This is a genomic window from Novacetimonas sp. GS1, assembly GCF_036686925.1.
GTDB classification, from domain to species: domain Bacteria; phylum Pseudomonadota; class Alphaproteobacteria; order Acetobacterales; family Acetobacteraceae; genus Novacetimonas; species Novacetimonas hansenii.
Genome location: NZ_VSZP01000001.1, coordinates 2,908,015 through 3,369,387, shown reverse-complemented (window position 1 = coordinate 3,369,387; position 461,373 = coordinate 2,908,015). Strand labels below are relative to the sequence as shown.

Genomic DNA, 461,373 nt, shown 5'->3' with positions numbered 1-461,373 from the left:
GCTCAATGGACCTGGTCGATCGGTTAAGAAGCCGCGCTCCCAGCCTTGCCTCCAGACGTGACGTCAGCTTGCTAACGGCAGAAGGTGACATGTGAAGCCGGCGTGCAGCTTCAGAAAATGATCCGGCCTCCACAACAGCCACGAACACTTCCATCTCACCCGACCGATTAACATCCCTCAACATATCTGTGCCCTGAATTCATAGCGACTGTGAATTCGTAATCTCTAGTTCATTCGTCTTTCCGGGAGCAAGTTTTACGAAGCGATCCAAAATCTCCGGAGACAGTGAACCATGAAAATTTTTCTTACAGGCGCGACCGGCTACATTGGCGGTTCCCTCGCCCGCTATCTGACCGACCTTGGCCACGAAGTCCATGGTCTCGTGCGTCAATCCGATAAGGCACAGGCTCTTCAGGACATTGGTATCTCACCCGTTCAGGGATCGCTGGATGACGCTGCTCTTCTGGCGGAACAGGCCAAAGCGGCAGACGCCGTCATTCATGCGGCGAACTCTGATCATCTGGCCTCTGTTCAGACCTTTCTTGAGGCTCTGAAAGGCAGCGGCAAGGCCTTCATCCACACATCCGGATCAAGCGTCGTTGGTGATGATGCACGCGGAGCTTATGAGCGGCCGGATATCTTCGCAGACGACACCCCTTTCGTCCCGATGGACATTCGTAAGGATCGCGTTAAGATTAATGAAATCGTTCGGATTGCCGGGGTGCGCAACGGGATCAGGGCTATCGTTTTTTGCCCGACAATGATTTACGGGGAATCCCTTGGACTGCCAGCAAAGAGTGATCAGCTTCCCAAATTATATGCTCAGTCGCGGAAAGTCGGTGCCGGCGCTTATATCGGAACAGGGCTGAACCGCTGGTCGAACGTCCATATCAGTGACCTTGCAGAACTTTATCGTCTGGCATTGGAAAAGGCACCTTCAGCGTCTTACTTCTACGCAGAGAATGGTGAAGCGTCTTTCGCCGAGATTGCGACCTCCATCAGCAATGCGCTGGGCTTCGAGGGAAAGACGCAAAGCTGGCCAGCAGAGGACGCTATTGTCGAACTGGGCGACTGGGCGCGCTTTGCCATTGGCTCCAACAGTCGGGTGCGGGCCGTCAATGCACGGCAACTGCTCGGCTGGAAGCCTCAGCACACGTCCATACAGAAATGGATCGAAACAACAGACGTAGCCTGGTGAAAGCAGGCTGATGATGTCCGCTGTCTCATCTGAACAGAGGACCTTCCGCTTACGCCTCATCCCGGACATACAAGCCCCCATTCGCCAAGCTCCTAAGCGGACAGTCCGCAATCACCATGAGCTGATGGAGTTTCCTCCCACCCGAGTGCATTCTCCGCTCGGCTGCATAAAAGCAGCCCCTTCTGAGAACGTATCATAGAACAAGACATGTCAGATGGGGTGGAAGGCCTCCTTGCGGCATTGATGTGCCATACCGGCGGTTGATAAACCTTCTGAAGGAGACCGCCCACCCCAACTGACAGCTAGCGGCGCGACCACGACTGGTGGTGGAACGACAATTGGTGGTCCAGCATAAATCCACGGCCAGACCTCCGCCGGAGCGGCACTCAGCATGGTCGCGGCGAATGCCGCGGCTAGCAACTTCCATCCGATGCTATCAGGCATTGTTCTGGTCCACTCTGAACACGCGAACGATTGAGGACGCCCAAACCTGCCTTTCTGCATTTTTGATACCTCTTGACACCATGCACGGAGTTCCCAGATTGAATTTGCCGGCCGCCGAAGGGGTCGGCAGACAGAACTATCAGTTTTGATCTTGTGTCCATGTTGCTCAAAGGAGGATATGGCTATGAGAGCCACCGTTGATTTTGCTCCCCTGTTCCGTTCGAGCGTGGGTTTTGACAGAATGCTCAATGCCCTTGATCTCGCCAGCCGGATTCCGACGGTCGATAACTGGCCGCCTTACGATATCGTCAAGACCGGTGAGGATGATTACCGGATCGACATGGCGGTTGCCGGACTTGCCGAGGCCGACCTTACGATCACACAGGAGCGCAATACTCTTGTCGTGACAGGACGAAAGGCGCCGGAGCCGCGAAGCGCCGCCGAATATCTTCATCGGGGTATTGCGGGCAGAGAATTCGAACGCCGCTTCGATCTGGCCGAGCATATGAAAGTCACCGATGCGCACTTCGAGAACGGACTTCTGTCTATTACTCTGAAACGTGAGATACCCGAAGCGATGAAGCCGCGTCGTATCGCGATTACGTCCTCTACAACACGTGCGGAGGAAGCCGTACCCCAGATCGAGGCGCGGAAAGAGGCAGCCTGATGGCGTGACGAAAACTCTCCCCCGGCCATTCATCCGGCCGGGGAAGAATCTCGAAAGGTCATGAGCATGAAGAGGATGAAAATATCTCTGTCGTGCGCTGCTCTGGGCTTGTCTCTACTGAGCCAGTCGGGCGCACATGCTGGTGATATTGTCCGGACGGCTGCAACATCGTTCAATGCGAGGGCGACTGAGGGCACGTCCACAATCCCCAAAACCGGGGCTCGCACTCATTACGAAGACGGCACGGGTGATATGCTGGTCGACAGCTTGAACGCAAGCCAGTTGGATCAGAACTACAAGGGGCCGGTCTATTATCCCGGACAACCCATTCCGCCGTTCCGGCCCATCGACACAGATCATCTGGCACCGTCAGGGCCAGAGACGCCGGAGAAGACGTCCTCATCGCACGGGACGTAGTGGGGATTGAGTAAAGGCGGCGTTATAGACCGCCTTTACCTCGATTCTTCAGGATGAAGACCGTTCAGGCTCACAGCGGGGCGCAGGATTATCTTCGAGATGCGCCTGTTCCCTGGCATCGCGCGCGACACGCGCATCCTGCTCGCGGACCAGCCAGTAGACGACGCCCAGCGCCAGAACAGCCGCCGAGAGAGCGAACAGTTCCATGGCAGTCACATCATGCATATCCAGCAGGATGAATTTGCGGGCAATCGCCAGGAGGGCGATCAGGACGATGGTCCGTACCCGGATGACGTTCTCATGCTGGGCAAGAACGACCAGCAGGGAGTGTTTGAACTCAAGCGCGATGATAACAGTAAAGATCGCGCCAAAAATCGCCTGGAAGATCGTCTGGTTGATCGGATCGATTCCGACATCGACGACCAGATGCCATACCGCGCTGATCAGATGAATCGTCGCGATGGCGGTGACCAGCATGATGAGCGCAATCAGGGTCAGAATGATCGCCTGTTCAAAACGCTCGTAGAATGTCAGGCCCCTGAACAGCTTGATGAAGCGGGACCAGTCCCTGCTCTGCCAGGAACGTTTCATGGAGAGGTCTTCCATAGCCGTTTTCCCATCTATGAATTGGGTTATAGTTCCTACGTCGTGGCCCTTCCGGCGTACATCCGGTTCAAAGCCGCTGCCAGCGTGGGAGGCGACAAGACAATGTTCGGGCAAGGTCTCGCACGCCTTTTGGCAAGGCCAATGTCAGCTGGTTTTCGAGGTCTCCCAACAACTAGCCAAGGCCTTAGCCATGTGCGTGCGGTCAGCGACAGGCAGGAGTTTTTGGACCACGGCGACGGCCGTCGCTTCCGGGTCTGGCGCGGTTCTCCAGCGAGATACCAAGTGGTAAATCAGATGGTCAGCCGCCCGACGCATGAGGCCGTTATATCCCTGGTTTTTTTCTTGGTCGCCGAGATAGTCGGCCAGCAGGACCGCCAGCTCTGTACCGATCTGAACGGTCGGAAGCGACATAATTCTGTTTGGCCTGTCCGTGTGAAGAGTCATGATGCAGTCCTCAGGCCGGGGCGTGTGTCGCTCGATGTCAGAGCCGTCGCATCCAGAGGGCTGACGCTCAAGCCCGAAACAGTGGCGGTGACGTCGACATGCACGGACCCGAACAGATGCTGGAGGGCGGCCGGAGGCGTATAGGCGCCCTTGACGGCTGCCGAGGTCCGGCCGTCCATAAGGATTGGGTCGACAAGGACCGGGCACCCGGTCTGCCGGCCCAATATCTCGATGGCGCGGGCCAGTGGCATGGATGGAATGTTCACCGGCTGCTTTTCTGTCTCGCACGACAGCACATCATGCGGCGCATGAGCCGATGCCTGCGAGGCCATTCCGACCAGCAGCATGAGGACGAGACCCACAGCGACGTGTGGTCTCTCCCTCTGCCGAAGGCGCCGAGGTTGTTTGGCCGTCTGTTCCGCTCGCTCCGTCTCTCCGGCGGAATGCGACCAAACTGGCCTCATTGTCCCCAGTGAACGGGGCACGGGGGGATGGTTATTCCAATAGTGCTGAAGCGCCTTCAGGTTGAGAAAATGGATAAAGCTCGACATCTCCCTGTTCTTGCTGCTTTTGATTTCATCTTCAGAGACGCGGGGCCTCCGATGCAAGGCCCCGCTCCACCCTCTCATTCCTGCGGTCGTTCCAGAAAAGACGGCGTTTCCGCTCGGAGAAGGCGTTTCTGATCTACCCGACGCGGTCAGTGCCTTACGCGGCGACCGAAACTGGCGGTGCGGCTCTTGCCCGCACGGGGAGACGGAACGCGAGATCAGAAGCCAGGGGATCACACCCGGCAGGGGCGACCGCGCCCGTCTGGACCAGACGTTCCAGCGTGGCGCGAAGTCTGATCCCCGGTATACCGGTATGGGCCACCAGAGACGTCAGCGTCACGCCACGTCCGTCATGACTGAGGCGACGAAGCATGGAGAGGACACGCGGAGCTAGCGGATCGTCTCCGAAAAGGGGGCGCGTTACCATGATACGCCTCCCTCAAGTCGGTTGCGCCATCTCCGGGCGGCTGTGCGCAAGGAGCGGCGATAGCGGGAATAAAGTCCTTTCAGTGTCGACATCCACATCCTCCGAAAGCAACATGGACTTCAGTTGTCTGGCTCACAGAGCCTATGCCGGACCCTATGGCGTCCGGCGAAAGCAAGATTGGAAGAGATGCTTGCCTCGTCAAGGGGTACGAAATCCAGATTGTTTTTCATGAATAATTTTATTATTTATATTTGTATTTATTTTTTGTGGTTATGTTGCGGACGGAAATTACAGGGGGCTTGTTGATATTCGTTGAACATCATGGCGATGATCGCAGAAAATCAATATATTTTCCTTCTATGATGGTGGCCCGGGGTTTTCCGGCCACCACCTGTCTTATAGAGCGCTTCCAGCGTGTCCGTTCGTCGGGACTTCCGTCAGCGTCTCGACGGCGGGGGTGAGAGCCGTCGAACCAGCCTTTTGATCTCCGAGATTGTCAACTGCTATCGGCGCGGCTAGCGCCGCACAGGCGTTGCTTCCGGTGCGTGACACATGAACGATTGGCGCCGCCTGACCGTCTGATGTGATCGTGATCGTCTGCGTACAGACGATGGGTCCACCGGTGCTGACCGCCTCGAAACGCTGCCAGGACATGCTCTGTTTCGGGAGATCATGACTAACAGCCGGAACGGCGCGCAGGGCACCGCCCAGCCGCGAGCCCAATGTCCGATCGACCGCCTCCATGAGAGCCATATTGCGTGCCATCATGCGATTAACGGCGTCGAACATGTCGATATCAGGCAATGCCGCTGTCGTCGCGATGCCCTGGACCGGGACCAGGATACCGACCTGATGTCCCCGTGCATCAACGACGCGCAACGTATCCTGAGCCTGCGCAGGCAGGGCAGCCGCGCCGCAGGCCAGTGTAGCAACAAAGACGCCAGCCTGAAACATACGAGAAAAATGCATTTTGGAATCCTCCGTGTCTGTTAAGCAGTGTCGGACGACGGCAGGAATATGGGCTGGGTAAATAGCGCCAGCAAGAGGTGGAGGAAGACTACATTGATCGTCTGATCCGGATATGAGCGTGTATAGGCGTCCACACCAGAGGGATCCGGATCGGTCCACACCGTCTCGTCGCATTCGCAGTCCGGGCTACCGACCCTTCGGCTTGCGGCCGCCACAGACGACGTCATCACCGCGCGCTCCACACCACTCCGGATCGCCGCACGCAGCACCCGTCGCCCTCTTCTCGATGGCCAGCCTATAAAGACGGGCAACGTCGAGCACATGCGCTGCAGGCCAGAAATTGCTCCCATCTCCCACATAGGCGCAGGTCCCATTTGCACGAAAAATCTCGATCAGCGGTGTGATGAGCCCCTGCTTTGCCCTCTCGTGAACCTGGGGAAGCCGCACCACCGAAGCGCGGATAGAGACGATATGCGCGATCGTGCAGTGGCAATGTCAGTAACGTTTTGGTCTGCCACGTCCTTGGCTGATTGAGTTTTCGCATGTGCAGCATGGACGGATCTCAGGTATTACGGCGACCAATTCTCCAATGTGGATGGTCGTTGTCAGGGAGTCCAGCCAGATCAGGATCGATCATCTCACGATCCGCAACCCGGCCTCGTGCAGCAGACTGTCTCGATGACCGATCCCGTTGCTCCAGTAACATCAACGACCCCGCATATTCATGATGTGACCATAACAGATCTGACTGCGATAAATGCCAAGACAGCCGGCGTTGGGTTAGGTTTGCCCGAGGCAGCGATTGAGGGGATGTCCTTGAGACATGTTCGGTTATCGGCCCAGAAAGGCCTTCAGCTTAGTCATGTTAGCGGACGTTCCTTTGGAGGCACGCTCACAGTCCAGACGCCTCCACTTCTTCAGTGTGGATCTGCTGTGCACATGGAGGGATCAGGCCTGTGCTGTCCGGATGAGAGACGCGTTCATGAATGGGTTTTTACTCGACATAATTGACCGTCTGTCGACTCAGAAAAAACAAAGCAGACAGGCGGCAGTCGCCTACATGTCGGACAATCCGAAACACAAACGAATGACCGCAAAGCGGACGATGCAGGCCCATCTTGCCTGGGTGATTTTTATTCTCTCAGGCGAGTATCAATGCCCGCCAGATTCAGTTCGATCCGAACTGGCGTTTCTTTTCCGAAGGCCTGATGAAGCGCGTGGCGAGCAACAGAGTACCATGAAATAACGCGAGCAATCCAAATGTTTCGGCATAAGCCTCTGACACGACATGAGACGGAGCGACTGTCGCAAGCCGCCACCCAAGGAATGTGGCGCACGCTGTAATCAATGTCGGCCCTCCGATCCTTTGCATGATGTTCAGCGCAGTTGTCGCCATCGGAATATCCGCGCGGGCGATCGAAGCGTATCCCGCGCTCATCGCCGGAATGCCGACGGCACCCCCGCCGCCGCCACGCAGCAACAATGCTATGCTCAGCAGGGCAACGTTCAGACCGCTATAGGCAAGCACCACCAAAATCACTGTTCCGACCAACGAGATAAGAGCCCCGCAACCGGTCAGATCGCGCGCGTCAAACCGGTCACTCAGACGCCCAATGAGCGGATAGACGCACATCATCCCCAGACCCAGGGGTGCCATGAACAGGCCCGTCCGCTCGGGCGAGACACCGCAGGAGTGGATCAGCCATATGGGTAGAAGCATCTGACCAGCGAACGATACCCCGTTCGTCAGAAACATGATGATCGCCGACACCGAAAAGGCAGGCGCACGCAGCAGGCGCAGGTCGATCAGCGCGTCATCACCCTTGCGTCGCGCGGATCGGACATACAGGACGAACAGCACGAGGGAGGCGCCTAAGGTCGCCTGTCCATAAGGCCGGGCGACATGATCCATGCCGTAAAGAAACGAGACGAGAGCGGGCGCGAGAAATCCTAGCCCTGTCAGGTCAAGTGGACGGGGGCGCTCGTCATGCCGATCGTCAGGGAGAAACAGAACGGCAAGGGCAAAAGCCGCAAGCCCGACCGGCACATTGAGAAGAAAGATCCATCGCCAGGACGCGATGGAGAGAATGGCACCGGCGACGACGGGTCCAAGAAGCGGCGCGAGCAGAACAAGTGCCGTCATCGCGCTCGCGACCCTCGGCATCTGTCGGCCCGCCACACGAGCTACCGTCATCTGAGCCATAGGGGCGAGCAGTCCGCCCGCCATGCCTTGCAGCAGACGGAATACGATCAGGGACGGCGCAGACCACGCTAGTGCGCACAGGCCTGATGTCAGCGTGAAGGCACCGAAGCACCATAAATAGACCGCTCGCCCCCCGAGGCGGCTTACGAGCCATCCATTCAGTGGCAACGTCAGGGCGAGCGCCAGCAGATAGCCGCTGACCACCCATTGAATGTGTGAAAACGGAGCGTGCAGGGTCGCGACGAGATCTGGTAGCGACACATTGACGATCGTGGCGTCCAGTTGCGCCATGAAAGATCCGACCGCCGCGACGCTCACGATTTTCCAGGTGCCCGGAGGCAGTTGATCCGGGTCTAAGGCTGGCAACGACGTTCTGGCGTTCATGAATGATCTCGCGGGAAACCGTGAGGCGCGCAGACATGAGCCATGCGTTTACGCATCCAGCGCGATCGCGTCGCTCGTCGTCACCCGGCCAAGACGGGGAAAAATCTCTTCGCAGGCAAAGCGCTGCATCTCTTCGGTGAATGTGGACATGACATCCTCGACGAGCACGACGTTATATCCGTGCTCATGCGCCGCTCTGGCGGTAGATTCCACACCCAGATTGGTGGCGATTCCACCGACCACGATGGTCGTGATCCCGCGTCGCCGCAGTTGGAGGTCAAGATCCGTGCCGTAGAAGGCACCCCACTGCCGTTTCGTGATGCGCAGATCGGTTGGTTCGGCAAGCCCGTCGACCAGTTCAATCCAGTCGGGTGCAAAACCGCCTGGCGGCGAAAAGGAGCGATCGACGACCGTATGCACCGCGTCCGCAAAGTCCAGCGCGAACGCGACGTTGACCAGAATGACCGGAGCGCCGGCAGTTCGGAAACGCGCCGTGAGTTCTTTCGATCGCTCAACAATCAAAGCACCCGGTGTCGGAGCCAGGGGAAGCCCCGTAATGCCCTTCTGGAGATCGATCAGGACAAGAGCCGTCTTGGTGGCTTGAAGCGAAATCATGGAGAAACATCCCTGTCGGCGTTAGAACCGCCATCCCGAACCATTGTCCGGAACACGCGGTAACGTTAGTAAGTTGAGTAGACACTCAAGCAGGAGAATTATTTGAGGATGGACTCAAATTCGTCAAGGGGTAAAAGAACGTCTCTTCAGCCGCTGCGTGCGGCTGGGCGTCAGCGCGTTGAGGAATTGCTGGAGGCCGCGTCTGATCTCATGGCGGAACGAGGGTACGAGGCCACGACCATGGCGGAGATCGCCGCGCGCGCCGGGGCGAAGATCGGCTCGCTCTATCGTTTCTTTCCAAACAAGGAGGCGGTCGCGGACGCTTTGGTGCAGCGGCATATCGCCGTTCTGGAAGACGAATACGCGGCACTCGCCAAACGTGCCGCCACGCTGTCGCCCGAAGCATTGGCGGACGTCCTGATCGAGTTGCTTGTCACGCTTTATCCTCGCGTGAAATCCCTGTCCGCGCTGATGGAGGCCCGGACCGACAGGATGGAGATTCGCGAACGTGCACGAGGACATGCGATAGTTGGAATTGCGGCTGCGTTGCGTGTCTGTGCACCAGGGTTGGGTGAGATGCTGGCGAAAGACATTTCTGCGGTCGTTCTGAACACTATGAAAGTGTTGCGCGGTATGCTCTCGAAGGACGCGCCCACGATGCCAGGTGCGCCTGACGAATTGCGGCGGATGCACCGTCTTTATCTCGCGGACCGGCTGGAGCCGTTTCGGCGCACTTTAGACAGTATAACGGAGGCGGAGCCATAATTTCGCGGATTGGTGCAGTATTCGCCCCACGACCTAAGAGCCTTGGCGCTGTCCCGGAGAGCGAGATGTCATGGCAGCTTATGCCTCCATGCCGGCTATACAGCCGTTAAGGTTGTTCGCCTGAAAACGGACTTTATTACAAGGTTGATTTTGGGGAACCAAAATTAATCCTTGTGTCCACAGGAATTACGCGGTCGTGTATGATACAAATACCAAGAAACCCGCATGTGATGCAAAGTCGTGTGTGCAGGCCAACTTTGCGTTACGCAGATATAAATTGAGATAGTAAGATTAAGATAATGAGTGTTCCTTACATTGCAACATCGGAAGAACGTGCTCTGCATCAAGCAATCAGTAATCTTACGTTGAAAATTGCACGTCCTCTAATTCGATATAATGACAAAAAATCCTGGCCAAAACTGCTATCAGGAGGATCGTGTTTTATCTTACGCTTTGATTGCGGGTTAATTGGCGTGACTGCGAATCATGTTGTTGAGGTATTTGAGGCAGATAGAGAAGAAAACGTAAGCAACACATGCCTGCTCAGGACTGTTCGTTTCGATCTTCTGAACAAGATTATTGACCGGAATACAGATCTCGATATTGCAACATTTTCGGTCACCGAAAATGAATTGGCTGAAAGTGAAGCGCAGGCGCTGGATTGTCGTGGCGCGAACTGGCCGCCCCCAAAGCCTCTTGAGAGCGCCCCTATCAGCTTTGGCGGCTTTCCGGAAGAATGTGCAATACCGTCACTGCCAACCAACGCTGTGTTTGCCGGATTTGTATCACTTACCTATGTGCAAGATATAACCCAGCGCGAAATTATTGCGACCTATGACTCGAACCGAGATAGTCGAGTTATAATTGATGAACGCTTACCAGATGTCGGGGCCAATCTTAGTGGTTGCAGCGGTGGTCCGGTAATTGTGCATTATGAACGCAATATGACTCATCACTATTGTCCGGTTGGTATGATAATAGTCGGAGCAAAAGGAGAGGGCACCGGCTTGATGGCAGGATGGGATATGTATCGTTTTCGTCGCATCCATTTTATTCAGCCCGACGGTTCAATCCTCATCCAGCCTAGTAACAGTTTCTGAACCAATCGGATTTTCGCGAAACGTCCGCTTTTTTTGCCCAACTCACCTGACAGCGGACTGTCCGCGTACCCCCCCGATCTGCCTGTCTGCTCAATGAATGGCAGCAGACAGCCTGTAGCCGCCTTCATCCTCGACATACAAGGCGCGATAAAGATTTCCAAAACCGGACATGTGCGCGTGGCAAGTCCGACATACTCGCGTATGCCGTCACCGTTGTTCCCGTCTGCCAGTAATTTCCGCTCATGTGCCTCACGATGCTGCGCATATTGGTAATTATACTGTAGCAAAATGAACCGACATCTCTGGACAAACACCTGAGCGAGCGCATGGTTAAGTGGTTCAACTTGATGGAATGATGCCCCGCATGCGCCGCTGATTGACGGCGCGCTTCATCACACCTCAACGCCAGTTCAGTCCTGCGCGGCACGACGATCAAATGCGGCGCGGGCCTGTTCAAGGGCGGGACGGTTCTCGCGTGCCCAACTTGCCAGGGCTGCCAGAGGTCCTGTCAGGCTTTGCCCCAATGGGGTCAGACAGTACTCAACCTTCGGCGGGACGGTAGCATAGGCTTTGCGAGCCACCAGTCCATCGCGTTCGAGCCCGCGCAGAGTGATGGTCAGCATCCGGTGCGAGATGCCGGGGATGCGGTGCTTCAACGCATTGAAACGATGGGTGCCTTCTGAGAGATGGCCACAGACCATGACCGTCCACTTGTCGCCAATGCGTGCAATCACCTCTGCTAGGCCGCGACATTCAGCTTCTACATTTTCCATTGCTACTCCTTGGGGCGACAGGAACCTGGGTGTTCTTGACGCATGAATTCATGCGTACTTGTTAGCTTATAGGAACAAATTTATCCTAAAGAACCATAAATAACCATGGAATCTGATGATGAAAATAGGTGTGAGCGGTGCCAGCGGCCAGCTCGGTAGCGCAGTTGTTCAGGCGTTGGCGGAAACGGTTGCGGCCGAAAACTTGGTGGCGATTTCGCGCACCCCCAAGACCGATCGAACCTACGCAGGTCGCTTAGGCGACTACGACCAATCCGAGACATTGGTGGCGGCCTATCAGGGCCTAGATCGCCTGTTGTTGATTCCGGGGGCTGATCTGCGGCCGGGGATTCGTTCGCGCCAGATGTTGGCGGCCGTGGATGCCGCTGCACAGGCCGAGGTCGGTCACGTCTTCCTGTTGTCGGCAACCGGGACGCAGCGTGAGGGGGAGTCCGCCGTTGGGGCGGCGTATTGGCACAGTGAGCAGGCGTTGATCAAGAGCGCGATCCCCGCATGGACGATACTGCGTATGAGCTATTTTTCCGAGACGCTGGTCGAAGAGGTGCGGATGTCTTTGACGGCAGGCGGGCTTGCGATGCTTGAGGACAGCCGCGTCAGTTTCGTTTCGCGCGGCGACGTGGCCAAAGCTGCCGCCGCCGCATTGACCAGCGAGGGCCACGAGGGCGCCATATATCAGCTGACAGGCTCTGAAGCCCTGCGTGGTGAAGCGGTCTGCAGACTGGTCGCACAGCAGATCCAGCGGCCCTTTGCCTTGAACGTTATGCCCGCCGAGGTGTTGCGAGCCGGGTTGCTCAAAACGGGTCTGCCTGACGTGGTTGCCGATGCCGTGGTATCGATGAAGGCGCGGCAGGCGCGTGGCGCCTACGACATCGTCAGCGGTGACATCGTGCGTTTGACCGGAGGCACGCCGTGTTCCCTGGCCGAAATTCTGGCGAGTATCGCCGGAGGACTGGGGCAGTCGTAGCACCGCACTTGCTGGGTGCTTTGCTGCGCCATTCGACGGAGGTCCGCGCCACCGGTGCAAGTAGGCTTGGAATTGCGGGTACATGACCACGTTGGAGGCGTAGTTCAGCAAGAGGTCAGGTCCAACTGGATGTCGGCGTTGCCAGGGCACTCGACCAGATGGCTTTCCAGGGCGATGGCGTCCGGGGCGGCTAGCAACTGTGTTTGAGCGGCCTCTCGTCACAATCACCAACGCTATCCTCAAAAGCGGAGTGCCATGGCGCATTAGCTCCGCCGCTTAAACACTGTTGCTAATTCAGACCGTCACGAGGCTCAACGAAAGTGCTATTCCTCTCACTGTCGAACCGATCGCGTGCCGTTCTGAATGCCGCAGCGTTGTCAATAATCCACCGCCAAAGAGGCATCATTCCTACGAGCAGCCCCTTTCCCAACGGAGTGAGAGTATAATCCACCCGTGGCGGGACCTCACCGTAATCATGGCGAATAATAAGACCGTCGCGTTCTAACTGACGAAGAGAACGCGTCAACATACGCTGGGTAACTCCCTCAAGCCGCCGCGCCAGCTCTGCGTGCCGCAGAGTACCAGCAACACCAAGAATATGGACAATACCGAGTGACCATCTGTTGCCGGCATGCGCAAGCACTTCTCGCTTCAACCCGCCATCGTTGTCACTGAGAGCAGCACAGGCTGCCTGCGACTGAGCCATCACGGCATCGAAGTCCAGATTATCGAACGGTATCACTCGTGTACCTTCTTCTCATTGCTACATCATGTCTTATTTTAACTTCATAATTATAAGGAATTCCTGATGCCAGAGATGAAGACCCCTGTCGCTGAAACCCTTGTCATCGGCGCCGGAGAGCTTGGGCTTGCTGTCATCACCGGCCTGCTTGAACAGAACGCGGAATGCACTCGGTCAATCAGCGTTCTTCTCAGACCATCAAGCGCAAGCACCAGAACGGATATTGCGCGACAATTAAAGCAAAAAGGCCTGCAGATCGTTTATGCTGATCTTTCGACGGAAACGGTAGAGGACCTCTCCGCCCTCTTCGCCAAGTTCAATACAATTATATGTTGTACCGGGTTTGTTGGTGGCCCCGGTACACAGCGTAAAATTACCAGTGCTGTCCTGAAGGCTGGGGTGGGCCGTTATGTGCCGTGGCAGTTTGGTGTCGATTACGATGTTGTTGGACGTGGTAGCGGGCAGCCAGTATTTGATGAGCAATCAGACGTAAGGGTCCTGCTGCGCGGTCAATCTGCGACCCAATGGATAATCATTTCGACAGGAATCTTCACCAGCTTTCTGTTTGAGCCAGCTTTCGGTTTGGTGGATCTTCAAGGCGCCAAGATTCGCGCACTCGGCAGTTGGGATAACCGTCTGACGGTGACCACTTCCGAAGATATAGGACGACTTACAGCGAGCATCCTCGCCCATAAACCGCCGATCCAGAACGAGGTGGTTTACGTTGCCGGGGATACATTCTCCTACGCTCAACTCGCCGAAAAGATGGAGCACTACCTTGGCCGCCCTGTCATTCGGGAACTGTGGGATATGGATAGGCTACGCGCAGAAGTCGCCGCACACCCTGATGACGGAATACGGAAATATCGTCTTGCGTTCGCACGCGATACTGGCGTGGCATGGGACAAGAAACAGACTTTCAACGCTTTACAGGGCATTGAAGTAACCGACGTCATGACCTGGCTAAAACGCCAGCAACGTCATGTAGCTTAAACCACTCACTGTTTGCGACATCTGAATTCCGGGAGACACAAGCTCTGCATCAATCCTAGCCATTCGCCCCTTGGTTTACTTGCAGAGCGTGGCCGGAGCATGCCGTTCTGCTAGCCTCTGATGGAAGTCAGCATGAAGTGCTGCAAGTGTAATCTGGCCAAAACGCGCGAGAAGTTGGGCCTTAACATCGGCCAGGACGCCACTCATGGCGTGGTTAACAGCTTCTTCGACAAGGCACTCAGTCTCCACACTCCGGTTCCCTATGGCGAATAATCTTGGGGCATCAAGAGCCTCGTAAATATCTCGCAGCGTTACCTGATCCAACTGGCATGAAAGCGTCCACCCGCCGCCATGTCCTTTTTCGGAGTGTACATATCCATGCTCACGCAGACCGCCCATAAGACGTCGCACAACCACGGGGTTGGTGTTAAGGGCGCGAGCCAGGGCTTCTGACGTCATGGGGCCACCTGCTTCTGCCATGTGCAGGAGTACGTGGAGCGCACAGGATAATCTGTTATCTTGTCTCATGTAACTTCATGTGTTGCTAGAGTGCGATTTCGTCAGTATATCATGAAACTCGAAAAGTGACATGAAAGTGTGTGCGAACACTCTTACTTCGAGGACATGCTGTATGAATTTGCTCGAAATTCTGACAGTCGGCGTCGTGGCGACTGCTGCATCCGATATCTGGCAACAGGCCCAGAAACCATTGACTGGAATTCCTGCAGCCAACTGGCCTGTCACCGGCCGCTGGGTCATAGGGTGGCGTGACGGCAGGATCTATGACCCAATGATTGGAAAAAGACCCTCCCTGAAAGGAGAGGCGCCTGTCGGCTGGGTATTTCATTACCTAATTGGTGCTGTTTATGCCGCACTGTACCTCAGTTTTGTGGCGGTCATAGCAAAGACAGTCCCCACATTGTTAAATGGTTTGCTCTTCGGACTTGTTACCCTTTTAGCGCCTTTTCTGTTTATGAAACCTGCTCTGGGCGGCGGTTTTTTCGGGCTTAGGGCTCCCAATCCTGGAAAAGGACTATTTCTCAGCATAAGCGCTCATGCTGTCTTTGGAATGGGACTGTATTTAGGTGAACTTTTTTACCAAGGTGTTTGACGTGCCCCCTTTTTTGTATCCACTTAAAAGGAGAGTTCCCGTTTTTTATGGCTTGGGGTTGATGGAATGACAAGGGTCTCGGGGGCATGCCCCCGAGACCCTTGTCTGGCGATCTGATCCGGTGTCCTGCCATCCAGCTGGGAATGGGGACGCACCGTATTGTAGTCTTCCCGCCAGTCAGCCAGAACCTGTCGGGCATGGCTGAGAGACGTGAACAGCGTCTCGTTGAGGCATTCATCCCTCAACCGGCCGTTGAAACTTTCGACAAAGCCGTTCTGTTGCGGTTTCCCGGGGGCGATATAGTGCCATTCAACCTTCATCTCATCCGCCCATTTCAGGATGGCATGGGATGTGAACTCCGTACCGTTGTCGCTGACAATCATGAGGGGTTTGCCATATCGTTCCACCAGGGCCGTCAGTTCCCGCGCCACACGTCCACCTGATAATGACGTGTCGGCAACCAATGCCAGGTTCTTGCGACTGAAATCGTCGATAACAGCCAGAATGCGGAACCGGCGGCCACAGATCAGGGCATCCGAGACAAAATCCAGGCTCCAGCGCTGCCCGGGTTCCTGAGGGATGGTCATGGGAGAACGCGTCCCCAGTGCCCTCTTGCGGCCGCCCCGATGGCGGACTTTCAGCCCTTCCTCCTGGTAAAGACGGAACAGCTTCTTGTGATTGGGGCTGAACCCTTCGCGTGCCAGAAGATAACCCAGGCGGCGATAGCCAAAGCGGCGTCTCTGGCTCGCCAGATCCCGCAGGCGCTGGCGCAGGGTGGCATCATCTGCCCGGGTGGAAACATACCGCGCAACACGCCTGGCAAGACCAACAAGGGCACAGGCGCGACGCTCACTCACCTCCAGAGCCTTTTGAAGGTGTAGGACCGCCTGCCGCTTTGCGACAGGCGTCACCACTTTTTTCCAACAATTTCCTTCAACGCCGCATTATCCAGCATCGCATCCGCCAGGAGACGCTTCAGACGACCGTTTTCATCTTCCAAGGCCTTCAGTCGTTTGGCCTCAGATACCTCAAGGCCACCATAGCGGGTCTTCCATTTGTAAAACGTCGCATCACTGATCCCGTGTTTGCGGCAAAGATCAGAGACCTTGAGCCCAGCCTCCTGTTCCTTCAGCACCCCTATGATCTGCTCTTCCGTAAAACGACTGCGTTTCATTCGTCCGTATCCTTCTCGATCGGACTCTACTTTAAAATGGTTACATTTTCGGGGGGCACGTCATGTTTTCTGAAACCTTATTCATAGAGTGATTACAGTTTTCTATAATTACGAGGACTGACACCTGTCACTCTGCGGAAGACCTGAGCAAAGTGACTTGGACTGTCGTATCCGATCCTCAAGGCAATCTCGATAATGGAAAGATTGGTCTTACGAAGCATTTCTGATGCTTTCTGGACGCGGCGCTGCATGAACCAACCAGAGGGGGTTTGTCCCGTGGTTGTGCGGAATAAGCGACTGAAGTGAAAACGGCTCATGCCACACAAAGCAGCGAGACAATCCAAATCAAATGGTTCAGCCAGATGTGCTTCCATATGATCAAGAACTTTACGCAGTTTCCATGTGGGCAAGAGAGTGGATCGTCGCTTTATCTTAGCCTTGGTATCAGCATACTGTCTTAAAAGATGAACTGTCAGACTTTCCAGAAGGCCATTTACAAATAAGGGATTTGCAATAACGGAAGATTGCATTTCAGCTATCAGACCACTCAAAATTCCTGATATGAAAGCATCTTCCCCGCCCGAAACATCCCACATTCGAATACGGGATGAATTCAGATTTAATGACATGGCAGCTCGATCGACAAGCTCAAGTCCAAGATAGAGATGCAACACCTCAAAACAAGTGTCTTCCTTGCCCTGCCAACGCATCAGATAGGGTGTGTCCGTCTGCGTGAGGTAAAATGTTCCTGCTCTTGCCTTGCTCTGCTGCCAAGTCCCTGTCAGTTCACGCTCTTCGACATTTGCTTCTCCGCGGATAACCCAAACAAGCAGGGGTTCTGCGACGGCAGGTACAAGAATTTCGTCTTTTTGTACCGGGCGAGTGAATATCTGGACGTCAACATCCTTCCAGACATCCCCTTTACTTTGCGCGACTTTCTTCCCGGGGAGAAGTTGCTCCAGTGTCAAACTGGCAGCACGCCGAAAAGGAAGGCGGGACAAAACCATCTGCTACACTCTCTCATTTCCATGCGCGACTATCTATAGCGCAAAATCGCAATAGTTTCAGCAAGAAGCCAAGCGAGATATCTTCTGGCATAATTTACACCTCCTTCGACAATTAAGGCCGATTGAAGGCTCGTCGTGTGGAGAAGATTATGAATATTGCAGGAAGAATTGCTCTGGTGACCGGAGCATCCAGTGGCATTGGTGCGGCAACAGCGCGCAAACTTGCAGCAGAAGGAATGACAGTCGGCCTGGCGGCACGTCGTCATGATCGCCTGGAGACGCTTGTTAGTGAAATTACCAAGGCTGGCGGTCGAGCCATTCCTCTGGTGACGGACGTTACTGATCTTGTCTCGTGTCAAGAAGCGGCAAAGAGCTTGATCGCCCAATTTGGAAGGATTGATGTTCTGGTCAACAATGCAGGCCTGATGCCCCTATCCAGCGTTGACAGCCTGAAAGTGGACGAATGGCAGCAGATGGTGGACGTCAATATATCCGGTGTTCTTAATGCAACGGCAGCCGTTCTTCCGCAGATGATCGCACAGCATTCGGGCCATATTTTCAACATGTCCTCAATTGCAGGCCGGAAAGTCTTTACGGGTCTCTCCGTTTATTGCGCCACCAAGGCTGCGGTAACAGCGTTTTCAGACGGCCTCAGAATGGAGATCGGACCAAAGCATAATATCCGCGTTACCTGCATTCAGCCGGGAGCCGTAAAATCGGAGCTTTACGACCACATTACAGATGCTGATTCCCGCAAACAGATGGATGACCTTGCAGCGTCCATGACCTTTCTCGAAGGCGAGGACATAGCAGACAGTATTCTTTTTGCTCTGAAATCACCTGCACGTATGGATGTTGCAGAATTGTTTGTTCTTCCGACTGAACAGGGATGGTGAACAGAAACTGATTGCTAACCGAGCTTAGGAGACAGACATCCTACCGTCGACAAGAGGCTTAAGGCTGGAAAGCCTCTTGAAGCTCAGTCACAAAGACCCGCAGTTTGGGTGTCATAACCGGACTTGCGTTATAAAGCAGGTGCATGGGCCTGTCCGGAACTGTCCACCTCGGCATAAGCCGGACAAGCCGTTTGCTTTTAACATCTGGAAGCAGGGCCTGCTCATAACCCAGTAGAATGCCATCGCCAGCGAGTGCTGCAGAATGCAGAACACTTGAATCATTACTGATTATCCGCCCGGAGACGGTGACAGGCCGCGTAACGCTTCCTTGAGAAAAGTGCCAGGTCGTTACAGGGCCGCCGGAATTTTCATACACGAGACACTCGTGGCGCATCAGATCTTCGGGCTGCTCTGGAAAACCGTGTTTTTCCAGATAGGTTTGAGCTGCACAGATGACCCGACGATAGGCCGTCAAAGGGCGACTGACCACTGTAAGGTCCGTCTCAAGTTCACCAATTCGGATCACAGCCTCATGACCGTCCATTGTGGGGTGAATCAGTTGGTCTGTCAGTGACAAATGGACTTGAATTTCTGGATATCTTTTCTGAAAATTGTGAACAAATGGCAGCAATACTGTTCGCCCGAAAGTGACGGGTACACTGACAGATAATGTACCGCGGGGTGTGCCAAGCGTATTGGCTGCCAGACTGTCAGCTCGTTCAGCAGCCTGCAGAACAAGCCGACATTGCTCGCAATAGAGCCGTCCTGTTTCAGTCAGACTTTGCCGACGTGTCGTTCGATGCAACAGGCGAGCACCAAGGTGATGCTCCAGAGCCTCTATATGCTTGGCCACCATCTGCGGCGACAAAGTCAGATGCTGGGAGGCCGCAGCAAAAGATCCCAATTCCACAACCTTGATAAAAATCTTCATGCTGGTTAACCGGTCAAGCATTCACCATCCTCAGTTGTGACTGATGTCTTGTATCGACAATTTATCCAGCGAAAAAGAGGAATATGCTGAAGGCTTCGAGCGATTGGCAAGTCCAGTTCTGATGGAGTCTTTCGAAATGCCTGTTTATCTTGTGCGCATGGACCACCCTGACGGCGAGGGATGGGGACAGCATGTCGCAGCACACGTATTGTATCTCAGGCGCCTTATTCAGGAAGGTAGTCTGCTGGCCTCCGGTCCGTTGAAAGGCACCCCACTGCGCTCCGGCTTTCTGATTATGAAAGGTGCCAATCGGCAGGAGATTGACGCGATGATTGCCGGTGATCCCTTTGCATCAGAAGGTTTGATTTGTGATCTGCGCATTGAAGAATGGGACCCGCTATTCGGGTGCCTGTCAAACCATGCAACTGGCAAACTCCCGCAAGAATTGAAGTCTCTTTTCCCTTCATGACAACAGCGCTGTGTCTTTTGAGAAATAAAAACGAAAAGAGGGCCTTGGGATTATGAACGATCTTCAGTGGTATACTGTAGGGGATGCCCGCATACTAAAAATACAGGATCTGACGCTAGCAGCACTCACTCCAGAACTCTTGCTTCCTGACTGGGATGATGCAACGGCACTTCAGGCTTATCCTGATCTGTCTGAAACGCTGGATGCTTCAGAAACGAAAGTCCTTTTGAGCGTTCATAGCTGGCTCATCAAGGATCGCGGTCGGAACATTCTTGTGGATACGGGGGCCGGGAATAGCAAGGCTCGACCTGCTGCTCTGTTTTTCGATCACTTGCAGACCGTGTGGCTTGAAAATCTGATGCGCGCTGGCGTCCGACCAGAAGATATCGATTTTGTTCTTCTCACCCATCTGCATGTTGATCACGTGGGGTGGAACACACGCCTGCAAAATGGCATCTGGGTTCCGACCTTCCCGAATGCCCGATATGTCTTTTCTAGAGCCGAATATGATTTTTTCAGTAATCCGGCTCATGATAGCGTCCGCAATAAAACCAGTTTCATGACACGCATTGATAGCGTTGATCCGATTATCTCGGCGGATCTTGCGGATCAGATTGACGTAGACGGATCCGAAGTTCTTGAAGGAATCTCCTTTCACCCCACACCTGGGCATACGCCCCATCACGCGTCTCTCGTGCTGAAATCAGGTATGGAGCGTGCGCTCTTCACGGGTGATGTCATGCATCACCCCATTCAGGTATGTATTCCGGAGTGGAGTGCCGTTTTTGATGCAGATCCTCAGATAGCCATCATATCGCGAAAATGGGCTTTGAATTATGCTGCCGAACACACCGCAGCAGTATTCACATCGCATTTTCCGATGACATCCGCTGGAAAAGTGATGACATACGACCAGAGAAGGGGTTGGTCTTTCCTCTAGGGCTGCCATTATGTCCGCTGTTCACCTCGTTCAATTCCATTGCGGACATTCCGCTTTCCCCCCATTGGCGACATTTTTCTGCCGGGAAAGGGGCGAGCGTGCTGGCTTGGGTGTAGCCTTCGGAGGCAGAGGGCTGCGCGGATTTTCATGACGGGTTGATAGGGTAGGAGAGAGTCTCCTGTCCGCCCGTCATGGAGTTTTTCGCCATGGCGACCGCTATTCCGAAAATTACGTTGAGTTCGTCCCGCGACATCCCGTTCAACCGGTTGGTGCTGTCCCAGTCCAACGTGCGGCGTGTGAAGTCCGGCCTGTCGATTGAGGAACTGGCCCGCGACATCGAGCGCCGCGGGCTGCTGCAGAGCCTGAATGTCCGCCCCGTTCTCGATGATACCGGGGCCGAGACCGGTACCTATGAGGTGCCTGCCGGTGGGCGTCGTTTCCGTGCTCTCGAACTGCTGGTGAAGCAGAAGAAACTCGCGAAGACGGCACCCGTGCCGTGCGTGGTCCGCGAGGCCGGATCGGCCATTCTCGCCGAGGATGATTCCCTGGCCGAGAACGTCCAGCGCGTGGCCCTGCACCCGCTGGACCAGTTCCGCGCCTTCCGTGACATGCTGGAGAAGGGCATGTCCGAGGAGGAAATCGCCGCAGCGTTTTTCGTGGCGCCCACCGTGGTCAAACAGCGTTTGCGGCTGATGACCGTGTCCGACAAACTGCTGGATATCTACGAGCAGGATGGCATGAAGCTGGAACAGCTGATGGCCTTTTCCGTCAGCGATGACCATACCCGCCAGGAACAGGTCTGGGACATCGTGTCCCAGAGCCATAACCGTGAACCTTATGTCATCCGCCGCATGCTGACAGAAAAGACCGTGCGGGCCTCGGATCGTCGCGTACGCTTTGTCGGACTGGACGCCTATCTCGCGGCCGGTGGTCCTATCATGCGCGACCTGTTCGAAGCCGATGATGGTGGCTGGCTGCAGGATCCGGCTATTCTGGATCGGCTGGTCATGGAAAAACTGCATGCAGCCGCAGAGGATATCCGCGCCGAGGGCTGGAAATGGGTCGAGACGGCCCTGTCTTTCCCATGGGGCCACACACGGCAGTTCGCGGAGATCGACGGCACGGAAATGCCGCTGACCGATGAAGAGACGGCCCGTCTCGAAGCCCTGCGTGTCGAGCAGGAAACTATCGAGGCCGAATACGCCCAGGCCGATGAATATCCCGATGAGGTGGATGCAAGACTGGGCGAGATCGAGCAGGCCATTCTTGCTCTGGAGGAACGACCTCTGGCGTTCGATCCTGCCGACATGGCGCGGGCCGGCGCCTTCGTCAGCATTGCCAGCGATGGCACGCTGCAGGTGGAGCGGGGCTTCGTGCTGCCCGAGGACATGCCGAGTGAGCCGGAAGCGACCGATGATGCGGGCAACGCCGATCAATACGATCGCCCTGCATATGATGGGCAGGAGCACGATAGCACAGGCCATGGTTATCAGGAGGGGGAAGACGGCAGCATCTCTCCGGACGTGGAACCCGAGGAAGAAGACGGGATCAAGCCACTGCCTGACCGACTTCTCACGGAACTGACAGCCTGGCGCACGCTGGCCCTTCGGGATGCTTTCGCCAGCAACCCGCACATCGCCCTGACCGAACTGCTGCACACCTTGGTGCGCGATGTTTACTGGCAGACGCCGGGCGCGGATTGCCTGGAAGCCTATGTCCGGGAAATCTCCCTGCCGGTCCATTCGCCCGACATGCCGGGCAGCGTGCCGGCGCATGCGCTGCGCCAGCGCAACGAGGGTTGGAAGCACGATCTGCCCGAGGACGAGGACGCGTTGTGGCGCTGGATCGACGGGCTGGACGATGCCAGCCGCATGGCTCTGCTGGCCCATTGCCTGTCCTTTGGGGTCAACGCGCTCTACGAGCGCATGCCCGCCTACGGCGCGGTGTCCCAGCGCAGCGTCACCGAACGTCTCAAGCGTGCAGACCGTCTGGCCGCAGCCCTCATGGCGGCCGGCACACCGCCAGTGCGCGCCCGCAAGGCGCGTTATTATGCTGATCCGCGCCTACAGGAACGCATCCTGCCGCCGCCTGCGCCTCGGTCGCCGGAGGGGGCTTCGGGCACGGATGACTGGAGTGGTAGACCCATGCCAGACCAGATGCCTCCTGAAGATGAAGACACATTGGCTGGAACGTCTTCTGACGAACCGATGGGTGCAGGACAGAAGCAGACCCGCGAGTTTGATGCAGCCCACACGCCGAAAGCTGAGAGGGAGCGGGACGCGCATGAACGAAAAGACCCGGACCTTGATCCCGATCATACCGCCATGCGGGCCAGGCGGGAATTCGAGTATCTCCAGCGAATGACGCGGCTGGCTGCCTTGGATCGGGATGACGGCATGGAGATGGAAGGCCCATGAAACGCGTGCGCAGGAAGCAGCAGATTACCGTCTATCTGGACCCCGTGCTGGCGGAGACCTTGGGGGATCTGGCCACCCGTCGTCGCCAGTCCCAGTCCATGCTGGTCGAAACGGCTCTGGCCGCCTTTCTTTCTCCAGAAGACGGGAAAGGTGAGGGCGCGCTAAACCGGCGGCTGGAACGGCTTGATCGCCGGATCGGTCACATGGAGCGAGACCTTGGGATCAACGTCGAGACACTGGCGCTTTTCATTCGCTTCTGGCTGCTTACAACACCACCGTTGCCCGAACCGGCTGCGGCCGCTGCCCGCGCCCAGACGACTGCGCGTTATGAACAGTTCATTGAGACGTTAGCCCGGCATTTGAGTGCCGGGCGCCGTCTCTATCAGGATCTACCGCCTAATCAGGAAGATGCATCTTGATTGAACGAAGTTGAATTTATGTAAAAAAATAATAGCGTAATAAATATTCTTACGCCTTTGTTGTGTCTGCTTTCGGCTCGCTTGGTGGAATAGGAACGCGCAGCGTCATGCCAGCATAAATATGGTTCGGGTCGTCAAGCTTATCCAAATTCATCTGAAATATCGTTTTGGCCATCTGGATATTTCCGAACAAAGATAGCGAGATTTCGTCGAGCTGATCTCCTTGTTTCACGACAATAATATGGAACTCTTTAGGAACCGTTGGAGGAGGGTCGGTAGCCGAACCCAACGCATCGGCTACGGCGGAAAGGGTAGACGGACGATAGTTCTGGTGCTCGGGCAAGCTGTCTGGCGCCGCTTTCCAGCGACGACGTGCAAAGATACTGACATCTCGCAAGAGAGACGGTCCTTTACGATGGGCTCGTTTCCATATGGAATCCGTTATGGATGTCTTGCATCTGGCTAGCCACCCCATTCCTTGTTCTGAAAATGGGTTCAGTGGATCAGTACAGTCGGGTTTTAAGGTGTATATTTTGGACGAGGGAGACGTATCTAGTCCTAGACTTGCTTGGCGTGCCCCGTCCCATATCCACTCTAACGTTTCGTCAGAAAGCCCCCGGAGGTCGCCACCACCACCGACAGCGCAGTGTACTCCCGGAAACCATTGCTGGAGATACGGTGCATTGGGAGCATTAGGCTCTTTTCCTGCCTGACGATTCAGGTCGTCGATGTTGTTCCACAAGGTCGGAAAGAAGTCTTCACGTGTTTCATCAATTGCTACTGCGTGCCGAGCGGACTCGACCATCGATGTGAGCGTTGTATCGTGGAATGCGAGTTTACGATCGAACTTTTGCGCGAACAGGTAACGCTTGGGAACGCCAAGTGCGCCTACAGTGTCCCACACTCCAAGATATTTAATCTTAAGTAACGGCGCATTACCAGATGTGTATCCTGGAACATTTTTGCACCGCCAGTCGTCTTCTTCGGTGCTAACACAAATATCCGGTGAGAGTTTCAGTCTCTCCTTGCAGACATCTGGCCCATCCATAAGATCATTTTGTTTGCGATTGCTGTAGATTTTTATCGCGTCATTGACCTGTGCCGCGTTGCTCCGGGAGACAATGCCTATATGGCGCAGCAGTCCCACGAAAGATCTTGCTGTATAAGCTCCTCGGGAAAAACCAAAAACATAAATTTCATCGCCAGGAGTGTAATTGAAAATGAGCTGACGATAGGCATCAGCCATATTTTGCAATAGCCCTGTGCCGAATATCCCACCGGATAGGTGGTCTAATTTACCTGTTCCGACGCCTTGAGAATAGAAGACTACTTGTGCAACGCCATCGTTGGCCAACGGCAAAACACTTTCTGCCGTCAGGACCACGTTTGTCGGATGTTGAGAATCTAATCGATCCCATGTTCCGTCAAAACAGAAGACCAGACGTGATTGGCGCTTAGGCGAATGCGGCGCTGAACTGGGACTTGGGGAGGTCAATATCCGGTCTCCTATCGCTGATAGTCGAAGAATACCTCACCGCTCGCTTTTGTCAGCTTCGAACTGCAACTCTGCAAACGTAGCTGATCTGCATGTCCAACTGGTATCATCATAATCGGGATCAAAACGACCGTTGCAGTCGATAATTTTGCGCCCCTTTACGCTCATTCGCGCAGGGTCGAAAAAACTATTGAGATCAGCTTGAGTATGCCTTTCCTAATACATCCCGCGGTTGATGGAGATTTATCCATTAGCAGAGCAGTGCGGGGGCAAAAACATGTCTCAGGTTTTTTCTCTGGCGGGCAGGCCTCGTAGCGTTGCTATGCTGCGCACGGCGATGGGACCAGCCATCGTCAGTCATCTTTCGGATCCGTCCGTTATTGAAGTCATGCTCAATCCTGACGGGCGGTTGTGGATCGACCGTCTGGCTAACGGCATGGCAGACACGGGTGAGACGATCTCGCCTGCCGATGCCGAGCGCATCGTGCGTCTGGTCGCGCATCATGTGGGTGCCGAGGTGCATGTGGGGGCACCGCGTGTGTCAGCGGAACTCCCGACTGGAGAACGCTTCGAAGGTCTATTGCCGCCAGTAGTGATGGCTCCGAGTTTTGCCATCCGCAAACCCGCGGTCGCGGTCTTTACCCTCGACAACTATGTCGAGGCCGGGATCATGACTGCAGGGCAGGCGGATTATCTGCGTGCGGCCGTCGTCGCGCGTAAGAACGTTCTTGTGGTGGGCGGCACCAGCACGGGCAAGACCACGCTGGTCAACGCCCTACTGTCCGAAGTCGCGAAAACTGGCGATCGCGTCGTGCTGATCGAGGATACGCGCGAACTGCAATGCACGGCACCCAATCTCATCGCCCTGCGGACCCGCGAAGGTGTGATCACCCTTTCTGACCTTGTCCGGTCGGGTCTCCGTCTGCGTCCTGACCGTATTCCCATCGGTGAGGTGCGTGGTGCCGAAGCACTCGATCTGGTCAAGGCGTGGGGCACCGGCCATCCCGGTGGCATCGGTACACTACATGCCGGATCGGTACTGGCGGCCCTGTATCGTCTGGAACAGTTGATCCAGGAGGCGGTGGTCACGGTCCCGCGTGCCATGATCGCCGAAACTATCGACGTCATTGCCGTGCTGTCCGGGCGCGGCACGGCCCGGCGCCTGTTCGAACTGGCCGAAATTGACGGTCTCGATCCCACGACCAGCGCCTATCGCATCCGCCCGGTCAGCCTCTCTTCTCCCGAAACATATTCTCTGCCAATGGAGAATCATCATGAAGTGGCCTTCACGTAAGCGCGCCGTCATGTGGGCTGGTGCACATCCTGACCGTCATCTGCCGGATCTTCGTGTATTCGGAACATCCATGCTGCTGTCGCTTGTTTTCGCGTCATCGGCATGGGCGTCCGGCACGGGGATGCCGTGGGAAACACCGCTTAACGAGATCCTGGAATCCGTGCAGGGGCCGGTGGCCAAGATCATCTCGGTGATCATCATCACCGTGACCGGTCTGACCCTGGCCTTTGGCGAAACATCGGGCGGGTTCCGCCGCCTGATCCAGATCGTCTTTGGACTCAGCATCGCTTTTGCGGCGTCCAGCTTCTTCCTGTCCTTCTTTTCCTTCTCGGGCGGAGCGCTGATCTGATGGCGGTTCTCTTCGATCCCGAGGCCGAGGCCGTGCCCGGCTATTTCGTGCCCGTGCATCGCTCCCTGACAGAACCGATTTTGCTGGGTGGTGCGCCACGGGCCGTGGCCATCGCCAACGGTACGCTGGCCTCCGCCATAGCCCTCGGCCTGCGGCTCTGGCTTGTCGGGGCGGTGTTCTGGTTCGTGGGGCACACCCTCGCGGTCTGGGGGGCGAAGCGCGATCCGCTGTTCATTGAGGTGGGGCGACGGCATCTCCGCTACCCCGTCTGGCTTCGCGCATAGGGAGGGTCGGGCCATGATGTCCCTTGGTGAATATCGTAGCCGCGCCGCCGTCCTGTCCGACTTCCTGCCCTGGGCCGCGCTGGTCGGGGAAGGCGTGGTTCTGAACAAGGATGGTTCTTTCCAGCGCACGGCGCGCATCCGTGGTCCCGATCTGGACAGCGCCACTCCCGCCGAACTGGTGGGTGTAGCGGGGCGGCTGAATAGCGCCCTGCGGCGTCTGGGTTCGGGCTGGGCCGTGTTTGTGGAGGCGCAGCGCACCCCGGCAACCCTCTATCCCGAGAGTGATTTCCCTGATGCCGCCAGCCAGATGGTTGATCTGGAACGCCGGGAAGCCTTCGAGGATGAAGGCGTGCATTTCGAGAGCCGGTATTTCCTGACGCTGGTCTGGCTGCCACCCGTGGAAACCTCGGGCCGTGCCGAGCGCCTGCTCTATGAAGGCATGGAGCGCGACGAGCATGATCCGCAGGGTCTGGTCAGGGGCTTTATCGACCGGACTGACCGTCTGCTGGCCCTGCTGGACGGTTTCATGCCCGAGGCCGCCTGGCTGAATGACGTCGAGACGCTTACCTACCTGCATTCCACCATCTCGACCCGCAGCCAGAGGGTACGCGTGCCGGAAATTCCGATGCACCTCGACGCCCTGCTGGTGGATCAGCCCCTAGCAGGCGGTCTGGAGCCTAAACTGGGCGATGCCTTCCTCAAAACCCTGACGATCACGGGTTTTCCCAGCCGGACCTTTCCCGGCATTCTGGATGACCTGAACCGTCTGGCCATTCCCTATCGCTGGTCCACGCGGGCGATCCTGCTCGACAAGACCGATGCGACGAAGGTGCTGACGAAGATCCGTCGCCAGTGGTTTGCCAAGCGGAAATCCATCGTCGCCATCATACGCGAGGTCATGACCAATGAAGCCTCGGTATTGGTGGACAATGACGCTGCCAACAAGGCGGCCGACGCCGATCTGGCCTTGCAGTCGCTGGGTGCCGACGATGTCGGGCAGGCCTACATCACTGCCACTGTCACGGTGTGGGACGGCTCTGCCTCGATCGCGTCAGAGAAGCTACGTCTGGTCGAGAAGATCATCCAGGGCCGCGACTTCACCTGTATGGCGGAAAGCCTCAACGCGGTGGAGGCATGGCTGGGGTCATTACCCGGCCATGTCTACGCCAACGTCCGCCAGCCGCCGGTTTCGACCCTGAATCTTGCGCACATGATTCCGCTCTCTGCTGTCTGGGCCGGCCCTGAATGGAACGGGCATTTCAACGCACCCCCATTGTTTTACGGCAGGACAGCGGGTGCGACACCGTTCCGGTTTTCCCTGCATGTTGGCGATGTCGGCCACACCCTGATCGCCGGACCGACAGGGGCGGGGAAGTCCGTGCTGCTGGCGCTGATGGTGCTGCAGTTCCGCCGCTATGCGGGCGCGCAGGTCTTCGCCTTCGATTTCGGCGGCTCGCTGCGGGCCGCGACACTGGCGATGGGCGGGGACTGGCATGATCTCGGTGGAGGCCTGACGGAGCAGGAGGGTGCAGATCATGGGGCAGGCGAACAGGGTAGCGGCGTCTCGCTTCAGCCGCTGGCCCGTATCGACGATCCGACCGAGCGGGCCTGGGCGGCGGAATGGCTGGGGCAGATCCTCGTCCGGGAAGGCGTCACCCAGACACCGGAGGTAAAATCCTATCTCTGGTCAGCCCTGAACTCCCTGGCGTCGTCGCCCGCTCATGAACGGACCCTGTCAGGCGTGGTGGCGCTGCTTCAGTCCAACGCCCTCAAGCAGGCGCTGGCTCCCTATTGCCTTGGTGGTCCTTATGGCCGTCTGCTCGACGCGGACGCTGAGCGCCTGGGCGATGCCGACGTCGTGGTGTTCGAGACCGAAGGTCTGATCGGCTCGGGGGCTGCTTCTCCCGTGCTGTCCTATCTCTTCCATCGCATCGAGGGACGATTGGACGGGCGTCCGACGCTGCTGGTCATTGATGAAGGCTGGCTGGTGCTGGATGACGGTGATTTTGCGGGCCAACTCCGGGAGTGGCTGAAAACCCTGCGTAAGAAGAACGCCTCGGTGGTGTTTGCCACCCAGAGCCTGTCTGATATCGCCAATTCCTCCATTGCTCCGGCAGTGGTGGAGAGTTGTCCCACACGGATCTTCCTGCCCAACGAGCGGGCGATTGAACCGCAGATCGCGGCCATCTACCGCGATTTCGGGCTGAACGAGCGGCAGATCGCCATCATCGCCCGTGCCGCGTCGAAGCGGGAATATTACTGCCAGACCCGGCGCGGCAACCGTCTGTTCGAACTGGGACTGGGACCGGTGGCGCTCGCCCTGTGCGCGGCATCCGGGAAGGATGATCACCGTCTGATCGATCAGGTGCTGGCGGAACATGGGCGGGACGGTTTTCTCCTGGCCTGGTTCGAGGCGCGGGGTGTCATGTGGGCGGCGGACCTCCTGCGGGAAGGAGCCGTGCCATGACGGAAAAATTTTTCCGTATCCAGGCAAGACATTTCCGTCCCGGGTATGCCGCGGCTATGGGCGCCGCTCTGTTTTTTCTCGTGCCGGTTGTGCCTGCTTCTGCCCAGTGGGCAGTCTATGACGGGGCAAACCATGTCCAGAATGTTCTCATTGCGGCCCGGACTCTCCAGCAGATCGACAATCAGATCACCTCGCTGGCCAACCAGGCCCAGATGCTGGTCAATCAGGGCCGCAATCTGGCGAGCCTGCCGCTATCGACCCTGTCCACGCTGCAATCGACGATTTCCCAGACCACGGCACTGCTCGCGCAGGCGCAGAACATCGCCTACAGCGTCCAGTCCGTCGAGCAGCAGTACCAGCAGGCCTACACATCCGTCTCGTCGGGCATGTCCGACAGCGCCCTGTTCAGCCAGGCGCAGACACGGTGGCAGAATTCCGTGGGCGGGTTTGAGGACGCCCTGAAACTGCAGGCGCGGGTGGTGGGGAACATTCCTTCCGACAATAGCGCCATGACCCAGCTTGTCTCGGCCAGCCAGAGTTCCACAGGTGCCCTGCAGGCGGCGCAGGCTGGAAACCAGCTTATGGCCCTGCAGTCCCGGCAGCTTTCGGACATTCAGGCTGAGCTTGCCGCCAACGGCCGGGCTACAGCGCTGGAGCGGGCGCGGAATGCGGCAACGGAAGCAGAGAGCGAGGCGCAATACCAGCATTTCGCGCAGCATGACGCCTACACTCCCGGCACGGTGTCCATGTTCGGCAGCAGCGGGAACTGACCGCCATGGCCATGAACGATGTCGGCGTCATCGACACCTTTCTGAACACCTTCACCACCACCATCGATACCGGTTTCGGTCTGGTGAAGGGGAGCATGATTTCGCTCGCTGGATCGCTATCCGTGCTGGATATGGCGCTGGCGGGCCTGTTCTGGGCCTGGGCGGCGGACGAGGATGTCATTCAGCGGCTGGTGAAAAAGACGCTCTATATCGGGTTCTTTTCCTTCCTGATCAGCAATTTTTCTAGCCTGTCGAAGACCGTCTTTGACAGTTTCGCCGCCCTTGGCCTGAAAGCGGGCGGGGGCACGCTGTCGTTGGACCAGTTCCTGCGGCCCGGTCGGCTGGCCCAGACCGGGTTCGATGCGGCACAGCCTCTTCTGGACTCAGTCCATAAACTGCTCGGCCCTGTCGCTTTCTTTACCAATTTCGCGCAGATTTTCGTGCTCTGCCTGTCCTGGCTGATCGTGCTGGCGGCATTCTTCATTCTCGCCGTGCAGCTCTTTGTCGCCCTGATCGAATTCAAGCTGACCACGCTGGCAGGGTTCGTGCTGATCCCGTTTGCCCTGTTTAACCGCACGGCTTTCCTTGCCGAGAAGGTGCTGGGCAATGTCGTCTCCTCGGGCGTAAAGATCATGGTGCTGGCCGTGATCAGCGGCATTGCCGCCACGCTGTTCGGCCAGTTCACCACCTCCTATGGCGATGTGCAGCCTACGGTCGGGCAGGCCCTGTCCGTGGTTATTGCCTCATTGGCCATTGTGGGCCTTGCAATTTTCGGGGGCAGCCTGGCCAACGGGCTGATCGCTGGCGCGCCCCAGCTTGGCGCGGGAGCCGCTGTCGGCACGGGCATGGCCGTCGCTGGTATGGGGGCTGCTGCCGTGGCTGGTGTCGGCGCGGCTGTTTCTGGTGGTGGGGCAGCCCTGGCCGCCACGGCAGCGGCCGCGCGGGGAGGGGCCGCCGTAGCAGGTGCCGCATCCACGGCTTACACGCTCGGGTCCGCGACCGCAGCCGGCGGGAGTGCCGGTGCCCGGATGGCTGCTGGTGTGGGCGGCATCGGTCGGGCGGCCGGGTCTGCGGCCGCAGGCGCTGTGAAGAACAAGGCCGCCAGTGCGGCCAGCGCCATGAAAGATAGTTTCTCATCGGGCGGCAAGGCGGCCTTTTCCGCGACCGGTGGCCGGACAACCGGTTCGGGTGGTGGCGCTACTGAGACGGGGGCATCGGGAGGCGGAACGGGGGCATCCTCGTCGGCATCATCCGCCAGTGAGCCACCGCGCTGGGCGCGCGGGATGAAGCGCCGGCAGGCCGCGACCCATGCCGCCGAGGCCGCCCATGTCATCCGCTCCGCCGATGGCGGGGGCGGATCTTCTTCCATTGATCTGTCGGAAAAGGAATGAGGACGATGTTCCGTCGCTCCACGGTGCGCTACGGCACGACGCCGGAGCCGGTTACCCCCTATCAGAAAGCCGCCCAGATCTGGGATGAACGCATCGGTTCCGCCCGCGTGCAGGCCCGCAACTGGCGGCTGATGGCCTTTGGTTCGTTGTTCCTGTCCGCAGGCCTTGGGGCCGGGCTGGTCTGGCAGTCTGCACGCGGCACTATCACGCCGTGGGTCGTGCAGGTAGACCGTCAGGGCGAGGCGCAGGTCGTGGCGCCTGCGACAGCCGCCTATGTGCCGACCGATCCGCAGATTGCCTGGTATCTGGCCCGGTTCATCGAGGACGTCCGCAGCCTATCCTCCGACCCCGTGGTGGTGCGGCAGGACTGGCTGCGCGCCTACGCTTTCACCACCACGTCCGGTGCTCAGGCGCTCAACGATTATGCCCGTCAGAACGATCCGTTTGCCCGCATCGGGCATGAACAGGTCGAACTGGACGTGTCGTCCGTCATCCGGGCGTCGCCCGCGAGTTTCCGGATTGCCTGGGTCGAGCGGCATTACCGCGACGGGGCTTTTGTCGGCACCGAGCGCTGGACCGCCATTGCCTCGGTCAGACTCAGCCCGCCACGTGATGCCGATCATCTGCGCAGAAATCCCTTGGGTGTTTTTGTATCCGCCATCAACTGGTCGAAGGAGCTTGGCCAATGATCTGTCGCGCTCTTCGTGTCCTGCCGCTGCTTATCCTGCCCCTGGCCGGATGCGCGCAGCATTACCATCCGCCCGTCATCCGCTACGATGACGCTGTTCAGGCCACGCGTCTGCCGGACCCACCGAAACCGGTGCAGGTGGTGGAAGTCCCGAAACCGCTTCCCTTGCCGGGGCAACTCAAGCCGTTGTCCTCACGACGTGCGGTCCATCCGCCCCCAGAAGTCGCTGACCCCACAGCGCGTGTGACGCAGGCCAATCTGGCGGCACGCATTCAACCCACGCGGGCCGGGTTCATCAACGCGGTGCAGGTTTATCCTTATTCTCCGGGTGCCCTTTATCAGGTCTATACCTCGCCGGGCGAGATCACCGACATCATGCTCCAGCAGGGAGAGAAGCTGGTCGGCACCGGGCCTGTCGCGGCTGGTGACACGGTGCGCTGGATTATCGGTGATACCGAGAGCGGGGCAGGGGTAACGAAGCGTATCCATCTCCTGGTCAAGCCGACGCGGCCGGACCTGACCACCAATCTGATCGTCAACACCGACAGGCGAACCTATCTGGCCGAACTACGCTCCACGCCGGCTACCTACATGGCATCGGTGTCGTGGAATTACCCCGAGGACGACCTGATCGCCCTGCATCGGCAGGACAATGCGGCCGATGATGCCACCCCCGTGGATGTGGGACTGGATCTGAACACGCTGAATTTCCGCTATGCCATCCAGCCGGTGAAAGGCGCCACAGCGCCCTGGCTGCCCGGTCGGGCCTTCGATGACGGCCACAAGGTCTATATCGCCTTTCCGGCCGGGATCGGGCAGGGGGAACTGCCGCCTCTGTTTGTGCTCGGGGCGGACGGTGGGCCGGAACTGGTCAATTACCGGGTGCGGCAAAACTGGATGATCGTTGACCGGCTGTTCGCTGCCGCCGAACTGCGCCTGGGCGACAAACACTCCGAGCAGCGGGTGCGCATCGTCCGCACCGATGGACGGCGGACATGACGGACGGGCAGGAAGACCGCCGGGACGAAAGAGGGGAGGGCGGCACAGAAACTACATCCCCAGCGGTCCCGCCATCGCCGCCCGATCTGCGTCTACGGGCGGAACGACCGCGTGTCGTGCGTCTGTCGCGCTATGTTGTCTGGGGTCTGGCGGGCACGGGCATGATCGGGATTGGTCTGGCGCTGGGCTACGCGCTGCAGAATTCCGCCCGGCAGGGACCAGCGTCCGCCGTGCAGGATTCTGATGCACGACCTTCGGCCGATGGGCTTGATGCCCTGCCGAAGGATTATACTGGCGTGCCCAGGCTGGGGTCGCCTTTGCCCGGTGACCTGGGAAAACCGATCCTGAAGGCACAGCAGGAAGGCAGGACCGGACCAGTTTCGGGCATGGGTGACCGGCGGGCCGAACAGGAAGTCGAGGCAGCCATCGCCAGCAAGCTGTTCGTGCAGACGCAGGACGCCGGGCGGCAGGACAGCGTGTCTGCCCCTGCATCGCTCGCAACCGGGAATAACGCTCCGTCTGCCCCTGCGGGCACAAATGACCGGCAGGCCGGCAACCGCGCCTTTCTGGCAGGACAGCCCGATCGTGTGACGGTCAGCCCGGATCGTCTGGCGCTGCCTGTTTCCCCATATGTTATTCAGGCGGGGACGGTCATCGCGGGCGCGCTCAACTCGAAAGTCAGTTCGGACCTGCCGGGGCAATTGATCGGGCATGTGACGCAGAACGTCTATGACAGTTCGACCGGACGCTACCTGCTTGTGCCTCAGGGCAGCACCCTGTTTGGCACCTATAACAGCAGCGTCTCGTTCGGGCAGCAGCGCGCGCAGGTGATCTGGACCCGTCTCATCCGTCCCGATGGCGAGAGTATCGTGCTTGACAGAATCCCGGGCGGCGATGCGATCGGCCAGACCGGGCTCAAGGATCTGGTGGACCAGCACTGGGGTCTGCTTTTCAGGGCTGCACTGGTGACGACCATGCTGAGCGTCGGCTCTGAAGCCGGGACATCATGGGGTGAGAACAACCTGCTTCAGGCGATCCGCAGCGGCGCCAGCAACGGATTTTCCATGGTGGGAAACCGCCTGATCGACCGAAGCATGGATGTGCAGCCCACGCTGACTGACCGGCCCGGCCTGCCGTTCACGCTGATCGTCAATCGCGATCTGGTTTTGAAACCCTGGCATCCGCATGAAGGAGCAGTGCCGTGACAAAACTCCGTATCAGTACCATTCCTGACAGCCGGCCGGTCAAGCTGACGATCGAACTGCCAGCGGAGATACATCGTGATCTACTGCTGTATGCTGAACTGGTCTCCGGAAACGCAGGTGAGGCGCCAGATGCCATCCCCGATGCGGCCAGGCTGGTGCCGCTCATGGTCGGGCGTTTCATGGAGACTGATCGGGCTTTCCAGAAACAGCGGCGGGGCAGAAAGCCAGCATCAGCGACGGAAGGGCTTCACATTCCATACCTACATCCACCACGGGAGCAATAACAGCTTTACAAAAGGTACCAAAAAGGTATATCACAGAGTGCGAAACAGATAAGGAGAACAGTTTTCCCGTTCCTCTAACGCCTGCACACATAAGACTGACAACAGTCTGCAAAAATATGCCCATTTAAAAATGGGAATAGCATCTTAGTTGGTTCGTTTGAATCAACGATATGTCTCTCATATACTCGAATTGTTTTCTGTATTTAATACAGGAGGCAAGGAAACATCATGAACGCTGCAAACACAATTTCTCAGGTTAATCTGAAAATTAACACCGAACTGAAGGAAAATGCATATGCCACTTTAAAAGAACTTGGAACTACGCCAAGCGACTTCTTTCGAGATATCCTCGAATACGTCGTGAGGGAAAAAAAGTTGCCGATAAAACGGCTGACGGTATCCGATGAGGATGCTGAGTTTTACGCTCTTGTCCGGGAACGATTGAAGAAGCCGGGCAAGGTTCATAGGAATATTAGCCTTGAGTCCTTACTCCGTTGATATGTTGGATGCGGCCAAAAAAGAATTGGCCGCACTTCCCAAGACCCAAAACAATCAGATTGTTAAACGTCTCATTAGATTACAAGATAATCCTCATGTTCCCAGCTTAGCCCTCAGTGGTAATTTGGCTGGATGTTATGAAATCAAGCTCAGAAGTTCTGGAATACGCGCCGTTTACCATGTTAGCGATACAGAAATGACAATACTGGTTATCGCCATAGGAAAACGAGAGCGAAAACAAGTCTTCAAAACAGCATCAGATCGATTTAACAAATAATATTAAACGGAAAACCCAGTAGTATTTACTGCTGGGTTTTTATGTATAGAACGCAAGTTGGTAATTTATCTAGTGATGCCACTTTGAGGATGCATGCGTCATAAAAACGCGGAGCATAGTCGAATTTTATATATCCTTCATGATATTGAGGAACCATTCTGCTTCAGAATTCGGTTTTTCCAATATCACCAGCGTAAGATATCCAGTTTCAACGGCTCTCGTCCTTAGATATCTTCTCGATCGCTTGACTGATCTGATGTCTCCAAGGGGGCGGTATCGTTCCAATCTCCTTCGCAACCACTGCGATCGCCGCTCGCCCGCTATCATCCTTGGCGATACGACGCAGAATCCTTTCAGTATCGCCAGCCCTAGCTGCCGCAAGTGCGATGTCGCGTGGCCTCCACTTTGATTTAAGAAAGGCCTCGGCGAGCTCTTTCCGCGCGACTTTACATCGATCCCAGTCGAGAAATTGGAATACAAACGAGAGGAAATCAGGAAGGCTCTCATGCTGAAGTGCACGGTAAACTGATGGGAAAGTGGCAGCTATGATTGGCGACGCGTGTGCGCCACGGTTATTCATCGCAAACGGCAGTAATTTCGCTGCCGCGCATAGGAAATCCCGGTTATCGATTGGCGAGGAATCCCACAGCAACCGTCCTACTGCCTCGCTTGCCTCGTACGACAGATCAAAGGTTTGCCGTCTTATTATGGCATCCGCTAACTTCTCAGGCACCTTTAGGAACGTTCCTCTTGTCGCTAGAGAAGACCTGTCGAACAGGACTAGATTGCGGCTCGCCAATGCCATCCCGACATCTGGCGCTGCGGCCAAAGCGATCGCCCGTGCCGCATCAAACTTTCCTTCTACACTATCGAGGAGTTTCGCGACGCGCATGTCACGCTCCGGACCGAAATCGAACCTGATGATATTCTCCACGGTATGTGCAGCTAAAGAGCTTTTCTGGCGACCCGAAGCTTTCGGTAGGATTTGCATCGTTAGCTGAAGCAGTATGGTCGGTTCCAGCGGCACCGTCTTGGCAATGCGTGCCAGCAATTCGGCATGCCCAGCGTTTACATCTAAGACGTCCACGATCTTCTCAAGGACACGAGGGCGGTCAATGATCAATCTAAGCTGGTTATCTGACGCGTTGCCGAGCACATCCCTGACTAGGACTTGCTTGCGCCCGTCTATACAGTCGAGTTCGTCTAGTATCCAGTCGACGTCTGCGGAAGTTGCATCAAGGAGGTCGCGTAGCATCTTGTCCGCAGCAGGAGAACGTTTGGTTGCTGCTACGATTTTTCTCACATCCAGCATGACGCCGGCGTTACGGGCTGCCTTTACGACGACAACATTGAGCGCAGCCTGCTCGAACCGGTTGGTCTCCCCAAGCCGCTTCGCTTGGGTAATCACCGTCTCTCCAGAAGAACCGGAAAGAAAAAGGCTAAGCAAGTCAGAGTGACGATTTGCAACCAGAAGTTCAAGCAAGCGACAACGAGCGTTGAAATTTTCAGACGGCCCAGCCTTCTTAATGGCAGACAGTAGCTTCGGTTCGATGCCGAAGTCTTCCCCTAAGGCTAATGCTGCGAGGTGGCGATCTGCTAGAATTAGCTTAAGAAGGCATGGTTCTGAGAGCGTTAAGAGGCCTTTTCCTACCATCTCGAATGGCTTCGCTTCCGCTAGTCCTTCTGCTATCCCACTCATAAGAAAACTGCCAACCTGTTCCATAAGTGGCGTCGTTAGAGTCATAATGGCCTCTGTAGGCTGGAGCCTCGCCAGAGAGACGATTGATGAGCGGAGCGCATGGGAAAGTGACAAGGGCCAGTTCGTCTGTCCCAGCTTGACAATAAGGACCTGTAGAAAACGCCAGCTTTGTGCAGGCGGCATAGCGAGGACCGCGTTCCTTGCTGCTGTTGCCAACACAGTCGAGAGGGATTCGACCAGAGCTTCCCGCCGTTTTGGTCGTGTGTTGGCGATGTCAAGTAAACCGAGGGCGGCATGCGGTTCGGCGTCTACCTTCCAACTCAGTTCCTCCCACAGAAGTGAGAGGCGTAGTGCGTCCTCATTGCCATGTTCATCATCGGCCATCTCCCCAAACACATCGAGCGCCATTAACGATGGTTGCGGAGACCTGAACACTTTGTCGACTATCCGCGAGGACCAGCGATGGCGGGGTTCGTTTGTTCGTGTGCCATCTACCCTGCGTCCTTTCCAATCCGAGAAGCGCGGTCGCGCATCGACAGGTGCAAAAACAAGGTCAAAGCTTTGCTTCGAGATCGTGCGAGGCGAGTTGCAGTATGTGGAGATAGCGAAGCGTTTTCGCATCGATGGCCACAAGGCCGTCATGATACGAAGGGCGATCGCCTCCGGAGATCGAGCACCGAACACGGCGATGGGTGCCGAATCTTCTAGAAATAAGGCTTCCAAAAGTTCGACCCCCGCCGTTTCCACGGGGGGGAGCGTGTCCGATGGACCGGGGTCAATCGTCATCCTTTTCGATTTGGCGGTTGGTCCGGCCTCGGTTGCTAGGGTTACTATGGCTGCTGGTTCTGAAAATGTCGCCCAGGCCGCCATTGGAACTAGTAGTGAGCGCGTCCTCACGCAGCCAGCTCTAGGTGCCTCTTTGTCCTGCCACGTTCGCGCCACCACATAGTGGGAACCGCTCGGAAGCGGATAGCACGTCAGATAAGGACAAAATCTTTCTCCAGGAGCCAAGGGCCCCGCCACGTCTGACAGTCGGTCGACAAGGTCCTGATCAATAGATGACAGCCGAATAGTCGCAGACAGGAGTTCGTGTCCATGCTGATATCCGTGAAGCTGCTGTTCGATGATCATCGTGTCCTCAGTCGCCCAGTGCCCAGGCGAGCGGGAGCGTCACGTCTTTGTCTTCGACGACCGCGCCGTCTCGAACGGTTACTGTATAGCCTTCTTCTGACAGATCTTTCCCTTTCAGCGAATTTCGGAAAGCCTTGTTCGCATCGCCGCGGAGGTTGCCACCGACGATTGACATACCAAAGGTTTCGATCTCGAGCCGGTCTGGCGCGCGAATACGCCCGGCGAACATAGGAAACTGGTCCTGTAGGTAACGCATGGGCCCGGCCCCCCTTGCCGTTGCGTCAAGCATGTCCCACGCTGTCACCACGATGGCGACGCGGGGCTTGCCTCCGTCCGGACGGTCAGTCAGCAGAAGCGACAGGTAGCGAAGAAGTTCGCAGAAGCTGACCTGCGCGGGCAGGCCGTCTTTCATAATCGCGATCTCCTCGGATTCCTCGCTAAGCTCAGGAGCGTCCTGTGCGCTGGCTTGCTCTTTGTCCGGCGTCGGGATAACCGCAGGCGCGACTTTTCCCTCGACTACGGCCTTCGGGTTTCCATTCTCGTCCTCATCGTCGCCATAGTCATCGTCGTCCGGCTCTTGGTCCTCGTCATTTTCATCATGGTCTTGAAAGTGATCGCGCGCTGTTACCCAATCCATTGGCTGGAGATTGAGTTTCGAGTGCGCGCGGACGAAGAGGATAGCGGCTGACGAAGCTTTGAGCGAATTGATCCAGTCCTGTGGTAGCTCGTATGTCTTAACGGCTCGCCGCCATAATTCTCCTGTGATGTCTGGTACGGTGAGATCCCGCTCGGGGCCTGCGCCTTCCCGGCTTCGTACCGTGACTACGAGGTCCCGTCGAGCCCCATCCTCTAAGCTGCGATCTGATCGTGGGGCAAATTTGCGGGCGAGGAGATGACGGACCGCATCGTCGACGTACTCAATGTTCTCTGGCAGTTGTTCTGCGCGAAGCCGTCCCTTCCGGGCAAGGAATGCGAGCCAGAGTCGGGCAATATAATTCGTCTTTCCAGAAGCAGGACCTCCGACAAGTATGATCGAACCGCTCATGGACGCCTCCTGAATGCCGCGATCTTCCTGTCGTCAGAGTCGGGTCTTGTCTCCGGCCAGAAGTCGGGAGGCGCCGGTCGGGCTGCAAGCGAACGACTGAATAGGCTGGCGATGCCTTGTCCAGGATTCATATCATCATTCCAGGAAAACGAAGCGATAGGAGCGACATCCACCTCGAATCCAAAGTTCCGACCGTGCTGCTGCAGACCAATTACCTCATCCTCAGGGAAGGCTGCTTTGTCCTGCCATGTTGGCACAATGAGGAGCTGCGGACGGTGGCTCCCGAGTAGATCGGCCAGTCGTTCAATGAGTAATCTTGCACGATAACGTGCGTAAGCCACACGTCCTGTATTTGCGAACTGTCGTCCATCAACCATCAGCCAAATAACGTTCGCCGACCTGAGGAACTCGAGACGCGCCGCGTCCTTGCGTCCGATTAGTGCACGCGACCACTCACCCGGTAGATCCGGCAGCAGGATGTCGAAGATACGATCGTCCGTGTCCCGGCGAAGCCGTAGATGAAGGAAGCCTGCCTCCCTGCTGTCGGTAAGGGTCGTGTGATTTGTGATGTGCTCAGGCGGATCCCCCTTCCGCCAAGAGCGCGTCGCACGGGAAATCTCTTCGAATGCCCGGAGGGTGGCGCTGTCGGCATAGGAGAAGCCCTCAAGCATCCCCTTCGAAAGGAGAAGGTAAGCGCTCACGAGCACGGCCGTCTTGCCGGCTCCCGATAGGCCGACAATCCCGACCAAACAAGTAGGTCTGCTCTCCATCATAGTATTGAGTTGCGGCAGCCCCATTGTCCGACTAGCTGGAAGCGTTTCTAACTCGTCGTTGGAAGCTTCTAAGACCGGGCCGCCCAACACTCCGGCGCTGAGGGGAGGCGAGACGTCCAACGGCTCGCCTTTATCGTCCTGCAAGGCGTCTTCTTCTGTTCCCTCATCAATGAGTGGACGATTCTCGCATTCATCCGGTGCGTTGCCAAGGACGCACTTCTTTGTGGCGTTGAAGGTGCATGTTGTGCTCTGACAGGGACCGCGCATTATCTAGCGCCGCTGACACGGCCCTCCATGGCGACGATTGCGCCTTCAAGCAATGCGCGTGCACCCCAGCCACGAGCATCGAGTTTCACGGACGATGCCGCTATGTTGCCGGTCGTCGCGAGTGCGGAAATTAGCGGAAACACGGTCAGATCAGTTGCCGCCCAACTTCCGATGTGAACTTTGCCGAGCTCTGCCCGTTCTGTCTTCAGTTCGGCCATCAATTCGGCAAGCGTCAGAGCTTCGGACTTCTCGATGCAACGGAGTATGGCGTAGCGAAGACCATCGCTTGGCAAGCGCCGAAGCATCGTAGCTCCCTCGAGGCCAGTGGCTATGGCACGGCAAAATGGCTCTTGTTCTTCAAGTGGGCAGTCGAGGAGTTCGCTGTAATCGCCCATCAACCACCAGAGGATGTCGAGTTCCTCGCGGTCAAGATCTTGATTCTCCTTCACCGCCTTGATCACCGGTTTGATAGCGCGTCGGAGAGCAGTGTTCGCTTTGCTCCCCGCCGGATCTGTTTCGGAAATCGTCAGGAGGCCGACATCAGGTATAGAGTGTCGCCGTCGTGCTTCCTTAGCAACAGCGCGGACGCGATCGCGGCAGGCCGTCATGAGGTCCTGTCGTAGTTCCTCCATCTTCCCGTGCTCGACCTGATCCTGCAGCGCGAGCGCGGACCAGAGTGAAGCAGCTATGGCGTCAGCGGCCGTCCAGCCAGAATCATCTGCTAATGGTGCACGAACCAGTTTGAGTGCGGAGACTGCGAGGCAAACCACCCCTTGCTGCTCGTTTTCTCTGAGAACGAAAGCCGCGGCGTGAGCAACGATGGCGTCCTCCACTTTGGCTGCCAGATTTGCTGCAAGTGCTTCACCGGAAAAACTTCGGGTAATGGCGGCTGCGATATTGATTGCCTGCCGGCACGGCAGGGCTGCGAGATATGCTGATAGTGCTTCGACCGCTTGATTGCGAGCCTGAACATCACCATCGGCCGGATTACCCCAGAAAATGTATGCGTACTTCGCCATGATACTCGTCATAAGGTAGCGCCACCCTTTTCTGTCTTGGCTGCATTGAGCATCTGCTCAATGTCGTCTGCCTTCCCCTGTCTTACGGCGCGTCGGAAAAGCCGCCGTTCCATGCCGTGGTCAATACGTCCCTTAAGCTGGGTGACAACGCCAAACGCGATGAAAGCGGCTCCTCTTTGAGCCTCCGAAAGCTCCTGAAAGAAACGAATCTGAAGATCACGAATATCCTGCGTTGGTTGGGGCTCGGACGGCGGTGTCGCTTCGATAGTAGCGAGTTGCTCCGAAATGAGGACAATCCCGCTTTCCTCGTTCATGTCCGTCTGTATGGTCTCTTCGCTGGACTCTTCGATGAGTTCGGGCACGGACAGTTTTGCAGGATCGATATTCGGTGGCTTCGGGGCCTTTCTGAAGAACGGGGATGCGAGAACCTGCCGCTCCGCATGCCCTTCCATGAACACGTCGTCGCGCTCGAACCGGGCCATTTCTGCATTCCAGGTCCGAGGATTTATTGTGACGGCTAGGGCGTCTTGGGCTTCATCCCACTCAAAGGTTAAAATATTATACTTGTAAGTGAAGGGGCCATTGATCTCGTCGGGCGCTGTGGCGCCGGCTGCCAACATCATCAGGTCGCATCCATCCTCTACCCTAACCACATCGAGGCTAGGGAAGTGCTCGTGACCAGATATAAAAACGCGGGCTCGACCACGCAGGAAACCGCGTGCCTTATCGGAGTCCTGAAACCAGTTCAGCGGATGGTGTGCAAGAACGACGATTTCGACACCATCTTCAGTCGGTAGTATCCGCTGCCGCGCACCAAGAATCAACTTTCCTTCGTCATCGCTGCTTGAGCAGATAAGGGCCGTGTTTAGCCTAACGAAGCGGATAGCGCGTCCTTCTGCGAGTTCCAATTTGGCGCTGGTTGATATCCCTCCGTTCAGATCGAGTTCGCATCTATAGTCGAGAGCGAAACCCTTGTAGGCATCAAAGCGGTCGTAGAGTCGGTCGCAGTCTTGCGGGCTGTCGAGATGCATATCCAACCACCGGTCGCCACCTTCCCGAATAGAATAGAGGACGCTCTCGATTGAGTTGGTGATCTTCTTACGGTCAATATCGTGGTTGCCTGGCACCAACTGCACGTCCGTCTGATCACATCCAATCGCTGAAGTCAGTTCGGCGAGCCATTTGCCAGCCATCGCGTATTGATGATCCTGAGCAGAATATGCGATGTCACCTGTCACGATCACGCCTGTCGCTTTGACACCGAGCTTGCTGATTTCGATGCCGGCATCGGCAATCAACTGCTGCTTCGCATCCGCGTTGAGAGCGTCCCTGCCGCCGTCCCGTTCCTGTCCAAAATGAATGTCCGAAAGATGAACGAAAACCGCTTTCAATCCGCCCCCTTCGGCCCGTCAAGCTCTTGGCCGTGACTACAAGAATCAAGAATATAGAATACATAGCCAATTGGCACTAGTGGCAACCACTCTCAAACAAGCTCTGGGCTTCACAGGAAAAGAGAAATTCTAGCTTCTACGGAGGAGCTACAACTCGTATACTCGACCATCCCCACATCGTTGGAGTGATCTGAACTGCCTCGGATTTATGGGAGGTTCATGGAATTCTATGAGGGGTGGAAAGAAGCAAGCGAGGCTCTTCTGTCTGGTTGTTTGAGCTAGTGATGGCGTTGTCTGTGCGTTTTTTTTTGTTATGCGTGAATAAAACATATTCACCGCATATCATGCGGATATAGCCTTGCGGTTTGCGGTGATTAAGCGCCATATTCCCCGCAAGGAGTGCAGGGAATATGGCGCGATACATTCATCAGTATGAAGACTGGCCCGGCTTCCAGTGGGACAAGGATACCATTGCCCATGAACTAGCCGCGGTGCGTCATCGGCAGGGACGCCTCTTGGGCCGTATGGAAAGCCTCGGCTTCGATTTCAGGTCGGAAGCTGTGCTCCAGACCCTGACGGAAGATGTCATCAAGTCGAGCGAGATCGAGGGTGAAAACCTCGATCGTGATCAGGTGCGTTCTTCCATTGCCCGGCGACTGGGGATGGATATTGGCGCACTGGCACCGGTGGATCGGGATGTCGAAGGCGTTGTGGAGATGATGCTGGATGCGACCCGGCATTATGCCGATCCGCTGACCGAAGATAGGCTGTTCGCCTGGCATGCGGCTTTGTTTCCCACTGGCCGAAACGGCATGTCACGCATTCTGGTCGGAGAGTGGCGCGATGACAGAACCGGCCCGATGCAGGTCGTGTCAGGCCCTGTCGGACGGGAGAAGGTTCATTATGAGGCGCCGACAGCCAGCAGGGTGCCCGCAGAGATGCAGGTCTTCCTCAACTGGTGCAATGCCGGGCAAGCGCTGGATCCTGTGCTGAAGGCAGCCATCGCACATTTGTGGTTTGTTACCATTCATCCGTTTGAGGATGGAAACGGGCGCATGGCACGGGCCATCGGTGACCTCATGCTGGCGCGTTCGGAACAGACAGAGCAGCGTTTTTACAGCCTGTCGGCCCAGATCCGTCAGGAGCGGAAGGATTATTACGCAATCCTTGAGGCTACCCAGAAGGGGGATATGGACATCACGTCCTGGCTTCACTGGTTTCTGGGGGCTCTGGATCGCGCCTTTGATCGCGCTGAGCTGGTCCTGGGAAAAGTCATTCAGAAGGGCCGGTTCTGGGACAATCTGGCCGGACAATCGATCAATGACCGGCAACGCCTCATGCTGAACCGCCTGCTGGACGGGTTTGAGGGCAAGCTGACCTCATCCAAATGGGCGAAGCTTGCAAAGACGTCACCGGATACCGCCCTGCGTGATATCAATGATCTTGTATCGCGCAATATTCTGGCCAGGGAGGCTGCAGGAGGAAGAAGCACCAGCTATGTGCTGGTTGTTCCCGAGACATGAACAGGGGTCGATGCTGACGGACAGACCCTTGATTGGGTATCATCGGCATTCAGGCCTGTGTCCTTGCGTCGGTAAGCGCGGATGAAATGCGCTGGGCGACCTGATCCGTCGAGCGTTTGACATTTTCCCGCTTCAGATGGGCGTAGCGGGAGGTAGTCTTGATGTCGCTATGACCCAACATCCGGCCGATCATTGTCAGGTCCGCTCCCATCTCCAGGGCATCCGATGCAAAGGAATGACGGAGATCATGGAGCCTGACGCCATCCAGGCCTGCCGCCTTGCGGATACGACGCCACGGCTTTTGCAGGTCAGTGAGATATTCGCCAGCCTTGCGTCCGGTGATGACATAGGGATTGTCGGGCAGGCGAGGGGTGGCCTTCAGGACATCAACCGCCGCCGTGCCCAACTGGACAGTCTTCGCTCCGGTTTTGCTGTCGGGGAGGCGCAGTTCGGCTTCATTCAGCCAGACATGCGTCCACTGGAGCGTCTGGATTTCCCGCAACCGGCACCCCGTGAGGGCAAGCAGACGGATGGCTCGTGCCGCTTCGGGCATATCTTCGGTGGCCTCGTCGAGGCTGTTGCCCAGGCGGGCATACTCTTCTCTGGTAAGGAAACGCTCACGTCTTTCCTCCCGATAGCGTTTGACGCCCCGGCATGGATTTACGCCGTCCTGACGGATGCCCCACAGATCGGCAAGGCTGAATATCTTTGACAGAACGCCCAGCGTCCGGTTGGCCTGATAGGGGATATGGCGGAAGCTGCCGTGGAATTCGACGACTTCAGCCCGTGAGAGGTCGGCCATCCGCCAGCTTCCGAATTTCGGGACAATGAACAGTTCCACCGAGCGCCTGTATTCTCCCCGTGTTCTGGGTTTCAGGTGGACATCGACATATTCGTCGAGAAAGCGCCTGGAGAAACTCGCGACAGTCATGGCCTTGCGATCATCGGACCGTTTGTCCGCCGGATTTTCTCCAGTATGGACCCGCGCGAGGATCCTGATGGCTTCATCACGGGCGAGATCTGCCGTCCACGGGCTGCCATGCTGGCCAATCGTGTAACGCCGCAGCCTCCCGCCAGAGCGGTAGTGAATGACGTAGACCTTGCGGCCCGATGGCCAGACCCGGACCGCAAAGGCCGGGATGCTGTCGTCCCACAGGAAATAATCTTTTGCTTCGGGCGTCGCCGCCGTGACGGTTTTCTTGTTGAGCCGGGCCATTCTCGCCTCCACCGCAGGAAACACATAGGAAACAGATGAGAGCGCAACCGAGCGTAGTCGGTGAACGAATGACGTATCCCGACGGGGTCATTTTTCAAGGAAAAACAAAGGGTTTTCGTGGTCCAGCGCTATTCTGTCGGCACGGGCGCTGGCCAGCGTAGGCTAAAAAATCTTTCTCATAACCTGAAGGCCGCAGGTTCAAATCCTGCCCCCGCAACCACTGATACCGACACTCCCGTGAGCATCGCTCCGGGAGTGTTTCTTTTTTTAGCCTTTCCAATGGCTTGCCGTTCGATCCAGTTCAGGATCGTCCCCAGTTCTCCATACAGCATCGCGTCGATCTCGCCCCGGTTCGGGCCGGGAGTGAGGACGACTTTCTCGATCAGTGCCCGCAGCGCCTCGGCGGCTTCCAGCCGTTCCTCGGGGCTGTTGAGGGCGTCGGTCAGGCGGCCGACCTTGCGGGCATAGACGGCCGAAGCATTTGGCAGCAGGTCCGGCACTGCGTCAGGAACGTCGGAGAGCAGTGATGCCAGTTCCGCCTTGCGCGTTTCGAGCGTGTCCATCTCTGCTTTCATGCTGGGATGGAACATGCCCTCTTTGATGGCTTCGATGATGCCCCGGATCTGTTTCTCGACCTTCACCTGTTCCACCTGCCAGACATCGGCATTGGAGCGATGCTCGCGGTTGAGCCGATTGGTCTCCTCGGCATAGGCGCGCATCGCCTCGGCCGCGATCTCGGGGGCCATCATCCGGTCCTTGAGACCGGAGAGCACCCGGCGTTCCAGATCAGAGCGGGGGATCGTCCGGCTGTTGGTGCAGGAGCCATTGGTGACGTGGGATGAGCAGGCGAAACGGTCGGAACCTCGCAGAGCGTAGGGGCCACCGCACAGGCCGCAGAACAGCAGACCCGATAGCAGGGATTTCGGGCGACGTGTGCCGTTGAGTTGGTTGCGCTTGTGATGCGCCCGCACCGCCTCGGTGACGTTGACGTATTTCTCGGCGATCTGGCTCTGACGGGTCTTGGTCGCCTGCCAGAGCGCATTATCGACGATCCGCAGATCGGGAACCTCTGTCACCACCCATTCTGATTCCGGATTCAGACGCGAGACGCGCTTGCCGGTGGACGGGTCTTTCACATAGCGCTGCCGGTTCCAGACAAGCCGACCGATATACAGTTCGTTGTTGATGATGCCCGTGCCGCGCTTCACATGGCCCCGGATGGTCGTGTCGCTCCACAACTTGCCCTCGGGGCCGGCGACGCCCTGATCGTTTAAAGTTTTGGCAATGGCGCGTGGGCCGATGCCGGCGGCGAAGTCGCGGAAGATGCGGCGGATGATCTCTGCCTGATGGGCATCGATCTCACGGTCGCCACGGATCTGTTCGCCTTTGGCGTCGAACTGGCGGACGACGCGATAGCCATAGCATAGGCCACCACCCGATTTGCCGTCCTCGACCCGACCGCGCAGCCCGCGATGGGTCTTGGCGGCCAAGTCTTTGAGGAACAGCGCGTTCATCGTCCCCTTGAGGCCGACATGCAGTTCGCTGATCTCGCCCTCGGCCAGAGTGACGATCGGTACGCCGGCGAATTTCAGGTGCTTGAACAGGGTGGCGACATCGGCCTGGTCGCGCGAGATGCGGTCCAGTGCTTCGGCGAGCACGATATCGAACCGTCCGGCCTGGGCATCCTGCAACAGGGTCTGGATGCCGGGACGCAGGATCATGCTGGCGCCGGAGATACCCGCGTCCTTATAGGCGCCGACCACTTTCCACTTCTCGCGCCTGGCGTGTTCGCGGCAGATGCGGAACTGATCGTCGATCGACGCCTCACGCTGGTGGTCAGAAGAGTAACGGGCATACAGGGCGACGCGGGTCATGGCGGTGTTTCCTGTCAGGCGACCTTGTCCATCCGGCTGGGCCGGATAAGCACCTCGGCCGAGATGCCGAGGCCGTCGTGCAACTGGCGGATCATGTCGATCGACAGGCCGCGCTTGCGGTTCAGCACATCCGCCACCCGGTTGCGCGGGCCAATCATCGGCTCCAGATCCTTGCGGCTCAGGCCCTGCTGCTCCATGCGGAAGCGGATCGCCTCGACCGGATCGGGCGGGTCGATCGGATGGTGTTTCGCCTCATAGGCGTCGATCAGTGTCGCCAGCACATCGAGGCGGTCTCCGTCCGGCGTGCCGCTCTTCGCACCCCACAGCCGGCCGACTTCGTCGAGTGCCGCGTCATAATCCGCTTCGTTGCGGATGGGTTTCAGATCAGCCGTCATGTTCCACCTCCGTCACGTCGATCCTGTCATACGCCTTGTGTGTGCCGATCCATTTGATCCAGACGATGCTCTTCTCGAAATCGACCGCCACGACCAGGCGATAGGCGTTGCCCTTGATGTTGAAGACGATCCGCTCGGCGCTGACGATGCTGGCCGTGGCATAGAGCCGCTTCACATCGGCAGTGCTCGTCCAGGCGGCCCTGCCGACTTCGGCGAACCAGGCGTCCAGCGCCGCCTTCACGGCTGGCTGGTCCTTCTGGCCTGCCAGACTGTCGACGAACTCCCTCAGCGTGCGACGGGCGATGATCCTCATTGACTGACCTTATATCACGGGACCATAATGGTCACAAGAAAAATGCACGACAGCCCGGCGAGGGGGCGTTTGCCGGGAAAATGCCGTCGGGGAGGGAAGGCTACCGCACGGGGCTGGATCGGTTCTGCCGGGACTGTTTCCGCTCCAGCGCACGGGCACGCTCGAACTGCTCGCGGGCCATCTGACGCCCGATCAGGCGGGCGAGGGAGCGGATGGCGTCATCGGACGGGCGGAATGCCTCTTCGGCCGTTTCCGCTTCACTGGCGGGGTCGAACACCTCAATCCTGATCTTGTCGGGTCTGCGTGCCATCCTGTCCACCTTCCGGGTCATGGGGCGACAGAAACGATGAAGGGCAGAACAAGGGGATTTGAGAAGACCACGCGCCGATCGATGCGGTAATCGGCGGTGATCGCGCAGAAAAGGGAGGCAGGACGGAAGTGGAAAAGGTGATCATTCTTCTGGCGATTGGATATGCCATCGGATTCTATATTCGAGATCGTCGTGCGATGGCCGACCTGGCACAGGCCGGGCAGCAGATTGCCGAGAGGAATGCCCGACTTCAGACACTGGATCGTCAGATCTCTGGACGCGATACAGAAGTTTCGTCTTTGCACCGTCGGATTGCTACGCTGGAAACACAGGCCGCCGACCAGAAGAAGGAGGCAGAGCGTCGACGGCAATATTTTCAGGACAACGACCTGTCCAACACGCAAAATCAGCTACACTTCATCAATCAGTGCAGTCTGCGGGCCGTCCGTCCCGTCAATAAAGAGGCTGTGCAGGTGCTCTACGCGCTCGACGAGTGGATCAGGACATATCAGCCCGACTGGCGTTTCGCTTTCGAGGTTTCGATGGGCGGGTTCATCAGAACGACGTACGATCCGCAAGATCCGCGTCAGAAGCAGGCTTTCAGTTCCTATAGCGGCAAGCGTGTCGATTTCCTGCTGATTGATCGCTATGGGCTGCCAGTATTGGTGATCGAATATCATGGCACAGGCCACGACCTGTCCGGCGATGCTGATGACCGCATGGCGGTGAAGCGTCTGGCCTTGCAGAAGGCCGGTATTCCGCTGCTCGAAATTCCCGAAAAGATGGCCAAACCTCAAATCATGGCTGCCATTTCCGAGGCAGCCGGGTCGGCTCTCAAGGTAAAAATAGGCTAAGGGCTCCGCCCTCGCGCCGGCAAGGGTTCGCGTCAGCGCGCTGACGCCGCCCGATGGGGTGTCCCCGATCTTCCTGCGCTGCGCTCCGTGCAGACCGGGAGAGACCCCTCCCCACCGGTCGCCCTTGCCGTTGCTACCCCGCTGCTCGCCGCGAGGCAGAGGAACAGCGGGGGCTGTTCCTCGCGGAACAAAGGGCAAAGACCATGACCGGTAACACCAACACGGCGACCGATTTCCGCAATACCATTCTCAACGGCGACAGCTTAGGGCTGATGCGACAGATGCCGCGCAATTCAGTGGATTTCATTCTGACCGATCCGCCTTATCTGGTGAACTATCAGGGACGAGACGGACGGAAGGTCCGCAATGACGACAATGCGCGCTGGCTCCGGCCTGCGGTGAATCAGATGCACCGTGTCCTAAAATGGGGCGGTCTCGCCGTCAGTTTTTACGGATGGAATAAGATCGACCTGTTTGCCGACGCCTGGAAAGCCGCCGGGTTCCGCATGGTCGGGCATATCGTGTTCCGCAAGTCCTACGCCTCATCTTCTGGTTTTCTGCGCTACGAGCATGAAAGTGCCTATCTGTTGGCGAAAGGGAACGTAAAGCGGCCCGGTCAGCCGGTGCCGGATGTGATCGACATGCCGTATTCCGGGAACAAACTGCACCCGACGCAAAAGCCGGTGGCGGCGCTGCTGGCAGGCGCGGACGAACGCCATAACATCGTGCGATCGCGTTACGAGATCGACATATCTCCAAACACAGTCTGCACAAAATCTTCCCATTGCGCATCCTGATTGTCCTGCTGCCAGAAGCAGGCACAAGAAGAAGGGTAACGCGATGCCGATATCAGATTGGCAGTCGCCGGCCGCTTACGAACACGCAAAAGACATTGCTGCTGCCGGCATGGCCTGGGAATATCTTCGACGTGACGACGAATATCGTCGCGCGTTCCAGCGAACGAAAACGCTTCGGGCTACGAAGCCAGGGAGCAGCACTGCCTTTTCCAAACGTTGGGGTTTGCGATTTCCCTGTCGATCCGGCAAAGCCTGCCGGCCGCACGCCTGTTTTCTGGATACCGGAACTCTCGCCTGACGTCATCGAATTGCGCGAGGCTCTTACTGACGCAGATAATCCGACCGTCATGCCAATTAACCTCGCGGAATTGCCGGACCTCGCCTCGCGGCTGGATGATGGTGATGCCTGGCACGGTTTCTGGCGGTCCGGCACGTCGGCTCACCAGGTCTGGGTTTCGACGCATCCGCCGAATGGGCCTGCTTCCTATGTCGTGATTCTGCCGCTTGATAAGTTTCTGGAGCTCCGCGCGGAGGCTCTGCTGCGTTTATGGCGTGCGCTGGTTGGCCGACCTGAAGGCAGATGGGCTCACGATTTCCCAAAACAGACACGGGATCGGCACATCCTAATATTGCGTGCACTTGATGGCCGAGTGGAAGGCGCGAGCTATCGCAAGCTCGCCGAAGTTCTGCTTGGGTTTCGAGGCAGAAAAGCGGATTGGGATAGCGACCCTCGCAAGAACCAGGTCCGGCGCCTCGTTGCTGATGGTCGGTATTATGTTCGCGGGGGTTATCGTGACCTTTTGTACTACCCAATCCGGCTGTATTTCGAATAAAGTTTTCACATTATGGATCTATTTTTCCAAAATGAATAGGAGAAATTTTCTCATACGGAATTGTAATGTATTCGGAGGAATAGTCATTATTTTAAATAAATTATTTTTCTTTTTCGCTGGAATTTTGTTTTTGGATGTCTGGTCCAATCATCCGTGACATTGATTTATCAGAACCTGTAATTTTTGTATTTTTTTTCATATCTTTCTCTATTTTATCAAGATTTTTCTGGCTCATTTGTGTTCGCGCTTGTTCAAACTGTTCATGCATGTGTTTGATATAATTTCGTAGAGTGTCAGGAATATCAATAATGCTATCTAGTGTAATCTCGCCTTCGTTTAGTTCTGTGGATTTTTTTATTTCACTCTCTTCCCATCCGCTACTAAAAATATAAAAATAAACAAATGGCAATTTGAATGTAGCAAAAAATCTGTGTGGTTCATCATAAAATCTAATATCTTGTCCACCAACGCTGCGCTCCAAATTATATGTATATTCAGAAGGTAATCCATAGTATGGAGGCGTTTTTATGAATGGAGTAAAATAAATTATTGTATTGCATTTTTTGTTGTTTATTTGATTTTTTAGTGAAAATAATAAAGAGTCATATGCTGCATTGTCTTCTTCGGTTCTATTGTTTTCTTTGTTGCGCATAATTAATAGAGCGCGCCAAAATATAGATAAAATTCCAACACGCATCGATTCTGTGATTATGATAGTGCTTGGTTGGCTGCGGTAATTAGCCAATTTTTTAAAAAGGTTATCTGCTACCTCTTTTTCCATTGTGGATAGTTCTCCCTCACACTTACCGCATAAGAGATAGTCTTTTGGTCCGTCTTGGAGTCTAGCATTGACATCGTCAGATCCTCTAATATAGCCAGTCTTTGATGTGGATTTCAGCCAGTCGTATACAAATTTTGGAATAAAATGAGACTTTTTTAATTCAATATTTTCAGCATCGCACAAAGCACATTTCCCTTTATGTGCCTCTTTTCCTTTGTGATTTTCCACTGAACTTTCCTCTTCATTATTCGATAATTGTTCTTAACTTTTCCATCGGCCGCTTGGAATAAATATTCATCACTTGAGTGCCGAAATCAATCTATGCTGATTGCGGCACTCTCCAGACCGCCGATCTTCCGCCACGGTTCGCCATGGCCCGCTGTTGTCACCGACAGCCGCCGAACCCAACCGGAGGCCCGATCATGCTCGATCCCAAGACGGGGTTGCCGCCTCGTTTCCTGCGCACGCTCGATGCGGCGCGATTCCTCGGCATTTCCATCCGTACACTGGAAAAACATCGCACCTACGGCACCGGCCCGACCTACCGGAAGATCGGCGGCCGCATCGTCTATGCGCTCCCAGATCTTCAGGGCTGGGTCGAGAATGGTATCCGTCGCTCCACGACCGACGAGACACCCTGCCGGGTCTTTCCAGCCCGTCCACTGACCCCGGCCGAGAAGGCGACCCTCTGAATGGCCGGCGTCATGCCGCAGCGCGGCCAGCATGCGCGCGAGAGCGAGCGGCTCCGCCTCGATCCCTTCGTGATCGCGGGTGGCGATGCCAGTCCCCGCGATCAGCGCGACCTCATGGAGCGCCCGTTCTTCTCGCTTTCCAAGGTAAAGCGGGTCGCGCCGATCCTTTATCAGGCCGGTGGCCAGCGGGTCGAGATTCACGGCTTGGCCGAGCACGGCATGGCGACGATCTGGGACGCGGATGTGCTGATCTGGGCCGCCTCGCAGATTGTCGAGGCCGAGAACGGTGGTCTCAGGACGTCCCGCTTCTTGCGCTTCACCCCCTACCAGCTTCTGACCGCCGTTGGCCGTGCCACGGGTGCACGGGACTACCGGTTGCTCAAGGCCGCATTCGCCCGGCTGCAATCGACCGTTATCCGCACCACCATCCGTAACGGCGAACATTGGCGTCGCCACCAGTTTTCCTGGATCAATGAATGGGAGGAACGGACGACCCGTGAAGGCCGTGTCGAGGGCATGGAGTGCGTCCTGCCGGACTGGTTCTATCGCGGCGTCATCGACCGGTCACTGGTCCTGACCATCGACCCGGCCTATTTCCGTCTGACCGGTGGTATCGAACGCTGGCTCTACCGCGTCGCCCGCAAACATGCCGGGCACCAGCCGCAGGGCTGGCTGTTCGAGATCGCGCATCTCCATGAAAAATCCGGCAGTCTGGCGCGTGTCTCCGATTTCGCGCTCGACCTGCGGCGCATCGTCGGCCGCCAGTCGCTTCCCGGTTATCGCCTCGCGATCCGGCGCGAGGGGAGGCGAAACCTGCTGCATATTCGTCCCGTCAACTTATCCACAGTGCCTGTGGATGTTCGTTCGACCACCCAGCGGCGAGGCAGGATTTTAAAGCCTCTGGCTGTGTCTGATCGCCTGATGATTTCGACCGTCCATTTTCCCATGCTAGCGAGCGTGGATCGCAGTTTATTACCGGCATAGCCGCCATCGGCGAAGATGTGGCGAAGCCATGGAAAGTGTTTGCGTATTGCCGCCAGGACATCGACAGCCCCGTCACGATCCTGAATGTCAGCGGCATGAACAAGGAGGAAGATCAGGAAGCCGCAGGTATCCGTCAGAATATGGCGCTTGCGACCTTTGACCTTCTTTCCAGCGTCATAACCGGAAATTCCCCCACTTTCCGTGGTTTTCACCGACTGGCTATCAATCACGCCCGCGCTCGGGGAGGCCTTACGCCCTTCGATCTCCCGCAGGTTCATGACCAGTACTGTGTTCATCGCTTCGAACAGTCCGGCATCACGCCATGCGTAAAAGTAGCGCCTGACGGTCGAGACCGGTGGAAAGCATTTCGGCAGCAGACGCCACGCACACCCACCCGAGGCGATATAGAGTATCGCGTTTACAACCTCGCGCATATCCGCCGTGCGAGGCCGTCCGCCTCGTTTCGCCGGGGGCACGAACGGCATAATCAAAGCCCACTCCGCATCCGTCATATCCGATGGATATCGCAATCCCTCCCGGCTATGTTCGTGTCGGGCAATACCAGTCCATGCCACCATTCACTCCATCTCTTCGCAAAGACGGATGAATCACAACATGCTGGTATTGTTCAAAAACTTTCGGATCAGGCTCTGAGATCGTCATCGTGCCGGCCGAGAAATCGAACTCCGACAGCGCCCCGGATTATCGCATCCATCGCGATGACGAGGATGGTCCGGAGATCGGTGCCGGCTGGAAACGCACGGGCGAGCGGGCTGGCGATTACGTTGCCCTGTTGATCGACGATCCGCTCCTGCCGCAACGGCATCCGCGAACGGGCGAGTGAACTGGTGACGCTGGAACTCGGCCTTTTCACCGAGATCGAGCAACGCCGCAAGCTGGTCGCCGAAATCGACCAGGATCGTTTTACCCGGATCGATCGGGCGATGCTCGCGGAGGCGGAGGACCGCTTTCTTTATGTGCGCCATGAACCTGATGATCTGCATGGCCAGGCGGATCGTACGCTGCGCCTGCGACGACTCCGCAAGCTCGGCGACATGGGTCTTGCCACGGAGCGCGGGCCGGGGGTGTGGGAATTGCCGACATCGCCCGAATGCTGGCGCGCGGTGGCTATCTGCCGCTCGGTGTGCCGTTGCTCAAGCCGGTCGCGGCACTATCAGGGCAATTGGTCTGCCGGATCGGCGCTGCTGTCACCGTCGATGGCATGGTGCTCGGCAAAGCATGGCGTTGTGAGGAGGCTCTCGGCATGAAGGCTGGCCTCCTTCGCCTGTCTTCATCTTGAATTACATCAGATGCCCCTTTGGGAATCCTATGATTTAAGCCATTCGTAGCGTAATCTAAAAAACGCTGCATTTCAGAAAAATGCAGCGTACAAGAATATTTTTATAATGATGCAGTATGTCCCTGCCCGATATGTCGTTTTATTCGGGCGGGGATGACGTCTTTTGCAGGGTGCGGTCGAAAAAGTGGTCCATCCACAAATATCCCTGTAACCAGTCCTGCGTGCGCAGGAATGCATGGCGTTCGCCGGGGAAGATATGATCTTCGTACGGAACGCCCTGCGCGGTCAGCATCCGCGCCAGCAGCGTCGACTGTTCGAATTCCACATTACGGTCATCATCGCCATGTACCAGCAGGACCGGCGCGCGCCAGCGCTGGATGTCCGCAATGGGAGAGGAGCGCCATTCCATGTCATGTGCATCACGGTTCTGCTGTGGTGACAGGCCGGGATGGTCGGGTTCGGTCATGTCATGGACACCATGGAAATCCACCCCGGCGGCAAAGATGTCGCTGTTACGCGCCAACGCCAGCCCCGTCAGGTATCCGCCCCAGCTTCCACCCCAGATTCCGATCCGATGGGCGTCAACATCATCACGTTTCTGCAGATAGGCCGCCGCAGCCTGCACATCGCGATATTCGCTGGCCCCCGCACGCCCGATGCCCGGTGCGTTACGGAATGCTTCGCCATAACCCGAACCACTGCGGTAATTTACCGACAGCACAACATAGCCCTGTGACGCCAGCGTCTGATTCATCAGATAGGCATTGGAATAATATCCCATCGCATTGAATGCGGGCAGCATCTGGCGCTCTGGCCCACCATGAACGAACAGCAGGGCGGGATGACGCCGGGCCGTATCGTCGGGGGGGATAAATAACTGCCCGTGCAGGTCGATACCATCGGCGCTGTGGAAACGTACGCTTTGCGGCGTGACGAATGATACACCCGACGGCAGCATTGGTGTGACGGGCGTGACGGCCTGCCCATTTTGCAGGACAACGGGGTGTGCTGTCTGCGTCACGCCGGTTGCCATGACGGCGATGTCATTACCCGCCGTGACAAGTGTGGAAATCTCATCATTTCCCGGTGTCAGCGCGATCGCGGCACCAGTGCCCGCAACCGGCCGCGACCAGGCACGCCATTGGTCAAGGTCGCCGGTATTGGAGGTGTAGAGAAGGTTTTTCCCATCCTGTGACACCTGATACGCCGAAACTTCCGCGCCATCGGGTGTCAGGCATTCCGGTGTATCCTGTCCACCCGGTCCGGCCATGGTCATCGGCAGGGCGCAGATGCGCATCCACCCGCTGCCTTCCCATGGAAACAGCAGCCTGCCATCCGCGCTCCAGTAAGGAACGGAGCCTTCCGGTGCGGCAAAGCGCGATCCCTTCCCCGCAGGTGCAGTCCAGACGGTATGTTCGTGGCCGGATGCCAGGTCATAGACATGCACGGACCAGAACCGTCCCTTGGCCGGGTCTGTCCCCAGGATCGGGTCCTGCGTGCGCATGAACGCCACCGATTTCCCATCGGGGGAGAAAACCGGCTGGCGGTCGTTCGACAGGGCTGGTGGGATGAAGGTCAGGACAGTTGACTTCGCCCCGACATCCCACAGTGCGATTACCCCGTGGGAACCGCGATCTATTTCCACCGCCACATGCCGCCCGTCCGGCGCCCAGCGCAATGCGGTGATGGACCCCGGTGTGGTAAAGGCGGCGGTGGGTACTCCCCCTGTATGTCCGACCATCAGTGTCCCGCCACGGCTGAACGCCAGGAACGCCCCGTCAGGCGAAAACGCGGGCGAATGTCCTTCCCCCATGACACTGTCCCGTCCCGAAGGCCCGATCAGGTGGACCGTTTCCTTCCCTGCGAAGGTGGCCTGCCCCGCGTTGGGGGGGGCGTCATTGGGATATTCGGGATCGCCGCCTTCGACATATGCAAGGTTGTGCCCGTCAGGGGTCAGGGTCAGTCCCCACAGGTCGGTGCCGTCATCGGTCGTGTAATGGGTGACACGACGCGGGGCCTGCCCATGATCCGATATCATGATGTTGCGCACGCCTGCGCGGCGTTCCACCCACGCAATGCGCGGGGCCTGCGCCGCACCGGCAAGCCCGTTGGCATACGGCATCGCCAGCAGGGCCGACAGACGCTTTGCCAGGGCATTGTCGCCTTGTGACGTATCATCCGGCGGCGCCGCACCTGGTGGAATGCTCCCCGGTGGGGCAGCCAGCGCAGAGGATGCCAGCAGCACGCCCCCCAGCAGGCCAAGGCCCGTACGACGCAGCAATAAGGAGATGTGAGGCATCACGGAATGGCTCCGGCAAGGGTGGTGAAGATCTGTTCCTCCACCCGTGTGAAGGAAGAATAGGCACCTGGTGTCACGGCATCCTCATCGGGGTATCCCGCGGCGGCGAACACGAACGCATCCCCGTTTGCCGTTTCATACCAGAAGCCCGAATGCAGCCCGTAGGCATCGCCAAGATGCCCGCGCAGGTCCCCATGATATCCACGATAGGGCACGCCCGGGCGTCCATTGGGGTCCGGTTGCCCCGTCAGTTGGATCATGCCCAGCCCATAACTGGCGAGGGGATAGGGGCAGGCCCCGTTATGGCCGTCATACTGCCATGTTGGCGTTTCCATCTGCCGGACGTCATGCGCCGACAGCAGGCGTCTGCCATCAAGGGTTCCGCCACCTTGCATGAAGCGCGCCAGACGGGCCAGCCCGGCCACCGATATCCGCAACCCGCCCTGTGGCGAAAATGCGGTGCCATTGGACCCGATGACATAGGCCGAAAGCTGCGCTGGCGACCATCCCTGTGGCGGTTGCGTATCCACCTGCGCCACATAACCACCCGGCAGGTCGCGATATAACGTCGCCAACCGTTCGGGATGACGCAGTTCGGCGATGTTATAGCCACCATCAATACCCAGTGGCCCCAGGACATGTGTCTGCTGGTAATGGTCGAAACGTTCGCCGCTGACACGTTCGATGATGGTGCCGATCAGGCCGTAACACAGGTTGCAATATTCGAACCACGTCCCCGGCCGATGACCCCCATCATGCGCGAAATGGTAATCTGGCCGCCCCGGCTGATGGGCCGGGCCGAACAGGTCCGCCACCTTCTGTTCCGGCGGCAGGGTATAGCGGTCCGCATCCACGATGGTGGAGGTGTGGTTGAGCAGCATCCGCACCGTGATCGGCATATCCGCGAAATCCGGGTTACGCAGCCCAAAGCCCAGATACTCCGAAGCATCCGCATCCAGCGAAACCCGCCCCTGTTCCACCAGTTCCATCAGCCCGATGGTCGTCACCACCTTGGATACCGAGGCAATGCGGAACAGGGTATCCGTACCGGCCGGAATGCTGCCTGTATCGCCAAGGCGGGCGAAACCGCTATGGTAGCTGTAGGCAACCTGCCCCTTGTGCAGCCGCATGGCCACGAGGGCCGCAAGCGGGCGTGCCTCGCCCTGCGTCATGATGGCATCCATGGCCGTGTCGATGCGCCCCGACGCGGCAGGGGTTGCGCTGGCGGCCGGACCCAGTGCGAGCGCGCATATCATGGCAAGGAGGCCGCCGCCCCTCATGGCGTGTGCGCCGGTTGCAAGATGGTGCGTCCGACCGCAGCCGCCCTGACCCGATGGGCGGAGAAGGGCAGGGGCTGCATGCGCCCCCTGAGCCAGTCCGGCATGAAATCCGCATAATGGGCCGAACGTGGATCGCCGCTCTGTCCTGGGAAATTGAGGAAGACCGAATGATCCCATTCCCCCACGTCGCATACCATCAGATAACTTGCGCCCCCCGTTGTGACATAGGGATCATGCCCGTTCGATAACGGGTTGTACCATCGTGCCATGACGGTATAGGGATCGCCCCCCGTGCCGGTCCGCGCCCCACCCAGCTGCGGGAACCGCGCGGCGATGGCAGGGACATGCGCCAGCGCGTGATCCAGCGTGATCGTATGCAGCGTCCCCCACCGCCATGCGGCCATGACGGGGCCAAGGCGGTCGCGCAGTTCCGATTTCGCACCACGCAACGCAGTCACCAGCATGTCATCACGCGTCTGGGCCGGGTTCGCCCCGAACCGGGCATCGGGCGCATGCAGCAACGTCTTTTGCACCGTCGCGTTGATGGGACCGGGCAGGAGGTCATGCAGGCGTGCCGGGATCAACAGGGTATGCAGCGCGCGTTCCAGCCGTGTCCACCAGACTTCGTAAAGTGCCGCCGCCGCACTGTCGGCATGCACATGGCCATCCCACCCGCGCAACAGCGCCGCCACGTCCATGAGATCGGGCGGCACGGCACCCAGCAGCCCGACCATATCTAGGGCAAGACGGGAAAATGTATCATGCTGCAACGCCGCACAATCCGCGATGGTGGCGCGCGGCATCTCCTCCAGCACATGTGCCACGCGGTCATGGCGGAAGCGGTCACGCCATTCGAAGCTGACACGGCGTTCCTGCGCGGGATAGCCGGGCGGCAGGTTCATTTCGTTGGATGTGGCAAACCAGCCGGATGCGGGATTGAATGTCGAAGGCAGCATCTCCAGCGGCTGCAGCCCCTTCCAGTCATAATGTCCGTCCCCCGGCACCGGCAGCAACCCGTCATGCCCGTCCACGCGCGATGGCAGGCCCCCTGCGGCCTGCCACCCGATATTGCCCGCCGTATCGGCATAGGTGAAGTTGGTGGGGCTGGTATGGACACGCAGGGCTTCGCGGAAGCTGTCCCAGTCATGGGCAAGGTTCAGGCCGATATTGACCAACAGCCCGTTGGCGCCCGGATACAGCCATGTCGCGCTGACCGCCGTGGCCCGGCGGCGCGCGGGGTCTGCGGATACGACCGGGCCCTGCGCCGCGTAACGCAGCACCACGTCGCGCCCTGCCTCGCCCCGCACCGCAATGTGTGTGGGGACGGTTTCCATCTGTTTCCATGCGCCATCATGGAAATAACGGTCGGGATGGGCCGGGTGGGTGCGCAGGATGAACAGGTCTTCCTGATCTATATGGAAGTTGGTCCGGCCAAAGGCGATCTGCGCGTTATGGCCCTGCATCACGCCGGGCATTCCCGCCGTGCCGCCACCAATGACGTCAAGTCCCGGCGCGCTGAGGTGGATGACATATCGTGGTCCCGGCACGCCAAAGCTTAAATGCGGGTCATTGGCAAGGATGGGACGTTGCGTTGCCGTGCGCGATGGGGCGATGACCCAGGCGTTGCTGCCGGAATTGGTGCGGCGGTGTTCCGTATCGCCTGCGTCGCGCACGCGTCCCAGTGGCGGGGATGCCTGAAGCACGTCAAACAGCCCGAGGTCGCCTTGCGAGATCGCATGGACATCAAGGCCGCCTGGCACACGTGGTTCATGCGCAGGTTCCAGTGGCGTGCACAGCGCGTCGTAGGACAGCCCCCCGCGTGCGGCAAGGCGGGCGCGGCGGATTTCCGCACGCGTATTGCCCGTGACCTCGGCCCGTATGCGGATCAGGTCCAGAACGTCCCATGACATCGGCATGTAGCCAAAAATCGTGAATTCGGGCGGCAGCAGGTCGGGATTGGCCCGCACCTGCGCCAGGCGCGCATTGATCCCCGCAACATATGCCCGTGCGCAGTCCTGCACCTGTGGTGAAAACCGCGCCAGTTCGGCGGCCGCATCGCCCCGGAACAGGAACAGGCGGTTGGCGGTGTCGGTATCCACGAAATCCGGGCCAAAGACCTCAGCAAGCTGACCTAGTGCCTGGCGATGGCCGAAATCCAGTTCCCACAGGCGGTCGCGCGCCACAAGGAACCCATTTGCGAAAAACGCATCGGGGATGCTGCCTGCGCGGACATGGGGTACGCCCCAATGATCCTCCAGTACCTCCACCGGGGCCGACAGCCCGTCCAGGGCCGCGACCACCATACGCTGGCGTGCGGCCCGCGCCATGGGGGAAAATGTGGCAAACCCCGCCGCTGCCCCACCCAGAAGGATCTGCCGGCGGCTGCATCCGATGTTGCGCATGCTGGTGTCCTTATGTTGCGTTGGTAAAAGGGGCTGCATCGCCGCGTACATTGCCACGGACAAGGTCGCAGACCCGCAGCGCCGATCCCACGGAAAGCGTAAAGCCAAGCGCCCCCTGTCCCACGTTAAGCAGCAGGTTGGGCGCGCGTGTGCGCGCGATGATCGGCACCCCGCTTGGCGTCGCCGGGCGCAGGCCCGCCCACGGGCGCGCGGTGTCATATGGCCCCGCCCGTGGCAGGGTTTTCGCCGCCAGGTCACGCAGGCGCGCGATACGGCGGGGATTTATGCTGTTGTCACGCGCCCCGATATCGACCATCGCCGCAATGCGCAGCGCATCGCCCAGACGGGCATAGACCACACGGTTGTCATAATCGGTGACGCTGACATCGGGCATCGTCCCGGCGGGCGAAGCCACCGTCAGGCTATATCCCTTAAGCCCGTAAAGCGGCAGGTCAAAGCCCATGGCGCGCGCCATCTGTCGCGATCCCATGCCCGCCGCCAGCACCACAAGGTCAGTCTCATGCGCCCTGCCATCGACCAGCACGTCGCATCGCCCGTTCGTGCCCTGACGCAGGCTGGCCTGTCCATGCCGCAACGTAAAGGACGGCATGGCGGCCATCGCGTCGCGCAACGACAGGCAGAAACGGTAACAGTCCGCCACTTCGTCCGCAGGGGAGAATATCCCCCCTGCAAGACTGGGTGCCAGCGCGGCAAAGGCTGGTTCCACGCGCGCGCATTCAGCAGGGGAAAGGACCTGTTCGCGTTCGGGATTGCTGATCCCGGCGGCGGCCTTGCTAAATTTGGCGGCGTTGCGATAGACCACGAGCTTGCCTGGCTGCCGCCACAGGAAATCCTTCAGCCCCTCGCCGCGCCAGCGGGTAAGTTCATCCTGACTGCGGAGTGCGAGCTGGAGCAGGATTTGGCTGTTACGGGCATTGGTGGTGCTGTTGCACGCCCGCAGGAACGCCAGCATCCAGCGCCACTGGTGCGGGTCGGCACGCAGGCGCAGCGAAATCGGTGATCCCGCCTGCAACAGCCACGACACGGATTCACGCGGCACCCCCGCATCCGCCAGCGGATGGACATAGCGATAGCTCAGTTGCCCGCCATTGGCGAAGCTGGCCTCCTGCCCCACATCGTCGCGCCGTTCAAGAAGCGTGACCGCATGCCCATCGCGCAGCAGCGCATAGGCCGTCGCCAGTCCCGTGACGCCGCCGCCAATGACCGTGATATTGCGTTGTGCCGGCATCGCGCCTGTCCCTTGCTACTCACTACCTGTTGCAAGATGGTAATGTTTTTATGAGGTTATTTCAGGTGGAAACCTAAAAACAGATACCCGCGCAGGCCAGTTTTAAAATGCAGTCCCCCTATAACTCATGGTTAAGGGATGGGGTGTGGCGGCGGGTTTGAAAAAGGGGGCGTCCCTGTTGTGCGGTATGGCGCGAAAGCCGTTCGGGGTTGTCCTGCTTGTGCCGTTTCTTTGGGCGCGCGTCTTGCGACGTCTGTTTGAAAAAATGGCTTTGTCAGAAAATTTATGGTCCGGGTGTGGGGGCTGGGGCCGCAGCTTGGCTGGCATCTCAAAGAGAGTGTTTGAAAACAAATCATTGATAAAAAACAGGAAAAGTTTTTGGGTACCGCCTTTTTTTAAAAGGCGGCGTCTTCTGAAGCTTTTTGGAAAAAGCTTCACCAAAAACTTTTGTAATTTCAGTATGTTATTGAGACTGACTTTTCAAACAATCTTCAGGAAACGCGGACCATGATATTTTTCAGGGAAGATCTGTCTGAAAATTTCGAAACATGTCGCCCCATATTCAAAGGAATTGAGGCAGAATCTCAAAATCATTCCTTATTTCATCAACGGCTTGTTTTGTTCGAAGCTTTCTCATGGCGGGGGCGGTAGGAAAAGGGCGCGCCCATCCGCAAGCCGCAGTTCATGCGGGTGAAAGGCGCGGTCCCTTTCATGATGGCTGATGCTGATGATGGTCATGTGCGGCAGCGCCGCAAGCAGCGCGGCGTGGATGCGGCGCGTATTTTCGTCATCAAGGGCGGAGGTCGCCTCGTCCATGAACAGCATGCCCGGCCGCTGCAGCAGGACACGCGCCATGGCGATACGCTGTGCCTCGCCAGGGGACAGGATCGTGTCCCATTGTGCCTCCTCGTCCAGCCGCGCGGCGCAGGCGTCAAGGTTCACGGTATGCAGGACCGCTTCATACCGGGCATCGTCATGGCTGCACGCCGCATGGGGATAGGACAGGACCGCACGCAGGCTGCCATGGGGCAGATAGGTGCGCTGCGGCAGGAACATGCAGTTCCCCCTGTCAAGGGTGATGGTGCCGTGGCCATGTTCCCACAGGCCCGCGATGGCGCGCAGCAGGGTGCTCTTGCCCGTTCCGGACGCCCCGCGCACCAGCCAGCGTTCCCCCCCCATCGACATGCAGGGCTGGAATATGCAAAAGCTGCCTGCCATCGGGATGATGCAGGACAAGGTCGCGGATATCGAGGCCGGGCGCTGGCGTGTCGATATGTGTGATGCGCGTGCAGGGCGGCAGGCTGACGGTGCGTTCGAATTCGTGCAGGCGCTGCATGACCGAGCGCAGGGTGGCAAGGTCGGTATAATTGTTCATGAACCATTGCAGGCTGCGCCGGACCTGCATGAACGCCGCGTTGATGCGTGAATATTCCCCAAAGGTCAGCGCGTGGGCCACCAGTTTCGGCAGCAGCAATACCCACAGGATGATCGACGCGGTGCCATTGAACAGGTCGCCCACGAAATTCGCCCGCCATGTATAGGTTACGACGCTGCGCCAGTTATGGGCGATCGTGCGCAGATAATGTGAAAGACGCAGGTTTTCTGCGTCCTCGCCCCGGCTGAAGGCGATCTGTTCGGAATTGCGCCGCATGTCGATCAAGGCCGCGCGCAGGTCCGCGTCGAAATGCTGTTGCCTGTAATCGGCTTCGATCAGGGGGCTTCCCATCTTTTCCATAAGGATCGACGCCCCCAGCGTTGCAAGGATGGTGCCCAGAAGAAGGTAGCCTGAAACACGAAGATGATGCCCGGACCAGCTCAGGTCGATGCTGCCGCCGATTTCCCAAAGCACAATGGAAAATGACAGCAGCGTCGTCACGGCCTGTATGCCATCAAGGGCCATGCGCAGGCTCAGTACCGTCATCTGCGACAGGTCATCGGCAATACGCTGGTCAGGGTTGTCGCCCGTCGCGGTTCCATGTTCCATCCGGTAATACGCCGTATCGGACAGGTACCGCCGCAGATAGACCCGTGTGTTCCACAGCCGCCAGCGCATCGACAGCACCTGCGTCAGGTAGGTCTGCAGGACATAGCATCCGCTGGAAAGGACACAGACTGCGATATAGGGGGGCAGCAGCCACAGGCAGGTTTCCACCCTGTAGGCGAACATGGCATCAAAGAACTGCTGGTTCCACCGGCCGAACCACACCGCCGTACGGACATAGACGAATGACAGCCCCACGATCGTGGCCAGCATCGCCAGTGGGGCCCATTTCTCGTGTGAACGCCAGTAGGGCAGCACGACCGTCCAGTCGGACAGGGAGTGGCGGGCAGGGGGATCAGTATGTCGCACGCAGGGTCGCCATGAAATTGCGGGGGGCCGCGGGGAAGTTGAACTGCCACACGCCGCTGGCCCGTTCGTAATAATAACGGTTGGTCAGGTTGTTGGCATTGAGCTGCAGGCGTAAGTGCCGGTTGATGACATAGCCGATGACGCTGTCGATGGTCATGTATCCGCCCTGCACGGTGGTGGGATATCCGCCATGCAGGTTGCTGCTGGCGTCGATCCCCGCCCCGAGGCTCAGCCCCTTCAGGCGGCCTGTGGGCAGGGTGTAATGTACCCATGACTTGAACATGTGGTGTGGCGAATACGCCCCCCCGAAATCCGCCGAGGACGGATTGGACAGCTTGGTATCAAGATAGGTATAGCCGATCGACACGCTGAGGTTCGGCAGGATCTCCCCGTCCATCTGTGCCTCCCATCCCTGTCGGCGAATGGGGCCGGTGGTGATGTAAAATCCGACATGTTCAGGGTCCGACAGCGGCTGGTTGACGCTTTCCATCCGAAACAGCGCGGTCGAGACATTGAGGCGACCGTGGAAATACTCCCCCTTGAACCCGGTTTCCACCTGGTTTCCCAATTGTGGCGCAAGCCCGCCGCCGCGATAGCGCATATCCCCCACCGATGGGGTGAAGATGCTGGCATAACTGGCGTACCACGACAGGTGCGGGGTGATCTGGTACACACTGCCCAGATAGGGCGTCAGTTGGGCATGGATGTCCGACCGCGTCGCCCACGCCCCGCGCGGCGACGGAGAGGTGTCGCGCGCATGTTCGTAAAAGCGCGAGACGCGCCCGCCAAGCACCACCGACAGGCCCCGGACGGGTTCAAGCCGCAGTTGCCCGTAAAACCCCCACTGATAGGCAGCATCATCCCTGCCTTCGGCCCCGCCAGAGGACGCGGCATAGCTGACGCTGCCTGCGGCAGGGGCCGGGATGGCGGCGGTGTTGCGGATGCTGATATTGTCATATACGCCACTGCCCGTAATGTCGGGATAGGCCACGTACTGGTCATATGAATTGTAATTGAAGCCCGCCAGCAGGTGATGCGTATGATGGAACAGGCGGAACGCACCTGTGGCATAGATATCGGCAGAGCGTGAAGAGTTCGTCCCCTTCTGCGCGGAAATGCCCTGGTCCTCATAGGTCAGCAGGCCGCTTTTCGCGCCGATGGTCGTCCAGGGTTCATTATAGAGCATGTCATAGCTCTGGTCATAAAATGTCCCGCGTGCCGTCAGCGTCCAGTTCCGTCCGATCTTTTGTGACAGTGACACGGCAGTCTGCTGTGTCATGTAGTTGCTGTAGCCCCATGGTTGGGACGGATTGGCCGACCGGCCACCATACCACAGCGTCCTGTCCGTTGTGACCGGCAGGCCGAAATAGGGCGCGGTAATGTCCTGCTGCTGTGCCGCGTGGGAGACAAGGAAGGTTGTCGTGGGCGTGATATCCCATTCCAGCGCGCCATAGGCCTGCCATTTGCGCGAATGGGAATACTGATAGAAATAGCGGTTGTCCTCAAACAGGTCCGCAGTGCGAAAGCGGAGTGTCCCCGAACGGTTGAGCGGCGTGCTCAGGTCGATGTCGGCGCGATAGTTGTCAAAGCTGCCGACGCTTGCCGCACCGCCGAGGGCGAAATCGTGTCCCGGTTTTTTTGTCACCTCGTTAACCACGCCGCCTGCGCCGCCAGCCCCCTGCAACAGCCCGGCAGAGCCGCGCAGGACCTCGATACGTTCATACATCGACAGGTCGAAGGTCGCGTTGTTGAGCGTCCCTGCCGCATTGGGCGTGCCGTCAAGCGACGTCGTAAGCTGGTAGCCGCGGGAATAGAAATTCGAATTCGCGCTTGACCCTGGCAGGACGCGGATGCCGTTCACCTGCCGCATTGCGTCCGTCATCGTCAGCATGTTGGAATCCTGCATGCGTTCTTGTGTGATGACGGAAACCGAATGCGGTACATCCTTCAGCGCAACGCCCGATTTGCCCCACAGGTCGGTTGTGGGCACCGTATAGGACCCACGGTTGGCCCTGACCTCTATGGCTTCAGGCCGGGGCAGGGTGCTGTCGGTCTGGGGTGAGGGGACGGCCCTGGTGGTGGCATGTGTGCGGGGGGCAGCTGTTGCCGTCCGGGCCGCAGTAGGCCGGGTAGGATTGGGTTGGACAGCACTGGGTTCGATAGCTCTGGGGCGGGCCACACTGGGACGGCCCGCACTGGGTTGTGCAGCACGGGTCCGAACCGGATTGGGCCGGGCTGGATTGGTCAGGGTTTGGGGGGGATGATGTGGGGTTGCATGGGCGTGATGTGCGATCATGCATCCGCACAGGAGGATTCCGGCCGGGATGACCCCGACCAGAACAATCCGGGCCGGGATGATCCCGACAGGCCCGGACGCCTTTGAAAAACGCGACATGGATTGCGATCCTGAACTGACATGAAACCAGTCAGCAGGACAGGCGTGCGATCACGTCGTGCCACATACCCTGTTGGGTGATGGGGCTGTCGCGTGGGGGAACGTGGCCTGTGGTCCTGCTGACGCCAGGGGGCATTCAGCAGGGGGGCCGCGTGAGGGGGGAACGCCCGGGGAAATTGCCGGGGGTGCACGCGGTTGTCCCGGACGGGCATGCGGGCGTGCCCACGCCATCGGCGGCAGCGGCATGAACGGCAGTGCCGCCAGTGCAATGGCGGGCAGGTGCAGCAGCGGGCACAGCGTGCATGACCCGTCATGGTCATGGCGGGATGTATCATGGTCGGGAGTGTGGTCACGACCATGGTCCGGACCATGGAGGATGGCCCGGCCGGTGAGATGGGTCATGGCCTGCGCCAGGGCGCGATGCGGGCCGTCCTCCATGACCATTGTGGCGGCGTCTTCGCATCCCATGTCCGCCATGGGGGCGATATCAATACCGGTCAGGCGTTCAATCGTGGCGCGTGGCATTTCCCCCGGCAGCGCGCGGCTCAGGACCAGCAACTGCCCCACAAAGCCCAGCAACGTGCACACAACAACCAGCCACCGGATGGTGGCCATGCCTGTCACAGGATGGGAAATGCGTGCCATGAAGCGGAAAGATATGCCTTTTTTTCACGAATGCGTGGCAATGTCGGTCACGCCGTAAGGCTTGTCAAATCGGCTGGCGGGCATATTGTGTCGAACACGTAATGGTGCGACAGTGCGCCCGAACGCATTCCCCCCTCCCGTCATGGATGGCAGGCGGTCTGGCGTCCGTGCTGCATGAACGTCCGGCCCACCCACCGGGCCGATTTACGGAAGGAAAGGTCATGTCCGGTATCTTTGCAATGTTGCGGCGTGGCGTCATGACCGCCACGGTTGGGCTGGTATGTGCCGCCGCCCCGGTGCAGGCCGCAACGCTGGCGCAGGATGTGGCAAAAACCGTATCAGGGCAGCCGGGGTCTTTCGCCGTCTATGCCGCGATGTCGGGACAGCGCCCGCAGGTCTGCCTTAACTGCACGGATTACATCAACGCCGCCAGCACCATGAAACTGTTCGTGATGGACGCGGCCTATGACATGTTTACGCGTGGCACCCTTCAGCCGCAGGAGACGATTGTGGTGCATAACCGCTTTCACTCCCTCGTAGGAACGCGGAGTTTCTCGCTGGAGCAGAAAGAGGATTCCTATGATCCGCTTTATGCGCAGATCGGCAGGCCCGTCACGGTGTCCGAACTGGTGCGTGTGATGATCCAGTACAGCAGCAACCTTGCCACCAACCTGATGGTCGAACGGATCGGCGTGCCCTATATCCATGCCGTCATGCATGCCCAGCACCTTAAGGGAGTGCGCTTTGGCCGCATGATCGAGGATTATGACGCCAATGACAAAGGCATCCGTAACGAGATGACGGCAAAGGGGCTTGGCATGTTCATGCAGAAGCTCGACCAGGGAAAGATCGTAGGGCCCGCGCAAAGTGCCGCGATGATCGACATCCTGCGTGGCCAGACATTTAACGACATGATCCCTCCTGGCCTGCCGCCCGGAACCCCTGTTGCGCACAAGACCGGATGGGTGGATGGCGTGCGCAATGACGCGGGCATTGTCTTCCTGCCTGATGGACGTCACTATATCCTTGTGATGCTGACGAAATCCCTGCCTGACGAGGCTGCGGGCATCCGGGTGCTGAATGGCATTTCCCGTCAGGTCTATGGCCATTTCGTCGCGTCACCCGCCATGGGTGCGCCAAAGGGCGGGTAACGGGGGAGCTTCTGGCGCGTCCCTGATATGCCCCGGGTGTGTCGCGCGGCGGCATTGCCTAACCAGCCAGCGTACGGGGACCGTGTAAGACATGCGACTGCGTCAGATTGAAGTTTTTTATGCGATCATGACGACGGGATCACTGCGTCGCGCGGCAGAGGTGCTGCATGTTTCGCAGCCTGCCGCAAGCAAGGTGCTGCGTTATGCCGAGCAGTCGTTGGGCTTTGCCCTGTTCGAGCGTACGGGCGGTCGCCTCGTCCCCACGCGTGAGGCGCAGATCATGCTGCCGCATGTCAACACGATCTTTGCCAAGCTGTCCGACCTCAAGCGCCTGACGGACAATCTGCGTTATGCCCGTGACGGGCATTCGATCAATATCGGCTGTGTCCCCAGCCTTGGCCTCAGCCTCGTGCCACGGGTGATCCAGCGTTACCATGCCGACCATCCCGGAACGGAATTGACGGTCGATACCCTTCACGGTACCGAAATCGTGTCGCGTATCCTAAATCATGACCTCGACCTTGGGATTGTGTTTGGCGATTATTCCTGCGACGGCGTCAGTTCCCATCACATCGCGGATGTGCCGCTGCTGCTGATTGATGGCGGGGACGGCACCGATGGCCCTGTCGTTATGGAACGGATCAACCCCGCCCGTTACATCGGGTTGAGTGAAAATGATCCCACTGCGCGCCTGCTGGATATGGCGATGGAGGAGGCGGGCCTCTGTACCGCCCCGTCGGTGCGGGTGCGCACGCATTACATGGCGGCCGAACTGGTGCGACTGGGGGCGGGGTGCGCCATCGTGGATGCCCTGACCGCGCTGCATCACCCCGGCCTGTCGAAACCGCACGAACTCTCGCCCCCCCTCTATGTGGCATGCACGGTGCTGTTTCGTGCGGATTACGCGCTTTCGCATATTTCGCGTGATATCCTGTCGCTTTTGCGTACGGAACTTGATGTTGACCTTGGGCGGCTGCGGTGCTGAGGCTTCCGCACGGAAATCCTGATATTAAAAATATGGTTTAATCATAAGAAAATTTCTGATGAAGTCCTTTTTGGTATCACCCTCGACAAGATTTTTTATTGTTCCTGGAGGGATATTTGAGAATGGCCAATATGGAAAGGCTGTTTGAAAACAAATCATTGATAAAAAATAAGAAAAGTTTTGGGGTGACGACTTTTTTTAAAAAGGCGGTGTCTTCTAAAGCTTTTTTGAAAAAGCTTCACCAAAAACTTTTATAATTTTAGTGTGTTATCGAGCCAGACTTTTCAAATAGTCTCGAATAAGGGAAGAAGATGCTTCCAATATATTCCTGTTTATGGATCTGATATATTTCAAGGTTTGTGAAGGCATGAAATCATAAAAATTCTGTATCATAAAGGTTTTTTGCAATATATCAGAGCCTGACGCAAAAAGCGGTTTGAGTAGTTTTTGGTAGGAGACAACGCTGCATTGGGATCAAATCTTATGAGGCAGATTGTCCCCAACCTCATGACCATAAATCGCGATTGAGAAAGCAAAACAACCTATCCGGCTTTTACTGTGAACATCATCGTTTCTTGAGTAACTGAAATAAATCAATTGATTTTCGGTCAGGATTTCAGTTTTTCAAAAGACCTTATATTGGACGTTTAAAAATCAGGTAATCAAACAACACTTTATGTATCAGAGACTTTTTGAAAAGTAAGTCTCAATAACATCCTGAAATTATAAAGATTTTTGGTAAAGCTTTTTCTAAAAAGCTTCGAAAGACGCCGCTTTTTTGAAATAAAGGCGGCACCAAAAAACCTTTCCTGTTTTCTATCAATGATTTGTTTTCCAACAATCTCTCGGGCATGTTTTATGCATAAGGTTCTGCACGGCGGTCTGGCGGGTATTACGTAAGGTTAAGGGCGGGCAGCATCTCGTTACACGACAGGGGGCAGGTTTCATGCTTTGCTGGCAGGTGGTGTCACATCATGTTTGTGACGACGTCCCTTTTCTTCAGCAGCGTCAGGATGGCCGGTAGTGAAAAAGTCATGTGCAGGACGGGTCGCCCGTCGCATTGTGGGAATGGGCATATTGTCACTTGCGATATTGCCGCCTGCGATTTCTGCATCGTGGGCCGCGCCCGCTGCCTTGCCGCCGGGCCTCAGCGCCGCACAGATCGACGCGGTTGTCGCGCGCGCGCGCGATGCGTTCCATGTTCCGGGTGTGGCCGTGGCGGTCGTGCATGATGGACAGGTTATTTTTGCACGGGGATATGGCCGCAGGGGAGAGGACGCGCATAGCGGTAATGTCGATACGCGCACGATGTTCGCAATCGGGTCCAATACCAAGGAATTCACCACCACTGCGCTTGCGACGCTGGTTGATGCGGGCAAGCTGAAATGGGATGACCGGGTGATCGACCATATGCCGGAATTCCGGGTGGCAGATCCCGCCATCACGCGTGATTTCCGCGTCAGCGACCTGCTGACGCATCATAGCGGCATGGGCGAGGGAGCGGGCGACCTGATGCTGTTTTCCCACAGCACCTTCACACGGCCCGAAGTGCTGGCTGCGCTGCCTTACATGCCATTTACCGCGCCATTTCGTGTGGATTACGCCTATAATAACCTGTTATATGTCGTTGCGGGTGCGCTGGTGGAGAAAATCAGTGGCACAAGCTGGGAAAATTATGTCCAGTCGCATCTGATCGACGCTGCTGGCCTGCCCGCCTGCCAGAGTACGCCGCCGGTCAGCGGGCAGATGGATGTTGCAACAGGACAGGGCGAAGATCCCGCCCTGCCTGATCGTGCCACGCTGCGTCTGCCTGCCGTGGCCCCGGCGGGAGGTATCTGGTGCAGTGTCGATGGTGTCAGCCGTTGGGTGCAGATGTTCCTCAATGGTGGGAAAACCCCGCAGGGCAGAACCATCATCAGTACTGCGCAGCGTGATGTGGTATGGGCCCCGCATGCGCTTTTGCCGCTGCCGGATACGGCACAGGCAACGCAGGGGCATTTCCGTGCCTATGGCTATGGCTGGTTTACCGAGGATTTCTTTGGAAAAAAGCGTGTATGGCACACGGGCACGATCGACGGAATGGTCAGTTATGTCTCGTTCCTGCCGGAAATGAATACCGGGATTGTGGTCCTGACCAATCATGATGACCATCATGCGACTTATGCCATACAGACGACACTGAACTCCCTTGTCGTAACAGGGAAAAGCGATGACTGGGTGCAGCATTGGAAGGATGAGGCCACAGCAAAGGAGGCAGAGGCGGCCAAGGCTGCCGCCACCGACGGGCCTGGATCACCCGCGCGGCCGTTTATCACGCTGTCTGCACAGGCGGCGCATGACTATGTCGGGCTGTACCATGATGACTGGCGTGGAAACCTGCATGTTACGCAAAAGGGTACCGAACTGCGCCTGACATTTGACAAGGCGATCGGTCTTTCGGGTGTACTGTCGGCGTTGCCGCATGACCTGTTCGTGGTGCGATGGGATAACCGCGCACAGGATGCGGAGGATGACAGCTATGTCCAGTTCCAGCGCGATATGACGGGCAAGGTCGTAGGTATGAAGATGCAGGTTATCGGCTCGGACTTCAGCTTTGACGCGCAGGACCTGCATCCACGCAAGGTTTCGGACCAGCCCTGATAATCGAACATGTCCCGGGCAATATGATGTAGGACGTAGTGTCCGGTAAAGTCCGTACCTTTTTAATAATGTATTGTTCCAGAACGTATTTCATAAAAAAAGGGGCATAGGAATTCAATTCCCATGCCCCTTTTGTCATTGGTCCGTATATTCAGGGTTTTTGCGGGGCGAAGATATTGCCCGCCGGTGTGGGGGCATGCACGTCAATCCAGCTATTGGCGACGTCAATACTGATCTGTGCCGGTTTATAGGCACTCGCGGGGGCAAGGAAGATATTGTCCACATAGGTCTGCGGATTACGGTCATAAAGCGGGAACCAACTCGACTGTACCTGGATCATGATCCGGTGCCCCGGCAGGAAGGTATGGTTCGCCACAGGCAGGTTGAATTTGTAAAGCTGCTGTGTATTGGCGGGAATGGGTTCTGGATGTTCGAGGCTCTTGCGATAGCGGCCACGCAGGATATCAGCGCTGACCATCAGCTGGTAGCCACCCATCTCGCGCTGTTCGGGCACTTCGTCAGGATAGACATCGATCAGCTTGACAACAAAGTCCCCGTCGGTGCCGGTCGTCGCGGCCGTCAGGTGGACAACAGGCTGCCCCTTGATCGTAAAGGGCTGCGTCAGCACACCAGATGTCATGGTCAGGACGTCGGGCCGGGCGGAGAAATTGCGCTGGTCCATCGTCAGCCATTTTGCCCATGGCGAACCCGTTGCCCCCTTGGTCAGCACGGGACGTGGAATATAGGTAACCGGGTGCGCGGGGTCGGACACATATTGCTGCGTGCCGGCATTGGCGCCCGCCGGGGTGAAGGCAATGCCGTGTCCGGGCTGGAAATGCAGGCTGGTGCATCCCGATGCACATTCCTGTGACGGCAGGGCATTTTCGGATTCCCACACATTCTCCCCAGTGCGGAAGGCCGTGACGCGGGCAGGAAGCGGGATGGACGCGTCCTTCAGGTAATGTGCAAGGAACGGTTCAAGGATCTTCTTGCGGAAATACAGTCCGGTATCGGCGTGAAAGTCGATATCCCCCAGCATGCCTGCCTCTTTGGCCTCTCCTCCATGGTTCCATGGCCCCATGGCAAGATAGAGGTTGGAGGCCGCCGACGGGGTCTGTCGCAACGCGTAATAGGTTGCAATCGCGCCATAAATGTCTTCCTGGTCCCACAGGCTGTGTACCAGCAATGTCGGAACCTTCAGCCCTTCCTTTTGCAGCAGCTTGTCCATGGCCTGATCCTGCCAGTAGGCATCATAGGAGGGATGCGCCAGAATCTGCTGGAAGAAGCCGATCTGCTCCATGCCGCGCGACTTGCCCACCATGCCGGCGGATACGCCATTCAGGTAAACGTCATAGGCATCATACTGACTGGCCCACCATTTCGGCATGCTCTTGCGCGTGGCGTCCTGGGTATAGATGTAGGGCAGCGATTCCTCGCGGAAGGCGCCGTTATGGAACCAGTCATCGCCCATCCAGCCATCGACCATCGGGTTCATGGGCACAGAAACCTTGAGCGCTGGATGCGGATGGAACAGTGCCGTCAGCGCGGTATAGCCATCATAGGAGATCCCGATGATCCCGACTTTCCGGTTGCTTTGCGGAAGGTTATGGATCAGCCATTCGATCGTGTCCCATGTGTCGGTTGAATAATCGACCTGTGTGCCATTCAGCGGGCCACGCATCGGACGCGCCATGACATAGTGGCCTTCGGAACCATGTTTGCCGCGCACATCCTGGATAACGCGGATATAGCCGCCATCGGCGATCACGTCGGGCATGTTGTCATACCCCTCCATGATCGAGCCCATATGGCCGCTATAGGCATATGATACCATGTGATCAGCGCTATAGGGCGTGCGCGTCAGCAGGATGGGGGCATCATGGGCCGCCCGGGGGATCAGGATGACGGTATACAGCTTCGTCCCGTCACGCATGGGGATCATCACGTCCTTACGAACGTAATCAAAGCTGGAATCCGCGACCTCGAACTTGTCCGGCATGTCGGGGGCGATGCCGCCTGGCGGCGCCTCCTGTGCCAGGGCGGTCATTGAAAAGGCAGCGAAACATCCTGACAGCAGAAATATTTTTTTCATCATCGGTCTCATGCAGCGTACAGAAAATGGGCCGGACCCGAAGGTCCGGCCCCGTCAGGCGGCGATTTTCAGAATTCCGCCGAGATGGTGCCAAAGAATTCGCGCGGTGCCGCGACGAACAGGTTGGCGTTGTCATCACCGCTGACCGATGCCGCGCCATACACGCCACCGATATAGTTCGTGTTGAACAGGTTGGTGATGCCAAACGTGGTCTTGAGGTTATGGGTGAAGCCGATCTTGCCAAAGTTATAGGCAAGGTTGAGGTTGGCCAGCCAGTATGACGGGATCTTCTCGTCATTCAGGTAGGTCATGGGGCGCGAACCGATATAGTTCACGTTGAAGTTGAACATCGCCCGCTTGTAGGTGTAGTTCAGGTTCGCCTTATACATGAACTTGGGATAGTAGACCTGGTGCTTTCCCTTGATGCTGTAGGTTGTCCCGCCATAGTTGATGGCCGTGCTCTGGTATTCGGCATTGTTCCAGCTAAAGCTGTTGGTGATTTCCAGTCCCTTGAACGGACGCACCGTGCCCTGCACGTCCGCGCCATTCATGGTTTCGCGACCCACGTTCAGGAAGGCGTTGTTGGTGTTGTTGGCTGACCCTTCGGTAATGGCCGCCAGACGGTTGTAGTAATCCGTGTGGTAGAAATCCACCGTCCCGGAGAAGTAGCGCGAGTTGTAGCGGTAGCCGACGACATAGTTCCACGTGCGTTCCGGCTTCAGCTTGCTCTTGTTCGCGTTGAACACCGTCTGTGCCGAAGTGGTGGAATTACCCAGGCCACCCCATGCAGTATCGGAATCTGTCTGTGAATAGTAATCGTAGGAACGCATGTTCTCCGCAATGTCCCAGTAAATTTCATGGTTGCGGAGGAAATGGTAGTCAAAGCTGAAATGCGGCAGGAACGCATCGGATGCCGTCATGGTGCCGCTGACGGGATGGCGGTAATAGGCGTTCCAGCCTTCGGCGACCAGCTTGTCGGTATAGTCGGCCTTTGTGCCGCCATGCGTCGTCTGCGTCATGGAGCGGAAACCAGCCAGCAGCGTCATGCCCGGCATGATGGTCCAGCGGTCCTGCAGGAAGAAGCTGAAGGTGTTGGTGTTAAAGCTGTTGTTGAACCATGTCGCGCCGGAACCGGCGGGCATGTTGGAATCGTCGTTGTGGCCGGAGGTCAGGCCGTCTTCATACAGGCGTTCATTATACACCCATTTGTTGTTTTCGTACCAGACACCGGTTTCAATATGGTTGTGGTGCGGGGCTTCGATGGCGAATTTTTGCGTAAAGCCAAGGCGGCGCATGAAGGCATGGCTGCCGATCAGCGCCTGCGGCACGCCCGATACGGTCCCGTCGGAGTTCAGCGACACCGGCCCGTAGGAAGGTGAGGTCAGGAAGTTGTTGGTGCCACCATAGATGGCGCTGTTGACGTTGCCATAAACGATGGTGTCGGACGTCACGTTCTTGAAGATATCGTAATGCAGCGACACGTTCGACAGATAGGTGCGCTGCAACTGTGACGCATCCCACGAATAATCGCCCACTTCGTCATTCGACAGGATGCCCTGCACGGATGATGGAACCTGGTCGGTGTACTGCGCATAATAGGCCCACAGCTTGGCTTTTTCGTAATCGGGTTTCAGATAGGTCGAATTGCGGCCCATCTTCTGCCACATGTTCTTCGTCATCGTCAGGTAGTTGGACTGCGTGAAATCGCCATAGCCAAAGAAGGCCGTCAGCTTGCCGCGATCACCCAGCGGCTGCACCAGCTTGGCGTCCGCCTGCAGTTCGTCCTGATATCCCTGGCCCTTCCACAGGTTGGTGTCGGTGCGTGCAAAGGATGCATAGAACTTTGTGCCCGTGGAATTGAGCACGCCGCTATCCACGCGGCCATAGGTGCGGAACGCGTTATAGCTGCCGAAGGTCTGGCTGACCTTGCCGCCCGCCTTGTCCTTGGGGTCAGACGTCACATACGTCATGGCGCCGCCAAGGTTCTGGGTCGAGAATGAATCCAGCGCACCCGCGCCCTGCGACATGGTCATGCCGCCGATATCATCCTGGATCATCGCCTGCGTGATCGAGACGCCGTTGCTGTTGGCAAAGCCCTGCGTGCCCATCGGCATGCCGTCCAGGGTCGCGCCGATCTGCATCTGCGTAAAGCCGCGTACGTAGAATGTGTTGGCATAGGTATCCAGGCCGAACGCATCGGTGGAGGTGAAGTTCGCGCCCGGCGTGGTCTGCGCCAGCACCTGCATGGGGTTCGTCCCTTCGACGAAACGATCCATGACCTGTCGTGTCACCGCGACCTCGGACCCATGGCTGCGCACGCGTGTCGCACTGACCGTCAGGCTTTCAGGCGTCTTGCTGGCAAGCTGGTGCTGCGCGGTGGCTGCGTGTGCCGTCCGGGGCGTGCCTTTGACCGCGCCCCTGGCAGCAACGCGATGCGTCGTGGCAGTCGTCGTTGTGGTCGTCGTGTCCGCAGCGGAGGCCGAAGCGCATGTTCCAACCGACGAGAACAGGGTATAACCCGTTATCGCCGTACAGAACAGGAGCCATGATTTTTTTCTCGAATACTGCATTGGTCCAGTTTTGCTGAGCATTTGTTACCTTGCCTCAGATCGGGTTGCGACATGTTCTGCGGAAGACGGCACACAATCTTGAAAAAATAATGCCAATCCATGTTTGGTAAGGTCGTTATCTGGCTGATGCCATTAGGTTCTATATCGAAACGTTTTAGGTTTATTCGTTTCCTGTCAATAACAAAAAATCATGTTCTACTTAACCTGTAGTTAAGGGGTGTGTCCGCCCCCATAATGCAGGGCAGGACTTGCTTGCCCCGGGCTTTTGCTTGGCATGGCATGATCCATGATGCCCGCCGGGCACTGGGACCTGATTTTTTACAAAGTTAAGGCCCATGATCCTGAAATTGCAGGATAATTTATATGTAATAATGGATGTTGATGAAGAAAACCGGCATGGGGAACCGTCGTGTGGTGGGGCATGCATGACGCCCCGTCAGGCATCGGTCATACGTGATGCGGAATATATAATACCCTGATTTTATCAGGATGTTCATGTATTCTGTGAACAGCCGTCGTCATAATGGGGCGGGCGTTCCAGGATTGGCTTTGATATAGATTCATGGTTCCAATCCCCCCAGAAAAGTTAATGTCCAGCAGACTATTTCAGTGGTGATGGTTTTATGTCAATTCCAAATACGCCCCGTTTTCATTAGCTGTGGGTTAAGGAGACGCACTGTGGCGGGAATGTCGCATTATTTATGGGGATATTTAATATAATTGTTTAATATCAATTGGATAAAAAATGTCACGCGTGTGTGCCCATCGGGTACGCCATGGCATAACTGCTGGTTATGTACCCATGACCAGATGGAATTGGATATTACGGCCAATCCAGTACAGTCTGGTAACAATAGCTGTCCCGGCCCTGGGGCAGGACCACATGCCTGCCTGAATCCATCGTGCGTCAGTACGGGGACGCAACCATATCGACAGGACGGGTATTGTGTAACCCAATTTTGTGGATCAGGGGTTTTCGTAAATGCTTCTTTCGGCGCGTGTGGGTCATGGCCTGCCGTGGGGCCGGATTGCAGGCATGTCACCACCAGTGATGTTTGGGGCATGAATAGTTGCGATTGATGTCGTTGTGCGCGCGTTACGTGTTCCGTCACCTGCTGGTTCTCCTGCCGGCCATGTTCGCCCTGTGCGTTACGGCGCAGGCGGCGGGACAGGATCACCATGGGGGGGAACTTCGCCTGCTGGGCAGCACTTCGGGCGGGACGCTGGACCCGCAACTGCATTACACACCGGTTTACCTGCAGATTTTTTCCGCCGTTTATGATGGGCTCCTGACCTATCGCAAGGCGGGGGGCGCGGCCGGGGACGAGGTCGTGCCGGATCTGGCCACGGCATTGCCCCAGCCAGAGGATGGGGGCAGGACGTGGACATTCTACCTGCGTCCTGGCATCCGCTTTTCCGACGGGCGGCCCGTGCGGGTACAGGATGTGCAGGCCTCTTTCCAACGCATCTTCCGCGTCGGCAGTCCCACGGCCAGCAGTTTTTATGAAAATATCGTCGGCGCGCATGACTGCCTGCGCCAGCCCCATGCCTGCACCCTGTCCGAAGGGATGGAGGTGGACCCGGCGACCGGGCGCATCACGTTCCACCTTGTCGAACCCGATGCAGAGTTCCTGACCAAGCTGGCCTATCCCCATGCCGTGATTTTGCCTGCCGACACACCTGACCATGATGTTGGTACGGTGCCTGTGGCGGGGACGGGCGCCTATCGTGTTGTCTCCTATGACCCGCAACAGTCGTTGCACCTTGCGCGCAATCCGTATTTTCACGTCTGGAGCGACGCCGCGCAGCCCGAAGGCTATGTCGATACGATAACCTACCGTTTCGGCCTGCGTGACGAGGACGAAGTCACGTCGGTGGAGGCCGGGCATGATGACTGGATGTTCGAGGTCAAGCCCCTCGACCGGCTGGGCGAACTTGGGGCGCGTTTCCCCGATCGGGTGCATATCAACCCGTCGCTGCATATCGTTTATGTGCCTCTCAATGTTCATATCGCGCCGTTTGACAATGCCATGGCACGACAGGCCGTGGCATGGGCGCTCGACCGGCATGCGGCGGCCATCTTCTATGGCGGTCCGGCTGTGGCGACCCCGATGTGCGACATGGCGCCGCCCAATGTGCTGCCGCCGGTGGGGCAATGTCCCTATACGCTGCCGGCTGTATCCGCATCCGGCATGTCCGGCTGGCCCCGGCCCGACCTGGACCGGGCGCGCGACCTTGTCATGAAAAGCGGGACGCAGGGACAGGCTGTGACCATCGTCGTGCAGACGGATTCAACACAGCGTGGGATCGGGGCATGGATGCGTGACCGGCTGCAACAGATCGGCTACAGGGCATCTGTGCGTGAGATCAGCCGGGGAGTGCAGTTTTCCTATATCCAGAACAGTGCCAACAATGTGCAGATCAGCCTGACAAGCTGGTTTGGCGATTATCCCTCGCCCTCCAACTTTGTGTATCTGCTGTTTGCCTGCTCCAGCTTTCACCCGCATTCCGACAATTCGATCAACATTCCCGGCTATTGCAATCCCGCCCTTGATGCCGTCATGCATCGGGCGTTACAGGAACCACGCGATCCCGTGCGCATGGCCCTGTGGCGTCAGGCTTCCAACATGCTTAACAGTGATGAACCCGCCGTGCCCCTTCTTGCCATCAAGGATGTAGACCTGGTTTCCGCCCGTCTGGGAAATTATGCCTACCATACCCTCTATCACATGCTCGTCGCGCGGGCGTGGGTGCGGTAATGGCACAGGATCTTCCCGCGCCGCCCGCAGGCCCATGGCGGCAGGCCATGCGCTCCATCGCGTGCAACCGTTCCGCCATGGCGGCGCTGGCGACGTTGGCGCTGGTGACGCTGGCATGCATGCTGGCGCCGCTTTACGCCCATCATGTCGCGCATACGGACCCGTTCACATCAAATGTGGCGGGCAGCATCGTGCTGGACGGGCATGAGGTGGATATTATGCAGCCCAATGACAACCCGCTGCATCTTGGCCTCAGCCCGATCGGGCCGACATGGCATGCGACCTATCTGCTGGGTGCGGACAGCCAGGGGCGCGACCTTGCGTCACGGCTGCTGTACGGGGGGCGGGATTCCCTTCTGGTCTCGTCCTGTGCGGCGGTGGTGTGCCTTGTGCTGGCGGCCATGGCGGGGATTGTCGCAGGATTTTCTGGCGGGGTCGTGGATGCGCTGCTGTCGCGTATGATGGATATCATGTGGGCGGTGCCGGTCTATCTGTTTGCGATCTCCCTTTCGATCGTCACCGTCAGCCACGGGCTGCGGGTCGGGCCGGTCACGGTGCGGGCCGACAGCCTGCTGATCCCCATCTTCATCATCGCACTTGTCTATGTGCCCTATGCCGCGCGGCCGATACGTGGGCGTGTCATGGCGTTGCGGCAGGCCGAATTCGTCACGGCCGCGCGCTGCCTTGGCGTGCCGCGCTGGCGTATTGTCGTGCGTGATATCCTGCCCAATGTCACGACCACGCTGGTGATGCTTGGCCCGCTGCTGATGGCGCTGTCGCTGCTGGCGGAAAGCGCGCTGTCGTTCCTGTCGCTTGGCGTGCAGGCGCCCGCGGCGTCATGGGGCACCATCATCCAGGATGGCGAAGGGCTGATCTATACCCGTCCCATGGTGGCGGTCGCGCCGGGCCTTGCGATCGTGGTGGTTGTGCTGGCGCTCAATATCCTGGGCGACGGGTTGCGTGATGCGCTGGATGTGCGTGACGCGGCGCGGCGTTCGTCGTGAAGGGAGCGTGGCCATGATGCTTGCCCTGCTACGTCGGCTGGGACAGACGCTTTTCGTGCTGTTCGGGATTTCCGCGCTGGTGTTCGTGGTGTTCTTCGTAACGCCGGGGGCGGACCCCACGGCGCGCATCGCCGGGCGCAATGCCTCCCCCGCCGTGATGGAGAAGGTGCGCCGGGAATATGGTTTCGACCGGCCCCTGCCGGTGCAGTACGCCACGATGATGAAAAAGCTGTTCATCACGCGCGACCTTGCGTCCTATGTCGATCGCGGTGAACTTGTGGTGCCGGAAATCCTGCGCGCGGCCCCGGTCACGGCATCGCTTGTGTGTGGGGCGGCGCTGATCTGGGTTGTGGTATCGGTCGCGATGGGAACGCTGGCGGCGGCGATGAAGGATACATGGGTGGACCGGACCCTGATGATGGCCGGGCTGGTGGGGATTTCCATGCCGGTCTTCTGGCTGGGGCAGGTGACCAACCTTGTAACGCAAAGCCGTTATCACGACACATGGCTGTTTTCATGGGTGCCGGGACTGGGATACGTGCCGTTTGGCGAAAGCCCGCTGGGCTGGTTCCGTGCGCTGGTGATTCCATGGATCGTGCTGGCGGTGATGTTCATCGGGATCTACAGCCGTGTCCTGCGCTCTGACCTTGTGGCGCTGGCGGGGGAGGATTTCATACGCACCGCACGCGCCAAGGGGCTGTCGCCGGTACGCATCCTGCTGTGGCATGGGCTGCGGACATCCATGATTACGTTCGTATCCTTGTTCGGGCTGGATTTTGCGCAGCTTGTTGGCGGTGGCGCGCTGTTGACGGAGGTTGTGTTTGGCCTGCCCGGTGTGGGGCACCTGACATATCAGGCGCTGAACAACCTCGACCTGCCGGTCATCATGGCAACCGTGATGTATTCCGCCGTCTTCGTGGTGATGGCGAATGCGGCGGTGGACCTGCTGTATGTGTTTCTTGACCCGAGGGTGCGTGATGGCCGCTGAGATATCCCGCCCCGTGCCATTGCTGGAGGTGCGCGACCTGTGTGTCAGCTTCCCTTCGGGCGGACGCATGATCCCGATTGTCGAGCATGTGTCCTTTACGCTGGGTGAGCGTGAGATCCTTGGGCTGGTGGGGGAATCCGGGTCGGGAAAATCCGTGACGGCCATGGCGATCATGGGGCTGATCGACAGTCCGGGCGTGCGTATCACCGGCTCCGCCCTGTTTCGCGGGCAGGAACTTGTGGGCCTGCCGCCTGCACGGATGCGGCGCCTGCGGGGCAAGCAGGTCGCCATGATCTTTCAGGACCCGATGACGGCGTTTACCCCCGTCTATACCATTGGCTGGCAGATTGACGAGCAGATCCGCGCGCATGAACGCGTCACACGCCGGCAGGCGCGTGCGCGCACGGTGCAACTGCTGGGGGAAATGGGGGTGCCCGATCCTGCACGCACGGCCAACCGTTATCCGCACCAGTTGTCAGGGGGGCTGCGCCAGCGTGCGATGATCGCCATGGCTCTGTCATGCAATCCTGCCCTGCTGATCGCCGATGAACCGACCACGGCGCTGGATGTGACCGTGCAGGCGCAGATCCTCGAACTTGTCCGTTCGTTGCGTGCGACACATGGGTCTTCGGTCCTGATGATTACGCATGATATGGGCGTGGTGGCGGAAACCTGTGACAGTACGCTGGTGCTGTATTCAGGACGGGTGGCGGAAACCGGGCCGACGGACCTCTTGTTCGCGCATCCGGGCCATCCTTATACGGCGGCCCTTCTGGCCTCCATCCCGCCGTTGGACGGGCCACGGCCTGAACGCCTGCCGACCATCGCGGGCGCGCCGCCTGCGCCGTTGGACCGCCCGGCGGGCTGCGCCTTTGGCCCGCGTTGTGATTATGTGCATGAAAGCTGCCGTTTTGTCCCGCCGCCCCTGATCCCGGTTGGCGCCGGGCAGGAAGCGGCCTGTGTCCTGCCGACCGAAGGCCGCCCCCTGTCGCCGCGGCATGTGGCCGCCCCCACCACGCAGGACGCCCCCGCATGAGCGCACGGTTGACCGCAATGACGCCAGATGACGCCCTCCCCCTGATGGAGGTGCGCGACCTGCGCAAGACCTATGCTCTGGCGCGTGGGCAGACGCTCAAGGCGGTGGACAGCATTTCCCTGTCGGTCATGCCGGGGGAGGTGCTGGGTCTGGTGGGGGAATCGGGATGTGGCAAGTCCACGCTGGGGCGGTGCCTGCTGCGGTTGATGGATGTGACGTCTGGGCAGATCATGTTCGAAGGGCGCGATATCACCGCCCTTGGCGAACGCGCCCTGCGTCCGCTGCGGCCGCGCATGCAGATGGTGTTCCAGGATTCCTATGCCTCGCTCAACCCCCGGCGGCGCATTGGCGACCTGCTGGCGGAACCGTTGCGGGTGCATCCCGATGCGGGGGGGCGCAGGCGTTCGGCGGCCGAAATTGCCGCGCGCCTGCATGAACTGATGGAACTCGTCAGCCTGCCGCGTGCGGCACTCAACCGCTATGCCCACGAATTCTCCGGCGGTCAGCGCCAGCGCATCAACATTGCCCGCGCGCTGACACTGTCGCCACGTCTGGTTGTGGCCGATGAACCGGTTTCGGCACTGGATGTGTCGGTGCAGGCGCAGATCGTCAACCTGTTCATGGACCTGCAGGCACGTCTGGGGCTGACCTATGTTTTCGTCGCGCATGACCTTGCCGTGGTGCGCCAGATTTCTACGCGTGTTGCGGTGATGTACCTTGGCGCGGTGGTCGAACTTGGTGCGACGGACGATGTGCTGCACCATCCGGCGCATCCCTATTCCGCTGCGTTGACCGCCGCCGTGCCGCGCCCGGTGGTGGGGGGCATGCGCGCCGTCCCGCTTGGCGGTGATATTCCCAGCCCGATCGCACGCCCGGCGGCATGCCGGTTCCATACACGCTGCCCCCATGTGCAGGAACGCTGCCGGGTGGAGGAACCCACCCTGCGCCCCATTGGCCCAGGACACGATGTTGCGTGTCATTTCCCGCTTTCACGCGGCTGACGCGCCGCGCTGCGTTCATCATGCCGTGGAAATGGGATTTGCGGATTTTGCACGAATATATGCTATTTTCGTCCCGTGCGGTCGGCATGAACCGGAAAGGACGGTATTGTGGAACTGAAATGGCTGGAAGATTTCGTATGCCTTTCACGTACCCTCAGCTTTTCGCGTGCGGCGCGTGAACGCAATGTCAGTCAGCCTGCCTTCTCCAAGCGTATCCGCCAACTCGAACAGTGGGCGGGTGCATCCCTTGTCAACAGGGTCAGCTACCCTGCGGAACTGACGGCGGAGGGCAGGCGGTTCCTGGAGGAAGCGACGGAGATCGTCTCCGCCTTCTACAGGGCGCAGCGCAGTGTCTGTCCATCATCACGGTGCGAGGTCGTGACCATCGCCGCGCTTCATACGCTGGCGCTGACGCTGATCCCGCATTATTTCGGCAGCCGTGAGAACATGCCGTCCATGGCGCGCCTGAAGGTGACGCCAGACCTTGGCGGGATCGAGGATAACCTTAACAGGCTGGTCACGGGTGGGGCGGATTTTTTCCTGACCTATGCCCATCCGCTTGTGCCGTTTCACCTTGATCCGGCGCTGTTTCCCTTCGTCTGTCTGGGGACGGAGCGTGTATTGCCTGTATGTGCGCCGGAACTGAAGGCACGGGTCAGCCACGCAATGGCCAATGCGGAAGCCGTCGATTACCTGAGCTATGGCGATGAATCATTTTTTGGCGTTGCCCTGTCAAAGCTTTTTGCAAAACATGATGCCTTTCGGCGGCGGGTCGTCTGCGAAGACACGCTGTCGGTCGGGTTGATGTCCATGGCGCGGGCGGGATGGGGGGTGGCGTGGCTGCCTGAAAGGTTGATCCGCGATGAACTCGATATGGGGCTTTTGGTATCCGTTACCGATGATCCCGCGCTGGTGTTGACGGTGGAGACACGCCTTTATCGCCATGCCAATGCGCAACGCCCGGTCTGTGACCAGGTGTGGGACGTGTTCACCTCACGCGCGAACAGGTTTGCCCCGGCCCATGGGTGATGGGGTATGTGTCGGGTTTCGTGTCATGATTTTAAAAAAATGTTTGAAATATATACAATGTTTATAAAAATATTGATAACCATGAATGGTTTCAGGATATAACGCGGGCCGGAAAAAGTCGGCGCAGTCCCTGCCGGTCAATCAGGTCCTCAAGCCATATGGCATGTTCCAGCAAGGCCTGGTCATTGCCGCGCTGTGCGCTTAACAGCACGCCGACAGGGCGGCCTTCGCGATCTTCCGCGCACGGGATGCTGATGGAGGGATGGCCGCTGATATTCGTCAAGGTGCAGTTGCGTGATGCCAGCATGGGATGTTCAGGCGTCATCGCCGCAGGGGGCAGGGCGGTCACCTGGGCCGTGGGTTCAAGCAGCAGGTCGCACGTTGACAGCACGTGATCCATTTCCACGCTGATGGCGGCCTGTTCACGGCGCGCATCCTCGATCTCACTTAAGGAAACAGAACTTTTGCGCAGCAGGCGTTCGCGCAGTGTGGGGGAAAGTGCGTCAGGATTTTTGTGTGCGGCAGCGCCCCAGACCTGCCATGTTTCGGCAAAAAGCGCGATGGTGACAGGTAATGTCCGGACATGTAGCGTCGTGGTGCAGTCCATGATGGTGACGTCTTCGTCACGCAGTGCAGACAGAAGTTGGCCCATGACGTGGAGGATGCCGACGTCACAGTTTTCAAATCCTTCCCACCGGATACCGATACGCCGCGTGCGTGGTGCGGGCGCGCTCGGGCGGGCGTCGTGTTCGATGGCGTGGAACAGGTGCCGTGCGTCGCGTGCGCTGCGTGTCAGCAGCCCGACATGGTCAAGGCTGGGCACGAGGGGCATGATGCCGGTCATGTCCCAGCGTTTTGCAGTGGGCTTGAACCCTGTGATGCCACAGCAATGCGCCGGGAAACGGATGGAACAGGCGGTATCTGTGCCCAGTGCCGCCATGGTGAGGCCCCTGCTCACGGCGGCGGCGGCCCCGCTGCTTGACCCCCCTGGGTCCAGGCGGGTGTCGAGTGGATTGCGGGTGCGTGGTCCCACCGCATTTTCGCCCGTCGTGCCCCATGCCAGTTCACACATGCTGGTCACGGCGGGAAACAGCGCCCCTGCCGCGCGCAGACGGGTGATGATCCACGCATCACGCGTCGCAATGCGCCCGGCGAACAGCCGGCTGCCACCCTGTATGGGGGTGTCGGCGATATCTATATTGTCCTTTACCGCGATATTCAGGCCATGAAGCGTCTGGCCCGCACGCTGCCGTTCAGGCAGGCGGCTGAGGGCCTGTGCTTCCTGAATGACCACTGTTTGGCGGAGATGGCGCACGGCGTGGATATCCGCGTCGCGCGCCGTCATCCGTGCAAGTGCCGCACGGATATCCCCCTTGTGGGGGTCGGCTGTCATGCCGCCATATGTCATGGACGTGGATGGGCCGCCAGCACATCCGACAGGGCCGGGAACACCATGCCGTTGCGTCCCGCAACAGGGGTTGCGGCACACAGGGCGTTGAGCACAGCTTCCTGTGTGGCTTCGGCCACCGCGCGGAACAGGATGTCGATGTGCCCTTCGTTCAGCATGGGGCGGGTGATGGTACCTTCGGTTTCGTGCAGGTGAAAACGCACACTGGGGCAGAAACCAACCGCGATATCGCCGCTGCCGTTGCCCCAGAAGGAGCCCAGTCGCCCGATACCTATACCCGCGCGGCGTATGACCCGGCGTAATTGCCGGTAATCCAGCGGCAGGTCGGTTGCGACAACCATGATGACGGACCCACGTTCGCGTTCATCGTGCAGGGTGGGCGCAGCCGGTGGTGCGATGCGGCGTCCATCCGGCAGGGTCAGGTCGCCCGGCATGCCGAAATTGGCAAGTACCAGCACGCCCAGAATGCCCTGGTGCGTTCCGGCCGCGACATGGCGCGAGGACGTGCCGATCCCGCCCTTGAACCCGAATGCCGTCATGCCGGTACCCGCCCCGACCCCACCTTGCGCGACCGTGCCGCCCTGCGCGTCGCGTATTGCCTGCAGGGCGTCGTCTGGCGTTACGGCCAGTGCCTGTATATCGTTGATGCGCCCGTCATTGCATTCAAATACCAACGGATTGACCGTTGACAGGCTGCGGCCGATTTCGGGATTGCGTCCGATGGCGTCACGGATCAGCGCCTCGGCCCCCGCACTGACGGAGAAGGTATTGGTCAGCAGGATCGGCGTTTCGATCTGGCCAAGTTCCTCGACCTGCATCATGCCGACGCTTTTGCCAAACCCGTTAAAGACATGCACCGCGCCAAGCGGACGGTCGCGGAACAGGTCGCCGTCATGGGGCAGGATACATGTGACGCCCGTCTGAATGGGGCCATTGCGGATCGTGCGGTGTCCGACGCGTACGCCGGGAACATCCGTTATGGCGTTATGCGGACCGGGTGGCAGGATACCGCACCCCAGGCGAAAGCGCCGCGCCGGGCTGTCGTATGTCGCAGGGCTGTCGTATGTCATCGTGTGGCCGGCGCGGAAAGGGAACGCATGAAGTCAAGGTAGGCGTCCTGCAGGCGTTTCGTAACCTCGCCGGTCTGCCCATCCCCCACGGCATGGCCGTCGATGCTGATGACGGGGACGATCATGTAGGTCGCGCTGGTGACGAAGACCTCTGGCGCGCGCAACAGTTCATCGCGTGTGATGATGCGTTCTTCCACCTTCATTCCGGCATCCTGCGCCAGCGTGATGATACGCGCGCGCGTGCAACCGGCCAGCAGATGGTGCGAAAGGGGGCGTGTGATCAGCGTACCCGATGCCTCCACGATGAACACGTTGGAGGACGAGCCTTCGGTAATGCCCAGTTCGTCAAAGAACAGGGTATCGTCCACGCCGTTGGCAAGCGCGCTGCGCTTGGCCATGACCTGGGGCAGCAGCATTGTGGTCTTGATATCACGGTGCAGCCAGCGGATATCGGGTTGCAACTGCACCGTGATGCCACGTGACAGGGACGGTGCGGACAGGAAATCCTGTGCCTGCGCCAGGATCATGACGGTCGGTCGCCCCTGCGGCACGGCCGTAAAGGAACGCGGGGTCGCACCGGGCGTCACCTGAAGGTAGGCAAACCCGTTCGTGATGCCATTGGCATGCGCAAGGTCATGCATGATCTGCGGTAGCTGCGCGCGTTCGGGGGGCGGCGTCATGCCGCATGCGCCAAGGGACCTGTCCAGTCGCGCAAGGTGGCTGTCCATGTCCACGAACTGCCCGTTAATGATGATGCAGACTTCGTAAATGCCCTCGCCAAACAGGAAAGCCCGGTCAAAAGGGGAAATCCGGGCTGATTCCGCAGGCTGGATTTCCCCGTTCAGATAGATCAGTGATCCCATGTCATGCTCCGGCCTAGGGCGAAAATTGATGCCGGAATATCATGAACCTGAAAGGGGAAGTCGTCGAATTGATATTTTCTTCTATCCTATTCTCAAAAGTTACTGCTTCGCCGGTCTTTATATCAAGGCAACATCAGAAAATTTCATGTTTTCCGTACATTCGTTTTCAGGACGTATTTCAATGTCGCCGCATGGACCATGCCACGATACAGGCCGCGACAATCAGCCCGGCGACGGAGAATGTCGCACACCACAGCACCACCCCCACCACCACGCCTGCCGCCAGCGCCACACCAAGGGCCAGGGCAGGTGCCACCCCACGCACAAGGCCCATGACGATGCGATATCGTGCCGACAGGCCAGGCAGGCGATAGCGTGCAGGCTGCAACGCGGCATGGCATGCCAGACACCCGACCCACAGCATGACAAGAAGGGGGATCATCCCACCGGCTCCCTATACAATCGTACCAAAGAGTACAGTGCAATCAGGCCGAACAGGGCCGCCATGCCATCAATGCCCGCATGAAGGACAGGTGACGCCCGTAATGCCGCCATCGTGCATGTGGCATCCAGCACAGGCAGTCCACACCCCAGCACCGCAACCATGACAAGCTGTTCACGCCATCCCCGCATGGGACGTGCGATGCCTGACCACAGCGTGCCATGCATCGCGCAGGCTGCCCATGTAAAAAAGAATACGGTGATTTCCGCCCCCTCCCGTCCCGGCAGGCCCGTCGGCAGCATGCGGTTGGCCCACAGAAAGGACAGGATACCCACCGGCAGGCCAACGATTGTGGCGATGGTCAATCCTTCCGCCACCCGGAATTCTGCCCGATGCCCCGAATGGCGTCGTCGTTTCATGAGGAACAGGACCAGGCCGCTTGCAATGCCTGCTGTCGCGCCAAGGCCGGACATGAAATACAGCCAGCGTAGTGATGGCGGGGCGAAACGGGCGTAATGCAGACCATGTATCAGGTGCATGGTCATGGCGATGGGGCGGCGTGTCACTGTCGTACCCAGCAGGCGTCCGTCAGGCAGGCTGAAATCGACGTGGTCACGTGTCAGGAATGGGCCGGAGGCATCGCTTGCGGAAATGCTCAGCCGGTCGGGCAGAAACAGGATGAAGCCACAATCCCGGCCGCCCAGGCGTGCGCGTGCCGTATCCAGCAACGGGCGTATATGTGTCATTACGGGCCGAAGGGGGGCAGGTTGTGCCGGGGGGGCTGTGGCCCGCGCGCGCGGTGCCGTCATGACGTGCAGGTGCGCGGGTAATATCGTGTCGGCATGCACAAGGATGCCGGTATAGGCCATCATGACGGTAAATGGCATGAACAGCACACCGGCGAGCAGGTGCGCATCCAGCCATGCCCGGATACGTGATCCCGACAGGCGCAGCATGACGATATCGGGCACCAGAGCGCGCAGGTGGATGATGAGGCCAGCCCCCACCGCAACCAGCAGTCCCAGCGCAAGGATATTGACAATACCCACCCCCACCGTTCCCCCGCCGCGCAGGCTGTAATGGAAATTATAGAAGAATTTCCCCCCCGTCGTGGCGCGCGTGGCAATCAGGGCGCCCATGCGGGGATCAAGCGTGTCGCCCACGAATTCATGTCCGTCATAATGCAGGATTTCGAGTGCGGGCGCCCGTGCGGAAGGCAGGTTCAGGAATGCAAAGACGCCACGCGCCTGTTGTTCGCGCACGCGTGCCGCCGCCGCGTCAAGTGCTGTATCGGTGGGGGGCGTGCCGGCAGGGATACGGATTTCTGGCTGCATCCATCGTGTTATTTCCGTATCGAAAACCGCAAGCGTGCCGGTGGCGCAGATACATGTCAGTACCAGCCCGCATATGAACCCCACCCAGGCATGCAGCCATCCCATCCGTGTGCGCAGGGTTTCGCGCATCGGGGTTTCGCGCATCACGCCAACACCACAAGGCACAATACCGCCACACAGCCTGTGGCACAGACCATGGTAAATCCGCGATACCTTGTCCGCATGCCGAAACAGGCCAGCACCATGGCCGGCAGGCCCGCGACGGCAATGATTTCGCCCAGGGCTGTGGCATCTGCGGGCAGGGATGGATGCCACAGCCCGGCATCCGTCACTACAAGGCGTGCAACCACATAGGACAGCACGCAGGACAGAAGAATGTTGCGGAACCTGTCGGCCCGGAGGCTGGATTGCAGTTTTGCTTTGTCGTGCTTCACGGTGGTCCCATGTTTACATGATATGAAATAAATGCGACGCATTCGCATGTGATCTTCATGCCACAAAATGCTGCCTTTTGCGAAAACCGTGTCATAACAGCCGTGTTGATGTTGCGACTTACTATCACTTGCGTATATCAGGCCTCCTACGCAAATGCTTTTATCCGAGGCCCCGATGATGTTATGTGCCCGCCTGCTCCCTGACTGCCGGAACAATGTCGCAAGGCTGGCGGCCATGATCTTTATTGGTGGCCTTGTGCCCTGCGTGCCTGCATTCGCGGCCGGTGATGACAATTCCGACACCGCGAAATCCGACGCCGCGCAAAAAGACGAAAAAATCATCGTGACGGCCAAGCGGCGTAATGAAATGGAAGTGACAACCGGTGGAAACCTTGGCGCGCTTGGGAACAAGCGGGGTCTGGATGTGCCGTTCAATGTGCGCAGCTATAACGCCAGCATGATCCTGAACCAGCAGTCACAGACACTTGGTCAGGTGCTGGAGAATGACCCGTCGGTCCGCACGACCTATGGCTATGGCAATTTTTCCGAAATGTTTGTCATCCGTGGCTTTCCGGTCAATGGTGACGATGTGGCGATTGATGGCCTGTACGGCATCACCCCCCGGCAGCTTGTCTCGCCGCAGCTTTATGACCAGGTGCAGGTGCTTAACGGGGCCAGTGCCTTTCTTAATGGTGCGGCGCCCAGCGGGTCGGCCATTGGCGGCAATATCAACCTGGAGTTCAAGCACGCGACGCAAACCCCCATTACGCGGGTGACGGGGGATTATACCAGCAATGCCCTGGGCGGTGGCAGCGTGGATTTCGGGCGGCGTTTCGGGCGTGACAAGGCGTTTGGCTTTCGCCTGAATGTGGCGGGACAGGATGGAGAGGATTCCATCGACCATGAACGCCGTCATTCCGCCGCCGTGGGGGCCGATTTCGACTGGCATGATGATAAGACGCGCATTTCGCTGGATATGAATTTCCAGAATCAGGGGGTGAATGGCGGTCGTCCGGCCATCTTCCTTGGGGCCGGGGTGACGGCGGTGCCACGGGCGGTGGCGCCATCGCATAATTTCGGGCAGCGCTGGGCCTATAACGACCTCAACTATATTTTCGGAAAGTTGAATATCGAACATGATTTTTCGAAACATATCACGGTCTATGGCGCATTCGGCGGCCTTGGTGGGAATGAGAAGGGGGATTACGCCAATCCCACCGTGACCGATGCCGCCACGGGGGCAGCCACGATCGGCAGCATGTATGTGCCCTATGTCCAGACCAACAAAAGCCTGCGTGCCGGGGTGCGCGCGCATTTCAGTACCGGGCCCGTGCGGCATGAGATCAATGCCGGTGGGTCGTCGCTGTGGGAAGAGGCCGATACCGCCTATTCCATGGCGCTGACCTCTGTTGCAACGAATATTTATCGCACCCCTGCGGTCGCGCCGCTTGCCAATACTTTCAGCGGGGGTGATGTCAACAACCCGCAGGCCATCAGCCGCACGCGGCTTTACAGCCTCTTTTTCTCTGACACGATGTCATTTTTTCATGATCGTGTCGCCCTGACGGGGGGATTTCGTTACCAGAACATGTTTATCGACGGATATGGTTATGCCGCGTCGGGGCGTGGGGCTGTGACATCGCATTATGACGAGGGGGCGATTACCCCGGTTGTGGGTCTTGTCATCCATCCCACACGCCAGATGGCGCTGTATTTCAACCGGATCGAGGGCCTGTCACAGGGGCCGACCGCGCCGTCGGACACGTTGAATCAGGGTCAGGTCTTTGCGCCTTATAAATCAACGCAGTATGAGGTGGGCGCAAAATATGAAACCCGCCGTTTCAGCGCCTCGCTTGCGGTGTACCAGATTTCGCAGCCCAATGCGTATTCAAAATCCGTCGGTACCAGCAGCCAGTCGATCTATGTCGAAGATGGGTTGCAGCGTAATCGTGGTATCGAACTCAGCATCAATGGGCAGATCCTGCCGGGCCTGCGTTTCAACGGGGGGGGCACGGTAATTGATGCGGACCTGCGTCGCACGGCTGGGGGGCTGCAGGACGGTCATACCGCGATTGGCATTCCTAATTATACCATCAACGGAAATCTGGAATATGACCTGCCGTTCCTGAAGGGGGCGACGGTCGTGGGGCGTGTCGTCAATACCGGCAAGCAGATGGTCAATACATCCAATACGCTGCATCTGCCGGTCTGGACACGTTTTGACCTTGCAGGGCGGTACACGTTCGTCGCCGACCATAAACCGCTGACACTGCGTTTTGGTGTCGATAACCTCGCCAATACCCGGTACTGGTCTTCATCTTTCAATGGCTATCTGCTCGAAGGATTGCCGCGCACGTTCAAGTTCTCCTTTACCGCAGACCTGTAAGGGGGCGTGGGATGTGTGTTTAAATTATTTCGAAAATATTTGAAAAATATATAGATTTTAAAGAATTCATCGGTCGGAAATCTGCGTGATGTACGCAGGGTGCCGGGGCGCTGGGACACTGTCCCGGGCTGCCATGCGCGTCTGGCATCATCGGGCCGGGTTGCGATACGCCATGACCGCTTTGTGCGGCATGGCGTTTTTTTTGAAAATGGCAGAATAAAACGAAGCCTCCTGAATTTTTGACTTTTATGGCGGTGTGCAGGCCGCATCGGGAGGCATGTTGCGACTTATTTCAGAATGATGACGGTTTTGCATTGCGAATCAGAATCACTTCTAGTAGTGGAAGTTTAATTAATAATTATTCGCACAACAAAGATGGCCCCCATGATCCCTCCCAGACGTTTGAGACCATTTTCTGCGGCAACCGCGACATTGGCGCTTGCATGTTCTTCGGCCGCGCATGGCGCCACGGCCGGCACGACGGCCAGTACGACGGCCAGTACGTCCGCCACGGTCATGACAGGGACATCATCCGTCCCGTCGTCAACCGCGTCGGGGGGCACGGCGGCAACCACGGCCACCAAATCGACCAAGGCGGCCGGCGGCAGCGCACCGACCGCGGCACAGCCGGATGCGGACGGGGTTTTTTCCGACCATCGTTACGACAATACGACGGTGACGGCATCCCCCATGAATGCGTTGCGCCAGTCGGTTGGCCTTAGCCGTATGCCGCATGACGCGATGCATACGCCGCAGAACATCAATGTCGTGCCGCAGATCCTGATGCAGCAGCAGAACGTCAAGTCGCTTGACGAGGCATTGAAGAACGTCCCCGGCATCACGGCATCAGTGGGCGAGGGCGAAGGCGGCATGGCGGGGGACCAGTTCCTGATCCGCGGGTTCCAGTCGCAGAATGACATCTATGAAAATGGCCTGCGTGATTTCGGGGTCTATACGCGCGACAGTTTTGATTACGACCATGTCTCCGTTATCAAGGGGCCGTCGTCGGAAGTATTCGGTAACGGCACGACGGGGGGGGCGATCAACATCGTCACCAAGGCCCCGCACCTTGGCAATGCCTATCAGGCCAATTTCTCGGGCGGAAGCGGGTCGTACTATCGCGGAACGCTGGATATCAATCAGCAGTTGACCAACAGCATCGCCTTCCGCCTGACGGGCATGGGGAATGAAAACAATGTTGTCGGGCGCGACTATATTTATTCCCACCGCTGGGGCATTGCACCTTCGATTGCCTTTGGCCTGGGCAAGAAAGTGTCGTTCATCCTTGAATATTTCCATCAGAACGACAACCGCATTCCTGATTATGGTGTGCCTGTCGTCTATAAACCCGGACAGGCCATCGGTCGTCCGGTAACAGAATATGGTGTGCGGCGTACCAACTGGTATGGCACGACCTATGATCAGGACAATACCAGCGACGACATGATCACGGGACGCCTGACGGCGCGGGTCAGCCCGATCCTGACACTTTATAACGACATGCGCGGCGGGATCTTCCATCGCTATTTCTCTGCCTCTCAGGAAGCCTGTTCCAGCATGGCGGCCGGAACCGCCGCCTATACCAACAATGTGATAAACGGAAGCGTGCCTTCTGCGACATGTAACCGGGATTTCTTTTCCGCAAATCCGTCAAGTGCGCAGGTCGCGCGTAATGGTGGTGTCGGTGGTCCCGAACCCTATCGCCAGAGCGACTGGTCAATACAGGATGTCTTTTCCGGGGTGGCGCGTTTCAAGACAGGCCGTATCCGCCATGAGGTCATCGGCGGGTTTGATATCGAATATGTCACCGATCATCGACAGAACTATGCCTATGGCAGCAACCGTACCAGCACCAGCCTGTTGAATCCGTCGATGTATGTGCCCGGCCTTGTGCTTGGGGATTGTAACCAGTATCCGAACCGCCTTGTGAATATCAGCGGTGTGGGCAAGAAATGTTATAAGGACAGTGATGCGCTTGATGTCGGCTTCTTCCTGTCCGATCAGGTGTGGCTGACGGATTACCTGTCGGTCAAGGCGGGTTTCCGCTGGGACAACTGGAACAGTCATTACAGTGCGACGGGCGGGAATACCGCGAAATATCCCGATGTCCATTATGGGCAGGACGAGACGACCATCAACCCCAGCGTCAGCGTCATGTATACGCCGCGCAGCAACCTGATGGTGTATTTCAACTGGTCGCAGTCCACGACACCGTTGAGCATGTATGTCACCAACAGTTCCGAACCGATGACCGCCAAAAGCCAGAGCGCTGCGCCCGAACGCAGTTCCCTGTATGAAATCGGGGCGAAATACAGTGCCTTTCATGACCGGATCGGCATGACGGCGGCGCTGTTCCGTCTGGACAAGAGCAATTCGATCCAGACAGACCCCAACACCGGCGATATCAGCGCAACCAGCGATCAGGAACGCAACCAGGGGCTGGAGCTTAGCATTTCTGGGACGTTGCTGCCGAACTGGATGTTCTATGGCACGTATGCGCTGTATGATCCGACAATCACCAAGGCCGGTTCTGCGACATCCAAGCAGGGGGGACAGATCCAGTATGTCCCGCATAATCAGGCAACGGCATGGACATCTTATGAAATTGCCCCGCACAAGCCATGGAACATGACGGTTGGTGGCGGCCTGACATGGCGGCAGGGTGTATGGCTGGATCAGGCCAATACGGCGCGTGCGCCGGCAACGGTGGAATTCGACGCCATGGTGTCGCATCGTTTCAATAACCACTGGCGCATGGCGATGAATGCCTACAACCTTGATAACCGCCTGAATTACGGCAGCCTGTTTTCCAACCGCGTCACGCCTTCCATCGGCCGGTCCTTCCTGTTCAATGTCTCGGCCCAGTATTGAGGTGGCTTGAAAAGCCCATATTCATGACAGGCGTTTTCGGGTGCCGCCTTTTTTCATAAAGGCGGCATTCTTCGAAGTTTTTTGGAAAATATTTGCCAAAAAACTTCTTCATGACTGTCATCGGATTGTGTAAGCCTCTTCTTGTCATGCGGCGTGGGGCGATCGGCCAGTGGGGCAGGGCGTGCGCGGATGCGGGGATAAGGTCGAATGCTGTTACATGTGCCCGGACTGCTTGATGCCGGGGAACTTGCCCACTGTCAGGCGACGCTGCGTGCGGCGCAATGGACGGACGGACGCGAAACCGCCGGGCAACAATCCGCCAAGAGCAAGAACAACCGACAGTTACCGCAGGATTCCCCCGCCTGTCGTGAACTTGGCGATATCGTGCTACGTGCGCTTGGTCGTAACGCAACATTCAACAGCGCGGTGTTGCCGTATCGCGTCAGCCCCCCGCTGTTTAACCGTTATGACGTGGGGATGTCCTTTGGCGCGCATGTCGATAATGCCATCCGGGGGATTTATGCGGGTGGCATTCACACGCGCATCCGCACGGATGTTTCAACCACCCTGTTCCTGTCCGATCCCGACGATTATGATGGCGGGGAACTGATCATGTCCGATCCGGGGGGCGAACAGGCAATAAAACTGCCCGCAGGGGATCTGGTGCTGTATTCCACGACCGTCCTGCACCGTGTGACCCCGGTTACGCGTGGGTCGCGCCTGGCGGCATTTTTCTGGTCGCAGTCGATGGTGGCTGATGAAACGCGTCGGCGCATCCTGTTCGACCTGGATGTGCAGACCATCACCTTGCGTGAACGTCTTGGCGATCATGACCCCGCCGTTCTGGGGTTGACGAACATCTATCACAACCTGATGCGGCAGTGGTGCATCCTGTAAGAGACTGTTTGAAAAGTCAGGCTCGATAACATCCTGAAATCATAAAAGTTTTTGGTGAAGCTTTTTCCAGAAAGCTTCAGAAGACGCCGCCTTTTTCGATCAAAAGGCGGCACCCAAAAACTTTTCCTGTTTTTTATCAATGAGTTGTTTTCAAACGACCTGTCATGCCGGGGCAGCGATCAGTCGAGGGCCGGGCGGCCACGTCCCTGCTTGACCTGGCCGCGCCGTGACTTGTCATCCATCCTGCGGCGACGCTGTGTGCGGGACGGGCGGGTGGCGATGCGGCGCGTGGGGACATGGGCTGCCTGACGCAGCAGGTCGCACAGGCGTTCGATCGCGTCCTCGCGGTTACGGGTCTGGCTGCGGAATTTCTGTGCGGTCAGGACGATGGTCCCGTCGCGTGTCATACGGCTACCCGCCAGCAGGCGCAGGCGGGCGCGTATGCGCGATGTCAACGCGGCACACCGCGCCATGTCAAAGCGGAGTTGTGCTGCGGTTGCGACTTTGTTGACATTCTGCCCCCCCGGCCCGGACGCATGGATATAGGTCACGACAATATCGTCGTCAGAGATAACAAGATCGGGAAGGACATGGTACGCCATGCCTGTGTATAGCATATTCCCGCCATTGTGGGGGGAGGTGTTCGCTTTGTGGATACCTTCCCCGCATGGTGGGCATTGCCCGCGGACGTGGATACGACCACCATGTACCCAACCAAAAAACATGGCGGGAGGAATACATGACCGAGGTTACGGATCGCGAGAGCGAACAGTTGCAGCAGCTTCTGGCGCAGGCGGCCGATCAGGCGGCACAGAAGAAAGTGATGCCGGTGGTCAAGATGATCGCGGCACAGCAGCTTGTCATCATGGACCTGATGCAGTTGTTGGTGGACAGTGGCACAGTGCATGCCGAAGACATCGTCGCGCGCATGCGTCACCTGATGGAACATGCCGATACCCGCGACATGGCCGCGCGCGCCCTGTTCGATCAGGTGCGTTCGCGATTTGCAACCCAGTAGCCCCTTCTTTGTATGCAAAGGTTGTGACGAATGGATGATCATCCCCCCGCCCTGCGTGCCGAGATCGCAGCCCTGAAGACCGAGCTGCTCCGCCTTAGGGAGGCGCTGGCAAATGCGCAGAAAACCATCGAGGCGCAGAGCGCGCAGTTGCGTCATGAACAGGCGCAGAAGAAACGCATGCGCTAATCCCCCCTTTCATTCCCCCTATCACGACAGGACCCCATGTCTGACGAAAAAGCAAAAGACGCCAGCGGCAATGTTGTCGTCTATCCCACGGTAAGCTGCGGCGCGGAGGCCGTGCAGGGAACCGTGGTCATTCTTGACCTGTTCATGGCCACATCCCCCGAACACCTGAAATCGGGGGACCGTCGTGTGGTCACGGCCCTGCATCCCGAACAGGCCCTGCATCTGGCACAGCAGTTGCAGGCTGCGGCGGAGACCGTCTTGAAGGCGCGTAAGGACCGTGCGGCATCCTGAACGCGCCGGACGCTGGAAACATCAGGCAGGCATGTCCTGCCATCCTTGTCCCTGACGGCTGTTTGGGAATGCCTTGTGGCAGGAACAATACTGTTGGATGATTTGCAAAAAATCCTCGTGTTTCATCATTTTTTTTTGAAAAAATGATGATGGTGACTTTTAGAGGCTGTTTGAAAGGTAAGTCCGATAAGATCGTGAAATCATAAAAGTTTTTGGTGAAGCTTTTTTTAAAAAGCTTCAGAAGACGCCGCCTTTATCGATCAAAAGGCGGCACCCAAAAACTTTTCCTGTTTTTTATCAACAGCCTGTTTTCAAACAGTCCCTGAGTGTCCGGGGGATTGCGGACCATCCGGGTGTCGTGATCCGTCCCGGAAGGTCCTCAATCCCCCGAACCGCAGGTTAAGTGCGACCTCGCGCCCCGACAGGGTTGGCACAGGAAGGGTATGCGACAGCGATTGCCGCAACCGCGCCTGGGAAACCAGATGCACGATCCCCACAGGGGCATGGGGGTAGAACAGGTTGACCAGCATGCCGCGATCCTCGTCCAGCAGCCATGGCCCGATATAGTTGTGGGCGTTGTCGAGGAAGGTCACACGAGCGTTGTCGATATAGACCGCCAGCGCGATGCTGAGCTGGTCTTGCGTGAACAGCGCGCCGCCCTGGCGGATGATGGTCTCTTGCCATTTCCGCAGCATGGGCCAGATGGCCGCATCACGGTGCAGGCACATCACCCCTGAATTCAGCAGGGGCTTTGCGCCGATCCGACGCCGGATGGCAAAGGGCAGGCGGGCCTTGCGCGCGTTTTTATAAAGGAACGAACGTACCTGCATCCAGCCCGGACATATCCACCGGATTGCGAACATGTCCGCGATCTTGGCCCCGATTTCAGGAACGATGGCCAGCGCCCCGTCACGTGCGGCGTCGAACATGTGTTCGATGGCGGTCATGTCCTGCACCCACGCATCCGCGTCGACCCACAGGATCAGGTCGAATTGTGGCAGCACACGGTCCAGCCACAGCTTGGACAGGTTGATGGCCAGGGTCGGGCGCTGTCGTATCTGCCGTGCGGGCGCGCAGGGTGGGACATAGGGGGGGCGGATCAGTACCCCAAGGTCCGAAAGGGTTTCCACCTGCCGGGACGACAATCCGGCGTCAAGGACACATAATGCCGCATCTGTCCGGCCATTGATCGACTGGATCAGTTCCATGACCAATGGGAAATAACCGCTGTCACAGCCTGTGACGATAACCTTGCGCAACCGGGCCTCCTGCCTTGGCCACCTGCCGCCGGTCGTGGCGGCATGGACCGGCGTAGCATACAGCCATAGCAACAGGGTGGGAAACGGATCGGGGGCGTGGCGCTGGCCCATAGGGGGGAACGCCGCTATGGTCTGGGTCGTGTACTGACCATATACAGGAACCGCGTCATGACCGTTCATACGGGGACATCGCTTCCCCCTGGCGAAGACGAGATCGTCGCCACCGTTGCCGCCATTACCGAAGGGGAAGGCGATCCGATCGCAAACGCCGCGAATATCGCGGCGATCCTGTTTGAGGGATTGGTGGATATCAATTGGGCCGGTTTTTATTTCCTGCGTGACGGACAGCTTGTGCTGGGGCCATTCCAGGGGCGCGTGGCCTGCACCCGCATTGCGATTGGCAAGGGGGTGTGCGGCACGGCAGCCCAGCAGCGTGCGACGGTCGTAGTGCCTGATGTCCATGCATTCGCGGGGCATATCGCATGCGATGCGGCGTCACGTTCGGAAATCGTGGTGCCGATCCTTGATGGGGATCGGCTGCTGGGCGTTATTGATATCGACAGCCCATCTCTGGCACGTTTCACGCAGACGCATGCCGCGCTGATCGAACAGGTTGCCGCATTATATGTGCGGGCATGTCGTGGACATGCCTGAAATGATGCGGGGATGAAAGGTCTTTCGGTGCCGTCGTTTTTCTGGAAATGAACTGTCCTTAGGGCAGGCGGCCAAGATGTCGTGCCAGCAGGTCATAAAAACCGTCTGCATCGACCTGTCGCATGAACATGGCATTGACTGGACGTTTCGTGGTGCCCCACCAGTCCACGACCGACATGCCCCGCGTCAGCGCATCATGCAGTGCGATTGTCACATTGACCTTCCGACCGGCAAACAGGTCGGGGGCAATCAGGCAGGCGAGTGTGCATGGATCATGCAGGGGCGCGCCCGCCCAGCCATATTTGGCGATGTCAAACTGTCCCGCCCTGTCCAGCATTGCCACGGCGGCCGCAGCGCAGCGACCCGGCAGGGCGTGCAGGCGCGCCAGGCGTTCGGGCGTGCTCAGGCATTGGTGCGTGACATCCAGTGGCAGAAGGGTCAATGCGGTGCCCGCGCGCAGGACGATGTCAGCGGCCTCGGGGTCGGCATAAAAATTGAACTCGGCCGTGGGGGTGATATTGCCACCTTCGGACCATGCGCCCCCCATGGCAATCACCCGGTGGAGGCGTTGTGCGATATCAGGCGCCTTGAGCAATGCCACCGCAAGGTTCGTCATCGGCCCCAGCATGACAAGGCTGAGGCTGTCGGGCGGGGCCGTACGTATGGCATCAATCAGGTAATCAACACCATGCTGCGTCTGGACAGGCATGGTGGGCGGCGGCAGGTCTGGCCCGTCCATGCCCGTGACGCCGTGTATATGACGGGCATTGACGCCGGTATGGCCCATGGGGCGGGCACACCCGGCGTAAACCGGGATATCCGTGCGTCCCGCCAGTTCAAGGATGCGACAGGCGTTCTGCGCGGTCTGTTCCACCGTGACATTCCCCGCAACGCTGACAAGGGCCTGTACTTCAATCTTTTCGGATGCCAGTGCCAGCATAATCGCCAGCGCGTCATCCACGCCGGGATCGGTATCTATGATGATCCTGTGTGTGGTCATGTCGCCTGCGTGTCCCGTGCTGTGCCATAAAGAGAGGCACGGTAGGGCATTACCACGCCCCAGCGCCAGTGGTTGCGTGTCCAGACCCGGGTGTAACGAGGGGGGCGGTTGTCCATGTTTCGGCCCCCATGATCCTGCCACCGGAGCCGTACCGCCCGGGCCGTGCCACTGGAAACGTGCCATTGGGATCGTATCACTGGGATCGTGCCATCAGGTGCAGAGCATCGGGCATGGACCGTCTGGAGGGTACTGCCTGATGGGGCAGGGCGATGGCTCATGTGGTCTGCCAAGAATAATCGTTGTTACAATTCGTAGAACAGATGCCGTATTCTGGCATGTGGTATTCTGTATAACCATATCTGTAAGGCGCATGACTTGACGCTGATTACATCATTTTAATATTTTTAGGACATAGTCAGAAAATGATGAAGAAAATGCTTCTCGCTGCTGCCGTCATGACCGGACTGACCGGAACGGTTGGGCATGCGGCGCTGGCGCACGATGCCCCACCTCCTCCGCCGCCGGGTGAAGGTTGCGATGCGCATGGTCCCCATCATGGACATATCCTTTCCCTGCACGGAATCACCCTGACATCGGCACAGCATAAGAAGCTGGCGGCCCTGATGCATGGCGACCACCCTGATTTCCGCGCGGACATGCAACAAGAACGCGCCCTGCACGGACAACTGCGCACTCTGTTGTCCACGCCAGGCACCGTGGATCAGGCCAGCCTGACCTCTGTGGAGCAGCAGCTTGATGCCCTGCACCAGAAGCGTGAGGCGCAGCGTTTGCAGTTCGAGGTCAAGGTCCACGATATCCTGACGCCGGAACAACTGGCGCAGATCAAGGAGCGTCAGGACAAGATCGATGCCCTGCAAGACCAGCTCCATGCCCTGATGGAACCCCCGCCGCCGCCGCAGAAATAATCCCTGTCTCTTGATCCCTGAAGGGTGAGGCGTGTCCTTGCCTGACCCATGACGATGGCGTCGGTTGTCCTGCAACCGGCGCCATTTTTGTTTGGGCCGCGCCAGACGTAACGCGCATGTCCCGTGAGGCATGGGAAAACATGGCCGTTCCTGCATGTCGCCATGTCGCGGAGGGAGCGTGGCGCCAAACTATTGTGAAAAGGACACCCGGTTTGGAATCGTGCCAGCACCTTTGGGCAGGGTGAGGGCTGCGGAGCTGAAGGCACATTGCGCAGGAGCCTTTTCCTCAGGCTCTTTCACCGATATTATTTGTTTTTCATAACATATTATCGAACGTGATATATAAAGGATAACATGTTTAAAATGCTGGCAAGCGTGAGCAGGCCAGGGGATGCGACGCAGGATATGGCAGGCGATGTGGTGGGGGGGATGTGACCGTACATGCGTGATGGCCCGGCGCATCGTCCCGGCGGGCGTCCAGCATGTGGTTCATTGATGTCAGGGGGCAGGCCGCAAGCAGTTGGCCGGGGAACGGCCCATCTTTCAGGCATCAGCCTTTTTCAAAAAGGTGACGGCCTCTGAGGCTTTCCGGCGAAATGCCGCGCCAAGATGTATAATTTCAGTCAGCTATGGCGTGTCCCGCAGGCAGGTGCCCCGGACACGCCCGTCAGGCGATTATTTCGTGGTATAGCCACCATTGACGAGGATGGTCTGCCCGGTCATCCACCATCCTTCCGACACAAGGAAGCGGACATGCGGGGTGATGTCCTCGATATCCGTCAGGCCGGTCTTGCTGAAGGGCGACAGGGCGGCGGCGGTTTTATGATAAGCCACGGCCTGTTCTGATTCCTGCCCATAAAAGAATGGCGTATCCATGGGGCCAGGGCCGATTGCGTTAACCGAAATACCGCGCGCGCCATATTCCTTGGAGGCCGCGCGGGTGAAATGTTCCACCGCTGCCTTTGACCCGGCATAGGTGGAATAAAACGGCGTATACGCCCCAAGCAGTGATGTCACGAGTGTCAGCAGCTTGCCATGGTCATTCAGGTGCAGGCCCGCTTCCTTGATGAAGAAGAAGGCCGCCTTGGTATTGACGGCGAACATTTCATCATATTCGTCCTCGCTCGTCTCGGCGATGGGCTTCTTCAGGACCTTGCCCACTGTGTTGATGGCGATGTCGGGACGACCAATGGCTGCAATGGTGTCGGAAAACAGCTTTGCTGTCGCTGCGGCGGTACTCAGGTCCGCCTGGAATGCCACTGCCTGAACGCCTGCAGCCTGCAGGTCCGCGATCGTGCTGTCGGCTTCGCTTTTGCTTGCGGCACTGTTGTAATGGATGGCGATGGCGCGCGCGCCATGGGCGGCAAGGTCACGGGCAATCAGGCCGCCCAGATTTTTTGCCCCGCCTGCGATCAGGACGGTTTTCCCCTTGATGCTGTGATCGACCATTGTTGCGATGTCCCCTCATTGCGATGTGCTTCCCCGAACGGGAAGGTGTGGAATGAGCGTATCATTTGCGATATCGAGATAAAGTTGCCTTTCCTGACAACATATGTCGTAAATCACGAACAGTCTGTCGCGATGGTGGCAGGTAGGGGGCGCATGGACCGGATCGACCTGTTTCGCGTTTTCGCCCGCGTGGTGGAGAGCGCAAGCTTTACCCGTGCGGCCGAGACACTGAATCTGCCGCGTTCCAGTGTATCCACTGCCATACAGGAACTGGAAGGACGGCTTGGCGCGCGGCTTTTGGCGCGCACGACCCGATCTGTCACACCCACGGCGGACGGTATGGCATTTTATGACCATTGCCTGCGCCTGATCGCAGATGTGGAGGAGGCGGAAAATCTGTTCCGCCATGACGGGGCCAGCCCGCGTGGCCTGCTGCGGGTCAACCTGCCGGGCCGGATCGGGCGGTTGCTGGTGGCGCCGCGCCTGCCTGAATTCCTTGGGCGGTATCCGGGGGTTGATATCGAACTTGGTGTGACTGACCGGGCCGTCAACCTTGTGGAGGACGGGATCGACTGTGTCCTGCGCGTCGGCCCGCTGCATGATTCCGGTCTGATTGCACGCCGGATGGGGGACCTTGATCTGGTCAATGTCGCCTCTCCTGCCTATCTGGCCCAACATGGGATACCGCAGGTTCCTGCTGACCTCGCCCATCATCTGGCCGTGCGTTATGCCTCCCCCTCCACCGGGCGGATCGAGGCATGGGAATGGGAGGAAGGTGGTGCGACCCACAGCCTGCCCATGTCCGGTCGTGTCACGGTTAACAGTGCGGAGGCCTCCATCGCCTGCTGCCTTGCCGGATTGGGCCTGATCCAGGTTCCGGCCTATGACGTGGCCGCCCTTGTACAGTCGGGGGCGTTGGTGGAGGTGCTGCCCCAATGGCGCGCGGCCCCGTTGCCCATGGCGCTGCTTTATCCGCACCGCAAGCATCTGTCGCGCCGGATACAGCTTTTTGCCGACTGGCTGGAAGAGGTTCTGCATATCCCCGGACAGCCATTGGCCCATCCTGCGCCGCGCACGTCTTTGCCAGCCGATGTCATGCCGGATGCCATAACCGTGTCAGCGCGCCTGCGCGCCCCTGCACCGGGTCCGTTGGCGGGAAAGGCAGGCGCCCCATCACCGTGATGGCGGCGCGCGTGATGGGGCCACGTTGCAGGTCGAAATCCTGGTCGGGGGGATAGGCCCCCACGACAAGGAAATCGTTACTCGACCCTTCGTTCCTGTGTCCCGTGCCTGCGGGCAGGACCACGACGTCACCCGCGCGCACCGTCACAAGCCGTCCCCCCGGCCCGCCAAGGCGCAGTTGCGCGGAACCCGCGATAATCCCGAGCACCTCATGCGCGGTGCTGTGGTAATGGTGGAAGTCATAGACGCCCCATCGCCAGCGTGGTGGCCATCCATTGGCGGTAAACAGTGCCTCCATCCCGACCGCCGGGTCGCCGCCGCGGATGGGCAGGGCGTTATGGTAATGCAGCACCGGCAGGTGCGCATTGTTGGGAACCCACCCATCGGGTGACAGCATGAAGGCATCCGGTGCATTGCGCATGGCGGCGGCCCCGCGCGCCGTGCGGACATGCTTGCCACACATCACCAGCCCAAGCATGCCAAGGATGGTCTGGAACTGTCGGCGTCCGGTCTGTGTCCTGTGCTGGCTCATGATCGGGGTCCTGCTCTGCCGTGCCCATCCATCTATATATCAGGACGTATGAGGGGCAGGCGGGTTGCAACCATATTTACCCCTGTATCGCCCGAGGGCATTTTACCCCGGCCGGGATTGGCTGGCAGAGTAATCGTGTCTCATTCTGTCGGGGCGAATGCCTTTCCTGTGTGGTGCTGCCGTTCCCGTTCTATGGCGGGAGGTGGATGGATATAGTGTAATAACCGATGCGATGGCGAAGTGTCAGCGCAAGGGCGGTAGGATAACGCTACATGCATGGGGGAGGCGGGTGCTTGGTCAAAATGTCCGATAATGACGCCGACCATATTGTCGGAATGGAAAAAGGAGGACCCATTGCTAATGCCTAATTGTAATTCTGTAGCATTTTGAAAATACCGTAGATAATGACATGCAGCCTTATGGTCAGATCCTATGGGACATTAATTGAAGATGTCCATTTCCTTCCTATTCTTTCCAGAATCCCGTAACAGAATCACAAAACCCCACGCATGTACAGTAAAAACGTGCTTAACCCCGCGTTCTCACGTGTCATTATTTTGTGACAGTGCTCGCTATCCACGGTGTTGTACGCATGGTGGGTTAATACTTCCCGCCGGGAGCAGCGCCCGTATAAAATTCCGTCAAAATCAGGCCGCTGCGAGAACCTTTGATAATAGCACCATCATTAAATTGTATTTGGACTGAAAGGCCTCTGGAAGAATTTACAGCATCTACACACTTTCCCTCTTCATTAATTTTACTTTTGAAAGGGGAACTTACATCGGGACCAACCCTAACTTTGTCGCCCGGCAAAAGAATTGTATTTTCGGTTAAAACGATCTCATGAATTTCCTCGGCCATCACAGAATCCTTTTCTCTTTGTCGTGGAAGACTACTCTAAGCTACTTGTGGTCCTCACTGCCAGTCCGCCCGCGACGGCAAAATCTCCAACTTGCACGCAGGAACCATTTTCCGGCCCGCTGGTGATTTACCCTTACTCTCGGTATTGCTGGGCTGTTCATCGCACTCAGCGGCAAACCTCGTTTATAATTTTACCCCAAGGAATTGTAGTCCGCAAAAGCATAAACATGGGTATTTAAATAAATGATATGTTAATTGAATCTCGTGTAGGAATTATTTTCAATCTATGAAATTAGGATGAAGGGTAAATATTTGCCAACTTATAAAAATATTGATGGTGACTCTAGCATTGTATCATATGCATATGATGCAACTTCCATCGAAGTGATTTTCGGGAAGGGTAAGCAAACAACTTACATTTATACCTATGGTAGTGCCGGTATGGATCATGTTGAGCGTATGAAAATACTTGCTGATTCAGGACGTGGTCTGAATGAGTATATCAGACGATATGTAAATTACAAATATGCTTCAAAATCATAAAATCATATAAAATATTTCAAACCCGAATGCGCAAACCAGTATGCATGTTGTGCCTGCTGGTTTGCAATGGAATGGAATTAATTATATATAATCTGGTTTTCGTGAATATATTGTTTATTGTCAGATATTGATCTCGATTAATTGCCTAATTCCATGGCGGAAATAAGTGCGTTTGCATGTATTTCCAAGGTGTCCAGACAGGGTATCGTAAGGTTCATGCTGTCAAAAATAAGTGGTAATTCCGTGCATCCTAATATAATTGCCTCTATGTCATAAGTGTGGATCATATTTTCAATAACTTTCAAAAATCCACATTTTGTTTCTTCTTTTATTATCCCATGTTCTAATTCGTGAGATATTTTATCTGCAACGAAATCTAAATCTTCTCCTTGAGGTGAAAATATTTCTATTTTTTCTTCCTGAAAGGGTTTTTTGAAAAAATCTTCTTCCATGGTGAAACGGGTTCCTAATAACCCGACTTTTTTATACCCTAATTTTTTTGCTTCTTTTTGAGTGGCTTCAATTATACTGACTAGGGCCTGTTAGACCTTAAATGACAGAACAGACTGCATATCTGTTTATGATGAGCATGATGCAGTCTGTCTTTTCCGATACCGCATGGTCCGTCTGGGAGCCTTTGATCGAGGAAGTCCGTCCGAAGGGCAAGACCCCACCAAAGAACCTTCGACGGACGATATCCGCGATTTTCTGGCGCCATCAGAACGGCGCGAAGTGGCGTGCCTTGCCATCAGAGTTTGGTCCCTGGTGGATTGCAGCACAGTTGTTCATTCGATGGTCGAAGCTCGGTGTGTGGCAGCGCCTCTTTGAAAAGGTCAAAGACAGGGATCAAGACCTTGGCATGGTCTTTCTTGATGGCACGACAATCCGTGCCCATCATAAGGCGGCTGGAGCGGCTAAAAAAGGGGGCACAGAGAACGCCGAAAGGATCGTGAGGCTCTTGGCCGCTCACGTGGAGGATTTGGCACCAAGGTCTGCGTAGCTGCGGACAGTCATGGCAGGGCACTGTCCTTCACGCTGGCACCCGGACAGGCACATGAATTACCGTGTGCCTATGCCCTGCTTGACGCTCTGCCATACCCACCAATCTATGTCGTCTGCGATCGTGGGTATGCCTCACATAAATTTCGTGAAGATCTTTGGAACCGTGGATCTCGTCCCGTCATCCCGCCAAGGAAGAATGATCCGGAAGTCGCCTGTCCCAAATGGGCTTACAGACACCGGCATCTGGTCGAAAACCTGTGGGCAAGGCTCAAGGAGTGGCGGGCTGTCGCGACCCGATACGAAAAGACAGCCGCGTCCTTCCTCTCCGTCATCCTCATCGCTGCTACAGCAGATTATATCAAGGCCTAACAGGCCCTAATGGGACAGAAGATTTCGTACGTAATGTGTCGAAAACGATATGTGGCGTGTTTCCGGTCAGTGATATGATGTTGCATCCTGCGGCCTCAAGGTTGCGAATGCCATTCATGATATAGTGGGTTAAACCATCATAGTTTTTTTCTGAGCAGAATTTAAGAACATCAAATACATTTAGGCTTTCAATATTGATGTTGGGAAAGAAGTTTTCACCTACAATTTTATTGGCGCCATATTCTATCTTTTTATAATAAATTATTGTGGACTCAGGGCCTGTTCCGCCAATCAATCCTAATTTTTTCATTTTAATATCTCCTGACAATGTAACGTTTCACGAACTCTAGAATTTTCTGCATAGATGTCAGCCTTGGATACTTTTGGATAATGGAGGCGGTTTCTGCCCTTTTCTCGATGTCCAATCGGTTGCCATTGGGCACTGCGAACCCTCTTTTAATGGGGGCATGCGCCCTGTCTTTGGTGGCTCTCGCTGAGAGACTGTTTGAACACAAGTCGTTGATAAACAATGGAAGAAGATTTTTGGTGTTGCCTTTTGATCGAAAAAGGTGGTGTATTTTCAAAGCTTTTTGAAAAAAGATTCACCAAAACTTTTACGATTTCACAATCTATCGGACTTACCTTTTCAATACGGTCTCTGAGGGCAGTTTAGGGAATGACTGTTTGATCGGAGATATTTTGCAAAAACCAGCCCCGATAGCCTATGGAAACCATAAAAGCTTAGGGGCACAATGTTTGTGCGAAAAGCATTGAAATACATTGTATTTTCAAAAAATAATTCCCAAGATTGCCCGACCGCGTCCCATATTTGCCCTGTTGCACATTCTGCCCCTGACCGATCCCCCTGACCGATCCCCCTGACGATCACCGTGGTCCGTTCCAGCGGGGCAGTGTAATGTCGGACATATGCAGCATTGTTACCATGCAGGGGAAAGCAGGCGATGACGACAGTTCCGGTCCACAGGGGCAATGCCGCGACAGGGCGGCTGGGCGTGGCGGTGGGGCAATGTACCCTGGGCACGGTCATGCTGGCGACGGGGGCGAATGGCGTGGTGGCCATCGCGATGGGCGATGGCGCGGATGCATTGGTGCATGACCTGCGTGCGCGCTTCGTGGGGGTGGAACTTGTGCTTGGCGATCCCTGCGCCAATGACTATCTGCGGCATGTGGTGGCATTTATCGACGGGGAGTCGGACGCACTCGACCTGCCTCTTGATATCGGTGGCACCGCGTTTCAAAAACGGGTGTGGGCGGCCTTGCAGGCCATCGCGCCGGGCACGACCGTAACCTATGCTGAAATCGCGCGTCGGCTGGGTACACCTTCGGCGGTGCGGGCGGTGGCGGGGGCCTGTGCTGCGAATATGCTGGCGGTGGTCATTCCCTGCCATCGTGTCGTGCGCAGTGATGGCACCTTGTCAGGCTATCGCTGGGGTGTTGCGCGCAAACAGGCACTGATTCTGCGTGAAGCCACCGGCACGGCGGCGGCCATCGCGCGGTAAGGGCCGGGAATGGCGGCGGGGGATGTGGATGCGGGGGCGCTGGTTGTCTTGCCATACTCTTTGCGGCATGAGGGGCACTGGCGTCCATTCATTCCCGTTTGTTGGTAGGTCCTGATATGTCAAACTATACCCCCGTTGGCCTCGGTAATGAGGCCGCAACCGTCAAAGCCCTGACGCATTCGGGGAATTTTCACGTTGATGAGACGCTGGGATATGTCATCCTGCATTACGCGCTTGCCCCCCATGGCGACCTGCGCGGCCGCGTCCTTGGGACCGTACCGACTGACAGGCTGGATTTCGGCCGGACGCGTTCGCCCGAACGTATCCGTGCGGCGGATATCGTGTTTGACGTCGGCGGTATCTATGACCTGCAAAAGGGACGTTATGACCACCATATGAAGGACAAGCCCCTGCGTGAGGACGGCACTCCCTATAGCGCGGCGGGCCTGTTGTGGAAGGATTATGGCATTGCCGCGATCCGCAATATCCTGAAGGCCCCAGTGGATGACGCGGCGCTGCCCATCATCTGGCAGGCGATTGACAAGTCACTGGTCCTGCCGATCGACCTTGATGATAATGGTGTGGTCAAGCTGGAGAAGCTGTCGCTGGCGGATATCGTTTCGTCCTGCCGCCCCGTCTGGGACACGGCGGAACTTTACGGTCCCGAAGAAGCTGCGATGCGTGAAAGTGTAGGCTTCGCCGATGCCGCGTGCGCGGTCGCGGGTTATCTTGTCAATACGGTCGATCGCGTCCGTGCCAGCCTGAAGGCAACGGATCGTGTGCTCGAAGCGTATGCGAATGCGCAGGACAAGCGTATTCTGGTCATGGAGACGGGTATGCCGACCGAAAAGGTGATTTTCGAGCATGACCTGCCTGTCGTCTATGTTGTCTCGCCCGCCGCGCCCGGCCGCTGGAACGTCAAGGCGGTCCCTCCCGTGCGGGGTGATTTCGGGCAGCGTGTCTCTCTGCCTGAAGCCTGGCGCGGACTTGATGGAGAGGCTCTGGCCAAGGTGTCAGGGGTGGCGGATGCAGTGTTCGCCCATCCCGCACGCTTCATCTGTGGCGCAGGCAGCAGGGAAGGGGCGCTGGAGATGGCGCGCCTTGCGCTGGAAATCGACGCCTCCCAGAACAAGGGCGCATGAGGCCAGCGCACAGACACGACACAGATACGCACCATAGGAGCTCTCGGACGCCGCCTTTTTGAAAAAAGGCGGCGTGCTTCAGGGATTTTGTAAAAGATGCCCCAGGCGTCATCGTGATGGATGCGATGGTTGCCTTATGGGGCTTTTGCGTTGCCTGCCATCTTTTGCAGGATGGTCGGTCACGATCGGCGGGGTGGTATGTTGGTGTCCGCGGCGGGATTCGAACCCACGGCCCCAGGATTCATCCCACTTCGACTTTCGCCGCCGCCATCATGCGATGGCGTTCGTGGTCTGGACTGTCCCTTCGCCATGGACCCACCATAGGGGGGTCGGTAGGCGCTGCCCATCCAGTCTCTACACCTTCCCGGCATGGGGCCGGGCTTGGCTCGGGATTGGCACGGCATTCCTGCCAGAGCGTTCCCCGAATTTGAGCAGATCCGCCACGTGGTTTCCCGTCGTGACGCCCAATTGCTACCAGGAATCCTGTGCTCTATCCTGCTGAGCTACGCGGACATACACCCATTATATCTAGCCGAGGGGCCGGGGTGGGGCAAGTATCAATATGGCCATGCCCATCGGTACAATATGCAACGCCATGCCCGCCTCCATGCTGCAACATGGCGCAGGCTGGTCAATATTTTCGAAATTCTTTGAAAGTATATTATATTTTCTGAAAATGTCCCCGCAAACATGTCGGGTCGGGGGGATGTTTTATGACGCGCCTAGCGCTGCCGCGCCATAATCCGCGCCTGTGTGGCAAGGCGTGCGATATGGCGTTTGCACAGCACGACATCTGGGCTGCCGGTCTGCTTGCAGGCCAGTTCAAGCTGTTGTGTCCATGTGGCCGCCTGCATCAGGGCATCTGCATCCCATATCGTGACGGCACGGCCAAACTGTTCCGTGCGTTTGAAAAAGACCGGTGGCCGCAGGGCGGACATGGCGTCCGCACGTCCCTGTCCCGCATCCATCGCCAGACGCACACGCCGCAGCCGGTGGATATGCGACAGCAGCGCGCGTGCCGCGCCAATCGGGTTCATGCGGTCGGTGCTCATCGCGCGTTCGATCGCAAGGTCGGCCCCCGCCCGGTCGCCCGACATTGCGGCAAAGGCCGCATCCTCAAGCGATACGCTGGCGGCATCGCCAATGCAGGCCTGAACGTCTTCATGTGTCAGACGCCCGCCCTGTCCCGCGAACAGGAAGAGTTTTTCCACCTCTGCACGGGTTGCGGCGCGGTCCGGGCTGGCGCGTTCCGCAAACCATGACAGCGCGTCGGGATCAATCTCCACCCCAAGGGCCAAGAGCATCTGGCGGATGCTGCCCTCAAGCGCGCGACCTTCTTCGGGGTAGCAGGCGATGGCGGCGCAGTTCGGTGCTTTTTCCAGCAGGGCACGTAGTTTGGAGCGGGACTCCAGCCCTGGCGCCTCCATGATGAGCAATGTGTCCGTATCGGCTGCCAGGCACTCCTTGACCGGTCCCGTCAGGCCATCACGCGCCTCGCGCACCCAAACGACGCGACGCCCCCCGACAAGTGACAGTGCAGCGCATTCTTCCGCCATGCGGTCATGCGCGTCGCGACCCAGTATGGCGACACGGAACGGATCATCCAGTTCGGGCGTAATGACCTGCGCCGCCTGTGTCGCGCGTTCACGGATCAGGCCGGTATCTTCGCCATGCAGCAATATGACACGCCATGCGCCCGGGTCGCGCAGGGTGCTGGCGATTGCGCGCGGGCTGATCTTCACTGGTTGGTACCGCTGCCACCGATGTTGACATTATCGGGGCTGTCGCTCCCGACGCTGACGGAGGTGCCTACGTCGCTTTCGTCATTCAGCTGTGAATTCGACCGCCCCGTGGCCAGTGCGGGCAGGCCGTCCGCACCGGGGCGTTGTGATGGCATCTGGTTGTTGCTGCTGGCGTTGGCGATCGAGTCGGGGTCGATGAAGCGAGGCTGGTTCTGTTCCGCGTCCGACCCGTCTGTCGCGGGCTTGGCATGGGTGCGGAACCATACCCCCACCTGCTGGGTAATCTGTTCGGCCATGTTCTTCGCCACGCGGGTGCGCACGGTCTCAAGGTTCAGCGACAGGGCGAAATACTGTTCATATGTATTGTTGACGCCGTCGATGATGTTCGCATCCCCTTCGGCCAGCAGGCGTGGGCTGGCGCTGACGGTATAAAGCTGCCAGTGGGCGAAGGCAGTGGTGCGGGTGCGCCCGCTGGTATTATCCGAATGGATGTCCACCGCCTCGTTCATCATGTAGGTGCGGATGCGCAGGCTGTAGCGGGTCGGGTTTTCAGGCCCCGCCCCGCCAAGGTCCTGTTGCAGGAACTGTCGCAACTGCTGGCCGTAACGTTCCGTGATGCGCGGCACATAAACCTGTTGCAGTTCGGCCGCCACATCCGTCACCGTGGCCTTGCCGTCAGGCCCGATATGCTTTCCTGTCGTCTGGTACATGGGCGAGAAACCGCACCCGCCCATCATGACCACAAATGCGGCCGCAAAAAGCGGCGATACGCTGCGACGACACGAAAAGCGTATCATCTATTTCGCAATCACAAGGTTGACGATCCGCCCCGGCACGTAAATGCGCTTGACGATCCGCGCGCCCTCCAGCAGGCGCGCGACATTGGGTTCGGCCTCCGCACGGGCGATGACCTCGTCCTTGGGCAGGTCGGGGGCCACCGCGATCGTGCCACGCAGCTTGCCCATGATCTGCACCGCGATCGTGACCTCGCTTGCGACAAGCAGGTCCTCCTGCGCCTTGGGCCATGTGCGTTCGACCACCGGCCTGCCTGCGGGTTCCAGCAGTGTCATCATCGCTTCGGCCTGGTGCGGGATCATCGGTGCGCACAACAGCGCCAGCGCCCCGGCCGCCTCACGCCGGGCAAAGGCGACGCCGTCTTCGTCCGCATGCTTTTCCGCATCGGCCAGCGCACTGGTCAGTTCATGCAGCCGCGCGACCGCGACATTGGGGCTGAACCCTTCGAGGGCTTCTGTCACTGCCACGATGGTGCGGTGGGTCGTGCGGCGCAGTGCGTCGGCGGGTTTGGCAACCTGCGTGGGGCAGGGGGCGTCGGTCGGGACCTGTGCCGCCACACCGCGCACGACGCGGAACAGGCGTTGCAGGAAACGCGCGGCCCCGGCCACACCGGATTCCGTCCATTCCATGTCCCGTTCCGGCGGGCTGTCCGACAGGACGAACCAGCGTGCCGTATCCGCGCCGAAACGGTCGATGATCGTGATCGGCGCCACGGTGTTGCGCTTGGATTTGGACATCTTCTCGACCCGGCCGACCGTGACCGCGTCACCGGTGTCACGGCGGCTTGCCCCCGTGCCCGTGCGTTCGACCTCATCAGGATAGAGCCAGTTGCCAGCCGCGTCGCGATAGCTTTCGTGGTTGACCATCCCTTGGGTGAACAATCCGTCGAACGGCTCATCAACATTCAGGTGCCCGGTTTCATGCATCGCGCGGGTAAAGAAACGTGCATAGAGCAGGTGCAGGATCGCATGTTCGATCCCACCGATATACTGGTCCACCGGCAACCACCCGTCCGCCGCCGCGACCACGGTGGGGTGTGGGGCGTGTGGGGCGGTAAAGCGGGCGAAATACCATGAACTGTCCACGAATGTGTCGCAGGTATCCGTCTCGCGCGTGGCGGGCGCGCCGCATCTGGGACAGGCGACATGCTTCCATGTCGGGTGATGTTCAAGCGGGTTGCCCGGACGGTCGAACGTCACGTCATCGGGCAGGACCACCGGAAGCTGCGCGTCGGGGACAGGTACCGCACCACAGGTCTGACAATGGATGATGGGGATGGGGCAGCCCCAGTAACGTTGCCGGGAAATGCCCCAGTCACGCAGGCGCCAGTTGACCACGCCACGGCCCACGCCCAACCCTTCCAGGCGGGCGATCGCCTCTTTCTTGGCGCTTGCGATGTCGAGGCCGTCAAGAAAGGCGGAATTGAACAGCGTGCCCTGTCCGTCGGTCGCCTTGTCGGTGACGGCGAAGGTCTGTGGGTCGGCATCGTGCGGCAAGATGACGGGAATGAAGGGCAGGTGGTACTTGTTGGCGAAATCAAGGTCACGCTGGTCGCCGCAGGGGCAGCCGAACACGGCGCCCGTTCCGTAATCCATCAGGACGAAATTTGCGATCCAGACCGGGAACGACCTGTCCGGCATGAAGGGATGCGACACGCGCAGGCCGGTATCGAAACCACGCTTTTCCGCGGTCTCGATGGCTTCTTCGGACGTGCCCAGGCGATGGCATTGCGCAATGAATTCACCCGCCTGCGCATTTTTCGCCGCGACCTTGGCCGCCAGCGGGTGGTCAGCCGCGATGGCGAGGAACGACATCCCGAACAGCGTATCAGGCCGTGTGGTGAACACCTCCACCGAATCAAGATCCACGTCGAATCCTGCCGGTGGCTGATGCAGGCCAAAGCGCACGCGCGCGCCCTCTGACCGGCCGATCCAGCGTTCCTGCATCGTGCGGACCCGTTCGGGCCAGCGCGGCAGGTGCGACAGCCCATCAAGCAGTTGCGGCGCGAATTTTGTGATCTTCAGGAACCATTGCGAAAGCTGTTTCTGCTCGATCAGTGCGCCTGAACGCCAGCCACGACCGTCCACAACCTGTTCATTCGCCAGTACGGTATTGTCCACCGGGTCCCAGTTGACCCAGCTTTCACGCCGTTCCACCAGGCCGGCTGCCAGCATGTCAAGGAACAGCTTCTGCTGCTTGCCGTAATATTCAGGCAGGCAGGTTGCGATCTCGCGGTCCCAGTTGAAGGAAAAGCCAAGCTGCTTGAGCGTGGTGCGCATGGCCGCGATGTTGTCCATCGTCCATTTGCCCGGATGGACCCCGCGTTCCCGCGCGGCGTTTTCCGCCGGCAGGCCGAATGCATCCCATCCCATCGGATGCAGCACGCTGAACCCCTGCGCACGCTTGTAACGCGCAACCACATCGCCCAGCGTATAATTGCGGACATGGCCCATGTGCAACTGCCCCGAAGGGTAGGGAAACATTTCCAGCACATAATATTTCGGCCGGTCGGCGGGGGGCACGTCAGGCACGTCGAAGACGCCGCTCTGTTTCCATCGCGCCTGCCACAGCGGCTCGGCGGTGGCGAAGTCATAGGCAGGGACGGCGGCGGTATCGGCGGGGGGCTTGGAATCGGTCATCTTGGTCATCTGGTCCGGGCGCGAGGAGTTAGTTCTTGTGGCCGTTATCGGCACGCAGTTGGCGCGCACGGGTCAGGATCTTGGAGGTGATGTCGGACACCGTATTGGCGGCGACGGGGGTATCGGTCCACTGACCGTCCTGCAGCACCTGGCGGAACACCGAAACGCGTACGGCGTCAGAGCGCAGGTCGCTCGACAGGATGAAGCAGGTGATCTTGAACCGTTCGTTCTGCGTGGCGGGTGGCGTGTACCAGTCCGTCAGGATGACCCCCCCGATCGCATCGGCGGAAGCGAACGGCATGAACGACAGGGTATCGATCGCCCCACGCCACAGATAGGCGTTGACGCCGCTTTTTTCCAGTTGGTCATTACCCCCCGTCGCCCCGCGGTCTTCCTTCAGGAGCTTGTTCTGGGGCCGGGCGAGGCCGGTGCTGTCATGCGGGCCTGTCGAACACGCGCCAAGCAGCGTGCCAAGCATCAGGACCGGCAACCCCATGCGCATGGCGCGGCGGGAGGGGGGGCGAAGGGCGGAAGTTGGCGGACGAAGGGTCATGATGCCTCTATGGACGCCGGGGATTGGCCCCGCATGTGGTATTTCGGCCCCGTGTGCCGCGCATCCCGTCACGATATGTCCGGATGAACGGCCACGGTCCTGCCTGTATCGATATGCGTCCTTCATATCCCGCCGCGCCGGTCCCGCCAAGTCACGCGGCGACTTTCTGTGCCACCATCGTGACGACGTGCCCGGTGGTGCATGGGTGTGGGCCATGGCGCCGGGGCGTCGATGGTAGTACTTATGGCATCGACAGACGCCCCGTGCATGGGGCGGCAGGACCTGCGTACGGGCAGGGGAGGGCCACGGGCGCAGGCCCGGAAACGTGTGGCGGCGCAGGGCTAAGGCGACCAAAGTGCGGCGACCAGGGCAAGGCAGTCAGGGTAAGGCGATCAGGGTTAAGGCAGCCAGGGTGCAGCGAGGCAGGAGGTGTGGAAGAGCAGTGCGACATATATCGAGGGGACTGCAGGCCATCCATACCCAGATCCGCGCCGCGCCGCGCACGATGGCGGTCGCCGTGGCGGCGGCGATGGTGCCCGTATTTGTTCCCGCGCCGGGGCCTGCACCGTCCGCATGGGCGGCGGCTGCGCCTTCCTCATCGGCCCAGACGCGGGCGGCGGATATGGTCGCGCGCATGCGGCCCGAAGAAAAACTGTCGGTCCTGCGTGCCTTTCCCGCCCCGCTTGGTGGTGCCATGGCGGGCGAGGGCACGGGACTGCTGACATGGCCGGGTGTGCCGCGCCTTGGCCTGCCCGCCTTGCGGATGGGCAGCTTTTCGGACCCGCATCCCACTGATCCCGCCATGCCGCACCTGCCTTTCCTTGCCCTTGCCGCGAGTTGGGACCCGGTGCTGGCCCATCGCGCGGGCATGGTGCGGGCGCGTGACGAATGGGGGCGTGGCCGGGCGATGGTGCGTGTCGGTGGTGTGGACCTGCTGCCATCCGGGCGGTTGCAGGCAGGCGAGGACCCGATGCTTGCGGGAACAATGGCGGGGATGGTGGCTTCGGGCCTGATGGTGGGGCATGTGGTGCCGGTCTTCGCCTCGCTCCGTGCGGAGGAACAGGGACGCGGTGACGGGGTTGTCGCCCTTCCCGCGACGCTGCCTGTCCCGGCGGATCAGTATATGGGCACCAGCCTGATGGGCCTGTCCATCGCACTGGGTACGGCGCATGGGGGGGCGATCGCATGTGGCGGCATGCATGTGTGCGGCGCGCTGTCCGGCCTGTCGGGCATCATGCGTGAACAGTGGCATTTTGGCGGCATGCTCATGGCGATGCCCGGTGCGCTGTCGGGGGCGGACGCCAGCCCTGTCGCCGCCGTGGCGGATGGCGTGGACATGGAACAGTCACCAGGGGTGGAGGACGGGGTGTATGCCGCCCCCCTGCGCCGCGCGGTTGCGACGGGCGCGGTCCAGCCCCCCCGCATTGACCAGATGGCACAGCATGTCCTGACGTCGCTGTATGGTACCGGCATCCTTGACCATCCGCCGCCATTCACCCGTGACAGGAAATCCCCCCCGGGATCTGGCCCGATGTCGGTGGACGGACTGATGGCCGAGGTCGGGGCGGAGGGGATGGTCCTGTTGCAGAACGAAAACCAGGTCCTGCCCCTTGATGACCGCAGCGGGCAGGTGCTGCTGCTGGCGACACAGGCGTTGCAGGGACCGCTTGTGGCCCTTGCGGCGGCATTGCAGCATGACGGGGTGAAGGTCAGTCAGGCCGTCGTCAACCCCGACGGCACGCCCCCGCCACAGGCCGCGCAGGCGGCGCGTATCGTGATGCTGACGGATCGTGATGCGGACAATGCGTTCATCACCGCACTTGCGGACCTTGGCGGGCATGTCGTGACCATCATGATGTCCGACAGCCCTGACCGCGCGATGCCGTGGCTGGATGTGGTGGACAGTGTGATACAGGCGTGGTCATGGCATGGGGAATATGCCGCTCCGCTTGCGGCGATGCTGACGGGGACGCGTGAATTCTCGGGCCGCCTGCCCATGACCTTTACTGGCGGGCTGTATCCCCCCGGCATGGCCTATGCCGATTACAATGCGTTCGAACGCGCCCATATCGCCCCGCTGTTTCCGTTCGGCTATGGCCTGTCGGTCGCGGGCGGCGTGTCGTATGGCGATGTCCATGTCAGCCGCGAGGACGCGACCCATCTGAGTGCGACCTTCACAGTGACCGATACGTCCGACCATCCGATCCGTGCGGTGGCGCAACTGTACCTGACCCCGCCGGTGGAGGCTGGCGGCGTCAAGCGCCTGGTGGGGTGGCGCAGTATTGCGCTGACACCCGGCCATGCAACCCGCGTCGCCATCCCGGTGGACCCGCACCTGCTGGGGCAATGGGATACAGGCGCGGGCGGCTGGGTGGTTCCCGCGGGGACCTATACGTTCGCGGTGGGGGCGTCGTCGGTCATGCTGACACATCAGGCCAGCGTGCGCATGCCCGCGCTGCATGTGTCCGCAACGCTTGAAAACCTGCCAGTCCCTACATCCCAGGGCGAATGACAATGCACAGCAGCCCCTGGCTTTTCAGGCTGGAACACGCCTTGCCCGCCGCCGCTTCCGACAATCCGGCCAGTCGCGCGCGATAGACCTGTGTGCCGCGTGCACTGGTGACGGGGATCACCATGCTGCGTGCGCCCTGCAACGCGGTGAAGTCCCCCTGTCGCGCCATGGTGGTGGCGAAACGTGCTTGCCCCTCGGTGGAGAATGCGCCGACCTGCACGCTCCATGCGCCATAATTGACGCCCGTACCTGATATGGCCGTTACCGTCATGGCGGTGCAGCGTGCCGAAGGGTCATAGGCCGCATCGGGATCGCGCGCGCAGGCCGTTGACGCCGGTGCCGCATGCGATGTCGGTGCGGGCGGATTGAGGGTTGCGTACTGCAAGACGGCATGCTGGTTGCGTCCGCCAAGTGCCACGGGTGTGCGCGTGACAGGCTGTCCCGGCCCGGCATAGATCGCAAGAGGGCCGCTCAGCGCCACGGAGTTGCCAAGGTTGGGCGTAATGATGCGCAGATAGCGTACGGTCTGGCTGGGCAATGGACGCCCTTCCTCCAGATAGTCATTCAGCCGTTCGATCCCTGCATTATACGCCGCAAGGAAGCCCGGTGCGCCATACAGGCCATACAGTGTGCGGATATAGGCGGTCCCCGCAAGGATGTTGTTGCGCGGTTCGTAAGGGTCCGAACCAAGGTGGTTGCGCTTTTGCATGTCACTATAGGTTGGGGCCATCAACTGCATCAGCCCCATCGCGCCACTGGCAGAGGTGATGGGATGGCCGTCCATATATTCATGGCCACCCGATTCCTTCTGGATCACGGCACGGATCCATGGCTGTGGCACAGAAAAACGGTTCGATGCCTCCTCGATATACGGCTTCCACGGGTCATCGGCTGGTCCGGGCGCGCGGTAGGCCCCGCTGGCGGGGTAATAGCGTGAATAGCGTGACGTCCCCCCCCGCGGGGTGGCGGCGCAGCCCGCCAGGACCAGTGCGGCGCATCCCATCAACGCGGTCGCGCGCAGGGCAGGGGAAATGACGCGGGGGCGGATGGCGGCGGAAGAAGTCAGATCAGGCACAACGCAGCCAGTTCGCGACGCATGTCATCGGGCAGGGTGTCTCCATCAAGGTCGAAATGGCCAAGGTCGGCCGGTGCGTCGGCCGCACGCAGGTATCGCCATCCCTGAAAGGGGCGCATGCTGCGCGGGACGACTGGCACGATCAACGGGTCGAGCGTGATCAGCGCGCAGGCCACCCCGTCATCGCGTGTGTCGGGGCGGATGCCGGTGATGCGCTGGCGGCACATGACCATCCCCGCGATCACGCGGTAAAGCGACCCGCCTTCCAGTATCTCTGGCGCGCGGCGGGGGAACATGCGCGTACGCAGCCATGGCTGCCCGGCGGGTGTGGTGCCATCAAGCCCGTCGCGGGGCACAGGGGGTTCGACCTGCTGGCGCAGGGCGAGTTCAGGCAGGCTACCGACCCCCACCGCCAGCTTGACCATATGCAGCATCTTGGCCTTCCCCGTTCCTAATGGCGTGCCGGGGCGGGGGGCAGGTCGCTCTGCGCCTCCTGTGCGAAGATGGCGCGGAACCGCGTGGCGTCCACGCTGCGCACGATATGGACGCGGCGTACGCCCTGCTGTTTCGGGGCAAGCTGTTCGGGCCAGACATGGGCGTGCCCGTAATCAGGGCCGTGCGCCAGGTCGATATCCATGAACGCGTCCACCGATGACGTCACCAGTGACGGGTCGGCGGCGATGGCAGCCGTCAGTTCGTCCCACATCGGCAGCGGTTCGTAATATTTCGCAAGATACTGCGTCATCGGCGTGACCTTGCGCGTCACCTGCGCAAGGTAGTCGCGTGTCATCATCAGGTCGTTCGACACGCTGCCCACCGCGGTTACCGACGCCCATGGTGCGGTCAGGACGATATGCGCGGCCTCCGGGTCAAAGATCATGTTGAAGTCGGAGGCAAAGTCCGCATTCCCCGTCACCGACATCATGCTGGTGTCAAGCATGCCGCCCATGAATACCAGTTGTTTTGCCGTCGCGGCAAAGGTCGGGTCCAGGCGGATGGCCAGCGCAAGGTTCGTCAGCGGACCCGCCGCGACGATGGTGATCTGGTGCGGATGGGCATGGACCTGTTCGATCAGGAACTGCGCCGCGTTCTGCGTCACGGGTTGCAGGTGGGGCATGCCCTCCTTCAGCGTGGGCAGGGCAGGCTGCGTGTCGGGAACATGTTCGATGCTGCCCAGTCCGCCCCACGCCCCCTTCCACGGGATTGTGCCGAACTGGTGTTCGTGTTCACGCAGAGCCGCGACAGTGTTGAGCAGGGGATAGACCGCGCCATCGGCCACCGGCACGTCGGTGCGGTGGATGATTTCCAGAAACCGGCGAAGATGGGCCGATTCCGCATTTTCCCAGTCATCGCCACTGACGACGGTAAAGCCGAGTACGCGCACATGTGGGTTGAACAGCAGCGGGATGATGGATTGCTGGTCCGACCCGCCGGGGCCGAGGAAATCGTTATCTTCGATCACCAGTTCGGGGTCGGGCGCGGTCTGGGATGCCGCCTGGGATACTGCCTGCGTGGCGGCATGGGCCAGACCCGGCAGGACAGCGCCAAGCGTCGCCCCGGCGACAAGTGCGCAGGTCCTGAACATGGCGGGAAATGACGGGCGTGACATGGATGCACGGGACACAGCGGGGTTCCTTCCCTGACCTTTGGCGCGCAGTCTAGCCGGTTTATGGCCGAGTTCCATACCACCTGTTCCTTGGAAACCCTGTGCGCAGGTAAATCTGGCGATAGACTGGAATTATAAAAATTCTGGCGAAAATCTTCGAATAACCTTGAAATATGTGACCTGTTCGGGAACATAAGGTGCCCCCCGGAAACATTCGTTATTTTTATGCGGCCTTTTATGGGGATGCCGTCATTATGCGCTGAGGCATGATGTTCTGCCGGGCAATGCCCTTTGCCGGATTTTTACACCACCAGCGCGGCCAGCAGGCTTTCCAGCCGCAACCTCCCTTCCGCAGTGGCCCGCAGGCGTGCCCCGCCTGCATCCCATCGAAGGTAGTCTTCCTCCAGCGCGGCTTGCAGGATGCCCGGATCGGTCGCGTCGCCCAGACTCATCTCCGTGCGCCGCGCAAAGCGCCCTGCGGCGATCCCCTCGTCAAGGCGTAATCCCATCAGCAGCATTTCGCGTGCCTTTTCACGTGGTGACAGCGCGTCTTCATGTGTTGTGCCGGTGCCGGTCCGTTCCACCCGTTCGGCCCACGGTTCTGGTGCGCGGTGGCGGCGGGTGGCATAGGTGACGCCATCGCGTGTCACGCGCCCGTGCGCCCCCGGCCCGATACCCAGATAGTCGCCATAACGCCAGTAAGTCAGGTTGTGGCGGCTTTCGGCCCCCGGACGGGCATAGTTGGAGACCTCGTAGCCCAGCAACCCGTGGCGTGCTGCCACGCGGGCCGTTTCCTCATACAGCCGGGCTGCGAGGTCGTCATCGGGCAGGTGAAAGCGGTTCTGTCGATACAGGCTCTCAAAACGCGTGCCCGGTTCGATCGTCAACTGATAGAGCGAGAGATGGTCTGATGCGAGGTCGAGTGCGGCATCCAGTTCGCCCCGCCATGAGGCCAGCGACTGTTCCGGCCGGGCATAGATCAGGTCGAACGAGATCCGGCCAAATAATGCGCGCGCCTGTTCCAGTGCCGCGATCGCCTGTGGCACGGTGTGTTCACGGCCCAGAAAACGCAGGGCTTCCGGGTCAAGGCTTTGCAATCCCACTGAAATGCGGTTGACCCCCCCGTCGCGAAAGGCACGCAGGCGGGCCGTCTCCACACTGGTGGGATTGGCCTCCAGCGTGATTTCGATATCGGGGGACAGGCGGAACAGGTGGCCCGCATCCCCGATCAGGGCGGCCACCGTCGCAGGTTCCATCAGCGATGGCGTCCCCCCGCCAAAGAATATGGACCCCAGCACAGGACGCGTGTCGCGCGCCGTCCCGATGCGCGCGGCCTCATGCGCCAGTTCACGACGCAGGGCATTGCCAAAACGCGCCTGTGGAATGACGTCGCGCACATGGCTGTTGAAATCACAGTACGGGCATTTCGACAGGCAGAAAGGCCAGTGCACATACAGCGCCAGCGCCTCCCCCCCGTTCGGTGCGGCGACGGTGGGGGGGGGCGTCAGATGGCAAGGCGGACGCCAAGTTCAACCACGCGGTCAGGCGGGATGCGGAAGAATTCGGTGGCGGGTGTGGCATTGCGCGCCATCAGCAGGAACAGCGACATGCGCCAGCGCGACATCTTCGGCACGGAGGAACGGACCAGCAATTCACGGCTGGTGAAATAAGATGCCTGCAATGCATCGAATTCCAGTCCGCTGGCCTTCAGGTCCTCCAGCGCGCGGGGCAGGTTGGGCGTTTCCATGAAGCCATAGCGCAGGATGATGCGGTACATATCGGGCGCGAGTTCCTGCAACGCGACACGGTGCCCGCGATCCGCTTCCGGCTGGTCAAGGGTCTGGACCGTGACGAACAGGACATGGTCATGCAGCACCTTGTTGTGCTTGAGGTTGTGCAACAGGCATGCGGGCACGAAATCCGGCGTTGCGGTCATGTATACCGCCGTTCCTGGCACGCGGATGATGCGTGACTGCGGCAGCCGCGCCAGGAAGGAGTTCATGGGCATGCTGTCCTGCTTCTGCCGGTTCATGATCAGCAGGCGGCCCTTTTTCCACGTCGTCATCATCAGCGTCAGCACAATGCCCAGCATCACCGGCACCCAGCCACCTTGCGGGATCTTCAGCGCGTTGGAGGCGAAAAAGGTGGTGTCGATGACAAAGAAACCGCCGAACGTCGTGATCGCGGCCAGGCGTGACCAGTGATACAGGCGGCGGAACACCACCATCGCCAGGACGCAGGTACACATGAACGTACCCGTCACCGCGATGCCATAGGCCGAGGCCAGCGCGTCAGAACTGCGGAAGCTTAGCACCAGTAACAGCGCACCGGTCATCAGGAAGCGGTTGAACTCCGGCAGGTAGATCTGGCCCTCTTCCTCCGCATTGGTGTGGGTGATGCGCATGCGCGGCAGGTAGCCAAGCTGGATGATCTGCCGGCATAGCGAAAACCCGCCTGAAATCCCCGCCTGGCTTGCGATGACCGTCGCGCAGGTGGACAGGATGACCATCGGCACCTGCAACCAGTGCGGGCCCAGCAGGAAGAACGGGTTGGCCAGCGTGGTGGGGTGCGCGATGATCAGCGCCCCCTGACCGAGATAGTTGAGGGCGAGGCACGGCAGCACACAGAACAGCCAGGCATAGCGGATGGGCTGGCGGCCGAAATGGCCCATGTCGGCATACAGCGCCTCCGCCCCTGTGACCGACAGCACGACGGACCCAAGTGCGATGAACGACAGCCATCCGTGATAGATGATGAACTGCACCGCATAGGTGGGCGATACCGCCAGCAGGATGGTGGGATGCTGCACGATCTGCGTCAGGCCAAGGATGCCCAGCAGGCTGAACCATACCAGCATGATCGGGCCGAATATGGTCCCCACCTTGCCCGTGCCATAGGACTGCACCGAAAACAGCCCCACCAGCACCAGCAGTGCGATGGGAATGACCAGTTCACGTGCGGCGGGGAAACTGACCTCCAGCCCTTCCACCGCCGACAGCACCGAAATGGCGGGGGTAATCATGCCATCGCCGAAGAACAGGCACGCGCCGCCGATTCCCACCATGCCGAGCGCCACACGCAGGCGGTTGGTGGTGGCGACACGCTGGGCCATCGACATGAGCGAGATGATGCCGCCTTCGCCATTATGGTCGGCACGCATGATCAGGATGACATATTTCACCGTCACGATCAGCAGCAGCGACCAGATGATGAGGCTGAGTACGCCAAGGATCTCCCACGGTTCGATCCTGTGGTGCTGTGACACGACCATGATGGTCGAACGCAGGGCATAGATCGGGCTGGTGCCGATATCGCCGAACACGACGCCCAGCACCCCGAGCAGGGCGGCAAAGCCCACGGGGTTGGCGGCATGTTCATGCTGGTCCGCGCCGTATTCCGTCACCTTCGACGGGACGGGGGTGGATGCCTTGCCGTCCGGTGCCTTGCCATCCGCAGCTTGGGCGCCATGGGCTGGCGTCGTCGATGTTCCGGGGGCATCAGGCCCCGTGGCTTGCGTCATGTCGTGACGGCTCCGCGGCAGTGAATGTCAAGAAATACGGGCAGCATCATGCCCGGTACTTTCGCATACCCACAAGCGGGTAGGGCATCAAGGTCCGTATCCGTGCAGGTGCCATGCCGGTTTTCAGGTGGGACGGGTCGGACGGGGGCCGAAAATGGCGCTGCCGACGCGCACATGGGTCGCGCCGGCGGCGATGGCCTGTTCGAAATCGGCCGACATGCCCATCGAAATCACCCCCAGCCCGTGCCGCCCCGCCATGGTGGCGAGCGTGCGGAAATGTGGCGTGGGGTCCTGATCCACCGGGGGAATGCACATCAGCCCCGCCACCGCATCGCCAAAGCGCGCGATGGCGGCGGTGATGAAGGCATCAGCCTCTTCCACCGCCACGCCGGATTTCTGGGTCTCGTCCCCGGTATTGACCTGCACCAGCAATCGCGGCAGGCGACCCACCCGGTCGGCCGCGCGCGCGATGGCATCGCACAGGGTCGCGCGGTCAAGGCTTTCGATCATGTCCGCAATGCGCACGGCGTCATATGCCTTGTTCGTTTGCAGGCCGCCGATGATGTTCAGCCTCAGGTCCGGCCATTGCGCGCGCAGGGACGGGAATTTATCCGCCGCTTCCTGCACGCGGTTTTCACCGAATGTCATCTGCCCCGCGCGCAGGGCGGCGACCACGCGCGCACGCGGGTGGAACTTGGACACCGCAACCAGCGTGATGTCCGACGGATCACGCCCGGCGCGGCGGGCCGCGTTGGCAATGCGCGCACGCACCGTCGCAAGCGCCGTGGCGATGTCATGATCTGCGGATATGTCCTGCGCCGTGTCCGCCGGCATGGGTGTGTCGTGCATGCTGTGTCCCCCCTGGTTCGTGGAAATCCGGATGCGGTGGCCTTTTCCCGGCATGACGCGGGGACGGTCATGGCCCGTCCGTGCGATATCATGGTGGCGGGCCGCTGTCATTGGGACGGGGATGGGACGGGCATCGGTATCGGGGCGAGGGCGTCTGGCATGGGGATGGTAAAAATCATGTGCGCCGGGGGTGGCGGTGCGGGCGTGGGCGTGTCATGTGCGGGACACGTGGGGTCCGGCCACGCATGTGGCGCCGGGGTTCGCGTGGTTTGATGAGTTCCAAAGCAGGTATAGACAATGAAACAGACGTCCGCACCCCGTTCGTCCGGACGCCGCGCCACAGGCCGTGGCGCGCAGGCAGCCCCGGCCGACCCGACGCGCGATATCGCCTTTGACATCGTCACCGGCGTGATCGAGCACCGGCGTATGCTTGAAACCTCCATGGAAAATTCGCCCGTCGCGCGACAGGCGGAACCGCGCGACCGCGCCGCCGCCCATCGCCTGGGGGCGTCGGTCCTGCGTCATATGGGCACCGCGACGGAGGTGCTCTCGCCCTTCTTGAAAAAGGAGCCGCCCGAACCCGTGCGCGCGGTGCTGCTGATCGGGGTGGCGCAACTGCTGTTCCTTGGCACGCCGGTGCATGCGGCGGTGGCGACGTCGGTGGCGCTGGCGCGCAGGCGCGGACTTGCCCCGTTTGCGGGGCTGGTGAATGCCGTACTGCGCCGGATTGCGCAAAAGGGCGATGGCTGCCTTGACGGACTCGACCAGGAACGCCTCGACGTGCCGCCATGGCTGTGGGCGTCATGGGGGCGCATGGCCCGTCCCATCGCGGCGGCACTGGGGACGGAGCCACCGCTCGACCTGTCGATGCGTCCTGGCTGCCTGCCGCCACCGGGGGGCGAACTTCTGCCCAACGGCACCGTGCGCTTTGCGGCCGGAACGCGTGTCACCGAATTGCCCGGCTTTGCCGAAGGCGCGTTCTGGGTGCAGGATGCCGCGGCAAGCCTGCCTGCACGCCTGCTGGATGCGAAGGCGGGGGAACGGGTGGCGGATCTGTGCGCCGCGCCCGGCGGCAAGACCGCGCAACTCGCCCTTGCCGGGGCGGATGTCACCGCCGTCGAACGTGACCCCCGACGGCTGGAGCGTCTGGGCGCCAACCTTGCGCGGTTGCAACTGGGCGATGTGGTCAAGGTCGTGCAGGCCGATGCAACGCAATGGCGGCCCGATGCGCCCCTCGATGCGGTGCTGCTGGATGCGCCATGTTCGGCCACCGGCACGGTGCGGCGTCATCCCGATGCACTGTGGATCAAGCGCCCGCGCGACCTTGCGGCACTTGCGGCGGGGCAGCAGGCCCTGCTGAAGGCGGCAGGCGACATGCTGCGTCCGGGTGGGCGGCTGGTTTACGCGGTATGTTCCCTCCAGCCGGAGGAAGGCCCCGCCTGTGCCCGTGCGGCCGAGGAAATGGGGCTGATCGCCGATCCCTTCACGCCGGAGGAACTGGCGTTCCTGCCGCAGGCCCGCACGCCCGAAGGGTGGGTGCGCACGCATCCCGGCATGTGGGCCGAACAGGGGGGGATGGACGGATTCTTCGCCGCGCGCTTCCGCAAGGGGTGAGTGGGGCGGGGATGTCGTAAAACTATGGCCTGCCTGCGATATTCCTGATACAAAAGGAACATGGCAGCTCTATCTTCTCCCCTCATCGCGCCGAGTGTGCTTTCGGCTGATTTTTCCCGCATGGCGGACGAAGTCGCCGCTGTCGAGAAGGCGGGGGCCGACTGGCTCCATCTGGATGTGATGGATGGCCATTTCGTCCCGAACCTGTCGATGGGGCCGCAGCTTGTCCAGGCATTGCGGCCCGGGTCGCGCCTGGCGTTCGATGTGCATCTGATGGTTGCCCCCGTCGATTCGTATATCGAGACCTTCGCCAGGGCGGGTGCCGATCATATCCATATCCATGTGGAGGCGGGTCCGCACACGCACCGTTCCTTGCAACATGTGCGCGACCATGGCGTGAAGCCAGGCATCGCGATCTGCCCCGCCACCCCGCCCGAAGCGGTGGGGGAGGTGCTGGACCTTGTGGACATGATCCTGGTCATGACGGTCAATCCAGGCTTTGGTGGCCAGAAGTTCCTGACAAGCCAGTTGGCCAAGATCCGTACCCTGCGTGAAATGGCCGACGCAACGGGGCGTGACATCCGCATTGGTGTGGATGGCGGGATCACTCCCGAAACCGCCATGCTTGCGACACAGGCGGGCGCGGATGTCCTGATTGCCGGGACCTCGGTTTACGGGCAGGCGGATTACGCGCAGGCCATCAATGCCCTGCGCACAGGCGAGGCGCCCCGCCGGGCGTGAGGGGACCTTTCACCATCGTCCGGGGCATCACCGGTCGGGACACGAGGCGCACATGGTCGTAAGGCGACTGGCGCAGGGCGCACGCCTGTCGATGGCACGCCTGCCCTTGCTGGTGGGCAAGGGGCGGGTGCCGGTCGCGCCTGTCCATAATATCCGTGACCTGTGGCCCGGTGATGCCGCAACGGGTGCGATGCTCATCAAGGGCATGATGACGCAGGAGGGATATACCCATCCCATCGGGCCGGGGATGTGGGACAATCCCGATTTTGAACCAACCTTCCGCGAAGGGCTGCACAGTTTCCGCTGGCTGCGCGATTTGCGCGCGATGGGCACGGATGCGGCCCGGCTGCGTGCGCGTGCGCTGGTGGATGACTGGCTCCTGAATCCGCCAATCCACCCGATGGTGCGTGACTGTACCGTGGCGGGCGCACGTGTCGCGGCATGGCTGGGGCATTATGATTTCTTCGCCGCCTCCGCCAGCGACATGTTCCGTCAACGCCTGATGGCCCGGCTTCTGGTGGAAGGACGGACCATTGCCGCCCTTCTGCCGCCCGAATGCCATGACTGGCAATCGCTGACGGCGCTGAAGGGGTTGCTGGCGGTTGCGGTGGCCATGCCGGAATATACTGGTTTCCTCAGCCGTTACCGCCGCTATATCGACGCAGAGGTGGAACGCCAGATCCTGCCCGATGGCTGGCACATCCAGCGCAGCCCGGAGGTGCAGTTGCGGGCCTTGCGTGAACTGGCGGAAATGCGCGCGATGATGCAGGCGGCACAGCATGCGCTGCCGCATTCTGTGGCGCTGGCGCTTGACAAGATGAGCCCCGTGCTGCGTGCCATGCGTCATGGGGATGGGTGCCTCGCCCTGTTCAACGGCAGCCATGAACGCAGCTCCACCCTGATTGAAATGGTGCTGTCGCAGGCTACGCGCACGCGGGTGGTGGCCAATGCCATGCCCGATGGCGGGTTTGTGCGCGCGCAGTCGGGGCGTTCGCTCCTGCTGGTGGATGCGGGGGCGCCCGCGCCGACGGGATATGACCACAATGCCCATGCGGGCACGTTGTCGCTGGAATTTTCGTGTATGCGACAGCGCCTGGTCGTCAATTGTGGCGGCGGATTCCTGCCGGAATGGAAAAAGGCGCTGCGCCAGACGGCCGCCCATTCCACGGTGGAGGTGGAGGGGCTGTCCTCCTCTGATTTCCATGAGGATGGCACGGTCGCCCGCCGTCCCGCCCATGTGGAGGTCGATCATGCAACGCGGGAGGGCGCGCATTGGCTGAGCCTGTCGCATGACGGATATTATCCCACGGCTGGCGCGACCTATGCACGGCGGTTGTACCTTGGCAGCAATGGTGACTGCCTGCGGGGCGAGGAAACCATAGAGGGCGAGCGTGATCTGGCGTTTGTCCTGCGTTTCCACCTGCATCCTTCGGTCTGTGTGCAGCCGGGGACGCAGGCCGACACTGTCATGCTGGAGGCGGGGGAGCAGACATGGAACTTCCGCGCCACGGGCGGGGAGGTCGTGGTGGAGGAGAGCGTCTATTCCGGCGGTCTGCGTCCTGTGCCTTCGACACAGATCGTCGTGCGGGTCGCCCCCAATGCCGCCCGCCCGCCCGCGACGGGCGAGGGCACGCCACAGGTTCCCGCCGGGGTGGAGGATGCGATACCCGCAGGCCCCGGACCGGCGGTGGAAACTGCACCCGGCAGAAAGCGCAGGGTGATCCGCTGGGCGCTGGAACGTGACAGGGGACCGGGCGGGGAATGAGGATACTCGAGATCACGAATGTTGATTTCGCGCTGTATCATTTCCTGTATCCCCTGATGCGTCGGCTGCGGGCCGATGGGCATGATGTCGTGGGTGTCTGTGCCGATGGCCCCTTGCTGTCGGCGGTGCGCGCCGATGGGTTCCGGGTGGAGGCCGTGGCGATGGCGCGGTCCTTTTCCCCCGTGGCGCAGATGCGCGCATTATGGGCGCTGGTGCGCCTGATCCGGCGCGAACGTCCCGATATCGTGCATGCGCACATGCCGATCAGCGGCCTTCTGGCCCGTCTGGCGGCATGGCTGTGTGGTGTGCCGTGCGTGGCCTATACCTGCCATGGTTTTTTGTTCAACCAGCCGGGGCCGTGGGTACGGCGTCGGCTGGCGCTGGTTCTGGAATGGCTGGCCGGGCGCGTGACCAATACGTATCTGACCGTTTCGTACGAGGAGGCGCGTGACGCGCGGCGGCTTGGCATTCACCCATGCGCCACGGCCATCGGCAACGGGCGTGATGGTGCGCTCTTTCGCCCCGACCCGCTGGTGCGGTGCAGGTTACGCGCGGACCTTGGCGTGGGGGCGGGGGATGTCGTCGTCCTCGCGGTGTCGCGGTTGGTGCGGCACAAGGGATATCCCGAACTGCTTGCGGCGATGCGTGATGTTCCCGATGCGGTCCTGTGGGTCGTGGGGGCGCGTCTGCCCACCGATCACGGGCCGGACATGGCGGACCTTATCATGGCGGCACAGGCGGAACTTGGCCCCCGATTGCGTTGTCTTGGGTATCGCGCCGATGTGGCGGACCTTATGGCGGCGGCGGATATCTTTGTCCTGCCCAGCCATTTTGAGGGGCTGCCCATGACGGTGATCGAGGCGATGCTGTCGGGCCTGCCGGTTGTCGGCAGCGATATTCGTGGCATTCGCGAACAGATCGTCACGGGGCGGACCGGATACCTTGTCCCCCCCGCGGATGCGGGTGCCCTTGCGGCTGCGCTGGGGCGGCTGGTGCGGTCCGCCGGTCTGCGCCGCATCATGGGCATGGCAGGGCGCGCACGGGCGTTGCAACTGTTTTCACAAGATGCCGTGCTGGCGCGGACCTGCGCCCTGCTGGTGCAGGGCGCGCGGCGGCGTCAGGGTTGTGACAGTTGGCCGCCCATTTCCTGAATCATGGTTTCGGTTTCCTGCGGGTGTGCATTGATCAGCTTCACGTTCGCAGGGTTCAGCGCGGGCGCGCCCTTGGGCGCCTGCTGGTGCATCAGGGCGGTCGTCATGCCAAAGGTCGTGATGCCCATGACAAAGTCCGACGCGCTAAGCCCGTGTTCGCGCAGGATCGGCATCAGGCGTTCCATCTGCGCCGTGCGTTCGATCGTCTGTGACAGCGACAGGTTGCCGCTTTCGGGGGGGGTAACATTCCGTGCCTTGATCTCCTTGATGGTGGGGATCATGACCGTGAAGAAATTGTTTGGCAGGCGGTACTGCGCGGCCGCGGTGATGTCATGCATCATCATCGCCTGCTGTTCGGATGTCGGCTGCTGTCCCGCCGGGGCCTGCTGTGCCATCGCAGGCAGCACAGGCAACGACAGCGACAGGGCAGCGACAAGGAAATATGTGCGAAAAGTCATGGCTGGCTGGTCCATTCGCCCTGTTTCATCAAGGATTCACGCGTGCCGTCATGGGTGATGGCGTCCACGTCGATCTGGTTCGACCCGATCATCCAGTCAATATGGATGAAGCTGGAATTTGCGCCACGTTCAGACAGTTGCGCAGCATCAAGGGTGTCGGTGTCGAGCATGCATTTGGTATAGGACTGTCCCAGCGCGATATGGCTGGCGGCATTTTCATCGAACAACGTGTTGCGAAACAGGATGCCGCTGCTGGAAATCGGTGATGAGGCAGGCACCAACGCCACCTCGCCCAGGCGGCGTGCGCCTTCGTCGGTGTCAAGAATGCGTGTCAGGACCTCCTGACCCGTGCGTGCGCTGGCTTCGACAATGCGGCCATCTTGGAAACGCACCGCGATATCGTCAATCAGCGTCCCCTGGTGGAACAGGGGCTTTGTCGCGCGCACCGTGCCATCGACGCGACGGGCATGGGGGGTGGTAAACACTTCCTCGGTCGGGATGTTGGGGTTGCAGGTGATGCCATTGCGTGCGGGTTCCGACCCGCCTGCCCATGCGTGCCCATCGGCAAGCCCTACCGTCAGGTCCGTATCCGGCCCCCGGAAATGCAGTGCCGCAAAACGGCGGTCATTCAGCCATGAGGCACGCCGGTGCAGGGTTTCGTTATGCCGCGCCCATTCTGCCACCGGGTCGGCGGTCGTTACGCGCGACGCGGTAAAGATGGCATCCCACAGGCGGGCAAGCGCCTGTTCGGGGGGCAGGTCGGGGAACACCTGCTGTGCCCATGTGGGGGTGGCGCAGGCAACAATGTTCCAGTTGATGGCAAAATTGGTGATCAGTTCCATGGCGGGCCGCCCCGCCAGTGATGACGCGCGTGACGCACGGGCGACGCGGTCGTGGTTTTCCCCCGACAGCAGCGTGGGATTGCCCCCCGTGATTGCCATGCGGGCCGCCCCTTCGCGATAGGCCTCCGCCATGCCGTCCTGCAGCCACTTTGCCGCCGTGTCGAACGTGTCGTCGGGTGCATGGCGGAAACGCGCCAGCGTGGTTTCATCGTCGCTGTAGAACGTGCTGACCAGTGATGCCCCCGCGCGATAGGCATGTTCGGTAATGCGCCGCACCAGCGGCACCGCGTCGAGCGGCGCGGTAATCAGCAGTTGCTGGCCATGGGCGATATTCAGCCCGACCCGGACCGCAACCTCGCCAAGCCGGTCGAGGAGTTCTGCGTGGTTGGAAGCTGGGGCCATGCGTGCATTCATCCTGTTTATGGCGATAGGGATGGCGGGCCGCGCTGTGCCCGCCCTGTCACGAGGTGTCTGTCACGATACGATAGACGATAGTCCACGGTTGCGTAAAATCATACCGTAACCTGTTGGGGAAAAGCGAAGGTGATGCAAATGGCGGGGATACCTGATGGTCGCGGAAATGCCGTCAGGCTGTGTGAGGTCGCCGCCGTGCGTGAACGCCCGCAACGTGTCGTCACGCAGGGGCGTGCGCTTGTGGTTTGGAGCACGCAGGACGGGCGGGTATGCGTGTTCGATGATCGCTGCCCGCATGGCAATGCGCGCCTGTCCACTGGTTATGTCCAGTATGACCGGCTTGTCTGCCCGCTGCATATGTGGACCTTTGGCATACGCGGCGACGTGGATGCGCCCGGTGGGCGGATTGAGGCGGCAAACCCCATGCCGCGTCCCTATGACGCATGGGTGGAGGGGGAAGATGTCTGGGCTGACGTACGTCCCGCCATGGGAAAGTCTGCAAATTAACGCATTGAGAAGTAGTAAAAATTTTGGTGAATCTTTTTCGCAAGCTCTGAAAGACGCAGCCTTTTTCGCTTCAGGGGTGGCGCTCAAAAACTTTCATTCACTACGGCATGCCGTCAGTTAAGCCCTGAAAGCTTGAGCAGAGTGTTTGAAAACAGCTCATTGACAAAAAAGAAAAGTTTTGGGTGCCGCCTTTTGATCGAAAAAGGCGGCGTCTTCTGAAGCTTTTTGGAAAAAGCTTCACCAAAAACCTTTATAATTTCAGGATGTTATCGAGCCTGATTGTTTAAACAGTCTCTGGGCTGAGGGGGTGTATTTTCTGTCGCTCTATATGGACTGTTTTTCCGGCTTTGGAGGAGAACAATCGATGCGGCGCTATGGCTTACGTTGGCGAGCAGTGAGAGCGGATAACTGATGACACGCCGTAGAATCCGGGTCTTCGCGTAGCAGCCATCCCCGGATTACCGCGAGGATATAATCGCACTGCGCCTGTTCCAGGGCGCGCCCCTTCGCAAAGCCATGCCATTTCTCTATGCAGCCGCGACAGCAGGTGCCGGTTGCATGCTGTGCGACGAAAACCGGATGCCCCCGCCATGGGGTCTGCCGCCCGTCCTTATGCGGGTGGGCGGGGGCGAGGCGTGTCGCAATGAACTCAGCCGCATGTTCGCATACATTGTGCAGCCCCTGCCGGTGCAGATAGGCCCGATCCCTTGTGTCGAGATGAAAACGTGTGCGAAAGCGCGAGCGCGACAGTCGCGCCCACAGATCCTCTGCGACATCAGGTAGTGTGGTGGACAGGGCCGTATCAGGCTGTGTCGTATCAGGGTGGGTCGTATCACATTGGGCCGTGCCTGCTGGCGTCTCCCGTGATGGCGGCGGTGGCGCGAACAGGTCCGCCTGTCCCGCCGGTGGGGCCGCCGCCTGCCTGCGACGCGAGGGCGCGCGCACCGTCATGACCGGGGCGTGCTTCAGGCCGGGCGCACCAGAATGTGCTTCTTCTTGCCGGATGACAGCTTGATAACCCCGTCATGCAGGTCGCCTTCGCCGATCATGCGTCCCTCATCCGTCACCACCTCGTCATTAAGGCGTGCGCCACCCCCACGGATCAGGCGGCGTGCCTCCCCATTGCTGGCGACAAGGCCACTGTCGGCAAACAGGCGGAATGCCGGGATACCTTCATGCAGGGTGGCGGCGGCGATGCTGATGGAGGGCAGGGCATCCGCGCTCAGCGCACCTTCCTCAAACGTGCGGCGGGCGGCCTCGGCGGCCTGTTCGGCTGCCGCGCGGCCATGGCACAGGGCGGTGGCCTCGGTTGCCAGGACCTTCTTCGCCTCGTTGATGCCCGCACCGGGCAGGGCGGCCAGACGGTCGCATTCCTCAACCGGCAGGTCGGTAAACAGGCGCAGGAAACGCCCCACATCGGCATCTTCGGTATTGCGCCAGAACTGCCAGTATTCAAAGACCGGCAGGCGTGCCGCCGACAGCCAGACCGCGCCGCGCGCGGACTTGCCCATCTTGGTCCCCGAACTGGTGGTCAGCAGCGGCGTGGTCAGGCCGAACACCTGTTGCTGGTTCATGCGCCGCACCAGGTCGATGCCCGATACGATGTTCCCCCACTGGTCCGATCCGCCCATCTGCAATGTGACGCCATGGCGGGCGTTGAGTTCGCGGAAATCATAGGATTGCAATATGGAGTAATTGAACTCCAGAAAGGTCAGGCCCTGTTCGCGTTCCAGCCGGCTGCGTACCGAATCGAACGACAGCATCCGGTTGATCGAGAAATGGACACCCACATCACGCAGCAGGTCGATATAGGACAGCCGGTCCAGCCAGTCGGCGTTATTCGCCAGGATCGCGCCGGACTTGTCTTTCGCGCTGGACTTGTCATCGAATGACAGGAACTGCCGAAGGCATCCCTCAATCCCGCGCAGGTTCTGTGCAATCGTCTCGGCCGTCATCAACTGGCGTGCTTCCTCGCGGAAGGAGGGATCGCCGATCTTCGCCGTGCCCCCGCCCACCAGCGCGACAGGCCGGTGGCCGTGTTTTTGCAGCAGACGCAGCATCATGATCTGGATCAGGCTGCCGACATGCAGGCTGTCCGCCGTGGGATCAAACCCGATATAGCCCGAAACCGGCCTCGCCTGCATGGCGGCGTCGAGCGCCTCCATATCGGTGCACTGGAAGATGAAGCCACGTGCCTCGGCCTCGCGGAGGAATTCGCTTTTGGGCATGGTCTCTACTGTATCTGCGGGTTGTCACGGGTCCACCCTGGGGTGGCGATGCGACAAGGGGTCTAGCATGATCGCGCCATGCGAAGAAACCATCCGCCAACCAATGCGTTGGCGGGACCGGGCCTCTGTCCGGTCACGTAACCGGACAGTCAGAAGCGCGGGAGGAGACATGGCGCGACAACATGCCGGCCGGCCCTGTGACAGGAGGGTGTGCGACGGGGTGCAATACCATAGGGCACGATATGACCCCGCACCCTGCGACAGCGGGCGCTGCGCGACGGCGGCGTCGCGTATGCCCGGTATCGTGTCGTCAGGCGTCGCCCGTGCGTCAGTCGGCGGCGAGGGCCAGCGCGCGGCGGTTCATCACAGTGCTGACATGGTCTTCAAGCGCAGCGGCGACTTCATCCGCGTGGGAGGCGAAGATGTGGTCCGCGCCCTTGAAGATGCGGTAGTCCACCTCGACACCCTTTTGGGTGTTGAGCTTGTCCACCAGTTTATGCACGGCGGGTTCGGGCACCAGTTCGTCGGCATCGCCCGCGATCATCAGGCCACCGCATGGACAGGGGGCGAGGAAGCCGAAATCATAATGGTTGGCGGGGGGCGCCACGCTGATCCAGCCGGTGATTTCGGGGCGGCGCATCAACAGTTGCATGCCCACGAACGCACCAAAGGAATATCCCGCGATCCACAGGCCGCGTGCATTGGGGTTGACCATCTGCATCCAGTCGAGTGCGGCGGCCGCGTCCGAAATTTCCCCGATGCCACCGTCATAGCGCCCCTGGGAACGCCCGACCCCGCGCGAGTTGTAGCGCATGACCGAAAAGCCCATCTTTTCGAATTCGCGATACATCGCATAGGTGATGCGGTTGTTCATGGTGCCGCCATGCAGCGGGTGCGGATGAAGAACCAGTGCAAGCGGCGCGTTCGGCTCGCTTGAGTGATGGTAGCGTCCTTCCAGGCGGCCGTCAGGGCCGGCGAACATGACCTCAGGCATATATATCCCGCATATGGTTGCCCGGCTGCCTGATGGCATGGCGGCGGGGCGGTTGTCATTGTTGCCTGTCCGATGGCGATGCCCCGCACCGGACTGGCGACTGATCAAGTGGCCCGGCGGCAGCAATGCTGGCCCCGGTGGCGCCGTAGCGACCCGATGGCGGCCATGTTGCGGCGCCGGTAAACCCAAAACATATGTCTGCACCCCACGGCCCCGGATGCCGTGATGCCCGGATACCGGGACTGAGTGTGCGCGGACCGGACATATACCGATTGGGCCTGATAATGCTGACGTGGCCTAGGGATTAAAAATGTTAGTTTGTCGGGTAAGCGTTGCGTCTGTGGCAGGCATGTCGGGGTATGGCGTTGCGTGTGCCGGCCTGTCCTTATGCTGCCTCATGGTCTGCGCTCCGCCATGTGTTGCTGCGTGATGGGGCGGGGGCTTGCCGTTGCCCGGCTCCCGCCGGGCCTCATCACACGTGTGGGATGCGCAGCTTATAGCGAGGCCAATTCACAAATTGCCACATAAATCGTAAACATGGGCCACGAAGTAATGCCGTGGTATTGGCGGGCACAGAAGGATCGGGGATTGAAATGAACGGTGCCGGCGGGGATTTTTTCTATCTGGACGCCAATGCGTCGGAGCCACTTCGCCCCGAGGCGCTCGATGCGATGACGGCGGCGGCGATGGTGTGTGGCAACCCCGCGTCGGTCCATCGGTCAGGTCGCGCCGCGCGTGCCGTCATGGAGTCCGCGCGGGAAGAAATTGCCGCCACGTTCGGTGTGACGGCGGAAAACTGTGTCATGACATCCGGCGGGACGGAGGCCAATGTCCTGGCGGTTGATGCGTTGGGGCGCGGGCGGCGCATCCTGTATGGCGCAAGCGAACATGACGCCGTGCGCATGGCCGCGCAGGCGCATGGCGGGCAGGCCATTCCCATCGACGCGCAGGGTGTGATCCGCCTCGACACGCTGGCGGCCCTGCTGGCACAGCCGGGGGAGGCGCTGGTCTGCGTGATGCTGGCCAATAACGAGACGGGTGTGATCCAGCCGATTGCCGAGGTCGCGCGCCTGTGTCGCGCACATGGCGCGCGTCTGCATGTCGATGCGGTGCAGGCGGCCGGACGCATGGCGGTGGACCTGCGCGTGCTTGGCGCGGATAGCGTGGCGGTGTCGGGGCATAAATTCGGCGGGCCGAAGGGCACCGGCGCGCTCTTGCTGGCGGGGGCGGGGTTCGTCGCCCTGTCGCCCATGCTGGCGGGTGGGGGGCAGGAACAGGGGCGGCGCGGTGGTACGCCCGCGCTGCCGGCTATCGCCGGTATGGCCGCCGCCCTGTCGGCCGCGACGCGTGACCTGGCCGATCCCACGCATCGGGCGCGCCTTGCGCGGTTGCGCGACGACATTGACCGTGTGGCGCGTGACTGTGGCGCGGTGGTCTGTTCGGCGGATGCGCCACGACTGGCGCACACCACCTGCCTTGTCCTGCCACACCGGCGTGCGCAGACGCAGTTGATCGCACTCGACATGGCGGGGTTTTGCGTCTCCGCCGGGGCGGCATGTTCGTCGGGAAAGGTCGCGCGTTCGCATGTGCTGGTCGCGATGGGGCTACTGGATCAGGCGGAATGTGCGATTCGCGTCTCCCTGCCATGGTCGGTGACAGATGCGCAGGTGGGGGCGTTCATGGCCGCATATGCCGACATGGTCGCCCGCCTGCCCCTGCGCGCGGCGGTTTGACGTGGACAACGTGAGGGCGCGCTTTACAATGGCGCGGTGACGACAGGGTTCCGGCTGCTGCCTTTTTGTGAAAAAAAGCGATGCTCTTTGAAGGTTTTTGAAAAAGCTTCATCAGGAACGTCCTTGCGCCAGCCCGGCATGGTGCCGTGCGGGAACATTGTCCTGGCATGGTGGGGATCGACCCACACGTGGCGGAGTTATGTGGCGGAGTTATGATGACAATGCTGGATATGGCACGTCCGGGCGCCCAGACGCCAGATGGGGAAATCTACCTCGATTATCAGGCGACGACGCCGTGCGATCCGCGCGTGGTCGATGAAATGCTGCCATGGTTCACCACGCATTTCGCCAATCCCCACAGTGTGGATCACGCGGCGGGGCGGCGAGTGCATGACGCCGTGGAAATCGCCCGCGCCCGTGTCGCCGCCCTGCTGGGTGCGCAGGCGCGTGAGGTTGTGTTCACGTCCGGTGCAACGGAGGCCAACAACCTTGCCATCAAGGGGGCGGTGCGTCACCTGCTGTCCACCGGCACGGCGCGACGGCGGGTCATCACGGTGGCCACGGAACATAAATGCGTGCTGGAATCCGTCCGTGATCTCCGGGCCGAAGGGTGCGAACCCGTTATCGTGCCGGTCGGGGCGGACGGGCGGCTGGACCCCGATGTGCTGCACCGTGCGCTGGAGGTGCCGACCCTGCTGGTCAGCATCATGATGGCGAACAATGAAACCGGCGTGATGCATGACATGGCCGGGCTTGCCCCGCTGGTGCGCCGTGCGGGTGCGCTGCTGCACAGCGACCTTGCACAGGCGGTGGGCAAGGTCGCGGTGGATGTGCGCGCGCTGGACCTCGACCTTGCCTCGGTTTCCGCGCACAAGATGTACGGGCCAAAGGGGGTGGGCGCGCTGTTCGTACGGCGCAGGCCGCGCGTGCGGCTGGCCGCGCTGTTTTCGGGCGGGGGGCAGGAACGCGGCCTGCGCTCGGGGACGCTGCCCGCGCCGCTGCTGATCGGTTTCGGGGCGGCGTGCGACATCGCGATGCGTGAAATGGCCGGTGATGCCGCGCGCGGGCGGATGCTGCGTGACCATCTGCTGCACCTGCTGCGTGCCGGATGTCCGGGGGTGGAGGTCAATGGTGACATGGAACATCGCCTGCCGACCAACCTGAACCTGCGTTTCGCAGACGCGACGGCCCTTGATATCATGGCGCGTGCGCCCGAACTGTGTGTGTCCACGGGGTCGGCCTGTTCCTCGGCCGAGGTGGTGCCGTCTTATGTGCTGACGGCAATGGGGCTGGATGCGGCGCAGGCGGCGCGAAGCTTGCGTCTGGCGGTCGGACGCTATACCTCACGCGCCGATATGGATCGTGCGGCGCAGATCCTGTGCCGTGCCGCGGCCGGGGGCGCATAGCGCGGGGATAGGAATGGCCCGGCATGGATGTCCGGGCGTGGAACTGTGTTCAGGATGGAATGATGGCGCATATTGTTTTTGTCGAACGTGATGGCACCCGGCGCGAGGTCGCGGCCCCGCTTGGGCTGTCGGTGCTGGAAATCGCGCACAAGAACGGGGTGGACCTTGAGGGTGCGTGCGAAGGGTCGCTGGCCTGTGCGACGTGCCATGTGGTTGTCGATCCGCAGTGGGCGGAAAAGCTGACGCCCCCGACCGAGGATGAGGAAGACATGCTCGACCTTGCCTTCGGGTTGGAAAAGACATCGCGCCTTGGCTGCCAGATCGTCATGACCGAGGCGCTGGACGGGCTTGTGGTGCGCCTGCCGCGTGCATCCTGAACGCGGATGTCCCGGGCGGGGCATGTGCCGGATGCGCGCGTGCCGGACGGGCATGTTCGTGGCGGGTGGCCCGATAATTCCTTTGACGCCGGGCCTGTGCCTTCGATAGGCAGGATGGCCCGGTTGTCCTCAATTCGTGTGAAAGTATAACGGACCCATGCGTATCCTGGTCGCCATGTCCGGTGGGGTGGACAGTTCGGTTGTCGCCGCCCGTCTTGTCGAAGAAGGGCATGAGGTGGTGGGGGCGACCCTGCAACTGTATGATTCGCGCGAAAGCGCGCGCAAGGGCGCGTGCTGTGCGGGACGTGACATCCATGATGCACGTCGCGTGGCCGATCGCCTTGGCATCGCGCATTACGTCATCGACGCCGAACGGCGCTTCCGCGACAGCGTGATCGAGACATTCGCCGACGCCTATGCCGAAGGGGAAACGCCAGTCCCCTGTGTCGCCTGTAACCAGGGGGTGAAATTCACCGACCTTCTGGGCATGGCGCGTGACCTTGGCGTCGATGCGATGGCCACCGGCCATTACGTCCGCCGCATCGAGGGGCCGCAGGGTGTGGAACTGCACCGTCCGGTGGATGCCGGGCGTGACCAGTCATGGTTCCTGTTTGCCACCACGTTGCAGCAGCTTGGCTTCCTGCGTTTCCCGCTTGGCGATATGCCGGACAAGGACGCCGTGCGGGCAGAGGCCGAACGTTTCGGTCTGGCGGTGGCGGGCAAGCCCGACAGCCAGGACCTGTGTTTCATTCCCGATGGTTCCTATGCCAGGCTGGTGGAGAAACTGCGCCCGCAGACCAGTGGCGCGGGGGAGATCGTGGACCTTTCCGGCAATGTCGTGGGCACGCATGAAGGGGTTGCGCGGTATACCGTGGGGCAGAGCCGCCGCCTGGGTGATGCGACAATGCAGGGGGGCGAACGCCAGATGGTGGTGGGGATCGAACCCGGCCGCAGGCGTGTGGTGATCGGCCCGCGCACGCAGGGTGTGACGCGCGAACTGCGGTTGCGGAACATGAACTGGCTGGTGGAACCGCCTGCTCAGGGCCTGCGCTGCAGTGTGCAGATCCGCGCGCGTGAGGCGGTGCGCCCCGCCACGGTCCGCCGCACGGAAGACGGGGCATCGGTCCTCCTTGACGAGGCGGCGGTGCCCGCACCGGGACAGGCCTGTGTGATGTATGACGGGACACGGGTGCTGGGCGGTGGGTTCATCCGCCGGCACGACAGCGCCGCCTGAAGGCCACGAAAGGACGAAGACATGGCAGAGGGAAGATTGGTCATCGGGACGCGGCGTTACTCCTCCTGGTCCTTGCGCGGCTGGCTTGCCGTCAGGCTGGCAGCGCTGGATGTGGAGGAGGTGGTGATCCCGCTTTCCAACGATGGCAACACGTCGGCCATCAGGACCATTTCCCCCAATGGCAAGGTGCCTTATCTGGAACATCGGGGAAGTGCGGTGTGGGAAAGCATCGCGATCTGTGAATATTGTGCCGATCAGGCGCCAGCCCTCTGGCCGGTCGCGCCGCGTGCGCGCGCCTTTGCACGCTCCATCGCGGCAGAGATGCATGCCGGTTTCCGTGCGGTGCGCGCGGCGATGCCGATGAATGTCGGGCGTCATGCCCGTCCGCTGGCGGGCGGCACGAATGACGACATCGATGCGGACATCGCGCGTATCGACGCTATCTGGACCGAGGCACGGCTGGATTTCGGGCAGGGCGGCGCGTTCCTGTTCGGTGCTGATTTTACACTGGCTGATGCGATGTATGCGCCCATCGTCTCGCGCTTCCTGTCCTATGGCGTGACCCCTTCGCCGGAATCAGTGGCCTATATGAACGCGGTGCGTGCGCATCCGCTGGTGGATCAGTGGTACCAGGCCGCGCTGGCGGAGCCGAAGGAATGGCGCAACGCCAGGTTCGAGGACATCCCCTGAGGGGTCGTATCGCCCGGTGTGGGGTAAACCCGGTGCGGAGTGAGTGATGCGTGTCGTGACAGTACTGCCCCGGCGGGAGGGATATTCCCCCGACGCGGTGGGCGCCATCGGGTTGCAGGTCACGGCCATGGCCGGGACGGATGATGTGGTCGTGGGCATGCCCATTACGGGCACACCGCTGTCTGGTGGCCGGTTCGTGCCGGCGGTGATGGGGTGGTGGCCACCGGGGACGGCGCTGTGGCGTTATGCATGCGCGGTGGCGCGTGCGATCCGTCGCACCATACCCGCACCTGAGCTGATCGAGGTGCATAACCGTCCCGACATGGCCCTGTTCCTGGCGCGCCGGTTCCCCGGCGTTCCCATCCTGCTGGTGCTGCATAACGATCCGCAGGGCATGCGTTTTGCCCGCACGCCCGCGCAACGGCGTGCATTGGTGGGGCGGGTGCGTATCGCCGCCGTATCACACTGGCTGCGTGCGCGCTTCCTCGACGGCCTGCCTGACGATTGCGGCGCGCGCGTCGTGTTTTCCCCCAATGGCACCGCCGTGCCCGCAACCTGTACGCCGGCCGCCGCGCGTGAAGCGGTGGTGATGTTCGCAGGGCGTGTGGTCGCGGACAAGGGGGCGGACCTGTTCGTGCAGGCATGGGCCAGCATCCGCGCGGCCCATCCCGGCTGGCGCGCGGTGATGTATGGCGCGGACCGTTTTTTTGCGCAGGCGCCTGAAACCCCCTTCATCGCAGCACTGCGGCCGCAGGCAAAGGCGGCAGGGGTGAAGATGTTGGGATACCGCCCCCATGCCGATGTATTGGCGGCGATGGGACGGGCGGCGATCGTGGTCATGCCCGGACGCTGGCCTGAACCCTTTGGCCTCAGCGCGCTGGAGGCAATGGCGGCGGGGGCGGCGCTGGTGTCCGCGCCGTATGGGGCGCTGTCGCGGGTGGTGGGCGATGGCGGCCTGCTGGTGCCGCCAATGCCGGTGGAGGGGCTGGCCGCCGCCCTGTCGGGCCTGATGGGTGCGCCCGCCGCGCGCGCGGCCCTGTCGGCGCGGGGACGCGAACAGGCGCGCCGGTTCGACCTGCCCCATGCCCGTGCCATCCGGCACGAGGTCCGCGCCGCCTGTATCGGCGCAGGGGTGTGATGTGGGCGCATGTTCGGGGCGCATGACCATCGCGCATGTCGGCAGCATGGGGGCTGGGTATGTGACAGGCGCACCAGTATGCCTATATGCAGGAAACGTAATTCGAGAGTGATGGAGTAACACCATGTCGGACGCCACGCAGGCATCGCTGGATACGGACAGGCTTGTGCCGGTCACGGTCCTGACCGGATTTCTGGGCGCGGGAAAGACGACGCTGCTCAATCACATCCTGACCGCCGAACATGGCCGCAAATATGCGGTTGTGGTTAATGAATTCGGCGAACTGGGTGTGGATAACGACCTTGTCGTGGATGCGGACGAGGAAGTGTTCGAAATGAATAACGGGTGCATCTGCTGCACCGTGCGGGGTGACCTGATCCGTATCCTTGGCAACCTGATGAAGCGGCGCGGCAGGTTCGACGGCATCATCGTGGAGACGACCGGCCTGGCCGATCCCGCCCCCGTTGCGCAGACCTTCTTTGTCGATGAGGATGTGCGCGGCAAGACGCGCCTTGATGCGGTTGTGACCGTTGTGGATGCCTATAACGTGCTTCAGACCCTTGAGGACAGCACAGAGGCGGTGAACCAGATCGCCTTTGCTGATGTGATCATCCTCAACAAGACCGACCTTGTGGACGAAGTGGCGCTGGCCAGCATCGAATCGCGTATCCGTGCGATCAACGGCGTGGCGCGCCTGCATCGTGCGCAGCGCGGCGATGTCGCGCTGAGCGATGTGCTCGATCAGGGCGGGTTCGACCTGCAACGCGCATTGCAGCAGGCCCCGCATTTCCTGGAAGAGACCGAACACCATCATGAGGAGGACGTAACGTCGATGTCCTTCGTGGTTGAGGAACCGCTTGACGCGGCAAAGTTCCAGGCATGGATCGGCGCGCTGTTGCAAGAACAGGGCGCGGACATCCTGCGCGCCAAGGGCATCCTGAATTACAGGGGCGAGCCCCAGCGTTTTGCGTTTCAGGCGGTGCATATGATGGCTGATGGCGGCTTCATCGGCCCGTGGAAAGCGGACGAGACCCCGCAATCGCGCCTTGTGTTCATCGGGCGCAACCTTAACCGCCCGCAACTGCGTCGTGGTTTTGAAAGCTGCCGTGCGAGATGAGTGAGCAGATGAACACGACCATGCCCGAAACCCTTCTGCAACGGCGTGGCGCCACCCGCACATTGCAGGCCCATGTGACCGGCTGCGTCATTTCGCGTGACAGCCAGCAGGTCGCCTTCGTCACGGGGGAGGGGGATATCGTCCTCGCCCCGCGTGCGGATTGGGGGCAGGCCGATGCGTGGCAGGTGATGACCATCCATGATGGTGCGATCCTGTCGGTCGCGCCCGATGCGGGGCCGGGTGGGTTCCTGACGGGGGGGGACGACAACGCCCTGCGCCGCGTGGCCGCCGATGGGTCCGTCAGTGACCTGGTCAAGGGCCGCCGCTGGATTGAACATGTCACGACCTGGACCAACCCCAGGGATGCGACGAAGGGCGGCGTGATCGCCTTTGCCGCGGGCAAGAATGTGGAACTGCGTGATGCGTCGGGGGCGAATACGCTCAAGACGCTGGAACATCCCTCCACCGTCAGCGGCATTGCGTTCGACGCCAAGGGCAAACGTATCGCCGCGTCGCATTACAATGGTGCGACGATGTGGTTCGTGCAGGCCAGGGTGGACACGCCGCGGCTGCTGGAATGGAAGGGCAGCCATATCGGCATCGCCATCCATCCAGAGGGCGAGGCGCTGGTGACGTCGATGCAGGAATCCGAACTGCATGGCTGGCGGCTGTCGGACGGGCACAACATGCGCATGAGCGGCTACCCCTCCAAGGTGCAGTCGATGGCCTTTACCCGCAATGGAAAATGGCTCGTCACCAGTGGCGCGGATGTCGTGGTGATGTGGCCGTTCTTTGGCGGTGGGCCGATGGGCAAGGCGCCCGCGGAACTTGGCGGGGTGCCGGGCGTACCCTGTACCCGTGTTGCAACCCATCCCGTCCATGACATCGTGGCGGCGGGTTTTGCCGACGGCACGGTGCTGATTGCCGACAGTGCGGCGCAAAAGATCCTGCCGGTCTGCACGGCGGGGGGCGGGCCGGTATCCGCCCTGACCTTCAGCGAGGATGGCTGCGCCCTTGCTTTCGGGACAGAGGAAGGACGCATCGCCATCGTGGACCTGTCCGCGCGTTGAGCACGGGATCGCACGCGGGCGGCATGTCCGGGTTGGATGTGCCCCCTGTGCGCGTCCTGCATATCATGGCGGGGCGGGGAAATGGCGGGGCGGAACTTTATTCCACCGATGTGATCCTCAGCCTGCAGCATGCGGGACTGTCACAATGCGTGGTGATGCGCCCGGATGCGCCGCGGGCTGCGGAACTGCGCGCGGCGGGGGTGGATGTCATCACCGATCCCCTGAATGTGCCCTTTGCGATGATGCAACGCCGGCGCGTGGGGCGTGAAATCGCGCGCTATCGGCCGGATATCGTGCATTGCTGGCTGCGCCGTGCGGCCGAACTGACGCCGCCCAATACGGGGCGGTTGGCGCAGGTCATTGGCTGGTTCGGTAATTACAAGGATCTGCGCGCGTTTTCGCACTGCCGCTGGTTCGTGGGCTGCACACCTGACATGGCGGATTCGATGCAGGCGCGCGGGGTTGCTGCCGATCATGTCGCCTATATCCCGACCTTCCCCTCGGTGGAGGACGCTGCCCCGGTATCGCGGCGGTCCCTGAAGACGCCCGATGATGCCCGCGTGCTGCTGACGCTGTCGCGCCTGCATGAGGCAAAGGGGCTGGAGACGTTGTTGCGCGCATTGCGTGACCTGCCGGACTGTTACCTGTGGATGGCAGGCGACGGGCCGCTGCGTGATGCGCTGGGGGATCTGGCTGCGACGCTGGGGGTGGCGTCGCGTGTGCGTTTCCTTGGCTGGCGGACGGACCGTGGCGCGTTGCTTGCTGCGGCGGAGGTCTGTGTGCTGCCGTCACGTTATGAACCGTTCGGGACGGTCATCCTTGATGCATGGTCGGCGCGCGCGCCGCTTGTCGCCTGTGCCAGCGCCGGGCCGCGCGCGCATGTCCGCGATGGGGAAAATGGCATGCTGGTGCCGATTGACGACGTACCCGCCCTGACGCATGCCCTGCGCGCCGTACTGGATGATCCGGCACTGCGTGCGCGGATCGTGGCGGGGGGATATGCGCAGTACCGTGCCCGTTACACGCGTGAGGCGGTGACGCAACAATGGCTGGATTATTACCGCCGCATCTGCGTGCCGGGATGACGTCATGAAACCAGTGTGACGTCATGAAATCTGGTTTCTGTATTTTTAAAACACTATGTCTTTCAAAGATTTTCTAGAAATCATTGCCAGGAGCATCTGGCCTTTACCGCGTGGGGGCTGCCTGTTCTGGCGCAACCGGTGCCGGAGGGGCGGGCGGTTGCTGCTTTGCCACGCCGCCGAGGAATGATTCCGCCAGCGCACTGTATAGCGAATGGTGGCAGATCATGCGTGAGACGCCATAGGCAAGGAATGCGGTAGCCAGCAGGGCCAGCGTGACTTCCTGATTGTCGCACATTTCCATGACGATGACCGACGCCGTCAATGGTGACTGTACCACGGCGGAAAAATATCCCACCATCCCCAGCAGGACGACCGCACCCGGCGTGGTGTGGGGCAGGAACTGTGCCACCCATCCACCAAACCCCGCCCCGATCGCCAATGATGGCGCGAACAGCCCACCCGGAATGCCGGAGCAGTAGGAAATGATGGTGGCGATGAATTTCAGGATGAAGAACGATGCGGGGTAATGTGCCTGTCCATCAATGATGGCATGCGCCTGATAATATCCCGTGCCGTAGGTGATGCCGTCCGATGCGATGCCAAGGATCGCCAGCATCAGGCCGCATGTGGCGGCGAACGCCACGGGATGGCTTTTGGCAAAGCGTCCCAGCGCACCCGGAAGGCCCGCCGTCGCACGGATCAGGATGGCGGAAAACACGCCACCGCCCACGCCGCCAAGGATGCCGCAGGTCAGCACCGCGATCCAGCTGATGCCGATGGGCACGCTGACGTCGGTATGGCCGAAATAGGTATAGTTGCCGACCAGCGCGATGGCGGTGACACCAGACAGGATCACACCCGTCAGCATGGTGCCACTGGTGCGCTGTTCGAAAGAATGGCTCAATTCCTCAATGGCAAAGACGATCCCGGCAAGCGGCGTGTTGAAGGCCGCAGCCACGCCCGATGCCCCCCCCGCCAGGATCAGGCCCCGCCGCATGCTGACGGTGGACAGGTTCAGCCAGCGCCCGCAGGTATGCATGATGGCCGCCCCCACCTGCACCGTTGGTCCCTCACGCCCGATCGACGCCCCGGCCAGAAGGCCCAGCGTCGTCAGTGCGATCTTGCCAAACGCGATCCGCAACGTCAGCAACCGGTCCACCACCGCGAAGTTCGTCAGGTTCAGTGTTGCGATGGTCTGCGGGATGCCGCTGCCCTGTGCGCCACGGAACCATGTCCGCGTCAGCCATGATGACAGGGCAAGCCCACCTGGCGTGACAATCAGCATGACCCACGGGTTCCATGCGATCAGGTGCGTGCGGATGGCCGCCGCCCTGTCCGCCGCAAGGGCAAAGACGACCGCCACGATTCCCACGGCGATGGCCGCCGTCCAGCAGGCAAGCTTGCGCCGCCACTGTTCCGTGGTGATCCGTGCGGAACGCCGCAGGTGACGCCTGCGGGCCGGGGTAAGGTCAGGTTTCATAGCCGGACAGGGCTTTCAGTAATGACGTGGAACCGGAACCGGTATCTGCTGTGCAAAGATGGAGATAACGTTATCAGACGGGCGTACCGTTCCAGGGTGCGCCGTGCTGATGGTGCGTTGTGGCGCGCAGGGGCCGTTCGGGGTGGGGTGACATCGTGCATGACCGCCACAATGACCCCAAACCCGTGTGTTGGTACAGGGTTGCCGGATCATGTCGCCGTGCCACTGCATGGCTGCCATCCCCGTTGCAACAGTCATCAGGGCAGGACAATGATGCCGTTATGCTTGGCCTTGCGTTCGGGTTCAACATGAATATTGATCAGCGCACTGCCAAGTTCCCGGCGTAATGCCTCCTCGATACGGTCACAGATCTGATGGGCGGCCTCCACACTCATGTCGCCAGCAACGACGAGGTGAAATTCGATGAAGGTCATCGCGCCGACGATACGCGCGCGGATGTCATGCGCCTCGATCGCGCCCGTGGCGTTGATGGAGATGATCCGGCGGATCTGCGTCAGCGTGGCCGGTTCGGGTGCCGCGTCCATCAGGCCGGAGATGGAGGTGCGCATCATGTCCCACCCGGTGCGCAGCACATTAAGCGCGATCAGCCCGGCAAGGATGCTGTCCAGCCTGTCCCATCCCGTCAGAGGGATCAGCACAAAGCCCGCCACCAGCGCGGCTGACGCCCATACGTCGGACAGCACATGCTGTGCCCCCGCGATCAGGGTGGGCGACTGGTGGCGTCGCCCTGCCGCCATCATGACCGCCCCCCATACGAGGTTGAGAATACCCGCCCCGCCATTGAAGATTACGCCGATCATGGAATTGGTCGGCAGGTGGGGGTCGAACCATCCCTTCCATGCCTCATGCCCGATGGTTATGGCGGTCATGACCACCAGTACCCCTTCGGCCACGGCGGACAGGTATTCGGCCTTGTAATGGCCATAGGTGTGGTTTTCGTCCGGCGGCAGGCTTGCGACATGCAGCGCCCACAGCCCCGCCACGGCGGCAACGACATTGATGATCGTCTCCAGCGTGTCGGAATACAGCGCGACACTGCCGGTTGCGCGCCACGCCATGTATTTCATCGCCAGCGCAAGGATGCTGACCGCCAGCGTCACCCAGGCGATCAGGTTGCGTGATGCCCCAGAACTGGAACCAGAACCGGAACCGGGGGCGGTGGTCGGCATCGCCGTGTCTGGGGATGTGCTGATCATACGCTATGCGCCGCCGCAAGCATGCACAGCGTTGCATCATGGCGGGTTTCCATCTGCAACGTGGGATGGACGATCCTGAAGCGCGCCTTGAGTTCGCGGGCGATATCATGCAGCGTACGGCTGTTCATCGCGGGGGCATGTTCATCGCGGACAAGATGAACCGTAAGCGCGGTTTCAGTCGTGCTGATGGGCCAGATATGCAGGTCATGCAGGTCCACGATATCAGGCAGGGTGCGCAGATACTCTTCCACCTGCATGCGATCAACCGAACGTGGCACCCGGTCGAGCGCCATATCCAGCGAATCCCGCAGCAGCGACCACGTCCCCGCCACGATGGAGATGGAGACCAGCAGGCTGACCACCGGGTCCATCCACAGCCATCCCGTCATGACGATGATGCCGCCCGACACCACCACCGCCAGCGACATCAGCGCATCGGATGCCATATGAAGGAACGCGCCCCGCAGGTTCAGGTCCCCTTTGCCCCCGCTGGCGAACAGCATTGCCGTCACCCCGTTGACGGCAATGCCGATGGCGGCGACGACCATGACCGTCATGCCCGCAACCGGATGCGGATGGGCAAGGCGCAGCACGGATTCCCAGATGATCCCCCCCGTCACCAGCAGGAGGGCGACCGCATTGCCCAGCGCCGCAAGGATGGAGGAGCGGCGCAGGCCATAAGTGAAATTGGCGGTGGGGGAACGCCGTGACAGGATTTCCGCCAGCCATGCGGCCCCAAGCGCCAGGACATCGGACAGGTTATGCCCCGCATCGGCAAGCAGCGCGAGCGCATGCGACGCGACGCCCCATGTGGCCTCTGCGATGACGTAAATCAGGTTCAGCGCGATCCCGAAGGCAAAGGCCCTGCCATACGAGGCCGGGGCATGGGCGTGGTGATGGCCGAACGCGCCGTGGGCATGGTCATGGCCCGCATGTCCATCCTCCTCATCATGGTCATGGCTGTGCCCATGACCGTCATCATGATGGGGGGAATGATCATGCCCATGACCATGACAGGATTCGTCGTGATGCTCGTCGCCCATTGGCGCGCTCTTTCCTCGGTCTGTGTCCCGGCGATGCTGCGCCATGGAACGCGAACTTTCAGCGGCTGGGGACATGCGGCGCGCATGGGGCACCCGCATTAATGCGACATGCCGCCCTCGCCCCATCCGGGTCGGCATGATATGGCAGGCGCGCCGCACACGGGCAATGGGTGATTGCAGATCACATGCCCATTCATGTCATACCCCCTGCCGGAGCATCATCGTGTCGATGGACCCTTTCCCGATGATCAGACTTACCGAACTGCGCCTTCCCCTTGGTCATGACCGCGCGGCGCTGGAACAGGCCATTGTGGAACGCCTGGATATCGCCCCTGATGCGCTGGAGGGGTTCGAGATATTCCGTCGTGGCCATGATGCGCGCAGGCGGGGGCGGGTGGTGATGGTCTATACCATCGACTGCCGGGTGCGTGACGCGGATGTGGTGCTGGCGGCGCATGCGCAGGACCGCAATGTGGTTGTGGCGCCCGACACCCGCTACCGCATGTGCATTGATGATGGCGCACGCCTTGCCACGCGCCTGGGTTACAGCCGTCCGGTCGTGGTCGGTGCGGGGCCATGCGGGCTGATGGCGGCACTGGTTCTGGCGCAGATGGGGTTGCGGCCCATCATTGTCGAACGTGGCAAGGTGGTGCGCGAACGCACCGTCGATACGTTTGCGTTGTGGCGCAAATCCGTCCTCAATCCCGAAAGCAACGTGCAGTTCGGCGAAGGCGGGGCAGGGACGTTTTCCGACGGCAAGCTTTACAGCCAGGTCAGCGATCCACGCCATTATGGCCGCAAGGTGCTGGAAGAGTTCGTGCGCGCTGGCGCGCCGGAGGAAATCCTCTATATCTCCCACCCGCATGTCGGCACGTTCCGCCTTGTCTCCATGGTGGAACATATCCGCGCCCAGATCGAGGCGCTTGGCGGGGAATACCGCTTTGACGCGCATGTGGATGAACTGCTGATCGACGTGGCGGCGGATGGCGCGCGCCACGTCACGGGGGTGCGGCTGGGGGATGGGCAGGTCATTGCGGCCACGCATGTCATCCTTGCCATCGGGCACAGCGCACGCGACACGTTCGCCCGCCTGCACGCCAGCGGGGTGGAAATGGTGGCAAAGCCCTTTTCTATCGGCGTGCGTATCGAACACCCGCAATCAGTCATTGATGTCGCGCGATATGGCACCCGCACGCCGGACCCGGTGGTCGGGGCGGCGGATTACCGGCTGGTGCATCATGCGTCCAATGGGCGCGCGGTCTATTCCTTCTGCATGTGCCCCGGCGGCACGGTCGTCGCCGCCACGTCGGAGGAAGGACAGGTCGTGACCAATGGCATGAGCCAGTATTCCCGCGCCGAACGCAATGCAAATGCCGGAATTGTGGTGGGTGTCACACCGGATGTGGATTATCCCGGCGGCCCTCTGGCCGGGATTGCGTTCCAGCGTCACTGGGAACGTCAGGCGTTCCTGGCAGGGGGTGGGCGTTATTTCGCCCCGGCGCAGACGGTGGGCGATTTTCTGGCCGGCCGCGCCTCCACCTCGCTTGGCGATGTCGTGCCGTCCTATCGCCCCGGCGTCACGCCAACCGACCTTGCCGCCTGCCTGCCGGATTTCGTGGTCGCCGCCCTGCGTGAGGCGTTGCCGGCCTTTGAACGTAAGCTGGAGGGATTTGCCATGGCCGACGCCGTCATGACGGGGGTGGAGACACGGACTTCCTCCCCCTTGCGTATCCTGCGGGGTGTGGATGGGCAAAGCGTCAATACCGGCGGCCTTTATCCGGCGGGTGAGGGGGCGGGGTATGCGGGCGGTATCCTGTCGGCGGGGATTGATGGCATCCGCATGGCAGAGGCCGTTGCCCTATCGCTGGCGGGACGCCCGGTGGACGGATTGGTGCGCAAGGGGATGGTACAGGCGTCCGAAGCGCGCTAAGGCAGGATTTTCATAAAATCCTGCCTGACTCAGCGCTTTGTTCGCAGGCTGTCGGGTTGGGAGATTAAATGGACATCATTCATAACTTATGAAAATGTATTTCTGTTTTTTGTTGAAAAATTCTGTTATTTTCATAATTTAAGGAATATTTTTTTGTGTAAACTCCCGATCCAGCAGTCTCCAACAGCCTGTCGGATCGGCTCCGGGTTTTGACCAAAAGTGCAATATGGATGTCCCTATGGGGGCAAATTGATCGTTCGCCCAGGATCGGGATAATCAAAGTTGTCAGGTATCGCTTTTTCCAAGAATCCTGTGATGGTATTTGGACCTTTTGAAAACCACCCCACCAAAGACATTGTTGCTGTTCATGGTGTGTTTAAAAGACTGTTTGAAAAGTCAGTCTTGATAACATTCTGAAATTATAAAAGGTTTTTGGTGAAGCTTTTTCCAAAAAGCTTCAGAAGACGCCGCCTTTTTAAAAAAAGGCGGCACCCAAAAACTTTTATTATTTTTTATCAATGAGTTATTTTCAAATCATCTCTAAGGCAGGTAGACCCTTGTGCTTCTGCTCTACAGGAACGAAATCGGGTCGATATCCACATCCACGCGCGCCCCGCGTTCGGGTTTCACACGTGACAGCCATTCGCGCATGATCGGCTGGACCGGGATGTTGCGCCGCGCGCGCAGCAACAGGCGTTGCCGGTGACGTCCGCGCAGGATGGCAAGTGGCGCGGGTGCGGGGCCAAGCACCTGCACACCATCAAGGCGCGGGGCCGCATGCCCCAGTGCGCGGGCGGTCATGTCGGCGGCTTCGGGGGTGTCAGCACTTACGATCAGGGCGACAAGGCGGCCGAAGGGGGGCCAGAAACCGGGGCGGCGCTGTTCGGCTTCCTGCTCCATGAAGCTTGTGAAATCGCCCGAAACCAGCGCTTCCATCACCGGATGGTCGGGCACATAGCTTTGCAACAGGACATGTCCCGCTGCCTCTGCACGGCCTGCGCGCCCGGCCACCTGGTGCAGCAGTTGCACCGTGCGTTCGGCCGCGCGCAGGTCGCCACCGCCAAGGCCAAGGTCCGCATCGACGATCCCCACCACCGTCAGGTGCGGGAAATGCCACCCCTTGGCGACGATCTGCGTGCCGATCACCAGGTCGATTTCGCGACGGGCGATGCGTTCGACCGCGTCTGCGGTGGCCGCAGGACCGTGGAGTGTATCGCTGGCCATCACCAGGATACGGGCGTCGGGAAAGGTCGCGCGCGCTTCTTCTGTAATGCGTTCGACGCCGGGGCCTATGGGGGTCAGGCTGTCTTCGGCGTTGCATGACGGGCATGCGGGCGGCATCTGTTCGTTATGCCCGCAGTGATGGCATGTCAGGATATGACGCGCGCGATGTTCCACCAGCCATGCAGTGCAGTTCGGGCACTGCATCCGGTGCCCGCAGGTGCGGCACAGTGTCAGCGGCGCATAGCCACGGCGGTTGAGGAACAGCATTGCCTGTTCCTGCCGCCCGATCGCATCCCTGATCGCGCCGGTCAGCACGGGGGATAAAAACAGTCCGCGTTCGGGCGGGTCGGCACGCATGTCGAGTGTCCGCACCTGTGGCATGGATGCATTGCCATGCCGCGCGCCCAGACGCAGGTGGCGGTACCGTCCCGCGCCGACATTGGCCAGTGTCTCCAGGCTGGGCGTCGCGGAAACCAGCACGATGGGGGCCGCGTCCATGCGTGCGCGCACCACCGCCATGTCCCGTGCGTTATAGGTGACGCCCTCTTCCTGCTTGAAGGAGGTTTCGTGCTCCTCATCCACAATGATAAGGCCAAGGCGTGCGAACGGCAGGAACAGGGCCGAACGCGCGCCCACCACCACCCGTGCCGCGCCATCGGCGACCGAACGCCACGTCACGCGCCGCAACCTCGTGCCAAGGTCGGAATGCCACAATGCGGGCTGTGTGCCAAAACGCCGCGCGAAACGTCCCGTCCATTGTGATGACAGCGCAATTTCAGGCAGCAGGACCAGCGCCTGCAATCCTTTTTCAAGGCATGCGGCAATGGCCTCCATATAGATTTCGGTTTTGCCCGATCCTGTCACCCCTTCAAGCAGCGTGATCGAGAACCGGTCCTCCGCCACCGTGTCGCGCAGGGCGCGCGCGACGTCGGCCTGCTTCCCCTCCAGCACGGGGGGGGCGTGGGTGGGGTCGGGCATGCCAAAGGCGGGGGGTGTCGGCAATGCCACTTCACGCAGGCAACCCGCCTGTGCAAGGCCACGCACGACGCTGGCCCCGACACCCGCCCGGTTTGCCAGTTCGGTTGTGGATAGTGGCATCCCGAGACGCGCGATCTCAAGAACCCTGTGCCGTGCGGGGGTCAGGCGCAGGTCAGGGGGGGGGCGTGTCCGTGACCGCCCATCCGGCGGCTGGACGCGGGGCGGCGGCCATGGCATTGGCCCGTAACGCCATGGCCAGCACCATGCCCGGCGGTGATAGCGTATAGGCCGCGACCCAGTCGATGAACTGGCGCAGGGCGGCCGGTAGGGGGGGCAGGTCCAGCCGTGCGCTGACGGCGCGCAGGCGGCCGGTGGCGACGGTGGGCATGGGCGGCGGCATGAATTCAGGGGGCAGGCGCAGATGTGTGTCCCACACCACGCCGGTTTCGGTGCGTCGGCCCAGGGGGACTGTCACGATATCCCCGGGATGCAGTGTGCCCGCCGGGGGCATGCGGTAATCCAGCGCACCAGCGAATGGCAGCGGCAGCATGACGCGCACCCGTTGTGGCGCGTTCTGTGCCCCGTCTCGTGCCCCATCCCGTGTCCTGTCGCGTGCCCCGTCATGGGGCGTGTCACGGGGCGTGTCATGGGCAGGATCAGGACGCGCATCGGCGGAGGCGGCAGGCGAGTCCGGTTGCGACTCCAGCAGGTCGGGCATGTGGTTACGACGCGGCATGAATGTTTTCTAGCGTCGTGGCGGGCGGATGTCTTGCCTGCTGTTGCATGGGGGGGCACATGGGATCATGAACGCGGTGTACAGCCAGACATAACAGGCTGGGCATAAAAGACCGGGCATAAAGGGGACGACGCGCCATGATGGCCATGCAGGCATGCGCATGTTTTCTGGACTGGATGGCCGATGAACGCCGTGCCTCCCCCCGCACGACCGAGGCCTATCGCGGGGACCTGCACCGCTTCCTCGATTTCCTTGGCGGCCATCTGGGCGGGGAGGTTGATGTCGCGGCACTTGATGCACTCAGCCTTGCGGACCTGCGGGCATGGCTGGCGTTTGAACATGATCAGGCGTTGCGCCCGCGACCGGGCCATCGTGTCACGACCCGCGACCGCGCGGCCCGAACGCGGGCGCGACGGGTTTCGGCCCTGCGTTCGTTCTTTCGCTACCTTGCGCGGCATCATGGGGTGGACAACCCCGCGCCTGCGCTGCTGGCGGCCCCGCGTGTAAAGAAAACACTGCCCCGTCCCCTGAGCCATGAAGACGCGCTGGAGGTGCCGCAGGGCGTGGGCGAAATCGCGCATACCCCCATGGCCCGCATGCGCGACGGTGCGCTGTTCCTGCTGCTATATGGCTGTGGTTTGCGTATTTCAGAGGCACTGTCGCTTGATGTGGCGGATCTTGACCGCGCCATGGCGCTTGGTGGGGGCGCGGACGAAGGTGTGCTGCGGATCATGGGCAAGGGGGGCAAGGAACGTATGGTGCCCCTTCTGCCGGTCGTGGGCCGCGCCCTGCGTGAATGGCGACGCCATCATCCCGCGCCGGTTGCCGGGGCGCCACTGTTCCCCGGTGTGCGCGGTGGCCGACTGCAGGCAGCCGTGGCGCAGCGCGCGATGCGGACGTGGCGGCATATGGCGGGCCTGCCGGACCATGCAACCCCGCACGCGCTGCGTCATTCATTTGCAACGCACCTGATGGAAGGGGGGGCGGACCTGCGTGTGATTCAGGAATTGCTGGGCCATGCCAGCCTGTCCACGACACAGCGTTATACCCTGGCCGATGAATCGCGCCTGCTTGACGTATGGACACGCGCGCACCCGCGCGCCGGGGCATGAGGGGGCTGTCGCAGCATGATGGCCCGTTGGTATCCCCCGGCGTGGCGTTTCATATGCCCGTCAGGCGGTATCGGGTGTGATCGGGTGGCCCCGTTGCGGCCCGGATGGGGGATGGGGAAATAATGGGGCACAGCCCTGTCCGCGAAAGCCCTGTCCGCAAAAGCCTTGTCCGTGCGCAGATGAGGGATAAGGATATCCCAGCAGGAAACCGGAGTTTTTGATTGTCATGAACCAGCTTCCCAGACAGCCCTATCCCCCGATCGAACCCTATGACCACGGATATCTTGATACCGGGGATGGGCATCGGGTTTATTGGGAATTGTGCGGCAATCCCGATGGCATACCCGTCGTGTTCCTCCATGGGGGACCGGGGGGGGGATGTTCCGCGTTGCAACGGCGGATGTTCGATCCCGCGCGCTATCGCATCTTGCTGTTCGATCAGCGTGGGTGTGGCCGTTCGAAACCGCATGCCGCGCTGGATAACAACACGACATGGCATCTGGTGGGCGATATCGAACGCCTGCGTGAAATGACGGGTGCGCCCGCATGGATGGTATTCGGCGGGTCGTGGGGATCGACGTTGGCGCTGGCCTATGCGCAGACGCATCCCGACCGGGTCAGTGCGCTTGTGCTGCGTGGGATCTTTACCCTGCGGCGGGCTGAACTGCTGTGGTATTATCAGGAAGGCGCGTCATGGCTGTTTCCCGACAGGTGGGAACGGTTCATCGCCCCCATCCCGCCTGACGAACGCGATGACCTGATCGCGGCCTATCGCAGGCGTCTGACCGGCCCGGAAGGGGAGGAACGTGACCGTGCCGCCCTGGCGTGGAGCCTGTGGGAGGGGGAGACGCTGACGCTTTTGCCGGTGCCTGACATCGCGGCGCAGCATGCTGACATCCGCTATGCCCTCGCATTTTCACGTATCGAGAATCATTATTTTGTCCATGGCGGCTGGCTGGAGGAGGGGCAGTTGATTCGCGATGTCGGGTTGATCCGCCATATTCCCACTGTGATCGTGCAGGGCCGCTATGACGTGGCCACGCCCATGCGCACGGCATGGGATCTGCACCGTGCATGGCCGGAGGCGACGTTCCGGCTGGTTGATGCGGCGGGGCACGCCATGTCGGAAGAGGGGATCATGGCCGCCCTGCTGGATGCGACGGATTCGTTTGCCGACCGGCTGTAACGATGGCCATCCCCCGCCATTTCCGTCCGGTATGTGGTGTCGTGGCCGGCCTGGCCGTGCTGCTCGCCTGCGTGCAGGTGCTGCCCGTCCGTCATGCCCATGCACAGGATGCGGCGCGACTGTGTTCGCGCCGTCATGTCGCGCAGGTGCCGTTGCGTAATGATGGCGGGTATCTGTCGATTGTGGCGCAGGTGGCCGGGCGTGACCTCAGCCTGCTGGTGGATACAGGGTCCGATGGTGGGTTGCTGACACCGGAAATGGTGCATCGCCTGCGCCTTGCCCTCGACCCGGATCAGCAGACGGTGGTCCATGGGACAGGTGGCACCGCACATGCCACGCCCAATGCCATCGTGCCGGACCTGCGCATTGGCGGGATTGATTTTGGCGTCATGTCCGCCCCGGTGGGTATCCTGCCGGGACAGCCGATGATTACGCCCCCTGTGGGGGGGCTGCTTGGCGGGGATATCCTGTCGCGCTTTGACCTCGACATGGATGTCCCCAATGGGCAGCTTGGCCTGTGGGAGGTGCATGCGGCCTCGCTGGCCTGCGCACAGCCCCCGGCCTGGGCGGGATGGTATGATACCCTGCCGCTGCAACGTCAGGAAAACCGGTTCATGCTGAATGTGCGTATCAACGGGCAACCGGTGATGGCGCTGCTCGACAGTGGTGCGCGCTCCCGTATCGTCTCGCCCCATGTGGCGGCCCGCCTTGGCGTGCCCGCACAACAGCTTGAGACCGATCCCGGCGGGATTACCAGCGGGATTGACGGGCATGAGGATGTCTATCACTGGCATCGCTTCAGCAGCCTGCAGATCGGTCATGAACTGGAACGCAATACCGTCATGACGGTGGCCCCCCTGCGTGAAGGGCTGGAGATGCTGCTTGGATCGGACTGGTTTGCGACGCACCGGGTCTGGATTTCATATGCGACGGGACAGGCGTTTGTCAGGCCCGCGCTGCATACGCCCGTACCTGCCCGTCTGGCGTCTGATCCCGTCATGATGCCGGTGGCGCCACGTCATGCGCCCCATCCCGCATCCGGCACGCGGCCATAGGGGCGGCACCCTGGTACGAAGCCTCATATGGCTGGTGGAGATTTTTAAAAACCTCCGAAATACCAGATATCCCCAAAAGACTGTTTGAAAGGGTAAGTCCGATAAGATCGGAAAATGATGAAAGTTTCTGGTGAAGATTTTTTCAAAAATCTTCAGAAGGCACCGCCTTATTTCAAGAAAGGTGGCACCGAAAAACTTTTATCATTCAGTGGGATGCCGGCTCTGATTTTTTAAACCGCGTCCCTGGCGCCTCTGTGCAGGCCCCTTGTGTGATGTGGCGACTGGCAGCCCCCGTTCCCCGGGGACGGGAAACGGGGGCGTGTGTCGATCAGCCCTTCAGGTGGGCATTGCACACGCTGTAATACCCGCCACCGCGTTCGATCCAGCGCAGGCCGCCATTGGCATTGGTCGATTTGTTCGCGTTGTACTGGTCAAGGCAGGTATGCAGGCGGGCCTTGCCTGCCGTTTCCTTGGCGTATTTGGCTGAAACCGCGCTGGGCAGGGTGGCGTTCGTCGCGACCGGGGCGGTGGCTGCGGGCGTTGCCTGTGCTGTCGTCGCGGGCTTGGGGGCTTCGGCAGGGGCCGTGGTGGCTGCGGCGGGGGTGGCCGGTGCCGCGGTCGTGGCCGGGGTGGCGGCGTCGTCGCACTGTGCGGTCTTGAACGCCTTATAGGTCTGCCCGTTCAGGGTGCCGGCGGTGCGGGCGGCCACGAATTTCTGGTGGCAGGCCTTTGACGTCTCGCGGGCATGGCCGGTGGCGGGGGAGAGCGCCATTGCAGCAGGCAGGCCCAGGGCCATGGCTGCGGTCAGGTAGGTGCGGCAGGAAAGAATCATGAAAAAACAGTCCTCCGATATGATGCGCCAAGGCGATGATGAAACCAGGGCGATGATGAAAACGGTGGGTGATACGGCCGCGCCGGGCAGGCGCTATAGCGCGCTGTCGCCAGTTTCACGGGTGCGGATGCGTACCACGCTTTCAAGGGGGGTAATGAAAATCTTGCCGTCGCCGATCTTGCCGGTATGGGCGGCCTGCACGATGGTTTCGATGGTCTGTTCCACAAGGTCATCGGGCACCGCGACCTCGATCTTGATCTTGGGCAGGAAGCTGACATGGTATTCCGCGCCGCGATAGATTTCGGTCTGGCCTTTCTGGCGCCCGAATCCTTTGACCTCCGATACCGTAAGACCCTGGATTCCCAACGGGGTCAGGGCCTCGCGCACGTCGTCGAGCTTGAAAGGCTTGATGATGGCTGTAACAAGCTTCATCGCACCGTATCTCCATTCCTGTCGTTGCGGACGGGGGCCGTATTATATCGGGGGCCAGTATATCGTTCGTGCATCCGGTCCTATCCTATATCGCGAGTGTGCGCATCGTGTCATCCGATTACGTCACCTGTCGGTGCGTGTCGTTTGGACAGAGGGTGCGTTGCATGCCATATCTGCGGGGCACAGCGCGTGAACACCCCGGCAGGGTCCGGGGTTCCCCCACGGTGGCCACGATCAGGATACAGGAAAACCATGAGCGAACACATGACAGCCCCCCCGTCCCCCCCGGCGGCCGCGATGGAGGTGGATGTCTGCATCGTGGGGGCTGGCCCCGTGGGCGCGACCCTTGCGTGTCGCCTCGCGGTGGAGGGGATGCGCGTGGTCATCATCGACCGTGCGGCCCTGCCGCCGATGGAACATCCCGCCTTTGACGGTCGTGCCTATGCCATTGCGGCGGGGTCGCGCCGCCTGCTGGAGGCGGCGGGCGTGTGGCGGAACCTGCCGATGCCATCATGCGACATTCGCGAAATTCGCGTGACCGATGGCCGGCCGGGGCAGCGACCTTCACCATTATTCCTTGAATTCGGGCGTGAGGACGCGTCCGAGCCATTCGGGTCCATGATCGAGGCGCGTGCCCTGCGTGTCGCGCTGAACGCCACGTTGCACGCGACGCCGGGGGTAAGTGTCCTTGCCCCGGACGAGGCCACGGTCGTGCGCAAGGCCGATGGCGCGGTCATCACCACGCGCAGTGGACGCACGATTTCCGCCCGCCTTGTGGTTGCGGCCGAGGGACGGCGCAGTCCGCTGCGCACGCAGGCGGGGATCGTGGTGACGCGCCTGCCGTATCACCAGTGCGGGATCGTGTGTGCTGTGGCCCATGAACGCCCGCACGAAGGTCGTGCGCTGGAACATTTCCTGCCTGCCGGTCCCTTTGCGCAATTGCCCATGGCCGGGACGGCGGAACATCCCAACCTGTCCGCGCTGGTCTGGACGGATGGGGAAAAACTGGCCCATCGGCTTGCCGAACTGCCTGCTGATGCCTTCACCCATGAAATCCACCGGCGCATGGGCGACTGGCTGGGGGCGGTGACGCCGGTGGGACGGCGCTGGGTCTATCCGCTGTCGGCACAGTATGCGCAGCGTTATATCGATACGCGCCTCGTGCTTGTGGGGGATTCGGCGCATGGGATCCATCCCATTGCGGGGCAGGGGCTCAATCTTGGCTTTCGCGACGTGATTGCGCTGTCGGATATTCTGGCGGGCGTGCATGCGCGTGGCGGCGATGTGGGCGATCCGTCCGTCCTGCGGGATTATCAGGCGCGCTGCCGTCCGGCCAATATGCTGATGCTGGCGGCGACGGACGTGCTGGAACGGCTGTTTGGCAATGATAATCCCGTGCTGCGCCTGGCGCGGGATGTCGGGCTGGCGGGGGTGAACCGCATTACCCCGCTGCGCCGGGCATTCGCACGCCATGCCATGGGCCTGTAAGGGGCGTGGTGGCACCATGCCCACCAGGTGCGCTATGATTGCGCGATGATGATGTCCTTTCGCCTTTTCTGAACGGATGCTCCGACATGTCTGAACGTCAGCCTTCTGCCCCTTCGATGACCGAACAGCGTCGGCCGCCGGTCCTGCCGCCCACGCTGTCAGGTATTGATGTCGATGCCCTGTGGCATGAAATCGTGGAGCCGGCCTGCGGGTGCTGCGACCCGCTGGTGAAGGGGCTGCTTGCCACCGGGATACGCAACCACGCCACCTTTGGCGCGGCGCTGGCGGCGTTGATCGGGCGCAAGCTGGGCGATCGGGCGGTGGCGGATGATGCGTTGTCCGAACTGGTGACGGAAGTGTTTGAGGCAGACCCTGATATCGTTGCGGCGGCGGCGGCGGACCTTGTCGCGATTCGCGAACGTGACCCCGCGACCGGCAATTATGCGACGCCCTTCCTGTTCTTTAAGGGATATCATGCGGTGCAGAGCCATCGCGTCGCGCACTGGCTGTGGAACAACGGGCGTGAATATCTTGCGCTGCATCTGCAAAGCCGGTGTTCGGAACTGTTCGCGGTGGATATCCACCCTGCCGCGCGGCTGGGGCGGCGTATCCTGTTCGATCATGGTACGGGCATCGTCATTGGCGAAACCTCGGTGCTGGAGGACGATGTGTCCCTGTTGCAGGGGGTGACGCTGGGGGGAACCGGTAAGAATGTGGGGGACCGCCACCCCAAGGTGCGCCGTGGTGTCCTGATCGGGGCGGGGGCCAAGATTCTGGGCAATATCGAAATTGGCGAAGGGGCAAAGATCGGCGCGGGGTCGATCGTGCTGGAATCCGTCGCCCCCTATACCACCGTTGTCGGCAATCCCGCGCGTTCGGTTGGTACACGGCATTCGTCGCTTCCTGCCTTTACCATGGACCAGATGCTGCCGCCGCTTGACTATATCATCTGATGGCTGGACCCGGTGTGCCTGGTGGTGGCGATGATGGGGGGGACGGGGCAGGGGTCATTGTGATCGGCGGTGGCCCGGCGGGGCTGGCCGCGGCGGAAGTCCTGTCGGCGGCGCGATGTCGTGTGCGTGTGCTTGAACAATGTCCCACCGTGGGGCGCAAATTCATGATGGCCGGGCGTGGCGGCCTGAACCTGACGCATTCCGAACCGATGGCGCGGTTTATGGCGCGCTATGGCGCGGCGCGGCCCCACCTTGCCGAAGCCCTTGCGGCTTTTGGTCCCGATGACATGTGCGACTGGGCGCGGGAATTGGGACAGCCCTGTTATGTCGGCAGCAGTGGCCGGATCTTTCCCGTGGCGATGAAGGCATCGCCCCTGCTGCGGGCGTGGGTTGCACGGCTGGAGGGGGCGGGGGTGCGGATCATGACGCGGCATCGCTGGCTGGGCTGGGACGCGGCGGGGCAGGTCCGTGTGGCGGGGCCGGATGGGGCGGAGGTTGCATTGCGCGCCGATGCGCTGGTGCTGGCGACAGGCGGGGCAAGCTGGGCGCGGCTGGGTGCCAATGGGGCATGGAGTGATATCGTGGCATCGCGTGGCGTGGCGGTCGCGCCATTCCGGCCCGCCAATTGTGGTTTTCGCATCGGCTGGTCCGATCTGATGCGCGCACGTTTCGAAGGTGCGCCGCTGCATGGGATTGCCATGCGGATCGGCGAAACCCATGCACGGGGGGAGGCCGTTGTCACCCGAAACGGGATCGAGGGGGGCGTCGTCTATGCCCTGTCCGCGCCCATCCGCGATGCACTTGCGCGCCAGCAGGGGCAGGTGCGCATCCATATCGACCTGCGCCCCGACATGGATATCGCACAGGTGACGCAGCGCCTTGCCCGCGTGCGGGGACGGGAAAGCGTGTCGAACCTGCTGCGCAAGGGGGTGCGCCTGTCGCCCGTCATGCTCGCGCTGCTGCGTGAGGGCGGGGGCGTCAACCTGCCGCGCGAACCACGGGCGCTGGCGATGCTGCTCAAGGATGTGCCGCTGGTGGTGGAGGGGACGGACGCTATCGACCGCGCGATTTCGGTGGCGGGTGGCGTGCGCTGGGACGATGTGGATACGCGCCTGATGCTGCGCAAGCTGCCCGGTGTGTTTGTCGCAGGCGAAATGGTGGACTGGGAGGCACCGACCGGTGGCTACCTGTTGCAGGCCTGTGTTGCGATGGGGCGTTGGGCTGCGGCCGGTGCGGTGCAATGGTTGCGCGACACCCCCAAGGGGCTGTATCCGTCAGCCCCATGACGGTAGCGATCACGATTGGGGAACGACGGGGGGCCACCGCAGGGGACGCCCCCGTCACGATGGACCTTGCGGAACTGCTGTCCACGCGCCTGCTGGTGCAGGGCAATTCGGGGTCGGGCAAGTCACACCTGCTGCGTCGGCTGCTGGAACAGTCCGCCCGCCTGGTGCAGCAGGCGATCATTGACCCCGAAGGCGATTTCGTAAGCCTGGCAGAGCATTATGGCCATCTGGTCATCGACGCCGCCGAACATACCGAGGCCGCGTTGCATGCGGCGGGCGAGCGCATGCGCGTGCATCGTGCCTCTGTCGTGCTGAATCTGGAAGGCGTGGACGCAGAGGTGCAGATGCGTCGTGCCGCGGCCTTTCTGGGGGGCATGTTCGAAGTGCCGCGCGAATACTGGTATCCTGTGGTTGTCGTGGTCGATGAGGCGCAGATGTTCGCCCCCGCCGCCGCGGGCGAGGTTTCGGACGAGGCGCGGCGGGCATCGCTGGGTGCGATGACCAACCTGATGTGCCGTGGGCGCAAGCGTGGGCTGGCGGGTATCATCGCGACGCAGCGCCTGGCGAAGCTGGCGAAGAATGTCGCGGCCGAAGCCTCCAACTTCCTGATGGGGCGTACCTTTCTCGATATCGACATGATGCGTGCGGCCGACCTGCTGGGCATGGAGCGCAGGCAGGCCGAAAGCTTCCGTGATCTGGAACGCGGCTGTTTCGTTGCCCTCGGCCCCGCCATCAGCCGTCGCCCCCTTGCCGTGCGGATTGGCGCGGTGGAAACCGAAAGCCGTTCCGCCGGGCCTGCGCTGATGCCGTTCGAGCCCACCGCCCCGGCGGAAGAAATCCGCGAACTGATCCTGACACCCGTTCCCGAACGTGAACTGCCTGCGCGTGCGCCGCGTCCTGCCACCCCGCCGCCCGATATTCTGGCCCAGCTTGCGGCGCATGCCGATGTCGCCCGTGCCGAGGCAGAGGTCGAGGTCGAAGCCCCGCCCGATATCGATCCCGTGGAGCAGAAACAGCGTTTCGCCGCGATTCTTGCTGATATCTTGCAAGATGAGGAGGCCGGATTCCGGCCGGTCCATGTGCTGTATCAGGATTTCCTTGTCCGTTGCCGGATCGAGGGGATGGGGCGGCAGGCGTTGGACATGCCGCGTTTTCGCCGCGCACTGGCCACCGCACGCGCCGGTGTCGACGCCCGCATGGCACAGACGGATGTGTGGAAGCAGGCTGAACAGATGGCCTCGGCCCTGCCTGAGGACGTGCAGGGGATTTTCCTGCTGATTGCCCGCAGCGCGCTGGAAAAACTGCCCTGCCCATCGGATGCAACGATCGCGCGTGCCTATGGCACCCACTCGCTGGGTCGGGCGCGGCGGCAGTTGACCTATCTGGAGGAACAGAACGTCATCGTCCTGCGCATGGATGGAATGGGCCGCCGCAGTGCTGTCATCGTCGGCCTTGGCTGGGAAACCGCCCCGGCATTGCCTGATGCACCTGCGTAAGGGGGGAAAGGCACTCATCCCGAAAAGCTTCGGGGACTGTCGTTGCACAAAGCGTCAAAAGGCGGTCTTCGGTTGAAAAAATAACACCCAGGGACTTTTCTGGGGGATGGCAAAAGTGTGTTCGCAGCCAGTCTGGAATGCGCATCGGGATGAAGTGGGAAACATATGCGACGTCGTGATTTCATGGCATGCGGATCGGCTTTCATACTGTCGCCAGTCCATGCCCATGCCGATGCGGCGGTTCCTGCTGTCCTGTCCGGTTATGAACGTGCCACGGGCGGCCATGTCGGGGTTTATGCACATAATATCGTAACCGGGCGGAAACTGCTGTGGCGGGCAGACGAACGTTTTGTCATGTGCAGTACGTTCAAGGCGTCGCTTGTCGCATGTGTGCTGTCGCATGTGGATCAGGGGCGTGATGGGCTGGACCGTGTCATTCCCCTGACCGGCGCAGATATTCAGGACTGGTATGCCCCGGTGGCAAAGGCCGCGCTGGCGCAGGGACATGCGGGTATGTCCGTGGAAGACATGTGCAAAGGCGCGGTGGAGCAGAGCGATAATAGCTGCGCCACGCTCCTGCTGTCGCGTATTGGTGGGCCGCCTGCATTGACGGCGTTCTGGCGGGCGAGGGGCGATGGGACGACGCGGCTTGATGACCCGGAACCCTTCCTGAATCGCACGCCTGCCGGTGGGGTGCGTGATACGACGACCCCTGCCGCAATGGCGGGGATCATGCAGGGGCTTGTACTGGGGGCGGTGCTGTCGCCGTCGTCGCGTGCGCTTCTGACGCGTTGGCTGATCGGGTGTCAGACCGGGAAGAACCGCCTGCGTGCGGGATTGCCTGCGAACTGGGTGGTGGGGGACAAGACCGGGAACAATGCCCGTGATGCGGCAGGCGACATTGCGGTGGCATGGCCCCATCCCGATATGCCCATCGTCATGTGCGTCTATACGCGGGGTGGGACACCCACAGAACCGCAGTTCGCCAATGTCTTTGCCGGTGTGGGGCGGCTTGTGGCGCGGACCCTGACGACAGGCTGAAAACTGTCGGCATGTCGGGGGGGGATTGCCAAAAACATCAAAAGGATGTTGCCGTGTTGAACCCGGGCGGCATCCGGGAATGTTTTCCGTTTTTGTAATCAGGTCCCTGTTTTCGGGCAGGTGGGTTGGATCGCAGCCTCTTGCTGGGTACCTTCTGGTGCCGTCATGTTCCTTGTCGTCCAGCGTTCGCGGGTCAGGCGATAGAGGACCTGCCGGCGCAACGGGTGTCCCAACGCGATGCGCGGATGATAAAAATCATCCTGTGGGTCACGCATCATTCCCAGCTTTTCCATGACGTGACGCGAACGTTGGTTATCTGGCGCTGTGTTTGCGACGATTTCCGGCAGTTGCAGCGTTTCAAACCCGAAACGCAGGCAGAGGGCTGCGGCCTCTGGTGCGTAACCCCGGCCCCAGAAAGGGTGCGCCACGCGCCAGCCAATTTCCACCGCCGGGGTAAACGGGGCATCATATCCCACCCGGTGCAGTCCAACCGTGCCCACGAATGTACCGTCCGTACGATCTTCCACGGCCCAGAAACAAAAGCCATGTTCGTGTTGGTGCGCGCGCTGGGTGTCGATCCATGTCGTATAGGCGGCCTGTCGTGTCATGGGCAGCATGTATTCCATGACTGCGGGATCTGCCGACATGTCCGCAAAGGCGGCCCGGTGCCTGTCTTCCCACGTGCGCAGGATCAGCCGTCGCGAATGAAGCTCCACGGTTTTGTTCTTTCTTGGAAGCTGTTTGAAAAGTCAGGCTCAATAACATACTGAAATTATAAAAGTTTTTGGTGAAGCTTTTTCTAAAAAGCTTCAGAAGACTGCTACCTTTTTGAAATAAGGGGCACCCAAAAACCTTTCTTATTTTTATCAATGATTTGTTTTCAAACAATCTCTTATGTCGCGTTCCTCAGGAACCGACCCAGCCTGTCCGGCAAGGGCAAGGGCAAGGGCAAGGGGTGGGAAGTGTCCAGATGTCGCATTGGCCAAAAAGGCGATATCCCGCAGGGGGCTATGGGCAAGCCTCGCCACAGGACCAAAGGAATGTGATTCCAGGCTGTGTCTGGGCTGCTGTTTTTTAAGATGTCCCTGAAACAATAAACCCTGCCCCCATATCTGGGGGCAGGGTCTGTTGCATCACTCATGCCCTGGAAAGGCAGCGTGGATCAGCGTTTCCACCAACCCGTACGCCGCTTTGGGGCGGGGGCGGCTTCGGCATCCACCGGTTCCGCCGGTGTGGCCTCAGGCGCGGGGGCGGTTTCCACTTTCTTGCGGCGGGTCCGTGTTGCCTTGCGGGCCGGGGCCTTTTCTTCCGCTGTGGGCGCGGCCTCCGTCGTCGGGGTGGCGGCGGGTTCGGCCTCCACCTCCACCTCCACCTTCTTGCGACGCGTGACGCGACGGGCCTTGGGCTTTTCCTCGGCCTTTTCCTCGGCCTTTTCCTCCACAACCGGGGCTGTGGCCTCAGTAACCTCCGCCGCGTCGTCCTTTACGGCCTTGGCCGTGCTGGTGCGACGGCGTGCGGGGGCCTTGGCGGCCGCAGTGCGGGTCGTGGCCGTGCGCCGACGGCGGGGCTTTTCCTCTGCTACCGGTTCGTCGGCCTTTTCCACTTCCGGCGCAACCGTCACGGGCGGGGCTTCCACCGGTTCGACGGCCTCGTCCTTTTTGGCGCGGCTGCGCGTGGTGGTCGTGGTCGTGGCCTTGCGCGTTGTCGTGCGACGGCGGCGCGGCTTCACCTCGGCAGCCTCTTCGGCCACGGGCTCAGGCTGTGCCTCGGTTTCGGCGACAGGTTCCGGCACCTCGGCTGCCGCATTATCCGCCTGCGCGGGTGCCACCGTTGTCACGGGCGCTTCGGTCTCTGCTTCGACGCTGGGTTCCACGCTCATGCCCGTTCCCGTCGTCGTGATGGGACGGTTCGTACGACGGGTGCGCCGACGTGGCGTACGGCGTGGCTTCTTCTCCTCCGTGACGGGGTCTTCCACCGTTTCATCCTCGACCACCACGACCGGGGCTTCCGGTTCGATGACAGGTGCCGAAGCGGGGAGGGTGGTCGTCTGTTCGATCACGTCAAAGATGTCGATGATCGCATCGCCAAACGGATCGGCAGGCGTCGGGCCTTTATACCCGATCTCGACCACCGGTTCGGGCAGGGCGGTGATTTCGGTTTCGGCCGTTTCCACACCCTGCTGCTCGGCTTCGCGGTTGGTGCCGCCACGACGGCGACGACGGCGACGACGGCGGCGATGGTCCGTCCCCGATGCCGCATCCTCGTCCACAACAGGGCTGGCATCCGTGGGGGTGGGGGCGCCTTCTTCCGTGGTTGCGGGCGGTTCGCTGTGGATCGGGATTTCACGCACGCCCGTCGCATCGGCGCGCGGGGCTTCCGGCTCGGCCGTGATGGCCGGGGTGGGGGCGGGTTCAAACTGTGCGGTCTGCGCCCGGGTGCGTTCGATGCGCGATTCCGCCGCATGCAGTGTGGAATCGGCGGCGAACGTCACATGCATCTTGTGACGTTCCTCAATCTCATGCAGCCATGCGCGCTTGTTATTGAGGATATAGAGCGCGATTTCCGGGGCGACATGTACCGCGATTTCTGCCGCGCGACGCTGCATTCCCTCGTCCTCGATCGCGCGCAGGACATGCAGGGCAGAGCTTTCGACCCCACGGATGATGCCCGTTCCCTCGCAATGCGGGCAGGGCATGAAGGTCGATTCCGCGATGGATGGGCGCAGTCTCTGGCGCGACATTTCCAGCAGGCCGAAATGCGAGATATGGCCAACCTGAATGCGTGCGCGGTCATTGCGCAGCGCTTCCTTCAGGCGACGTTCCACCATGCCATTATGCTTGCGGCTTTCCATGTCGATGAAATCGATCACGATCAGGCCCGCAAGGTCACGCAGGCGCAACTGCCGCGCCACTTCGTCCGCTGCTTCGAGGTTCGTGCGCAGGGCCGTTTCCTCGATATTGCGTTCTTTCGTCGCCCGGCCGGAGTTCACGTCGATTGCGACAAGTGCTTCGGTCTGGTTGATGACGAGATAGCCGCCCGAACGCAACTGTACCGATGGCGACAGCATGGAATCCAGCAGCCCCTCCACCCGGTAGTGGGAGAACAGCGTCTGTCCGTGATCCTGCCACAGACGTACCTTCTGCGCGTTCTGGGGCATGAGCATGCGCATGAACTCACGCGCGGATTTCCACCCGGCCTCGCCATCGATCATGATCTCACCCACTTCGCGGGTATAGATGTCGCGGATTGCGCGCTTGATCAGGCTTGCTTCCTCATAAATCAGGGCCGGGGCCACGGATTTAAGGGTGTGTTCGCGGATGTCATCCCACAGGCGCAGCAGGTATTCGCAGTCGCGCATGATTTCCGCGCGCGGACGCTGTGCGCCGGCGGTGCGTACGATCATCGCCATGCCATGGGGGATCTGAAGTTCGGAGATGATGTCACGCAGGCGGCGGCGGTCGGCCACCGACGTGATCTTGCGCGATACCCCGCCGCCACGCAGCGAATTGGGCATCAGCACGCAGTAACGCCCCGCAAGCGAGACATATGTCGTCAGCGCGGCGCCCTTGTTGCCACGTTCTTCCTTGACCACCTGAACCAGCAGGATCTGGCGGCGGCGGATGACTTCCTGGATCTTGTAATTGCGCAAGAAGCGCGCGATGCGGCGCTGGGCCTCGGGCTCGTCACCGGTGTCGTTTTCACCACCCACGGTTTCGGGCTCCGCCTCGTCGGCGTCACCTTCGCGGGGGGGCGCGTCGTCCGTGGCGTCGTCGTCGCCTTCGGCCTTTTCGTCATCCTCGCGCGCGTTGCGGGCTTCTTCGGCGCGGCGCTCTTCTTCCTGAAGCGCCAGCAGCTTTTCACGGTCGGCAACAGGGATCTGGTAATAGTCGGGGTGAATTTCGCTGAAGGCGAGGAAGCCGTGGCGGTTGCCGCCGTAATCGACAAAGGCGGCCTGCAGGCTGGGTTCGACCCTGATTACCTTGGCAAGGTAGATATTGCCCTTGAGCTGCTTTTTCGCCGATGCTTCGACATCGTAGTCTTCAAGCCTGTTACCATCCATCACGACCACGCGGGTTTCTTCCGCGTGGGTCGTGTCGATCAGCATGCGTTTGGTCATTAAAACGGGAACTCCGGTATGTCCGGTTCGTGCGTCCGGCCCGCGCGGTGCCCCAGGGAATGCCCGGGAGGCGGCGGGAACGGGAATGGGAACGGACAGCAACATCAATGAAAGGGTGACCCCATCCGGTCGTGACCCCATGGTGGTCGTCACGCGCGACGGCGACGGCATGCGTGGCATCGTGGCCCGGCGTGGCGCCGTGCCATGACATGCATGTTCCTGTCGCGTCGGCGGATATGTCCACCGTGGCCATCACTCCATCCTCGGTCATCTTGGGGAAGGCCCGGTCCTGCCATGGCGGGAGGGAGCCTTCGTGAAAAAAATATCGACGGGTCCGTGTCACCTGGCCTCCTGTCGATCGGGAGCGTCGGTGCGGTGGCCTTCTGTCGCGCGCATGATCCGCTGGAGCGGCATTTCCGTGACATGGATTCGGTCCGGAAAAGGCTTGCGGGCGCGCGCCTGCTGGCTGCCGGATGGATTTGCGCCGTCGAACAGCGTGTCAGGGCACGGGCAAGTTCCCGTCGGCCTGACGTTCGGACGTCGCACGCCCACCACTGTCAGGCACCATGGCGCAACCGCGCGCTTCCTGCAAGCCTTGGGAATGTTTATCCCGCTGACGCGGGCGCGTCGTGGTGATATCGTGGCCTGATCCTGACACCAGACCCGTCCGATGAAGGCCGTATCGCAGCATGCGCACCGTATCTTCCGCCGATATGCACGCCCGCGACATTCCCGCCGCGCACACCGTGGGGAAACCCGTCGTCACGACTGCGGCAACCACAGGGCCCGCCATTACGGCGCCTGTCGCGATGCCCGCTGGCGGGGCATGCGCAAATGGCGGGTTGGGGACAGGTCCGCTATCGGTGCGCGCGGCGGTGCGCCGGCGGGCGTTGCTGGCGGGTATCGCCATGGCCGTCATCGCCCCCCGCCGTGCGATGTGCGCCACCACGCATCATCCGGCTGCCCATAATCCCGTATTTCATGCTCCATCCCACGTCCCCGGCCATACCGCGGCATCCAATGTCGCCGGGGGCGGGGGGCTGCATCGTCCGGCCATCGTGGGACGGGCGCAGCCGCCGCGTCCGCTGATCATGCTCGACCCCGGCCATGGTGGAAAGGACCCGGGGGCGATCGGCGTTTCGGGCACCTATGAAAAACACGTGGCGGAGGCCGCCGCCGCGGAGCTGGAGCGCCAGCTTGTCAGCAGCGGGCGTTACCGCGTGGCGATGACGCGCGCCGATGACCGCTTTATCCCGTTGGAAGGGCGTGTGGACCTTGCGCATGCGCACAAGGCGTCCCTGTTCATTTCCATGCATGCCGATGCGCTGCATGACCGCCTTGTGCGTGGGGCCAGCGTCTATACCCTGTCGTCGCATGCATCCGATGCACAGGCGGCGGCGATCGCGCGATCGGAAAACAGTGCGGACCGGTTTGGCGGCCCGCAGGTGCATGCGACCTCGCCCGAGGTGCAGGAAATCCTCGCCAGCCTTGTAACCGAGGAAACCCGCCATGGCGCGGCACACATGGCCAGCAGCATCGTGTCCTCCTTCCGCCCGCGCATCAGCCTGCTGACGCATCCGGCGCGGCATGCCTCCTTCGTGGTGCTGAAATCGGCGGATATTCCGTCGGTTCTGGTGGAAATGGGGTTCATGTCCAACCATCTCGACGAAGCTGCGCTGCGGCAGTCGGCGCACCGGATGGTCGTGGCGGGCGCCATGGTGCAGGCGATCGACCGGTATTTCGCCTCTGCCTCCATGGTGACACGGGTTACGGGATAAAGCGGCAGAGGGCGCATTATGTGTTGCAATCGGGCATTTGCGCTGTATTGTGCCCGCCATGGCAACGAACTGGCACATTCAGGCAGGTCTGACCGGCGCGCACGCGCCAGTGTCCCTGCGTGCCCGCGACCACGCCGGACTTTTTCGTCTTCTACGACTTATCCGCCCCTGAGCGATCAGGGCCGGCATGTTCCGGTGCGCTCAGGGGAAAGTCGGGCCGCGTCCCGCGGTCATCATGAAACGAAATGACGCATTCCCGCCCGGCATGGCCCGGTGTGGAATGCCGGTCCCACATCCGGATATGTCCGAGGTATTTCAATGACCATCAACCATCCGTCCTTTGGGCGCATCGACGAAAACCGTGTCATCATTTTCGACACGACCCTGCGTGACGGGGAACAGTCGCCCGGTTTTTCCATGAACATGGCTGAAAAGCTGCGGATGGCCGAGGCGCTGGGCGATCTGGGCGTCGATGTGATCGAGGCGGGCTTTCCCGTCGCGTCAAAGGGCGATTTCGACAGCGTGGCGCAGATCGCGCGCACCGTGAAGACAGCGGTTGTCTGCGCGCTGGCCCGCAGTGGCGGCAAGAATGACATCGCAAGCGCGGGCGAGGCGATCCGCGAGGCGAAACGCGGGCGCATCCACAACTTCATCTCTACTTCCCCGCTGCACATGAAATACAAGCTGCGCATGGAGCCGGAGACCGTGCTGGAGGTCATCAAGGCAGGCAACATGGCCGCGCGCCAGTTCACCGATGACGTCGAATGGTCGGCGGAGGACGGGTCACGCACCGATCCCGACTTCCTGTGCCGTTGTGTGGAGGCGGCGATCAAGGCCGGGGCCACGACGATCAACATTCCCGACACTGTGGGATATTCCACGCCGGAAGACATGGCGCGCATCTTTGCCGATCTGCGCGCGCGCGTGCCGGGGGCGGACGGGGTCATTTTCTCCACCCACAATCATAACGATCTCGGCCTTGGGGTGGCGAACACGGTCGCGGCCCTGCGCGCGGGCGCGCGGCAGATCGAATGCACGATCAACGGCATTGGCGAACGCGCGGGCAATGCCGCGCTGGAGGAAATCGTCATGGTCCTGCGCACGCGCCATGACGTCCTGCCCTATACCACCGGTATCCAGACCGAAAAACTGCTGAAGATGTCGCGCATGCTGTCCACCATCACCGGGTTCGATGTGCAGCCGAACAAGGCGATCGTCGGGCGCAATGCCTTCGCCCATGAAAGTGGCATCCATCAGGACGGTATCCTCAAGAACGCCGCAACCTATGAGATCATGACGCCCGAAAGCGTTGGCTGGACGCGTTCGTCACTGGTGCTGGGCAAGCATTCGGGGCGCGCGGCCTTCCGCGACAAGCTGAAGGCGATGGGGTACGACGCGCTGGATGAGGCGCAGTTCAATGATGCGTTCAACCGTTTCAAGGATCTGGCCGACCGCAAGAAGGTCATTTATGACGAGGACCTGGTCGCGCTGGTCGATGACGAAGTCCGCGATCATGCCCGCATCCGCTTTGTCGCGCTGGACATATCCGCGGGGTCGCGCCGCCCGGCGCAGGCCGAACTGACGCTGGAGGTCGATGGCAAGGAAGAACATGCGACCGTCGCGGGGCAGGGGCCGGTCGATGCGGCGTTCAATGCCATTCGTGCCATCGTCGCCCATGATGCGACGCTGCAACTCTATTCCGTTGGCGCGGTGACGGAGGGCAGCGACGCGCAGGCCCGCACCACCGTGCGGCTGGAGGAAGGTGGCAAGATGGTGGACGGGCAGGGGGCGGATGCCGATACCCTGGTGTCGGCCGTGCGCGCCTATGTCCATGCGCTGAACAAGCTGCTGGTCAAGCGTGACCGTGCGGAGCCTGCCGAACTGACGGCCTGATTGGGCGGTTTCCCCTGATTTCGAGATTTTGCAAAACGACAGACGGTCCCCGGTGTCCGCATTTTCCCGAACGGGCGGGGCCTGTCGAAGCCGCCCGGTGAAAATCGTTTTCCTGTAGATAAAACAAAGGGCTTTGCCGCAATGGCAAAGCCCTTTTTCATATTCCACGCGGAAGGGGGGAGGCTTACTGCTGGTAATATCCGCCCTGTTGCGAATATCCGCTCTGGGGATAGGCCGATCCCTGCGGATAGGCCCCGGGGGGATAGGTTTCCTGCTGCGGATATCCTTCCTGCGGATAGCCCTGCGAATAGGACGGCGTGGCGTAGCCGTAACCGGATGGACGTGCCCCGGGGCAGTTCTGGGGCGAGTATCCGGGGGGCAGCACGGTCCCGTTGGGACAGATATAGCTTGGCGGCCCGCCAGAGGAACGGGGCCTGCGCGGGGTGGTCGCGGCACCCACGGCCGCGCCGCCCCCCGCCCCGGCCAGCGCACCGATCGCGGCACCTTCGCCCCCACCGGCCAGCGCGCCGATCGCCGCGCCGCCCCCTGCGCCGATCAGCCCACCGGCCAGCGCACGCTGACCGGGATCATAATTGTCGGTGCATGCGGCCATCGTCATGCAGGATATGGCAAGGGTCGCGATGGCAAGGGGCCGATGCAGTAAATCGTGAAGGGTCATTCTCTTCAATCTCTTGGGCAGGGGCGGCGGAACTGCCGCATCCGGCAGGTTGTCATATTGTAGTGTGCGTCGCACAGGATAAGGATGTCTTGCGTGATAAAATTTGGGCATTTTGTAACAAAGCGCCTTGGCGTCCAGAAATTAACGAATTAAAACCATGTCTCCTCTTGCTCCCATCCGTCAGCACCGGTAAGTCCTCGACCTGATCCAGATTTTTCGACAGGCGACAGGCGCGTCATGGCCGTGTCGCCGGGTTGAAGCTGTGGAATGGGTCATGGCTGGTTTGTTGTCGGGAGTTTTGGATGTTTGCTCGTGTGCTGGGTCTGCTGTCCGCTGATATGGCGATTGACCTCGGCACGGCCAATACACTGGTTTATGTCAAGGGGCGCGGCGTCGTCCTGAATGAACCTTCGGTCGTTGCCCTGGCCGAGGTACGGGGCAAGAAACAGGTTCTGGCCGTTGGGGAGGAAGCCAAGCTGATGGTTGGCCGTACCCCTGGCAATATTACGGCCATCCGCCCGCTGCGCGATGGCGTCATCGCCGATTTTGAAGTTGCGGAAGAAATGATCAAGCATTTCATTCGCAAGGTACATAATCGACGCATGTTTGCCAGCCCGCTGATTATCGTATGCGTCCCGTCGGGGTCAACCGCGGTGGAACGCCGCGCGATTCAGGAAAGCGCCGAAAGCGCGGGCGCGCGCAAGGTCTTTTTGATCGAGGAACCGATGGCCGCCGCGATCGGTGCGGGCCTGCCTGTGACCGAACCATCGGGCAGCATGATCGTCGATATCGGCGGCGGCACGACCGAGGTTGCGGTCATCTCGCTCGGGGGGATCGTCTATGCCCGCTCCGTCCGGGTGGGCGGCGACAAGATGGACGAGGCGATCATCTCCTACATCCGGCGCAACCATAACCTGCTGATCGGTGAAAGTTCGGCAGAGCAGATCAAGATCGGCCTTGGGTCCGCCATTCCCCCCGATGACCCGGATGATGCCGGGCCGTGGCGGGAGGTCAAGGGGCGTGACCTGATCAATGGCGTACCGCGCGAAGTCGTGGTGTCGCAGGCGCAGATCGCCGAAAGCCTGGCCGAACCGGTCAGCCAGATCCTTGATGCGGTGACAACGGCGCTGGAAAACACGCCGCCCGAACTGGCCGCTGATATCGTGGACAAGGGCATTGTCCTGACGGGTGGCGGCGCGCTGCTATATCGTCTTGACGAGGTGCTGCGCCGTGCGACGGGCCTGCCGGTGACGGTGGCCGAAGACGCGCTGTCATGTGTTGCGATGGGCACCGGCCGCGCGCTTGAGGAAATGAAGCGGTTGCGCAATGTGCTGACAAGCATGTACTGACGATGACCTGCGCCACGCCGCCGATGGTGTGCGGTGGCAGGGCACAAGATGAAATGAGGGGAAAGCAGGACGATGGGGGGCCGGCTTTCAGGCACGTTCGATAGGTCCGGCCAATGCGTGGGCAGGGGGGCGACAGGATCATGGTGATGCCGGTTTCCATCCAGTCCCGTCAGGCGATGGGCAAGCTTGTCCTGCCATTCCTTATCCTTGTCGCCTGTGGTGTCATCCTGCTTGGCAAGGCGGACCGCCCCCTGATCGAACATATGCGCATGCAGGTGGCCGACATGCTGGCCCCGGCCTATGGGCTTGTGGCATGGCCACAGGCCCGCCTGCGTGAGCTGTCGGGCAATCTGCAGGACATCCGCAATCTGGAGGCGGAAAATATCCGTCTGCGCACCGAAAATGCCAATTTGCAGCACTGGTACGATGTGGCTGCCGCGCTGGCGGATGAAAATGCGACGCTGAAGGCCAACCTGCACTGGATTCCTGACGAGGCCCCGTCCTATGTCACCGGGCGTGTGGTGCGTGACACCAGCGGGCTGTATGCGCGCGCGGTGCTGCTGTCCATCAATCCAGATACCAATGTGCGCAAGGACGGTATCGCCCTTGATGGCGCGGGCCTTGCGGGGCGTGTGACGGAAGTGGGCAAGCGTTCGGCGCGCGTGCTGCTGATTACTGATTCCTCCAGCCGCCTGCCCGTCACGCTGGAATCCAGCCATGCGGCGGCGATCATGGCGGGGGATAATTCAGGCACCCCGAAAATCATCTATTACCCGCAGGACAATATGCCGGTGGAAGGGGAACGCGTCGTGACCAACGGCGAAATTGAATCCCTGCCTGCCGGCCTTCCGGTCGGGCATGTCCATTACCTGCGTCCGGGCACACCGGTGGTGATCCCCGCCGCCGGTCTGGAACACCTCGATATCCTGCGGATATTCAACTATGCCGATGCGGTGGTGCCGCCTGATGCGCCGGGGCGCATACCGTTGCCCACCCTTGGGCGGACCATGACCCTTCCGCCACAGTTCCAGCCAAAGCGGGGATGAAGGGGTGCATGTATGAAACCGCTTTCCCCACCATCGCTGAAGCCGGAAATCCAGCCACGTTCCGGGTTGGCCCATGGCACGGACCTGTTGATGCGGCATTGCCTGCCGTGCCTGTTCGTGCTGCTGGTGACGCTGGTGCTGTCGGCGCCGCTCAATATCCCGGCGCAGGCGGAACTGATGCCTGCCATCGTGCAGGTGTCGGTTTTCCTGTGGTCGGTGTTCCGCCCGTCGCTGATGCCATCGGTGGCGGTGTTCGGGCTGGGGATGTGCGTCGATCTGCTGAGTTTCGAGCCACCGGGCGTCATGCTGCTTATCATGCTGGTGGTGCATGGGGTGGGGCTGTCGGGGCGTTACGTCCTGGCGCGGCTGAACGTCTTTGTGTTGTGGCTGGTGTTTGGCATTGTCATGGTGTTCGCGACCGCGCTTCAATGGGTATTATGCTCGGCCCTTGCGCTGCATCTTGTGGAAACGCTGCCGTTCATGTTCGAATGCATCTTGGCATTTGGCAGCTTTCCGGTGCTTTATGTCATATTCGTCTGGACTTACCACTTTATCGTCAACGACGCGAATCGCGCCTGAACAGGGCTATGGATCAGACGTCTTCCGATCTGCCCGGATGGGTGAATGAAGTTTCGCACTAAGAAAACAGGTACGCGATTGATGACCCGCCCGGAGGAAGGCAAGAATCCTTCCCGGGGTGTTTTCACGCGTCGCGCATTGCTGCTGATGGCGGCGCAGGGGGCGGTGCTGGGCACGCTGGCGCAACGCCTGTATGGCCTGCAGGTTCGTGATGGCAGCCATTATGCACGGCTGGCGGAAAACAATCGGTTAAGCAAACGCTTTTTTGCGCCGCCGCGTGGGCGCATCACGGATCGTTTCGGCATTGCTGTCGCGGCGAACAAGGTGAACTGGCGCGCGCTGTTGCTGGCGGAAGAGACGAATGACCTGCCCGGCACGCTGGAGCGTTTTTCCCAGCTTGTCCCGCTGGAGCCCCGCGACACCGCGCGGATCGAGCGTGAATTGCGGCATAAGCGACGCTTCATCCCCATCATGCTGCGCGATTTCCTGTCATGGGATGACATGGCGCGGCTGGAACTCAACATGCCTTCGCTGCCGGGCGTGCTGATTGATGTGGGCACCACGCGCGTCTATCCCTTTGGCCCGCTTCTGGCGCATGTGGTGGGGTATGTGGCTCCGCCGTCGGAAAAGGACGTGGCGGGGGATGCCGAACTTGCGCTGCCGGGCATGCGCGTCGGGCGTTCAGGGATCGAGCAGACACAGGACCAGGGCCTGCGCGGGCAGGTCGGTTCGGTGGAGATGGAGGTCAATGCCGTTGGCCGCATCATGGCCGAACTGGACCGTGACGAGGGGAGGCCGGGGAACGAGATCACCTTGACCCTCGACAGCGGGCTGCAACAGCAGGTGCTGGGCCGGATCGCGGATCAGTCCGCAAGCGCGGTGGTCATGGACTGCCGCAATGGCGAAGTGCTGGCCATGGTCAGCAATCCCTCCTTTGACCCGTCCCTGTTCGATAGTGGCGTCAGCCAGGCGCAGTGGGTCGAATGGACGAACAACAGCCAGACCCCCCTGATTAACAAGGCGGTGTCGGGCCTGTATCCGCCCGGTTCCACGTTCAAGCCTGCGGTGGCGATGGCGGCGCTGCGTGCGGGCACGCTGTCGCCAACCGACCGGATCAACTGCCCTGGCTATATTGATGTCGGCGGTACGCGTTTTCACTGCTGGTCGCGCTATGGGCATGGGTCACTGACGCTGAAACAGGGGCTCAAATTCTCCTGCGACGTGTTTTTCTATGAGGTTGCGCGCCGCACGGGCATGGACCCGATTGCGATGACATCGCATCAGTTCGGGCTTGGTGCGCCACTCGACATTGAATTGCCGCATGTGCGTCAGGGGCTGATCCCGACCCCGCAATGGCGGCGCGCGCATGGCCATCACTGGAACGGGGGCGACACCATCGTCAGCGGCATCGGGCAGGGCTTCATGCAGGTCACGCCACTCCAGCTTGCCACCTATGCCTCGCGCATTGCCAGTGGACGCGACGTGCAGCCGCATCTGGTGCGCGCGGTTGGCGGCAGGCTTGGCGATATGGCGGGGCTGGACCATGCCGGGCCGATGGCGAACATGCCCGATCATTTCCTAAACGCGATCCGCGAGGGCATGTATGCCGTCGTGAATGAGGAAAGCGGCACCGCGCCCAAGGCGCGTCTGGCCATTCCGGGCGTACAGATGGCGGGTAAAACGGGTTCGGCGCAGGTGCGCCGTGTTTCGCGCGCCATGCGTGAAAGCGGTCATTTCAATTCCGCCAACCTGCCGTGGGAATATCGCCCCCATGCCCTGTTCATCTGCTTTGCCCCCTATGACGCACCGCGTTATGCGGCGGCGGTGGTGGTGGAACATGGCAATGCAGGGGCGGAGGTCGCGGCCCCGCTGGCGCGTGACATCATGACCGATACGCTGATGCGCGATCCGGTCAACCACAAGGAATCGCCGGGCCAGGAAGTGGCGCAGGCGGACGTGGATCAGGGATAACGGTCGCGCCATTGGCGTGGGGCGGCCCATCGCATACGTTATCGCGACGGCCATGGCTGCCGTCGGGGGACTGACATGAACTTCCAAAAACGCCTGCTGCGGGCGGAACCCAATTTCCAGATCCTTGCCAAGCTGTGGCAGGTCAACTGGATTTATGTCGTGCTGATCTGCCTGCTGGCGGCGGTGGGGTATGGGGCGTTGTACTCCGCGGGTGGCGGGACATCACGCCCGTTTGCCGAACCGCAGACGATCCGTTTCTGCTTCGGGCTGGTGATGATGCTGGGGGTCGCGTTGATGAGCCCGGCGGTGCTGGTCCGTCTGGCATGGCCGCTTTATGGCGTATCGCTGCTGCTGCTTGTTGCGGTGCTGCGTATGGGGCATGTGGGCAAGGGGGCGGAGCGATGGTTGATGATCGGGGGATTGCAGGTCCAGCCCTCGGAACTGGCGAAGATTGCGCTGGTGCTGGTGCTGGCAAGCTGGTTTCACAAGATCAGTTACCGTGACATTGGCAATCCGCTTTATCTGTTACCGCCCGCGCTGCTTGTGCTGGTGCCGGTGGGGCTGGTGCTGAAGGAGCCAAATCTTGGCACCGCGGTCATTATCGCCACCGTGGGGGCCAGCCTGTTCTTTGCCGCAGGGATGCGCCTGTGGCAGATCGCGTTGCTGGCCGCGCCGCTGCCGTTCCTGACCAGGATTGCCTACAGCCACCTTCATGATTACCAGAAGGCGCGGGTCATCACCTTCCTGCATCCTGAGAATGACCCGCTGGGGGCGGGTTACAACATTATCCAGTCGAAGATCGCGCTGGGGTCGGGGGGGATGTGGGGGCAGGGATACCTGCATGGCACACAGGGGCAGCTTAACTTCCTGCCTGAAAAACAGACCGACTTCATCTTCACCATGATTGCGGAGGAATGGGGGTATGTCGGTGGGGCGGCGGTGATCGGGCTGCTGCTGGTGATGATCCTGGGCGGAATGCTGATCGCGATCCGCAGCCGCAACCAGTTCGGGCGGCTGCTCGGGCTGGGGATCAGCATGAACTTTTTTCTTTATTGCGCGGTTAACCTGTCCATGGTGATGGGGGCAATCCCGGTGGGGGGCGTGCCCCTGCCGCTGATTTCCTATGGCGGGTCGGCCATGCTGATGGTGATGTTTGGGTTCGGGCTGCTGCTGTCTGCGTGGGTGCATCGCAATTCCACCTTTGGCGAAACGACGGATGGGGATGCATGAGCGGCATCCTGCCCCCGTCTGCCGCCACCTGCCGGTCCTATCGCCTCAGTACCTATCATGCCGCCTCCCTGCCGGTTGTCCGGGTGGGACAACGTCCCGACGATGCGGGCCTGCCCCGGCGGGGGACCGTCGTGATGCTGAGTGCGTGCAATCCGGGTGGGCGTCGGCGGACGGATGGATGGAATACCCGCATGATGGCGCGCCTGGCCCATGATTTGCGCCATGTGCCCCATTACCCCGGCGAAGGGCGGCTGGGCCGATGGTCCGAACCGCTCTATGCGGTGAAAATGGGCCTTGCCCCGGCATTGCGCCTTGCCCGGCGATATCGGCAGAATGCGGTGGTGGTGGTGCGGCGTGGGCAGGCGGCGCGTCTTGTATATCTGGCGTAGTGACGCCCGGAGAGTGTTGGAAAACAACTCCTTGATAAAAAACAAGAAAAGTTTTCGGGTGCCGCTTTTTTTCAAAAATGCGGCGTCTCCTGAAGCTTTTTGGAAAAAGCTTCACCAAAAACCCTTTATCATTTCAGGATGTTATCGAGCCTGACTTTTCAAACAGCCTCTCTGTCTTCCGGTGCGCGATGTCGCCGCATGCAGGGACCATCCGGGCTCTGCCCATCCCCTGCATCCCGCATCGTTGAGGAGGTTATGGTTTCCAGAGGCTTGTGACCTTTGGTGGGGTGCGGGGGCAGAGCCGCAGAGAAAGACGCCCCCGTGGTTATAGTCACGGGGGCGTGGGATCAGCCTTCGATCTGGCTGAAATCTGCGATCAGTACGGTCATGCGGCGCAGTTCCGACAGCAGGCGCAGGCGGTTGCGACGGATGGCGGCGTCTTCGGCGTTGACGGTGACGCCCTCGAAAAACCGGTCTAGCACGGGGCGCAGGTGGGCGACATCGCGCATGGCGTCGGCGAAACGTTCCTCGCTGATGGCGCTTTCCACGGCGGGGATCGTGTGGGCCAGCGCATCGGCAAGGGCGCGTTCCTCGTCCTGTGCATACAGGGCGGGGTCGGGCGCGCCTTCGTGGGGGCCATCCTTGCGGTCCTCGATACGTAGGATGTTGGCTGCGCGCTTTGTCGCGGCCAGCAGGTTGCGCCCATCCTCCGTCGCCAGCATGTCGGCCAATGCATCGCTGCGTGCCAGCAGGCGTGTGATGTCGGTATCGGTATTGCCCACCGACACGGCGGCCAGGATATCGTGGCGCGCGCCCTCGTTACGCAACTGCACACGCAGGCGTTCGGCCACGAATTGTGGCAGCAGGTCGAGGTCCGGCGCCAGCCGCAGGTTTTCAGGCAGGCCATGGGCGGCCATGACGAAAATTTCCGCAAGGTCGAGGCGCAGGTGGTTTTCGCGGATGATGCGAATCAGCCCAAGGGCCGCGCGGCGCAGGGCGTACGGATCGCCGGAGCCACCGGGTTTTTCCCCCGCCGCGAAGAATGCGACAAGGCTGTCGATCTTGTCCGCCAGTGCTACGGCAATGGATACGGGGGCGTGGGGGACGCCGTCATGCTGCCCGCGCGGCATGTAATGTGCGCCAATCGCATCGGCAACCGCGCTGTCCTCCCCATCATGGCGGGCGTAATAGGCGCCCATCGTGCCCTGAAGTTCGGGGAATTCGCCCACCATGCCGGTGGTCAGGTCCGCCTTGCACAACAGGGCGGCGCGTTCGGCCTGTTTCGTGTCCGCGCCCACCATGGGGGCGATCAGCCCGGCAAGGCGCACGATACGCCGCACCCGTTCCCCCTGACTGCCAAGGGCGGCATGAAAGACGATGCGGTCCAGTTGCGCCACCCGGCTGTCCAGCGTGTGGGTGCGATCCAGATCCCAGAAATGCCGGGCATCGGCAAAGCGCGCGCGCAGCACGCGTTCATTGCCCGCGATTGTCAGCGCGCCACCGTCCGATGGTTCCATGTTCGCGACGAAGGCAAAGCGCGGGGCGGCGGAGCCATCGGCATTGCGCAGCGCGAAATAGCGCTGGTTGACGCGCATCGACACCTGCATCACCTCGGGCGGGAGGGTCATGAATGCGTCGTCGATCTGTCCCAGGAACGGCACCGGCCATTCCGTCAGGCCCGCGACCTCGTCAATCAGGGCGGGGTCAGAGACAACACCCAACCCCTCCTCGGCGGCAAGGCGCGCGACGCCTTCGGCGATGGTGGTACGGCGGGCGACGGCGCAGGGTTCGACCTGGCGTGCGCGCAGGCCCGACAGCCAGTCCTGCGTTCCGGTCACGGCAAACGCGCCCGGCGCGGTAAAACGGTGCCCTTCGGTCAGGTTGGCAGCCACCAGCCCATGCCCGTTATCGTCCCCTTCGGCCAGGGTGAAGGGCACGACCTGCCCATCAAGCACGCATGCAATCCGGCGCAGCGGACGCACCCATGTAAAGCTGCTGCCGACACCCCAGCGCATCGACTTGGGCCACGGGAAACGGCGCAACAGTGCAGGGATGGTGACGGCGATGTGGGCTGCGGCCTGTACGGCGGGCACATCACGCCGCAGGACCCAGAACCCGTTTTCCAGCACCAGCGCATCACGTTCGACCCCATGTTTGCGCATGAAACCGGCCAGTGCCTTGTCCGGTGCGCTTTCACGTGGGCCGCGTTCGTCCACGGTGCTGCCCGGCACGGTCGCGTCAACCTCCAGCGAGATTGCGATGCGGCGTGGCCCTGCAAAGGTGCGGGCATCGCGCGGGTCAAGCGGGGACAGCGCCTCCGTCAGCAGGCGTTGCAGATCCTCTGCCGCGCGTTGCTGCATGCGGGCGGGGATTTCTTCGGAAAAGAGTTCAAGCAGAAGTTCGGGCATGATCTTGTTATCCTTCGCCCGCCAGCCACGCTTCGCAGCATCGCTTCGCCAGCGTGCGCACGCGACCGATATAGGAGGCGCGTTCGCTGACGCTGATGACGCCACGCGCATCGAGGAGGTTGAACAGATGGCTGGCCTTCAGGCACTGGTCATAGGCGGGCTGGGCAAGGCCCTGTTCGGCAAGGGAAGTGGATTCGCGTTCCGCATCGACGAAATGGCGGTGCAGCATCTCCACATCCGCGACCTCGAAATTATGGCGTGAATAATCGCGCTCCGCGCGCAGGAACACGTCGCCATAGGTCAGGCCCTGCCCGTTGAAGTCGAGGTCATAGACGTTCTCGATCCCCTGTACGTACATCGCCAGGCGCTCAAGCCCATAGGTCAGTTCCGTGGAGGGCATGACGGTGGGAATGCCGCCGACCTGCTGGAAATAGGTGAACTGCGTCACCTCCATCCCGTCGCACCAGACCTCCCAGCCCAGCCCCCATGCCCCGATGGTGGGGTTTTCCCAGTCATCTTCCACAAAACGGATGTCATGTTCCATCGGGTCGATCCCGATGGCGCGATAACTGTCAAGCAGCAGCTTCTGGCTGTCTTCGGGCGTGGGCTTCAGCAGGACCTGATACTGGTAATAATGCTGAAGCCGGTTGGGATTTTCCCCGTACCGGCCGTCTGACGGGCGGCGGCAGGGTTGTACGTATGCCGCCTTCCACGGGCGTGGGCCAAGCGCGCGCAGCGTGGTGTGCGGCGACAGGGTGCCGGCCCCCACTTCCGTATCATAGGGCTGGAGAATGGCGCAGCCCTGTTCGGACCAGAACTGGTGCAGTTTCAGGATAAGCCCCTGGAACGACAGGGGGCGCGTACGGGATGATCGGGGCACGGGGGCCGGGTCCATGAACAGGATGCTCCGTTGAACGGGGTCGGGTCTGCACCATCTGGCGCAATTGCTGCGAACAGCATACCGTCATGTCGCCCCGACCGGAAGGCGGGGCATGCCGTGTGGCTGTCTGTTGCCTGCATGGCGCGGGGTCTTGCGCATTGTCGCGTCGCGCGCCACATGATTGATGGCTGGATCAGTATCCTTGTGTGGAGCAGGATGGAATTACGATGAATATTCAGGAACGCGATCTGATCGCACAGTTCTTCGCCCGCGTTGGCGGCGCGACCACCGGCAGCGTACCGCAGACGGCGTCCGCGCTGCCGCCGATCGATCCGCAGGCCGACCAGTATATCGGGGAGATGTTCCAGAAATACCCCGAGGCCCGCTATCGCATCACCCAGATGGCCGTGGTGCAGGAAGCGGCCCTGGCGGAGGCGCAGAACCGCATCCGGCAGTTGCAGTGGGAAGTGCAGCAGGCGCAACAGCAGCTTGCCGCGGCACAGCAGACCCAGCCACAGGCGGCACAGCCCGCACGTCCGGGCGGGTTCTTCAGCGGCATGTTCGGTGGTGGCGGCGCGCAGCAGTCCGCACCGCGCCCGGCCGCCGCTCCGCCGCCGGGCTGGGGTGGGGGCGCCGCCCCTGCCGCCCCGCCGCAGCCGGTCTATCCGCCGGGGATGCAGCCTGGCATGTTCCCGCAGCGTGGTTCGGGTTTCCTTGGGTCCGCCCTGACGACGGCGGCAGGTGTCGCTGGCGGCATGATGGTGGGTAACGCCCTGACGGGCCTGTTCAGTGGCCATCATGACAGTGATGCCGGCTTTGGCGCGGGTGGGGTGCCCGGTGGTGGTGAAACCATCATCAACAACAATTATGGCGATTCCGGCGCGGGTGGCGCATCCGCTGATCCGTTCGCGGGCAGTGGCACGACCGCCGATCAGGGCTTTGACGCCGGTGGCGACAATGCAGGCGGGTTCGATGATGGCGGCGGTTTTGATGCGGGCGACGACAACAGCTTCTGACGCAACCATCCCAACATGACGATGAAAAGGCCATCCAGGTGCGATGGCCTTTTTTATGATGCTATCCCCATCTGGCGCCACAGATGGAAAATCCCGGCCAGACATGCCGTGGCATCGTATTATTATGGGCCTTGTTATTATGCGCCTTGCCGGGAGGTGGTTCGATGATGCAGGGCATCTTGTTCAATACGGAGGAACCGCCGGGCCGCAGGGATGCCCCCGCACAGGCGCTGTCCCCCGGTGCATGGCTGTTGCCCGGCCTTGTCCACGACCGGGCAGGCGTACTCCTGTCGATCATCAGCGATATCGTACGCCGTGCGCCGTTACGGCATATGGCGACGCCCGGTGGGGGCCGCATGTCGGTGGGCATGAGCGGGTGTGGCGCGCGTGTCTGGGTCAGTGATGCGGCGGGATACCGTTATGAAACGCATGATCCCCGGACGGGACGGCCGTGGCCGCCTATGCCTGCCCTGTTGCGTGACCTTGCGGGGGAATGCGCGCAAAAGGCGGGATATGCACGGTTCGTGCCGGATTCTGGCCTGATCAACCGTTATGGCCCGGGTGACCGGATGGGGCTGCATCAGGATCGTGATGAACGGTGTGACGCGCCCATCGTCTCCATCTCGCTCGGCGTGGCGGCGGTGTTCCTGTGGGGCGGGCCAACACGTGCGGCCCCTGTGCGCCGCATCGTGGTGCGCCATGGGGATGTCGTGGTGTGGGGCGGGGCGTCACGCCTGACATGGCACGGGATCGCGCCACTGCCCCTGGCGCATCATCCGCTGTGTGGGGATGTGCGCTATAACCTGACATTCCGCCTGACCACCTGACCGCCTGACGACGCGGGGTGCGTGCCCGCCCTGTCAGGCGATCGGCTTGCTAAAGTGATGGGGGATCAGACCGTAAGTGCCGCAGCCGCGCGGGCACGGGTGGTGATTTCGGTTGCATCCGGGGTGCCCGACGGTACCAGCCATGACCCGCCCACGCACAGTACTGACGGCAACGCCAGCCAGTTTGCCGCCGTGTCCTGACGGATCCCCCCTGTGGGACAGAAACGGACCTGTCCAAACGGGGCCGACAACGCCTTGAGCGCTGCAATCCCGCCTGACGCCTCGGCAGGAAAGAATTTGAAGCGTGTCAGGCCAAGGTCAAGCCCGCGCATGATGTCGCCTGCATTGGCGATGCCCGGCAGCAGCGGTACGTCCGCGTCCCGCGCCGCATGCGCCAGCGGCTTGGTCAGGCCGGGGCTGACGATAAAGCGTGCGCCTGCCCGCACGCTGGCATCGAGGTCGGCCTTGTTCAGCACCGTGCCCGCACCGACGACCGCGCCTTCGACCTTTGCCATTTCCGCGATGACGTCAAGCGCGCGCTCCGTACGCAGCGTAACCTCCAGCGTGCGCAGCCCCCCCGCGACAAGGGCCTCGGCCACGGGACGGGCATGAGCAGGGTCATGGATGACAAGCACCGGAATGACCGGGGACAGTGTCATGATGTCTTCGATGGTAGCCACGATGGTGTTTCCTTGGTTTTCTCTGGTCCCGGCGGGGCGGGGATGACGGTATCTTATGCCCGGCCTTACGTCCGGGTCCTGTGTGCGGATTTTACGACAGCCCTTCGGCTTCGGCCATATGGTCCATCGCGGCAAGAATGGCCGAGGCCCCGCGTTCGGGGCTGTCCACACCGTCACGCATCAGCGCGAACAGTTCGCGTCCCGTGCCGAAACCACCCCTTGGTCCGGTGGCGGGCGTACGCTGTTCCCATTGCGCCGCATCCATCATCACGTCGATGCGCCCGGATCGCGCGCATACCCGCACCATGTCCCCATCGCGCAGGCGCGACAGCGGGCCGCCGGCATGGGCCTCTGGGCCGATATGGATGGCGGCGGGTACCTTGCCACTGGCCCCGGACATGCGGCCATCGGTCATCAGCGCGACCTTGTGGCCGCGATCCTGAAGGACGCTGAGTGTCGGTGTCAGGCGGTGCAGTTCGGGCATGCCGTTGGCAGCCGGTCCCTGAAAGCGCACGACGACGATCACGTCACGATCAAGTTCGCCTGCCTTGAACGCGTCGATAACGTCCTGCTGGTCTTCGAATATCCGGGCCGGGGCCTCAATCGTCCAGCGTTCTGGCGCCACGGCGCTCGTCTTGTAAATGCCGCGCCCGAGGTTCCCCTGCATCAGGCGCATGCCGCCATCCTTGCGGAACGGGTTGGCTGGTGCGCGCAGGACCGTGTCGTCGCGTGATGGCCCGGCTTCTTCCCATACCAGTCTGTCGTCGCGCATATGCGGTGCGGTGCGGTAACGGGTGAAGCCACCTTCGGTGACGGTCAGGATATCGGGATGCAGCAGCCCGGCATCAAGCAGGGAGCCAATGAGGCTGGACATGCCGCCTACCTGATGAAAGCCGTTCACGTCGGTCGATCCGTTGGGATAGACACGCGTCAGTTGCGGCACCACGGCGGACAGGCGGTCGAGGTCTTCCCAGTCGATGATGATGCCCGCTGCGCGCGCCATCGCCGGGATGTGGATGGCAAGGTTTGTGGACCCGCCCGTCGCCAGCAGGCCAACGGCGGCGTTGACGATGGCGCGTTCGTCAACGCAATGGCCCAGCGGGCGGTAATCGTTGCCGTTCGGCCCGATCTGCGTCAGCCGGTGGATGGCCGCGCGCGTCAGTTCCTGACGCAGTTTCGTGTTGGGCGGCACGAAGGAGGAGCCGGGCAGGTGCAGGCCCATGACCTCCATCAGCATCTGGTTGGTGTTGGCCGTGCCATAGAACGTGCAGGTGCCCGGCGCGTGGTAGGACGCTGCCTCTGCATCCATCAGGCGTTCGCGATCCACCTTGCCTTCGGCATAAAGCTGGCGGACACGCTGCTTTTCGCTGTTGGAAATGCCCGAAGGCATCGGCCCCGACGGGATCAGGATGGTGGGCAGGTGCCCAAAGCGCAGTGCCCCCATCAGCAGGCCCGGTACGATCTTGTCACAGATGCCAAGCATCGCGACGCCTTCGTACATCCCATGGCTCAGCCCGACCGCGGTGGACATCGCGATCACGTCACGGCTGAACAGCGACAGTTCCATCCCCGGCTGACCCTGTGTCACGCCGTCGCACATCGCGGGCGTGGCCCCGGCCACCTGTGCCGTGGCCCCGACCTCACGGGCGAACAGCTTGATCTGGTCCGGGTACCGCCCATAGGGCTGATGCGCGGAAAGCATGTCGTTATAGGATGTGATGATACCGATATTCATCGCGCGCTGCGCCCTGATACCGGCTTTGTCCTCTCCTGCCGCGGCAAAGGCGTGGGCAAGGTTGCCGCAGGCCAGGTGCGGGCGCGATATGCCGGCGTCCTTTTCCCGTGCGATCAGGTCAAGGTAATGGCGACGCGATCGTGCGGAACGTTCGATCACGCGATCGGTTACGGCAGTCAGGACAGGATTCAGGCTCATCAGTTCTCACAGAATGTCATGTGGCCGCAGATTGCTGTTGCAATCCCGATGATACATTTTCTGTTGCGTCCGGTCGCAAAGGAACAGGGCGGAACGCGGTATTTCGGCCGGATTGATATCGTCATGGCATGGCGATATATCAGAATGAAGTTATATATGACATAATATTAACAAAAACAAGACATAAAATTATAATTAATGTCTCGTTTTGGTATTTTAATTATTTATGCGTGCTGTTCGTCACCAGATTTACAAAATTCCGTTCCCGATCCGGGTTATGGGGGCGGCACCATATCCAACCAATCGCCGCATGGGTGCAACGCTGTGGCAGCGCGATATTTGCATGGGGGATTCATGAAATGATCATGGGGCATGAAAACAGGTGGTGCCGGGCATGGATGCTGGCGGTTGGGCTGGTCCTTGTGGTGCAGGTGTTGTCGCCCGGGGTTCTGCGGGCCGCCCCACAGGAACCGTCACCGCCACAGTTTACCTACCATCATATGTGGACCGATGCACAGGGTGTCAGCCATATCGCGACCTGTCCGCTGACACGGTTCGTGTTGAAGAGCATGTCCCCACCCGCAGGCCCGCAATGGCAGGACCGGCAGCCAGACGGCCGTGCGACGGTGCTGATGACGGTGCAGCCCCCACATTGGGACGGGACATGGCATGAAGATCCGAAGGTGCAGTGGATTGTGCCCCTGCATGGGCGTTGGTTTGTGCAGGCGATGGATGGCGCGCGTGTCGAAATGGGGCCGGGGGACGTCCTGCTGGGCGAGGATCAGAATACCCGCCCGTTTCGCACCGGGCCGATGCAGGGGCGCAGGGGACATCTGGGGGGCAATGTTGGCGACGGTGCGGTGGACCTGATGGTCGTGCAGATGGATATATCCCCAACCATCGGGCAACCCTGTCATTTTCACTGATAAACAGGTGATAAACAGGTGTTTCGGCATTCTGGGATGACAATGAACAGCAAGCCCCGGGGAGGCGTTTTCAAAAGCTGCAAAAGACATCGCCCCTTTGGGAAAAGGCAGATCCCAGAGATTTTATGATTTTTATGTCAGATGGTTATGTGGAACTGACCATTCCAGCCCCTGTCCCGGAATGGTGTCAGGGCACAGGCGTAATCACAGACGTGGCCCCGATATATCGTATCGGATATATGCGTGGTGCCTGAAATAGGGGGCAGCAGGGCAAGGAAAAAAGCGTGCCCGGGAAAATATTGGGAAAATGATGGTGAGCCGGGTGGGATTCGAACCCACGACCATTCGATTAAAAGTCGAATGCTCTACCGACTGAGCTACCGGCTCACGATAAGGGGATCTGGCCTGCCGTAACAGGGGTCAGGTCATGGACGACCCGACGCGCCTTGACGTCCCTTTACTGCTCAAGCGGGGGTGTAGGCGGCCTGATGCGGACTGTCAAGGAGAAGATGAAAATATACCCGCGAACTAAATCGCTGATATTAAGGGGAGTTGTTGTCCGTTACGCCACGAATTGATGATCGTGACCCTGCGGGATTGTTTCAGGACACCCTGCGGCGCACGGTAATGGCAAACGGGAATACCGGGGTGGGGTCTGGGGATCGGGGTGCTTTTTTTACCGGAAAGTTGTCTTTTCAGGACGTTCTGGCCAAAAGCTACCCTGAAAACTTCTTTATGATTTCAATATGTTCCCTGACGCGCCTTTCGGCGGTGCCCGTGTTGGGGACCATGATGACATGGCCCCCATGTGCGGCTTGCGTGTGCCGCACCGGTGTCTGGGTTCAGGCCGCCGCGTCGTCGGCAGGACGCATCTTGATGATGCGGTCGGGCTCCTGCACCATGCCGCTATGTCCCGCGCCACGCTTGATCTGGTCGATATGGTCCATGCCTTCGATCACCTGGCCGACGATCGTGTACTGGCCATCAAGGTGGGGGGAAGGTTCGAACATGATGAAGAACTGGCTGTTGGCGCTGTCGGGGTTCATGGTGCGGGCCATGCCGAGCGTGCCGCGTTCGAACTTTGCCTTGTTGGTGAATTCAGCCTTCAGGTCCGGCAGCTTGCTGCCCGACGTGCCGGTGCCGGTCGGGTCGCCGCCCTGTGCCATGAACCCATGGATGACGCGGTGGAACGGTGTGTTGTCATAAAACCCTTCGGCCGACAGCGTGCGGATGCGTTCCGCCGCCAGGGGCGCGAGGTCGGGACGCAGGCGGATGACCACGCGCCCGGTCTTGAGGTCCATGTTGATAAGGTCGGCCTTGTTCGTGTCAGACATGACGGTCCGTTTCCTGTCGCTTGTGATTGAAAAAAACTGGCGGGCGTCCCATGCGCGCAGGGGACGCGCAGCCAAGGGCTGCTTTCAGCGGCCCTGCAGGCGCGCCAGAACGCACTGACGGGTGGAAGGGGAGACAAAGTCCGTAATGTCCCCCTCCAGCCGCGCGATCTCCTTGACCAGGCGGGAGGAGATATACTGGTTCCCCTGTCGCGCCATAAGGAAAACGGTCTCGATATCCGGGGCCAGATGCGTGTTCATTGCTGACATCTGGTTCTCGTAATCGAAATCCGCAACCGCCCGCAGGCCACGAAATATCGCATGTGCCCCATGCGCATGGGCGGCGTTGACCAGCAACCCTTCGAATCCCACCACCTCGATCACGGTCGAAGGGGGCAGGCCAAGGGCCGCGATATCGGTGCGCAGGCACGCAATCCGCTCTTGCAGTGAAAGCAGGGGCTGCTTGGTCGTGTCCTTTGCCACCCCGATCACCAGACGCCCCACCAGACGGGACGCCCGCGCGATGATATCGAGGTGGCCATTCGTCACCGGGTCAAAGGTGCCGGGGTAAAAGCCGGCGCGCACACGCGCGTCAGTCATCGTGGCCGTCCGTTGCGGCACCGGTTTCGCCGGTCGCGTTTTCATCCGTGCCTGCCGCGTCGGTCTCATCATCTTCGCCATCATCCATGACAGGGAAGACGCTGGTGACTTCTTCGGTATCGTTCAGGCGGAACAGGGTCACGCCGCTGGCCTGTCGGGACATGATGCGGATCTGGTCCACCGGCAGGCGGATCAGGCGGCCCGCATCGGTGACAAGCATGACATCCGTTCCCGCGAGTACCGGCAGGGTCGCAACCACCGCGTTGCCACGCCGCGCGGTGGGAAAGGACATGTTGTTGATACCCAGCCCGCCGCGTCCGCTGACACGGTAGTCATAGGCGGAGGAACGACGGCCAAACCCGGCATTGCTGACGATCAGGAGGATTTCCTCCGCCCCTTCCATTTCCATCACGCGTTCGGGGGGCAGGGCGAGGTCGGTGGCCGTTTCCTCGTCATCGCTGGCGATCTCGGGGGGGGGGCGGTGTCTTCGCCGTTCTGGGCGGCATTTTCGGCGCGGCGGCGTGCGTTGGCAATCCGCAGATAGGCGGACCGTTCCTCCACCGTGGCGTCAACATGGTTCAGCACGCACAGGCTGTTGACCTCGTCCCCTTCGGCAAGGCGGATGCCGCGCACGCCCGAACTGCCGCGCCCGGCGAACACGCGCAGGGTATCGTCCGTGATCTGGAACCGGATGCAGCGCGCATTGCGCGTGCCAAGGAAGACGTCCTGTCCTTCGCGGCAGGTGGCGACGCCGATCAGCCTGTCGCCGTCATCCAGCTTCATGGCGATCAGCCCGGAGGAGCGGATATTGCGGAAATCGCTCAGCCTGTTGCGCCGCACGTTCCCTGATGATGTGGCAAAGACAAGGTGCAGGTTCTCCCACAGATCCTCGTCCTGCGGCAGAGGAAGCACGGCAGTGATCGAATCCTCGCCAAGGTCGGGCAAAAGGTTGACCAGTGCGCGTCCCTTGGCCGTGGGGCTGGCTTCGGGCAGGCGCCAGACCTTTTCACGATAGGCCTTACCGCCGGAGGAGAAGAACAGCACCCATTGATGCGTATGGGCATTGAACGAACGGATGATGATGTCATCGCCCCGCCGTCCCGCCGCCGTGCGCCCGCGCCCGCCACGGTTCTGCGCGCGAAAGACGTCAAGCGGCGTGCGTTTGATGAAACCGTCACGCGTGATGGTCACGACCATCTGCCCCGGTTCAATCAGGCTTTCATCCGTCTGGTCGCCTGCGTAATCGGCGATGTCTGTGGCACGCGGCGTTGCGATTTCGGCGCGCACCGTCGCCAGTTCGTTGCGCATGACCTCCATGCGGCGCGGACGGCTGGCGATGATTTCCAGCAGTTCGTTGATGCGTGTCGCGACTTCGGACAGTTCCTGCTGGATCTTGTCACGTTCCAGTCCGGTCAGGCGCTGCAGGCGCAGTTCCAGGATGCCGCGTGCCTGTGCCTCCGTCAGGTGGACGCGCTGGTCCACCACCACATTGCCCTCATCATGGATCAGCGCAAGCAGCGGGGCGATGTCACCCGCGTCCCATGCGCGTTCCATCAGGGCGGCGCGCGCGGTGGCGGCGTCCGGGGCCGCACGGATCAGTGCGATGACCGCGTCGATATTGGCCACCGCGATGACCAGCCCGACCAGCAGGTGCCCACGGTCGCGCGCCTTGTTCAGGTCAAAGCGTGCGCGGCGCAGGATGACTTCCTCGCGAAAGCGGATGAAGGCCTGCAATACGTCCTTCAGGCCCATCAGGCGCGGCTGCCCGCCATCGAGGGCGAGCATGTTGACCCCGAATGAAGTCTGCAACTGCGTAAAGCGGTACAACTGGTTCAGCACCACCTCGGGCGTCGCGTCACGCTTGATCTCGATGACGATGCGCATGCCCGAACGGTCGCTTTCGTCGCGGATGTCGGAAATGCCCTCCACCTGCTTGTTACGGACCAGTTCGGCAATGCGTTCCTGCAAGGTGGCCTTGTTCACCTGATACGGGATTTCGGTGACGATGATGGCCTTGCGGTCACGGCGGATTTCCTCGACCTCGGCACGGGCGCGGATGATGACGGACCCGCGTCCCGTTTCGAACGCACTGCGGATGCCCGCGCGGCCCAGGATCGTCCCGCCGGTGGGAAAATCGGGGCCGGGGACGTACTGCAAAATGTCGTCGAGCGTCATGTCGGGACGTTCGATCATCGCCAGCGTGGCGTCGATGATCTCGCCGGGGTTATGCGGCGGGATGTTGGTGGCCATGCCGACCGCGATGCCCGATGCACCGTTGACCAGCAGGTTGGGGAACGCGGCGGGCAGGATCTGGGGTTCCTGCTCGCTCTCGTCATAATTGGGCTGAAAATCGACGGTGTCGCGGTCGATATCGTCAAGCAGGAAAGAGGCTGCCCGCGCCAGGCGTGCCTCGGTATAACGCATGGCGGCGGGGGAATCGCCATCGACCGACCCGAAATTGCCCTGCCCGTCGATCAGCTTGACCCGCATCGACCATGACTGCGCCATGCGCACCATGGCGTCATAGATGGAGGAGTCGCCATGGGGGTGGTATTTACCCATGACGTCACCGACCGCACGGGCCGATTTGCGGTACGGCTTGTCATGGGTAAAGCCGCTTTCGCGCATGGAATACAGGATGCGTCGATGCACCGGTTTCAGTCCGTCGCGCACATCAGGCAGCGCGCGGCTGACGATGACGGACATGGCATACGCCAGATAGGAGGAGCGCATCTCCTCCTCAATGGTCACCGGCAGCATGTCGGAGGGCGGAGTCTGTTCGGGAATTTCGGTCAAGGCAGTTCCGTCATGGCTGGTTTTCGCACGCGTTCGGGGGAAAGCGGGCGGGGGCGGGCATCAGGACTCGCATCGCGCATGGCGTGCGGGTTTGTTGCCCTCCAATAGCAGAATTGCGCCCATGCGCGAAGCATGTCGCGCATGGGAACGTACGGGCGGGGGCGCGGGCGTGCAAGTGCCTATCCCGCATCGCATTGCGTATGCGCCTGTTCCCCTGATGTCGCAGCACGCGCCGCCCCCGTGCGGTCGCATGCGCATCAGGCGAAAGAGAGATAGCATGGCGGCACGCCGTCGGTCAGTCAGACGCCATTATCCGCCCGCCATAATGTCAGGCCCTCGTCATGCATCCGCCCTGCCGCGACGCGCATGACCACGGCCCGGCCATGGCGTGTCCCAACCGTCATGGCCGTGGCCTCGTCGTTGGAAAGATGGACATGCCGCCTGCGTCCGGGCAGCAGCCCGTCACGGAAAATCGATTCCAGGCTGGTGCGTGCCGTGCCATGCCACAGGACCGCAGGCGGGATGGCGGGGGGTAGCGCCAGGTCCACCGCGATGGAATGGCCCTGTGCCGCGCGGATCCGTGTGCCGTCGGGCGACAGGGTAAAGCGCTGCTTGTCATTGTCGCGCACCACGCGTTGCAGGCTCGGCAGGTCGAATGTCTGGCCATGCCTGCGGGCTTGACGGATCAGGATGGTGGTTTCCACCCACCCCTGCGGGTCGAGGCTGATAGCGATCCGCTCCGGTGCGTGACGCAGTACAAGGCTGAGGAATTTGCTGATTTCGCGATCGGTCAGGGGCCGTCGCGTGCGGGGGGCGTCCGTCTTCATGGGGCCTGTTCCGTTCTTTGCGGCTCCGCTCTCTTGTGCTGTGCCCGGCGATACGGGCCACCTGTGAAAAAGGGCGCATTTGCGCGCCCTCCTTCAGTCGTGGATTTTGAATATATATTTTTGAATATATATTTTCAGGCAGCCTTCGCGGCCTGTCAGACGCGGCGCACTCAGAACGGGATTTCATCGTCAAGGTCGCTGCCGCCCGACGGCGCGTCCCATCCGCCGCCGCCACCTGCGGGTGGCGTGGAACGGGGGGCCTGCGCCGGGCGGGGCGCACCACCGCCATACCCGCCACCCCCACCGGGGCCGCCGCCATACCCGCCGCCTTCGCCACCCTCACCGCCGCGATTGCTGTCGAGCAGGACGAGTTCGCCACGGAAACGGTCGATCACCACCTCGGTGGTGTAACGCTCCATCCCCGACTGGTCCGTCCATTTACGGGTCTGCAACGTCCCTTCAAGGTAGACCTTGCGCCCTTTGCGCAGGAAACGTTCGGCCACATCGCCAATGCGTTCGTTGAAGATGACAACGCGGTGCCATTCCGTACGCTCGCGCCGTTCGCCAGAGGCGCGGTCGTTCCATGTCTCGCTGGTTGCCAGGGTCAGGGATACGATTTTTGCGCCGTTCTGGCTGTTGCGGATCTCCGGGTCCTTGCCCAGATTACCTACGAGGATGACCTTGTTGACGCTACCCGCCATTTGATGTCCTGCTTGCTGTTCGGGTTCGCGGGCGGCTGCCTTGCATCCCGGTATCGGGGGCAGGGGCCGGTCCGTCGGAAACCGCCATGTCCGCCGCTGGGCGGTCCGGCCGGTCGTGATCCCCCATCCTAGAACAGATTGGGCCGGAACGGCAAAGCCCTGCTTTGGCGATATGCTGCGTCTTCCCCGATGCAGTGGTGGAAAGGCAATCGGGAAAAAATCGGCGACTTCCCTCACGGCCCCTTGCCCTATGAGTGGGATGGGGACAGAACAACATGGCAACATCACATTCGGTCCCCACGCGGCGTCGGTGGGGCAGGAGGATAATATGGACGATTCTTCTCCCGCACGGGCGGGGGCCGGTGTGCAGCACGTAACCGGCCCGGCGATTCGGGTGCGGGGCGCACGCGCGCACAACCTCAAGGGCATTGATGTCGATATCCCGCGCGACGCGCTGACGGTCATGACGGGCCTGTCGGGGTCGGGGAAATCGTCGCTGGCGTTCGACACCATCTATGCCGAAGGGCAGCGCCGCTATGTGGAAAGCCTTTCGGCCTATGCGCGGCAGTTCCTGGAATTGATGGGCAAGCCGGATGTGGATTCGATCGAAGGCCTGTCCCCCGCCATTTCCATCGAGCAGAAGACCACGTCGAAAAACCCGCGTTCCACCGTGGGTACGGTTACGGAAATCCATGACTACATGCGTCTTTTGTGGGCGCGCGCGGGTGTGCCCTATTCCCCCGCCACCGGCCTGCCGATCGAGGCGCAGACCATCAGCCAGATGGTCGATCGTGTGATGGCCATGCCGGAGGGGACGCGTCTGATGCTGCTTGCCCCGGTTCTGCGTGACCGCAAGGGCGAATGTCGCAAGGAACTGGCCGACCTGCAGCGCAAGGGCTTTACCCGGGTGAAGGTGGACGGGACGCTGTATGAAATCGCCGATGTGCCGGACCTGAACCGCCGCCTGCGCCATACGGTGGAGGCAGTGGTGGACCGCATCGTCGTGCGCGAAGGGCTGGAATCACGCCTTGCCGACAGTTTCGAAACCGCGTTGTCGCTGTCCGATGGACTTGTCTATGCCGAGGAGGTGCGGCGCGCGACGGATGAATCCGATGACACACCCACGGAGCGCACCGTTTTTTCCTCGCGCTTTGCCTGTCCCGTCAGCGGTTTTACGCTGGAGGAGATCGAACCACGGCTGTTTTCCTTCAATGCACCGCAGGGTGCCTGCCCCGCCTGTGACGGAATCGGGCTGGAGACGTTCTTTGACCCCCACCTCGTGGTCCCGGACGAGGGGCTGTCGCTTGCCGGTGGGGCCATTGCGCCCTGGCGCAACAGCCAAAGCCCGTATTACCAGCAGACGCTGGCTGGTGTGGCCGCACATTATGGTGTCAGCATGGATACGCCCTGGCGCGACCTGCCGCAGGAGGTGCGCGACGTCATCCTTGATGGCGGGCGTGATCCCATCGCCTTCACCTACCGTGATGACCGCCGCAGCTATACCCTGACCAAGCCGTTCGAGGGCGTTGTCACCAACCTGCGCCGCCGCATGGCGGAAACCGACAGCGTCTGGGTGCGCGAGGAGCTTTCGCGTTATCAGTCTGAAAAGCCGTGTCATGTCTGCCATGGTGCGCGCCTTCGGCCGGAGGCGCTGTCGGTGAAGGTGGCGGGCCTGAACATCGCGCAGGCGTCCGACATGCCCATCCGCCGCGCGCTGGAATGGTTTGCCACCGTGGAGGAAACGTTAAGCCCGCAGCGCGCGGAAATCGCGCGGCGCATCCTGCGTGAAATCCTTGACCGGTTGCGGTTCCTTGATGATGTGGGGCTGGATTACCTGACGCTGTCGCGCGGGTCGGCCACGCTGTCGGGGGGGGGAAAGCCAGCGCATCCGCCTTGCCAGCCAGATCGGCTCGGGCCTGACGGGGGTGCTGTATGTCCTTGACGAACCGTCTATCGGGCTGCACCAGCGCGACAATGAACGCCTGCTGGGCACGCTGGAACGGCTCAAGCGGCTGGGCAATACGCTGATTGTCGTCGAACATGACGAAGATGCGATCCGTGCCGCGGACTGGTTGATCGACATGGGGCCGGGTGCTGGCGTCAATGGCGGGAATGTCGTTGCGTGCGGCACACCGCAGCAGGTCGCCGCCAATCCCGACAGCCTGACGGGGGCGTATCTGTCGGGGCGTAAACGTATCGAGGTCCCGGCACAGCGCCGTCCCATCGACCCGGCGCGTGAACTCGTCCTGCGTGGGGCGTGCGGCAACAACCTCAAGGATGTGACCGCGCGCTTCCCGCTGGGCACGTTCACCTGCGTCACGGGGGTTTCGGGCGGGGGCAAGTCCACACTGGTGATCGACACGCTGTACAAGGCCCTGTCGCGCCGCCTGATGGGATCGGGACAGAACCCCGCCCCGTATCGGGACATCGACGGGATCGAACAGCTCGACAAGATCATCGACATCGACCAGTCCCCCATCGGGCGGACCCCGCGTTCCAATCCCGCGACCTATACCGACCTGTTCACCCCGATTCGCGACTGGTTCGCCGAACTGCCCGAAAGCAAGGCGCGGGGTTACAAGGCGGGACGTTTTTCCTTCAACGTGAAGGGCGGGCGGTGCGAGGCGTGCCAGGGGGATGGCGTGCTGAAGATCGAGATGCACTTCCTGCCCGACGTGTTCGTCACCTGCGATACGTGCAAGGGCGCGCGCTATAATCGCGAAACGCTGGAGGTGAAGTTCCGTGGCCAGTCGATCGCCGATGTGCTGGCGATGTCGGTGGACGAGGCGCTGCCTTTCTTTTCCGCCGTGCCGCGCATCCGCGACCGCCTTGCCATCCTGCAGAAGGTGGGGCTGGGTTATGTTGCGCTGGGGCAGCAGGCGACGACCCTTTCAGGGGGGGAGGCGCAGCGTGTGAAGCTGTCGAAGGAACTGGCGCGGCGTGCGACGGGACGCACGCTCTACATCCTTGATGAACCGACGACCGGCCTGCATACCGAGGATGTGCGAAAGCTGCTTGAGGTGCTGCATGCGCTTGTGGCGCAGGGCAATACGGTGGTGGTGATCGAACATAACCTGGAGGTGATCAAGACCGCCGACTGGGTGATCGACATGGGGCCGGAAGGGGGCGACGGCGGTGGCCGTATCGTGGCCGAGGGCACGCCGGAGGACATTGCCGCGACTTCCGCAAGCCATACCGGCCGGTTCCTGCGTCCGCTCCTGCGTGGGGCAGGCGCCAAGGTGGCGAAGGCGGCACTTGCGCAGCAGCCGGGCGATGCGCCTGCAAAGCAGAGTCCCGGGCGCAAGGGCGTGAAAAAAACTCCCGCCACGTCGAAAACGCGCACTGTGGCGGCCAAGGTCACGCCAAAGGCGAAAAAAGGCGGAAAAAAGCCGATGAAGGGCGGATAGAACCCGCCATGGCGGGACGCGGTTGCACGCGTGATGGGAAAAAACAAAAAATATTGTGCCCATCATGCGGAAAATGCTTGCGTTCCGCCCGGCAGAAGCCCTATCAGCGGCGCTCTTGGCCCAAGGGGGCAATGTCTGCCCAACAGGCTGTCTACTGGTTTGGGGGTACGTGATGAACGCACTTGCTCAACTGGGGATGGTCTCGGAACTCCCGAGCGATAACCAGATCTCTTCAGCGCCGTTTTCGTCCGACGACGACCGGAAAGATTACTTCGTCGAAAAAGACGGGATGAAGTTTGCGGGAACGCATCTTCTTGTCGATCTTTGGGATGCGCACAATCTTGACAATCCGGAACAGATTGACCGCACCCTGTGTGAAGCCGCAGTGACGGCCGGGGCGACAATCCTGCACAGTCACTTCCATCATTTCACGCCCAATGGTGGCGTGTCGGGTGTGGTCGTGCTGGCGGAAAGCCACATCTCCATCCATACGTGGCCGGAGCGTAACTTCGCCGCCGTGGATATCTTCATGTGCGGCGCATGCGACCCGCACCTTGCGATTCCGGTCATGCAGCGCCTGTTTCAGGCCGGCCGGATCGAGGTCGATGAACAGCGTCGCGGCCGCGTCGCGCTGTAATGCGTGCGTATGGGAACACGTCATGTGTTCCCATGCCGTGGCGTGTTTTTCCCGCTCATAACCGATACTTCCCGCATGGGAAAGAATGGCAGGCCGGACCCTTGTGTCCGGCCCGCTTTCGCATGGATATTTTTCAAGGAGTACCGTGATGTCCGACATCTGGATCAGCGAAACCCTCTATGGTGGCTGGCGGCAGCAGTTTCGTGTCAACAAGATGCTGGCCCAGACCAAGAGCGCGTTCCAGGACATCGCGGTGTTCGAGAACGAGGATTATGGCCGTGTCCTGATGCTCGATGGTGTTGTGCAGATCACCGGGCGTGATGAGTTCGTGTATCAGGAAATGCTGACACATGTGCCGCTGCTTGCGCATGGGGCGGCGCGCAATGTCCTGATTATCGGGGCGGGGGACGGCGGTGTCCTGCGTCGTGTGCTGCAACATGGCACCGTCGAACGCGCGGTCATGGTGGAAATCGACGGGGAGGTCATTTCTCTGTCCAAACAATTCCTGCCCGACATCGCAGGGGATGCATGGAACGATCCGCGTGCCGAGGTGATCGTGGGCGATGGCATCGAATATGTTGCCACCGCGCCCGATGCCTCCTTTGACGCGATCATCGTCGACAGCACGGACCCGATTGGCGTGGGCGAAGTCCTGTTTACCGATTCGTTCTATCGTCATTGCGCGCGAATCCTGACGGATAACGGTCTGATCGTGAACCAGTGCGGCGTGCCCTTCATGCAGGCCGATGAACTGCGTGACACCAGCGCGCGCCGTGCGCAGTTCTTCCGCCATGTCTCGGCCTATGTCGCGGCGGTTCCGACCTATGTCGGCGGGTTTATGACACTGGGCATCGCGGCCAAGGGGGATGCACCGGGCACGCAGGACGTCGCGACGATCCGTGAACGTGCGCGCAAGGCAGGCATTGGGGAGTGCCAGTACTGGACGCCCGAAATGCACGTCGCCTCCTTCGTGTTGCCGCCCTACATCGCGCGGAACCTGCCTGGTTATACCCCCAGGGGCTGACCCCGTACGGGTGGGATGTCGCACGTCCCGCTCTTTGGCCTGACCTTACATAAATGGCTGTTTGAAAATGACAGCGTGGTCGGGAATGACAGACGTTCCTGAATGTCGCCTTATGATTTTAAAGGCGACATCTTTGGGTGATTTTTAAAAAAGCTGCGCCCAACACTTTTGTTGTTCCGGCAAACCGCAGGTTCCACCGTTTCAGGCATCCCTTTTGGTCAGGTTCCAAAGGGGGGGCATGTTTGAAAATAGCGGCACCCGGAACCCCTTATCAGACGCTGTTTGATAAAGTCAGACTCAATAACATCCTGAAATTATAAAGATTTTTGGTGAAGCTTTTTCTAAAAAGCTTCAAAAGACGCTGCCTTTCTGAAAAAAGGCAGCACCCAAAAACGTTTCTTATTTTGTATCAATGAGTTGTTTTCAAACGCTCTCTTATTTGGGCGCTGGTATGTTGCGTACTGTCTTGCGCACACTTACGAGGCGTATCTTCAGCGTGTCCACCGCATTGCTGAACGCCTTGAAATGTGGCGTCGCCTGATGGGCGTCGAACGCCGCGGGGCTGTCATAGACCTCGTGCAGGATCACCGTATCCGGTTCATCCGGCGTGGTCAGCACGTCAAAGCATGAACATCCCGCCTCATCCGTGACCGACCGGATGCTGTCCTCGATGCAGGCTGCGAGGAAGGGCGCGCGCGTGGCGGCCGTGGTTTCGAATTCCGCGATGATGATCAGGGGCGTGTCGGTCATGTCTGGCATCCTTGTCACAAGGGAATCAGATGCCCCGCACCGGTGCATGCCAGCGTGGGCGCATGGACGCGGGACATCAGGCGTTTTCATGGATTGACTTGTGTTCGGGTGTCATGTCAAGCAGTCGGGTATCGATACGGGAGAGACCGGCCATGTGCCGGCGCCGAAGGAGCAACCGCCCCGGAAACTCTCAGGCAAAAGGACCGGTCGATGATAACTTCTGGAAAGAGGCGCCCGGTTCCGGTGCGCCCGCCGACGGGATAGCGATCTCAGGCACAGGTGACAGAAGGGGCAGGTGATATCCATTACGGAGTCGCAGGAGCCCTTTTCATGTCCACGCCTTCGGCACAGATCATAACGATTTCGCAATTTCCTGCATCCCCCCGCACATGTCCCGCCTGTGCGCGCCATGATGCCGTGATCCGTACCCTGCCGGCATCCATGCCGTCGCGGGGCGTGGGTCATGGCGCGTGCGCTGTCGGGTCATATCGCAATGACGAGGTAGTCTTCGCATGACCGAGGGTCTTTTGCGCACGCCGCTGCACGCGCTGCATCTTGAACTGGGGGGGGCGCATGGTGCCCTTCGCCGGGTATGACATGCCGGTCCAGTATGAGGCCGGTGTCATGGCCGAACACCTGCATACCCGCGCGGCAGGCAGCATCTTTGACGTCTCGCACATGGGACAGGTGCGCGTGCGCCCGCGTTCGGGCGTCATGGCGGATGCGGCGCTTGCGCTTGAACGTCTGGTTCCTGCCGATATCCTCGCCCTGCGCCCCGGACGGCAGCGTTATGCGCTGCTGATGCGCGAAGATGGCGGCATCAGCGATGACCTGATGATCGCCAACATGGGGACATGGTTCCTGCTGGTGGTCAATGCGGCGTGCAAGGATGCGGATTTTGCCCTGATACAGGCGGGAATTGCCGATGTATGCGAGGTGGAGTTCCTGTCGGATCGCGCGCTGATCGCGGCGCAGGGGCCTGCGGCGGTTGCGGCGATGGCCGAACTGGCCCCCGCGACGGCGGCCATGCGGTTCATGGACGTGATCGAAACCGATATCGCGGGCGTTGCCTGCATCGTCTCGCGCTCGGGCTATACCGGGGAGGACGGGTTCGAGATCGGCATGCCTGCCGGACAGGCGGAAGATGTTGCCCGTGCGCTGCTGGCCTGTACGGATATCGCGGCGGCCGGGCTGGGCGCGCGGGACAGCCTGCGGCTGGAGGCCGGGTTGTGCCTGTATGGGTCGGATATCGACACCACGACGTCGCCGGTCGAAGGCGCGCTGGAATGGTCGATCCAGAAAAGCCGCCGCCCCGGTGGCGTGCGCGCCGGTGGCTATCCCGGTGCTGATATCGTGGCAAAGCATCTCTCCGAAGGGGCCGCGCGCCGTCGCGTCGGCCTGCGGGGGGAGGGGCGTGCCCCGATCCGTGGCGGTGCGCCGTTGTTCAGTGATGCCGAAGGCACGCACCAGGTCGGGCATGTGACATCGGGCGCGTTCGGCCCCAGCGTCCCCGGACCGGTTTCGATGGGATATGTCGATACGGCATCGGCGGCCATCGGCACGCCGCTGTTCGCGGGTGTGCGGGGGCGTGTCCTGCCGGTTCATGTCGTGGCGCTGCCGTTCGTGGCGCCGACCTTCCGGCGCTAGGTCCCGGTTTTCCACCCCGGTTATTTTCAACCCCCAACATTACGGAAGAATGGGCGGATCATGAGCATCTATTACACCAAGGAACATGAGTGGCTGCGCATCGAGGGTGACGAAGTCGTCGTCGGCATCACGCAGCACGCGGCAGATGAGCTGGGCGAACTGGTCTTTGTCGAAGGCAAGGATGCAGGCACCGACGTTGCGCAGGGCGACAGTGTCGCGGTTGTGGAATCGGTGAAGGCCGCCTCCGACATCTATGCCCCGGTTGGTGGCACGGTCACATCCTTCAACGACGCGTTGTCCGATGATCCGTCGCTGATCAACCGCGAGCCGGAGGCCGGCGGCTGGATCGTGCGCATGAAGATGGCTGACAGGTCGCAGCTTGACGGCCTGCTGGATGCCGCGGCCTATGCCGCGCTGCTGGCCTGACATTCCTGCTGCCTGTGACCTGACGGAGTTCCCGATCATGACGTCTTCCACCGATAATTCCCCCCTGTGGCAGGGTACGGGCAGCGATCCTGACGCGTTTTGTGCGCGTCATGTTGGCCCCGACGCCCACGATGTGCGCGACATGCTTGATGTCGTGGGGGCCGAAAGCCTTGAGGACCTGATGGCGCAGACCGTCCCCGGCGATATCCGCCTGAAGGGGGAAATGGGTCTGGGTGCCGGCATGTCCGAAACGCAGGCCCTTGAACGCCTGCGCCAGATCGCGGGCCGCAACAAGGTGATGACGTCCCTGATCGGGCAGGGATATTACAATACGTTCCTGCCGGGTGTGATCCAGCGCAACGTGCTGGAAAGCCCGGCCTGGTACACGGCCTATACCCCGTACCAGCCTGAAATCAGCCAGGGCCGGCTGGAGGCGCTGCTGAACTTTCAGACGCTTGTGACCGAACTGACCGGGCTGGACGTGGCCAATGCCTCCCTTCTGGATGAGGCGACGGCGGCGGCGGAAGCGATGGCCATGGCCCGTCGCGTCGCACGCAGCAAGGCAATGTCGTTCTTTGTCGATGCGGACTGTCACCCGCAGGTGATTTCCGTCCTGCGGACCCGTGCCGAACCGATGGGCTGGACGCTGGTGGTGGGCGATCCGGCGCATGACCTGCACGCGGACGAGGTGTTTGGCGCATTGTTCCAGTATCCGGGGTCGTCCGGGCAGGTGCGTGATCCGCGTGCCGCGATCGCGGCCCTGCATGCGGCTGGTGCGATCGCGGCGATGACGGCGGACCCGATGGCGCTTCTGCTGCTTGAAAGTCCGGGCGCGCTGGGGGCTGATATCGCGGTCGGTTCGATGCAGCGTTACGGCATGCCGATGGGCGCGGGTGGCCCGCATGCGGCATATATGGCGGTGCGTGATGCGTTCAAGCGCAACATGCCCGGTCGCCTTGTCGGCGTATCGATCGATTCGCGGGGCGAGCCTGCCTATCGTCTCGCGTTGCAGACGCGCGAACAGCACATTCGCCGTGAAAAGGCGACGTCGAACATCTGTACCGCGCAGGTGCTGCCTGCCGTCGTATCGTCGATGTATGCGCTGTATCATGGGCCGGACGGGCTGCATGCCATCGCCACGCGTATTCATCGCCTGTGTGTCGTGGCGGCGGCGGGTCTGCGCGCGCTGGGCGAGGATGTGCGCACGGATGCGTTCTTTGACACGCTGACCATCGCGACGGGTGAACGCACGGCGGACATCGTCAATCGTGCGGTGGCGGCGGGAATGAACCTGCGCCGGGTTGATGCGCATACCCTTGGCTTCAGCCTTGACGAAACCACGACACCCGAAGTGGTGCGTGCGATCTGGACCTGCTTTGCCGGTGATGCGGCCCGCGTGGCCGCGATGGAAGGGACGCTTGACGCCCCGGCCACCGCAATCCCACAGACGCTGGCGCGTACGGGCGCGTTGCTGACGCAGGCGGTCTTCAGTGCCTATCGCTCTGAAACTGACATGCTGCGTTACCTGCGCCGCCTGGCGGACAAGGATCTGGCGCTGGACCGTTCGATGATCCCGCTGGGGTCATGCACGATGAAGCTGAACGCGACGGCGGAGATGATGCCGATCACGTGGCCCGAATTCTGTGACATCCATCCCTTTGCCCCGGCGGACCAGATGGAGGGGTATGCCGAACTGTTCGCGGAACTGCAGCAGATGCTGTGCCGCATCAGCGGGTATGACGCCGTCTCGCTCCAGCCCAATTCGGGTGCGCAGGGCGAATATGCCGGGCTGCTGGCGATCCGTGCCTATCACCGCGCACGCGGCGAGGCCGGGCGTGACGTGTGCCTGATCCCGGCATCCGCCCATGGCACCAACCCGGCTTCGGCGCAGATGGCGGGGATGAAGGTTGTCGTCGTCAAATGCGATGAACATGGCAACGTGGACATGGATGACCTGAAGGCCCGCATCGCGCAACATGCGCAGCAGCTTGCCGCGATCATGATTACCTACCCCTCCACCCATGGCGTGTTTGAACAAAGCGTGCGCGAACTGTGCGATCTGGTCCATGCGGCGGGTGGGCAGGTTTACCTGGATGGCGCGAACATGAATGCGCAGGTCGGGTTGTCACGGCCGGGGTCATATGGGTCGGACGTCAGCCATTTCAACCTGCACAAGACGTTCTGCATCCCGCATGGCGGTGGTGGGCCGGGCATGGGGCCGATCGGGGTTGGTGCGCATCTGGCGCCTTTCCTGCCCGGTCGCCCCGAACTGGGCGAAGCCAATGCCGTGTGCGCGGCCCCATTCGGTTCAGCCGACGTGTTGCCGATTTCATGGACCTATATGAAAATGATGGGGGATGCGGGCCTGCGTCGCGCGACCGAGGTTGCAATCCTGAATTCCAATTACATTGCGGCGCGGCTGTCGGATTATTACCCGGTGCTGTATCGCGGGGTGAACGGGCGGGTGGCGCATGAATGCATCATTGACCTGCGTCCCGTGCGCGATACGGCCGGGGTCACGGTCGATGATATCGCCAAGCGTCTGGTCGATCATGGCTTTCACGCCCCGACCGTCAGCTTCCCCGTCGCGGGCACCTTCATGATCGAGCCGACGGAGTCCGAGGGCCTGCGAGAGCTTGACCGTTTCTGTGAGGCGATGATCGCCATCCATGAAGAAATCGGCGAGGTCATGGACGGCAGGATCAAGGTGGAGGACAGCCCCCTGCGCCATGCGCCGCATACCGTGCGTGACGTGACCGACCCGGAATGGGACCGTGCATATGACCGTGCGCGCGGGTGCCTGCCCGGTGCGGTGCAGGCAGGAAGCAAATACTGGTCGCCGGTCAACCGGCTGGACAATGCGTATGGGGATCGTAACCTCGTCTGCTCATGCCCTGACCTTTCGACCTATGCCGAGGACTGATCCAGGGATGCGCTGGCGCATCTGAGGGTATTTCGAAAAGCCGCCCTTTACCGGGGCGGCTTTTTTTCTGGAAATCCGTCTGTGCGATACCCATGAAAAGCGTTCAGGGGCTGTTGGAGCGACTGTTTTAAAATACTCCATCAAGAGGGAACGCGAACATTTCAGGCGTTATCCTGTTTTTTTTGCAAAATCAGGCTCAATAATATCCTGAAATTATGAAAGTTTTTGGTGAAGCTTTTTCTAAAAAGCTTCAAAAGACGTCGCCTTTTTGAAAAAAGGCGACACCCAAAAACTTTTCTAATTTTTATCAATGGTTTGTTTTTAAACGGAATATCATAATTTTTTGCAGTATATATATCTTAAAAACCCTTAAAAATATAACTAATTAAGAAAATAATGCGATATTAAGGGATATTTTTCTTTTAATAATTTTGAAAAATCATGCATCATGAGCTTTTATTTTTTCAGAAATATGTTCATTTTGTATTTATAATAATTTCTATACTAACAAAATTGCCTTGGAATGCCCATTTTACGTCTGTGTTCGCGGTCTTATGCCATGTGGAGCGATCGCCTCTGGCCGGGGATGTATCCGATGGGATATATCGGGATCATCAGGTTACAGGGGGCGGGCATGCGGTATCCACGGACATGGGGCATGGGTGTGATCGGCGCGATGATGCTGTCGGCATCTTTCGTTATGGCGCCCATCGGGCATGCGGCAGGGGATGGCATCACCCATGGTGTGGCCGACATGACGGGGCAGGTGCAGCAGGTGCCTGCGCGGCCCGGACATATCGCGGATCTTTGGTTTGCGCATAACGAACTGACCATCATGCTCGGCGCGGCGGACAGGATTGCGGTTACGGTGGACCGGCCCGATACCCGGCCGTGGATGTTCCTTGTCGCGCCTGCACTCTATCATGCCATCGGGGTCAATGGCCCGGCGGTCAACGCCGAAAGCCTGCTGAAGGCCGGGGTGGATGTCGCCTTTGTCCCCAACGGTTCGGCCACGGCGGCGGCCCTGCGTGCGGTGGGGATTCCGGTGCTGGTGGCCGGGTTCACCGATGCCGCAAGCCTGCGTCGCTCGCTGGAGATGACAGCACAGGTGATCGGCACACGGCAGGCGCAGGAGGTAACGCGCGCCTATGAAACATTGCTTGACGGGGTGGTCCACGATACCCGCGCGCGCACCGACGCATTGGCCCCGGATGCACGGCCGCGCGTGGTGCATATCCAGTCCCTGCATCCGCTGCGTGTGGACGGGGCGCATACGATCATTGACGAATGGCTGTCGATCGCGGGGGCGCGGAATGCGGCGGACGGGGTGGATGGCAATATGAAGCCCATTTCGGTCGAGCAGTTGGCCGCATGGAATCCTGATGTCATCATCCTTGGCCCTGATGCCGGGACCTTTGACCCGATGGCTGATGGCGGCGTGTGGCGCAATATCACCGCCGTGCGCACGGGACATGTGATCCATAACCCGGCGGGCGTGTTCCCGTGGGACCGGTACGGCAGCGAATTCCCGTTGCAGGTCGCATGGGCGGCGCAGGTGCTGCATCCTGACCTGTTCCCGGCCACCGACATGGTGGAACGGACCTGTGCGTTCTATCGCACCTTCTTTCATTACGACCTTGATGTCACGCAGGCGCGGCGGATACTGGCCGGGCTGCCCCCTGCCGGGGCGACGAAGGGCGGGGGGGCCTCCCCCCGTTGATCCTGCGTATGATGGGGCGTTCTGCCGGATGGCTGGTGTTCGGCGGACTTGTGCTATGCCTCCTTGTCTCTGCCTGCCTTGGGCGTTACGCGATTGCGCCGGGTGTGATCGCCCGTTTTGTGGTGACGGCCATGGGCGGGCAGGCATTGCCGCAGGCGCAATATGACATGGTGCATGCGATCCTGATGGGCGCGCGCCTGCCGCGGATCGGGGCGGCGGTGTGCGTGGGGGCTGCTTTGTCGGTCTCTGGCGCGACATATCAGGCGGTATTCCGTAACCCGCTGGTTTCCCCCGGCCTGCTGGGCGTGCTGGCGGGGGCGGGGTTTGGCGCCGCGCTGGGGATTGTCAATGGCATGGGCACGACGGGCGTACAGGCGCTGTCGTTTGCGGGCGGTATCCTTGCCGTATCGTTCGGGGTGGGGGTCGCGCGCATGTTCGATGCGGCCTCCCTGCTGATGCTGGTATTTGGCGGGTTGATCAGTTCCGCCCTGTTCACCGCGCTGATGTCCATGCTGAAATATGTTGCCGACCCGCAGCAGCAGTTGCCCGACATCGTGTTCTGGCTGCTGGGCAGCCTGACGCAGGTTGATGTGCTGCGGCTGGAGGTCATGGCGGTCCCGGTCTTGCTGGGGATTGTGGTTCTGTCGGCCTGCGGGCGGATGCTTGATGCATTGGCAATGGGCGATGAAGAGGCGCGTACCCTTGGCGTGCCGGTTACGGCATTGCGTTATGGCACGATCGGTATTGCAACAGGGCTTTCGGCGCTGACGGTGTCGGCGGTGGGAATGATTGGCTGGATCGGGCTGATCATCCCGCACGTGGCGCGCCTGCTGGCGGGGCCGTGCAATGCGCGTGTCATTCCGCTGAGCGCCGGGCTGGGCGCGATTTTCCTGCTGGTATGTGATGACCTCGCACGATGTCTGTCGGCCGAGGAAATCCCCGTCGGGCTGCTGACGGACCTTCTTGGCGTCGTGGTGTTCATTTCCGTGCTGCGCCTGTTGCGGCGGGGGGGGCGGTTATGAAGGGGACGGTGCTGGATGTGCGTCGTGTCGGGCTGCGCCGTAATGGGCGATGTGTGCTGGATGACGTATCACTGTCGATCGTGGCGGGGCGGATGACCGGGCTTCTGGGGCCGAACGGGGCGGGGAAAAGCACGTTGCTGCGTGTGCTGCTGGGGGTGTTGCGGCCGGATGCGGGGCAGGTCCTGCTGGATGGGCGCGACCTGTCGCAATGGCACCGGCGCGAGGTCGCGCACCGGATCGCCTATGTCCCGCAGGGGCATATATCGCTGTTTCCCTATACCGTGCGTGACGTGGTGGCGCTGGGGCGGGTGTCCTATACACCCTTTGCGCGGAAGGTCGGGGCAGAGGACGCGGCCATCGTGGCGGATGCGCTGGTGCGGCTGTCGATCAGCCACCTGGCGGCACGGTCCTATACCGACCTGTCAGGCGGCGAACGCCAGGCCGTGCTGATCGCGCGTGCGCTGGCGCAGGGGGGGCGGATACTGGTGTTGGATGAACCAGAAACCGGCCTTGATTATGGGCAGCAGCAGCGGCTGTATGCATTGCTGCGCGAACTGGCGGATGATGGATATGCAATTGTTGCGACAACACATGACCCCGTGCGGGCCGCTGTTGCGTTTGACCATGCACTCCTGTTGCGGTGCGGGCGGGTGATGCGTGACGGCCCGGCCGCACAGGTGCTGGATGCGCAGGGGATCGCACGGCTGTATGCGCGCGGACCTGATGACGAATGCACAGGGGCAGCATCACCAGAAGAAATATCATGACCTTACAAAAGACTTGCAGGACGTTGCCTTGGCAGGCTGTTTGCAAAGTCAGGATCTATAACATGCTGAAATTATAAAGTTTTTTGGTGAAGCTTTTTCTAAAAAGCTTCAGAAGACGCCGCCTTTTTGGAAAAAGGCGGCACCCAGAAACTTTTCTTGTCTTCAAACAATCTTTCTTATGACCTGAAACAGGCAACGCCTTTTGGGGCATTCTGAAAAAAAAGCTGATGTCACGGCCCCGGCTGTTTGCAGACAGCCTTTGGATGTTTTCGAAATCGTCCTAACGGGTGGGTGTGGCCGGGACATTATCGACGCGGATCGCCTTGCCCGTGCTGTCGTAATAGACGATGGCCCCGCCATGGCGTTCGGCATAGCCATCGGGCGTGCCATGCTGCGTCCAGAACAGCAGCCGGTTGACGTCGGGCTGTTCCTTTACCTTGTCACCGGGGGGGATGAAGCGGTACTGGCTGTAATCCATATGCAGGCGTGGCAGCGGCGGGTGACGCGAAAGCTGGTGCATGGACTGGTGGCGTTTGAAATCGGCCTCGTCCTCATCTTCCTGCGCCATGGCGGGAATGGATGACAGAAGAAGCGGGAGAAGCCCAAGGGCCACGCATCCGGCAATCCTCCAGTGTCGTTGCTTTACCGGCATATGCGTCGCGCCCTTTCGCCTTATCCACACAGGAGGGGGCAACATCCCCCTTTTTCGATGCGGGTGCAAGGCGCAGGCGTCATGGCCTGTGTGGTGGCGATCCGCAGGGGATTACTGGAATGGCAGATAGCGGAAATCAAAGAAGATCTCGCTCATGCTCGTGGTGGGGGCCCCCCCGATTCCGCCCCATGTATGCACGCGCGAATAGGCAAGCTGCGTGCCTGCCTGCACGGTGCCATACTTGCCCTTGATGAAGCGGTACCATGCCCCGATCGTGAATTCCTCCACCGATTTTATGCTTGCGGTGCAGGCTGACGACCCTTCGGTCCAGCACCCGCTATTGTCGGAGAGCGGGTTGCCATAGCCATAGGCGGTGCCATCGGAATCGAAATATCCGCGTCCCGAACGCTGCATCCCGAAATAGCCATAGACGTCGACCAGGCGGTTGGGATGGGCGATCACGCCCGCCGTCGCCTGCGCGCTGCTAAGCAGGTCGGGCGCGCCATTGGCCTTCAGCGTGGCATCAGGCAGCAGGACGGAGCCATAACGCCCGATCCCCTTGCCCGCCAGTCCGGCCAGCCGTATTTCGAGCGTGTGCGGGATGACCGGCAGGATCATCGACCCGCCGCCGCCCCATGCGATGGCGGTATGGTTCTGTCCCTCGCCACCGATGACCGAACGGTCATGCGGGAAATGGACGATACCTTCCATTTCATAATGGCCCCATGACGGGTCGCCTGCGATCTTTGCGATGATGTCGGGGGCGATTTCGTTGGAATAGTTCGTGCTGGATCCCGTCAGCCCGACGCCGTTCGATCCCACCTTGGCATAGTTGCCGCTGCCGGGGAGGGCATATTCGCCATTGTCGCTATAGGCTGAAAAACCGGTGGTGTCATAGATCGTGGCCGGGTTTTCGATCGACAGACCCGCCCACAGCCGGTGTTCGAGGAAATCCTTGACCAGGCGCACCTGCCACTGCCGCGTCCATGTCTGCCCCGCAAGGATGGAGGATTCGATGGTTTCGGGCAGGCTTTCCTGTCGCGGTATGATGCCGACGCGATCCGGGGTCAGCATCGTCCATGCCTGTCCGATCAGGAAGTGCCAGTTGGTCTTGGCATCATCCAGCGTCAGGTACGCCTGACGCAGGCGCGGGACGTAGGAATTGCTTTCATAAGGATTGGTTGTTTCCGCACTGGCGCCAAAGTCGCTTTCTACAAATCCCGCCACCGTCACGTGCGTGCCCAGCGGCGCGCGCGCCATGAGGGAGAAGCGGGTATAGCGCGCATCGCCGTTGAAATTGTCGGTGTGGAAGTTCGAACTGTTGCGGAAGGGAATGTTTGCCCACGAATTGAAGATGCCCGAGGCAACATGGCGGTTTTCCTCCAACGCGGCGGCGTCGAAGAAACCACCAAGGATGATGGATACCGCCCCGGCATGGAAGACCTTGCTGCCCAGTGCACCGGCAGACTGCGCGCCGACGGTTTCACGGGTATGGGGGCCGACATTGTTGTTGGCCATATGGGAAATCAGATCCTCGTCACGATGGGCGACGACGGATTCGAATGTCGGGGTGTCAAGGAACGACCCGTTCGGATTGTCGGAATGCCCCCCGATATGCGGCGCGCCCATGCCCGGCGGTGTGCGTTCACCCATGGCGGTGATACGCCCCTCATGCGGGGTCCAGCCACCGCGCACATGCCCTGCGCTGCCCGATACCTGCAGGGAATGTTCCCCCGTGCCCGTGCCGGTACCGGCATGGGCGCGATGCTGTGCGATCTGCTTGCGCATCATCGTCAGGTCGCGTTGCAGTTCCATCTGCTGTTGCTGGATGCGTTCCATCTGTCGCTCCATGATATCGAGCGATTCCGGGTCATCATCGGCCCATGTGGCGGATACGGGCACCATGACAGAGCACAGCAGCAGGGCGGCCGACAGACGGTGCCAGCCAGCGCGACGGGGGGGGAAATTCCGCATATATTACCAGTGGGCCTCGGACTACGGGTCAAGACTATTCTGTGTCAAAACATTTCCCAGCGTCGGCGTAAATGATAATTTCTTTTAAGAAGGATATTTTTACCTTCTGCAATATTCGGCCCATGCCACGTGGGGCCGTCATGCCGCGCCTTCGTCCCGGCGCGCCGTCACGCCATAGACCGTGTCGTGCCAGACGGCATCGTTGGGCGGTGGGGTGACGCTGCCGGTATCGGTATGGGCAAAGCCTGCGCGCTGCATCACGATACGCACCAGACGCTGGCGTTCCTCCGTTTCAATCGCCTGCCATAATGCCACGGCTTTTTGCGGTACAAAACCATTGCCGTAGGTAACGAGTACCAGCCCCCCGGGTTGCAGCACACGGGCAATTTCACGAAACAGCGCGACAGGATGGCGCAGGTAGGGCACGACATCGCACAGGCACACGGCGTCAAGCGATTCATCGGCCAGGGGCAGTTCGGTCGTGTCATTGAGGTCCTGCACGATCCGTTGTGTCAGGCGCCCGTTGGCGTCAAGTGCCGGGGCATCCACCCCGATGCCGATCACGGCGTCAAAGGCGACATTATCTGGCAGGTGGCTGTCACTTCCGGCCATCAGGTCAAGGATGCGTCCCCCTTCGGGCAGCATGGTGCGGTACAACGCCGTGACGGCCGTGCATGCCCCGGGGTCCAGCATCGGGCCGGAGGGACGTGCGGACCAGAAAACGGTGTCGGAGTCGTGCGACGCGCTGAGGAAGGCGCCAGGATGAAAGCCGTGCAGATCGTTCATGAATGTGCCAGATGCGACGGGGTGGGACGAAACGGCCGGTCGCCTGCACGTTTCGCCATGCGCGAAAAGACGCCACGGCATGTTGAGAATGCCGCCGGTTGCCGCCATTTACGACAGATTGAACCAAAGGAGAAACCGCAGACATGGCCCGAATGATCCATTCCATGATCCGCGTGCGTGACGCAGCCGCCAGCGAGGCGTTCTATGACCTTGCCTTTGGCCTGCGGCCAGTGGACCGGCTTGTGTTCGATACGTTCACGCTTATCTACCTTGCGAATGCGGAGCAGACGTTTGAACTCGAACTGACGCTTAACCATGATCGTGACCATCCGTATGACCTTGGTGACGGATATGGCCATCTTGCGGTGTCGGTTGCGGATGTGGACGCGGAACATGCGCGCCTGTCCGCCGCCGGGCTGTCGCCGCAACCGGTGAAGGACATGTCATGCGGGGCACGGTTCGTGGGGCGGTTTTTCTTTATTACCGATCCTGATGGATACCGGATCGAGGTTCTGCAACGTGGCGCGCCGGGGCGTTTCCTGTAAAAACGCGTCAGCGGGCGACTCGCACAGGGGCGGGCATTTCGCGGCCGGGACGATGTTGGCGTATATAGGGCACAGATGAAGACCAGCTTTTACAAGATGCATGGCCTGGGGAACGATTTCGTCATCATGGACGAACGTGCCAGCCGCCTTGACCTGACGCACGCGCGCATCGCCGCCCTGTCGGATCGTCAGCGCGGCATTGGCTGTGACCAGTTCGTGGTGCTGCGCCCCGCCTGCCGTGATGGTGCGGATGTGTTCGTACGCTTTTTTAATGCCGATGGCACGGAATCCGGGGCGTGTGGCAATGCCTCGCGCTGTGTCGCGGCCCTGATCGGGGATGAACGCGGGACGATGGCCCCCGTGTTGCAGACGCGCGCGGGCCTGTTGCCAACCCGGATTGCCGGTGATGGCGTCATTACCGTCGATATGGGCCCCCCCGCGCTGGACTGGCGCGATATCCCCCTCGTGCGGGAGGTCGATACCCTGCATCTGCCATTGTGGGGGGACCCGGCCGCGGCATCTATGGGCAACCCGCATGCCACCGTGTTCCTTGATGTGGGGGATACGACCGACCCGCGCGTGCGTGGGCCGGCAATGGAATGCGACCCGCTGTTTCCCGAACGGGCCAATATCGGCTTTGCGCAGGTGCGCGCGCGCGATGACATGCGGCTGCGGGTATGGGAACGTGGCGCGGGCCTGACACTGGCATGTGGGTCCGGTGCGTGTGCCGCCGTGGTCAATGCCGTGCGGCGTGGGCTGGTCGGGCGTACATGCGTTGTGGAAATGGATGGCGGCGTGCTGTCGGTGACGTGGCGTGAAAGCGATGGCCATGTCCTGATGAGTGGTCCCGCCGTGATGAGTTTCGAAGGCACTGTGGCGCTGGATACCTATCCCCGATGAAAAAGCCTGAAATCCTGACATTTGGCTGTCGGCTCAATACCTACGAAAGCGAGGTGATGCGCACCCATGCCGCCGGGCTGGACAATGTCGTGATCGTCAACACCTGCGCGGTCACGGCGGAGGCCGAGCGCCAGGCCCGTCAGGCGGTGCGTCGCGCCCATCGTGACCGTCCCGACGCGCGCATCGTCGTGACGGGGTGTGCGGCACAGATCGACCCTGACCGCTGGGCTGCGCTGCCTGGTGTCACACGGGTGCTGGGCAATCGCGAAAAACTGGCCGCCGAAAGCTGGAGTGAAGCCGCGTTGTCGCAGGGCAATGCGGTATCCGACATCATGGCCGCCCGTGAAAGCGCGCCGCATCTGGTGACGGAGTTCGCAGGCCGCACCCGCGCCTTTGTGGAGGTGCAGCAGGGGTGTGACCACCGCTGCACCTTCTGCATCATTCCCTTCGGCCGGGGGCCGTCACGTTCCGTTCCCGTCGGCGTGGTGGTTGAACAGGTGCGCGCGCTTGTCGCCTCGGGCTATCGCGAGGTGGTGATGACCGGGGTGGATATCACATCATGGGGTGGGGACCTGCCGGGACAGCCCTCGCTGGGGCAGTTGTGCCGCAGGCTGCTGGCCCTGGTGCCCGAACTGGAACGGTTGCGCCTGTCGTCGGTCGACCCGGTGGAGATTGATGACGGGTTGTGGCAACTGCTGGAACATGAACCCCGCTTCATGCCCTATCTGCATCTGTCGTTGCAGGCAGGGTCGGACATGATCCTCAAGCGCATGAAGCGGCGTCACCTGACGCATGATGTCGCCGCCGTCATCGCGCGCGCGCGCGGATTGCGGCCCGATATCGGGATCGGCGCGGATGTGATCGCCGGTTTCCCGACCGAAGACGAAGCGCTGTTCAACGAAACACTGGATTTCATCGCAGGACAGGCGCTGCCTTACCTGCATGTCTTCCCCTATAGCGAGCGGCCCGGAACGCCCGCGGCCCGGATGCCCGCCATTCCCATGGCACAGCGGCGCGAGCGCGCCGCGCGCCTGCGTGCGGTGGGGGCGCAGGCGGCACGTACCTATCACGCGGGATTGCTGGGGCGGCCGTTGCGGGTGCTGATGGAGACGCAGACATCCGGGCATTCCGAGGAATTCGCCCCGGTGCGGCTGGCGGATGGTGTTGCGCCGTCGCAGGCGGGACGGATCGAGACGGTGCGGCCTGTGGCTTTTGACGATAACGGACTGGTGGCGGAATTACCCTGACATGGCTCTTGGCTTTTTCTCACGACTCAAGGCGGGGCTGTCGCGCTCCACACAGAAACTCAGCGGTGGGCTCAGCGCGGTTTTCACCCGACGCAAGCTTGATGATCAGGCGCTGGAGGATCTGGAAGACCTGCTGATCTCTGCCGATCTAGGGCCAAATGTCGCGGCGAAGGTGATCGATTCCTTCCGTTCCTCCAAATTCGGCAAGGAAGTGACGGACGAGGAAGTCCGCACCGCACTGGCGGAAGAAATCGCGAAGATCCTTGACCCTGTCGCCATCCCGTTCGAACCCGATCCCGCGCACAAGCCGCATGTCGTGCTGGTGGTGGGGGTCAACGGCACGGGCAAGACCACGACGATCGGCAAGATGGCCCGTTATTATGGCGAGCAGGGCAAGAAGGTCATGATGGTCGCGGGCGATACGTTCCGTGCCGCCGCCGTGGAACAGTTGCAGGTCTGGGGCGAGCGTGTGGGCGCGCCGGTCATTGCTGGCCCCCCCAATGCCGATGCCGCCGGTCTTGCGTTCGAGGCGCTGAAGAAAGGCAAGGCGGAAGGTGCGGACCTGCTGCTGGTTGATACTGCGGGGCGCCTGCATAACAAGGGCGCGCTGATGGAGGAACTGGCGAAGATCATCCGCGTGATGCGCAAGTTCGATGAAACCGCCCCCCACTCCGTCTTTCTGGTGCTGGATGCCACCACGGGCCAGAATGCGATGGAACAGGTGCGGGTGTTCAAGGAACTGGTGAACGTCACAGGACTGGTGGTGACGAAGCTGGACGGTTCTGCGCGCGGGGGGATTGTCGTGGCGCTGGCCGATGCGTTCGGCCTGCCGGTCCATATGGTCGGTGTGGGCGAACAGGCAGAGGATCTGCGCCCCTTCTCCGCGCAGGCCTTTGCGCAGGGGCTGGTGGGTGACGATATCAAGGTGATCGACCGCGAAACCCCGGCGGACAATGGGGAAAACAAGGAAGGCGCATCACCCGAGGCAGGGCAGTAAAAGGCGTTTTAAAACAATACATTGATAAGTAATGATAAAAACCCTGGTATGTTGCCTTTCCCCAAAGGGGAATGCCGTTCAGGGCTTTTATCATTCAGCAGACTGCTGGCCCTGTCTTTAGCTGCCCCTGTCTTTACAGGCAGCCTTGGAAGAAGTTTCAGGCGAAGATTTTTCCTGAAAAGCTGCGCAGCAAGGCGCATGCCTGAAAATCGCGCCTCCAGAAACTTTGAGACTGTTTGAAAAGTCAGGATCGATAAAACTCTGAAATTATAAAGGTTTTTGGTGAAGCTTTTTCTAAAAAGCTTCAGAAGAGGCCGCCTTTTTGAAAAAAAGGCAGCACCCAAAAATTTTTCTTGTTTTTTATCAATGACTTGTTTTCAAACAATCTCTTTGTCTTTCCCCCACTACGCGTTATGAAAAAAGGGGATCATCCTGCAAAGGATGATCCCCCGTTCCCGTCAGGGCGGTCGTGAAACGACCCTTCAGATCGGCAATGCGCGTTCGAACACGGATTCCAGCGCCATGATGCCCGGCAGGGTCTTGCCCTCCAGCCATTCAAGGAATGCGCCGCCCGCGGTGGAGATATAGGAAATATCCTTCGTTACACCCGCATGGCGCAGGGCGGAGACGGTATCCCCCCCACCGGCGATGCTTTTCAGCCTGCCTTCCTGCGTCAGGCGACCAACTTCCTGCGCCACTGCGTTCGTGCCTGCGTCAAACGGCGCGATTTCGAACGCGCCCAGCGGGCCGTTCCATACCAGCGTTTTCAGCGTCGCGATCTTTGCGCACAGGTCGCGGACGGTCTGCGGACCGACATCAAGGATCATCGCATCGTCGGGAATGGCGTCGATCCCGACAACGCGCGTGGGCACGTTGGCCTTGAATTCAGTCGCGGTTACGGCATCGACCGGCAAGACGACCTCGCACCCTTTTTCCTTGGCCTTCGCCAGGATGGCGCGCGCGGTGTCGTGCATTTCCCCTTCCTGCAGGGAACGCCCGACCTTCACGCCCTGCGCCGCAAGGAACGTATTGGCCATCGCCCCGCCGATAATCAGCACCTGTACCTTTTCAAGCAGGTTGCCGATCAGGTCGAGCTTGGTGGAGATTTTCGCCCCGCCAATGATCGCCCCCACTGGACGTTCGGGATTTTCCAGCGCGATGTTCAGCGCGTTCAATTCCGTCTCCATCAGGCGTCCGGCAAAGGACGGCAGGTGACGGGCCACCCCCTCGGTGGAGGCATGGGCGCGGTGGGCGGCGGAGAACGCGTCATTGACATAGAAATCCGCCAGTGACGCCAGCGATTTGGCAAGGTCTGGGTCGTTGGCTTCCTCGCCAGCATGGAAACGGGTGTTTTCCAGGACCACCACGTCGCCATCCTGCATCGCATCGACGGCGGCCTGCGCCACCGGGCCGATACAGTCATCGGCAAAGGTCACGGGACGGCCCAGCGCATCGCCCAGCGCATCTGCGATCGGGGCAAGCGACATTTCAGGCACGCGCTTGCCCTTGGGGCGGTCGAAATGGCTGACCACAATGACGCGCGCGCCCTTCTGCGCCAGTTCCTGTATGGTCGGCAGCAGGCGCAGCAGGCGGGTGGCGTCGGTAATCTGCCCGCCATTCACCGGAACGTTCAGGTCTGCGCGCAGAAGAACCTTCTTGCCCGCGGGTTGAAGCTGATCCAGCGTCTTGAACGCGACCGTCGCCATTACAGGCTGCCGAACAGGGCGGCTGTGTCGGACATACGGTTGGAGAAGCCCCATTCGTTGTCATACCAGCTGCAGATGCGCACCAGCCTGCCGCCGTCGATGACCGCCGTCTGTGTCGCATCAAAGGTGGAGGATGCAACCGAATGGTTGAAATCCGAACTTACCAGCGGTGCTGTGTTGTAATCGAGGATGCCCTTGAGCGGCGCCTCGCCCGCGGCCTTGCGCACCGCCTCGTTCACTTCCTCGACGGAGGACGGTGCGCGCTGTGGCACGAAATCAAGCGAGACGAGAGAGACGTTGGGCGTCGGCACGCGGATGGCGGTCCCGTCAAGACGTCCCTTCAGGTGCGGCAGCACGAGGCCCACGGCACGGGCTGCCCCGGTGGAGGTCGGGATCATGTTCAGCGCGGCGCCACGCGCGCGGCGCGGGTCCTTGTGCAGGGTATCCACCGTGCGCTGGTCGCCGGTATAGGAATGGATTGTCACCATGTAGCCGCATTCGATGCCGAATGCATCGTCCAGCACCTTGGCCACCGGGGCCAGGCAGTTGGTCGTGCATGATGCGTTGGAAATGACGGTCATGTCGGATGTCAGTACATCCTGGTTGACGCCATAGACGATCGTTGCATCGACGCCCGACGCAGGGGCGGAGACGATGACCTTGCGCGCGCCTGCCTTGATCAGTTGCGCGGCACTTTCCTTGTCGGTGAAGCGACCGGTGCATTCCAGCGCCACATCCACGCCCGTGAACCCGACCTTGGTCGGGTCCGCCTCGGCAGAGACATGGATCGGGGCATAGGTACGGCCATTGGCCGTGATGATGATGCTGTTGCCTTCGACACGGACTTCGGCCGGGAAGCGGCCATGCACGCTGTCATAGGACAGGAGGTGGGCATTTGCCTCGACACTGCCGAGGTCGTTGATGGCGACAGGGACGACATCCGTGCGTCCGCTTTCGATAATCCCGCGCAGGACGAGGCGACCTATGCGACCGAAACCGTTGATCGCGACTTTGACAGCCATTTCTTATTCTCCGTTAAGGTCAGTTCTGTAGTGCAGCGCTTCGGGATGACGTGTCCGGAAAAGGCAGATCCCCGTCATCATGCCGCCGGTTGCCGATGGTCCCGGCAGGGCCGTTGCCGTGTGCGTGGAGGACCTCCAGCGCGCGGGCGACGATATGTTCGGGTTCGATGGTCACGTTACGCACCTGCCGTGTGCCGGCGGTGACGTTTTCACCAAAACCATCAATCCCGATGAATGTTCCTTCCTGTCCCAGCCAGCGTTCCCACCCGAACCCGGATGCGGCCTCCACGCCAATCCGGGGTGCCGTTCCCAGCACCTGTTCACGATAGGATATTTTTTGCGCCGCGAACAGTTCCCAGCATGGCAACGACACCAGGGCCGCGCCAATTCCCTGTTCACATAACAGCAGTTGCGCCGCGCGGGCGGTCGCGACCTCCTGTCCCGTGGCGATCAGCGTGACCTGCCGGGGAAGGGTGGGGGAATCGGCGACCACATATCCACCCCGCGCACACAGGTTCGTCAGTGGGTGCGCATTGGGCATGGAGGCGTCAGCGGCCATGTCGCTGGCCGGGATGAACGGGCACAGCGTCAGCAGGCTTGGGCCGTTGGTCCGTTCAAGGGCGAGTTCCATGCACTCCATCGTCTCGCGCCGGGTGGCGGGGCGGAATACCGCGACGTTTGGCATGGCGCGCAGGCTGGCGAGCTGTTCCACCGGCAGCCAGGCCGGCCCGTCCTCTTCGGGCGACAGGCCCCCATCGGTCAGGAAATAGATGACCTGGCGTTTCATCATGGCGGCAAAGCGCAGGGCGGGACGCATGCGGTCCACGGCGACGAAGGTTGCCGCCCCGCATGGCAGGAACCCGCCATGCAACGCGATCCCGTTCAGCAGTGCGGCCATGCCATGCACCTGTGTGTCGCACCGTGTCGGCAGGGCGGCGGGGCCATGGCCCGTCGTCGCACCGGATGCCAGCCCCAGGCGTGAACGCAGGCACAGTACCTCAGGCAGCAGTTCGCGCAGGATATCAAGGCCACGCCGGGCATAGCTGGTGGTGGGGAGTGCGGGATGGGACACGCGATGCCGCCCCGTGCCCTGCCATGACCGCCGCCAGTCGGTACGCCACAGGGCCGGGCGTTCGCCCGAGATGAGGCGTTCGAAATCTATGCGCTGCCGGTCCTTGGCCAGCCTGCGCAGCCATGACCGGCGCGCGGTGGCGCCACGCCGCGCCGCCGACGCCCACAGGCCGGGATCATCGACGAAAGGTTCCGCCGTTTCCGCATCGGGCGCGGGGGACAGGCATGCGATCAGGCAGGGGCGGTGCGTGCGGATGGAGGATGCGATGGCGGCGGCGATCTGTTCGGGCTGATCGGCTGCGACCTTGCGTACGGACCATCCCGACGCGGCATAGCGGGGCAGGGCGGCTTCGGCCTGTACGCGTTCATGTTCCGACAGGCCAACCAGCACCGTGATGCGATCCAGCCCCATCTGCCCCGCCAGTACCGCCGCCTCCAGCGCCACACCGGTGGACAGTTCGGACCAGCAGCTGACGGCCCATATGCGGTGATTGACCAGCGTACGGCCAAAACGCGCGGCCATGTGCTGTTCCGCCATGGCCATGCCGATGGCGGCACCCAGTCCCTGCCCGCTGGGGCCGAATCCCATGGCGGTTGCGGGGTGGGGGGTATCGTCCATGCGGATCGCCGCCTGTCCCGACAGTGTGACCAGCGCATCGACAAGCGTACGGTAACGGACGGATGACACCACGAAACGGTCACGGTCGAACCATGTGGGACAGGCGGGGTCGAACCTCAGATACCGGCTCCACAGCACGGCGCAGGCATTGGCCATTGCGCAGGCATGGATGACATGGTGGCTGTCGGGTTCGTTTGTGCGGATGATCTGCCGGATGGAGGCTGCGATCCGGCCCGTCTGGTCCAGCGGCGCATCGTCCCCCACCGCCGGGGGCGGGGATTGCGGCATGTTCTGGACGGGGTCGGGAGGAGGGGGCTGTTCCATGCCGTCTGGCCTGATCCACCTGTTGGTTCATGGGGAAGGCGAATGGGCCGCAGGCGGGGGCGGCGTTGTGCCATGCGGGCTCAATGTCCGGGTGATGCCGTATCGGGGCATCGTGAGTGTTCCACGACTACAGGATGAAGCTTCCTGATCGCAAGTCCCGTGAATGCATGCATGGTCACAGGCGTTTGATGGTCTTGGTGCAGCCGGCGTGCCGGTTATGGCCCTGCCCGCGGCATCCGCTGCGGCAGGGCAGGCATGGCGTGCGGTGTCACGATGCGTGCGGAAATGCAGGCCGGGCGACAGGTGGGGAGGGTGGGGAAGGTTTTTTCGCGGTGCGGGGGGCATGGATTTGGTGAAGCCGGCAGGCATCGGGGATTTTGGGTATTTTCATCCGTTGGGTCTTCGTGGCGGTGGGATTTGTGGCGGCGCGCGTAACGCGGGATTTGCAGGGCGATATTTTTCTCCCCTTGCCCCGCGACGTGGATGCTGTATCGCTTGGCGGTCATGCCTGTATCATGCCGCACCGCACTGCCCGTCTGTGTTGTCCTTGCCTCCAGCATGTTCTGGCTTGGGGGGTGTACTCTGGTGGGGCAAAAGACGTTCAACCGCCATGCCGGGGATCCGCCGCGCGTGGTGATCCCGCCGCCGCCGCCGGTGGAGGTCCGCCACGTTCCGCCATTGCTGGAAATCCGGGCAGGCACACCGCCACAGCAGTGGCAGCCCGACCTGAAGACAGCCGTGGCCGAGGCGCTGGCGCGGAAACCCAACGTCCTGTTTACCATCGTCACCGCCATTCCCGATGCCCTGTCCCCTGATGAGCAGGCCTCATTGCTGTCGCGCCTTGTCGCGACCGATGCGCAATCTGTCGCGGCAGAGGTCGTCCATGATGGTGCCGCCCCCGCGCAGATGGAGATGACAGGCATGACAGATCCGGGCGTTGATGCCCCCATGATCCGCCTTTATGTCCGCTAGGACGCGCCGGAAAGTGGATGTTTTTTAAATTTACAAGACCGCCCTGCCATAGTGACCCGGCGGCCGAACGCTTATAAGACAGGATGGAGAGGGAAATACTCCTGCCTTGGGGCGTCGTTGCGTGACATCGCCGTCCCACGCCGTGGGACGCCCGGCCAGATCCGCCGTACATGGCGTGGTGTGGCTGCGTCCGGCGCTGGAATGACGGTTCGGTGCGGGTATGGAGCGAGGTTCGCATGGAAAGGAAGATCAGTGTCCAGTAATCATCCGGACGGCCATCCGTTTTACCGGTACTGCCGCACCGCACTGGTGGATATCCGTACGCAGGGCCGGTATCGCCAGTTCACCCCCCTGGCGCGCGAAGCGGACCGGTATCCCGTGTATGAGCAGGAAAAGGCCCCCGCCACGCCCGCGACCCCCGCGTGCGATCATGACCGCGAGGTCGTGGTGTGGTCATCGAACGATTACCTGGGCATGGGGGTGGAACCCGTTGTGATGGACGCCGCCATTACCGCGATCCGCGAACATGGCGCGGGGGCAGGCGGCACGCGCAACATCGCAGGCACCAGCCCCTTTCACACAGCACTTGAACACGAACTGGCCGACCTGCATGGCAAGGAAGCCGGACTGCTGTTTGTGTCGGGCTACGTCTCCAACCAGGCAAGCCTTCAGACCATCTTGACCAGCATGCCGGGTTGGATCTGTTTTTCCGATCGCCTGAACCATGCTTCGATGATCGCGGGCATCAAGGGCGCGCGCGGTTCGACCACCGTCATCTTTGAACATAACGACCTTGAGGACCTGGAAGCCAGGTTGGCCGCGGCCCCCCCCGAGGCGCCAAAGCTGATCGCGTTCGAAAGCGTCTATTCCATGGATGGCGACATTTCCGACATTGCCGGGATCTGTGCGCTGGCGCGGAAATACAATGCCATGACCTATCTGGACGAGGTCCATGCGGTTGGCCTTTATGGCGCGCAGGGCGGCGGCATTTCTGAACGCGATGGTGTGGCGGACCAGGTGGACATTATCGAAGGCACCCTTGCCAAAGGGTTCGGCGTCCATGGGGGCTATATCACCGCGTCGAGCGACGTTGTCGAATATCTGCGCCTTGCTGCATCCGGCTTTATCTTTACCACCGCGTTGCCACCTGCCGTGGTTGCCGCCGCGCTGACCAGCGTGCGGCAGGTGCGCAAGGATGCATGGCGTCGTGAAAGGATGTTCGAACGGGTCAACGCCTTCCGCGCGCGCCTGCGTAAGGCCGGGATCCCCTTTACCATGACACCCAGCCATATCGTCCCCATTCCCGTGGGTGATGCGCAGCGCTGTCGTGACCTCAGTGACCGGTTGCTTGATGAATACGGGCTGTATGCCACGCCCATCAATTATCCTACTGTTCCACGCGGGACCGAACGGCTTCGTCTGACGCCCGGGCCATTCCACACGGACGAGATGATGGACCAGATGGTCGAGGCACTGTCACGTTTGATGCGGATCAACGCACCGGTGGAGACCACGCAGAAGGTGGCTGAGCCGGTGAAGTGATGGCTTGGGGAGGAAAGGGACATGTCGCCTTTCCTCCCTGAAGATAAGCAGAGTGCCTGAAAACAGATCATCGATAAAAACAGGAAAAGTTTTTGGGTGCTGCCTTTTGATCGAAAAAGGCGGCGTCTTCTGAAGCTTTTTGGAAAAAAGCTTCACCAAAAACCTTTATGATTTCAGGATGTTATTTGTCCTGACTTTTTGAACAGCCTCTAAAAACTCTGGTGTGCGGTCGTTCCCGGAAAAGGGGGCGCCAGAAACTTCTATTGTTTTTATCCGCAGGGTGTTCTCAGGCTGTTTCTATCCCTTTTCCGCCGCGCGCCAGCGCATCGCGCAACGCGATCCCGGCGGAAGGCCATGTGCCTCTTCTTGCGCCAGTAATTCCGCAAGCCAGAGGGCGGGGGATGTCAGTTCCTCGAACCCCATCGCGCGATAGAACGGCGCATTCCACGCGACATCATGAAAAGTCGTCAGTGTCAGGCCGCCCGGCATGTGCGTTTGCTGTACCCTGAGCATCGCGGCATGCAGCAGCGCGCGTCCCATGCCCTGTCCCTGCATGTCCTGACGGACCGAAAATTCAAGGATATGCAGGCAGTCATGCCGTATGCCTGCGCTTAGAAAACCGGCAATCGCGCCATCGGTGTCTTCTGCAACCCAGCATGTGCCTGCCGCGATGCAGGGCAAATGTGCCTCTGCTGGCATGACATCCCCCGTTGCCAGCCATGCCAGCGCTGGAATGCTGGCGAAGCGTTGCGCGGCCGAACGTTCCGTTGCGGGCAGGGCCGCTGCATCTGTGGGGCGGCCCGCGCGAATGACCGGGCCGCCCTGTGGGATCGTGGGGTCAGCGGGTATGGGCGATGGCTTTCTTGAGTTCATCATAATCCACCGCGCCGGGAATGATCTGACGGGCGTTGAAAACAAAGGTTGGCGTTCCATCCAGACCAATGCCGTGGGCAAGTTCCATGTTCGCCTGCAATACGGCGGTGACTTTCTCGCCGTTCATTTCCTTGGCGATCTGGTCGGCATCAAGTCCGCACTGTTTCGCCAGCGCGCGCATGCGATCAACGGTAGGATGTTCCGAATCCGTCATGATCGCGTGCTGCATCTTGAAATACGCGGCCTGTCCGCCCTGCTGGAATGCGGCAACCAGGGCCTGTGATGCAATCAGGCTGCCCTGTCCCAGGACAGGAACGACTTTTTCAATGATGCGGACACTTTTGTCTTCCGCCACGATCCGGTCCAGATCGGCCAGCACCTTGCGGCAGTAGGGGCAGCGCGGGTCATAGAATTCAACCACGGTTGTCGTGGCCTGCGCATTGCCAAGGATCGCGTCCGACGCCACCGGGTTGAGCAGTTGCGCGCGATGCGTGGCCAACGCCCCCTGCGCCGAGGCCTGAGCCTGGTTGGCGGCATTCTGCCGCAGTGCGGTGATCGCATCGGTCAGGATGGACGGATCGGTCTTCAGCGCATCGCGCACGATTTCCACGATCGCCTTGCGCTGTGCCGGGGTGAAGGTGTCGCTGGCGCTTTGTGCGGATGCCACGGTCGGGACATACAGCCCCCCCGTCAGGAGGGCCGCTGCCATGGTGGCGGGCAACAGGCGGCGCAATCGGTAGGTGCGGCGAGAAAAGGGCACGGGCGGCCTCCGTCAATCGGGTCAGGATGGGGTATGTAAAGGATGCAGGAGGGTAAGGAAAGAAGTCGGCATGTTAAACATGCGCCATGTGTGATGGCATATGACGGGGATGCCCGAATCGCGCAACATGGCATGGCACGGTAAAATCCATGGCGGCAACCGGTATCGTGGCAGCGATGGGCGGGAGACAAGTCATGGTCTATGCAAGAGTATAAACGATATCATCAAAACAGACGTGTCATCTGTCATATCATTGGGTGTCGCAATCTCTTTTGGCTATGCCGGCGTCGGGCAATACCAGACCTTGTCATTTTTTACTTCATTCATGATTTTTAAGAATGGAGGAAATGCGATGGACTGGTATTGCTTGGAATTTTTAGGATAAACCCTTATTAAGCAACAATTTTTTTAAATCATCCCGATATGTTGTCTTTGGCAATCGGAAGTATAGCGTTTTGTGTTCTCATGAGTGCGGCGTGATCATCATGACGGCAATAAGCGAGCCCACTCCATGCAATAAAAATATTTTGGTCGTTAATTGAAGGGAAATATCCACGAGCAAGTAATTTAAGGTGGACCGTGCCATCCTTCAAAACTGGTGCGGTAAAGCGATAAAATGTTGCATGTTCTGTTAATGGTGTAATTTGACCCTCGACCCCAGTATCAATAATAACAAATGGATTGGCAGCATGATAGGATGCCCTGTGCAAACGCAGGAAAACGTCCACTTTTTCGCCTTCCGCAAATTTGGTACGGAATGCAATTTCTGATCGACGTGCAGAACTCCAGCAACCCCAACTTGTGGGAGGGTGCCAATTAACGATTCGTGCTGCACGGAAAGTGACAATAGGTTTATTTTCTACCGCATGTATAAGAATATCGTGGTCCCCACCTTCGATAAGCCGCTCTGGTGGAATATACACAAAAGAATTTTCTGCATTTAATTTGTGTGATGTGGCTTCTTTGATAATCGCATTATAAAATTCAGAACAAAAATCACTCCATCTCTTGGGATGAAAATTTTGTCTGATCTCGTTTTGCCATTGTTCCAGATCTGGACGATCAATAATAGTTTTCCGAATGAGGTGATAGGCACCTTCTACATCAAACGGATTGATATAACGAACGAAATCTCCTCCAACTTCCGGCATGGATGTCGTATTGGATGCAATGCACGGTTTGCCATAGACAAGGCTTTCTCCTATGGGTAAACCAAAACCTTCAGCAAAACTAGGATATACTGTAAACATGCAGTGTTTATATAGATATTCCATCTCTACATCAGAAATTCCATTAAATATAAACAGCCAGTCATCAATATAACCTTTTTCTTCAATGTATGCACGAAGCTCTTCAATTTGCCATCCCCACTTCCCAATAAAAACAAGAAGTGGTGCATCGTCTCCCATATCTGCGCGCAGTTTTTCCCATATAGATATTAAAAGTTTATGATTTTTTCTTATTTCTATTGTTGAAACAAATAATACATAATCATTTTCAGAAACAAAATTAATTTTTTCGTTATTTATAAGGTGGTTTTCTGTTGTTGTCTTGAGTTCTGTGGGAAGCGGGATGGCTTTTACAGAAGTATTTGCAAGTTTGGTATCTTTAATATATGTACGTACATCGGATGCAACATATTCAGAATTAGTAAAAATAAAATCACTCAATTCAGCGACGTCACTCATCTGAATCGTGAACTTGTTTGTTGCAGCCTGTTCAACGTAATCTGGCTCACGAATTTGAAGCAGATCATGGATGAATGGGCAAAAAATTATTCCCTTCTGTTTTAAGCGCATTACGGCATCATAATTTGGTAAAAGCCAGAAAGCACCTGCCATGCACAGAACATCTCCTGCTGCGGGCCAGACTTGATTACATCCCTCGTATACTTTCTTCACACTTTCCAAGATGCTCTTATGATCGCAATATACAGAATCATACTGATTGATCAGTTCAATCATGTCTTCTGTTTTAACAGCCAGAATACGATCCTCTTCATATTTAGGCGCAATCGGTACCACGCGCCACCCAAGTGCGGTAAAGTTGCGGAGATATAAAACCAGATTAGCTATAACCCGCTGTATACCGCTCATGCTGGTATTGTGTTTGGCATAAATTAGAAAGTCGGAAACATCCAGCCAGATGGTCCGAAGAACTTGCTCCTGTTCAGGGAGAGGTATATGTGCAATCGCGGATGCACCGCCATATTCTATTTCATTTTTAGCATCATGATTGTTGCTATCAAGATTATAAGCCTTTTGATAGGCATAGGCTGCGGCAGCAGATTTTTTCAACAGTTTGAAAAGATGGCCCCGTTGTAAATAAAGGTCTGAATTATTTCCATTTATATTTTCGGCATCATTGTATGCAGCTAAGGCTTCTTCATAGCGGCCAGCGTCTTTCAAACAATTTCCTAGCTGAACAATATGTTTAAATGTTCTTGTATTGCGACCGGCATTAGATAAGAGTTCCAGATAGATATCTGCGGCTTTAGACCAGTTGCCAGCTTTTTTCTCAAGCCGTGCTGCTCGTATAAGTTCAGCATTCCTGCCGCCAAAAGGATTCTTCACGTTAGTTACCTCAAAAGCACATGTTTGGAAGCGATATTACGTAATGGCATTTACCGTGTCGATAGCACTGAGAAGCTGGTCGAAGGGTTTTTTTGGCGTTAAAAGTATATTTATGTGAAGCACAAATATTAATACGCGATTTTTGATTTATATAATTAATTATAACATATTATTATAATTTTGTGAAATTTTCTATAGTTATACGCACATTGTGTTTATTTTTTTGTATTTTGTAATAATTGGGGTGGTGTAATCAAAATCAAAGCATGGTGGGTTGCCATCTTTAATTTTCTTGCCTGTCCCTGAGTTATGTTCTTCCTACCAGCATTCGCGTAGGCCAGAAGTAAAGCCTTCCCCATCTGTTTTGTGTCCATGGGGGTGGGGGGCGATATTCCATGAAACTGGCTGCCCGATGCCTTGGGCCTGCCGTCATGCCCAAGGCTTGCAATCATGCAAAAGCCTGCTTGCCCCATGCGCGCAAGACCGCTAATGGCGGAATGCCGGTGTGCCGATGCCTTGGGGGTGGGGCTTCCGCGGTTATGGTCGAATGGAGAAGAAGACGCGTGCCAGAGCATTCCACGAATTCCTTTGCGCGCAGGTCCGCCCGGATCGCGTTTTCGGCAATGCTCGCGGTTTCCGTCGCCGGATGCGGCCATTCCTCGCCCATGCATCTTGTCACCCACATGTTTGGTCCGTCGCCCGGCGCACTGATCGGTACCGTGGCCGCCGATGAACCACAGGCCGTCATGGTCGGGCGTGATATCCTGTCGCGCGGTGGCAATGCGGCGGATGCGGCGGCGGCAATGGGCATGGCGCTGGCGGTGACGCTGCCATCACGGGCGTCGATGGGGTCGGGTGGGGCCTGCCTTGCCTATCGCCCTGGCGATACCGAAGGGGGCCGCGCCTTCATCTTTACCCCGCGCGCGGGCACGGTCGATGGCATTCCCGGCGCGCCCCATGCCGACCGCCCGGCGGCTGTGCCGATGCTGGCGCGTGGTATGTATCTGATGCATCTGCAATATGGCACCACGTCCTTTGCGGCCATCCTGCCTGATGCCATGTCGCTGGCGGTCAATGGCGTCAATGTCAGCCATCAGTTGGCAAGCGATCTTGCCACCGTGCAGGGGCCGCTGCTGGCGGACCCGGGGATGCGCGCGATCTTCAGCCGGACCGATGGCACGGCCCTTGTCGAAGGGGACGCGCTGGTGCAGACGCACTTGTCGGGTGTGCTGGACCAGATCCGCGGCATGGGCGTGGGCGACCTGTATAATGGTGCGCTGGCGCAATCCTTTACCGCAGGCAGTCAGGCGGCTGGCGGCGGGTTGCAGACTAGCGACCTGCGTGCGGCCATTCCTTCCGAACGCCTGCCCTTACGGGTCAATGCCGCAGGGGGGCTGACGGTTGCGTTCCTGCCGCCGCCCGCCGATGGTGGCCTCGGCAGTGCCGTTGCCTTCCGCGCGCTGCTTGCGGGGCAGGGCAACCCTGAATCCCTGTCGCAGGGGGCCGTCGCCGCATGGCGTGCGCGGGGTGGCGATACGCAGGGCAAGCAGACCAATGATGACCTGACGGCGCGGGCGCAGGCCGTCCTTGATTCCGGGACACCAGGCAGCGGCAGCCTGCCGTCACTTCCGGCCTCGACCTCCTTTGCCGTGGTGGACCATGCGGGAATGGCGGTGGCATGCAGCCTGACGATGAACAACCTGTTCGGCACGGGGCGTATTGCGGGGAATACGGGTATCGTGCTTGCGGCATCACCCGCGCGCGTGCCCGCGCCCCTGCTGTCGGCTGCGATCGCCAATGATGGCCATGCCTTCCGCGCGGCTGTGGCCGGATCGGGACAGAACGACGCCGCCGCTGCCGTGGCGGAGGAAATGAAGCTGGTCCTGTCGGGTCAGGCCCCGGCATCGCGCGCCGTCACGGCCGAAGGACGCGTCAACGCGATTGCGTGCCCCCGTGGCCTGCCCGGTGACGGCACGTCATGCGTTGCGGGGTCGGACCCGCGTGAAACCGGCCTTGCGGTTGGCCCGCGGTAATGCGGTGCCGCCCGCTTTGTAAGGGAGCGGGAGAAATGCTGCGGCAAATGACAGGGGCAAGGTTGTAAATGATCTTGTTTTGTTCCATATTGGGAACTGCATCGCAGCTTCCATGTGAAGACACCCCGGACACGCCCATCCTGTCCGGCAGGTCCTGTCCCGATTCACTGACAGGAACATGGAATGCGCGAAACACAGCTTCGTCGAAAAGGTAAGCAGGCCATGGCACAGGCTCCGGGTATTGACAAAGGCAAGGCTCTTGAAGGCGCGCTGAGCCAGATTGAACGCGCGTTTGGCAAGGGGTCGATCATGCGCATGGGCGAGCGGCCCAAGACGGAGGTCGATGTGATCTCCACCGGTTCGCTCGGCCTTGATATCGGCCTTGGCATTGGTGGCCTGCCGCGTGGACGCATCGTGGAAATCTATGGCCCCGAAAGTTCGGGCAAGACGACAATGGCCCTGCATGCCATTGCCGAAGCACAGAAAAAGGGCGGCACCTGCGCCTTTATCGATGCGGAACATGCGCTTGATCCCGGCTATGCGCGCAAGCTTGGGGTGGATGTGGACAGCCTTCTCATCAGTCAGCCCGACGCGGGGGAGCAGGCGCTTGAAATTGCCGATACGCTGGTGCGTTCGGGGGCGATTGACGTGCTGGTGATCGACAGCGTCGCGGCCCTTGTCCCGCGTGCGGAACTTGAGGGCGAGATGGGCGACAGCCATGTCGGCCTGCATGCGCGCCTGATGAGTCAGGCGCTGCGCAAGCTGACGGGATCGGTGTCGCGGTCCAACACCATGATGATCTTCCTGAACCAGATCCGCCTGAAGATCGGGGTCATGTTCGGCAGCCCGGAAACGACGACGGGCGGCAATGCGCTGAAATTTTATGCGTCGGTGCGTATGGACATCCGCCGGATCGGTTCGATCAAGGACAAGGACGAGGTCGTGGGCAACCAGACCCGTGTGAAGGTGGTCAAGAACAAGATGGCCCCCCCGTTCCGGCAGGTGGAATTCGACATCATGTATGGCGAAGGCATCAGCAAGATGGGCGAGCTGATCGACCTTGGGGTCAAGGCCGGCATTGTGGAGAAGTCCGGGGCATGGTTCTCCTGCGATAGCCAGCGCATCGGCCAGGGGCGTGAGAATGCCAAGCAGTTCCTGCGCGACCATCCTGAAATGGCGGCGGATATCGAACGCCGCGTGCGTGAACAGGCGGGCGTGGTGGCCGAAGCCATGCTGGTCGGTCCCGACGACGACGCAGAATGATACAATCATCCGTCACGACGGGCCGTGCCGCCGCCATGGTGTGATGGCGGGGGTATGAATGGCACGGGTGTGACGGCAGGATATGCAATAATCGGTCTTTGTGTCGTGGTGCGGGATGATACTGTGCGGGCATGAAACCGCGTCTTGTCATGTTTGGGGTGTTGCTGTGCCTGTCATCGTGTGCCGATACGATGCATGGGGACCGCAATGACCCGGTGGATGTTGATGAGGCGATGCCCCCGATTGGCGGGCATCGCGCCAACGGTACTACGGTGCCCGGCCCGGCGCATGCCTCTGCCGCCGGGCATGTGCATCGCCTGCCGCGCGTTGATCCCGAACCTGATCCCCCGATGGAGGCGTATCATCCCATGCCCGATGCGGCGGCGATGCAGATGATTTCCTCCGGTTATGATCCGTCGCAGGCGGGGGACGATGATGATTCCCAAAATCAGGAAGACCCCAAGCACTTTGTCGTGCCTGATACCCAGGTCAGTTATGGCAAGCCGCATGGCGGCAACGCGAACTGACCCATCATTTTATAAGAGCGTGTTTGAAAACAGCTCATTGATAAAAAATAAGAAAAGTTTTTGGGTGCCGCTTTTTTTTCAAAAATGCGGCGTCCTTCGAAGCTTTTTAGAAAAAGCTTCACCAAAAACCTTTATAATTTCAGTATGTTATCGTGGCTGGTTTTTCAAACAGTCTCTGACACCATAATCGCACGGATATCATTGACGTTCGTAAGTGTCGGGCCGGTCCGTACAAGGTCGCCCGTGGCGTCGAACAGGCTGTAGCTGTCATGGCGGCGCAGGAATTCACGCGGGTCCAGCGCCCGTGCGCGGGCGCGTGACAATGTATCGGGCGTGACGATCGCCCCTGCCGCATCCTCGGTCCCGTCGATGCCATCACTATCCCCTGCGATGGCCCAGATCCCGTCATGTTCCTGCAATGCAAGGGCAAGGGACAACAGGAACTCTGTATTGCGTCCGCCGCGTCCGGGTGGCCCGTCGCCTGCGCGGAGGCTGACCGTCATTTCCCCACCCGACAGCAGTACGGCAGGCCCCGCCACCGGTACACCGTGATGGCGGGCGGACTGTGCAATGCCTGCCATGACGATTGCAGCGTCCCGGCTTTCCCCCTCCAGCGCATCGCCGAGGATCAGCGGGGTCAGGCCGAGTGTGCGTGCCTCCTGCGCTGCGGCCTCAAGCGCCATCATGGGGGTGGCGATCAGGACGAAGCGGTTATCCGGGTTGGCCGCTTCCTGCCCGTAGGGTGGCAAGGGCCGCATGAGGGCGGCCAGGATTTGTGGCGTGACCGTAATGTCACGGCGACGCAGCACCGCCAGCGCATCGGCAGGGGTCGTCGGGTCGGGCACGGTCGGGCCACTGGCAATGGTCAGCGGATCATCCCCCGGCACGTCGCTGATGGCCAGGGTCAGCACGCGTGCAGGCGCACATGCGCGGGCCAGGCGCCCGCCCTTGATGTCCGACAGGTGGCGACGCACCAGGTTCATGTCCCCGATATCCGCCCCACAATGCAGCAGTTCTTGGTTGAGCGCACGCATGTCCGCAAGTGTCAGGCCCGGCGCGGGCAGTTCCATCAGGGCCGACCCACCCCCCGATATCAGGGCAATGACAAGGTCATCAGGCCCAAGGCCACGAACTTCGTGCAATATGGCGCGGGCGGCATCCTCGCTCCGGCTGTCGGGCACGGGATGGGCGGCTTCCATCACACGTATGCGCGACGTGGTGGCGACGTGCCCGTCACGTGTCACAACAACCCCGCGCAGGGGAACATCCGGCCATGCCTGTTCCAGGGCGACCGCCATGGCCGCCGCCGCCTTGCCTGTGCCGACCACGACACACTGTCCCTTTGGCGGGGAGGGCAGGTGGCGTGCCAGCACGCGTGCGGGTTGCGCACTGTGGATGGCGGCATCGAATATCCGCCGCAATGCCGCACGTATGTTCTTATCGTGCCATGCGCCCGGCATGTCAGGCATCGGCAGGGTGGAATATGTGGGTGTCATCAGGCGATCCATCGTCACGGAAAGGGGCAGGCATGGCAGGTAACCACGGCAGGTAACGCAGCGCAAAACGCCACGCCATTGGCGGAGGAAGGGGGTGGTACCTGCTCTTCATGAAAGGCAGGGCGCGCCATCGGGCAAGGGGGCCATGCGTGTCACAATTGTCACGACTGTATCAGGTGGGGGCGGTCGCGGGCGTGTCGTGGCCCTGCACACGCGAAATTGGGGGCGGTTGCTCTGGATCGGGGAAGGGTAAGATGTTACGCCGCCCGGCGTGGATCGTGACATCCGTGTCCAGATCGACCATCAGGAGGAGAGCGGCCCTTGGAGAGTGGAAAGGGTAACAGTCCCGTCACGCCACAGGTCGCGTCATATGGCGCGATCCGGCCATACATGATTTTCCCCCGCCCCGAATGGGCGGCCCTGCGCGCCAATGTCCCGCAATCCCTGAACGAGGCGGAGGTCGCGTCCCTGCGCGGCCATAACGAACCGGTTTCGCTGGAGGATATTGCCGAGGTTTACCTGCCGCTTTCGCGCCTGCTCAACCTGCACGTGCTGGCCAGCCGCAGCCTTAATAATATGGTCAAGAGCGCCTTCCTTGGCGTGCCGCGCCGGACCGTACCCTTCATCATCGGCATTGCGGGCAGTGTAGGCGTGGGCAAGAGTACGTTCGCCCGCCTGTTGCAGGCGGTGCTGTCGCGCTGGCCCGACCATCCCAACGTATCGCTGGTCACGACGGATGGGTTTTTGTTGCCCAAATGCGTGCTGCAGGAACGCGACCTGATGGCGCGCAAGGGATTTCCCGAAAGCTATGACCTGCGGCAGATGATTTCCTTCCTCGCCGCGCTCAAGGCGGGGGAACGCAACCTGGACGTGCCCATCTACTCGCACGAGGCATATGACATCATCCCCGACCGTTACCAGGTGGTGGACCAGCCGGATATCCTGATCTTCGAGGGGCTGAACGTGCTTCAGACCGCCTCTGAACAGCCATTCATGGCGTCGGATTTCTTTGATTTCTCGATCTATCTCGACGCGGATACGCACGATATCGAACGGTGGTACGTGGAACGTTTCCGGATGCTCCAGCAGACGGCCTTTCGCAAGCCGACGTCCTATTTCCACCATTACCGCGACCTGAGCCCGGCAGAGGCGGAAAATGTCGCGCGTGATATCTGGCGGCGCATCAACCTGCCCAACCTTGAAGAAAACATCCTGCCCACGCGTGAACGCGCGCGCCTGATCCTGCGCAAGGGACCAAGCCACAGCGTCAGCACGGTATGGATGCGCCAGATCTGAAGGCGGCATTTCTGGCGCCTGACGCGTTTTCCGGTTCCTGCGGGCCTCCGGCAATGGGCGCATGGCAAAACAGGGGGCCAGAGGCCCCCTGTCATGATCGCGTGGCGTGCCGCCGCCTCAGTAATTGAGGTAGATGGTCTTGGTATCGACATAAGCTTCGAGGCCGTACTGCCCGTCCTCCCCGCCGATGCCGCTGTCGCCATAGCCGTGATGGAATCCCTGCGCGGCCTCGCCCCCCTCGCGGTTGACATAGATCTCGCCGAAATTCAGTTCGTTGCTCATGCGCATGACTTTCTTGAGGTCCTGCGTGAACATATAGGCCGACAGGCCATAGCGTGACTTGTTGGCCATCATCAGGGCTTCGTCGAAATCCTCCACCTTGATAAGCGAAAGGACCGGGCCGAACACCTCGTTCTGCGTGATATCCATTTCATTCGTAACATTGGTCAGCAGCGTGGGGGCATAGAAGTTGCCCGCGTCGTAGATACCGCCCGTCAGCGCCTTGCCGCCGATCTCGACCTTTGCGCCCTGTGCGATGGCGCGCTGGACCATCGCATCGACCTTTTCCAGTTCGGCCTTGCTGATTTTCGGCCCCATGGTTGTGTCCGCATCCAGCGGGTTGCCGACCTTGATCTGTGCGATTTTCTTGCGCAGGAGGTCCAGGAACTGGTCATACACCGCCTGATGGACATAGGTGCGTTCGTTGGCGGTACAGACCTGCCCGCAGTTCATGAAGCGTGCGGAAACTGCGGCGGTTGCCGCGGCCTCGATATCCGCGTCGTCCATGACGATGAACGGGGCCTTGCCACCAAGTTCGAGGCGCACTTCCTTCAGCCCTTCCGACGCGGCGGCCATGATCTTGCGTCCCGCAGGCGTGCTGCCGGTCATGGTAATCAGCTTGGTGATCGGGTTTGTGACCAGTTGATTGCCCACCGTCACGCCACCACCGGTGACGACGTTGAACACGCCCTTGGGGAAGCCTGCCTCCACCGACAGTTCGGCCAGGGCTAGTGTCGAAAGCGGGGTCAGTTCATGCGGTTTGATGACAAAGGTGTTGCCCGCCGCAAGGGCCGGCCCCAGCTTGCGCGCCGTCAGGGCCAGGGGGAAGTTCCATGCCGAGATCCCGGCAATAACACCATGGGGGATCTTCTCGATCAGAATCTTTTCGCCCGGTCGGCTGCCGGGGATGATGTTACCCTCCAGCCTGCGGGCATTTTCCGCGGCAAAGCGGATCAGTTGGATGGCAAAATTGACCTCCACCTTTGCTTCGCGGATGGGCTTGCCATTTTCGCTGGTGATGAGGCGCGCCAGCCTGTCTTCGTCGCGGCGGATCAATTCGATCAGCTTGTACAGATAATCCGCGCGGTCGGTCGCGATCAGGCGGCTCCATGTGCCAAAGGCTTCCTGCGCGCCCTGCAGGGCACGATCGACATCGTCCTTGCTGGCGATGCCGACACTGGCCAGTACGTCGCCGGTTGCCGGATTGCGGATGGTGTCGCGTTCCTCGGTCGTGGCGGGAATCCATTCGCCACCAATGAACAGGTCGTAATTTCTGACGTCTGCCATGTCAGGGTCTCCAGTATGGTCATAATTATGGTCAGTTGCGGATCAGCATAAGGTTAGGCCACCTTCGTAAAAATGGCACAAACCCTGCCTGCCTGCCTGCCTGCCTGCCTGCCGCGCGGCGGTGGACGGGACGTGCGATGGCGACCGGCCATGTCGGGACATGGCCGGGTCATGCGGGCGCCGCGGAAAAAAGGGGGGGGGAATGCGCGACTGCGTATCAGGGCAGGAAGGGTTTGCCTTCGTGCGCGACCAGAAGGTCATGCATGTCGGTGGCGTGTTCTTCCTCTTCGGCCAGGATCTTTTCAAGCATGATGCGCGTGGTGGGGTCATGATCGGCGAAATAACGGATCAGTTCGCGGTAATGCTCAATCACGAGGCGTTCGGCCACAAGGTTCTGCCGCACCATTTCAACAAGGTTGCCGCCCGCGCCATATTCGCTGGCCGATCGGGTGGCCAGTCCTTCGGGCGACAGGTTGGGCACGCCGCCAAGCTGGTCAATGCGTTCGGCGGCCCACATCATGTGCGCGCGTTCTTCCTTGGCATGGGTTGCGAATTCGGCGGCGATGCTTTCGCTGGTGATGCCTTCGACGGCAATGGAATGCATGGTATAGCGCAAGACGCAGACCAGTTCCGTCGCAACCACCGTCTGCAACAGGTCGATGGCTGTTTTGACATTCCCTTGATAGGCAGGGGTCAGCGCCCCCTGTTCAATGGATTTCTGTGCACGTGCGCGCAGGGTCTGCACGTCGGTAAGGAATGTGTTTTCAGTGGCTTTTGCCATTCTGATGCTCCTTTCGGGTCATGAACGGGCACGGTGTCAATGCGAACGAGGTGCCTTTTGCGTCCGTTGCGGAGTGTGTCCGTCATAACGGCAGGGGGGCGGAACGGTTGCATGCGAAACTCCGGGGTGTATCCCCACGATGGGAAGGCATGAAGGCATGACAGGCTCGGATGGCATGATGTCGCATGTTGTGACGGAACTGATCGCGGTGCTGACGGCCGTGCGCGATGGCGTGCCACAGGTGATGACGATTGATGATGGCCGCCTGTTGCCCTCCGGCCCGCTTGAAAGCGGACATCGTTCCTTGCAGGCTGGTGTGCGGTCATGGGTGGAGCAGCAGACCGGCCACCCCATCGGCCATGTGGAGCAACTCTATACCTTTGCCGATCATGATCGCGTCCTGCATCCCGAACAGGGGCGCAGCATCTCCATTTCCTACCTCGCCCTGACCCGCAGCCACGCGCGGGAGACGGGGTGGCGGGACTGGTATGATTATTTCCCGTGGGAGGACCGTACCAGCGATACGATGCAGGCGGTGACGGACCTGATCGAACGTCGCCTGTGCGCGTGGGTTGCGGGCATGGCGGATATCGAAACCCGGATGCGGCAGTGGCAGCGGTGCATGGCGCTGTTTGCGATTGGCGATACGGGCGGGTGGGACGATGAGCTTGTGCTGCAACGTTATGAACTGCTGTATGAGGCGACATTGGTGGCGGAGGCGGGATGCCCCCCCCCGCAGGCGATTCCCGGTCGGTACATGCACCGCGATCACCGGCGCATTCTGGCGACCGCGATGGCGCGCCTGCGTGCAAGGATACGTTACCGCCCCGTCGTTTTCGAACTGATGCCCGAGGAGTTTACCTTGCTGCAATTACAGCGCGCGGTCGAAAGTCTGGCGGGATGCCACGTGCACAAACAGAATTTTCGCCGCCTGGTGACACAGCAGCAACTTATTGAGGAAACAGGCCGGATTGACGAAAAGACCGGTGGCAGGCCCGCCCGCCTGTTCCGTTTCTGTGGCGAGGTGCGGCGCGCGCGGCAGTTCGCGGGCAGCAAGCTGCCGATCGTGCATTCGGGGTGATCCCCCCGCCCGGTGGGCGCGGATGTGGGCGGGATCACGAAAATCCTGATTGACACAGGCAGGGTTTCACGTTGGAAGTGTCCGGCCGGATCATCGTGCCTCACTTATACTCAATTTGAGTATAAAAGAAACTGGGGCCACCGGCGAGGAGGGCAATCATGAATCAACTGGGTCCCCGGCACGCGGCTGACCGGCTTTATGACCGCGTGCGCCACCTGGTTCCTGAGATGGAATGGGCGACGTTCCTTGACGACATCCGCGCGATTGAGGCGCTCAAGCAGCAGCGCAACGCGATCATCCTTGCGCATAATTACCAGACGCCGGAAATCTTTCACTGCGTTGCCGATATCCGTGGCGACAGCCTTGCCCTTGCACGCGAAGCGCAGGAGGCCAGTGCCGATGTCATCGTCATGGCGGGCGTGCATTTCATGGCCGAGACGGCAAAGATGCTCAATCCCGACAGCACCGTGCTGATCCCCGACATGCATGCGGGGTGTTCGCTGGCGGATTCCATCACGGCGGCCGATGTGCGCCTGTTGCGGGAACGCCATCCGGGGGTGCCGGTGGTCACTTATGTCAACACCTCGGCAGAGGTGAAGGCTGAAAGCGACATCTGCTGCACATCGGGCAATGCGAAGCGCGTGGTCGAAAGCCTTGGCACGGATCAGGTCATCATGATCCCCGATGAATTCCTTGCCCGCAATATCGAGGCGGAAACCGGGATCAAGATGATTACATGGCCCGGCCATTGCGAGGTGCATGAGCGGTTCACCCCGCAGGAAATCACCCGCATGCGTGATGAAAATCCCGGCGTGGTCGTGCTGACGCATCCCGAATGCCCGCCAGAAGTCGTTGCGGTATCTGACTTTTCCGGTTCCACCGCGATGATGAGCGATTATGTGCAGGCCCATGATGGTGGCAAGGTGCTGCTGGTGACCGAATGTTCCATGAGCGACAACCTCGCTTTGCTGCATCCGAAGATTGATTTTGTCCGTCCGTGCAACATGTGTCCGCACATGAAACGCATCACCCTGTCGGGCCTGCGTCACGCGCTGGAGACCATGACGCATGAGGTGACGATCGATCCCACGCTTGCGGCGCGCGGCCGGCGTGCTGTTGAACGCATGCTGGCGATATGACGGGCGCTGCTGCCCTGTCTGCCGTGGGCCTGAGTAATCTGTCTCCGGCCTCCCTGGTGGGGCAGCCTGTCATCGTCGGTGGTGGGTTGGCCGGGGTGATGACGGCGCTGATGCTGGAACAGCCCTGTGTGTTGCTGTCATCCGGGCCGCTGGCCGCCATGCGCCCGGCTCTGGCGTCGAGCATGCTGGCGCAAGGGGGGGTCGCCGCCGCGGTTGGGGGGGGACGACACGCCTGCATTGCATGCGGCCGATACGCTGGCGGCCGGGGTGGGCCTGTGTGATCCCGCGATTGTGGCGCGTGTGACGGCCGATGGGCCGGACGCCATTGCGCGTCTTGCGGCATTCGGGGTGCATTTCGATCGTGCGGCGGATGATGGTGCGTTGGTGCTGGGGCTGGAGGCCGCGCATTGCCGCCACCGGATCGTGCATGCCCGTGGTGATGCATCCGGCGCCGCGATCATGGAGGCGCTGGTGGCGCGCGTGCGCGCCACGCCACGCATTACGGTTGTTGAACATGCCCCGGTCCATACGCTTCTGACGCAGGATGGGGCGGTGACGGGGGTGCGTGTCAACGTGGCGGGACGTGACATCGCATGGCCCACGTCTGCCGTGGTGCTGGCGACGGGGGGGGATCGGTGGCCTGTTTGGCGATACGACGAACCCGCTGGGCGCATGCGGGCAGGGACTTGCACTGGCGGCGCGGGCAGGCGCGGTTCTTGGTAATATGGAGTTTGTGCAGTTCCATCCCACCGCGCTGGCCGCGCGGCATGTGACAGGGCCCATGCCGTTAATCAGCGAGGCCGTGCGTGGCGAAGGCGCGGTGCTGGTGGATGAAAATGGCGATCGCTTTACCGAGGAACTGGCCGCGCGCGACATCGTATCCCGTGCGGTGTGGCGGCATATGCGGGCAGGCCACCATGTCTTCCTTGATGCGCGACAGGTGCTTGGTGCGCGGTTCGCCACCCGTTTTCCCGCCATTGACGCGCTGTGTCGTGCGCAGGGCATCGACCCCGCCCGGCAGCCGATCCCGGTGCGTCCGGCCGCCCATTACCATATGGGCGGGATTATGGTGGATGGTCATGGGCGTACCGGCGTTCCCGGTCTGTGGGCCTGTGGGGAGGTCGCCTGTACCGGCCTGCACGGGGCCAACCGCCTTGCCAGTAATTCCCTGCTGGAAGCCGTGTCATTCGGTACATGGGTTGCCCATGACCTGTCCGCCCTGCCGTTGACCCGCACCGCCGCGCCATCGGAACAGGGGATTGCGGCACCAATGGCGCCATCACCGTCCGATGCCCGGCGCCGCGCCATGGCGCGTGGCGCGGGTGTGGTTCGTACGCATGATGAATTGCATGAAACCGTGCGCCTGTTCGCCCCACGGCTGGAACATGATGATGCGGCCCTTGTGTCCGCGATGGTGGCCCTTGCGGCATTACAGCGCGAGGAAAGCCGTGGTGGGCATTTCCGTGCCGACTTCCCCCATGCCGCTGCCGGGGCCACGTCGTCGCGCCTGACGCTGGACATGGTGCGTGCCGCCATTATCCCGATCGTGGCACGGGACGCGCAGATGACTTTCCCCCCTGATAACGGAGTGATCGCATGACCCATTCCCCGTCAATCCGACCCTTGCCCGACCTTATGCTTGAACCTCTGGTGCGTGCTGGCCTCATGGAGGATCTGGGCCGTGGGGGCGACCTGACCACGGATGTTACGCTGGGGGCCGGGGACGTGCAGGCGCATGCGGTGCTGTCGGCACGGCAGGCGGGGGTGGTCGCGGGGCTGGATATGGCACGGCTGTCCTTTTGCCTGATGGACCCGCGCATCGAATTCACCGTCGCAGCCCCCGATGGCACCCATGTCACCCCCGGACAGGTCATCGCCAGTGTGCGCGGCCCGGCGCGTGGCATCCTGTCGGGGGAACGGGTCGCCCTGAATTTCGTATCACACCTGTGTGGCATCGCCACCGCGACGGCACAGGTGGTCGCGGCCGTGGAACCTTATGGCACCAGGGTCAGTTGTACGCGCAAGACCCTGCCGGGCATGCGCGCGATCCAGAAATATGCCGTGCGGGCCGGTGGGGGCGCCAACCATCGTTTCGGCCTGGATGACGCCATCCTGATAAAGGACAACCACCTTGCGATTGCGGGGGGAATTCGTCCCGCCCTGACGCGCGCACGCGCGGCGGCGGGGCATCTGGTCAGTATAGAGCTGGAAGTCGATACGCTGGAACAATTGGCCGAGGGGCTGGAGGTTGGGGGGGTCGATGTCTTCTTGCTCGACAACATGACACCGGACCAGTTGCGTCAGGCGGTCGCCATGATTGACCACCGTGCCGTGGCCGAGGCATCAGGCGGTGTGACACCGCAAAACGCGGCAACGGTCGCCGCAACGGGGGTTGACCTGATTTCCATGGGATGGCTGACCCACAGCGTCAGGGCAATGGATATCGGGCTGGATTATCAACCATAGGATGTGGCCGTGTGTCATTTTAATTAAATATGCATAAAATATGCAACTGACACATAGTACAAGTTGCCATCTGCCGGGAGATCATTATTTATACGGATTAATAAGATATATTTGTTTGAAGGATAAGAAACCGGTATGGTGGCGGATATCACGGAGCAGAGCAACAAGCCCCCCCGACGTGTACTCAGCGTTGATGCCTATGAACATGTCCGGCGGGGCCTTATCCGCAGCCGCTATCGTGCGGGTGAACGTCTTGTCCTGCGCCCGCTTGCCGCCGAACTGGGCCTGAGCCCGACCCCCGTGCGCGAGGCGCTGCTACGGCTGGTGTCTGAACATGCGCTGGAACTCAATGACCGTAACACGGCGGTCGTGCCCGCCATGACGCGCCGCAATTTCGCGGAAATCCATGCCCTGCGTTCCGACCTGGAGGTCAGGTTGGCAGAGGCTGCGGCCATGAAGGCCAGTGCGCACGGGATTGAAACCCTTGCCATGCTGCATCGTCAGTTCGTCGATGCGCTGGCTGTTCGTGATGATGGGGCGGTTGCCGCCCTGAACGCGGATTTCCATACCACGGTCGCAACACTGGCCGACCTGCCCCTGACGGCGAATATCCTGCGTAACCTGTGGGTGCGGATTGGCCCGCTTTATGCCCTGTCGCGGCCGATGCCCAGCCTGCGCAGCATGGGGGAGGTTCATCCCCATGCCGCATTGATCGATGCGCTGCGTACACGTGACCCGCAGGCCGCACGCGATGCGATTACGCGTGATTTCAATAATGCGCGCATATGGATCGAACCACTGCTGGCGTAAGCGGCGCCGGGATGGTCGTCACAGGGCCGCCGCCATGGACAGCCCTGTGAAACAGGTCGTGATGAAAAATAAGGTCTCCATCACGCTGCCGGTTTCTTGCGTAGCTTTATCGCACTTCGCGAAGTTTCTTTTTTTCGAGGGCTGGCACCTCGATATCTATTTCCAGCATTGAAACCGATGTCCCGCGATCCACCTTGATCTGGACCTTGTCCTGATCGACGGGGATATGCCTTTTGATGACCTCCAGGATCTCGCTGTGGAGCGTATTGAGCAGTTCGGATTCCTGCCCGTCCGTCCCGGCGCGTTCATGCGCCAGAAGGATCTGCAGGCGGTCGCGCGCGACGGGCGCGGAACTGCGGGAACGACCGAAAAGAGTATCAAGCAGGCCCATGATCAGGATCTTCCCTTGAACAGCCACCCGAACAGGCCGCTACGTTCAGTGGGTACGGTGACATCGATCTTTTCGCCTTCCAGCCGGCGCGCCGCCTCGAAATAGGCGCGGGCGGGCGGGCTTTGCGGGCTGGAAATCGTGACGGGCGAACCAAGGTTCGACGCGCGCAGGACTTCCTCGCTTTCGGGGATGATCCCCAGAAGCGGGATCGACAGGATTTCAAGCACGTCTTCGGTGCGCAGCATTTCCCCACGCGCCGCGCGTCCGGGGTCATAACGCGTCACCAGCAGGTATTTTTCGACCTTGCCGCCGGACTTGGCCTTTGCCGTCGTGCTGTCAAGCATGCCGATGATGCGGTCACTGTCACGCACGGAGGACACTTCGGGATTGGTGACGACGACGGCGTAATCCGCATGGTACATTGCCAGTTGCGCGCCGCGTTCGATACCTGCCGGGCTGTCGCAGATGATCCAGTCGAACTTTTCACGCAGTTCACCGATCACCTTGTCCACGCCCTCGGCCGTCAGGGCATCCTTGTCGCGGGTCTGCGATGCGGGCAGGATAGACAGGGTTTCGACGCGTTTGTCACGGATCAGGGCCTGCGACAGTTTTGCTTCGCCCTGAATGACATTGATCAGGTCGTACACGACCCGGCGTTCCGCGCCCATGACCAGATCGAGATTGCGCAGCCCGACATCAAAATCGACCACGACCACGTTCTGCCCCGTCTGTGCCAGCGCCGCGCCCAGTGCCGCGGTGGACGTTGTCTTGCCGACCCCGCCCTTTCCGGAGGTGACGACCAGCACTTTCGCCATTCTAGTTTTTCCTTGTCCTGTTATTTCTGCTCGCGGTCGGGAAGGGTATAGGCCGCAACGGTTGAAATATGGTTGTTAAGTAGTAAGGGCGCGGCAGGGTGGGATGCAACCGCTGCAACGATGAAAACTGTATCTGGAATTCATCTTCTGGGGGAAGGCGCCATCCGCAGGCTGAGTGGCTGCACCACGATTGTGTCATTATTAAGCATGGCCTGTGAGGGCGTTCCTGAAAACTGGGGGTCCATATCCTCGGCGGTCATATAATACCCATCAATCGCCAGAAGTTCCGCGCGCATGTCATGGGCAAAGATGCGGGCTTCGGGCTGTCCGTTCATTCCCGCGATCGCGCGCCCGCGCAGGGCGCCGTAAACATGGATGGACCCTGCGGCGGTAACTTCCGCCCCCGACCCGACGGACCCGATGATGATGATGTCACCATCGGGGTTTACGATCGTCTGTCCCGAACGGATGGGCTGTTCCACGATCAGGGATGATCCCTGTATGCGTTCGGGCACGGGAACATGGTCGTCGGGAATGTCCACTGCCCCCGACGCGCGCCCGCCCTCCAGCCCGGCCGGCCATTGCCAGTGGGCGATGGCGGGGGTGGTGGGGTCAGCCCCCTCGATCGCGATGATGCGGATGCCGCGTTCAAGCAGCGCTGGATACAGCTTGCCAAGGCCCGGTTCATCCGCCCCAAGCAGCGACAGGTCGAGGATGACCGGCTTGCTGGCGAAAAAGGCTGCGGAACGCGCGATCTGCGCATCAAGCCCGGCCATCCAGTCGGACAGGCCGGGTTCGGGTGACAGCACCAGTGCGAGGAAGGAGCGGCCACGGGCACGTATTTTCGGAAGGGAACGCAATTCGTCGGACAAGTGGTTACAGCCTTCGTCTGCCTGGGATTCGTCTGTCTGCGGCCCGACGGGTTATCATGGGCACGCTGCCAATGTGCCAGAAAAAAACGTCCCACGCCACGGCCCGTGGCCGGTGGATGCGCCCCCGGTCACGATCATGGCGCGGCCGCGTGCGATGCAATGCGGTTTTGTTGACATGAAGGCTTGGCGAAGGGTGGTGCGATGCAATAAAGCGGATGCATGCGTATCCTGTATCATCTTCCCCTTTCACCCTATTCCCGCAAGGTGCGCCTTGCACTGGGAGAAAAGCGGCTGCCATTCGAACTGAAGGTGGAACGGGTATGGGAACGTCGCCCCGATTACCTTGCGCTGAACCCCGCGGGCGGGGTGCCGATGCTGGTGGAGGAAACGGGGCTTGCGATTCCCGATTCGTGGGTGATCTGCGAATATCTCGAAGAGGCCTATCCCGATACCCCTCTTCTGGGCCGCACCCTTGCCGAACGGGTGGAGGTGCGGCGGCTCGTCGTCTGGTTTGACGAGAAATTCGGCAACGAAGTGACGCGCAACCTGCTCAATGAAAAGGTGATGAAGCGCATATCCGGTCGCGGCAATCCTGATGGCGGTGCGTTGCGGGCAGGATATGCCAACATCCGCTTTCACCTGTCCTATATCGACTGGCTGGCGGAAACGCGGCAATGGATGGCGGGCAATACGCTGTCGCTTGCGGATTTTGCGGCTGCGGCCCATCTGTCATGCCTTGATTTCATCGACGATGTCGCCTGGGACACCGCGCCTGCGGCCAAGGACTGGTACGCCCGTATCAAAAGCAGGCCGTGCTTTCGCACATTGCTGCAGGATCGCGTCAGTGGAATGACACCGCCCGCCCATTATGCCGACCTTGATTTCTGAGCGCGCCCGTCATGGCCGGTGCCGATGTGCTTGATGCCGTAATCCTGGGGGCGGGGGCCGCCGGGATGATGGCCGCCGCGACGGCGGGACAGGCGGGATGCCGTGTCGTGGTCGTGGACCATGCGGCACAGCCAGGGCGCAAGATCCTGATTTCAGGGGGCGGGCGCTGTAATTTCACCCATCTTGAGTCCGGCCCGGGGATGTTCCTGTCGGCCAATCCGCATTTCGCCAAATCCGCGCTGGCACGTTATACGCCGCGTGATTTCCTTGACCTGCTCGCCCGGCATCGCATTGCGTGGCATGCCAAGGCACCGGGCCAGCTTTTCTGCGATCGTTCAGCAGGCGAGATCGTGGAGATGCTGGTGCGTGAATGCCGGCAGGGTCATGTGGAAATGGCGCTTTCGAATCGTATTATCGCGGTGCGCCGCGATGCCGATGGATGTTTCGTGGTGGAAACGGACCGCATGGCCCTGCGGGCCCGTGCGGTGGTTCTTGCGACGGGGGGGGCTGTCGATTCCCAAGCTGGGTGCGACGGGCCTGTCGCACGATCTGGCGCGGCGGTTCGGGCTGAAGATCGTGGAGCCCGCACCCGCGCTTGTGCCGCTGACATTCGGTGCGGGCGACCGGGAATGGATGGTCGAACTGGCGGGTGTGTCGATGGAGGTCGCAACACGCTGTCATGCCGGGGCGGGGCGACGCGCCCGTGACATCGTGTTCCGGGACGGGATGCTGTTTACGCATCGTGGCCTGTCTGGTCCTGCGATCTTGCAGGCGTCGTCCTACTGGTCGGCGGGGATGGCGCTTGATATTGACTGCCTGCCTGGCCGTGATGCGGTGCGCTGCCTGCGTGACCTGAAGCGGGGGCGCCCCCGCATGGGGGGGGCTGCCATGTTGGCGACCCTGCTGCCGCAGCGCCTGGCGCATATGTTGGCGACGCGCCACCTGCCTGATGGCCCGGTGGGCGAAATGCCCGACAGCGTGCTGGACGCGCTGGGTGCGATGCTGTCGTCGTGGCGGCTGATGCCCAACGGAAGCGAAGGTTACGTCAAGGCCGAGGTCACGCGCGGCGGTATTGATACGGACGGCCTGTCATCGCAGACGATGGAGGCACGCGACGTGCCCGGCCTGTTTGCCGTGGGCGAGGCCGTGGACGTGACGGGATGGCTGGGTGGCCATAACTTCCAGTGGGCATGGTCGAGTGGCCATGCGGCGGGGCGGGCGCTGGCGGAGCGGCGGGGCTGATGCTGTTCAGCACGCAGGGCTTTTTGCTGCTGTTCCTGCCGGTTGTGCTGATGCTGTATTACCTGTGCGCACCCGTGCGCCGGGTGCGGCAGGGCGTGATGATCGCGGCGTCGGTGGTGTTCTATGGCCTGTGGGACTGGCGGTTCGTGCCGTTCCTTGTGGGGCTGACGCTGCTCAACTGGGGGCTGGCATGCCTGTGGGGGCGCACGCGCGACCGGGCATGGCTGCTTGGCGGGATCGTGTTCAACCTGTGTGTTCTGGTGTTCTTCAAGGATGCCAACTGGCTGGCCGGTGTGCTGGCGGCCGCGCGGGGGCAGGTACATAATCCGTGGGACATTGTCCTGCCTCTGGGGCTGTCATTTTTCGTGTTCCAGAAAATATCCTATCTCGTGGACCTGATGCGTGGGCGCGCACCGGTTTATGGGGTGGTGGACTTTCTTGAATTCGTGACGTTTTTTCCGCAACTGATCGCCGGGCCGATCGTGCGGCATAACGAGATTGTGCCACAGTTTGCCCAATCCCCGCGTAATGGCGCAATGTGGGAAAACCTGTCGCGCGGGGCGATGCTGCTGCTGATCGGACTGGCGAAGAAGGCGGGGCTGGCGGATACACTGGCAAGCCTGTGTGATCCCGTCTTTGCCCTTGTGGCGCAGGGGCATATACCGACACCGGGACAGGCATGGCTGGCGGCGCTGGCTTATACTTTGCAGATCTATTTCGATTTTTCGGGATATTCCGACATGGCGATCGGTATGGCGCTGATGTTCGGGCTGCGCCTGCCATTTAATTTTGACGCCCCGTACCGTTCGGTATCCATCCGCGATTTCTGGCGACGGTGGCATATGACTCTGTCGCGGTTCCTGCGCGATTACCTGTATATCCCGATGGGTGGCAACCGGTGTGGGACCGTACGGCAGGGATGCAACCTTGGGGCGACGATGCTGCTGGCCGGTGCGTGGCATGGCGCGGGCTGGACCTACCTTGCGTGGGGGGGGCTGCATGGCGGGGCGCTGGCGGTCGCGCACTGGTGGGGGCGGGGCGGCAATCGCATGCCCGCGCTGGCGGGATGGGCGCTGACGATGCTGTTCATCATGCTGTCATGGGTGATATTCCGTGCCCCCGACATGGGGGCGGCGCGCATGATGCTGCTGGCGATGGCGGGTGGCGGGCATGACCATGCCGCGACCGGGCATCATGGCGTTGTGTTGGTCATGGCGCTGGTGGTTGCGTTGGTGGGGCCATCGTCACAGCACGCGATCCTGCGCGACATGCCGCCTGCGCCATGGATTGCGGTGGCGGGGGGGATTGCCTTCGTCCTGCTCATCCTGCTGATCGGCGGGCGCATTCCTGACCCGTTCATCTATTTCCAGTTCTGATGGCCGCTGTTTGAAAGCAAGTCATTGATAAAAAATAAGAAAAGTTTTTGGGTGCCGCCTTTTTTAAATAAGGCGGCGTCTTCTGAAGCTTTTTGGAAAAAGCTTCACCAAAAACCTTTATAATTTCAGGATGTTATCAAACCTGACTTTTCAAACAGTCTCTAGAGAGTGCCTGTTCCCGGAAAACGTCGTCTTCCGAAGCCTCTGGGACAAGGCTTTCCCCAATGGATGTTCATGGTTTTCGGATGTCCCCGGCCCATGACCTTTGTCGGGCATGCAGGGTGTATTGCGCCGTCTGTGTTCCTATATGTCATGGTGATGCGCCGCGATGTCACGTGGCGTCCTTATTTCATGGAAACAAGACAGGCCTCATGCCCGATCCTACCCAAGACCTGTTCGGGAACATGCCGGATATGGCGCGTCCACAGGCCACACCCGCCGGGCGCGGGGAAGAAGGCGCATCACGGCACCGCCCGCTTGCGGATCGCCTGCGGCCCGAAACACTGGATCAGGTCGTGGGGCAGGACCACCTGCTTGGCCCCGAAGGCACGCTGAGCCTGATGCTGCGTCACCACAGTCTGGCCAGCCTGATCCTGTGGGGCGGGCCAGGGGTGGGCAAGACGACCATCGCGCGCCTGCTTGCCCATGCGGCGGGTTTACGCTTTGTGCAGATTTCGGCGGTATTTTCCGGGGTGGCGGACCTTAAGCGCGCGTTCGAGGAGGCCCGCCGCCGCGCGGCCAATGGTGAAGGAACGCTGCTGTTCGTGGACGAAATCCATCGCTTCAACCGCGCGCAGCAGGACGGCTTCCTGCCGGTGGTGGAGGACGGGACGGTGGTGCTGGTTGGCGCCACGACAGAAAATCCGTCCTTTGCGCTGAATGGCGCGCTGCTGTCGCGCTGTCAGGTGCTGGTGCTGCGTCGGCTTGATGATGCGGCACTTGAACAGTTGCTGTGCCGGGCGGAAGGCGAAACGGGGCGCGCCCTGCCGCTGACGGCGCCTGCGCGTGCGACATTGCGCGCCATGGCCGATGGCGATGGGCGTTACCTGCTGAACATGGTTGAACAGATACTGGCGCAGCCGGGTGACATGGTGTTCGACCCGCAATCCCTGTCACGCCTGCTCGCCAGACGTGCGGCATTGTATGACAAGGACCGGGAGGAACATTACAACCTGATTTCCGCGCTGCATAAGTCCATGCGCGGGTCTGACCCGGATGCGGCGTTGTACTGGTTCGCCCGGATGCTCGAAGGGGGGGAGGACCCGCGCTACATCGCCCGTCGCCTGACCCGTTTCGCGGCAGAGGATGTCGGTATGGCCGACCCGCAGGCCCTGCCGCTCGCGGTTGCGGCGTGGGAGACGTATGAACGCATGGGCTCGCCCGAAGGTGAACTGGCACTTGCGCAGCTTGTGGTGCATCTGGCGACCGCGCCGAAATCGAACGCGGTCTATGTCGCCTATGGCAAGGCGCGTCAGGCCGCGCGCGCCACCGGCAGCCTGATGCCGCCCGCCCATATCCTCAATGCCCCGACCAGACTGATGAAGGAGATCGGCTATGGCAGGGGGTATGAATATGACCATGATCAGGCGGAGGGGATCTCGGGGCAGAATTACTTTCCTGACGGCATGCGTCGGCCACAATTCTATCGTCCGACGGGGCGTGGATATGAACGTGAAGTCGCGCGACGTCTGGACAGTTGGGGCAGAGTGCGCGAAAGCCGTGGGTCATGAGTGTCGTGACCCTTACCGTCAGTGATGACGAAGCCGATATCCGCCTTGACCGCTGGTTCCGGCGGCATTACCCGCACCTGACGCAGGGGGCGTTGCAAAAGCTGTGCCGCACGGGGCAGATCCGTGTGGATGGCGGTCGTGTGACCACATCGACCCGCCTTGCCCCCGGTCAGGCGGTGCGTGTGCCCCCCATTCCGCAGGCCAGCCGTCCCGCTCCCGTGACGCACCGGACGCTTGACGATCGCCAGGTGCGCGAAATCCGCAAGATGGTCATCTACAGTGATGATCAGGTGATCGTCCTGAACAAGCCCGCAGGCATTGCGGTGCAGGGCGGGCCGGGCATCACCCATCATATTGACGGGCTGCTTGACGGATTGCGTGAACAGCCTGACGACCCGCGCCCGCGCCTTGTCCATCGCATCGACCGTGACACGTCGGGGCTGCTGTTGCTGGCGCGCACGCCCGGGGTCGCGGCAAAGCTTGCCGCGTCCTTTCGCAGCCGCGACGTGCGCAAGGTGTACTGGGCGGTGACGGTGGGCCGTCCCACGCCTGCATCGGGTATCGTGGATCAGCCGCTGACCCGCCTTGGCGCGGGGGCGGGGGCGATCATGGTTGTTGCGGGACGGCGCGACAAGGACGCAGTACATGCGTTGTCGGAATATGAAGTGCTGGACGCGGCGGGACGGAAACTGTCATGGCTGGCGCTGTCGCCGCTGACGGGGCGCACCCATCAGCTTCGTGTGCATTGCGAAGCGCTGGGTACCCCGATCCTCGGCGATCCGAAATATGGCGATGATCGTGCCCATGTCGAAGGTTTCCCCGATCAGTTGCACCTGCATGCCCGTATGCTGGACCTGCCGCATCCGGCGGGTGGGCGGCTGGTGGTGTCGGCAGATCTGCCTGCGCACATGAAGGAGACGTTCCGCCAGCTTGGCTTTACGGCGCCTGCGGCCCCCGCGCCACAGCGCGCATGACGCCGCGGCGGTAATCTCATCGCCGCGATCACGCAACGGGATTGAGCGAATATGGCAAACAGCGCGAATTTACGGCGTGGCCTGCTGGTGTCCGCCGCCGCGATTATCGTGGTGGCGGGCGGGGGCGCTCTGGCGCTACGCGGCATCCTTGACCCGCAGGCCCTGCGGGCGCGTGCCATCGCCGCGATCGAACGGCAGACCGGGCGTGAGGTGACGCTTGGCGCGATGGAGGTGCATGTCTTCCCCGCCGCCATTTCCGTGCATGACATTGCCCTTGCGGACATGAAGGGGGGCGACGGCACGCCGATGTTCAGCGCACGTGCCATGGATGCCAGTGTCGGGCTGATGGCGTTGCTGCATCATCGGATACAGCTTGACAACATCACGCTGGACCATCCCGTGCTGCATCTGCGGCGTGATGCGGATGGGCAGGCCAACTGGCGAATGACCCCCAACAGGGCACAGGCGGCTGACGCCACACCGGCCCCGGTGCGGCCTGTGGCCCCGGCGGCGGGCAACCCGTGGTCGGTGCAACTCGGCAGCCTTCGTGTCAGTGATGCGACCGTGGGGTGGGATGACCGCCTGTCGGGCATGAAGACGCAACTGGCGCTGGGTCATGTCCGGGTTGATGGTCTGAATGGCGCGCGACCGACATTCGATGTGGCAGGCACGCGCGATGGGGCGGCCTTTACCCTGTCGGGGCATACAGGGGCGATTTCCCTGACACATGTGGGGCAGGATGCGAAATGGCCGGTCCATTTCGAACTGGCCTTTGCCGATCATCAACAGCCCGCCGGTCATCTGATGGTCGATGGCACCGTGGCCGACCCGGACCGGGCCAGGGGATATGACCTGAAGCTTGACGGGACCCTTTCGCGGCTGGTGGACCTTGCGCCATGGGTTGGGGGGTATGACCTGCCTGACGCCCGCGATGTTGCGCTGTCATTGCGTATTGTCGATGGCAGCACGCCCGCCGATACGAACATCGTCCCGCTGGTGCAGTCATTGCATCTGCGCACGGGGGCGTTCGATGCGGGGCATTACCTGACCGGGCTGCGGGTTGGCAGCCTGTCGGTCGATGCCGCCGGACCAAAAGAGACGCTGGCCGTCGCGGGGGCCGGCAACTGGAATGGGCAGGATCTGAAACTCGCGGCGTCCTTCGGGTCGCTGGAACAGGCGGAACATGCCGTCCTGACGCACCTGTCGGACTCGTTGCCGATGTCTGTGGACCTGTCGGGGGCGGCGGGGTCGCTGCGGGTCGCGGGGATGCTGGGTGGTTCGCGCGCGGTGGTGAATGTCACGGCATCGGCCGGGCATCTCGCGCTGCCCAATGGCGCAGCACTCGATCACCTGGAGGCGACGACCCACCTTGTCAGCGAGGGGAATGGCGCACGTTTCGCCCTGTCTGACCTCAATATCCGCAGCACCCAGCTTGCGTTGACCGGGACGCTGGATATGAGCGTCCATGGCGGCCATGGTGGCGTCCCGCTGGTCAGTGGCGCGGTCGAGGCAAGCTGGCTTGACCTTGATGCCCTGCGCGGGGGGAATGCCACGGCAAAGGCCGCGCCCGCCACATCGGGCGGCAAACCGGGGGATGACCGCATCGCCTTTGAACGCCTGCGTGACATGGACATGGATGTGCGTTTCAATGTGACGCAGATGGAACTTGCGGGTGATGTCTATCGTCAGGCGCTGATGCATGTTGCCCTGCGTGAAGGACGGCTGGGCATCGACCCCTTGCAGGCCACGGGCACGGGGCGCAGGGTTTCGGGGCGCCTGTCGGTGGATGCATCGGGGGACATGCCGGTCGTGTCGGGCACCATAGGCACGCTGGTGCTGCCCGCGACATGGATCGAGCAGCACGCGGGCATGCCCATGGCGGTGCAGGGGGCATTCCAGCTTGTGGGGGAGGCGACGGCACGGGGGCATACGGCAACCGAACTGCGCAATACGCTGGACGGGCATATGGGGGCCTCCCTCGTCAATGGCACGATCGACGGCGCGGCGCTGGGTTCGCTGCTGGGGCAGGCGGCGCGGGGCCTGACGGGATCGGGGTCGATCCCGCTGCGTTGCTTCGGGATGCATATGGCGATGGCGAATGGGCGGGCGAATGTCGATACGCTTGGCCTTCAGACCTCCGTACTCAGCATGACGGGGCAGGGCAGTGTGGGTCTGGCATCCTATGCGCTGGATCTGCGTCTTGTGCCGCAGGTGATGATTGGCGGGACGGGGGCATCGGTGCCGGTGCGTGTGGGCGGCACGTTGTCCGCGCCCCGTCCGCGCATGGATGCGGGGGCGGACGGGCGCTATGCCATTGGCCTGCTGCTGGGGGATTCATCGGGCAAAAGCACCGTGCCTGACCTGTGCCCCGCGACGCTGAAGGCCGCACGTGAGGGGCAGGCAGGCCCCGAACCCACCGGTGCCGCGCCCCAGCCGACCGGTAATGTGGGCAGTCTGGTGCGCGCGAACCCCAAGGCGGCGCAGAAAATCGACAAGGCGAAAAACCTGCTCAAAGGACTGGGACTGATACATTGACCGATATGACGCAGGATAGCCCGGCCCCGCCGGGGGGGACGGCCGCGCGCAGGCGTTTTTGGGACACCGCAACCGTGGCCCCGCAGGCGGGGGGGGATCAGGCGGGGGGATATACCGTACATCTTGATGGCAGGCCGGTGCGCCTGCCGGGGCGGACATTGCTGGTGGTGCATGCGGATGCGCTGGCCCATGCCCTTGCCGGGGAGTGGGAGCGTGCAGGGGGGGGCGCCAAAGGGGGGCTTTTTACACCGGAGGACCTGCCCCTGACCCGGATCGCGGGCACGATGATCGAACGCATCGCCCCCGACCGGGAGGCTACGGTGACGGCATTGCTGCAATATGCCAACGGGGAACTGCTGTGTTATCGCGCGACGCATCCGGCCACGTTATGTGAACGTCAGGCAGCACAGTGGGCGCCGTGGCTCGACTGGCTGCGGGAGCGGTACGGCATCACGCTGTGCACGACCGAAGGGGTCATGCCCATCACCCAGACGCCAGGGACGCTGGCGGCATTGGGGGATATCCTGCGTGGGTATGACGATGCGACGCTTGCCGCGCTTGGCGTCATGGTGCCCGCGATGAAGAGTCTCGTGCTCGGGATCGCGGTGGTGACGGGGGCGTGCGATGCCGCGCGTGCGGCACAGGTCGCGACACTTGATGAACGCACGCAGATGGAAATCTGGGGCAGTGATGCACAGCAGGAGGCCATGCTGGCAACGTTGGGGCGCGAAGTGGCCGAGGCATCCACTTTCCTCGAACTGGCCCGCAAGGGGTGACGGATAAAAGCTGTTGGTAAAGAGAGTGTTTGAAAACACGCCGTTGATAAAAAACAGGAAAAGTTTTTGGGTGCCTTCTGTCGATCGAAAAGGCGGCGTCTTCTGAAGCTTTTTAGAAAAAAGCTTCACCAAACATCTTTATGATTTCAGGATGTTATCGATCCTGACTTTTCAAACAGTCTTAACGCTTTTCCCAAAAAACATGAAAAAGCGCCGCCTTTCAGGGTGAAAGGCGGCGCCAGACAACTGTTGTGACCTTGATTGGTGGCTTCGTGGGCGTCAGGGCACCAGCACGCTGATGGCGGCGGTGCAGGCAATGCCTTCTTCACGCCCGGTAAAGCCAAGGCGTTCGGACGTCGTCGCCTTGACGGAGATCCGGTCCACCCCGACCTGTAGCAGCTCGGCCAGCCGTTCGCGCATCGCCTGCGCATGCGGCCCGATCTTGGGCCGTTCACAGATCAGCGTCAGGTCGGCATTGATCAGCATGCCGCCGCGCGCGCGGATGCGTTCGCCCGCATGGATCAGGAAGCGTGAGCTGTCGGCATCCTTCCATTCATTCTGGCTGGGTGGGAAGTGGCGACCGATATCCCCTTCGGCCAGCGCGCCATAGATCGCATCGCACAGGGCATGGATGCCGACATCCGCATCCGAATGCCCCGCCAGCCCGCGCGTATGGGGCACGGTGATGCCGCACAGGATCAGGGGACGCCCCTCGGCAAAGGCATGCACGTCATATCCCAGCCCCGTGCGTGGCAGCAGGGTCGGGCCGATCAGGCGTTCCAGGCGCACCAGATCCTCCTTGTAGGTCAGTTTGATATTGTCTTCGGACCCTGCGACGATGGCCACATGATGGCCCGCGGCCTCCAGCAGTGCCGCGTCATCGGTCGCATCCGACGCCGCCGCCCCGCGATGCAGATCACGCAGCAGGTTGAAACGGAATCCCTGTGGTGTCTGTGCGCGATAAAGGTCGGTGCGCGGCACGGTGTCGGTGATGATGCCGTCCCGCGCGCGCTTGATCGTATCGGCAACCGGCACGCCGGGAATGGCGCCTGCATGGGCGGACAGCGCGTCGATGACCGCGCGCGTGACATCGGCGGGGACATAGGGGCGTGCGCCATCATGGATCAGCACGAGGTCCGGCCTTTCCCCCACCGGCAGGCGGTCCAGCGCCTCGAGTCCGGCGCGCACGCTTTCCTGTCGTGTCTCCCCGCCGGGGACGCATTCCAGGATGGCGCACCCGTTCGGGGTGGCGTCACCCGTGGCGGACAGGCCCGACAGCGCATCGTCAAGCGACGCGCGCTCGCCCACGGGCTGGAGGATCTGGACATGCGGGATCAGGGCATCCGCGGCATGGCGGATGACGGGCCTGCCGCCGAGCGTCAGATACTGCTTGGCGACGGGGGACGCGGTCTGGGCGCTGAAACGGCGGCCCTGACCTGCGGCAAGGAGGATGGCTGCAACACGCATGGTCGGCAGGAATGCGGCCATGTTGCGCCGACGTCAAGCATCATGGCCGCCAATTTCGTTCCCCGGACGCATTATCATCAATTGCGTGATGGAAACGGAAAAGGTATTCTGCCTAAATCATAAGCATTGTGGTGTGTGGACGGCGGGGTATGTCCCGGGCGGTGACGGCTGGCGTCGCGTCTGGTGCGCGTAAATGGCGTGCGGGTGGGCAGGCCGCCGGGGAAAGCGGATTTTTGATGTCATCTGAACTGTTGTCGCCGATTGATCTGGGAAATGGCATCGTCCTTGACGTGCCGGTGATCCTGGCCCCGATGTCCGGTGTGACCGACCTGCCGTTCCGGCGTCTGGCGCGGCGTCTGGGCGCGGGGCTGGTGGTATCGGAAATGATCGCGTCATGGGCGATGGTGCGCGAAAACAGCAACACCCTGCGCATGGCGGAGGTCGCGGGCGATGGTCTCAATGCCGTGCAGTTGGCCGGGTGCGACCCCGATGCGATGGCGCAGGCCGCACGCATTGCGGTGGATCGCGGCGCGAACCTGATCGACATCAATTTCGGCTGTCCGGTCAAGAAGGTGGCCGTGGGGCAGCAGGCGGGCTCGGCCCTGATGCGGGACGAGGCGCTGGCCGCGCGGCTGCTCGCCACCGTCGTGCGCGCGGTGGACGTGCCCGTCACGCTCAAGATGCGTATGGGCTGGGATCATGACAGCCTCAATGCGCCCACGCTGGCACGCATCGCGCAGGAGGCGGGCATCCGCATGGTGACGGTCCATGGCCGCACCCGACAGCAGTTTTATAACGGCACTGCGGACTGGCGTTTCGTGCGCCGGGTGAAGGAGGCGATCGACCTGCCGGTGATCGTCAATGGTGATATCCTGACGGTGGGTGATGCACGCGAGGCCCTGGCGCAGTCGGGTGCTGACGGGGTGATGATCGGGCGTGGCTGTTATGGCCGCCCGTGGTTCCCGGCACAGGTGGGGGCGGCGCTGACGCGCGGTATCATCGTCGATGAACCCGATCTGGCGACGGAAAAGGGTATCGTCCTGGAACATTACACCATGATGGTGGAACATTTCGGCGCGCATCCCGGCCTGCGTCTGGCGCGCAAGCATGTGTCGTGGTACTCCGCCGGCCTGCCGGATTCGGCCGGGTTCCGGGCTGCGGTCAACCGTGTCGATACGGTTGATGCCGCATTGTCGATGATCGGGGAATTCTATGACCGCCAGATCGCGGCCGGGCATGTGCGTGGTCCACGCCCGTCCACCACCGGCGCGGAGTGCGGCCCCGGGCCAAGCGCACGCGCGGCATGACGGGGCAGGCGAGCCCATCTGTCTGTACGCCCGCAACCGTTACCGGCGCAGGCCGCATCGTCCTTGATGCGTTGCCACTGCCGGTCATGGTGGTGGGGGATGGCATGATGATCCATTACGTCAACGCCGCCGCCGAACCGTTCCTGGGCATGTCGCGCACCCATCTGGTGCAGATGCGCCTTACAGATATCATCCCCTCCGACCATCCTGTCTTCTTGCTGATCGAGCAGGTGCGCGACCATGGGCAGACCGTGGTGGAACACGAAGTCACGCTGGAGGGGCCGCGCCTGCACCGCGAGGGCGTGACCGTGCAGGGCGCCTCGTTGATGGAGGAGCCGGGGTCGGTCGTCCTTACGTTCCACGATTCCTCGGCCGCGCGTGTGCTGGATCGGCAACTGACCTTTCGTTCCGCCGCCCGCAGTGTGGCGGGAATGGCCGCAATCCTTGCGCATGAGGTCAAGAACCCGCTGTCGGGCATCCGTGGCGCGGCGCAGCTTCTGGAAAGTTCGGTGGGGGAGGCGGACCGCGAACTTGCGGTCCTGATCCAGGACGAGGTCAACCGCATCCGCGATCTTGTTGACCGTATGGACATGTTCAGCGACAAGCCGATCGAACGCCGTCCCGTCAATATCCACCGTGTCCTTGAACATGTCCGCCGCCTTGCACAGCAGGGATTTGCCGCCGACATCCGCTTTGAGGAGGTTTATGACCCCTCGCTTCCGCCGGTGTGGGGCAATCGCGACCAATTGGTGCAGGTGCTGCTCAACCTCGTGAAGAATGCGGCAGAGGCGCTGCATGGCCCGGATGCGCGGCCCGATGCGCAGATCACGCTGAGCACAAGCTATCGTCCCGGTATCTGGGTTTCCACGGTGGGGGGCAAGCGCAGGGTGCAGCTGCCGCTGCTGGTATCGGTGCGGGACAACGGACCGGGTATTCCAGAAAATATCCGCCCCCACCTGTTCGAGCCCTTCCTGACCACCAAGACCAGTGGCAGTGGGCTGGGCCTGGCGCTGGCGGGCAAGATCGTGGGTGACCATGGTGGCGTCATCGAGGTTGAAAGCCGCCCGGGCCAGACGGATGTGCTGCTGCACCTGCCGGTGGTGGCCGAAGACCGCGACATGCCGTAAGGGGCGGTGTCGTTTTTCCTGACCTGTTACGAACATCCGCCCGTGATATCCGCCCATGCCCGGCGGCCCCTGCATCCGGGCGATCAAGAAGCTGAAAGATTGTAAAGCCGTCATGTCGCTGCCGACCATCCTTGTTGCCGATGATGACCGTTCGATACGCACCGTGCTCAGTCAGGCATTGGGGCGTGCCGGATATCAGGTCCGGGCCACGGCCCATGCCTCCACCTTGTGGCAGTGGGTGGAGGAAGGTGAAGGCGACCTTGTCATTACCGATGTCGTGATGCCCGACCTCAACGGCCTCGACCTGATCCCGCGCATCCGCCGTATCCGGCCCGACCTGCGTGTCGTGGTCATGAGCGCGCAGTCAACACTGACGACGGCGGTACAGGCGACGCAGCGCGGGGCGTTCGAATACCTGCCCAAGCCGTTCGATCTGAAGGAAGTCCTGGCGGTGGTTGCGCGCGCGCTGGCCGCACCCGCCAGCGTCGTGCCCGCGGCCGCCACGGCCCAGCCGGAGGAGCAGATGCCCCTGATCGGGCGGTCGGTGGTGATGCAGGATATCTATCGCATCATCGCGCGGCTGACGACGTCGGACCTGACGGTCATGATCTCGGGCGAGAGCGGGACGGGCAAGGAACTGGTGGCGCGTGCGCTGCATGAATATGGCCGCCGCCGCGCCGGGCCGTTCGTTGCGATCAACATGGCCGCCGTTCCGCGCGACCTGATTGAAAGCGAGCTGTTCGGCCATGAACGCGGCGCATTCCCCGGTGCGACCAGCCGTGTCGCCGGGCGTTTTGAACAGGCCGCCGGCGGCACGCTGTTCCTTGATGAAATCGGCGACATGCCGCCCGAGGCGCAGACGCGGCTGTTACGCGTGTTGCAGGATGGGGAGTTCACGACGGTGGGCGGTGTGCAGCCGGTGCAGGCCAATGTGCGCATCATCGCCGCCACCCATCGCGACCTGCGCCAGGCGATCCGCGCCGGTACTTTCCGCGAGGACCTGTACTATCGCCTTAACGTCGTGCCGATGCGCCTGCCGCCGCTGCGTGAACGGGTGGAGGATATTCCCCTGCTGGCGCGGCATTTCCTCAATGCCTGTCAGGAGGAGGGGACCCCTGCAAAGATGCTGGATGACGCGGCCATGGCACCGTTGCAGGCCTATCGCTGGCCGGGGAATGTGCGCGAACTTGAAAACCTGATGCGCAGGCTCAGCGCGCTGTATCCGCAAGAAACGCTTGGCGCGGATCTGGTGGAGCATGAGCTGGAGGAAGCGCAGGCCATGTCCACCCCGGCGACAGAGGTTGCCGCGCGTGATAACGAAACGCTGTCGGATGCGGTGGGGCGGCATATCCGCCATTTCCTCGATACCGGGCAGGACGGGATGCCGCTGCATGACATTTATGACAAGGTGATCGCAGAGGTTGAACGTCCGCTCATCACCATGACGCTGTCGGCCACACGCGGCAACCAGATCAAGGCGGCGGCGATGCTGGGCCTGAATCGCAATACGTTGCGCAAGAAGATACGTGACCTTGATATCCCCGTCGTGCGTGGTGGTGGCTGACCCATGGCGCGAACGGGTGGCGACCTCAACGGCGCGCATGGTCTGGTGCGACGAGGGCTGGACCTGCTGGTGCGGCGCAATGTCTCGCTCCTGCTGGTGCTGCTGGCGCTGTGCCTGGGGGTGGCGACGTTTGTCGTGCTGTCGGGGGGGATGTCGCTTGCGCGCCATCCACAGATCGAGGCGCTGATCTTCATCCTTAATTTCCTCGTCCTGCTCCTGCTGGCGACTGCGCTGACGGAACAGGTGGGGCGGATGCTGGCCGAACGGCGCAGCGGGCTGGCGGGGGCGCGGCTGCATGTGCGGCTGATGACGCTGTTCGGGATTGTCGCGGTCGCGCCGACCATTGTCGTGGGCGTGTTCGCGGCCATCTTCTTCCATTATGGCATCCAGATCTGGTTCAGCGACCGCGTCAATACCGCCCTGAACGAAGCGCTTGAGGCGTCGCGCGGCTATCTGCAGGAACATAACGCCAATATCCGTACCGAGGCGTTTTCGCTGGCGAACTACCTTGTCAGCGCGCAAAGCGGGCTGATGGGCAACGGTACCGACCTGATGCGCGATCCCGACTCGCTGGGGCAGATACTGGATTCGCAGGCGACGTTGCGCGGCCTGAACATGGCCGTCATCTATGACCCGTTCACGAACACCGTGGTCGCATCAGGTGGCCTGATGGGGCATTCCGGATACCGGCAGGACCTGCCGCCGCCCGCCGCCACCCTGATGGCGCGGACCAATGACATCGCCATCCTTGACTCCCCCGATGAAAAGACGGTGCGCGCCGTCATTTCTCTGGGCGATACACCGCCGCTTATGCTGATGATCTCCCGCCCCGTTGACCCCGACATCCTGGGGCATATGCGCAAGACCGAAGGTGTGGTCAGCGATTACCAGCGCCTTAATCGCAACCGTGCGAAGATCCAGTTTACCTTTGTCCTGATCTTCGCGCTTGTCGCGATTCTGGTGCTGGGGGCGGCGATCCTGATCGGGCTGGTGCTGGCGACACAGATCGTGCGTCCCCTCAGCCTGCTGATCCTTGCTTCCGAACGGGTCAGCCGGGGCGACCTTGCCTCCCACGTGCCCGAAGGCGATGGCGATGATGAGGTCTCCAGCCTGTCACGTGCATTCAACCGCATGACCGACCAGCTTTCGACCCAGCGTACCGAACTGATGAACGCCTCCACCCAGATCAACGAACGTCGCCGCTTTACCGAAGCTGTGCTGTCCGGGGTGTCGGCAGGGGTGATCGGCCTCGATTCCCATCAGGTCATCGAACTGCCCAATCGTGCGGCCAGCGTGCTGTTGCACCGCGACCTCAATGACGCGGTGGGCGCGCGGCTGGTGGATGTGGTGCCGGAATTCGCCCCCCTGCTGGAACTGGTGGCCAAGGGGGTGAACCGCGAACTGACGGACGAGGTGCATGTGGTCGCGGGCACGCGGTCCTGCACGTTGCTGGTGCGGATCGGCGCGGAAATGCAGGGGAGTGTGACCGGCGACGTGGCGGATGGCTATGTCGTGACGTTCGATGACATCACCGCCCTGCAGGTGGCGCAGCGCAAGGCGGCGTGGGCGGACGTTGCGCGTCGCATCGCGCATGAAATCAAGAATCCCCTGACGCCCATACAGCTTGCGGCGGAGCGGCTGAAGCGGCGGTTCCTGCGCGAAATCGCATCTGATCCGGACACATTTTCGCAATGCGTGGACACGATCGTGCGACATGTGGGGGATATCGGGCGCATGGTGGATGAATTTTCCGCGTTCGCGCGCATGCCGCAACCGGTGATGCGCGACGAGGATTTTTCGCGCATCGTCCGTGAAACCCTGATCCTGCAACGCAGCGCACATCCTGAAATCCGTTATGTGGTCAACCTGCCCGATCGTGGGCCAAAGGTCGAATGCGACCGCCGCCTGATCGGGCAGGCGCTGACAAACCTTTTGCAGAATGCCGCCGACGCCATTGCCATGCGTCCCAAAGAAGGGGATGCTGTGCAGGAGGGTGAGGGTATTGCCGGGACGATCCGCCTCGACCTGTCATGCGGGCAGGGGGTCGTGCGCCTTGCTGTCACGGATGACGGGATCGGGTTGCCGGTGGAAGACCGCACCCGACTGACGGAGCCCTATGTGACGCACAAGCCCAAAGGAACGGGGCTGGGTCTTGCAATCGTCAAGAAGATTCTGGAAGACCATGGGGGCAGTGTAGGTCTAGAAGATTGTCCCGAAGGTAGGGGAGCTGTTTCGACGTTGATTTTGCCGATAAAGGACGACCATGGGACATGAAATCCTGATCGTCGATGACGAGCCTGACATAAGGCTGCTTATCGAGGGAATCCTGAGCGACGAGGGATACGAGACACGGCTGGCAGGGGATGCCGATTCCGCCATCAGCGCCTTTCGCGAACGCCGTCCGTCGCTTGTTATTCTTGATGTATGGCTGCAGGGATCACGCCTTGACGGGCTTGGCATCCTGAATGTCTTCCACAAGGAAGAACCCTCCGTGCCGGTTGTCATGATCTCTGGTCATGGCACGATCGAGACCGCGGTGGCGGCGCTTCAGCACGGGGCGTACGATTTTATCGAAAAACCCTTTCAGTCCGATCGCCTGCTTGTGGTGGTCCGCCGTGCGCTGGAGGCGTCGCGTCTTGCGCGTGAAAACGCTGAACTGCGCCTGCGTGCAGGGTCGGAGGCGATGCTTGACGGGCGCAGTGCCGCAATCGTCGCGGTGCGCAACCAGATCGACCGTGTGGCGCCCACCGGGTCGCGCGTGCTGATTTCCGGGGCCGCGGGCGCGGGCAAGGAAGTGGCCGCGCGCATGATCCATGCCAGTTCGCGCCGTGCCGAAGGGCCGTTCATTGTCCTGAACTGCGCAACGCTTGCCCCCGGTCGGTTTGAGGAGGAATTGTTCGGTATCGAAGGAACCGACGATGGGGCGGGGCGTCGTACCGGCGTGCTGGAACGTGCCCATGGTGGGACGCTGGTGCTGGACGAGGTCTCTGACATGCCGCTGGAGACACAGGGCAAGATCGTGCGCGCCCTGCAGGACCAGACGTTCGAACGCCTGGGCGGGTCACGCCGGGTGAAGGTGGACGTACGTGTCCTGGCGACGACGAATCGTGACCTTCAGGCCGAGATTTCGGCCGGTCGTTTCCGCGAGGATCTGTACTACCGCCTTGCCGTCGTGCCGTTGCGTGTGCCGGGCCTGCGTGAACGGCGCGAGGATATTCCCGACCTTGCGCGGCTGTTCCTGCGCCGGGCGGCGGAAAATGCGGGCCTGCCGCTGCGTGAACTGTCGGGAGATGCGATTGCGGCCCTGCAGAATTACGAATGGCCGGGCAATGTGCGTGAACTGCGCAACCTGATGGAACGCCTGCTGATCATGATGCCGGGCACCGGGACGGACCCGATCCGCGCGGACATGCTGCCGTCCGGCGTGGGGGAAGGTGCGCCGGCATTGTTGAAATTCGATTCCGACGAGGATGTGATGGGCCTGCCCCTGCGTGAGGCGCGTGACCTGTTCGAAACCCAGTACCTGCAGGCCCAGCTCTTGCGCTTTGGTGGAAACATCAGCCGTACTGCTGGGTTTGTCGGCATGGAACGCAGTGCCCTGCATCGGAAGCTCAAGCAGCTTGGCGTGACATCGGAAGATCGCAACCCGGCCTGAGATTTTGCCCGATGAACGCATGCCTGCTAAACAATGAACCGTGATACGGACGGTGGCAACGCCGTAGCATGGACATGGGGGCACCCATGTTCTGTGAACCGCCCAACAGCAACAAAGTAAGGCCCAGCCGTGGCAAAAGACCCTTCGCAGAACGTTCAGGATGTCTTCTTGAACCATGTCCGTCGATCCAAGACCCCTGTTACGATTTTCCTTGTGAATGGCGTAAAGCTGCAGGGAATCATCACGTGGTTCGACAATTTTTCCGTCCTGTTGCGCCGTGATGGGCATACGCAGCTTGTATACAAGCACGCGATCAGCACGGTGATGCCTGCAACCCCCGTCACCCTGTTCGAACCGCCCGCCGCAGAAGGTGAGGATGTTGCGCCCATGGCCGGTAGTGGCGAATTCCTGTGACATCGGCCCCTGGACCGGTCATGACGCGCGCGGCCGTCATCCTGCCATGGGAACGTCCCGACAGGCAGGATGAAAGCCGCGCCGCCGAAGCCCGCCTCGAAGAGGCCGTGGGGCTTGCCGCTTCCATCGGGCTTGTCATCATCTGCAAGGCGGTCCTGCTGTTGCGTGCGCGCCGTCCTGCCACCCTGCTGGGTAGTGGACAGGTCGAGTCGCTGCATGCGACGGTCCGGGCGGACAACATTACCGTCGTTATTATCGATTCCCGCCTGACCCCGGTGCAGCAGCGTAACCTTGAACGCGCGCTGGGGTGCAAGGTCATCGACCGTACGGCCCTGATCCTCGACATCTTTGGCGAACGCGCCGCGACAAAAGAAGGCTCGCTTCAGGTCGAGCTTGCGCATCTTGAATATCAGCGCAGCCGCCTTGTGCGCACATGGACCCATCTGGAACGCCAGCGCGGTGGCTTCGGCTTCCTCGGCGGTCCCGGCGAAACACAGATCGAGGCCGATCGCCGCATGATCGGCGACCGTATCGTCCGCCTGAAGCGTGAACTGGAACAGGTGCGCCGCACGCGTGGCCTGCACCGGCAGGCGCGCAGGCGGGTGCCGTTCCCCGTGGTGGCGCTGGTGGGGTATACCAATGCGGGAAAATCGACGCTGTTCAACGCCCTGACCGGGGCCAGCGTCTATGCGCAGGACCAGCTTTTTGCGACACTTGATCCCACGATGCGCGGCATCCGCCTGCCATCTGGGCGCCAGATCATCCTGTCGGACACCGTGGGGTTCATCAGCGACCTGCCAACCGAACTGATCGCCGCCTTCCGCGCGACGCTGGAGGAGGTGGCGGAGGCCGACATCATCCTGCATGTCCGTGATGCCTCCCACCCCGAAACGTCGGCACAGCGTGCCGATGTGGTCGAGGTGCTCGAAGGCATGGCCCATAGCGGGACGATCGAACCCGACTGGCAATCACGCGTGATCGAGGTGCTGAACAAGGCCGACCTGATGGGCGGGCGCGACGCAGTGGGCGCGCGTCCCGGCGCGATCGTCATTTCCGCCATTACCGGGGATGGCCTGCCTGACCTGTTGGCGGCGATTGATGAACGCCTGACCCATGCGATGGAACTGGTGCGTTATCGCGTGCCCCTGTCCGATGGTGCGGCGATGGCGTGGCTGTATGAACATGGCGAGGTGGTCGAACGTACCGACCATGAGGACGGGGTGGACATGCATGTGCGCCTGTCACCTGCCAACCGCGCCCGTTTCGAAATGCAGCACGCCACCGGTATTACCTGCCTGGACAGTTGAGGGACCGTTCCAGGTCAAGGGATTGATAACAGGGAATAATCCTTCCGGTATCACCGTCGAAGCTTGTGCATGGCGGTCGTGGCGGGATGTGTTTCATGTTTTCCTTTTCCGTGCTGATGACCGTTGTGTGACTGGCATGGGGGTGGCGTCGTGGTGATGACGGGGCCAAGACTGTCACGCACATCATGGGTGGAAGCACGGAGGAGCGGGGCAATGACGGACCGGATTGGTATCGCGGATATGGAAGTGATCCTCGGCCTGATGCGCGATGCGGCGCGCGACGAGGTCATGTCGCGTTTCCGGCGGTTGGGGCATGCGGACATCCGTGCCAAGACATCCGCGCTGGATGTCGTGACCGCTGCGGACGAAGCCGCTGAACACGTCATTACCCGTGCCCTGCATGACCTGTATCCCGATGCCCTGATCGTGGGGGAAGAGGCGGTGGCCACCCGGCCCACGCTTTTGTCGGGGCTGGGGGATGCGGAACTTGCCTTTGTGATCGACCCGATTGATGGCACCGCCAATTATGCCGCCGGTGTCCCGTTATTTGGCATCATGGTGTCTGCTGTTGCACGGGGGGAGGTCGTTGGTGGCGTGATCCTTGATCCCGTGTGCGATATCGCGGCGGTTGCCGCGCGGGGGCATGGGGCGTGGCTGCATGACCGCGATGGCGGGCGGCAGGTGATGCGTGTGGCGCCCGCCGTTCCCCCGGCACAGATGTCAGGCAATGCGTCATGGCGCTATCTTGCGCCGGAGCAGCGCGACGCGGTCGCGCGCAACCTGCCGCGTGTCATGGGGTCATGGGATTTCCGTTGCGCCGCACATGAATATCTGATGCTGGTCGATGGGAAATGCCATTTCCTGCTGTTCAACCGCACCATGCCATGGGACCATCTGGCGGGGTGGCTGATCCATCGGGAAGCGGGTGGGTATGCCGCGCATTTCGATGGGTCCGCCTATCGCGTGACGGACCGTGATGGGGGGCTGCTTTACGCCCCGGACCGCGCAAGCTGGCATGCCCTGCGCGACCTGTTGTTCAGTGCGGCGGATTGAAACCGTCCTCCCGAAAGCATGGCCGTAAACGCTTTATCCGATTTTTCCCTGGAAAGATGATCGCAAAGAACATAAGAGACTGTCTGAAGCGTCAGGCTCGATAACATACTGAAATCATAAAGGTTTTTGGTGAAGCTTTTTCTAAAAAGCTTCAGAAGACGCCGCCTTTTTGGAAAAAAGGCAGCACCCAAAAACTTTTCTTTTTTATCAACGGCTTGTTGTCAAACAGTCTCTTAAGGCTTTACGGGCGGCTCCGAAAAAACTTGCCATTTGAAATAACGGGCGAAGATCCGGGGAGGGGGCTGCATGCCGCGTCAGGGCCGTCTTTTCCTTTCGCGCGCTTGGATCATGTCTCCCCACGTTCGCGGCGTTTGACCACCTGCCATCCTTCTTCCATCACGCTGACATCCACATCACGCAGCGCCAGCCCACGGTGTGCGAGGTCGTGTTCCATTTCAGTAAAGCGCCGGGTGAATTTGGCGTTGGCATGGCGCAGGCAGGCTTCGGGATCGAGGTCAAGCTTGCGCGCCAGTGTGGCGAGCGTGAACAGCACATCGCCCAGTTCATCCTGTATCCGCGCCTTGTCCCCGCTTTCGAGTTCGGCCTTCAGTTCGGCCACTTCCTCGTCCACCTTGCCCATGACGCCCGCCACATTGTCCCAGTCAAAGCCGACACGTGCCGCGCGTGCCGACAGCTTGCGCGCGCGCAGCAGGGCGGGCAGGCCGACCGGCACGTCATCAAGTGTGCCCCGCCGTGCGCGTGCGGCGCGTTCGCGTTCCTTGCCGTCCTCCCACTGGCCCTGCGCCAGTGTCGCATCGCCAAAGACATGGGGATGGCGGCGTACCATCTTGTCGCCAATCATGCGTGCGACGGTGGCGAAATCGAATCGCCCGGCCTCTGCCCCCATCTGTGCATGATAGACAACCTGCAACAGCAGGTCGCCAAGTTCGTCAGGCAACCCGTCCCAGTCCTGCCGCGCGATGGTATCGGCCACTTCATAGGCTTCCTCGATCGCATAGGGGGCGATGGTCGCGAAATCCTGTTCCCGGTCCCACGGGCACCCCGTCACCGGGTCGCGCAGGCGCGCCATGATGTGCAGCAGCCGGCCAAGCGCCCGTTGCGCGTCTGTGGCCTCGACATCTGGGGCCTCGTCGGCGGTGGCGGCGGGCATAGGGGTGTCAGGCATCGGGGGCTCCTGTTGTGGTTGCGGCGGCGGGTGATGATTGTATAGTCCGCCAGTCCACGCAATGTCGGACGGATCTTGCCGGGAAACAGGGATCATGAACACGTACGCACGGCCATCGGTATTCATTGACGGGGAAGCAGGCACGACAGGTCTGGGAATCCGCGCCCGGCTTGAGGCGTTGCCGGTGGATGTGCGCTCCATTGACGCGGCGCGACGCAAGGACCCTGACGCCCGACGGGACATGATGTCGGCGGTTGACCTGGTGGTGCTGTGCCTGCCGGATGCGGCAGCGCGTGACGCGGTGGCGATGGTGGACGGGCTTGTCACGGCAGGCCATCGCGCGCCACGCGTGCTGGACGCCAGCACGGCGTTTCGCACCGCACCGGGCTGGGTCTATGGCTTTCCCGAAATGCAGGCGCAACAGGCGCAGGCGATCCGCACGGCCACACACGTCGCCAATCCGGGCTGTTATCCCACCGGTATCATCGGCCTGCTGCATCCGCTGGTTGCGGCGGGGCTGGTGCCTGCGGATTATCCCGTCACCGTCAATGCGGTCAGTGGCTATAGCGGTGGCGGGCGCACGATGATCGAGGCGCATGAGCGCGATGGCGGCCCGGCCTTCGAACTTTATGGCCTGTCATTGCAGCACAAGCACCTGCCGGAGGCGCAGATTTATTCCGGCCTGTCGCGCGTGCCGGTATTCGTGCCGTCGGTCGGGCATTTCGCGCAGGGCATGATTGTGTCGATCCCACTGCACCTTGACCTGCTGGGGCATGGCGTGCGGGGGGCGGACCTGCATGCGGCGCTGGTGGCGCATTATCGCGGTTCCGACCGTATCAGCGTGCCCGACGCCTGCACCAGCCTGTGTGCCGACACTCTGGCAGGGACCGACCGGATGGAGCTGCGCGTGCATGTGAATGAGGAGCAGCGCCAGGCAGTGCTGACGGCGCGGCTGGACAATCTGGGCAAGGGGGCGTCCGGTGCCGCGATCCAGAATATTGCCCTGATGCTGGGGCTGGAGAGTCCGTCCGGGATGTGATATGTGCGCAACGCGGCCCGCTGTGGTGTGCGATGAATTGCCACCGGCCCTGTTGTACTGTTAAGCAGGCCTGCATGCGAGAGTGACGGAACGGTAGACGTAGTCGACTCAAAATCGACCGCCGCAAGGCATGGGGGTTCGAATCCCCCCTCTCGTACCAGTTGGCGCATCATGTCGTGATGTGCCGTCCCTTTTGCCCGTGTTGCGAACAGGACGATGTTCTCCTTGCCCGAAATCCAGATCGAAAAGCCGTCGGCACGGCCCCGCAATCCGTGCTTTTCTTCCGGCCCCTGCGCCAAGCGGCCGGGATGGTCCGTGGCGGCGCTGTCCTCGGCGCTGGTGGGGCGTTCGCATCGTTCAAAAGAGGGGCGGGCGCGTCTGGATGAGGTCATCACCCGTTCCCGCGACATCCTTGGCATGCCGGCCGACTGGCGTCTGGGGATCGTGCCGGCGTCCGATACGGGCGCCGTGGAAATGGTGTTATGGTCGTTGTTGGGTACGCGCCCGGTCGATGTGCTGGCGTTCGAAAGTTTTTCGGCCACATGGGCCAATGATATCATAGCCCAGCTCCAGCTTCCTGATGCCCGCGTTCTGCGCGCCGGGTATGGCGAGGTACCTGACCTTGCGGATGTGGACTGGTCGCGCGACGTGGTGCTTACATGGAATGGCACCACATCGGGGGCGCGTTTTGCGGATGGCGACGCCATTCCCGCCGATCGCGGTGGGCTGGTGATCTGTGATGCGACATCCGCCGCGTTTGCGATGGACCTGCCGTGGGACAAGCTCGATGTCGTGACATGGTCATGGCAGAAGGTGCTGGGGGGCGAAGCCGCGCACGGGATGCTTGCCCTGTCGCCACGTGCGGTCGAACGCCTCGTATCGCAGCCCGCGCCGCGCCCGCTGCCCAAGATTTTCCGCCTGACGAACAAGAATGGCCTTATCGAAGGCATTTTCCACGGTGATACGATCAATACACCCTCCATGCTGTGTGTCGAAGATGCGCTCGACGGGCTGCGCTGGGCAGAGCAGGTGGGTGGCCTGGCGGGGCTGATCGCGCGCAGCCGCGCCAATCTTGCGGTGATTGCGCAATGGGAGGCACGCAGCGACTGGGCGTCCTTCCTTGCCGCGTCGCCGCGCCATCGCTCCAGCACGGCCATCTGCCTGCGTATCGTCGCCCCGTGGTTTACGGCCCTCGATCATGAAACGCAGACGAAGGCGGCGCGTGAAATTGTCGCCCTGCTGGCGGCCGAGGGTGTTGCGATGGATGTCGGCAGTTATCGCGATGCACCGCCGGGCCTGCGTCTGTGGGGTGGGGCGACGGTGGAGGCATCAGACCTTGCCGCTGTTGTGCCGTGGCTTGACTGGGCGCATGCACAGGTCCGCGCGACCTATATCTGATCCTTTTGCCCCCTGTGTGACGTTGCACGTGTGTGACGTCTCGCTTGTGTGGTGCTGTCCTGTGTGGCGCTTGGCCGCCACGTCCTGTCGCCTGATGCGCACACGCCAAGAATATAGGCCCGAACCATGACGGATGACCCGCCCCTCAATCCCGCGCTGCTGCCTTCCGGATTCGTCGATGTGCTGCCCCCCGCCGCAGAGGCGGAGGCCATCGGGCTTGAAGCCCTGATGCGGGTTTTTTCCACCCATGGGTATGACCGGGTGTCGCCGCCGCTGCTTGAATTCGAGGAAACGTTGCTGACGGGATCAGGGGCGGCTGTCGCAGAACAGACATTTCGCCTGATGGACCCCGATACGCGGCGCATGATGGCGTTGCGTCCCGACATGACACCACAGATCGCGCGCATCGCGGCGACCCGCCTTGCGCATGAGGAACGGCCCCTGCGCCTGTCCTATGCCGGGGCGTGCGTGATGATGGGCAGTCCCGCGCGGGAGACGGATCGCCAGATCCTGCAGGCGGGGATCGAACTGATTGGTCCCGATACGCCTGTGGCGGATGCGGAAATTGTGGCGCTGGGCGCTGAGGCGTTGCAGGTGCTCGGTGTGCCGCATGTCTCCTTTGACCTGACGATGCCGCCGCTGACGACCACGCTGCTGGCGACGGAGTCCTTTGGCCCCGCCGCCCGTTCCGCCCTGTTACGCGCGCTGGACCGCAAGGATGCCGCCGCCGTGGCGCGTCATGGTGGTGCGCTGGCGCCGGTGTTGACGGAATTGCTGCATGCGGCGGGACCGGCGCATCGCGCGCTGGATGTTCTGGCGCGTGTCGATCTGCCGCCTGCCGCGCGGGCGCAGAGCGACCGCCTTGCGGCCACGGTCGCGGCAATAGAAAACCGGGTGCCGGGCGTGCGGCTGACGGTCGATCCGGTGGAATTCCGCGGTTGGCAATATCACACCGGCGTCTGTGTCAGTGTTTATGCGCTGGGACGGCAGGAAGAGCTTGGTCGGGGCGGGCGTTATCGTTCGAATGACGATGAACCCGCCTGCGGCCTGACGCTGCGTCCTGATGTGATCCTGCGTGTCGCCCCCCCGCGTGCGCGGCGCATGCGGGTGTTCGTGCCGTGGGGGATGGACCCACGGGTGGCGCAGGCATTGCGTGCGCAGGGATATGCAACGGTTGCGGCCCTGGGGGATATCGCCGATCCGGCGGCGGAGGCATACCGGCTTGGCTGCGCCTTCGTCGCGGTTGGTGGAAAGCTGGAGCCGGTGCAGGTCACGGATCAGCCGGGCTGAGTTTTTTCTTTCATCATTAATGGATTTCCTTCCGGTCGCGCCTGACGATGCGCATCCGGATCGTCAGAGAAGCAGAGCGAGGAGCAGTACATGTCCAACGTCACCGTTATCGGCACCCAGTGGGGTGACGAGGGCAAGGGAAAGATCGTTGACTGGCTCGCCAGTCGCGCGGACATTGTCGTGCGGTTCCAGGGGGGCCATAATGCCGGGCATACGCTGGTGGTGGGGGATCAGACCTACAAGCTGTCGCTGCTGCCCTCCGGGCTGGTGCGTGGCAAGACCGGCGTGATCGGCAATGGTGTCGTCGTCGATCCCGAAGCATTGCTCAAGGAAATCGACCGCGTTACGGCGCAGGGCCTGAAGGTCACGCCTGATACGCTGAAGATCGCGGAAAATGCGCCTCTGATCCTGCCGGTGCATGGTGCGCTTGACCGTGCGCGTGAGGCCGCGCGCGGTGAGCGTAAGATCGGCACCACCGGCCGTGGCATCGGCCCCGCATATGAGGACAAGGTGGCGCGTCGCGCAATCCGTCTGTGTGACCTGGCGGAGCCGGAAACCCTGGACTGGAAGCTTGACGAACTGCTGTTGCATCATAACACGCTGCTGCGTGGGCTGGGGGCTGCGACCTTTACCAAGGAAGAGCTGATGGCGTTCCTGACCGGTATCGCGCCGCGCGTGCTGCCGTTCATGGCCCCCGTGTGGGATCTGCTTGACGACAGCCGCCGTGCCGGGTCGCGTATCCTGTTTGAAGGCGCGCAGGCGGTCATGCTTGATGTTGACCACGGCACCTATCCATATGTCACCAGTTCCAACACCGTTGCGGCCAATGCAGGCACCGGCAGTGGCGTCAGCCCGACGAGCATCGGTTTCGTGCTGGGGATTGCCAAGGCCTATACCACCCGTGTGGGCGAGGGACCGTTCCCGAGCGAACTGCATGATGAAATGGGCCGTACGCTGGGTCAGCGCGGACATGAATTCGGTACCGTGACCGGTCGTCCCCGCCGTTGCGGCTGGTTCGATGCCGTGCTGGTGCGCCGTGCCGTGCGTGTCGGCGGCGTAAACGGGCTGGCATTGACGAAGCTTGACGTGCTTGATGGCCTTAAGGAAATCAGCATCTGTGTCGGCTATGAACTCGATGGTGTGAAAACCACGCATTTCCCGTCCGCCCCGGGCGCGCAGTCGCGTATCCGTCCGGTGTTCGAGACGATGGAAGGCTGGGAAGGCACCACGCATGGCGCGCGTTCATGGGCAGACCTGCCCGCGCAGGCGATCAAGTATGTCCGCAGGATCGAGGAACTGGTGGAGGCGCCCGTCACCTTGCTGTCCACCAGCCCGGAACGTGACGACACAATCCTGATGCGTGACCCGTTCGAGGATTGAGCAAGCAGGATAAAAGCTTGCAGATACCGCCTTTGCCAAAAGGCGGTATCCGGGCTGCGTGTTGAAGGCACCTGCCGCCAAGACCTTTGCGTATAAGAGAGTGTTTGAAAATAACTCATTGATAAAAAAGAACAGTTTTTGGGTGTCGCCTTCTGATTGAAAAAGGCGGCGTCTTCTGAAGCTTTTTGGGAAAAAGCTTCACCAAAAACTTTTATGATTTCAGGATGTTATCGCGCCTGACGTTTTAAACAGTCTCTAATAACCTGTGTATAATAAAACGGCCCGGAAGATCGCTCTTCCGGGCCGTTTTTCATTATCCCGCCAGCATTATTCAGCCCTTGTGGGCTTTTTCATGTTCCTCACGCCGGGCTGTCACTTCGGCTTTCATCGCGTTCTGCACCTTTTCAAAGGCGCGGACTTCGATCTGGCGCACCCGCTCGCGCGAGATGTTGTAGACATGCGACAGGTCTTCGAGTGTCGCCGGGTCATCCTTCAGGCGGCGTTCCGTCAGGATATGGCGTTCACGTTCATTCAGGGACTGCATCGCATTTGCCAGCAGCGCCTTGCGCCCGGAATATTCCTCGTTTTCGGCAAGGGTCTGTTCCTGGTTGTCGTGGTCATCCACCAGCCAGTCCTGCCATTCCCCTTCGCTATCGGTGCGCAGGGGGGCGTTCAGGCTGTGATCCGGTGCGGACAGGCGCCGGTTCATGTTGACGACATCCTGTTCCGGGACACCCAGCGACTTTGCGATCTTGTCCACCTGTTCAGGTTGCAGGTCGCCATCGTCGATGGCCTGCATCTGCCCCTTCAGGCGACGCAGGTTGAAGAACAGCTTTTTCTGCGCCGCAGTGGTACCGATTTTCACCAGCGACCAACTGTGCAGGATATATTCTTGAATTGCGGCGCGGATCCACCACATGGCATATGTCGCCAGGCGAAAGCCACGTTCGGGGTCGAAACGGCGCACGGCCTGCATCATGCCGATATTGCCTTCGCTGATCAGTTCCCCCACCGGCAGGCCATAACCGCGATAGCCCATCGCGATCTTCGCCACGAGGCGCAGGTGGGACGTGACCAGTTTATGTGCTGCTTCCGTGTCGCCCTTTTCCTTCCACAGGCGCGACAGTTTCAGCTCTTCCTCTGGGGAGAGCATCGGAAATTTGCGGATATCCCGAAGATATTTGGACAGGTTGTTTTCGGGGCCGGATAGAATTGCGGAAGAAGAGGCCATCAGAATCGGACTCCTGTGTCCGGATAAACAAGCTGGCGGGTCAGTCTGTAACGAGCAGGCGACCAACGGGTTGCAGCCGTTTTCCGAGAGACGCACGACTGGACTTGTTGTCGTCCCCACAGGACATCCCCGGAATGGGCGATATCGTGCGGGACGTCCAGTTAGCCTGGGGGCGTCGGCCCCGGCGAACATCCTCAAGCGATACTGTCCATTCCCCCGTGCGTCAAGGAAACGCGCATTAAACCGCCTTAATATCAGCCAATCGCGGCAAGCAGGTCCTGGAAATCGCGGGGGGGCGGCGTCTCGAACAGAAGATGCGCGCCCGTGCGGGGATGGACGAAACCAAGGCGTGCGGCATGCAGCGCCTGGCGCGGAAAGTCGAGCGCCGTGGCCCGGGCATCGGCAGGCAGCCCACGCGCGGCGGCCGGGATGCGGCGCAGATAGGTCGGGTCCCCCACCAGGGCATGTCCCGCATGGGCGAAATGCACCCGGATCTGGTGCGTGCGCCCGGTCGCAAGCTTGCATTCCACATGGCTGAGGCTGCCGTGAAAGGTATCGAGCGTGCGGTAATGTGTCAGGGCATGCTTGCCCCCGCCATTACTGATGACGGCCATACGCTTGCGCTCGCGCCGGTCGCGTCCGATCGCCCCATCGAATGACCCGGTGGTGGGCGCGAGGACACCCCAGCATACCGCCTGATAGGCACGTTCGATGTCACGGCTGGCAAAGGCGGCGGACAGCGCATGATGCGCCAGTTCCGTCTTGGCCGCCACCATCACGCCTGATGTGTCCTTGTCCAGCCGATGCACGATGCCCGGACGGCGTTCCCCGCCAATGCCTGTCAGGCTGTCGCCACAATGACCCAGCAACGCATTGACCAGTGTTCCGTCCTCATTGCCCGGTGCGGGATGCACAACCAGTCCGGCGGGTTTGTCGAGGACGATCAGGTCGCGATCCTCAAACAGGACATCAAGCGCGATATCCTGTCCCTGCGGCGTTGCCGGGGCGGCGGCCGGCACGCGCAGTTCATATCGCATGCCCGCCCGCACCGGATCGGCCGGATCGCGCAGTACCACACCATCGCGCAGCAGGTGTCCGGCCTCCATCAGCGCCTTGATGCGCGAACGTGACAGCGTGCCAATCGTGTCGGCCATAAAGCGGTCGGTGCGTTGCCCTGCATCCCCGACGGTGGCAATGACGGGTTCAGGCTGGATGTCTTGGGTCATGGGCGTCCATTAATGGAAAAACTCGCGTTCGGAAACGGAAAGCACACGATGGAAAAACAGGGATCGCGCGCATTGCTTGCCGCGGTGATCGGCATGGGGATTGTGCTGGCGGTGGGATCGCTGGTTCTGGTGGGGGTTCTGGTGCATCGGATATCGCATCCCCGCGCCACCGCCCCGGCCACCATTCCGGCCCCCGCCGCAGTCACTGCGCCTGTGACAACCACCATGGCCGTGCTGCCGCAGGATCTGGGGCGGCTGGTGCTGGATGAACCGGCAGGCACGCATGTCACCTCCATTGCACGGCAGGCGGACATGGCGTTGGCGGTGGCGTTGACGGGTGGGGGCGCGGATCGTGTCATCATCTGGGATCTTGCGCATAATCGCATTATCGGGCGGTTGCAGGTTTCGCCCTGACAACACATCGGGGAAATGATCCGGTGTGAAAGAAAAATCACACAGATCGCATTTTGGGGGATTCGTCCGCTTGTGTCGGCTGACGCAATCCTCTAGAAGCGCCTTCGGCCTTGTCCCGTTCGTCTAGAGGCCTAGGACACCGCCCTCTCACGGCGGCAACACGGGTTCGAATCCCGTACGGGACGCCACTGTTTCTGCAATGGTTTTTGTGGAATTCGGTGTAATGTCTGAAAATAAACTGTCCCGGCCTTGCCAGAAATATCTGGTCATTGCCCTGGCGACACTCTCTGGCCTGTCCCTGCTCTTCATAAATAATGCCGTGCGCTGCCCTGTGGTCGTATAAGGCCGGAAATACGGGGCATGGCGCCATGAATCCGTATTCGGTTGGCATTGGCATGACCCATGTATCCGAAGGTACGAATGCTGCTTCGGATGTGGTGAGGACTGGCCCTGCCAGATGCGCCAGCCCGGATGTTGTGACAACATTACAGATTTGTCATAATATATGTGATAATATAATAAATCTTATATATAAATATAGCAGGGGCTTTTTTTTGTAGGATATGGAATATTATTGTTTTTTAAGTTCCAAGGCGGAATGCGGCCACCCATGACGCCGTATGGCGATGTCCCGCCTTCATTTCGGAAGATGCGAACAGATTAGATGCGTTTGACCCTGCATACCGATTATGCCCTCCGGGTTCTGCTTTACGTTGCGTTGCGTCCAGAGACGCGCGTGTCGATACGTGAGGTGGCGCAGGCCAACAGGGTGTCGGAAACCCATATGGTCAAGGTTGTCCACAAGCTTGGGCGTGCCGGGCTGATTCGCACGGTCCGTGGCCGTGGCGGCGGGATAGAGCTGGGTCAGGCCGCCGAGGATATCCGCATCGGCGCCGTCGTGCGCCTGACAGAAGAGGAGCGGCAACTGGTCTCGTGCATGCGGCCCAAGGCCGAGGCCGAGGATTGTGTGCTGAGCGGGTTCTGCCAGTTCTATTTCGTTTTGGGCACTGCGCTTGATGCATTCATGGAAGTGCTGGACCGCTGGACGCTTGCGGATATCCTCAAGATGTCCGCGCGTGACGACATGATGCGTCGCCTGTTCATCGTTGACGAAGCTGCCCTGAACGATCAGCTTCCGCAATCGGGCGGTGCGGGATAATCTGCGCTTTACTTGCTTCTTTTCGTGGTCCGGGGCTGTTATTCTCACTTCTGTCGCGTAAAGATGTAAATATAATGCAGAATTCCCATGCAATCATTTGCGGTTTGGGAAGTGTCATTGATCTATGTCAACCCGGATTGAAATTTTAAATATCTTTCGGGTTTCCAATTCCCTTTGAACGTAAGAAGATTATTACACCTGCTTAAGCTTTCGGGTGTGGTGGCGTCTGGTTTGATCAGGTGGTGCCTGTCCTGGCAAGGGAAGGTTCCCGGTGTGGGTTCCGGCATGGTGCCGGGATGTCGATGTTGGGGCTTGTGATAAAATTACAACTGCCCCCAGGTCGTATCGTGGCACGGGCTTTGCCATTGTTTGCCAAGGGCGGGGTGATGATTATGATCGGGACGCGGCGCGGACTATATCCCAAGTAAATTTACGGTCGGGGATATGTTTCGGGAATTGCGCCGCATCTGGTTCCGGTTTGTGTCGTATCGTGCTTTGAGTTCGCGTCTTTGGGGATATGTAAGATCTGATGCAGTTGATTTCCATGATGACTGAAGAAAACAATTCTCCGACCGCAAGCGGGGTCGGGCGACGTTCCTTTATGTCGGTCATGGCGGCGATGGGAGGGGCGCAGGTGCTTTCATCCACCGGTGCGTTCGCAGACACCGCCCCCGATGCGGTCGCGCAGCAATGGGCCATCTTCCGCGCCAAGTATCTTCGTCCCAGCGGACGTGTCGTGGATACGGGCAATGGTGGCGAATCCCATAGTGAGGGGCAGGGCTATGGCATGCTCTTTGCCGCGTCGGCGGGGGACCTTGCGTCGTTCCAGTCGATGTGGATGTGGGCGCGCACCAACCTGCAGCATACCAATGACAAGCTGTTTTCCTGGCGGTTCCTCAAGGGGCATCAGCCCCCGGTGCCCGACAAGAACAATGCCACAGATGGCGACCTGCTGATCGCGCTTGCGCTTGGTCGTGCGGGCAAGCGTTTCCAGCGTCCCGATTACATTCAGGACGCCATGGCCATTTATGGCGATGTGCTGAACCTGATGACGATGAAGGCGGGACCGTATGTCGTCCTCATGCCCGGTGCTGTCGGCTTTACCAAGAAGGACAGCGTGATCCTCAACCTGTCCTATTACGTGATGCCCTCGCTGCTGCAGGCGTTCGACCTTACGGCCGACCCGCGCTGGCGTCAGGTGATGGAAGACGGGATTCGCCTTGTTTCCGCCGGGCGTTTCGGGCAGTGGCGCCTGCCCCCCGACTGGCTGGCGGTGAATCGCGCCACCGGTGCGCTGTCGATCGCATCGGGATGGCCGCCGCGCTTTTCCTATGATGCGATTCGGGTGCCGCTTTATTTTTATTGGGCGCATATGCTGGCGCCGAACGTGTTGGCTGATTTCACCCGATTCTGGAATAATTTCGGGGCTAATGCCCTGCCAGGATGGGTTGATCTGACAACAGGGGCGCGTTCGCCGTACAACGCCCCGCCTGGATATCTTGCTGTTGCCGAATGCACGGGGCTTGATTCTGCCGGGGAACTCCCGACACTGGATCATGCGCCCGATTATTATTCCGCAGCGTTGACGCTGCTCGTTTACATCGCGCGGGCGGAGGAGACTATAAAGTGAGTGCTTCAGGGTCTGATGAGGTGGCTGGGGGAGGGCAGGCTGGAAGTCCGCAGGATTTTCAGCGGGTCCTGCGTTCTTTTGGTGTCGAAGGTGGGCAGTATTCCTACCGGCCGTTTGTTGACCGTTCCTTTGATGTGACAGGCGTGCCCGAGGCTGTTGAAAGGCACTTCGATCAGGCGGAGCATGACACGGCGGTTGAGGAGCAGGTCACTCCCGCGCCACAAATCGCGGTCGCACCGCCACCGCCGCCAGTCGTTCCTGACCCGCCCGCCATCGTGACGGAAACCGCGCCCCCGCCGCCTGTCGTGGTCAGCGCGCCGGTCACGTATGAACCCCCGGCTGCCGCCGTGCCGGCAGAGCCCCCCGTTCAGGAAGCCCCGGTGCAGGCGGCGCCGGTTCCACCCGCGCCTGTGCCCCCGATTGCGGAGCAGGCTCCTCCCGCGGCGCCGGACCCGGCATCCGTGCCGTATGCGAACGTCGCGGCAGCACCCGTTCCACCTGATCCCGTACCGGTTACGCCTGCGCCGCAGGCGCGCGTGACGGGGCCGAACACCCGTATGGTGGAACCCTTTTCCCGCCCGCAGGTCCGTACGGTGCAGGAGGGGGCAACCCCGTCACGTGTACCTTCGCGTTCAATGAACGCTTTCCCCCGCACATCAGCATCGTCCATAAGTGAGCGTCCGGTGGACAGGGGTGTTGCCGATGAATGGAGTCCTGTTCCGAAGGCACGCCTCAGCCCGCGGGAGCGTCCGCGTCCCGGCGATCTGAGCTTTTTCTTTCAGGGGATGCGCGACACCCGTGATGAAAAGAAGTTCTTTCCCGTGGCGTCCACGCGATCAGTTCGTTCTAATGTTTCCAGGATGACCAGCATGACCAAGACAGACACGAATTCCTCTCAGGCTTCTCGTCCCGGCAGCCCCGTCGCCTCGCCTGATGGGTCGCCCACAATGGCCGAAGTGTTCATGACGCTGGGTGGTCGTGCGACGGAACTCCTCAGCCCCCGTCCTTCGCTGCGGGAGGCGCTGTTGCGTCGTCGTGAAAACGAAGAAGAATCCTAAGGCCCTATATTCAGGCGACCGCCTGTCCCTGTGTCCTGCCTGGTGAAATGGCGGGGGCAGGGGCGGACACGCTGCACTGGCTCGGCGATCTATTCCGTCTTTGGCCTGGGTGATGTTTCCGCAGCCCAGGCGGGCCCGCTTTGCCCCGATGTGACCGCAGATGGTCGGGGTCAGGTTTTTTTGACGTAATTTTTCTGTTTTACAGCATTTCGGACGAGTTGTTTATGCCAGAGGTTCGGTCGTCAACGCAGTCAGAGTCAGGAATGTCACAGTGGATGGGGAAAATTCTTTCCATTCGCGGTGCTGGGCTGATTATTGGTGTTTTTGGCCTGTGTGCGCTGATTGCGGCTACGTCCGTGACCCTGCCGCCAGAACAGCAGTTGATTGTGGCATTTGTATGTGTCGTGATCTTTTTTATTGTCGGTCATAAGCCCAGCCGTCGGTCCCAGATTTTCCTTGAAGTGCTGTCAGGGCTGGTTTCGCTGCGCTATCTGACATGGCGCCTGACGGAAACGCTTTCATTCGATACATGGTTGCAGGGTCTGCTTGGGACAATGCTTCTGGTGGCGGAACTTTACGCCCTGATGATGCTGTTCCTCAGCTATTTCCAGACGATCGCGCCACTGCATCGTGCGCCTCTGCCGCTGCCGCCGAACCCTGACGAATGGCCCACGGTCGATATCTTCGTCCCGACCTATAACGAAGAACTGAGCATTGTCCGCCTGACGGTGCTGGGATCACTGGGGATTGACTGGCCACCGGAAAAGGTGCGGGTTCATATCCTTGATGACGGCCGCCGTCCTGAATTCGCCGCCTTTGCCGCTGAATGTGGCGCGAATTATATCGCCCGCCCGACGAACGAACATGCAAAGGCCGGTAATCTTAACTATGCCATTGGTCATACCGATGGTGATTACATCCTGATCTTTGACTGCGACCACGTCCCGACCCGCGCCTTCCTGCAGTTGACAATGGGCTGGATGGTCGAAGACCCGAAGATCGCGCTGATGCAGACCCCGCATCACTTCTATTCCCCCGACCCGTTCCAGCGGAACCTGTCGGCTGGTTATCGCACCCCGCCCGAAGGCAACCTGTTTTATGGCGTGGTGCAGGATGGCAACGATTTCTGGGATGCGACCTTCTTTTGCGGGTCATGTGCAATCCTGCGTCGCACGGCGATTGAGCAGATCGGCGGCTTTGCAACCCAGACCGTGACCGAAGACGCGCATACCGCACTCAAGATGCAGCGTCTGGGCTGGTCCACGGCCTATCTGCGCATCCCGCTTGCCGGTGGTCTCGCAACGGAACGCCTGATCCTGCATATCGGACAGCGCGTGCGCTGGGCGCGTGGGATGCTGCAGATCTTCCGCATCGACAATCCTCTGTTCGGGCGTGGCCTGTCATGGGGGCAGCGGCTTTGTTACCTGTCGGCCATGACGTCGTTCCTGTTCGCTGTCCCGCGCGTCATCTTCCTGAGCTCCCCGCTGGCGTTCCTGTTCTTTGGGCAGAACATCATTGCCGCGTCGCCGCTCGCGCTGCTGGCCTATGCCATTCCGCACATGTTCCACGCCGTCGGCACGGCGTCGAAGATCAACAAGGGCTGGCGCTACTCCTTCTGGAGTGAGGTCTATGAAACCACCATGGCGCTGTTCCTGGTGCGCGTGACGATTGTCACCCTGCTCAGCCCTTCACGTGGGAAGTTCAACGTGACGGACAAGGGCGGGTTGCTTGAAAAAGGTTATTTCGACCTTGGCGCCGTCTACCCGAACATCATCCTTGGCCTGATCATGTTCGGCGGTCTGGCGCGTGGTGTCTATGAACTGTCTTTCGGCCATCTCGACCAGATCGCCGAACGTGCCTACCTGCTGAACTCCGCCTGGGCGATGCTCAGCCTCATCATCATCCTTGCGGCCATCGCCGTGGGGCGTGAAACACAGCAGAAACGCAACAGCCATCGCATCCCCGCAACCATCCCGGTGGAAGTGGCGAATGCCGATGGGTCCATCATCGTGACGGGCGTGACCGAGGACCTGTCCATGGGTGGGGCCGCGGTGAAGATGTCATGGCCTGCGAAGCTGTCGGGGCCGACGCCGGTTTATATCCGTACTGTCCTTGACGGGGAGGAACTGATCCTGCCCGCCAGGATCATCCGTGCTGGCAACGGGCGGGGGATCTTCATCTGGACGATTGATAACCTGCAGCAGGAATTCTCGGTTATCCGCCTGGTGTTCGGCCGTGCCGACGCATGGGTTGACTGGGGCAATTACAAGGCCGACCGCCCGCTGCTCAGCCTCATGGACATGGTTCTCAGCGTCAAGGGCCTGTTCCGTTCAAGTGGCGATATCGTCCATCGCAGTTCCCCAACCAAGCCTTCGGCTGGCAATGCCCTGTCTGACGATACGAACAACCCGTCACGCAAGGAGCGTGTGCTGAAGGGAACCGTGAAAATGGTTTCGCTTCTGGCGCTGCTGACATTTGCCTCCTCGGCACAGGCAGCGTCAGCGCCCAGGGCCGTCGCGGCGAAGGCCCCGGCCCATCAGCCCGAAGCCTCTGACCTGCCGCCGTTGCCCGCGCTTCTGCCCGCCACCAACGGCGCGGCGCAGGCGGGTTCGGGCGATGCCGGCGCCAATGGACCCGGCAGCCCCACGGGCCAGCCCCTGGCGGCCGACAGTGCCGATGCGCTGGTGGAAAATGCGGAAAATACGTCCGATACGGCGACTGTCCATAATTATACCCTCAAGGATCTTGGCGCCGCAGGGTCCATCACGATGCGTGGCCTTGCCCCGTTGCAGGGGATCGAGTTCGGGATTCCCTCTGACCAGCTTGTGACGTCCGCGCGCCTTGTGCTGTCGGGTTCGATGTCGCCCAACCTGCGTCCGGAAACCAATTCGGTCACAATGACGCTGAACGAGCAGTATATCGGCACGTTGCGTCCCGACCCGGCGCACCCGACATTCGGCCCCATGTCGTTCGAGATCAACCCGATCTTCTTCGTCAGCGGAAACCGTCTGAACTTCAACTTCGCCTCCGGGTCGAAGGGATGTTCGGACATCACGAACGATACGCTGTGGGCCACGATCTCGCAGAACTCGCAGCTTCAGATCACGACAATCGCGCTGCCGCCGCGCCGCCTGCTGTCACGTCTGCCGCAGCCCTTCTATGACAAGAACGTGCGCCAGCATGTTACGGTCCCGATGGTGCTGGCGCAGACCTATGACCCGCAGATACTCAAGTCCGCGGGGATTCTCGCTTCGTGGTTTGGCAAGCAGACGGACTTCCTCGGCGTGACGTTCCCGGTGTCGTCCACCATCCCACAGAGTGGCAACGCCATCCTGATCGGCGTGGCCGATGAACTGCCGACCAGCCTCGGGCGGCCGCAGGTCAATGGCCCTGCGGTTCTTGAACTGCCGAACCCGTCGGATGCAAACGCCACGATCCTGGTGGTGACGGGGCGTGACCGTGATGAGGTCATTACCGCGAGCAAGGGCATTGCCTTCGCGTCTGCTCCCCTGCCGACCGACAGCCATATGGATGTCGCGCCGGTCGATATCGCCCCGCGCAAGCCCAATGACGCGCCATCTTTTATCGCGATGGACCATCCGGTGCGCTTTGGCGACCTTGTAACGGCCAGCAAGCTGCAGGGAACCGGCTTTACGTCCGGTGTGCTGTCGGTTCCGTTCCGCATTCCGCCCGATCTTTATACGTGGCGTAACCGCCCGTACAAGATGCAGGTACGTTTCCGTTCCCCCGCGGGGGAGGCGAAGGATGTCGAGAAGTCACGTCTCGATGTCGGGATCAACGAGGTTTACCTGCATTCCTATCCGCTGCGCGAAACGCATGGCCTGGTTGGCGCGGTTTTGCAGGGTGTCGGCCTTGCCCGCCCTGCAAGCGGCATGCAGGTGCATGATCTCGACGTACCGCCGTGGACCGTGTTCGGGCAGGATCAGTTGAACTTCTACTTTGACGCGATGCCCCTTGCGCGCGGAATCTGTCAAAGTGGCGCGGCAAACAATGCGTTCCATCTTGGACTTGACCCGGATTCCACCATTGATTTTTCCCGTGCCCATCACATCGCCCAGATGCCCAACCTTGCCTATATGGCGACGGTCGGTTTTCCTTTCACCACCTATGCCGATCTGTCGCAGACGGCGGTTGTTCTGCCTGAACACCCGAATGCCGCGACTGTTGGCGCCTATCTTGACCTGATGGGGTTCATGGGCGCGGCGACGTGGTATCCGGTTGCGGGCGTGGACATTGTGTCGGCCGATCATGTCAGTGACGTTGCGGACCGTAACCTGCTGGTGATTTCGACGCTGGCGACAAGTGGCGAGATCGCGCCGCTGCTGTCACGTTCATCCTACGAAGTGGCGGATGGTCATTTGCGCACGGTGTCGCATGCGTCCGCGCTGGATAACGCGATCAAGGCGGTCGACGATCCGCTGACGGCTTTCCGCGACCGTGACAGCAAGCCGCAGGATGTCGATACCCCCCTGACGGGTGGTGTCGGCGCGATGATCGAGGCGGAATCCCCCCTGACGGCGGGCCGCACCGTTCTGGCGCTGCTGTCGTCTGACGGTGCGGGGCTGAACAACCTCCTTCAGATGTTGGGGGAGCGCAAGAAGCAGGCGAATATCCAGGGGGACCTGGTTGTTGCCCATGGCGAGGACCTGTCTTCGTACCGCACTTCGCCGGTCTATACGATCGGCACCCTGCCGCTCTGGCTGTGGCCGGACTGGTATATGCACAACAGACCGGTTCGTGTGCTGCTTGTCGGCCTGTTGGGATGTATTCTGATCGTCAGTGTTCTTGCACGGGCTCTGGCGCGGCATGCGACCCGGCGTTTCAAGCAGCTTGAGGATGAGAGGCGCAAGTCGTGACCCATAAACGATATGCTTCGTCCCTGTCCGCCGGTCTTCTCGCAACGACCTGCGTCGCAGGTCTGTTGCTGCAGGCGAACGGCGCACGGGCACAGCAGGCGGCAGAGGCGCAGGCCCCGGCCAGCAGCACCACCATGATGCAGGCAGCTACCGTTGCCCCCGCCCAGAGTGGGCAGGCCGCGGTGGTGCAGCGGCTGGTGCAGCAGGCCCGTTTCTGGATGCAGCAGCACCAGTATGAAAATGCGCGCCAGTCCCTGCAGAGTGCTGCGCGACTTGCACCGGATTCCGTTGATCTGCTGGAGGCCGAGGGCGAATATCAGTCGCATATCGGCAATCGTGATGCCGCCCTTGATACGCAGCGTCGCCTGCATCAGGCCGCACCTGGCAGCACGTATGAAAGCCAGTTGAACGACCTGCTGCATGAACAGGCGATTTCCCAGCCGGACCTTGCGCATGCGCGCTCGCTTGCCGCATCCGGGCACAGCGATCAGGCGGTGGAAGCGTACCAGCACCTGTTCAACGGTTCGACGCCCACGCCTTCGCTCGCGGTTGAATATTACCAGACGCTGGCTGGCGTCTCGGGGCAGGCCGGTACGGCACAGGATGGGCTGATCCGTCTGGTCAAGGCCAATCCTTCCGATTTCCGGGCGCAACTGGCGCTTGCACAGGTCCTGACCTATCAGCCCGGCACCCGGATGGAGGGGCTGCAGCGGCTTCAGGCGCTCCAGAAATACCAGTCTTCCGCCCCGGTGGAGGCTGCGACGGCGGAAAAATCATATCGCCAGACGCTGTCATGGTTACCGGTTACACCCGAAACACTGCCGTTGATGCAGAAATGGCTGGATGCACATCCATCCGACAGCGCATTGCGGACCCATATGGCAGAACCGGCAGGCGGGCCGCCGGATAAAGGCGCGCTGGCGCGGCAGGACGGGTTCAAGGCGTTGAACGCCGGACGTCTGTCCGCAGCCCAGGCCGCGTTCCAGAGCGCACTGAACCTGAATGCCAAGGACGGCGATGCCCTGGGCGGCCTTGGCCTTGTCGCCATGCGCGCGGGCCATAACGAGGAAGCGCATCGTTACCTCGAAGATGCGATCGCGGCTGATCCCAAGAATGCGGCGCACTGGCGTCCGGCACTGGCTGGCATGGCCGTGGGCGAGGAATATGGCAGCGTCCGTCGCCTGATCGCCAGTGGACAGACACAGGAAGCCGAACAGCGCCTGATGACGCTGGCGCGTCAGCCCGGACAGTCCGAGGGCGCGACCCTTATGCTGGCGGATTTGCAGCGCAGCACGGGCCAGACCGGCGAGGCCGAGCGCAATTACCGGGCGATCCTGGCGCGCAATGGTGACAATCCCATCGCACTGATGGGACTGGCCCGTGTGCTGATGGGGGAAGGCCAGGAGAACGAAGCGAACGCCCTGCTGTCGCGCCTTGGTGGTCGCTATAGCGATCAGGTGCAGCAGATCGAGGTTTCGGGCATCATGGCCGAAGCCGCCCGCACGTCGGATTCAGCGCAGAAGGTCAGCCTTCTGCGGCAGGCCATGACCAAGGCCCCGGATGACCCGTGGTTGCGCATCAACCTTGCCAATGCGCTGCAACAGCAAGGTGACAGCGCGGAAGCGGCCAATGTCATGCGTCCGCTTTTGACCAGCCCGCGTACGCCGGCCGATTATCAGGCGGCGATCCTGTATGCGTCCGGCAATGGCAATGATACGCTGGCGCGCCGTTTGCTTGCGGGACTGTCGCCGGATGATTATTCCCCGGCCATCCGCACCATTGCCGATGAAATGGCGATCAAGGCCGATCTGGCCAGCCGCCTTTCGATGGTTTCGAATCCCACGCCGCTTGTGCGCGAGGCTCTGGCCGCGCCGGACCCGACGGGCGCGCGTGGTGTGGCGGTGGCCGACCTGTTCCGGCAGCGTGGTGACATGCTGCATGCGCATATGGCGCTGCGCATCGCCTCCACGCGCAATATTGACCTGACGACCGAACAGCGGCTGGCCTATGCCACCGAATATATGAAGATCAGCAATCCCGTTGCCGCAGCGCGCCTGCTTGCACCGTTGGGCGATGGCAGCGGGACCGCAACCGGTTCCGCGATGTCGCCGGATCAGCGGCAGACGCTGATGCAGTTGCGCATGGGCATTTCGGTGGCACAGTCGGACCTGCTGAACCAGCGTGGCGATCAGGCGGCGGCGTATGATCACCTTGCGCCCGCGTTGCAGGCCGATCCAGAGGCGACATCCCCCAAGCTTGCGTTGGCGCGACTGTATAACGGGCGTGGCAAGTATGGGCACGCGCTGGACATCGACCTTGCTGTTCTTCGGCATAATCCGCAGGACCTTGATGCGCGGCAGGCCGCCGTGCAGGCCGCGGCGAATGACGGCAAGGACAATCTGGCCATGCAACTGGCGCAAGATGGGGTCCAGCAGTCGCCGATGGATGCGCGAAGCTGGCTTGGCATGGCGGTGGCGGATCGCGCTGTGGGCCATGGCGACCGGACGCTTGCTGACCTGCGCCGGGCGTATGAATTGCGCCTGCAGCAGCTCAAGATCAGTCGGGGTGATGCCATCGGCGGTGATGAAACGCAGGCGACCGCGCCGCCGACGGCCAATCCGTTCCGTCGCGATGCATACGGGCATGCGCTGTCGCTGGGTGCGCCCCCGGGGGAGAACGGGTACAGCACGGCAGGAAGCGTGCCCGAGATTTCGGACCAGATGCTGTCCTCCATCAACGGGCAGATCCATACCCTGTCCGAAGACATGGCGCCGTCTGTTGATGCCGGCCTTGGCTTCCGTGTCCGTTCCGGCACCCCGGGCATGGGCGCGTTGACCGAGGCATCCGTGCCGATCGTCGGGCGCATCCCGCTGCAGGCTGGTACTTCGGCGCTGACATTCACGGCCACGCCAACCTTCCTGACGTCGGGGCACCTGCCGCAGACCGGGTATGATATACCGCGTTTCGGCACCAATCTGTTCGCGCTGGAACGGAACCTGCAGAACCAGAACAACAGCGCGGAACATCGCATCAATACCGATACGATCGGGCGCGAGGCAGGTGTGGCGCCTGATGTCCGCTTTGCCAATAACTGGGTCAGTGCCGATGTCGGTGCTTCGCCTCTGGGCTTTACGCTGCCGAACGTGATCGGTGGTGTTGAATTCGCCCCGCGTGTCGGGCCTGTGACCTTCCGTGTCAGTGGGGAACGCCGTTCCATTACCAACAGCGTCCTGTCCTATGGCGGGATGACCGATGCCCTGACCGGCAAGAAGTGGGGCGGTGTTGTCACCAACCACTTCCATGGACAGGTCGAGGCCACACTGGGCAATACCATTGTGTATGGTGGTGGTGGTTATGCCATCCAGACCGGCCATCATGTCCAGAGCAATACCGAAGTGGAAGGCGGGCTGGGGGCGAATACCCTGGTTTATCGCAACCGCAAGCACGAAGTGCGTGTCGGTGTGAACCTGACCTATTTCGGCTATAAGCATAACGAGGACTTCTATACTTACGGGCAGGGTGGCTACTTTTCGCCGCAGTCCTATTTTGCGGCAACGGTGCCCGTCCGGTATTCCGGGCATAGTGGCCTGTTTGACTGGGATGTCACCGGGTCCATCGGGTATCAGTTGTTTCATGAACACAGTTCGGCCTTCTTCCCGACCAATCCTGTGTATCAGGCCCTTGCGAACGGGCTGGCGGGTGTATCTACTGCTGAACTATCCTTGGAATCGGCCAGGTATCCCGGCGATGATGTCGGTAGCCTTGTTGGTGGTTTCGATGGCAGGGTGGGTTATCGCGTCAGCCATTCGCTGCGCCTTGATCTGTCCGGTCGTTTCCAGAAGGCTGGAAACTGGGATGAGGGCGGCGCCATGATCTCGGCTCACTATCTTATTATGGACCAGTAATGACAATTTTTGAGAAAAAACCGGATTTCACCCTGTTTCTTCAGACCCTGTCATGGGAAATTGATGATCAGGTCGGGATCGAGGTCAGGAACGAGCTCCTGCGTGAGGTCGGACGGGGCATGGGCACGCGCATCATGCCGCCGCCGTGCCAGACCGTGGACAAGCTGCAGATCGAACTGAACGCGCTTCTGGCCCTGATCGGCTGGGGCACCGTGACGCTCGAACTCCTCAGCGAGGACCAGTCCCTGCGCATCGTGCATGAAAACCTGCCGCAGGTTGGCAGCGCGGGCGAACCTTCGGGCACGTGGCTGGCTCCGGTGCTGGAGGGGCTGTATGGCCGCTGGGTGACGTCGCAGGCGGGTGCGTTTGGTGATTATGTCGTTACACGCGATGTGGACGCCGAGGATCTGAATGCTGTTCCGCGTCAGACCATCATCATGTACATGCGCGTGCGCAGTTCCGCGACCTGAGGCAGGACAACGGCGGTCTGGTCCGCCGCTGTGTTTTCAGGCAGGTCGCCGTCGGCGATGCCGGATGATGCGATGGCGTCCGGCACGACGGCAGGCAGCCGGGCATGGTGGCCCGGCCATTCCGTTTCGGGGTGGTCGGGCTTTTTGCTGTCTGGCGGGATGTGGGGGCTGCCCGCATGGGCTGGAAACACCCCAATATAGTGTTTGAGAATGGAAGGTTTTAAGCGATTTTTTTGAACACAAGTCATTGATAAAAGACGAAAAAATCTTCGATCGTTATCTTGTGTGTCTTGAAAATACGATCGCTTGCTTGGATCAGGATTCACAAAAACATTTATTTTTAGTGGGTTGCCGGTTCTGATGTTGAAGAGACTGTTTGAAAAGTCAGGATCGATAATGTACTGAAATTATAAAGGTTTTTGGTGAAGCTTTTTCTAAAAAGCTTCGGAAGGCACCGCCTTTTTTAAAAAAGGCGGCATCCAAAAACTTTTCTTCTATTTATCAATGATCTGTTTTCAAATAGAGATGGTTATTCTGCAAAAAATATTGTTTCCCAAAGGTCATTCCTGCTTGATGATCTGACAATCAGCATATGGTTCTGGTGAATATTTTTTCAGAATCCTCGAAAGACGTTATTTTTTCTGACAACGGCGCCAAAAGTTTTTATGTTTATCAACAGGTTGTTTTGTGTGTGGTGCCTTTTGGCATCATGTGCGGCCTGTCATCAGGTTTTCTTGGCCGACATTGCGATATGTCATGCCGTTCTGGCGGGATGGGGTTCATCCTTAGGGCGAAATGGGGGTGGCATGCCGATTGGTGACGTCAGCTTCTTCTGGTTGTGGCCATGTATGAGGAGGATGATCGACGCATGATGATGTCTCGTAAACTGATGTTGCTGTCTGCCGTGGCGTTTGGCGGGATCGTTGCTCTGTCGCCCGGCGCGCAGGCCCGCGAGGGACAGGATGCCCCGGCCACCATGGCCACCACGGCGGACAGCCGGGCGCGCGATCTGCTGTCGCACATGACGCTTCAGGACAAGCTGTCGATGGTTTTCACCATTGATGGGGGGGGCACGATGGGCAATGCGCCGATCCCGCCTGGCGGCCTGGGGTCGGCGGCATATCTGAAGACGCCGGCCGGGCTGCCGCCGTTACAGATCAGTGATGCGGGCCTTGGCCTGCGTAACCCGTCGCATGTGCGCCCGCACGGACAGGCGGTCGGCCTGCCGTCCGGCCTTGCAACGGCCAGCACATGGGACCCGGACATGGCGCGGCAGGGTGGGGCGATGATCGGCGGCGAGGCCTGGCGGCAGGGGTTCAATGTGCTGCTGGCCGGTGGCGCCGACCTGACGCGTGACCCGCGCGGGGGACGCAATTTCGAATATGCGGGCGAGGACCCTTTGCTGACGGGGCGGGTGGTTGGGGCCACCATCGCCGGTATCCAGTCGCAACATGTGATTTCGACGTTGAAGCATTTCGCGATGAACGATCTTGAGACATCGCGCATGACCATGAGTGCGGATATCGATACTGCGGCGATGCGCGAAAGCGACCTTTTGGGATTTGAAATTGCGATGGAGGTCGGGCATCCCGGGTCGGTGATGTGTTCGTACAACCGCGTCAACGACATCTATGCCTGCGAAAATCCCTATCTGCTGACAAAGGTGCTGAAGCAGGACTGGAAATATCCCGGCTTTGTCATGTCCGACTGGGGGGCGACCCATTCATCCGCCCGATCCGCCCTGGCGGGGCTGGATCAGGAATCATCGGGTGACGATGCCGATGCCCGCCCCTTTTTCCGCGAGATCCTGGCGCGTGATGTCAAGGAGGGGCGCGTCCCCACCAGCCGGGTGGATGACATGGCGCAGCGTATTGTCCGCTCCATGTATGATGTGGGGCTGGTGGACCATCCGCCGGTCATGCAGCCGCTGGACGTCGTGACCGATACCCTTACCGCGCAGCGTGATGAGGAAGAAGGCGCGGTGCTGCTGAAGAACAGTGGAAACCTGCTGCCGCTGTCGCCCACGGCGCATGTCGCCGTGATTGGCGGGCATGCCGATGTGGGCGTGATTTCGGGTGGGGGGTCCAGCCAGGTCGATCCGATCGGCGCGCCCGCGATTGGCGTGGTCAAGGGACCGGGCAAGAAGGACTGGCCCGGCGACCCGGTATATTTCCCGTCTTCGCCATATCGCATGATGCAGGCGGAAGCACCGTCGGCGCGCCTGACCTATACCTCTGGCGCGGACATCGCGCGCGCGGCGGATGCGGCGCGCAGGGCGGATGTTGCGGTCGTGTTCGTGACGCAGTTTTCCTATGAAGGCATGGATACCGCCAATGCCATGACGCTGGATGGCAATCAGGACGCGTTGGTGGCGGCGGTCGCGCGCGCCAATCCGCGTACGGTTGTCGTGATGGAAACGGGCAACCCGGTCATGATGCCCTGGCTGGACAATGTCGGTGCGGTGATGGAGGCATGGTATCCCGGTTCGGGCGGTGGCGCCGCGATTGCACGCCTGCTGTATGGCAAGGTGGCCCCGTCGGGTCGTCTGCCGATGACATTCCCCGCATCGCCCGTCCAATTGGCCCACCCTGATATTGCAGGTGTCACGGCCAACAGTGTGTTTGAAATGCAGTTCCATACCGATCAGGAACTTGTCTATGACGAAGGCAGCGAGGTTGGCTATCGCTGGTTCGACCATACGCATGCGACGCCGCTCTTTGCGTTTGGCCATGGCCTGACCTACACCACTTTTGCCCATGATGGCCTGCGTGTCGCGCATCATGGGGACGATGTCGTCGCCACCTTTACGGTGCGCAATACCGGCACGCGCGTGGGGGTGGATGTGCCGCAGCTTTATGTCCGCCTGCCCGATGGCGGGGGGCGTCGCCTTGCAGGATGGCAGCGTGTGACGCTTGCGCCGGGTGAAAGCCGTGAACTGTCGGTGGTGCTGGAACCACGCGTGCTGGCGCATTTCGATGAGAAGCATGACCGCTGGAACGTGCCATCGGGGGAATATCGCATCTGGCTGGGGTCGTCTGCCGTGGATGAGTCGCAGCAGGTGACGTTCCACCTTGCCGGCCGGAACATGGCCCCCTGAGTATGGCGTGGGTGGGTGCCCCGAAAACTGGCCGGCATCGCGGTCGCTTGTGTAGTGCCTCGGTGTCGGTCATGGTCCTGCTTACGGCGCTGATGTCGGGAGGGGAGGGCATGGCCATGGCGTCCGGCTGGCCTGATACGCCCATGGTACGGATGCGCATGCAGGCTGAAATCCGTACCCTGCAGGTGGCATTGCTGACGCAGCCAAGTGCGACTGTCACGCTGGAGGATTGGTGCGCCCGCCATGGCATGGCCGCGCCCGCGCGTGTGCTGGCGCGGCGTCTGCCTGTGGCACCGGCCAGCATACCGGCGCAGGTGCGCGCCGACCTTGGCGTGGGTGTGGATGAACCGGTTCGCCATCGTCGCGTTGCGCTGTCGTGCGGTGCGCATGTGCTTTCTCTGGCTGACAACTGGTATGTGCCCGCGCGCCTGACCCCGGCGATGAATGCACGGCTGGATCAGACGGATATGCCGTTCGGCCATGTGGTTGCTGAACTTGGTTTTACGCGGCGCACGCTGGAATCCTCATTGCTATGGTCGCCTCTGCCCACAGGGTGGGAAGCGCACGCCATCCCCCCTGCATCATCGGGCATGATCGCGGTGCCGGCTGAGGTCCTGCGCAATCGCGCGGTCCTGTCACGTCATGATGGCGCTGCATTCAGCGAGGTTGTGGAGACCTATACAGGCGCGATCATGGAATTCACGCCACCATTATAGGTAGCTGTTTGAAAATAAATCATTGATAAAAATAACAAAAGTTTTTGAGTGCCGCCTTTCGATCGAAAAAGGCGGCGTCTTTTGAAGCTTTTTGGAAAAAGCTTCACCAAAAACCTTTATAATTTCAGGATGCTATTGGGTCTGACTTTTTAATAAGTCTCTAAGTTATGTTATGTTTTTATTATAAATTATATTGAAATTACTTCACTTTTTTTTGGGATAAAGTGGCGAATATTTACTCTATTTTTCCTGATGGGTCGTTTGCAAACGGCATTTTAACGCAGCCATCAATGTAAAAAGCCGGAAGGCAGAAAGAACCTGACGCGGCTTTTTCCCTGAACATTTTGACAGGGGGCAGCGCGGACACCACCTTGTCGCCTGTCGCGGGGTCGGGCACGGTGGCGCATTGCCTGTCGTACGGCAGGCCCGTACCCAGCCAGGCAAATGAGGTGCCCCATGACCGAAAAATCCCCCACGGATCGCAGCGCGCTGGACCTGCGTGACCCGGGGCTGGGTGCGGCGAGGGTCCGTGCCGCCCTGTCGCTTGCCCCCCATCCCGAAGGTGGCAGTTACCGTGAAATCTGGCGCGAGACACGCGCCGATGGTGGGCGTGGCAGTGTCAGCACGATCGAATTCCTGCTGGAGCAAGGGGAGCGTTCGCACTGGCATCGTGTCGATGCGGCGGAAATCTGGTGTTGGCAGGCGGGCGGCCCGTTATGTCTGCGTATTGTGGGCGCGGGGCAGGCCGAACAGGCCATAACCCTTGGCCCGTGTCCCGATGCGGGCGAGGTGTTGCAGGCCGTGGTACCCGCCGGGGCATGGCAGGCCGCCCAGGGCATGGGGAAATGGTCGCTTGTGGCGTGCATCGTTGCGCCCGCCTTCCTGTTCGATACATTCGAACTGGCCCCGCCCGGCTGGTCCCCGGCAGGCACGCAGGAACAGACCCAGACAGAAATACCGACAGGTCTGGCGTGATGGAGGACAGGCCCATGACCCACGAACCGCAATGGCTGTCACTTGCACGCGAATTGCAGGCCATCGCGCAAAGCGGTCTTGCCTATGCCGATGGCAGCCCATTTGACCGGGAACGTTACGAGGTCGTGCGTGACGTCGCCGTGCGCATGATGGCGATGGGCAGCGACGAACCCGCCCCGCGGATTGCGGACCTGTTCGCGGCCCAGCGCGGTTATGCAACGCCAAAGGCGACGGTACGCGCGGCGGTGTTCGATGCGTGCGGCCGTATCCTGCTGGTGCGTGAGGTGCTGGACCACGGGCGGTGGACCCTGCCGGGCGGATGGGCTGACGTGAACCTCTCGCCTGCGGAAAACACGGTCAAGGAGGTGTACGAGGAAAGCGGCTATATCGTGCGCGCCACCCGGTTGGCGGCGGTATGGGACCGTGCGCGGCAGGCGCACCCGCCGGGACCGTTTTCGTGTTACACGTTATGTTTCCTGTGCGAACTGCTGGGGGGGGTGCCCACTATCAGTGCGGAAACATCGGAAATCGGATGGTTCGCGCGCGATGAAATCCCTGCGGACCTCTCCCTGGGCCGCGTACTGCATGCGCAGGTCGATGCGATGTTCGATTATGCCGCCAACCCGGCCCTGCCGACCTATTACGACTGATCCCGCCCGCCATACGGGTCACACTCTGTAATGCGCTGGGCATAGGCCATTGAAATCGGGCATGAAGATTTCCATATCGTAACCCATGACAGTTCGGCCGACTACTGAAGCTGGAGAACAGGTAAAAAGATGACAGAACAGACAGCCGCGCCCGCCGCCGGGGGCGAACAGCATGAATTCAGCGCCGAGGTCGGGCGTCTTCTCGACCTTGTGGTGCATGCCCTTTATTCCGAACGGGAAATCTTCCTGCGCGAACTGGTGGCCAATGCCGCCGATGCGACGGACAAGCGCCGGTTCGAGGCCCTGACCGATGGTGCGCGCGCCCTGCCGGATGATGCGAAGATCCGCATCAATCCCGACAAGGAGGCACGCCTGCTGACCATTACCGATGATGGCGCGGGCATGGACAAGGACGAACTGGCGCGCAACCTCGGCACCATCGCGCGGTCGGGCACCCGTGCATTTGGCGAGGAACTGCAAAAGGCCAAGCCTGAGGAAAAGCCCAGCCTGATCGGGCAGTTCGGTGTTGGCTTCTATGCCGCGTTCATGGTGGCGGACCGTGTGGACGTGATCTCGCGCCGCGCCGGCAGTGACGAGGCCTGGTGCTGGTCCTCCACGGGCAAGGGGAACTATACCATTTCCCCCGCAACGCGGGAGAAGGCAGGCACGGACATCATCTTGCATATCAAGGAAGATGCCGACGACTTCCTTGATTCGTGGCAGCTTGAGACGATTGTGCGCAAATGGGCGGACCATATTTCGTGGCCCATCAGCATCGTCAAGGAAGGCGAGGAAACCACCGCCAACAAGGGTACCGCCCTGTGGCGCAAGGGCCGTGGCGAAATCGACGAAGAACAGCTTAACGAGTTCTATCGTCATGTCAGCCACAACTTCGACACGCCATGGGCGACGTTGCACTGGCATGCCGAAGGAACGCTGGAATTTTCCGCCCTGCTGTTCATCCCCGGCAGCAAGCCGTTCGAATTCGGCGAACCCGTGCGTGAAAGCCAGATCCGCCTGCATGTGCGGCGCATGTTCATCACGGACGAAGCCGGGCTGCTGCCGCCATGGCTGCGTTTTGTAACCGGCGTTGTCGATACGGAGGATCTGCCGCTCAACGTCTCGCGCGAGATGTTGCAGGCGACGCCGGTGCTGGCGCGTATCCGCAAGGCCGTGACCAATCGCGTGATTTCCGAACTGAAGACCCGCGCCAAGGACGAGGCGGATTTCGACAGGTTCTGGGATAATTTCGGCCCGACCTTCAAGGAAGGCATCTGGGACGATGCCGAGCATCGCACCGAACTGGCGACCATCGCGCGTTTCCGTTCCAGCACGCAGGATGGCTGGACCACGCTGGATGCGTATCTGGAGCGTAAAAAGCCGGAGCAGGAGGCGATCTACTACCTGACGGGGGATCGCGCGGAAATGCTGTCATCCTCACCGCAGCTCGAAGGGTTCCGCGCGCACGGGATCGAGGTGCTGTTGCTGTCGGATGCGGTGGATTCCTTCTGGCCCGACCGGCTGGGTGTCTACAAGGATACGCCGCTGCGTAACATCAGCCAGTTCCACGCCGACCTTGAGAAGTTTGGCGCGGCGGAGGAAACGGCCGAGGAAAAGAGCGACCTTGAGTCCGTCCTGCCTGCGTTGAAGGAAGCGTTGGGCGATGCGGTGTCCGATGTGAAGGCGACGAATCGGCTGGTGGACAGTGCGGTCGTGCTGGGTGCCGCCGAAAATGGCCCGGATCTGCAGATGATCCGCCTGATGCGGCGCAGCGGGCAGGAAACGCCCGATACGGCGCCCGTATTGCAGGTCAACCCGCGCCATGTGCTGATCCATGAACTGGCGCAGCGCGTGAAGGCCGGGGAGTCGATTGAGGATCTTGCCCTGATTCTGATGGACATGGCCCGCATCCAGGATGGTGAAAGCCCGAAAGACCCGACCCGCTTTGCCCAGCGTCTGACGGCTCTGCTGTCGAAGGTGGCCGTAAAGGCTGGCTGACGCGCCACCCGGCCCGTCATGGTGCGATATCCCGTCATGCCGTCATGCATGGCGGGATATTTTTTTGCCCGTCGCACCATGCGGGGGCGGGATGGTTCGCGTATGGTGCGGTGATAGCGATACACACGCCCCGCAGATGTATTCGTTTGCGAAAGACAGCGTTCTTTTGATGCTTTTCGTAAAAAGCTTCCCCAAAAACGTCTTCGGCATCATACAATGGCCGAGGAAGTTTCCCGGCGGGCACTGTCATGGCAGGCACTGTATGGCAGGCAATGTCTGGCGGGGTACGCTTTGAAAATGTCGCTGATATTTTCGCATGACGCATGTTAACCGGTGCGCGGGTGATGGCTGACTGCGTGATGATGGCCCGTTGGTATGATCGGGGCTTGAATACATGTCGCGCGGATGCTTCCTTGCACGCCCCTGATGAATGGTAAGTTCCTGATTTTGACAACGGCAAACGACGCATGAAAATCAACGATGTCTCGTATCGCAGCGTTTGGGTTGACCCCGATGACGGGTGGTCGGTGCGGATATTTGACCAGACCCGGCTTCCATGGGCGCTGGACATCCTGCGCCTGACGCAATGTGGGCAGGTCGCCCATGCCATACGCACCATGCAGGTGCGTGGCGCGCCGCTGATTGGCGCGGTTGCGGCCTATGGGCTGGCGCTGGCGTTGCGGGTGGATGCCTCCGATACCGCAATGGAACGTGATGCCGCGATGCTGGCCGCGACACGTCCCACGGCGGTCAACCTGGGGTGGGCCATCGGGCGGATGCTGACGCGGCTGCGTCTGCTTGCTCCTGCCGACCGTGTGGCCGCCGCCTATGACGAGGCGGGGCGCATCTGTGATGAGGACGTGATCCAGAACGAGGCCATAGGCCGGCTGGGCCTTGAACTGATCGAGGAACTCCATCGCGCGCGGGGCAATGCCGCAGGACCGGTCAATATCCTGACCCATTGCAATGCCGGATGGATCGCAACCGTGGACTGGGGCACTGCGCTGGCCCCGATCTATATGGCGCATGACCGGGGTATTGATGTGCATGTGTGGGTGGATGAAACCCGCCCGCGCAACCAGGGTGCATCGCTGACGGCATGGGAACTGGGCAGTCATGGCGTGCCGCACACGGTCATCGCGGATAACGCGGGCGGCCACCTGATGCAGCATGGCAAGGTGGACCTGGTGATCGTGGGCACCGACCGTGTGACACGTAACGGTGATGTCGCCAACAAGATCGGCACCTATCTCAAGGCACTGGCGGCAGCGGATAATGGCGTGCCGTTCTGGGTCGCGCTGCCTTCCACCACCATCGACTGGAGCATTTCGGACGGCGTGCGTGAAATCCCCATCGAGGAGCGTGCAAGTGCCGAAGTCACCCATATCTCCGGCCTGACGGGGGCGGGGCAGGTCGAAACGGTGCAGTTGACGCCACAGGGCAGCGGTGCGGCAAATCCCGCATTCGATGTGACGCCAGCACGCCTTGTGACGGGGTTGATTACCGAACGTGGGCGTTGCAGCGCCACGGCGGATGGGTTGTGTGACCTGTTCCCCGAATATGTATAAGTGAAAAAAAAACGCCCGTGCGGCGTTACAGGGGTGTCCGAACTTGACAGCGCGGGGCAGATTGGCTTTGTCGCGCCTGCGGGAACGGACGGCTGTAACGGCCGCCCGGCACCCCTGAAACAGGTTGGACAGGACGAGATCATGCATCCCTATCGTACCCATAGCTGTGCGGCCCTGCGGGCCAGCGACGCCGGGCAGACGGCCCGCCTTTCCGGATGGGTACACAGCAAGCGAGATCACGGCGGCCTGCTGTTCATTGATCTGCGCGACCATTTCGGCCTGACCCAGATCGTGATCCCGGCGGGATCGCCTGTGCTGGAACTTGCGGAAAAGATCCGCGTCGAAAGCGTCCTGACCATTACGGGCGAAGTTGTCCTGCGGGACGCCGCGACGAAAAACCCGAACCTGCCGACAGGGGATATCGAGGTCCGCGCCCAGCAGATTGATGTGCAGTCGGCGGCCGATGTGCTGCCGTTCCAGGTCGCAGGGCAGGAAAACTACCCCGAGGACCTGCGCCTGACCTATCGCTATATCGACCTGCGCCGGGAAAAGGTCCATCGCAACATCATGCTGCGCGCGCAGGTGATCGCAAGCCTGCGTCGGCGGATGACCGACCTGGGGTTCGTTGAATTCCAGACGCCCATCCTGACGGCGTCCTCGCCCGAAGGCGCGCGCGACTTCCTTGTTCCCGCGCGCATGCATCCGGGCAAGTTCTATGCTCTGCCGCAGGCCCCGCAACAGTTCAAGCAGTTGGCGATGGTCGCGGGCTTCGACCGTTATTTCCAGATCGCGCCGTGCTTCCGCGACGAAGCCGCGCGCGCCGACCGTTCACCGGGCGAATTCTACCAGCTTGACTTCGAAATGGCGTTCGCGACGCAGGAAGATGTGTTCGCGACGCTGGAGCCGGTGATGGAAGGGGTGTTTCGTGAATTCGGCGGCGGGCGTATCGTCAGCAAGGCCCCGTTCGAGCGCATTCCCTATGCCACCGCCATGGAAGTCTATGGCAGCGACAAGCCCGACCTGCGCAACCCGCTGAAGATTTCCGATGTCACGGACTCTTTTGCAGAATCCGGATTCGGCCTGTTCGCCCGTATCGTCGCCGATGGCGGTCAGGTGCGCGCCATCCCCGCCCCCGGCGCAGGGGAAAAGCCGCGTGCGTTTTTTGACAAGCTCAATGCCTGGGCACGTGAAGTCGGTGCCGGTGGCCTTGGCTATATCATCTTCGCCGAAGATGGCGGCAAAGGGCCGATCGCCAAGAACCTTGAGCCCGAACGTATCGCCGCCATCCGTGACAAGACGGGCCTGAAGGCAGGCGACGCGGTCTTCTTTGCCGCGGGCAAGGGGGATGAGGTCGCCAGGTTCTCCGGCCTGGTGCGCACGCGCATTGCGACTGAACTTGACCTGATCGAGGAAAATGCCTTCCGTTTCTGCTGGATCACGGACTTCCCGATGTTCGAGCGAAACGAGGATACGGGACAGATCGACTTCTCCCATAATCCGTTCTCCATGCCGCAGGGCGGGATGGAAGCACTGGAAAAGCAGGACCCGCTGACGATCAAGGCCTACCAGTACGATATCGTATGTAATGGTATCGAGCTGTCGTCGGGTGCGATCCGCAACCATCGTCCTGATGTGATGATCCGTGCGTTCGAGATCGCGGGCTATCCCGAAAGCGAGGTCGAGGCCCGTTTTGGCGGCATGCTCAACGCCTTCCGCTATGGCGCGCCGCCGCATGGCGGGTCCGCGCCGGGTGTGGACCGTATCGTCATGCTTCTGGCTGATGAACCCAATATCCGCGAGGTCATTCTCTTCCCGCTGAATCAGCAGGGTGAGGATCTGATGATGGGCGCGCCCGCCCCGGTGGAGAGCGCACGCCTGAAAGAACTGTCTCTGGCGCTGGACCTGCCCAAGCCAAAGCCGGTAGTCGTGAAAACCTCCGAAACCCCAAAGAAAGACTGACGGCATGCATCGTGCCATCCGGGCCTGCGTCATGAACGCGCCACGCTGGCGGGGCGTGTGCATGGGTGCGGCCCGGATGGTGACGGCAGGAATGGCGATGGGGCTGGTTCTGGGGCTGATGCCCCCGGCCAGGGGGGCGGAAACCCCGACACCACTGACGCCACATCGCGCGGTATATGACCTGACGCTGCAATCCGTCAGTGGTGGTCAGATCGTCTCTGCAAGTGGCAGCATGACCTATGTGCTGTCCGATGCATGTTCCGCATGGTCCACGCAGCAGGAACTTAACCTGCAGACTGCATCGCGCAGTGGCGTGCAGACGGAAATCCGTACCGATTACGCCGTGCTGGAGGACAAGGACGGTGGCCACATGGTCTTTCGCACCCATCAATACGGCAGTGGCGTGACGGAACAGAAGATCAGTGGCGAGGCGACGATGACAGCCACCGGTGGTCAGGTGCGTTATACCCAACCGGGCGTAAGCGTCGTCCCCCTTGCGGCGGGTACGCTGTTTCCTGTGGCGCATACCCGCGCGATCATCGCCGCCGGACGCGCGGGACAGGCCACCATCGAACCTGTCCTGTTCGATGGCACCACGGAAAAAGGGGCCATCGACACCTTCATTGTCCTGATGGGGTGGAAGCCACCGCCAGCACAGACGGATATCCCCGCGCTGGCACATCTGGGGTCGGTTGCGACGCATGTGGCCTATTACGACCATGCGACGCACGACATGCCGCCGGATTTCGATATCGGCATGCGATATTTTGAAAATGGCGTATCGGACCGGCTGGACATGAATTTCGGGGAATTCCGTATGCGCGGCACGTTGCGCACCTTTACCCCGCTGCCTGCGCCGCGTCATTGCTCCGTCATGGTGACGCCGCATTCGCCATAAAGGACAGGCAGGGGTGGGCTTTGTCCCCACCCCTTGCCCAAAGATATTAGAGAGTGTCTGAGAACAACTCATTGATGAAAAAAAGAAAAGTTTTCGGGTGCCGCCGTTCGATCGAAAAAGGCGGCGTCTTCTGAAGCTTTTTGGAAAAAGCTTCACCAAAAACTTTTATGATTCCAGGATGTTATCGAGCCTGACTTTTCAAACAGTCTCTTATCTGTCCTTATGAAAATAATCCATTGATAAGGAATGATAAAAGTTACCGGGTATTGCCGTTTTCCAATCAGGCAACGCCCTTTAACGCGTTCTGGCAAACACATTGCCAGAAACTTTTATTATTCAGCCTGTGACGTGACCTGCATGTTCCAACAGTTGCTTCAGCAGATCACGATGCATGGGGCGGCCGCCCTGCGTTCTGCATCCCGCAGGAGCCGGGGTGCCCGGCTCTTGCATGTGTGCGACGCCCCCGCATATCCGGGAATATTTCTTTGAATATTTCTTTTTTGAATATTTCTTTCAGGCCACCGCGTCGCGCAGTGTGACAATCAGCGGGACATGGTCGGAAGGCTGCGTCATGTTCCGTTCTTCCCGGTCGGGGATGGCGCTCAGCAGCCGTTCGGCCACGCGGGGCGACAGCAGGGCATGGTCGATGCGTAACCCGCTGTCACGCTGCCATGCGCCTGCCTGATAATCCCAGAACGTATAAAAACGTCCCACCGGATGCAGCGCGCGCAACGCATCGGTCAGCCCCAGCCACAACAGCGTGCGAAAGGCCGCGCGCGATGCCGGGCGCACCAGTGCATCATCGGGGGGCAATGCGCCGGGGGCGAGGTCTTCGTCCGTCGGGCAGACATTGTAATCCCCCGTCAGCACGAAATCCGTGCCCGCATGCAGCAGGTCACGTGCATGTTGCGCCAGTGCCGCCATGAAGGCCAGTTTGTTGTCATAGCCCGCTTTCCCGCCCGAATTGCCGTTGGGCAGATAAAGGTTGCCAAATGTCAGTGCCTCTGTCCGGATTTCGACATAGCGCGCCTGTGGTGGTTCGCATTCCCATCCCGGCAGGGCACGGTGCGTCACCGTGAACGGCACGCGCGACAGGATGGCGACGCCGTTATAGCTTTTCTGCCCGACGACCACGCTTTCATATCCGGCCTTGCGAAACGCATCGGCGGGGAACTGGTCCTCGATGCATTTGATTTCCTGCAGGCCAATCAGGTCGGGCTGTTCACGTTCCAGCCATTGTAGGACATGGTCGTGGCGCTGGCGGATGGAATTGACGTTCCAGGTGGCGAATTTCATTGCGCGTCAGTCAACCGAGAAACTGGTGCCACATCCGCATGACGAGGTCGCCTGCGGATTGCGGATGGTGAAGTGCGCGCCCATCAGGCTATCCTTGAAATCAAGTTCCCCGCCCTCAAGCAGGTCGAGGCTGGCAGGATCGACGATCACATGTGTCTTCCCCGCCGGGATGACGATGTCGTCGGGGGCGATGGCGGTTTCCAGCGCGAATTTGTACTGGAACCCGTTGCACCCGCCCGCCAGAACGGAAACCCGCAGGCCCGGCGGCGTGGCGGAGGCTTCGCCCTGTTCGTCGATGATTTCGCGCAGGCGCCTGATTGCACCGTCAGAGACGCGGAAACTGGCGGGGGTGGGGTGGTCGGTGGTCTTGTCCATCGGGTATCACCATCGTGTGACGGAACCCGCGAACGTGGCGGCATGGTAGCCATCGCGTCCGGGGCAGGTTATCGGACAAAGGACGGATGCGCGGCCATCGCGCCCGGCCTTCATGCGGGATAGAGGTATATATGAGTGTCGCCCCCTATGCTGTCCAGATCGCGACCGCGCGCGGCCGCCTTCACAAGGAGGCCGAAGCCCCCACGCGCACGCCATGGCAGCGCGATCGGGACCGCATCGTCCATTCCGCCGCCTTCCGTACCTTGCAATACAAGACGCAGGTATTCCTGAATCACGAAGGCGATTTTTTCCGTACCCGCCTGACACATTCGCTGGAGGTGGCGCAGATTGCGCGTTCCATCGCACGCAGGCTGCACCTTGACGAAGACCTGACCGAAGGGCTGGCACTGGCGCATGATGTCGGTCACACCCCCTTTGGCCATGCGGGGGAGGAGGCATTGTCGGCGGCGATGCAGCCATGGGGCGGGTTCGATCATAATACGCAGTCCCTGCGATTGGTGACGATGCTGGAGCGGCATTATTTTGCTTTTGACGGGCTGAACCTGACATGGGAACTGCTGGAGGGGTTGGCCAAGCATAACGGGCCGGTGGATCATCCCACGGCCTATGTCGCCGATTATGCCGCCCGCCATGGGCTGGAACTTGGCAGTTTTGCTTCGGCGGAGGCACAGGTCGCGGCGCAGTCGGACGATATCGCCTATCACGCCCATGACCTTGATGACGGGCTGCGCGCGGGTCTGCTGCACCTGCCCGACCTGGAGGATTTGCCCGTGGTGGGCGATGCCCTGGCCCAGGCACGGCTGGTGCAGCGCGAGGTCGGGGCCGAACGGTGCGGGGCGAATGACCCACGCCTGCGGCACGAGACGATCCGCCGGGTCATCAACGTGCTGGCCACCGACCTTACGGCACAGACACAGCGTAATCTGGAACGCCTGTCGCCCACCTGTGCCGATGACATCCGCCATGCGCCCTATCCCGTGGTGGCATATAGCGAGGCGATGCGCGTGGCGAATCTGGAAATCCGCAAGTTCCTGTATGCCCGGCTGTATCGCCACTGGCGGGTAAACCGCATGACGCGCAAGGCGCGGCTGACGGTCGAATCGATTTTCACCATCCTGTCGGAAAACATGACGCTGCTGCCCGATGGCTGGCGCGAAGATGCGCTGGCGGCGCGTGATGCCAAAAAGATGGCCGATGCGCACCGGGTCGTGGCGGATTATATAGCCGGGATGACCGACCGTCTGGCGATGGAGGAATATCGGCGGTTGACGGACCTGTCCTCGCCGGGGTGAAACAGCATGGCATCATGCCATGCCCCGTTTCGGGATATGGCCTGTGTGCCGCGTTATGTTTTCCGGGCCTGTGGCTCCGGGTGTCAATTTTGGGAAACCGCACCACATGTCTGACAGTCTGTTCGTCCGCTATCTTTCGCATGTGCGCGAGGCACTGGGCCAGGTCGTGCCCGATCTGCCCCCCGCCATCGTGGCGCGGGTGGAGGTCACGCCCACGCGCGATCCATCGCATGGCGACCTTGCGACGAATGCGGCGCTGCTGGTGGCGAAGGTCGCGCGACGCAAACCCGCCGACATCGCGGCGGACCTGGCCCGTGTGCTCGAATCCGTGCCCGGTATCACCGCGGCGCAGGCGGCAGGGCCGGGATTTGTGAACCTGAAGCTTGCCCCGGCGGTCCTGCAGGAGGTCGCGGCACAGGTGCTGCGTGCCGGCGACTCCTATGGTGATGGCCATGTGGGTGACGGTGTGAAGGTCAATGTCGAATATGTCTCCGCCAATCCCACGGGGCCGATGCATGTCGGGCACTGCCGTGGCGCGGTGGTGGGGGACGCGCTGGCGAACCTGCTGTCGAAGGCGGGATATGGCGTGACCAAGGAATATTACATCAACGATGCCGGGGCGCAGGTTACGGCGCTGGCATGGGCTGCATACTGGCGTTACCTGCAGGCGATCGGCACCACGTTGACGCAGGATGAATTCGCAGCCCTCGTGCCCGGCGGCATCCAGTATGGCGGCGATTACCTCGTGCCCGTGGGCGAGGAACTGGCCGCCCGACATGGCACGTCGCTGGCGGCCGATGGTGGTCGGCCCGCACCGGTGGATGTCTGGATGCAGACCGTGCGGACCGAAACGGTGGCGCGCATGATGGCCATGATCCGCGAGGACCTCGAAGCACTGGGCGTGCATCACGACGTCTTCACAAGCGAGGCGAAGATCCTTGCGGATGGGGAAACCAACCGTGCCATCGACCGCCTGACGGCCAAGGGCCTGATTTATGAAGGTGTGCTGGAACCGCCCAAGGGCAAGCTGCCCGAGGATTGGGAAGCACGACCGCAGACGCTGTTCCGCTCCACCGAATTCGGTGATGACGTGGACCGTCCGCTGCGTAAGTCCGACGGGTCGAACACCTATTTCGCCAATGATATCGGCTATCACGCGGACAAGATCGCGCGCGGGGCCGATGTGCTGATTGACGTGTGGGGCGCGGACCATGGGGGCTATGTCACGCGCATGAAGGCCGCCGTCGCGGCGCTGGGGCAGGATGGGAAGCCTGAACTTGACGTCCTGCTGTGCCAGATCGTGCGCATTGTGCGTGACGGGCAACCGGTGCGCATGTCCAAACGTGCGGGCACATTCGTCACCCTGCGTGACCTGATTGACGAGGTTGGGCGCGATGCCGTGCGCTTTACGATGCTGACGCGCAAGGCCGATGCGCAGATGGAATTCGACCTTGACCAGGTTGTGGCGCAAAGCCGCGACAACCCGGTCTTTTACGTGCAGTACGCCCATGCGCGCTGCTGCTCCGTGCTGCGTGGCGCGGCCGAACTGGCACAGGCGGGCAGGCTTGCGGGCGATCTGTCGGCGGAGGCGCTGGCCGCGCTTGATCTGTCGGGGCTGTCGTCGGATGCGGAACTGGCGCTGCTGGGGCGCATGGCACAGTGGCCGCGCGTGGTCGAAAGTGCGGCCATCGCGCATGAACCGCATCGCATCGCCTTTTACCTGCAGGAACTGGCGGCGGATTTCCATGCGTTGTGGAACCGTGGGCGTGATGACGCCACCCTGCGTTTCCTGCATGAGGATGACGCCCAACTGACGCGTACGAAACTGGCACTGGTGGAAGCCACGGCGCGTGTGATCCGTTCGGGTCTGCGCGTCCTTGGTGTCGAGCCGGTCAAGGAGATGCGATGAGTTCAGCAGACCCCACCGATCGTAACCCGCACGAGGATCGGATCAACCGCGAGCGTGAGCGCATGAGCCCCGATTACGGGGACGAGGATGACGCCCCGCGCGCGCCAATGGAACCGCCCGAATCCGGGGCGGACCGCCGTGGCGGGCGTGGGCGTGGGATCATGTCCACCGTAAGCGGGCTGCTGGGTTCGGGGTTGTTGGGTGGCAACGACCCGATGACGCGCAAACTGCTGTTCGGGGCAGCGGGCCTTGGGGGGCTGCTGATCGTGTTCGTGGGCGGGTGGTCATTGTTTGGCCATCACCAGAACGGCATTCCCGTGATTGGTCCGCCGCCGGGTGCGTTGCGTGTCAAACCGGCGGACCCGGGCGGGATGCAGGTGCTGGGCGCTGATGGTCCAGGCGTGGGGGATGGTGGCGGCGACGGCGCGCATATGGCCCCCGGCCCGGAACAGCCGCGCCCCGACGCCATGGCCCGCCAGTATGGGCAGACGGAGGCACCGGCAACCCCCGCCCCGGCACAGGCAGGCGCCGCCGCGCCGGGCGTGCAGGCCACGCCGCTGGCTTCGGCGCAGACGGAGGAGGGGGCGGCGCCATCCACCGCTGCGAGCATCCCTGCTGCTGCCACCCCTGCTGCTGCTACCCCTGCCGTTGCACCCCCGCAGCCCGCGCCGGTGTCCGCACCGCAGGCGACGGAGGAGGCGGACGGGGCGTCGGATGAAGATGACCATGCCCCCGCTGCCGCGCCGTCCGGCGCGCATCATGGTGCCGTTTCGCATGCGGCGGGCGGGCAGTATGGCGTGCAGCTCGCGGCACTCGACAGCGAGGCGGCAGCCCGGAAAAGCTGGGGACGGCTGCAAAGCCAGTATGCCTCCCTGTTTGGCGATCGCCAGCCCGCCATTGTCCGCGCCGAGCATAACGGGACTGTGTTCTATCGCCTGCGTGTCAAGGGATTCGCCTCCACCGCGCAGGCTTCTGCCTTCTGCCAGCAGGTCAAGGCGCACGGACTGGCCTGTAACCCGGTCCGGTTCTGAGCCTGCGGCATGATCGTTTTTCATGCCGGTCGCCGGGAATGCCCCCATGTCCGCTGAGGACGTGGGGGACCGGGGGGATATGGAGGATGCGGCCACGGCGGAGGGGCATGCGCCGGTCGTGATGTCCCCGGTCCTGCACCTTGACGGGTTCGACGGGCCGATGGACCTGCTGCTGGAGCTGGCGCGTGCGCAGAAGGTTGACCTGTCGCGCATTTCCATCCTCCAGCTTGTGGAGCAGTACCTTGCCGTAGTCGATTCCGTGCGTGACCTGCGGCTGGAACTTGCGGCCGACTGGCTGGTCATGGCGGCGTGGCTGGCGTGGCTGAAATCACGCCTGCTGCTGCCCGCGCATGACGAGGATGCCTTGGATGCGGAGGAGGCGGCAGGCGCATTGCAGGCGCGGCTGGTGGAACTCGAACGGATCGGTCTGCTGGCGCGCTGGCTTGGGGCGCGGCCCTGCCTCGGGCATGACGTGTTTGAACGTGGGGAGGCCGAAGACCTTGTGGAGGTCGACCGCTCCGGCCTTGCGGTGGATATCGCCCAACTGATGCGTGGTTACATGACGGCCATGCGGCGGCATGCGCGCAAGCGTGCCTATCGCCCGCGGCAGTTCCATTTCTGGACGGTGCAGGATGCGTTGCGCCGCCTGCGTGACCTTCTGGGCGCGGACATGGTGCCTGACTGGTGCGGCCTGGATGCGTTCCTGCCCACCGCGCGTGAGGCGGGGCGGATGGACGCACCGCAGGAGGACGAACGCCGTGCGCAGCAGCGTGCGGCGGTGGCGGGCACGCTGCTTGCTACGCTGGAGATGGCCAAGAGCGGGATCATAGAATTACGCCAGAACGAGGAATTCGGCCGCATTGAACTGCGCCGTAACCCGCAGGCCGAAATACTGGAGACAGGAGTGCAGACGGCATGACGACAATCCCGCCCGATGAGGACCCTGCCGCACCCCGGTTGCCACTGTCCGGTGGGTCCGCCATGGATGTGCCATCGCGGGATCGCGCATCCCATGGGGATGACGGGCGCGAAGGCGGGGACAGCCCGGCTGTGGCGGCGGGGATGGTGGTGTCGGACATGTCCGTACGTCTGGTGGAGGCACTGATTTTCGCACGCGCCGAACCGGTCAGTGAACGCGCCATTGCGGAACTGCTGGAAACGCAGGGCGATATCCCTGCCGGTGTGGACGATCTTGCCGCCTATACCCGTGCGACGCTTGATGCGTTGCTGGCGCTGTATGAGGGGCGCGGCGTCATGCCGGTGGCGGTCGCGGGCGGGTGGCAGTTCCGCACCGCGGCCGACCTTGCGCCACGCCTGACGCGGGTTCTGCGCCGTCCGCGCAGGCTGGCCCGCTCCACCATGGAAACGCTGGCGATCATCGCCTATCACCAGCCCTGCACCCGCGCTGAGATCGAGGGGATACGTGGCGTGTCGCTGAGCCAGCAGGTGCTTGATACCCTGCTGGAGGCCGAACTGGTCATGCCGCTGGGGCGCAAGGAGGTGCCGGGGCGGCCGATCCTGTGGGGGACATCGTCCGGGTTCTTGCGGCATTTCGGGTTGCGTGACCTGCGTGACCTGCCGCGCCGGGAGGAACTGCTGGTGGATGTGCCCGACCTGCCATCGTCTGGTGCCATCGACGAGGGGCAGGGGAGCGCCGATATCTTTGGGCAGCCGGATGCGGTGGGGGCGTTGCCCGACGACATGCAGCCGGAGCAGCCCGGTGCGGCCGGGGATATAACAGGGGATACAACAGGGGGTGTGGCAGGGGATGCGGCGCATGCGGAGGCCGTGTCCGATGATGCGGTTTGCGCCCCGCCCGATGCGTGATAGGTCTGCGGACAGGTTTATGCACGCAGTGCGACGGGTTGGTGGGATGCTGGTCCCGGCAGGTGGTTTTACTGCCTGCGCGGCAGGAGAGGGCAGGGTGTCATGTTCGATTTCGCGTGGTCTGAATTTGCCCTGATCGGGGCGGTGGGCCTGTTGCTGATCGGGCCGAAGGACATGCCGGTGGCCATCCGCACGGTAACGGGCCTGATCAAGAAGGCGCGCAAGATGGCGGCCGAATTCCAGACCCATGTCGATGAAATGGTGCGCGAGGCCGACCTGACGGAGGCACGTGACCAGCTTGGCCGCCTGCGCAGGATGAATGTGCGTGACCAGATCATGCGCGCGGTCGATGGTGATGGCAGTTTGCGCCGCGCGCTTGATGACCGGCCACTCGACGCCGGGACGGCGTTGTCCGCCCCCACCATCACCCCGCCGCCGACAGGTGGGGATGCGACATATCCGCCGATGGACGAGGTTGCGATGCCATCGCGTTATCGCGCGCCAACAGCGGTGCCGGGCATCGCGTCATTGCATGATGATCCCGTCACATGGCCCGTAATGGCCGGTCCGCCCGCGCCGGATTTCGTGCCGCCACAGGTCGCGCGCCGGATTGCCGATGAACGCGCGCGCCTGCACCCGCCCGCGTTCCTGCCGCCGGTGCGCGTGATCCATGCGGGCCACCGCGTCGCCCCGGCGCGCGCGGCCGATACGACCAGTTCCTGAATGTCTGGCCCATGCCGGGGGATACGACGCTGAACGACGATAAGCTTGATGACCAGCCCATGCCACTGCTTGAGCACCTTGTGGAACTCAGGCGACGCCTGTTGTGGTCGGTCGCGACCTTCGCGGTCTGTTTCGCGGTCTGTTATTATTATTCGACCCAGCTTTACATGTTCCTCGCGCGGCCGCTTGCGGACATCATGCGCCAGCAGGGCGAACAGCCGCACCTGATCTATACCGCGCTGGCGGAAGCGTTCTTTACCTATATGAAGGTGGCGTTCTTTGGCGCGGCCTGCCTGTCCTTTCCCATGATCGCCATACAGGCATGGATCTTCATCGCGCCGGGCCTGTATCGCAGTGAAAAGCGCGCCTTTGCGCCGTTTCTGGTCGCGACCCCGGTGATGTTCGCGCTGGGTGCGTCGCTGGCATATTATTTCGTCTTTCCCGCCGCGTGGAAATTCTTCCTCTCGTTCCAGAATGCGGGCGGCCATGGGGCGGATGGCATCGCCATCCAGTTGCAGGCCAAGGTGTCGGAATATCTGTCGCTGGTGATGAAGCTGATTCTGGCGTTCGGCACCGCCTTCGAACTGCCGGTCGTACTGACGCTGCTGGCGCGGGTGGGGCTGGTGACGGCGGACGGGCTGGCGCGGGTGCGGCGTTATGCCTATGTCGGGGCATTCGTGATTGCCGCCGTCCTGACGCCGCCCGACGTGATTACCCAGACCGGTCTGGCGGTGCCGATGATCGGGCTTTATGAAATTTCCATCGTCTGCGCGCGCATGGTCGCCCCCCGTCGCGTGGACGAGACCGAGGAGGATTCCTGATGCATGACCTGCGCGCCCTTCGCGCCGACCCCGACGCGTTCGACGCCGACCTGACCCGGCGGGGCGAAGCCCCCGTTGCGCACGTTCTGCTTGAACTGGATCGCGACCGCCGTGCCGCCGAAACCGCGTTGCAGGAATGTCAGGCCCAGCGCAAGACCCTGTCGAAGGAAGTTGGCGCCCTGCGCCGCACCGGGGCCGACAGTTCGGCGGTGGAGGCGAAATCCGCCGCCCTGCGCGACCGGATGGAGGAACTGTCCACGCAGGTGGCCGATCTGGATACGAAACTGCGCGGGACGTTGGAATGCCTGCCCAACCGCCTTGATGCGGGTGTGCCCGATGGCCGGGACGAAAGCGCCAATGTCGTGTGTCACACCTGGGGCACCGTGCGGGAGATGGGCTTTCCCGCAAAGGAGCATTTCGAACTTGGCGAGGCGCTGGGCCTGATGGATTTCGAAACCGCCTCACGCCTGTCGGGCGCGCGGTTCGTGGTCCTGCGTGGTGCGCTGGCGCGGATGGAGCGCGCGTTGGGACAGTTCATGCTGGACCTGCATACACGTGAAAACGGGTATGACGAGACTGCCGTCCCCGTGCTGGTGAATGACGAGGCGATGTATGGCACTGACAAGCTGCCGAAATTCGCGGACCAGTCCTTTCGCACGACCGATGGCCGCTGGCTGGTGCCCACGGCGGAAGTGCCGCTGACGGCCTCGGTCGCGGGGGAAATCCTGTCCGCCGATACACTGCCGCGTCGCATGGTCGCCCTGTCCTCATGCTTTCGTAGCGAGGCCGGGGCGGCAGGGCGCGATACGCGCGGCATGCTGCGTCAGCACCAGTTCCAGAAGGTGGAAATGGTGTCCATTACCGCACCCGAAGACAGCGAGGCGGAACATGAACGCATGACCCGCTGTGCGGAAATGGTGCTTGAACGTCTGGGCGTGCCCTATCGCCGGATGCTGCTATGTGCGGGGGATACCGGTTTCGGCGCGGCCCGTACCTTTGACCTTGAAGCATGGCTGCCGGGGCAGAAGGCGTGGCGTGAAATCTCGTCATGTTCGACCACCCGTGATTTTCAGGCACGCCGCATGAATGCCCGTTACCGCGCGGCGGACGGGAAACCCGCTTTTGTCCATACGCTCAATGGTTCGGGGCTGGCGGTCGGGCGCACCCTGATTGCGGTGATGGAAAACGGACAGAATGAAGATGGCTCCATCACGGTGCCGGAGGTGCTGCGGCCCTATATGGGGGGGACGGACATCATCAGGGCTGGCGTGAAATAAGCTGTGTGATGGGGCAGTGATCCGCAGGAGGCTGCCCCTGTCCCCCCCGATGGTTGTGCCCTTGTGTAAGGGGGGTAAAAATTTTGTCCCGATACCCCATGGGAATGATGCGAGTTCTTGACAGAGATTTTTTAAAAAAGCTTTGCAAATCAGCATATTTTCAAAAGATAAAAGTTAATGCCTGAAGATGTCCCGTTTCGTCTCAATGGGCTGTTTTCAGGCAGGGTCTTATGAGCGACTGTGTAAAAAGTCAGCCTCGATAACATACTGAAATTATAAAAGTTTTTGGTGAAGCTTTTTCTAAAAAGCTTCGAAAGACGCTGCCTTTTTGAGAAAAGACAGCACCCAAGAATTTTTCCTGTTTTTTATCAACAGCTTGTTTTCAAACAGTCTCTGAACGGATCACGGTGCAGGGAGCGCACGCCCTGCGCTATGTCTCATATGTTGATGGCGCCGCCTGTGGGCGCTTATTTCCTGCGCCGTGGCCTGCCACGTGGGCGCTCGTCGGCGCGGGGGCTGCGATCCGTGCGGTCGTGGTGACGGCGACGGGGGGGCATCTGCGGCAGTTCGGCGCGTGTGCGCGTACTTTGCTGACGCAAGACCTCCTCGATCCAGTCATTAAGGCGCGTGGTCGCGATTTCCGCATTCTCCCGGTCGGGATAGGCATCGGGAAAGCGTAGCGCCAGCCACCGCCATGCCACCAGCCGTTTGTGGCGTTTTTCCGCGCGTTCCAGTTCGCTGCGTTCCGCCCGTTCGGCAGGTGGCAGGCGGCCGGTGCCCGGTGGCGGCACGGCATGGCCCGCCGCGTGGTCCGCAGCCCATCCCACCAGGCGCTGTATGCCATTGTCGCGGTCATCGACCGGGCACATCGCATAAACCCAGCGTTGCGCCAGCGTCAGCCCCTCCACCCCTTCGAGGGCTGTTGCGATGGCGAAGGCCTGTTCCATATTGGCCAGCCGGTAATTCGGGTCATCGCGGCGCAGGACGGCGCGGCGGATGCGTACCAGCACGCCGAACAGGCTGTCGGAACCGATTTCGGCGGCGACCGCCTGCACGATATCCGCGTCGGGCTGCACCTGTGGCCGCAGGTCGTCAAGCTGGGCCGGTGGGGCGGCCAGCATGGCATGAATGAAGGACGGGCTGCCGACCCCCTCCAGCACCGAGACGATGCCCTTTTCATGCTTGCCAAATCGTCCGGCACGGCCGCCGATCTGCTTGACTTCCTGCGCATTGAGATCGCGCGTCTGCGTGCCGTCGAACTTGCGCAGCGCGGCAAAGACCACGCGGCGGATGGTCAGGTTCAGCCCCATGCCGATCGCATCTGTCGCGATCAGGATGTCGGCCTCCCCCCGGTTGAAGCGCTGGGCTTCCGCACGGCGCACTTCGGGGCTGAGCGCGCCATAGACCACGGCCACGCGCCTGCCATGCGCAAGCAGCAGCGCACGCAGGTCCAGGACCTCGCGCCGGGAAAAAGCAATCAGCGCGTCATGGGGTTGCAGGTCCTGGATACGCACCGGCATGTCGGCGGCGACAAGCGGGCTTTTGCGTTCCAGATGCACTTCGTCCACCGGGTCGCCACACAGTTCGGCAATGCGCCGGACCATGGGGATGCAATCCGGTGCGCCAAGGATGAACAGGTGCCGTGCCGGTGCCCCCATGATGGCCGCTGTCCATGCCGCCCCACGGTCTGGATCGGTCAGCATCTGTGCCTCGTCGATGATGGCGACATCGACGGGATTGTTCAGCGGACACATTTCCACCGTGGCGGCAAGGTGGCGGCTGCCGGGGACGTCGATCCGTTCCTCGCCAGTGGCGAGCGAGGTAGGCACGCCGCGCGCGGTCAGGGATTCGCGGAATTCATGCGCCAGCAACCGTAATGGCGCGAGTGCCAGCCCGCTTTCCGCACGTGCGAGTGCATCAAGCGCGGTATGTGACTTGCCGCTGTTGGTCGGGCCTGTCACCAGCGTGATGCGGCGTTTCAGCGCACGTGCGGTGGTGAAATGCGCGGCATAGCGGTCAAGGGCGGCAACCTGCGCGATCACGGCATTGCCCACGCGCCGGTCGCCCAGGTCGGGGGCCAGCGGCGTGGGGGTGCCGCGTTCGGTATGGTCATGCCGCCATGCCTGCACCTGCGGGCGCAGGGCGATCAGTTCGGCGGGATCGAACTCCCACCGTTCCTGCCCATCCCTTTGTGGCACGCGACGTGCGACCGGCAGGCGCTTTTCCGCAATCCAGCGCAGCGCCTCACGGTGGGAGCAGCGCAGCAGGCCGGGCACCTCGGCAAAGGGGACAAGCTGCGTCTCCCACTCCCGCAGGCGCTGGACTTCCTCCTTGCGGCGGGTGCGGGCGGTCTGTTCGATTTCCTCGCGCCGGTTGCGGGTGCGGGTGTCGGCGTCCTCCACCTCACGCGCGAAGGCGTCGGCATCAGGCAGGTCGAAGGCGTCCGCCGCCGCAAGTGCGAGCGTGCGCAGTTCCGCCGCCGCCAGAATACGCCCCGTGCCATCGAACAGGTCGGTGCGCACGTTGTCCACCGCCGCGCGCGCGCTGTCGCCCTGATCGCGCAGGCGCGCGCGCAGCACCGGGCGCAGCGCGGCCAGCAGGCGGGCGTCGTCGGGTTCGGGGTCGTCAAGTGTGCTGGCCGCGCTTTCGGCATCGGCGCGTGTGACCCAGACCTGCCCCGCGCGGCGGGTCATGTCCATCAGGCGCGATCCCCACGGCTTGCGCCGCAATGTACACAGCGCCGTGCGGAACGTGTCCGCGTCGATATGTTCCGCCCCCGGTTGCAGCAGGCGCGCGATGATGCGCTCCAGCTTCTGGCGTTCGCGGGTTTCCACATTCAGGCCGGTGGCCGCGATGGCCGCGTCCATGGCGATCAGGGCAGGCGCCGCACGGGCGGGAAGATCAGATGTCATGCCTGCCTATGTGCGTCATCCGGGGGCGCACGACAATGTCCCGTACACGGCGAAGGGCACTCAATTCGCGCCCCGGCCCGCGTCGGGTGGGGCGAAAACCGTCCATTGCATGACGGCGGTTGGGTCGCATCAGACGCAATTCTGCTTCCTTCGCGGCGATTTATGCAGGTTTATGCTGGAACACAACGCGTCAGAAGCCTAAACATTCCCGCCTTGGAAAAATTGTCGCCGGACGCATATGACAGGGGAACCTGTCGCGCGTCCGCGTCAGTCGGGAGAATAATGACCTTATGTCGGATACGTTGATCACGCCCGCCGCTGATGCTGTCCCGTCCGGACTGGCGCCGGTGGAGGGGCAGCCGGGTGTTTATCACCTTGCCCCGCCGGTCAAGGAATATGGCCACCTGAACGCGGAAACGGTGTTGACGGTCCATCACTGGACCGATCGCCTGTTTTCCTTCACCACGACGCGTGACCCCGCCCTGCGTTTTGAAAACGGGCAGTTCGCGATGATCGGGATCGAGGTTGAGGGAAAGCCGCTGTTGCGTGCCTACAGCATCGCCAGCGCGAATTATGAGGACAACCTCGAATTCCTGTCCATTGCCGTGCCCGATGGCCCGCTGACCTCGCGCCTGCGTCATGTGAAGGTGGGGGACAAGGTCCTGATCGGGCGCAAGCCGGTGGGGACGCTGTTGCTGGATAACCTGCGTCCGGGCCGCAACCTGTATTTCCTGTCCACGGGCACGGGCCTTGCCCCGTTCATGAGCCTTATCAAGGACCCGGAATGCTATGAGCGGTATGAGCATGTGATCCTGAGCCATACGGTCCGTGTCTCGGGCGAGCTGGCCTATTCCAACCATATCCGCCACGAACTGCCGCAGCACGAGTTCCTTGGCGAGGATGTGTCGGGCAAGCTGCTGTATTACCCCGCCGTCACGCGTGAGCCGTTCGCCGTGACCGATCGCATCACCAAGCTGGTCGAGACGGGCAAGATCTTCACGGATCTCAATATCCCCGAACTGGACCCCGAACATGACCGCGTCATGATCTGCGGTTCGCCGGAGATGCTGGCGGATACGGAGAAAATGCTTCAGGAACGCGGCTTTGACGAGGGTAATAACTCCCGCCCTGGCGCCTATGTCGTTGAAAAGGCATTTGCTGAACGTTGATTGAACGCAGGCCGCGACCTTCCTGCCCGTCGCATGCGATCTGGGGGCGGGAATGGTCGTGGTTATGGCCGGGCATCCTGTGATGCCATGGTGCTCTTCGGTGCTCTCCGGCGGCGCGGGCGGGCGCGTGTTGTGTAGCCCGGCCGTAAAACCCGGCCATGGCTGGGGCTGTGTTAAAAAAACGTCCCGGATGAAAAACATGTTTTCGGATCTGGTCCCGGCCCTGAAAACCGGTGGCGTCTTTCGAGGGTTTTCCGGGAAAAATTTCACCAAAGACTTTCCTGATGATGACAGGATGTTTCCGGGGGCTTTCCCCCGGATCGGTCTTTTCAGGTAACGGGATGCGGCGGTTTCCATGGCGTATGATTTTGATCTGTTTGTGATTGGCGCGGGGTCCGGTGGGGTGCGGTGCGCGCGTATCGCCGCATCCCATGGGGCGCGTGTCGGCGTGGCCGAAAGCAGCCATTGGGGTGGCACCTGCGTCAATCTTGGCTGCGTGCCAAAGAAGCTGATGGTGCAGGCCAGCACATATGGTGCGGATGTGCGCGACAGCCACGGATTCGGCTGGAATACGCAGCCGGGACATCATGACTGGGCCGCGCTGATCGCCGCCAAGGACCGTGAGATCTCGCGCCTGAATGGCATTTATGTCTCCATGCTGGAAAATGCCGGTGTGCGGTTGTTTACCGGCCATGCCCGGCTGGAGGATGCGCATACCCTTTCCATCGGCCCGTCCACGCTTGATCCCGATGCCGCCCCGCGTCGCATTACGGCACGACGGATCGTGATCGCGGTAGGATCAACGCCGTTCGTCCCCGATCTTCCCGGCATTGAACATGCCATCACCTCCGATCAGGCCTTTCACCTGCCACGCCGCCCGGAACGGGTCTGCATTGTCGGTGGGGGGTATATCGGGGTAGAATTCGCGGGGATCTTTGCGGGGCTGGGGTCCACCGTTGACCTTGTCTACCGCCCGCACCAGCCATTGCGCGGGTTCGATGCCGACCTGCGCGCCGCCCTGCACGAGGCCATCGACCTGCGTGGCATCAGGCAGCATCGCGGCACCACCCCCACCGCGATTGAACGCCGTGCGGATGGCGGTTTTGTCGTCACCCTCAACCATGGCGACCCGATCGAGACGGACTGCGTCTTTTTCGCCACCGGACGGCGGCCCAAGGTCGCGCAGCTCGGGCTGGAAGAGGTCGGGGTCAGGACGGTATCGGGCGGCCGGATCGTGGTGGATCGTCACAGCCAGACCTCGGTGGAGGGGATCTATGCCATTGGCGATGTGACCAACCGTCTGAACCTGACGCCGGTTGCGATCGCGGAAGGTCACATCCTTGCGGATCACCTGTTTGCCGACAGCGTGCGTGAATGGTCATTCGCCACGACGCCCAAGGCCGTATTCTTTAGCCCGCCCGCCTCCAGCGTCGGCCTGTCGGAGGAGGAGGCCGCCCGGAATGGCGCGGTGGACATCTATCTCAGCCGTTTTCGCCCCATGCGCAACACCCTGGGCGGCAGCCCGCAGCGCACGGTGATGAAGCTGGTGGTGGATCAGGCCAGCCAGAAGGTCGTGGGGGCGCACATGCTGGGTGATGACGCGCCGGAAATCATGCAGGGACTCGCGATTGCGGTGACGGCCGGGCTGACCAAACAGGACTGGGACCGCACGATCGGCATTCATCCGACCTCGGCCGAGGAATTCGTGACCATGCGCACCCGCACGCGCGAGACGCCGCATACCCCGGCATAGCCGACATCCGTCCGGCCCTTGTGACCTGACGGATGTGCAAAAGGGCAGTTAGCGTGGCGCGACCCAGCCATTGCCGGTGGAATCACCAAGCTGCCCGTCGCCGTTGATGCCGCTGGCCTGATAGGACGAGCCAAAGCGCGACAGGTCGGTCCCGGTGACGGAATCACGATGGACATGTTCGGCATGGTCGGGGTCGGGACCATGGTTCAGTTCCATCGACGGCGCATCCTGATAACCGGGGGGCAGGTGGCCGCGTTGACCATGGACGGTCATGCGGTCGTTGCTGTTGTCCGAACCGGAATCCTGGTCCGATGATCCGGGGGCGGCGTTGGCGCTGACACTGACCAGGCACAGCCCCGCGGCAAGTGCTGTCATGAGTTTTCCACGCGACATGAGCATGGTTCGGTTTCCTTCCGCTTTCGGCCATTACAATGCCAATTCCCGCCACGCGGCGTAAGTCACGTGGCAGCAGGCCATCCATGTTGATGTGTCATATGGAACGAACCGGGCGATAATGCGACCGTCAATGATGCATTGACCCGCATGATGTGGCGATCGGGCAACGCCATGCGGGACATATAATAACAGCGAATATGCCTCCGGCATAAAGCGAATATGCCTCCGGCATAACAAGATGCTTTGCCAGCGGGGGTTTTTTAGACATAAAGGCAACCCCCTGTGGGCAGGCAGGCGGATGGCAGATCCGCGCCCAGGGGTGAATATCGTTTTGACCAGAGGACACAGGACACGACCCATGAGTGCGACGCACATGAAAAACAGCACCGCGCGGCAGAACTGGACGCCCGGAAGCTGGCGGTCGTTTCCCATCAGGCAGGTGCCGACCTATCCCGATCCCGCGGCGGTGGAGGCGGTGGAAGAGCGGCTGCGCCGTTACCCGCCGCTGGTGTTCGCAGGTGAAGCGCGCCGCCTGAAATCCCATCTGGCACAGGCCGCGCGGGGGGAGGCGTTCGTCCTGCAGGGTGGGGCCTGTGCCGAAAGTTTCAGCGAATTCACCGCCGACATCGTGCGCGACACCTTCCGCGTGCTGTTGCAGATGGCGGTCGTGCTGACATTCGGCGCCAAGGTCCCGGTCATCAAGCTGGGCCGCATGGCCGGACAGTATGCAAAGCCGCGTTCGTCGGACACCGAAACACGTGATGGCGTGACGTTGCCGTCCTATCGCGGGGACAATATCAACGGCGCGGCGTTCACTGCCGAATCGCGCATTCCCGATCCGTTGCGCATGGAAACCGGATATTTCCAGTCAGCGGGCACGATGAACCTGCTGCGCGCGTTCGCGGGTGGCGGCTATGCCAACCTGCATGAGGTGCATCGCTGGAACCTCGGTTTCGTCGAACGTTCAGCCATGGCGCAGCGTTACGGGCAGCTTGCCGAACGTATTGGCGAAACACTGGACTTCATGGCGGCGTGCGGCCTGACGACCGCGTCGACCCCCCAGCTTGACGAGACGGAGTTTTATACCTCCCACGAGGCGCTGCTGCTGGGGTATGAGCAAGCGATGACACGTATCGATTCGACATCGGGGGAATGGTACGACTGCTCTGCGCATTTCGTATGGATCGGTGACCGCACACGCCAGCCCGATGGCGCGCATGTGGAATTCCTGCGTGGCGTACGCAACCCGATCGGCATCAAGGTCGGCCCCACCACGGGCATCGAGGATCTGGAGCAGTTGCTCGATATCCTCAACCCCACGGACGAGGCGGGGCGCATCTCGCTCATCTCGCGCATGGGGGCGACAAAGGTGCGCGACCACCTGCCGCAGCTTCTGCGCAAGGTGCAGGCGACGGGACGGACGGTCACATGGCTGTGCGATCCGATGCACGGCAATACCAGTTCGACGACGAATGGGGTAAAGACCCGCTCGTTCGACGCCATCTTGGCGGAAGTAAAGGGCTTTTTCGACGTGTTCGAGGCCGAGGGCGGTTTCCCCGGCGGCGTGCATTTCGAAATGACCGGCCAGAACGTGACGGAGTGCATCGGCGGCGCGCAATGCCTGACCGAGGATGACCTTGGCGAGCGGTACGAGACATTCTGCGACCCGCGTCTAAACGCCGAGCAGTCGTTGGAAATGGCGTTCCGCCTTGCGGAGGAACTCAAGACCCGCCTGCACCGCGTGCCCGCCGGGGAAAAGTAAAGCCCCGCCACAATGGCGGCATTGACGGAGGAAACATGTCCAGTCCCGACCATGACGCGTCTTCACCCGGGGAGGGCCACGGGGATGGCGGCCTGCCGGGCGGGACATGTGCTTCCCCTCTTTACGGGGTGCCGGATGGTGCGGCCATAACGGCGCGCACCGATGCCTATTTCAACCGCACCCGTGAAATCGTCTCCCATTTCGGGGACTGCACCGTTACCTATGCGCTGTTCCTGCGCCGGCCCGTCGTCTCCGCCCCGCGGCTGATGACCGACTGGCTGATGCAGGCTGCCCGTGCGCGCGGGAGTGCGGTCACGTGTGACGTGATATTCCCCGAAGGGACATGGGTGGGCGCGGGGGAACCCCTGGCCTATGTCACGGGGTCGTTCGCCCACCTTGCGGATCTTGAAACCCTGCTGCTGCAACAGTTGGGGCCGGTCTGTGTGGCCGCGCACAATGCGTACCAGATGGCGCTGGCACTGCCGAACGTGCGCTTCATGGCGATGGAGGCGCGGCACTGCGCGGGGTATGAGATGCAGGTACAGATGGCCTATGGCGCGTCTGTCGGCAGCAGGGCGGCGCAGGCCGAAGGTGCGCTGGGTTTCATCGGCGGGGCCAATGACGCCACCGCGCCCTATTTCGACACGGCCTTCGGCCTTGGTACGATGCCGCATGCGCTGATCGGCTATGCCGGGTCCACCCTGCGCGCGGCGGAGATGTTCCATACCGTCTATCCCGATTCGGACCTTGTGGTGCTGGTGGATTATTTCGGTCGGGAACTGACGGATGCGCTGGAGGTCTGTCGCCGGTTTCCAGACCTTGCGGCGGCGGGACGGCTGAGTGTGCGTCTGGACACCCATGGTGGCCGTTTTCTGGAGGGGCTGGACCCGCAGGGATCGTATGCCGCGCTGGAACGCAATACGCCGGGGACGATCCGGCGTTACCGGTCGGACAAGGAGCTGCGCTATCTCGTCGGCACCGGGGTATCGGCCGCCGCGATCTGGCGCATGCGCGAGGTGCTGGACGCTGCGGGCTTCCCACATGTGCGCATCGTCGCATCTTCGGGCTTCAGCGTGGAAAAATGCCTCAGCATGGCGGATGCACACGCACCGGTGGATGTGATCGGCACGGGGTCGTTCATCCCCGATCGTTGGTCCGAAACCTATGCCACGGCCGATATCGTCGCCTATGACGGGGAACCGCGCGTAAAGGTCGGGCGGGAATTCCTGCTGCGTCATGCGCGCGGGCGCGATACGGTGCGCCATTCCTGACCGGCGGGGCGGGGCATTCATGCCCCGGTTCGCCGTTGATTCCAACGAAAGGCCTGATCGTGTCGGAAAACCTATTTGCTCCCGAAGGGGGCTGGCGTGTGCGTATCATCGACCTGTCCGGTGGTGCGGAGGATAATATCGTGGAGGAAGTGGACGGTTTCCCCGACCTGATCCACGCCAATGCCTTTGCCCGTGCCTATGTCCGTGACAGCATCGAACGCTGCCGCAGCGCGGGCCTGTCGCCCAAAGAAGTGCTGCAGGCATGGTTTGCCTATGGCGAGGACGCGGAGGTGCTGGAAGCCGGTGAAAATGGCTGGCGTTCGGCCAATGAACTCGACGATTTTGCCGCTCATCGTGCATCCGCCATGGAACGCGACTGGCGTGCGCTTGACCCCCGCCGGGCGGAAGAGGACGACGACGCGGATTAAGCCCTTTCGCCATATGGCGCGTCCTGGGTGTGATGGTGCATCTGGTGACTGGTTTTTCCCACGCGATCACCGCATAAAGGGCGCATGAAACTCCGTTTTGCGCCCAGTCCGACCGGACTGATCCATGTTGGCAACGCCCGGCAGGCCATCGCCAACGCCCTGTATGCCCGCCATTATGGTGGGCGGTTCCTTCTGCGTATCGATGATACCGACGTGGCACGTTCCAAGGAGGAATATGTCACGGCATTGCAGGCGGACCTGCAATGGCTGGGCATCGAATGGGATGAATTCGTGCGGCAGTCGGACCGGCTGGACCGTTACGCGCTGGCGATTGAACATCTCAAGGCCACCGGGCGGCTGTATCCGTGTTTCGAGAGCGAGCAGGAACTTGCCTCCAAGCGTGAGGCACGGATTCGCGCGCGAAAGCCGCCGATCTATGACCGTGCGATGCTCAAACTGACACCGCAGCAGCGCGCGCAGGCCGAAGCCAATGGGAAGGTGCCGTACTGGCGCTTTCGCCTGTCGGACCGCATGGTGCGCTGGGATGATATGGTGATGGGCGAAAGCCGGGTGAAGCTGCCGTCGATTTCCGATCCCGTGCTGGTCCGCGCGGACGGGACGGTGCTGTATACGCTGGCTTCCGTCGTGGATGATATCGAAACCGGCATCACCCATGTGGTGCGGGGGGAAGACCACGTCACCAATACCGGCGTGCAGATTGATATTGCCGTGGCCCTGGGGGTTGCGGCGGACCATTTCCGCTTTGCCCACCTGCCTTTGCTGCTTGACGAAGGTGGGGGCAAGCTGTCGAAGCGTTTCGATGGCCTGTCGCTGCGTTCCCTGCGTCAGGACGGGATCGAGCCCTCGGCCGTTGTCTCCTACCTTGCCCGGCTGGGCAGTGCGGATGACCCGGAACCGATGTCCTTCGCCGATCAGGCGGCAGGTTATGACCTGTCGCGCGTTTCACGTTCCGCCGCGCGGTTCGACATGCGCCAGCTTCTGGGGCTGAACCGCCGCATCATGCACGCCATGCCGTTCGAGGAGGTGCGCCCACGCCTGCCCGAAGGTGCGACGGATGCCTTCTGGCTGGCGGTGCGGGGCAATGTGGACATGATTGGCGAACTGCGCCACTGGTGGGATGTGGTGGCCGGGTCCATCGTCCCCCCCGTCATGGAGGCGCAGGAGCGTGACTACCTGCTAAAGGCCGTGGAGCTGCTGCCTGCGGAGCCATGGGATGAACAGACATGGAAGACATGGACCACTGCCCTGAAAGAGGTAACGGGCCGTATGGGCAAGGCCCTGTTCCATCCGTTGCGTCTTGCCCTGACGGGGGAAGAAAAGGGGCCGGAGATGCGCGACCTGCTGCCGTTGATGGGATATGACCGCGTGGCCGGACGCCTGCGGATCGCGGCGCGATAGCCAGAAAGCACGGCACCGCCCCGCCACCCCGGGGTTTGGCAAGGGACATTGCCCTTTGCCAAACCTGATGGCGGGGGATCAGGCCATGAAATTTGATGAGGTGTTCTGAGACCTTTGGAGGACACCGCCTTTTTTGAAGACAAGGCGGCCGCCGGAAGCTTTTGTTACTTCCCAATCCTCTGTTTCAGGATCCCGGATTACTGCTGCCGCGCCTTGCGTCCGCGCGCCAGTTCCGTCACCACCCCATGCAGCGTGCGCAGTTCCTGTTCGGTCACTTCGCCCCGTTCGAAGAAATGCCGCAGGTTGCGTACCATGCCGGGGCGCTTCTGCTCATTTCGCAGGAACCCGCATTCGTCAAGATCACCGATCAGGTGACGCATGAAATTATCCAGTTCCCCCTTGGTCGCGACATGGGTTTCGTTGGTCATCAGCTCACGTGGCGGGGTATCGTCCTGCGTCATCCACCATTCATAGGCCATGATCATCACCGCCTGCGCCAGGTTCAGCGACATGAACGCGGGATTGAGCGGATAGCGGATCAGCGCATCGGCGCGGGCCATGTCCTCGTTATCAAGGCCCGCGCGTTCCGGCCCGAACAGCAGTCCCGTGCGCAGCCCCCGGCGCGAGATCGCGCGCAGTTCGGCGGCGCCACCCCGTGCGGTCATCACCGGCTTGACGATATGGCGCGGGCGCGGACAGGTGGCAAAGACATGGTGCAGGTCGGCCACCGCGTCACCAACCGTGTCAAACACGGTCGCGGATTCAAGGATACGGTCCGCGCCAGAGGCCGCGCGCCAGGCCCGTTCCTGCGGCCATCCGTCACGTGGCGCGACAAGACGCATGTGGAACAGCCCGCCATTTGCCATGGCGCGTGCGGTCGTACCGATATTTTCGGCCATCTGCGGGCGGACCAGGATGATAACCGGGCTGTTGCCAATGGGGCCGATATCCGCCCCGCCGTCACGTCCGGTCATGCTGTCCTCCATGTCGTGCCGCCGGGCCCGTCTTCCAATGCGATGCCCTGTTGCGCCAGTTCGTCGCGGATGGCGTCGGCGCGGGCGAAATCGCGTGCCTTGCGTGCCGCCAGCCGTTCGTCGATCAGGGCCTGGATCTTTGCCGTGTCAAGCTGCGCATCGCCGCGGAACCATGTGTCGGGCGTACTGCCCAGCAACCCGATCAGCCGTCCGGCCGCCCGCAGGTCGCGCGCGGCCTGCGCATCACCCGCCAGCGCCCGGTCCGCCATGGCATGCATTTCGGCAATGGCCGCAGGTGTATTAAGATCCTCGCACAGCGCACGTACGAAAACATCCGGCGGTGGGGTTGTCCCGGCTGCGTCCCCATCGTTCAGCATTGCCAGCGCACGATAGAACCGGTCGAGCGTCTGGCGTGCATCGTCCAGCCCGTCGCGTGTGAAGTTCAGCACCGAACGGTACTGCGCCCGCAGCAACAGCAGGCGCAGCGCCTCTGCCGGGGTGTCGCGCAGTACATCGCGCACGGTCAGGAAGTTGCCGAGGGACTTCGACATCTTTTCCCCATCCACCAGCAGCATCGCATTATGCACCCAGTGGTTGGCAAAACGCCCGTGCGGATGGCAGCACATGCTTTGCGCGCGTTCGTTTTCATGATGGGGGAACAAAAGGTCCGACCCACCACCATGGATATCGAAACTTTCGCCAAGGTAATGATACGACATGGCGGAACATTCAATGTGCCAGCCCGGACGACCCCGGCCCCATGGGCTGTCCCATCCCGGTGTATCCACGTCAGAGGGTTTCCACAGCACGAAATCACCCGGCGCGCGCTTGTAATCCGCGACGTCCACCCGCGCGCCCGCCATCAGGTCATCGGCGCTGCGGCCCGACAGCCCGCCATAATCGGGATAATCCGCCACAGAAAACAGGACATGGCCTTCGGCTTCATACGCGTGGCCATTGTCGATCAGTTCGCTGATCATGCGCTGCATCTGTTCGATATGGTGGGTGGCGCGCGGTTCAATGTCGGGTGGCAGGATGGAGACCGCCGCAAGGTCCTGATGGAAATCGTGGATGGTCCGCGCCGTCAGGGCCGTAATGGGTTCGTTGTTTTCGCGCGCGCGCGCATTGATCTTGTCATCCACGTCCGTGATGTTGCGGACATAGGTGACGTGCGGATACAGGTGGCGCAACAGGCGCACCAGCACGTCCGCCGTGACCATCGCGCGCAGGTTGCCGATATGCGCAAGGTCATAGACGGTCGGCCCGCAGTAATAGACACGGACATTTTCAGGGTCGAGCGGCGTGAACGCAACCGTCTTGCGGCTTTTGCTGTCATGCAGGCTCAGGCGGGGCATTGTGTCGGACATGATGCGCCTAGATGCGCCAGACAACGGGCCTGACGCAATACTCTTGTGGGGTGGAAAACAAAGCGGCGGTGGGCGGGCCGTCAGCCGATTTCCTGGCCGATCTGCTTGATGTCGTGAAAGGCGAGTTCGGGTTGCCCTTCCGCCGTGCGCCGCATCATGAACGCCGAAGAGGCAAGGAAGACCGGATCGCCGTCGATATCATCGGCCATGGCGCTGCGGTTGACGCTACAGAACGTCTCCAGCCGTTCGCGTGGGCCGGTGACCCAGCGAGCCAGGTTATAGGGTGTCGATTCGAAACCGATCGACACGCCATATTCCCCCTTCAGCCGCGCCTGAAGCACATCAAGCTGTAGCGTGCCGACCACGCCGACAATCGGGGGGGAGCCGTCCTGCGGCCGGAAAAGCTGCACCACGCCTTCTTCGGCCAGTTCCGTCAGGGCCTGGCGCAGTTTCTTGGCCTTCATCGCATCGTCAAGACGGACACGACGCAGGATTTCCGGTGCGAAATAGGGCACGCCGGTGAACCGCAGGTCCTCGCCCTCGGTCAGGGTGTCGCCAATGCGCAGGGTGCCGTGGTTGGGAATGCCCACCACGTCACCGGCAAAGGCTTCCTCCGCCAACTGGCGGTCGCGGGCGAAAAAGAACTGTGGTGTGTGCAGGGCGAACTGTTTGCCGATACGGACATGCTTGAGCCGCATGCCACGTTGCAGGCGCCCCGAACAGATGCGCGCAAACGCCATGCGGTCGCGATGGTTGGGGTCCATGTTCGCCTGGATCTTGAACACCAGCGCGGTCATCGCCTCTTCATCCGCATGGACGCTGCGGGTTTCGGTTGCCTGGTCGCGCGGCGGCGGCCCGAACGAGGCCAGCGCGTCAAGCAGGTCGGTCACGCCGATTTCCTTTATCGCACTGCCGAAGAATACGGGCGTCAGGTGGCCGGCGTTGAAGCTTTCGAGGTCGAATTCCGGCAAGGCCGCCTGGGCAAGTTCAAGTTCCTCGGCCAACTGGAGCATGCGTGGGTCCGACGGGTCGAGTGTGCTGGTGGTGTGCAGTTCACGGCGGTAGATGTCATAGGTGCCGACGAATTTCGCAGCCCGCCCCACCGGCCAGGTCGCGGGCGAGGTATCAAGCGCCAGCGAGGACGAAATCTCGTCCAGCAGGGCGAACGGGTCCTGTGCCTCGCGGTCCATCTTGTTGATGAAGGTGACAATGGGAATGTCACGCAGGCGGCAGATCTCGAACAGCTTGCGCGTGCGCGCCTCGATCCCCTTGGCCGCGTCGATCACCATTACCGCCGCGTCAACTGCCGTCAGCGTGCGGTAGGTATCTTCGGAGAAGTCTTCATGGCCCGGCGTGTCGAGCAGGTTGAAGATGCAGTCGCCATATTCGAATGTCATGACCGAGGTCACGACCGAAATGCCGCGATCGCGTTCGATTCCCATCCAGTCCGAACGTGTGCGCCGGCGTTCGCCCTTGGCCCGCACGTTTCCCGCCATCTGGATCGCGCCACCCGCGCGCAGGATGCGTTCGGTCAGCGTGGTCTTGCCCGCGTCGGGATGCGAAATGATGGCGAATGTCCGGCGGCGTGCGATTTCGTGCGCGATGGAGCCGGGTGCGGCAGGCGGGACGGGATCGGCGGCGGCATTCATGTGCATATACCTTCGTGCGTCGCACCATGCGACGGCACGACAGGGGCGCGCACCGCGGGGGCGCGAACGGCAGGCCACGGAAAACCGGGGCAGGCGATGACGGACCAGTATGACAGGGCCCAGTATGACAGAACCCAGTATACAGGGCCCAGTATGACAAGGCCTACAAACACGGACGCCGGACGTGGAGGCAATGCCCCACGCCCGGCGCCATGACAGCCCGGTTCCGGGTGTGGATCAGCGAGAGTAGAATTCGATGACCAGGTTCGGTTCCATCTGGACCGGATACGGGACATCCGACAGCTTCGCCGTGCGGGTGAAGGTGCCCTTCATCTGGCGATGATCGACTTCCATGTATTCCGGCACTTCGCGTTCGCCGCTCTGCGCTGCGTCAAGCACGATCGCCAGTTGCTTGGACTTTTCACGCACTTCGATCACGTCGCCATCACGCACCAGATAGGACGGGATGTTGACCTTGCGACCGTTGACCGTGATGTGGCCATGGCTGATGAACTGACGTGCCGCGAACGGGGTGATCGCGAACTTCATGCGGTAGACCACCGCATCCAGACGACGTTCCAGCAGGTCGATCAGGTTTTCAGACGTATCACCCTTGCGACGGACGGCTTCGTCATAATACTTGCGGAACTGCTTTTCGCCGATGTTGCCGTAATAGCCCTTGAGCTTCTGCTTCGCCATCAGCTGGATGGAGAAGTCGGACGGCTTCTGCTTGCGGCGCTGGCCGTGCTGGCCGGGGCCGTATTCGCGCTTGTTGACCGGGGACTTTGCACGGCCCCACAGGTTGACGCCAAGGCGACGGTTAATCTTGTACTTGCTCTCAAGGCGCTTGCTCATTGCGCGCTCTCTTTCTTCATCTGCATGGCGGGCGACCGGCATCGCGCCGGATCTGCCATGCCATGGTGTGGCACCGGTAGGTCCTGTTCCCCATGAACAGGACGGGCGCGTTCCGCATTAACCGGTGCCGGGGGAGCAATAACCCCTGAATGGCCAAGGCACCGGCCGGTCCGTCCACGTTCCCGGCAGTCGGGCGCGTATAGGGGTACGGCGTGGTGATGTCAATTCCCGCGCGGGGCGGATGGTGTAAAAGCCGGTATCATCATGGCCGGGTTGCCTGTTATGTATCAGGCTTTCCGCCCATTGGGCGACCGATCCGCATGATGCGTTCAGGAATTTGAGGGATTTTCACGATGGACACGCCATTTACACAGCGCTGGAGCCTGTTTTGCGGCCTTGGGGTGGTGCTGGTTCTGCTTGGGTTCGTGGCGTGGGTTGACGCCATCACGGTCACGATGGCCAGTACGATCCTGCTGGGGCTGCTGCTGTTCCTTGGGGGGACGGTACAGCTTGTGCATGCTTTTGTCGTGCGGGACTGGGGCGGGCGGCTGATGTCGATTCTCGGCGGTGCGCTCTATATCCTTGGCGGCACGCTGATGATGGAGGAACCTGCCACCGGTTCCATGGTCATTACCATTTTCCTGTCGGCCTGTCTGGTGGTGTCGGGCATCGGACGCATCATCATGGCAATCCAGCAGCGTGGGCTGAGCGGATGGTGGATGATCCTGATGGGGGGCGTCATCAGCCTTCTGGTGGGGGTGGTGCTCTATCTCATGCTACCGTGGTCGGGGCTGTGGCTGATTGGTACGTTCATTGCCGTCGAACTGATTGCCGCGGGCATCGGCTGGGTGCAGTTCGGGCTGGCGCTGCGGCAGGCGGCTTATCTGCCGCCCGGACAGGGTATGTAACGGGCAAGGTATGTATAACGCACAGGGTATGTAACGTGCGGGATCTGTAACCGTATCGCGACACGCCATTTCCGCGCACTGTTTTATATTCCGAAGGAAAAAGCATCACCGGCAGATCCCGACATGGGGCCAGCACGTTATCGTGGCGCCCGCCTGCCGTTTTCCTGTCGCCCTGTGATGTACAGCCCCGCCGGGTGATCCGGCGGGGCTTTTTTCATGGGGCATATGCGGTGGGTCATAACTTTATCGCAATGGAATATGGACACGATACCGGCCGGACCCTACGTTGGGGTGGTCCGCATGACTGGCGACATGAGGTGGGTTGACCACCGGGAAGTGTGGATATGGTTCCGCGCCGCTCGCCTGGGCATTCTCCTGTCATGATCGGAGCATGTGCATGTCTGCGACATCCGGCCCCACAATGCCCCGCCTTGTAGGGATTGGCCTGCTGGCGGCCGCGCTGTTTTCCATTACGTTCGTCATGAACCGTGCCATGAGCCTGGGCGGTGGCCACTGGGTATGGAGTGCGTCGCTGCGTTATGTCGATATGGCGGTGCTGCTGGCCTTGTGGCTCCTGCTGCGGCGTGGTCCTGCCTATCTGGGGGCGGTCCTACGCCTTTTTCGCGCACGCTTGGGGTTCTGGCTTCTGGCGGGCGGGATCGGGTTTGGCGTTTTCTATGCCTGCTGCTGCTTTGCCGCCGACCATGCGCCGGGATGGATCGTCGCCGCAACGTGGCAGTTGACGATCCTTGCCACCCCGTTCGTGCTGCGTGCATTTGGCGCACGTGTCCCGTTGCATGGCCTGCTGTTCCTGGGCCTGATCTTCCTCGGGGTCGTGATCCTGAACCTGCAACGTGTCTCCACCGGGGTGGGGCTGGCGCAGGTCCTCGCTGGTGTTGTGCCCGTCATGGTGGCGGCAATTGCCTATCCCGTGGGGAACCAGTTGCTTAACCGGGCAAGGCATGCGCGGGACAGCGCGGCCGTGCTGTTATGTGACCCGGTGGCGTCTGTCCTGCTGCTGACGTTGGGGGCGTTGCCGGTTTTCATGGTGCTGATCGTCGCCTTCCGGCCGCCGCCACCGGGAATGGGGCAGGTGGGGGCGACTGCCGTGATCGCGCTGGTCGCAGGATGCCTTGCGACGACATTGTTCCTTTATGCCCGCAACCTGTCGAACGATGCCCTGCGCATCGCGGCGGTGGATGCGACGCAGGCTGCGGAGGTGGGGTTTGCCCTTGTGGGGGAGATGTTCATGCTTGGCATGCCCCCGCCCGACCTGCTGGCCTGGGCGGGCCTGTTGGCCGTGATGGGCGGGCTGATCGGCTTTACGTTACAGGGCAGGAACTGACGGGGCAGGCGGGGGGATGGCGGCGGCCTATCCGTTGCGGCTGGCGTCGGGCTGTGTCGCGGCGGGCAGGTTCAGGATTTCGCGCAGGTGCGCTGCTGTGGTCGCGGCCTCGAACGCAGGGCCGCCGGGCTGGAACTCCCGCGCGGTGGTCAGCGGGCCGACGATCACCGGGTCCATTCCCGCATCCCAGATCAGTCCCTGCACCGTTTCCAGCGCCGCGCGGGAATCGCCCGCCAGCGGGATGCCCAGACGTGGCGGCCTGCGCCATGCCTGGGCGGCGATGGTGGTCATGTCCTCGGAATTGAGGCCGCGGACAACCGCACTGTTGGGAAACAGGTCGCGCGTGGTAATGCCCGCGCCCTGCTGCATCGCCAGCCGTGCGATGCCCCCGTCACGCCAGGAATAGGGGTTGGTGGCGTCGAGGATGACCTTATCCTCGGTATTGCGTCCCAATGTCTGCGCCAGTTGCGGCAGCGCGCCATAGGGCACAGCCAGCACGATGACATCGCCAAACAGCGCCGAATCCGCGGGTGTCCCGGCCCTGGCAAGGGGAAACATTTTTCGTGCAAGGCGCTTTGGCGCGTCCATTCCCCGGGCGGAAAACATGACCTGATGGCCTGCATGCGTCCATAAACGACCCAGCGTTTCCCCCACATGACCTGATCCGATCATCCCGATCCGCATTGGGGCCGTGGCGTGGCCCCGCCGGGCGCGGGCGAGTGGGGATAGCAGTGTCGCGATCCCGGCAAGCGTTCCAAGGGCCATGCGGCGGGTCAGCGGGGAAGAAGACATAAGGAACGGGTACCTGGTCCTGTTAGAAGAAATGCAAATGCCGGTGGAGGGTGCGCAGCCCCGCTCCGCATGGGGTGACGCGCATGGCGCCGGCAGAGTATGCGATGGCCGCGATACCTTTGAAACGAAAAAATCATGTCCCCCGGCCCAGCGGGTGAGGCGATGCCGGGGGATGCTGTTGGTGCTTTGGCGCGGGTCCGCTATATTGCGTCATCTATTTCATGTGTCATGGCCCGCAGGAGAGACGCAGATGCCCGACGCCGACAGTCATGCGGATCATCCCCTGTCCGCCAGCCCACAGTCCGTTGCTGCGGATATCGCGCACGAACAGGCGGTTTCAACGGATGTTCCCGATCCCCGACCCGTGCCGGGCACACAGCCCCTGGCCCCAGAAACCCGTGACGCGGCAGGCGATGCCGCCGATGCCGCCGCCGTCGCGACAGGGGGCGCTACGGCCACTGCCGCTGTGCTGCCCGGGATCATGCCGTTCAAGGAACTGCTGCAACTGATGGGGGCGGTTATCTTTGTCATGGTGTTGCTGGCGATTGGCTGGGCCGCTGCACATGCGTCCGGGGTCTGGCCCGAATAAGTGGGTATCTGGAAATAATGGATATGGGAAATACATGACCATGTCCTGCGTCATCCCCCTGGTCGGCGGATGACGTTGCGCGTTGCTTTTGCAGGGGCGGGGAATGCCGCCTTTATTCAAACGTCAGCGCCTTTTGAAGCAAGGCGCTGGTCAGGAACTGTTGTTGTTTCCAAGAGAGTATTTGGAAACAAACCATTGATGAAAAACAGGAAAAGTTTTTGGGTGTCGCCTTTTTTTAAAAAGGCGACGTCTTCTGAAGCTTTTTGGAAAAAGCTTCACCAAAAACCTTTATAATTTCAGTGTGTTATTAAGTATGGCTTTTCAAGAAGTCCTTTGAATCAAAGACGGCGACCTTTCCCGCCATGTGAGGCAAGCTTCAGCCTGTCGGGGCGTGTGCGTCCAGCAGGGCCTGCAATGCCGCCATATCCGCTGGGGCAAGAGCCTGTGCATTTGCAACATTTGTGCTGACCTGCCGTGCGCTTGTGGCGCCGGCGATGACCGATCCCACGACATCATGTGACAGCAGCCAGCCAAAGGCGAGTGCGGGCAGGTCCAGTTCGCGCTCCGCGCCAAAGGTCTTCAGCCGTTCCAGCAACGTCCAGTTCGAATCCGTCAGGTAACGTTCATGCAGATAGGTCCACGCCGCCAGACGACTGCCTGCGGGCGGCGGTGCGTTGCGTTTGTATTTTCCCGTCAGGACGCCACTGGCCAATGGGAAATAGGGCAGAAGCCCCAGCCCGAAATGCCGCATGGCTGGAATAAGGTCATGTTCGGCCCTGCGTGAGAGCAGCGAGAATTCGTCCTGACAACTGATGAATCCGCCCATTCCCGCCGCGCGGGCTGTATGCTGCGCATCGGCCACCTGCCATGCGGGCAGGTTGGAACAGCCCGCGTACAGGATTTTCCCCGCCCGTGTCAGGTCATCCAGCGCGCGCAGTGTTTCGTCGATCGGGGTGGTGGGATCGGGCATATGAAGCTGGTAAAGGTCGATATAATCCGTGCGCAGGCGACGCAGGCTGTCTTCCACCGCGCGGCGGATATACCGGCGCGACGCTCCTTGCAGATGCCCATCGGTATCCATGGGCATGCCGAATTTCGTCGCCAGTACGATGTCGCGGCGGCGTGGGCCAAGAATTGCGCCCAGTGCCTCCTCCGATGCGCCCGCATGGGCATCACGGCGGCCATAGACATCGGCCACGTCAAACAGCGTGATCCCGCATTCCAACGCCTGATGGACGACCGCGCGCGACGTGTCGAGGTCAATACGTCCGCCAAGGTTGTTGCATCCCAGCCCGATGGCAGAAACCTGTAGGCCCGAATGGCCCAGATGACGCATCTGCATGGTTTGTCCTTCCTTCGGGTGATGATTGATAAAGACGCCCGGATGCCACCAGTTACCTGAATGGGACGGTATTTTTTCAGGTCTTTGCAACTGCGGCAGCGGATATTTTATTTCCAAGTGGTTTTCCGGCACGGGCCATTATGGCATGTCCAGCCCGATGGAAACCGGGCAATGATCCGACAGGCGTGATTGCAATGTCGGGTCATGTTCGCGATATGTCATGACGCGCAGGCTGTCGGGGTGCAGCCATTGCCGCGCCTGATCGCCAAGCACGATATGGTCGATGAAGTAGTTTCCACCCCAACATGGGCTTGCCAGTCCCACAGTTGGCGCCACCAGCGGACCATTTTCACCCAACATGGCCAACATGGCGTCGCCGGGGCCAAGCATATGGTTGAAATCGCCCATAATGGCGAAAGGTTCACCTTCATCCTGGCGTTCCATGATCCAGTCCGTCAGGGCGGCGACCTGCCGATACAGGGTGCGGCAGGCGGGACGCCGGTCATCTGGCGCACCATCGCGGCATCCGGCCTTCAGATGGATTACCAGCACACGCAGGCTGGCGCGTCCATCGCCCACCGTGACGTCCAGCCCGCTGCGCAGATGGCGGGGCGCGTCGGGGGGATAGACGTCAATGGCGCGCACATCAGGATGGCGCGTCACGATCAGGCCGCCCCGCACGGCCAGCGCGGTTTTCTGTACCACCCCATCGCCAGAGATGAGGATGCGGTAATCAGGCGCGGGAAACAGACGTGCGGCGAGTTCGGGCGTATCCACTTCTTCCAGTGCTGCGATGTCAGGATGCAGGCGCGCGGCATAGCGGGCCAGCCGCACGATGTCCGCCATGTCACGTGGACGCACGTCATCGGGCAAGGCGCGGTCCCCCGCCGGACGGGTGGTCAGCCAGTCGAGGTTCCATGTGGACAGCCGCAAGGGCATGGCATGGGCCATCATTGGCATATGGCCCCCCGTGATCAGGACCATCAGTAAAAACACGAACGGGCGCGGCAGGCGGGACATGCCCGACCTTACCGCGCCCGTGACCGCAACGCAGGGGTTAATGGGAGAAAAGGATCAGGCCGATTGCGCCTGTGCCGCAGCCGTAGAGGCACGCAGCGTCTCGATCGCGTCATGCACGCTGACGAAATGGCGCGAGGTTTCGTCAAGGATCACGACTTCGCCGCTGGGAATGTCATAGAACCAGCCCTGCAACGTCAGTGTATTGCGCGCAAGGCCCGCCGCCACCGCCGGATGCGTACGCAGGTGCGAGATCTGTAAAAGCACATTCTGTTCCGCAAGGCTGCGCACGGAGGCCGGGCCAGCGTCGGAGACCTCCAGCACGGCGCGGGCGGCTTCGGCGTTACGCAGCCACGAGGCAACGGTCGGCATCTTCGCCAGCTTTGACGGGTCGGGGTCCAGCAGCGCCTTCATCGCGCCGCAATCCGAATGCCCGCAAACGATGATGTGCGAGACCTTGAGCGCGAGAACCGCATATTCGATGGCCGATGACACACCACCCAGCATCTCCCCATAGGCGGGGACGATGTTGCCGATATTGCGCAGGACGAACAGTTCGCCGGGCTTGGTCTGTGTAATCAGGCTTGGGTTCACGCGGCTGTCGGCGCAGGCGATGAACAGGGTGCCGGGTGCCTGCTGGTCTGCAAGGCTGGCGAACAGGTCGCGGTTCTTCGGAAAGACCTCGGTATTGAAACGTTCCACGCCATGCAGAAGGTCAATCAGGGTTTCACGGGCATTCGTATCGGTCATGTCGGCACTCCTGTCACGTTATGTCCGGAACGGTAACACTCAATCATGAACAGGGTCCTGATATGAAGTGTTATTCTTATTTCCTATACATTTTAATGCATGAAGTAAACAGATGTTCCCAGTGGAAGTGATTTAGAAATACTATGTAAATGTAATTAAAAAATGTTCATCTTTATAGAGGGTATCGTTAATAAATATGGGTACCAATGGTTATATTATACTGAAACAGGTGCCTGCGGATCGGGACGTTACAAAAAAGGCGGAGCCATTGGCCCCGCCCTTCATGGTAATAACGACGTAATAACGCCCTGGGGGCAGGATTTCAGCCCTGAAGCATCTGGGGCAGCGCCGCGCGGATCGCATCAAGTGCTGCCTGCGCCTTGCTGATGTCCGGGCCGCCGGCCTGCGCCATGTCCCGCCGGCCACCGCCGCCCTTGCCGCCCATTGCCGCGCTTGCGATCCGTACCAGCGCCACGGCATCCACCTGTTCCGCACGATCGGTGGTGACGGCGACAACAATGCTGCCTTTGCCATCGGCGGTGGAGACAAGCGCTACCACGCCAGAACCGATTTCCTTGCGCAGGGAATCCGCCAGCGGCTTGAGCTCCTTGGGCGGCAGGTCGCCTACGTTGCGTGCGACAAAGCTGGTTCCGGCCACGTCCTCGACCTTGGGCGTGCCGTCACCACCGGCGGCAAGCTTGCGTTGCAGGTCGGACAACTGGCGTTCCATGACCCTGCGTTCCTCCAGCAGCGCGGCAAGGCGTTCGGGGGCTTCCGCCGGGGTGACGCGCATCATCGCCGCCATCTGGAACAGGCGCTGTTCCGTGGTGACGGCCGCTGTTTCCGCCGCCTTGCCGGTCACGGCTTCGATACGGCGCACACCGGAGGAGACGCCATTTTCCGCCGTGATACGGAACAGGCCGATATCGCCCGTGCGCCGCACATGCGTGCCACCGCACAGTTCGATCGACCAGGCCGCGCGCCCGTCTTCTGGTCCGCCCATCGACACCACACGGACTTCGTCACCATATTTTTCACCAAACAGGGCCATCGCCCCCTGTTCGATCGCCTCATCGGGTGTCATGTGACGGGTCGTGACCTCGGTGTTCTCGCGGATGCGGGCGTTCACCTCGGCCTCGATATCCGCCAGTTCCTCTGGCGTGATCGGGCGCGGCTGGCTGACGTCAAAGCGCAGACGGTCCGGGGCGTTCAGGCTGCCTTTTTGCGTCACATGTGCGCCAAGGCGACGGCGCAGCGCCTCGTGCAGCAGGTGTGTGGCGGAATGGTGCGCGCGGATCGCGCTGCGCCGTTCGTGGTCCACACGGGCGGTGACGGCATCACCGGGATGGACTGTCCCGTCGATCACGGTGCCGGTATGCACCAGCAGATCGCCCAGTTTTTTCTGCGTATCGGTTATGGCGATTTTCAGGCCCTTGGCCGTGATCGTGCCGGTATCGCCCACCTGGCCGCCGCTTTCGCCATAAAATGGCGTCTGGTTCAGCAGGATTTCCACCTTTGTGCCCGGGCCTGCGGCATCGACGCTGGCGCCATCGACAATGACGGCCTGTATTTCGGCATCAGAGATTTCGGTCGTATAACCAAGGAATTCAGAGGCGCCGAATTTATCGCGGGCCTCGAACCAGATGGTTTCTGTGGCGCTGTCGCCTGATCCGCTCCATGCCGCGCGGGCGCGCTGGCGCTGGACTTCCATGGCCTCGTCAAAACCTGCGACATCCACCCCATGATGGCTGTTGCGCAGCGCATCCTGTGTCAGGTCGAGCGGGAAGCCGAACGTATCATACAGCTTGAACGCCACCGCGCCCGGCAGTGGCGCACCCGCGGCAAGATTGGCGGTTTCGTCCTCCAGCAGCGCAAGGCCGCGTTCGAGCATCGCCTTGAAACGCTCTTCTTCCCCGCGCATCGTCTCTTCGATCAGGGCACGTGCCTGCACCAGTTCGGGATAGGCGCCGCCCATCTGGCGTATCAGGGCGGGCACAAGTTTATAGAAGGTGGGTTCGGTCGTGCCCATCATATGCAGATGACGCATGGCGCGGCGCATGATGCGGCGCAGGACATAGCCGCGCCCGTCCTTGGACGGCAGGACACCATCAGCAATCAGGAAGGAAGTGGAACGCAGATGGTCGGCCACCACGCGGTGGCTGGCATTGAAGGGCCCATCCGGGTCCTGTCCCGTAACCTCGGCAGAGGCAAGGATCAGCGCGCGGAAGGTGTCGATGTCATAATTGTCGCGCTTGCCCTGCAGGATCGCGGCAAAGCGTTCCAGGCCCAGCCCGGTGTCGATCGACGGGCGGGGCAGGGGGGGAGCGCACGCCGGGCGGGTTTTCGAAATACTGCATGAACACGAGGTTCCATATTTCGGTAAACCGGTCCCCGTCCTCATCGGGTGATCCCGGTGGTCCACCGGCCACTTCCGGCCCATGGTCATAAAAGATTTCCGAACATGGTCCGCATGGCCCCGTATCGCCCATGCGCCAGAAATTGTCGGTGGTCGGGATGCGGATGATGCGGCTGTCGGGCAGGCCCGCGATCTTGCGCCACAGGGCGGCGGCTTCCTCGTCTTCGGAATAGACGGTGGTCAGCAGCCGGTCCTTTGACAGGCCGAACGTGCCTGTCACCAGTTTCCATGCCAGTTCGATGGCTTCGGCCTTGAAATAATCGCCGAAGGAGAAATTACCCATCATCTCGAAGAAAGTATGGTGGCGTGCGGTATAGCCGACATTGTCGAGGTCGTTATGCTTTCCGCCCGCGCGCACGACCTTCTGCGCCGTGGTGGCGCGGCAGTAGGGGCGGGTTTCCTGGCCGGTAAAGACATTCTTGAACTGGACCATGCCTGCATTGGTGAACAGCAACGTCGGATCGTTGTTGGGAACCAGTGACGAGGATGGAACGATCTGGTGTCCGTTCGCGGCGAAATAGTCCAAAAAGGTGGCGCGAATGTCATTTGTTGTTGGCATGGCGGAAAACAGACGATCCTGTGGTGAAAGAAATTGCGGTCTTGGTTCCCTTCACCTAGCGCACGCGTAACGCCACAGGAAGGGTATACATGACCCGGCCCGCCACATGATGTCGTGTGCCGAAACCGGGCGCGTAATGTAGCCGCGTATGAAGACGAGGAAAATGGACATGACATGGGATGCGCAACGTGACTGGCCCCTGCTGGAATCTGGACTGGCGGGGCGGTTGCGCCGGGATTGCATGGAGGAATGGGAACGCTTCATCCACCATCCTTTTGTCAGGGGGCTGGCCGATGGGACATTGCCGGAAAATGCGTTCCGGAACTTCCTGATTCAGGATTACCTCTATCTGGTCCAGTATACCCGTGCCTGTGCGCTGTCGGTTCATAAATCGACAACGGTGGAGGACATGCGCGCTGCTGCTGCTCTGGTATCGGGCATCCTGGATACGGAACTGCCGCTGCATGTGAACTATTGCAAGGGATGGGGCATTGACGAGGACATGTTGCGTTGCGCGCCGGAATCCCTCGAACTTCTGGCCTATAGCCGCTTTATCCTTGATCGTGCGCAGACGGGGGATCTGCTGGACCTGCTGGTGACACTGGCGCCATGCATGATCGGATATGGGGAAATAGGTGCGCGCCTGCATGCCGATCCTGCGACCCGGCGCGACGGCAATCCCTACTGGTCCTGGATCGCGTTATATGGCGGTCAGGAATTCACTGATCTGGTAGAGGGGGGAATCCATCGTCTGAATAGGGTGGGCGCGCAATATGGCGCCGATGCCCGCTATCACATGCTCCGGGCGGAGTTCAACACGGCAGTTCGCCTGGAGGCCGCCTTTTGGGAGGCTGGACAAGGCGTTGGTGCATAATAATACATTGATAAATAATGGAAAAACTTGGAATCGTTGCCTTGTTTCTTAAAGTCGGTCTTTTCCAAGGCTTCCCTGCAAAAACGTCATCAAAACTTTTATTATTTTAGTGGGAAAAGTAAGAGGCTGTTTGAAAAGTCAGGCTCAATAATATCCTGAAATCATAAAGGTTTTTGGTGAAGCTTTTTCCCGGGCCTGTTTGGAATTAAGTTTTCTAAAGGATCCAGATGTGTTTCAAAGATCCTATGGATCGCTTGATACTGACGGATGCCCAATGGGCGAAGATGTGCCTTGGCAAGAAAACGGATCGCGGACGTAGCGGGAAGGATAACCGCCTCTTTATCGAGGCGGTCTTATGGATTGCGCGGACCGGCAGCCCATGGCGGGACCTTCCGATATATTTCGGGCATTGGAACTCGGTTTACTCGCGCTACAGCGACTGGACGAAAGCCGGAGTTTTCCAGAAAATTTTTGAGGCCGTCTCTGACGATGCCGACATGGAATATGCGATGATTGACGGTACGGTGGTTCGGGTTCATCGCCACGGCCAGGGCGCAAAAGGGGGACCCGAAGCCAGGCGATAGGACGCAGTGTGACGGGATGGTCGACCAGGATCATCGCCATGACCGACGCCCTGGGCAATCTGGTCCGCTTCACGCTGATCCCCGGCCAGCATTACGACACGGTCGGGGTTGCGCCCCTTCTGGAACCGGCGGATTTCAAGGCGCTTCTTGCCGACAGGGCGTTTGATGCCCACTGGATCGTGGACGCCCTACACGCGCAAGGCGCCTGTGTAGTCATTCCCCAGCGGAAGAACCGCCTCGACAGGCGCCCGTTCGATGCCGCCCTGTTCAAGCGCATCGCCATGCGAAGTGAAAAGACAGATAAATCCTTTGCAGCCATGATCTATCTCACAGCCGCTATCATCAATTCACGATAATTCCCAACGCGCCCTGATAAAAAAGAAAAGTTTTTTGGGTGCTGCCTTTTTTCAAAAAGGCAGCGTCTTTCGAAGCTTTTTAGAAAAAGCTTCACCAAAAACCTTTATGATTTCAGTATGTTATCGAGGATGACTTTTCAAACAGTCTCTAAGAACAAAGAACTCTCCAAGGGGTCGCATCAGGAACTCGTAAAGGAATCCGTCAGGCGGGGGTATGCAGTTCCCTGCCAAGTTCGCGCAGGCCGCTGGCCGGAAAGGTAGCCTGCGGCTGCCCCGGCACATCGACGCGGAAGGTAAACAGCCCCCCCGTCTGCGGCTGTGTGGCCAGCACGTCGTCCGACAGCCCCTTGCGCGCCGTCGTAACGAACACCGTGCGGTAATCCGCCCCACCAAAAGCAATCTTGGTGACATTACGCGCGGGGACAATAACTGGCGGCAGGCCCTGTCCATCGGGCAGGAAACGCGCAATCCGGCCGCCCCCCCAAACCCCGACCCACAGGCATCCGGCGCTGTCCACGACCACGCCATCGGGATACCCATCCGTCAGGCGGGCAAAAACACGGCGATTCGACAACATGCCATCATCGGACAGGTCAAAGGCATAAATGGATTGCTGCTGCGAATCGTTATGATACAGCGTCCGCCCATCGGGGGAGAGCGCGGGACCATTCGTCACCACATACCCCTCGTCCTGCCGCACGATCCGCAGGCTGCCATCAGCCTGGCGCGTGACGGAATACAGGGCGCCAGATGGGGAAGTTTCCCCGTCATCCATGGTGCCAAACCACAGGCGGCCGCGCGGGTCCACATATCCGTCATTGATCCGGTTTCCCGGCTGTTCAGGTTCCACCACCGCCTGTGCGCTGAAATGTCCGGTCCGGGGATCGAACACATGCAGGCCGTCCTGTAACCCGCACATGAAGGTGCCATCCGCGACGGGCACAAGGAAACCCGGACGATGCGGCGCCTTCCACGAGGCCTGCGCCCCGGTGGCGGGGACATGGCGATGGATGGCCGACCCGACGATATCCACGAAATAGAGCGCCTGCTCAGCCTCTGCCCAGACCGGGCCTTCACCAAGCTGCGCCTTGAGATCCCATGCGCATTGCGGTGTCATCGTGTCCATGCTGCTTCCTTTGCGGATATATCGGATGGGTGGGACTCTATCGCAAAATGCCATGATGCGTGCATCCCCCCATCTGGCCCATGCCCCCTTCCACGCGGTCATGGCCAAGACTTTTGGCGCGATATCCTGTAGCCTGCGTGTTGATTGATCCCTTCGCCCCCAACCCGATGGATAACGACGCCATGAACCCGACCGCCTGCATTCTGGTTATCGGTAACGAGATCCTGTCCGGACGGACGCAGGATGTGAATGTGCAATATATTGCCCACCGCCTGACGCAACTGGGCATCAGCCTGCGGGAGGTACGGATCATTCCCGATATCCGCCCCGTGATTGTCAATGTCGTGACCGAAGCGCGCGCGGCCTATGACCATGTCTTTACCACGGGCGGGATCGGCCCGACGCATGATGACATCACCTCATCTTGCGTGGCCGACGCATTCGGCGTGCCATGGGCCCCCCACCCCGAAACGTTCGCCCTGTTGGAAAAACATTTCGCACCGGGTGATTTCAACGCCGCACGCCAGCGTATGGCCACCCTGCCGGAAGGGGCGACCCCCATTCGCAATCCCATCTCCATCGCACCGGGCTTCACCATGGGGAACGTGCATGTCATGGCGGGGGTGCCCCGCATCATGCGCGCCATGTTCGAGGAAATCGCCCCGACCCTGCGTCACGGCACGCCGGTCACATCACGCAGTTGGCATGCATTCGGCCTGTATGAAGGGGCATTGGCGGCGAATCTGGAAAACATCCAGAATGCCCATCCCGATATTGATATCGGTTCTTACCCGTTCCACGACCATGACGGGCATGGCGGCGTGGCCTTGGTGTGCAAGGGACTGGACATGGACGAAGTCACGCAGGTCGCCCGCGATATCGAAGCCATGATCCGGGAAATGGGTTTCACACCGCTGGAAGGTGAACCCGCGCACAAGGCATGAAGCCCCCGGCTCCAATGCCTTCACGCCTTCACGCCTTGTGTAGAAACGGATTTTGGGGCGTTTTAAGAGACTGTTTGAAAATTCAGGCTCAATAACATCCTGAAATCATAAAGGTTTTTGATGAAGCTTTTCAGGAAAAGCTTCAGAAGACGCCGCCTTTTTGAAAAAGGCGGCCCCCAGAAACTTTTCTTATTTTCTCAATGATGTGTTTTCAAACAATCTCTGAAAAGCGCCACCAAAAACCTTTATGATTTCAGGTGGCGGCGAAGGGACACGCGCGCAGGCATGATCTCAGGCGACCTTGTCGCGCCCCATCGCAAGGAATTTTTCCCGCCGCTGTGCCTTGAGCAACGTGGCATCCTTTTTCATCAGCCCCGGCAGTTCCGCCGCAATGGCATCACCCACCGCACGGATCGTCGCCTTGGGGTCACGCTGCGCCCCGCCAAGTGGTTCGGGAATGATCCGGTCGATCAGCTCAAGATGCAGGAGATCCTGCGCCGTCAGCTTCAGCGCCCCGGCGGCCGTGCTGGCCTGCTTGGGGTCACGCCACAGGATGGAGGCACAGGCCTCTGGCGAAATGACGGAATAGATCGCATGTTCCAGCATCATGACCCGATCCCCGGCGCCAAGTGCGATCGCCCCGCCGGAGCCCCCTTCGCCGATCACGGTCGCAATGACCGGAACCGGCGCGGACAGGCAGGTGTCGATCGACCGTGCGATGGCCTCCGCCTGTCCGCGTGCCTCCGCATCAATGCCGGGCCATGCGCCGGATGTGTCGATAAAGGTCAGGACCGGCAGGCCAAACTGCCCCGCAAGCTTTATCAGGCGCTGCGCCTTGCGATAGCCCTCGGGCCGCGCCATGCCGAAATTATGCTGAAGGCGGGTCTCGATCTCGGCCCCGCGTTCCGTGCCGATCACGACGACAGGCTGTCCATTGAAACGGCCAAGCCCACCGATAATCGCCTTGTCCTCGCCAAACTGGCGGTCACCCGCTAGCGGCGTGAATTCGCCGATCAACCCGGCGATGTAATCGACCGTATGGGGACGCTGCGCATGGCGGGCGACCTGCACCTTCTGCCATGGGGTCAGCTTGGCATAGGCCGCACGCAATTCGCGGTCGGCCTTTTCCGTCAGGCGCGCGATCTCATCGGCAATATTAATGCCGTCAGGACCGGACATCTTGCGAAGTTCGTCAATCTTGTTTTCAAGCTCGGCGACGGGCTTTTCGAAATCTAGAAACTGGCGCATGGCCTGCCGATAGCACAGGCCGGGGCGCAGCCAAACAGATTCTGCACCGATCATCGCGCGTTTTTCCTGCCCCGCGTATTTTTTACCGCTGGCGGCGGCGCCATGCGGGCCTCCCCACATCAGGCGGGGGCATGTTCCGACAACGGATGATGATGGCGCAGTGCCTCTTGCAGCCGTTCGGTCAGGACATGGGTATAAATCTGTGTGGTGGTAATGTCGGCATGGCCCAGCAACACCTGCAACGCCCGCAGGTCCGCCCCGTGCGAAAGCAGATGCGTCGCAAAGGAATGGCGCAGCACATGCGGCGACAGGCGCTGCGGGTCCAGCCCGGCCTTCAGCGCGACATCATGCAAGATGCGGTCGAATCCCTGCCGCGTCATGGCACGCAGCGGGTTGCGGCCGGGAAACAGGAACATACTGCGCAACGGGCGGTCCATGCGCATCAGCTCATCGGCCGCGTCGCGCGCGCGCGACGACAGGGGCACCATGCGTTCGCGCCCCCCTTTCCCCCGCACAAGTAGCATTCCCGTCGTGCGTTCCAACGCCGCACGCGGCAGGGACAGCAGTTCCGAAATACGCAACCCCGAGGCATACAGGATTTCAAGCGCGGTACGCGCGACCAGCATACGCCGAACCTCATGCGCGCCGGCATCGGCACGCGCGACACACGCCGCCAGCAGGGCGTCCACATCCCCTTCGGACAGGAACCGCGGCAGCGTGGCGCCCAGGCGCGGGGCCTCCAGCATACTGGCGGGATTGTCGGGGCGGCGCCCCTCACGCACAAGGAAGAGGTAATATTGCCGCAGGCATGACAGCCGCCGCGCCTGGGTCCGCGCCGAAAGCCCGGCCTGCGCCAGACCCGAAAGATATGCACCAAGCTGCCGCGCCGATGCCTGCGGTAACGACGCGCCCTCCACCGCCAGTGCGGTGCCGAGGTCGTCAAGATCGCGGCGATAGGCCTTCAGCGTATTAAGCGCGGCCCCACGTTCGGCGGCCAGCATTTCCAGGAACGCATCGACGCCATCCGCACTCATTGCGCGGGCATGGGCGCGGGCGTGGGCTTGACCAGCGGCATGACCGGCAGAGGTGCGGGCGGGGCCATCGCCATGGGCGGCGGCGCGGCAGGGGCCGCTGCCATCGACAGGTCGCGATGCACGTCCTGCTGTACCAGCGCGGGCGGGAACATACCCAGCGATACGAACCCGCCGACCATGCAGAGCAGCACGACCGCGAACACAGCGACAATAATACGGCCCATGACAGTTTCCCCCATGCAAAGGATGCGCAAGATACCAAGGTGACGCCCCGAAAAGCCATCCATGACCACGCATTGGCGGCGTGCGGTCTTCCCCGCTATCCGTTTTTTCCCGCTCTATGTTAGGTTGGGCGTCATGTCACGCCCGATTTCATCCGATACGCCCCCGACGGCGCACCCCGCGTCCACGCATAACGACGCCACGCCCCTGTTCATCCCCCTCGACCTTGATGCGCTTGGCCATGGCCGACATGCCATCCCCAGCATGCCACAGGGACGCAGCATCGTGCTCGTAGGGCTCATGGGGGCGGGAAAGACCACCATCGGGCGCCTGCTCGCCGCGCGGCTGAACCTGGAATTCGTGGATTCGGACGAGGAAATCGAACGCGCGGCAGGCTGTTCCATCGCCGATCTGTTCCAGAAATATGGCGAGGCGGAATTCCGCCGGGGCGAACACATGGTCCTGCGCCGCCTGCTGTCGGGACCGCCGGTCGTGCTGGCGACGGGCGGGGGCGCCTTCATGGACCCGCGCACCCGCGCGTGCATGCGTGAAAATGCAACGTCGGTCTGGCTGCGCTGCCCGTTGCCGGTCCTGCTGCAACGTGTGCAGGACCGCACCCATCGCCCGTTATTGAACGTCGACTCGCCCGCGACGGTCCTGTCGGACCTTATGCGCAAGCGCCATCCCGTTTATGCCGAAGCAGACATTATCGTCGATTGTGGAGATGACAACGTGGAGCACAGTGCCGACCGGGTCCTGGGGGCCATCAACACCGCACGCCGCCCCCTGCTGGTGCCGGTAAAGCTGGAACGTGCCAGTTATGACGTGCTGATCGGGACGGACCTGATCCGTCGCGCGGGTGCGCACCTGTCCGCGCTGCTGCCGCAGAAACGGGTCATGATCGTCACCGACGCGAATGTTGCGGCCCTTCACCTTCCGGCCCTGCACGCGGGGCTGGAGGAAACCGGCATCCAGCACGAGACCATTACCGTGCCGCCGGGCGAAGGGTCAAAGACGCTGTCCGAATACGGGCGCGTCACCAATGCCCTGCTGGAGGCCGGGGTCGAACGCGGCACCACCGTCATCGCCCTGGGGGGTGGGGTCGTGGGGGACCTGACGGGATTCGCCGCCGCGACCACCCTGCGTGGCCTGCCATTCGTGCAGATCCCGACCACCTTGCTGTCGCAGGTCGATTCGTCCGTGGGGGGCAAGACCGGGATCAACACGCCCTTTGGCAAAAACCTGCTTGGTGCGTTTCACCAGCCTCTTTCCGTCCTGGTGGACACGACGGCGCTGACCACGTTGCCCGCGCGCGAAATCCGCGCCGGATATGCCGAAATCCTGAAATCGGGCCTGCTGGGCGATGCCGACCTGTTCGAATGGTGCGACCGGCACGCTCAGGCAGTACTGGAGGGCGACCCGGCCATGCAGGCAGAAGCCATCCGCCGGGCCTGCGCCTTCAAGGCCACCGTCGTCGCCGATGATGAACGTGAGGAACGCAAGACCAACGGGCGCGCGCTGCTTAACCTTGGGCATACGTTTGGCCATGCGCTGGAGGCGGAGCTTGGTTATGACGGACGGCTGTTGCATGGGGAGGGGGTCTCGATCGGGCTGCGTCTTGCATTCATGCTGTCTGTGCGGCTGGGATATTGCGCGCAGGCCGACCTTGAACGCGTAAGCGCACATCTGGACCGCCTGGGCATGCCCGCACGCATCAGTGATACGGGGGAGGCATTTTCCGCCGCCACCCTGATCCGCCATATGCAGCGTGACAAGAAAATGCGCGACGGGCGGCTGTCCTTTGTTCTTGTCCGCGGCATTGGCAAGGCATTCACCTGCCGCGATGTGCCCGATGACGCGGTGGCCGACGTACTGCGCGCGGATGGCTGCCGCCCCTGATCGTAATCACTATCCCATGTCCCGTCCCGGCGGGCGGGGCGTGATGTTTATGCAACAACCGGCCGGATGATGGGGGCCACACGCCATCATCCGGTGCGTATTTACCTTATCTCAACCTGTCTCCCTCAAAACGAAGCCGCCAAGGGTCGTAACGGGAGATCTGGAAAGAAATATTCCCGCACTATTCCCCCTGGCGTCGCAAGAGAAAAGCATAAGCTTTATTCGCTCAACATTGTATCGCCCTTGGTGGAACTGCCCCCTGTATCCACAAGCACAGGCGTACGATCAGGTTTAAGGACGGGAATATGCGTCTGCGTACGGCGTTACTGGCAACGACCCTGATGGCCGCCGCCCCGGCGGCGTCAATGGCCACGACAATCACCGGCCCCTATGTCGGGATCGGGGGGGGGTATGACCTCACCCAGGTCCAGCACGGCCACGGGGTTGACCGCGACGGTGGTCCCAACCATCAGGAAAACGAGGTCGGGACACGCGACCGCCTGCGCCATGGCAATGGCTGGACCGGCTTTGGCGGGGTGGGCTGGGGCTTTGGCAACGGGCTGCGCGTGGAAATCGAGGGGGATTACAACTGGTCGCAGATCAACCGTGAAACGATCGGCGGCGGGGCGAATACCTTTGTCGGCCGCACCCACGGTTCCGACCGGTCCTATGGCGGGTTCCTTAATGTCCTGTATGACATCGACCTGAAGCGCCTGTTCAACATCGACGTTCCCGTCACGCCATTCGTCGGTGTCGGTGCGGGCTATCTGTGGCAGGATGTCAGCACCTCGACCGGCTACAACATCAGTGGCGTCAGCGCGAACGTCCGCCACATGGGCGGCAACCAGGGCTTTGCCTATCAGGGCATCGTCGGCGCGGCCTATGATATCCCCGGTGTCCCGGGCCTGCAGATGACCACCGAATACCGCATGATCGGTCAGCCGCAGTCCTTTACCATGGGCAACGCAGGCAGCCAGACCAGCATCGGCAGCCCGTGGAACGCGGAACGCAATGGCTATGTCCATTTCGATCACCGCTTCAACCACCAGTTCATCGTTGGCGTGCGCTATGCATTCAACCATGCGCCGCCGCCGCCGCCGCCGGCCCCCACCGTGGCCCCGCCCGCACCGACCGCGGCACGCACCTATCTTGTCTTCTTTGACTGGGACGGCGCAGCCCTTACCGGTCGTGCGCGTGAAATCGTGGCCGAAGCCGCACAGGCATCCACACACGTCCAGACCACCCGCATCGAGGTCAATGGCTATACCGATAACTCGGCAGCGCAGCCCGGTCCCCGTGGGCAGCAGTACAACATGGGCCTGTCCCTGCGTCGCGCCAACAGCGTGAAGGCCGAGCTGATCCGTGACGGCGTGCCTGCCAACGCCATCGACATCCAGGGCTATGGCGAAGCGCACCCGCTGGTTCCGACCGGACCCGACACGCGTGAGCCCCAGAATCGCCGCGTCGAAATCATCCTGCACTGATATCGCGACGATTATTGATAAAGGGGGAAAGGGGCGCTTCGGCGCCCCTTTTTCATGGCGATACCGATTCCTGCCGCCGCAATAGATAACCGGCGGTAAAATAAGGCAGAAACATCACATACTGTTCCTCATACATTCCCATCCAGGGTCAGGATGAAATTTATAAGATTTCAGAGACATTTCGCGATATCTCCTTTTTAACAAAAGAAAAAATAAAATCATACCTCACAGTATCTTTAGGATTTTGTGCTTTTTTTGCCACACTCATCCCGATACGGTGAAACGTCCCTTCTCATCCCCCCCGAGAAAGGCTATCTCACACTCAGAAAAGATTAACGGATGATGTGTCTGTGCATCCTGCTCAGTTGGGACGCGCCTCATCCCTTTGAGACTCCATGAAGTTCTGACACTTCATTTTTTAAGGACGAGAATATGCGTCTTCGCACGGCGTTACTGGCAACGACCCTGATGGCTGCTGCTCCGGCGGCTTCGATGGCCACGACGATCACCGGTCCGTATGTTGATATCGGGGGTGGCTACAACCTCACCCAGACCCAGCACGGCCACTTTGCCGATACTGATGGCGGCACGGAACCGGGCCGTGAAAAGGTCGGGCACCGTCACGGCTGGACCGGCTTCGGCGCGGTTGGCTGGGGCTTCGGTAACGGCCTGCGCGCCGAGGTCGAGGGCGATTACAACTGGTCCGAAATCTACAGCAAGAGCCGTGGCGACAAGGGCTCCGACCGCTCCTATGGCGGTTTCGTCAACGTGCTGTATGACATCGACCTGAAGCGTCTGTTCAGCATCGACGTCCCCGTCACGCCGTTCGTCGGTGTCGGCGCGGGCTATCTGTGGCAGGGCGTGCATGACGCCACCATCGGCGGCAACAACCCCGGCGGCGCACGCAGCATGAGCGGCACCAAGGGCGGCTTCGCCTACCAGGGTATCGTCGGTGCGGCCTATGACATCCCCGGCGTCCCGGGCCTGCAGATGACCACCGAATACCGCATGATCGGTCAGCCGCAGTCCTTCACCATGGGCAACTTCACGGCGGGTGACGGTCACGCAAGCTTCGACCATCGCTTCAACCACCAGTTCATCGTCGGTGTCCGCTACGCGTTCAACAACGCGCCGCCGCCGCCGCCGCCGGCCCCCACCGTGGCCCCGCCCGCACCGACCGCGGCACGCACCTACCTCGTCTTCTTTGACTGGGATGGCGCAGCCCTTACCGGTCGTGCGCGTGAAATCGTGGCCGAAGCCGCACAGGCATCCACACACGTCCAGACCACCCGCATCGAGGTCAATGGCTATACCGATAACTCGGCAGCCCATCCCGGCCCGCGCGGCGAGAAGTACAACATGGGCCTGTCCATGCGTCGCGCAGACAGCGTGAAGGCTGAACTGATCCGTGACGGCGTGCCTGCCAACGCCATCGACATCCATGGCTATGGCGAAGCGCACCCGCTGGTCCCGACCGGACCCGACACGCGTGAGCCCCAGAACCGCCGCGTCGAAATCATCCTGCACTGATCCTCAGATCAGACAGACTGATTCCATGCGAAAGGGAGTGCCTCGGCACTCCCTTTTTGCTTGTACAGGCATCATGATGACCAACCAAGTTGCGTAGGCATGCGGAAAAGAACGGATTGCGCTGCGACACATGACAGCGGTCGCGCGCCCATTTTTCAATTCCTGCGTTTCGGGATTGTCGGGGCGCTGGGCCTTGGATGGGACACAGCCGCCGTCTACGCGCTGCGTCCGCTTGTGGGGCTGGGCTGTGCCGCCATCATTGCGTATTTTGTCGCTGCATCCTCAAACTGGTGGTGTAACCGGCTGTGGACCTTTCGCAACCGGGGTAACAGACACCATTTCCTGCATCAGTGGGCACGATTCATGGCGGGAAACACGGTGGGGTTCTGCCTGAACCGGGGCTGTGTTTTCGTGCTGTTCCACCTGTCGGCAACCTGTCGACTCTATCCCGTGCTTGCGCTGGCCGCAGGGGCGCTCAGCGGCATGACCGCCAATTTTCACATCAGCCGCAAACATGTCTTCCAACATGCCCGCCCAGACATGACGCCACCTGTGGCAAGCGGGACATCATCGGGTGACAGGCCCGCCACCATGGAGCCAAATGGAGTCCGCCATCTCCTTGGTGAAAAAGACAAGTCGCCATAGAATCCGGTGCTAGCCATTGTGTTATTATGGCCACGCACGAAGAAAACCCATCCGTCATCCCGTGCAACATTCGGGAAACAAAGCAAAAATTCTTTAAATTATCCTTTATTATCAATTCATTATAATATAGTATGTATACACATTATAAGTGTAATATCAGCCCTGCCAAACTGATGGGTTTCTAAAACGAAACCGATAGCGGTATAGGATGTTACGCAAGAAGCTGATTAGCGACCGCACGCATCCCGGCGGCACGATTATAAAGAACGAGTCTTAAGGAAGGACGAAAATATGCGTCTTCGCACGGCGTTACTGGCAACGACCCTGATGGCTGCTGCTCCGGCGGCTTCGATGGCCACGACGATCACCGGTCCGTATGTTGATATCGGGGGTGGCTACAACCTCACCCAGACCCAGCACGGCCACTTTGCCGACACTGATGGCGGCACGGAACCGGGCCGTGAAAAGGTCGGGCACCGTCACGGCTGGACCGGCTTCGGCGCGGTTGGCTGGGGCTTCGGTAACGGCCTGCGCGCCGAGGTCGAGGGCGATTACAACTGGTCCGAAATCTACAGCAAGAGCCGTGGCGACAAGGGCTCCGACCGCTCCTATGGCGGTTTCGTCAACGTGCTGTATGACATCGACCTGAAGCGTCTGTTCAGCATCGACGTCCCCGTCACGCCGTTCGTCGGTGTCGGCGCGGGCTATCTGTGGCAGGGCGTGCATGACGCCACCATCGGCGGCAACAACCCCGGCGGCGCACGCAGCATGAGCGGCACCAAGGGCGGCTTCGCCTACCAGGGTATCGTCGGTGCGGCCTATGACATCCCCGGCGTCCCGGGCCTGCAGATGACCACCGAATACCGCATGATCGGTCAGCCGCAGTCCTTCACCATGGGCAACTTCACGGCGGGTGACGGTCACGCAAGCTTCGACCATCGCTTCAACCACCAGTTCATCGTCGGTGTCCGCTACGCGTTCAACAACGCGCCGCCGCCGCCGCCGCCGGCCCCCACCGTGGCCCCGCCCGCACCGACCGCGGCACGCACCTACCTCGTCTTCTTTGACTGGGACGGCGCAGCCCTTACCGGTCGTGCGCGTGAAATCGTGGCCGAAGCCGCACAGGCATCCACACACGTTCAGACCACCCGCATCGAGGTCAATGGCTATACCGATAACTCGGCAGCCCATCCCGGCCCGCGCGGCGAGAAGTACAACATGGGCCTGTCCATGCGTCGCGCAGACAGCGTGAAGGCTGAACTGATCCGTGACGGCGTGCCCGCAAACGCCATCGACATCCACGGCTATGGCGAAGCGCACCCGCTGGTCCCGACCGGACCCGACACGCGTGAGCCCCAGAACCGCCGCGTCGAAATCATCCTGCACTGATCCTCAGATCAAGACAGACTGATTCCATGCGAAAGGGAGTGCCTCGGCACTCCCTTTTTGCTTGTACAAAGACCTGGCAAAGATCAAAAAGCAAAGAATACGAAGCCATCTGGGTCCTTTAGAAAACTTAATTCCAAACAGATCCTGAAAAGCTTCGAAAGACGCTGCCTTTTTTAAAAAAAGGCAGCACCCAAAAAACTTTTCTTATTTTTTATCAACGGCTTGTTTTCAAACAGTCTCTCAGATGCCTCACAGCCGCAGGGTGGATCAGACAAGATCGCGCAGCAGCGGGACCAGCGGCTTGTCCGCATCGGGCATGGCATATTCATGCAGGCGGTTGGCCGCAACCCATTCCAGGGTCTGCCCCTCCCGCGGGGTGGGAGTGTTTTTCCACCGGTGACAGACATAAAGCGGCATCAGAAGGTGGAAATGCCCGTAATCGTGGGAAACAAAGGTAAATGGCGCCAGGCAGGAGCGGGCGACATCGATGCCCAGCTCCTCGTCAAGTTCGCGGATCAACGCGACCTCTGGTGTTTCACCCGGCTCTACCTTGCCGCCGGGGAATTCCCACAGGCCAGCCATGGATTTCCCCTCTGGCCGTCGCGCCAGCAGGATACGCCCGTCCGTATCGACCAGGGCGACAGCCGCGACCAGTACGCTTTTCTTCCGTCGCGTCTGGTTGTCCTCCCCGGTGTCGGGCGACGTGCCGGTACCCGACAGGTCGGCATGGCGTGCCTCAAAGCACAGGACGGGATATTCCCCCCCGCGGGAGACGAATTCCTGATGGCCTGTCCCGATTTCGCGAAAGCCGATGCGACGCAGCACGGCGATGGAGGGATGGTTGTCATATGCCACCGCCGCCGTCAGCCGTTCAACCGGCAGGTTGGCCATGGCCCACCGTGCCAGCCGTCCTGCCGTGGTGGACGCCACCTTGCGGTTCCAGTGCGTGCGCGCCACCCAATAGCCCAGGGTGCCCGAACGGTTGGCGTGGTCGATCCTGAGCCCGAGACAGCCGATCAGTTCGTCCGGGTTTGCCGCCTGCGGGCAGGTGATGGCGAAGTGATAGGCCGTGCCGTCGCGTGACTGTGCGATGGTGGAGGCGATCCATTCATCCGTCAGTTCCCGTGAATAGGGAAACGGCACGCGGCTGAGCATGCGCACCACGCTCCAGTCATTGATCAGGCGATGCATGACCGGTGCATCGGCGGCCTTGACCTCACGCAGGAGGTAGTCCCCCGCCTCCAGCGCCGTGCCTGCAAATCGTGACTGTTCGCCGGCTGTCATCTGCTGGCCTGTGGCGCGGCGGGCGCGGGGGTGTCATCCTCGGCCGGCAGCCCGCATTCAGCCAGAAGCGCGCGCAGGTTGCAGATCACGGGAAAGATTTCCTGATTGCGATCGCCGCCCTGTTCGTTCCATGCCTCCTGCTCCATCTCCACGATTTCGCGGTCCTCGCGGAAGATCCGTTCGGTAAAGGCGGTCAGGAACGGCCATGCAAGGTCAAGCAGCCCCGGTATGCCCGGACGCTTGATCGACAACAGGCCAAAGACGCGGTTGGTCAACTGTTGCGCATCCTGCGGGACATAGGAAATCCACAGGTCCATGACCGGGTCGTTGTCGCCCGTGCGAATCGACAGCGTCTGGTGGGGATAGACGGTGCGGATCGTCATGACGTCGCGATGTGCGTACTTGTCGCTGTTGTCGCGCTTCTGCCCGAAAATCAGTGCCTCGCCAATCGGCTGCTTGCCGCCCGTGCGCGCAAAGCTGTAACGCGCCTCCACCATGTTTGCGGTGCGTTCCTGCCCCAGGAAGCGGGGCTTCATCTCGCCCATCTGCTTCATGTGCATGAACTGGTGGTTCATATCCATCAGGTTTTCATGCATGAAGCTGTAGTGGCATTTGATGGTACGGCCAAAGCGGCGTGTCTTGTAGGCCGGGTTCGCGACCTGCGCCAGTTGCGGCAGGGCCTGGTCCTGCGCTTTTTCCGGGTCGCCGGGGAAGATGAAGATCAGCCCGTCCTGTTCACGGCACGGATAGGTGCGCACCCCGTTCGGCAGCTTGCCCTTGCCGAGATAGGGAACGTCGATGCAGCGTCCCGACCGGCCATAGGCCCAGCCGTGATAGCAGCATTGCACCGAGTCTCCCTTGACGGTGCCCTTGCTCAGGGGCACCTGACGGTGGGCGCAGCGATCCTCCAGCGCAAAGACGCTCCCCCCCTCGCGTGGGCGCACCAGCGCGATGGGCAGGCCCGCGTAACGTGTTCCGATTGTCTTGCCCGGACGCAGTTCGCGCGACCATGCAACGGGGTACCAGTTGTCAGGATGCGCATGGATGCGACGCAGGTCGCGTCGGCCTGTGGTCAGGGGCGGCATGCTGTCTGACGATAGCAATTTGTCCATTGTCTCTCTTGATTTTGAAGATGGCCGTGGCAATCGGACATGCCAGGAATCCCAGGTGGCGTTGCTCTGTCAACCGATACGGTCAGGTATATCCATCACGGTATATAAGGATGTTTTTCACGGGAAGCATAAATGGTTCCGCACACTCATACTTTGTCACATATCCTCCTGTCCCGTGATGGGGGTGCGACCTTGTGTTGGCATGGGGCGGTGGGGACCGTCCCGGCGCACCATCATGGCGCGTGGTCGCGGGGCGGTCCATGTGCTGGATCATTCTTGGGTGGAAAGTTCCGCCGTCAGGTCCTCGATGAACTGGAACGCGACACGGCCCGACCGGCCACCGCGCGACAGTGACCATGCATTGGCGCGGCGCACCAGATCGACATCGTCGATCGGCAGGTGACGTTCGCGCGCATATCCACGCACCATGTCCATGAACGTATCCTGCGCGCAGTTGTGAAAACCGATCCACAGTCCGAACCGGTCGGAAAGTGAGACCTTCTCCTCTGTCGCTTCGGCGGTGTTGATGGCGGTTGAACTTTCGTTCTCGATCATCTCGCGCGGCATCAGGTGGCGGCGGTTCGATGTGGCATAGAACAGGACGTTGGCCGGACGTCCCGCGATACCACCGTCCAGCACGGATTTCAGCGCCTTGTAATCCGCATCTTCGCGTTCGAATGACAGGTCATCGCAAAAGACGATGAACCGCCGCGAACTCTCCCGCAGCAGGGCAAGCAGTTCGGGCAGGGTGGACAGGTCCTCGCGCTGGATTTCCACCAGCGCCACGCGACCTGCGCCCCGGGGGGCGGGTTTTCCATCCACCATGTTGGCCTGTGCGTGCGCCGCCTTGACCAGTGATGATTTGCCCATGCCGCGCGCGCCCCACAGCATGGCGTTGTTGGCGGGCAGTCCCTGCGCGAAATGCCGCGTATTTTCCAGCAGCATGTTGCGCTGGCGTTCCACCCCGCGCAGCAGGCCGATATCGACATGCGCCACATGCGCCACGGGAGACAGGCGCCCCAGCGCGGGATGCCAGATGAAGGCATCGGCAGTTTCGAGGCCGCCAAGGCTGGGCGCCGGTGGCGAGAGGCGCTCCAGCGCGGAGGCGATCCGTTCAAGGAGGGGAAGCAGGTTGGAATCCATCGTCGATCCTGGGTCTTGGACAAGGGGCGACAGCATATGCTGACTGGTATCCGGAGCGCGTCGGACCATATGCAATGGCGAAGTGACGCCTTGACGGGAAACAGGCGAAAACTATGGTCCGCATCGCAACCCTGCAACCCGTTCCAACCTGTATCATGCCGGAAAGCTGCCCATGCGCTCTCTTTTTGACAATTTCCTGACGACCCCAGCCTATGCCCAATCGGCCGGAGGCGGTGGATTCAGCGCCGAAGGGCTGATGTCCATCCTGCCTTATGTCGCGATGTTCGGTATTTTCTATTTTCTGCTGATCCGCCCGCAGCAGGTCAAGCAGAAGCAGTTGCGCAGCCAGCTTTCCGCCCTGCGTCGGGGCGACCGGGTGCTGACGGCAGGCGGGATCATCGCCGTTGTCCAGAAAGTGAGCGAGGGTTCGAACGAGGTCGAGGTCGAACTTGCCCCCAACGTGCGTGTGACGGTCCTGCGCGATACCATCAGCACCGTCATCACCAGTGTCGCAACCCCAGCCAACGACGCGACCCCGGCCAAGAAGGATTGAGGGGAGGAGTAAGACCCCCCCTTGATGCACTGTAAAAAGTTCTGATGTTGCCGTTTGCGGAAAGGCAACATCCTGGTGAGGACTGGTCTGAAACAGATCCTCACCAGAAAAATGTCATTCCAGCCGATCATGCTGTGTGCAGCAGGCCTGTTGCGGTCAATCTCGCTGTGGGCCGACCGGGACCAATCAGGCGCGGGCGCGCAGCAGGATCGCGCCAAAACCGATGAAAATGCCCCCGGTGATCCGGTTGAATGCCCGCTTCAGTGTCGGGCGCTCCAGATAGGCCGCCATCTTGCGGCCCCCCAGTGCATAGATCATGTACCATGCCGTCTCGATCGTGGCGAATGTCGCGACAAGGATGGAAAACTGGCCCAGGCGCGGGGCGGCGGGATTGATGAACTGTGGGAAGAATGCAGCCGCGAACAGCAACAGCTTGGGATTGCTGATCGCCACAAGGAACCCGCCGCGAAACAGGGCGAACGTGGTTGTGCCCGCAGGGTCGGGTGTTGCGGCGGATATGGCGTCCGATGTCATGTCCGCCATGGCCTGCCCGTCTCCTTGCCCGTCCCCTTGTGGCGGCGGTGTGCCCGCATCCGCCCGCCATGCCTTGATCCCGAGGAAAACAAGGTAACATGCCCCGGCCACACGCAGGACGCCAAACAGCTTGGGCGATGCGGCGAGTGCCGCGCTGAGGCCCGCGGCGGAGGCGCCAAGTGCCACAAGCAGCGCAAGCAGGCACCCCGCCATGGCGGCAGTGGTGCGCCGAACCCCGAAATGGACGCTGCGTGTCAGCACATGCAGCATGTTGGGGCCGGGAATGGCGCACAGGAGGAAGACGGCGACGGAAAACAGCCACCATGAATGAAGGGTCATCTCGCGGTCCTGCGGCTCGTGCCATGGAGAAGGCACGTCAGTGGGTCAAAGGTCGTCGGAAAACAAGCCATTGCTAAAAAACAGAAGGTTCCGACCGTCACTTTTTTCAAAAGGTGATGTCTTCTGTAAAGCCCTTTGGCAATGTCTTGGCATAAACCTTTATGGAAGCGGCGGGATGGCGGGCCATAGGGGGCACATGCCATCTGGCAAGACGAAAAAACCCGGCCGCATGCACGGCCGGGTTTCCTGGGGGTGGCCCGGGGGCCATCCCGGCAATTGGCGTGATGCCTTACGCGGCCTTGAGCTGCGCTTCGGCGAATTCATAATTCGCCAGCTTGTCGAGGTAGTTGACGATATAGTCAGGGCGACGGTTGCGGAAGTCGAGGTAGTAGGAGTGTTCCCACACGTCGAGGCCAAGCAGCACCTTGCCCTGGCCTTCGGCCAGCGGGTTGGAGCCATTGGCCGTCTTCGTCACCGCAAGCTTGCCGTCGGGGCCAAGCACCAGCCAGGCCCAGCCCGACCCGAACTGTGACGCGGCGGCGGCCTTGAAATCGGCCTTGAACTTTTCGATGCTGCCGAAATCCTCAACCAGCTTCTTGGATACGGAATCGGGAATCGCGCCACCCGTGGGCGACAGGTTCTGCCAGAACAGGATGTGGTTCCAATGCTGTCCCGCATTGTTGAACACGGGGGCCTGTGCCGGATCACCCTTTACCGCCAGGATGATTTCCTCCAGCGACTTGCCCTGCAGCGCGGGCTTGGATTCGACAAAGCCGTTCAGCGCCGTCACATAGGCCTGATGATGCTTGTCATGGTGCAGTTCAAGCGTTTCCTGGCACATGCCGCGCGCGGCAAGGGCATTGTAAGCGAAGGGGAGGGAGGGCAATTCGAAAGCCATGAACATTCTCCTGGCGATTGCAAAAGGCGGTATCGCACCGCTACCCCTAAACAGCTATGGGCGCGCGGCGGGTGCGTCAAGTCACACGCCTCGGCGCGGGCGTATCGTAACGCATGGACCCCTAACGTCATGACCCCGACCCGGGATGCAGAACATTCCACCGATGGCCTGTCTGAATGTGGCGCGATTGCGCGACGTTTCGACCCGGACCGTTTCCTGTGCGCGCTGTTTGTGCCCGCCCCCGCGCGGGAGGCGGCGATGACGCTGGTTGCCTTTAATCACGAGTGTGTTCGCGCGCTTTCGACTCCTGTCTCCTGGGCGGTGGCGGGGCCGATCGCGGGGATGATCCGCCTGCAATGGTGGCGTGACGTCATTGACGGGGGCGACCCGCAACGCCACCCGGTGGCCATTGCCCTGGTGGACCTGCTGGCATGTGGCGCGGTGCGGGCGGATACCGTGCGTGGCATTGTCGATGCGCGTGAATGTGAACTCGACGGGTTGCCTGACTGGCCCGCGTGGCGCGCCAATATGCGCGCGGGGGCCGGTGGGGTGCAGCGTGCAATGGCGGAGGTGCTGGACCCTCGCGACGATGTGGCGTGCGATGCGGTGGCGGAACTGGGTGCGGTTTATGGCGCGGGCGCACTGGCGCGGCATCTGGGGGCGGTGCTGCGTTCGGGACGGTGCCCGCTGCCGGATGTGGCGCTTGACGCCGTGGGGCTGGAACGTGATGGCCTGCGCGATGGGGCGGCCACCGCCGGACAGAGGGCGGCGCTGCATGCCCTGCTGCGTGCCGAAGGGGCGGCATTCCATGCCCGCGCCCTGACGATTGCGCCACGCCTGCCGCGCACGGTCCTGCCTGCCGCCCTGCCGGCCGTGCTGGGGCGGCGTGACCTGCGGGCGGATGGAGGAGATGACGGTGGCGCGCGCGGCATTGGCGACCGGCTGGCGGTCATGGTCGCGATGGCGCGCGGGCGGGTGTGAGCGTGCAGAAGGTTTGGGGTGGACGCTGCATAAGGGGCCACCTCATTTTAGTTTGAAAACACATCCTTGATAGAAAACAGGAACAGTTTCTGGACGCCGCCTTTTTTCAGAAAGGCGGCGTCTTCTGAAGCTTTTTGGAAAAAGCTTCATCAAAAACATTTATGGTTTCAGGATGTTATCAAGCCTGACTTTTCAAACAGCTTCTGGCTGGTGCTAAAGATGTTTACGGTGTTGCGTCGTTGGCGACCATGGTTTCCATGATGGCGAACAGGGCGGAATAATCCTTGTCCGCATACCGGCGCCGCGTCAGGCTCAGCGATTGTGTCGCCGCCGCCGTCGCGGGCATCGGGGCCATCTGACGCGCCGCATCCGTCAGCAGCAGGCGCATGTCCTTCTGCATCAGGCGTGTGGGAAACTGCGGGCTGAAATCCCCCGCTTTCGCGGCTTTCAGCTTGCGCTTGTGATGTGGGGAGATGACCGGCACGGCATCAAGCGCGTCAAACAGCATGTCGCGTTCCAGGCCGCTGGCCAGCCCATAGGCCACGCCTTCGGCCACGACTGACAGGGTCGCCCCCATGATGCCGTTGATGACCAGTTTCAGCTTTGACCCGCTGCCTGATGGCCCGGCATGGATCGTCAGCCGCCCGATGGCGTCAAAGATGGGCTGCGCCCGCGCGACGTCAGCCGCATCCCCCCCGACAAGGATGACAAGATTGGCGGATTCGGCCTCTGGCGTGCTGCCTGCCACGGGCGCGTCGAGTACGGTAATCCCGCCTGCCGCCGCCTGCGCTGCCAGCGCGATGGAGGTTTCTGGGGCGACCGAACTGGTATTGATCAGCAGGCCGCCAGCCTTCATGCCCGCAAGCACGCCGTCGGGGCCGGACATGGATTGTTCCAGCGCTTCGTCATCGGGAACGCAGGCGATGACGATGTTGGCATCGGCGGCCAGCGCGCGTGGGGTGGGCAGGAATGTCACGTCGCCATCGCCGCCCCTGCCCGAGGGGGTATAGGCCACGATGCGGTATCCCGCCTTGCGCAGGTTCGCGCCCATGCGGCTGGCCATGGCGCCAAAGCCGATAAAGCCGATCAGAAGGGACATGGAAAGAACTCCTGACTTGTTCATCCAGGATAGGGAAGCCCGCGATGCGGGCCGTGTTGGCGGCAGCTTGCCCAATGGGCGCGGGGATGTCACGCGGCGGGCGATGACCTGGCCCCCGCGGTCGCGCAAAGATGATGCGCAGGCCCCCCCTGTGTCTGTGGCAAGGAGGGGAGGTTACTGAAGTGTCCGACCTGCTGGGAAAATCCATGACGACGTCCGCCACGACGCCTGCCCCCATATCTGCCGCCATATCTGCTTCTGTGCCAGCATCCTCTGGGTCTGCATCCGCGTCCGGCCTGCATTTCTTTGACCGCCTGGCCGCCACGTTGCGCGGTGTGGCGCCAATGCCGGTGGGAATTGTCTATCCCTGCAGTGCCATCGCGCTGCGTGCCGCGTGCGAACTGTTGCGGCGTGATCTTGCGAAACCTGTCCTGATCGGGCCTGTCGGGCGGATTCGCGCCATCGCACGCGAAGAATCCCTCGATATTTCGGCCTGCCGCCTTGTCGATGCCGCCGATGATACGCAGGCCGCGCAGGCTGGCGTCCGCATGGCCCGTGAGGGGGAGGTTGCGATCCTGATGAAGGGCGCGCTGCATTCACGTGTTTACCTGCATGAAATCGGCCACCATGACAGCGGCCTGCGTACCGAACGGTGGATGAGCCATGCCTACATCCTGGACCTGCCGGGTGTGGGGCGGCCGCTGTTCGTCAGCGATGGCGCGGTCAACATTGCGCCTGACCTCGACGTGCGGCGCGATATCGTGCGCAATGCGATCGACCTTGCGCACATACTGGGCATTGCCTGCCCGCGCGTGGCGCTGCTGTCGGCGGTGGAGACGGTCAATCCCGGCCTGCAATCCACGCTGGATGCGGCCATCATCTGTAAAATGGCGGACAGGGGACAGATCACCGGCGGCATCGTGGACGGGCCGCTTGCACTCGATAACGCCCTGAGTGCCGAGGCCGCGCGGTGCAAGGGCGTGCGTTCGCCCATCGGGGGGCAGGCCGACATCCTGATCGTGCCGGATCTGGAGGCAGGCAATATCCTGGCAAAGCAGATGACCTTCCTCGGTGGTGCGCAGGCGGCGGGTATCGTGATCGGCGCGCGTGTGCCCGTGGTCCTGACCAGCCGGGCGGATTCCCTGTCCACGCGCCTGCTGTCATGCATGGTGGCCGTGGCGATGGTGCGCGCGGGGTACCGCATTGCACGCCCCGGTGCGGACGGTGCATGAATGCGATGGGTGGAATGCAGATATGCGCCGCGATCCTTTTCCCTCGCACAAAGATGATGCGCCACAATGACGTCGCCAATGGCATGAGGAATGACAGTCGCTGTCAGGCCTGCCCCTGCCCGGTGCGCCTGTCCCATGTCATCATGGGGCGGGGGCGGATATGGGTGGGGCGGGACGGACGGTATTTTCCGCGCGCCGGACATGGCGGGACGCGGGAACACGAAATCCGGCGTGGCATGGCCGTCAGGGATGCCCCCTGCGGGCCGGTCCCACGCCCCCGGCCGGCTGCCCGGGGCGCACGATCGCAGCCACGACACCACTGTCCGACGCCGAAGCGGAGAATATCATGACCTCTCAGCCTACTCCTGCCGATTCCACCTATGATGTCGTCCTTGTCGGCGGCGGTATCATGAGCGCGACGCTCGGCGTGATGCTCAAGCAACTGGAACCAAACCTGTCGATCGCTCTGTTCGGGCGCCTTGATGATGTCGCGCTGGAAAGCTCCAACGGCTGGAACAATGCCGGCACCGGCCATTCCGCGCTGTGCGAACTCAACTACACCCCGATGGGTGCGGGGGGCGAGGTCGATATTTCCAAGGCCGTCAACGTCAACGAGGCCTTTCAGGTTTCACGGCAATTCTGGTCCTATCTGGCCGAATCCGGGCTGATCGCCTCGCCACGCGACTTCCTCAACCCCATTGCGCATATGAGCTTCGTCTGGGGGGCGGAAAATGTTGATTTCCTCCAGCGGCGTTATAACGCGCTGAAGGATCATCCGCTGTTTGCCGGCATGTCCTATTCCACCGACACGGCACAACTGTCGCAGTGGATGCCGCTGGTCATGGACGGGCGGGCAGGGGGCACGCCGCTTGCGGCCACGCATCACCCGGCGGGAACGGATGTCAATTTCGGGGCGCTGACGCACCGGCTGGTGGATATCCTGTCAGGTGGTCCGGGCTTTGACCTCAATCTGGGGCATGAGGTCACGGGCCTGCGTCAGTCCGGGTCGGGATGGACCGTTTCCGTGCGGGGCATGCATGATGGTACGTCACGCGATGTCGCCGCGCGGTTCGTGTTCGTCGGCGCGGGCGGTGGCGCGCTGCCGCTGTTGCAGAAAAGCGGCATCCCCGAGGCGCGTGGCATCGGCGGCTTCCCGGTCAGCGGACAGTTCCTGCGTTGCACCAACCCCGAAATCATCGCCCGTCACCATGCCAAGGTCTATGGCAAGGCATCGGTCGGCGCGCCGCCGATGTCGGTCCCCCACCTCGATACCCGCGTGATCGACGGGCAGGAAGGGCTGCTGTTCGGTCCGTATGCCGGATTCTCCACCAAGTTCCTCAAGCAGGGGTCATGGCTGGATCTGCCGCGTTCGATCCGCATGGATAATATCGGTGCGATGATGGCGGTGGCCCGCGACAACATGCCGCTGACGAAATACCTGATCCAGCAGGTGATGCAGTCGAACGAGGACCGGATGAAGGCCCTGCGTGATTTCGTGCCTGGCGCACGCAGCAGCGACTGGGAACTGATTACCGCAGGCCAGCGCGTGCAGGTCATCAAGAAGGACGCGGCCAAGGGCGGCGTGCTGCAGTTCGGGACAGAGGTTGTGACCGGGGCGAATGGCACGATTGCGGGGCTGCTTGGTGCATCACCGGGGGCATCGACGGCGGCACCGATCATGCTGTCGGTTATCCAGCGCTGCTTTGCCGATCGCCTGCCGCAGTGGGAAGAGCGCCTGCGCAAGATGATCCCATCCTATGGCAGGCGCCTGTCCGATGATGCCGCGCTGTGTGCGCGCACACGTGACTGGACACGCCAGACGCTGCAACTCGACGGCTGACTATATGGGATGGCATTTCCTGTGCCCGTCAGGCACCAGCGGGCGGGCGCGAGGATGTGTCAGGCAGGCGTGACACGCATGGGCGTGACATACGGGGGGCAGGAAAGGCAGGGCACGAAAGGCCGCCGGTAAAAAATCTGGCACAGCTTTTCACACCGCGCCCAGGGACGCCACCGCTGTGAAAGCGGGGCGTCCTGATTAATGTCATCGCTTTTATCGGACCATTTTCAGGTGGTCCCTCATTCGTCTTCGGGCAGGTCGCTCAGATGATCGGCCGGATGACGCACCGGTGGCACCGGGTTCGGACGGCTGGTGCGGTTTTCGATCTGCCGGCGGGTGAAGTGCGATGCGATATCGGCCAGTTCGATGAACTGGTCCGCCTGGCGGCGCAGTTCATCGCCAATCAGCGGCGGCGACGTCTTTATGGATGCGATGACGGTCGTGCGTACGCCCTGACGCTGCACCGCTTCGAGCAGGCGGCGGAAATCGGCATCCCCGCTGAACAGGACGGCATGGTCGATCCTGGGCGCCATTTCGAGCATGTCCACCGCAAGTTCGATGTCCATGTTGCCCTTTACGCGGCGGCGGCCCGTATGGTCGGTATATTCGCGCGCCGTCTTCGTCACCAGGAAATAGCCGTTATAGACAAGCCAGTCAGTCAGCGGCTTGAGCGGGGAATATTCCTCCGTCTCCAGGACGGCGGAGTAGTAGTACGCCCGCAAGACGTTGGATTTCGACCGGAAAAATGACAGCAGCTTGCGGTAATCCACCTCAAAGCCGAGATTGCGTGACGCTGAATACAGGCTGGTTCCATCAATAAAAAGACAAAGCCGTTCCTGAGGCTGAAAGAACATTAGTGAGTGTCCCTGAAAGAGGTAGCTTCATATGCCCGGCTGACGATTGAAATACCATTGGCTGTGCGCGTGGTGTGTCCGTCAGGAGGGAAGGGTAGGTTGCGGGTAATGCCCGGCATGACATTGTCCATACCGATGTAGTCATAAAGTTTGAGATAACAAATCATCCACTCATGTTATTATTCATGCATGGATACGCACGATACGGTGCCGGGTTCCGGCGGGCATTCAGCAGACATCCTCGTGGCGGTAGGGGCGAACCTGCCCCGCCACACGGGGGAAGGGCCATTACAGACATGCCACTGGGCTGTGGCGGAAATAGGGCGCATTGATACAATTCGTGTCGAGGCGGTTTCCCATTGGTATGAAAGCGCGCCGGTCCCGCCATCGGGGCAGCCCCCCTATGTCAACGGAATGGTGCGACTGGGTGGCGATATCACGCCCCAGGCCCTTTTGTCTGCCCTGCAGGCGATCGAGGCGCGGGCGGGACGGGTGCGCACCATCGCCAACGCCGCGCGGCCTCTTGACCTTGACATCATCGCGATGGGGGATCTTGTGCGTGCCGCCCCCGATCCCATCGTGCCGCATCCGCGTGCCTGCCTGCGCGCCTTTGTGCTGCGCCCCCTGCGTGATGTGGCCCCCCACTGGCGCGATCCCGTCAGCGGGGAAGGGATAGAGGCCCTGCTGGCCCGCGTGGCGGACCAGGCGATCACCCGCCTGCCGGGCTGAGCGCGCAACGGCGTACTTGCGTTGTGGGGCGGGGGGGGAGTATTCCATCTTGTTCCACCGATATATTTTTCATAGAGAAACCGGAGTCTGGCCTGATGGCACGCGTCACTGTCGAGGACTGCGTTGAGCGGGTTCCCAACCGTTTTGAACTGGTGTTGCTGGCGGCCCAACGTGCCCGCGCCCTGTCCCGCGGCGAAGAACTGACGATTGATCGCGACAACGACAAGAATCCCGTCGTCGCCCTGCGCGAGATTGCGGACCAGACAATCAGTCTGGACCAGGTCAAGAGCGACCTGCTGCGTTCGCTGGCCCGCGCGCCCGAGCCCGAGCCCGCAGATGAGGAAGTCGTCGATCTGATCCCGACCGAACAGAACATCTTCGGTCTGCAGGATGTCTCTGCGGAGGAAGAATCGCGCCATACGGCTGGCATGACGGCAGAAGAACTCGAAGCCACCATCGAGGCCGAACTTGGCGGCCGGGGTTCGCGATAGCATTTTTGACGAGAGGGGACGGATGTGACGGATCGGGTCGGCTCTGAAACGACAGCTTCCCTCACGTCCCCTGCCGTGCCCACCTTGCCGCAGGCCCCGGCCATCGGGGATGGTGGGCATGTTCCCGCCAGCGTGGCGGATGCCGACACCGCCGCCGCAACGCCGCGCGTCCCGGCGCGGGTCATTTCCTGCGACGGGCTGATCCGGCGCATCCAGTCCTATGATCCCGGTGCCGACCTCGACCTGATCCGCCGCGCGTTCGATGTGGCGTACAAGGCGCATGAGGGGCAGGACCGTGATAACGGCGATCCCTATATCACCCATCCGCTTGCGGTGGCGAACATCCTTGCCGGGTTCCGCCTTGATACGGCATCCATCGCAACCGCGCTGTTGCATGACACCATCGAGGATACAGGCGTCACCCAGGCGCAGTTGCGCACGCAGTTTGGTGCGACCATCGCGGAACTTGTCGATGGCGTGACCAAGCTGACGCGGCTGGAGCTTCAGTCCGACCGCACCAAGCAGGCTGAGAATTTCCGCAAGCTGGTCCTTGCGATGTCCAAGGACATCCGCGTCCTGATCGTCAAGCTTGCGGACCGTCTGCACAATATGCGCACGTTGCATTACGTGCAGCGCCTTGACCGTCGCCAGCGCATCGCGCGTGAAACGATGGAGATCTATGCACCGCTTGCCGATCGTATCGGCATGGAAAAGGTGAAGGTCGAACTGCAGAACCTTTCCTTTGCGGAGCTTGAGCCAGAGGCGATGGCCACGATCCGCGCGCGCCTGAACTATCTGCGCGGGCAGGGTGCGGACGTGATCGAGGAAATCCGCCACGAACTCCAGAACCTGTGCGCCGAGGCCGGGTTGAAGGGGGTGGAGGTCACGGGGCGTGAAAAGACGCCCTATTCCATCTGGGAAAAGATGCAGCGCCGCAACGTCGCGTTCGAGCAGCTGTCGGACATCATGGCGTTTCGCATCATCGTCCCCTCGCGTGAGGGGTGCTACGTCACGCTTGGCGCGGTGCATGCGGCCTATCCCGTCATTTCGGGGCGGTTCAAGGATTACATCTCCACCCCCAAGGTCAACGGTTATCAGAGCCTGCATACCGGGGTGACGCTGCGCCATCCGCGCAACCAGAAGATCGAGGTGCAGATCCGTACGGCCGAAATGCACGACGTCGCCGAAAATGGTGTCGCCTCGCACTGGCTGTACAAGCAGGGGGGCGACGGGAAGGTCGATGACGCAGCGCACGTCGTCTCCGGCCTGCGCTGGGTGCAGGATCTGCTTGATATCCTTGAGGATTCGGCCGCGCCGGATGAATTCCTCGAAAATACCAAGCTCGAACTCTATCAGGATCAGGTCTTCTGCTTCACGCCGAAGGGACGGCTGATTTCCCTGCCGCGTGGCGCAACCCCGATCGACTTCGCCTATGCCGTGCACAGCCAGGTGGGGGACAGTTGTGTCGGCGCGCGCATCAATGGCCGCCTGATGCCCCTGCGCCATGAATTGCAAAATGGCGATCAGGTGGAAATCATGACAGCGCGCGGCGGTACGCCCTCGCCGTCGTGGGAACGCTTTGTCGTCACGGGCAAGGCCCGCGCGCGCATCCGCCGCCATGTCGCGCTGCAACAGCGCGAATCGCACCTCGACAGCGGGCGGGTGGCGCTGGCGAAATCCTTCCGGCAGGAGGGGGTGGACGGGTCTGAAAAAGTATTGGAATCACTGCTCAAGGATCTGCGCCTGTCTTCTGTGGCGGACCTGTTCGTGGCGGTGGGGAATGGCAACCTTTCCGCGCGTGAGGTCGTGCAGGCGGCGTATCCCGACCTGCGTCGCGCACCGCGCGCGCCGCGTATGGTGCCCGGCCTGTCGATGCGCGCCGCCGAAAGTACGACCGCATTTTCGGCGGCCCGGCGCAAGAATGCGGCCGGCATGGCGCTGGCGGGCGTGGGGGCAGGGATGGCGGTGCATTTCGCCGGTTGCTGCCATCCGCTGCCGGGTGATCGCATCGTGGGCATCGTCTCCACCGGCAAGGGGATCACGGTCCATGCACAGGGATGCCAGACGCTGGAGACGTTCGCGGCCACGCCCGAACGCTTCATGGACCTGAACTGGGATTATGACCTGATCGCGCGCAACGCTGCGGGCACACATGTCGGGCGGCTCAGCGTGGTAACGGCCAATGAACCTTCGGTCCTGGCGACGCTGACGAATATCGCAACCAAGCATGATGGCGTGATGGTCAACCTGCGCATCGTCAACCGGCAGCTTGAATTCATGGAAATCCTTGCAGATATCGAGGTACGCGACCTGCGGCACCTGTCTGCCATCATGGCGGCCCTGCGGGCGGAAACCGGCGTGGTTCAGGTGGAACGCGCCAAGGGATGAGGCGCATGACGCCATGATGATCGGGATCGGGTCGGACCTGTGTGACATCCGCCGCATTGAAAATGTGCTGGCGCGTCATGGCGCACGGTTCGAGGAACGGGTCTTTACCCCCCGTGAACGCGCGGCGGCGAACCGCCGTTCGGGGGCGGCCCGGCTTGGCACCTTTGCCAAGCGTTGGGCGGCGAAGGAAGCATGCGCCAAGGCACTGGGCACCGGATTCGCCCGTGGCGTGTTCCATCGTGACCTGGGTGTCGAAAACCTGGTTGGCGGGCAGCCGGTCATGGTGCTGTCGGGTGGGGCGTGTGTGCGACTTGATGAAATTGTGCCGGCCGGGTGTACGCCACGCATCATGGTGACGATGACGGATGAATACCCCTATGCCTTTGCCCAGGTCATCATCGTGGCGGATGGCGTGGCGCATCCCTGATCGGTTCACGCATGGCCGCCCGTGCTTGACACGGCATGGCCCCGTGGGCTTGATCGCCAGAATTATGCGACCGTGCCTTTCGCCCGGCCGGTCGCGCACGAAGCCGGATTTATGAAGATCATGTCGAGCGATGACCCCCAGACGCCAACTGTCCTGACGACCTCCCCTTCCACGGGGGCGCGCGGCATGCTGGAACTCCTGCGTACTGTCGTGGTCGCGGGTGCGATTGCGATTTTTGTCCGCACCGCACTGTTCGAACCCTTCAACATTCCGTCCGGTTCGATGATCCCGACATTGCAGGTGGGGGATTATGTGTGGGTCGCCAAATACAGCTATGGCTATTCGCACTTCTCCCTGCCGCTGTCGCCCAACCTGTTCAGTGGACGCATATTCGGCAGCGAACCGCATCGCGGGGATGTGGCAGTCTTCCGCTTCACCAAGGATACGTCCATCGACTATATCAAGCGTGTGGTCGGTCTGCCTGGCGATCGCATCCAGATGCGCGAGGGACAGCTTTACCTGAACGGTGAACTCGTGCCCCGTACGTCGGAAGGCGAGTATGTCGCGGTGGACGAACATCACACCCGTATGGAGGGCGAACGCTATCGCGAGGACCTGCCCGGCAGCGGTGGCCGTCCCGCCGTGTCGCATGACATCCTCAAGCTGACGGATGAGGGGGACAAGAACGACACCCCGGAATATGTCGTGCCGCCGGGTTATTTCTTTGTCATGGGTGACAACCGCGACGACAGCGCCGACAGCCGTTTCATGGGGGACGCGCCGCAGGATCTTGGCTTTGTGCCGATGGAAAACCTGGTGGGGCAGGCCAAGTGGATATTCCTGTCGGTGGATGCGCAGTATCCGACATGGGAATTCTGGAAATGGCCCACGGAAATTCGTTGGGGACGCCTGTTTTCGGGGGTTCACTGATCATGGATGCGCCCGCGACCCCCACGGCCGAGTTTGAACGGATCGAGGCGTATGTCGGTTATTGCTTTCGCAACGCCGCCCTTCTGCATGAGGCGCTGACCCATCGGTCCGCAGCACATCAGCGCAGCAGCGCGATCGGGCGACGCACACGCCAGTCGGTGGCGCGGCGGGGCGCAGGGTCCAATGAACGGCTGGAATTCATTGGCGACCGCGTGCTTGGCCTATTGATGGCGGAATGGCTGCTGGAGCGTTTTCCAGATGAGCAGGAAGGCGCGCTTGGGCCCCGGCATGCGCACCTTGTCTCGCGCGCGGTGCTGGCGCATATCGCAGAGGACATGGCCCTGCCATCCGCCCTTGACGTGGCGGAGCACGAGGCCCGCGCCGGGGTGCGTCAGATGGCCAACGTGCTCGCCGATGCGGTGGAGGCGATTCTGGGCGCGATCTATCTTGATGGTGGGCTGGAACCTGCCCGCGCCTTTGTGCGTCGGGCATGGAACAATGCCATCGTGGCGCAGGCCCGCCCCCCCAAGGACCCCAAGACCGCATTGCAGGAATGGGTGCTGGCGCGGGGATTGCCACTGCCGGTGTATAAGGTGGTGTCCACCGATGGTCCGTCGCATGCGCCCCGGTTCGTGATTTCGGTGGAGGCATCGGGACGGCGGGGCGAAGGTATCGCAGGCAGCAAGCGTGCCGCCGAAAGCGAGGCCGCGGCCCGGCTGCTCAGTCAGTTTGACTGACGTGGGCGCGCGCCCTGCGCGGGGCGGACACGAATATGGAACACTCGGGACGGCTGTTGCAGCCGTGGGAATGATAAATGCCGGAACATGAAGACATGACGACCCGCTGTGGTTTCGTCGCCATCGTGGGCGCGCCCAATGCGGGCAAGTCCACGTTGCTGAACCGCATGGCGGGGACCAAGCTGTCGATCGTCAGCCCAAAGGCGCAGACGACGCGTTTCCGGGTTCTGGGTATCCTGATGCGCAACCATGCGCAGATGCTGCTGGTGGATACGCCGGGTATTTTCCGTCCGCGCCGCATGCTGGACCGTGCGATGGTCGCCGCCGCCTGGACCGGGGCGGAGGATGCGGACATCACGCTGCTGATCATTGATGCGCGTGCCGGCCTGACGGAGGCAGTGCGCGAAATCGTCAGCCAACTGGCGCAGCGCAACCGCCGGGTGTGGCTGGTGCTGAACAAGACCGACCTGATGCGGCGTGATGCGCTGCTGCCGCTGACGGCGGAGCTGTCGGGCCTGCTGACGGTGGAACATGTGTTCATGATCAGCGCGCGTTCGGGGCAGGGGGTCGATGACCTGATGGACCGGATGGCGGCCGAGCTGCCGGTGGGGCCATACCTGTATCCGGAAGATGACCTGACCGATCTGCCCGACCGTCTGCTGGCCGCCGAACTGGTGCGCGAGCAGATCTTCTTGCAAACGCATGAGGAGGTTCCCTATGCCGCCACGGCGGAGACGGAAAGCTTTCAGGAGCGCCCGGACGGTTCGGTGCGGATCGAGGTGACGATCTATGTGGCCCGCGCCTCGCACAAGGCGATCCTGATCGGGGAGGGCGGGTCGCGGATTCGCAATATCGGCGAACGTGCGCGCAAGGAGCTTTCGCGCCTGCTGGAACGGCCGTGCCATCTGTTCCTGAACGTGAAAGAACGTTCAGGATGGGATGAGGAGCGCGCCCGCCTGCGCGCCATCGGTTTGGACGACGCCTGACATCTGACCCCTGCGGGTGCCGTGGGCCGGTCCACCATCGCAGATCGGTGATGGGGGGATGCCACACGAAACGCAGGGGGCGCGCCCTGATTGGCGCATTATCGGCATCGTGTGCTTGTGAGGGGGGCGAACCCCCTATATGACATGTGCGGCGTGGGCGCTGCCGTCACTGGCGGGCGGTTGCCTGCGGCCTGTGTCTTATTTTCTGTTGTGTTCGAGGGCCAATGACCAATCCGCTAACAGATCATGCCCCAGACAATGCCCCCGGTTACAGCCGGGTCCTGCTGAAGGTTTCGGGCGAGGCCCTGATGGGTAACGGATCCTATGGGATCGACCCCGCAACCGTTGATGGTATCGCCGCCGATATCGCGGCAGTCGCGCGCACTGGCGTGGAGGTGTGTCTGGTTATCGGGGGTGGCAACATCTTTCGCGGCGTCGCCGCCGCCGCGCGGGGCATGGACCGCGCGCAGGGCGATTACGCGGGTATGCTGGCCACCGTCATCAATGCGCTGCTGATGCAGAATTCGCTGGAACGCCAGGGGATCGCAACCCGCGTCATGAGTGCGATCCAGATGTCCTCCATCGCGGAACCCTATATCCGGCGTCGCGCGGTGCGCCATATGGAAAAGGGGCGCGTGGTGATCTTTGCCGCCGGGACGGGCAACCCGTTCTTCACCACCGATACGGGGGCTGCCCTGCGTGCGGCGGAAATGGAATGCAGTGCGCTGTTCAAGGGCACGCAGGTCGATGGCGTATATTCCGCCGACCCGCGCAAGGTGGCCGATGCGCGGCGTTACGATACGCTGACCTATCGCGATGTGCTGGCCAATGACCTCAATGTCATGGATGCTGCCGCCATCAGCCTTGCGCGTGAAAACAAGCTGCCGATCGTGGTGTTCAATATCCATGAAAAGGATGCGTTTTCGCGCGTTATGCGGGGCGAGGGACGCTTTACCACGATCGTGGCCTCGGACTGAGGCGCACACCCCGCACAAGAGAAGTCGCATGGCGGTCGAACGCGACCGTTAGAGGAATGTTGGGAGGGCCAAGGTGTCTGTCGATCAGAAAAGTTTGCTGGCGGATGTAACCCGCCGCATGGATGGGGCGATTGAAAGCCTGCGTCGCGATTTTGCCGGTCTGCGTTCAGGCCGTGCAAGTCCGGCGCTGCTGGAGCCCGTGCGTGTGGAAGCCTATGGCGGCGAAGTGCCGCTGACGCAGGTTGGCTCCATCGCCGTGCCCGAAGCGCGGATGCTGACGGTGCAGGTTTGGGACCGTTCGCTTGTCGGTGCGGTGGAACGTGCGATCCGTGACAGCGGGCTGGGCCTGAACCCCGCCGCCGATGGGCAGACCGTGCGTGTGCCCATTCCCCAGTTGACCGAGGAACGGCGCAACGAACTGGCGCGCGCGGCAGGCAAATATGCCGAAAACGCAAAGATCGCGGTGCGTGGTGTGCGTCGTGATGGCATGGAACAGACGCGCGGACAGGAAAAGAAGGGCGAAATCAGCCAGGATGACGTCAAGGTCTGGTCCGATGCGATCCAGAAGCTGACGGACCAGTATGTGAAGCGTGTTGACGAACTGCTCGCGGAAAAAGAACGCGAGATCAAGCAGGTCTGACTTCCGTATGTACCCAGTTGCCGGGGAACGGCGCGCAGGAAGTGTGCCTGTCCATGTGGCGATCATCATGGATGGCAACGGGCGGTGGGCGGCCTCGCGCGGGTTGCCGCTGCTTGCCGGCCACCGGGCCGGGGCGGAGGCGGTGCAGCGTTGTATCCGCGCCGCCGTCGCGTCTGGCGTGAAATGGCTGACGCTTTATGCATTTTCCTCGGAAAACTGGCGGCGCACCCCGCAGGAGGTGGCCGACCTGACCAGCCTCTTGCGGTATTACCTGCGTTACAAGGTGGCGGAGCTTGCGGCGAAGGGTGTGCGCATCCGCATTATCGGCGACCTGTCGCGCTTTGCCCCCGATGTGCGGGCCGAGGCAAGGCGCGCCGAACTGGAAACCGCCTCCAACACGGTCCTGACGGTCGTGCTTGCGCTGTCCTATGGCGGGCGTGCCGACATCATGCAGGCTGCGCTGCGGATGGCAAAGGCCGTGCAGGACGGCACGCTGGCGCCGGGACAGATTGACGAGGATATCTTTGGCGGCTTCCTGATGACGGCGGACATGCCCGATCCCGACATCGTGGTGCGCACCAGTGGTGAAAGCCGCCTGTCCAATTTCCTGTTATGGCAGTCGGCCTATGCCGAACTGATATTCATAGAGACGCTGTGGCCAGATTTTGATGCCGGGCATTTTGATGCCGTGCTCCAGATCTATTCCCGGCGCGAAAGGCGCTTCGGTGCAAGACCGGTCTGATCCCCCCAATCCCATCGTGATCCCGTTTCCTTCGGCCCCGACGCCGCCGGGTGGTGGGTCCGGGCGCGGGTGGAAGGATCTGCGCGCGCGCGTCCTGTCCGCGCTGGTGATCGTGCCGCTTGCCGCGCTGTGTGTGTGGGCGGGGGGTGTCGCCTATGCCGTGATGATCGTGCTTGCGATGGTGGGCATGGCGTCGGAATGGGGGCGGATGTTCGCCCTGTCCGCACGCAGTTGGCGTGGCGTGCTCTATCTCATCTGGCCTCTGGCCTGCGCTGCGGCGGCGCTGGGGGGACAGTGGGGGGGGGGCGTTCATGGTCATGGGCGCGGCCTTTGTCTTTGGCCCGGCCCTGTGGGCGGGGCAGGTGGCGATTGGCTGCGCGGGGGTGTCCCTTTTGTGGCTGCGTTTCATGACGCATCCGGGCGCGGGTGTCGTCCTGTTCGTCGTTGCGTGCGTCGCGCTGAGTGATACGGGGGCTTACCTGACGGGACGGGCCATTGGCGGGCCGAAGCTTGCGCCGCGTATTTCCCCGGCCAAGACATGGTCGGGGTCGTGTGGCGGGCTGCTGGCCGCGGTTGCCGGCGGGGCCGTGATTGCCTCCGTGCTGCCTGATGCGCTGGCGGGGGCGGGTGTGCGTGGCGCCATGATGGGGGCTGTCATGGCGGTTGCGGCACAGGCGGGCGACCTTGGGGAAAGCGCGCTTAAGCGTGCGCGCGGCGTCAAGGATTCCGGGGCGATCATCCCGGGGCATGGCGGGTTTCTGGATCGTTTTGATGGATTGCTGGTGGCCGCACCACTGGCTGCATTGATTTCGCTGGGGGCAGCGGCAGGCGCTGCTTTCTGGTATGTCGGCCTGCGCTGAAGGCGCGCGGTCACGATGAAAAAAATTGGGGAAATCGGTAGGATGAAGACAGTTTCCGTTCTGGGCAGTACCGGCAGCATTGGCTGCTCCACTGTGGATCTGCTGTTGCAGGCGCCGGAGCGGTTCCGCGTCGTGGCCCTTGTCGGGGGGCGCAATGTCACGTTGCTGGCTGAACAGGCGCGTGCGCTTGGTGCCGAATATGCCGTGATCGCCGATGAAACCCTGGTTGGGGAACTGGAAACCCTGCTGTCGGGGACGTCCACACAGGTATCGGGTGGGCGCGAGGCGGTGATCCGTGCGGCAGGCGTGCCGGTGGACTGGACCATGGCGGCGATCACCGGTGCCATTGGGCTGGAACCCGCGCTGGCGGCGGTGCGCAATGGCGGATGTGTCGCGCTGGCGAACAAGGAAGCGCTGGTCTGCGCGGGCGACGTCATGCTGCGTGCGGTGCATCAGGCGGGGGCGACGCTGCTTCCGGTCGATTCGGAGCATAATGCGATTTTCCAGTCCATGGCCGACCGGCAGGTGGACCAGGTGGAAAAGATCGTGCTGACGGCATCGGGCGGCCCGTTCCGCCGCGCCAGTATTGAGGAGATGGAGAAGGCCCCGCTGGAAGCCGCGCTGAAGCATCCGACATGGAGCATGGGGGCCAAGATCACCATCGATTCCGCGACGATGTTCAACAAGGGGCTTGAACTGATCGAGGCGGCGCGCCTGTTCGACATGACGGAGGACCGGATCGGCGTTATCGTCCACCCGCAATCCGTGGTTCACAGCATGGTCCAGTACACCGATGGCAGTATCATCGCGCAGCTTGGTTCCGCCGACATGCGCATCCCCATTGCGCATACGCTGGCCTGGCCAAAGCGCATGGCGACGAATTCGCCGCGCCTTGACCTTGCCGCCATGTCACGTCTGGATTTCGAGGAACCTGACGAAGTGCGTTTTCCCGCATTGCGTCTGGCGCGGGAATCGCTCCGGGCGGGGGGCGCGGCCTCTGCGATCCTGTCTGGCGCCAATGAAATTGCCGTGGAGGCCTTTCTTAATCGTAAAATCGGCTTCCGGGATATTGCGCGGGTTGTCGAGGATGTGATGCAATCACTTGGAAACCAGAGCGCGGACACGCTGGAGCAGGTCCTGCACTGGGATGAAGAGGCGCGACGCCTCGCCCGCGCCCGCATAACGGCACGGGCCGCATAAGACGACAGGGTTAAAGGGGACGGCCGCGCGTGATCATCAGGGGAACTCATAATCATCATGCATGATCTGTTGCGGACCGTCCTTGCATTCGCCCTGGTTCTGGGTGTGCTGGTTTTCATCCACGAACTTGGCCATTACCTCGCCGCGCGCTGGCGTGGGGTGCATGTGGAGGTTTTCTCCATCGGTTTTGGCAAGCCGCTGCTGCGCTGGCACGACAGTGTCGGCACGGAATGGCGGCTGTGTCCCGTCCCGCTGGGCGGATATGTCAAGCCGCACGGGTTCGAGGGACCGGAAGACGCCACCCCTGAACAGATCGCGGCATGGCAGCCGGGCCGTACGTTCCATGACAAGCCCGTGCTGTCGCGGGCGATTGTTATCATTGCGGGGCCTGTTTTCAATTTCCTGCTGGCGATCATTCTCTTTACCGGCCTGTTCGCCTTTGCAGGGCAGCCGCATATCCGCAATGTCGTTGCCGATGTAATGCCCGGCAGTGCCGCGGCAAGCGCGGGGATCGCGCCGCATGATGTCATTGTGCGGCTGGGGGATCACCCGATTTCCGACGTGGCCGACCTGCAGGCCCGCGTCGCGGCCGAACCGGGCGCACAGACCGATGTGGTCGTGCAACGCGACGGGCATGACGTGACGATCCCGCTGACGGTGGGCAGTGTTGCCGATGCAAAGGGGCAGCCCCCCCATGGGCAGCTTGGTGTTTCCTTTCTGGCGGAAGTGGGCGCGCCGCAGTCCTTGCCGCGCGCCTTCGTCTCCGCCGTGAAGGAGACGTGGAATGTGTCTGTCCAGACCCTTGCCGGGCTGTGGCAGATGTTGACGGGGCAGCACAGCACCAAGGATCTGGGCGGGCCGTTACGGATTGCGCAGATGTCGGGGCAGGTGGCGCAGTACGGACTGTCAAGCCTTGTGTCATTCATGGCGCTGCTGTCGATCAATCTTGGCCTGATCAATCTGTTTCCCATACCGATTCTCGATGGTGGGCGGCTGATGTTCTATATTCTTGAGGGGATAATGGGCCGTCCCGTTTCGCGCCGGGTGCAACAGATCAGTTTCCAGGCGGGGTTCGCCCTGATCGCCAGCCTGTTTTTATTTTCTACATTTAACGATCTTTCGCATTTCGGCTTGTTTCAATGGCTGGCATCGCATGTCGGATAACGTAAGAATGACGGCATGAGACAAGTGCTTGCGCGAGAGGGGCTATATCGGATACGTCCGCCCATGCGGATAATGCATGACAGCACGGAGATGACATCTCCGCATGGCTGGCAGTGTGGTCAATCCGCCTACCGAATGGTGAGGAATGCCGATTTTGTCGAGTAAACGTTCAGCGCTGCTTGCATCCGTTTGTGTTGTGCCGCTGTTCTGGACGGCAGGCGCCCACGCGCAGGACGCTGGACAGGAAGGCGGTGCGCCGTCCGATGCCCCCCCGTCAGGTGGCATGGCCCCGACGCCGGGCATGACCCCGGAACAGCCGCAGGTGGAGGCCATCAAGCCGCCGCCTCTGGCCGATCCGATCGAGGCCGTGGACATCAAGGGCAATGACCGGATCGAAACGAACACCATCCTGTCCTATATGGTGGTGCAGCCCGGCGACCGGTTTGATCAGGATCTGCTCGACCGTTCGCTCAAGACGCTTTATGCCACCGGCCTGTTCAAGGACGTGACCATGCAGCGTTCGGGCAACATGCTGGTGGTGCATGTCGTCGAAAACCCGATCGTCAACCGCATCATTTTCGAAGGCAACCACAGCGCCAAGGACGAAGACCTGACGAAGGTCATCTCCCTGCGGCCGCGCGCGGTGTTTTCCACCAAGACGATCGCTGCCGACCGGCAGAAGATCCTTGGTGTCTATGCGGAAAAGGCGCGCTATGCCGCGACCGTCACGCCACAGGTCATCCGCCTTGCACATAACCGCGTCGATGTGATCTTTCGCATCAACGAGGCGCAGAAGACACTTATCCGCAAGGTGACGTTCGTGGGGAACCGTACCTTCAGCAGCACGCGCCTTGCCGGTGTCGTGTCGTCGAAGGAAACGGCGTGGTATCGCTTTTTCTCATCAAGTGACCAGTACAATCCCGAACGTATCAAGTATGACGCGGAACTGCTGCACCGGTTTTATCTGAAAAACGGGTTTGTCGATTTTCAGATCAAGAACGCGACGGGCGAACTCTCCCCCGATCACAAGGCGTTCTACATCACCTATACGATGGAAGAAGGGCCGCGTTACCGCCTGAACAAGATGGATATCCGCTCTTCCCTGCGTCATGTCAGTGCGGAGTCCCTGCATAAATACATCTCCCTGTTCCACAACCAGTGGTATGACGGCAGCGCCATCCAGCATAATGCGACATCCATGCAGGAAATCCTGCAGGCGAAGGGATATCCCTTTGCGATGGTGCATCCCGAAATTGCGCGTAACCCGGAAAAACGCACGGTCAACCTGCTGTTCGATGTGAGCGAGGGGCCACGTATGTATGTCGAGCGCATCGACATCAACGGCAACACCATCACGCAGGACAAGGTTATCCGCCGCCAGCTGCCGATGTCCGAAGGCGATCCGTACACCCCCATGGACCGCAAATATTCCAAGGCGGTGCTGGAGGATCTTGGCTTCTTCAAGACCGTGTCGATCGACCAGACGCCCGGGTCTTCACCTGACAAGGTCAATATCTCGGCCGATGTGGTGGAAAAGCCGACGGGCGAATTCTCGCTCGGTGGCGGGTATTCGTCGGATGCGGGCGTGCTGGGCAATCTCGGCCTGAAGCAGCATAACCTGCTTGGCACAGGTATCGACGCCGGTTTCTCCGGCACGGCGGCCTATTACGAAGATCAGGCCGACATTTCTGTGACGGACCCGTATTTCCTCAATCGCAACCTGGTGGCCGGGATCGACATCTTCGGTATCCAGAACCGTTACATGACGTACCAGAACTACTCCGAAGGCCGGTACGGCATGACGCTGCGTATGGGGTATTCCTATAATAACCACCTGTCGCAGTCGTGGAGCTATACGCTTACCGATCGAAATGTTGGCGATACATGGTCGGATTCGTCTTGGTACGTGCTGGATCAGTCCGGCTGGTCGCTCCTGTCACAGTTGAGCACCACGCTGACCTATGACACCCGTGACCGCCGTTCGCAGCCCCATAGCGGCTATGTCATCCGTGTTGGTGGCGATTTCGCGGGTATTGGCGGCAATGAACGCTATGTCCGTGGCAAGATCGACGCCGCCTATTATATTCCCCTCGACAGCCTGATGGGGAACCATGACTGGACGGTGGACCTGCGCGCTGGCGCGGGCGACATCGCCAACTGGGGTGGCGGACGCAGTGATATCATCGATAACTTCTATCTTGGTGGTAACACGCTGCGCGGCTTCCTTGACGGTGGCGCGGGGCCGCGTTCGATGGGGATTTCGGCGCGGACCATCGACGGTGTGAAATACCCGATGCATTCGCAAGAAGATTTCCTTGGCGGGCGTTTCATGTACACCGCTTCGGCCACGATCCATTTCCCCATGCCATTTGCGGCGGATATGGGGATCAAGGGACGGTATTTCGTCGATGCCGGTGGGCTTGATGGCCTGCGCGTGCGCGAACGCTATACCTCGCCCAGCGATGGTTACAAATATACCCCGGTATATGGCGATACATTGACGCCGCGCGTCAGTACCGGCGTGGGCTTTTCATGGAAAAGTCCGTTTGGTCTGATTAACATTGATCTTGGTGTGCCGATCATCAAGCAGAAGCATGACCGAACACAGTTGCTCCGCTTTGGCTTCGGCCAACAATTCTGAGGTGATAATGTTGCGTAATTCCGGCGTTCGTTTATTTGCCGCGGCTGTCGCACTGGGATGTGGCAGCCTGGTCGGATCTGTTGCCCATGCGCAGAACAATTCCGGCTGGTTCGTCCCCAAGGCATCCCAGCAGCAGCCGGAGCATGCCGCAGCGCATGCGGCCCAGCCCGCGCCGCAGCCCGTCCCCCTGCCGGCCCCCCCGGCCGATAGCGAGGAAGCCCAGTCCCAGACGCCGCCGGTCCTGCCGTTGCCGCAGATCCCCAATTCGCCGGACCTGCCCAAGGGGGCACCGCCGCCCGCACCGATCATCGGTGTCATCAGCGTGCCTGACGTGATGCGCCTGTCCACTGCGGCGCAGCAGGCGGAACGCGTATTGGGCGCGCGGCGTGACGAACTTGCCCGTGATGCGCAAAAGGAACAGGCGTCGTGGCGTGATGAGCAGCAGAAGCTGCAGGGTCAGGCGCGGACCATGTCATCCGACCAGATCCAGGCAAGCGAACGCAAGTTGCAGGAGCGCGTGATCGCGGCGCAGAAGAACTTCCGCAACCGCAACCGCATCATCCAGGAAGCCGCCCAGGTCTCCCTTGGGCAGATTGAACGCGAATTGGTGCAGATCATCCGCCAGGTTGCCGCCAGCCGCAGCATGAACCTTGTCCTGCACCGTGAACAGGTGGCGTTGAGTCAGGATAACCTTGACATCACCCAGCAGGTCGCGACGCAGCTGAACTCGATCCTGCCGAGCGTCTTTATCCCGGCGGCGAATGTCGATCCTGAAGTGCTGGCGAAATCGGGCACGATGCCGACAACCGCCGATGCGGAACAGGGTGGCGCCTCCGCCCCGGCAGCAGCGGCAACCGCCGTCGCACCCAAGGCGAAGCACTAAGGGCTTGGTCGGGTCCATGCACGTGCGGGAGGAAAGCGGGCCGGGCGATACGCGGTTTTTTGTATCGGATGGCCCGTTTGACGCCACGGAACTTGCGCGCTGCGCTGGTGCGGAGCTTCAGGGGGCGGGGGCAGCGATTGCCGACGCACCACACTTCACCGGCATAGCCCCCCTGCAGTCGGCAGGGCCGACGCAGGTCAGCTTTCTGGACAACCGGCGCTATCTCCCCCTGCTGGAGCAGACGGGCGCGGGTGCGGTGATCGTGGCGCCTGCTTTTGTTGACAAGGTGCCGTCCCATGCCGTGGCGCTGGTGTCGCGTACGCCCTATCTTGCATGGGCGCGTGTGGCCTCGCGTTTCTATCCCGCGCCACCGGTTGATCCGGGGATTCATCCCACCGCGGTCATCGGCGAGGGCGCGCAGGTCGATCCATCAGCGTCGATCGGGGCATTTTCAGTCATCGGTGCGCGCGCACGTATTGGCGCGGGTGTGACGCTTGGCACGCATGTCATGGTCGGCGATGGCGTGGAAATCGGTGCACGCAGCCGCATCGGCAGCCATGTTTGCCTGTCGCATGCGCTGCTTGGGGAACGTGTCACCTTGCTGCCGGGTGTCCGCATCGGTCAGGAAGGCTTCGGCTTTGCCACCGGTCCTGACGGGTTTGAGACCGTGCCCCAGCTTGGTCGGGTGATCCTTGAGGACGGGGTCGAGGTCGGTGCGAACTCCACCATCGACCGTGGGTCGATTCGCGATACCCTGATCGGGGCGGGGTCGCGCCTCGACAATCTGGTGCAGATCGGCCATAATGCGCGTCTGGGACGGTGCTGTATCGTTGTGTCCCAGGCCGGTATTTCGGGTTCGACGGAACTTGGCGATTTTGTCACGGTCGCGGCGCAGGCCGGGCTGATCGGGCATATCAAGATTGGCACGAAGGCACGGATCGGCGCACAATGTGGCGTCATGTCCGATGTCGAGGCCGGGGCCGATGTCATCGGAAGCCCGGCGATGCCGTTCAGGGAGTTTTTCCGAAACGTGGCGTTCCTGCGTCGTCTGGCGAAAAAACCGACGCAGGATGGGGGCAGCGACAAGGCCGGCTAGGCGACGGTGCCGAAGGCTGTAAAAACATTCAACCGGCATGGGGCGGCCTGTCCAGTCAGATCGCAGGCGTTCCCGTGCCGCAGAGATGGTTGGACGACGTGGATAAAGAAGTAGAGGCATTACCGACAGAGCAGGCGCCGCAGAGTGTCGAGGCAATCGACATCATGCGCATCATGGAGGCGATTCCCCATCGTTATCCTTTCCTGCTGATTGACAGGATGGTTGATATCGTCCGCGGTCAGTCGGCGGTCGGCATCAAGAACGTGTCCGTGAACGAACCGCATTTCCAGGGGCATTTCCCTGCGCGGCCGGTCATGCCGGGCGTCCTCATCATCGAGGCGATGGCGCAGACGGCGGCGACGCTTGTCGTGCTGACGCTGGGTGAGGCGTTCGAGGGGAAGCTGGTCTATTTCATGACCATAGACGGCGCGAAATTCCGTCGCCCCGTTGGCCCTGGCGATCAGTTGCGGATTTCCGTTGAAAAAGAGCGCAGCCGCGCGAATGTCTGGAAATTCAAGGGGATTGCGCGCGTAGACGGTGTCTCGGTGGCCGAGGCGACGTTCAGCGCGATGATCATGGGCTAGGCCAGGCCCGGCGAACGGAAAACGATCGGCCCGTAACGGCAGGCACCGTAACCGGGAACCGGTATCTGGATCATGGCTTTTTTTCCGGTGGCTGAGCGCCGGAAAGCCGTCGAAATGGAGGCTGTTCTGGCACACAGCGCATCTACCGGCACGACAACGGATGTGGAACCTCTGGGGGCTGCTGTTATCCATCCCTCATCCATCGTTGCCGCTGGCGCCCGAATTGGTCGCGGCGTGTCAATTGGCCCATGGTGCACGGTCGGTCCCGATGTGGTGATTGATGACGGTGCCCGGCTGATTTCCCATGTGGTGATTGACGGCCATACGCATATCGGCGCGAATGTCGTCTGCTATCCCTTCACCACGGTGGGGATGGAACCGCAGGACCTGAAATATCGCGGTGAACCCACACGCTGTGTCGTGGGGGCGGGCACCATCATCCGTGAAAATGTCACCATTCACCGGGGGACGGCCACGGGTGTGGGTGTCACCACCATCGGGGGAGGGTGCCTTATCATGGCGAACTCCCACGTGGCGCATGACTGCACGTTGGGACGGGGTGTCATTATCGTCAATAACGTGGTGATGGGGGGGCATGTCGTCATTGGCGACAATGCCCGCATCATGGGGTCGGCCGCCCTGCATCAGTTCGTGCGTATCGGGCACGCCGCCCTTGTCGGTGGTGTGTGCGGGGTGGAGGCGGACGTCATTCCCTATGGCAGCGTGCTGGGCAACCGGGCGCGGCTTGTGGGGCTGCACTGGATATGGCTGCGGCGCAATGGTGTCGCGCCTGATGATATCCGGCGCATGCGCCAGGCCTTCCGCGCGCTGTATCCCAAGGCCGCACATGCCAGTGGCGCTGTGTTCCAGACGCGTCTGGAACAGGTGCGTGGACAGTATGGTGATGATGCCCGCGTGTCCGAAATTCTGGATTTCATTGCGGCCCCCAGCCATCGCGGACTGGTGCGCGTGCAGAGAAGTCCGGGCGAAATGATCGAGACCGATGGCGCCTGATCCCCTGATGGATCAGGTTACGTCTGCTTCTGCGTCTTCCCCCGCCTGTGTCGGCATCCTTGCCGGGGGCGGCCCACTGCCGGCGCAGGTTGCGCGTTCTGTTGTTGCGGCGGGCGGCAGCGTCTTTATCATCGGGTTCGAGGGGTTTGCCGACCCCGATGTCATCGCCCCATGGCCGCACCGGTTCATCCGGCTTGCCGCGGCGGGCGAAATCCTTTCCACCCTGCGTCTGCATGGATGTCGTGAACTGGTCCTGATCGGGCCGGTGCGGCGTCCTTCCTTTGCGACATTGCGCCCTGATGCGGTGGGCGCACGGATACTGGCGCGGATCGGTCGTGCCCTGTTTTCTGGTGATGACGGGTTGCTTGGCGCGATTGTCCGGGTGCTGGGGGAGGAAGGATTCGTTATCCGGGGCGCGCATGAATATCTGCATGCATCCATCGGGCGGCGTGGCGTGATGGGGATGGTGCGCCCCGATCACGTCGCAATGTCCGATATCGGGCGTGGGCGGCGCGTGGTGCAGGCCATGGGCGCGCTGGATATTGGACAGGGCTGTGTGGTGCAGGACGGGCTTGTCCTTGCGGTCGAGGCGATCGAGGGTACGGACGAGATGCTTGAACGTGTCGGACGATACCATCAGGATGGTCGTCCCGGCGGGGTGTTGATCAAGATGGTCAAACCAGGACAGGAACGGCGTGCCGACCTGCCCACCATCGGCCCCGAAACGGTGCGCCGCGCGGCAGGTGCGGGATTGCGTGGCATCGCGTTCGAGGCCGGGGCCACACTGCTGACGGACCCGCTTGAATGTGTGACGCGGGCGGATGCGGCTGGTCTTTTCCTTGTCGGGATTACGGCCGAGGGGACGATGGAATCCGTTTTGTAAAAGACCGCCCTGAACATGACATCCTGATAAGAACTTTTATAATTTCAGTATGTTGTTGGGTGCGGTTTGTTAGCGGTCGATAAAATAAGGAGTGCAAACATCATGGGCAGTTACCTGCATACAATGGTTCGCGTCCGTAATCTGGAGGCCAGCCTTGATTTCTACGGGTTGCTTGGGATGCGTGAATTGCGTCGGCGTGAGGTGCCCGAAGGGAAATACACGCTTGTTTTCATCGGGTATGCTGACAATGCGGCAGGGCAGGCGGAAATCGAACTGACCTATAACTGGGGTCAGGACGATGGATATGACGTCGGTACCGGATTCGGCCATTTCGCCGTGGGTGTGGCGGATGTCGCCGCCATGGTTGAAAAAGTCCGCGCAGGTGGTGGCAAGGTCACGCGTGAGGCGGGGCCGGTGAAATTCGGCACCACCGTCATCGCCTTTGTCGAAGACCCTGATGGCTATAAGATCGAGCTGATCCAGCGCCCTTGATCCTTCACCCGGGGGGGATGTGCATCCCTTCGGCCTTTTTGTCATCAGCCCGTACCATCGGTCATTCCCGGGCGGGCAGGCAGGTGCGCCGCATGAGGTCGAGCCTGCCGACCGTGGCTTCTATCGCCTGTATGATGACCTCAGCGCCCGCGCGCACCTGTGCGTCGGGATGGGCCGACAGCAGGTCAGCCTTGATCAGGGCAGGCGACAGGATGCCCCTGATGTCATGCAGGTGCGTGCATATGCCGGCCACGTCCGTAACGTCGGGAGAAGGGGCGGGAGTATGGGGCATGGGGGCTCCGTAATTCTGGGGCGGTGGTTGGGGTGTCTCATGCGCGGCATGTAACGCGGGTTGCGCATTGACGCTGGGAATAACGGGCAGTATAAGGCCCGCCTTGGGGATGTGCAGGAAAATTGCCTGCGCCCCGATATTCATCCGTAACCTGTTACAGTCAATCTGGGAGTGCTGTCGTGAAGCGCACGTATCAACCCTCGAAGCTGGTCCGCAAGCGCCGTCACGGCTTTCGTTCCCGCATGGAAACCGTCGGTGGCCGCAAGGTGATTGCGAACCGTCGCACCAAGGGCCGTAAGCGTCTTTCCGCTTAATTGCCCTGGTCTTACGTTCCGGGACACTTTGTCCCGGAATGACACTTTGCATTAACAGGGGCTGCTGAACGTGGCCGACCGGTCGATCCGTCTCAAGAAACGTGCTGAATTCCTGAAGGTCGCGGCAAAAGGCCGCAAGGCCCCGGTGTCTGGCATGGTTTTGCAGGCGTTGCATCGCGATGATGCCGATTCGGCCCGTCATGGGTTCACCGTGACGAAAAAGGTCGGGAATTCGGTGGTCCGCAGTCGTGTGCGCAGGCGCCTGCGCGAGGTTGTCCGCCAGGTCGGGCGGGAACTGCCGCTTTGTGGCGTGGATCTTGTGGTTATTGGCCGTAGCGCCACAATCAATCGTAAATTTTCCTCGCTGCTGGCTGATTATCGCAAGGCATTGAAGAAAGCCGGGGTCGTGGGGGACGCGTGAACATTCCTTCCCCCGTCCCGGTTTCACGGGGGCCGGTCGTGACGGTAATGCGCGCGATGATCCGTGCCTACCAACTGGTGATCCGGCCCGTGATCGGCGCGAACTGCCGCTTTACCCCATCATGCAGCCATTATGCCCGTGATGCCCTTGCACGCCATGGTGCGTGGCGTGGTGGTCTCATGTCGCTGTGGCGTATCATGCGCTGCAATCCCTGGAATGCGGGGGGATATGACCCGGTGCCCACCACGCACCATGATGGTCGCTCCTGCTGCTGCATCCATAAACCTGAATAACGAGAGTCTGGCTGGTCGCTGATGGATATCAAGCGTTTAATGGTTGCAGTGGCGATGTCTGCCATGGTTCTGCTCGGTTTCCAGTATCTGGTGCCGCACCCGGATCATAAGGCGGCCACGCAGCCTGCACTTGGTGCCGGGCAGGAGACACCTGCCGCGGCGCCGGGGGCGGATGCGGGCAATGGCGCGACGGATGCAAAAGATGATCCGCGCCTTGCGATCAATACCGGTCGTGTCGGTGGGTCGATCAACCTGCGGGGCGCGCGCCTGGATGACCTCGTGCTCAAGGATTATCACGAGACCGTCAAACCCGGCAGCCCGCTGGTGCGTATCCTTGATCCCCGCCAGGACCCGCAGTCGAACCTTGTGGAGGTCGGCTGGCTCAATATCGCAGGTGGGCAGGTGCGCGTGCCCGACGCCACCACGGTATGGAGCGCGGATCAGGCCAGCCTGACGCAGGACCAGCCTGTTACCCTGCGCTGGGACAATGGGCAGGGACAGGTGTTCGAACTCGTGGTCGCGATTGACCAGAACTACATGTTCTCCGTCACGCAGAAGGTCCACAATCAGGCGGCAGGGCCTGTGTCGCTATATCCCTATTCGCGTGTTGATCGTGCCTATACCCCGGTGGAGACCGGCGGATACCTGGTGCATGAAGGCCCGATTTCCGTCATTGACGGGCGTCTGGACGAAAGCTCCTATAAATCGGTGCGTAATGGCACGATACCGCCGGGCAATACGTCGTGGAACAAGCCGGGTACGGGCGGCTGGAGCGGGATTACCGACAAATACTGGCTGACCGCCGTCATTCCGCAGCAGGATTCGTTAGTGACCGGCAGCTATGGCTATGTGCCGGAAGCCGGGCATGAAGGTGTCTATCAGGTCGGCTTTACCGCCCGGACGCCCGAAGTCATTGCGCCGGGTGGCGATGGTGTGACCGAAACCCATGTCTTTGCCGGTGCCAAGGAAGTGCCGCTACTGGAGAAGTATGAAGCCAGCCTGCATATTCCGTCCTTCTGGAAGGCCGTGGATTTTGGCTGGTTCGCGTTCCTGACGCATCCGATCTTCACTGTGCTGGACTGGTTGAATACGCTGCTGGGCAATTTCGGCCTTGCGCTGATGGCCTTCACGCTGGTGGTCAAGGGACTGTTCTTCCCGCTGGCGACCAAGCAGTTCCGGTCGATGGGCAAGATGCGCCAGCTCCAGCCCAAGATCAAAGCCCTGCGGGAGCGGTATAAAGACGACCAGATGGCGCTTAATCAGCATATGATTGCGCTGTATAAGGAAGAAAAGGTCAATCCCGCCAGCGGCTGCCTGCCGATGCTGTTGCAGATCCCGGTGTTCTGGTGCCTGTACAAGGTGCTGTTTGTCACGATCGAGATGCGGCATGCCCCGTTCTTTGGCTGGATCCATGACCTTTCGGCGGCGGACCCGACCAATATCTTCACCCTGTTCGGGCTGATCCCATGGGATCCGACGCATATATCCACCTTCTTCCAGCTTGGGCTGTGGCCGATTGCCTTTGGCCTGACCATGTTCGCGCAACAGAAGATCAATCCCGCACCCGCGGCTGATCCGGCGCAGCAGAAGATGTTCCAACTGATGCCGATCCTGTTCACCTTCTTCATGGCGCGGCAGCCGTCGGGACTTGTGATCTATTACTGCTGGAACAACCTGCTGACGATGGCGCAGCAGGCCGTGATCCAGCGTCGTGTGAATGCAGAGGCCAAGGCCCCTGTGGTGATCCGGCCGGAGAAGGAGAAGCCTTCGCTGTTCGCAAAGCTTCTGCAGTCGATCCTTGAGCGTCAGGCCAAGGCGGTGGACAGCGCGGGCAAGGCCAGCCCGGCCAAAGCCGGCAATGCGAAGACCGCGACCGCCAAGAGCCAGTCCGGTGGCAAGGGCCAGCAGATTGAGGGCACCGTGATCCGGGAGGTCCCGAATACGTCCGATGCAGGTGCCGATGCGCCCACAAAGGGACCGGGGCAGGACACGCCGCACGATGACGCCGACGTGCCGGGCCAGGGGGAAGACACGGCTGGCAGGGCCAAGGGCCGGCGCGGGAACAAAAACCATAACAGCAAGAAGCGCCGCGACGAGCAGAAGGCTGCCCGGCGTAATCCTTCGCCGAATGCATCCGGTGGGAATGACAAAAGCGGGGGCGATACAGGCGGCAATGGTTGATTTCACCCCCAAGACCCCCACCCCAGAGGAAATCGAGCGCGCCCGCGAGGCCGGGCGTCTGCTGTTCGCAGGCGAATGCCAGTTCGTGTTTGGTGCGCAAAAGCTTGGGCAACTGCCCGACCCGTTATTGCCGGAAATCGCGTTTGCCGGGCGTTCCAATGTTGGAAAGTCCAGTCTGGTCAACGCCCTGACGGGGCGGCGGACACTGGCCCGTGCCTCGTCAGAGCCGGGGCGGACCAAGCAGCTCAATTTCTTCGAACTTGCCGGGCGGCTGACGCTGGTGGACATGCCCGGTTATGGTTTTGCCAAGGCGGCGAAGGCGGTCAAGGAAGACTGGCAGGGGATGATGTTCTCGTTCCTGCGCGGGCGCCCGACCCTCAAGCGTGTTGTGCTGCTGCTGGATTCGCGGGTGGAGATCAAGGAAAGTGACCGCGAGATCATGAAGCTGCTGGATCGTGCGGCGGTCACGTTCCAGATCGTGCTGACCAAGTGCGACATTCCCAAGCCCCCCGTACTGGCGGCGAAGCTGCGTGAGACGCGCGAAATCGCAGCCAGCCATGCCGCAGCCTATCCGCTTGTCCTTGTGACGAGCAGCGCGAATGGCGAGGGTATCGTGGAACTGCGCGCGGAACTTGCACAGCTTGCATACCCGCCCCCCGCGCGGGCATGAAGGGCTTGGCTGTGATAAGGGTCATGGCCACACAGTGTTTGATGGATTGAGGCACGATCGGATGACGTTAACAGGACCGGGCAGTCAGGATGCCCGCGAACGGGCAGATGTTCTGGCGCGGGCGTTGCCGTACCTGCGACGCTATGCCGGGGATACGCTTGTCGTGAAATATGGCGGCAGCGCGATGGTCGATACCTCGTTGTCGGACGCGTTCGGTCATGATGTCGCCCTGCTCAAGCAGGTGGGGATCAATCCGGTCATTGTCCATGGCGGTGGTCCGCAGATCAGTGCAATGCTCAAGCGGTTGCAGATTGAATCGACCTTCATCGACGGGCTGCGCGTGACCGACGCCGCGATGATCGACGTGATCGAAATGGTGCTGGCGGGCAAGGTGAACAAGCAGGTCGCCGGCCTGATCAACCGTGCCGGTGCGCTGGCGGTCGGGATTTCGGGCATGGATGGCGGGTTGATTTCCGCGCGTCGCCTGGAACGTCGCGCGCGTGAAAACGGGGTGGAGACGGATCGCCTGCTCGATCTTGGCTTTGTGGGGGAACCCACACGCATTGACTCGCGTGTCATCTATGCCCTGTCCGGCTCTGGCCTGATACCCGTCATCGCCCCTGTGGGCAGTGGCGAGAACGGGGAGACCTATAACATCAACGCCGACACGGCCGCAGGCGCCATTGCGGGCGCGGTCAATGCCAGCCGCCTGCTGATGTTGACGGATGTGCCGGGTGTGCTTGATGAAAATGGCAACCTTATCCCCGAACTGACGGCAGAAGATGCGCGTCGCGGTATCGCCAGCGGCATGATTTCAGGCGGAATGATCCCGAAGGTCGAAACCTGCCTTGCCGCGGTGAAGGCCGGGGCAAAGGCTGCCGTGATCCTTGATGGTCGCGTGCCGCATGCCTGCCTGCTCGAACTGTTTACCGAAGCGGGACTGGGGACGCTGATACGCGGTGAATAAGGCGGCGGGCGTGCCGTCCTGATGGTGTGGGGGATGCGTTGACGGGGATGCGTTGACATGGGCGTCCATCCCCCGCATGGTCCGCGATCACCTCATTTCATGCCGTCGCCCCCAGATAAAACCGCGATGGCGATGTTGTCCGGAACAGGATTTGGAATTCATGACTGATACGACCCTCCAGAGCCAGATCGAGGCCCTGTGGGAACGGCGCGATACGCTGTCCCCGCGTTCCGGCGAGGCGGATCGCGCGCCCGTCGAGGCCGCGTTGTCCGAACTTGATGCCGGTCGTCTGCGGGTCGCGACACCGGGTGCTGAGGGTTGGGTGGTCAATGAATGGCTGAAGAAGGCGGTCCTGCTGTCTTTCCGCCTTAATGACAATCGCCTTGCCCCCAATGGCTGTGCCGGTGCGCCTGCCTTCGACAAGGTGCCGCTGAAGTTCGCGGGCTGGGACGAGGGGGCCTTCACGCAGGCCGGGTTCCGCGCCGTGCCGGGTGCGATCGTGCGTCGTTCGGCCTTTGTCGCGCCGGGCGTGGTCCTGATGCCCAGCTTCGTCAACGCAGGGGCCTATGTAGACAGCGGCACGATGGTCGATACGTGGGTCACGATCGGCAGTTGCGCGCAGATTGGCAAGAACTGTCACATCAGCGGCGGCGTGGGGATCGGTGGCGTGCTGGAACCGTTGCAGGCCGCACCGGTCATCATCGAGGACGGCTGCTTCATCGGTGCGCGTTCCGAGGTGGCCGAAGGCGTGGTGGTCGAACGTGGCAGCGTGCTGTCGATGGGTGTCTTCCTTGGCGCCTCCACCAAGATCGTGGACCGCACGACGGGTGAGGTCTTCATGGGCCGTGTCCCGGCCTATTCCGTCGTGGTGCCCGGCACACTGCCGCCGCGTCAGGCGACTTCGGCCGATGGAAAGCCGCTGCCGTCGCTTGATTGCGCCGTGATCGTCAAGCGGGTGGATGAACGCACCCGTTCGAAGACATCCATCAACGACCTGCTGCGCGGCTGAGGGCATGACCGGGGCACCCAGCGGCAGGGCAACCCAAGGGACGCAGGATCGTCATGGGGCGCAGGAGGATGTCGGGGGTGTCGTCACGCTTGCACGCGCACTGCTCCGCTGTCCGTCGGTTACGCCTGATGACGGGTGTGCGATCGATGTCCTGGCCACGGTATTGCGGGATATGGGCTTTGCGGTTACGTCGCTGCCGTTCGGGGAAGGGGATACATATACCCCCAACCTGTTCGCCCGGTTGGGCACGGGGCATCCGCATGTCTGTTTCGCGGGGCATACCGATGTCGTCCCGGTGGGCGATGCGGCATGGCGCAGCGACCCGTTCGGTGCGCAGATTCATGATGGCCTTCTGTATGGGCGTGGGGCATGTGACATGAAGGGCGGGATCGCCGCCTTTGTCGCCGCCATACGCTGCTACCTTGCACGGCATGGTGGCACGATACCCGGTTCAGTCAGCCTGCTGATTACGGGGGACGAGGAAGGCCCCGCCACCAATGGCACCGTGCGTGTGCTGGAATGGATGGCGGTGAACGGACAGATCCCCGATTTCTGTCTGGTGGGGGAACCGACGAACCCGCAGCAGATGGGCGAGGTGATCAAGATCGGGCGTCGTGGCAGCCTGAACGCCACGATTACGGTCACGGGTGTACAGGGGCATGTCGCCTATCCCCACCGTGCGGACAATCCGGTTCACCGGCTGCTGGCGCTGCTGCATGAACTGACCGTGGCGCCGCTGGATACCGGCAGCGAATGGTTCGAGCCCTCCAGCCTGCAGGTCACCAGTGTCGATGTGGGCAATGCCGCAACGAACGTCATTCCCGCGACGGCGTGTGCGCGGTTCAATATCCGTTTCAACGACCTTCATACGGGGGCGGACCTGTCGGGATGGATACGTACCGTGTGCGCGCGCCATGCGCCGGGGGCGGATGTGCAGATACGCATCAGTGGCGAATCGTTCCTGACGCAGCCGACAGCCGGTGTGGATGCCCTGCGTGATGCGGTGACGGCAGTGACAGGTCAGATGCCCCGTCTGGATACCGGGGGCGGCACGTCTGATGCCCGGTTCATCAGCCAATATTGCCCGGTTGCGGAATTCGGCCTGGTGGGGGCCAGCATGCACAAGGTGGACGAACATGTGCCGGTCGCGGACCTGACGCAACTGGCACGGATTTATGACAGGTTTGTGGAAAGGCTGATGGCCTGATGGCGGATGACGGCATGACCCCCAGGTCCGGGCCGACCGGGTTTGGCAATATCCTGCGTGGGATGCTGCTGCTGGGACGCGGGCGGGTCGCAGGGCTCGCATATTTTGGCAATACGCGTGATGCGGTCCTGACGGCGCTTGCACCACGTATTGCATTGTGGCTGGTGGGGGGGCTGTTGACGATGCTGCATGCCCCCGACGCCACGAGTGTCACGCGCTGGCTGTTTTCATTGTGCATGATCCTGTTGCCTGCGGTCCTGACCCATGCTCTGGCGCAACGTTGGCAACGCGGCGGGCTGTGGTACCGCTATATTGCGGCGGCATGGTGGACCGACTGGCTGTCACCGTTTGTCATGCTTGCGGTGGCGCTGCTGATTGCGCTTGGTTCCCCGGCATTGCTGGAGACGTTTTATGGGGGCCTGATTATCAATGGCGTCGGGTTTGCCTACAGCCTGTGGATGACCTGGTTCATCGCACGCATCGGGCTGGGACTGGGGGGGGGACGTGCGATGCTGCTGCTCGGCGCTGTCCTGCTCAGCCTGGCGGTGATGGCGGAAATCACGGCATTGCTGCCCCCGCATTATGTGCCCTGGCATGATTTCATGGCGCTTCCCGGTGCCACCTCCACCGCCAAACACTGATTAAGGTATAAGGCGACGCCCTTTGGGGAAATGCGTCGCCCAAAACTTTTTCATGCAGTCTGGGGGCTTACAGCGTGGCGTCAGTTATCTGCTCCCACTGGTCGTCACGTAAGCCATAGCGCCGCATCGATTGTTCTCCTCCAAAGCCGGAAAAACAGTCAGTACAGAGTGACAGAAAGTACAGCTCCTGGCTCAGAGACTGTTTTAAAAGTCAGGCGTGATAACCTACTGGAATGATAAAGGTTTTTGGTGAAGCTTTTTCCAAAAAGCTTCGAAAAACGCCGCCTTTTTGAAAAAAGGTGGCACCCAAAAACTTTTCTTGTTTTTTTATCAATGATTTGTTTTCAAACGGTCTCTCAGGGCTTAACTGACGACACGCCGTCGCCCTCTGGGGCCTTGTCATCGGGTGTGCGGCGTTATTTCGCGAACGGGTCTTCGGGGTAGGCCACGCCGGTCAGGTACAGCCCTTCCGCCGGGGCCGTTGGGCCACCGGCGCGGCGATCACACGCCGCCAGCGCCTGTCCCACCCGTTCGACCGACCAGCTTCCTTCGCCCACCATCTTGAGGGTTCCGGTCATGTTGCGCACCTGATGATGCAGGAAGGCGCGGGCTTCTGTCACAATGACGATCTCCTCCCCCTCCCGATGGATATCCAGCCTGTCGAGTGTGCGGACCGGGCTTTTCGCCTGACAGGCAGAGGCACGGAACGTGGTGAAATCATGCCGTCCAATCAGGAATTGCGCGGCCTGGCGCATCAGGTCCACATCCAGCGGCTGGCGTACGTGCCACACACGTCCTTCGTCCAGTGTGGGGCGGGCGCTGCGGTTGATGATGCGATAGCGGTAGGATCGCAGGATGGCGGAGAAACGGGCGCTCCAGTTCGGGAGGACGGGACGCGCGATCAGGATGGCCACACGGTGCGGCTTCATGTGGTAATTCAGTGCGTCGCGCACTGCGGTGCTGCTTAATGGAATGTCATCGGGGAAATCCAGATGCGCGACCTGCCCGGTGGCATGTACGCCGGAATCGGTGCGTCCGGCGGTGATGCTGATGACGGGACGGCCACCGGTCAGGCGCGTGGCAGCTGCCTCCAGCACGCCCTGGACGGAGGTCAGGCCCGATGCCTGACGTTGCCAGCCAACAAAGTCACGCCCGTCATATTCGATCCTGACCGCCCAGCGACGTATGTTTTTCGGTGCTTTGGCACGGGGGGGGACAAATCCGGGTGGCAGTCCCCCCCATGCGGGGGGTGTGGTTTCATCGTTCATGGCTGGGGCGGGTCGAAACGGGTGCCTGCAGGCACAGCCTGTCCACGCAGGAAGGCGTCGGCCTCCATCATGCCGCGTCCGGGGCGTTGCAGGCGTGTGATCCGCAGGGTCGTGCCATTCCCGCAGGCAACCAGCAGGCGGTCGTCCACGATCGTGCCCGGCGCCGCTGTGGTGGGGGTGGGGTCCATCGCAACGGCCCCGACCTTGATCGTCTCCCCCGCCAGCAGGGTGAAGGTACCGGGCCATGGCGTCATGGCGCGCACCTGCCGGTCCAGCATATCCGCAGGCCTGTCCCACCGCAGGCGCCCGTCCTCGCGCGTCAGGCGCGCGGCATAGGTCACGCCCTCTTCCGGCTGCGGACGGGGGGGCGGGATAGTAAGCAGGGTCTCGACCACAAGGCGTGCGCCCATGGCGGCAAGGTCGTCATGCAGGCTGGTTGCCGTGGTACGCGGGGTAAGGGCGACGCGGCCTTCGCACAGCATCGCACCGGTATCCAGCCCCGCATCCATCTGCATGATGGTCACGCCACTTTCACGGTCTCCCGCCAGGATTGCCGCCTGTATCGGGGCCGCCCCGCGCCAGCGTGGCAGCAGGCTGGCATGGATGTTGAGGCATCCATGCGCGGGCGAATCAAGCATGGCGACCGGCAGGATCAGCCCATAGGCCGCGACCACTGCCGCATCGAGTCGCAGTGCGGTGAAATGATCGTGTTCCGCCGTATCGCGACGCAGCGACAGGGGCGTGCGCACTGCGATCCCCAATTCCTGCGCCGCGACATGCACGGGCGACGGGCGTTCCTTCTTGCCCCGGCCGGCGGGGCGGGGGGGCTGTGTATAGACCACGACAATTTCATGTCCGGCGGCGTGCAGGGCCTGCAGGGCCGGTACGGCAAAGTCGGGGGTTCCCATGAAGGCAAGGCGCATGATGTCGTTCCATCGGGGGAAAGCGCGCCGGGTGATGCCGCGGGGGCAGGCCCATGGGCGCGGGAAGGTCGCACGGCGGGCGCGCCACGCGCCACGTCACCGGGCGTGTGGCCGTCGCAGGGGCAAGTCGCAGGGGCAATCAGTGCCTGAGCCGCTGTTCCTTGGCCAGGCGGCGCATGATCATGTTGCGTTTGAGCGCGGAGAGGTGATCGACGAACAGGATCCCCTCCAGATGGTCGATCTCGTGCTGGATGCAGGTGGCAAGCAGGCCGTCCACCTCGATCTCGTGGCGTTTGCCCTCCAGATCCTGATACCGCACGCGCACGCTTTCGGGGCGGGCCACCTCTGCATACTGGTTGGGAAGCGACAGGCACCCCTCTTCACGCACGGACATGGTTTCGGTTTCGGCGATGATGTCGGGATTAATCAGCACCATCGGGTTGCGTGCCTCGTCCTTGTCGGCAACATCCACAAGGGCAAAGCGCAGGCCAAGGCCAACCTGCGGCGCGGCAAGGCCGATGCCGGGGGCCTTGTACATCGCGGCGAACATGCGCGGTATGGCTTCGCGCAGTTGTGCGGTGTCCTCAGGACGGACAAGGCGCGTTTTCTGACGGAGGATCGCCTGCGGGGCGACAAGGATCGGCATCGGCGTGGCCGCTGCAATGACATCTTGATCTATCATGTTCGCGATTTAGCGATCCTGCGCCCCGGATGCCAGAGGTTCCATGCGCCATGGGGCGTGTTTTTACCATGTATGCCCATTTTCATGCCCGTGCTTTTGTTCCCGGCTGTGGCGCCCGGGGGACAGTTCCCTTGCACGCCGGCGCGGATGTCCCATATCGTGGGACAGGGTGGATGCCGTGACGGGTCCATCCCTTGTTATCGTCTCGCTCTGGAATTGAGGAGGCCTGAGTGTCGGGAAGAGTGTTCGGATCCCCCATGTTTCTTGGTTTTGATCATCTGGAACAGATGCTGGAACGTGCATCCAAGAATGCGTCGGACGGGTATCCGCCATACAACATAGAACAGGTCAGCCCCACGACCCTGCGTATTACGCTGGCGGTGGCGGGGTTCATGATGGATGATCTGCATATCACCCAGGAAGACAACCAGCTGGTGATCCGCGGACGCCAGGGGGATGACGGGCAGGGGCGCGTGTTCCTGCACCGTGGCATTGCCGCACGGCAGTTCCAGAAGGCCTTTGTCATGGCCGAGGGGATCGAGATCGGCGGCGCATGGATGGATAATGGCCTGTTGCACATAGAACTGCACCGGCCCCAACCCGAAGTGCGGGTGCGCAAGATCGAGATCGCGAAAGGTCCGTCAATCCGTGATCGCGGTGCGCCGGTCGTTGATGTCCCCGGCATGCGCAAGCAGCATGTCGTGCGGGTGATTGATGATGAATGAGGGGGGAAGGCCGTCCACCCATGTTATCATGTAAATGCGAATGGCGTCCCCAGGGGCGTTTTCGCGGCTGCTGGAGGGCATGCAATTGAGGACAACACTCCGTAACGGTCGGATCGTGCCATGCGAAACGGGCAACAGCCTGCCGATGGATGTGCATACGCTGAGCGATAGCCAGATGCGTGCGCTGGGAATGGAATATGTGGCGTACATAAAGGAAGTCGTCGTGGATGGGGAGGAAGCGTTCGCCATCCATGCCGCGGACGGTACGCCCATGGCCCTGACGCCGGATCGCGACATGGCGATTACCGCCGTGCTGGAACATGAAATGGTGCCCGCACTGGTTCACTGAACCTGTCGCCCGCATCGCCTGATGGCCGCCCCGTTTTTCGATGGGGCGGCCTTTTTCATTGGCTATGCGCGGCCCGAAGGGTCAAGCCAGCCGATATTGCCGTCGTCGCGGCGGTAAATGATATTGATCTCGTCGCTGCTGCTATTGCGGAACATCATCAGTTTCACATCCGCAAGGTCGAGTCGCATGACCGCTTCACTGACACTCAGCGTTGCGATGTCGGTCGGGCGCTCGGCGATGATGGTGGCATACGGACCTGCCCCACCCAACGCAGGGTCCGTATCCTCGTCCACGCCATCGGTGGAGGCCGCCTGACGCCCATCCTCACGCGCGGGGATGTCCCCCCCCGGACGCAGGACATAGCTGCGCCCCATTTCCGTCGGGACGGTGCGCGACCGCAGGTGCCCGTGGTTGGTTGCCTTGCGGTGATAGCGGCGCAGGCGCTTGGCGATATGTTCGGCGGCGTCATCAAACGCGCCATGGGCGTCCGCGGCCTCGCCCTCGCCACGCAGTGTCAGTCCACGCGATGCATGGAGGTTGATGTCGCAGGTAAAGAATGAACGCGCACGGCTGAAGGTGACGCGGGCTTCCATCGCCTGTCCAAAGTATTTTTCCGAAATGCGGTCCAGATGATCGGTTACGCGGTATTTCAGGGCGTCAGACAGGTCGATCTGCTTGCCAGCAACGCTGATGTGCATAAGGGACCACTCCTTGTTATTGCCAAGGAAGCCACGTGCAGAGACGGAAACAGGCGATGGGCCATTATCGTATCAGGTCTGGAAATCCCCGCTCCGTATGCACGGCCTGCCCTGGCGTCAGGTTCACTCTGTTGCACCAGTTCCGACCCTCGCTGTGGTGAAGGCCGGAAACTCCATTGGACATATTTGGGGTGGCGCTGTCCATTCCTTCTTTGCATGCAAGGCGGCATGTTTTTCGATGCAACCTGTGTCCTGTGCTCAGATGGCTGGAATCAGAGGGTAAATTTTTCCCCAAGATAAACACGGCGGACGTCCTCGTTGGCGACGATTTCCTCTGGCCTGCCCTCGGTCAGGACCTGTCCGCTATGCATGATATAGGCACGGTCGATCACTTCGAGCGTCTCGCGCACGTTATGGTCGGTAATCAGCACGCCGATGCCCCGATCCTTGAGATGGGCGACAAGGTCGCGGATCTCGCCCACTGCGATGGGGTCGATCCCCGCAAGCGGTTCGTCAAGGAGGATGTAATGCGGCTGGCTGGCGAGTGCGCGCGCGATCTCCAGACGTCGGCGTTCCCCGCCCGACAGCGCAAGCGAGGGAGAGTGGCGCAGTCGTGTGATCCCGAATTCACCAAGCAGCCCGTCCAGCATCGTCTGCCGCCGGTCCGCGTCGGGTTCGACGATTTCCAGCGCGGCCATGATGTTCTGTTCCACATTCAGGCCGCGAAAAATGCTCGATTCCTGCGGCAGGTAGCCAATTCCCATGCGTGCGCGGCGATACATCGGAAGCTGCGTGATATCCGCGCCATCAAGTGTGATGGTGCCGATATCGGGACGCACCAGCCCTACAATCATGTAAAAGCTGGTGGTCTTGCCCGCGCCATTGGGGCCGAGCAGGCCCACCGCCTCGCCCCGCTGCACCTGAAGCGAGACGTCACGCACGACCGAACGCTTGCGATAGCTCTTGCCGATGCCACTGGCGATCAGGCCCCCGCCAGGTATCGTGTCGGGTGTGCCGGATGCGCCGGGTGCCGGGACGGGGGTGGCGGATGCGGACAGGGCAGCGTCGGACATATTCATTTCGTGGTTCCCTTGTTGCCGGTTCCGGCCTGGTTGGGCACGACAAGCCCGCTGACGCGCGATCCCGGCGTGTCCGTCAGGGTGGCGATACCCGTGCGCATGTTCACGATCGCGGCGGCGCCGCTGATCTGGTTCAACCCGCGAGAGATGTGGACATTGCCCACGATCCGCGCGATTGCGCTGTCGGGGACATAAACGCCCCGATCGCCGGTGACGGCCTCGCTTTGTGTGCGGATCAGGATATGGCCAAAGGCATCAACACGGTCGATTGCGCCCGCGCCGCCTGCGTCATGGCCGGCCTGCGTGTGCGGTGGGCGGGCCGTCTTTGGCCGGTCATAGCCCACCAGAATATCGGCGCGCATCTGCCTGCCGTCATTGGTGGTCAATGTGGCGTCGCCCCGGCTGACGGACATATGGTCGCGTGAATGGTATTCCACCGTGTCACGTGCCGTCAGGATATCCTGCGGGGTGGTCATCTTCATGTTCTTGCCGGTCATGACCAGTACGGCCTGGTCCATGTCATACACCGCCCTGTCGCCCCATGCCTGGTCGGTGTTGGTAAAGATATGGACATGTCCCACCGCTTCAAGGCGATAGACCTCGCTCCCGCCATTGCCGGGGGAGGAGTCGCCGGGGGCAGGGCCATTGTCATGACCCATGGCATGGGATGCAGGCCGGTCAGGGGGCGGCAGATCCTCTGGCAGCGTATCGGAATGGGTCACAAGGCTGGTATCGACATCAGGGTCGCCACCCGCCGCCTTGGGTGTTCCTGATGTCGCGGGTGTCACTGCCGGGGGCGTGGTGACAGGTGCGCCGCCCGGCTGCGTGGCAGGTGTAGGAACGGCTGATGGGCTGTTCACGGGGGGGGCAGCGGAAACCGCCGTCGTCTGCCGGGGCTGCGCCGGGGCAGGGGCCTTGCCCGGTGATGTCGGATGCGCCCTGTCCGCCGGGTGCGTCGCCCGGATTGAGGCATCGGGGGGCGGGGCATCGGTGGCGGGGTCCTGCACCGCAGAAGATGACGGGTCGGCCTGCTGCGTGATCGGGGGCGATGATTGCGGGGATGCCGCGGATATGGCGGCGGGGCTGGCCCCGGATGCATTCCCGGACGCATTCCCTGATACATGTCCGGGCGCAGTCGCCGATATGGGGGCGGGCTTGGGGGCCTGTGCCGTGTGCGCGCCGGGCGTTTTCTTGCGATAATAGGCGATCAGGCGATCCGCGCGCACCGTGACATTCCCGCGCACGGCCTGTGCCCGGTCATAGGCCGTGACGGTCTGGGTATTCTGGTCCCAGTCGAACCCGCCCGCCGCCGTGATGCTGACCTGTCCGCCCTGCGACATATCCAGCCCCTGTGCAAGGGCCGGGGTGGTGCAGGCCGTGGCGAATGTCGCACCAGCAAGCAGCACGGAGGCGAGGGCATGCCCGCGCATCAGTGTTTTCCTCCGGCCGGTGACGTGACGGGGGTTTTGACGGTGGTTTTGATTGGGGGGGGGATGGGGGGTTCCGGTGGAATCCTGTGTGCCGGGGCCGTCTGCCGGGCCGCCATGCGTGGTGTTGAGAAGCAGGCGCCCCGGGCCACGGAACTGCATGATGCCATCGCGGATCAGCAGCATCGCCCCTTGCGTGTCAAGGACGCCGAACGGGCCTTCGGAATGGATCCAGCTATCGGACACGATGACGCCGTGTTTCATGTCAATATCCGCAGTAGGGCTGTACATGGTGGTTCCGTCGCTACGATAAAGCATTACGTCCTGTGTCAGGTCCAGAAGCTGGCTATGCTGGATATAGACGCCATTGCGCGCCGTGACATAGACCCAGTTGTTCGGTCCCAGCAGGGTATCGGCCTGCGGGGTGGTCAGGTCGATGCGTTCGGGGGAGATCTGGCGCGCCTCGCTTGCCGTCACCATGAAGGGATGGCCATGGTCGTCCACCCCGCGATAGGTGGCATTGAGCATGCTGCCACTCTTGACGCGTACATGCGACATCTGCGCCATCGTGCCACGATGCATGATGACCGCGCGTTCCACGGCGGGCCACGCCGCGATCGACCCCAGCAGCACCAGCGCGGTCAGCGGCAGCGCCCATTTGGCCGAACGCATGATCGCACGTCGCCGTGCAAGGTCGTTTGCGTTGGGCAAAAGCCGCTGCCGGATGGAGCGGGTATCGAAAATGCTGCGCTGCCGGGCGATATCTTCCGCCGAACGGGCGTAATCCTCGCGCTGTATGCCGCCCCCGGACATGTCCCCGTCGCGCGCAGCCGTGTCATCGGACGGCCGTGCCGACAGATCGTGGGCTGGATCGTGGGGGGGATCTTCGGGCGGCCTGTCGTTCATGCCACCCCGGCACGCAGCAGGTCATGGATATGCAGGATGCCGATCGGGTGGCGTTCAGCGTCCAGCACGAACAGGCTGGTGATCGGCCGTGGGCGGTCATTCATGATCCGCAGCGCATCCACCGCCAGTACATCGGGGCGGATCGTCTGCGGATTCGTGTTCATGATGTCTGCGGCGCGGGTGCCGTCAATGTCCTGTTCCAGCGCGCGGCGCAGGTCGCCATCGGTAATCAGCCCCACCAGCGTGCCGTCATCGCGGACCACACCCATGCAGCCAAAGGCCTTGTGCGTCATTTCCATGATGACCTGACGCAGCGGCAGATCGGCGGAGCCGAGCGGCATGCTCGGCCCGACATGCATCAGCGCGCGCACGTCACGCAACTGCGCGCCCAGGCGGCCGCCGGGATGGAAGATCCCGAAATCATCCGCGCCAAAGCCGCGCTGTGTCAGCAGTACGATCGCCAGTGCATCGCCCAGCGCGAGCTGCATGGTCGAACTGGTGGTGGGCGCCAGACCCATGGGGCAGGCCTCGGGCGTCTGGGGCAGGACCAGTGCGATGTCCGCCGCCCGCGCCAGGGTCGAATCGGCACGCGCGGTCATCGCGATCAGCAGCAGCCCGAACCGCCGCGCGTGCGAGACGATATCCGCCAGTTCCGATGTCTCCCCCGAATTGGACAGTGCAAGGATCGCATCCCCCGGCTGGAGCATGCCCAGGTCCCCGTGCGAGGCCTCGGCAGGGTGGACGAAAATCGACGGTGTCCCGGTGGAGGCCAGGGTGGACTGGATCTTGCGCCCGATATGCCCCGATTTGCCAATGCCCGTCACCACGACCCGCCGCGCGGGCATCGACAGGGCCTTTACCGTGCGGATGAACGCCAGCCCGAGGTCGGATGCCCCCACGCCCTCATGCGCCGGGCCAAGCGCCTGGCGCAGCGCATCCATCATGCGCGCCAGACCGTCGCACTCGGTCTGCAGGACCTTGCATGCCGATTCGATCATATCGGTCTGGTCCGTGCTGACGGAACCATGGTTCGGATGGGGCTGGAGGCTGTCGGTCATGCCTGTTGTTTTCTGTATTGCCGTCAATGGCGCCCCGCGCGCATCGGGGCTGGTGGGGGAATGGTGCGGGTTTCAGGCCGCCCGGTGGGCGAACAGGTCCGGGTCCTCGTAACCAAGGATGTCGAGCCGTGCGCGCGTGGGCATGAAGTCATAGCACGCCTGTGCCAGTTCGCGCCGCCCCTCACGCACCAGCAGCGCCTCCAGCCGCGCCCACAGCGCATGGAGGTACAGCACGTCCGATGCGGCATAGGTCATCTGTTCAGGGGTCAGGTCCGGTGCGCCCCAATCGGAACTCTGCTGCTGCTTGCTGAGTTCCACCCCAAGCAGTTCGCGGCACAGGTGGGCCAGCCCATGACGTTCGGTATAGGTCCGCACAAGCTTTGACGCGATCTTGGTACAGATGCACGGCGCGACCGTGATGCCGAAAGTATATTGCAAGATGGCAACGTCAAACCGCGCGAAATGCATCAGCTTCGTCACGGACGGGTCCGTCAGCACCGCAACCAGGTTCGGGAAATCCGCTGCCGTGGCCCCCGCCGGAACCTGTACCAGGTGGGCATGCCCGTCACCATCCGACAGTTGTACAAGGCACAGCCGGTCGCGGTGGGGATTGAGGCCCATCGTTTCCGTATCGACGGCAACCGCACCCGAAAAAACCACATCATGGGGCAGGTCGCCACGATGGAAATGGATGGTGTCGGGAACGGTGGTCTGTGGCATCGGGGGTCGTGCTCCGTAACGGTGTCTGTCCGTGGCATGCAGCGTGGAGCGGCAGGCGGTATTTCCGGCGGTGCGGGACAGCAAGGCCCGGACCCAGGGCACGCCGCGCCACCGTTGGCCTCCAGCCGGCATTATGCCGACAGGGTTAACATTGTCGCGGTTTACACGAAATTTGTATCGGGAACAGGGGGGATTGATGCGAACGTCCAACTATTTGGGACTTTGGACGGCCCATGGCCATCGGATTGCATCGGGAGGGAAATCCCTACCGGGTATGTCCCGGTAGGATTTATCCTGATTTTTCTTTGGAAAAATCCTGGTGCCCAGAAGAAGACTCGAACTTCCACGACCTTGCGGCCACAGGTACCTGAAACCTGCGCGTCTACCAATTCCGCCATCTGGGCTCAGAGGCTCCCCGTTGCCGGGGTGGTGTGAGGCGGTTTCTAGTCCGGGTTGTCGCGGTGGTCAACAGGGGTTTGCGTATTTTTTTGAATTTGATGGTGTTTTTTGAAACAGGGCGCGGAAAACCGCCCTTTTTCCCATGTGGGCATGGACATGTGGGAATGACGTGCATGCGTGGCGACGCTGGCCCATGATGGTGGTTCCACCATCGCTGCATCGGGGGGATGGGCGTTCAGGTCAGGAAGGGGTGTCGGATGGATATTCGCAAGGTCGCAACGGTATTTGGCGGGACGGGCTTCGTGGGGCGGTATGTGGTCGCGCGGCTGGCGCGGGATGGCTATGTCGTGCGCGTCGCCTCCCGCCGTCCGGACCGGGCGGCGGGGATGCGCCTGTTTGGCGATGTGGGGCAGGTCGTCCCGCTCTATGCTTCCGTGCTTGAGGAACGTTCCAGCGTTGCTGCAATCGAAGGCAGCGACCTTGTCGTCAATCTTGTCGGGATACTGGCGCCTGGGCGGCATGCCGGTTTCACGGCAGTGCATGTTGATGCGGCCGCCCGTGTGGCGCGGCTGTGTGCATCGGCCGGTGTGGGGGCGCTTGTGCATATGTCGGCCATCGGCGCGGACCCCGATGGCATCTCTGACTATGGCCGCAGCAAGGGGCAGGGCGAGGTCGAGGTGCAGCGCCATATGGCGGAGGCGGTGATCGTGCGCCCGTCCATCATTTTCGGGGCGGAGGATCATTTTACCAACATGTTCGCCGCCATGGCGCGCTACCTGCCTGTCATGCCGGTCTATGGCGGGATGACGCGATTCCAGCCCGTCCATGTGGCAGACGTGGCAGAGGCGATCCGCCGCATCGCGCGTGGCCTCGGCCGGGGTGCGGGCGTGGTGGAGGGAAGTTCCGCAGAAGATATTTTTGCAGGGAGTATTTTCGAACTTGGTGGCCCGCGTGTGTGGCGCATGCAGGACATGGTGCGCTGGATCATGCGCGCGGCAGGGCATCCCCGTCGTGTCTTCGCCGTGCCGCCCTGGCTGGCGCGGATACAGGCCTCATGCCTTGAACACCTGCCGGGCAGGATGCTGACACGCGATCAGTTGTCCATGCTCTATGTCGATAATGTGGTGGCGCCGGGGATGCGTGGCCTTGCGCATCTGGGGATTTCGCCGCTTTCGCTGGAAATTGCCGCACCACAATATCTTGCCCGTTTTCGTTCGGCCTGACCCTGGGGTGGCTTTTGTGGCCCATGCGGCGAGATTTTGCCGATTTTTCGCAAAAAGGTCAGTAATGCTGTCTTTTATTTGCGCCGTGGCTTGCGTAGGTGTGGCTCAACCCGGGCGCGCAGGGGTGCGCCCGCATGTTTTCAGACCCAAGGGGCAGGCCAATGGCAGAGCGCATGCTGAAATTCGTCTCCGTGGCGCAGGAGCAGCCTGAAAAGCGGCCTGCGGACTCACGGCGTAAGGATTTCAATGAAATCTATGACGAACTGCCGCGCCAGCAGGCCGAAACACAGGCGTCACGCTGTTCACAGTGTGGGGTGCCGTTTTGTTCCGTACACTGTCCCCTGGGCAATAATATTCCCGACTGGCTGATGATGACGGCGGCCGGACGGCTGGAGGAAGCCTATGAAGTTTCCTCCGCCACCAACAACTTCCCCGAGATCTGTGGCCGCATCTGCCCGCAGGACCGCCTGTGCGAAGGTAACTGCGTGATCGAGCCGGGATTCGAAAGTGTTACCATCGGCGCGGTGGAACGCTTCATCACCGATACCGCGTTCGAACAGGGATGGGTCCAGCCCGTGCGTCCCGTGACCGAACGCACGCAGACGGTGGGCATTGTCGGGGCCGGTCCGGGTGGCCTGGCCGCGGCCGTGCAACTGCGTGAACTCGGCTTTCAGGTCCATGTCTATGACCGTTACGACCGTATCGGCGGGCTGATGATGTATGGCATCCCCGGTTTCAAGCTGGAGAAGGACATTGTCCTGCGCCGCCATCGCCTGCTTGAGGATTCTGGCGTCACCTTCCACCTTGGCGTGGGCATTGGCGATGTGGACGGGGATGGCACGATCGCATTTTCCACCCTGCGTGACCGCCATGACGCGGTGCTGATCGCCACGGGCGTGTACAAGTCGCGTGATATCGGTGGCCCCGGCGCGGGGCTTGGCGGGATCGTGCGCGCGCTTGATTACCTCACGGCGTCGAACCGTGTCTCCCTCGGTGACAGCGTGGCGGATTATGACAGTGGTGCGCTGAACGCCGCGGGCAAATCGGTGGTTGTGATCGGGGGGGGCGACACGGCGATGGATTGCGTGCGCACCGCCATCCGCCAGGGCGCGCGTTCGGTCAAATGCCTGTATCGCCGCGATCGCGCCAATATGCCCGGCTCCGTGCGGGAGGTGAAGAACGCGGAGGAAGAAGGGGTGGAGTTCGTCTGGCTCGCAGGGCCGGAGGCCTTCCTTGGCGATGCGCATGTGACCGGCGTGCGCGCCGTGCGCATGAAGCTTGGCCTGCCCGATGCCAGCGGCCGACAGTCGGTGGAACCGGTGGAAGGCAGCGCCTTTACGCTGGAGGCCGATCTTGTGGTCAAGGCGCTTGGCTTTGACCCCGAACCGCTGCCGACCCTGTGGGGGCAGCCCGACCTTGAGGTTTCGCGCTGGGGCACACTTATGGTGGACCGCCACAGCTTTATGACCAGCCTGCCCGGCGTGTTCGCCGCCGGTGATATCGTGCGCGGGGCCAGCCTTGTGGTGTGGGCCATCCGCGATGGACGCGACGCGGCGGCGCAGATGCACCGCTGGCTTGAGACCGCAGCGGCCGTGCGCGCCGAAGCGGCGGAGTGATGACAATGGACCAGCACACAGCACAGAACACGGCCCAGACCGAGGATTTCGTGCGCGAATGGCGCGACAATGCCGAGGCGATTTCCGGCCTGTATGACCCGGCGCAGGAACATGATGCCTGTGGTGTCGGCATGGTTGCCGCCCTTGATGGCAAACCGCGGCGCGACGTGGTGGAGGCCGGGATCGCGGCGCTTAAGGCGGTGTGGCACCGTGGCGCGGTCGATGCCGATGGCAAGACCGGTGACGGGGCGGGTATCCATGTGGAAATTCCGCAGGATTTCTTTGCCGATGCCATCCATATCGGCGGCGACGCCAGCGTGGACAGCCAGATCGCGGTGGGCATGATCTTCCTGCCCAAGACGGACATCGCGGCCCAGGAACGCTGCCGCCAGATCATCGAGAGCGAGATCCTTGCCTTCGGATATGCGATCTATGGCTGGCGTCAGGTGCCGATCAATACCGATTGCATCGGGGACAAGGCGAACGCCACCCGCCCCGAAATCGAACAGATCCTGATCCGCAATACGCCCGGCACGCAGGAGGATGCGTTCGAGCGTGACCTGTATGTCATCCGTCGCCGGATCGAAAAAAGCGCAATCGCCAATCAGGTGGACCTGTATGTGTGTTCCCTGTCGTGCCGGTCGCTGATCTACAAGGGTATGTTCCTTGCCGAGCACCTGACGGAGTTCTATCCCGACCTGCTCGACCCGCGTTTCGTCAGCCGCTTTGCGATCTATCACCAGCGTTATTCCACCAATACCTTCCCGACATGGAAGCTGGCGCAGCCGTTCCGCCGCCTGGCCCATAATGGGGAGATCAATACGATTTCCGGCAACGTCAACTGGATGAAAAGCCACGAGACGCGGTTGGCCGATCCTGTGCTTGACCCGTATATGGACGATCTCAAGCCCGTGGTGCAGGCGCAGGGGTCGGATACGGCGTGCCTTGATAACGTCTTTGAACTGCTGACCTTTGCCGGGCGCGATGCGCCGATGGCGCGCTGCCTGATGGTGCCTGCCAGCGTTGGCGGCAATTCCGCCATGCCGCAGCGGCACAAGGACATGTATTCCTACTGCAATGCGGTGATGGAGCCGTGGGACGGGCCGGCGGCGCTGTGTGCGACCGACGGGCGGTGGATGCTCGCCGGGCTTGACCGCAGTGGCCTGCGCCCCCTTCGCTATACCGTCACGTCAGGTGGTCTGCTGATCGTGGGGTCCGAAACCGGGATGGTCAAGGTGCCCGAGGCCGACATCGTCAGCCGTGGCCGCCTTGGGCCGGGGCAGTCGCTGGCCCTCGACCTTAAGGAAGCGAAGCTTTACAATAACGACCAACTGCTCGACCTGCTGTCCGCACGGCAGGATTTTACCGGGTGGGTAAAGCGCACGCGCGACATTTCGTGCCTTGTGCGCACCAATAGCGGGGAAATCAGCCTCTATCAGGGCGAAAACCTGCGCCGTCGCCAGCTTGCGGTCGGCACCACACTTGAAGAGCTGGAGGTGATCCTCCAGCCGATGGTTGAAAACGCGGGCGAGGCCATCGGCTCGATGGGCGATGACACGCCACTTGCGGTTCTGTCCACGCGCTATCGCGGGTTGGCGCATTATTTCCGACAGGCCTTCAGCCAGGTCACGAACCCGCCCATCGACAGCCTGCGTGAAACGCGGGTGATGAGCCTTGCGACGCGCCTGGGCAACCTTGGCAACATTCTTGAGGAAAGCGAGACGCAGTGCGACCTGCTCCAGCTTCCCAGTCCGGTCCTGACCACGGGTGAGTTCAAGGCGCTGCGGGAGTTCTGTGGCGAAAATGCCTGCGTCATCGACTGCACCTTTCCTGCGGCCGATGGGGAATCCGGCCTGCGTGAGGCCATCGCACGCATCCGCACGGAGGCCGAGGACCATGTCCGCCGTGGCTGCACCCATGTCTTCCTGACGGACGAACACCAGTCGGCCGAACGCGCCTATATCCCCATGATCCTTGCGACGGCGGCGGTGCATACGCACCTTGTGCGGCAGTCGCTGCGGACGTTCACCTCCCTTAACGTGCGTTCGGCGGGGGCGCTGGATGTCCACGCCATCGCGGTGACGATCGGGGTGGGGGCAACCACCGTCAATCCCTATCTGGCGCAGGAAAGCATTGCCGACCGCCACCGGCGCGGCCTGTTTGGCGACCTGTCCTTTGGGGACGCGGTGGAGCGTTACCGCAAGGCCGTCAATAAGGGCCTGCTGAAAATCATGTCCAAGATGGGCATTTCCGTCGTCTCTGCCTATCGCGGCGGTTATAATTTCGAGGCGATCGGGCTGTCACGCGCGCTGACGGCGGAATTCTTCCCCGGCATGCCCTCGCGCATCTCGGGCATCGGCCTGCTGGGCATTGCCCGCAATGTGCTGAGTTTCCATGAAAAGGCATGGGATCGCCAGATCGAATCCCTGCCGGTTGGTGGCCGCTACAAGCTGCGTCGCACTGGCGAGGTACATGCCTTTGACGGCACGTTGATCCACATGCTGCAAACGGCGGTGGCAACCGACAGCTTCACCATCTATCAGCGTTATGCCGATGCGGTGCGTCGCCAGCCGCCGGTTGCGCTGCGTGATCTGCTGGATTTCCGTGGGGGGCGTACGCCCATCGCGGTGGAATCGGTCGAAAGCATCACCGAACTGCGCAAGCGCCTGATTGCGCCGGGTATCTCGCTTGGCGCACTCAGCCCCGAAGCGCACGAAACCCTGTCGATCGCGATGAACCGCATCGGCGCGAAATCGGATTCGGGTGAAGGCGGCGAAGATCCTGCCCGTGCGAAACCGCGCGCCAATGGGGACAATGCGTCCTCCGCGATCAAGCAGATCGCCTCGGGTCGTTTTGGTGTGACCGCGCAGTACCTCAATGACTGCCGCGAAATCGAGATCAAGATGGCGCAGGGCGCGAAACCGGGCGAGGGCGGGCAGCTTCCCGGCTTCAAGGTGACGGGCCTGATCGCGAAGCTGCGTCATGCGACGCCGGGGGTGACGCTGATTTCCCCCCCGCCGCACCATGACATCTATTCCATCGAGGATCTGGCGCAGCTCATATACGATCTCAAGCAGATCAACCCCGAGGCCACGGTGACTGTGAAGCTGGTCGCGCGTTCTGGCATCGGCACGATTGCCGCCGGCGTGGCAAAGGCGAAGGCGGATGCGATCCTGATTTCAGGCCATTCCGGCGGCACGGGCGCCAGCCCGCAATCTTCGGTCAAATATGCAGGCATGCCCTGGGAACTGGGCCTTGCGGAGGCGCATCAGGTGCTGATGCTCAACCGCCTGCGTCACCGGGTAAAGCTGCGCACCGATGGCGGGCTGAAGACCGGGCGTGACGTGGTGATCGCGGCCATGCTGGGGGCGGAGGAATTCGGCATCGGCACCGCAAGCCTTGTCGCCATGGGCTGCATCATGGTGCGCCAGTGCCATTCCAACACCTGTCCCGTGGGCGTGTGTACGCAAGACGATGATCTGCGCAAGAAGTTCGAAGGCACACCGGAGAAGGTCATCAACCTGTTCTCCTTCATTGCCGAGGACGTGCGCAACATCCTTGCCTCGCTGGGCTTTGCGACGCTGAATGAGGTGATCGGCCGCACTGACCTGCTGCATCAGGTGCTGCGTGGCGCGGATTATCTTGATGATCTTGACCTTAATTCCCTGCTTGCGCAGGCGGATCCAGGGCCGCATGCGCGTTATTGCACGCGTGAAGGGCGCAACGAGGTGCCCGAGACGCTGGATGCGCAGATGATTGCGGATGCCCGCCCCCTGTTTGACCATGGGGAGAAGATGCAGCTGCAGTACAACGTGCAGAACACCCATCGTGCGATCGGCACACGCATTTCCTCGTTGATCGTGCGGCAGTTCGGCATGGACAAGCTGGTGCCTGGCCACCTGACGGTGCGCCTGCGTGGTTCGGCGGGGCAGTCGCTGGGGGCGTTCGCGGTGCAGGGGCTGAAGCTTGAGGTGCTGGGTGATGCCAACGATTATGTTGGCAAGGGCCTGTCGGGGGCGACGATCATCGTGCGGCAGTCACCTTCGTCGAACCTTGTGTCCAACGAAAACGCCATTATCGGCAATACCGTGCTGTATGGCGCCACGGCGGGTGCGCTATATGCGGCGGGACAGGCGGGCGAACGCTTTGCCGTGCGTAATTCCGGTGCGATCGGCGTGGTGGAGGGCTGTGGCTCCAACGGGTGTGAATACATGACCGGTGGCCTCGTGGTGATCCTGGGCGAGATCGGGGACAATTTCGGCGCGGGCTTTACCGGCGGCATGGCCTTTATCTATGACGCAAGCGGCACGTTCGAGGAACGGGTGAACCCCGATACCCTGACATGGACGCGGGTGAATGACCCGAAATGGGAAGCCACCCTGCGTGAGCAGGTGGAAACCCATGCACGTGAAACCAGCAGCCGCTATGCCGAACTTCTGTTGCATAACTGGGACAAGGTTCTGCCGCGTTTCTGGCATGTCGTACCGCGCGAATATGCCAAGGTGATTGGCTTTGCCCCTGCCGAACTGCCGCGCAGCGCCTGATACGCGCGTTACGCGACATTGGGAAACATGATGACAGGGCCGGGGATTTTCTTCCCGGCCCTGTCTGCTTTTGCGGCCTGCTTTTGCGACCTGTTTTCGCGGAATGTGGCATCAGGGGGTCGCACTGGCGGGGCAGAGGGACTAGATTCCCCGGTAATGGAACTCAGGGTCTGCGTGACGGTGTTGCGCGGGCCTGTTGCGATGACGGGTAATGGTCCGATGTCCGATCTGTATTTTTCCCATGCCTTCCCGCGCGGCGTGCGTGTGTCCTCCCCCGCCGAAGGGGGCGGGAGTGTCGCGTCCCCACATGATGGGGCCCTGCCGCGATGGGACCTGCGCGACCTGTATGACAGCCCCGAATCGCCACGCCTGCAGACGGACCTTGAACAGGCGGAAGAAGACGCCCGCGCATTCGCCGATGCGTGGCGTGGGCGTCTGGCGCAGGCTGACGGCGCGGCGGTGGCGTCGGCCATCGTTGAATATCAGCGGATTGACGAGGTGCTGGGCCGGGCCGCGTCCTATGCGCAGTTGCTGTTCGCCGCCAATTCTGCGGATGCGAAGATCGCGCGCTTCAGCCAGTCGGTGAATGAACGGCTGACGGCCATTTCCACGCACCTGCTGTTCTTTACGCTGGAAATGAACCGCATCCCCGATGATGTGATGGCGCGGCAGATGGCCGATCCCGCGCTGGCGCACTGGGCGCCGTTCATCCGCGACCTGCGCGTGTTCCGCCCGTATCAGCTCTCCGACGAGGTTGAATCCGTCCTGCATGAGAAATCCGTCACCGGGGCTGCCGCGTGGAACCGTCTGTTTGACGAGACGATGGCCAGCCTGCGTGTGCCGCTGGCGGGGGAGGAACTTACCCTTGGCGCGGCGCTTGATCGCATGTCCTCGCCCGATCGCATGGCGCGTGCGGATGCGGCCAGGGCGGTGGGGGCGACGTTGCAGGAACGTATCCGCCTGTTTTCGCTGGTGACGAACACGCTGGCGAAGGACAAGGCCATTACCGATACGCTGCGCCATTATCCGCGCCCGACCTCGGCGCGTAACTGTGCGAACATGGTGGAAGACGGTGTCGTCGATGCGCTGGTACAGGCCGTGACCGCGTCCTATCCACGCCTGTCGCACCGCTATTATGCGCTCAAGTCGAAATGGCTGGGGGTGGAAAAGCTTCAGTACTGGGATCGTAACGCCCCGCTGACGACGCAGGATGAACCGCTGATCCCATGGGCGGATGCGACCGCGCAGGTGCTTGGCGCGTATGAAGGGTTCGACCCGCGCATGGGGGAAATCGGCCGCCGGTTCTTTGACAATGCATGGATCGACGCGCCGCCGGTGCCGGGCAAGGCATCCGGCGCGTTCGCGCACCCGACCGTGCCGTCAGCGCATCCCTATCTCCTGCTGAATTATCGCGGACGCACGCGTGATGTGATGACGCTGGCGCATGAACTGGGTCATGGGGTGCATCAGGTGCTGGCTGGCGCGCAGGGATACCTGATGTCGGGCACGCCGCTGACGCTGGCGGAAACGGCCAGCGTGTTTGGCGAAATGCTGACCTTCCGCGCGCTGCTGGATGCGCAGGCCGATCCCGCGCGCCGTCGCCTGATGCTTGCGGCGAAGGTGGAGGACATGCTCAACACCGTCGTGCGCCAGGTTGCGTTCTACCGCTTTGAAACGCTGGTGCATGAGGAGCGGCGCTCAGGCGAACTGCTGCCTGAACGCATTGGCGAAATCTGGCGCGAGACGCAGGCCGAAAGCCTTGGCCCGGCCTTTGAATTCGCGCCCGATTACGATGTTTACTGGACATATGTGCCGCATTTCATCCATTCGCCATTCTACGTCTATGCCTATGCGTTTGGTGACTGTCTTGTGAACGCGCTGTATGATGTCTTTCAGTCCGGGCATCCGGGTTTTCAGGACAAGTATCTGGATATGTTGCGCGCGGGCGGGACAAAACGGCATCGCGAATTGCTGGCGCCGTTCGGGCTGGATGCGGCGGACCCCGGTTTCTGGAACCGGGGGCTGGATGTGATCGCCGGATTTATTGATGAACTGGAGCGTATCTGACGTGGCGGAAGAACGGGATCTCGATAACAGCGGGCTGTTTGGCGAATTTCGCCGCATGGTCCGTACCTCCGGCACGATGGGGGGAATCGCGGCCCGGATTGCCGGGCACAAGATGGGCTTCCGCTCTGACAAGGTGATGCATGCGGGGGATCTGAAGACCGCGCTTGGCGGTCTGAAGGGGCCGCTGATGAAGGGCGCGCAGCTTTTGTCCACCATCCCCGGCGCCCTGCCGGAGGAATATGCAACCGAACTGGCGCAGTTGCAGGCCAATGCCCCGGCGATGGGGTGGAATTTCGTGCGCCGGCGTATGGCCAGTGAACTTGGCCCCAACTGGGAACGTAATTTCCGCACCTTCGGGCGCGAGGCGTCCGCCGCCGCCAGCCTGGGGCAGGTGCATCATGCGGTGCTGCCCGATGGTCGCGTCGTGGCGTGCAAGCTGCAATATCCTGACATGAAGGCCACGGTCGAATCCGACCTGCGGCAGTTCCGCATGGCGGTTGGCCTGTTTTATCGCATCGACAGCACCATCCAGCAGGATGACGTGCTGGAGGAGCTTGAGGCGCGGCTTTACGAAGAGCTTGATTACACGCGTGAGGCGGCGAACATGCGGCTGTATCGCCTCATGCTGGCGGGATCACCCGATGTGACGGTTCCCGCCCCGATCGAGCCATTATGCACCCAGCGGCTGCTGACGATGCAATGGGTGGACGGGCGCGGCATTCAAAAGGTGCTCGATACCAATCCCGACCAGGAACAGCGCAACATGATGGCGCGTTCGCTGTTTCATGCATGGTATATCCCACTCTATCGTTATGGTGTCATCCATGGCGATCCGCACATGGGCAATTTCACCGTGCGCGACGATTATGGCATCAACCTGCTGGATTTCGGGGCGATCCGCATCTTCCCGCCTTCTTTTGTGCAGGGGATCATCGACCTGTACCGTGCGCTGGAAACCAATGACGAGGAACTGGCCTATCATGCCTATCAGGGCTGGGGCTTTGCCAACATGTCGCGTGAGACGATGCGTGTACTCAATGAATGGGCACGCTTCATCTATGAACCGCTGATGCAGGACCGTGTCCGCGCCATTCAGGAGGATAACGACCCGCAATATGGTCGTGCCGTGGCGGAAAAGGTCTATGCCGGCCTGAAACGTACCGGCGGCGTGCGCCCGCCACGTCCGTTCGTGCTGGTGGACCGTTCGGCCATCGGGCTGGGCAGTGTGTTCCTGCGGCTTCGGGCGCGGCTGAACTGGTATCGCCTGTTCCAGGAAATGATCGAGGATTTCGACAGCGCGAAGCTGGCGCAGCGACAGGCCGCCGTCGTGGCCGAGGCGCGTGTACCCCCGCCGCTGGGTGATTGAGATGCCGCGTGATTGATGGTGGCCGACTTTAAGGGCGACTGTCCGATGGCGATCGTTCGATGGTGATCGTTTGGGGGCGACTGTCCGGGGGCGCGGGTTGAGGGCGGTCGGCTGATGGTGGCGCGGGCGCCGCGATGGGGTGGGGGGCAATATTTTGGCGCCCGCCCTTGCGTCCGGCGTCATTGCCCCCCACTGTCATCACATCATGGCAGCAGCACCGCGCAAGAAAAAACGCATAACCGACCGGGTTGAACCCCCGGTCACGTTCCAGCCCGAACAGCAACCCGCCAAGCCCAAGACCCGGCTGTTCAAGATCAATTCCCCTTATGAACCGGCGGGCGACCAGCCCACGGCGATCAGCGAACTTGTCGCCGGGATCGAGGGGGGGGAGCGCGATCAGGTCCTGCTTGGCGTTACGGGATCTGGCAAGACCTTCACCATGGCCAAGGTGATCGAGGCAACGCAGAAGCCCACCCTTGTCCTTGCGCCGAACAAGACGCTGGCGGCCCAGCTTTATGCGGAGATGAAGGAATTCTTCCCCGATAACGCGGTCGAATATTTCGTCAGCTACTACGATTATTACCAGCCCGAAGCGTATGTCCCACGCTCCGACACCTATATTGAAAAAGACAGCCAGATCAACGAACAGATCGACCGCATGCGCCATGCCGCGACGCAGGCACTGCTGGAACGTAATGACGTCATCATCGTGGCCTCGGTCTCGTGCATTTATGGTATCGGCTCGGTCGAGACCTATTCGCGTATGGTCGTGCGGCTGGAAAGCGGGGGCTCGATTGATCGCGACCAGCTTGTCAAGGCGCTGGTGGAACTGCAGTACCGTCGCAATGATGCGGGGTTCCAGCGCGGCACCTTTCGTGTGCGCGGCGAAAGCGTGGACATCTTTCCCGTCCAGAACGAGGACCGGGCCTGGCGTGTCACCCTGTTTGGCGACGAGATTGACGAGATCATTGAGTTCGATCCCCTGACAGGGGACAAGACCGCCGATCTGCAGGAAATCAGCATCTATGCCAACAGCCATTACGTTACGCCGCGCCCGACGCTCAATCAGGCGGTGACGGGGATCAAGGCGGAACTGCGCACGCAGCTTGAACACCTGACGAAGGAAGGCAAGCTGCTGGAGGCCGAACGGTTGCAGCAGCGCACGACCTTCGATCTGGAAATGATCGAGACGACCGGCGTGTGCAAGGGGATCGAGAATTATTCACGCTACCTGTCAGGCCGCAAGCCGGGGGAGCCGCCACCAACCCTGTTCGAATACCTGCCTGAGGATGCGTTGCTGATCGTGGATGAAAGCCACGTGACCGTGCCGCAGATTGGTGGGATGGAGCGTGGGGACTATGCGCGCAAATCCGTGCTGGCGGAGTTCGGTTTCCGCCTGCCGTCATGCCTTGATAACCGTCCGTTGAAATTCGGGGAATGGGATGCCTTCCGCCCGCAGAGCATCTTCGTCAGCGCGACGCCGGGGCCGTGGGAGATGCAGCGAACGGGCGGGGTGTTCGCCGAACAGGTGATCCGCCCGACGGGCCTGATCGACCCGGTGACGGACATGCGTCCCGTTACCCATCAGGTGGATGACCTGCTGGCGGAATGTCGCAAGGCCATTGGCGATGGTGGCCGCGTGCTGGTGACGACCCTGACAAAACGCATGGCCGAAGACCTGACCGAATATATGAACGAGGCCGGGATCAAGGTGCGTTACCTGCATTCCGACGTTGATACGCTGGAACGGATCGAGATCATCCGCGACCTGCGCCTTGGGGCGTTTGACGTGCTGATCGGCATCAACCTGCTGCGTGAAGGGCTGGATATCCCCGAATGTTCGCTTGTCGCCATTCTTGATGCGGATAAGGAAGGGTTCCTGCGTTCGCGTACCTCGCTGATCCAGACGATCGGTCGTGCGGCGCGTAACGTGGACGGGCGCGTGCTGCTATATGCGGACAAGATGACCGACAGCCTTGCCTACGCCATCGAGGAAACGGCACGGCGGCGTGAAAAGCAGAGCCTGTGGAACGAGGAACGCGGCATTACACCGCGTTCGGTGCGCAAGCATATCGGCGAGGTCCTGTCCTCTGTCTTCGAGCAGGATTACGTGACCGTGTCCCCCACGCCCGAAGGGGATATCAAGGACATGGTGGGCAAGGACCTGAAAGGGGCGATTGCCGACCTTGAAAAACGCATGCGCACGGCGTCCGCCGATCTGGAATTCGAGACCGCGGCGCGACTGCGTGACGAGATCCGCAGGCTTGAGGCGCTGGAACTGGGGCTTGAGCCCCCACCCGTCGCACAGTCGATGGCCGGGCGCGCGGGCAGCAATGCGCGTGCCGATGCACGACGCAGCCGCACGCCCCAACCGCTGGGGCCGGGTGGGGGTGGGTACGATCCCGACGCCCGGCGTGGCGGTGGGGGACGGCGCAAGGGACGCTGATCCGGGCTGCCTGATCGCGGGCATGGCTTTGCTTATGCGATAAAAACGGGCAGGATCGTTCCGCATGGCAGCATGAGGGGAACGGGGATGATCGAACTGAAGGCGGGCGAGGCGCGTCTGGGTCTCCTGCCCGACGTGGGTGGGGCGATCGCCTATTGGCGGCGCGGCGCCATGTCGTTCCTGCATCCCGTGGCGGACCCGCACCTTGTGGCGCAGCGTGGGCGGGCGGTGGGGGGATATCCCCTCGTGCCATTTTCAAACCGCATCGCCCATGGGCATTTCAGTTTCGAAGGGCAGGAGTACCAGCTTGCGCCTAATTTCATGGGCGAAGACAATGTCCTGCATGGCAATGGCTGGGAACGGCGCTGGCGGCTCGACCTGCTGGCCGATGACAGCGCGACGCTCGAACTCGATCATGAACCACCTGGCGATCCGGCCACGCAATGGCCGTTCGCCTATCGCGCGCTTCTGCGTTTTGACCTGCGCGAAGGTGGCCTGTCGATCGGCATGATGATCGAAAACACCGATACGCGCGACCAGCCGGTGGGCCTTGGCTTTCATCCTTATTTCCCACGCCATAACGGGGTGCGGCTGGGTTTTTCGGCGCAGTCCGTGTGGACCAGCGACGACCGCAACCTGCCTTCTTTGCGTGTTTCGGCGCAGGGCGACTGGTCGTTTGAGAAGATGCGTGACGTGGGGGATTGCGCGATCGACAACTGCTATGCCGGATGGACGCGCAGCGCGTTCCTGCGCTGGCCCCGGCTGGGCCTGTCCCTGACGCTGGAGGCAAGCGACATCTTCGGCCACCTTGTCCTTTTTACCCCGCCGGGTCAGCCCTTCATCGCGGTTGAACCTGCCTCCAACATGAATGACGCCTTCAACCGCCATGGCGTTGCCGATTGCGGGATGCATGTCCTGCGCCCCGGGGAGAAGCTGGAAGGGCATGTCCGCATGACCGTTGCCACATGCTGACGCGTGCATCGGCTGACGCGGCGCGTGGGGGGGAGCTTGCGCGCTATATCTCGCCTAAGGGGATGGAGGTGCTGCGCCATGAACTCAATACCCTTTTGCGTGACGAACGGCCCCGTATCGTGGAAATCGTGTCGTGGGCGGCGGGCAATGGCGACCGGTCCGAAAATGGGGATTACCTGTATGGCAAGAAGCGCCTGAGGGAGATCGACCGCCGGGTGCGTTTCCTGACGAAGCGTATTGAAAAGGCGATCATCGTGGACCCCGCGCAGCAGCTGCGGCGTGGGCAGGTCTTTTTCGGTGCGACCGTCACCTATGCCACCGAACGTGACGAAACGCGTGTCGTCACCATCATGGGGGTGGACGAAGCCGATACGGTGCGCGGTGAAATCAGCCTGATTTCCCCCGTTGCGCGGGCATTGATGCGTGCGCGGGTGGGGGATGAGGTACGGTTGATGACGCCGCGTGGCGATGAAATGCTGGAGGTCATGGCCATTTCCTATCCGCCCGCCACGGGGATGGGGGCATGAAAAAAGGGCCGCTGGCGCTGGTTGTGCCGCTGCTTACACATTATGACGTTTTTCAAGAACGTTGTTTCGTATTATTACACGGCCGGAGTATCCGCCCCGTGTCCCGTCCGGAGGTCCAGCAATGTCGCGCCCATTGAAGATAGGGGTCCAGATGGACCCGCTTGGTGCCATCGATATCAAGGGTGATTCGACCTTCGCGCTGATGCTGGAGGCCGAGGCCCGGGGTTATGAGCTTTATGTCTATCAGGTCGAGACCATGACCCTGAGCGAGGGGCGCATCTCCCCGCGGGGCGCGCGTCTCGAACGTCTTGCCGCACGGGCACGGCGCGTGCATGTGCAGCGCGTCGCGGGCGCGCATGCCACCTATGGCGAGGAACATGTCCTCGACCTTGGGGGGATGGATGTGATCCTGATGCGTCAGGACCCGCCCTTTGACATGGCCTATATCACCGCCACCCATATGCTTGAACATATCCATGGTGTCGGGCCGGGGCGCGCGCTGGTGGTCAATGATCCCGCATCGGTGCGCAACGCCCCGGAAAAACTGCTGGTCACGCATTATCCCGACCTGATGCCCCCCACTCTGGTGACATGGGATGTGCGCGCCATCCGCGATTTCCGTGCGCGGTGGCGCGATATCATCGTAAAGCCGCTGTTCGGGAATGGTGGCGCCGGGGTGTTTCGCATCCGCGAGGACGACCCCAACCTCAATTCCCTGCTGGAGATGCATTTCGCCCGTTCGCGCGAACCGCTGATGATCCAGCGTTATGAACCTGCGGTAAGGCAGGGCGACAAGCGTATCATCCTGGCGGACGGACAGCCGATCGGCGCGATTGACCGTGTTCCCGCCGAAGGGGAGGCGCGTTCGAACATGCATGTCGGCGGCAGGGCGGTGAAAGCCACCCTGACACCACGCGACCATGAGATCTGCGCGGCGATTGGTCCGCTGTTGCGTGAACAGGGACTGATTTTCGTCGGGATTGATGTGATTGGCGAATGGTTGACGGAAATCAATGTGACCTCGCCCACGGGATTGCAGGAAATCGACCGTTTTGATGGCGTCAATACGGCGTCCATGCTGTGGGACTGCATTCTTGCCCGTCTTGACGGTCAGGGCTGACGGGCTGACGGGACAGGGGGAATGCGGATGGGGCCGTATCGGCTGGCGTATGAAAATGCTATGCCGTTGCGCGCCATCGCCGTGACGTATGCCATCTGGCGTAATTGCACAGGGAATATTCCGGGCGGTGTCCCGGAATACATAATGGGAATCTAATGCAGCAGAACGGGACAGGTTTGATTATGCCAGACGCGCAACGGCAGGGCCGGACCCTGAAGACGGTTTGCATCAAAGGGGCAGGTACCATCTGATGAGTGACGTTCTGCGTGATGCCACCACTGAAAAGGTGGTCGAGATTCCCTCTCCGCGTTCCGCCCTTGATGCCGATGCGGTCAAGGTGGCCTATCGCCGGTGGGCTGCGGTGTATGATGCCCTGTTCGGTGGTGTGTCGGCCCTGGCGCGCAAGCGTGCGGTGGAGGCGGTGAACGCCCTGCCCGGTCAGAAGGTGCTGGAGGTCGGGGTCGGCACCGGCCTTGCGCTGCCATATTACCGCCGGGACAAGCAGATAACCGGCATCGACCTGTCGGAGGATATGCTTGAACGTGCGCGTGGGCGTGTGAGCAAGCTGCACCTGTCGAATGTCAATGCGCTGCTGGAAATGGATGCGGAGGAGACGAAATTCCCCGATGCATCGTTCGATATCGCTGTGGCGATGTTCGTTGCCTCTGTCGTGCCGCATCCGCGTCGCCTGCTGAGTGAGCTCAAGCGCGTCGTCAAGCCGGGTGGGCATATCCTGTTCGTCAACCATTTCCTGGCCACCGGTGGCGTCCGCCTTGCGGTGGAACGTGGGATGGCGCGGGCTTCGCGTTCGCTGGGGTGGCACCCGGACTTTGCGATTGAAGGACTGCTTCCCCCTGAGGATCTGGCGCGCGCGGTCATCCGGCCGGTTCCGCCTGCGGGGCTGTTCACGCTTGTCACGCTCGACCGTCTGGATGACGCCAGCGAATCCCTGGTGGCCTGATGCCGCCAATCCGGGCATGTCCATGCGCAGCCCTGTCCTGACGACAGGGCTGTAATGACATTCTCGCGACTGACATGGCCCCTCACGGGGTCGTTTTTACAGATATGTCGGGATATATTGCCGCCAGCAATGCTATGTCAGGACTGTGGCGCAATCCCCGCGTCACAAGGGGAGTAGATACATATGCCGACAATCGGTCAGGATCGGATCGATGGCGCAGGCGCCGGTTTGCCCATGGGGGACGCCGGGTTGCGGGCGGGTTCGGGCGGTCATCGCAATGTCGGAACCCTGTATCTGTCCCTGGCGGTTGTGGCGGGGATCGTGGGTGGCATGCTTGCCATCGCGTTGCAGGCCGGATTGCTGCCGCATGGCGTGCTGGCGCGCTGGGGTGGCGGTGACGCTGCGGGGATGTGGGAACGCATTGCCACGCGCCATGGCATGATGATGGTCTTTTTCTGCGCCCTGCCTGCCCTGTTCGGTGGATTTGGCAATTGGTTCGTGCCCTTGCTGACCGGGGCGCGGGACATGGCGTTTCCCCGCCTCAATACCCTTTGCTGGCTTGCCGTTGCGGGCAGTTTTGTACTGGCGCTGCTTGGCCTGTCCGTCGTGACTGCGCCCGCCATGTCCATCGCAGCGCTGCTGTTGTGGTGCGTGGGCATGCTGGGGGCTGCCATCAATATGGTTGCCTCCGTCCTGAACATGCGCGCGCCGGACATGCGCTTGCGTGACATGCCGGTATTCGTGTGGGCGCAGGTGCTGACGGCGATGATGCTGGTGATGGTGGTGCCGGTACTGGCGGGTGCGCTGACGCGCATTGTGCTGGATGGTGGCGACGTGTTCGCGCATCTGGATACCGTGCTGCGTGCCTTTGCCGGACCGGAAATGGCGCTGCTCCTGCTGCCGTCCATCGGGATCGTCAGTCAGGTGATGGAAACATTCTGTGGTGTGCCCCTGCTTGGGCGCATGCAGGTGATCGCAGCCCTGGTGGTCATGTCCGTGGGTGGGGGCGCCGTCTGGACGCATGATCTGTTCAACGGGGGGCTGGGCACATCGGATGGCTATCATGCCGCCGCGGAACTTCTGGTGATCCTTGCACCGGTTGTGATGGTCCTTGGGGCATGGGGGGCAACCGCGTTGACGGGGCATGTACGTCCCAGCCTGCCGATGGGGTGGGCCGTAGGCTGCGCTGTGCTGCTGGTTGCGGGGGGCGTGATGTCGCTGCTGCCCGGTGGTATGGGTGATGTGCATGCGGCCACCGTATTCGCCGCCGTGTTCGCAACCTTTGCCGGTTTCTATTACTGGGTGGGCAAGATGAGTGGCCGTGTCGTCCCGCGCATGGCCGGGCTGGTGCATCTTGTCCTGACGGTGACGGGCACCGCCATGTCGTTGTCTGTGCATCAGGGTGCGCCCGCCATTGCCGGGGCGGTTCTGATGGGGGCGTCCATCCTTGTCTTCGCCGGGGTGGTCGTTGTGACCTGTATGCGCGGACGTGGGCATATCGCCGCCAATTACTGGGGCATGGGCGCGCGGACGCTGGAATGGACGCTGCCGTCGCCTGTGGGCATGGATCGGGGGAACCGGGCATGAGTGGCTCTGTCGCATCGGCGGAAGGAAATGCCGCCTATCCGGTTGCGGTCGTGGGGACGCAGGCGCGTGACTGGTTCGTATTGCTCAAACCCCGTGTCATTTCCCTGGTGGTCTTTACCGGGGCGGCGGGTCTGGCCATGGCGCCGGGGCACCTGAACCCCATTATCTCAGCCATCAGCATCCTGTGCATCTGCATGGCATCCGGGGCGGCCGGTGCGATTAATATGTGGTACGATCGCGATATCGACGCGGTCATGAAACGCACGGCCACACGGCCCATTCCCGATGGCCGCATGCGCCCGGACGAGGTCCTTGGCTTTGGCATTGGCCTGTCGGTGGCGTCGGTCATCCTGATGTGGCTGGCGACGAATGCACTGGCTGCTGGTATCCTTGCGTTCTCGATCTTCTTTTATGCCGTCGTCTATACGATGTGGCTGAAACGTTCCACGCCACAGAATATCGTCATTGGTGGCGCGGCCGGGGCATTCCCGCCCATGATCGGCTGGGCCGCTGCGACGGGGTCGCTGACGGTGCTGCCGATTGTCATGTTCGGCATCATCTTCTTGTGGACGCCGCCGCATTTCTGGTCGCTGTCGCTATATGCATGCAAGGATTACGGGCGGGCCGGCATTCCGATGCTGCCGGTTGTAAAGGGCGCGCGGCATACGCGCTGGCAGATCCTGTGGTACACGATCATCCTTATGGCGGTGACGCTTGTGCCATCGGCGATGCATCTTGCGGGATGGCTTTATACCGTTACGGCCACTGTTCTTGGGGCGGGGTTCATCTATCGCGCCATTGGCGTCCTGCGTGATCGGCAGGATGCACAGGGGGTAAGCGAGAGCGGTGATCTGCCCGCGCGTAAGGCATTCCGGTATTCGCTGGCTTATCTGTTCCTGCTGTTTTGCGGTATGCTGGCGGATCATTTCCTCATCATGCACTGATGCCGATCATGCGGTTGTCGTGCCGCCTGCTCTCTGACAAGGGATATTGTAATGTCATCGGATAATGCCCCAGTGGTACGGACCCCGGCCGAGGAATATGCCCGTCGGCATAAGGGCCGTATCTATGGCGTGGCCCTGACGCTTGGGGCGCTGGCCATGATCCTGTATGTCCTGAGCATCGTCAGGATCTGAGAAGCTGTTTGAAAAGTCAGGCTCAATAACATCCTGAAATCATAAAGGTTTTTGGCGCAGCTTTTTCCAGAAGGCTTCAGCAGACGCAGTCTTTTTCGATCAAAAGGCGGCACCCGAAAACTTTTCCTGTTTTTTATCAAGGATTTGTTTTTAAACACTCTCTGAACGGATCAGGGACTGTTCACTGAAGAATAAAAGTTTTTTGTGAGGCGTTTTTGAACGCCTCCCGGCGGCATGATATTCTCAAAAAACAAGATAACGCCTGCAACCTTTTCTCATTTATTGTCAATGGGTGGCTTTCACGCAGGGGCTGTCTTTGGGAAGCTGTTGCATCAGGCTCATCAAAGATTTTTATACTTCAATATGTGCTGGTCCCGCTTGTCCAAAGACGCGCTGGCAACCTTTGATGATATGTTTTTCCCAGATGGCCAGTGGGTGGGAATGACACCTGTTTCGTCTGGCGATGTGTGGACCCTGCTCCGCCGTTCATATCTGTCCCTTCGCAGGGCATAACACAAAAAAGGGTGGCCCGGACCATTTGTCCCGGACCACCCTTCTGTCATGTTTCGTGGGAACGTAAGGTTAACGGGCTACCTGCTGGATGGCGGAGACAAGCCATGTCCCGCCACGCGAACTCCGTTCGAATGTCCACAGTTCGGTCACGACGGTGCGTTCGGTCGAACTGCCGTCAATGACGTGGCCCGTCATGTCGGTGGTCATGTCAATCAGGGAATACCGCATGGCCACAGTGGCGTAATCCATGCCATTTTCCTGCCAGCTTTCCGTCAGGTCGCCATTTTCAAAGCGGACGTCCGACACAACATTGCGCGCGCCACGGCTGGCGAGGTCGGTAAGCTGGTGGCTGAAGTAACTGACCATCTCTGGCGTGGCCATGTGTTGCAGGGCGCCAAGATTCTGCTGGCTCCATGCGGCCTGCACGTTGACCAGCGCCTGCTGGAAGGCCTGGTAATCCGCGGCTGTCAGCGCGACCTGTGGTGCGGGTGCATTGTTCATCGGTTGCGCGGATGACACGTTGCCCCCTCTCAGCCCCGGCAGGCCGGAGGGCATGCCCCCCTGTCCCGTAAAGCGGCGGATCAGCCACCGTACCACGAAGAAGACAAGCAGGAGCTGGATCAGCAGGCCAAGGATGCCGCTGCCGCCCATACCACCGCCGCCGAACATACCATGCCCGAAGACCATGCCGAACAGGCCCGCGCCAAGCAGCCCCCCGGCAAAGCCGCTGAGGAAGGGGTGGCGGGGACGTCCCATCATGGCGGCCGCACCCGCGCCATACGGCATGCGTGTCGCCATCCCATAGGGGGCCGACGGGCTGCTGCGTGGCGTCATGGTCTGCTGGAACGGGGTTGCGCCATAGGGCGCCGTGGCCGTGCGGGGCGGCGCGCTATAGGTACGCGACCCCCGGCTGCCCATCGACATGCCACCCCCGGCACGCGCATCGGCGGCCACCGGGTGAACAATCAGGGGCAGGGCCGCAAGGGCGGCGCTCAGGCTCAGGATGATGCGTTTACGTGGCATCTGTCGCGAAAGGGTCTGTTTCATCTGCGTCAGGGTATCTTGTATCCTGCGTTAAGGCGATCCCGACGACTGCCGACAGGATCGTTGCCTCTTACGATATGGGTATTTATCCGTCGATAAACAGGGGGCGACGGGCATTGGACATTGTTTGATAAAATGACTTTTATAATGCCCTGATTTTTCAAAGGTTTTTTAAACCCTCAAGGGAAAGCCCGGCAAGACGCTGTCCTGCCGGGTAAAAGGCAATGCCCGAAAACCGTTGCGATGTCTTATGAAAGTGTTTGAAAACAACTGATTGATAAAAAATAAGAAAAGTTTTTGCGTGCCGCCTTTCGATCGAAAAAGGCTGCGTCTTTCGAAGCTTTTTAGAAAAAGCTTCACCAAAAACCTTTATAATTTCAGTCTTTTATCAACAGGGTGTTTCAAACAGTTTTATGCCGTGGCACCTGTCGTCGAATTCATGCCCCTGCAATCATCATGTCATCAATCCGCACGGTTGGCGCATTGGTGGTGCGGCGGAAATCAAGGTCATTGGCAACCTGCATGCGGGCAAACATGTCCACAAGGTTGCCCGCAACCGTCAGTTCCGCCACAGGTTCGGCAAGTTGCCCGTTGCGGATCATGAAGCCCGAGGCCCCACGGCTGTAATCACCGGTAATGCCATTGATGGCAGAACCCATCAGTTCGGTGATGTAGATACCTTCGCCGATGTCCGCCATCAGATCATGTGGTGTGACCCGTCCGGGCTGCATATGCATGTTCCCCAGCGAGGGAGAGGGCGGTGAGGATGCCCCCCGGCCCGCACAGCCATTGGAGGTTAGCCCCAGTTGCCGCGCACTGCGGGCGTCAAGCGCCCATGTCTGCAAGACACCATTTTCGACGATCGTCAGGGGCTTTGTCCTGACGCCTTCTCCGTCGAACGGATGTGCGCCCAGCCCCCGGATACGCAGGGGATCGTCGATAATGGTGATGTCTGTCCCCATGATCTGCTGTCCCATCCGGTCCTTCAGGAACGAAGTGCCGCGCGCGATGGCGATACCATTCACCGCGCCCGACAGATGGCCCAGCAGGCTGGTGGAGATGCGCGGGTCCAGCACGATGGGCATCCGCCCGGTGCGCGGTCGTACGGGGTTGAGGCGGGCGACCGCGCGTTCACCCGCATGCCGCCCGATGGTGGCCGCATCCTCAAGGTCCGACAGGTGTACCGCCGAATGATAGTCATAATCACGCTGCATCCCCGTTCCCTGTCCCGCCACCACACTGGCGGAGATGGAATGGCTGCTGCGTGAGTATCCGCCCGAAAACCCGGCCGAGGTCATCATGACGATGTCCATGCGGCCCGCGCTGGCGGAGGCGCCGTTGGTGTTGCTGACACCCGTAATGGCAAGGGCTGCGGCCTCGGCCGTGCGGGCGCGTTCGATCAGGGCGGTGGTGGGTGGTTCCGTCATGTCCAGAAGGTCAAGGCCCGCCGCATCGACATGGCCATGCACCGCCTGGTCGCACAACCCGGCAAAGCGATCTTCCGGCACGACGCGTGCCATCGCCAGCGCCTGTGCCACCAAGGGGGCGAAACGGGCGGGATCAAGGCTGGTGGCCGACACGATGGCCGATCGCTGCCCTACGAATACGCGCAGGCCAAGGTCACATGTCTCGGAGCGTTCAAGGTCTTCCGCCTTGCCGTTACGCACCTGCGCCCCGTGGGCGATCCGGGTCATGTAAACCGCGTCGGCCGCATCGGCGCCAGCGGCGCGCGCCGTGTCAAGCAGGGTTGCAATCAGGTCAAGCGGTTCCGGTGTCATCGTGCAAGGATCTCCGCAACAGTGGCGACAGGGGGCATGTGCCTGACCGGGCCAAGTGATGTCAGCGTGGGCGTACCGTGAAAGACCCGGGCCGCCACGCGCTGGACATCGGCGATGGTGACGGCGTCGATACGCTGCACCGTTTCATGGATCGGCACCAGACGGTCAAAGATCTGCAACTGCCGTGCAAGCTGTTCGCAGCGGCTGCCGGTGCTTTCCAGTGACATCAGCAATGATGATTTCAGTTGCGCGCGGGCACGGTCAAGTTCGTTCTGCGCGACCTGTCCCTGTACCTTGCGCAGTTCCTCCAGCGTGACGGGAATCAGGTCCGCCACCTGGGATTCGCCGGTGCCTGCGTAAATCCCGAACAGCCCACCCTGACGGAAGGGGGCGTTGAAGGAATAGACCGAATAGACCAGGCCACGCTTTTCACGGATTTCCTGGAACAGGCGCGATGACATGCCCCCACCAAGCAGCGTGGACAGCAGCAGGGTCGGGTAATAATCCGGATCGCCATAGCCGACAGAGGGAAAGCCGAGCACGATATGTGCCTGGTCCAGTTCACGCCGCTGTGCGAATTCGCCACCGATATAGGTTACGCCCGGACATGGCGGGATGTCTGTCTGCGGCAGGTCGCGGAAATGCTTTTCCACCATTTCCACCACGGCATCGTGATGCAGGTTGCCCGCCGCCGCAATGATGGTGTTGCGTGCGGTATAGTGCGTGCGCATATAGGTCATCAGCGTTTCGCGCGTCATTTCGCGAATGCCGCCTTCGGTGCCCAGCGTGGGACGGCCCATGGGCTGGTTGGGGAAGGCAGTTTCCTGGAAATGGTCGAACACGATGTCATCGGGCGTGTCGTTGGCCTGCCCGATTTCCTGCAAGATCACGCCACGTTCGCGTTCCAGTTCGTCAGGGGCAAAGCTGCTGTGTGTCAGGATGTCGCCGATGATGTCCACACCAAGCGGCAGGTCTTCCTTCAGCAGCTTGACGTAATAGGCGGTGTGTTCGCGCGCGGTATAGGCGTTGATATGGCCGCCGACATTCTCGATCTCTTCCGCGATGCCCGCCGCCGTGCGTGTCGCCGTGCCTTTGAACGCCATATGTTCGAGGAAGTGGGACACCCCGTTCTCGCGCGCGTCCTCGTGACAGGTGCCAGCGGCGACATACGCCCCGAAGGAGGCGGTTTCAACACGCTCCATCCGTTCGGTGACAACGGTCAGCCCGGAAGGCAGGCGGGTAACATTGATGAGGTCAGTCATTCGGATCCTGAAGGCCCGGCCGGGATCACTGAGCGGCAGGGCCATAGTTTGAGAAATCAGGGAAGAGGCAGGAGGCGCCAGCCGCGTCAGCTATTTTTCAGGACTGCGGCGCGGACCTTGTCCTCAATGGTTCCAAGGTCCGCAGGCACCACCTCGTAACGCTCCGGCCGGTCGAACAGGTCCGACAACGCATCCGGCAGGGCCGGGCGGATGCCGATCGCCTTTTCCATTGCGTCGGGGAATTTGGCGGGATGGGCGGTCGCCATTGCCACCATGGGGATTCCCGGTTCGCGAAAGGCGCGTCCGGCGGCAATGCCGATGGCGGTGTGCGGGTCGGCCATATACTGGCTTTGCGCATGCAGGCGCCGGATTTCGGCCACCGTCGCATCGTCATCAAGCGCCATGCCATGGAACAGCGCATTGGCCTTGTCCCATACCGGCGTGGGCACATGCATGCGACCGGTCTTGCGGAATTCCGTCACGATGCGCGCGCATGCGCTGGCGTCGCGGTCGAGCAGTTCGAACAGGAGGCGTTCGAAATTCGACGAGACCTGGATATCCATCGACGGTGACAGGCTGGGTACCACGCCATGGATGGACATGTCGTTTTCGTTGAGGAAGCGCGACAGGATGTCGTTGCGGTTCGACCCCACACACAGCGCGCGGATGGGAAGGCCCATCTGGCGCGCGACCCACGCGGCCAGCACGTTGCCGAAATTGCCGGTGGGCACGGCGAACGCCACCTCCCGGTCCGGTGCGCCAAGTGCAAGCGCGGAATAGACGTAATAGGGCACCTGGGCGGCGATTCGTGCCCAGTTGATGGAATTGACCGCCGACAGGTGCATGTCGGTGCGGAACGTGGTGTCGGCGAACATCGCCTTGACCATGTCCTGGCAATCGTCAAACGTGCCCTGTACCGCAAGGTTGGTGACGTTGGGCTCCAGCACCGTTGTCATCTGGCGGCGCTGCACGTCGGATGTGCGCCCTTCGGGGTGCAGGATCACCACACGCAGGCGTTCGCGCCCGCGACATGCCGCAATCGCGGCAGACCCTGTATCGCCCGACGTGGCCCCCACGATCGTCACATGTTCATTGCGCTGCGTCAGGACATGGTCGAACAGGCGGCCCAGCAACTGCATCGCCATGTCCTTGAACGCCAGCGTCGGGCCATGGAACAGTTCCTGCACGAACAGCCCGTCTTCCACCTGCGTCAACGGCACGATGGCGGCATGGTCGAAATGGGCATAGGCATCGCGGCACAGTTGCCCCAGCACGTCCGGCGGGATCGACCCGGCGGTGAATGGCGCCATCACGCGCGCGGCAAGTTCGGGGTAGGGCAGGCCGCGCAGGTCCCGCCATTGCCGGGGGGAGAATTCCGGCCAGCTTTCCGGCAGGTAAAGTCCACCGTCTTCGGCCAGACCAGCCAGGAGCACGGACGAGAAATCGCGGACAGGGGCTTGTCCCCGGGTAGAAATATAGCGCATGGGTCCGATCATAATGCCATCTCCCCACCGCGCGAAGGGGCGCAGTGGGACTCGATGATCCTATCCTGAACGATTTTGGGAAAGGTGTGTCAGAATTTCGCCTCGGGCAGGGCCGCGACATTGATGCGATAGACATGGACCGGCCATGACACCTGCATCTGCCCGCCATTCAGTGCGGGTGTGCGGTCAAGCTGCGCCGCAGGGACATACATCATCCCGTCGGGCGTGACATACGATCCTGCGGGCCAGTGCAGGCGCGGGTCGGTCACGATGCGTTGATAGATACGCTTGGGCGTCAGGCGGAAGATGCTGCTGGTGGAGACGTCATTCAGATACAGCGTCCCGTCCGCACCCACGGCGATCCCGCCATAGGGGGGGGATTTGTACCACAGGGTGGGGCTGTCTTCCAATTCGATGGGCGTGACCTTCGGATCAATCAGCACATCCGTGCCCAGCTTGTAGATCGGGCCGCTGAGCGGTTCGAAATACAGCCATTTCCCATCCGGGCTGATGGCCATCTGGCTGATATTGATGATGGCGGTATGGCCTGATGCGTTCTTCATCACACGCGCGTCTGGGCCGAGGATCGGCCGTCCCGCCGTCAGGGCGGGGTTATGTTCCATCAGCCGGCGCTGCCCATGGCCATCAAGGTCGGCCACGATCAGTGCGGGCACCCCTTCATCCCCGATATAGGCATGGCCATTGCCCACCCGCATCGTGGACAGGTGGCTGTCCGGGCGCAGGCTGGCCGCGTCCACATCCCATGTCGCCGTAACCTGCGCCGTGCGGGTGTCGATGCGCATGACCTTGGGCTGCGCGCGCGTCCCGTCGGCGGCGATCCCGCTATCGAGTACCCATAACGTCCCGTCCGCCTGTAACTGAAGGTCCGCAGGGGCAACCAGGCGTTGCGCCGCCGGTGTGGCGGGGTCGTTCGATGCCGCGTCGGGATAGGGGGCGGGGTGTTGCCCGGGGGCGAAGATGACAAGGCCGCCCTGCTTTATCCCGGTCCATGCCGGGGCCTGTGCGATGAACCGGCCATCGGGCAGGACGACGACCCGGTCCCACGTCGCGGTGGCGGAGGTCGCGACATCATCCATCGGTGCGGACGGGTTCAGCGGCGGCGCAGGTTTGGCCGCATGCGCCTGGCGTGCGTCAAACGGGGCGTTCATCAGGGCCAGCGCCCCGACAAGGGCGCAGGCGACACCCGCATGGCGGGTGCGATGCGGGCGGGACGGGGCGGAATCGTGACTGGACATTGTCCGCATGTCGCCATGAACCGCCCACGAAGGCAAGGGGCCGTGGGGGATGGCGGGTATCCGCGCGCCTATTGCCCGCAATACCGGTGCCGAAGATGCCGCAGATACGCATCAGGCCCCGGCGGCGCCCCCGTGGCGTCGCGCACGATGTCGCGCATCGCGGCACTGCTGGCGCGATGATGGACATGGGTGCGCAGCCATGTCAGCAGCGTGGAGAAATCACCCCGCGCGATATCTTCCATCAATGTCGGGCACGCCTTCTGCGCCGCCTCGCGCAATTGGGCGGCGATCATCGCGCCAAGCGTGTAGGTGGGGAAATATCCCCACGATCCCGATGGCCAGTGGATGTCCTGCAGGCAGCCCAGCCGGTCTTCGGTCACGCGCAGGCCCAACAGGTCGTAAAGACGTGCGTTAAAGGCCCCCGGAAGGTCACGCAGCGTCATCTGCCCGTTGATGAGTGCGGTTTCCATCTCATAACGCACAAGGATATGGGCGGGATAGGTGACCTCGTCCGCATCCACGCGGATGAACCCTGGACGCACGCGCGTAACCTGCCGGTGCAGCGTATCTGCGGACCATTCGGCGGAGTGCACGTCCCCGCCAAGCGCGGTTGCAATGACGGGGGCTGCCCATGTCATGAACTCGGCCGAGCGGCAGACCTGCATTTCCATCAGCAGCGACTGGCTTTCATGCAGGCTCATCCCGCGTGCCGCGCCGACGGGTTGTGAATGCCATGCACGTGGCAGGCCCTGTTCATACAGCGCGTGACCGCTTTCATGTACGACGCCCATCAGGGCATTGAGGAAATCGCCTTCCTCGTACCGTGTGGTAATGCGCACGTCGTCTTCCGCCCCGCCGCAGAAGGGGTGCAGGCTGACATCCAGCCGCCCGCGTGCCATGTCGAACCCCACGGTCCGCATGATCTCCTGCCCCAGTGCGGCCTGCGCGGCGGTTGCGAATGGCCCGCGCGGCAGGGCCGGCGCGGGGTGCGCGCGCTGATGGTCAAGCGCATCGGCGATCAGGCCCGGAAGCTGTGTGGACAGGCGGCGGAACACAGGATCGATATCCGCCTGCCGTGTGCCGGGGTCATATTGGTCCAGCAGCGCGTCATAGGGCGAAAGCCCAAGGGCCTCTGCCTTGGCATGGGCGATTTCACGCGTGCGCGCCAATACGTCCTCCAGATAGGGCAGAAGGCTGGCGAAATCGCTGTCGCGGCGTGCCGTGCGCCACGCCATCTCGCACCGGGATGCCGCGCGGGACGCGGCCTCCACCAGGTCCGGGGGCACGGCCATGGCGTGGGCGTGCAGCCTGCGCATCTCCTGCAGGTTCGCCGCCTGCCACGCATCCCCCGGTTCTGGCGCCGCCGCCAGCAGGTCCGCCATGTCCGGGGTGGTCATGATGCCATGATGCAGGACCGATAGTGTCGCGATGCTTTCGGCCCGGCTGTCGGCGGCGCCCGATGGCATCATCGTGTCCTTGTCCCACCCGAGGATGCCCAGCGCATTGGCGATATGTCCCATCCGCGCAAAGCGGCGGACCAGCGTGTCATATGCATCATGTGCGGCAGGTGTGGGCGTGTCGGCCACGGGGTCGTGCATGGAGGAATTCCCGGCGTAAAGGAGTCGTTATCAATTGCGCCCTAGCGTGGCGGCCTTGGGCGCAACACGCAAGCAGGGACGGTGCCACCCATGCCGGAAAAGGCAGGCGACGTAATCGAACAGGGGCTGCGCCTGCTGGCGCAGGGGCAGGCGGCGGCGGCAGGCGGGCATTTCCGCCAGATCCTGCGCCGCGATGGCAGCCATGCCGGTGCGTTGCACGGGATGGCCTGTGTCGTGCGTGCCTGCGGGCGTGACGACCTTGCCATCGGGTTGGCCGGGCGCGCGATCGAGATCGAGGGGGCGTCCCATTATTATGTGACACTGGCGCAGGCATTGATGGCGCGTGGGCATGTGGTGCAGGCCCGCGCGGCGGTAAATGTCGCCATCCTGAAATCCCCGCGCGATCCCGTGGCGCGCGCGGCGCAGGCCCGCATTGCCGAGGAATCGCACGATTTCACCACGGCGGAGACGGCATATGCGCAGGCCATCGCCTGTGGTGGCGTTGACGCATGGCGGCCCCGGGCGGACATGGCGCGCTTCTTGTGGCGCCGGAACCGTCGTGCCGATGCGCTGTCCTGGATGCGCAAGGCCTTTTGCCTTGCCCCGGAGGGGGACAGGCAGCTTTTTCACGAACTGGTGGAAATGCTGCTGGGCTGCGGCCACCTGCCAGAAGCACGGGCCAGTCTGGAGGCATGGTTGCAACATCTGCCCGATGACGCGATGGCGGCGGGCAACCTTGGCGCGGTCCTGTTCGCGCAGCGCGAGTTCGCGGCCGCCCTGCCATGGCTGCGGCAATGTGTGCAGGTCCTGCCCCATGCGGATGTATGGAACAATCTGGGCCTGACCTTCATGGCGCTAGGCGACGTTGCGCGGGCGCGTCGCGCGCTGGAACAGGCGCATGACCTGCGTCGTGACGACGGCCGGATTGCCGCCAACCTTGCCACCGTCCTGGCGGAGCAGGGGGAAGACGCCCCCGCCGCCGCCCTGTGCCGTGCGGTGATGGCAGATAAGCACGCCGATGCGCAGACCCGGGCACAGGCGCGCTTCAACCTTGGCACACTCATGCTGGGGCAGGGGCGGATGGCCGAAGGCTGGGCATTGTGGGAGGCGCGGCATGCGCTCCTGCCCGCCGATACGACGCATTATCCCGTCCTGCCCCGCTGCACGCGCGCGATGCTGGCTGATGGCGCGGGGACAACAGGGGACAGGATCGTTGTCCATGCCATGCAGGGAATGGGCGATACGATCCAGTTCCTGCGTTATGTCCCCATGCTGGCGCGGCGGCGGCGTGTGGTGCTGGTGCTGCCCCCCGCGCTGCATCGGCTGGCGGCCAGCCTGCGTGACAGGACAGGGGCTTCTGTTGCGCGGCGCATGGAAATTATCGCGCCAAATGATGAATATCCACGCGGTGTCGTGGCGCGATGCGACCTGTTCAGCCTGCCTTACCTGTTGGGGCTGGATGCGCTTCCGCGTCCGATGGGGGCATATGTCGGCCCGGTGGCCATGCCCCGCGCGATGGGGGGGATACGGGTTGGCCTGTGCTGGGCAGGGAATGCGCAGTACCGTTTCGACCGGCTCCGTTCCGTCGGGGCGCAGCGGATGGCGATGCTGGCGGGGGTGCGGGACGTGACGTTCGTCAGCCTTCAGCAGGGGGCAGGGGGTGCCGACCTGCCATTCCCGATGGAGGTGCCGTCACTGGGCGATGTGATGGATACGGCGTGGGTGATCGCCACGCTGGATCTGGTGATCTGCGTGGATACGATGGTGGCGCACCTTGCCGGGGCGATGGGGCGCCCGGTCTGGCTGCTTAACCGTCATGGGGGGGACTGGCGCTGGTCCGCCGCCCTTGGTGGGGGGGATGGTGATGCATCGTCACGGCCGCACGGAAGCTGCTGGTATCCGCACCTTCGGCAGTTTCGTCCCGCACACGCGCTACCGCCGCCCCATGCGTGGGACGGGGTCATCGAACAGGTGCGCGATGCGCTGCATGACTGGCGCGCGGCGCGGCGGGATGTCAGGGGCTGTCTGGACTGATCGTGAGGTTCTCTGACCTTCCGTCAGATCGTGACGGTATCCAGGGCGGAGGTCAGGCGGGTGGCGTTGGCCTCTGCCTTTTGCAGTCCGGCCAACAGGGTCTGGCGAATGGTCTCCAGACGCGCCTTGTCCGTGATCTTCAGGCCGAACAGGTCCTTGACATAAAACACGTCAACCGCCCGCACGCCATAGGTCGTGATATGGGCCGAGGCGATCTGCAGCTTCTGGTCGCTGATGGTTGCCGTAATGTCATGAAGCAGGCCGGGCCGGTCGCGCCCGTTGATTTCGACCACCGTGCAGGCATTGGACGCGCGGTTGTCGATCACGACGCGCGGCGGCACATGGATGGCGCGCATGCGCCGCCCGCTGCCGCGCCGCCCGCAGCTTGCGATTTCCTTGCTGATATTGAGCTGTCCTGACAGGGCCTGCTCCACCAGCATCGACAGGCGGGCCAACTGCTGCGGTTCCTCAAAGGCCGCGCCATCGGCATCCTGAACCCATAATGTATCGAGCGCCATGCCGTTGGTCATCGTATGGATGCGCGCATCGACAATGGATGCGCCCGCAATGGCGACAGCCCCGGCGATGCGTGAAAACAGGCCCGGATGGTCGGCGGCATAAATCGTCACCTCGGTCACGCCACGCGCCGGAATCGGTTGGGATTCAACCGTCAGCGGGGAATGCCTGGCCTCGGATTCGGTAATCAGGCGGATATGGCGGCGATGGGTGTCACGGTCGAATGACAGCCAGTAACTGCCGTAACCCAGCCCCATGAAATGGGCGATCTCCCCTTCGGGCAGGCCATCTTCGGCCAGCCACTGCGCCGTTGCGGCCTTGGCGCGGGCGACGCGGACATCGCGTTCCGTCGTGGCCATGCTCCCTTCAAGGACTTCGGCCACGCGCATGTAAAGTTCATTCAGCAGCGTCGCCTTCCACGCGTTCCATACACGCGGCCCGACCGCGCGCATGTCCACGATCGTCAGCAGCAGCAAAAGGCGCAGGCGTTCGGGCGACTGGATGATGTCGGCAAGGTCGAGGATCGTCTTGGGATCGTCAATGTCGCGCTGGAACGCCGTATGGCTGAGCAACAGGTGATGCAGCACCAGCCACGACACGGTCTCCGTCTCTTCGCTGTCCATGCCCAGTTCGGGGCAGACATGCAGCGCGATTTCCGATCCGATTTCCGAATGGTCCCCGCCCCGTCCCTTTGCGATGTCATGCAGCAGGACCGCGACATACAGCGCCCGGCGCGAATGCAGGTTGCGCGCCAGTTCATAGGCCAGCGGGATTTCGTCCGCCATCGACCCGTGTTCCACGCGCTCCAGAATACGCAGCGCGTCGATGATGTGCTCATCCACGGTAAAGACATGATAGGTGTCGAACTGCATCTGCCCCACGACCCGCGACCAGTCGGGCAGCAGCCGCCCCATCAGGCCGGTTTCGTTGAGGATATGCAGCCAGTAGGCATTCCCTTTGCGCCGTCCCTCGTCCATCTGGTGAAAACTGGGGGCGTCATCGCCCTGTACGGCCGCAGGCGGGGTGCCGGCGGCGCCATGGCGGGCGCGCTCTGGCGGGGTGCCGCACATCAGGTCGAGGAAGATGGAAGACGCCTCCGCATTGCCACGCAGGGTGGCGGCATGGCGTTCCCAGCGGATCATCTGCTGCATCGCCAGGGGATGGATCGGCAGCTTGCGCTTTTTCGCCCATGCCAGCAGGCGCATCATCTGGATTGGTTCATGTTCGAACGATGTGCCGCGTTCAGGCAGGATGCGTCCGTCCATCACGGTAAACCCGGCATCACGCATCTGCGTATCGGCCTGTGGTGCATTGGCGATGGGGCCAAGCGCCTGGCGCAGGACGGCAGGTTCAAGCACAAGCGTCAGGCGCATGACCTCGCGCACCGTCAGGAAGTAGTGGCGCATGAAACGCTCCACCCCCACCTGTCGGCCATGACGGGTATAACCCATGCGCCCGCCGACCACCGGTTGCACGTCAAAGGTCAGGCGTTCTTCCGCCCGGCCGGAGACATAGTGCAGGTGAAAGCGCACGCGCCACAGGAAATCCCATGACCGGCGGGCGCGCTTGGCCTCTTGTTCCGTCAGCAGGCCGAGTGCGCTGAAACCGGGGGCCAGCAGGTCGGAGACATGGCGCGTGCCGAAAGTATAGCGGCACATCCAGTACAGCGTCTGCAGGTCACGCAGGCCGCCGCGCCCTTCCTTGACATTGGGTTCGACAAGATAGGGGCTGTCGCCGAAACGGTGGTGGCGGGCGGCCCGTTCACGCCGCTTGTCGGTGATGAAACATGCGGCCCCCGCCGTGACGCAGGCGACGATGTAGCGTGCCTCGAACATTGCGAACAGGGTGGCGTCCCCCGCCAGAAGCCGTGCGTCGAGTAAGGTGGTGCGCACGGTGGTATCGGCCTCGGCCTCCGTGATGCACTCATCAATCGTGCGCGTCGCATGCCCGACCTTCAGCCCAAGATCCCACAGGAAATACAGGATGTATTCGACAACGCCGCGCACCTCGTCCGACGGTTCGTCCGGGGTCAGGAACAGCAGGTCGATATCACTGAACGGCGCCAGCAGCCCACGCCCGTAACCGCCCGTTGCGGTAATGGCGAAGCTGACGTCGCCCGCCACCTGCGACTCGGCACGGATGCTGTGGGTCGCGAATTCGCACAACGTGCGGATCATGCCATCGGTATAGCTGGCCAGCAGCTTGCCCGCGTCCGCGCCGCCCAGGCGATGCGCCTCGAATTCCTCGCGCACATGGGACTGAAAGCGCGCAAGGTGCCTGCGGAACAGGCTGATCGCCTCCTCCCGCGGGAGTTCCGGGGCATAGGGTGCGTTCAGTCCCAGCGCGTCGCGCAGGGCAATGGTCATGTCCTCGACAGTGGAGGCGGCGTGGGCAGGGCTCGGCATCGCGGTCTGGTCGGCGTCCTTTGGGGCGAATGGGCCGGACAAGTGTGCCGGTCTTTGCAGTTACGGGTCCAGATGTTCCTTACTGGAATGTAGGAGTTTTTTTAACCGGTAAAGGGCGTCGAGCGCCGCGCGCGGGGTCAGTTCGTCGGGATCGAGGCCGATGACCATCTCGATCACTTTTTCCGGCAGTGCGGGTGTGGCCTCCGCAACCGGGGGCGGCGTGTCGATCCGTTCGAACAGGGGCAGGGCCGGGGCGGCGGCATGGCGTTCCTTCTCCAGCCCCGCCAGCAGCCGTCCGGCGCGGCGCACCACGGGTTCGGGCACCCCGGCAAGGCGCGCGACATGCACGCCCCAACTGCGCCGGGCGGTGCCGGGGACGACCTCGTGCTGGAAAATCACCTCGCCCTTCCATTCACGCACGCTCATGGTGTGTGGCGACAGGCGCGGCAGGCTTTCGGCAAGTTCGGACAGTTCGTGGAAGTGGGTTGCGAATATGGCCCGGCACCGCAGCGTCGAATGCATGGCTTCGAGCACGGCCCACGCGATCGCCAGACCGTCAAGCGTTGCCGTCCCGCGCCCGATTTCGTCCACCACCACCATGGATCGTGGTCCCGCCTGGTTGAGGATGGCCGCCGTTTCCGTCATTTCCACCATGAAGGTGGACCGCCCGCGCGCAAGGTCGTCCGCCGCCCCCACGCGGGAAAACAGGCGGTCCACGATGCCGATGCGCGCGGCCTTTGCACAGACCGGCAGTCCCGCCTGCGCCACGATCACCGCCAGTGCCGTCTGCCGCAGGAAGGTGGACTTGCCCGCCATGTTCGGGCCCGTCAGCAGCATGACGCGCCGGTCGGGCGACAGGTCGCACGAATTGGGGGTGAAGCGGGCATCACGCGGCAATGCCGCCTCCACAACCGGGTGGCGGCAGTCGGTCAGGTCGAACGTGGTGTCATCGCTGATGGCGGCGCGGCACCATGTCCCCCCACCGGCCAGTTCGGCGCACGACTGTATGATGTCCAGCACCGCAAGGGCGGAGGCGATGTCAGGAAGGGCAGGTTCGTCGAGGATGGTGCGTACCAGTTCGGCAAACAGCGTGCGTTCGCGTGCCGCCGCGCGTTCCGCGGCCTCGATGATGCGTTGGTCAAGGCTGACGAGGCGGTCGGTTGAAAACCGCGCGGCGCTTGCCGTGCCCTGCCTCAGGATCAGGTCCTCGCGGTCCTTCAGCCGTGCAGAGGCGGCGGAGGGAACCTCGATCACATAGCCAAGCTGCGCATGGTGACGGATCTTGAGGTTGGAGATGCCAAAGGCGTCGGCATATTCCTGCTGAAGTGCGGCAATGATCCGGCGGCTGCCATCGCGCAGTTCACGTTCGCCATCAAGTTCGCCATCATATCCCGTGGCGATGACGCCCCCATCCTCCAGCCGTGCGGGCAGGGTATCGGACAGGGCGCGCGCCAGCAGGGCCTCAAGCTCCGTCGCCTTGTCAAGATGTGCCGTGGCGCGTGTGACAAGCGATGGGGCCTGCGGGCTTTCGCGCACGATGCGCGCGACGTGGCGCGCCGTGGACAGGGCGGCGCGGATGGCGGCGGCATCGCGCGGCTGTCCCCGGCCCAGCGACAGGCGGCCCAGCGCCCGCGCCACGTCCGGCGCGGGGCGCAGCGCATCGCGCAGGGACTGGCGCACCTGTGGCTTGTCCAGCAGCCATGCCCATGCGTCCTGCCGGGTCGTGATACGCCGCGCATCCGTCAGCGGGGCCGCGATCCATTCCCCCAGCAGCCGGCTTCCCGCCGCCGTGACCGTGCGATCGACCGCGGCGAACAGGGTGTGCGTGTTGTCCCCATCGCGGGTGCGCAGAAGGTCAAGGCTGGCGCGTGTCGCGGGATCAAGGCCGAGGACTTCGCTGCTGTCATGGGGGTGCGGGCGCGACAGGCGCGGCAGTTGCCCTGCCTGGCTGCGGCGGATGTAGTCGATGGCGGTCGCGCCGGCCATCGCTTCGCCATCGGAAAATGTGCCGAATGCGTCAAGGCTTGCCGCGCCAAAGGTCTCGGCCATGCGGCGGCGGGCGGCGGCGGCATTCATGGGGATGACAGGGGGCGCGCGGCGGGCGGCGAAATCGCCAAGCGCGATGTCGTCGGCGCACAGGATTTCCGCCGGGTCAAGGCGGCCAAGCAGGTCCTGCAACCCGTCCGCTGGCAGGTTCGCCGTTTCAAACAGGCCGGTGGAAATGTCGATCCATGCGACCCCCAGTCGCCCGGTGCCGCGTTCCGCCACGATACAGGCCAGCAGATTCTGCCGTCCCGCCTCCAGCAGTTCATCTTCCGTCAGGGTGCCCGGTGTCACCAGTCGCACGACCTCGCGACGCAGGGGGCCTTTTGCCGCGGCGCGTCCCTTGCGTGGGGCCTCTGTCTGTTCGGCGACCGACACGCGAAATCCCCGGCGGATCAACCGCGCAAGATAGGCGGGGGCGGCATGTACCGGCACGCCGCACATCGCGATGGGCATGCCCGCATGCGTGCCGCGCGCCGTCAGGGAGATGTCGAGCGCCGCCGCCGCCGCCTCGGCATCGGCGAAGAACAGTTCATAAAAATCGCCCATCCTGAAGAAGAGCAGGGCTTCGGGATGCTCCGCCTTCAGGGCGAACCATTGCGCCATGGCGGGGGTGGCGCCTTCGGGGGTGGGGATGGTCATGTCATGGATGTGTAAAGAGGACATCCCCGATTTTCCAGACCCCGAATCCCGACAGATGTGAAAGAGGGGTGTGAAAGGCGGCGCGGCGTCAGTCCGCGCGCGCTCTGGCACGCAGGCCCATCCTGCGCAGGACGGCCGATGTGATGCGCCCGCCATCCATGATGCCCGTCAGGTGCAGCCCGATGCCATAGGTCGCGCCCGCCACCATCATCACCGCGCCCAGCATCAGGGTTCGCCCGGTGCGGGTCATGTCCATCATGTGTCCCGCGGGCGTACACTGGCACAGGAACATCACCACCACCCCCATCAGGGCGGTGCATGCGGTCATGCGCGACAGGCGTGACACCAGGCTTTCCGTCAGCAGCATCGCCCTGTTACGCAGCAGGACACCCCCCAGTACGACCACGTTGACGATGGCGGCAATGCTGCTGGCAAGGGGTGGGCCGACATGGGCCAGCGGATGCATGAAGGCCAGGTTCAGCACGAGGTTGAGCGCAAGCGTGCCCATCCCGATGATAACCGGGGTGCGGGTGTCGCCACGGGCGAAAAATCCGGGAGAAAGCACCTTGACCATCACGAAGGCAGGCAGCCCCAGCGCATAGGCGCGCAGCGACTGTGCCGACATCATGGCGTCATGGGCGGAAAATGACCCATGACCGAACAGCGTCATCATCACAGGTTCCGCAACCAGGATCAGCCCCAGCGTCGCAGGCAGCGTCAGGACAAGCGCATATTCGATCGCGCGGTTATGGATGGCGTGCGCGTCCTGTATTTCGCCACGGGCAAGGTGGCGCGTCAGAACCGGCAGCAGTGTCGTGCCTGCCGCCGCCCCAAGCACACCAAGGGGAAGCTGGTTCACGCGGTCGGCGAAATACATCAGCGACACGCTGCCCGCAGGCAGCAATGTGGCGATGATGGTGTCGATCATCAGGTTGATCTGTGTGATGCCACTGCCCACCAGGCCCACGGCCATGCGTCCCAGAAGCTGTCGGATGCGCGGTGTGACGCACGGCACGACCGGGTGCAGCGTCATGCCCGCGCGGTGAAGTGCGAACAGCAGGATCGCGAACTGGATCACACCTGACGCCGTCACCCCCCATGCAGCGGCGTTCGCAACTCCCCCGACATAAGGTGGCAGCAGCACTATGGCGGCGATTCCCACGACGTTGAAGCTGACATATGCCGCCGCCGCCACACCGAAATGGTGCATGCCGTTCAGCACGCCCGACACCAGCGCCGCCCCGCAGATCAGCACGAGGTAGGGAAATGTGATGCGGCTTAACGATATGGCCAGTGTGTCACGCACCCCGTCATGGGCAAAGCCCGGTGCAAGCAGCCGCAGCACGCCGGGCATGAAAATCTCGCCCACAACCGTCAGCAGCGTCAGCCACGCGATAAGCACGCTCAACGTTTCATTGGCGAAGCGGCGCGCGGGTCCTGTCCCTTCCTGTGCCAGAAGGGAGGAGAAGAGGGGCACGAAAGCAGCGTTCAGCGCGCCTTCGCCAAACAGGCGGCGGAACATGTTGGGCAGGCGGAAGGCGATCTGATAGGCATCCTGAACCGGCCCGACCCCCATCAGCGCCGCAAGAAGCTGGTCACGCACAAGGCCGAGCACGCGGCTGAGCATGGTCCAGCCGCCAACCGTCAGAAACCCCCTGAGCACGCGTCCCCCGTCGGTGGCCGCATTGCGATGGTCGCGTGCGATGGTGGCATCAGTGGTCCATGACCGCGCGTTCGACCGCCATGCGTACACGACGGGATTCGGGGGGGGTAATGGACATGAACCAGTTGACCAGCGTGCCATCGCGGCCAATCAGGTATTTATAGAAATTCCACCGTGGCCGCGCCAGGAACCCGCCCTGCTGCGCCAGCCAGCGGAACAGCGGGGTCGCCTGTGGGCCGCGTACATGGCATTTCGCCGCAAGCGGAAAGGTAACGTGATAATTGCGTTCGCAAAATGCGCCGATTTCCTGCGCGTTGCCGGGTTCCTGTGCGCCGAAATCATTGGACGGCACACCCAGCACCGTCAGGTCATGGCTGCGCCATGTCGTCCACAATCCCTGCAATCCCTCGTACTGGGGGGTAAAGCCGCATTTGGATGCCGTGTTGACAATCAGGATCGGCTTGCCGCGCAGGGAGGAAAGGTCGATCGGCTCTCCGCTCAGGGCGGGTAACGTGAAGTCATACGCACAGGTCATGGGAATTGCTCGGGCTTGGGATAGGGTGGCGGTGTCGCCAGCGGTCTTGGGGGATAGGCGAATATTCGCCCGGTGCAGTCAAGACCCCCACCGCGTCAAGGGCGGGGGTTTTGTGTAAAACCCCGGTAACATTGCCACTGATATTGTCACGCATCGCGCGCGGCAGATCGCACGCGGCAGCCTGCCGGGGCGTCATGTGGGGATGCCGAACTCCTGCCCCACCGGGCGGTTCATCAGCCGGGTGCGCGCGGCATGCAGGTCGATCGCCCCTGATAGGACAAGGGCCACGGTTTCGATGACCGGGACGGACACGCCCCGCCCCCGCGCAAGGTCAAGCAGTGCGGGCGCCGTGGTCACGCCTTCCACGACTCCACCCCCCTGTGCCAGGGCCTGTTCCAGCGTTTCCCCCCGCCCCAGTGCCAGCCCAAGCGTGTAATTGCGTGATGCCGCCCCCGTGCAGGTCAGGAGAAGGTCGCCGATTCCCGCCAGCCCCGACAGGGTTTCCGCCTGTCCACCCAGCGCATGCGACAGGCGGCCAAGTTCGGCGAGGCTGCGGGTAATCAGGGCGGCGCGTGCATTTTCGCCAAGGCCCGCGCCGATCGTCGCGCCCGCCGCAATGGCGATGACGTTCTTGGCGGCGCCACCAACCTGCACCCCGGTGGGATCGTTGCTGGCATACAGGCGGAAGGATGGGGTCGTCAGCAGGTCGGCAAGCGTGCGGGCCTGTGTTGCACTGGCGCAGGCCAGGACGGCGGCAGCGGGCAGGCCATGGGCGATTTCATGGGCAAAATTCGGGCCGGACAGTACGCCATGTGCGACCGTGGGGTGGATCTGGGCCATGATTGCGCATGGCAGCATGTCGGTCGAAAGCTCGACGCCCTTGCAACATGCGATCATCGGCGCGATCGGGGGCACGCGCGTGCAGACCGCGCGCAGATGTTGCGTCGGCACGGCAAGGAGGATCGCATCGGCATGTGTCGGCATGTCCGCCGACAGGGTGATGCGTTCGGGCAGCACGGCGTCAGGCAGGCGCGGCAGGGTGCGTCGTGGCGACAATGTTTCGGGCTGGCGCGCCCACAGATGCACATGCGCACCGGCCCGTGCCGCCTGTATCGCAAGGGCGATGCCCCATGCCCCCGCGCCGATGACGGCGATATGCGCGCTGTTCATGTCCATCCGCTTCTCTCCTGCCTGTCACTGGTGCCTGCCATCTGGCATGCGCCTGAACGGGCGGCCGGTGCAAGGGGAAGGATACAGGGGGACAGGCAGGCACGCGACAGCATGCACGCAAGACAAGGTCGGGCGATGTGGGGGATCAGGCGATGCGGGTTATGGCGCCCGTCATCTTATGGGGCGCCATGATGCCCGCGATGATCGGGGCACTGAGGCACTGAGGCACTGGGGCACTGGGGCACGTGGGCACCGGGGCGGCGTGTCGCGCAATCAGACCGCCGCCGCAGGTGCGAAACGCGCCGCCATGTCCGACAGGGGCCAGCGCGGGCGCGGGCGCAGGGCGATGTCATCGGGAATGGGCAGGCCGCCTGCTGTGGCCGTGCGCATGGTCTCGATCGCGGCCCATGCCACCATGACCGCGTTATCCGTGCATAACCGCAGCGGCGGGGCGGTGAACGGCAGGCCCCGTGCCTGCGCGATGGTGGTCAGGCGCGCGCGCAGGACGGTGTTGGCCGCCACCCCGCCCGCCGCCACCAGCCCGCGCGCGTCAGGCATCATGTCCAGCGCATGCCCGATTCGGTCGGCCACGATATCGCTGACCGCGTGCTGGAAACTCGCCGCGAGGCCCGCTGCCACCTCATGCGGTAATGCCGCGCGGTCATAGGGGGCAAGTTTCTGCGCCACTGCTGTCTTCAGGCCGGAAAATGAAAAATCGCATCCGGCCCGTCCCATTAACGGGCGCGGCAGGGCAAAGGCGGAGGGATCACCCTGTTGCGCCAGGGCCTCGACCGCCGGGCCACCGGGCCAGCCAAGGCCGAGCATCTTCGCCACCTTGTCAAACGCCTCGCCCGCCGCATCGTCGATCGTGCCGCCAAGCCTGCGGTAATGGCCGACACCCTCCACCGCGATGCACTGGCAATGCCCGCCGGATACCAGCAGCAGGAGGAAGGGGAACGGCGCGCCACCGGGCGTGATCCCCGGCAGGCGGGCCGTAAGGGCATGGGCCTCGATATGGTTGACGGCGATGAATGGCCGCCCCAGCGCGAGGGCGAGGCCCTTGGCGAAGTTGGCGCCCACGATCAGCCCCCCGATCAGGCCGGGGCCACAGCTTGCGGCGACCGCGCCGACATCGCCCGGCTGCATCCCCGCATCGTGCAGCACCCCGCGCACCAGCGCAGGCAGCGCGCCCAGGTGCGCGCGCGCCGCGATTTCGGGCACGACCCCGCCGAATGGCACATGTCCGGATTGCGTTAATGTCGCCTCTGCCATGACGCGGCCGTCGGCCGATACGATGGCGCAGGCCGTGTCATCACAGGAAGATTCAATCGCCAGCACGGGTGATGGCAGGTCGGGTGCGGGTACGGGGCGCAGGCTCATCGTGCAAAATACAGTCCGTTTGGGGCGAATGTCATCTTTCCTTTATCGTGAGGGGGTAATAGACACGCGATATGGATTTCGCAAAGTCTTCCGCCCCTGTTCCATCGTCCGCGTTGCAGAAAGTCGCGGCCGAGGCCGCTGCACGACAGCGAAAGGACACTCCCCGCGCCGAACCGCACCGGCGGCAACTGCCGCTGAAGGTGGGAACGCGTGCGTCCCCGCTCGCGCTTGTGCAGACGCGCGCCTTCCTGACGGTGCTGACGCGTTTCTGTCCGGTCCTGCGTGACATGGGCGCGTTCCAGGAACACCAGATCAGCACCACGGGTGACCAGGTGCTGAACCGCAAGCTGGCGGAAATCGGTGGCAAGGGCCTGTTTGCCAAGGAAATCCACGAAGCGTTGCTGGACGGGCGGATTGATTTCGCGGTCCACAGCCTCAAGGATCTGGAGACGGCGTTGCCGCCGGGGCTGGTCCTGGCCTGCACCCTGCGGCGCGAGGATGCGCGCGATGTCCTGATCCTTGGTCCTGATTGTCCCACGCCGGACCCGATGGACCCGTATTCCGCCCTGGCGCCGGGTGCGCTGGTGGGATGTGCGTCCGTGCGGCGGCAGGCGCAGATGCTGCATGTCCGCCCCGACCTGCGCTTTGGCCTGCTGCGTGGCAATGTGCAGACGCGCCTTGACAAGCTGGCGGCCCGGCAGTGCGAGGCGACGTTGCTGGCGCTGGCGGGATTGCGCCGGCTGGGGATGGAGGATCGTGCGGACGTCATCCTTGACCCCACGGTCATGGTGCCTGCCGCGGGGCAGGGGATCGTGGGCGTCACGGTGCGCGAAAGTGATGTCGAACTGCGAGAACTCCTCGCCGCGATCGAGGATTACGAGGCCCGCGCCGTCGCCACCGCCGAACGTGCCCTGCTGGCTGAACTTGACGGGTCGTGTCGCACCCCCATTGGTGGGTATGCCCGCCTGATCCCGGTGGTGGCCGGTGGCGCGCCCGAACTGCACCTGACCGGACTGGTCGCGCGGGAAGATGGATCTTTCCTGCTCAAGCGTTCCATCAGCGGCGCGCCGTCCGACGCCGCGCGCCTTGGCCATGCGCTGGGACGCAGCCTGCGGGCCGACAGCCCGTCGGATATCTTTGTCGAATAACGGCAGTATCTCACAGGGCGGGCGGGCGGGCGTGCTGGTGACACGGCCGCCCCCGGGCCTTGCGGAAACCATTGCTACACTTGCCGCGCGGGGCTGGCGACCGGTCGCCGCCCCGATGCTGGATATCGTTACCTGTCCGCTGGCGTCATATGGCGCGTCGCCGCCACAGGCGGTGGTCGTAACCAGCAGCCAGGCGGTGGCCGCCATCGCGCGGCCCGACCTTGTGGGCATTCCCTGTTATGCCGTCGGTGCCGCGACGGCCCGTCGCGCGCGTGCCGCCGGTTTTGCCCATGTGCGGATTGCGCCCGAAGGTACGGCGCAGGGGCTGGGCCGGATGCTGTCGGCCCAGATCATGCCATTGGCGGGGGCGCTCCTGCTTGCGGTGGGGCAGGGATATGCCATGGACCTTGCGCGTGACCTGCGTGACGTGGGCTTTCGGGTACGGCGGCGTACGGTCTATCGCGTGACACGGCGCAGGCAGCTTGACAGGCCGGGACATGAGATGCTGATGGCGGGGCAGGCCGCGGCCGTGCTGTTCTTCTCCCCCCGCACGGCGCAGGCATTCATGGCGGCATTGACGCCCGCGCAGCGTCTGGCGCTTGCGCATGTGCGCGCCATCGTCATTTCCGAACGTACCGCGCGGGTGCTTGATGCGGCGCTGTGGCGATCGGTGGAGGTTGCCCCCACCCCCGACAGTATCGGCATGCTGTCCCGTCTTGGCGCCGGGCCTTTGCCCGTGGGGCCTTTTTCCGACATGCCCTGAGAGGCTGTTTGGGAAGGCTGTTTGGGACAGCCAAAATTTATGGATGCCCCCTGTCGTTGCAGGCAGGCTGTGCCATAAGTCTTTGTAAATAATTGAAGATAATCAGATATCTGGCTGTCTTGTCGGCTGCCTCTGTCAAAAAAAGGCCCGATGGACATTGCCACCGGGCCCTTGATTTCCTTCAGTCCCGACCGGGCATGCCGGTGTCAGGCGTGGCCGGCGGCCTGTGCGAAGGAAGAGTTGCGCTTGCGCTGCCACAGTTCCACAAAGTCGATCGGTTGCAGCACGACCGGCGGGAAGCCGCTTTCGCGCGTGACATCGCACAGGATGTTGCGCACGAACGGGAATATCAGGCGCGGCACCTCGATCATCAGGATCTGTTCCAGGATGTTTTCAGGTGCGCCCGTCACCGTTGTCACCGCGCAATATACCAGTTCGCCCACGAAGACCGGACGCTCGGCCGCAGGTGCGTCGGCGGTGGCTACCGGCGGCAGCTTGGCCATGATCTTGGTGGTCATCGACACTTCGTAAACCGGCTGTTCGGGGTGGAGCTGCGCGGTCGTTACGTCGATTTCGATGTTCATGCTGGGGTTTTCAGCCTGCAACTGCTGAAAGATCATGGGGCCACCCGGGACCTCGAACGACAGATCCTTGACGTATTGCAGGTTGATGCTCATCGAAATCTGGGGGGCGGACTGTCCCTCCGGCTGTTCGTTGGTGTCCTGCGGAAGGGTGGAGGGCTTGTCGGTCATGTGGCTGTGTATTCCCTGAAAACGGAAAGGGTGAGGAAATAGGGTGTTCCCAGCCGGTAGCATGCCTCCGCGCGTTCGCCAACTGTATCGCCGCGCCAGGCAATTGCCGCGATATGTGCATTAAACGCCTCTGTCGCATTGTCTTGGCAGCGGGCGTTGCCTATGTTTGGCGAAGGATTTTTTAACGGGTCGGGGTTCTCCCGCTCGCGGGTATGGACAGGCGGCATGGATTTTTTATTTGGGCATTTCCCCCTTGACCTGGTGTTCCTGGGGCTGGTCGCCGTGTTTCTGGTGCTGCGCCTGCGGGGCATCCTGGGCAAGCGTGTCGGCGCCGAACCCGCCGCGCGTACGATGCAGCCCACGTCGACACCGGCCCCTGTGATCGAGGGGAAGCCCGAACCCGTGGCCCCCGCGACGACCTATGACATCCCGACCCCTGACACCCGCGTGGGACAGATGCTGTCCGCGATCGCCGCGCGCCAGCAGGGCTTTACCCCCGACGGTTTCATCCGCCAGGTGGAGGACGCCTTTCGCCAGATCGTGCAGGCCTATGCCGTGGGGGATATCGAAACCCTGCGCCAGCACCTGACCGAAAGCACCTTCACCGCGTTCGAGGCTGCGATCGTATCGCGCCAGCAGGCCCATGAAACCATGCGCAGCGAAATCCGTGACATCACGGACATGGCGATCATTGATGCGGAACTGTCGCCCGATGTCAGCGTGCCTTATGCCCGGATCGAGGTGCGCATCGTGTCCGATCAGGTCAGCGTCACGCTGGATCAGAACGGACAGCCCGTATCGGGCGTGGACGCCGTGACCGAGTTTTCGGACCTGTGGACGTTCGAACGGATTCTTGGCGCGGCGACCCCGGGCGCGCAATGGCGTCTTGGCGCCAGCCGCAGCGCCTGATCCCGATCCCTTTTTCCAACTACCAGCCTGAGACTGTGCCTGAGTGATCATGAAGCGTGTACCTGTCCTTGCGTCGGCACTGCTGCTGTGCGCGTGCCATAACCTTGCCCCGCAGGTGGGGCCTCAGACGGCGGCCCGGCATGCGGATGACAGATACCCTTCCAAGACACGGGCCATTTCCTTTTCAAAGGTCGCGGGCTGGGACAGCGACGATACGGCGCAGGCGCTTTCGGTCTTTGTGGCGGAATGCCACAAGCTTGGTTCCCTGCCCGCCGAAAGCGCCCTTGGCGATGGCGCGGGCGGGGCGGGTACCCGCGTGGGGGACTGGCTTGCGGCCTGTGACGCCGCGCGCCGGGTCGCGCCGGACAATGCCGCCGCCGCGCGGGATTTCTTCCAGGCATGGTTCCAGCCCTATCGTATCGGGACGCCTGACCGGCAGGGAACGCTGTTCACCGGGTATTATGAACCTGAAATCCGTGGGTCGCTGAAACGTGGCGGGATCTACCAGACCCCGGTCTATCGCCGTCCGCCCGACCTGCAGCGCACGCGTGATGCGCAGGGGCACATGCACACAGGCCGCAGGGAGGGGACGAAATTCGTGCCCTATGCCACCCGTGCGCAGATTGATGGCGGCGCGCTTGCACATCACAAGCTGGAACTGCTCTGGGTGGCGGATCCGGTTGACCTGTTTTTCATGCAGGTTCAGGGCGCGGGTCGCGTGCGCCTGCCCAACGAACAGGTCGTGCGCCTGAGTTTCGACGGCCATAATGGGCAGCCTTATGTCCCATTGGGCCAGGTGATGGTGCAAAAAGGATATCTTGAGGCAGGCCATGTGAGCCTGACGGCGATTCGCGACTGGCTGGAGACACATCCCGCGCAGGCCCGCAGCGTGATGGAGGCGAACCCCAATTATGTCTTCTTCACCGAACTGCCTTCCGACAGTACTGATGTGGGCACGCCCGGCGCATTGGGCGTGCCGCTGACGCCGGGACGTTCCCTGGCGGTGGACCGCCATGCCATCCCGCTTGGCGCGCCGGTTTGGATCAATACGGCCGTCAATGCCGCGGGACATGTGGAAACGTGGAAACGGCTGGGCTTTGCGCAGGACCTGAGCCGTGATGTCAAGGGAACGGGGCGTGTGGACCTGTATCTTGGCTGGGGGCCAGAGGCGGCGCAGGATGCCGCGGCCCAGCATTCCGTCGGTCAGCTGATCGTGCTGTTGCCCCGCAAGGCCGCAAAAGAGGCCGTAAGGGACGCCGCATCCGGGGACGGTGCGTCCTGAACGGTGGTTGCCTGGTGTGCGAACGCCACGGGATGACCTGAAATAGATTATTGATAAATAACGCTAAAAGTTCCTGTTGGCTGCCTTCTTGGAAAAGCGGCGTCGTTTGAAATCCTAATAAGGTTTCGGCAATAAGATTTCGACAGGGACTTTCACGATTTCAGGATGTTGCGGTTGCCTTTTCAAACAGTCTCCAGGGGGTAGAGAGCCATGGCCGGGCGGTCCACCACCACGGCGGCGGGTCCGCAGGGGCCAGTGTCGCCCCGTACCGTACGTTATCGCGAGGGGCCGCATCAACTGGTGCGTGGCGACTGCCTGAAGGTCCTGCGCCGGATGCCTGCGGACAGTGTCGATGTCGTGGTGACATCGCCGCCGTACAATATCGGCCTGCGTTACAGCACCTATAACGATACCTTGGACGAGCAGGGCTATCTTGACTGGATGGTGGCCATTTCGCGCCAGGTCCGGCGCGTGATGAAGCCCGACGGGTCGTTCTTCCTCAACATTGCCGGGTCTTCGGCGCAACCATGGCTGCCGTTCGAACTGATGGTAAGGCTGCGCGCGTTGTTTGCGTTGCAGAACCACATAAGCTGGGTGAAGTCGATTTCAATCGGGGCGGAGACGTTCGGCCATTTCAAGCCGGTCAACAGCCATCGCTATCTTCACCGTAACCACGAACACCTGTTTCATCTGACCCGTTCGGGGCATGTGAACCTGCAACGGCTGGATGTTGGTGTCCCGTATATGGACAAATCGAACATTGTGCGGCGCGGGCATCGGCAGGACCGGCGCTGTCGGGGGGATACATGGTTCGTCCCGTATGAAACGGTACAGGGCAAGGCGCAGAAATATAACCATCCCGGCACGTTCCCCGTCAGCCTGCCGCAGATGTGCATTCGCCTGCATGGTCGGCCGGATGCGGTCGTGCTTGATCCGTTCATGGGCACCGGCACCACCATTGTCGCCGCCCTGCGTGAAGGGGCGCGGGGAATCGGGATCGACCTCGACAGCGGATATGTCGAGATCGCGCGCGAACGCGTGCGCGCGGCCCTGAAGGAAAGCGGGGCGGGAGAGTGATGCCCCGTTATTGATTTTTTCACTTGTTTTCATTGAAACGATTATTTTGACAAATGCTCCACCGATACGTCAGAACACGCCTGAACACAGACGGGGGAATAAAGGGACATGTCGGTAAGGAAGGCGATTCTGGGGATCGTGGCCGTCGGGGGCATCGCATATGGTGGTACTGTCGCCTATCTGACCCATTTCGATCATGAAACGGCGCCCGCGCCCGCCGGGGCCAATGTCGATGCGGTTTCGGCCACGGCGCTGAATGTCCTGCGCGAGGCACGGTGTGATTACTGCCATGCGGCCAAGGTGGAACTGCCGTTCTATTTCAAGGTGCCGGTGGCCAACCAGTTGATGAACCGTGATCGTGATCAGGGGCTGCGTCATTTCCGCGTTGAACCCGTGATCGAGGCGTTGCAGACCGGCAAGGTGCCAGGTGAGGAAGCCATGGCCCGCATCGAGGAAGTGGTGCGCCAGAACCGCATGCCGCCCTCGCTTTACCTGCTGATGCACTGGCATGCCCATATGTCCACCGAACAGCGTGATGCCGTACTGGCATGGATTGCGCAGGAACGGCGCGAACATTATGCGACATCGGGGGTTGCCGCGCGCTTTGCCGCCGAACCGGTGCAGCCTGTGCCTGCCGCCCTGCCGGTGGATGCGAACAAGGTGGCGTTGGGGCAACGGCTGTTCTTTGAAAAGAAGCTGTCGGAAAATGGCGAACTGAACTGCGCCAGTTGCCACAGCCTGCAACATGCGGGCATGGATGGCCTTGTGACCGCGACGGGCATCTTTGGCCAGAAGGGGCCGATCAATGATCCGACGGTGTTCAATGCAGCATTGAACCAGAGCCAGTTCTGGAATGGGCGGGCCGCGACGTTGGCGGATCAGGCGGCCGGACCTGTGATGAACCCGTTGGAAATGGGATCACATGACTGGGGTGCCGTGGCCGATCGCCTGCGGGCCGATCCGACTTATGTTGCGGATTTCCAGACCGCATTTGGCAGTGCGGACATCAATCAGGATACGATTACCGCTGCCATTGCTGAATTCGAAAAGACACTGCTGACACCCGACAGCCGCTTTGACCAGTATCTGAAGGGGGATGACACTGCGCTGAATACGCAGGAAAAGCATGGCTACGAACTGTTCAAGACTGTTGGCTGCTCTGGCTGTCATACCGGTGCGTCCATGGGTGGGCAGGCGTTCGAGGTCATGGGGCTGGAAGGTGATTACTTCGCCGCGCGTGGCGGGGCCGTGACCGATGCGGACAAGGGGCGCTTTACCGTGACGCACCAGCCGCAGGATATGGAACGTTTCAAGGTGCCGAACCTGCGCAATGTGGCCCTGACGGCACCATATTTCCATGATGGCAGCATCAAGACGCTTGATGGCGCGGTGCGCGAAATGGCGCGTTACCAGACGCCCGACCATGATATTTCCGATCAGGACGTGGCCGATATCGTTGCGTTCCTCAATACTTTGACCGGCAAATACCAGGGGCAGACCCTGACTTTGGGGCAATAAGGGACACGCCCTTGCGGGCATTGTTCACAGTGTTTTTGGACCCCGCCGCATCATGTGGCGGGGTTTTTTGATGCCGGTATGACAGTATGCCATGATAAGGGAAGGCGACAGAGCGACAAAGAGACCGGGCGGCCGGGCGACAGGGTGATGTTTCGTTACGCGTCATCAACTGCCGGGGAAACGGGATCAGCGGGCGCGGGAGGAAGGTCAAGGTGCGGCGGCGTCGGATACTCAATCAGGATGAGCAGGCGCTATGGGCGGCCTTTACGCACGATATCTCCCCCTTGCGCACGGCCCGTGCCCCGGCACGTGTCCTGTCACGCACACCGCAATCGCCCCCATCCGCGCCGGACGGGGGCTTGCCTGCGCCAGAGTCCGCGACGCCGGCGCAGGGTGTACGACGCCTTAATGCCCCTGAACTGCATCATCGGCCCGCCCATGGCCGGGCGGATCATGACCGTATGCTTGAAATCGGGGTCAGGCGTCCCGGCCTGGATGATACAAGCTGGCGTGGGCTGGTCAGTGGGCGGTTGCGGCCGCAACGGCGGCTGGACCTGCATGGACAGATCGCACAGACGGCGTTCTATCGGCTGCATACCTTCTTGTTGCAGGCGCGTGCTGACAACGTACGGTGCGTTGAAATCATTACCGGGTTGGGCAGTGGCGCCAATGGCGGCATCCTGCGGCGCGAACTGCCATTATGGCTGGGGCGGGCCGACCTGCGGCGTTTCATCCTTGCGGTGGTGCATCCACATGCGGCCAATCAGGGGGCGGTGCGCATCCTGCTGCGCCGACAGCAACGTCCCTAGGGCAGGGTGCGATTCTGGGAATGATGCGGGTTTTTGGCGGAATTTTTTAAAAAGCGCCGAAAATATCCTGTTGTTTTAAAGGCAGGGCAACACGCATGAACTTCTGTCGTTCCTTGGGAAGACGGTTTGGGAACAACCTATGGAATAATAAAAATTCCGGGGCGGTATCTTGCTGCCAAAAAACGACGCCTTGCAAAGTGTATCGGGAAAAGCTTGGCCAGAAAATTTTAGGCTTCCAGTCGGTTGCTGGACCTCCCGTCTTCAACCGTCCGTTAAAGAACGTCGCCCGGATTTGTATGTCTGCGGATGGTTTCTATCCCATCCGCCAGTCTGGCAGGTGGGTCGAAAGCCACCGGCGCAGCGCCATGATGGAGGTCACGTCCCCCGCCATCTGCCGCAATGGGCCGGTGCAGGCCGTCGCATCAAGCAGTTTGCGTCCCGTGCTGCTGGCCATTGTGCGGATGTCCGTGCTGTCGATGGCGAGGTCGCAGGCATGGCGCCATTCCGCAACCAGCGTCGGGGGCGTCAGCATTGGCAGGACAAGCCCGATATCAAGTGCCGCCGCCGCGGACAGCGCCGTCCATGCCCCATATAACAGTGATGACAGCGCCGAATGGTTTTCACGCAGCAGTACGTCATGCATGAAGGGCACGCGCTGCCCCCCGATTTCCAGCGGGACGCTGTCGGTCAGGGAAAACAGCGCAGGATAACCGTCATGCGACAGCGCCTCGATCGCCGTGCGTGTTTCGGCAGAACCCTGCGGGTCGAGGATCTGTATCACATCGACCTGGTTGTCACGCAATGCTGCGATCGCGTCTGTCACACTGGCCAGGCCGGGCACGGGAATGGGGCGCAGGCCGAACATCGTCATGCCCAGAACGGTCGGCAGTTCAATGCCCGTCAGGGTGGAAACCGCGATGCGCACCGGGCGGTCGCGCATGAAATTTTCGATGTTGCGGTGAAGCTGCGCATGCCCGATCACCACAGGTGACAGTAGGCTGAAGAACAGGGGCAGCCAGCGCGAATAATCGAAATGGATGCGTGCCTCGCCCGATAATGCGGCGACAAGTGCCGCCCCTGGCACCGCAAGCGCCGTGGTCCCGTCGGGGGTGGTCTGGGTATCAAACAGGTTGGCGGCTGTGACGCCGTCCTGGCCCACGGTCATGCGCGTTGAAATCACCTGACCATGACCAAAACCGCGTTCGAGTTCCGGGGCAAGAAGCCCCCCCCACCGTCCGGCCGTGCTGCCCTTGTCCCCCCCGATCAGTAATTGGGGATTGGTGACGGATTGCGCCTGCACCGGCAGGCGCTTGGGGGGGAGTTCCGAAGCCCCCGCCCGTCCCGCCAGCACCGCCGCCCCAAGGGGCAGGGCCGCCAGCAGGAGATCCCGGCGCCGCATCACATGCCCGCCCGGCGGTCTGCGCCGGGCGGGGCATGGGGAGGATGGGTCATCAGGGGGGGCTGGGGACAAGTTGTGGCTACTCCGCATGTCGGGATGGTGGAACCGGGATGCTGGCCGCGGATTACGGCAGTCGTGCGGCCAATTTAGGGCCAGCGTACCTCCGGGGGAAGGCTCATCAGGATGGCTTCGGTATTCCCGCCGGTTTTCAGGCCGAACAGGGTGCCGCGGTCATGCAGCAGGTTGAACTCCACATAACGGCCGCGCCGGACAAGCTGTGCCTCACGCTGATCGGGGGTCCAGGGTTCCATCATGCGGCCACGCACGATGTCGGGATAGGTTTCAAGGAAGCCAAGCCCCACGTCGCGGGTAAAGGCGAAATCGGCATTGGCATCGCCACTGTGCAGGCGGTCATAGAATATTCCGCCAAGCCCGCGTGCCTCGTCCCGATGGGGCAGGTAGAAGTATTTGTCGCACCAGTCGCGAAAGCGCGGGTAATATTCCGGGTCATGGCGTTCGCATGCCGTGCGGAACCCGTCATGGAAACGCGCGGCGTCGGCAATGGCCTCGGCGCTTTTGGGGAACATCGGCGTGATGTCGCCACCGCCGCCGAACCACCCTTCGGTGGTGACGATCATGCGGGTGTTGAAATGCGCGGCGGGGACCAGCGGGCTGCACATATGCGCAACAAGGCTGATGCCGGTCGCAAAGAAGCGCGGATCTTCGGCGGCGCCGGGAATGGTGTGGCGGAATTCGGGGCTGAAGGTGCCCGACACGGTGGAAACATTGACCCCCACCTTTTCAAACACCCGCCCGCGCATCAGGCTGATGACGCCACCACCACCGGGGGAACCATCCTCGTTCGCGCCACGGTTCCATGACGTGCGTTCGAAACGTCCCGGTGCGGTCCGCGCGCCCAGGGTGGGGGCATTGTCGCGGGCGGCGTCATCCTCGATCTGTTCAAAGGCGGCGCAGATACGGTCGCGCAGGTTTTCGAACCATGTGCGGGCCGCCTCTTTCATGGCGTCGTGGGCAAGGGGCGGGCGGGCATTGGTCATTTGTATCATTCTTCAGGTCTGGTCCGTGATTGGGTATGGGTGCCTGTTTGTCCTTTCGATTGCAAGACAGGTCGTGCCGCCGCTAGGAAAAGGCAACAATGGCGGCTATGTTCGGCACCGGATGCACGCACGGGGCCTTGCCCGGTGCCGACATGGATATGACCGGACCAAGATGCTGCCTTTTCCCGCCTGTGACGAAGCCTGACGCCAGATGATACGTGCCGCGCCATTCCCGCCACGCATCGTGCCACGCACGATGCGGCGTGCCGCGATCTGTCTTTCCCTGCTGTCTGTTGCTGCCGGGGCCGCCGGAGCCATCGGGCCAGCCAGTCAGGCACATGCGCAGTCCGCAAATCCTGTCCCCTCCCATGCGTGGAGCTTCAGCGGCCCGCTGGGCACTTTCGACATGGCGGCGGTGCAGCGTGGATATGCGGTGTATGACCATGTCTGTTCCGCATGCCACGGCATGACGGCGCTGACCTATGGCGATCTTGGCGGCATGGACCTGACGGAGGAGCAGGTCGCCCGCATCGCCCATGCCCACCGCGTGCCCACGGGGGGGGATGCGGCGGGCAAGCCGGTGACACGGCCCGCGACCGCCGATGACCATCTGCGCTCGCCCTATGCCACGCCCGCGCTTGCGGCGGCGGCCAACCATGGTGCCCGCCCCCCCGATCAGTCACGGCTGGAGGTTGTCTATCCCGGCGGGGCCAGCCGCATGCGCGCGTTGCTGCTGGGGTATGGGCAGGCGCCCCCCGCCGGCATGCAGGTCCCGGCCGGAAGTTTTTACAACCCCTATGCCGCCAATGGCATGATCGCCATGCCGCCGCCCCTGCATGATGGCGGCGTGACCTATGCCGACGGCACAGCCCCCACCACGGCGCAGCAGGCCGATGATGTCGTCACCTTTCTGACATGGGCGGCCCGTCCCCATCTGGAGGAACGTCACCGCACGGGTGTGCGTGTCGTCGTATTCCTGCTGGTCCTGCTTGTGCTTACCTTTTGCCTGAAACGGAGAATATGGTCCGATGTCCACTGAACCCGCCCACCCGTCTGATGTGATCGAGCCTGTCATCGGCCTGATCGGAGGCTCCGGCCTGTATGACATCGAAGGGCTTGAAGACAAGGAATGGCGTACGGTCGAAACACCGTGGGGCAAGCCGTCGGACCAGTTGCTGTTCGGCAGGCTTGATGGCGTGCGCTGCGTGTTCCTGCCGCGCCATGGTCGTGGTCACCCGTTGCCGCCGACGCGCCTGAATTACCGTGCCAATATCGACGCGCTGAAGCGTTCGGGGGTGACCGATATCGTGTCGCTGTCCGCCGTGGGGTCACTGAAGGAAGAGCTGCCGCCGGGGCATTTCGTGGTCATTGACCAGTTCATCGACCGCTCTTTCGCGCGTGAAAAGACGTTTTTCGACACAGGCTGCGTTGCCCATGTCGGCATGGCCGACCCGCTATGTCCGCGTATCGGTGACGTGCTGGAGGGGCAATGCCGGGCGCTGGGTCTGGATGTCACGCGCGGTGGCACATATCTGGTGATGGAGGGGCCGCAGTTTTCCACCCGTGCCGAAAGCAACCTGTACCGGTCCTGGGGATGCTCGGTCGTGGGCATGACCAACATGCCCGAAGCCAAGCTCGCCCGTGAAGCGGAGATCTGTTACGCCACCGTTGCCATGGTAACGGATTACGACTGCTGGCATGACGACCATGACAGTGTGACCGTCGATGCGGTGGTCAAGGTGATGCAGGAAAACTCCAGCCGGGCGCGTGCGCTGGTGCGTGCGGTCATCCCGCAGTTGGGCAAGCCGCGTGGCCCGTGCCATGCCGGGTGCGACCGTGCGTTGGAACATGCCATCATCACCGCACCCGACCGTCGCGATCCTGCCCTGCTGGCAAAGCTTGATGCAGTTGCGGGACGCGTGCTCGCACGGGGCTGAGGCAGGTCCTGCCCGTCCCGTGCGGTCTATTGCCGCAGGGGACGGGACTTTTGGACGTCTTGGACGTGATGTGGGTAGAGTATTGCGACAGGGGCAACAGGAGGGCGGGCAACAGGAAGTTTCGGGAGAGCACCTGAAAAAGCCGTCCCGGAGTTCTTGGCGGTCTGTTTGCAAGGCGTCGCCTGCTTAACAACAAGGCAACGACTCAAGAGATTGTCTGAAAACACATCATTGATAAAAAACAGGAAAAGTTTTTGGGTGCCGCCTTTTTTTTAAAAGGCGGCGTCTTCTGAAGCTTTTTAGAAAAAGCTTCGCCAAAAAAATTTATAATTTCAGTAGGTTATCAAGTATAGCTTTCAAGCAGTCTCTCAAAAAATCTCTTTTCCACTTCCTTAAATCAAGGGGGCTGCCAAGCCGTAGTCGCGGCATCCCGGTCGCATGCCCCCCGCAGGGTATTGCGCCTACAGCCAGTGTTCAAAGAAGCTGAGGGTGCGTTGCATCGCCAGCGTGGCCGCCGTTTCGTTGTAGCTGCTGCGGTCGGTGCAGCCGAACCCGTGGTCCGCACCTTCATAGACAAAAATCTCGATATCTTCGTGCGCTGCGCGGATCGCGTCGATGTCCCCGGCAGGGATATGGGCATCATCTGCCCCGAAATGCAGTTGCACGGGACAGTTTGGAACCCGTGCGCGTTCCGCCGCGATACCGCCTCCATACCATCCCACCGCCGCGGCGAATGTGGTGGTGCGGCATGCCGCCTCCCATGCCAGTGTGCCGCCCCAGCAGAACCCCATGACGCCCTTCTTTTCCGTTGTCAGCGCATCGGCGGCGGCAGCAAGGTCAAGCAGCGTGCCCGCAAGCGGTACCCGCGCCCGCAGCGCCAGCCCTTCCTTCATCCCCTCGGCGGAATAGGGCAGGATGGCGTCGCGCTGCGCACGATCGAAGATCGCGGGGGCAATGACCTGATATCCTTTGGTCGCCAGTTCATCGCAGACCGCGCGGATATACGGGGTGATGCCAAAGATCTCCTGCACCACGACGACGGCGCGCGCCGCATCTGGCCGCCCCGCGCGATAGGCGGACAGTGTGTGCCCGTCCGTGGCGGTAAGGGTGATGATCGATCCCATATATGTCTCCCCCATAATTGATTGGTCATGCGCGATGGAACGGCCCCATGCGGCCATGGTGAATGCAGGACCTATATCACATCCATGCCTTTGCCTGACACCGGCAGTGCCGGGGGTGTGATGGCGGTGTATCCGGGACTCGGGCCGGGGCGCGGTGGCGCAGGGGACGCATGCAGTCCGTGCGGGCCAGAGACAACGATGTGCAGGAGGGTAGGTATTTTCGTAATTTATTGATATATAATGATATATTTTTGGATTTCCTGCCTTTTCCTGGTAATCCCCGCAGGCGTTGGGGAAAGTTGGCCAGGAATCTTGGTGCTTCCCTTGACACCTAAAAGAGGTCTTCCTATCTGCTCTTTAGCACTCTCATGAGGGGAGTGCTAACGCGATGCGGCCTGGCGCGCGCGCCAAACCGGTGGCGTTGCTTAATTCAAGGGCGTTACCTTTTTTAGATTATGGAGCGATCCATCCAATGACGAAATTTCGTCCCCTGCATGACCGCGTGGTTGTCCGTCGCCTCAAGGGTGAGGAAAAGACAGCCGGTGGGATCATCATCCCCGAGACCGCCAAGGAAAAGCCGATGGAAGGCGAGGTTATCTCGGTCGGAGCGGGCGCCCGCAACGAACAGGGCCAGATTGTCGCCCTGGACGTCAAGGCTGGTGACCGCGTGCTGTTCGGCAAATGGTCCGGCACCGAAGTCACGATCGACGGCGAAGAGCTGCTGATCATGAAGGAAAGCGACATCATGGGCGTTGTTGCCTGAGCGTCGTACGCCTGAACCTGATCCGATTACATAACCTTTCCTGACTGGAGAAACTGAAATGGCTGCCAAGGACGTAAAGTTCGGCGATGAAGCACGTCGGCGCATGCTGCGTGGCGTGGATATCCTGGCCGATGCGGTCAAGGTAACACTGGGTCCGAAGGGACGTAACGTCGTCCTCGACAAGAGCTTTGGCGCACCGCGCATCACCAAGGACGGTGTTTCGGTCGCCAAGGAAATCGAACTGGCTGACAAGTTCGAGAACATGGGCGCGCAGATGGTGCGCGAAGTCGCCAGCAAGACCAACGACATTGCCGGTGACGGCACGACCACCGCGACCGTCCTGGCGCAGGCGATCGTGCGCGAAGGCGCCAAGGCTGTTGCCGCCGGCATGAACCCGATGGACCTCAAGCGCGGTATCGACAAGGCCGTCGGCGCGGTTGTCGAGGAACTGAAGAAGAACACCAAGAAGATCACGACGCCTGCCGAAACGGCGCAGGTCGGCACGATTTCCGCCAATGGCGAAAAGGAAATCGGCGAAATGATCTCGCAGGCCATGCAGAAGGTCGGCAGCGAGGGCGTGATCACCGTCGAGGAAGCGAAGGGCCTGCACACCGAACTCGACGTTGTCGAGGGCATGCAGTTCGATCGCGGCTACATCTCCCCGTATTTCGTGACGAACGCGGAGAAGATGACCGTCGATCTGGACAGCCCCTATATCCTGATCCACGAAAAGAAGCTGTCGTCGCTGCAGCCGATGCTGCCGCTGCTTGAGGCCGTGGTGCAGTCGGGCCGTCCGCTGCTGATCATCGCCGAAGACGTCGATGGCGAGGCGCTGGCGACCCTGGTGGTCAACAAGCTGCGTGGCGGCCTGAAGATTGCTGCGGTGAAGGCACCGGGCTTTGGTGATCGCCGCAAGGCGATGCTTGAGGATATCGCGATCCTGACCGGTGGCCAGGTCATCAGCGAAGACCTGGGCATCAAGCTCGAAAGCGTCACGCTGAACATGCTGGGCACCGCCAAGAAGGTGCATATCGACAAGGAAAACACCACGATCGTCGAGGGTGCGGGCGAAGGCGAGGCCATCAAGGGCCGTTGCAGCCAGATCCGTGCGCAGATCGAGGAAACCACGTCCGATTACGACCGTGAAAAGCTGCAGGAACGCCTGGCGAAGCTGGCCGGTGGTGTTGCCGTGATCCGCGTCGGTGGTTCGACCGAGGTCGAGGTGAAGGAACGCAAGGATCGCGTCGATGACGCGCTGCATGCGACCCGCGCTGCGGTTGAAGAAGGCATCGTTCCCGGTGGTGGTACGGCGCTGGCGCGTGCGTCCACGACGCTGGCTCACCTGCATTTCCACAACGAGGACCAGCGCGTCGGTGCGGACATCATCCGCAAGGCCCTGCAGGCCCCGCTGCGCCAGATCGCCCACAATGCAGGCGAAGACGGTGCGGTCATCGCTGGCAAGGTGCTGGAAAACGAAACCTATGCATATGGTTTCGATGCGCAGGAAGGTACCTACAAGGACCTCGTCGCGGCTGGCATCATCGACCCGATGAAGGTCGTTCGTACCGCCCTGCAGGATGCAGCGTCGGTTGCGGGCCTGCTGATCACCACCGAAGCGATGGTGGCGGAGCGTCCGGAAAAGAAGGCCCCCGCGATGCCGGAAGGCGGAATGGGCGGCATGGGTGGCATGGGCGGCATGGATTTCTGATCCATTCCACCCCGGGAAAGGGGGCAGGGCGGTTTCCGGCCGGGATCGCCCGCCCCGTTTCCCAGACCCTGCGGAAACGCGAAAGAGGGGGAAGGCGGCATGTCCGCCTTCCCCCTTTTTTTATGTCCGGGGGCATTTTTTTTAGAGATGCGATTTGACAAGGGGCAGCTATTCATGCTGCCCCTATAGACAGCACGAACGACGTGAAATCCGACTGGGTGTTTTTTCCGGATGCCCTGTTTTTTTCATGACCGTAAAGGCGAGAGCCCGAATTCCCGGTATTGGGACCGGCAAAGAGGCGCAGGAGAGTATATCGGCTATGGCAACCGGAAAAGTTAAGTGGTTCAACGCGACCAAGGGTTTTGGATTCATTATGCCTGACGATGGTGGCAAGGACGTGTTCGTGCACATCACCGCAGTGCAGGCGGCAGGCCTGCGTGGCCTCGATGAGAATCAGGCTGTCAGCTACGACATCACGATGGAACGCGGCAAGGCAGCGGCAAGCAACCTCAAGCCGCTGTAAGCCTTCGCGGGCTTGCCGAAGGATCACGGCGCTGGCGGGGTGTCTGACGTCCCGTCACCGGTTTGAAGGAACCGTGTGATCTCTCGCGCCGCATGGGCCAGTCCCATGCGGTGGACCGCGACCCCTGGCGGGAACGCGGAAAGAAGGCGCGACGGGGTGCGCCGGTCCAGCAGGACAAAGACCCCACGATCCGTTTCGCTACGGATCAGGCGACCAAAGGCCTGACGCAGGCGCAGGCGCGCGATGCGGTCATCATATCGCGATGGCGCCCCACCCGACAGATGGATGCGTCGTTCACGATGCAGGATATCGGGACGCGGCCATGGCACGCGTTCAAAGACAACCAGACGCAGGGCCTGTCCGGGCACATCCACGCCGTCACGCATGGCGTCGGTCCCCAGCAGGCATGAATTGTGTTCGCTGCGGAAAATATCCACCAGCGTCGCGTTATCCATCGGGTCCACATGTTGCGCATAAAGCGGCAACCCCGCCATTTCCAGCGGCCCAGCCAGGCGCGCATGAACGTCGCGCAATCGTGATATTGCCGTGAATAGCCCCAGCCCCCCACCCCCCGAAGCCTCGAACAGGGTGCGGTATGCCCCCGCCAGCGAGGCCGGATCGTCATGGGCCACATCGGTGATGATGAAGGCGCGGCTCTGTGCCCGGTAATCGAACGGACTGGCCAGTGAGGCGCGCAGCGCGGGCATGGGCAGGTGTGCCGCCCCCGAACGCGCTTCCGCCGCCTCCCACGCGCGTTCGGCCTCTTCGTGGTTCGTGGTGTCGTTTTCATCACGCAGGGTGGCCGATGTCACCAGCAGCCCATGCGCTGGGGCGGCCAGCACGGCGGAAAAGGGAATGGTGGGGTCCAGCCAGTGGCGATAAAGCCCCACGTCACGCTCGCCAGGTTTTTGGCCTTCACGTCGGTCAAGGCGGATGAAGTCGATATATTGCGGCACCTGTCCCGGTTCGGTGGCATGTTCCGTGCCCACCGCCCCCAGCATCGCGGCCCAGCCATCAAGCCGTGCCAGCGCGCGTTTGCGGATGGCGCGGATTGCGGCCTCGATCCGTTCGCGTGACCCGCTGTCCAGCGTATCCGAATCATCCTCCAGCCGCTCCCCAAGTCGGCTGACCAGCGTGCGCAGGGGGGTAATCAGCCGTTCAAGCGCCCGTGCCAGCGTGCGCGCGGCCTCAACAAGGGGTTCGGGCACGGGATGAAGGTCACATTCCACCGCGCCACGCCGGGGGGAGGCTGGGCCGCCATGCGTGCGTGCCAGCGCCTGCCTGCGCAATAGCAGCAGCAGGGCTTCGGTCGGGTTCGACAGGACCGGTTCTTTAATCCTTTCGGGCATGGCGGCCTGCGGTGGCAGGGCCGGTGATTCGGGTAGGGGATCGTCGTCAGGCGGCTGCGTATCGGACTCGGCCAGGCGGGCGGACCAGCCGGGGGCGGGCAGGGCATGGGCGGCCATCAGGGCGGCATCAAGCGGGGTCTCAAGCTGCGGCATGCCGACCACGAGGTCATCGAGCCGCCGCTTCAGCCCGCGCGCACGTGATCGCGCCCCTTCGGCGCCCAGCAGCCAACGGCGCAGTTCGGCGGCCTCCAGCCCGGACAGTTCGGTGGAAAACGCGCTGTCAGCGGCATCCATCAGGTGGTGCCCCTCGTCAAAGACATAACGCGTGGGGATATTGTCCTCGTTGCTGGTGCCGGCCCCGTCGAGGGCATGCCATGCCGCCTGTGACATGACGAGGGCATGGTTTGCGATCACCAGGTCGGCCGTGCGAGCGCGGCGGATGGAATGTTCGACAAAGCAGCGCTGGTAATGCGGGCATGCGCCGTGGATGCACTCCCCCCGCCGGTCCGCGATCCCCGCCAGCAGGCCACGCCCGAACAGGTCGCCAAACCATCCGGGCAGGTCGCCACCCGCGATGTCGCCATCCGCGCTTTGCATTGCCCAGCGCGCGATCAGGCACAGTCCGATCATCGCCCCTGCCGCCTTGGGGCCGCGCGACAGGGCGATATTGACCGATTCTTCCATGTTGAGGAGGCACAGGTAATTTTCCCGTCCCTTGCGGATCACGACATGTTCGCGGCGCACGGCGGGTTCGGGATACAGCCGCGCCAGTTCGGATTCGATCTGGCGTTGCAGGTGGCGCGTATAGGTGCTGATCCACACCGCCGCGTCGTTGCGTCTGGCCCATACGCTTGATGGCGCGATATAGCCCAGCGTCTTGCCCGTGCCGGTCCCTGCCTCTGCCAGGACCATGTGCGGTGCGCCGCGCTGCGCACGCGGGGCAAAGGCGGCGGTGGCGACATCGGCGAAATCGGCCTGTCCCGCACGGGTTCGCGCATCGGGGCCAAGGATTTCGCCCAGTCGTGCGCGGGCCTCCGCCGGGGTGACGGGATGGGGGCCGGGTGGCGGCCGTGGGGCTGTATCCTCCCACTTTGGCAGGGTGCGCCATACCCGGATGGCGTCATTGGGCTGGAGCGGTTCGGGGGGAAAGGTCGCGCCGACATGCAGGGCGTGGCACACGCTGTCGCCCCAGGCCCATCCCATCTGGCGCATCTTGAACGCCAGTGCGGCCATCATCGGGCCATGGGGGCCATCATGTTGGCGTGCGATGCGTTCGAGCAGTTCGGCCGCCATGTCCATCAGCAGGTCTGCCTCTGCCCCCTCGACCTGGGCGCGCGGGAAATCGAGGGCACGTGCCAGCCCGCGCACCGTGGGCGGGACCGTTCGTGCAGGCATGGCGAAGGCGAACAGTTCCAGCAGGTCCAGCCATGGTGTGGGCTGTCCCGGGGGCGGCAGGTCGAGCCTGCGCGCGGTGGCGGGGGCATGGATGACCACCGGGGCGGGCCAATGCCGGAGTTCGCGCCGCACGTCCTCATGCGACAGCGACAAGATCTCGCCGTCGGGTGTCAGGACGGAACAGGTGTCGTGTCGGACAATCAGGGCAGGCGCGGTATCCGGCAGAGACGGGATGGCTGTCATGATCGTGAACATATAGGGCACATGCGTGCGGATGTCGCCTGTTGCGTGTAACGGAAGTTATCTTTGGCACGGATTATGGTGTAAGGTGACGATTGACCCGCCCTTCCGCAATTCATAGCTTTCGGCCCCATGTCAGAACAGTATCGCATTCCCTCCTCTCCGCTGCCCAAGGCATGGCCTTTCGAGGAAGCCGCAAAACTTGCGTCCCATGTCGGTGACAGACCCGTCAGCGCCGATCGCCCCGTCCTGCTGGAAACGGGCTACGGGCCGTCGGGGCTGCCGCATATCGGCACGTTTGGCGAGGTCGCGCGCACATCGTGGGTTCGCCAGGCCTTTACCGCCATCACCGGAAAGCCGACGCGCCTGCTGGCGTTTTCCGATGATATGGATGCCCTGCGCAAGGTGCCCGACAACGTCCCCAATCAGGACATGCTGCGTCAGTTCATCGGCAAGCCGCTGTCGCGTGTGCCCGATCCGTTCGGGACGCATGAATCCTTTGCGGCCCATAATAATGCACGGCTTCAGGCCTTCCTCGACAGTTTTGGTTTCGATTACGAATTCGCCTCCTCCAC

The 461,373-nt window shown here is 61.4% G+C and carries 389 protein-coding genes, 4 tRNA genes, 15 pseudogenes and 2 riboswitches (2 of these 410 cut by a window edge); of the genes and pseudogenes, 245 read left to right on the top strand and 163 right to left on the bottom strand.

What is annotated here, in order from left to right; genetic code table 11:
• Positions 1 to 142: the 5' portion of a LysR family transcriptional regulator gene (locus tag FYB92_RS14820; RefSeq protein ID WP_332828898.1), read on the bottom strand. Its footprint begins 743 nt before the window's first position; 142 of the gene's 885 nt are visible here — the first part of the coding sequence; its start codon is at positions 140 to 142; its stop codon lies beyond the left edge, outside the window.
• A gap of 150 nt (positions 143 to 292) precedes the next feature.
• Between FYB92_RS14820 and FYB92_RS14815 the strand changes: the two genes are divergently transcribed.
• Positions 293 to 1,198 (top strand): NAD-dependent epimerase/dehydratase family protein, encoded by a 906-nt coding sequence (locus tag FYB92_RS14815; RefSeq protein WP_126621094.1) that lies wholly within the window; start codon positions 293 to 295, stop codon positions 1,196 to 1,198.
• A gap of 628 nt (positions 1,199 to 1,826) precedes the next feature.
• Entirely contained in the window at positions 1,827 to 2,309 is a 483-nt protein-coding gene (locus tag FYB92_RS14810; RefSeq protein ID WP_141262426.1) for an Hsp20 family protein, read from the top strand.
• 465 nt (positions 2,310 to 2,774) lie between these two features.
• On the opposite strand, the gene FYB92_RS14805 is transcribed toward FYB92_RS14810, so the two are convergent.
• From FYB92_RS14805 to FYB92_RS14770, 8 genes are all read right to left on the bottom strand, one after another.
• Complete coding sequence (locus tag FYB92_RS14805; RefSeq protein WP_256889977.1) at positions 2,775 to 3,332, bottom strand: phosphate-starvation-inducible PsiE family protein; 558 nt, start codon at positions 3,330 to 3,332, stop codon at positions 2,775 to 2,777.
• 144 nt (positions 3,333 to 3,476) lie between these two features.
• A complete protein-coding gene (locus tag FYB92_RS14800) occupies positions 3,477 to 3,743 on the bottom strand; it encodes a hypothetical protein (protein WP_244896452.1) in 267 nt (88 codons plus the stop codon).
• Between the two features lie 29 nt (positions 3,744 to 3,772).
• A complete protein-coding gene (locus tag FYB92_RS14795; RefSeq protein WP_332828897.1) occupies positions 3,773 to 4,138 on the bottom strand; it encodes a hypothetical protein in 366 nt (121 codons plus the stop codon).
• Positions 4,139 to 4,481: 343 nt separating this feature from the next.
• Complete coding sequence (locus FYB92_RS14790) at positions 4,482 to 4,751, bottom strand: hypothetical protein (RefSeq protein WP_141262431.1); 270 nt, start codon at positions 4,749 to 4,751, stop codon at positions 4,482 to 4,484.
• Positions 4,752 to 5,147: 396 nt separating this feature from the next.
• Positions 5,148 to 5,720 carry a hypothetical protein gene (locus FYB92_RS14785; RefSeq protein ID WP_332828896.1) on the bottom strand — a complete coding sequence of 191 codons (573 nt, stop codon included), beginning with the start codon at positions 5,718 to 5,720 and terminating at the stop codon, positions 5,148 to 5,150.
• A 186-nt stretch (positions 5,721 to 5,906) separates the two neighbouring features.
• Positions 5,907 to 6,182, bottom strand: coding sequence for a hypothetical protein (locus FYB92_RS14780; RefSeq protein WP_331000123.1), 276 nt, complete (start codon positions 6,180 to 6,182; stop codon positions 5,907 to 5,909).
• 706 nt (positions 6,183 to 6,888) lie between these two features.
• A complete protein-coding gene (locus FYB92_RS14775) occupies positions 6,889 to 8,307 on the bottom strand; it encodes a DHA2 family efflux MFS transporter permease subunit (protein WP_141262433.1) in 1,419 nt (472 codons plus the stop codon).
• Positions 8,308 to 8,355: 48 nt separating this feature from the next.
• Positions 8,356 to 8,922, bottom strand: a complete 567-nt coding sequence (locus FYB92_RS14770) for a hydrolase (protein WP_141262434.1) — start codon at positions 8,920 to 8,922, stop codon at positions 8,356 to 8,358.
• A 108-nt stretch (positions 8,923 to 9,030) separates the two neighbouring features.
• Here FYB92_RS14770 and FYB92_RS14765 point away from each other — a divergent pair, with 108 nt between their 5' ends.
• Positions 9,031 to 9,687 (top strand): TetR/AcrR family transcriptional regulator, encoded by a 657-nt coding sequence (locus FYB92_RS14765; RefSeq protein ID WP_141262435.1) that lies wholly within the window; start codon positions 9,031 to 9,033, stop codon positions 9,685 to 9,687.
• Positions 9,688 to 9,986: 299 nt separating this feature from the next.
• Positions 9,987 to 10,787: a hypothetical protein gene (locus tag FYB92_RS14760; protein WP_058988286.1), complete on the top strand. Its 801-nt coding sequence runs from the start codon at positions 9,987 to 9,989 to the stop codon at positions 10,785 to 10,787.
• A 410-nt stretch (positions 10,788 to 11,197) separates the two neighbouring features.
• On the opposite strand, the gene FYB92_RS14755 is transcribed toward FYB92_RS14760, so the two are convergent.
• A complete protein-coding gene (locus FYB92_RS14755) occupies positions 11,198 to 11,560 on the bottom strand; it encodes a helix-turn-helix domain-containing protein (protein WP_007284623.1) in 363 nt (120 codons plus the stop codon).
• 115 nt (positions 11,561 to 11,675) lie between these two features.
• Between FYB92_RS14755 and FYB92_RS14750 the strand changes: the two genes are divergently transcribed.
• Positions 11,676 to 12,542: an NAD(P)H-binding protein gene (locus tag FYB92_RS14750; RefSeq protein ID WP_061470493.1), complete on the top strand. Its 867-nt coding sequence runs from the start codon at positions 11,676 to 11,678 to the stop codon at positions 12,540 to 12,542.
• Between the two features lie 289 nt (positions 12,543 to 12,831).
• Here the strand turns inward: FYB92_RS14750 and FYB92_RS14745 are convergent, their stop codons facing one another.
• Complete coding sequence (locus FYB92_RS14745) at positions 12,832 to 13,248, bottom strand: helix-turn-helix domain-containing protein (protein WP_227001091.1); 417 nt, start codon at positions 13,246 to 13,248, stop codon at positions 12,832 to 12,834.
• A gap of 102 nt (positions 13,249 to 13,350) precedes the next feature.
• Here FYB92_RS14745 and FYB92_RS14740 point away from each other — a divergent pair, with 102 nt between their 5' ends.
• Complete coding sequence (locus FYB92_RS14740) at positions 13,351 to 14,277, top strand: aromatic alcohol reductase (protein ID WP_141262436.1); 927 nt, start codon at positions 13,351 to 13,353, stop codon at positions 14,275 to 14,277.
• 75 nt (positions 14,278 to 14,352) lie between these two features.
• Here the strand turns inward: FYB92_RS14740 and FYB92_RS14735 are convergent, their stop codons facing one another.
• Complete coding sequence (locus tag FYB92_RS14735; protein WP_082782260.1) at positions 14,353 to 14,805, bottom strand: Rrf2 family transcriptional regulator; 453 nt, start codon at positions 14,803 to 14,805, stop codon at positions 14,353 to 14,355.
• A 103-nt stretch (positions 14,806 to 14,908) separates the two neighbouring features.
• On the opposite strand from FYB92_RS14735, the gene FYB92_RS14730 reads away from it, so the two are divergent.
• Entirely contained in the window at positions 14,909 to 15,388 is a 480-nt protein-coding gene (locus FYB92_RS14730) for a DUF2938 family protein (RefSeq protein WP_332828895.1), read from the top strand.
• A gap of 23 nt (positions 15,389 to 15,411) precedes the next feature.
• Here FYB92_RS14730 and FYB92_RS14725 read toward each other — a convergent pair.
• Positions 15,412 to 16,562 (bottom strand): IS3 family transposase gene (locus FYB92_RS14725; protein WP_237915129.1). Its coding sequence is split into 2 segments (ribosomal slippage): positions 15,412 to 16,304 and positions 16,304 to 16,562, totalling 1,152 coding nucleotides; the frame shifts between segments, so codons are not numbered across the junction.
• A gap of 92 nt (positions 16,563 to 16,654) precedes the next feature.
• On the bottom strand, positions 16,655 to 17,569 hold the full coding sequence (locus FYB92_RS14720) for an AraC family transcriptional regulator (protein WP_332828894.1): 915 nt from the start codon (positions 17,567 to 17,569) through the stop codon (positions 16,655 to 16,657).
• A 149-nt stretch (positions 17,570 to 17,718) separates the two neighbouring features.
• On the opposite strand from FYB92_RS14720, the gene FYB92_RS14715 reads away from it, so the two are divergent.
• The gene (locus FYB92_RS14715) at positions 17,719 to 18,465 is read left to right on the top strand and encodes an SDR family oxidoreductase (protein WP_141262439.1); all 747 of its coding nucleotides are present in this window, start codon (positions 17,719 to 17,721) and stop codon (positions 18,463 to 18,465) included.
• A 58-nt stretch (positions 18,466 to 18,523) separates the two neighbouring features.
• Here the strand turns inward: FYB92_RS14715 and FYB92_RS14710 are convergent, their stop codons facing one another.
• On the bottom strand, positions 18,524 to 19,417 hold the full coding sequence (locus FYB92_RS14710; RefSeq protein ID WP_141262438.1) for a LysR family transcriptional regulator: 894 nt from the start codon (positions 19,415 to 19,417) through the stop codon (positions 18,524 to 18,526).
• 100 nt (positions 19,418 to 19,517) lie between these two features.
• Between FYB92_RS14710 and FYB92_RS14705 the strand changes: the two genes are divergently transcribed.
• The 4 genes from FYB92_RS14705 (at position 19,518) to FYB92_RS14690 (ending at position 23,641) form a co-directional block, all read left to right on the top strand.
• Positions 19,518 to 19,865, top strand: a complete 348-nt coding sequence (locus FYB92_RS14705) for a YciI family protein (protein WP_035375192.1) — start codon at positions 19,518 to 19,520, stop codon at positions 19,863 to 19,865.
• A 52-nt stretch (positions 19,866 to 19,917) separates the two neighbouring features.
• A complete protein-coding gene (locus tag FYB92_RS14700; RefSeq protein ID WP_332828893.1) occupies positions 19,918 to 20,805 on the top strand; it encodes an MBL fold metallo-hydrolase in 888 nt (295 codons plus the stop codon).
• Positions 20,806 to 21,011: 206 nt separating this feature from the next.
• Complete coding sequence (locus FYB92_RS14695; RefSeq protein WP_332828892.1) at positions 21,012 to 23,222, top strand: ParB N-terminal domain-containing protein; 2,211 nt, start codon at positions 21,012 to 21,014, stop codon at positions 23,220 to 23,222.
• A complete protein-coding gene (locus FYB92_RS14690) occupies positions 23,219 to 23,641 on the top strand; it encodes a CopG family transcriptional regulator (RefSeq protein ID WP_332828891.1) in 423 nt (140 codons plus the stop codon). The genes FYB92_RS14695 and FYB92_RS14690 overlap by 4 nt, the downstream gene beginning before the upstream one ends.
• 49 nt (positions 23,642 to 23,690) lie before the next feature.
• Here FYB92_RS14690 and FYB92_RS14685 read toward each other — a convergent pair whose 3' ends face one another.
• The gene (locus FYB92_RS14685) at positions 23,691 to 25,136 is read right to left on the bottom strand and encodes a phospholipase effector Tle1 domain-containing protein (RefSeq protein WP_332828890.1); all 1,446 of its coding nucleotides are present in this window, start codon (positions 25,134 to 25,136) and stop codon (positions 23,691 to 23,693) included.
• A 322-nt stretch (positions 25,137 to 25,458) separates the two neighbouring features.
• Between FYB92_RS14685 and trbB the strand changes: the two are divergent.
• The 12 genes and pseudogenes from trbB to FYB92_RS14625 all read left to right on the top strand — a co-directional run bounded on the left by trbB (position 25,459) and on the right by FYB92_RS14625 (position 35,642).
• Positions 25,459 to 26,414, top strand: a pseudogene (gene trbB / locus FYB92_RS14680) (P-type conjugative transfer ATPase TrbB).
• A 26-nt stretch (positions 26,415 to 26,440) separates the two neighbouring features.
• The gene (locus FYB92_RS14675; protein WP_408902405.1) at positions 26,441 to 26,779 is read left to right on the top strand and encodes a TrbC/VirB2 family protein; all 339 of its coding nucleotides are present in this window, start codon (positions 26,441 to 26,443) and stop codon (positions 26,777 to 26,779) included.
• Complete coding sequence (locus FYB92_RS14670; protein ID WP_332828888.1) at positions 26,779 to 27,063, top strand: VirB3 family type IV secretion system protein; 285 nt, start codon at positions 26,779 to 26,781, stop codon at positions 27,061 to 27,063. The genes FYB92_RS14675 and FYB92_RS14670 overlap by 1 nt, the downstream gene beginning before the upstream one ends.
• A gap of 13 nt (positions 27,064 to 27,076) precedes the next feature.
• Positions 27,077 to 29,530 (top strand): conjugal transfer protein TrbE, encoded by a 2,454-nt coding sequence (gene trbE / locus FYB92_RS14665; RefSeq protein WP_332828887.1) that lies wholly within the window; start codon positions 27,077 to 27,079, stop codon positions 29,528 to 29,530.
• Positions 29,527 to 30,300: a P-type conjugative transfer protein TrbJ gene (trbJ, locus tag FYB92_RS14660; RefSeq protein WP_332828886.1), complete on the top strand. Its 774-nt coding sequence runs from the start codon at positions 29,527 to 29,529 to the stop codon at positions 30,298 to 30,300. Before trbE ends, trbJ begins: the two co-directional genes overlap by 4 nt.
• Positions 30,301 to 30,305: 5 nt before the next feature.
• Positions 30,306 to 31,691 carry a P-type conjugative transfer protein TrbL gene (gene trbL, locus FYB92_RS14655; RefSeq protein WP_332828885.1) on the top strand — a complete coding sequence of 462 codons (1,386 nt, stop codon included), beginning with the start codon at positions 30,306 to 30,308 and terminating at the stop codon, positions 31,689 to 31,691.
• Positions 31,692 to 31,696: 5 nt separating this feature from the next.
• On the top strand, positions 31,697 to 32,380 hold the full coding sequence (gene trbF / locus FYB92_RS14650) for a conjugal transfer protein TrbF (RefSeq protein ID WP_332828884.1): 684 nt from the start codon (positions 31,697 to 31,699) through the stop codon (positions 32,378 to 32,380).
• On the top strand, positions 32,377 to 33,378 hold the full coding sequence (gene trbG / locus FYB92_RS14645) for a P-type conjugative transfer protein TrbG (protein ID WP_332828883.1): 1,002 nt from the start codon (positions 32,377 to 32,379) through the stop codon (positions 33,376 to 33,378). The genes trbF and trbG overlap by 4 nt, the downstream gene beginning before the upstream one ends.
• Positions 33,375 to 34,583 (top strand): TrbI/VirB10 family protein, encoded by a 1,209-nt coding sequence (locus FYB92_RS14640; RefSeq protein WP_332828882.1) that lies wholly within the window; start codon positions 33,375 to 33,377, stop codon positions 34,581 to 34,583. Before trbG ends, FYB92_RS14640 begins: the two co-directional genes overlap by 4 nt.
• Positions 34,580 to 34,867 (top strand): DUF2274 domain-containing protein, encoded by a 288-nt coding sequence (locus tag FYB92_RS14635; protein ID WP_332828881.1) that lies wholly within the window; start codon positions 34,580 to 34,582, stop codon positions 34,865 to 34,867. Before FYB92_RS14640 ends, FYB92_RS14635 begins: the two co-directional genes overlap by 4 nt.
• Positions 34,868 to 35,095: 228 nt before the next feature.
• Entirely contained in the window at positions 35,096 to 35,365 is a 270-nt protein-coding gene (locus FYB92_RS14630) for a type II toxin-antitoxin system RelB/DinJ family antitoxin (protein ID WP_332828880.1), read from the top strand.
• A complete protein-coding gene (locus FYB92_RS14625) occupies positions 35,346 to 35,642 on the top strand; it encodes a type II toxin-antitoxin system RelE/ParE family toxin (RefSeq protein ID WP_332828879.1) in 297 nt (98 codons plus the stop codon). Before FYB92_RS14630 ends, FYB92_RS14625 begins: the two co-directional genes overlap by 20 nt.
• Positions 35,643 to 35,850: 208 nt before the next feature.
• Here FYB92_RS14625 and FYB92_RS14620 read toward each other — a convergent pair whose 3' ends face one another.
• The 6 genes and pseudogenes from FYB92_RS14620 to FYB92_RS14600 all read right to left on the bottom strand — a co-directional run bounded on the left by FYB92_RS14620 (position 35,851) and on the right by FYB92_RS14600 (position 42,967).
• Positions 35,851 to 38,127 (bottom strand): hypothetical protein, encoded by a 2,277-nt coding sequence (locus FYB92_RS14620; RefSeq protein WP_332828878.1) that lies wholly within the window; start codon positions 38,125 to 38,127, stop codon positions 35,851 to 35,853.
• Positions 38,128 to 38,178: 51 nt separating this feature from the next.
• A pseudogene (locus FYB92_RS15515) lies at positions 38,179 to 38,472 on the bottom strand (hypothetical protein); the annotation flags it as partial.
• 7 nt (positions 38,473 to 38,479) lie between these two features.
• A complete protein-coding gene (locus FYB92_RS14615) occupies positions 38,480 to 39,517 on the bottom strand; it encodes a hypothetical protein (protein WP_332828877.1) in 1,038 nt (345 codons plus the stop codon).
• Entirely contained in the window at positions 39,514 to 40,557 is a 1,044-nt protein-coding gene (locus FYB92_RS14610; RefSeq protein WP_332828876.1) for a TRAFAC clade GTPase domain-containing protein, read from the bottom strand. Before FYB92_RS14610 ends, FYB92_RS14615 begins: the two co-directional genes overlap by 4 nt.
• Positions 40,557 to 41,588: a GTPase-associated system all-helical protein GASH gene (locus tag FYB92_RS14605; protein ID WP_332828875.1), complete on the bottom strand. Its 1,032-nt coding sequence runs from the start codon at positions 41,586 to 41,588 to the stop codon at positions 40,557 to 40,559. The genes FYB92_RS14610 and FYB92_RS14605 overlap by 1 nt, the downstream gene beginning before the upstream one ends.
• On the bottom strand, positions 41,585 to 42,967 hold the full coding sequence (locus tag FYB92_RS14600) for a metallophosphoesterase (protein WP_332828874.1): 1,383 nt from the start codon (positions 42,965 to 42,967) through the stop codon (positions 41,585 to 41,587). Before FYB92_RS14600 ends, FYB92_RS14605 begins: the two co-directional genes overlap by 4 nt.
• A 410-nt stretch (positions 42,968 to 43,377) precedes the next feature.
• Here FYB92_RS14600 and FYB92_RS14595 point away from each other — a divergent pair, with 410 nt between their 5' ends.
• Complete coding sequence (locus tag FYB92_RS14595; protein WP_332828873.1) at positions 43,378 to 44,490, top strand: Fic family protein; 1,113 nt, start codon at positions 43,378 to 43,380, stop codon at positions 44,488 to 44,490.
• 49 nt (positions 44,491 to 44,539) lie between these two features.
• Here FYB92_RS14595 and FYB92_RS14590 read toward each other — a convergent pair whose 3' ends face one another.
• The 5 genes from FYB92_RS14590 to FYB92_RS14570 all read right to left on the bottom strand — a co-directional run bounded on the left by FYB92_RS14590 (position 44,540) and on the right by FYB92_RS14570 (position 48,598).
• On the bottom strand, positions 44,540 to 45,706 hold the full coding sequence (locus tag FYB92_RS14590; RefSeq protein ID WP_332828872.1) for a site-specific integrase: 1,167 nt from the start codon (positions 45,704 to 45,706) through the stop codon (positions 44,540 to 44,542).
• A 176-nt stretch (positions 45,707 to 45,882) separates the two neighbouring features.
• Positions 45,883 to 47,580, bottom strand: coding sequence for a recombinase family protein (locus tag FYB92_RS14585; RefSeq protein ID WP_332828871.1), 1,698 nt, complete (start codon positions 47,578 to 47,580; stop codon positions 45,883 to 45,885).
• A 14-nt stretch (positions 47,581 to 47,594) separates the two neighbouring features.
• Positions 47,595 to 47,975: a helix-turn-helix domain-containing protein gene (locus FYB92_RS14580; RefSeq protein WP_332828870.1), complete on the bottom strand. Its 381-nt coding sequence runs from the start codon at positions 47,973 to 47,975 to the stop codon at positions 47,595 to 47,597.
• Positions 47,965 to 48,288, bottom strand: coding sequence for a type II toxin-antitoxin system HigB family toxin (locus FYB92_RS14575; protein ID WP_048851140.1), 324 nt, complete (start codon positions 48,286 to 48,288; stop codon positions 47,965 to 47,967). Before FYB92_RS14575 ends, FYB92_RS14580 begins: the two co-directional genes overlap by 11 nt.
• Positions 48,289 to 48,388: 100 nt before the next feature.
• Entirely contained in the window at positions 48,389 to 48,598 is a 210-nt protein-coding gene (locus tag FYB92_RS14570) for a hypothetical protein (RefSeq protein ID WP_332828869.1), read from the bottom strand.
• Positions 48,599 to 48,726: 128 nt separating this feature from the next.
• Between FYB92_RS14570 and FYB92_RS14565 the strand changes: the two genes are divergently transcribed.
• The 4 genes from FYB92_RS14565 (at position 48,727) to FYB92_RS14555 (ending at position 51,082) form a co-directional block, all read left to right on the top strand.
• Positions 48,727 to 49,452, top strand: coding sequence for a DUF2726 domain-containing protein (locus FYB92_RS14565; RefSeq protein ID WP_332828868.1), 726 nt, complete (start codon positions 48,727 to 48,729; stop codon positions 49,450 to 49,452).
• Positions 49,453 to 49,655: 203 nt separating this feature from the next.
• On the top strand, positions 49,656 to 50,249 hold the full coding sequence (locus FYB92_RS14560) for a DNA methyltransferase (RefSeq protein ID WP_332828867.1): 594 nt from the start codon (positions 49,656 to 49,658) through the stop codon (positions 50,247 to 50,249).
• A 43-nt stretch (positions 50,250 to 50,292) separates the two neighbouring features.
• On the top strand, positions 50,293 to 50,547 hold the full coding sequence (locus FYB92_RS15510; protein WP_075632038.1) for a transcriptional regulator domain-containing protein: 255 nt from the start codon (positions 50,293 to 50,295) through the stop codon (positions 50,545 to 50,547).
• A 10-nt stretch (positions 50,548 to 50,557) separates the two neighbouring features.
• Positions 50,558 to 51,082, top strand: coding sequence for a DUF2285 domain-containing protein (locus FYB92_RS14555; protein WP_408887731.1), 525 nt, complete (start codon positions 50,558 to 50,560; stop codon positions 51,080 to 51,082).
• A 100-nt stretch (positions 51,083 to 51,182) separates the two neighbouring features.
• On the opposite strand, the gene FYB92_RS14550 is transcribed toward FYB92_RS14555, so the two are convergent.
• Positions 51,183 to 52,091: a hypothetical protein gene (locus FYB92_RS14550; RefSeq protein ID WP_332828866.1), complete on the bottom strand. Its 909-nt coding sequence runs from the start codon at positions 52,089 to 52,091 to the stop codon at positions 51,183 to 51,185.
• A gap of 194 nt (positions 52,092 to 52,285) precedes the next feature.
• Here FYB92_RS14550 and FYB92_RS14545 point away from each other — a divergent pair, with 194 nt between their 5' ends.
• The gene (locus FYB92_RS14545) at positions 52,286 to 52,555 is read left to right on the top strand and encodes a DNA-binding protein (protein ID WP_332828865.1); all 270 of its coding nucleotides are present in this window, start codon (positions 52,286 to 52,288) and stop codon (positions 52,553 to 52,555) included.
• Positions 52,556 to 53,413 (top strand): annotated as a pseudogene (locus FYB92_RS14540) (replication initiator protein A); the annotation flags it as partial. It lies immediately after the preceding gene.
• On the opposite strand, the pseudogene FYB92_RS14535 reads toward FYB92_RS14540, so the two are convergent.
• Positions 53,413 to 54,117: pseudogene (locus FYB92_RS14535) on the bottom strand (IS5-like element IS1031C family transposase); the annotation flags it as partial. The pseudogenes FYB92_RS14540 and FYB92_RS14535 sit on opposite strands and share 1 nt — an antisense overlap.
• A gap of 74 nt (positions 54,118 to 54,191) precedes the next feature.
• Here FYB92_RS14535 and FYB92_RS14530 point away from each other — a divergent pair.
• Positions 54,192 to 54,359 (top strand): annotated as a pseudogene (locus tag FYB92_RS14530) (DUF736 domain-containing protein); the annotation flags it as partial.
• 279 nt (positions 54,360 to 54,638) lie between these two features.
• Positions 54,639 to 54,779, top strand: a pseudogene (locus FYB92_RS14525) (conjugal transfer protein TraF); the annotation flags it as partial.
• Between the two features lie 199 nt (positions 54,780 to 54,978).
• Here the strand turns inward: FYB92_RS14525 and FYB92_RS14520 are convergent.
• From FYB92_RS14520 to FYB92_RS14505, 4 genes are read right to left on the bottom strand one after another with little or no spacing between them, the layout of a single operon-like run.
• Positions 54,979 to 57,138 (bottom strand): alpha/beta fold hydrolase, encoded by a 2,160-nt coding sequence (locus FYB92_RS14520; protein WP_332828864.1) that lies wholly within the window; start codon positions 57,136 to 57,138, stop codon positions 54,979 to 54,981.
• Positions 57,138 to 58,418: a serine hydrolase domain-containing protein gene (locus FYB92_RS14515; RefSeq protein ID WP_332828863.1), complete on the bottom strand. Its 1,281-nt coding sequence runs from the start codon at positions 58,416 to 58,418 to the stop codon at positions 57,138 to 57,140. The genes FYB92_RS14520 and FYB92_RS14515 overlap by 1 nt, the downstream gene beginning before the upstream one ends.
• Positions 58,415 to 60,820 (bottom strand): penicillin acylase family protein, encoded by a 2,406-nt coding sequence (locus FYB92_RS14510; RefSeq protein WP_332828862.1) that lies wholly within the window; start codon positions 60,818 to 60,820, stop codon positions 58,415 to 58,417. Before FYB92_RS14510 ends, FYB92_RS14515 begins: the two co-directional genes overlap by 4 nt.
• A 10-nt stretch (positions 60,821 to 60,830) precedes the next feature.
• The gene (locus FYB92_RS14505; protein WP_332828861.1) at positions 60,831 to 62,069 is read right to left on the bottom strand and encodes an FAD-dependent oxidoreductase; all 1,239 of its coding nucleotides are present in this window, start codon (positions 62,067 to 62,069) and stop codon (positions 60,831 to 60,833) included.
• A 127-nt stretch (positions 62,070 to 62,196) separates the two neighbouring features.
• On the opposite strand from FYB92_RS14505, the gene FYB92_RS14500 reads away from it, so the two are divergent.
• Complete coding sequence (locus FYB92_RS14500) at positions 62,197 to 62,580, top strand: hypothetical protein (protein WP_332828860.1); 384 nt, start codon at positions 62,197 to 62,199, stop codon at positions 62,578 to 62,580.
• A gap of 122 nt (positions 62,581 to 62,702) precedes the next feature.
• On the opposite strand, the gene FYB92_RS14495 is transcribed toward FYB92_RS14500, so the two are convergent.
• From FYB92_RS14495 to FYB92_RS14480, 4 genes are read right to left on the bottom strand one after another with little or no spacing between them, the layout of a single operon-like run.
• Positions 62,703 to 63,227 (bottom strand): ATP-binding cassette domain-containing protein, encoded by a 525-nt coding sequence (locus FYB92_RS14495; RefSeq protein ID WP_332828859.1) that lies wholly within the window; start codon positions 63,225 to 63,227, stop codon positions 62,703 to 62,705.
• The gene (locus tag FYB92_RS14490) at positions 63,139 to 64,419 is read right to left on the bottom strand and encodes an SbmA/BacA-like family transporter (protein WP_332828858.1); all 1,281 of its coding nucleotides are present in this window, start codon (positions 64,417 to 64,419) and stop codon (positions 63,139 to 63,141) included. The genes FYB92_RS14495 and FYB92_RS14490 overlap by 89 nt, the downstream gene beginning before the upstream one ends.
• Complete coding sequence (locus tag FYB92_RS14485) at positions 64,406 to 66,814, bottom strand: TonB-dependent siderophore receptor (protein ID WP_332828857.1); 2,409 nt, start codon at positions 66,812 to 66,814, stop codon at positions 64,406 to 64,408. Before FYB92_RS14485 ends, FYB92_RS14490 begins: the two co-directional genes overlap by 14 nt.
• 51 nt (positions 66,815 to 66,865) lie before the next feature.
• On the bottom strand, positions 66,866 to 67,459 hold the full coding sequence (locus FYB92_RS14480) for a DUF2946 family protein (protein ID WP_225578679.1): 594 nt from the start codon (positions 67,457 to 67,459) through the stop codon (positions 66,866 to 66,868).
• A 221-nt stretch (positions 67,460 to 67,680) separates the two neighbouring features.
• Between FYB92_RS14480 and FYB92_RS14475 the strand changes: the two genes are divergently transcribed.
• The 3 genes from FYB92_RS14475 (at position 67,681) to FYB92_RS14465 (ending at position 72,235) form a co-directional block, all read left to right on the top strand.
• A complete protein-coding gene (locus FYB92_RS14475; protein WP_225578678.1) occupies positions 67,681 to 68,610 on the top strand; it encodes a serine hydrolase in 930 nt (309 codons plus the stop codon).
• A gap of 91 nt (positions 68,611 to 68,701) precedes the next feature.
• Positions 68,702 to 69,595, top strand: a complete 894-nt coding sequence (locus FYB92_RS14470; RefSeq protein ID WP_003617765.1) for a LysR family transcriptional regulator — start codon at positions 68,702 to 68,704, stop codon at positions 69,593 to 69,595.
• Between the two features lie 1,023 nt (positions 69,596 to 70,618).
• On the top strand, positions 70,619 to 72,235 hold the full coding sequence (locus FYB92_RS14465; RefSeq protein ID WP_332828856.1) for a serine hydrolase: 1,617 nt from the start codon (positions 70,619 to 70,621) through the stop codon (positions 72,233 to 72,235).
• A 151-nt stretch (positions 72,236 to 72,386) separates the two neighbouring features.
• Here FYB92_RS14465 and FYB92_RS14460 read toward each other — a convergent pair whose 3' ends face one another.
• A complete protein-coding gene (locus FYB92_RS14460; RefSeq protein WP_225578677.1) occupies positions 72,387 to 74,282 on the bottom strand; it encodes a CocE/NonD family hydrolase in 1,896 nt (631 codons plus the stop codon).
• 113 nt (positions 74,283 to 74,395) lie between these two features.
• Positions 74,396 to 76,897, bottom strand: coding sequence for a TonB-dependent receptor domain-containing protein (locus tag FYB92_RS14455; RefSeq protein ID WP_003617771.1), 2,502 nt, complete (start codon positions 76,895 to 76,897; stop codon positions 74,396 to 74,398).
• A 1,079-nt stretch (positions 76,898 to 77,976) separates the two neighbouring features.
• Here FYB92_RS14455 and FYB92_RS14450 point away from each other — a divergent pair.
• From FYB92_RS14450 to FYB92_RS14425, 6 genes are all read left to right on the top strand, one after another.
• Positions 77,977 to 79,656 carry an ABC transporter substrate-binding protein gene (locus tag FYB92_RS14450; protein WP_075595900.1) on the top strand — a complete coding sequence of 560 codons (1,680 nt, stop codon included), beginning with the start codon at positions 77,977 to 77,979 and terminating at the stop codon, positions 79,654 to 79,656.
• Entirely contained in the window at positions 79,656 to 80,660 is a 1,005-nt protein-coding gene (locus FYB92_RS14445; RefSeq protein ID WP_332828855.1) for an ABC transporter permease, read from the top strand. The genes FYB92_RS14450 and FYB92_RS14445 overlap by 1 nt, the downstream gene beginning before the upstream one ends.
• 13 nt (positions 80,661 to 80,673) lie before the next feature.
• On the top strand, positions 80,674 to 81,648 hold the full coding sequence (locus FYB92_RS14440; protein ID WP_003617775.1) for an ABC transporter permease: 975 nt from the start codon (positions 80,674 to 80,676) through the stop codon (positions 81,646 to 81,648).
• A complete protein-coding gene (locus FYB92_RS14435; protein WP_075624510.1) occupies positions 81,638 to 82,684 on the top strand; it encodes an ABC transporter ATP-binding protein in 1,047 nt (348 codons plus the stop codon). Before FYB92_RS14440 ends, FYB92_RS14435 begins: the two co-directional genes overlap by 11 nt.
• The gene (locus tag FYB92_RS14430; protein ID WP_408902377.1) at positions 82,681 to 83,685 is read left to right on the top strand and encodes an ABC transporter ATP-binding protein; all 1,005 of its coding nucleotides are present in this window, start codon (positions 82,681 to 82,683) and stop codon (positions 83,683 to 83,685) included. The genes FYB92_RS14435 and FYB92_RS14430 overlap by 4 nt, the downstream gene beginning before the upstream one ends.
• 108 nt (positions 83,686 to 83,793) lie before the next feature.
• Positions 83,794 to 84,714, top strand: coding sequence for a LysR family transcriptional regulator (locus FYB92_RS14425; RefSeq protein WP_003617779.1), 921 nt, complete (start codon positions 83,794 to 83,796; stop codon positions 84,712 to 84,714).
• Between the two features lie 91 nt (positions 84,715 to 84,805).
• On the opposite strand, the gene FYB92_RS14420 is transcribed toward FYB92_RS14425, so the two are convergent.
• The 6 genes from FYB92_RS14420 to FYB92_RS14395 all read right to left on the bottom strand — a co-directional run bounded on the left by FYB92_RS14420 (position 84,806) and on the right by FYB92_RS14395 (position 90,265).
• Positions 84,806 to 86,107, bottom strand: a complete 1,302-nt coding sequence (locus FYB92_RS14420; protein WP_332828854.1) for an amidase — start codon at positions 86,105 to 86,107, stop codon at positions 84,806 to 84,808.
• Between the two features lie 11 nt (positions 86,108 to 86,118).
• Complete coding sequence (locus FYB92_RS14415; RefSeq protein ID WP_062808573.1) at positions 86,119 to 87,192, bottom strand: P1 family peptidase; 1,074 nt, start codon at positions 87,190 to 87,192, stop codon at positions 86,119 to 86,121.
• Complete coding sequence (locus FYB92_RS14410) at positions 87,189 to 88,055, bottom strand: aminotransferase class IV (RefSeq protein ID WP_332828853.1); 867 nt, start codon at positions 88,053 to 88,055, stop codon at positions 87,189 to 87,191. The genes FYB92_RS14415 and FYB92_RS14410 overlap by 4 nt, the downstream gene beginning before the upstream one ends.
• 178 nt (positions 88,056 to 88,233) lie before the next feature.
• Positions 88,234 to 88,497, bottom strand: coding sequence for a hypothetical protein (locus FYB92_RS14405; protein WP_075595906.1), 264 nt, complete (start codon positions 88,495 to 88,497; stop codon positions 88,234 to 88,236).
• On the bottom strand, positions 88,494 to 89,975 hold the full coding sequence (locus FYB92_RS14400; RefSeq protein WP_247066854.1) for a PepSY domain-containing protein: 1,482 nt from the start codon (positions 89,973 to 89,975) through the stop codon (positions 88,494 to 88,496). Before FYB92_RS14400 ends, FYB92_RS14405 begins: the two co-directional genes overlap by 4 nt.
• Positions 89,975 to 90,265: a hypothetical protein gene (locus FYB92_RS14395; RefSeq protein WP_139312496.1), complete on the bottom strand. Its 291-nt coding sequence runs from the start codon at positions 90,263 to 90,265 to the stop codon at positions 89,975 to 89,977. Before FYB92_RS14395 ends, FYB92_RS14400 begins: the two co-directional genes overlap by 1 nt.
• 154 nt (positions 90,266 to 90,419) lie before the next feature.
• On the opposite strand from FYB92_RS14395, the gene FYB92_RS14390 reads away from it, so the two are divergent.
• From FYB92_RS14390 to FYB92_RS14380, 3 genes are all read left to right on the top strand, one after another.
• Complete coding sequence (locus tag FYB92_RS14390; RefSeq protein WP_332828852.1) at positions 90,420 to 92,651, top strand: TonB-dependent receptor; 2,232 nt, start codon at positions 90,420 to 90,422, stop codon at positions 92,649 to 92,651.
• Between the two features lie 375 nt (positions 92,652 to 93,026).
• Positions 93,027 to 95,522 (top strand): TonB-dependent siderophore receptor, encoded by a 2,496-nt coding sequence (locus tag FYB92_RS14385; protein WP_247066824.1) that lies wholly within the window; start codon positions 93,027 to 93,029, stop codon positions 95,520 to 95,522.
• A gap of 207 nt (positions 95,523 to 95,729) precedes the next feature.
• Positions 95,730 to 96,419 (top strand): Fe2+-dependent dioxygenase, encoded by a 690-nt coding sequence (locus FYB92_RS14380; RefSeq protein ID WP_003617791.1) that lies wholly within the window; start codon positions 95,730 to 95,732, stop codon positions 96,417 to 96,419.
• Positions 96,420 to 96,598: 179 nt separating this feature from the next.
• On the opposite strand, the gene arfB is transcribed toward FYB92_RS14380, so the two are convergent.
• On the bottom strand, positions 96,599 to 97,036 hold the full coding sequence (arfB, locus tag FYB92_RS14375; protein WP_408887685.1) for an alternative ribosome rescue aminoacyl-tRNA hydrolase ArfB: 438 nt from the start codon (positions 97,034 to 97,036) through the stop codon (positions 96,599 to 96,601).
• A gap of 122 nt (positions 97,037 to 97,158) precedes the next feature.
• On the opposite strand from arfB, the gene FYB92_RS14370 reads away from it, so the two are divergent.
• The 3 genes from FYB92_RS14370 to FYB92_RS14360 are packed head-to-tail and all read left to right on the top strand — an operon-like array spanning position 97,159 to position 97,914.
• Complete coding sequence (locus FYB92_RS14370) at positions 97,159 to 97,437, top strand: hypothetical protein (RefSeq protein ID WP_040511442.1); 279 nt, start codon at positions 97,159 to 97,161, stop codon at positions 97,435 to 97,437.
• 30 nt (positions 97,438 to 97,467) lie between these two features.
• Complete coding sequence (locus FYB92_RS14365) at positions 97,468 to 97,623, top strand: hypothetical protein (RefSeq protein ID WP_003617794.1); 156 nt, start codon at positions 97,468 to 97,470, stop codon at positions 97,621 to 97,623.
• Positions 97,624 to 97,659: 36 nt separating this feature from the next.
• A complete protein-coding gene (locus FYB92_RS14360) occupies positions 97,660 to 97,914 on the top strand; it encodes a hypothetical protein (protein WP_003617795.1) in 255 nt (84 codons plus the stop codon).
• Between the two features lie 311 nt (positions 97,915 to 98,225).
• On the opposite strand, the gene FYB92_RS14355 is transcribed toward FYB92_RS14360, so the two are convergent.
• Positions 98,226 to 99,353 carry a glycosyl transferase gene (locus FYB92_RS14355; RefSeq protein ID WP_332828851.1) on the bottom strand — a complete coding sequence of 376 codons (1,128 nt, stop codon included), beginning with the start codon at positions 99,351 to 99,353 and terminating at the stop codon, positions 98,226 to 98,228.
• Between FYB92_RS14355 and FYB92_RS14350 the strand changes: the two genes are divergently transcribed.
• Complete coding sequence (locus FYB92_RS14350) at positions 99,342 to 99,827, top strand: GAF domain-containing protein (RefSeq protein WP_003617797.1); 486 nt, start codon at positions 99,342 to 99,344, stop codon at positions 99,825 to 99,827. The genes FYB92_RS14355 and FYB92_RS14350 overlap by 12 nt on opposite strands.
• A 58-nt stretch (positions 99,828 to 99,885) precedes the next feature.
• Here FYB92_RS14350 and FYB92_RS14345 read toward each other — a convergent pair whose 3' ends face one another.
• A complete protein-coding gene (locus tag FYB92_RS14345) occupies positions 99,886 to 100,827 on the bottom strand; it encodes a nucleoside hydrolase (protein WP_332828850.1) in 942 nt (313 codons plus the stop codon).
• A 434-nt stretch (positions 100,828 to 101,261) separates the two neighbouring features.
• Between FYB92_RS14345 and FYB92_RS14340 the strand changes: the two genes are divergently transcribed.
• The gene (locus FYB92_RS14340; protein ID WP_332828849.1) at positions 101,262 to 101,753 is read left to right on the top strand and encodes a Spy/CpxP family protein refolding chaperone; all 492 of its coding nucleotides are present in this window, start codon (positions 101,262 to 101,264) and stop codon (positions 101,751 to 101,753) included.
• 675 nt (positions 101,754 to 102,428) lie between these two features.
• Here the strand turns inward: FYB92_RS14340 and FYB92_RS14335 are convergent.
• Entirely contained in the window at positions 102,429 to 103,202 is a 774-nt protein-coding gene (locus FYB92_RS14335; protein WP_003617801.1) for an SDR family oxidoreductase, read from the bottom strand.
• A 153-nt stretch (positions 103,203 to 103,355) separates the two neighbouring features.
• Here FYB92_RS14335 and FYB92_RS14330 point away from each other — a divergent pair, with 153 nt between their 5' ends.
• A complete protein-coding gene (locus FYB92_RS14330) occupies positions 103,356 to 104,384 on the top strand; it encodes a LysR family transcriptional regulator (RefSeq protein WP_332828848.1) in 1,029 nt (342 codons plus the stop codon).
• On the opposite strand, the gene FYB92_RS14325 is transcribed toward FYB92_RS14330, so the two are convergent.
• Both FYB92_RS14325 and FYB92_RS14320 read right to left on the bottom strand, forming a co-directional pair.
• Positions 104,296 to 104,916 (bottom strand): cupin, encoded by a 621-nt coding sequence (locus tag FYB92_RS14325; RefSeq protein ID WP_332828847.1) that lies wholly within the window; start codon positions 104,914 to 104,916, stop codon positions 104,296 to 104,298. The genes FYB92_RS14330 and FYB92_RS14325 overlap by 89 nt on opposite strands.
• Positions 104,917 to 105,516: 600 nt before the next feature.
• Positions 105,517 to 105,777: a hypothetical protein gene (locus FYB92_RS14320; RefSeq protein WP_003617804.1), complete on the bottom strand. Its 261-nt coding sequence runs from the start codon at positions 105,775 to 105,777 to the stop codon at positions 105,517 to 105,519.
• Between the two features lie 297 nt (positions 105,778 to 106,074).
• Between FYB92_RS14320 and FYB92_RS14315 the strand changes: the two genes are divergently transcribed.
• A complete protein-coding gene (locus FYB92_RS14315; RefSeq protein ID WP_332828846.1) occupies positions 106,075 to 106,320 on the top strand; it encodes a hypothetical protein in 246 nt (81 codons plus the stop codon).
• A 137-nt stretch (positions 106,321 to 106,457) separates the two neighbouring features.
• Here the strand turns inward: FYB92_RS14315 and FYB92_RS14310 are convergent, their stop codons facing one another.
• On the bottom strand, positions 106,458 to 106,844 hold the full coding sequence (locus FYB92_RS14310) for an aspartate/glutamate racemase family protein (protein WP_332829031.1): 387 nt from the start codon (positions 106,842 to 106,844) through the stop codon (positions 106,458 to 106,460).
• 68 nt (positions 106,845 to 106,912) lie between these two features.
• On the opposite strand from FYB92_RS14310, the gene FYB92_RS14305 reads away from it, so the two are divergent.
• Positions 106,913 to 107,691, top strand: a protein-coding gene (locus tag FYB92_RS14305; protein ID WP_332829030.1) for an IS5 family transposase whose coding sequence is annotated in 2 segments (ribosomal slippage) — positions 106,913 to 107,252 and positions 107,252 to 107,691 — 780 coding nt in all. Because the reading frame shifts where the segments join, the coding sequence is not laid out codon by codon here.
• Here FYB92_RS14305 and FYB92_RS14300 read toward each other — a convergent pair.
• Positions 107,681 to 108,001: an aspartate/glutamate racemase family protein gene (locus FYB92_RS14300; protein WP_332828845.1), complete on the bottom strand. Its 321-nt coding sequence runs from the start codon at positions 107,999 to 108,001 to the stop codon at positions 107,681 to 107,683. The two genes, FYB92_RS14305 and FYB92_RS14300, sit on opposite strands and share 11 nt — an antisense overlap.
• Before the next feature lie 652 nt (positions 108,002 to 108,653).
• On the opposite strand from FYB92_RS14300, the gene FYB92_RS14295 reads away from it, so the two are divergent.
• Together FYB92_RS14295 and FYB92_RS14290 are read left to right on the top strand one after the other, a co-directional pair.
• Complete coding sequence (locus FYB92_RS14295; RefSeq protein WP_192264932.1) at positions 108,654 to 109,211, top strand: methylated-DNA--[protein]-cysteine S-methyltransferase; 558 nt, start codon at positions 108,654 to 108,656, stop codon at positions 109,209 to 109,211.
• Positions 109,212 to 109,327: 116 nt separating this feature from the next.
• On the top strand, positions 109,328 to 110,353 hold the full coding sequence (locus FYB92_RS14290; RefSeq protein WP_332828844.1) for an MYG1 family protein: 1,026 nt from the start codon (positions 109,328 to 109,330) through the stop codon (positions 110,351 to 110,353).
• A gap of 722 nt (positions 110,354 to 111,075) precedes the next feature.
• Here the strand turns inward: FYB92_RS14290 and holA are convergent.
• The 4 genes from holA to FYB92_RS14270 are packed head-to-tail and all read right to left on the bottom strand — an operon-like array spanning position 111,076 to position 116,082.
• Complete coding sequence (holA, locus tag FYB92_RS14285; RefSeq protein ID WP_075595915.1) at positions 111,076 to 112,095, bottom strand: DNA polymerase III subunit delta; 1,020 nt, start codon at positions 112,093 to 112,095, stop codon at positions 111,076 to 111,078.
• Positions 112,092 to 112,892 (bottom strand): hypothetical protein, encoded by an 801-nt coding sequence (locus tag FYB92_RS14280; protein WP_332828843.1) that lies wholly within the window; start codon positions 112,890 to 112,892, stop codon positions 112,092 to 112,094. Before FYB92_RS14280 ends, holA begins: the two co-directional genes overlap by 4 nt.
• Positions 112,893 to 115,529: a leucine--tRNA ligase gene (gene leuS, locus FYB92_RS14275; protein ID WP_332828842.1), complete on the bottom strand. Its 2,637-nt coding sequence runs from the start codon at positions 115,527 to 115,529 to the stop codon at positions 112,893 to 112,895.
• 28 nt (positions 115,530 to 115,557) lie between these two features.
• Positions 115,558 to 116,082 carry a DUF3576 domain-containing protein gene (locus FYB92_RS14270; RefSeq protein ID WP_040511456.1) on the bottom strand — a complete coding sequence of 175 codons (525 nt, stop codon included), beginning with the start codon at positions 116,080 to 116,082 and terminating at the stop codon, positions 115,558 to 115,560.
• Positions 116,083 to 116,524: 442 nt separating this feature from the next.
• Between FYB92_RS14270 and FYB92_RS14265 the strand changes: the two genes are divergently transcribed.
• Positions 116,525 to 118,594 carry a glycoside hydrolase family 3 C-terminal domain-containing protein gene (locus tag FYB92_RS14265; protein WP_332828841.1) on the top strand — a complete coding sequence of 690 codons (2,070 nt, stop codon included), beginning with the start codon at positions 116,525 to 116,527 and terminating at the stop codon, positions 118,592 to 118,594.
• Here FYB92_RS14265 and FYB92_RS14260 read toward each other — a convergent pair.
• The 6 genes from FYB92_RS14260 to FYB92_RS14235 form a co-directional block, all read right to left on the bottom strand.
• Entirely contained in the window at positions 118,575 to 119,669 is a 1,095-nt protein-coding gene (locus FYB92_RS14260) for a transglycosylase SLT domain-containing protein (RefSeq protein ID WP_408887684.1), read from the bottom strand. The two genes, FYB92_RS14265 and FYB92_RS14260, sit on opposite strands and share 20 nt — an antisense overlap.
• Positions 119,657 to 120,103, bottom strand: a complete 447-nt coding sequence (locus tag FYB92_RS14255) for a DUF1489 family protein (protein ID WP_003617814.1) — start codon at positions 120,101 to 120,103, stop codon at positions 119,657 to 119,659. Before FYB92_RS14255 ends, FYB92_RS14260 begins: the two co-directional genes overlap by 13 nt.
• A 17-nt stretch (positions 120,104 to 120,120) precedes the next feature.
• A complete protein-coding gene (locus tag FYB92_RS14250) occupies positions 120,121 to 121,254 on the bottom strand; it encodes a nucleoside hydrolase (protein ID WP_408902404.1) in 1,134 nt (377 codons plus the stop codon).
• Between the two features lie 323 nt (positions 121,255 to 121,577).
• A complete protein-coding gene (hemW, locus tag FYB92_RS14245) occupies positions 121,578 to 122,732 on the bottom strand; it encodes a radical SAM family heme chaperone HemW (protein ID WP_332829029.1) in 1,155 nt (384 codons plus the stop codon).
• Positions 122,733 to 122,779: 47 nt separating this feature from the next.
• Positions 122,780 to 124,795, bottom strand: coding sequence for a potassium transporter Kup (locus FYB92_RS14240; RefSeq protein ID WP_332828839.1), 2,016 nt, complete (start codon positions 124,793 to 124,795; stop codon positions 122,780 to 122,782).
• A 123-nt stretch (positions 124,796 to 124,918) separates the two neighbouring features.
• On the bottom strand, positions 124,919 to 125,629 hold the full coding sequence (locus tag FYB92_RS14235) for a YggS family pyridoxal phosphate-dependent enzyme (protein WP_075624527.1): 711 nt from the start codon (positions 125,627 to 125,629) through the stop codon (positions 124,919 to 124,921).
• A 51-nt stretch (positions 125,630 to 125,680) separates the two neighbouring features.
• On the opposite strand from FYB92_RS14235, the gene FYB92_RS14230 reads away from it, so the two are divergent.
• From FYB92_RS14230 to FYB92_RS14210, 5 genes are read left to right on the top strand one after another with little or no spacing between them, the layout of a single operon-like run.
• Positions 125,681 to 125,917 (top strand): hypothetical protein, encoded by a 237-nt coding sequence (locus FYB92_RS14230; RefSeq protein ID WP_281650161.1) that lies wholly within the window; start codon positions 125,681 to 125,683, stop codon positions 125,915 to 125,917.
• A 24-nt stretch (positions 125,918 to 125,941) separates the two neighbouring features.
• A complete protein-coding gene (locus tag FYB92_RS14225) occupies positions 125,942 to 127,258 on the top strand; it encodes an RsmB/NOP family class I SAM-dependent RNA methyltransferase (protein WP_003617819.1) in 1,317 nt (438 codons plus the stop codon).
• 60 nt (positions 127,259 to 127,318) lie between these two features.
• A complete protein-coding gene (rpe, locus tag FYB92_RS14220; RefSeq protein ID WP_332828838.1) occupies positions 127,319 to 127,999 on the top strand; it encodes a ribulose-phosphate 3-epimerase in 681 nt (226 codons plus the stop codon).
• A 52-nt stretch (positions 128,000 to 128,051) separates the two neighbouring features.
• A complete protein-coding gene (locus FYB92_RS14215) occupies positions 128,052 to 129,764 on the top strand; it encodes a heparinase II/III family protein (protein WP_332828837.1) in 1,713 nt (570 codons plus the stop codon).
• Complete coding sequence (locus FYB92_RS14210; RefSeq protein WP_062808590.1) at positions 129,761 to 130,915, top strand: glycosyltransferase family 4 protein; 1,155 nt, start codon at positions 129,761 to 129,763, stop codon at positions 130,913 to 130,915. The genes FYB92_RS14215 and FYB92_RS14210 overlap by 4 nt, the downstream gene beginning before the upstream one ends.
• On the opposite strand, the gene FYB92_RS14205 is transcribed toward FYB92_RS14210, so the two are convergent.
• Positions 130,882 to 131,373: a hypothetical protein gene (locus FYB92_RS14205; protein WP_040511466.1), complete on the bottom strand. Its 492-nt coding sequence runs from the start codon at positions 131,371 to 131,373 to the stop codon at positions 130,882 to 130,884. The genes FYB92_RS14210 and FYB92_RS14205 overlap by 34 nt on opposite strands.
• Positions 131,370 to 132,617: an aminopeptidase gene (locus FYB92_RS14200; RefSeq protein ID WP_281650157.1), complete on the bottom strand. Its 1,248-nt coding sequence runs from the start codon at positions 132,615 to 132,617 to the stop codon at positions 131,370 to 131,372. The genes FYB92_RS14205 and FYB92_RS14200 overlap by 4 nt, the downstream gene beginning before the upstream one ends.
• A gap of 150 nt (positions 132,618 to 132,767) precedes the next feature.
• Here FYB92_RS14200 and FYB92_RS14195 point away from each other — a divergent pair, with 150 nt between their 5' ends.
• On the top strand, positions 132,768 to 133,136 hold the full coding sequence (locus FYB92_RS14195) for a Rieske (2Fe-2S) protein (RefSeq protein ID WP_332828836.1): 369 nt from the start codon (positions 132,768 to 132,770) through the stop codon (positions 133,134 to 133,136).
• A 372-nt stretch (positions 133,137 to 133,508) separates the two neighbouring features.
• Here the strand turns inward: FYB92_RS14195 and FYB92_RS14190 are convergent, their stop codons facing one another.
• From FYB92_RS14190 to FYB92_RS14180, 3 genes are all read right to left on the bottom strand, one after another.
• Positions 133,509 to 134,087 carry a DUF4186 domain-containing protein gene (locus tag FYB92_RS14190; RefSeq protein ID WP_408902375.1) on the bottom strand — a complete coding sequence of 193 codons (579 nt, stop codon included), beginning with the start codon at positions 134,085 to 134,087 and terminating at the stop codon, positions 133,509 to 133,511.
• A gap of 14 nt (positions 134,088 to 134,101) precedes the next feature.
• Positions 134,102 to 135,364 carry a tyrosine--tRNA ligase gene (gene tyrS, locus FYB92_RS14185; RefSeq protein WP_332828835.1) on the bottom strand — a complete coding sequence of 421 codons (1,263 nt, stop codon included), beginning with the start codon at positions 135,362 to 135,364 and terminating at the stop codon, positions 134,102 to 134,104.
• 328 nt (positions 135,365 to 135,692) lie between these two features.
• Positions 135,693 to 136,358 carry an alpha/beta hydrolase gene (locus FYB92_RS14180; protein WP_003617827.1) on the bottom strand — a complete coding sequence of 222 codons (666 nt, stop codon included), beginning with the start codon at positions 136,356 to 136,358 and terminating at the stop codon, positions 135,693 to 135,695.
• A 593-nt stretch (positions 136,359 to 136,951) separates the two neighbouring features.
• Between FYB92_RS14180 and FYB92_RS14175 the strand changes: the two genes are divergently transcribed.
• The gene (locus tag FYB92_RS14175) at positions 136,952 to 138,091 is read left to right on the top strand and encodes an aminotransferase class V-fold PLP-dependent enzyme (protein WP_332828834.1); all 1,140 of its coding nucleotides are present in this window, start codon (positions 136,952 to 136,954) and stop codon (positions 138,089 to 138,091) included.
• A 23-nt stretch (positions 138,092 to 138,114) separates the two neighbouring features.
• Here FYB92_RS14175 and FYB92_RS14170 read toward each other — a convergent pair whose 3' ends face one another.
• Positions 138,115 to 138,249, bottom strand: coding sequence for a hypothetical protein (locus FYB92_RS14170; protein ID WP_003617829.1), 135 nt, complete (start codon positions 138,247 to 138,249; stop codon positions 138,115 to 138,117).
• Positions 138,250 to 138,312: 63 nt separating this feature from the next.
• Here FYB92_RS14170 and FYB92_RS14165 point away from each other — a divergent pair, with 63 nt between their 5' ends.
• The 8 genes from FYB92_RS14165 (at position 138,313) to FYB92_RS14130 (ending at position 146,208) form a co-directional block, all read left to right on the top strand.
• Positions 138,313 to 139,497, top strand: a complete 1,185-nt coding sequence (locus FYB92_RS14165; protein ID WP_003617830.1) for a cysteine desulfurase family protein — start codon at positions 138,313 to 138,315, stop codon at positions 139,495 to 139,497.
• A gap of 62 nt (positions 139,498 to 139,559) precedes the next feature.
• Entirely contained in the window at positions 139,560 to 139,874 is a 315-nt protein-coding gene (locus FYB92_RS14160) for a ferredoxin family 2Fe-2S iron-sulfur cluster binding protein (protein ID WP_040511472.1), read from the top strand.
• 157 nt (positions 139,875 to 140,031) lie between these two features.
• Positions 140,032 to 141,108 (top strand): tRNA 2-thiouridine(34) synthase MnmA, encoded by a 1,077-nt coding sequence (gene mnmA / locus FYB92_RS14155; RefSeq protein WP_003617832.1) that lies wholly within the window; start codon positions 140,032 to 140,034, stop codon positions 141,106 to 141,108.
• Between the two features lie 21 nt (positions 141,109 to 141,129).
• The gene (locus tag FYB92_RS14150) at positions 141,130 to 141,798 is read left to right on the top strand and encodes a glutathione S-transferase family protein (protein ID WP_003617833.1); all 669 of its coding nucleotides are present in this window, start codon (positions 141,130 to 141,132) and stop codon (positions 141,796 to 141,798) included.
• Between the two features lie 46 nt (positions 141,799 to 141,844).
• Positions 141,845 to 142,936 (top strand): glycosyltransferase family 4 protein, encoded by a 1,092-nt coding sequence (locus FYB92_RS14145; protein ID WP_332828833.1) that lies wholly within the window; start codon positions 141,845 to 141,847, stop codon positions 142,934 to 142,936.
• Between the two features lie 124 nt (positions 142,937 to 143,060).
• A complete protein-coding gene (locus FYB92_RS14140) occupies positions 143,061 to 144,053 on the top strand; it encodes a GTP-binding protein (RefSeq protein ID WP_192264905.1) in 993 nt (330 codons plus the stop codon).
• 8 nt (positions 144,054 to 144,061) lie between these two features.
• A complete protein-coding gene (locus FYB92_RS14135) occupies positions 144,062 to 145,123 on the top strand; it encodes a WD40 repeat domain-containing protein (protein ID WP_408887683.1) in 1,062 nt (353 codons plus the stop codon).
• A gap of 47 nt (positions 145,124 to 145,170) precedes the next feature.
• Positions 145,171 to 146,208, top strand: coding sequence for a glycosyltransferase (locus tag FYB92_RS14130; protein WP_408902403.1), 1,038 nt, complete (start codon positions 145,171 to 145,173; stop codon positions 146,206 to 146,208).
• A 103-nt stretch (positions 146,209 to 146,311) separates the two neighbouring features.
• On the opposite strand, the gene FYB92_RS14125 is transcribed toward FYB92_RS14130, so the two are convergent.
• From FYB92_RS14125 to FYB92_RS14115, 3 genes are all read right to left on the bottom strand, one after another.
• Positions 146,312 to 147,688, bottom strand: a complete 1,377-nt coding sequence (locus tag FYB92_RS14125; protein ID WP_003617838.1) for a chloride channel protein — start codon at positions 147,686 to 147,688, stop codon at positions 146,312 to 146,314.
• Positions 147,689 to 147,945: 257 nt separating this feature from the next.
• Positions 147,946 to 148,878, bottom strand: a complete 933-nt coding sequence (locus FYB92_RS14120) for a cation diffusion facilitator family transporter (RefSeq protein WP_332829026.1) — start codon at positions 148,876 to 148,878, stop codon at positions 147,946 to 147,948.
• 23 nt (positions 148,879 to 148,901) lie between these two features.
• A complete protein-coding gene (locus tag FYB92_RS14115; protein WP_003617841.1) occupies positions 148,902 to 149,948 on the bottom strand; it encodes a cation diffusion facilitator family transporter in 1,047 nt (348 codons plus the stop codon).
• Positions 149,949 to 150,192: 244 nt separating this feature from the next.
• Between FYB92_RS14115 and FYB92_RS14110 the strand changes: the two genes are divergently transcribed.
• The gene (locus FYB92_RS14110; RefSeq protein WP_332828832.1) at positions 150,193 to 151,878 is read left to right on the top strand and encodes an FAD-dependent protein; all 1,686 of its coding nucleotides are present in this window, start codon (positions 150,193 to 150,195) and stop codon (positions 151,876 to 151,878) included.
• Positions 151,879 to 152,448: 570 nt separating this feature from the next.
• On the opposite strand, the pseudogene FYB92_RS14105 reads toward FYB92_RS14110, so the two are convergent.
• A pseudogene (locus FYB92_RS14105) lies at positions 152,449 to 154,630 on the bottom strand (primosomal protein N').
• A 323-nt stretch (positions 154,631 to 154,953) separates the two neighbouring features.
• Between FYB92_RS14105 and FYB92_RS14100 the strand changes: the two are divergent.
• The 3 genes from FYB92_RS14100 to FYB92_RS14090 all read left to right on the top strand — a co-directional run bounded on the left by FYB92_RS14100 (position 154,954) and on the right by FYB92_RS14090 (position 158,169).
• Positions 154,954 to 155,928: a tyrosine recombinase XerC gene (locus FYB92_RS14100; RefSeq protein ID WP_003617844.1), complete on the top strand. Its 975-nt coding sequence runs from the start codon at positions 154,954 to 154,956 to the stop codon at positions 155,926 to 155,928.
• Positions 155,929 to 156,154: 226 nt separating this feature from the next.
• Positions 156,155 to 157,114 carry a prolyl aminopeptidase gene (pip, locus tag FYB92_RS14095; protein ID WP_192264899.1) on the top strand — a complete coding sequence of 320 codons (960 nt, stop codon included), beginning with the start codon at positions 156,155 to 156,157 and terminating at the stop codon, positions 157,112 to 157,114.
• A gap of 2 nt (positions 157,115 to 157,116) precedes the next feature.
• On the top strand, positions 157,117 to 158,169 hold the full coding sequence (locus FYB92_RS14090; RefSeq protein WP_075624487.1) for a retroviral-like aspartic protease family protein: 1,053 nt from the start codon (positions 157,117 to 157,119) through the stop codon (positions 158,167 to 158,169).
• 328 nt (positions 158,170 to 158,497) lie between these two features.
• On the opposite strand, the gene FYB92_RS14085 is transcribed toward FYB92_RS14090, so the two are convergent.
• A complete protein-coding gene (locus FYB92_RS14085) occupies positions 158,498 to 159,001 on the bottom strand; it encodes a hypothetical protein (RefSeq protein ID WP_332828831.1) in 504 nt (167 codons plus the stop codon).
• Between the two features lie 93 nt (positions 159,002 to 159,094).
• Positions 159,095 to 159,433, bottom strand: a complete 339-nt coding sequence (locus tag FYB92_RS14080) for a P-II family nitrogen regulator (protein WP_003617852.1) — start codon at positions 159,431 to 159,433, stop codon at positions 159,095 to 159,097.
• Between the two features lie 252 nt (positions 159,434 to 159,685).
• Here FYB92_RS14080 and FYB92_RS14075 point away from each other — a divergent pair, with 252 nt between their 5' ends.
• The 5 genes from FYB92_RS14075 to bla all read left to right on the top strand — a co-directional run bounded on the left by FYB92_RS14075 (position 159,686) and on the right by bla (position 165,697).
• Entirely contained in the window at positions 159,686 to 160,921 is a 1,236-nt protein-coding gene (locus FYB92_RS14075) for a UbiH/UbiF/VisC/COQ6 family ubiquinone biosynthesis hydroxylase (protein ID WP_175575119.1), read from the top strand.
• An 86-nt stretch (positions 160,922 to 161,007) separates the two neighbouring features.
• The gene (gene cysE / locus FYB92_RS14070; RefSeq protein WP_062809785.1) at positions 161,008 to 161,874 is read left to right on the top strand and encodes a serine O-acetyltransferase; all 867 of its coding nucleotides are present in this window, start codon (positions 161,008 to 161,010) and stop codon (positions 161,872 to 161,874) included.
• Complete coding sequence (locus tag FYB92_RS14065; protein WP_332828830.1) at positions 161,874 to 163,160, top strand: TIGR03862 family flavoprotein; 1,287 nt, start codon at positions 161,874 to 161,876, stop codon at positions 163,158 to 163,160. Before cysE ends, FYB92_RS14065 begins: the two co-directional genes overlap by 1 nt.
• A complete protein-coding gene (locus FYB92_RS14060; protein WP_332828829.1) occupies positions 163,157 to 164,656 on the top strand; it encodes an ATP-binding protein in 1,500 nt (499 codons plus the stop codon). The genes FYB92_RS14065 and FYB92_RS14060 overlap by 4 nt, the downstream gene beginning before the upstream one ends.
• 165 nt (positions 164,657 to 164,821) lie before the next feature.
• Positions 164,822 to 165,697, top strand: coding sequence for a class A beta-lactamase (gene bla / locus FYB92_RS14055; protein WP_332828828.1), 876 nt, complete (start codon positions 164,822 to 164,824; stop codon positions 165,695 to 165,697).
• 98 nt (positions 165,698 to 165,795) lie between these two features.
• Here the strand turns inward: bla and FYB92_RS14050 are convergent, their stop codons facing one another.
• Both FYB92_RS14050 and FYB92_RS14045 read right to left on the bottom strand, forming a co-directional pair.
• Positions 165,796 to 166,413 (bottom strand): GNAT family N-acetyltransferase, encoded by a 618-nt coding sequence (locus FYB92_RS14050; RefSeq protein ID WP_281650146.1) that lies wholly within the window; start codon positions 166,411 to 166,413, stop codon positions 165,796 to 165,798.
• Between the two features lie 446 nt (positions 166,414 to 166,859).
• Positions 166,860 to 169,814 (bottom strand): ribonuclease E/G, encoded by a 2,955-nt coding sequence (locus tag FYB92_RS14045; protein ID WP_332828827.1) that lies wholly within the window; start codon positions 169,812 to 169,814, stop codon positions 166,860 to 166,862.
• Between the two features lie 85 nt (positions 169,815 to 169,899).
• Between FYB92_RS14045 and FYB92_RS14040 the strand changes: the two genes are divergently transcribed.
• From FYB92_RS14040 to FYB92_RS14025, 4 genes are all read left to right on the top strand, one after another.
• Positions 169,900 to 170,022, top strand: coding sequence for a hypothetical protein (locus FYB92_RS14040; protein ID WP_003617860.1), 123 nt, complete (start codon positions 169,900 to 169,902; stop codon positions 170,020 to 170,022).
• 86 nt (positions 170,023 to 170,108) lie between these two features.
• The gene (locus FYB92_RS14035; RefSeq protein ID WP_332828826.1) at positions 170,109 to 170,450 is read left to right on the top strand and encodes a hypothetical protein; all 342 of its coding nucleotides are present in this window, start codon (positions 170,109 to 170,111) and stop codon (positions 170,448 to 170,450) included.
• Between the two features lie 272 nt (positions 170,451 to 170,722).
• Positions 170,723 to 171,592 (top strand): N-acetylmuramoyl-L-alanine amidase, encoded by an 870-nt coding sequence (locus FYB92_RS14030; RefSeq protein WP_332829025.1) that lies wholly within the window; start codon positions 170,723 to 170,725, stop codon positions 171,590 to 171,592.
• 318 nt (positions 171,593 to 171,910) lie between these two features.
• Positions 171,911 to 173,485 (top strand): 2-isopropylmalate synthase, encoded by a 1,575-nt coding sequence (locus tag FYB92_RS14025; RefSeq protein ID WP_003617864.1) that lies wholly within the window; start codon positions 171,911 to 171,913, stop codon positions 173,483 to 173,485.
• 184 nt (positions 173,486 to 173,669) lie between these two features.
• Here the strand turns inward: FYB92_RS14025 and FYB92_RS14020 are convergent, their stop codons facing one another.
• Complete coding sequence (locus FYB92_RS14020; RefSeq protein WP_003617865.1) at positions 173,670 to 174,164, bottom strand: hypothetical protein; 495 nt, start codon at positions 174,162 to 174,164, stop codon at positions 173,670 to 173,672.
• A gap of 302 nt (positions 174,165 to 174,466) precedes the next feature.
• Here FYB92_RS14020 and FYB92_RS14015 point away from each other — a divergent pair, with 302 nt between their 5' ends.
• The 6 genes from FYB92_RS14015 (at position 174,467) to FYB92_RS13990 (ending at position 180,728) form a co-directional block, all read left to right on the top strand.
• The gene (locus FYB92_RS14015) at positions 174,467 to 175,513 is read left to right on the top strand and encodes a rod shape-determining protein (protein ID WP_003617867.1); all 1,047 of its coding nucleotides are present in this window, start codon (positions 174,467 to 174,469) and stop codon (positions 175,511 to 175,513) included.
• 146 nt (positions 175,514 to 175,659) lie between these two features.
• Positions 175,660 to 176,559, top strand: coding sequence for a rod shape-determining protein MreC (gene mreC, locus FYB92_RS14010; RefSeq protein WP_040511490.1), 900 nt, complete (start codon positions 175,660 to 175,662; stop codon positions 176,557 to 176,559).
• Between the two features lie 12 nt (positions 176,560 to 176,571).
• Positions 176,572 to 177,138 carry a hypothetical protein gene (locus FYB92_RS14005; RefSeq protein WP_003617871.1) on the top strand — a complete coding sequence of 189 codons (567 nt, stop codon included), beginning with the start codon at positions 176,572 to 176,574 and terminating at the stop codon, positions 177,136 to 177,138.
• Between the two features lie 45 nt (positions 177,139 to 177,183).
• Positions 177,184 to 179,109 (top strand): penicillin-binding protein 2, encoded by a 1,926-nt coding sequence (mrdA, locus tag FYB92_RS14000; protein ID WP_332828825.1) that lies wholly within the window; start codon positions 177,184 to 177,186, stop codon positions 179,107 to 179,109.
• 75 nt (positions 179,110 to 179,184) lie between these two features.
• On the top strand, positions 179,185 to 180,339 hold the full coding sequence (rodA, locus tag FYB92_RS13995; protein ID WP_048859137.1) for a rod shape-determining protein RodA: 1,155 nt from the start codon (positions 179,185 to 179,187) through the stop codon (positions 180,337 to 180,339).
• Positions 180,336 to 180,728: a DUF3293 domain-containing protein gene (locus FYB92_RS13990; RefSeq protein ID WP_075595931.1), complete on the top strand. Its 393-nt coding sequence runs from the start codon at positions 180,336 to 180,338 to the stop codon at positions 180,726 to 180,728. The genes rodA and FYB92_RS13990 overlap by 4 nt, the downstream gene beginning before the upstream one ends.
• Positions 180,729 to 181,075: 347 nt before the next feature.
• Here FYB92_RS13990 and glyS read toward each other — a convergent pair whose 3' ends face one another.
• On the bottom strand, positions 181,076 to 183,136 hold the full coding sequence (gene glyS / locus FYB92_RS13985; RefSeq protein ID WP_332828824.1) for a glycine--tRNA ligase subunit beta: 2,061 nt from the start codon (positions 183,134 to 183,136) through the stop codon (positions 181,076 to 181,078).
• Between the two features lie 7 nt (positions 183,137 to 183,143).
• A complete protein-coding gene (locus FYB92_RS13980; RefSeq protein ID WP_003617875.1) occupies positions 183,144 to 184,031 on the bottom strand; it encodes a glycine--tRNA ligase subunit alpha in 888 nt (295 codons plus the stop codon).
• Positions 184,032 to 184,243: 212 nt separating this feature from the next.
• Here FYB92_RS13980 and FYB92_RS13975 point away from each other — a divergent pair, with 212 nt between their 5' ends.
• Together FYB92_RS13975 and alkB are read left to right on the top strand one after the other, a co-directional pair.
• Positions 184,244 to 185,032 (top strand): DUF2076 domain-containing protein, encoded by a 789-nt coding sequence (locus tag FYB92_RS13975; protein WP_003617876.1) that lies wholly within the window; start codon positions 184,244 to 184,246, stop codon positions 185,030 to 185,032.
• Positions 185,033 to 185,196: 164 nt separating this feature from the next.
• Positions 185,197 to 185,859 (top strand): DNA oxidative demethylase AlkB, encoded by a 663-nt coding sequence (gene alkB / locus FYB92_RS13970; protein ID WP_332828823.1) that lies wholly within the window; start codon positions 185,197 to 185,199, stop codon positions 185,857 to 185,859.
• Between the two features lie 65 nt (positions 185,860 to 185,924).
• On the opposite strand, the gene eda is transcribed toward alkB, so the two are convergent.
• Together eda and edd are read right to left on the bottom strand one after the other, a co-directional pair.
• A complete protein-coding gene (gene eda / locus FYB92_RS13965) occupies positions 185,925 to 186,539 on the bottom strand; it encodes a bifunctional 4-hydroxy-2-oxoglutarate aldolase/2-dehydro-3-deoxy-phosphogluconate aldolase (protein ID WP_062808611.1) in 615 nt (204 codons plus the stop codon).
• A 91-nt stretch (positions 186,540 to 186,630) separates the two neighbouring features.
• Complete coding sequence (gene edd / locus FYB92_RS13960; protein WP_075595934.1) at positions 186,631 to 188,472, bottom strand: phosphogluconate dehydratase; 1,842 nt, start codon at positions 188,470 to 188,472, stop codon at positions 186,631 to 186,633.
• A 359-nt stretch (positions 188,473 to 188,831) separates the two neighbouring features.
• Between edd and FYB92_RS13955 the strand changes: the two genes are divergently transcribed.
• On the top strand, positions 188,832 to 189,398 hold the full coding sequence (locus FYB92_RS13955; RefSeq protein WP_332828822.1) for a cupin domain-containing protein: 567 nt from the start codon (positions 188,832 to 188,834) through the stop codon (positions 189,396 to 189,398).
• Between the two features lie 311 nt (positions 189,399 to 189,709).
• Here FYB92_RS13955 and FYB92_RS13950 read toward each other — a convergent pair.
• The 6 genes and pseudogenes from FYB92_RS13950 to ssb all read right to left on the bottom strand — a co-directional run bounded on the left by FYB92_RS13950 (position 189,710) and on the right by ssb (position 195,653).
• Positions 189,710 to 189,785, bottom strand: a tRNA-Lys gene (locus tag FYB92_RS13950).
• Between the two features lie 455 nt (positions 189,786 to 190,240).
• The gene (locus FYB92_RS13945; RefSeq protein WP_003617886.1) at positions 190,241 to 190,732 is read right to left on the bottom strand and encodes a peptidylprolyl isomerase; all 492 of its coding nucleotides are present in this window, start codon (positions 190,730 to 190,732) and stop codon (positions 190,241 to 190,243) included.
• 84 nt (positions 190,733 to 190,816) lie between these two features.
• A complete protein-coding gene (gene coaD, locus FYB92_RS13940; RefSeq protein WP_040510454.1) occupies positions 190,817 to 191,329 on the bottom strand; it encodes a pantetheine-phosphate adenylyltransferase in 513 nt (170 codons plus the stop codon).
• Positions 191,322 to 194,089: pseudogene (gyrA, locus tag FYB92_RS13935) on the bottom strand (DNA gyrase subunit A). Before gyrA ends, coaD begins: the two are co-directional and overlap by 8 nt.
• A gap of 335 nt (positions 194,090 to 194,424) precedes the next feature.
• Positions 194,425 to 194,952, bottom strand: a complete 528-nt coding sequence (locus FYB92_RS13930) for an RNA 2'-phosphotransferase (RefSeq protein WP_332828821.1) — start codon at positions 194,950 to 194,952, stop codon at positions 194,425 to 194,427.
• A gap of 170 nt (positions 194,953 to 195,122) precedes the next feature.
• Positions 195,123 to 195,653 carry a single-stranded DNA-binding protein gene (gene ssb / locus FYB92_RS13925; protein ID WP_003617890.1) on the bottom strand — a complete coding sequence of 177 codons (531 nt, stop codon included), beginning with the start codon at positions 195,651 to 195,653 and terminating at the stop codon, positions 195,123 to 195,125.
• A 328-nt stretch (positions 195,654 to 195,981) separates the two neighbouring features.
• Here ssb and uvrA point away from each other — a divergent pair.
• The 3 genes and pseudogenes from uvrA to speE all read left to right on the top strand — a co-directional run bounded on the left by uvrA (position 195,982) and on the right by speE (position 200,721).
• A pseudogene (gene uvrA / locus FYB92_RS13920) lies at positions 195,982 to 199,060 on the top strand (excinuclease ABC subunit UvrA).
• Positions 199,061 to 199,232: 172 nt separating this feature from the next.
• Positions 199,233 to 199,697: an adenosylmethionine decarboxylase gene (speD, locus tag FYB92_RS13915; protein ID WP_040510456.1), complete on the top strand. Its 465-nt coding sequence runs from the start codon at positions 199,233 to 199,235 to the stop codon at positions 199,695 to 199,697.
• Positions 199,698 to 199,845: 148 nt separating this feature from the next.
• Positions 199,846 to 200,721 (top strand): polyamine aminopropyltransferase, encoded by an 876-nt coding sequence (speE, locus tag FYB92_RS13910; RefSeq protein ID WP_040511500.1) that lies wholly within the window; start codon positions 199,846 to 199,848, stop codon positions 200,719 to 200,721.
• A 435-nt stretch (positions 200,722 to 201,156) separates the two neighbouring features.
• Here the strand turns inward: speE and FYB92_RS13905 are convergent, their stop codons facing one another.
• A complete protein-coding gene (locus tag FYB92_RS13905; protein ID WP_075624248.1) occupies positions 201,157 to 201,471 on the bottom strand; it encodes a putative quinol monooxygenase in 315 nt (104 codons plus the stop codon).
• Positions 201,472 to 201,597: 126 nt separating this feature from the next.
• Positions 201,598 to 201,687, top strand: a riboswitch (glycine riboswitch).
• Positions 201,688 to 201,801: 114 nt separating this feature from the next.
• Here FYB92_RS13905 and FYB92_RS13900 point away from each other — a divergent pair.
• From FYB92_RS13900 to FYB92_RS13870, 7 genes and pseudogenes are all read left to right on the top strand, one after another.
• A complete protein-coding gene (locus tag FYB92_RS13900) occupies positions 201,802 to 201,987 on the top strand; it encodes a hypothetical protein (protein WP_075632040.1) in 186 nt (61 codons plus the stop codon).
• Positions 201,984 to 203,118: pseudogene (gcvT, locus tag FYB92_RS13895) on the top strand (glycine cleavage system aminomethyltransferase GcvT). Before FYB92_RS13900 ends, gcvT begins: the two are co-directional and overlap by 4 nt.
• Positions 203,119 to 203,178: 60 nt before the next feature.
• The gene (gene gcvH, locus FYB92_RS13890; RefSeq protein WP_003617900.1) at positions 203,179 to 203,544 is read left to right on the top strand and encodes a glycine cleavage system protein GcvH; all 366 of its coding nucleotides are present in this window, start codon (positions 203,179 to 203,181) and stop codon (positions 203,542 to 203,544) included.
• Between the two features lie 37 nt (positions 203,545 to 203,581).
• Positions 203,582 to 206,467, top strand: a complete 2,886-nt coding sequence (gene gcvP / locus FYB92_RS13885; protein ID WP_332828820.1) for an aminomethyl-transferring glycine dehydrogenase — start codon at positions 203,582 to 203,584, stop codon at positions 206,465 to 206,467.
• A gap of 595 nt (positions 206,468 to 207,062) precedes the next feature.
• Positions 207,063 to 208,187: an ABC transporter substrate-binding protein gene (locus FYB92_RS13880; RefSeq protein WP_239016020.1), complete on the top strand. Its 1,125-nt coding sequence runs from the start codon at positions 207,063 to 207,065 to the stop codon at positions 208,185 to 208,187.
• 2 nt (positions 208,188 to 208,189) lie between these two features.
• Positions 208,190 to 209,209, top strand: a complete 1,020-nt coding sequence (locus tag FYB92_RS13875; RefSeq protein WP_408902402.1) for a FecCD family ABC transporter permease — start codon at positions 208,190 to 208,192, stop codon at positions 209,207 to 209,209.
• Positions 209,206 to 209,976, top strand: a complete 771-nt coding sequence (locus FYB92_RS13870) for an ABC transporter ATP-binding protein (RefSeq protein ID WP_075595940.1) — start codon at positions 209,206 to 209,208, stop codon at positions 209,974 to 209,976. Before FYB92_RS13875 ends, FYB92_RS13870 begins: the two co-directional genes overlap by 4 nt.
• Positions 209,977 to 210,256: 280 nt before the next feature.
• Here the strand turns inward: FYB92_RS13870 and FYB92_RS13865 are convergent, their stop codons facing one another.
• From FYB92_RS13865 to FYB92_RS13855, 3 genes are all read right to left on the bottom strand, one after another.
• Positions 210,257 to 210,589 carry a hypothetical protein gene (locus tag FYB92_RS13865; protein WP_003617905.1) on the bottom strand — a complete coding sequence of 111 codons (333 nt, stop codon included), beginning with the start codon at positions 210,587 to 210,589 and terminating at the stop codon, positions 210,257 to 210,259.
• Between the two features lie 150 nt (positions 210,590 to 210,739).
• On the bottom strand, positions 210,740 to 212,602 hold the full coding sequence (locus FYB92_RS13860) for a hypothetical protein (RefSeq protein ID WP_075624238.1): 1,863 nt from the start codon (positions 212,600 to 212,602) through the stop codon (positions 210,740 to 210,742).
• 138 nt (positions 212,603 to 212,740) lie between these two features.
• Positions 212,741 to 213,388, bottom strand: coding sequence for a class I SAM-dependent methyltransferase (locus tag FYB92_RS13855; protein ID WP_040511512.1), 648 nt, complete (start codon positions 213,386 to 213,388; stop codon positions 212,741 to 212,743).
• A 143-nt stretch (positions 213,389 to 213,531) separates the two neighbouring features.
• Here FYB92_RS13855 and FYB92_RS13850 point away from each other — a divergent pair, with 143 nt between their 5' ends.
• From FYB92_RS13850 to ftsY, 4 genes are all read left to right on the top strand, one after another.
• Positions 213,532 to 213,933: a VOC family protein gene (locus FYB92_RS13850; protein ID WP_062808617.1), complete on the top strand. Its 402-nt coding sequence runs from the start codon at positions 213,532 to 213,534 to the stop codon at positions 213,931 to 213,933.
• Positions 213,934 to 214,008: 75 nt separating this feature from the next.
• On the top strand, positions 214,009 to 214,833 hold the full coding sequence (dapF, locus tag FYB92_RS13845) for a diaminopimelate epimerase (RefSeq protein WP_332828819.1): 825 nt from the start codon (positions 214,009 to 214,011) through the stop codon (positions 214,831 to 214,833).
• Complete coding sequence (mtaB, locus tag FYB92_RS13840; protein ID WP_003617910.1) at positions 214,830 to 216,080, top strand: tRNA (N(6)-L-threonylcarbamoyladenosine(37)-C(2))-methylthiotransferase MtaB; 1,251 nt, start codon at positions 214,830 to 214,832, stop codon at positions 216,078 to 216,080. The genes dapF and mtaB overlap by 4 nt, the downstream gene beginning before the upstream one ends.
• A 1-nt stretch (position 216,081) precedes the next feature.
• Positions 216,082 to 217,077, top strand: coding sequence for a signal recognition particle-docking protein FtsY (gene ftsY / locus FYB92_RS13835; RefSeq protein ID WP_332828818.1), 996 nt, complete (start codon positions 216,082 to 216,084; stop codon positions 217,075 to 217,077).
• 8 nt (positions 217,078 to 217,085) lie between these two features.
• Here ftsY and FYB92_RS13830 read toward each other — a convergent pair whose 3' ends face one another.
• The 4 genes from FYB92_RS13830 to FYB92_RS13815 form a co-directional block, all read right to left on the bottom strand.
• Positions 217,086 to 217,421, bottom strand: a complete 336-nt coding sequence (locus FYB92_RS13830; RefSeq protein ID WP_332828817.1) for a hypothetical protein — start codon at positions 217,419 to 217,421, stop codon at positions 217,086 to 217,088.
• A gap of 138 nt (positions 217,422 to 217,559) precedes the next feature.
• Entirely contained in the window at positions 217,560 to 218,783 is a 1,224-nt protein-coding gene (locus tag FYB92_RS13825) for a phosphoglycerate kinase (RefSeq protein WP_281650132.1), read from the bottom strand.
• Positions 218,783 to 219,805: a type I glyceraldehyde-3-phosphate dehydrogenase gene (gene gap, locus FYB92_RS13820; protein ID WP_003617913.1), complete on the bottom strand. Its 1,023-nt coding sequence runs from the start codon at positions 219,803 to 219,805 to the stop codon at positions 218,783 to 218,785. The genes FYB92_RS13825 and gap overlap by 1 nt, the downstream gene beginning before the upstream one ends.
• A gap of 19 nt (positions 219,806 to 219,824) precedes the next feature.
• Positions 219,825 to 221,819: a transketolase-like TK C-terminal-containing protein gene (locus tag FYB92_RS13815; protein WP_003617915.1), complete on the bottom strand. Its 1,995-nt coding sequence runs from the start codon at positions 221,817 to 221,819 to the stop codon at positions 219,825 to 219,827.
• 504 nt (positions 221,820 to 222,323) lie between these two features.
• On the opposite strand from FYB92_RS13815, the gene FYB92_RS13810 reads away from it, so the two are divergent.
• Both FYB92_RS13810 and hemA read left to right on the top strand, forming a co-directional pair.
• Complete coding sequence (locus FYB92_RS13810; protein WP_225578858.1) at positions 222,324 to 222,791, top strand: hypothetical protein; 468 nt, start codon at positions 222,324 to 222,326, stop codon at positions 222,789 to 222,791.
• 252 nt (positions 222,792 to 223,043) lie between these two features.
• Positions 223,044 to 224,333 carry a 5-aminolevulinate synthase gene (hemA, locus tag FYB92_RS13805; RefSeq protein WP_003617918.1) on the top strand — a complete coding sequence of 430 codons (1,290 nt, stop codon included), beginning with the start codon at positions 223,044 to 223,046 and terminating at the stop codon, positions 224,331 to 224,333.
• Positions 224,334 to 224,630: 297 nt separating this feature from the next.
• Here the strand turns inward: hemA and FYB92_RS13800 are convergent, their stop codons facing one another.
• Both FYB92_RS13800 and FYB92_RS13795 read right to left on the bottom strand, forming a co-directional pair.
• Positions 224,631 to 225,209, bottom strand: coding sequence for a GNAT family N-acetyltransferase (locus FYB92_RS13800; protein ID WP_332828816.1), 579 nt, complete (start codon positions 225,207 to 225,209; stop codon positions 224,631 to 224,633).
• Positions 225,172 to 225,966 carry a DsbA family protein gene (locus tag FYB92_RS13795; protein ID WP_062808623.1) on the bottom strand — a complete coding sequence of 265 codons (795 nt, stop codon included), beginning with the start codon at positions 225,964 to 225,966 and terminating at the stop codon, positions 225,172 to 225,174. Before FYB92_RS13795 ends, FYB92_RS13800 begins: the two co-directional genes overlap by 38 nt.
• A 109-nt stretch (positions 225,967 to 226,075) precedes the next feature.
• On the opposite strand from FYB92_RS13795, the gene FYB92_RS13790 reads away from it, so the two are divergent.
• Complete coding sequence (locus tag FYB92_RS13790) at positions 226,076 to 226,351, top strand: hypothetical protein (RefSeq protein WP_332828815.1); 276 nt, start codon at positions 226,076 to 226,078, stop codon at positions 226,349 to 226,351.
• Between the two features lie 28 nt (positions 226,352 to 226,379).
• Here the strand turns inward: FYB92_RS13790 and FYB92_RS13785 are convergent, their stop codons facing one another.
• Together FYB92_RS13785 and FYB92_RS13780 are read right to left on the bottom strand one after the other, a co-directional pair.
• Positions 226,380 to 228,539 carry a glycosyltransferase gene (locus FYB92_RS13785; protein WP_332828814.1) on the bottom strand — a complete coding sequence of 720 codons (2,160 nt, stop codon included), beginning with the start codon at positions 228,537 to 228,539 and terminating at the stop codon, positions 226,380 to 226,382.
• 215 nt (positions 228,540 to 228,754) lie between these two features.
• The gene (locus FYB92_RS13780; RefSeq protein ID WP_332828813.1) at positions 228,755 to 229,114 is read right to left on the bottom strand and encodes a hypothetical protein; all 360 of its coding nucleotides are present in this window, start codon (positions 229,112 to 229,114) and stop codon (positions 228,755 to 228,757) included.
• Between the two features lie 48 nt (positions 229,115 to 229,162).
• Between FYB92_RS13780 and FYB92_RS13775 the strand changes: the two genes are divergently transcribed.
• The 3 genes from FYB92_RS13775 (at position 229,163) to FYB92_RS13765 (ending at position 232,362) form a co-directional block, all read left to right on the top strand.
• Complete coding sequence (locus tag FYB92_RS13775) at positions 229,163 to 230,572, top strand: gamma-glutamyltransferase (protein ID WP_040511527.1); 1,410 nt, start codon at positions 229,163 to 229,165, stop codon at positions 230,570 to 230,572.
• Between the two features lie 222 nt (positions 230,573 to 230,794).
• Positions 230,795 to 231,835: a recombinase RecA gene (recA, locus tag FYB92_RS13770; RefSeq protein WP_040511528.1), complete on the top strand. Its 1,041-nt coding sequence runs from the start codon at positions 230,795 to 230,797 to the stop codon at positions 231,833 to 231,835.
• A gap of 131 nt (positions 231,836 to 231,966) precedes the next feature.
• Positions 231,967 to 232,362, top strand: coding sequence for a hypothetical protein (locus tag FYB92_RS13765; protein ID WP_225578670.1), 396 nt, complete (start codon positions 231,967 to 231,969; stop codon positions 232,360 to 232,362).
• Between the two features lie 164 nt (positions 232,363 to 232,526).
• Here the strand turns inward: FYB92_RS13765 and FYB92_RS13760 are convergent, their stop codons facing one another.
• Positions 232,527 to 233,858: a glycerate kinase gene (locus FYB92_RS13760; RefSeq protein WP_408902374.1), complete on the bottom strand. Its 1,332-nt coding sequence runs from the start codon at positions 233,856 to 233,858 to the stop codon at positions 232,527 to 232,529.
• Positions 233,859 to 234,030: 172 nt separating this feature from the next.
• Positions 234,031 to 234,162 carry a hypothetical protein gene (locus tag FYB92_RS13755; protein ID WP_264986171.1) on the bottom strand — a complete coding sequence of 44 codons (132 nt, stop codon included), beginning with the start codon at positions 234,160 to 234,162 and terminating at the stop codon, positions 234,031 to 234,033.
• Positions 234,163 to 234,248: 86 nt separating this feature from the next.
• Here FYB92_RS13755 and coaA point away from each other — a divergent pair, with 86 nt between their 5' ends.
• Positions 234,249 to 235,154 carry a type I pantothenate kinase gene (gene coaA / locus FYB92_RS13750; RefSeq protein ID WP_040511530.1) on the top strand — a complete coding sequence of 302 codons (906 nt, stop codon included), beginning with the start codon at positions 234,249 to 234,251 and terminating at the stop codon, positions 235,152 to 235,154.
• Between the two features lie 117 nt (positions 235,155 to 235,271).
• On the opposite strand, the gene aldA is transcribed toward coaA, so the two are convergent.
• Together aldA and FYB92_RS13740 are read right to left on the bottom strand one after the other, a co-directional pair.
• Complete coding sequence (gene aldA / locus FYB92_RS13745) at positions 235,272 to 236,720, bottom strand: aldehyde dehydrogenase (RefSeq protein ID WP_003617932.1); 1,449 nt, start codon at positions 236,718 to 236,720, stop codon at positions 235,272 to 235,274.
• Between the two features lie 217 nt (positions 236,721 to 236,937).
• Positions 236,938 to 237,501 (bottom strand): bacterioferritin, encoded by a 564-nt coding sequence (locus FYB92_RS13740; RefSeq protein ID WP_003617933.1) that lies wholly within the window; start codon positions 237,499 to 237,501, stop codon positions 236,938 to 236,940.
• Positions 237,502 to 237,658: 157 nt separating this feature from the next.
• On the opposite strand from FYB92_RS13740, the gene FYB92_RS13735 reads away from it, so the two are divergent.
• The 5 genes and pseudogenes from FYB92_RS13735 to FYB92_RS13705 all read left to right on the top strand — a co-directional run bounded on the left by FYB92_RS13735 (position 237,659) and on the right by FYB92_RS13705 (position 242,997).
• Positions 237,659 to 238,582 carry an NrtR DNA-binding winged helix domain-containing protein gene (locus tag FYB92_RS13735; RefSeq protein WP_225578857.1) on the top strand — a complete coding sequence of 308 codons (924 nt, stop codon included), beginning with the start codon at positions 237,659 to 237,661 and terminating at the stop codon, positions 238,580 to 238,582.
• A gap of 158 nt (positions 238,583 to 238,740) precedes the next feature.
• Positions 238,741 to 239,721 (top strand): quinolinate synthase NadA, encoded by a 981-nt coding sequence (gene nadA, locus FYB92_RS13730; protein WP_332828812.1) that lies wholly within the window; start codon positions 238,741 to 238,743, stop codon positions 239,719 to 239,721.
• Positions 239,718 to 241,321: pseudogene (locus FYB92_RS15505) on the top strand (L-aspartate oxidase). The gene nadA and the pseudogene FYB92_RS15505 overlap by 4 nt, the downstream one beginning before the upstream one ends.
• Positions 241,318 to 242,187 carry a carboxylating nicotinate-nucleotide diphosphorylase gene (gene nadC, locus FYB92_RS13710; RefSeq protein WP_003617937.1) on the top strand — a complete coding sequence of 290 codons (870 nt, stop codon included), beginning with the start codon at positions 241,318 to 241,320 and terminating at the stop codon, positions 242,185 to 242,187. The pseudogene FYB92_RS15505 and the gene nadC overlap by 4 nt, the downstream one beginning before the upstream one ends.
• A 135-nt stretch (positions 242,188 to 242,322) precedes the next feature.
• Complete coding sequence (locus tag FYB92_RS13705; protein ID WP_003617938.1) at positions 242,323 to 242,997, top strand: GntR family transcriptional regulator; 675 nt, start codon at positions 242,323 to 242,325, stop codon at positions 242,995 to 242,997.
• A 106-nt stretch (positions 242,998 to 243,103) separates the two neighbouring features.
• On the opposite strand, the gene minE is transcribed toward FYB92_RS13705, so the two are convergent.
• From minE to minC, 3 genes are all read right to left on the bottom strand, one after another.
• On the bottom strand, positions 243,104 to 243,388 hold the full coding sequence (gene minE / locus FYB92_RS13700; protein ID WP_003617939.1) for a cell division topological specificity factor MinE: 285 nt from the start codon (positions 243,386 to 243,388) through the stop codon (positions 243,104 to 243,106).
• A gap of 2 nt (positions 243,389 to 243,390) precedes the next feature.
• Positions 243,391 to 244,203: a septum site-determining protein MinD gene (gene minD / locus FYB92_RS13695; protein ID WP_003617940.1), complete on the bottom strand. Its 813-nt coding sequence runs from the start codon at positions 244,201 to 244,203 to the stop codon at positions 243,391 to 243,393.
• A gap of 140 nt (positions 244,204 to 244,343) precedes the next feature.
• Positions 244,344 to 245,075 (bottom strand): septum site-determining protein MinC, encoded by a 732-nt coding sequence (minC, locus tag FYB92_RS13690; protein WP_003617942.1) that lies wholly within the window; start codon positions 245,073 to 245,075, stop codon positions 244,344 to 244,346.
• A 219-nt stretch (positions 245,076 to 245,294) separates the two neighbouring features.
• Here minC and FYB92_RS13685 point away from each other — a divergent pair, with 219 nt between their 5' ends.
• The 7 genes and pseudogenes from FYB92_RS13685 to FYB92_RS13655 all read left to right on the top strand — a co-directional run bounded on the left by FYB92_RS13685 (position 245,295) and on the right by FYB92_RS13655 (position 254,596).
• Positions 245,295 to 245,963, top strand: coding sequence for a glutathione S-transferase family protein (locus tag FYB92_RS13685; RefSeq protein ID WP_003617943.1), 669 nt, complete (start codon positions 245,295 to 245,297; stop codon positions 245,961 to 245,963).
• A gap of 11 nt (positions 245,964 to 245,974) precedes the next feature.
• Positions 245,975 to 247,205 (top strand): annotated as a pseudogene (locus tag FYB92_RS13680) (NAD(P)/FAD-dependent oxidoreductase).
• Entirely contained in the window at positions 247,154 to 248,581 is a 1,428-nt protein-coding gene (locus FYB92_RS13675) for an MBOAT family protein (RefSeq protein WP_332828809.1), read from the top strand. The pseudogene FYB92_RS13680 and the gene FYB92_RS13675 overlap by 52 nt, the downstream one beginning before the upstream one ends.
• A 371-nt stretch (positions 248,582 to 248,952) precedes the next feature.
• Positions 248,953 to 250,311, top strand: a complete 1,359-nt coding sequence (locus tag FYB92_RS13670) for a replication-associated recombination protein A (RefSeq protein WP_408902373.1) — start codon at positions 248,953 to 248,955, stop codon at positions 250,309 to 250,311.
• A complete protein-coding gene (locus FYB92_RS13665; RefSeq protein ID WP_003617948.1) occupies positions 250,308 to 251,285 on the top strand; it encodes an RluA family pseudouridine synthase in 978 nt (325 codons plus the stop codon). Before FYB92_RS13670 ends, FYB92_RS13665 begins: the two co-directional genes overlap by 4 nt.
• 51 nt (positions 251,286 to 251,336) lie before the next feature.
• Entirely contained in the window at positions 251,337 to 253,820 is a 2,484-nt protein-coding gene (locus tag FYB92_RS13660) for an AsmA family protein (protein ID WP_332828808.1), read from the top strand.
• Positions 253,821 to 253,825: 5 nt separating this feature from the next.
• Positions 253,826 to 254,596, top strand: coding sequence for an ATP12 family chaperone protein (locus FYB92_RS13655; RefSeq protein ID WP_040511541.1), 771 nt, complete (start codon positions 253,826 to 253,828; stop codon positions 254,594 to 254,596).
• A 279-nt stretch (positions 254,597 to 254,875) separates the two neighbouring features.
• Here FYB92_RS13655 and ispF read toward each other — a convergent pair whose 3' ends face one another.
• Complete coding sequence (gene ispF, locus FYB92_RS13650) at positions 254,876 to 256,063, bottom strand: 2-C-methyl-D-erythritol 2,4-cyclodiphosphate synthase (protein WP_332829021.1); 1,188 nt, start codon at positions 256,061 to 256,063, stop codon at positions 254,876 to 254,878.
• Positions 256,064 to 256,299: 236 nt separating this feature from the next.
• Here ispF and dusB point away from each other — a divergent pair, with 236 nt between their 5' ends.
• From dusB to FYB92_RS13610, 8 genes are all read left to right on the top strand, one after another.
• Positions 256,300 to 257,370, top strand: a complete 1,071-nt coding sequence (dusB, locus tag FYB92_RS13645; RefSeq protein ID WP_062808631.1) for a tRNA dihydrouridine synthase DusB — start codon at positions 256,300 to 256,302, stop codon at positions 257,368 to 257,370.
• Positions 257,367 to 258,497, top strand: coding sequence for a nitrogen regulation protein NR(II) (locus tag FYB92_RS13640; RefSeq protein ID WP_081378586.1), 1,131 nt, complete (start codon positions 257,367 to 257,369; stop codon positions 258,495 to 258,497). Before dusB ends, FYB92_RS13640 begins: the two co-directional genes overlap by 4 nt.
• A gap of 112 nt (positions 258,498 to 258,609) precedes the next feature.
• Positions 258,610 to 260,061, top strand: a complete 1,452-nt coding sequence (ntrC, locus tag FYB92_RS13635) for a nitrogen regulation protein NR(I) (protein WP_040511547.1) — start codon at positions 258,610 to 258,612, stop codon at positions 260,059 to 260,061.
• Between the two features lie 3 nt (positions 260,062 to 260,064).
• Entirely contained in the window at positions 260,065 to 262,335 is a 2,271-nt protein-coding gene (locus FYB92_RS13630) for a PAS domain-containing sensor histidine kinase (protein WP_003617956.1), read from the top strand.
• On the top strand, positions 262,325 to 263,716 hold the full coding sequence (locus tag FYB92_RS13625; RefSeq protein WP_003617957.1) for a sigma-54 dependent transcriptional regulator: 1,392 nt from the start codon (positions 262,325 to 262,327) through the stop codon (positions 263,714 to 263,716). Before FYB92_RS13630 ends, FYB92_RS13625 begins: the two co-directional genes overlap by 11 nt.
• A 129-nt stretch (positions 263,717 to 263,845) precedes the next feature.
• Entirely contained in the window at positions 263,846 to 264,130 is a 285-nt protein-coding gene (gene hfq, locus FYB92_RS13620; protein WP_040510463.1) for an RNA chaperone Hfq, read from the top strand.
• Positions 264,131 to 264,150: 20 nt separating this feature from the next.
• Complete coding sequence (gene hflX, locus FYB92_RS13615) at positions 264,151 to 265,437, top strand: GTPase HflX (protein ID WP_174805745.1); 1,287 nt, start codon at positions 264,151 to 264,153, stop codon at positions 265,435 to 265,437.
• Between the two features lie 213 nt (positions 265,438 to 265,650).
• A complete protein-coding gene (locus tag FYB92_RS13610; protein WP_075595952.1) occupies positions 265,651 to 266,490 on the top strand; it encodes an inositol monophosphatase family protein in 840 nt (279 codons plus the stop codon).
• 346 nt (positions 266,491 to 266,836) lie between these two features.
• Here FYB92_RS13610 and mazG read toward each other — a convergent pair whose 3' ends face one another.
• Entirely contained in the window at positions 266,837 to 267,676 is an 840-nt protein-coding gene (gene mazG, locus FYB92_RS13605) for a nucleoside triphosphate pyrophosphohydrolase (protein WP_408902191.1), read from the bottom strand.
• A gap of 94 nt (positions 267,677 to 267,770) precedes the next feature.
• Here mazG and argC point away from each other — a divergent pair, with 94 nt between their 5' ends.
• From argC to FYB92_RS13580, 5 genes are all read left to right on the top strand, one after another.
• Positions 267,771 to 268,715, top strand: coding sequence for an N-acetyl-gamma-glutamyl-phosphate reductase (gene argC, locus FYB92_RS13600; RefSeq protein ID WP_003617964.1), 945 nt, complete (start codon positions 267,771 to 267,773; stop codon positions 268,713 to 268,715).
• A gap of 76 nt (positions 268,716 to 268,791) precedes the next feature.
• Positions 268,792 to 268,875: transfer RNA gene (locus FYB92_RS13595), tRNA-Leu, on the top strand.
• Positions 268,876 to 268,931: 56 nt separating this feature from the next.
• A complete protein-coding gene (locus tag FYB92_RS13590; protein ID WP_075631496.1) occupies positions 268,932 to 270,113 on the top strand; it encodes a phosphoserine transaminase in 1,182 nt (393 codons plus the stop codon).
• Positions 270,114 to 270,239: 126 nt separating this feature from the next.
• The gene (locus FYB92_RS13585) at positions 270,240 to 271,403 is read left to right on the top strand and encodes an ATP phosphoribosyltransferase regulatory subunit (RefSeq protein ID WP_003617966.1); all 1,164 of its coding nucleotides are present in this window, start codon (positions 270,240 to 270,242) and stop codon (positions 271,401 to 271,403) included.
• Positions 271,404 to 271,493: 90 nt separating this feature from the next.
• Positions 271,494 to 272,783, top strand: a complete 1,290-nt coding sequence (locus tag FYB92_RS13580; RefSeq protein WP_003617967.1) for an adenylosuccinate synthase — start codon at positions 271,494 to 271,496, stop codon at positions 272,781 to 272,783.
• Positions 272,784 to 273,114: 331 nt separating this feature from the next.
• On the opposite strand, the gene rpoH is transcribed toward FYB92_RS13580, so the two are convergent.
• Both rpoH and FYB92_RS13570 read right to left on the bottom strand, forming a co-directional pair.
• Complete coding sequence (rpoH, locus tag FYB92_RS13575) at positions 273,115 to 274,014, bottom strand: RNA polymerase sigma factor RpoH (RefSeq protein ID WP_003617968.1); 900 nt, start codon at positions 274,012 to 274,014, stop codon at positions 273,115 to 273,117.
• Positions 274,015 to 274,268: 254 nt separating this feature from the next.
• Positions 274,269 to 275,240, bottom strand: a complete 972-nt coding sequence (locus tag FYB92_RS13570) for an RluA family pseudouridine synthase (RefSeq protein ID WP_062808634.1) — start codon at positions 275,238 to 275,240, stop codon at positions 274,269 to 274,271.
• A 48-nt stretch (positions 275,241 to 275,288) separates the two neighbouring features.
• Between FYB92_RS13570 and FYB92_RS13565 the strand changes: the two genes are divergently transcribed.
• From FYB92_RS13565 to FYB92_RS13530, 8 genes are all read left to right on the top strand, one after another.
• Complete coding sequence (locus FYB92_RS13565) at positions 275,289 to 275,654, top strand: hypothetical protein (RefSeq protein WP_040511556.1); 366 nt, start codon at positions 275,289 to 275,291, stop codon at positions 275,652 to 275,654.
• Positions 275,655 to 275,766: 112 nt separating this feature from the next.
• Positions 275,767 to 275,842 (top strand) — tRNA-Glu (locus FYB92_RS13560).
• Positions 275,843 to 276,318: 476 nt separating this feature from the next.
• Positions 276,319 to 276,813 (top strand): Rrf2 family transcriptional regulator, encoded by a 495-nt coding sequence (locus FYB92_RS13555; protein WP_062808635.1) that lies wholly within the window; start codon positions 276,319 to 276,321, stop codon positions 276,811 to 276,813.
• A 544-nt stretch (positions 276,814 to 277,357) separates the two neighbouring features.
• Complete coding sequence (locus FYB92_RS13550; protein ID WP_062809804.1) at positions 277,358 to 278,443, top strand: glycosyl hydrolase family 8; 1,086 nt, start codon at positions 277,358 to 277,360, stop codon at positions 278,441 to 278,443.
• The gene (locus tag FYB92_RS13545) at positions 278,440 to 279,501 is read left to right on the top strand and encodes a hypothetical protein (protein WP_332828807.1); all 1,062 of its coding nucleotides are present in this window, start codon (positions 278,440 to 278,442) and stop codon (positions 279,499 to 279,501) included. Before FYB92_RS13550 ends, FYB92_RS13545 begins: the two co-directional genes overlap by 4 nt.
• Before the next feature lie 275 nt (positions 279,502 to 279,776).
• Positions 279,777 to 284,378, top strand: coding sequence for a UDP-forming cellulose synthase catalytic subunit (gene bcsA / locus FYB92_RS13540; protein WP_332828806.1), 4,602 nt, complete (start codon positions 279,777 to 279,779; stop codon positions 284,376 to 284,378).
• Entirely contained in the window at positions 284,375 to 288,283 is a 3,909-nt protein-coding gene (locus tag FYB92_RS13535; RefSeq protein ID WP_064478851.1) for a cellulose biosynthesis protein BcsC, read from the top strand. The genes bcsA and FYB92_RS13535 overlap by 4 nt, the downstream gene beginning before the upstream one ends.
• On the top strand, positions 288,283 to 288,753 hold the full coding sequence (locus FYB92_RS13530) for a cellulose synthase operon protein D (RefSeq protein ID WP_003617981.1): 471 nt from the start codon (positions 288,283 to 288,285) through the stop codon (positions 288,751 to 288,753). The genes FYB92_RS13535 and FYB92_RS13530 overlap by 1 nt, the downstream gene beginning before the upstream one ends.
• Here FYB92_RS13530 and FYB92_RS13525 read toward each other — a convergent pair.
• Positions 288,708 to 288,944 carry a hypothetical protein gene (locus tag FYB92_RS13525; protein ID WP_332828805.1) on the bottom strand — a complete coding sequence of 79 codons (237 nt, stop codon included), beginning with the start codon at positions 288,942 to 288,944 and terminating at the stop codon, positions 288,708 to 288,710. The two genes, FYB92_RS13530 and FYB92_RS13525, sit on opposite strands and share 46 nt — an antisense overlap.
• Before the next feature lie 677 nt (positions 288,945 to 289,621).
• On the opposite strand from FYB92_RS13525, the gene FYB92_RS13520 reads away from it, so the two are divergent.
• From FYB92_RS13520 to FYB92_RS13485, 8 genes are all read left to right on the top strand, one after another.
• Positions 289,622 to 291,850: a beta-glucosidase gene (locus FYB92_RS13520; RefSeq protein WP_192264843.1), complete on the top strand. Its 2,229-nt coding sequence runs from the start codon at positions 289,622 to 289,624 to the stop codon at positions 291,848 to 291,850.
• A 47-nt stretch (positions 291,851 to 291,897) separates the two neighbouring features.
• The gene (locus tag FYB92_RS13515) at positions 291,898 to 292,566 is read left to right on the top strand and encodes a hypothetical protein (RefSeq protein WP_332828804.1); all 669 of its coding nucleotides are present in this window, start codon (positions 291,898 to 291,900) and stop codon (positions 292,564 to 292,566) included.
• 456 nt (positions 292,567 to 293,022) lie between these two features.
• Positions 293,023 to 293,541, top strand: coding sequence for a cupin domain-containing protein (locus FYB92_RS13510; protein ID WP_332828803.1), 519 nt, complete (start codon positions 293,023 to 293,025; stop codon positions 293,539 to 293,541).
• A gap of 14 nt (positions 293,542 to 293,555) precedes the next feature.
• Positions 293,556 to 294,191, top strand: coding sequence for an NUDIX hydrolase (locus tag FYB92_RS13505; protein WP_192264841.1), 636 nt, complete (start codon positions 293,556 to 293,558; stop codon positions 294,189 to 294,191).
• A gap of 129 nt (positions 294,192 to 294,320) precedes the next feature.
• On the top strand, positions 294,321 to 296,189 hold the full coding sequence (gene htpG / locus FYB92_RS13500; protein WP_062808639.1) for a molecular chaperone HtpG: 1,869 nt from the start codon (positions 294,321 to 294,323) through the stop codon (positions 296,187 to 296,189).
• A gap of 467 nt (positions 296,190 to 296,656) precedes the next feature.
• Positions 296,657 to 297,757 carry an S-methyl-5-thioribose-1-phosphate isomerase gene (gene mtnA / locus FYB92_RS13495; protein WP_003617988.1) on the top strand — a complete coding sequence of 367 codons (1,101 nt, stop codon included), beginning with the start codon at positions 296,657 to 296,659 and terminating at the stop codon, positions 297,755 to 297,757.
• Positions 297,758 to 297,898: 141 nt separating this feature from the next.
• Positions 297,899 to 299,716, top strand: a complete 1,818-nt coding sequence (gene aspS, locus FYB92_RS13490; RefSeq protein ID WP_040511565.1) for an aspartate--tRNA ligase — start codon at positions 297,899 to 297,901, stop codon at positions 299,714 to 299,716.
• Positions 299,717 to 299,720: 4 nt separating this feature from the next.
• On the top strand, positions 299,721 to 300,614 hold the full coding sequence (locus FYB92_RS13485) for a cell envelope integrity EipB family protein (RefSeq protein ID WP_062808640.1): 894 nt from the start codon (positions 299,721 to 299,723) through the stop codon (positions 300,612 to 300,614).
• 513 nt (positions 300,615 to 301,127) lie between these two features.
• Here FYB92_RS13485 and FYB92_RS13480 read toward each other — a convergent pair.
• Together FYB92_RS13480 and FYB92_RS13475 are read right to left on the bottom strand one after the other, a co-directional pair.
• Positions 301,128 to 301,910, bottom strand: coding sequence for an exodeoxyribonuclease III (locus FYB92_RS13480; protein WP_003617991.1), 783 nt, complete (start codon positions 301,908 to 301,910; stop codon positions 301,128 to 301,130).
• A gap of 6 nt (positions 301,911 to 301,916) precedes the next feature.
• Positions 301,917 to 302,285, bottom strand: a complete 369-nt coding sequence (locus FYB92_RS13475; protein WP_075595961.1) for an iron-sulfur cluster assembly accessory protein — start codon at positions 302,283 to 302,285, stop codon at positions 301,917 to 301,919.
• A gap of 131 nt (positions 302,286 to 302,416) precedes the next feature.
• Here FYB92_RS13475 and FYB92_RS13470 point away from each other — a divergent pair, with 131 nt between their 5' ends.
• The 8 genes from FYB92_RS13470 (at position 302,417) to serS (ending at position 311,186) form a co-directional block, all read left to right on the top strand.
• Positions 302,417 to 303,598: a deoxyguanosinetriphosphate triphosphohydrolase gene (locus FYB92_RS13470; protein ID WP_062808643.1), complete on the top strand. Its 1,182-nt coding sequence runs from the start codon at positions 302,417 to 302,419 to the stop codon at positions 303,596 to 303,598.
• A gap of 106 nt (positions 303,599 to 303,704) precedes the next feature.
• Complete coding sequence (gene argS / locus FYB92_RS13465) at positions 303,705 to 305,507, top strand: arginine--tRNA ligase (RefSeq protein ID WP_075596013.1); 1,803 nt, start codon at positions 303,705 to 303,707, stop codon at positions 305,505 to 305,507.
• Positions 305,504 to 306,538 (top strand): SPOR domain-containing protein, encoded by a 1,035-nt coding sequence (locus FYB92_RS13460; protein WP_332828802.1) that lies wholly within the window; start codon positions 305,504 to 305,506, stop codon positions 306,536 to 306,538. The genes argS and FYB92_RS13460 overlap by 4 nt, the downstream gene beginning before the upstream one ends.
• 79 nt (positions 306,539 to 306,617) lie before the next feature.
• Positions 306,618 to 307,457, top strand: a complete 840-nt coding sequence (locus tag FYB92_RS13455; RefSeq protein WP_048859157.1) for a ScpA family protein — start codon at positions 306,618 to 306,620, stop codon at positions 307,455 to 307,457.
• Between the two features lie 143 nt (positions 307,458 to 307,600).
• A complete protein-coding gene (gene scpB / locus FYB92_RS13450) occupies positions 307,601 to 308,365 on the top strand; it encodes an SMC-Scp complex subunit ScpB (RefSeq protein WP_192266537.1) in 765 nt (254 codons plus the stop codon).
• A 102-nt stretch (positions 308,366 to 308,467) separates the two neighbouring features.
• Positions 308,468 to 309,088: a Sec-independent protein translocase protein TatB gene (gene tatB / locus FYB92_RS13445; RefSeq protein WP_003617999.1), complete on the top strand. Its 621-nt coding sequence runs from the start codon at positions 308,468 to 308,470 to the stop codon at positions 309,086 to 309,088.
• An 11-nt stretch (positions 309,089 to 309,099) separates the two neighbouring features.
• Positions 309,100 to 309,909 carry a twin-arginine translocase subunit TatC gene (gene tatC / locus FYB92_RS13440; RefSeq protein ID WP_003618000.1) on the top strand — a complete coding sequence of 270 codons (810 nt, stop codon included), beginning with the start codon at positions 309,100 to 309,102 and terminating at the stop codon, positions 309,907 to 309,909.
• The gene (gene serS, locus FYB92_RS13435) at positions 309,909 to 311,186 is read left to right on the top strand and encodes a serine--tRNA ligase (protein WP_062808646.1); all 1,278 of its coding nucleotides are present in this window, start codon (positions 309,909 to 309,911) and stop codon (positions 311,184 to 311,186) included. Before tatC ends, serS begins: the two co-directional genes overlap by 1 nt.
• Positions 311,187 to 311,653: 467 nt before the next feature.
• Here serS and FYB92_RS13430 read toward each other — a convergent pair whose 3' ends face one another.
• Complete coding sequence (locus FYB92_RS13430; RefSeq protein ID WP_332828801.1) at positions 311,654 to 314,098, bottom strand: helicase-related protein; 2,445 nt, start codon at positions 314,096 to 314,098, stop codon at positions 311,654 to 311,656.
• A 290-nt stretch (positions 314,099 to 314,388) separates the two neighbouring features.
• Between FYB92_RS13430 and FYB92_RS13425 the strand changes: the two genes are divergently transcribed.
• From FYB92_RS13425 to gorA, 3 genes are all read left to right on the top strand, one after another.
• Complete coding sequence (locus FYB92_RS13425; RefSeq protein ID WP_003618006.1) at positions 314,389 to 315,267, top strand: ferredoxin--NADP reductase; 879 nt, start codon at positions 314,389 to 314,391, stop codon at positions 315,265 to 315,267.
• A 64-nt stretch (positions 315,268 to 315,331) separates the two neighbouring features.
• Positions 315,332 to 315,604: a hypothetical protein gene (locus FYB92_RS13420; RefSeq protein ID WP_332828800.1), complete on the top strand. Its 273-nt coding sequence runs from the start codon at positions 315,332 to 315,334 to the stop codon at positions 315,602 to 315,604.
• 18 nt (positions 315,605 to 315,622) lie between these two features.
• Positions 315,623 to 317,020 (top strand): glutathione-disulfide reductase, encoded by a 1,398-nt coding sequence (gene gorA, locus FYB92_RS13415; protein WP_332828799.1) that lies wholly within the window; start codon positions 315,623 to 315,625, stop codon positions 317,018 to 317,020.
• Between the two features lie 48 nt (positions 317,021 to 317,068).
• Here the strand turns inward: gorA and FYB92_RS13410 are convergent, their stop codons facing one another.
• Positions 317,069 to 317,419 carry a hypothetical protein gene (locus tag FYB92_RS13410; protein ID WP_003618011.1) on the bottom strand — a complete coding sequence of 117 codons (351 nt, stop codon included), beginning with the start codon at positions 317,417 to 317,419 and terminating at the stop codon, positions 317,069 to 317,071.
• Between the two features lie 355 nt (positions 317,420 to 317,774).
• On the opposite strand from FYB92_RS13410, the gene FYB92_RS13405 reads away from it, so the two are divergent.
• The 4 genes from FYB92_RS13405 to gltX all read left to right on the top strand — a co-directional run bounded on the left by FYB92_RS13405 (position 317,775) and on the right by gltX (position 322,296).
• Positions 317,775 to 319,178, top strand: coding sequence for a class II 3-deoxy-7-phosphoheptulonate synthase (locus tag FYB92_RS13405; RefSeq protein WP_062808650.1), 1,404 nt, complete (start codon positions 317,775 to 317,777; stop codon positions 319,176 to 319,178).
• Between the two features lie 35 nt (positions 319,179 to 319,213).
• Positions 319,214 to 320,449, top strand: coding sequence for a nicotinate phosphoribosyltransferase (locus FYB92_RS13400; RefSeq protein WP_332828798.1), 1,236 nt, complete (start codon positions 319,214 to 319,216; stop codon positions 320,447 to 320,449).
• Positions 320,450 to 320,508: 59 nt separating this feature from the next.
• Positions 320,509 to 320,877, top strand: coding sequence for a hypothetical protein (locus tag FYB92_RS13395; RefSeq protein WP_040511575.1), 369 nt, complete (start codon positions 320,509 to 320,511; stop codon positions 320,875 to 320,877).
• Between the two features lie 84 nt (positions 320,878 to 320,961).
• A complete protein-coding gene (gene gltX / locus FYB92_RS13390; RefSeq protein ID WP_332828797.1) occupies positions 320,962 to 322,296 on the top strand; it encodes a glutamate--tRNA ligase in 1,335 nt (444 codons plus the stop codon).
• Between the two features lie 197 nt (positions 322,297 to 322,493).
• Here gltX and FYB92_RS13385 read toward each other — a convergent pair whose 3' ends face one another.
• The 4 genes from FYB92_RS13385 to rpsD form a co-directional block, all read right to left on the bottom strand.
• Positions 322,494 to 323,270, bottom strand: coding sequence for an RNA methyltransferase (locus FYB92_RS13385; protein WP_003618018.1), 777 nt, complete (start codon positions 323,268 to 323,270; stop codon positions 322,494 to 322,496).
• A complete protein-coding gene (cysS, locus tag FYB92_RS13380; RefSeq protein WP_062808651.1) occupies positions 323,267 to 324,637 on the bottom strand; it encodes a cysteine--tRNA ligase in 1,371 nt (456 codons plus the stop codon). The genes FYB92_RS13385 and cysS overlap by 4 nt, the downstream gene beginning before the upstream one ends.
• An 80-nt stretch (positions 324,638 to 324,717) precedes the next feature.
• Positions 324,718 to 326,286, bottom strand: a complete 1,569-nt coding sequence (locus FYB92_RS13375; protein ID WP_408902372.1) for a peptide chain release factor 3 — start codon at positions 326,284 to 326,286, stop codon at positions 324,718 to 324,720.
• 237 nt (positions 326,287 to 326,523) lie between these two features.
• Positions 326,524 to 327,141 (bottom strand): 30S ribosomal protein S4, encoded by a 618-nt coding sequence (gene rpsD / locus FYB92_RS13370; protein ID WP_003618022.1) that lies wholly within the window; start codon positions 327,139 to 327,141, stop codon positions 326,524 to 326,526.
• 353 nt (positions 327,142 to 327,494) lie between these two features.
• Between rpsD and FYB92_RS13365 the strand changes: the two genes are divergently transcribed.
• Together FYB92_RS13365 and FYB92_RS13360 are read left to right on the top strand one after the other, a co-directional pair.
• Positions 327,495 to 328,049, top strand: coding sequence for an HdeD family acid-resistance protein (locus FYB92_RS13365; RefSeq protein WP_003618023.1), 555 nt, complete (start codon positions 327,495 to 327,497; stop codon positions 328,047 to 328,049).
• A gap of 290 nt (positions 328,050 to 328,339) precedes the next feature.
• Positions 328,340 to 328,425, top strand: a riboswitch (ZMP/ZTP riboswitch).
• A gap of 15 nt (positions 328,426 to 328,440) precedes the next feature.
• The gene (locus FYB92_RS13360) at positions 328,441 to 329,394 is read left to right on the top strand and encodes a multidrug resistance efflux transporter family protein (protein WP_081378637.1); all 954 of its coding nucleotides are present in this window, start codon (positions 328,441 to 328,443) and stop codon (positions 329,392 to 329,394) included.
• A gap of 27 nt (positions 329,395 to 329,421) precedes the next feature.
• On the opposite strand, the gene FYB92_RS13355 is transcribed toward FYB92_RS13360, so the two are convergent.
• On the bottom strand, positions 329,422 to 330,186 hold the full coding sequence (locus tag FYB92_RS13355) for an NADPH-dependent F420 reductase (RefSeq protein WP_075595965.1): 765 nt from the start codon (positions 330,184 to 330,186) through the stop codon (positions 329,422 to 329,424).
• A gap of 250 nt (positions 330,187 to 330,436) precedes the next feature.
• On the opposite strand from FYB92_RS13355, the gene FYB92_RS13350 reads away from it, so the two are divergent.
• Both FYB92_RS13350 and FYB92_RS13345 read left to right on the top strand, forming a co-directional pair.
• On the top strand, positions 330,437 to 330,775 hold the full coding sequence (locus tag FYB92_RS13350) for a hypothetical protein (RefSeq protein ID WP_075632481.1): 339 nt from the start codon (positions 330,437 to 330,439) through the stop codon (positions 330,773 to 330,775).
• 69 nt (positions 330,776 to 330,844) lie between these two features.
• A complete protein-coding gene (locus FYB92_RS13345; RefSeq protein ID WP_167613931.1) occupies positions 330,845 to 331,069 on the top strand; it encodes a hypothetical protein in 225 nt (74 codons plus the stop codon).
• Positions 331,070 to 331,151: 82 nt separating this feature from the next.
• Here FYB92_RS13345 and FYB92_RS13340 read toward each other — a convergent pair whose 3' ends face one another.
• The 4 genes and pseudogenes from FYB92_RS13340 to alaS form a co-directional block, all read right to left on the bottom strand.
• Positions 331,152 to 332,117, bottom strand: coding sequence for an aldo/keto reductase (locus FYB92_RS13340; RefSeq protein WP_332828794.1), 966 nt, complete (start codon positions 332,115 to 332,117; stop codon positions 331,152 to 331,154).
• 138 nt (positions 332,118 to 332,255) lie between these two features.
• On the bottom strand, positions 332,256 to 333,137 hold the full coding sequence (locus FYB92_RS13335; RefSeq protein ID WP_003618029.1) for an endonuclease/exonuclease/phosphatase family protein: 882 nt from the start codon (positions 333,135 to 333,137) through the stop codon (positions 332,256 to 332,258).
• A gap of 54 nt (positions 333,138 to 333,191) precedes the next feature.
• Positions 333,192 to 333,884, bottom strand: a complete 693-nt coding sequence (locus FYB92_RS13330) for a carbonic anhydrase (protein WP_003618032.1) — start codon at positions 333,882 to 333,884, stop codon at positions 333,192 to 333,194.
• Between the two features lie 322 nt (positions 333,885 to 334,206).
• Positions 334,207 to 336,859: pseudogene (alaS, locus tag FYB92_RS13325) on the bottom strand (alanine--tRNA ligase).
• A gap of 169 nt (positions 336,860 to 337,028) precedes the next feature.
• Between alaS and tenA the strand changes: the two are divergent.
• Both tenA and FYB92_RS13315 read left to right on the top strand, forming a co-directional pair.
• Positions 337,029 to 337,733 carry a thiaminase II gene (gene tenA / locus FYB92_RS13320; protein ID WP_075632490.1) on the top strand — a complete coding sequence of 235 codons (705 nt, stop codon included), beginning with the start codon at positions 337,029 to 337,031 and terminating at the stop codon, positions 337,731 to 337,733.
• A 245-nt stretch (positions 337,734 to 337,978) separates the two neighbouring features.
• Positions 337,979 to 338,673 (top strand): IS5 family transposase gene (locus tag FYB92_RS13315; RefSeq protein ID WP_332829020.1). Its coding sequence is split into 2 segments (ribosomal slippage): positions 337,979 to 338,300 and positions 338,300 to 338,673, totalling 696 coding nucleotides; the frame shifts between segments, so codons are not numbered across the junction.
• Positions 338,674 to 338,875: 202 nt separating this feature from the next.
• On the opposite strand, the gene FYB92_RS13310 is transcribed toward FYB92_RS13315, so the two are convergent.
• The gene (locus tag FYB92_RS13310) at positions 338,876 to 339,799 is read right to left on the bottom strand and encodes an SMP-30/gluconolactonase/LRE family protein (RefSeq protein WP_003618035.1); all 924 of its coding nucleotides are present in this window, start codon (positions 339,797 to 339,799) and stop codon (positions 338,876 to 338,878) included.
• A gap of 167 nt (positions 339,800 to 339,966) precedes the next feature.
• Between FYB92_RS13310 and FYB92_RS13305 the strand changes: the two genes are divergently transcribed.
• Positions 339,967 to 340,743, top strand: a complete 777-nt coding sequence (locus FYB92_RS13305; protein WP_408887755.1) for a competence/damage-inducible protein A — start codon at positions 339,967 to 339,969, stop codon at positions 340,741 to 340,743.
• A gap of 291 nt (positions 340,744 to 341,034) precedes the next feature.
• Here FYB92_RS13305 and FYB92_RS13300 read toward each other — a convergent pair whose 3' ends face one another.
• The 3 genes from FYB92_RS13300 to FYB92_RS13290 form a co-directional block, all read right to left on the bottom strand.
• Entirely contained in the window at positions 341,035 to 341,991 is a 957-nt protein-coding gene (locus FYB92_RS13300; protein WP_040511582.1) for an acetyl-CoA carboxylase carboxyltransferase subunit alpha, read from the bottom strand.
• Between the two features lie 119 nt (positions 341,992 to 342,110).
• Positions 342,111 to 343,025: a tyrosine recombinase gene (locus FYB92_RS13295; RefSeq protein ID WP_003618038.1), complete on the bottom strand. Its 915-nt coding sequence runs from the start codon at positions 343,023 to 343,025 to the stop codon at positions 342,111 to 342,113.
• Positions 343,022 to 343,249, bottom strand: coding sequence for a hypothetical protein (locus FYB92_RS13290; protein WP_050772131.1), 228 nt, complete (start codon positions 343,247 to 343,249; stop codon positions 343,022 to 343,024). Before FYB92_RS13290 ends, FYB92_RS13295 begins: the two co-directional genes overlap by 4 nt.
• A gap of 133 nt (positions 343,250 to 343,382) precedes the next feature.
• Here FYB92_RS13290 and aroB point away from each other — a divergent pair, with 133 nt between their 5' ends.
• The 5 genes from aroB (at position 343,383) to FYB92_RS13265 (ending at position 350,194) form a co-directional block, all read left to right on the top strand.
• Complete coding sequence (aroB, locus tag FYB92_RS13285; protein WP_332829019.1) at positions 343,383 to 345,146, top strand: 3-dehydroquinate synthase; 1,764 nt, start codon at positions 343,383 to 343,385, stop codon at positions 345,144 to 345,146.
• A gap of 305 nt (positions 345,147 to 345,451) precedes the next feature.
• Positions 345,452 to 346,630, top strand: a complete 1,179-nt coding sequence (locus tag FYB92_RS13280; RefSeq protein WP_062808661.1) for an OmpA family protein — start codon at positions 345,452 to 345,454, stop codon at positions 346,628 to 346,630.
• 432 nt (positions 346,631 to 347,062) lie between these two features.
• Positions 347,063 to 348,160 carry an OmpA family protein gene (locus tag FYB92_RS13275; RefSeq protein WP_062808662.1) on the top strand — a complete coding sequence of 366 codons (1,098 nt, stop codon included), beginning with the start codon at positions 347,063 to 347,065 and terminating at the stop codon, positions 348,158 to 348,160.
• Between the two features lie 99 nt (positions 348,161 to 348,259).
• Positions 348,260 to 348,805, top strand: coding sequence for a GtrA family protein (locus tag FYB92_RS13270; protein WP_247066583.1), 546 nt, complete (start codon positions 348,260 to 348,262; stop codon positions 348,803 to 348,805).
• A gap of 291 nt (positions 348,806 to 349,096) precedes the next feature.
• Positions 349,097 to 350,194 carry an OmpA family protein gene (locus tag FYB92_RS13265; protein ID WP_062808662.1) on the top strand — a complete coding sequence of 366 codons (1,098 nt, stop codon included), beginning with the start codon at positions 349,097 to 349,099 and terminating at the stop codon, positions 350,192 to 350,194.
• A 267-nt stretch (positions 350,195 to 350,461) separates the two neighbouring features.
• On the opposite strand, the gene mutT is transcribed toward FYB92_RS13265, so the two are convergent.
• The 3 genes from mutT to FYB92_RS13250 form a co-directional block, all read right to left on the bottom strand.
• On the bottom strand, positions 350,462 to 351,478 hold the full coding sequence (gene mutT / locus FYB92_RS13260; protein ID WP_281432666.1) for an 8-oxo-dGTP diphosphatase MutT: 1,017 nt from the start codon (positions 351,476 to 351,478) through the stop codon (positions 350,462 to 350,464).
• Positions 351,475 to 352,590, bottom strand: coding sequence for an aromatic ring-hydroxylating dioxygenase subunit alpha (locus FYB92_RS13255; protein ID WP_003618045.1), 1,116 nt, complete (start codon positions 352,588 to 352,590; stop codon positions 351,475 to 351,477). The genes mutT and FYB92_RS13255 overlap by 4 nt, the downstream gene beginning before the upstream one ends.
• A 270-nt stretch (positions 352,591 to 352,860) precedes the next feature.
• Positions 352,861 to 353,733 (bottom strand): ATP-binding protein, encoded by an 873-nt coding sequence (locus FYB92_RS13250; RefSeq protein WP_247066581.1) that lies wholly within the window; start codon positions 353,731 to 353,733, stop codon positions 352,861 to 352,863.
• A 172-nt stretch (positions 353,734 to 353,905) separates the two neighbouring features.
• Between FYB92_RS13250 and yajC the strand changes: the two genes are divergently transcribed.
• Positions 353,906 to 354,286, top strand: a complete 381-nt coding sequence (gene yajC, locus FYB92_RS13245) for a preprotein translocase subunit YajC (RefSeq protein WP_003618048.1) — start codon at positions 353,906 to 353,908, stop codon at positions 354,284 to 354,286.
• Positions 354,287 to 354,472: 186 nt separating this feature from the next.
• Here the strand turns inward: yajC and FYB92_RS13240 are convergent, their stop codons facing one another.
• Both FYB92_RS13240 and FYB92_RS13235 read right to left on the bottom strand, forming a co-directional pair.
• The gene (locus FYB92_RS13240; RefSeq protein WP_062808665.1) at positions 354,473 to 355,159 is read right to left on the bottom strand and encodes a LysE family translocator; all 687 of its coding nucleotides are present in this window, start codon (positions 355,157 to 355,159) and stop codon (positions 354,473 to 354,475) included.
• Between the two features lie 289 nt (positions 355,160 to 355,448).
• On the bottom strand, positions 355,449 to 356,057 hold the full coding sequence (locus tag FYB92_RS13235; protein ID WP_040511584.1) for a superoxide dismutase: 609 nt from the start codon (positions 356,055 to 356,057) through the stop codon (positions 355,449 to 355,451).
• A 129-nt stretch (positions 356,058 to 356,186) separates the two neighbouring features.
• Between FYB92_RS13235 and FYB92_RS13230 the strand changes: the two genes are divergently transcribed.
• Positions 356,187 to 357,038, top strand: coding sequence for a squalene/phytoene synthase family protein (locus tag FYB92_RS13230; RefSeq protein ID WP_247066579.1), 852 nt, complete (start codon positions 356,187 to 356,189; stop codon positions 357,036 to 357,038).
• Between the two features lie 223 nt (positions 357,039 to 357,261).
• Here the strand turns inward: FYB92_RS13230 and FYB92_RS13225 are convergent, their stop codons facing one another.
• Positions 357,262 to 358,137, bottom strand: a complete 876-nt coding sequence (locus FYB92_RS13225) for an NAD(P)-dependent oxidoreductase (protein WP_247066577.1) — start codon at positions 358,135 to 358,137, stop codon at positions 357,262 to 357,264.
• A 182-nt stretch (positions 358,138 to 358,319) separates the two neighbouring features.
• Between FYB92_RS13225 and FYB92_RS13220 the strand changes: the two genes are divergently transcribed.
• Together FYB92_RS13220 and FYB92_RS13215 are read left to right on the top strand one after the other, a co-directional pair.
• Positions 358,320 to 359,369 (top strand): bifunctional enoyl-CoA hydratase/phosphate acetyltransferase, encoded by a 1,050-nt coding sequence (locus FYB92_RS13220; RefSeq protein ID WP_231105663.1) that lies wholly within the window; start codon positions 358,320 to 358,322, stop codon positions 359,367 to 359,369.
• 346 nt (positions 359,370 to 359,715) lie between these two features.
• Positions 359,716 to 361,209, top strand: coding sequence for a malate:quinone oxidoreductase (locus FYB92_RS13215; RefSeq protein ID WP_040511587.1), 1,494 nt, complete (start codon positions 359,716 to 359,718; stop codon positions 361,207 to 361,209).
• A gap of 239 nt (positions 361,210 to 361,448) precedes the next feature.
• Here FYB92_RS13215 and FYB92_RS13210 read toward each other — a convergent pair whose 3' ends face one another.
• On the bottom strand, positions 361,449 to 362,063 hold the full coding sequence (locus FYB92_RS13210; RefSeq protein ID WP_048859344.1) for an NYN domain-containing protein: 615 nt from the start codon (positions 362,061 to 362,063) through the stop codon (positions 361,449 to 361,451).
• A gap of 189 nt (positions 362,064 to 362,252) precedes the next feature.
• On the opposite strand from FYB92_RS13210, the gene folK reads away from it, so the two are divergent.
• From folK to gloA, 20 genes and pseudogenes are all read left to right on the top strand, one after another.
• Positions 362,253 to 362,792: a 2-amino-4-hydroxy-6-hydroxymethyldihydropteridine diphosphokinase gene (gene folK / locus FYB92_RS13205; RefSeq protein ID WP_003618061.1), complete on the top strand. Its 540-nt coding sequence runs from the start codon at positions 362,253 to 362,255 to the stop codon at positions 362,790 to 362,792.
• Positions 362,793 to 362,887: 95 nt separating this feature from the next.
• A complete protein-coding gene (rpoZ, locus tag FYB92_RS13200; RefSeq protein WP_003618062.1) occupies positions 362,888 to 363,283 on the top strand; it encodes a DNA-directed RNA polymerase subunit omega in 396 nt (131 codons plus the stop codon).
• Positions 363,284 to 363,415: 132 nt separating this feature from the next.
• Positions 363,416 to 365,671, top strand: a complete 2,256-nt coding sequence (locus tag FYB92_RS13195; RefSeq protein ID WP_081378514.1) for a bifunctional (p)ppGpp synthetase/guanosine-3',5'-bis(diphosphate) 3'-pyrophosphohydrolase — start codon at positions 363,416 to 363,418, stop codon at positions 365,669 to 365,671.
• Between the two features lie 13 nt (positions 365,672 to 365,684).
• Positions 365,685 to 366,098 (top strand): holo-ACP synthase, encoded by a 414-nt coding sequence (gene acpS / locus FYB92_RS13190; protein WP_003618064.1) that lies wholly within the window; start codon positions 365,685 to 365,687, stop codon positions 366,096 to 366,098.
• Between the two features lie 186 nt (positions 366,099 to 366,284).
• A complete protein-coding gene (gene lepB / locus FYB92_RS13185) occupies positions 366,285 to 367,028 on the top strand; it encodes a signal peptidase I (protein WP_048859349.1) in 744 nt (247 codons plus the stop codon).
• Between the two features lie 2 nt (positions 367,029 to 367,030).
• Positions 367,031 to 367,765 (top strand): ribonuclease III, encoded by a 735-nt coding sequence (gene rnc, locus FYB92_RS13180; RefSeq protein ID WP_062808667.1) that lies wholly within the window; start codon positions 367,031 to 367,033, stop codon positions 367,763 to 367,765.
• Between the two features lie 95 nt (positions 367,766 to 367,860).
• The gene (era, locus tag FYB92_RS13175; protein ID WP_174805762.1) at positions 367,861 to 368,751 is read left to right on the top strand and encodes a GTPase Era; all 891 of its coding nucleotides are present in this window, start codon (positions 367,861 to 367,863) and stop codon (positions 368,749 to 368,751) included.
• 224 nt (positions 368,752 to 368,975) lie between these two features.
• A complete protein-coding gene (gene pyrH, locus FYB92_RS13170) occupies positions 368,976 to 369,728 on the top strand; it encodes a UMP kinase (RefSeq protein ID WP_003618070.1) in 753 nt (250 codons plus the stop codon).
• A 73-nt stretch (positions 369,729 to 369,801) separates the two neighbouring features.
• Positions 369,802 to 370,368 carry a ribosome recycling factor gene (gene frr, locus FYB92_RS13165; RefSeq protein WP_003618071.1) on the top strand — a complete coding sequence of 189 codons (567 nt, stop codon included), beginning with the start codon at positions 369,802 to 369,804 and terminating at the stop codon, positions 370,366 to 370,368.
• Positions 370,369 to 370,375: 7 nt separating this feature from the next.
• Positions 370,376 to 371,110 (top strand): polyprenyl diphosphate synthase, encoded by a 735-nt coding sequence (uppS, locus tag FYB92_RS13160; protein ID WP_332828793.1) that lies wholly within the window; start codon positions 370,376 to 370,378, stop codon positions 371,108 to 371,110.
• Positions 371,052 to 371,970: pseudogene (locus FYB92_RS13155) on the top strand (phosphatidate cytidylyltransferase). The gene uppS and the pseudogene FYB92_RS13155 overlap by 59 nt, the downstream one beginning before the upstream one ends.
• 42 nt (positions 371,971 to 372,012) lie before the next feature.
• On the top strand, positions 372,013 to 373,170 hold the full coding sequence (gene dxr / locus FYB92_RS13150) for a 1-deoxy-D-xylulose-5-phosphate reductoisomerase (protein ID WP_003618073.1): 1,158 nt from the start codon (positions 372,013 to 372,015) through the stop codon (positions 373,168 to 373,170).
• Between the two features lie 57 nt (positions 373,171 to 373,227).
• Complete coding sequence (gene rseP / locus FYB92_RS13145; RefSeq protein WP_192264804.1) at positions 373,228 to 374,334, top strand: RIP metalloprotease RseP; 1,107 nt, start codon at positions 373,228 to 373,230, stop codon at positions 374,332 to 374,334.
• Positions 374,335 to 374,479: 145 nt separating this feature from the next.
• Entirely contained in the window at positions 374,480 to 376,975 is a 2,496-nt protein-coding gene (bamA, locus tag FYB92_RS13140; protein WP_062808670.1) for an outer membrane protein assembly factor BamA, read from the top strand.
• A 7-nt stretch (positions 376,976 to 376,982) separates the two neighbouring features.
• On the top strand, positions 376,983 to 377,858 hold the full coding sequence (locus FYB92_RS13135; RefSeq protein WP_040511591.1) for an OmpH family outer membrane protein: 876 nt from the start codon (positions 376,983 to 376,985) through the stop codon (positions 377,856 to 377,858).
• A gap of 16 nt (positions 377,859 to 377,874) precedes the next feature.
• Positions 377,875 to 378,954: a UDP-3-O-(3-hydroxymyristoyl)glucosamine N-acyltransferase gene (lpxD, locus tag FYB92_RS13130; protein WP_075624029.1), complete on the top strand. Its 1,080-nt coding sequence runs from the start codon at positions 377,875 to 377,877 to the stop codon at positions 378,952 to 378,954.
• Between the two features lie 98 nt (positions 378,955 to 379,052).
• Complete coding sequence (gene fabZ / locus FYB92_RS13125) at positions 379,053 to 379,538, top strand: 3-hydroxyacyl-ACP dehydratase FabZ (RefSeq protein ID WP_040510475.1); 486 nt, start codon at positions 379,053 to 379,055, stop codon at positions 379,536 to 379,538.
• Between the two features lie 72 nt (positions 379,539 to 379,610).
• Entirely contained in the window at positions 379,611 to 380,552 is a 942-nt protein-coding gene (gene lpxA, locus FYB92_RS13120; RefSeq protein WP_003618081.1) for an acyl-ACP--UDP-N-acetylglucosamine O-acyltransferase, read from the top strand.
• Positions 380,542 to 381,435, top strand: a complete 894-nt coding sequence (locus FYB92_RS13115; protein WP_003618083.1) for an LpxI family protein — start codon at positions 380,542 to 380,544, stop codon at positions 381,433 to 381,435. Before lpxA ends, FYB92_RS13115 begins: the two co-directional genes overlap by 11 nt.
• A gap of 102 nt (positions 381,436 to 381,537) precedes the next feature.
• Positions 381,538 to 381,927 (top strand): lactoylglutathione lyase, encoded by a 390-nt coding sequence (gloA, locus tag FYB92_RS13110; RefSeq protein WP_003618084.1) that lies wholly within the window; start codon positions 381,538 to 381,540, stop codon positions 381,925 to 381,927.
• Positions 381,928 to 381,988: 61 nt separating this feature from the next.
• Here the strand turns inward: gloA and FYB92_RS13105 are convergent, their stop codons facing one another.
• Complete coding sequence (locus FYB92_RS13105; RefSeq protein WP_048859347.1) at positions 381,989 to 382,219, bottom strand: hypothetical protein; 231 nt, start codon at positions 382,217 to 382,219, stop codon at positions 381,989 to 381,991.
• Between the two features lie 179 nt (positions 382,220 to 382,398).
• Here FYB92_RS13105 and rpmH point away from each other — a divergent pair, with 179 nt between their 5' ends.
• The 9 genes and pseudogenes from rpmH to FYB92_RS13060 all read left to right on the top strand — a co-directional run bounded on the left by rpmH (position 382,399) and on the right by FYB92_RS13060 (position 389,922).
• The gene (rpmH, locus tag FYB92_RS13100) at positions 382,399 to 382,533 is read left to right on the top strand and encodes a 50S ribosomal protein L34 (protein WP_003618086.1); all 135 of its coding nucleotides are present in this window, start codon (positions 382,399 to 382,401) and stop codon (positions 382,531 to 382,533) included.
• Positions 382,534 to 382,603: 70 nt separating this feature from the next.
• Entirely contained in the window at positions 382,604 to 382,954 is a 351-nt protein-coding gene (gene rnpA / locus FYB92_RS13095) for a ribonuclease P protein component (protein ID WP_003618087.1), read from the top strand.
• 47 nt (positions 382,955 to 383,001) lie between these two features.
• Positions 383,002 to 383,247 carry a membrane protein insertion efficiency factor YidD gene (gene yidD / locus FYB92_RS13090; RefSeq protein ID WP_003618088.1) on the top strand — a complete coding sequence of 82 codons (246 nt, stop codon included), beginning with the start codon at positions 383,002 to 383,004 and terminating at the stop codon, positions 383,245 to 383,247.
• A gap of 21 nt (positions 383,248 to 383,268) precedes the next feature.
• Positions 383,269 to 385,011: pseudogene (gene yidC / locus FYB92_RS13085) on the top strand (membrane protein insertase YidC); the annotation flags it as partial.
• 409 nt (positions 385,012 to 385,420) lie between these two features.
• Entirely contained in the window at positions 385,421 to 386,098 is a 678-nt protein-coding gene (gene yihA / locus FYB92_RS13080) for a ribosome biogenesis GTP-binding protein YihA/YsxC (RefSeq protein ID WP_040510476.1), read from the top strand.
• Between the two features lie 61 nt (positions 386,099 to 386,159).
• Positions 386,160 to 387,065: an acetylglutamate kinase gene (argB, locus tag FYB92_RS13075; RefSeq protein ID WP_075631601.1), complete on the top strand. Its 906-nt coding sequence runs from the start codon at positions 386,160 to 386,162 to the stop codon at positions 387,063 to 387,065.
• Positions 387,066 to 387,225: 160 nt separating this feature from the next.
• Positions 387,226 to 388,074, top strand: a complete 849-nt coding sequence (dapD, locus tag FYB92_RS13070) for a 2,3,4,5-tetrahydropyridine-2,6-dicarboxylate N-succinyltransferase (protein WP_003618096.1) — start codon at positions 387,226 to 387,228, stop codon at positions 388,072 to 388,074.
• A 4-nt stretch (positions 388,075 to 388,078) separates the two neighbouring features.
• A complete protein-coding gene (dapE, locus tag FYB92_RS13065) occupies positions 388,079 to 389,281 on the top strand; it encodes a succinyl-diaminopimelate desuccinylase (RefSeq protein WP_332828792.1) in 1,203 nt (400 codons plus the stop codon).
• A 14-nt stretch (positions 389,282 to 389,295) separates the two neighbouring features.
• On the top strand, positions 389,296 to 389,922 hold the full coding sequence (locus FYB92_RS13060) for a hypothetical protein (protein WP_040511600.1): 627 nt from the start codon (positions 389,296 to 389,298) through the stop codon (positions 389,920 to 389,922).
• 416 nt (positions 389,923 to 390,338) lie between these two features.
• On the opposite strand, the gene truA is transcribed toward FYB92_RS13060, so the two are convergent.
• The 3 genes from truA to def form a co-directional block, all read right to left on the bottom strand.
• A complete protein-coding gene (gene truA / locus FYB92_RS13055; protein ID WP_003618104.1) occupies positions 390,339 to 391,190 on the bottom strand; it encodes a tRNA pseudouridine(38-40) synthase TruA in 852 nt (283 codons plus the stop codon).
• Entirely contained in the window at positions 391,187 to 392,113 is a 927-nt protein-coding gene (gene fmt, locus FYB92_RS13050; protein ID WP_332828791.1) for a methionyl-tRNA formyltransferase, read from the bottom strand. The genes truA and fmt overlap by 4 nt, the downstream gene beginning before the upstream one ends.
• A gap of 139 nt (positions 392,114 to 392,252) precedes the next feature.
• A complete protein-coding gene (gene def / locus FYB92_RS13045; RefSeq protein ID WP_003618107.1) occupies positions 392,253 to 392,795 on the bottom strand; it encodes a peptide deformylase in 543 nt (180 codons plus the stop codon).
• 257 nt (positions 392,796 to 393,052) lie between these two features.
• On the opposite strand from def, the gene FYB92_RS13040 reads away from it, so the two are divergent.
• Positions 393,053 to 393,520, top strand: coding sequence for an Hsp20 family protein (locus tag FYB92_RS13040; RefSeq protein ID WP_175575082.1), 468 nt, complete (start codon positions 393,053 to 393,055; stop codon positions 393,518 to 393,520).
• Positions 393,521 to 393,599: 79 nt separating this feature from the next.
• Positions 393,600 to 393,869, top strand: coding sequence for a DUF1150 family protein (locus FYB92_RS13035; protein WP_048859390.1), 270 nt, complete (start codon positions 393,600 to 393,602; stop codon positions 393,867 to 393,869).
• 62 nt (positions 393,870 to 393,931) lie between these two features.
• Here the strand turns inward: FYB92_RS13035 and hpf are convergent, their stop codons facing one another.
• From hpf to FYB92_RS13000, 6 genes are all read right to left on the bottom strand, one after another.
• Complete coding sequence (hpf, locus tag FYB92_RS13030; RefSeq protein WP_075595010.1) at positions 393,932 to 394,567, bottom strand: ribosome hibernation-promoting factor, HPF/YfiA family; 636 nt, start codon at positions 394,565 to 394,567, stop codon at positions 393,932 to 393,934.
• 272 nt (positions 394,568 to 394,839) lie between these two features.
• Positions 394,840 to 395,646 carry an LPS export ABC transporter ATP-binding protein gene (lptB, locus tag FYB92_RS13025; protein ID WP_003618115.1) on the bottom strand — a complete coding sequence of 269 codons (807 nt, stop codon included), beginning with the start codon at positions 395,644 to 395,646 and terminating at the stop codon, positions 394,840 to 394,842.
• Positions 395,643 to 397,979 (bottom strand): LPS export ABC transporter periplasmic protein LptC, encoded by a 2,337-nt coding sequence (gene lptC, locus FYB92_RS15500; protein WP_408902371.1) that lies wholly within the window; start codon positions 397,977 to 397,979, stop codon positions 395,643 to 395,645. Before lptC ends, lptB begins: the two co-directional genes overlap by 4 nt.
• Complete coding sequence (locus FYB92_RS13010; RefSeq protein WP_062808678.1) at positions 397,976 to 399,037, bottom strand: SIS domain-containing protein; 1,062 nt, start codon at positions 399,035 to 399,037, stop codon at positions 397,976 to 397,978. The genes lptC and FYB92_RS13010 overlap by 4 nt, the downstream gene beginning before the upstream one ends.
• A 72-nt stretch (positions 399,038 to 399,109) precedes the next feature.
• Positions 399,110 to 399,757 carry a ribonuclease D gene (locus FYB92_RS13005; protein WP_075631606.1) on the bottom strand — a complete coding sequence of 216 codons (648 nt, stop codon included), beginning with the start codon at positions 399,755 to 399,757 and terminating at the stop codon, positions 399,110 to 399,112.
• Between the two features lie 317 nt (positions 399,758 to 400,074).
• Positions 400,075 to 400,161, bottom strand: a tRNA-Leu gene (locus FYB92_RS13000).
• A gap of 252 nt (positions 400,162 to 400,413) precedes the next feature.
• Here FYB92_RS13000 and FYB92_RS12995 point away from each other — a divergent pair.
• The 13 genes from FYB92_RS12995 to FYB92_RS12935 all read left to right on the top strand — a co-directional run bounded on the left by FYB92_RS12995 (position 400,414) and on the right by FYB92_RS12935 (position 419,721).
• Positions 400,414 to 401,379, top strand: a complete 966-nt coding sequence (locus FYB92_RS12995; protein ID WP_281649776.1) for a complex I NDUFA9 subunit family protein — start codon at positions 400,414 to 400,416, stop codon at positions 401,377 to 401,379.
• 161 nt (positions 401,380 to 401,540) lie between these two features.
• Complete coding sequence (locus FYB92_RS12990) at positions 401,541 to 402,995, top strand: NAD(P)-dependent oxidoreductase (RefSeq protein ID WP_003618130.1); 1,455 nt, start codon at positions 401,541 to 401,543, stop codon at positions 402,993 to 402,995.
• 5 nt (positions 402,996 to 403,000) lie between these two features.
• Entirely contained in the window at positions 403,001 to 407,539 is a 4,539-nt protein-coding gene (gene gltB, locus FYB92_RS12985; protein ID WP_332828790.1) for a glutamate synthase large subunit, read from the top strand.
• Positions 407,540 to 407,758: 219 nt separating this feature from the next.
• Positions 407,759 to 409,606, top strand: a complete 1,848-nt coding sequence (locus FYB92_RS12980) for a M3 family oligoendopeptidase (protein WP_408902401.1) — start codon at positions 407,759 to 407,761, stop codon at positions 409,604 to 409,606.
• On the top strand, positions 409,587 to 410,972 hold the full coding sequence (locus FYB92_RS12975; protein ID WP_040510482.1) for an AarF/ABC1/UbiB kinase family protein: 1,386 nt from the start codon (positions 409,587 to 409,589) through the stop codon (positions 410,970 to 410,972). Before FYB92_RS12980 ends, FYB92_RS12975 begins: the two co-directional genes overlap by 20 nt.
• Before the next feature lie 205 nt (positions 410,973 to 411,177).
• Positions 411,178 to 413,418, top strand: coding sequence for an excinuclease ABC subunit UvrB (uvrB, locus tag FYB92_RS12970; RefSeq protein WP_062809820.1), 2,241 nt, complete (start codon positions 411,178 to 411,180; stop codon positions 413,416 to 413,418).
• 87 nt (positions 413,419 to 413,505) lie between these two features.
• Positions 413,506 to 414,390, top strand: coding sequence for an aldose 1-epimerase (locus FYB92_RS12965; RefSeq protein ID WP_332828788.1), 885 nt, complete (start codon positions 413,506 to 413,508; stop codon positions 414,388 to 414,390).
• On the top strand, positions 414,384 to 414,917 hold the full coding sequence (gene greB / locus FYB92_RS12960) for a transcription elongation factor GreB (protein ID WP_062808682.1): 534 nt from the start codon (positions 414,384 to 414,386) through the stop codon (positions 414,915 to 414,917). Before FYB92_RS12965 ends, greB begins: the two co-directional genes overlap by 7 nt.
• A 121-nt stretch (positions 414,918 to 415,038) precedes the next feature.
• Positions 415,039 to 416,037, top strand: a complete 999-nt coding sequence (gene gshB / locus FYB92_RS12955) for a glutathione synthase (protein ID WP_192264788.1) — start codon at positions 415,039 to 415,041, stop codon at positions 416,035 to 416,037.
• 250 nt (positions 416,038 to 416,287) lie between these two features.
• Positions 416,288 to 416,998, top strand: coding sequence for a class I SAM-dependent methyltransferase (locus FYB92_RS12950; RefSeq protein WP_003618143.1), 711 nt, complete (start codon positions 416,288 to 416,290; stop codon positions 416,996 to 416,998).
• A gap of 183 nt (positions 416,999 to 417,181) precedes the next feature.
• Positions 417,182 to 418,585, top strand: a complete 1,404-nt coding sequence (locus FYB92_RS12945) for a cbb3-type cytochrome c oxidase subunit I (RefSeq protein ID WP_332828787.1) — start codon at positions 417,182 to 417,184, stop codon at positions 418,583 to 418,585.
• Positions 418,582 to 419,529, top strand: coding sequence for a heme o synthase (gene cyoE, locus FYB92_RS12940; RefSeq protein ID WP_075595044.1), 948 nt, complete (start codon positions 418,582 to 418,584; stop codon positions 419,527 to 419,529). The genes FYB92_RS12945 and cyoE overlap by 4 nt, the downstream gene beginning before the upstream one ends.
• A gap of 51 nt (positions 419,530 to 419,580) precedes the next feature.
• Positions 419,581 to 419,721 (top strand): hypothetical protein, encoded by a 141-nt coding sequence (locus FYB92_RS12935; RefSeq protein ID WP_003618146.1) that lies wholly within the window; start codon positions 419,581 to 419,583, stop codon positions 419,719 to 419,721.
• A gap of 582 nt (positions 419,722 to 420,303) precedes the next feature.
• Here the strand turns inward: FYB92_RS12935 and FYB92_RS12930 are convergent.
• The 6 genes from FYB92_RS12930 to FYB92_RS12905 form a co-directional block, all read right to left on the bottom strand.
• Positions 420,304 to 421,281: a Tim44-like domain-containing protein gene (locus FYB92_RS12930; protein WP_003618148.1), complete on the bottom strand. Its 978-nt coding sequence runs from the start codon at positions 421,279 to 421,281 to the stop codon at positions 420,304 to 420,306.
• Between the two features lie 434 nt (positions 421,282 to 421,715).
• Positions 421,716 to 423,056, bottom strand: coding sequence for a TldD/PmbA family protein (locus tag FYB92_RS12925; protein WP_247066554.1), 1,341 nt, complete (start codon positions 423,054 to 423,056; stop codon positions 421,716 to 421,718).
• Complete coding sequence (locus tag FYB92_RS12920) at positions 423,053 to 424,318, bottom strand: pitrilysin family protein (RefSeq protein ID WP_332828786.1); 1,266 nt, start codon at positions 424,316 to 424,318, stop codon at positions 423,053 to 423,055. Before FYB92_RS12920 ends, FYB92_RS12925 begins: the two co-directional genes overlap by 4 nt.
• 86 nt (positions 424,319 to 424,404) lie before the next feature.
• Positions 424,405 to 425,802, bottom strand: a complete 1,398-nt coding sequence (gene thrC / locus FYB92_RS12915) for a threonine synthase (protein ID WP_332829018.1) — start codon at positions 425,800 to 425,802, stop codon at positions 424,405 to 424,407.
• 89 nt (positions 425,803 to 425,891) lie between these two features.
• Positions 425,892 to 427,058: an L-dopachrome tautomerase-related protein gene (locus FYB92_RS12910; RefSeq protein WP_332828785.1), complete on the bottom strand. Its 1,167-nt coding sequence runs from the start codon at positions 427,056 to 427,058 to the stop codon at positions 425,892 to 425,894.
• 68 nt (positions 427,059 to 427,126) lie between these two features.
• Positions 427,127 to 428,656 carry a carboxypeptidase M32 gene (locus FYB92_RS12905; protein WP_332828784.1) on the bottom strand — a complete coding sequence of 510 codons (1,530 nt, stop codon included), beginning with the start codon at positions 428,654 to 428,656 and terminating at the stop codon, positions 427,127 to 427,129.
• Positions 428,657 to 428,746: 90 nt separating this feature from the next.
• On the opposite strand from FYB92_RS12905, the gene FYB92_RS12900 reads away from it, so the two are divergent.
• Positions 428,747 to 430,690: a tetratricopeptide repeat protein gene (locus FYB92_RS12900; protein ID WP_075624017.1), complete on the top strand. Its 1,944-nt coding sequence runs from the start codon at positions 428,747 to 428,749 to the stop codon at positions 430,688 to 430,690.
• 23 nt (positions 430,691 to 430,713) lie between these two features.
• On the opposite strand, the gene FYB92_RS12895 is transcribed toward FYB92_RS12900, so the two are convergent.
• The 6 genes from FYB92_RS12895 to tsaD all read right to left on the bottom strand — a co-directional run bounded on the left by FYB92_RS12895 (position 430,714) and on the right by tsaD (position 441,044).
• On the bottom strand, positions 430,714 to 433,572 hold the full coding sequence (locus FYB92_RS12895) for a [protein-PII] uridylyltransferase (RefSeq protein ID WP_408902206.1): 2,859 nt from the start codon (positions 433,570 to 433,572) through the stop codon (positions 430,714 to 430,716).
• 99 nt (positions 433,573 to 433,671) lie between these two features.
• A complete protein-coding gene (mutS, locus tag FYB92_RS12890; RefSeq protein ID WP_040510490.1) occupies positions 433,672 to 436,296 on the bottom strand; it encodes a DNA mismatch repair protein MutS in 2,625 nt (874 codons plus the stop codon).
• A gap of 88 nt (positions 436,297 to 436,384) precedes the next feature.
• On the bottom strand, positions 436,385 to 437,959 hold the full coding sequence (murJ, locus tag FYB92_RS12885) for a murein biosynthesis integral membrane protein MurJ (RefSeq protein WP_247066587.1): 1,575 nt from the start codon (positions 437,957 to 437,959) through the stop codon (positions 436,385 to 436,387).
• A 49-nt stretch (positions 437,960 to 438,008) separates the two neighbouring features.
• Complete coding sequence (locus FYB92_RS12880) at positions 438,009 to 438,494, bottom strand: glutathione peroxidase (RefSeq protein ID WP_003618167.1); 486 nt, start codon at positions 438,492 to 438,494, stop codon at positions 438,009 to 438,011.
• 192 nt (positions 438,495 to 438,686) lie between these two features.
• On the bottom strand, positions 438,687 to 439,670 hold the full coding sequence (locus FYB92_RS12875; RefSeq protein WP_175575080.1) for an NAD(P)H-dependent glycerol-3-phosphate dehydrogenase: 984 nt from the start codon (positions 439,668 to 439,670) through the stop codon (positions 438,687 to 438,689).
• Between the two features lie 267 nt (positions 439,671 to 439,937).
• A complete protein-coding gene (gene tsaD / locus FYB92_RS12870) occupies positions 439,938 to 441,044 on the bottom strand; it encodes a tRNA (adenosine(37)-N6)-threonylcarbamoyltransferase complex transferase subunit TsaD (RefSeq protein WP_003618171.1) in 1,107 nt (368 codons plus the stop codon).
• A gap of 71 nt (positions 441,045 to 441,115) precedes the next feature.
• Here tsaD and hemC point away from each other — a divergent pair, with 71 nt between their 5' ends.
• Both hemC and FYB92_RS12860 read left to right on the top strand, forming a co-directional pair.
• Positions 441,116 to 442,192 carry a hydroxymethylbilane synthase gene (gene hemC, locus FYB92_RS12865; RefSeq protein WP_332828783.1) on the top strand — a complete coding sequence of 359 codons (1,077 nt, stop codon included), beginning with the start codon at positions 441,116 to 441,118 and terminating at the stop codon, positions 442,190 to 442,192.
• 37 nt (positions 442,193 to 442,229) lie between these two features.
• Positions 442,230 to 442,955, top strand: a complete 726-nt coding sequence (locus FYB92_RS12860; protein WP_332828782.1) for a uroporphyrinogen-III synthase — start codon at positions 442,230 to 442,232, stop codon at positions 442,953 to 442,955.
• Between the two features lie 206 nt (positions 442,956 to 443,161).
• Here FYB92_RS12860 and secB read toward each other — a convergent pair whose 3' ends face one another.
• On the bottom strand, positions 443,162 to 443,707 hold the full coding sequence (gene secB / locus FYB92_RS12855; protein ID WP_003618177.1) for a protein-export chaperone SecB: 546 nt from the start codon (positions 443,705 to 443,707) through the stop codon (positions 443,162 to 443,164).
• Between the two features lie 225 nt (positions 443,708 to 443,932).
• Between secB and FYB92_RS12850 the strand changes: the two genes are divergently transcribed.
• From FYB92_RS12850 to FYB92_RS12830, 5 genes are all read left to right on the top strand, one after another.
• A complete protein-coding gene (locus tag FYB92_RS12850) occupies positions 443,933 to 444,616 on the top strand; it encodes a Tim44/TimA family putative adaptor protein (protein ID WP_332828781.1) in 684 nt (227 codons plus the stop codon).
• A 49-nt stretch (positions 444,617 to 444,665) separates the two neighbouring features.
• Positions 444,666 to 445,898, top strand: coding sequence for a murein transglycosylase A (locus FYB92_RS12845; protein ID WP_062808691.1), 1,233 nt, complete (start codon positions 444,666 to 444,668; stop codon positions 445,896 to 445,898).
• 210 nt (positions 445,899 to 446,108) lie between these two features.
• A complete protein-coding gene (locus FYB92_RS12840; RefSeq protein WP_003618186.1) occupies positions 446,109 to 446,975 on the top strand; it encodes a site-specific DNA-methyltransferase in 867 nt (288 codons plus the stop codon).
• A gap of 108 nt (positions 446,976 to 447,083) precedes the next feature.
• Positions 447,084 to 448,493: a cytochrome-c peroxidase gene (locus FYB92_RS12835; protein ID WP_003618188.1), complete on the top strand. Its 1,410-nt coding sequence runs from the start codon at positions 447,084 to 447,086 to the stop codon at positions 448,491 to 448,493.
• 212 nt (positions 448,494 to 448,705) lie between these two features.
• The gene (locus FYB92_RS12830; protein ID WP_062808692.1) at positions 448,706 to 449,302 is read left to right on the top strand and encodes a Smr/MutS family protein; all 597 of its coding nucleotides are present in this window, start codon (positions 448,706 to 448,708) and stop codon (positions 449,300 to 449,302) included.
• Positions 449,303 to 449,615: 313 nt separating this feature from the next.
• Here FYB92_RS12830 and FYB92_RS12825 read toward each other — a convergent pair whose 3' ends face one another.
• Both FYB92_RS12825 and hemF read right to left on the bottom strand, forming a co-directional pair.
• Positions 449,616 to 450,701 (bottom strand): hypothetical protein, encoded by a 1,086-nt coding sequence (locus FYB92_RS12825; protein ID WP_332828780.1) that lies wholly within the window; start codon positions 450,699 to 450,701, stop codon positions 449,616 to 449,618.
• A 146-nt stretch (positions 450,702 to 450,847) separates the two neighbouring features.
• Positions 450,848 to 451,759: an oxygen-dependent coproporphyrinogen oxidase gene (gene hemF / locus FYB92_RS12820; protein ID WP_062808694.1), complete on the bottom strand. Its 912-nt coding sequence runs from the start codon at positions 451,757 to 451,759 to the stop codon at positions 450,848 to 450,850.
• A gap of 211 nt (positions 451,760 to 451,970) precedes the next feature.
• On the opposite strand from hemF, the gene FYB92_RS12815 reads away from it, so the two are divergent.
• Both FYB92_RS12815 and FYB92_RS12810 read left to right on the top strand, forming a co-directional pair.
• Positions 451,971 to 452,798, top strand: a complete 828-nt coding sequence (locus FYB92_RS12815) for a cytochrome c1 (RefSeq protein ID WP_332828779.1) — start codon at positions 451,971 to 451,973, stop codon at positions 452,796 to 452,798.
• Complete coding sequence (locus FYB92_RS12810) at positions 452,788 to 453,696, top strand: S-methyl-5'-thioadenosine phosphorylase (RefSeq protein WP_003618197.1); 909 nt, start codon at positions 452,788 to 452,790, stop codon at positions 453,694 to 453,696. The genes FYB92_RS12815 and FYB92_RS12810 overlap by 11 nt, the downstream gene beginning before the upstream one ends.
• Before the next feature lie 461 nt (positions 453,697 to 454,157).
• On the opposite strand, the gene FYB92_RS12805 is transcribed toward FYB92_RS12810, so the two are convergent.
• Positions 454,158 to 454,820 (bottom strand): dienelactone hydrolase family protein, encoded by a 663-nt coding sequence (locus tag FYB92_RS12805; protein ID WP_062809827.1) that lies wholly within the window; start codon positions 454,818 to 454,820, stop codon positions 454,158 to 454,160.
• 472 nt (positions 454,821 to 455,292) lie between these two features.
• On the opposite strand from FYB92_RS12805, the gene groES reads away from it, so the two are divergent.
• The 3 genes from groES to FYB92_RS12790 all read left to right on the top strand — a co-directional run bounded on the left by groES (position 455,293) and on the right by FYB92_RS12790 (position 457,814).
• Positions 455,293 to 455,583 carry a co-chaperone GroES gene (gene groES, locus FYB92_RS12800; RefSeq protein WP_003618201.1) on the top strand — a complete coding sequence of 97 codons (291 nt, stop codon included), beginning with the start codon at positions 455,293 to 455,295 and terminating at the stop codon, positions 455,581 to 455,583.
• A gap of 58 nt (positions 455,584 to 455,641) precedes the next feature.
• Positions 455,642 to 457,291, top strand: coding sequence for a chaperonin GroEL (gene groL / locus FYB92_RS12795; RefSeq protein ID WP_003618202.1), 1,650 nt, complete (start codon positions 455,642 to 455,644; stop codon positions 457,289 to 457,291).
• A 319-nt stretch (positions 457,292 to 457,610) separates the two neighbouring features.
• Positions 457,611 to 457,814 (top strand): cold-shock protein, encoded by a 204-nt coding sequence (locus tag FYB92_RS12790; RefSeq protein ID WP_003618203.1) that lies wholly within the window; start codon positions 457,611 to 457,613, stop codon positions 457,812 to 457,814.
• Between the two features lie 23 nt (positions 457,815 to 457,837).
• Here the strand turns inward: FYB92_RS12790 and FYB92_RS12785 are convergent, their stop codons facing one another.
• Positions 457,838 to 460,801, bottom strand: coding sequence for an ATP-dependent DNA helicase (locus FYB92_RS12785; RefSeq protein WP_332829017.1), 2,964 nt, complete (start codon positions 460,799 to 460,801; stop codon positions 457,838 to 457,840).
• A gap of 129 nt (positions 460,802 to 460,930) precedes the next feature.
• Here FYB92_RS12785 and FYB92_RS12780 point away from each other — a divergent pair, with 129 nt between their 5' ends.
• A protein-coding gene (locus tag FYB92_RS12780; RefSeq protein ID WP_332828778.1) for a lysine--tRNA ligase crosses the window boundary here: on the top strand, positions 460,931 to 461,373 show its 5' portion. It continues 1,174 nt past the right edge of the window; the window shows 443 of its 1,617 coding nt (coding positions 1-443); the start codon lies at positions 460,931 to 460,933; its stop codon lies off the right edge, out of view.

Bases quoted from the DNA above. Each gene is read 5' to 3' on its own strand.
- glyS (WP_332828824.1), bottom strand. From the start codon at position 183,136: ATGCCCGAACTTCTGCTTGAACTCTTTTCCGAAGAAATCCCCGCCCGC.
- greB (WP_062808682.1), top strand. From the start codon at position 414,384: ATGCTGACGCGTGCATCGGCTGACGCGGCGCGTGGGGGGGAGCTTGCG.
- bcsA (WP_332828806.1), top strand. From the start codon at position 279,777: ATGGGGAAAATTCTTTCCATTCGCGGTGCTGGGCTGATTATTGGTGTT.
- FYB92_RS13655 (WP_040511541.1), top strand. From the start codon at position 253,826: ATGACGCAGGATAGCCCGGCCCCGCCGGGGGGGACGGCCGCGCGCAGG.
- hemF (WP_062808694.1), bottom strand. From the start codon at position 451,759: ATGACCAATGCCCGCCCGCCCCTTGCCCACGACGCCATGAAAGAGGCG.
- FYB92_RS14040 (WP_003617860.1), top strand. From the start codon at position 169,900: ATGGGAACGGACAGCAACATCAATGAAAGGGTGACCCCATCCGGTCGT.
- FYB92_RS14745 (WP_227001091.1), bottom strand. From the start codon at position 13,248: ATGGCTCAGTCGCAGGCAGCCTGTGCTGCTCTCAGTGACAACGATGGC.
- FYB92_RS13870 (WP_075595940.1), top strand. From the start codon at position 209,206: ATGAAGGGGACGGTGCTGGATGTGCGTCGTGTCGGGCTGCGCCGTAAT.
- FYB92_RS12990 (WP_003618130.1), top strand. From the start codon at position 401,541: ATGGCAGAGCGCATGCTGAAATTCGTCTCCGTGGCGCAGGAGCAGCCT.
- ispF (WP_332829021.1), bottom strand. From the start codon at position 256,063: ATGCGTGTTGCAGCCATCCTCCTTGCCGCAGGTCAGGGCCGCCGTTTC.
- FYB92_RS14515 (WP_332828863.1), bottom strand. From the start codon at position 58,418: ATGAGGGGCGGCGGCCTCCTTGCCATGATATGCGCGCTCGCACTGGGT.
- FYB92_RS13485 (WP_062808640.1), top strand. From the start codon at position 299,721: ATGCATCGTGCCATCCGGGCCTGCGTCATGAACGCGCCACGCTGGCGG.
- FYB92_RS15510 (WP_075632038.1), top strand. From the start codon at position 50,293: ATGCCGATATCAGATTGGCAGTCGCCGGCCGCTTACGAACACGCAAAA.
- FYB92_RS14480 (WP_225578679.1), bottom strand. From the start codon at position 67,459: ATGGCACGCATTTCCCATCCTGTGACAGGCATGGCCACCATCCGGTGG.
- FYB92_RS13385 (WP_003618018.1), bottom strand. From the start codon at position 323,270: ATGACCGGACGTGACGGCGGGGCGGATATCGGCCCCATTGGCAACAGC.
- FYB92_RS13225 (WP_247066577.1), bottom strand. From the start codon at position 358,137: ATGTCCCTTCTGATCGGCTTTATCGGCTTTGGCGCCATGGCCAGCCGC.
- gltB (WP_332828790.1), top strand. From the start codon at position 403,001: ATGGACCAGCACACAGCACAGAACACGGCCCAGACCGAGGATTTCGTG.
- FYB92_RS14755 (WP_007284623.1), bottom strand. From the start codon at position 11,560: ATGGAAAATGTAGAAGCTGAATGTCGCGGCCTAGCAGAGGTGATTGCA.
- FYB92_RS13210 (WP_048859344.1), bottom strand. From the start codon at position 362,063: ATGTTCTTTCAGCCTCAGGAACGGCTTTGTCTTTTTATTGATGGAACC.
- FYB92_RS13510 (WP_332828803.1), top strand. From the start codon at position 293,023: ATGACCGAAAAATCCCCCACGGATCGCAGCGCGCTGGACCTGCGTGAC.
- FYB92_RS13275 (WP_062808662.1), top strand. From the start codon at position 347,063: ATGCGTCTTCGCACGGCGTTACTGGCAACGACCCTGATGGCTGCTGCT.
- serS (WP_062808646.1), top strand. From the start codon at position 309,909: ATGCATGACCTGCGCGCCCTTCGCGCCGACCCCGACGCGTTCGACGCC.
- folK (WP_003618061.1), top strand. From the start codon at position 362,253: ATGGATACGCACGATACGGTGCCGGGTTCCGGCGGGCATTCAGCAGAC.
- FYB92_RS14800 (WP_244896452.1), bottom strand. From the start codon at position 3,743: ATGTCGCTTCCGACCGTTCAGATCGGTACAGAGCTGGCGGTCCTGCTG.
- FYB92_RS14605 (WP_332828875.1), bottom strand. From the start codon at position 41,588: ATGACGAGTATCATGGCGAAGTACGCATACATTTTCTGGGGTAATCCG.
- FYB92_RS14775 (WP_141262433.1), bottom strand. From the start codon at position 8,307: ATGAACGCCAGAACGTCGTTGCCAGCCTTAGACCCGGATCAACTGCCT.
- FYB92_RS13460 (WP_332828802.1), top strand. From the start codon at position 305,504: ATGAGTTCAGCAGACCCCACCGATCGTAACCCGCACGAGGATCGGATC.
- FYB92_RS14475 (WP_225578678.1), top strand. From the start codon at position 67,681: ATGTCCGGTATCTTTGCAATGTTGCGGCGTGGCGTCATGACCGCCACG.
- tenA (WP_075632490.1), top strand. From the start codon at position 337,029: ATGACATGGGATGCGCAACGTGACTGGCCCCTGCTGGAATCTGGACTG.
- FYB92_RS14110 (WP_332828832.1), top strand. From the start codon at position 150,193: ATGATCAGACTTACCGAACTGCGCCTTCCCCTTGGTCATGACCGCGCG.
- FYB92_RS14225 (WP_003617819.1), top strand. From the start codon at position 125,942: ATGAAACAGACGTCCGCACCCCGTTCGTCCGGACGCCGCGCCACAGGC.
- FYB92_RS14450 (WP_075595900.1), top strand. From the start codon at position 77,977: ATGTCGTTGTGCGCGCGTTACGTGTTCCGTCACCTGCTGGTTCTCCTG.
- FYB92_RS13765 (WP_225578670.1), top strand. From the start codon at position 231,967: ATGAAACCGCGTCTTGTCATGTTTGGGGTGTTGCTGTGCCTGTCATCG.
- FYB92_RS14210 (WP_062808590.1), top strand. From the start codon at position 129,761: ATGAGGATACTCGAGATCACGAATGTTGATTTCGCGCTGTATCATTTC.
- tsaD (WP_003618171.1), bottom strand. From the start codon at position 441,044: ATGAGCCTGCGCCCCGTACCCGCACCCGACCTGCCATCACCCGTGCTG.
- FYB92_RS13790 (WP_332828815.1), top strand. From the start codon at position 226,076: ATGCCCGAATCGCGCAACATGGCATGGCACGGTAAAATCCATGGCGGC.
- fmt (WP_332828791.1), bottom strand. From the start codon at position 392,113: ATGCGCCTTGCCTTCATGGGAACCCCCGACTTTGCCGTACCGGCCCTG.
- FYB92_RS14255 (WP_003617814.1), bottom strand. From the start codon at position 120,103: ATGCTGCATATGGTCAAGCTGGCGGTGGGGGTCGGTAGCCTGCCTGAA.
- uppS (WP_332828793.1), top strand. From the start codon at position 370,376: ATGTACCCAGTTGCCGGGGAACGGCGCGCAGGAAGTGTGCCTGTCCAT.
- trbL (WP_332828885.1), top strand. From the start codon at position 30,306: ATGGCCATGAACGATGTCGGCGTCATCGACACCTTTCTGAACACCTTC.
- FYB92_RS14720 (WP_332828894.1), bottom strand. From the start codon at position 17,569: ATGGTTTTGTCCCGCCTTCCTTTTCGGCGTGCTGCCAGTTTGACACTG.
- FYB92_RS13550 (WP_062809804.1), top strand. From the start codon at position 277,358: ATGATGACTGAAGAAAACAATTCTCCGACCGCAAGCGGGGTCGGGCGA.
- FYB92_RS13255 (WP_003618045.1), bottom strand. From the start codon at position 352,590: ATGGACAAATTGCTATCGTCAGACAGCATGCCGCCCCTGACCACAGGC.
- mnmA (WP_003617832.1), top strand. From the start codon at position 140,032: ATGCGTATCCTGGTCGCCATGTCCGGTGGGGTGGACAGTTCGGTTGTC.
- FYB92_RS14135 (WP_408887683.1), top strand. From the start codon at position 144,062: ATGAACACGACCATGCCCGAAACCCTTCTGCAACGGCGTGGCGCCACC.
- trbF (WP_332828884.1), top strand. From the start codon at position 31,697: ATGTTCCGTCGCTCCACGGTGCGCTACGGCACGACGCCGGAGCCGGTT.
- FYB92_RS12825 (WP_332828780.1), bottom strand. From the start codon at position 450,701: ATGCGGCGCCGGGATCTCCTGCTGGCGGCCCTGCCCCTTGGGGCGGCG.
- FYB92_RS14320 (WP_003617804.1), bottom strand. From the start codon at position 105,777: ATGGCCGAGGAAATTCATGAGATCGTTTTAACCGAAAATACAATTCTT.
- aspS (WP_040511565.1), top strand. From the start codon at position 297,899: ATGCATCCCTATCGTACCCATAGCTGTGCGGCCCTGCGGGCCAGCGAC.
- FYB92_RS14290 (WP_332828844.1), top strand. From the start codon at position 109,328: ATGTCAAACTATACCCCCGTTGGCCTCGGTAATGAGGCCGCAACCGTC.
- FYB92_RS13610 (WP_075595952.1), top strand. From the start codon at position 265,651: ATGACGGACCGGATTGGTATCGCGGATATGGAAGTGATCCTCGGCCTG.
- FYB92_RS13815 (WP_003617915.1), bottom strand. From the start codon at position 221,819: ATGGAACAGCCCCCTCCTCCCGACCCCGTCCAGAACATGCCGCAATCC.
- FYB92_RS13105 (WP_048859347.1), bottom strand. From the start codon at position 382,219: ATGCCCCATACTCCCGCCCCTTCTCCCGACGTTACGGACGTGGCCGGC.
- cyoE (WP_075595044.1), top strand. From the start codon at position 418,582: ATGAGTGGCTCTGTCGCATCGGCGGAAGGAAATGCCGCCTATCCGGTT.
- FYB92_RS12925 (WP_247066554.1), bottom strand. From the start codon at position 423,056: ATGACACCGGAACCGCTTGACCTGATTGCAACCCTGCTTGACACGGCG.
- hpf (WP_075595010.1), bottom strand. From the start codon at position 394,567: ATGCACATCAGCGTTGCTGGCAAGCAGATCGACCTGTCTGACGCCCTG.
- gcvH (WP_003617900.1), top strand. From the start codon at position 203,179: ATGAGCATCTATTACACCAAGGAACATGAGTGGCTGCGCATCGAGGGT.
- FYB92_RS14405 (WP_075595906.1), bottom strand. From the start codon at position 88,497: ATGATCCCCCTTCTTGTCATGCTGTGGGTCGGGTGTCTGGCATGCCAT.
- FYB92_RS12790 (WP_003618203.1), top strand. From the start codon at position 457,611: ATGGCAACCGGAAAAGTTAAGTGGTTCAACGCGACCAAGGGTTTTGGA.
- FYB92_RS13340 (WP_332828794.1), bottom strand. From the start codon at position 332,117: ATGCAGATGCGTCATCTGGGCCATTCGGGCCTACAGGTTTCTGCCATC.
- FYB92_RS14125 (WP_003617838.1), bottom strand. From the start codon at position 147,688: ATGAAACCTGACCTTACCCCGGCCCGCAGGCGTCACCTGCGGCGTTCC.
- FYB92_RS14205 (WP_040511466.1), bottom strand. From the start codon at position 131,373: ATGACTTTTCGCACATATTTCCTTGTCGCTGCCCTGTCGCTGTCGTTG.
- FYB92_RS12815 (WP_332828779.1), top strand. From the start codon at position 451,971: ATGATACGTGCCGCGCCATTCCCGCCACGCATCGTGCCACGCACGATG.
- FYB92_RS13235 (WP_040511584.1), bottom strand. From the start codon at position 356,057: ATGGCTTTCGAATTGCCCTCCCTCCCCTTCGCTTACAATGCCCTTGCC.
- FYB92_RS13060 (WP_040511600.1), top strand. From the start codon at position 389,296: ATGACCCCCAGGTCCGGGCCGACCGGGTTTGGCAATATCCTGCGTGGG.
- mazG (WP_408902191.1), bottom strand. From the start codon at position 267,676: ATGCCTGACACCCCTATGCCCGCCGCCACCGCCGACGAGGCCCCAGAT.
- leuS (WP_332828842.1), bottom strand. From the start codon at position 115,529: ATGACCGATTCCAAGCCCCCCGCCGATACCGCCGCCGTCCCTGCCTAT.
- FYB92_RS14620 (WP_332828878.1), bottom strand. From the start codon at position 38,127: ATGACGATTGACCCCGGTCCATCGGACACGCTCCCCCCCGTGGAAACG.
- groES (WP_003618201.1), top strand. From the start codon at position 455,293: ATGACGAAATTTCGTCCCCTGCATGACCGCGTGGTTGTCCGTCGCCTC.
- FYB92_RS13345 (WP_167613931.1), top strand. From the start codon at position 330,845: ATGACGTTGCGCGTTGCTTTTGCAGGGGCGGGGAATGCCGCCTTTATT.
- FYB92_RS13010 (WP_062808678.1), bottom strand. From the start codon at position 399,037: ATGACCGACAGCCTCCAGCCCCATCCGAACCATGGTTCCGTCAGCACG.
- argB (WP_075631601.1), top strand. From the start codon at position 386,160: ATGACGTTAACAGGACCGGGCAGTCAGGATGCCCGCGAACGGGCAGAT.
- edd (WP_075595934.1), bottom strand. From the start codon at position 188,472: ATGAGCCTGAATCCTGTCCTGACTGCCGTAACCGATCGCGTGATCGAA.
- FYB92_RS14280 (WP_332828843.1), bottom strand. From the start codon at position 112,892: ATGATACGCTTTTCGTGTCGTCGCAGCGTATCGCCGCTTTTTGCGGCC.
- gltX (WP_332828797.1), top strand. From the start codon at position 320,962: ATGAAACTCCGTTTTGCGCCCAGTCCGACCGGACTGATCCATGTTGGC.
- FYB92_RS13850 (WP_062808617.1), top strand. From the start codon at position 213,532: ATGGCCCGAATGATCCATTCCATGATCCGCGTGCGTGACGCAGCCGCC.
- FYB92_RS12810 (WP_003618197.1), top strand. From the start codon at position 452,788: ATGTCCACTGAACCCGCCCACCCGTCTGATGTGATCGAGCCTGTCATC.
- FYB92_RS13760 (WP_408902374.1), bottom strand. From the start codon at position 233,858: ATGACACCCACATATTCCACCCTGCCGATGCCTGACATGCCGGGCGCA.
- FYB92_RS13735 (WP_225578857.1), top strand. From the start codon at position 237,659: ATGACAGGCTCGGATGGCATGATGTCGCATGTTGTGACGGAACTGATC.
- mreC (WP_040511490.1), top strand. From the start codon at position 175,660: ATGCCGGTTTCCATCCAGTCCCGTCAGGCGATGGGCAAGCTTGTCCTG.
- FYB92_RS14510 (WP_332828862.1), bottom strand. From the start codon at position 60,820: ATGCGCAACATCGGATGCAGCCGCCGGCAGATCCTTCTGGGTGGGGCA.
- FYB92_RS14805 (WP_256889977.1), bottom strand. From the start codon at position 3,332: ATGGAAGACCTCTCCATGAAACGTTCCTGGCAGAGCAGGGACTGGTCC.
- aldA (WP_003617932.1), bottom strand. From the start codon at position 236,720: ATGGCAGACGTCAGAAATTACGACCTGTTCATTGGTGGCGAATGGATT.
- FYB92_RS13810 (WP_225578858.1), top strand. From the start codon at position 222,324: ATGCCTGTATCATGCCGCACCGCACTGCCCGTCTGTGTTGTCCTTGCC.
- minD (WP_003617940.1), bottom strand. From the start codon at position 244,203: ATGGCGAAAGTGCTGGTCGTCACCTCCGGAAAGGGCGGGGTCGGCAAG.
- FYB92_RS14060 (WP_332828829.1), top strand. From the start codon at position 163,157: ATGACGGTAGCGATCACGATTGGGGAACGACGGGGGGCCACCGCAGGG.
- FYB92_RS14240 (WP_332828839.1), bottom strand. From the start codon at position 124,795: ATGACGCAAGCCACGGGGCCTGATGCCCCCGGAACATCGACGACGCCA.
- FYB92_RS14160 (WP_040511472.1), top strand. From the start codon at position 139,560: ATGGCGCATATTGTTTTTGTCGAACGTGATGGCACCCGGCGCGAGGTC.
- FYB92_RS14705 (WP_035375192.1), top strand. From the start codon at position 19,518: ATGGAGTCTTTCGAAATGCCTGTTTATCTTGTGCGCATGGACCACCCT.
- nadC (WP_003617937.1), top strand. From the start codon at position 241,318: ATGACCCATTCCCCGTCAATCCGACCCTTGCCCGACCTTATGCTTGAA.
- FYB92_RS13300 (WP_040511582.1), bottom strand. From the start codon at position 341,991: ATGCGCCAGTTTCTAGATTTCGAAAAGCCCGTCGCCGAGCTTGAAAAC.
- trbJ (WP_332828886.1), top strand. From the start codon at position 29,527: ATGACGGAAAAATTTTTCCGTATCCAGGCAAGACATTTCCGTCCCGGG.
- FYB92_RS13565 (WP_040511556.1), top strand. From the start codon at position 275,289: ATGGAAAAACAGGGATCGCGCGCATTGCTTGCCGCGGTGATCGGCATG.
- FYB92_RS13005 (WP_075631606.1), bottom strand. From the start codon at position 399,757: ATGCCACAGACCACCGTTCCCGACACCATCCATTTCCATCGTGGCGAC.
- FYB92_RS14385 (WP_247066824.1), top strand. From the start codon at position 93,027: ATGGCCCCCATGATCCCTCCCAGACGTTTGAGACCATTTTCTGCGGCA.
- FYB92_RS12840 (WP_003618186.1), top strand. From the start codon at position 446,109: ATGGCCGGGCGGTCCACCACCACGGCGGCGGGTCCGCAGGGGCCAGTG.
- FYB92_RS13295 (WP_003618038.1), bottom strand. From the start codon at position 343,025: ATGAGTGCGGATGGCGTCGATGCGTTCCTGGAAATGCTGGCCGCCGAA.
- FYB92_RS14335 (WP_003617801.1), bottom strand. From the start codon at position 103,202: ATGGTCGATCACAGCATCAAGGGGAAAACCGTCCTGATCGCAGGCGGG.
- FYB92_RS13640 (WP_081378586.1), top strand. From the start codon at position 257,367: ATGACGGGGCAGGCGAGCCCATCTGTCTGTACGCCCGCAACCGTTACC.
- FYB92_RS13755 (WP_264986171.1), bottom strand. From the start codon at position 234,162: ATGGTCGATCTGGACACGGATGTCACGATCCACGCCGGGCGGCGTAAC.
- FYB92_RS14365 (WP_003617794.1), top strand. From the start codon at position 97,468: ATGGATGATCATCCCCCCGCCCTGCGTGCCGAGATCGCAGCCCTGAAG.
- FYB92_RS14315 (WP_332828846.1), top strand. From the start codon at position 106,075: ATGAAGGGTAAATATTTGCCAACTTATAAAAATATTGATGGTGACTCT.
- hemC (WP_332828783.1), top strand. From the start codon at position 441,116: ATGGATTTCGCAAAGTCTTCCGCCCCTGTTCCATCGTCCGCGTTGCAG.
- dapD (WP_003618096.1), top strand. From the start codon at position 387,226: ATGACTGATACGACCCTCCAGAGCCAGATCGAGGCCCTGTGGGAACGG.
- mtaB (WP_003617910.1), top strand. From the start codon at position 214,830: ATGAAAAAGCCTGAAATCCTGACATTTGGCTGTCGGCTCAATACCTAC.
- FYB92_RS12975 (WP_040510482.1), top strand. From the start codon at position 409,587: ATGAACTGGAGCGTATCTGACGTGGCGGAAGAACGGGATCTCGATAAC.
- FYB92_RS14015 (WP_003617867.1), top strand. From the start codon at position 174,467: ATGTTTGCTCGTGTGCTGGGTCTGCTGTCCGCTGATATGGCGATTGAC.
- FYB92_RS14580 (WP_332828870.1), bottom strand. From the start codon at position 47,975: ATGACGGCTGATCTGAAACCCATCCGCAACGAAGCGGATTATGACGCG.
- gloA (WP_003618084.1), top strand. From the start codon at position 381,538: ATGGGCAGTTACCTGCATACAATGGTTCGCGTCCGTAATCTGGAGGCC.
- FYB92_RS14735 (WP_082782260.1), bottom strand. From the start codon at position 14,805: ATGAGACAAGATAACAGATTATCCTGTGCGCTCCACGTACTCCTGCAC.
- rpoH (WP_003617968.1), bottom strand. From the start codon at position 274,014: ATGGCCTCTTCTTCCGCAATTCTATCCGGCCCCGAAAACAACCTGTCC.
- FYB92_RS12900 (WP_075624017.1), top strand. From the start codon at position 428,747: ATGCCGGAAAAGGCAGGCGACGTAATCGAACAGGGGCTGCGCCTGCTG.
- argS (WP_075596013.1), top strand. From the start codon at position 303,705: ATGTCTGACAGTCTGTTCGTCCGCTATCTTTCGCATGTGCGCGAGGCA.
- FYB92_RS14445 (WP_332828855.1), top strand. From the start codon at position 79,656: ATGGCACAGGATCTTCCCGCGCCGCCCGCAGGCCCATGGCGGCAGGCC.
- FYB92_RS13580 (WP_003617967.1), top strand. From the start codon at position 271,494: ATGTCCAACGTCACCGTTATCGGCACCCAGTGGGGTGACGAGGGCAAG.
- FYB92_RS12875 (WP_175575080.1), bottom strand. From the start codon at position 439,670: ATGGACATGAACAGCGCGCATATCGCCGTCATCGGCGCGGGGGCATGG.
- FYB92_RS13570 (WP_062808634.1), bottom strand. From the start codon at position 275,240: ATGACCCAAGACATCCAGCCTGAACCCGTCATTGCCACCGTCGGGGAT.
- FYB92_RS14765 (WP_141262435.1), top strand. From the start codon at position 9,031: ATGGACTCAAATTCGTCAAGGGGTAAAAGAACGTCTCTTCAGCCGCTG.
- FYB92_RS14815 (WP_126621094.1), top strand. From the start codon at position 293: ATGAAAATTTTTCTTACAGGCGCGACCGGCTACATTGGCGGTTCCCTC.
- FYB92_RS13740 (WP_003617933.1), bottom strand. From the start codon at position 237,501: ATGGCAAAAGCCACTGAAAACACATTCCTTACCGACGTGCAGACCCTG.
- FYB92_RS13215 (WP_040511587.1), top strand. From the start codon at position 359,716: ATGACCTCTCAGCCTACTCCTGCCGATTCCACCTATGATGTCGTCCTT.
- FYB92_RS14340 (WP_332828849.1), top strand. From the start codon at position 101,262: ATGCTTCTCGCTGCTGCCGTCATGACCGGACTGACCGGAACGGTTGGG.
- FYB92_RS13420 (WP_332828800.1), top strand. From the start codon at position 315,332: ATGGCCGGGCATCCTGTGATGCCATGGTGCTCTTCGGTGCTCTCCGGC.
- FYB92_RS14175 (WP_332828834.1), top strand. From the start codon at position 136,952: ATGAACGGTGCCGGCGGGGATTTTTTCTATCTGGACGCCAATGCGTCG.
- FYB92_RS14390 (WP_332828852.1), top strand. From the start codon at position 90,420: ATGCTTTTATCCGAGGCCCCGATGATGTTATGTGCCCGCCTGCTCCCT.
- FYB92_RS14585 (WP_332828871.1), bottom strand. From the start codon at position 47,580: ATGACCCGCGTCGCCCTGTATGCCCGTTACTCTTCTGACCACCAGCGT.
- scpB (WP_192266537.1), top strand. From the start codon at position 307,601: ATGGTGGTGTCGGACATGTCCGTACGTCTGGTGGAGGCACTGATTTTC.
- FYB92_RS14035 (WP_332828826.1), top strand. From the start codon at position 170,109: ATGGCGGGAGGGAGCCTTCGTGAAAAAAATATCGACGGGTCCGTGTCA.
- FYB92_RS13990 (WP_075595931.1), top strand. From the start codon at position 180,336: ATGAGCGGCATCCTGCCCCCGTCTGCCGCCACCTGCCGGTCCTATCGC.
- FYB92_RS13775 (WP_040511527.1), top strand. From the start codon at position 229,163: ATGCTCGCGGTTTCCGTCGCCGGATGCGGCCATTCCTCGCCCATGCAT.
- FYB92_RS14360 (WP_003617795.1), top strand. From the start codon at position 97,660: ATGTCTGACGAAAAAGCAAAAGACGCCAGCGGCAATGTTGTCGTCTAT.
- FYB92_RS14750 (WP_061470493.1), top strand. From the start codon at position 11,676: ATGATGAAAATAGGTGTGAGCGGTGCCAGCGGCCAGCTCGGTAGCGCA.
- aroB (WP_332829019.1), top strand. From the start codon at position 343,383: ATGTCACGCCCGATTTCATCCGATACGCCCCCGACGGCGCACCCCGCG.
- FYB92_RS14065 (WP_332828830.1), top strand. From the start codon at position 161,874: ATGGCTGGACCCGGTGTGCCTGGTGGTGGCGATGATGGGGGGGACGGG.
- FYB92_RS13630 (WP_003617956.1), top strand. From the start codon at position 260,065: ATGGCGCGAACGGGTGGCGACCTCAACGGCGCGCATGGTCTGGTGCGA.
- recA (WP_040511528.1), top strand. From the start codon at position 230,795: ATGGCACAGGCTCCGGGTATTGACAAAGGCAAGGCTCTTGAAGGCGCG.
- FYB92_RS14195 (WP_332828836.1), top strand. From the start codon at position 132,768: ATGGCGGGGATACCTGATGGTCGCGGAAATGCCGTCAGGCTGTGTGAG.
- FYB92_RS13365 (WP_003618023.1), top strand. From the start codon at position 327,495: ATGGACACGCCATTTACACAGCGCTGGAGCCTGTTTTGCGGCCTTGGG.
- FYB92_RS14420 (WP_332828854.1), bottom strand. From the start codon at position 86,107: ATGACAGCCGACCCCCACAAGGGGGATATCCGTGCGGCACTTGCACGG.
- FYB92_RS14675 (WP_408902405.1), top strand. From the start codon at position 26,441: ATGTGGGCTGGTGCACATCCTGACCGTCATCTGCCGGATCTTCGTGTA.
- FYB92_RS12930 (WP_003618148.1), bottom strand. From the start codon at position 421,281: ATGAAACAGACCCTTTCGCGACAGATGCCACGTAAACGCATCATCCTG.
- FYB92_RS14120 (WP_332829026.1), bottom strand. From the start codon at position 148,878: ATGCCGACCACCGCCCCCGGTTCCGGTTCTGGTTCCAGTTCTGGGGCA.
- FYB92_RS13980 (WP_003617875.1), bottom strand. From the start codon at position 184,031: ATGGACCCGGCCCCCGTGCCCCGATCATCCCGTACGCGCCCCCTGTCG.
- FYB92_RS13705 (WP_003617938.1), top strand. From the start codon at position 242,323: ATGGTGGCGGATATCACGGAGCAGAGCAACAAGCCCCCCCGACGTGTA.
- FYB92_RS14810 (WP_141262426.1), top strand. From the start codon at position 1,827: ATGAGAGCCACCGTTGATTTTGCTCCCCTGTTCCGTTCGAGCGTGGGT.
- FYB92_RS14100 (WP_003617844.1), top strand. From the start codon at position 154,954: ATGATGGCCATGCAGGCATGCGCATGTTTTCTGGACTGGATGGCCGAT.
- FYB92_RS14115 (WP_003617841.1), bottom strand. From the start codon at position 149,948: ATGGGCGACGAGCATCACGACGAATCCTGTCATGGTCATGGGCATGAT.
- FYB92_RS14190 (WP_408902375.1), bottom strand. From the start codon at position 134,087: ATGACGGTGCGCGCGCCCTCGCGTCGCAGGCAGGCGGCGGCCCCACCG.
- secB (WP_003618177.1), bottom strand. From the start codon at position 443,707: ATGACCGACAAGCCCTCCACCCTTCCGCAGGACACCAACGAACAGCCG.
- coaA (WP_040511530.1), top strand. From the start codon at position 234,249: ATGATTTTCCCCCGCCCCGAATGGGCGGCCCTGCGCGCCAATGTCCCG.
- FYB92_RS14300 (WP_332828845.1), bottom strand. From the start codon at position 108,001: ATGAAAAAATTAGGATTGATTGGCGGAACAGGCCCTGAGTCCACAATA.
- FYB92_RS13305 (WP_408887755.1), top strand. From the start codon at position 339,967: ATGGATAACGACGCCATGAACCCGACCGCCTGCATTCTGGTTATCGGT.
- FYB92_RS14350 (WP_003617797.1), top strand. From the start codon at position 99,342: ATGACCGTTCATACGGGGACATCGCTTCCCCCTGGCGAAGACGAGATC.
- FYB92_RS13425 (WP_003618006.1), top strand. From the start codon at position 314,389: ATGTCGGATACGTTGATCACGCCCGCCGCTGATGCTGTCCCGTCCGGA.
- FYB92_RS13855 (WP_040511512.1), bottom strand. From the start codon at position 213,388: ATGAACGATCTGCACGGCTTTCATCCTGGCGCCTTCCTCAGCGCGTCG.
- FYB92_RS13955 (WP_332828822.1), top strand. From the start codon at position 188,832: ATGATCATGGGGCATGAAAACAGGTGGTGCCGGGCATGGATGCTGGCG.
- FYB92_RS13530 (WP_003617981.1), top strand. From the start codon at position 288,283: ATGACAATTTTTGAGAAAAAACCGGATTTCACCCTGTTTCTTCAGACC.
- FYB92_RS14505 (WP_332828861.1), bottom strand. From the start codon at position 62,069: ATGCCGGCACAACGCAATATCACGGTCATTGGCGGCGGCGTCACGGGA.
- FYB92_RS13825 (WP_281650132.1), bottom strand. From the start codon at position 218,783: ATGGCGACGGTCGCGTTCAAGACGCTGGATCAGCTTCAACCCGCGGGC.
- FYB92_RS14090 (WP_075624487.1), top strand. From the start codon at position 157,117: ATGGCCATCCCCCGCCATTTCCGTCCGGTATGTGGTGTCGTGGCCGGC.
- FYB92_RS14140 (WP_192264905.1), top strand. From the start codon at position 143,061: ATGTCGGACGCCACGCAGGCATCGCTGGATACGGACAGGCTTGTGCCG.
- FYB92_RS14025 (WP_003617864.1), top strand. From the start codon at position 171,911: ATGACCATCAACCATCCGTCCTTTGGGCGCATCGACGAAAACCGTGTC.
- rpe (WP_332828838.1), top strand. From the start codon at position 127,319: ATGGCAGCTCTATCTTCTCCCCTCATCGCGCCGAGTGTGCTTTCGGCT.
- mrdA (WP_332828825.1), top strand. From the start codon at position 177,184: ATGAAGTTTCGCACTAAGAAAACAGGTACGCGATTGATGACCCGCCCG.
- FYB92_RS12850 (WP_332828781.1), top strand. From the start codon at position 443,933: ATGGATTTTTTATTTGGGCATTTCCCCCTTGACCTGGTGTTCCTGGGG.
- FYB92_RS14075 (WP_175575119.1), top strand. From the start codon at position 159,686: ATGAGCGAACACATGACAGCCCCCCCGTCCCCCCCGGCGGCCGCGATG.
- htpG (WP_062808639.1), top strand. From the start codon at position 294,321: ATGACAGAACAGACAGCCGCGCCCGCCGCCGGGGGCGAACAGCATGAA.
- mtnA (WP_003617988.1), top strand. From the start codon at position 296,657: ATGAAAATCAACGATGTCTCGTATCGCAGCGTTTGGGTTGACCCCGAT.
- FYB92_RS13800 (WP_332828816.1), bottom strand. From the start codon at position 225,209: ATGATGAACTCAAGAAAGCCATCGCCCATACCCGCTGACCCCACGATC.
- FYB92_RS14690 (WP_332828891.1), top strand. From the start codon at position 23,219: ATGAAACGCGTGCGCAGGAAGCAGCAGATTACCGTCTATCTGGACCCC.
- yihA (WP_040510476.1), top strand. From the start codon at position 385,421: ATGGTTGATTTCACCCCCAAGACCCCCACCCCAGAGGAAATCGAGCGC.
- rpoZ (WP_003618062.1), top strand. From the start codon at position 362,888: ATGGCACGCGTCACTGTCGAGGACTGCGTTGAGCGGGTTCCCAACCGT.
- FYB92_RS14410 (WP_332828853.1), bottom strand. From the start codon at position 88,055: ATGGGATCACTGATCTATCTGAACGGGGAAATCCAGCCTGCGGAATCA.
- def (WP_003618107.1), bottom strand. From the start codon at position 392,795: ATGATAGATCAAGATGTCATTGCAGCGGCCACGCCGATGCCGATCCTT.
- FYB92_RS14630 (WP_332828880.1), top strand. From the start codon at position 35,096: ATGAACGCTGCAAACACAATTTCTCAGGTTAATCTGAAAATTAACACC.
- argC (WP_003617964.1), top strand. From the start codon at position 267,771: ATGAACACGTACGCACGGCCATCGGTATTCATTGACGGGGAAGCAGGC.
- FYB92_RS13290 (WP_050772131.1), bottom strand. From the start codon at position 343,249: ATGGGCCGTATTATTGTCGCTGTGTTCGCGGTCGTGCTGCTCTGCATG.
- lpxA (WP_003618081.1), top strand. From the start codon at position 379,611: ATGGCTTTTTTTCCGGTGGCTGAGCGCCGGAAAGCCGTCGAAATGGAG.
- FYB92_RS13355 (WP_075595965.1), bottom strand. From the start codon at position 330,186: ATGTCTTCTTCCCCGCTGACCCGCCGCATGGCCCTTGGAACGCTTGCC.
- FYB92_RS13670 (WP_408902373.1), top strand. From the start codon at position 248,953: ATGCCCGATCCTACCCAAGACCTGTTCGGGAACATGCCGGATATGGCG.
- FYB92_RS14520 (WP_332828864.1), bottom strand. From the start codon at position 57,138: ATGCCTCACATCTCCTTATTGCTGCGTCGTACGGGCCTTGGCCTGCTG.
- nadA (WP_332828812.1), top strand. From the start codon at position 238,741: ATGAATCAACTGGGTCCCCGGCACGCGGCTGACCGGCTTTATGACCGC.
- FYB92_RS14790 (WP_141262431.1), bottom strand. From the start codon at position 4,751: ATGGTAACGCGCCCCCTTTTCGGAGACGATCCGCTAGCTCCGCGTGTC.
- FYB92_RS13280 (WP_062808661.1), top strand. From the start codon at position 345,452: ATGCGTCTGCGTACGGCGTTACTGGCAACGACCCTGATGGCCGCCGCC.
- FYB92_RS14170 (WP_003617829.1), bottom strand. From the start codon at position 138,249: ATGTTCCCGCACGGCACCATGCCGGGCTGGCGCAAGGACGTTCCTGAT.
- FYB92_RS13520 (WP_192264843.1), top strand. From the start codon at position 289,622: ATGATGATGTCTCGTAAACTGATGTTGCTGTCTGCCGTGGCGTTTGGC.
- FYB92_RS14770 (WP_141262434.1), bottom strand. From the start codon at position 8,922: ATGATTTCGCTTCAAGCCACCAAGACGGCTCTTGTCCTGATCGATCTC.
- lptB (WP_003618115.1), bottom strand. From the start codon at position 395,646: ATGAATATGTCCGACGCTGCCCTGTCCGCATCCGCCACCCCCGTCCCG.
- FYB92_RS13590 (WP_075631496.1), top strand. From the start codon at position 268,932: ATGTTCTCCTTGCCCGAAATCCAGATCGAAAAGCCGTCGGCACGGCCC.
- FYB92_RS13400 (WP_332828798.1), top strand. From the start codon at position 319,214: ATGTCCAGTCCCGACCATGACGCGTCTTCACCCGGGGAGGGCCACGGG.
- FYB92_RS13900 (WP_075632040.1), top strand. From the start codon at position 201,802: ATGTCCACGCCTTCGGCACAGATCATAACGATTTCGCAATTTCCTGCA.
- trbE (WP_332828887.1), top strand. From the start codon at position 27,077: ATGATGTCCCTTGGTGAATATCGTAGCCGCGCCGCCGTCCTGTCCGAC.
- groL (WP_003618202.1), top strand. From the start codon at position 455,642: ATGGCTGCCAAGGACGTAAAGTTCGGCGATGAAGCACGTCGGCGCATG.
- FYB92_RS14330 (WP_332828848.1), top strand. From the start codon at position 103,356: ATGGACCGGATCGACCTGTTTCGCGTTTTCGCCCGCGTGGTGGAGAGC.
- FYB92_RS14400 (WP_247066854.1), bottom strand. From the start codon at position 89,975: ATGCGCGAAACCCCGATGCGCGAAACCCTGCGCACACGGATGGGATGG.
- FYB92_RS13035 (WP_048859390.1), top strand. From the start codon at position 393,600: ATGCAATTGAGGACAACACTCCGTAACGGTCGGATCGTGCCATGCGAA.
- FYB92_RS13135 (WP_040511591.1), top strand. From the start codon at position 376,983: ATGTTGCGTAATTCCGGCGTTCGTTTATTTGCCGCGGCTGTCGCACTG.
- rodA (WP_048859137.1), top strand. From the start codon at position 179,185: ATGAACTTCCAAAAACGCCTGCTGCGGGCGGAACCCAATTTCCAGATC.
- FYB92_RS14435 (WP_075624510.1), top strand. From the start codon at position 81,638: ATGGCCGCTGAGATATCCCGCCCCGTGCCATTGCTGGAGGTGCGCGAC.
- tyrS (WP_332828835.1), bottom strand. From the start codon at position 135,364: ATGCCCAAAAGCGAATTCCTCCGCGAGGCCGAGGCACGTGGCTTCATC.
- hflX (WP_174805745.1), top strand. From the start codon at position 264,151: ATGACGCGCGCGGCCGTCATCCTGCCATGGGAACGTCCCGACAGGCAG.
- rpsD (WP_003618022.1), bottom strand. From the start codon at position 327,141: ATGAGCAAGCGCCTTGAGAGCAAGTACAAGATTAACCGTCGCCTTGGC.
- FYB92_RS13860 (WP_075624238.1), bottom strand. From the start codon at position 212,602: ATGCGGAATTTCCCCCCCCGTCGCGCTGGCTGGCACCGTCTGTCGGCC.
- FYB92_RS14700 (WP_332828893.1), top strand. From the start codon at position 19,918: ATGAACGATCTTCAGTGGTATACTGTAGGGGATGCCCGCATACTAAAA.
- FYB92_RS12905 (WP_332828784.1), bottom strand. From the start codon at position 428,656: ATGCACGACCCCGTGGCCGACACGCCCACACCTGCCGCACATGATGCA.
- FYB92_RS13470 (WP_062808643.1), top strand. From the start codon at position 302,417: ATGAGTGTCGCCCCCTATGCTGTCCAGATCGCGACCGCGCGCGGCCGC.
- FYB92_RS12845 (WP_062808691.1), top strand. From the start codon at position 444,666: ATGAAGCGTGTACCTGTCCTTGCGTCGGCACTGCTGCTGTGCGCGTGC.
- FYB92_RS14250 (WP_408902404.1), bottom strand. From the start codon at position 121,254: ATGTTCAGGACCTGCGCACTTGTCGCCGGGGCGACGCTTGGCGCTGTC.
- FYB92_RS13585 (WP_003617966.1), top strand. From the start codon at position 270,240: ATGACGGATGACCCGCCCCTCAATCCCGCGCTGCTGCCTTCCGGATTC.
- gorA (WP_332828799.1), top strand. From the start codon at position 315,623: ATGGCGTATGATTTTGATCTGTTTGTGATTGGCGCGGGGTCCGGTGGG.
- FYB92_RS14560 (WP_332828867.1), top strand. From the start codon at position 49,656: ATGACCGGTAACACCAACACGGCGACCGATTTCCGCAATACCATTCTC.
- FYB92_RS14740 (WP_141262436.1), top strand. From the start codon at position 13,351: ATGCCAGAGATGAAGACCCCTGTCGCTGAAACCCTTGTCATCGGCGCC.
- dxr (WP_003618073.1), top strand. From the start codon at position 372,013: ATGAAGACAGTTTCCGTTCTGGGCAGTACCGGCAGCATTGGCTGCTCC.
- FYB92_RS13975 (WP_003617876.1), top strand. From the start codon at position 184,244: ATGAATATTCAGGAACGCGATCTGATCGCACAGTTCTTCGCCCGCGTT.
- FYB92_RS13905 (WP_075624248.1), bottom strand. From the start codon at position 201,471: ATGACCGACACGCCCCTGATCATCATCGCGGAATTCGAAACCACGGCC.
- FYB92_RS14590 (WP_332828872.1), bottom strand. From the start codon at position 45,706: ATGGCCCGGCTCAACAAGAAAACCGTCACGGCGGCGACGCCCGAAGCA.
- FYB92_RS14200 (WP_281650157.1), bottom strand. From the start codon at position 132,617: ATGGCCCCAGCTTCCAACCACGCAGAACTCCTCGACCGGCTTGGCGAG.
- pip (WP_192264899.1), top strand. From the start codon at position 156,155: ATGAACCAGCTTCCCAGACAGCCCTATCCCCCGATCGAACCCTATGAC.
- FYB92_RS14270 (WP_040511456.1), bottom strand. From the start codon at position 116,082: ATGACCCTTCGTCCGCCAACTTCCGCCCTTCGCCCCCCCTCCCGCCGC.
- FYB92_RS14020 (WP_003617865.1), bottom strand. From the start codon at position 174,164: ATGACCCTTCACGATTTACTGCATCGGCCCCTTGCCATCGCGACCCTT.
- gshB (WP_192264788.1), top strand. From the start codon at position 415,039: ATGTCGCGCCCATTGAAGATAGGGGTCCAGATGGACCCGCTTGGTGCC.
- FYB92_RS14355 (WP_332828851.1), bottom strand. From the start codon at position 99,353: ATGAACGGTCATGACGCGGTTCCTGTATATGGTCAGTACACGACCCAG.
- FYB92_RS14415 (WP_062808573.1), bottom strand. From the start codon at position 87,192: ATGACATACGACAGCCCTGCGACATACGACAGCCCGGCGCGGCGCTTT.
- dusB (WP_062808631.1), top strand. From the start codon at position 256,300: ATGTCATCTGAACTGTTGTCGCCGATTGATCTGGGAAATGGCATCGTC.
- ntrC (WP_040511547.1), top strand. From the start codon at position 258,610: ATGTCGCTGCCGACCATCCTTGTTGCCGATGATGACCGTTCGATACGC.
- FYB92_RS13685 (WP_003617943.1), top strand. From the start codon at position 245,295: ATGCGTATCCTGTATCATCTTCCCCTTTCACCCTATTCCCGCAAGGTG.
- yidD (WP_003618088.1), top strand. From the start codon at position 383,002: ATGCGCGCGATGATCCGTGCCTACCAACTGGTGATCCGGCCCGTGATC.
- FYB92_RS12785 (WP_332829017.1), bottom strand. From the start codon at position 460,801: ATGACAGCCATCCCGTCTCTGCCGGATACCGCGCCTGCCCTGATTGTC.
- tatB (WP_003617999.1), top strand. From the start codon at position 308,468: ATGTTCGATTTCGCGTGGTCTGAATTTGCCCTGATCGGGGCGGTGGGC.
- FYB92_RS13480 (WP_003617991.1), bottom strand. From the start codon at position 301,910: ATGAAATTCGCCACCTGGAACGTCAATTCCATCCGCCAGCGCCACGAC.
- FYB92_RS14760 (WP_058988286.1), top strand. From the start codon at position 9,987: ATGAGTGTTCCTTACATTGCAACATCGGAAGAACGTGCTCTGCATCAA.
- FYB92_RS12950 (WP_003618143.1), top strand. From the start codon at position 416,288: ATGAGTGACGTTCTGCGTGATGCCACCACTGAAAAGGTGGTCGAGATT.
- FYB92_RS13475 (WP_075595961.1), bottom strand. From the start codon at position 302,285: ATGGACAAGACCACCGACCACCCCACCCCCGCCAGTTTCCGCGTCTCT.
- FYB92_RS14785 (WP_332828896.1), bottom strand. From the start codon at position 5,720: ATGCATTTTTCTCGTATGTTTCAGGCTGGCGTCTTTGTTGCTACACTG.
- FYB92_RS14045 (WP_332828827.1), bottom strand. From the start codon at position 169,814: ATGACCAAACGCATGCTGATCGACACGACCCACGCGGAAGAAACCCGC.
- ssb (WP_003617890.1), bottom strand. From the start codon at position 195,653: ATGGCGGGTAGCGTCAACAAGGTCATCCTCGTAGGTAATCTGGGCAAG.
- rseP (WP_192264804.1), top strand. From the start codon at position 373,228: ATGCATGATCTGTTGCGGACCGTCCTTGCATTCGCCCTGGTTCTGGGT.
- FYB92_RS13660 (WP_332828808.1), top strand. From the start codon at position 251,337: ATGGCAAACAGCGCGAATTTACGGCGTGGCCTGCTGGTGTCCGCCGCC.
- FYB92_RS12880 (WP_003618167.1), bottom strand. From the start codon at position 438,494: ATGACCTGTGCGTATGACTTCACGTTACCCGCCCTGAGCGGAGAGCCG.
- FYB92_RS14325 (WP_332828847.1), bottom strand. From the start codon at position 104,916: ATGAGCCAGCACAGGACACAGACCGGACGCCGACAGTTCCAGACCATC.
- cysS (WP_062808651.1), bottom strand. From the start codon at position 324,637: ATGTCCGACACAATGCCCCGCCTGAGCCTGCATGACAGCAAAAGCCGC.
- FYB92_RS13555 (WP_062808635.1), top strand. From the start codon at position 276,319: ATGCGTTTGACCCTGCATACCGATTATGCCCTCCGGGTTCTGCTTTAC.
- FYB92_RS14730 (WP_332828895.1), top strand. From the start codon at position 14,909: ATGAATTTGCTCGAAATTCTGACAGTCGGCGTCGTGGCGACTGCTGCA.
- FYB92_RS14345 (WP_332828850.1), bottom strand. From the start codon at position 100,827: ATGACCACACACAGGATCATCATAGATACCGATCCCGGCGTGGATGAC.
- bamA (WP_062808670.1), top strand. From the start codon at position 374,480: ATGCCGATTTTGTCGAGTAAACGTTCAGCGCTGCTTGCATCCGTTTGT.
- FYB92_RS12965 (WP_332828788.1), top strand. From the start codon at position 413,506: ATGATCGAACTGAAGGCGGGCGAGGCGCGTCTGGGTCTCCTGCCCGAC.
- era (WP_174805762.1), top strand. From the start codon at position 367,861: ATGACGACCCGCTGTGGTTTCGTCGCCATCGTGGGCGCGCCCAATGCG.
- FYB92_RS13350 (WP_075632481.1), top strand. From the start codon at position 330,437: ATGCCCGACGCCGACAGTCATGCGGATCATCCCCTGTCCGCCAGCCCA.
- minE (WP_003617939.1), bottom strand. From the start codon at position 243,388: ATGGGCCTGCTTGATACTCTTTTCGGTCGTTCCCGCAGTTCCGCGCCC.
- FYB92_RS14005 (WP_003617871.1), top strand. From the start codon at position 176,572: ATGAAACCGCTTTCCCCACCATCGCTGAAGCCGGAAATCCAGCCACGT.
- FYB92_RS14295 (WP_192264932.1), top strand. From the start codon at position 108,654: ATGACGACAGTTCCGGTCCACAGGGGCAATGCCGCGACAGGGCGGCTG.
- FYB92_RS13880 (WP_239016020.1), top strand. From the start codon at position 207,063: ATGGGATATATCGGGATCATCAGGTTACAGGGGGCGGGCATGCGGTAT.
- FYB92_RS13430 (WP_332828801.1), bottom strand. From the start codon at position 314,098: ATGACATCTGATCTTCCCGCCCGTGCGGCGCCTGCCCTGATCGCCATG.
- FYB92_RS12910 (WP_332828785.1), bottom strand. From the start codon at position 427,058: ATGTCCAGTCACGATTCCGCCCCGTCCCGCCCGCATCGCACCCGCCAT.
- FYB92_RS14485 (WP_332828857.1), bottom strand. From the start codon at position 66,814: ATGTCGCGTTTTTCAAAGGCGTCCGGGCCTGTCGGGATCATCCCGGCC.
- FYB92_RS14235 (WP_075624527.1), bottom strand. From the start codon at position 125,629: ATGCCGGCGGACACGGCGCAGGACATATCCGCAGATCATGACATCGCC.
- rnc (WP_062808667.1), top strand. From the start codon at position 367,031: ATGGATGCGCCCGCGACCCCCACGGCCGAGTTTGAACGGATCGAGGCG.
- trbG (WP_332828883.1), top strand. From the start codon at position 32,377: ATGATCTGTCGCGCTCTTCGTGTCCTGCCGCTGCTTATCCTGCCCCTG.
- FYB92_RS14370 (WP_040511442.1), top strand. From the start codon at position 97,159: ATGACCGAGGTTACGGATCGCGAGAGCGAACAGTTGCAGCAGCTTCTG.
- FYB92_RS14575 (WP_048851140.1), bottom strand. From the start codon at position 48,288: ATGAGGATCATCGCCCGTCGCACGCTGAGGGAGTTCGTCGACAGTCTG.
- FYB92_RS14080 (WP_003617852.1), bottom strand. From the start codon at position 159,433: ATGAAGCTTGTTACAGCCATCATCAAGCCTTTCAAGCTCGACGACGTG.
- FYB92_RS13330 (WP_003618032.1), bottom strand. From the start codon at position 333,884: ATGACCGATACGAATGCCCGTGAAACCCTGATTGACCTTCTGCATGGC.
- FYB92_RS14030 (WP_332829025.1), top strand. From the start codon at position 170,723: ATGGCCGTCATCGCCCCCCGCCGTGCGATGTGCGCCACCACGCATCAT.
- FYB92_RS14500 (WP_332828860.1), top strand. From the start codon at position 62,197: ATGGTTAAGGGATGGGGTGTGGCGGCGGGTTTGAAAAAGGGGGCGTCC.
- pyrH (WP_003618070.1), top strand. From the start codon at position 368,976: ATGACCAATCCGCTAACAGATCATGCCCCAGACAATGCCCCCGGTTAC.
- FYB92_RS12895 (WP_408902206.1), bottom strand. From the start codon at position 433,572: ATGACCATTGCCCTGCGCGACGCGCTGGGACTGAACGCACCCTATGCC.
- FYB92_RS14610 (WP_332828876.1), bottom strand. From the start codon at position 40,557: ATGCGCGGTCCCTGTCAGAGCACAACATGCACCTTCAACGCCACAAAG.
- dapF (WP_332828819.1), top strand. From the start codon at position 214,009: ATGAAGACCAGCTTTTACAAGATGCATGGCCTGGGGAACGATTTCGTC.
- FYB92_RS13360 (WP_081378637.1), top strand. From the start codon at position 328,441: ATGTGCATGTCTGCGACATCCGGCCCCACAATGCCCCGCCTTGTAGGG.
- FYB92_RS13115 (WP_003618083.1), top strand. From the start codon at position 380,542: ATGGCGCCTGATCCCCTGATGGATCAGGTTACGTCTGCTTCTGCGTCT.
- gcvP (WP_332828820.1), top strand. From the start codon at position 203,582: ATGACGTCTTCCACCGATAATTCCCCCCTGTGGCAGGGTACGGGCAGC.
- FYB92_RS12935 (WP_003618146.1), top strand. From the start codon at position 419,581: ATGTCATCGGATAATGCCCCAGTGGTACGGACCCCGGCCGAGGAATAT.
- alkB (WP_332828823.1), top strand. From the start codon at position 185,197: ATGATGCAGGGCATCTTGTTCAATACGGAGGAACCGCCGGGCCGCAGG.
- FYB92_RS13270 (WP_247066583.1), top strand. From the start codon at position 348,260: ATGCGGAAAAGAACGGATTGCGCTGCGACACATGACAGCGGTCGCGCG.
- gap (WP_003617913.1), bottom strand. From the start codon at position 219,805: ATGGCTGTCAAAGTCGCGATCAACGGTTTCGGTCGCATAGGTCGCCTC.
- FYB92_RS13250 (WP_247066581.1), bottom strand. From the start codon at position 353,733: ATGGATTCCAACCTGCTTCCCCTCCTTGAACGGATCGCCTCCGCGCTG.
- FYB92_RS13040 (WP_175575082.1), top strand. From the start codon at position 393,053: ATGTTTCTTGGTTTTGATCATCTGGAACAGATGCTGGAACGTGCATCC.
- FYB92_RS14380 (WP_003617791.1), top strand. From the start codon at position 95,730: ATGCTGTTACATGTGCCCGGACTGCTTGATGCCGGGGAACTTGCCCAC.
- acpS (WP_003618064.1), top strand. From the start codon at position 365,685: ATGATGATCGGGATCGGGTCGGACCTGTGTGACATCCGCCGCATTGAA.
- FYB92_RS13675 (WP_332828809.1), top strand. From the start codon at position 247,154: ATGGTCGAGTGGCCATGCGGCGGGGCGGGCGCTGGCGGAGCGGCGGGG.
- FYB92_RS13240 (WP_062808665.1), bottom strand. From the start codon at position 355,159: ATGACCCTTCATTCATGGTGGCTGTTTTCCGTCGCCGTCTTCCTCCTG.
- FYB92_RS14470 (WP_003617765.1), top strand. From the start codon at position 68,702: ATGCGACTGCGTCAGATTGAAGTTTTTTATGCGATCATGACGACGGGA.
- FYB92_RS14710 (WP_141262438.1), bottom strand. From the start codon at position 19,417: ATGCTTGACCGGTTAACCAGCATGAAGATTTTTATCAAGGTTGTGGAA.
- FYB92_RS14440 (WP_003617775.1), top strand. From the start codon at position 80,674: ATGATGCTTGCCCTGCTACGTCGGCTGGGACAGACGCTTTTCGTGCTG.
- lepB (WP_048859349.1), top strand. From the start codon at position 366,285: ATGCTGGAACTCCTGCGTACTGTCGTGGTCGCGGGTGCGATTGCGATT.
- uvrB (WP_062809820.1), top strand. From the start codon at position 411,178: ATGGCAGCAGCACCGCGCAAGAAAAAACGCATAACCGACCGGGTTGAA.
- mutS (WP_040510490.1), bottom strand. From the start codon at position 436,296: ATGACCATCCCCACCCCCGAAGGCGCCACCCCCGCCATGGCGCAATGG.
- FYB92_RS14430 (WP_408902377.1), top strand. From the start codon at position 82,681: ATGAGCGCACGGTTGACCGCAATGACGCCAGATGACGCCCTCCCCCTG.
- FYB92_RS13665 (WP_003617948.1), top strand. From the start codon at position 250,308: ATGAGTGTCGTGACCCTTACCGTCAGTGATGACGAAGCCGATATCCGC.
- FYB92_RS14595 (WP_332828873.1), top strand. From the start codon at position 43,378: ATGGCGCGATACATTCATCAGTATGAAGACTGGCCCGGCTTCCAGTGG.
- FYB92_RS14215 (WP_332828837.1), top strand. From the start codon at position 128,052: ATGGTCGTAAGGCGACTGGCGCAGGGCGCACGCCTGTCGATGGCACGC.
- FYB92_RS13455 (WP_048859157.1), top strand. From the start codon at position 306,618: ATGGAGGATGCGGCCACGGCGGAGGGGCATGCGCCGGTCGTGATGTCC.
- cysE (WP_062809785.1), top strand. From the start codon at position 161,008: ATGTCTGAACGTCAGCCTTCTGCCCCTTCGATGACCGAACAGCGTCGG.
- FYB92_RS13230 (WP_247066579.1), top strand. From the start codon at position 356,187: ATGACCCCGACCCGGGATGCAGAACATTCCACCGATGGCCTGTCTGAA.
- lptC (WP_408902371.1), bottom strand. From the start codon at position 397,979: ATGAACGACAGGCCGCCCGAAGATCCCCCCCACGATCCAGCCCACGAT.
- FYB92_RS13375 (WP_408902372.1), bottom strand. From the start codon at position 326,286: ATGAATGCCGCCGCCGATCCCGTCCCGCCTGCCGCACCCGGCTCCATC.
- bla (WP_332828828.1), top strand. From the start codon at position 164,822: ATGCGACGTCGTGATTTCATGGCATGCGGATCGGCTTTCATACTGTCG.
- FYB92_RS14460 (WP_225578677.1), bottom strand. From the start codon at position 74,282: ATGACCGCCCTGGCACAGGAGGCGCCGCCAGGCGGCATCGCCCCCGAC.
- lpxD (WP_075624029.1), top strand. From the start codon at position 377,875: ATGCACGTGCGGGAGGAAAGCGGGCCGGGCGATACGCGGTTTTTTGTA.
- coaD (WP_040510454.1), bottom strand. From the start codon at position 191,329: ATGACTGACGCGCGTGTGCGCGCCGGCTTTTACCCCGGCACCTTTGAC.
- FYB92_RS14165 (WP_003617830.1), top strand. From the start codon at position 138,313: ATGCTGGATATGGCACGTCCGGGCGCCCAGACGCCAGATGGGGAAATC.
- FYB92_RS12980 (WP_408902401.1), top strand. From the start codon at position 407,759: ATGTCCGATCTGTATTTTTCCCATGCCTTCCCGCGCGGCGTGCGTGTG.
- FYB92_RS13930 (WP_332828821.1), bottom strand. From the start codon at position 194,952: ATGAAGACGGACGCCCCCCGCACGCGACGGCCCCTGACCGATCGCGAA.
- FYB92_RS13945 (WP_003617886.1), bottom strand. From the start codon at position 190,732: ATGTCTGACACGAACAAGGCCGACCTTATCAACATGGACCTCAAGACC.
- FYB92_RS12835 (WP_003618188.1), top strand. From the start codon at position 447,084: ATGTCGGTAAGGAAGGCGATTCTGGGGATCGTGGCCGTCGGGGGCATC.
- FYB92_RS13310 (WP_003618035.1), bottom strand. From the start codon at position 339,799: ATGGACACGATGACACCGCAATGCGCATGGGATCTCAAGGCGCAGCTT.
- FYB92_RS12945 (WP_332828787.1), top strand. From the start codon at position 417,182: ATGCCGACAATCGGTCAGGATCGGATCGATGGCGCAGGCGCCGGTTTG.
- truA (WP_003618104.1), bottom strand. From the start codon at position 391,190: ATGAACGATGAAACCACACCCCCCGCATGGGGGGGACTGCCACCCGGA.
- speE (WP_040511500.1), top strand. From the start codon at position 199,846: ATGTCCGACATCTGGATCAGCGAAACCCTCTATGGTGGCTGGCGGCAG.
- FYB92_RS12920 (WP_332828786.1), bottom strand. From the start codon at position 424,318: ATGACTGACCTCATCAATGTTACCCGCCTGCCTTCCGGGCTGACCGTT.
- FYB92_RS14455 (WP_003617771.1), bottom strand. From the start codon at position 76,897: ATGCAGTATTCGAGAAAAAAATCATGGCTCCTGTTCTGTACGGCGATA.
- FYB92_RS14715 (WP_141262439.1), top strand. From the start codon at position 17,719: ATGAATATTGCAGGAAGAATTGCTCTGGTGACCGGAGCATCCAGTGGC.
- FYB92_RS13265 (WP_062808662.1), top strand. From the start codon at position 349,097: ATGCGTCTTCGCACGGCGTTACTGGCAACGACCCTGATGGCTGCTGCT.
- dapE (WP_332828792.1), top strand. From the start codon at position 388,079: ATGACCGGGGCACCCAGCGGCAGGGCAACCCAAGGGACGCAGGATCGT.
- FYB92_RS14640 (WP_332828882.1), top strand. From the start codon at position 33,375: ATGACGGACGGGCAGGAAGACCGCCGGGACGAAAGAGGGGAGGGCGGC.
- FYB92_RS13780 (WP_332828813.1), bottom strand. From the start codon at position 229,114: ATGCTCTGGCACGCGTCTTCTTCTCCATTCGACCATAACCGCGGAAGC.
- speD (WP_040510456.1), top strand. From the start codon at position 199,233: ATGAACGCACTTGCTCAACTGGGGATGGTCTCGGAACTCCCGAGCGAT.
- mutT (WP_281432666.1), bottom strand. From the start codon at position 351,478: ATGACAGCCGGCGAACAGTCACGATTTGCAGGCACGGCGCTGGAGGCG.
- FYB92_RS13335 (WP_003618029.1), bottom strand. From the start codon at position 333,137: ATGTCCCGCCTGCCGCGCCCGTTCGTGTTTTTACTGATGGTCCTGATC.
- FYB92_RS14545 (WP_332828865.1), top strand. From the start codon at position 52,286: ATGCTCGATCCCAAGACGGGGTTGCCGCCTCGTTTCCTGCGCACGCTC.
- thrC (WP_332829018.1), bottom strand. From the start codon at position 425,802: ATGCGCTATATTTCTACCCGGGGACAAGCCCCTGTCCGCGATTTCTCG.
- FYB92_RS12805 (WP_062809827.1), bottom strand. From the start codon at position 454,820: ATGGGATCGATCATCACCCTTACCGCCACGGACGGGCACACACTGTCC.
- FYB92_RS14670 (WP_332828888.1), top strand. From the start codon at position 26,779: ATGGCGGTTCTCTTCGATCCCGAGGCCGAGGCCGTGCCCGGCTATTTC.
- arfB (WP_408887685.1), bottom strand. From the start codon at position 97,036: ATGCTATACACAGGCATGGCGTACCATGTCCTTCCCGATCTTGTTATC.
- FYB92_RS12995 (WP_281649776.1), top strand. From the start codon at position 400,414: ATGGATATTCGCAAGGTCGCAACGGTATTTGGCGGGACGGGCTTCGTG.
- FYB92_RS14570 (WP_332828869.1), bottom strand. From the start codon at position 48,598: ATGGCACGCAGACCCGACAAGATCAGGATTGAGGTGTTCGACCCCGCC.
- yajC (WP_003618048.1), top strand. From the start codon at position 353,906: ATGCGCTCTCTTTTTGACAATTTCCTGACGACCCCAGCCTATGCCCAA.
- FYB92_RS14180 (WP_003617827.1), bottom strand. From the start codon at position 136,358: ATGCCTGAGGTCATGTTCGCCGGCCCTGACGGCCGCCTGGAAGGACGC.
- FYB92_RS13625 (WP_003617957.1), top strand. From the start codon at position 262,325: ATGGGACATGAAATCCTGATCGTCGATGACGAGCCTGACATAAGGCTG.
- ftsY (WP_332828818.1), top strand. From the start codon at position 216,082: ATGGCTCTTGGCTTTTTCTCACGACTCAAGGCGGGGCTGTCGCGCTCC.
- FYB92_RS14145 (WP_332828833.1), top strand. From the start codon at position 141,845: ATGCGTGTCGTGACAGTACTGCCCCGGCGGGAGGGATATTCCCCCGAC.
- FYB92_RS14150 (WP_003617833.1), top strand. From the start codon at position 141,130: ATGGCAGAGGGAAGATTGGTCATCGGGACGCGGCGTTACTCCTCCTGG.
- FYB92_RS14615 (WP_332828877.1), bottom strand. From the start codon at position 39,517: ATGAGCGGTTCGATCATACTTGTCGGAGGTCCTGCTTCTGGAAAGACG.
- FYB92_RS13405 (WP_062808650.1), top strand. From the start codon at position 317,775: ATGAGTGCGACGCACATGAAAAACAGCACCGCGCGGCAGAACTGGACG.
- tatC (WP_003618000.1), top strand. From the start codon at position 309,100: ATGCCGGGGGATACGACGCTGAACGACGATAAGCTTGATGACCAGCCC.
- FYB92_RS13410 (WP_003618011.1), bottom strand. From the start codon at position 317,419: ATGCTCATGTCGCGTGGAAAACTCATGACAGCACTTGCCGCGGGGCTG.
- FYB92_RS13505 (WP_192264841.1), top strand. From the start codon at position 293,556: ATGACCCACGAACCGCAATGGCTGTCACTTGCACGCGAATTGCAGGCC.
- FYB92_RS14695 (WP_332828892.1), top strand. From the start codon at position 21,012: ATGGCGACCGCTATTCCGAAAATTACGTTGAGTTCGTCCCGCGACATC.
- FYB92_RS14085 (WP_332828831.1), bottom strand. From the start codon at position 159,001: ATGATTCTTTCCTGCCGCACCTACCTGACCGCAGCCATGGCCCTGGGC.